Here is a 448480-nt window from a genome sequence, read left to right as displayed (position 1 = left end):
CGACATTCGGCCTTTTCCAGCCTCGCCGGCGTTTGAGGCGCGGGGGTCTGGGGGGCGGAGCCCCCAGAAGGGGTCCGGGGCGCAGCCCGGGGGAACGGGCGAAGGGCGGGTAGGGGACCGGCCCCGCGCAGCGGAACCCGCACCCACCCCACCCGCACCCACCTCACCCCCACCCACCCACCCGCCCGGCCAGGGCAAGGTCAGGGCCGCCACGGCAGCTCCGCCGTGACCACCGTCCCCTCCCCCTCGGGGGAATCCACCACGAACACCCCGTCCACCGCGTCCAGCCGCTCCGCGAGCCCCTTCAGCCCACTCCCGCCGGAGGCGTCGGCTCCGCCCCGCCCGTCGTCCGCGACCCGGATCAGCAGCCGCGTCCCCGACTTCCACACCTCGACGCTCGCGCCCCGAGCCGTGGCCCCCGCGTGCTTGCTGACGTTCTGCAGCAGCTCGGAGACCGTGAAGTACGCGATGCCCTCGATCGCCGCCGCCGGCCGGGCGGGGAGGTCCACCTCCACCCGCACCGGAACCGCGCACCGCGAGGCCACCGACGACAGCGCCGCGTCGAGCCCCCGGTCGGTCAGCACCGCCGGGTGGATCCCGCGCGCGAGGTCCCGGAGCTCCTGGAGGGCGATCTTCACCTCGCCGTGCGCCTCGTCCACCATCCGGGCCGCCGCCCGCGGATCCTCGGCCAGCTTCTCCTTCGCCAGGCCCAGGTCCATGGCCAGCGCCACCAGCCGGGCCTGCGCCCCGTCGTGGAGGTCGCGTTCGATCCGCCGCAGGTCGGCCGCCGCCGTGTCCACGACCGCCCCGCGGTCGGACTCCAGCTCCATCACCCGGTCGTCCAGGCGGGACCGGCCGAGCAGCCCGCTGACCAGCACCCGGTCGGCGGTGGTCAGCGCCCGCAGCACCCACGGGGTGGCCAGCGTCAGGCCCAGCCCGATGACGGCGGTGCCGACGACCGTCGCGGGGGAGTCCAGGTAGAAGGCGTAGTCGTCGTTCTGGAGGACCGGCAGCCCCGGCAGGTCGGTGAAGGCCGGGAAGACCCAGAACCACAGCGGGTACAGCAGCATGCTCCAGCCGGTGGTCCACAGCACCAGCGCCGTCGAGAAGGTGAACACCGCCCAGGGCAGGTGCACCACGGAGTACAGCACGTGGCGCCAGGCGCTGCCGTTCTTGAGCAGCGCCCCGACCCGGGCCACCGCCCCGCCCTTGCCCGCCCCGACCGGCGCCGGATCGGCGAGCGGTACGCGCAGCATCCCGCGCACCCGGGCCCGCTCCACCCGCCCGAAGCCCCGGCACATGGCCAGCACCCCGGCCAGCACCGGCACCCCGACGAACGTCACGAGCAGCCCGGCGCCGATGGCCACTCCGGTGACGGAGAGCGAGAAGTACAGGGTGCTGAGCGGCAGGCCCACCAGCAGGTACGCGAACTCGCGCCAGGTCTGCGCCGCCACCGGAGCCCGCAGCACCGTCCGTCCGACGCCCTTGCCGTTGCCCATGATCCCGCCCCGCCCTTCAGCTCATCCCTTGACCCTTCAACCCTGCCGCCCGCCCCTCTGCCCGGACCATGCGGCAGGTGGGCGTCTCCCCAGTGGGGTTAACCCCACCCCCGCGCAGCGGCCCGCTGCCCGCACCGGCACGGGCCCGGCACTACGAGCGGCCGCGCCACGGCAGCTCGGCCGTGACCACCGTCCCCTCCCCCTCGGGGGAATCCACCACGAACACCCCGTCCACCGCCCCCAGCCGCTCCGCGAGCCCCGTCAGCCCACTCCCGCCGGAGGTATCGGCTCCGCCCCGCCCGTCGTCCGTGACCCGGATCAGCAGCCGCTCCCCGGCCCGCCACACCTCGACGCTCGCGCCGCGAGCCGTGGCCCCGGCGTGCTTGCTGACGTTCTGCAGCAGCTCCGACACCACGAAGTACGCGATCCCCTCGATCGCCTCGGCCGGCCGCTCCGCCAGCTCCACGTGGACCTTCACCGGCACCAGGCACCGCGAGGCCACCGACGACAGCGCCGCGTCGAGCCCCCGGTCGGTCAGCACCGCCGGGTGGATGCCCCGCGCCAGGTCCCGCAGCTCCTGGAGCGCCAGCTTCACCTCGCCGTGCGCCTCGTCGACCATCGCCGCCGCGCCCTCCGGGTCCTCCAGCAGCTTCTCCTTCGCCAGACCGAGCCCCATGGCCAGCGCCACCAGCCGGGCCTGCGCCCCGTCGTGCAGGTCGCGTTCGATCCGCCGCAGGTCGGCCGCCGCCGTGTCCACGACGACCCCGCGCCCCGATTCCAGCTCCGCGATGCGCCGCTCCAGCTCGTCGGAGGGCGACAGCAGGCCCCGTACCGCCGCGCGGTCCACGTTGGTCAGGCCGCGCACCACGTACGGCAGCACCGGCCACAGCACGAACAGCCCGGTCAGCGCGATACTGAAGGTCAGTACTCCCCACGGCAGCCGGACCAGTTCGTACAGCACGGTCCGCCAGCCCACCGGGTCCTTGATCCCGGCCCACAGCCAGGCGAAGAACCCGCCGGCCCGCTTCGGCCCCGGCAGCGGGGTCGGCTCGTCCACCCGTACACCGAGCAGGGCCCGCGCCCGGGCGCGTTCGAGCTTTCCGAGCTGCCGCGACCCGAGAAGACCGCACGCGAGCAGCGGCAGTCCGATCGCGGTCACGGACAGACCGCCCGCCGTCGAAATCATGAAAACCGTGTAAACAAATCCGATCAACGCCACCGGCAGGTTGCTCAGGAGGTAGGCGATCTCCTTCCACGTGGCCGCGTCGAAGGCGGGGCGTACGGGAGGGGGAGCGGAAGCTTGATCGTTCGCGGTCATGCGGCTCAGCCTGCCAATTCCGCACCGCCGACGCCATGGGGCAGCCGGGCGCCTGTGAACGGGGGGTAACCCCACCCCGCGCAGCCCAGGCCCTAGACTCCCTGCCGTACCAGATCAACCTGATCGTCGACAGTGGCCGAGGAGCGAGGAACGGACGTGCCCGACCCAACGGTATCGACAGCAACCGTGATCGCAGCGGACTACTTCCGGAGCTATTCGGTCGTCGGCCTGCTCGCGGTCGTCGGCGTGCTCTTCGTCGCCGTGGCCTTCGGCGCCGGCCGCCTGCTGCGGCCCGTGGTCCCGACCCCCGAGAAGCTGCTGACGTACGAGTGCGGCGTGGACCCCGTGGGCGAGGGCTGGGCGCACACCCAGGTCCGCTACTACGTCTACGCGTTCCTGTACGTCGTCTTCGCCGTCGACTCGATCTTCCTCTTCCCGTGGGCGACGGTGTTCGCCGCCGCCGGTTACGGCGCCACGACCCTGGTCGAGATGTTCATCTTCCTGGGGTTCCTGGCCGTCGGCCTGCTCTACGCGTACAAGAAGGGCGTCCTCGAATGGACGTGACACCGGCCGTCACCCCGGAGCCCCAGCCGCTGCCGGAGCCGAAGAGGCTGGGAGTGCTCTCCCGTCTTGCCCCGGAGCCCATGAAGGTGGTCCTGAACTGGGGCCGCCGCTACAGCCTGTGGGTCTTCAACTTCGGCCTCGCCTGCTGCGCGATCGAGTTCATCGCCGCGTCGATGGCCCGACACGACTTCATCCGCCTGGGTGTCATTCCGTTCGCCCCGGGCCCGCGACAGGCCGACCTGATGATCGTCTCGGGCACGGTGACGGACAAGATGGCCCCGGCCGTCAGGCGCCTGTACGAGCAGATGCCCGAGCCGAAGTACGTCATCTCCTTCGGCGCCTGCTCCAACTGCGGCGGGCCGTACTGGGACTCGTACTCCGTCACCAAGGGCGTGGACCAGATCATTCCGGTCGACGTCTACGTGCCGGGCTGCCCGCCCCGCCCGGAGGCCCTCCTCCAGGGCATCCTCAAGCTCCAGGAGAAGATCGCCCGAGAGTCCCTCGCGGACCGCTACGCATCGCCCTCCGTCGCCCAGCTCACCAGCGGCCTCGTCGCGGCGCCGCCCGCACCGGGAGCCGGCGCGTGAACCTCTACGACTCCCTCCCCGAAGCGGCCGGCACGGTCTTCGGCGCCGAGGCCGTGGCCTCGTCCGCGTACGAGCTCCTTACCGTCGACGTCCCCGTCGGCTCCTGGATCTCCGCGCTGGAGATCGCCCGTGACAAGCTCGGCTGCACCTACTTCGACTGGCTGAGCGCGGTCGACGAGCCCGGGACGGGCTTCCGTGTCTGCGCGCACGTCGTCTCCCTGGAGAACCACCGGGTACGCCGCCTGCTGCTGCGCACGACCGTCCCGCACTCGGCGCCCTCGCTGCCGTCGGCCGTCGCCGTGTACGCGGGCGCGGCCTGGCACGAGCGGGAGACCTTCGAGATGTTCGGGGTCACCTTCACGGACCACCCCAACCTCGTCCACCTGCTCCTCCCCGAGAACTTCGAGGGACACCCGCTGCGCAAGGACTTCGTCCTGGCGGCGCGCGTCGCCAAGGCGTGGCCCGGGGCCAAGGAGCCGGGCGAGGCGCACGACCCGGACGCGCCCAAGCGCCGCCAGATGCTCCCGCCCGGCGTGCCGGACCCGAACGACTGGGGCCCGCTCAAGGGCCAGCTGCCCCCCGCCCCCGCCCGGCCGGCCCGCACCCCGCGCGCTGCCGGCGCCGGCCCGGCGCGCACCCCGCGCGAGGGCGCCCCGGTACGCCGCGCCCGCTCGGTGACGGAGGGCTCGGCCACGCAGGCCGCGGCCGCCGACACCCCGGAGGCCCCGCGCCCGCCGCGCCGTACCCGCTCGGTCGCGGACGGCTCCGCCAGCCAGACCACCCCGCCGGCGGCCGCCGACACCCCGGAGACCCCGGGCGCCCCGGCACCCGGCGCCCAGGAGACCCCGCGCCCGGCCCGCCGTACCCGCTCGGCTTCCGACGGCTCGGCCGGCCAGCCGGCCCCGGCAGAGCCGGGCACCCCGGACACCCCGGCGGGCACCCCGGCCGGCCAGGCCGCCGCGCCGGAGCCGGAGGCCCCCAGGCGCCCGGCACCGCGGAGCGCCGACGCGCCCTGGCACAACCCGAAGCCCGCCTTCGAGGAGCCCCCGGCCGGCACCACGCCGCAGCCGGCCCCCGAACCCAAGCCCGAACCCAAGCCCGAGACCGAGCCCGAACCCAAGCCCGGGACCGGACCCGACACCACCGGAGGCGACGCGTGAACGACGTCCTCGACGTCGCCCTTCGACTGATCGTCGTCTTCGCCGTCTTCCTCGTGCTCCCGCTCGTCATCGGGCAGACCGAGCACAAGGTGATGGCGCACATGCAGGGCCGCCTCGGCCCCATGTACGCCGGCGGCTTCCACGGCTGGGCCCAGCTCGTCGCCGACGGCGTGAAGTTCGCGCAGAAGGAGGACATCGTCCCGGCCAACGCCGACCGGCGGATCTTCCAGCTCGCCCCCGCCGTCGCGCTGCTGCCCTACCTCCTCGTCCTGATCGTCATCCCCATCGGACCGGGCGACAGCTGGATCGGCCAGGTCATCGACGCCGGCCTGTTCTACGCCCTCGCCGTCATGGGCGTCGGAGTGCTCGGCAGCCTCATGGGCGGCTGGGCCTCCGCGAACAAGTTCTCCCTGCTCGGCGGCCTGCGCACCGCGGCCCAGCTGCTCGCGTACGAGCTGCCCATGCTGCTCGCCGCCGCCTCGGTCGCCATGGCCGCCGGGACCGTGTCCCTGCCCGGCATCGTCGGCGCCTTCGAGTGGTGGTGGCTGCCCTGGCAGATCATCGGCGCGGTCGTCTTCTTCACCGCCGGCCTCGCCGAGCTCCAGCGGCCCCCGTTCGACATGCCCGTCGCCGACTCCGAGATCATCTTCGGCGCGTACACGGAGTACACCGGCCTGCGCTTCGCGCTGTTCCTGCTCGCCGAGTACGCCGGCATCGTCGTCCTGTGCGCCCTCACCACCGTCCTCTTCCTCGGCGGCTGGCACGGCCCCTTCGGCGGTGACGGCCTCGGCTGGTTCTGGACCCTCCTCAAGACCGCGGTCCTCGCCTTCCTCGTCATCTGGCTCCGGGTGAGCTACCCGCGGCTGCGCGAGGACCAGCTCCAGAAGCTCGCCTGGACCGGACTCATCCCCCTCGCGCTCGCCCAGATCGCGCTCACCGGCATCGTGAAGGTGGCGATCCAGTAATGGCCCCGATTCCCGGATCCGGCCTCGCCAAGGGCCTGGCCGTCACCCTGCGCACGATGACCAAGCGCGCGCACACCGCCCAGTACCCCGAGGTGCAGCCCGAGCTCCCGCCCCGCAGCCGCGGGGTCATCGGCCTGTTCGAGGAGAACTGCACGGTCTGCATGCTGTGCGCCCGCGAGTGCCCCGACTGGTGCATCTACATCGACTCCCACAAGGAGACGGTGCCCGCCGCCGCCCCCGGCGGCCGCGAACGCAGCCGCAACGTCCTCGACCGCTTCGCCATCGACTTCTCCCTCTGCATGTACTGCGGCATCTGCATCGAGGTGTGCCCCTTCGACGCCCTCTTCTGGTCGCCGGAGTTCGAGTACGCGGAGACCGACATCCACGAGCTCACCCACGAGCGCGACAAGCTGCGCGAGTGGATGTGGACCGTGCCGGCCCCGCCCGCCCTCGACCCCGCGGCGGAGGAGCCCAAGGAGATCGCCGCCGCCCGCAAGGCAGTGGAGAAGGCCGAAGCCGCCGCCGCGGCGGCAGCCGCCGCTGCCCGGGCCGAAGCGGCCCCGCCCGCCGACGGCACCCCCGCCGACGGCACCCCCGACACCCCGGCGGGAGGCACCGCCTGATGTACCCCGCCCACCTCGCAGCCGCCGCGGCCGCGGGCACGCCCGCGCCCGGCCCGGGCTTCCTCTCGCCGACCGGCGTCGAGGTCGCCTTCCTCCTCGTCGGCCTCGCCACCCTCGGCGCGGCCGTCATCACGGTCACCACCAAGCAGCTCGTGCACGCCGCCCTCTGGCTGGTCGTCGCGCTCGGCGGGATCGCCGTCGAGTACCTGCTGCTGACCGCCGAGTTCATCGCCTGGGTCCAGGTCCTGATCTACCTCGGCTCCGTGGTCGTCCTCCTCCTCTTCGGGCTGATGCTCACCAAGGCCCCCATCGGCCGCTCCCCGGACGCCGACTCCGGCAACCGGTGGGTCGCGCTCGGCGTCGCCGGCGCCGCCGGGGCCGCGCTCGTCTGGGTGGTCACCGACGCCTTCCGCACCACCTGGATCGACCTCGACGGCCCCGCCCAGGGCTCCACCAAGGTCTCCGGGGAGATCCTCTTCCAGCACTGGGTGCTGCCCTTCGAGGCGCTCTCCGTGCTCCTCCTCGCCGCCCTGATCGGCGCCATCGTGCTCTCCCGCCGCAACACCCCCGCCGAGGACGCCGCCGACGCCGCCGCCCGCGCGGGCGGCCAGGAGGGACAGCGCTGATGCACCTCGCCTACCCCGCGGTCCTCGCGGCCCTCGTCTTCGCCACCGGGCTCTACGGAGTGCTCGCCCGCCGCAACGCCATCCTGGTCCTGATGTCCGTCGAGCTGATGCTCAACGCCGTCAACCTCAACCTGGTGGCCTTCGACGTCTGGCTGCGCGACACCCTGCACGCCGGCCAGGCCCTCACCCTCTTCACGATCGCCATCGCCGCCGCCGAGATCGGCATCGGCCTCGCCATCGTGCTGATGGTGTACCGCAACCGCGGCACCTCGGACGTCGACAAGCTGCGCGACACCGCCGAGGGCCACGAGCCCGGCCACCCCCACGACACCGGCGCCACCGCTGCCATCACTGCCCGGCCGGAGGTCGCCGCGTGAGCACCACGACCCTCGCGGTCCTCGTCCCCGCCCTCCCCTTCCTCGGCGCCCTCGCGGGCCTGCTGCTGGGCCGCACCGCCCCCGGCTTCGTCAGGCCGCTCGCCGTCCTGCCGACGCTCGCCGCGGCCGTCCTGGCCGTGCTCGTCGCGGTCCGCCACGGAGGCGGCCCGGCCATCGACACCGCGACCGAGCTCACCCCGACCGGCTCGGTGCCGATCGAGCTGTCGCTCCACCTGGACGGCTTCGCCGTACTGGTCGCCGCCCTCGTCGGGGTCGTCGCCACCTGCGTCCAGCTCTACTCGACGGCGTACCTGCGCGAGGACCCGCGCTACCCGTCCTACGCCGCACTCGTCTCCCTGTTCACCTCCGCCATGCTGCTCGTCGTCTACTCCGGCGACCTGATGGTGCTGCTGGTCGGCTGGGAGATCATGGGCATCTGCTCGTACTTCCTCGTCGGCCACTACTGGGAGACCGAGGCGGCCCGCTCCGCCTCCCTGAAGGCCTTCCTCGTCACCAAGCTCGGCGACGTCCCCTTCCTCATCGGACTGTTCGCGCTCGCCGCCGACGCCGGCTCCTTCCGGATCACCAAGATCCTCGGCGCCGTCGCCGCGGGCGGACTCGACCACCCGACGCTCATCGCGCTGCTCCTCCTCGCCGGCGTCGCCGGCAAGTCCGCGCAGTTCCCGCTCCACACCTGGCTGCCCGACGCCATGGCCGGCCCCACCCCGGTCTCCGCGCTGATCCACGCCGCGACGATGGTCGCCGCCGGCGTCTACTTCATCGCCCGCCTGCTGCCGGTCTTCACGGCATCCCGCGCCGCACTCGTGGTCATGGCCGTCATGGCCGCCGTCACGATGATCGGCTCCGGCCTCGCCGCCCTCGCCCAGGACGACATCAAGCGCGTACTCGCCTACTCAACGGTCGGCCAGCTCGGCTACATGACCGGCGCCCTCGCCGTCGGCGACCGCGGCGCCGCCGTCTTCCACCTCCTGTCCCACGGCGCCTTCAAGGCGCTCCTCTTCCTCGGCGCGGGCGTCATCATCCACGCCGCCGGAACGAACTCCCTGGCCGCCATGTCCCGCATGGACGGCCTGGCCAAGCGCATCCCCGACGCCTTCTGGACGATGACGATCGCGCTGCTCGCGCTCGCCGCCATCCCGCCCTTCGCCGGCTTCTTCTCCAAGGAAGCCGTCCTCGTCGCCGCCGAGCACGCCGCCGGCGGACACTCCGACCTCGCGCCCGGCGCGGCCGGCTGGATCGTCCTCGCCGCCGGAGTGCTCACCGCCCTGCTCACCGCCGCCTACGCCACCCGGCTGTGGCTGATGGCCTTCCGGGGCCGCGGCGCCGCCGCCCCCGACCACGGCAGGGAACCCGTCGCCATGACCGGTGTGCTGTGGCTGCTGGCGGTCCCCTCGACCGCCTTCGGCCTCGCAGCCGGCCCGCTCGCCGACTGGTTCGACGGCGAGGAACTGACCCCGTCCGTGACCACCTCGGTCCTCGGCACCGGCGCCGCGCTCATCGGCATCGTGCTCACCTACGGCCTCTGGCAGCGGGCCACCGCCCGCGCCGCCGCCGGGATCCGCAACGGAGCCGCCGTGCCCGCGTCCGTCGCCGCCGCCGAGTCCGCCGCCGAGACCCCCGAGGTGGCCGAGGTGACCCACGACCACCCCACCGTCCCGGCCACCCCCGCGGCCGACCCCGGCCGGGCCCTCCTCGGCCCGCTGCACCGCCACGCCGCCGACGGCTTCCACCTCGACGCCGTCTACGACCGGCTCTTCGTCCGCCCCACCCGGGCGGCCGCGGGCCTGGTCCGCTTCCTGGACCGGGAGGTCGTCGACACGTACGTCCGCGGCGCGGGTACCGGCCCCCGGCTGCTCGGCAGCCTCGTCCGCCGGGCCCAGACCGGCAACGTGCAGAGCTACCTGAGCGCCCTGTTCGCCGGCGCAGTGGTCCTGGCCATCGCCACCGCCGTCCTCGCCAACGTCAACGCCGGATCGTGAGCCGAGAGTCAGCCGTGATCGATATCAGCCCGTCCGTGATGCAGTTCCTTCTGGCGTTCACCGTGGCCGCACCGCTCCTCGGCGCCGTCGCGGCCCTCCTGCCGGCCCCGCCCGGGCTCAAGGGCAAGAGCCCCGGACAAGCCGTGCTCCGCCACGGCGTCACCGTCACCGGAGTCGTCCTCGCCGCGGCCGTCGCCCTCACCCTGGGCTTCGACCACGACGCCCCGTCCCGCTTCCAGGCGACGACGGACATCAGCTGGATCCAGGCGCTGAACATCCGGATCCACCTCGGCATCGACGGCATCTCGCTCCCCCTCCTCCTGATGACCGCGCTGCTGTTCTTCCTCTGCGCGGTGTACAGCTACTTCAAGCTCCCCGAAGGCCCCTCCCCGAAGGCCTTCGTCGCGCTGCTCCTCGTACTCGAGTCCGGCACCCTCGCGACCTTCGCCGTACTCGACCTGATGCTGTTCTTCCTCGCCTTCGAGATGGTCCTCATCCCGATGTACTTCCTGATCGCCCGCTGGGGCGGTGCTCAGCGGCAGGCCGCCGCCTGGAAGTTCATCCTCTACACGCTCCTCGGCTCCGTGGTCATGCTGCTCGGGCTGCTGCTGATCGGCCTGAACAGCGGCACTTTCGACATGGTGGCACTCGCCTCTGACAACGGCCGCGGACTGAGCCACACCACCCAGCTCCTGGCCGTCCTCGCCATCGGCATCGGCCTCGCCGTGAAGACCCCGATGTGGCCGCTGCACACCTGGCTGCCCGACGCCCACACCGCGGCCCCCACCGTCGGCTCCGTGCTCCTCGCCGGCGTCATGCTGAAGATGGGCACCTACGGGTTCGTCCGCATCCTGCTGCCCGTCACCCCCGACGGCATGCACACCTTCGCCCCCTACCTGGGGGCCTTCGCCGCCGTCGGCATCGTCTACGGGTCCCTCGCCTGCCTCGCGCTGACCCGCAAGAACGGCAAGGGCGACCTCAAGCGCCTCATCGCGTACTCCTCCGTCGGGCACATGGGCTTCGTCCTCCTCGGCATCGCGTCCATGACCCCCACCGGGGTCAACGGCGCGCTCTTCGCCAACATCGCCCACGGCCTGATCACCGGCCTCCTCTTCTTCCTCGTGGGAGCCCTCAAGGACCGCTACGGCAGCAGCGACCTCGACACCCTCGCCGGAGCCACCGGCGCGGCCCTGTACGGCCGCGCCCCCCGCCTGGGCGCCCTCCTCGCCTTCGCCGCCGTCGCCTCCCTCGGACTGCCCGGCCTGGCCGGCTTCTGGGGCGAGATGCTGGCCCTCTTCGGCGCCTTCGACCCGGCCGAGGGCCTCTCCCGCCCGGCCTTCCTCACCTACATGGCCGTCGGCGCGTTCGGCACCCTGCTCACCGCCGCCTACCTGCTGATCGTCGTACGGCGCGTCTGCATGGGCGACCCGAAGGCCGGCCCCGAGATCACCGTCGCCGACGTCCAGCACTACGAGTTCGCCGCCTGGACCCCGCTGGTCGCCCTCACCGTCCTCGCCGGCCTGTGGCCGGCGGTCCTCCTCGGCCTCACCGACCCGGCCGTACAGAAGCTCCTCGCAGGAGGCAACGCATGACGGCCACGACGGTCCTCGCCGCCGACATCCCCAGCCTCGTCCAGAATGTCGACTGGCTCGCGATCGCGCCCGTGGTCATCACCGCCGCCGTCGCCGTGTTCGTCCTGGTCGCCGACCTGTTCATGTCCGAGGCCCGCAAGCCGGTCCTCGGCTGGATCTCCGTGGCGGGCCTGGCCGCCGCGACCGCCTCCCTGCTCCCGCTGCGCGCCGGCGACCGCACCACCTTCTGCCTCACCGGCGACCCGGCCGCGTGCAGCTACACCGCCGACCACTTCGCGCTCGTGGTGCAGTTCCTGGTGCTGGCCGGAGCCCTGGTCACCGCGCTGCTGTCGGTCACCGCCGTCCGCGACGCGCGCACCCCGGCCGGCGAGTACTGGTTCCTGCTGCTGTCCTCGGCCGCCGGCGCCGCCCTGCTGCCCGCCTCCCGCGACCTCGCCACCCTGATCGTCGCCCTCGAAGTGGCCTCGCTGCCCGCCTTCGCCCTCGTCGGCATGCGCCGCGGCGACCGGCTCTCCTCCGAGGCCGCCCTCAAGTTCTTCCTGTCCTCGGTCACCGCCACCGCCGTCTCCCTGATGGGCGTCAGCTTCGTCTACGCCGCCACCGGCTCCCTGCACCTCTCGCAGGTCGCCGGACGCCTCGAAGGGGTACCCGGGCAGCTCGACACCCTCGCCATGGCGGGCGTCGCGCTCACCCTCGTCGGCTTCGCCTTCAAGACCGCGGCGGTCCCCTTCCACTTCTGGGTCCCCGACACCTACGTGGGCGCCCCCCTGCCCGTCGCCGGATACCTCTCGGTGATCGGCAAGGCCGTCGGCTTCACCGGCCTCATCCTCGTCACGGTGATCGCCTTCCCCGCGTACTCGGACGTCTGGGGCCCGGCCCTGGCCGTGCTCGCCGCGCTCACCATGACCCTCGGCAACGCCGCAGCCCTGCGCCAGTCCGCCGACCGCGCCCACAGCGCCGTACGCCTCCTCGCCTGGTCCTCCGTCGGCCAGGCCGGCTACCTCCTGGTCCCGATCGCCGCGGCCGCGTACACCGACCGCGACCAGATCGGCTCCACCGTCGCCTACGCGCTGATGTACGCGGCCGTGAACCTCGGCGCCTTCGCCGTGGCCGCCCTGGTGGCCCGTACGAAGCCGCTGCACAGGATCAGCGACTACCGCGGCCTGTACGCGCAGCGCCCCGCCGTCGCCCTCGCGATGGCCTTCTTCCTGCTCTGCCTGGCCGGACTGCCGCCGGGCGTCATCGGCCTCTTCGCCAAGGTCGCCGTCTTCCGGTCGGCCGTGGACGCGGGCCTCGGCTGGCTGGCCGTGCTCATGGCCGTCAACGTCGTCGTCGCCCTGTACTACTACCTGCGCTGGACCGCGCTCCTGTTCCGCACCCCGGAGCCGGGGCCCGAGTCCGCCGCGGACGTGCCCGCCCGTACGAAGGCGCCCTGGCCCGTCGTGGCCGCGATCGCCCTCACCGCCGTGACCGCCCTGGTCCTCTCGGGCGCCCCGCAGCTCGTCCTGCGCTTCGCCTCGGGCAGCCTCTTCCCGCTGTAGGGGGTGTCCGGCCGCGTCCCCGCGGCCGCGCCCTTCCGCAGGGGATCACCCGTACGGAGTAACGCCCGCCGCCGCCCCCCGGCCCGCGCCACGGGGGCGGCGGCCCCGCCGTGCCCTGGGAACCAGACGCCGCCACCTCGCGTTGACCAGGAAGGGAGGGTCCACTGGACCGAAGTCCCTCAGATCCACGACGGGGCTCCCCTGCCGCACCACTTGGAGGGCGTACCGTGCACCGCCGGCACAACGGGCTGAAGACCGCCGTACTCCTCGGCGGGCTGTCCGCACTCATCATCCTCATCGGAAGCTTCTTCGGACGGGGCGGCCTGATAGTCGCCGTCCTCATAGCCCTCGGGACGAACGCCTACGCGTACTGGAACAGCGACAAGCTGGCTCTACGCGCGATGCGGGCCCGCCCCGTCAGCGAGTTCGAGGCCCCCGAGCTCTACCGCATGGTGCGCGAGCTCTCCACCTCCGCGCGCCAGCCCATGCCCCGGCTCTACATCTCGCCGACCGAGGCCCCCAACGCCTTCGCGACGGGACGCAACCCGCGCAACGCCGCGGTCTGCTGCACCGAGGGCATCCTGCGCATACTCGACGAGCGCGAGCTGCGCGGGGTCATCGGGCACGAGCTGAGCCACGTCTACAACCGCGACATCCTCATCTCGTCCGTCGCCGGAGCCCTCGCCTCCGTGATCATGTTCCTGGTGAACTTCGCCTGGCTGATCCCGGTCGGCCGCTCCAACGACGACGAGGGCCCCGGCATCTTCGGCATGCTGCTGATCATGATCCTCGGCCCCCTGGCGGCATCCGTGATCCAGCTCGCCATCAGCCGCTCGCGCGAATACGAGGCCGACGCCTCCGGCGCCCAGCTCACCGGCGACCCGCTCGCCCTGGCCGATGCCCTGCGCAAGCTCGACGCCGGCACCAAGCAGCTCCCGCTGCCCCCCGAGCCCCGCCTGGAGACGGCGAGCCACATGATGATCGCCAACCCCTTCCGGCCCGGCCAGGGGCTCTCCAGGATGTTCTCGACCCACCCGCCGATGGCCGAGCGCATCGCCCGGCTCGAACAGATGGCAGGACACAGCCGTTGAAAACCATCCTGAACGTCATTTGGCTCGTGCTCAGCGGGATCTGGCTGTTCCTCGGCTACTGCGTGGCCGGCCTGATCCTCTGCGTCACCGTCATCGGCATCCCCTTCGGGATAGCCGCCTTCCGCATCGCCGTCTACGCCCTCTGGCCCTTCGGCTACACCACGGTCGAACGCCACGACGCGGGCGCGCCGTCCTGCGTCGGCAACGTCCTGTGGCTGGTCCTGGCCGGCTGGTGGCTGGCCCTCGGGCACATCGTCACCGGCATCGCGCTCTGCGTCACGATCATCGGCATCCCCTTCGGCATCGCCAACTTCAAGATGGTCCCCCTCTCCCTCCTCCCCCTGGGCCGCGAGATCGTCCCCACCGACGCCCCCTTCGCCTCCCGGTGACGGCGGCCCCGCGCTTCGCGCTGTGGGGCGAGGACGAGGACCACGAGGACGAGCAGCTGTGGGCGCTGTGCGAGGACGCGGAGAACCTCTTCGCCGACCCGCCGGAGCCCCTGCGGCGCCGCTACGAGCTGCGCGGCCTCACCGCGGAGACCGCACTCCCGGCCGCGCTGGGATTCCTCGTACTGCAGCCGCTCCACGAGCACGGCGATCCCACGCGGGAGTGGTACCTGGAGGACGCCCGGGTCCTCACCACCCGCGTCCGTGGCGCGTGGCAGGACGTGACCGTCGAGGCCGTCCGCCCCGACCACCAGCCGACCCACCCGGCGGGTGCCGCCGCAGCCGTGGGCTTCAGCCTGTCGGACCACCAGGACAGGCTCCTGGGCCACTTCCGCGACCTCGCCGAGGTGACTCCCGTCGAGGAGCCGCCGCCGCACACCGTGCGCCTCCTGGGGTGCGCGGTGCGGGGGCCGCTGCTCGACGTACTGCAAGGCCGGGAGGAGCGGCCGCTCGGCTACCGGCACCTGGACGCCCTGGACGCCTCGGGCGGGCTCCTCGCGCGGGCGGGACACCCGCACGTCGTCGGCCGGCGGCCCTCACCGCGAGGGCCGGACCTGTACGACCTGACCGTGCGGATGGAACCGCAGCCGCCCGTCGTCGCGGACATCTGGCCGCTGTGGCGCGAGGGCCGCCCGGCCGTCCCCAACCTGTGGGCACGGTTCGACAGCCAGGGCCGCGACCACTGGCTCGGCCCCGCCCTCGTCCACCCCGGCGGACCGGACCGCCCCGCCGGAGCCACCTACCACCTCGACGGGCGGCACGTCACCGACCCCGAAGGCTTCCTCTGCGCCCTCGGCGAGGCAGTCAACGGCCCCGGCGGCTACTTCGGGCGTTCCCTCGACGGCGTCGCGGACGCCCTGTGCGGGGGCTTCGGAGCCGAACCCCCCTTCACCCTCGTCTGGCACGACCACGAGGTGGCCCGCCGCAGCCTCGGACTGCAGCCGCTCGTCCGGCACCCCGCCACCTTCCGTGAACTCCTCCGGTTCCTGCAGGAAGAGGGCGTCGAGGTCGTCCTGGCCTGAGTTGTCCACAGGCCGGGGCGGCTGTCAGCGCGGTGCGCCACCATGAACACATGAACGAAACCGAGCAGTTGCTGGAGCAAGCAACCGACCGGGTACGGGACTCCGTGCGCGAGCGCGGCCGGCCCCCTCCCGTACCCCTGGCGCGACAAGTCCCCGAGCCTGGCCGGCCGGCTGCGCGACCGGCTCGACGGCACCGGCTGGTTCCGCGAGGGGTGGGAGGAGGGTGAGACGGAGCCGACTCCCCGGGCGGAGCTCAGCACCCGGTGCGCGGCCTGCACCGGCCCCGCCCCCCGTAGACCGGCGCGCCCGGCGCAGGCACCGCCGCCCCCGTGACCGCCGACGCGAGGGGCAGCGCACACGCCGGCACCACGCAGCCGGACAGCCCCGCCGCTGCCACGGCCCGGTCCTTGACAGCTGAACCGAGAGTCCACGCGGAAGCGTTCGCGATCGTGTAGTAGACCAGCACTCCGAAAGACACGGCCTAACTGACACCTTCCCGGCCCGGGAGCGGCAGGCGCCCGCGCTCCCACCCCTCCAGGGCGGTCAGGCAGGCGTGGTCCAGGTGCCGCAGCCCGCTGAGGTCGAGCCGCACCGACGGCCCGTGCGGCAACGCCTCCAGGGCGTCCAGCAGTTTCGGCAGCCGCAGGAAACTGGCGTTCCCCGCGACCCGGACGCACAGCTCGTCGCCCTCCCACGCCTCCTCGATGTGCACGTGCGAGGTCTCCCAGGCCGCCTTGGCCACCGCCAGCCCCAGCCCGATCAGCACCCCTTCGAAGAGGCTGGTGGCCACGATCGAGACGGCGGTCACCACCAGGACCACCGCCTCGCCCCGGTGGGTCCGCCACAGGGCCGCCACCGCCCGGGCCGGCAGCAGCTTCCAGCCCGCGTGCAGCAGCACCCCGGCGAGCGCCGCCAGCGGGACCACCTCCAGCACCTGCGGAAAGGCCACCGCAAACAGCAGCAGCCAGCCGCCGTGCATGATCCGGGCCGCCCGGGTACGGGCCCCGGCCTCCACGTTCGCCGAGCTGCGCACGATCACGGCCGTCATCGGCAGCGCCCCGAGCAGCCCGCACACGGTGTTCCCGATGCCCTGCGCCACGAGTTCCCGGTCGTAGTCGGTGCGCGGCCCGTCATGCATCCGGTCGACGGCCGCGGCGCTGAAGAGGGTCTCGGCGGAGGCGATCAGCGCGAGCGCGACCACGGTCCCGACGGCCCCGACCGACCCCAGCACCCCGAAGCCGGACCATCCCGGCAGCGCCACCGCGTCCAGTACCCCCGTCACCCGGACCCTCTCGACGGGCAGCCGCAGCACCGCGGCCACGGCGGTGGCCGCCGCCACCCCGGCCAGCGCGCCCGGCACCAGCCGCGCCCGGGCCGGCACCCGGCGCCAGAGCACCAGGACGGCGATGGTCCCCGCACCCAGCGCCACGGCGGCCCAGTCGGCCCGCGCCCCGAGCTCGTGCACCGTCGCCATCTTGGCCAGGGTCTTGCCGGGAGCCTCCACCCCGCCCACGGCGTAGAGCTGCCCGGCGATCAGCACGAGCCCGATCCCGGCCAGCATCCCGTGCACCACGGCCACCGAGATCGCCCGGAACCACCGCCCGAGCCGCAGCACCCCCATGCCCAGCTGGAGCGCCCCGGCGGCCAGCACCAGCACCCCGAGGGCGGCCGGTCCGTAGCCGTGCACGGCCTCGTAGACCAGCACGGTCAGCCCGGCCGCGGGACCGCTGACCTGCAGGGCGCTGCCCCGGAACCAGCCGGTCACCAGCCCCCCGACCACCCCGGTGACGATCCCCAGCTCGGCCGGTACGCCCGAGGCGACGGCCACCCCCACGCAGAGCGGAAGCGCCACGAGCGCGACGACGACGGATGCTCCGAAGTCCGCTCGGAAATTGCCGGCCCCGGGCATGCGGGAACCCCCTCGTCACGCGGTGATGGATGCCACCCAGCGTGGTGGGCGCACCAGCCCCCGCCTAGTGGCCACCGGGAGGCCGGGCAGGAGCACGCGCCGCTCACGCCCCGCACACACCGTGCGCTCCCCGCCGGGCGCCCATGACGAAGGGCACAACGCGGGCGGCCGCCGGTGCGCCCGGCGATCCGCCCCCGTTGTGCCCCACGGGTCCCCTCAGCGACGCTCTCGCGCCTCAGCGGTGGTTCAGCGGTAGTTCACGAACTGGATCGCGAAGTCCAGTTCCTTGCCCTTGAGGAGGGCCTGGACGGCCTGGAGGTCGTCACGGCTCTTGGAGCTGACGCGCAGCTCCTCGCCCTGGACCTGGGCCTTGACGCCCTTGGGGCCCTCGTCCCGGATGATCTTCGCGACCTTCTTGGCGTTCTCCTGGGAGATGCCCTCCTCGATCGACGCGAAGATCTTGTACTCCTTGCCGGACAGCTGCGGCTCGCCGGCGTCCAGCGCCTTCAGCGAGATCCCGCGCTTGACCAGCTTGGTCTCGAACACGTCGAGGACGGCCTTGACGCGCTCCTCGGAGACCGCCTCCATGAGGATCTTGTCGCCGGACCAGGCGATGGTGGCGCCGGTGCCCTTGAAGTCGTAGCGCTGCGAGAGTTCCTTGGCGGCCTGGTTGAGGGCGTTGTCGACCTCCTGCCGCTCGACCTTCGAGACGATGTCGAAACTGGAGTCGGCCATGTGCTGTGGCTCCTTGAAATCGGCTGTGGTGGGCCCCGGAGGGCCGCGGCCGGACATCCCCGGACCGCTCCGCAAAGCCTAGCCACCACGCCCACGTGGAGCGCTGATCAATCCGGTGGCGAACCACCCCCGAGCATCAGGTATCGTTTACGTCGTTGCCAGGGAACAACGCCGCAAGGCGGAGGGACCGGAGCGACATCCCATGGCGGTGTGCCCGAGTGGCCAATGGGAGCGGACTGTAAATCCGTCGGCTTAGCCTACCCAGGTTCGAATCCTGGCGCCGCCACGCGAGTGGAACCCCCGTTCATCTGCGGAAACGCAGTGGGCGGGGGTTTCTTCGCATACCCGGGGCACGCCCCGGACCGCCACGCCCCGGACTGGCACGCCGGACCGCCACGCCCCTGACCGGCGGGCCCCCGTTCACGGCCGGGGAGCGGTGACCGTCAGGTGGTAGGTCGTGTCGATCCAGAAGCCGTTCGCCGCCGCCGCCTCGACCTCCAGGACGAACTGGCCCGGCGGAAGGGGTTCGAGGGCGCACCACAGCCCCCAGGCCACCTGCGGTATCCCCCTCAAGGGGAAGGGCTTCGAGGAGAACTCGCTCAGCTTCAGCGGCGAGCTGTTCAGGGCCGCCGAGGCCCGGGTCACCTCCAGCCGCCACGGCTTGGTCAGGAACGGCACCGCCGCCCGCTTGGTGTTCAGCACCGGGAAGAACAGCGGCCGTCCCGACGGGATGCCGCACCGGCGCACCACCCGGCCGCCGTAGGTCCCCGCGAGGAACCACAGGTCCCCGGGCTGGCGCCACCCGGCGTACGCGCCCGTCGTGTCCCCCACCGGGCTCTCCTCGTCCGGCGCGGACAGGGCCCACCGCCACCACCGGGCCGCGAGCCGGCCGCCCTCCGCCGCGCTGACGCGCCACTCGCCGTCGCCCATGCCCCACCCCGGAAGCCCGTACGGCCGCCCCCTGCGGCCGATTTCGGGGTGACCCTATCGGCCCCCCGCCACGCACCGAAGCGGTCGGCCGGTCGTTTCACGGGGCATGACATGGACTTCGGACAAACGCGGCAAAGCCGGAGGCGGCGTACTGGTCGCCCTGCTCGGGGCCGGCATCCCGGCCCTGGTCGGAGCCGCGCTGCACGGCCACACGGGGGAGCCCTACCGGGAGACCCGGCTGCATTTCGCCGCGCAGCGCCCCGACGGCCGGGAACCCGTCGGCAAGGGGGAGTTCACCCGGTTCCTGGACCGCGAGGTCACCCCCGCCTTCCCCGAAGGGCTCACCCTCCGGGACGCGTACGGCCAGTGGCGCGGCGACGACGGCGCCGTCGTCCGCGAGCCCGGCTACGAGGTCGTGCTGCTCTACACCCGCAAGGAGGCCGACGAGCGCGGCGCCCGCGTCGAGCGGATCCGCCGGGAGTACGAGAAGCAGTTCCCGCAGCACGCCGTCCGGCGCACCGACGACGAGGTGCAGGCCGGTTTCTGACAGCCGGTCGGCACTCCCTCGCCGACCGCACCCCGCGTCAGTTGCCCGCCACGTCCTTCACGGCCACCGAGACCGGCGCCGAGCCCGAGACGAGCTCCAGCGTGAGCCCCGCCGTCGCCGGAGTCTCGACCAGCTCCGCCAGCACGGCCGCCACGTCGTCGCGCGGCACGGTACCCCGGCCCGTGCCGGCCTCCAGCCGCACCAGCCCCGTACCGGCGTCGTCCGTCAGCTGCCCCGGGCGCAGCACCGTCCACTCCAGCCCCAGCCGGGTCCGCAGGTGCGCGTCGGCGTCGCCCTTCGCCCGCAGGTACACGTCGAAGACCTCGTCCCCCTCGTGCTGCGGGTCGGAGCCCATCGTGGAGACCATCAGGAAGCGGCGTACGCGCGCCCGTTCGGCGGCGTCGGCGAACAGCACCGCCGCGCCCCGGTCCACGGTGTCCTTGCGCGCCGCGCCGCTGCCGGGACCGGCGCCGGCGGCGAACACCGCCACGTCAGCGCCCTGCAGGATCCCCGCGACGTGCTCGACCGAAGCCGACTCCAGGTCGCACAGCACCGGTTCGGCACCGGCCTCCCGCAGGTCACCGCCCTGCTCCGGATCACGGATGATGCCCGCGACCTCGTACCCGCGCGCGGCGAGCAGGCGCTCCAGCCGCAGCGCGATCCGACCGTGTCCACCCGCGATGACGATGCGCATGTCCCGACCGTACGACGAGCCGCCCGCCCCCGCCCGCGAACACCCCGCGAACGGTTACGGTCCCGGCTCCGTACGGCCCTGCCGGGGCAGGTCCAGGGCCACCGCGACCGCCGAGTCGCAGTACTCCCGTACGGCACTCGTACGGGCTACCACGCGCCCCCGGTGGATCACGATGCGGCTGTACGCCAGCGACAGCACCCCGGCGATCCGGTCCCCGCGCACGGCGAGCAGTTCCGCCGGGAAGCCGGCCTCCACCCGCACCTCCGGCAGCCCCATGGCCTGCCGGGCGGCGGCACTGACCGTCTCGTAGGCCTCGCCCGCCCGCAGGCCGCCCTGGGAGGCCAGCAGGTACGCGGCTTCGAGCGGGTCGCCCCGGCCGACCGGGTTCCCGGCGTCCCGCAGCGCCCCGCTGCCGGCCGCGACGCGGACCCCGGCCGAGCGCAGGAGGCGGACGGGGGCGGTGCGCAGCCCGCGGCGCTCCAGGGCCGCGCAGTCGCCCTGGGGCAGGCAGGTGACGCGTACGCCGGCGGCGGCGAGCTGGTCGGCCGCGCGGGTGGCCGAGTCCAGCGGGAGCCGGGACAGGCCGCCGCAGGGGCCGATGGTCACCCCGGGCCGCAGCCCCCCGGCCATGGCCGCCAGCCGGGCCAGCCGGCCCGGGTCGTCGCCGTCGGTGTGCAGGTCCACCGGGCAGCCGTGCTCCGCGGCCAGCTCCAGGACCGCCTCCAGGAAGCCCGTCGGGTCGGGGTCGAGGTCGGGACAGCCGCCGATCACCGAGGCGCCCATCTTGACGGCGTCGCGCAGCATGGCGAGCCCGTCCGCGCCGGCCACCCCGGTCAGCAGGCGGGGGACGGCCACCGTGGTCAGGTCCGCGAGCCCGCGCAGGGAGCGGCGGGCCTGGAGGACGGCCTCCATGGGCCCCAGCCCGTGCACGTCGCCGATCCGGACGTGGGAGCGCACGGCGGTGGCGCCGTGGCCGAGCTGGAGCAGGGCCGCCTCGGTGGCGCGGCGCTGCACCTCGTCGGGGGTGTACGAGACCGGCCCCTCCCCGTCGGCGGTCAGCGCGGTGTCGCCGTGGGCGTGCGGCTCGGCGGGGGCGGGCAGGAGAAGGTAGCCGCGCAGGTCGACCCGGGACAGGGCGGGGGCGGGCAGGCTGCCCGAGGTTCCCACGGCCTGGATGCGGCCGCCGCTGAGCCGGACGTCGACGGTACGGCCGTCGGTGAGCCGGGCCCCGGTGAGCAGGAGCCCCGTGGCCTCGGGGGCGGGCCCGCCGACGGGATTGCGCGGGGAGGGGGAGGGCTGCTGCGGCTGGCTGTCGGACATCGCGCTCCTGCGGTGGCTCGGGCGGTCCTGTGCCGTGGCCGCAGCCGGCGGCCCAAGATCACGCAGCGTGCTCCGAGCCTAGGGCGCGGGGGTCCCGGGTTCGCGGAGGAGCGCAATAGTCGTACCGGTGTGGTCCCGGTGCGCCACCGAGGCGAGGGGAAGCGCCCCGGCCGTGTGACCCCGGACACAAACGGGCCGTTTCGCGGATCCGAAGGGGCCCGAGGGGCCGGTGGAATGACCTGGCGACTGCTTCGGAGCCCAGTCCCCCCAAAGGATTTGGGCGATCGGCGGGCAACCGTGTAATGTCTTCATCGCTCGCCCCAATAGCTCAGTCGGTAGAGCGTCTCCATGGTAAGGAGAAGGTCTGCGGTTCGATTCCGCATTGGGGCTCTGGTGAGAGAGGTTCCCCACCCTCGGGTGGGGAACGGATCTCATCAAAGCGGCGTAGCTCAGTCGGTAGAGCAAGCGGCTCATAATCGCTGTGTCACCGGTTCAAGTCCGGTCGCCGCTACACCCAGTAGCCGATTGCGGGGTCGGTCTCCCGATCGGCTACTCTTTTATGCGTTCACCCGTCCCAATCCGTCAAGGAGCACTCACGTGGCTGCCACCGACGTCCGCCCGAAGATCACGCTGGCCTGCGTGGAGTGCAAGGAGCGGAACTACATCACCAAGAAGAACCGGCGTAACAACCCGGACCGCATGGAGATGAAGAAGCACTGCCCGCGCTGCAACACGCACACCGCGCACCGCGAGACCCGCTAGTCACTGGCGAAGTCTCACATACAGGCACCGTCATGAGGTCGTCCCCTTTAATGGGGGCGGCCTTGTGTCGTTTCCGCGCCGGATCCTGATCAGGTGCGCGGCCGTCGGCCCGGTGTGGCCGGAGCACTTGATTCGTGCCGCCTTCGAGCGCGCCCCTTCAGCATGTCCCTGCAACGTGTCCCAAGCATGTCCCTGCAACAGGAGGCAGTGAGCCATGGCCCTCGATCAGACCTTCGTGGGGCGGACCTACCCGCCCACCGAGCCGTATGAGGTCGGCCGGGAGAAGATCCGCGAATTCGCGGTAGCGGTGGGTGACGAAAATCCCGTCTACACCGATCCCGAAGCCGCCAAGGCGTTCGGTCACCAGGACGTGATCGCCCCGCCGACTTTTGTGTTCGCCATCACCTTCGCGGCCGCGGGTCAGGTCATCGAGGACCCGCAGCTGGGTCTGGACTACAGCCGCGTCGTGCACGGCGACCAGAAGTTCGCCTACGTCCGCCCCGTGCGGGCGGGTGACCGGCTCACCGTGACCTCCACCATCGAGGCCGTGAAGTCGCTCGCCGGCAACGACATCATCGACATCCGGGGCGAAGTCCACGACGAGTCCGGCGAGCACGTGGTGACCGCGTGGACCAAGCTCGTGTCCCGCGCCCCCGAGGAGGCCTGAGATGACCGCGCAGATCCACTACGCCGACGTCGAGGTCGGCACCGAGCTCCCGGCGGCGTCCTTCCCCGTGACGCGCGCCACGCTCGTCCGTTACGCCGGTGCCTCGGGTGACTTCAACCCGATCCACTGGAACGAGAAGTTCGCCAAGGAGGTCGGACTGCCGGACGTGATCGCGCACGGCATGTTCACCATGGCCGAGGCGATCCGCGTGGTGACCGACTGGGCGGGCGACCCGGGCGCGGTCGTCGAGTACGGCGTCCGCTTCACCAAGCCGGTCGTGGTCGCGAACGACGACCGGGGCGCGCTGATCGAGGTCACCGCGAAGGTCGCCGCGAAGCTGGACGACAACCGCGTACGGGTCGACCTGACGGCGATGAGCGCCGGTCAGAAGGTCCTGGGCATGTCCCGCGCCGTGGTGAAGCTGGCCTGACGGGGGATGGGGGCCGGGCGGTGGTCCCCCCGCCCCCGCCCCCCGTTCCTCCCGCCGCGCCACCCGTGCACGCCGCCCCCCGTTCCCCCGGAACGCCGCTCCTTGACATGGTTAGTGATTGAGTACTAACTTACAAACATGGCAAGGATGAGTGCGGACGAGCGGCGCGAGAGCGTCATTCGCGCGGCGATCGTGGAGTTCGCGTGCGGTGGCTACTACGGCACCTCCACCGAGCTGATCGCCAAGCGGGTCGGGGTTTCGCAGCCGTACCTCTTCCGGCTGTTCCCCAGCAAGCAGGCCATCTTCCTCGCGGCGGCGGCCCGCTGCATGGAGCGGACCCGCGAGGTGTTCGCCCAGGCGGCCGACGGGCTCGTGGGCGAGGACGCCCTGCACGCCATGTCCGCCGCCTACAACCGGCACATCGCCGACGACCCGCAGGTCGTCCAGATGCAGCTGCAGATGTACGTCACCGTCGCCTCCGCCGAGGCCGCCGGCGACCTGGAGTTCGGCGAGCTGGTCCGTGCCGGCTGGCTCGAGCTCTGGGACACCGTGATGGCGCCGCTCGGCGGGGACGCCAACGAGGCCACCACCTTCATGGCCTACGGGATGCTCATCAACACCCTCACCGCGATGGGCTTCCCGCCCGGCCACCGCGTGTGGGAGGGGTTCCCCTCGGCGAGTCCCGAGTGCTAGCCCCTGCCCCTGACGGCTCGGCCGTGTTTTTTTGCCCGCGAAAGTTAGTCAGCAATAACTAACAACCTCCCAGGGGGGAACCCGTGAACCAGCCAGCCGAGACGAAGCTCAGCAGGCCTGCGATCTGGGCCCTAGTGCTCACGGGCGCGGCCAGCTTCATGGCCGCTCTCGACAACCTCGTCGTCACCACTGCCCTCCCCGCCATCCGTGCCGACCTCGGCGGCGGACTGGAGGACCTGGAGTGGACGGTGAACGCCTACACGCTCACCTTCGCCGTCCTGCTGATGTTCGGCTCCGCCCTCGGTGACCGCTTCGGCCGGCGCCGCCTCTTCATCGCCGGCCTCGTCGTCTTCACCGGCGCCTCCGCCGCGGGCGCCATGTCGTCCGGGATCGACCAGCTCATCGCCGCCCGCGCCGTGCAGGGAGTGGGCGCGGCGATCATGATGCCGCTCAGCCTCACCCTGCTCACCGCCGCCGTTCCCGCAGCCCGGCGGGGCGTGGCCCTCGGGATCTACGGAGCCGTCAGCGGACTGGCCGTCGCCACCGGCCCCCTGGTCGGAGGCAGCATCACCGAGCACATCTCCTGGCAGTGGATCTTCTGGCTCAACGTGCCCATCGGCCTCGCCGTGATCCCGCTCTCCCGCCTGCGCCTCTCCGAGTCCACCGCCCCGAACGCCCGCCTCGACATCCCCGGCACCCTCCTGATCAGCGGCGGCCTCTTCGGCGTCGTCTACGGCCTGGTCAACGCCAACATCCACGGCTGGAGCAACGCCACCGTCCTGACCTCCCTCATCGCGGGCGGCGTCCTCATCGCGGGCTTCGTGGGCCACGGCTTCCGGAGCGCCAACGCCATGCTGCCCATGCGGCTCTTCCGCGACCGGGGCTTCTTCGGGATCAACATCGCCAGCCTGATGATGTACCTCGGCATGTTCGGGTCGATCTTCCTGCTCAGCCAGTTCCTGCAGGGCGTCGTCGGCTACTCGCCCGCCGAGGCCGGCCTGCGCATGCTCCCCTGGACCGGGATGGCGGTCATCGTCGCCCCGATCGGCGGAGTGCTGTCCGACCGCATCGGCGGCCGCCCCGTCGTCGTCGCCGGCCTGGCCCTCCAGGCCATCGGCCTCGGCTGGTTCGCCATGATCCTGAGCACGGACCTCTCGTACGCCGCCCAGCTCCCGGCGCTCGTCCTGAGCGGGATCGGCATGTCCCTGTTCTTCGCCCCCGCCGGCAACCTGCTCATGTCCACGGTGACCACCGCCGACCAGGGCAAGGCCTCCGGCGCCAACAACGCCCTGCGCGAGGTCGGCGGCGCCCTCGGCGTCGCGGTCCTGGCCTCCGTCTTCTCCGCCCAGGGCGGCTACGAGACCCCGCAGTCCTTCACCGACGGCACCGTCCCCGCCCTGTGGATCGGCGCAGCCGTCCTGGCCGTGGCCTCCGCCCTCGCCCTGCTGCTCCCCGGCAAGGCAGAGATCGCCGCTTCCCAGGCGCAGGCTCCGGCCGAAGAAGCCCCGGCCCCGGCTCCGGCCGCGGCCCCCGCCCCCACGCCCGTCCGCGTCGGCTGATCGAGGAGTGAAATGTACTACCCGCAGAGAAGATGAGCCCATTACGATCGGTGCGGTCCGAAAGGGCTCGAACCCCCTTGCCGTGCGCCTGATCCGTACGAAGGAGACCCCGTCATGCCCGACATCCCCTGGCTCACGCCCACCCAGGCCGCCCCCGGGGCCGAGGTCTACGTCATGGCCTCCCGCTTCGAGACCGCCACCCTCGTCGGCGCCGTCAGGTTCTTCCTCAAGGCGCCCGGCATCATCGGACAGATCCGCAAGGCCCCCGGCGCCCACGGCGCGGCCCTCCGGGCCCGCGTCCTGGGCCGGACCTTCCTCACCCTCTCCGCCTGGGAGGACCGGGAGGCGCTCTACCGCTTCGCCCGCAGCGAGCCGCACCGCTCCAGCTCCCGCGCCGCCAGCGCGTACATGAAGGAATCCGCCTTCACCTTCTGGACCGTCCCGGCCTCGGAACTCCCCATCACCTGGGCCGAGGCCGAGCGCCGGCTGGCGGAGCGGAAGCAGGGCTACTGAGTGCCCCGCCGGGATGCGAGGGGGACGGACCGTACTCTTGTCCACGTGCAGGAACTCCACGACGCCCCCCTCGCCCCGCTGACCACCTTCCGCCTCGGCGGCCCCGCGGCCCGACTGGTCACCGCGACCACCGACGCCGAAGTGGTCGAAACCGTGCGCGCCGCGGACGAGAGCGGCACGCCGCTCCTGGTCATCGGCGGCGGCAGCAACCTGGTCATCGGAGACCAGGGCTTCGCCGGAACCGCCCTGCGCATCGCCACCACCGGCTTCGGCCTGGACGGCACCACGCTGGAGCTCGCCGCCGGCGAGAACTGGTCCGACGCCGTCGCCCGCACCGTCGAAGCCGGTCTCGCCGGCATCGAGTGCCTCGCCGGAATCCCCGGCTCGGCCGGCGCCACCCCGATCCAGAACGTGGGCGCGTACGGCCAGGAAGTCTGCGACACCATCACCGAGGTCGTCGCCTACGACCGCACCACCGGCGAGACGGTCACCCTGACCGCCGCCGAGTGCGCCTTCCGGTACCGCAACAGCACCTTCAAGGACCAGCCCGACCGCTACGTCGTCCTGCGCGTGCGCTTCGCCCTGGAGGACGCGGGCGGCCTCTCCGCCCCGATCAAGTACCCCGAGACGGCCCGCGCCCTCGGCGTCGAGGCCGGCGACCGCGTCCCGGCCGCCCTCGCCCGCGAGACCGTACTGCGCCTGCGCGCCGGCAAGGGAATGGTCCTGGACCCCGCCGACCACGACACCTGGTCGGCCGGCTCCTTCTTCCACAACCCGATCCTGACGGACGAGGCCTACACGGCCTTCCTGGCCCGCGTCCAGGACCGCCTCGGCGCCGACACCGCCCCGCCCGCCTACCCGGCCGGCGAGGGCCGTACGAAGACCAGCGCGGCCTGGCTGATCGACAAGGCCGGCTTCACCAAGGGCTACGGCAGCGGCCCCGCCCGCATCTCCACCAAGCACACCCTCGCCCTCACCAACCGGGGCGAGGCCACCACCGAGGACCTGCTGACCCTCGCCCGGGAGGTCGTCGCGGGCGTCCACGAGGCCTTCGGCGTCACCCTCGTCAACGAGCCGGTGACGGTCGGCGTCGACCTCTGACATGCACTGCCCCCTGCACGGGGCCGGTACGGACCCCACACGGCTGGTGGGGCGCGAGATCCGCCGGGTCGTCGCGTCCTGGCACATCTGCGAAGGCGAGCGCTCCGAGGCGCCCCTCGACGTCTGGCTGATCGACAGCGTCGGCGAGTGCACGCGCATCACCACCGGGTCCGACCAGTGCCTCATCGTCGAGTGCGCCGAGCCGCACGAGCCGTACGACCTGGGGGAGTGGGGCCGGATCGAGGTCGGCGAGGACCTCGGCGAGCACCCCTTCCTGCGCCACCTCGGCCAGACCGTCGAATCGGTCGCCGAGTTCGCGCTGCCCGAGCAGGGGCGCACCCACCTGGAGATCGGCTTCCCCGACGGTCACCGGGTACGGGCCGACTGCCACGAGGGCGACCTGCGGCTCACCCGGCCAGCCAGTGCTCGATCCCGTCCAGCAGCTTCGCCTTGACCTCCTCCGGCGCGGCCGAGCCCCGCACCGACTGACGGGCCAGCTCGGCGAGCTCCGCGTCCGTGAAGGCGTGGTGGCGGCGCGCGATCTCGTACTGGGCCGCGAGCCGGGACCCGAAGAGCAGCGGGTCGTCCGCGCCCAGCGCCATCGGCACCCCGGCCTCGAAGAGGGTGCGCAGCGGCACGTCCTCGGGCCGCTCGTACACGCCGAGGGCGACGTTGGAGGCCGGGCAGACCTCGCAGGTGACCTGCCGGTCGGCGAGCCGCTTCAGCAGCCGGGGGTCCTCGGCGGCGCGTACGCCGTGCCCGATGCGGGAGGCGTCCAGGTCGTCGAGGCAGTCGCGGACGGAGGAGGGGCCGGTCAGCTCGCCGCCGTGCGGGGCCGCGAGCAGGCCGCCCTCGCGGGCGATGGCGAAGGCGCGGTCGAAGTCGCGGGCCATGCCGCGGCGTTCGTCGTTGGAGAGCCCGAAGCCGACGATGCCGCGGTCGGCGTAGCGGACGGCGAGGCGGGCCAGGGTGCGGGCGTCGAGGGGGTGCTTCATCCGGTTCGCGGCGATCAGGACCCGCATGCCGAGGCCGGTGTCGCGCGAGGCGCTGTCGACGGCGTCGAGGATGACCTCGACGGCCGGGATCATCCCGCCGAGGAGGGGCGCGTAGGAGGTGGGGTCGACCTGGATCTCCAGCCAGCCGCTGCCGTCCCGGACGTCCTCCTCGGCCGCCTCCCGGACCAGCCGCTGGATGTCCTCCGGCTCGCGCAGGCAGTTGCGGGCGGCGTCGTAGAGCCGCTGGAAGCGGAACCAGCCGCGCTCGTCGGTGGCCCGCAGCTTGGGCGGCTCCCCGGCGGTCAGGGCATCGGGGAGGCGGACGCCGTACTTGTCGGCGAGCTCCAGCAGGGTCGACGGGCGCATCGAGCCCGTGAAGTGCAGGTGGAGGTGGGCCTTCGGCAGAAGCGTGAGATCGCGTACGTGCTCCATCTGGTGATCCTGCCGCATCGGTCACCCGATTGGCAGCGGATTACCTGAACGGGACATTGCCCGAACATGAATCTGACGCCGGGGCACCGCGCGGCCCCGGCGCCCCGGCGCCCCGGCGCCCCGGACGCCAGCGGGGCCGGGACGGGCCGGACATGCCGGAGCGGCGCCGCCCCCGCCGGGGTGACGCCGCTCCGTACCGCGGAACCGCCGGAGGCCTAGGCCTTGGCCTCCGCCAGGAGCTTCTGGATGCGGGACACGCCCTCGACCAGGTCCTCGTCGCCCAGGGCGTAGGACAGGCGCAGGTAGCCCGGGGTGCCGAAGGCCTCGCCCGGGACGACCGCGACCTCGGCCTCGTCCAGGATCAGCGCGGCGAGCTCGACGGAGGTCTGCGGGCGCTTGCCGCGGATCTCCTTGCCGAGCAGCTCCTTGACCGACGGGTACGCGTAGAACGCGCCCTCGGGGGTCGGGCAGAAGACGCCGTCGATCTCGTTGAGCATCTTCACCATCGTCTGGCGGCGGCGGTCGAAGGCCTTGCGCATCTCGGCGACGGCGTCCAGGTTGCCCGAGACGGCGGCCAGCGCGGCGACCTGGGCCACGTTGGAGACGTTGGAGGTGGCGTGCGACTGGAGGTTGGTCGCGGCCTTGATGACGTCCTGCGGGGCGATGACCCAGCCCACGCGCCAGCCGGTCATGGCGTACGTCTTGGCGACGCCGTTGACGACGATGCACTTGTCGCGCAGGGCCGGGACCAGCACGGGCAGCGAGGTGAACTTCGCGTCGCCGTAGACCAGGTGCTCGTAGATCTCGTCCGTGAGGACCCACAGGCCGTGCTCGGCGGCCCACTCGCCGATCGCCTTCGCGTCGTCCTCGCTGTAGACCGCGCCGGTCGGGTTGGAGGGGGAGACGAACAGGACGACCTTGGTGCGCTCGGTGCGCGCGGCCTCCAGCTGCTCGACGGAGACGCGGTAGCCGGTGGTCTCGTCGGCGACGACCTCGACCGGGACACCGCCGGCGAGGCGGATCGACTCCGGGTAGGTGGTCCAGTACGGGGCGGGGACGATGACCTCGTCGCCCGGGTCGAGGATCGCGGCGAAGGCCTCGTAGATGGCCTGCTTGCCGCCGTTGGTCACCAGGACCTGGGAGGCGTCGACCTCGTAGCCGGAGTCGCGGAGGGTCTTGGCGGCGATGGCCTTCTTCAGCTCGGGGAGGCCGCCGGCCGGGGTGTAGCGGTGGAACTTGGGGTCGCGGCAGGCCTCGACCGCCGCCTCGACGATGTAGTCCGGCGTCGGGAAGTCGGGTTCGCCCGCGCCGAAGCCGATCACCGGGCGCCCGGCGGCCTTGAGGGCCTTGGCCTTGGCGTCGACGGCGAGGGTGGCGGACTCGGAAATGGCGCCGATGCGGGCAGAGACCCGGCGCTCGGAGGAAGGCGTTGCAGAGGTCATGGGGCCAATCGTCCCAGACGGCCGAGAAGGCCCGCACACCGTTTCAGTCACCGGACGGAGCAGATCCGGATGTCTCCTGTTCGACGTCACGGCCCGGACCACGTACACTCACCTGTCGTTGGTCCTCAACAGCCGCCCCAGAGCGTGAGCACTCCGTGCACTCGCCCGGATGCGGTAGGTTGGGGGACGCAACAAAGGGTCGTAGCTCAATTGGTAGAGCACTGGTCTCCAAAACCAGCGGTTGGGGGTTCGAGTCCCTCCGGCCCTGCTCCACACTCCTTCTCGGATGTGTGCGCAGGTACGTACTTCGATGCAACGCCGTGCGGCGCAACCGGGCGCGGCTACGGCCACGACCCGGATTCAGGTGAGAGACGTGACGGACGCCCTGGGCTCCATCGACATGCCTGACGCCGACAGCGACACTCGCGAGAAGAAGGCCCGCAAGGGCGGCAAGCGCGGAAAGAAGGGCCCCTTCGGGCGCCTCGCGCTGTTCTACCGCCAGATCGTCGCGGAGCTCCGCAAGGTCGTATGGCCCACCCGTAACCAGCTCACGACGTACACCACCGTGGTGATTGTCTTCGTCGTCATCATGATCGGTCTGGTGACCGTGATTGACTATGGGTTCCAGGAAGCCATCAAGTTCGTCTTCGGCTGATCCCCGCGGAGGGCGGCGCCTTGATGGGTGCCGCCTTTTTTCGCATGTTCCACCACCTTTTTGTATCCAGGAAGAAGCAGCCACCGTGTCTGACCCGAACCTGAACGCGAGCCACGACTCCGTCGAGTCCGTCGAGGACCAGCTCGACATCGTCGAGGCGGCGGACGCTGTGGACCCCGACGAGGCCGAGCTCGCCGACGCCGAAGCCGGCATCGCCGCCGAGGAAGCCGCGCTGCACGTCGAGGACGAGGTCGACGCCGAGGCTGACGTCGACGAGGACGTCGAGATCGAGGACGCCGACGAGGACGCCGAGGACGAGGGCGACACCGAGGCCGACGCCGACGTCGAGATCGAGGACGTCGAGGAGGCCGCCCCGGCCGAGCCCGCCGAGCCCGTCGACCCCATCCAGGCCCTGCGCGACGAGCTGCGCCTGCTGCCCGGCGAGTGGTACGTGATCCACACCTACGCGGGCTACGAGAAGCGCGTGAAGGCCAACCTGGAGCAGCGCGCCGTCTCGCTGAACGTCGAGGAGTTCATCTACCAGGCCGAGGTGCCCGAGGAAGAGATCGTCCAGATCAAGAACGGCGAGCGCAAGAACGTCCGGCAGAACAAGCTGCCCGGTTACGTTCTCGTCCGCATGGATCTGACGAACGAGTCCTGGGGCGTCGTCCGCAACACCCCGGGTGTCACCGGCTTCGTCGGCAACGCGTACGACCCGTACCCGCTGACCCTCGACGAGATCGTCAAGATGCTCGCCCCCGAGGCGCAGGAGAAGGCCGCCAAGCAGGCCGCGGAAGAGGCCGGCCTGCCCGCGCCCGCCGTCAAGCGCACCATCGAGGTCCTGGACTTCGAGGTCGGCGACTCGGTCACCGTCACCGACGGCCCGTTCGCCACGCTCCAGGCGACGATCAACGAGATCAACCCGGACTCGAAGAAGGTCAAGGGCCTCGTCGAGATCTTCGGCCGCGAGACCCCGGTCGAGCTCAGCTTCGACCAGATCCAGAAGAACTGATCTTCCGGATTCAAGCTTCCGAAACAGGTCAGACCAGCCCGTAAAGGGCGGTCTGACCTGCTCGGTTTTTAGCCCCGCGCCCATACCCGTTATCGTGGTGCGGTATGCCTCCATCCGGATGACCGGACGGACGGCTGAAAACTCTCACTAGGACCCGGAGAGAGCAATGCCTCCCAAGAAGAAGAAGGTCACGGGGCTTATCAAGCTCCAGATCAAGGCCGGTGCGGCCAACCCGGCTCCGCCGGTCGGCCCCGCGCTCGGTCAGCACGGCGTCAACATCATGGAGTTCTGCAAGGCCTACAACGCCGCGACCGAGTCGCAGCGTGGCATGGTCGTGCCGGTGGAGATCACGGTCTACGAGGACCGCTCCTTCACCTTCATCACCAAGACGCCGCCGGCCGCGCGCCTCATCCTGAAGAGCGCCGGCATCGAGAAGGGCTCTGGCGAGCCGCACAAGACCAAGGTCGCGAAGCTCACGCGTGACCAGGTCCGCGAGATCGCCACGATCAAGATGCCCGACCTCAACGCGAACGACATCGACGCCGCCGAGAAGATCATCGCCGGCACCGCCCGTTCGATGGGTATCACGGTCGAGGGCTGATCCAGCCCCTCGCAGTTCCCCAGTGGTAGGGCCAAGCGCTGGTCCGTACCACGACTCCATGCCTGAAGCACTTACACAGGAGCAGAAGTGAAGCGCAGCAAGACTCTCCGCGCTGCGGACGCCAAGATCGACCGGGAGAAGCTGTACGCCCCGCTCGAGGCCGTCCGTCTCGCCAAGGAGACCTCCACCACCAAGTTCGACGCCACCGTCGAGGTTGCCTTCCGCCTGGGTGTCGACCCGCGCAAGGCCGACCAGATGGTCCGCGGCACCGTGAACCTCCCGCACGGCACCGGTAAGACCGCCCGGGTCCTGGTCTTCGCGACCGGTGACCGTGCTGCGGCCGCGGAAGCCGCCGGCGCCGACATCGTCGGCGACGACGAGCTGATCAACGAGATCGCCAAGGGCAACCGCCTGAACGAGTTCGACGCCGTCGTGGCGACCCCGGACCTCATGGGCAAGGTCGGCCGCCTCGGCCGCGTGCTCGGTCCGCGTGGTCTCATGCCGAACCCGAAGACCGGCACCGTCACCATGGACGTGGCCAAGGCTGTCACCGAGATCAAGGGTGGCAAGATCGAGTTCCGCGTCGACAAGCACTCGAACCTGCACTTCATCGTCGGCAAGGTCTCCTTCACCGACGAGCAGCTGGTCGAGAACTACGCGGCGGCCCTGGACGAGATCATCCGTCTGAAGCCGTCCGCCGCCAAGGGCCGCTACATCAAGAAGGCCGCCCTGAGCACCACGATGGGCCCCGGCATCCAGCTGGACTCCAACCGCACCCGGAACCTCCTCGTCGAGGAAGACCCGGCTGCTGTCTGAGCGGGTTGAGCCCCACGGGCTCGCCTGAGTGGCTGAACGGGCCCCTCGCTCCCTCGGGAGCGGGGGGCCCGTTTCCGTGCGTCCGGCGGTCCGTGCGTCCGGCGGTCCGTGCGTCCGTGGCCGGCATCCGTCCGTTGAGCGGTATCTCAGGAGCGCTCACCGTGCGCGACCCGTATGGTCATACGGTTATCGATCAACATCAGGGGTGGGGACTCCATGCTCACGTACCGCAAGAAGACCGCAGGCGCCGCCTTGGCCGCCGTACTGCTCATGGGCGGGGCCACGACGGCGTGCGAGGACGGGAAGAAGGCGGACGGCGGCAAGGCGGCCCCCGCTCCGTCCGCGCCGGCCGCGCAGGGCTCCCCGTCCGCCCCGCAGGCCGCCAAGGGCGCCGCGGACGCGGCGCCGGCCGCGTTCCTGGAGAAGGCCAAGAAGACGTCCGAGGAGATCACCTCCGTCCGCTACACCCTGACGGGGACGGTCTCGGGGCAGCAGGTCTCCTCCGAGGCCTCCATGCGGCTCAAGCCGTCCGTGGCGATGTCGATGAAGGCCACCTCGCGGGGCGCCGACGCCGGCACCGTGGAGATCCGCATGATCGACGGCGCCATGTACCTGGGCTCCGAGGGCACGTGGCTGAAGTTCGACATGAAGACCCTCGATCCGGCGACGGCGAAGAAGATGGAGAGCGCCCAGGGCGGCGCGAACAGCTCCGGCGAGAACCCGGGGGACCGGGCCGACCAGCTGATGGATGCCAAGGACCTCAAGAACCTCGGCGAGGAGAACGTCGACGGGGTGAAGACCACGCACGTCTCCGGAACCGTCACGACCGAGCAGATGCGCGCCGGCATGGCGACGACCGGCACTCCGGAGGCCAAGGAGCGCCGGGAGAAGAGCGTCAAGCAGCTGGAGGGCGAGGGCATCAAGGCCCTCAACGTCGACATGTGGATCGACGAGTCCGGCCACACCAAGCAGGTCCGCACGCGCGGCGAGGGCACCAAGGGCCCGATGGACACGACCATCAAGTTCCTCGACTACAACAAGCCGGTCGACGTCACCGCCCCGCCGGCCGACCAGGTCGTCGACCTCGCCGAGATGATGAAGGGCTCTCGCACGGGCTCCGGCACCGAGCAGGGCTGACCAGGCAGAATCCGTGGAGCGGATCCGCCGTACGGGCGGATTTGCTCTGCAACGGATGGTTCGCGTAGTCTTCCCCAGAAGCCAAAGACCGCTGGTCGTTGCCGTGCCTGCAAGGGTGCGGTGGCCGAAGGATCCGCTGAGTGCGGACGACCCGCGCAGGTGACTGTGGAAGGTTCCCGGAATTCGTTCCGGTTGAGCCGTGCCCTGGCGCCTGCGCCGGGGCGTTTCGTTTTTCAGCCCCTTCTGAGCGGTCCTCATCACCCGGAAGGAGGCGAACGCACCATGCCGACGCCCAACAAGGCTGCATCGGTAGCCGAGCTCAAGGACGCGTTCCAGAGCTCGAACGCCGCCGTGCTGACCGAGTACCGGGGTCTCACCGTCGCGCAGCTCAAGACGCTGCGTCGCTCCCTTGGTGAGAACGCCCAGTACGCCGTGGTGAAGAACACGCTGACCAAGATTGCGGCCAACCAGGCCGGGATCACCGCGCTGGACGAGCACTTCGCTGGTCCGACCGCGGTCGCCTTCATCACCGGTGACCCGGTGGAGTCGGCGAAGAGCCTGCGTGACTTCGCCAAGGAGAACCCCAACCTGATCATCAAGGCGGGTGTCCTTGATGGTAAGGCGCTCTCCGCCGATGACATCAAGAAGCTTGCGGACCTCGAGTCCCGCGAGGTTCTGCTCAGCAAGCTGGCCGGCGCGTTCAAGGGCAAGCAGTCCCAGGCTGCCTCGCTCTTCCAGGCGCTGCCGTCGAAGTTCGTCCGCACTGCGGAAGCCCTTCGCGTCAAGCTCGCCGAGCAGGGCGGTGCCGAGTAATTCGGCTCGCGCATTGATCCACGCCGCCTAGGGCGTGGGTCGCAGCGGGCCGTTACGCCCGCCTCTCTATACATCCGGCACCTGCCGAATTAGTGGAAGGATCGCCCATCATGGCGAAGCTCTCTCAGGACGACCTCCTCGCCCAGTTCGAGGAGATGACCCTCATCGAGCTCTCCGAGTTCGTGAAGGCCTTCGAGGAGAAGTTCGACGTCACCGCCGCCGCGGCCGTCGCCGTCGCCGGTCCGGCCGGCCCGGGCGCCGTTGTCGAGGCCGAGGAGGAGAAGGACGAGTTCGACGTCATCCTCACCGGTGCGGGCGACAAGAAGATCCAGGTCATCAAGGTCGTGCGTGAGCTGACCTCCCTGGGTCTGAAGGAGGCCAAGGACCTCGTCGACGGCACCCCGAAGCCGGTCCTCGAGAAGGTCAACAAGGAGGCCGCTGACAAGGCCGCCGAGGCCCTCAAGGCCGCCGGTGCGGGCGTCGAGGTCAAGTAACACCTCTGAGGCCGTCTGACGGCCTCTGCCAAGGGCGATCACCCGTAAGGGTGGTCGCCCTTTGGCGTACCCGCAGTGCCTGACTTGCCCTCGTCTCGTTGGGGAGTAGGGTGATCTTCGTTGCCTCGAAGCAGGGTCCGGAGATGATCCGCTCGGAGCACGGGGCCTTGACGAACGGCCAGCGGCGCGCAATTCTCAGTCCCGTCGTGAGGTCGGCCAGCTCGATCCGAGATCCGAGGCATGGATCGACTACGAAGAGGGCAGTACTGATACGCGCTCTGTGTACGAGAGCCGCAGCGTGTTGGTTTTGAACAACGGTAGGGAAGGGCCTGTTGCCGGTTTCCGGAAACCTGGTCTGGACATCAGTGAGCCGAGTGGCTACACTGACCCTTTGCGCTGCCTGTTAGCTGTCCCCTGCCCGTCGCCAGGGGCATGCCCACGCTAGAGCACATCTGACTGACCGCCTCTGACCTGGTCTTTTGGCCGGATTGGAAGCATCTTGTCTTCTGTGTCGGCTGGGACCGGTACGCGCGTAGTGAGTCCGAGCCCTCGGAAGGACCCCCTCTTGGCCGCCTCGCGCAACGCCTCGACCAATACGAACAACGGTGCCAGCACCGCCCCGCTGCGCATCTCCTTTGCAAAGATCAAGGAGCCCCTCGAGGTTCCGAACCTCCTGGCGCTGCAGACCGAGAGCTTTGACTGGCTGCTCGGAAACGCCGCCTGGAAGTCCCGCGTCGAGTCGGCGCTTGAGAGTGGACAGGACGTCCCCACCAAGTCCGGTCTGGAAGAGATCTTCGAGGAGATCTCGCCGATCGAGGACTTCTCCGGGTCGATGTCGCTGACGTTCCGCGACCACCGGTTCGAGCCGGCGAAGAACTCCGTCGACGAGTGCAAGGAGCGCGACTTCACGTACGCGGCGCCGCTCTTCGTCACGGCCGAGTTCACGAACAACGAGACCGGTGAGATCAAGTCTCAGACGGTCTTCATGGGCGACTTCCCGCTCATGACCAACAAGGGCACCTTCGTCATCAACGGCACCGAGCGCGTCGTCGTGTCGCAGCTCGTCCGTTCCCCGGGTGTCTACTTCGACTCCTCCATCGACAAGACGTCCGACAAGGACATCTTCTCCGCCAAGATCATCCCGTCCCGGGGTGCCTGGCTGGAGATGGAGGTCGACAAGCGCGACATGGTCGGTGTCCGCATCGACCGCAAGCGCAAGCAGTCCGTCACCGTCCTCCTGAAGGCTCTCGGCTGGACCACCGAGCAGATCCTCGAGGAGTTCGGCGAGTACGAGTCCATGCGCGCCACCCTGGAGAAGGACCACACCCAGGGCCAGGACGACGCGCTGCTCGACATCTACCGCAAGCTGCGCCCGGGCGAGCCGCCGACCCGCGAGGCCGCTCAGACGCTGCTCGAGAACCTCTACTTCAACCCGAAGCGCTACGACCTCGCGAAGGTCGGCCGCTACAAGGTGAACAAGAAGCTCGGCGCCGACGAGCCGCTCGACGCCGGTGTGCTCACCACCGACGACGTGATCGCGACGATCAAGTACCTCGTCAAGCTCCACGCGGGCGAGACCGAGACCATCGGTGAGTCGGGCCGTTCGATCGTCGTCGAGACCGACGACATCGACCACTTCGGCAACCGTCGTCTGCGCAACGTCGGCGAGCTCATCCAGAACCAGGTCCGCACGGGTCTGGCTCGTATGGAGCGCGTCGTGCGCGAGCGCATGACCACGCAGGACGTCGAGGCGATCACGCCGCAGACCCTGATCAACATCCGGCCGGTCGTCGCCTCCATCAAGGAGTTCTTCGGCACCAGCCAGCTGTCGCAGTTCATGGACCAGAACAACCCGCTGTCGGGTCTGACGCACAAGCGTCGTCTCTCGGCTCTGGGTCCCGGCGGTCTCTCCCGTGAGCGGGCCGGCTTCGAGGTCCGTGACGTGCACCCGTCGCACTACGGCCGCATGTGTCCGATCGAGACCCCCGAAGGCCCGAACATCGGTCTGATCGGCTCGCTCGCGTCCTACGGCCGCGTCAACGCGTTCGGTTTCATCGAGACCCCGTACCGCAAGGTCGTCGACGGCCAGGTCACCGACGAGGTCGACTACGTCACCGCCGACGAGGAAGACCGCTTCGTCATCGCCCAGGCGAACGCCCGCCTGGACGACGAGCTGCGCTTCACCGAGGGTCGCGTCCTGGTCCGCAAGCGTGGCGGCGAGGTCGACTACGTCGAGCCGTCCGACGTGGACTACATGGACGTCTCGCCGCGCCAGATGGTGTCCGTCGCCACCGCGATGATCCCCTTCCTCGAGCACGACGACGCCAACCGTGCCCTCATGGGCGCGAACATGATGCGCCAGGCCGTTCCGCTCATCAAGGCGGAGGCCCCGCTCGTCGGCACCGGCATGGAGTACCGCTGCGCGGTCGACGCCGGCGACTCGATCAAGGCGGAGAAGGACGGTGTCGTCCAGGAGGTCTCGGCCGACTACATCACCGTCGCCAACGACGACGGCACGTACACCACGTACCGCGTCGCCAAGTTCTCCCGCTCGAACCAGGGCACCTCGGTCAACCAGAAGGTCATCGTCAACGAGGGTGACCGGATCATCGAGGCCCAGGTCCTCGCCGACGGTCCGGCGACCGAAGAGGGCGAGATGGCCCTCGGCAAGAACCTGCTCGTCGCGTTCATGCCGTGGGAAGGCCACAACTACGAGGACGCGATCATCCTGTCGCAGCGCCTCGTGCAGGACGACGTCCTCTCCTCGATCCACATCGAGGAGCACGAGGTCGACGCCCGTGACACCAAGCTGGGCCCCGAGGAGATCACCCGGGACATCCCGAACGTCTCCGAGGAGGTCCTCGCCGACCTCGACGAGCGCGGCATCATCCGCATCGGTGCGGACGTCGTCGCCGGCGACATCCTCGTCGGCAAGGTCACGCCCAAGGGTGAGACCGAGCTGACCCCCGAGGAGCGCCTGCTCCGCGCGATCTTCGGTGAGAAGGCCCGCGAGGTGCGTGACACCTCGCTCAAGGTTCCTCACGGTGAGATCGGCAAGGTCATCGGTGTCCGCGTCTTCGACCGCGAGGAGGGCGACGAGCTTCCTCCGGGCGTGAACCAGCTGGTCCGCGTCTACGTCGCCCAGAAGCGCAAGATCACCGACGGTGACAAGCTCGCCGGCCGCCACGGCAACAAGGGTGTCATCTCCAAGATCCTTCCGATCGAGGACATGCCCTTCCTCGAGGACGGCACCCCGGTCGACATCATCCTCAACCCGCTGGGTGTCCCGTCCCGAATGAACCCGGGACAGGTCCTGGAGATCCACCTCGGCTGGCTCGCCAGCCGCGGCTGGGACGTCTCCGGCCTCGCGGAGGAGTGGGCGCAGCGCCTCCAGGCGATCGGCGCCGACCAGGTCGCCCCCGGCACCAACGTCGCCACCCCCGTCTTCGACGGTGCGCGTGAGGACGAGCTGGCCGGCCTGCTCCAGCACACCATCCCGAACCGCGACGGCGAGCGCATGGTGCTCCCGACCGGTAAGGCGCGCCTGTTCGACGGCCGCTCCGGCGAGCCGTTCCCGGACCCGATCTCGGTCGGGTACATGTACATCCTCAAGCTGCACCACCTGGTCGACGACAAGCTCCACGCCCGTTCGACCGGTCCGTACTCGATGATCACGCAGCAGCCGCTGGGTGGTAAGGCGCAGTTCGGTGGTCAGCGATTCGGTGAGATGGAGGTGTGGGCGCTCGAGGCGTACGGCGCCGCGTACGCCCTCCAGGAACTCCTGACGATCAAGTCCGACGACGTGACCGGCCGCGTGAAGGTCTACGAGGCCATCGTCAAGGGCGAGAACATCCCCGAGCCGGGCATTCCCGAGTCCTTCAAGGTGCTCATCAAGGAAATGCAGTCGCTCTGCCTCAACGTGGAGGTGCTGTCCTCGGACGGCATGTCCATCGAGATGCGCGACACCGACGAGGACGTCTTCCGCGCGGCGGAGGAGCTCGGTATCGACCTGTCCCGGCGCGAGCCGAGCAGCGTCGAAGAGGTCTGACGGGCCTGACGGGGGCTCCTCACGGAGCCCCCGTCGCCCCCGGGACCGTTCAGACCATGATTGAGACTCGACCCCGAAAGAGGGATTGACGCACAGTGCTCGACGTCAACTTCTTCGACGAGCTGCGGATCGGCCTTGCCACCGCGGACGACATCCGAACCTGGTCACACGGCGAGGTCAAGAAGCCGGAGACCATCAACTACCGCACCCTCAAGCCCGAGAAGGACGGACTCTTCTGCGAGAAGATCTTCGGTCCTACCCGGGACTGGGAGTGCTACTGCGGCAAGTACAAGCGTGTCCGCTTCAAGGGCATCATCTGTGAGCGCTGTGGCGTCGAGGTCACGCGCGCCAAGGTGCGCCGTGAGCGCATGGGCCACATCGAGCTCGCCGCTCCCGTCACCCACATCTGGTACTTCAAGGGCGTCCCGTCGCGTCTTGGCTACCTGCTGGACCTCGCGCCGAAGGACCTCGAAAAGGTCATCTACTTCGCCGCGTACATGATCACGTTCGTCGACGACGAGCGCCGTCAGCGCGACCTGCCGTCGCTGGAGACCCACGTCTCCGTCGAGCGCCAGCAGATCGAGAACCGCCGTGACGCGGACCTCGAAGGCCGTGCCAAGAAGCTCGAGAGCGACCTGGGCGAGCTCGAGGCCGAGGGCGCCAAGGCCGACGTGCGCCGCAAGGTGCGCGAAGGCGCCGAGCGCGAGATGAAGCAGCTCCGTGACCGCGCCCAGCGCGAGATCGACCGCCTCGACGAGGTGTGGAACCGCTTCAAGAACCTCAAGGTCCAGGACCTGGAGGGCGACGAGCTCCTCTACCGCGAGCTGCGTGACCGCTTCGGCACGTACTTCGACGGTTCCATGGGTGCGGCTGCTCTGCAGAAGCGCCTGGAGTCCTTCGACCTCGAGGAGGAGGCCGAGCGCCTCCGCGAGATCATCCGTACCGGCAAGGGCCAGAAGAAGACCCGCGCGCTCAAGCGCCTCAAGGTCGTCTCCGCGTTCCTGCAGACCAGCAACAGCCCCAAGGGCATGGTCCTGGACTGCGTCCCGGTCATCCCGCCGGACCTGCGTCCGATGGTGCAGCTGGACGGTGGCCGCTTCGCGACCTCCGACCTGAACGACCTGTACCGCCGCGTGATCAACCGCAACAACCGCCTGAAGCGCCTTCTCGACCTCGGTGCCCCCGAGATCATCGTGAACAACGAGAAGCGCATGCTCCAGGAGGCGGTCGACGCCCTCTTCGACAACGGCCGTCGTGGTCGCCCGGTGACGGGCCCCGGCAACCGTCCGCTGAAGTCCCTCAGCGACATGCTGAAGGGCAAGCAGGGTCGATTCCGTCAGAACCTCCTCGGCAAGCGCGTGGACTACTCCGCGCGTTCCGTGATCGTCGTCGGTCCGCAGCTGAAGCTGCACCAGTGTGGTCTGCCCAAGGCCATGGCGCTGGAGCTCTTCAAGCCGTTCGTGATGAAGCGCCTGGTCGACCTGAACCACGCGCAGAACATCAAGAGCGCGAAGCGCATGGTCGAGCGCGGCCGCACGGTCGTGTACGACGTGCTCGAAGAGGTCATCGCCGAGCACCCGGTGCTGCTGAACCGTGCGCCCACGCTGCACCGTCTCGGCATCCAGGCCTTCGAGCCCCAGCTGGTCGAAGGCAAGGCCATCCAGATCCACCCGCTCGTCTGCACCGCGTTCAACGCGGACTTCGACGGTGACCAGATGGCCGTCCACCTGCCGCTCTCCGCGGAGGCGCAGGCCGAGGCCCGCATCCTGATGCTGTCCTCGAACAACATCCTCAAGCCGGCCGACGGCCGTCCGGTCACGATGCCGACGCAGGACATGGTCCTGGGTCTGTTCTTCCTGACCACCGACGGTGAGCTCCGTGACGTCAAGGGCGAGGGCCGCGCGTTCGGCTCGACCGCCGAGGCGATCATGGCGTTCGACGCCGGCGAGCTCGCGCTGCAGTCGTCCGTCGACATCCGCTTCCCGGTGGGCACCATCCCGCCGCGCGGCTGGGTGCCGCCGGTCGCCGAAGAGGGCGAGCAGGAGTTCCAGCCGGGCGACAGCTTCCGTCTGAAGACCACCCTGGGTCGCGCGCTCTTCAACGAGCTGCTGCCCGAGGACTACCCGTTCGTCGACTACTCGGTGGGCAAGAAGCAGCTCTCCGAGATCGTCAACGACCTGGCGGAGCGCTACCCCAAGGTCATCGTGGCGGCGACGCTCGACAACCTGAAGGCGGCCGGCTTCCACTGGGCGACCCGTTCGGGCGTCACCGTGGCCATCTCCGACGTCGTCGTGCCCGAGGCCAAGAAGGCCATCGTCGCGGGCTACGAGGCACAGGACGAGAAGGTCCAGAAGCAGTACGAGCGCGGTCTGATCACCAAGGACGAGCGCACGCAGGAGCTCATCGCGATCTGGACCAAGGCGACCAACGAGGTTGCCGAGGCGATGAACGCGAACTTCCCCAAGACGAACCCCATCTTCATGATGGTTGACTCGGGTGCCCGAGGAAACATGATGCAGATGCGACAGATCGCCGGTATGCGTGGTCTGGTGTCGAACGCGAAGAACGAGACCATCCCGCGTCCGATCAAGGCGTCCTTCCGTGAGGGCCTCACCGTTCTGGAGTACTTCATCTCCACGCACGGTGCCCGTAAGGGTCTGGCGGACACCGCCCTGCGTACCGCCGACTCGGGTTACCTCACCCGTCGTCTGGTGGACGTCTCGCAGGACGTCATCATCCGCGAGGAGGACTGCGGCACCGAGCGCGGCCTCAAGCTCAAGATCGGTGTCAAGGACGAGGCGGGTGTCCTCCGCAAGGCGGACGACGTCGAGACCTCCGTGTACGCCCGCATGCTGGCCGAGGACGTCGTCATCGACGGCAAGGTCATCGCGCCGGCGAACGTGGACCTCGGCGACGTGCTCATCGACGCCCTCATCGCGAACGGCGTCGAGGAGGTCAAGACCCGCTCGGTCCTGACCTGCGAGTCCGCGGTCGGCACCTGTGCCTTCTGCTACGGCCGCTCGCTGGCCACCGGCAAGCTCGTCGACATCGGCGAGGCGGTCGGCATCATCGCCGCCCAGTCCATCGGTGAGCCCGGTACCCAGCTGACGATGCGTACCTTCCACACCGGTGGTGTGGCCGGTGACGACATCACGCAGGGTCTGCCGCGTGTCGTCGAGCTCTTCGAGGCCCGTACCCCGAAGGGTGTCGCCCCGATCTCCGAGGCCGCCGGCCGCGTGCGGATCGAGGAGACCGAGAAGACGAAGAAGATCGTCATCACGCCCGACGACGGCAGCGAGGAGACGGCCTTCCCGATCTCCAAGCGCGCCAAGGTCATCGTGCACGAGGGCGACCACGTCGAGGTGGGCCAGAAGCTCACCATGGGTGCCACCAACCCGCACGACGTGCTGCGCATCCTCGGCCAGCGTGCCGTCCAGGTCCACCTGGTCGGCGAAGTCCAGAAGGTCTACAACTCGCAGGGCGTGTCGATCCACGACAAGCACATCGAGATCATCATCCGGCAGATGCTGCGCCGCGTGACGATCATCGAGTCCGGCGACGCGGAGCTCCTGCCGGGCGAGCTCGTCGAGCGCTCGAAGTTCGAGACCGAGAACCGTCGTGTGGTCACCGAGGGCGGTCACCCCGCCTCCGGCCGTCCGCAGCTGATGGGTATCACCAAGGCCTCGCTGGCGACGGAATCCTGGCTGTCGGCCGCCTCCTTCCAGGAGACGACCCGAGTCCTGACGGACGCGGCGATCAACGCCAAGTCCGACAGCCTCATCGGCCTCAAGGAGAACGTCATCATCGGTAAGCTCATCCCGGCCGGTACGGGTCTGTCCCGCTACCGCAACATCCGGGTGGAGCCGACCGAGGAGGCCAAGGCCGCGATGTACTCGGCCGTCGGCTACGACGACATCGACTACTCGCCCTTCGGCACCGGCTCCGGCCAGGCTGTCCCGCTGGAGGACTACGACTACGGCCCGTACAACGGCTGAGTCGGAACCTGAGCAAGACCGCAGGGCGGTCACCCGAGAGGGTGACCGCCCTGCGGCGTTGTACGGGGGATCCGGCGGGCCGGCGGGTGTCAGGAAGACGCCGGTGCCCCTTGGCCCGGGACGTCAGGAGACGTGGCCGTTCCCCCAGAGGACGAACCCTTCGGGGCCGGCCACCGGCGAGACGTTCTCCGTGAACGCCCCGGACAGCGTCGGGCGCAGCTTCCAGTCGCCGTCCTCCCAGACGGTCGTTCCGGTGAACGCCGCGCAGGTCCCGTCCGCCAAACACATCAGGACCGTGCTCGTGACCTGCTCCTTCGAAGCGGCGACGACCTTGAAGCCGAGGCAGGTTCCCTCGCCGGGCGGCGTGCGGGCGAAGCAGGACCAGGCGGGGCCGTCGATCTCCAAGGGACCCGCTGCAGGGGAGGCCGGCAGCAGGTCGGTGCGGTACGTCATCCACGTGAGGCCGGCGGGCTCCGCGACGGCACGGCCTGGTCGGCGTCGTTCGTGCGGCAGCCGGCCGGACGTCCCTCCGCCGATCTCCCGCCGGCTGCTGCTGCCGCCGCCGCGGGACCCTCGGGAAAACGTCAGCTCGCATCCGGCTCGTGACCGGATGTGGACACCTTCCGTCAGCGGTGAAGCCCGGGCCCGGGCGGTCTAGCCGCGGCGGCGCCTGAGGTGGGTCGTCGTGGTGACCGAGGCCAGGGTGAGGAGGGCCAGGGCGGCGGCCGCGAGGCCCGGGGCCAGGCCCTTCGGGGTGAAGGTGCAGGAGAGCTCGCGCGTGCCCGGGGTGACCGGGAGGGAGAGCAGGCCGTGGAAGTCGCGGATCGGGGCCGAGCACTGCCAGCCCGGGACGTTGGTCACCGCGAGGACGGCGGTGCCGGTGGTGTTCGGGGGGAGGGTGGCTTCGAGGGTGTGGCCGCCGACGCGGACCGAGGTGGCGCCCGTCGACTTCAGGGTGCCGATCGTGGTGTCCAGGGCGGCGCGGTCGAGGCAGCCGATGGGGTTCGGGCCGGCGGTGGCGTTCTCCGTGCGGGTTTCCACCGTCGCCGTGACCTCGCCCGAGGCGGGGACCTGGCCCAGCGGGACGACGCCGGTCATGCGGTCCTCCAGGGGGCGGGTGGAGGTGGGGGTGCGGAGGGTGCCGTAGAGCTCGGGGGAGTACCAGTACGCCTCGGAGCCGGGGGTGCACCGGGCCGCGTACGTCTGGGTGGTGGGGGTGCCCGTCCGGGTGGCGGCCGGGACCTCGTAGACCGTGGCGCCCAGGACGTTCTCCTGGTGGGCGTAGACCGAGCCGGCGGGGTGGGGGGAGGTGTACGGGGCCGTGCGGACCGTGACCAGGGGAGGGGCGGACTGCTTGGTCGCCGTCCAGCTGCCGGGGGCGGTGCCGGGGCGGACCCGGGCGCCGATCGAGAAGATCGCGTCGAGCACCGGGTTGTCGGCGCCGAAGAAGGTCCGGCCGTCGTTCTTGAAGCCGTAGCCGAGGGGTTCGAGGGCCTGGTACGTGACTTCCGGGAGGTAGCTGCTGTAGTACTGCGGGCCCTCCGCCCGGAGGGCGAGGGCGTCGTTGTACGAGGTCTGCGGCGCGCCCGAGTCCGTCCGGTAGGCGGGCCAGCCGTCCACGCTCCGGACCGCGTCGAAGTGGTTGGTGATCGAGCGGTTCGAGGTCGGGACGGGGGCCGCCCAGCGCTCGCGGGAGCGGCGGGCGTCCGCGTTGGCCGCAGCGACCGTCGATTCGGCGAAGACCACGCCGATCATGAGGAGGGCCGCCAGGGGGAGGAGGGCGCGGCGCTTGTCCGCCCGGGTGAGCAGGACCAGGGCCAGCAGGGAGGCCCCGCCGCCGGCGAGGACGGCGGGCCAGGTCCAGCCGCCGAAGTCGTTGGTGTGGCGGAGCGCGAAAGCGGCCAGGAGGAGCAGGGCCGCCGCCAGGGCCAGGTGGAGGGGGCGGGGGCGGTTGGCCAGGGCGAGCCAGGCCAGGATGACGACCATCCCGCTGAACACGAACGCCTCGCGGTACGGGTTGCCGTTCGGCACCGCCAGGCCGTGCCACGCGTACTGCGTCGGGGGGAACTGGAACGAGACCAGGACCAGGAGGGTGGCCGCCGCCCAGACCAGGCGGGTGCGGGCCGCGATGCGGGTGTTGAGGAGGAAGCTGCCCGCCAGGATCAGGCCGAGCGAGGCCACGTACAGGCGCGGGCGGCCGCCCCACAGGTGGGTGGCCGGGAGCATGCCGGCGAGGAAGATCTCGATCCGGACGGGGTCGAAGGCGCCGGCCCTGGTGGGCTGCGCCGCCCCGCTGGACAGGAACGACGGCAGGAGGAGGGGCAGGGTCAGGAGGATGCCCACCGCCGCCGCGGTCGCCGCGCGCCACAGGGCGCGCAGCCGCTGCGCGCCCGTCATGTCCAGGGTGATCAGGCGGATCGCCAGCAGTACGCAGGCCGCCATCGTGGCCATCATGGCGGTGTAGAAGTTGCCGAACCAGGCGAGGGCGACCAGCAGCGCCACCCCCGGCCAGCGGCGGCCCTCCAGGCACCACTCGACGGCGATGCCGAGCAGCGGGAGGGCCACCAGGCCCCACAGCCACATGGGGATGTACGAGGCGTCGCTCAGCGCCCACCCGCACAGCCCGTACGTCGCCCCGAGCACTCCGCGCTGCCACCACGGCCCGGGATGCAGCTTGCCGAGGTAGACGGCCATCACGGCGGCGGCCGTGCCCATGGTGACCGGGGTGATCACGAAGACGGCCAGGTCGACGTGCTCGCGCGGGACCAGCACGGCCAGCCAGGAGAACGGATTGCCGAGGTAGGTGTAGTAGTCGGACAGGAACTGTTGTCCGAAGCCTCCCCGCCAGGTGAACAGCACGTCGCCGGCGGCCTGGCCGTGGACGAGGTCCCACAGGGCGCGGTGGAAGGGGACGTACTGGTTGGCCTGGTCGTTGATGGCGCGGCCCTTGTCCCCGAAGGGGAAGGTGCCCCGCGCCACCCATGCGGCGCAGAAGGCGCCCGAGGTGACGAGGAAGGCCAGCAGGGGCCCGTACAGCCGGGAGAGCGCGGCGCGCCGCCGTGACGAGGGGGTTCGGCCGCCGTCGGGGGGCGGGTTCTCCGCCGTCTTCGGCTCCGGTGTGACCGTCCCCAATGTCCTGCTCCTGGCGCTCGTACGTTTTGGGCTGTCTCGCTGGGATTCGCTGGGCAGTGTAGTTCGCCCTCCGTTTACCACGGCCGTGCGCGTCCCGCGCGGCCACCCCGGTCAGGTGCCGTTCGCCCGTGCGGCGCCTGAGCTGTGCGGTCGTCGCGGCGGTGGCGGGGCGGCTTATGTTTTGACCGGAGTGGATGCGGTGGGTACGCTCAGACCTTGTGCCTGGGGTGTGCCTGGGCTCCCGTGCGTGTCCATCAACCGCACGTGAGAGTCAACGGCCACCGAGATCCGTGCGTCTTTCCGCATTTGCGGAGGGGTCCGCCGGGTCCGACACACCCGACCGCGTGGGTCGGCAAAGTTCCAGGTTAGCTTCACTACACGGCACACAGAAACCGGAGAAGTAGTGCCTACGATCCAGCAGCTGGTCCGTAAGGGCCGGCAGGACAAGGTCGAGAAGACAAAGACCCCCGCGCTCGAGGCCTCGCCCCAGCGTCGCGGCGTCTGCACGCGTGTGTTCACGACCACCCCGAAGAAGCCGAACTCGGCGCTCCGTAAGGTCGCGCGTGTGCGTCTGACCTCCGGCATCGAGGTCACCGCTTACATTCCGGGTGAGGGACACAACCTGCAGGAGCACTCGATCGTGCTCGTGCGTGGTGGCCGTGTGAAGGACCTGCCGGGTGTTCGTTACAAGATCATCCGCGGTGCGCTTGACACCCAGGCTGTCAAGAACCGCAAGCAGGCCCGCAGCCGCTACGGCGCCAAGAAGGAGAAGTAAGAATGCCTCGTAAGGGCCCCGCCCCGAAGCGCCCGGTCATCATCGACCCGGTCTACGCATCTCCTCTGGTGACCTCGCTCATCAACAAGATCCTGCTGAACGGCAAGCGCTCCACCGCCGAGCGCATCGTCTACGGCGCCATGGAAGGCCTCCGCGAGAAGACCGGCAACGACCCGGTCATCACGCTGAAGCGCGCGCTGGAGAACGTCAAGCCGTCCCTCGAGGTCAAGTCCCGCCGTGTCGGTGGCGCGACCTACCAGGTCCCCGTCGAGGTCAAGCCGGGTCGCCAGTCGACCCTGGCCCTCCGCTGGCTCGTGGGTTACTCCCGCGCCCGTCGTGAGAAGACCATGACCGAGCGCCTGATGAACGAGCTTCTCGACGCCTCGAACGGCCTCGGTGCGGCCGTCAAGAAGCGCGAGGACACGCACAAGATGGCCGAGTCCAACAAGGCCTTCGCGCACTACCGCTGGTAGTCCCAACCCACATCGAGACCGAGAGAAGACTGAGCCGATATGGCTACCACTTCGCTTGACCTGGCCAAGGTGCGCAACATCGGCATCATGGCCCACATCGACGCGGGCAAGACGACCACCACCGAGCGCATCCTGTTCTACACCGGTGTGTCGTACAAGATCGGTGAAGTCCACGACGGCGCTGCCACGATGGACTGGATGGAGCAGGAGCAGGAGCGCGGCATCACCATCACGTCCGCCGCGACGACCTGCCACTGGCCGCTCGAGGACGTCGACCACACCATCAACATCATCGACACCCCGGGTCACGTGGACTTCACGGTCGAGGTGGAGCGTTCGCTCCGCGTCCTCGACGGTGCCGTCACCGTGTTCGACGGTGTCGCCGGTGTGGAGCCGCAGTCCGAGACCGTTTGGCGTCAGGCGGACCGCTACGGCGTCCCGCGCATCTGCTTCGTCAACAAGCTCGACCGTACCGGCGCCGAGTTCATGCGCTGCGTCGACATGATCAAGGACCGCCTCGGTGCGGTTCCGATCGTCATGCAGCTCCCGATCGGTGCCGAGGCCGACTTCCAGGGTGTCGTCGACCTCGTCCGCATGAAGGCTCTCGTGTGGTCCGCCGAGGCCACCAAGGGCGAGATGTACGACGTCGTCGACATCCCGGCCTCGCACACCGAGCTGGCCGAGGAATGGCGCGGCAAGCTCGTCGAGCAGGTCGCCGAGAACGACGAAGAGATGATGGAGCTCTTCCTCGAGGGCGAAGAGCCCTCCGAGGAGCAGCTGCACGCCGCTGTGCGTCGCATCATCCTCGGCTCCGGCAAGGGCAAGGGCGAGCCCACGATCACCGCGGTGTTCTGCGGTACGGCGTTCAAGAACAAGGGCGTCCAGCCCCTGCTCGACGCCGTCGTGCGCTACCTCCCGTCGCCGCTCGACATCGAGGCCATCGAGGGCCACGACGTCAAGGACGCCGAGGTCGTCGTGAAGCGCAAGCCGTCGGACGAGGAGCCCCTCGCCGCGCTCGCGTTCAAGATCATGAGCGACCCGCACCTCGGTAAGCTCACCTTCGTCCGGGTTTACTCGGGCCGCCTGGAGGCCGGCACCGCGGTGCTGAACTCCGTCAAGGGCAAGAAGGAGCGCATCGGCAAGATCTACCGCATGCACGCGAACAAGCGTGAGGAGATCGACGCGGTGGGCGCCGGCGACATCGTCGCCGTCATGGGCCTGAAGCAGACCACCACCGGTGAGACGCTGTGCGACGACAAGGCGCCCGTGATCCTGGAGTCCATGGACTTCCCGGCTCCGGTCATCCAGGTCGCCATCGAGCCCGCCTCGAAGGGCGACCAGGAGAAGCTGGGTGTCGCCATCCAGCGTCTCGCGGAAGAGGACCCGTCGTTCCACGTCCACTCGGACGAGGAGACCGGCCAGACCATCCTCGGCGGTATGGGCGAGCTGCACCTCGAGGTGCTGGTCGACCGTATGAAGCGCGAGTTCAAGGTCGTCGCCAACGTCGGCAAGCCGCAGGTCGCGTACCGCGAGACGATCCGCAAGGCCGTCGAGCGTCACGACTACACCCACAAGAAGCAGACCGGTGGTACCGGTCAGTTCGCCAAGGTGCAGATCGCGATCGAGCCGATCACGGACGCCGATGGTCCGGCGTACGAGTTCGTCAACAAGGTCACCGGTGGCCGCGTGCCGAAGGAGTACATCCCTTCGGTCGACGCCGGTGCGCAGGAAGCCATGCAGTTCGGCATCCTGGCCGGCTACGAGATGACTGGCGTCCGCGTCACGCTTCTCGACGGTGGCTACCACGAGGTCGACTCCTCCGAGCTCGCCTTCAAGATCGCCGGTTCGCAGGCCTTCAAGGAGGCCGCGCGCAAGGCTTCTCCCGTGCTCCTCGAGCCGATGATGGCCGTCGAGGTCACCACGCCGGAGGAGTCCATGGGCGACGTCATCGGTGACATCAACTCCCGCCGTGGCCAGATCCAGGCCATGGAGGACCGTCACGGAGCCAAGATCGTCAAGGGCCTCGTGCCGCTTTCGGAGATGTTCGGCTACGTCGGAGACCTCCGCAGCAAGACCTCGGGTCGCGCCAGCTACTCGATGCAGTTCGACTCCTACGCCGAGGTTCCCCGGAACGTCGCTGAGGAGATCATCGCGAAGGCCAAGGGCGAGTAACTCTTCCGAGTTCACGCTTTAGGCTTGCCACCGGAACCTCTGGGGCAACAGGAGCAACCCTCCCGTTGCCCCGGGGAGCCGGCTATCCAGCAAAGATCACCTGGCGCCGACCATTCAAGGCGTACAGAACCACTCTCAGGAGGACCCCCGTGGCGAAGGCGAAGTTCGAGCGGACTAAGCCGCACGTCAACATCGGCACCATCGGTCACATTGACCACGGTAAGACGACCCTCACGGCCGCCATTACCAAGGTGCTGCACGACAAGTACCCGGACCTGAACGCGGCCTCGGCCTTCGATCAGATCGACAAGGCTCCTGAGGAGCGCCAGCGCGGTATCACCATCTCCATCGCGCACGTCGAGTACCAGACCGAGGCGCGTCACTACGCCCACGTCGACTGCCCGGGTCACGCGGACTACATCAAGAACATGATCACCGGTGCCGCGCAGATGGACGGCGCCATCCTCGTGGTCGCCGCCACCGACGGCCCGATGCCGCAGACCAAGGAGCACGTGCTCCTGGCCCGCCAGGTCGGCGTTCCGTACATCGTCGTCGCCCTGAACAAGGCCGACATGGTGGACGACGAGGAGATCCTGGAGCTCGTCGAGCTCGAGGTCCGTGAGCTCCTCTCCGAGTACGACTTCCCGGGCGACGACCTGCCGGTCGTCCAGGTCTCCGCGCTGAAGGCGCTCGAGGGTGACAAGGAGTGGGGTGACAAGCTCCTCGGCCTGATGGACGCCGTGGACGCCGCGATCCCGACCCCGCCGCGTGACACCGACAAGCCGTTCCTGATGCCCGTCGAGGACGTCTTCACGATCACCGGTCGTGGCACCGTCGTCACCGGCCGCATCGAGCGTGGTGTCCTGAAGGTCAACGAGACCGTCGACATCATCGGCATCAAGCCGGAGAAGACCACCACCACGGTCACCGGCATCGAGATGTTCCGCAAGCTGCTCGACGAGGGCCAGGCCGGTGAGAACGTCGGTCTGCTCCTCCGTGGCATCAAGCGCGAGGACGTCGAGCGCGGCCAGGTCATCATCAAGCCCGGTTCGGTCACGCCGCACACCGAGTTCGAGGCCGCCGCGTACATCCTGTCGAAGGACGAGGGTGGCCGTCACACCCCGTTCTTCAACAACTACCGCCCGCAGTTCTACTTCCGTACCACGGACGTGACCGGCGTCGTGACCCTCCCCGAGGGCACCGAGATGGTCATGCCGGGCGACAACACCGACATGACGGTCGCGCTGATCCAGCCGGTCGCCATGGAGGAGGGCCTGAAGTTCGCCATCCGTGAGGGTGGTCGCACCGTCGGCGCCGGCCAGGTCACCAAGATCACGAAGTAATTCGTGTTCTGACCTGGTAGCTCGCACCAGCGGGCACCATGTTTGACGCGAGGGCCCCTTTCCCACCGCTCCGGCGGTGGGGGAGGGGCCCTTGTCGTACCCCCCGGTAATGATGGGCGAGGGGCCGTGAGAGGCTCCGGCGCGGAGCACGTACGGACGTTCGGGGTGGGGATCATGGGGCGGCAGGACGCCGACGGGACGGGCATGTCCGACGAGGAGTGGGCCCGGTTCAGCGAGCAGATCGCGCGGGAGGGCGCGGACGCGCCGAAGGAGCCGTCCGCTCGGGCGCGGATGGTGACCGAGCGGCTGCGGCACGAGGACGCGGAGCGGGCCCGGACCGCCGGGCGCCGCGGCCCGTTCGGGCGCCGGGGCGGTGCCGCGCCGAGCGGGCCGCCGGGCTGGCGGACGGGGCCCTCCTGGCGGGAGACGGAGGACCGGCGGCGGCGCCGGAGGGGCCTGAAGGCCACCGCGGGGATCGTGGGCATCGCGGCCCTGGCGCTGGTCGTCGTACGGCCGGAACTGCTGATCGACCGGCTGACCGGGAAGACCGGGGCCCGTCAGGCGGCCTCTGCGGGCTCGCCGCTGCCGGGCGAGTCCGTACGCCCGACCGGGGCCCCGGACGCCGTGTACCCGGACCGCCCGACCCTGAAGGAGCCCTTCCGCGGCTCGCCGGCCCTCCGGTGGGCCGATGGCGCCGCCGGGATCGAGGTGCCGGCCGCGACGGCGATCGGCGGGATGTCCGAGGCGGCGGTGGCGGACGCGCTGGCGAAGGCGAAGCAGTTCCTGGTCGCGGCCAACCTGGACCGGGCCACCCTGCGGGGGGAGCGCCCGGAGGCGGCGCTGGCGCTCCTGGACCCCCGCCAGCCCGAGGTCCCGCAGCGTCTGGAGCGCTCCCTGGCGGGGCCCGGCGGCGAGGACAGCCCCGTCATGCTGTTCACCCGCTTCGATCCCGCCGAGGTCCAGCCGGCCGGCGACGTGGTCAAGGTGCGCGGCAGCATGCGCGCGGAGGCGGGGGACCCGGGGGAGGTGCGGCTCGTCACCGACTACACCTTCGTGCACCCGATGACGAATGCGGACGGGAGCGTGCAGCGGACGATCGTGCGCCGGCAGATCACCTTCTCGCTGCTGGACCCGTCGCGCTGGCAGGCCACCGCGGGGCGGCTCCAGCTGCACACCTACAAGGCGGAGTGGTCGAACGTGCAGTGCGAGGCGGCCCGCGGATTCCTGCACCCGGACTTCCCGCAGGACCGGCCGGGCGGAACTCAGCCCTCCGGGCCGGCCACGGATCCGTACGACCGCAGCGGGGACATTCAGGGCGAGGGGTGCGGGACCGTGACGAGGTCCTGACCAGGGATCCCCGCCGTGTGGCGCGGTTTGACGTGTCCGCGCGGCGGGGTATTCTCTTCGGCCCGATTGGCCAGGTACGTGTCTCGTATGGCAGACTACTCAAGTTGCTCGGTTGAGTGCCGATGCTGTGCGCCTCCCGCCGGGAGGACCGGAAGCGAGTCCCACAGTACTCGTCGTCCTTAATCTGCCTTTCGGGGCAGCAATGAGGACGGACGTACGGGAATCTTCTGGGAAGTGTCAGCACGGTGCACACCAGGCGCCCGGTGGGTGTTTCTCCCCCGAGACGCGGTCAGGACCGCATCCCCTTGGACGAGGGAATTTCCGTATGGGAATTTTCTGTAGAGGGTATGCGACACGCCCGACCGCGTGGGTCGGAGAGAAGCCGCGGAACCCCGTTCCGCAGCCGCCCGGGAGCCAGAGCGTTTCCACACAGAGACAGGACTACGGAGTAGCCATGGCGGGACAGAAGATCCGCATCCGGCTCAAGGCCTACGACCACGAGGTCATCGACTCCTCGGCGAAGAAGATCGTCGAGACGGTGACCCGCACTGGTGCGTCGGTCGCAGGCCCGGTGCCGCTGCCCACTGAGAAGAACGTGTACTGCGTCATCAAGTCGCCGCACAAGTACAAGGACTCGCGCGAGCACTTCGAGATGCGCACGCACAAGCGCCTGATCGACATCCTCGACCCGACGCCCAAGACCGTTGACTCGCTGATGCGCCTGGACCTTCCGGCCGGCGTTGACATCGAGATCAAGCTCTGAGAGGCGTCGAGAAGATGGCAAAGCAGATCAAGGGCGTCCTGGGCGAGAAGCTCGGCATGACCCAGGTCTGGGACGAGAACAACCGTGTCGTCCCGGTGACCGTCGTCAAGGCCGGACCCTGCGTCGTAACCCAGGTCCGTACGAACGACATCGACGGCTACGAGTCGGTCCAGATCGCCTTCGGCGAGATCGACCCGCGCAAGGTGAACAAGCCCCTCAAGGGCCACTTCGCCAAGGCCGACGTGACCCCCCGCCGCCACCTGGTGGAGCTCCGCACCTCCGACGCCAGCGAGTACACGCTCGGCCAGGAGATCACTGCCGAGGTGTTCGAGTCCGGCGTCAAGGTTGACGTCACGGGCAACAGCAAGGGCAAGGGCTTCGCCGGTGTCATGAAGCGGCACAACTTCCGGGGCCTCGGCGCCGGTCACGGTGTGCAGCGCAAGCACCGCTCCCCCGGTTCGATCGGTGGCTGCGCCACCCCTGGGCGTGTCTTCAAGGGCATGCGCATGGCCGGTCGCATGGGTAACGAGCGCGTCACCACCCAGAACCTGACCATCCACGCGGTTGACGCGGAGAAGGGTCTGCTCCTCATCAAGGGCGCGGTCCCCGGTCCGAACGGCGGCCTCGTCCTGGTCCGTACCGCGGCCAAGGGGGCTTGAGGTAATGAGCACCATTGACATCCTTTCGCCGGCAGGCGACAAGGCCGGTACCGTCGAGCTCCCCGCGGAGATCTTCGACGCGAAGACCAGCGTTCCGCTGATCCACCAGGTCGTCGTCGCCCAGCTGGCAGCTGCCCGTCAGGGCACGCACAAGACCAAGACCCGTGGCGAAGTCCGTGGTGGTGGCAAGAAGCCTTACCGCCAGAAGGGCACCGGCCGCGCCCGTCAGGGTTCGACCCGCGCTCCGCAGTTCGCCGGCGGTGGCGTCGTCCACGGCCCGCAGCCGCGTGACTACTCGCAGCGGACCCCCAAGAAGATGAAGGCCGCCGCCCTCCGCGGTGCCCTCTCGGACCGTGCGCGTCACTCCCGCATCCACGTCGTCACCGGCGTGGTCGAGGGTGCCGCCTCCACGAAGGCCGCCAAGACGCTGTTCGGCAAGATCTCGGAGCGCAAGAACCTGCTCCTGGTCGCCGAGCGCTCTGACGAGCTGGCGTGGCTGTCCGCCCGCAACCTGCCCCAGGTTCACATCCTGGAGCCGGGCCAGCTGAACACGTACGACGTGATCGTCTCTGACGACGTGGTCTTCACCCAGGCCGCGCTCGAGTCCTTCGTGTCTGGCCCCAAGGCCGATGAGACCGAAGGGAACGAGGCCTGATGTCTGAGGCGACCGTTACCAGCAAGACCTTCACCGACCCGCGCGACCTGCTGATCAAGCCGGTCGTCTCGGAGAAGAGCTACGCGCTGCTGGACGAGAACAAGTACACGTTCATCGTCGCGCCCGGCGCCAACAAGACCCAGATCAAGCAGGCCGTCGAGGCGGTCTTCTCGGTCAAGGTCACCGGGGTCAACACGATCAACCGTCAGGGTAAGCGCAAGCGCACCAAGACCGGTTTCGGCAAGCGCGCCAACACCAAGCGCGCCATCGTGACCCTTGCCGAGGGCAACCGTATCGACATCTTCGGCGGCCAGGCCTCCTAACGGAGGTCTAGTCGTCCGGAATCGGACGAGGACTGAGAAATGGGTATCCGCAAGTACAAGCCGACGACCCCGGGCCGTCGTGGCTCCAGCGTCGCCGACTTTGTCGAGATCACGCGGTCCACGCCGGAGAAGTCGCTGGTTCGCCCTCTGCACAGCAAGGGCGGCCGTAACAACACCGGCCGGATCACCGTTCGCCACCAGGGTGGTGGACACAAGCGCGCCTACCGCGTGATCGACTTCCGTCGTCACGACAAGGACGGCGTGCCGGCCAAGGTCGCGCACATCGAGTACGACCCCAACCGCACCGCGCGCATCGCGCTGCTGCACTACGCCGACGGCGAGAAGCGCTACATCATCGCGCCGCGCGGTCTGCAGCAGGGTGACCGGATCGAGAACGGCCCCACGGCCGACATCAAGCCGGGCAACAACCTCGCGCTCCGCAACATCCCGGTCGGTACCACGATCCACGCGATCGAGCTCCGTCCCGGTGGCGGCGCGAAGTTCGCCCGCTCCGCTGGTGCCTCCGTGCAGCTGCTCGCGAAGGAGGGCGTGATGGCCCACCTCCGCATGCCGTCCGGTGAGATCCGTCTCGTCGACGCGCGCTGCCGCGCCACCGTCGGCGAGGTCGGCAACGCCGAGCAGTCGAACATCAACTGGGGCAAGGCCGGCCGCATGCGCTGGAAGGGCGTCCGCCCGACCGTCCGCGGTGTCGCGATGAACCCGGTTGACCACCCGCACGGTGGTGGTGAGGGCAAGACCAGTGGTGGTCGCCACCCGGTCTCCCCGTGGGGTCAGAAGGAGGGTCGTACTCGCTCGCCGAAGAAGGCTTCGAGCAAGTACATCGTCCGCCGCCGCAAGACGAACAAGAAGCGCTAGGAGCGGGTTTAGATGCCGCGCAGTCTCAAGAAGGGGCCCTTCGTCGACGACCACCTCGTAAAGAAGGTGGACGTCCAGAACGAAGCCGGCACCAAGAACGTCATCAAGACCTGGTCCCGTCGCTCGATGATCATCCCCAGCATGCTGGGTCACACGATCGCGGTGCACAACGGCAAGACCCACGTCCCGGTGTTCGTCACCGAGTCGATGGTCGGCCACAAGCTCGGCGAGTTCTCGCCGACTCGCACCTTCCGCGGCCACGTCAAGGACGACCGGAAGTCGAAGCGCCGCTAATCGCGGGGTGGTTACGACTATGACTAACACCGAAGGGACAACCATGGAAGCCAGGGCCCAGGCGCGGTACATCCGCGTCACGCCCATGAAGGCCCGCCGAGTGGTGGACCTCATCCGTGGCATGGATGCCACGGAGGCTCAGGCGGTCCTGCGTTTCGCCCCGCAGGCCGCGAGCGTGCCGGTCGGCAAGGTGCTTGACAGCGCCATTGCCAACGCCGCGCACAACTACAACCACCCGGACGCCTCCACGCTGGTCATCAGCGAGGCGTACGTGGACGAGGGCCCGACCCTGAAGCGGTTCCGTCCGCGTGCCCAGGGCCGTGCCTACCGGATCCGCAAGCGGACCAGCCACATCACCGTGGTCGTCAGCAGCAAGGAAGGTTCCCGGTAATGGGCCAGAAGGTAAACCCGCACGGGTTCCGACTCGGCATCACCACGGACTTCAAGTCCCGCTGGTACGCCGACAAGCTGTACAAGGACTACGTCAAGGAAGACGTCGCCATCCGTCGGATGATGACGTCCGGCATGGAGCGCGCCGGCATCTCGAAGGTTGAGATCGAGCGCACCCGTGACCGCGTGCGTGTGGACATCCACACCGCCCGTCCCGGCATCGTCATCGGCCGCCGTGGCGCCGAGGCCGACCGCATCCGCGGTGACCTCGAGAAGCTCACGGGCAAGCAGGTCCAGCTGAACATCCTCGAGGTCAAGAACCCCGAGCTCGACGCTCAGCTCGTTGCCCAGGCCGTTGCCGAGCAGCTCTCCTCCCGCGTCTCCTTCCGTCGTGCCATGCGCAAGAGCATGCAGGGCACCATGAAGGCCGGCGCCAAGGGCATCAAGATCCAGTGTGGCGGCCGTCTCGGCGGCGCCGAGATGTCCCGCTCCGAGTTCTACCGCGAGGGTCGTGTGCCGCTGCACACGCTGCGCGCGAACGTGGACTACGGCTTCTTCGAGGCCAAGACCACCTTCGGCCGTATCGGCGTGAAGGTCTGGATCTACAAGGGCGACGTCAAGAACATCGCCGAGGTTCGCGCCGAGAACGCTGCGGCCCGTGCGGGTAACCGCCCGGCCCGTGGTGCCGGCGCTGGCGACCGTCCCGCCGGCCGTGGTGGCCGTGGTGGCGAGCGCGGCGGCCGTGGTGGCCGCAAGCCGCAGCAGGCTGCTGGTGCCGAGGCCCCCAAGGCCGACGCCCCCGCCGCCGCTCCGGCTGAGAGCACCGGAACGGAGGCCTGACCGACATGCTGATCCCTCGTAGGGTCAAGCACCGCAAGCAGCACCACCCGAAGCGCAGCGGTATGGCCAAGGGCGGTACTGAGGTCTCGTTCGGCGAGTACGGCATCCAGGCGCTCACCCCCGCCTACGTGACGAACCGCCAGATCGAGGCGGCTCGTATCGCGATGACCCGCCACATCAAGCGTGGCGGCAAGGTCTGGATCAACATCTACCCGGACCGCCCGCTGACGAAGAAGCCGGCCGAGACCCGCATGGGTTCCGGTAAGGGTTCCCCCGAGTGGTGGATCGCGAACGTGCACCCGGGCCGGGTCATGTTCGAGCTGTCCTACCCGAACGAAAAGATTGCGCGTGAGGCCCTCACTCGTGCGGCCCACAAGCTGCCGATGAAGTGCCGGATCGTCAAGCGCGAGGCAGGTGAGTCGTGATGGCGACGGGAACCAAGGCGTCCGAGCTCCGCGAGCTCGGCAACGAGGAGCTCGTTGCCAAGCTGCGCGAGGCCAAGGAGGAGCTGTTCAAGCTCCGTTTCCAGGCGGCCACCGGCCAGCTGGAGAACAACGGCCGGCTCAAGTCCGTCCGTAAGGACATCGCTCGCATCTACACCCTGATGCACGAGCGTGAGCTCGGTATCGAGACGGTGGAGAACGCCTGATGAGCGAGAACAACGTGACTGAGAAGACCGAGCGCGGTTTCCGCAAGACCCGTGAGGGTCTGGTCGTCAGCGACAAGATGGACAAGACCGTCGTCGTCGCCGTCGAGGACCGTGTGAAGCACGCGCTGTACGGCAAGGTCATCCGCCGTACGAACAAGCTCAAGGCGCACGACGAGCAGAACGCTGCCGGCGTCGGCGACCGCGTCCTCATCATGGAGACGCGTCCGCTGTCGGCGACGAAGCGCTGGCGCATCGTCGAGATCCTCGAGAAGGCCAAGTAATTGCTTGAAGGGGTAACCCTTCAGGTTCGTTCCGCCAGGCTCGGCCGGGGCTTCGCTGAAGCCCCGGCCGGGAACCGGCAGACAAACAGGAGATAGACGTGATCCAGCAGGAGTCGCGACTGCGTGTCGCCGACAACACTGGTGCCAAGGAGATCCTTTGCATCCGTGTTCTCGGTGGCTCCGGTCGCCGCTACGCGGGCATCGGTGACGTCATCGTCGCCACCGTCAAGGATGCGATCCCCGGTGGCAACGTGAAGAAGGGTGACGTCGTCAAGGCGGTCATCGTTCGCACCGTCAAGGAGCGCCGCCGCCAGGACGGCTCGTACATCCGCTTCGACGAGAACGCCGCCGTCATTCTGAAGAACGACGGCGACCCTCGCGGCACCCGTATCTTCGGCCCGGTGGGCCGTGAGCTGCGCGAGAAGAAGTTCATGAAGATCATCTCGCTCGCGCCGGAGGTGCTGTAAGCATGAAGATCAAGAAGGGCGACCTGGTCCAGGTCATCACCGGTAAGGACAAGGGCAAGCAGGGCAAGGTCATCGCGGCCATGCCCAGCGAGAACCGCGTCCTGGTCGAGGGTGTCAACCGGGTCAAGAAGCACACCAAGGCTGGCCAGAACCAGGCCGGTGGCATCGTGATCACCGAGGCCCCGGTCCACGTCAGCAACGTTCAGCTGGTAGTGGAGAAGGACGGCAAGAAGGTCGTCACCCGCGTCGGTTTCCGCTTCGACGACGAGGGCAACAAGATCCGCGTTGCCAAGCGCACGGGTGAGGACATCTGATGGCTACCACTCCGCGTCTGAAGACGAAGTACCGCGAGGACATCGCGGGCAAGCTGCGTGAGGAGTTCTCCTACGAGAACGTCATGCAGATCCCCGGCCTCGTCAAGATCGTCGTGAACATGGGTGTCGGCGACGCCGCCCGTGACTCGAAGCTGATCGACGGTGCCATCCGCGACCTGACGACGATCACCGGTCAGAAGCCGGCCGTCACGAAGGCCCGCAAGTCCATCGCGCAGTTCAAGCTGCGCGAGGGTCAGCCGATCGGCTGCCACGTCACCCTCCGTGGTGACCGCATGTGGGAGTTCCTGGACCGTACGCTGTCGCTCGCGCTGCCGCGTATCCGTGACTTCCGTGGCCTGTCGCCGAAGCAGTTCGACGGCCGTGGCAACTACACCTTCGGTCTCACGGAGCAGGTCATGTTCCACGAGATCGACCAGGACAAGATCGACCGTACCCGGGGTATGGACATCACCGTGGTTACCACGGCGACCAACGACGACGAGGGCCGCGCGCTCCTTCGTCACCTCGGCTTCCCCTTCAAGGAGGCGTAAGCGAGATGGCGAAGAAGGCTCTCATCGCGAAGGCTGCCCGCAAGCCCAAGTTCGGTGTGCGTGCGTACACCCGCTGCCAGCGCTGCGGTCGCCCCCACTCCGTGTACCGCAAGTTCGGCCTGTGCCGCGTCTGCCTTCGTGAGATGGCTCACCGTGGCGAGCTGCCGGGCGTGACCAAGAGCTCCTGGTAATTCCCTCCAGTCCGTAAGGACTTGGGGAAGTTCCAGAGACTCTCGGTAAGCATCTGGTCGGCGGATGCCCGGCCGCGCATGCCTTAGGCTTGTGTGGTTGGGCGTCCGCCGCCCATAACGACTTACTACGCCGTAGGTCCCCGCACCGCACCCGTCCCGCCTCTGAGCGGGGAGAGGGATGGCGCATACAGGAAACCCCGGCGAGAGAGGCCGAAGGCCACTTCATGACCATGACTGACCCGATCGCAGACATGCTCACTCGTCTGCGTAACGCTAACTCGGCGTACCACGACACCGTCGTGATGCCGCACAGCAAGATCAAGTCGCACATCGCGGAGATCCTCAAGCAGGAGGGTTTCATCACCGGCTGGAAGGTCGAGGACGCCGAGGTCGGCAAGAACCTCGTCCTCGAGCTGAAGTTCGGGCCGAACCGTGAGCGCTCCATCGCGGGCATCAAGCGGATCTCGAAGCCCGGTCTGCGCGTGTACGCGAAGTCCACCAACCTGCCGAAGGTCCTCGGTGGCCTGGGCGTGGCGATCATCTCCACGTCGCACGGTCTCCTGACCGGACAGCAGGCAGGCAAGAAGGGCGTAGGTGGGGAAGTCCTCGCCTACGTCTGGTAGTCGGGAACGGAGGAAAAGCAATGTCGCGAATCGGCAAGCTCCCCATCCAGGTTCCCGCCGGTGTGGACGTCACCATCGATGGCCGCACGGTTGCGGTGAAGGGCCCCAAGGGTCTCCTTTCGCACACCGTCGCCGCGCCGATCGAGATCGTCAAGGGTGAGGACGGCGTTCTGAACGTCACCCGTCCGAACGACGAGCGTCAGAACAAGGCCCTGCACGGCCTGTCCCGCACGCTGGTGGCGAACATGATCACCGGCGTGACCCAGGGATACGCCAAGGCCCTCGAGATCAGCGGTGTCGGTTACCGCGTGGCCGCGAAGGGCTCCGACCTGGAGTTCCAGCTCGGCTACAGCCACCCGATCCTGGTCACGGCGCCCGACGGCATCTCGTTCAAGGTCGAGTCCCCGACCAAGTTCTCGGTCGAGGGCATCGACAAGCAGAAGGTCGGCGAGGTCGCCGCCAACATCCGCAAGCTGCGGAAGCCCGACCCGTACAAGGCCAAGGGTGTCAAGTACGCCGGCGAGGTCATCCGCCGCAAGGTCGGAAAGGCTGGTAAGTAGCCATGGCATACGGTGTGAAGATCGCCAAGGGCGACGCGTACAAGCGCGCTGCCAAGGCTCGCCGCCACATCCGCATCCGCAAGAACGTCTCGGGTACGGCGGAGCGTCCGCGCCTCGTCGTGACGCGTTCCAACCGCAACATCGTTGCTCAGGTCATCGACGACCTCAAGGGTCACACCCTTGCGTCGGCGTCGACCCTGGACGCTTCGATCCGTGGTGGCGAAGGCGACAAGAGCACTCAGGCCCAGGCCGTCGGCGCGCTCGTCGCCGAGCGTGCCAAGGCCGCGGGTGTCGAGACCGTCGTGTTCGACCGCGGTGGCAACCGATACGCCGGGCGCATTGCCGCTCTGGCTGACGCCGCCCGCGAAGCCGGGCTGAAGTTCTAAGCCCCGGTTCCGGGACTCACGGACGTAACAGAGAGAGGTAATCCAATGGCTGGACCCCAGCGCCGCGGCAGCGGTGCCGGTGGCGGCGAGCGGCGGGACCGGAAGGGTCGCGACGGTGGCGCTGCCGCCGAGAAGACCGCTTACGTTGAGCGCGTTGTCGCGATCAACCGTGTCGCCAAGGTTGTCAAGGGTGGTCGTCGCTTCAGCTTCACCGCGCTCGTCGTGGTGGGTGACGGTGACGGCACCGTAGGTGTCGGTTACGGCAAGGCCAAGGAAGTTCCCGCGGCCATCGCCAAGGGCGTCGAGGAAGCCAAGAAGAACTTCTTCAAGGTTCCCCGCATCCAGGGCACCATCCCGCACCCGATCCAGGGCGAGAAGGCGGCCGGCGTTGTCCTGCTGAAGCCTGCTTCCCCCGGTACCGGTGTTATCGCCGGTGGCCCGGTGCGCGCCGTTCTGGAGTGCGCCGGCGTTCACGACATCCTGTCGAAGTCGCTCGGCTCCGACAACGCGATCAACATCGTGCACGCGACCGTGGAGGCCCTGAAGGGCCTGCAGCGTCCCGAGGAGATCGCGGCTCGCCGTGGTCTGCCGCTCGAGGACGTCGCCCCCGCGGCCCTGCTTCGTGCGCGCGCTGGGGCGGGTGTCTGATGGCCCGCCTCAAGATCACGCAGACGAAGTCGTACATCGGCAGCAAGCAGAACCACCGCGACACCCTCCGTTCGCTCGGGCTCAAGCGCCTGAACGACGTGGTCGTCAAGGAGGACCGCCCCGAGTTCCGCGGCATGGTGCACACCGTCCGCCACCTCGTGACGGTTGAGGAGGTTGACTAATGGCTGAGACCAATCCGCTGAAGGCCCACAACCTCCGTCCCGCCCCCGGTGCCAAGACCGCGAAGACCCGTGTGGGTCGCGGTGAGGCGTCGAAGGGTAAGACGGCTGGTCGTGGTACCAAGGGCACCAAGGCCCGCTACCAGGTTCCGCAGCGCTTCGAGGGTGGGCAGATGCCCCTCCACATGCGCCTGCCGAAGCTGAAGGGCTTCAAGAACCCGTTCCGCACCGAGTTCCAGGTCGTCAACCTGGACAAGCTCGGTGCCCTCTACCCCGAGGGTGGAGAGGTCACGGTGGCCGACCTGGTCGCCAAGGGCGCGGTTCGCAAGAACAGCCTCGTCAAGGTCCTGGGCCAGGGCGAGATCTCCGTGGCGCTGCAGGTTTCGGTTGACGCCGTTTCCGGCTCCGCCAAGGAGAAGATTGCCGCCGCCGGCGGCACCGTCACCGAGCTCGTCTAAGACGAAACTCTTGTGACAAATAGCTAGAAACCCGACCGGGGATGCCTCACATAAGGGGCATCCCCGGTTGGTCGTTCCACGGGGGGCACACTCGCCGGTAAGGTGGCGTGCACCTTTGCTTGTACGTATTCGTCGATCCCTCAGACCGTCACCTCTGACGCAGTAGCGCGGGGGTCGCAGGAGGCACCGTGCTCACCGCGTTCGCCCGGGCGTTCAAGACGCCCGACCTGCGCAAGAAGCTGCTCTTCACGCTCGGCATCATCGTGCTGTATCGGCTCGGGTCCCACATCCCGGTACCCGGCGTGAGCTACAAGAACGTTCAGATCTGTGTCGACCAGATGGGGAGCAGCAACAGCCTCTTCGGTCTCGTCAACATGTTCAGTGGCGGTGCGCTGCTGCAGATCACGATCTTCGCGCTCGGCATCATGCCGTACATCACGGCGAGCATCATCCTGCAGCTGCTGACCGTGGTCATCCCGAAGCTGGAGAACCTCAAGAAAGAGGGCCAGTCCGGCACGGCGAAGATCACTCAGTACACGCGCTATCTGACGGTCGCGCTCGCGATCCTCCAGGGCACCGGCCTGGTCGCCACCGCGCGTACCGGCGCCCTCTTCGGGACCTGCCCGGTCGCTCGCGAGATCGTCCCGAACCACTCGATCTTCACCACCATCACCATGGTGGTCACCATGACCGCCGGTACCTGTGTCGTCATGTGGCTCGGTGAGCTCATCACCGACCGCGGCATCGGCAACGGCATGTCCATCCTGATGTTCATCTCGATCGCGGCCGGCTTCGTCGGCGCCCTCTGGACCATCAAGCTCCAGGGCAAGATCGCTGATGGCTGGGTGGAGTTCGGCGTGGTCATCCTGGTGGGTCTGGCGATGGTGGCCCTGGTGGTCTTCGTCGAGCAGGCGCAGCGCAGGATCCCCGTCCAGTACGCGAAGCGCATGATCGGCCGCCGTGCCTACGGCGGTACGTCCACCTACATCCCGCTCAAGGTGAACCAGGCCGGTGTCATCCCGGTCATCTTCGCCTCGTCGCTGCTGTACATCCCGGCTCTGATCGTGCAGTTCAGCGGCTCGACCGCGGGCTGGGCCACCTGGATCCAGAAGCACTTCGTCAAGGGCGACCACCCGTACTACATCGCGACCTACTTCCTCCTGATCGTGTTCTTCGCGTTCTTCTACGTGGCGATCTCGTTCAACCCCGAGGAAGTTGCTGACAACATGAAGAAGTATGGTGGGTTCATCCCGGGCATCCGCGCCGGCCGGCCTACCGCCGAGTACCTGAGCTACGTACTCAACCGGATCACCTGGCCGGGGTCGCTGTACCTGGGTCTGATCGCTCTTGTGCCGACAATGGCGTTGGCCGGCTTCGGAGCGAACCAGAACTTCCCGTTCGGCGGGACGAGCATCCTCATCATCGTGGGTGTGGGTCTGGAAACCGTGAAGCAGATCGAGAGCCAGCTCCAGCAGCGCAACTACGAAGGGTTCCTCCGCTGATGCGAATCGTCCTCGTCGGGCCCCCCGGTGCGGGCAAGGGAACGCAGGCCGCGTTCCTTGCCAAGAACCTGTCGATCCCGCACATCTCCACGGGCGACCTCTTCCGCGCCAACATCAGCCAGAACACCGAGCTCGGCCGGCGTGCCAAGGCGTTCATGGACGCGGGTGAGCTCGTCCCGGACGAGATCACCATCGGCATGGCCAAGGACCGGATGGAGCAGCCGGACGCCAAGGGCGGTTTCCTGCTCGACGGCTTCCCGCGCAACGTCGCCCAGGCCGAGGCCCTCGACGCCATGCTCCAGGAAGCGGGCATGAAGCTCGACGCCATCCTCGACCTGGAGGTCGAGGAGGACGAGGTCGTCAAGCGGATCGCCGGCCGGCGGATCTGCCGCAAGGACTCCGCGCACGTCTTCCACGTGATCTACGCGGCGCCGGAGGTCGACGGCGTCTGCGACAAGTGCGAGGGCGAGCTCTACCAGCGCGACGACGACTCCGAGTCCACGGTCCGCAACCGGCTCGAGGTCTACCACACGCAGACCGAGCCGATCATCGACTACTACAAGGCCCAGGGCCTGCTGGTGACCATCTCCGCCCTCGGCGAGGTGCACGAGATCACCAAGCGGGCGATGGACGCCCTCAAGAAGTAGTCGCTCCAGTTCGTGACCGACAGTACGGCCGCGGTGTCCTTCGGGGCGCCGCGGCCGTCTGCGTGGCACGGTGGCGTGTGACGTCAGCCAATAATTGAGGTACCACGGCGGAGAGCAACCACCTCCGCGAAAGCGGCGGCGGTTCAGCCGCAAAAGAGGGAAGGCCCAGTTCCATGGTTCAGCTGAAGACCCCCGAGCAGATCGCGAAGATGCGGGAGGCAGGGCTGGTCGTCGCCGCGATCCACGCGGCGACCCGTGAAGCGGCCGTGCCGGGCTCCACGACGCGGGACCTGGACATGGTGGCCCGGAAGGTGATCGCCGACGCCGGGGCGAAGTCGAACTTCCTCGGGTACGGCGGCTTCCCCGCGACCATCTGCACCTCGGTGAACGAGGTCGTCGTCCACGGCATCCCGGACGACAAGACGGTCCTGAAGGACGGCGACGTCATTTCCATCGACGCCGGCGCGATCGTGGACGGCTGGCACGGCGACGCGGCGTACACGGCCTTCGTGGGCACCGGTCACGCTCCGGAGCTGATCGAGTTGTCCCGGGTCACCGAGGAGTCGATGTGGGCCGGCATCGCGGCCATGAAGCTCGGCAACCGCCTGGTGGACATCTCGAAGGCGATCGAGGGCTACATCAAGCGCCAGCCGCGGCCGGCGACCGGTGAGCACAGCCTCGGCAAGTTCGGGATCATCGAGGACTACGGCGGCCACGGCATCGGCTCCGAGATGCACATGGACCCGCACCTGCTGAACTACGTCTCGCGCAAGCGGGGCAAGGGCATCAAGCTGGTCCCGGGCCTGTGCCTGGCGATCGAGCCGATGGTCTCCCTGGGCACCGCCCAGACGGAGGTCCTGGCGGACGACTGGACGGTCATCACCACGGACGGCACCTGGTCCTCGCACTGGGAGCACTCGGTCGCCCTCACGGAGGCCGGCCCGATCGTCCTGACCAGCCCGGACTGCGGTAGGGCGAAGCTGGCGGAGTACGGGGTCACGACGGCCCCCGACCCGCTGGGCTAGCCCTCGGTTAATGATCTAGACTCGTGGGCAAACTTTCCGGATTCGTCTTTCTGGGTGCCCTGACGTAGACTGACTCGTCGGCTCACGTGCATTTCCATGCCTGTGGGTCGATCAAGGTAGCCGATTCGAAAGGCGAAGCGTGGCCAAGAAGCAAGGTGCCATCGAGATCGAGGGCACCGTGATCGAGTCCCTCCCGAACGCCATGTTCAAGGTGGAACTCCAGAACGGTCACAAGGTCCTCGCGCACATCAGCGGCAAGATGCGTATGCACTACATCCGCATCCTCCCCGATGACCGGGTCGTTGTGGAGCTGTCTCCGTACGACCTGACGCGTGGCCGGATCGTCTACCGATACAAGTAGATCTTGTCCTCACTCCTGCCTGGGCATCCGTCCCGGTGCGGGTGGTGGCACTGACCCGGAGAACCTCACCAACATGAAGGTCAAGCCGAGCGTCAAGAAGATCTGCGACAAGTGCAAGGTGATCCGCCGTCACGGTCGGGTCATGGTCATCTGCGACAACCTGCGCCACAAGCAGCGCCAGGGCTGACGCACGCCGACCGACCTGCACTACGCAGTTCTTCGCGCGACGTAAGAAAACGTACATACGCAGAACCCGCCCAGCCCTGAGAAGGGCCGGCGGCACCTCCGGCGGGGGCCGGGGACCCGGACGTACCACTGCCCAGCAGGGTGGTCGGCGGTCGGGAGTGGTTTTGCGGAAGACCCCCGAACACACAGGAGCCATTGAATGGCACGCGTTTCCGGTGTTGACATCCCGCGCGAAAAGCGCGTGGAGATCGCACTCACCTACGTCTTCGGTATCGGGCGCACCCGGTCCAAGGAGATCCTCGCCTCCACCGGCGTGAACCCGAACACCCGCGTTCGTGACCTGGCCGAAGAGGACCTCGTCAAGATCCGCGAGTACGTGGACGCCAACCTCCGTACCGAGGGTGACCTCCGCCGCGAGATCCAGGGCGACATCCGTCGCAAGATCGAGATCCAGTGCTACCAGGGCATCCGCCACCGTCGTGGCCTGCCGGTGCACGGTCAGCGCACCAGCACGAACGCGCGTACCCGCAAGGGCCCGCGTCGCGCGATCGCCGGTAAGAAGAAGCCGGGCAAGAAGTAGTCCTGTTCAGCGGTCTTGCGCTGTAGGACCGACCACCTCCCGTAGGAGTAAGAGATGCCCCCCAAGGGTCGTCAGGGCGCTGCCAAGAAGGTGCGCCGCAAGGAAAAGAAGAACGTCGCTCATGGGCACGCCCACATCAAGAGCACGTTCAACAACACCATCGTTTCGATCACGGACCCGTCCGGCAACGTGATCTCCTGGGCCTCCGCCGGCCACGTCGGCTTCAAGGGCTCGCGCAAGTCCACCCCCTTCGCCGCGCAGATGGCCGCCGAGTCGGCCGCCCGCCGCGCGCAGGAGCACGGCATGCGCAAGGTCGACGTCTTCGTCAAGGGTCCGGGCTCCGGCCGCGAGACCGCGATCCGCTCCCTCCAGGCCACCGGCCTCGAGGTCGGCTCGATCCAGGACGTCACCCCCACCCCGCACAACGGCTGCCGTCCGCCGAAGCGCCGCCGCGTCTGATCCGGGGCGGCGTTCGACCCCGCGCCAGCGGGGATGATCCGCGCCGCCGCGTCTGACCCAGCGGACGCACTTGTGCGTTCTTGAGTGTCCGGGCGGTACGAACCCTTCGGGGGACGTACCGCCCGTACCCTTGTAAGTCCGCGGCCCTCGGGCCGCACCCGTCGGGCGTCAAATAGTGGGCGTCCACGACTGAAGGAACAGACATGCTTATCGCTCAGCGTCCTTCGCTGACCGAAGAGGTCGTCGACGAGTACCGCTCGCGGTTCGTGATCGAGCCGCTGGAGCCGGGCTTCGGCTACACGCTCGGCAACTCCCTGCGCCGTACCCTCCTGTCCTCCATCCCGGGTGCCGCTGTCACCAGCATCCGCGTGGACGGCGTCCTGCACGAGTTCACCACCGTGCCGGGCGTCAAGGAAGACGTCACGGACATCATCCTCAACATCAAGCAGCTGGTCGTCTCCTCGGAGCACGACGAGCCGGTCGTGATGTACCTGCGCAAGCAGGGTCCCGGCCTGGTCACCGCTGCCGACATCGCGCCCCCGGCCGGTGTCGAGGTGCACAACCCGGACCTGGTCCTCGCCACACTCAACGGCAAGGGCAAGCTGGAGATGGAGCTGACCGTCGAGCGCGGTCGCGGCTACGTCTCCGCCGTCCAGAACAAGCAGCTGGGCCAGGAGATCGGCCGCATCCCGATCGACTCCATCTACAGCCCGGTCCTCAAGGTCACCTACAAGGTCGAGGCGACCCGAGTCGAGCAGCGCACCGACTTCGACAAGCTGATCGTCGACGTCGAGACCAAGCAGGCCATGCGCCCGCGCGACGCCATGGCGTCCGCCGGCAAGACCCTGGTCGAGCTGTTCGGTCTGGCCCGCGAGCTCAACATCGACGCCGAGGGCATCGACATGGGCCCGTCCCCGACGGACGCCGCCCTGGCCGCCGACCTGGCGCTGCCGATCGAGGAGCTGGAGCTCACCGTTCGGTCGTACAACTGCCTCAAGCGCGAGGGCATCCACTCCGTGGGTGAGCTCGTCGCCCGCTCCGAGGCCGACCTGCTCGACATCCGCAACTTCGGTGCGAAGTCGATCGACGAGGTCAAGGCGAAGCTGGCCGGCATGGGCCTGGCCCTCAAGGACAGCCCGCCCGGATTCGACCCGACCGCCGCCGCCGACGCCTTCGGCGCCGACGACGACGCGGACGCCGGTTTCGTCGAGACCGAGCAGTACTGAGAAAGCTTGCGGGGGGCTCACGCCCCCCGCACCCACCCTCTCGCGACCGCCTGAGGGAACTGACACCGGTACCTGACACGGCCGGTGCAGATGTGAAGGAGTAACAATGCCGCGTCCCGCAAAGGGTGCCCGCCTGGGCGGCTCCGCCGCGCACGAGAAGCACCTCCTCGCGAACCTCGCGAAGGCGCTCTTCGAGCACGGCCGCATCACCACCACCGAGGCCAAGGCCCGCCGCCTGCGTCCCTACGCCGAGCGTCTGGTCACCAAGGCCAAGAAGGGCGACATCCACAACCGTCGCCTGGTGCTGCAGACGATCACGGACAAGAGCATCGTGCACACGCTGTTCACCGAGATCGCCCCGCGCTACGAGAACCGCCCCGGTGGTTACACGCGCATCACCAAGATCGGCAACCGTCGTGGCGACAACGCCCCGATGGCCGTGATCGAGCTGGTCGAGGCCCTGACCGTGGCCCAGCAGGCCACCGGTGAGGCCGAGGCCGCCACCAAGCGCGCCGCGAAGGACGCCGAGGCCGTGGCCGAGGCTCCCGCCGCCGAGGAGACCAAGGAGGCCTGATCCCGTCCCGGGATCGAGCTTGCTTGATCGGCTCTGAACGGGCCCGCCCCTTTCCGGGGGCGGGCCCGTTCTGCATTGCTGTGCTTCTGAGAGGATCTGTCACGTGAGTGACGAGGTGGAGCCCGGGCACGTCCGGGTACGGCTGGACCTGAGCTACGACGGCAAGGACTTCTCCGGCTGGGCGAAGCAGCGCACGCTGCGGACCGTCCAGGGCGAGCTGGAGAGCGCCCTGCAGACCGTGATGCGGCTCAAGGAGCCGGTCGAGCTGACCGTGGCCGGACGGACCGACGCCGGGGTGCACGCGCGCGGGCAGGTCGCGCAGTTCGACCTGGCCGAGGACGTGTGGGCCGAGCACCACGACAAGCTGCTGCGCCGCCTCGCGGGCCGGCTGCCGCACGACGTGCGGGTGTGGAAGGCCGCCGAGGCCCCGGAGGGCTTCAACGCGCGGTTCTCCGCCATCTGGCGCCGCTACGCCTACCGCGTCGGCGACCACCAGGCGGGCGTGGACCCGCTGCGCCGCGGGCACGTGCTGTGGCACCAGTGGCCGCTGGACGTGGACGCCATGAACGAGGCCGCCGCCGCGCTGGTCGGCGAGCACGACTTCGCCGCGTACTGCAAGAAGCGCGAGGGCGCCACGACGATCCGTACGCTCCAGCAGCTCAGCTGGGAGCGCGGGGAGGACGGCATCGTCACGGCGACGGTCCGGGCCGACGCGTTCTGCCACAACATGGTCCGCTCGCTGGTCGGGGCCCTGCTCCACGTCGGCGACGGGCACCGGCCGGTCGAGTGGCCCGGGCAGGTGCTGGCCGCCGCCGTACGGGACTCCTCGGTGCACGTGGTCAAGCCGCACGGGCTGACCCTGGAGGAGGTCGGCTACCCGGCGGACGGGCTGCTGGCCGCCCGCAGCAAGGAAGCGCGGAACATGCGGACCCTGCCGGGGGCCGGCGGCGGCTGCGGGGGCTGCTGAGCGGCGGCCGCCGCAATCCGTTTGGGCGGATCGCCGCCGGGCCGGGAGAATGCCCGGCATGGGACATCTCGAAGCCAGCCACCTGGAGTACTACCTTCCCGACGGGCGGGTCCTGCTCCCCGACGTCTCCTTCCGCGTGGGGGAGGGGTCGGTGGTGGCCCTGGTGGGGGCGAACGGCGCCGGCAAGACCACCCTGCTGAAGCTGATCTCCGGCGAGCTCCAGCCGCACGGCGGCGGGGTCGCCATCAGCGGCGGCCTCGGGGTGATGTCGCAGTTCGTGGGCTCGGTCCGGGACGAGACGACCGTACGGGACCTGCTGGTCTCGGTGGCGCAGCCGCGGATCCGGGACGCCGCGAAGGCCGTGGACCACGCCGAGCACCTGATCCTGACGGTCGACGACGAGGCCGCGCAGATGGCGTACGCGCAGGCGCTCAGCGACTGGGCCGACGTACAGGGCTACGAGGCGGAGACCCTGTGGGACGTGTGCACCACGGCCGCGCTGGACATCCCGTTCGACCGGGCCCAGTACCGCGAGGTGCGGACGCTGTCGGGCGGTGAGCAGAAGCGGCTGGTGCTGGAGGCGCTGCTGCGCGGGCCGGACGAGGTGCTGCTGCTCGACGAGCCGGACAACTACCTCGACGTCCCGGGCAAGCGGTGGCTGGAGGAGCAGCTGAAGGCCACCCGCAAGACGGTGCTCTTCGTGTCGCACGACCGGGAGCTGCTGTCCCGGGCCGCCGAGAAGATCATCAGCCTGGAGCCGAGCCCGACGGGTACGGACGTCTGGGTGCACGGCGCGGGCTTCGACACGTACCACGAGGCGCGCAAGGAGCGCTTCGCCCGCTTCGAGGAGCTCAAGCGCCGCTGGGACGAGGAGCACGCCCGCCTGAAGGCGCTGGTCCTGCGGCTGCGCAACCAGGCCGCGAGCAGCCCGGACATGGCCTCGCGGTACCGGGCGATGCAGACCCGCTTCCAGAAGTTCGAGGAGGCCGGCCCGCCGCCGGAGCCGCCGCGCGAGCAGGAGATCCGGATGCGGCTCAAGGGCGGCCGGACGGGCGTGCGCGCGGTGACCGTGGAGAACCTGGAGCTGACCGGCCTGATGAAGCCGTTCTCGCTGGAGGTCTTCTACGGCGAGCGGGTCGCGGTGCTCGGCTCCAACGGCTCCGGCAAGTCGCACTTCCTGCGGCTGCTGGCGGGCGAGGACGTCAGGCACACCGGTGACTGGAAGCTGGGCGCACGGGTGCTTCCCGGCCATTTCGCGCAGACGCACGCCCACCCGGAGCTGTTCGGGCGCACGCTCGTCGACATCCTGTGGACGGAGGCGGCGAAGCCGCTCGGCCCCGCCATGGCGGTGCTGCGCCGTTACGAGCTGGAGCGCCAGGGCGAGCAGAAGTTCGAGAAGCTCTCGGGCGGCCAGCAGGCGCGTTTCCAGATCCTGCTGCTGGAGCTGGCGGGGACGACGGCGCTGCTGCTGGACGAGCCGACGGACAACCTCGACCTGGAGTCGGCGGAGGCCCTGCAGGACGGCCTGGAGTCGTACGAGGGGACCGTGCTGTGCGTCACGCACGACCGTTGGTTCGCCAGGACCTTCGACCGTTATCTGGTCTTCGGTTCGGACGGTGTCGTGAGGGAAACTCAGGAGCCCGTCTGGGACGAACGCAGGGTCGAGCGCAAGCGCTGACCGGGTTCCGCGCCCGGCGGACGGAGTCCGACGCAGTCGGCCGAAGCCGATGAGGCCCCCTGGGGCCGAGGAGTGCGAGGGTGACCGTGGGGATGGGCCTCAGGAGCCCGTCCGGGACGAACGCAGGGTCGAGCGCAAGCGCTGAGGGGGACTGCCGTGGGGCTGCGGCCGAGCATCTGGCTCATGCGATGGCGGCAGCCGTCCACGGCGGGCCGGGTGACCGCGTGGCTGCTCGGACCGGCCCCGCGGCCGTGGCGGCTGGTTTCCGCCGGGATCCTGCTGTTCATCGCCGTCTCCACGAGCCTGCGGGCGAACTGGGGCTCCGACAACGCCTTCGTGGTCAAGGCCGCGCGGACGCTGCTGGACGGCGGCTCCCCGTACGAGGACAAGCGGTTCCTGTACCTGCCCAGCGCGGTGCTGATGGCGGTGCCCGAGGCGCTCCTGCCGCGGGAGGTGCTGCGCTGGCTGCTCCCGGCCGGGATGACCGGGCTGCTGGGTGCGGGCTGGCTGGCCGCGCTGAGGCTGTTCTCGGTGCCGCTGTGCTCGCGGCTGGCGGTGGGCGGGTTCGCGGTGCTGGCCCTGGCCTACAAGCCGTACGCGAACCTGGTGCTGATCGGGAACTGGACGGCGGTCTCGGCGGCCGCGCTGCCCTGCGCGCTGCTGCTCGCGCACCGGGGGAGGTGGGGGGCGGCCGGTCTGGTGGTGGGGCTGGCGATCGCCTGCAAGCCGATGCTGGTGCCGGTGGGGCTGCTGTTCGTGCTGGCCGGGCGGTGGCGGGGGCTGGCGGTGGCGGTGCTGGTGCCGCTGGGGGCGTCCCTGGTGGGGGCGCTGGTGATGCCGAGCCCGTCGCTGTTCTTCACCAAGACGCTGCCGTTCCTCTTCCAGGGGCAGGACTCCTACGCGCTGCCCTGGGACGCCTCGCCGATCGCGGTGCTGCCGCGGCTCGGGGTGCCCCAGCCGGTGGCGGCGGCGGTGGCCTTCGCCGGGGCCGGGGCCGGCCTGTGGGCGGCGTGGACGCGCTGGCGCCGGCCGGATCCGGAGGGTGACGGCGGTGAGCTGAGGCTCGTGGAGACGGCCTGCATGGTGATGCTCGCCGCATTTCTGGTCTCGCGGCCCTCCTTCGACCACTACCTGCTGGTGGTGCTGCCGCTGCTGCTGGCCTCGGGGGTGCGGGCGGGCTCGATGCCCCGCTCGCCCTGGTTCTGGCTGGCCCTGACGCCCCAGATGGCGCTGGTTCCGTGGCCGGACGAGCTGGCCCGCAAACGGCGCGCTTTCAAGGACATGGCGACCCTGTGCGGGCTCGCGGGTCTGCTGGTGCGTCGTGTGCTGCGCTCCGGTCGGGTTACTCTGGGACCCGTAACAACTGCGGGGTCCCCACCCAGGACCGAACCGGAGTGCGCCGCGACGCCAGCAGAATCGGCATCGCGGACCGCGTTTTGACCCGTACGGGTCTGCTTGGGTATCCTGCTGGTTTGTTATGCGTATTGGCTTTCTCATTCTCACGTGAAAGGGCCTTACGCCGGTCCACCGGACCGATGACCAGCGGTTCACACGGGTTGCGTCCCTGATGTGAACGAGGGCTGTCGTGATCGTCCGTGGTGACCCTGTCAGGACCCTTCCCGCGGGGCTCGCGCCCTATGGGATGACCCACCACTGAAGAAGCGAAGGCATACGCGTGCGTACGTACAGCCCCAAGCCCGGCGACATCTCGCGCCAGTGGCTCGTCATCGACGCCCAGGACGTCGTCCTCGGCCGTCTGGCGACCCAGGCCGCTGCCCTCCTGAAGGGCAAGCACAAGCCGACTTACGCCCCCCACATGGACATGGGCGACTTCGTCATCATCATCAACGCCGACAAGGTTCACCTGTCCGGCAACAAGGCCTCCCAGAAGATGGCGTACCGCCACTCCGGTTTCCCGGGCGGTCTGCGTTCGGTGCGCTACGACGACCTCCTGGCGAACAACCCGGAGAAGGCCGTCGAGAAGGCCGTCAAGGGCATGCTCCCCAAGAACACCCTGGGCCGTCAGATGCTCTCGAAGCTGAAGGTCTACTCGGGCGACCAGCACCCGCACGCTGCCCAGCAGCCGGTGCCGTTCGAGATCACCCAGGTCGCGCAGTAGTTCCGGCCACCCCCTAAGACGTAGAGAATTCTGAGGAGCATCGTGGCCGAGACCACCGCCGAGACCCCCGTCGACGAGTTCGAGGGCGTCGAGGAGTACACCACCGAGTCGGACGTCGTCGTCGAGGGCGACTACACCTCCGAGTCCCTTGCCGGTCGCTTCGGTGACCCCCAGCCGGCCGCCGGCCTGGGCCGTCGCAAGAACGCCATCGCCCGCGTCCGGATCGTTCCGGGCACCGGCAAGTGGAAGATCAACGGTCGCACCCTTGAGGACTACTTCCCCAACAAGGTGCACCAGCAGGAAGTCAACGAGCCCTTCAAGCTCCTCGAGCTTGACGGCCGCTACGACGTCATCGCCCGCATCTCGGGTGGCGGCGTCTCCGGTCAGGCCGGCGCCCTGCGCCTCGGCGTGGCCCGCGCGCTGAACGAGGCGGACGTGGACAACAACCGCCCGGCGCTGAAGAAGGCCGGCTTCCTCTCCCGCGACGACCGTGCGGTCGAGCGCAAGAAGGCCGGTCTCAAGAAGGCCCGTAAGGCTCCGCAGTACAGCAAGCGTTAATCTTCGCCTGCTGTTCAGCAACGAAACCGCCCCGGCAGCACTCTCTGTGCTGTCGGGGCGGTTCGTTTACCGCCAAAAGCGGCAAACAACTGTCACTAGCGGTCACCAAGCGAAGCTTGAACTCGGGAGGACAACAGTGGGACGACTCTTCGGGACGGACGGTGTACGAGGCGTCGCCAACGCGGATCTGACGGCTGAGCTCGCGCTCGGCCTCTCCGTGGCGGCCGCACATGTACTGGCCGAGGCGGGCACCTTCGAGGGCCACCGGCCCACGGCCGTCGTCGGCCGCGACCCCCGCGCGTCGGGCGAGTTCCTGGAGGCCGCAGTGGTCGCAGGCCTCGCCAGCGCCGGCGTGGACGTCCTGCGCGTCGGTGTGCTGCCCACCCCGGCGGTGGCGTATCTCACCGGTGCGCTGGGTGCCGACCTCGGCGTCATGCTCTCCGCGAGCCACAACGCCATGCCGGACAACGGCATCAAGTTCTTCGCGCGCGGCGGCCACAAGCTCGCCGACGAGCTGGAGGACCGCATCGAGTCCGTGTACGAGGAGCACCGCACGGGTGCGCCCTGGCAGCGCCCCACCGGCGGCGGCGTCGGCCGCGTATCCGACTACGACGAGGGCTTCGACAAGTACGTCGCCCACCTCATCGGGGTCCTCCCCAACCGCCTCGACGGCCTGAAGGTCGTCCTGGACGAGGCCCACGGCGCGGCCGCGTACGTCTCGCCCGAGGCCTTCACCCGGGCCGGCGCGGAGGTCGTCACGATCGGCGCCGAGCCCGACGGCCTGAACATCAACGACGGCTGTGGCTCCACCCACCTGGGGCTGCTGAAGCAGGCCGTGGTCGAGCACGGCGCCGACTTCGGCATCGCCCACGACGGTGACGCGGACCGCTGCCTGGCGGTGGACGGCACCGGCACCGAGGTCGACGGCGACCAGATCCTCGCCGTCCTGGCGCTGGCCATGCGCGAGGCCGGTCAGCTGCGCGGGAACACCGTGGTCGGCACGGTCATGTCCAACCTGGGCTTCAAGCTCGCCATGGAGGCCGAGGGCATCCAGGTCGTGCAGACCGGCGTCGGCGACCGGTACGTGCTGGAGTCCATGAAGGAGCACGGCTACGCCCTGGGCGGCGAGCAGTCCGGCCACGTGATCATCCTCGACCACGCGACGACCGGCGACGGCACCCTGACCGGCCTGATGCTGGCGGCGCGCGTCGTGGCCACCGGGCGCACGCTGGCCGACCTGGCCGGGGTCATGCAGCGGCTGCCGCAGATCCTGATCAACGTCCCGGACGTCGACAAGTCCCGTGTCGCCACCTCGGGCGAGCTGGCCGCGGCCGTCGCCGACGCCGAGCGCGAGCTGGGCTCCACCGGCCGGGTGCTGCTGCGCCCGTCCGGCACCGAGCCCCTCGTACGCGTGATGGTGGAGGCGGCCGACATCGAGCAGGCCCGCACGGTCGCCGGGCGGCTCGCGGACGCGGTGAAGTCCGCGCTCGGCTAGGTCCTCACCCCGCGCTGTTCCGTGGCGCACCCGGCGGGCGGATCATCCGCCCGTGCTGGGTGCGCCACAGCAGTTTCCAGCCGATCAGGGTCAGCGAGCCGGAGACGATGATGCCGAGCAGGTTCAGCAGCAGCTGCTCCGCCGAGCCCCACATCTGGCCGAACTCCCCGTAGCCGAGCGCCACGGCCGCGTTCGCGCCGGCCGGGACCGTGGTCACCGAGATCGCCACCCCCACCAGCGCCCCCGACTTCGCCGACGTCAGCGACAGCATCCCGGCCACGCCGGCGAGCACCGCCACGACGAAGGAGAACGGGTCGGGCTGCCAGATGAAGCTGGTGTTGGGCCGCGGCCTGTCGAGCATCCCCGGGTGGAACAGCCCGAGCGCGTCCATGGCCAGGCTGAACACGGTCGTCGCGACGATCGCGGCGGCGAAGCCGACCAGAAGGGCGATCAGCGAGCGCCACGCCGCCTTCGGGGCGCGCTGCACCAGACCGGTGCAGATCCCGGCGAGCGGCCCGAACTCGGGGCCGACGGCCATCGCGCCGACGATCAGGATCGCGTTGTCGAGCACCACACCGCAGGCCGCGATCATCGTGGCGACGATCATGAAGGCGCTGTAGGTGATCGTGAGGGTCGACTCCTCGTGGGTGGACTCGGCGAGCTGCTCCCAGATCACCGCGTCCGCCGCCTCGCCCGGGGCCTCCTCCTCCGCCTCGTCGGCACGCGTGGAGATGGAGAGGTCGATGTTCTCGACCGCGATGGACCCGGTCCGGTCGAGGCCGAGGGAGCGCATCTCCTGGAGCAGCTCGTCGGCCGACTCGCGCGCCACGTCGCACAGCACCAGGTCGCCCTCGGGATCGCGGGCGGCGCCCTCCAGTACGACCAGATGGGTGGTGCCGACGGTGTGCTCGATCAGCTCCACCACCCGGTCGGTGAGGTGGTGCGGGGCGATCATCCTCAGGTGCAGCATGGCCGCACCATAGCCACTACAGCTTGCGCAGGCTCAGCTTCTGCACCTTGTGGTCGGGTCCCTTGCGCACGACGAGGGTGGCGCGGCCGCGGGTGGGGGCCACGTTCTCCAGCAGGTTGGGCTTGTTGATGGTCCGCCACATCGTCTGCGCGTACTCCATGGCCTCCTCCTCGGAGACCTGGGTGTACTTGCGGAAGTAGGAGAAAGGATTCTGGAACGCGGTCTCGCGCAGCTTCCGGAACCGGTTGAGGTACCAGCGCTCGATGTCCTCGGGGCGCGCGTCCACGTAGACGCTGAAGTCGAAGTAGTCGGCGAGGCCGACGCGGGTACGGCCGTCCTTGCCGGGCAGCGCGGGCTGCAGGACGTTGAGCCCCTCGACGATGAGGATGTCCGGGCGGCGTACGACGAGCTGCTCGCCCGGCACGATGTCGTAGATCAGGTGCGAGTAGACCGGGGCCTTGACCTCGTCCTTGCCCGCCTTGATGTCGGCGACGAAGCGGGTCAGCGCCCGGCGGTCGTAGGACTCGGGGAAGCCCTTGCGGGAGGTCAGGCCGCGGCGCTGGAGCTCCTTCATCGGGTACAGGAAGCCGTCCGTGGTGACCAGCTCGACGCGGGGGTGCTCGGGCCAGCGGGCCAGGAGCGCCTGGAGCAGACGGGCCACGGTGGACTTGCCGACGGCGACGGAGCCGGCGACGCCTATGACGAAGGGGGTGCCCTGCTGGGCGCCGTGGCCGTTGCCGGCGTCGCCGAGGAAGGTGTTCAGGGTGCCGCGGAGGTTGCTGGTGGCGCCGACGTACAGGTTCAGCAGGCGGGAGAGCGGCAGGTAGACGTCCCGCACCTCGTCGAGGTCGATGACGTCGCCCAGGCCCCGCAGCCGCTCCACCTCCTCCGCGGTCAGGGGCAGCGGTGTCCGCTCGCGCAGGGCGCTCCACTCGGCCCTGGTGAGGTCGACGTACGGAGACGGGTCCTGGGCCCGGCGGGGACCCGGGCGCTCCGTTGCGCGGTCCGGCGTGCAACGCGTCGGCGAGGTGATCACACCGCCATTGTCGGGGCTGAGGGGCTCTCGTGGGTGGTGGGGTCGGTCACGTGGCGGGGTGGCTGCCGGGAGAACAGGGGGGTGGCGGCGGCCGGGCGGGGTCGCGGCGGGTGGAACACGAGTACATCTCGATCGGAGGCCCAGCCGGTCTCGTGCGCATCACGATTCGACCGGATCACTCGGAAACCCGTTCGCGTGATCGATTGAACGCCGTACATTGTTCGTCGCCGTGGCGCCGACCTGCGTCCTGACGGTGTTCTTGTTCCTGGGGGAGATTCTTCGTGCGTACCGCCTTCGTCCGCCGTGCCGTCCTGACCGCTTCGGCCGTGTCCCTGAGCCTGCTGGCCACCGCCTGCGGCTCCGACTCCGGCGACTCCGGCAAGAAGGACGACGCCAAGGCGAGTCCGCAGCAGTCCGCCCCCGCGGCGGCCGGGGCCAAGGGGAAGTCGGCCGCCGAGCTGGCTCCGCTGCTGCTCGCCCAGGCCGACCTGCCCGAGCACAAGGTCGAGGCGGACGCGGCGGCGAAGGCCGCGGCCGGGGCGAACGCCAACGCCGACAAGGCCGAGTGCAAGCCGCTGGTCCAGCTCCAGACCCTCGTGCCGCTCGGCAAGCCGGCCGGCACCGCGACGATCGCCGCCACCGAGAAGCCGAAGAAGCCGGCCGAGGGTGCCGCCCTGGACGACAAGCTCGACGCGCTGAAGGGCGGCCTGGCCGTCACCCGGACCTCGGTCGGCCTCGCCTCGTACGACGGCAAGGGTGCCGAGGAGGCCTTCGGCGCGCTGAAGACCGCGAGCACGGCATGCGCGGCCGGCTACACGGTCACCCAGGACGCCGAGACCACCAAGATCGAGAAGGTCGCCCCCTCCGCCGCGGTCACCGCCGGTGACGAGGCCCTGGCCTACAACACCGTGATGGACCTGAAGGACGGCGACAAGGCCACGATGCAGTTCGTGGTCGTGCGCAAGGGCAACACCCTGGCCACCTTCTACGCGATGAACCTGACGGGTGCGGCCGCCCAGCCGAAGGCGGTCGTGGAGGCGCAGGTCAAGAAGCTCGGATGAGAGGCGTCCGCGCGCGGCGCGCGGCCGCACTGGGAGCCTCGGCGGTCTCCGGTCTGACGCTGGCCCTGCTGGCCACCGGCTGCGGGACCGCCCGGCCGGGCATGGTGGTGGAGATCGTCCCGGCGGAGCTGCCCGCCGACGCGGCCGACCACGAGCCGAAGGGGAAGGGGCAGGAGCCCCCGGCCCGGCTGATCGTGGCGCAGGGGGACCTCGTGGACCACAGGGTCAGCCCCGAGGGGGCGGACAGCGGCCTGGTGAGCGTGGACCGGCCGGAGTGCCGGGAGCTGGCCTACGCGGTCACCGGGTTCCTGCCGACGGGCCGGACCGGCTGGGCAAAGGCGTCGGTGGTCGCCGTACCGGTGCCGCTGCCGCAGGACGCCACGGAAGGGCAGAAGCGGGCGGCCGCCCAGGACGCGGCCAGCTCGACCGTGACGGTGGTGACCCTCGGCTCGTACGCGGGGAACGCGGCCGGCGGGCACTTCGCCGGGGTGCGGGCCGCGGGCGAGGCCTGCACGGCCGGCTACTCCGCGACGGCGAACGGGGAGACCGTCAAGGTGACGCGGGTCGTCCCGCACGCCGCGCACGGCGGTGACGAGGCGGTCGGCTACACGGTGGAGGCCGAGCACGACGGCCAGCACTACGCCACCGAGCTCATGGTCGTGCGCAGGGGCGGCACGCTCGCGAACTTCGTGGCGGGCCGGACCTCGGGTGCGGCGGAGCTCGCGGCCCCGGTGGTCGAGGCGCAGCTGCGCAAGCTGGGCTGAGGGCCGTCGAACGGCCGATTCGAAAACATCGTCAACCCCGTACCGGCGGATTCGCCGGGGCGGGGTTTTCGTCTTGTTCGGGTACGGAGCAGACGGGCGGCCACGGCGTACGCTGCCGCCTATGTGCGGAATTGTGGGTTACGTAGGGGCGCAGTCTGCGCTCGATGTGGTCATCGCCGGACTGAAGCGGCTGGAGTACCGCGGCTACGACTCGGCCGGGGTCGCCGTGCTCGCCGACGGGGCCCTCGCCAACGTCAAGAAGGCCGGGAAACTCGTCAACCTGGAGAAGGAACTGGTCAGCCGGCCGCTGCCGACCGGCTCCACGGGCCTCGGGCACACCCGGTGGGCGACCCACGGCGGGCCCACCGACGTCAACGCGCACCCCCACCTGGACAACTCCGGACGGGTGGCGGTCGTCCACAACGGCATCATCGAGAACTTCGCCGCGCTGCGCGCCGAACTCGCCGAGCGCGGGCACCGGCTGGAGTCCGAGACGGACACCGAGGTGGTGGCGCACCTGCTGGCCGAGCGCTTCGAGGCGGCCGGGGGCGCGGGGGGAGGCGGCCTCGCGGAGGCGATGCGGCAGGTGTGCCGGCGGCTGGAGGGCGCGTTCACCCTGGTCGCGGTGCACGCCGACGCGCCGGACGTGGTGGTCGGCGCGCGCCGGAACTCCCCCCTGGTGGTGGGCGTTGGAGAGGGTGAGAACTTCCTCGCCTCGGACGTGGCCGCGTTCATCGCCCACACCCGGTCCGCGATCGAGCTGGGGCAGGACCAGGTCGTCGAACTCCGCCGCGACGGGGTCACGGTGACCGGCTTCGACGGTGCTCCCGCGACCGTGCGGGCGTACCACGTGGACTGGGACGCCTCGGCGGCCGAGAAGGGGGGATATGACTACTTCATGCTCAAGGAGATCGCCGAGCAGCCGAAGGCCGTCGCCGACACGCTGCTGGGCAGGATCGACGCGAGCGGCCTGCTGACCCTGGACGAGGTGCGCATCCCCGCCTCGGTGCTCCGGGAGGTCGACAAGGTCGTGATCGTGGCCTGCGGTACGGCCTACCACGCGGGCATGATCGCGAAGCTGGCCATCGAGCACTGGACCCGCATCCCGTGCGAGACGGAGCTGGCCAGCGAGTTCCGCTACCGCGACCCGATCCTCGACCAGCGGACCCTGGTGATCGCGATCTCGCAGTCCGGCGAGACCATGGACACCCTGATGGCGCTGCGGCACGCGCGCGAGCAGGGCGCCAAGGTGCTGGCCGTCTGCAATACGAACGGCTCGACCATCCCCCGCGAATCGGACGCCGTGCTCTACACGCACGCCGGTCCGGAGGTGGCCGTCGCCTCCACGAAGGCGTTCCTGACGCAGCTGGTCGCCTGCTACCTCGTCGCGCTGTACCTCGGGCAGGTCCGGGGCACGAAGTGGGGCGACGAGATCCGGGCGGTGATCCGGGAGCTGTCGGACATCGCGGCGGCGGTGGACACCGTCCTGGAGACGATGGAGCCGGTACGGGCCCTGGCGCGCTCCCTCGCCGACAAGGACACCGTGCTGTTCCTCGGCCGCCACGTCGGGTACCCGGTGGCGCTGGAGGGCGCGCTCAAGCTCAAGGAGCTGGCGTACATGCACGCCGAGGGCTTCGCGGCGGGCGAGCTCAAGCACGGGCCGATCGCGCTGATCGAGAAGGACCTGCCGGTGGTGGTCGTCGTGCCGTCGCCGCGCGGGCGCTCGGTCCTGCACGACAAGATCGTCTCGAACATCCAGGAGATCCGGGCGCGCGGGGCGCGGACCATCGTCATCGCGGAGGAGGGCGACGAGGCCGTGGTCCCGTACGCCGACCATCTGATCCGGATCCCGGCGACCCCGACGCTGCTCCAGCCGCTGGTGGCGACGGTGCCGCTCCAGGTGTTCGCGTGCGAGCTGGCGACCGCGCGGGGCAACGAGGTGGACCAGCCGCGTAATCTCGCGAAGTCGGTGACCGTGGAGTGAGCGAAGCGAACGGAGCAGGTCGCCGACCATTGGGTGCAGTGGTGGCTGTGGAGTAGGCGGGGTTGTCGTTGTGATTGTCGGTGTGGGGATTGACGTTGCCGAGATCGAGCGGTTCGGCGCGGCGCTGGAGCGGACGCCGCAGATGGCGCAGCGTCTCTTCCTCGAATCCGAGTTGACGCTGCCGAGCGGCGAGCGGCGCGGTACCGCCTCGCTCGCCGCCCGGTTCGCGGCCAAGGAAGCCCTGGCCAAAGCCCTGGGCGCGCCCGGCGGGCTGCTGTGGACCGACGCCGAGGTGTACGTCGAGGACACCGGACAGCCCCGGCTGCGGGTGTCCGGCACGGTCGAGGCCCGGGCGCGGGCACTCGGGGTGAAGTCCTGGCACATCTCGCTCAGCCACGACGCCGGCGTCGCGTCGGCGGTGGTCATCGCCGAGGGCTGACGGCCCGGAAGGGCCCGGTGGGGCAGGCTGGGTCCATGCGTACTGCTTACAGCGTGGAGACCGTACGGGCCGCCGAGCGCGAGCTGATGGCACGACTGCCGGAGGGTGCCCTGATGGCCCGGGCGGCGGCCGGACTGGCCGCCGTGTGCGCCGAGTTGCTGGCGCGGCGCCGGGGCCGGGTCTACGGGTCCCGGGTCGTGCTGCTGGCCGGGCCCGGGGACAACGGCGGCGACGCGCTGTACGCGGGCGCCCGGCTGGCGCGGCGCGGGGCCGCGGTGACGGCGGTGCCGATGGACCCGGCACGGCTCCACCCCGGCGGGCTGGCCGCGCTGCGGGCCGCCGGGGGACGGGTCGTGGAGTCGGTGCCCGCGCGGGCGGACCTCGTACTGGACGGGCTCACCGGCATCGGCGGCCGGGGCGGGCTGCGGCCGGCGGCGGCCGCGCTGGCGGAGGGGATCCCGGCGGGGGCGCTCGTGGTCGCCGTGGACCTGCCGAGCGGGGTGGACGCGGACACCGGGGAGGTCGCCGGCCCGGCGGTGTCGGCCGACGTGACGGTCACCTTCGGCGCGTACAAGCCCGGCCTGCTGATCGACCCCGGGGCCTCGCGGGCGGGCGCGGTGCGGCTCGTCCCCATCGGGCTGGAGCTGCCGGCCCGGGCGGAGCTGGAGGCGCTCCAGCACGCCGACGTGGCACGGCTGCTCCCGGTGCCGGGGGCGTCGAGCGACAAGTACCGGCGGGGCGTGGTCGGGGTCGTCGCCGGGTCGGAGCAGTACCCGGGCGCGGCCGTGCTCGCGGTGGCGGGGGCGTTGCGGGGCGGTGCGGGCGCGGTGCGGTACGTGGGCCCGGCGGCGCAGGCCGTGCTGGCGCGGTACCCGGAGGTACTGGTCGGGCCGGGGCGGGTGCAGGTCTGGGTGGTCGGTCCCGGGCTGGGGTCCGGGCGGGCCGCCGAGGTCGAACGGGCCCTGGCGGACCGGGACGTTCCGGTGCTGGTCGACGCGGACGGGCTGCGCGGGCTGGACCCGGCGGTGGTGCGTTCACGCCGGGCGGCGACCCTGCTGACCCCGCACGCGGGGGAGGCGGCGGCGCTGCTGGGGGTGGCGCGGGAGGAGGTCGAGGCGGGGCGGCTGGCCGCGGTGCGGGAGCTCGCGGGGCGGTACGGGGCGGCGGTGCTGCTGAAGGGGTCCACGACGCTGGTCGCCTCCGGCGGGGGCGAAGGCGAAGGTGGGGGCGAAGGCGGGGGCGGGGGCGGGGTCGTACGGGTCAATGCGACGGGTACGCCCTGGCTGGCCACCGCCGGGAGCGGGGACGTGCTGTCCGGGCTGGCGGGAGCGCTGCTGGCGGGTGGGCTGTCGGGGGTGGACGCCGGGTCGGTGGGCGCGTACCTGCACGGGCTGGCCGGGCGGTTCGCCGCCGGGGGTGCGCCGGTCGTGGCGCAGGAGGTCGCCGCCGCGCTGCCGGAGGCGTGGCGGAGCGTCATGGCCTGACCCCGGGCGGGCGGGGCCGCCGCGCGGGCTTGCTCCCGGGTGACCCAGGGGCTCCGCCCCAGACCCCGGCCTCGAACGCCGGCCGGGGCCGGAGGGGGCCGTGGGGCTGGGAGATGGCGGGCGAGTGGGGCAAGACGGGCGAACCGTGCCCGATCACCGGCCCGTGCGGGTTCTGAGAGACTGTGGGCGATGAACGAGACACCGATGCGCGTGTACGCCGAGATCGATCTTGACGCGGTACGGGAGAACGTGCGCGCCCTGCGCGCGCGGGCGCCCCGGGCCGAGCTGATGGCCGTCGTCAAGTCGAATGCCTACGGGCACGGTGCCGTCCAGTGCGCCCGCGCAGCCCAGGAGGCCGGTGCCACCTGGCTCGGCACCGCCACCCCCGAGGAGGCGCTCGCCCTGCGCGCCGCCGGCATCGAGGGCCGGGTCATGTGCTGGCTCTGGACCCCCGGCGGGCCCTGGCGGGAGGCCGTCGAGGCCGACGTCGACGTGTCCGTCAGCGGGATGTGGGCCCTGGACGAGGTCCGGGCCGCCGCCCGCGCGGCCGGCCGTACCGCCCGCATCCAGCTCAAGGCCGACACCGGCCTCGGCCGCAACGGCTGCCAGCCCGCCGACTGGGCGGAGCTGGTCGGCGCGGCCGTCGCCGCGCAGGCCGAGGGCACCGTCCAGGTCACCGGCGTCTGGTCCCACTTCGCCTGCGCCGACGAGCCCGGCCACCCCTCCATCCGGCTCCAGCTCGACGCCTTCCACGACATGCTGGCCTACGCGGAGAAGGAGGGCGTCGACCCCGAGGTCCGGCACATCGCCAACTCGCCCGCGACGCTCACCCTCCCCGAGACCCACTTCGACCTCGTGCGCACCGGGATCGCCGTCTACGGCGTGTCCCCCTCGCCCGAGCTCGGCACCCCCGCCCAGCTGGGGCTGCGCCCCGCGATGACCCTCAAGGCCTCCCTCGCGCTGGTCAAGACGGTCCCCGCCGGGCACGGCGTCAGCTACGGCCACCACTACGTCACCGAGTCCGAGACGCACCTCGCGCTCGTCCCCGCCGGCTACGCCGACGGCATCCCGCGCAACGCCTCCGGCCGCGGGCCGGTGCTCGTGGCCGGCAAGGTCCGGCAGGCCGCCGGGCGGATCGCCATGGACCAGTTCGTCGTGGACCTCGGCGAGGACCTGGCCGGGGCCGGCGACGAGGCCGTCATCTTCGGGGACGCCGAGCGCGGCGAGCCGACCGCCGAGGACTGGGCTCAAGCGGCGCACACCATCGCGTATGAGATCGTCACACGTATCGGAGGCAGGGTGCCCCGGGTCTACCTCGGCGGGTGACGCGGGCCGAGTGAGGGCGGCGACGTCGTGAGCGAGAACTGGCGCAAGGCCGGCTGGGCCGGCGCCGCCATCGGTGTGCTGGCGGCGGGCGCCGCGGCCGGTGTCGCGGTCGAACGGATCACCGTGGGGCGCGGTATCCGGATGAAGGCGCGCCTCGCCCTCGACGCCGCCGGGGACTTCGGCTCCCTGCGCGGGACCGAGGGCGGCTGCCGCGCCGAGGACGGCACCGAGCTCTACTACGAGGTCGACGAACCGCCCGCGGACGGCAAGAAGAGCCGGCTGCGGCGCAAGAACCCGGCGGAGGGCGCCACCGTCGTCTTCTGCCACGGCTACTGCCTCTCCCAGGACTCCTGGCACTTCCAGCGCGCCGCCCTGCGCGGGGTCGTCCGCTCCGTCTACTGGGACCAGCGCAGCCACGGCCGCAGCGCCCGGGGCCTGGCCCAGGCCGACGGCGAGCCGGTGACCATCGACCAGCTCGGCCGCGACCTGAAGGCCGTCATCGACGCCGCCGCACCCGAGGGCCCGCTCGTCCTCGTCGGCCACTCCATGGGCGGCATGACCGTCATGGCCCTCGCCGAGCAGTTCCCGGAGCTGTTCCGCGAGCGGGTGCTCGGCGTGGCGCTGGTCGGCACCTCCAGCGGCCGGCTCGACGAGGTGACGTACGGGCTGCCCTCCGTCGGACTGGGCGCGGTGCGCCGCGTCCTGCCCGGCGTGCTGAAGGCGCTCGGCTCCCAGGTGGAGCTGGTGGAGAAGGGCCGCCGGGCCACCGCCGACCTCTTCGCCGGCATGATCAAGATGTACTCGTTCGGCTCCCGGGACGTCGATCCCGGAGTGGCGCGCTTCGCCGAGCGGCTGATCGAGGCGACCCCGATCGACGTGGTCGCGGAGTTCTACCCGGCCTTCCAGATCCACGACAAGAGCGCCGCCCTCCAGCGGTTCGCGGACATCCCCGTCACCGTCGTCGCCGGGGACCGGGACATGATCACCCCGGCCGCGCACAGCGTGACCATCAAGGAGGAGCTCCCGGCCGCCGAGCTGGTGGTGCTGGAGGACACCGGGCACCTGATGATGCTGGAGCGCCCCGACATCGTGACGGGGCTGCTGACCGGCCTGCTGGCGCGCACCGGAGCCGTCCCCGCAGCGGCTAACGTTGGGGGACATGGAAGAAGTACCGCGGGAAGCGCCGCGCAGCCCGGCCGCTGAGGCCCTGGCCGAGGCCGCCGCAGAAACCCTGATCACCGTCGACTCGCCCGCCTCCATGCAGGAGCTGGGCCGCAGGATCGCCGGCCTGCTGCGCCCCGGCGACCTGGTCCTGCTGACCGGCGAACTCGGCGCGGGCAAGACCACTCTGACCCGCGGGCTGGGCGAGGGCCTGGGCGTGCGGGGTGCCGTGACCTCGCCGACCTTCGTGATCGCCCGGGTGCACCCGTCGCTGGGCGACGGTCCGCCGCTGGTGCACGTGGACGCGTACCGGCTCGGCGGCGGACTCGACGAGATGGAGGACCTGGACCTCGACGTCTCGCTGCCCGAGTCCGTGGTCGTCGTGGAGTGGGGCGACGGCAAGGTCGAGGAGCTCTCCGACGACCGGCTGCACGTGGTGATCGGGCGTGCCGTCGGGCACGAGGAGGTCCTGGACGACGTACGCGAGGTCGCGCTGCGCGGCGTCGGCGAGCGCTGGGCCGGCTCGGAGCTGGCGGGGCTGGGGGCGCGGTAGCCGCTGCGACGCCGTGGTTCCGGCCACCCTTCCGACAACGTACCGACAACTCGTCGGGAAAATATTGCGTTGGCGCAGGCTCGCGTGATGACATGGTACCGAGCGCTGGTTAGGTCTACCTAAGTCCGGCGTCCCGGGTCTCAGGAGGCAGCCATGCCGGCAGCAGGAGCAGAGCGAGCGCCCGTCGTGTCCATGCGGGCCCTGCTCGCGGCGGGCGTGGCCGCCACGGCGGTGTCCACGCCGCCCGCGCGCGCGGAGACGGAACCGGAAGCGGGGGCCGGGCCCGAAGCGGACACGGAACGGGCCGCCCCCGAGCCGGAAGCGGCCTGATACCCACGTTCGGGTGAATCACGCTGCGGGGGCGGATCGCGCCGCGCGGGCGTTCCCGGTCGGGGAACGCAAGAGGGGAACTCCGTCGGGCGACGCCGTCGGGTGACTCCGTCGGGCGATGTCGGGCGACGCCGTCGGGCGACTCCGTCAGGCGACGACTACCACCTTCGCGCCGATCGTTGCGAACGCCCAGATCGCGTCGCCGTCCGCGCGCGCCATGCGGATGCCGCCGGTCTTCTTCGTGGTGTCCGGCTCCGGCATCGAACCGTCCACGCGGGCGCTGAAGCCGATCGCGATCCCGTCCGTGCTGGCGAACCGCACGACGTGCTCGATCGGCACCCCGTCCGTGCCGGTGACCGTGGCCGCGCGCGAGCTGACGGCGTAGCTGCCCGGCACCGGATGCACCGTGCTCGGCATGACCGTGAAGGTCCGGGGCTCCTTGCCGTCCTCCGAGACCAGCCACACCCGCTTCTGGGACACCGAGTACACGACCCGCGCCCCCGTCCCGGAGTCGGCCGGCACCGCAGCGGGCTTCGCCGGGTCCTGCTTCGCGGGGGCCTGCGCCTGGGGCGCGGCCGGGGCCTGCGGGCCCGACTTGGCGGGGACCGCCGGCGCGGTCGCGGAAGCCTGGTAGCCCAGGAAGCCGATCGCGGCGATCGCCGCCGCGGTGAGCCCGGCCACGATTCCCGAGCTGCTGCGTGCCACCTTGCTCCACCTCTCCGCGCCTCGGGCCGTCGAACTCTCCGGCGACCCGCGTGTGTACCCGGTCGAAAGGTAGCAGCCGGGCCCCGTACCGACCGGCCGCAAGGCCCTGGGGCCGGGGAGTCGTAGGCTGTTCGCGTGCTCTTGCTCGCCGTAGATACCGCCACGCCCGCCGTCACCGTCGCCCTGCACGACGGGGAATCCGTCCTCGCAGAGTCGAACCAGGTCGACGCCCGCCGCCACGGGGAGCTCCTGCTGCCCTCCGTGGACCAGGTCCTCGCCGAGGCCGGGGTCAAGCTCGAAGCCGTCACCGGCCTCGTCGTCGGCGTCGGCCCCGGCCCCTACACCGGGCTCCGCGTCGGCCTCGTCACCGCCTCCACCTTCGCCGCCGTCCTCGGCGTCCCGGTGCACGGCCTGTGCACCCTCGACGGCCTCGCGTACGCCGCCGGCGCCGCCGGGATCGAGGGCCCCTTCACCGTCGCCACCGACGCGCGGCGCAAGGAGGTCTACTGGGCGCGCTACGAGGACCCGCGCACCCGCGTCGGCGAGCCCGCGGTCGACCGCCCGGCCGACATCGCCGAGCAGGTCGCCGGCCTCCCGGCCGTCGGCCAGGGCGCCGCCCTGTACCCGGAGGTCTTCCCCGACGCGCGCGGCCCCGTGCACCAGTCGGCCGCGGCGCTCGCCGCCCTGGCCGCCGAACGCCTCGCGGCGGGGGAGGGCTTCCTGCCCCCGACGCCGCTCTACCTGCGCCGCCCCGACGCGCAGGTGCCCAAGAACTACAAGGTGGTCACCCCGCAGTGACGGCCCCGACCGCAGTGCTCCGCGAGATGCGCTGGTGGGACATCGAGCCGGTGCTGGAGCTCGAACACGAGCTGTTCCCCGACGACGCCTGGTCGGCCGGGATGTTCTGGTCCGAACTCGCCCACGCGCGCGGCCCGCAGGCCACCCGCCGCTACGTCGTCGCCGAGCTGCCTCCCGACAGCGGCTCCGCCGCGGGCCGGACCGGCCGCATCGTCGGCTACGCCGGACTGGCAGCCGCCGGCGGCCTGGGCGACGTACAGACCATCGCGGCCGCCAAGGACCAGTGGGGTACGGGCCTCGGCGCCCGGCTCCTCACCGAGCTCCTGCGCGCCGCCACCGCCTTCGAGTGCGCCGAGGTGCTGCTGGAGGTACGGGTGGACAACACCCGCGCCCAGCGGCTCTACGAGCGGTTCGGCTTCGAGCCGATCGGCTTCCGGCGCGGCTACTACCAGCCCGGGAACGTCGACGCGCTCGTGATGCGCCTGACCGACCCGGCACAGACCAGAACCGAAAACCCTGAGAGCAGTGAGAGCAATGGCTGACGAACCGCTCGTCCTCGGCATCGAGACCTCCTGCGACGAGACCGGCGTCGGCGTCGTCCGCGGCACCACCCTGCTGGCCGACGCGATCGCGTCGAGCGTCGACGAGCACGCCCGCTTCGGCGGGGTCGTGCCCGAAGTGGCCTCCCGCGCGCACCTGGAGGCGATGGTCCCCACCATCGAGCGCGCCCTGAAGGAAGCCGGGGTCAGCGCCCGGGACCTCGACGGCATCGCGGTCACGGCCGGCCCCGGCCTCGCGGGGGCGCTGCTGGTGGGCGTCTCGGCGGCGAAGGCGTACGCGTACGCGCTGGGCAAGCCGCTGTACGGGGTGAACCACCTGGCCTCCCACATCTGCGTCGACCAGCTGGAGCACGGGCCGCTGCCCGAGCCCACCATGGCGCTGCTGGTCTCCGGAGGGCACTCCTCGCTGCTGCTCGCCCCGGACATCACCAGTGACGTACGGCCGCTGGGCGCGACCATCGACGACGCGGCGGGCGAGGCCTTCGACAAGATCGCGCGCGTGCTGCAGCTCGGCTTCCCCGGCGGTCCGGTCATCGACCGGCTGGCGAAGGAGGGCGACCCCAAGGCGATCAACTTCCCGCGCGGCCTGACGGGCCCGCGCGACGCGGCGTACGACTTCTCCTTCTCCGGCCTGAAGACGGCGGTCGCCCGCTGGATCGAGGCCAAGCGCAACGCGGGCGAGGAGGTGCCGGTGCGCGACGTGGCGGCGTCCTTCCAGGAGGCCGTGGTGGACGTGCTGACGCGCAAGGCCATCCGCGCCTGCAAGGACGAGGGCGTGGACCACCTGATGATCGGCGGCGGCGTGGCGGCCAACTCCCGGCTGCGCTCGCTCGCGCAGGAGCGCTGCGATGACGCGGGGATCATCCTGCGGGTGCCGCGGCCGAAGCTGTGCACCGACAACGGCGCGATGGTGGCGGCGCTGGGCGCGGAGATGGTCAAGCGCAACCGACCGGCCTCCGACTGGGGCCTGTCGGCCGACTCCTCGCTGCCGGTGACGGACCCGCACGTCCCGGGCACGTCGCACGAGCACGGCCATGACCACGACCACGACCACGACCACGGTCACGCTCACGGGCACTCGCACTCGCACGACCACGTGCACGAGCTCAGCAAGGACAACCTCTACTCGTGAGCACCGTCGCGCTGATGTGGGAGGCCCGGGCCGTCGAGGGCCGGGGCAACGAACTCATGGAGTGGGCCCGGGCGCAGGTACTGGCCCGGGAGCCGGTGCGCCGCGAGGTGCTGCGCGCCCCGCAGGACCGGGTGCTCGTGATCACCTGGTGGGAGGCCCCCGAGGGCGTGGCGACGGAGCTGCCCGAGCTGCCCGAGCCGGCCGCGGACCTGATCACCCGGGCGGTGCACCGCTGGCGGTTCGAGTCGGTGGAGGTAACGGGCGCCGGCTGAGGCCCTGGTCGGGGCGGCGGTCGAGGAGTGCTGCGGCGAAGCTCGAAGGGCCGCGGCTAGGGTCATGCCCATGCCGAGACTCGCCGCCCGTGAGCTACCGCCCCCGCCGCCGCCCGCGCACCTGCGCGAGTGGCTGGACGAGGGCGTCGTACGGGCCGACCGCGCGCGTTTCCTCGCGGACCTGAGCCGGCGCAGCCTGGGCCTGGGGCGGCTGCTGTCGCTCTGGTGCGTCGCGGCGGCCTTCGCGCTGGGCTGGACCCTGGTCGGTCTGGCCGTGACGGCCTTCGCCGCGGGCGGCGGGCTCGGCGGCGTCGCCTGCTCCGCGGCGGGGGTGGCGGTCCTGCTGTACGCCGGGCTCTGCTTCGCGCGGGGCGTCCGGCAGGAGCGGCGGGTACGGCAGCTGCTGTGCGCCTGGTTCCTGGCGGGCCGCGACCCCGAGGCCGACGCCCGCCTGCGCGCCCCGGCCCGCAGCGCGGTGTGGCTGACGGCTTCCCTGACCCTGGGCGGCTTCGGCCTCTGGCTGGCGTTCGCCTCGGCGTCCGGAGCCCGGCCGGGCACGGACACGTACGGGGAGGTCGCGTACTACACGGGATTCGGCATGATCCTCTGGATCACCGCCCTCCTGGGCCTGGCCAAAGCCGCGGCGTACTACCGCTGGACCCACGAAATCCAGCCCCGCCGGCGTTTGGGGCCCTCACCCCGCCGGGCGCTCCGGCGCCGGCTGGCCAACTCCAGCCCCGCCGGCGTTTGAGGCGCGGGGGCCTGGGGGCGGAGCCCCCAGACAGCCCGGGCGAAGCCCGGGGCCGCTCGCGCGGCGGCGCGGCACGCCCCCCGTCAACCCCGGCCGGAGGCAGAGGCGGCGGGATGCCCGATCAGCATCGCCGGCGCCCCCGCCACCCGCGTCAGGAAGACCGTCGCGGAGTTCGGCCCCTGCGGCTTGACCCTCTTGCGGAGCTCCTCCGGCTCGATCGCGGACCCCCGCTTCTTCACCGTCAGGATCCCGACCCCCCGCTCCCGCAGCAGCGCCTTCAGCTTCTTCAGCCCGAACGGCAGCACGTCCGTGATCTCGTACGCCGTCGCGTACGGCGTCTCCCGCAGCTCGTCGGCCGTGATGTACGCGATGGTCGGGTCGATGAGCCGCCCGTCCAGCCGCACGGCCACCTCCGCGACGAGGTGCGCCCGGATCACCGCCCCGTCGGGCTCGTACAGCCAGCGCCCGACCGGTCCCGCCTCCGGGTCCGGCAGCGGTTCGGCGGTCTCCAGCCCGACCGGTCCCGGCAGCAGGGTGGCCCGTACCGTGCCGGGGGCGGTGCCGAACCACAGCACGGCCTCCTTCACGTCCCCGTGGTCGGAGATCCACTCGGCCTCGGACTCCGCCGGCACCGCCTCGTGCGGGATGCCGGGCGCGATCTTGATGGCGGCGAACTTCGCCGCCCGCGCCGCGTCGACCGCCCACGACAGCGGCGGCGAGTACGACTCGGGGTCGAAGATCCGCCCGCGCCCGCCCCGCCGCGCGGGGTCGATGAAGACGGCGTCGTACGCGGACACGTCGACCGCCGTCACGTCCGCCTCCCGGACCTCGATCAGGTCCGCCAGCCCCAGCGCGTCGGCGTTGGCCCGCGCGACGGCCACCGTGAGCGGGTCGAGGTCCACCGCCAGCACCCGGATCCCGCGCCGCGCGAGCGCCAGCGCGTCCCCGCCGATCCCGCAGCACAGGTCCGCGACGCTCCGTACGCCCAGCCCGTCGAGCCGCTCCGCCCGGTACGCGGCCACCGACGCGCGGGTGGCCATCTCCCCGCCGCCGGGCGTGAAGTACATCCGGAAGGCGTCCTCGGCCCCGAACTTCGCCACCGCCCGCTGCCTCAGCCGGGCCTGGCCCAGCGCGGCCGACACCAGCCCGGCGGGGTGCTCGCGGCGCAGCCGGGTGGCCACGGCCAGCTCCTGGGCGGGGTCGTAGTCGCGGAGGGAGTCGAGGAGGGCGCGGCCCTCGGGGGTGAGGAGCGCGGCGAAGTCTTCGGGGGTCACCGGTTCATTGTGGGCCAGCCGGTGGAAGGCGGGCGTCCGGCCGTGGTGTCGCCCGGGGCGTGGAGTCGTACGGTGGAAAGATCCGCTGCTATGCAGCTTGTACGACAAAAGGGAAATAATTCGCAGTTTGGTCACCGACCCGCGGGCCACCCGCGCGGTCGGTACGGGGTGGCCCTGGCCGCGCTGCTGGTCGCCGCCCTGGGCACGGGGTGCGGCGCCACGGAGCCCGAGAAGCCGGCCAAGGGCAAGCCCGGCCAGGGTGCGGAGGCGGGCGGCGCGGCCGGTGCGCTCGCCAACTCCGCCGAGAAGCTCAAGGCCGCCCAGCAGGCCCGGATCGCCGCCGCGAAGAAGTGGCGGCTGACCAAGACTCCGCTCCTGGCCCCGGCCGCGCCGAAGACGAAGCCCGAGATCACCACGCGCGAGGGCTTCGAGGTCGAGGACCAGGACGAACTGCCCCCGGTCTTCACCACCATCCCGACCGAGGACAAGGTCGTCTTCCTGACCGTGGACGACGGGGCCGAGAAGGACCCCGAGTTCATCAGGATGATGAGCGAGCTGAAGATCCCCTACACGGCGTTCCTCAGCGACTACCTCGTGCGCGACAACTACCCCTACTTCAAGGAGATGCAGGCGGCGGGCGTCACCCTGAACAACCACACCCTCAACCACCGCTACATGCCCGGCCTCTCGTACGAGCAGCAGCGCGAGGAGATCTGCGGCCAGCAGGACACCATCCAGAAGCAGTTCGGCAAGCGGCCCTCGCTGTTCCGCCCGCCGTACGGCAACTACAACCAGGACACGCTGAAGGCCGCCAAGTCCTGCGGCATCAAGGCGGTTCCGCTGTGGAACGCCGAGGCGTTCGTGAACCGGATGGACTACCGCGAATGGGACCGCGACCTCCATCCCGGTGACATCATCCTCACGCACTTCCGGGGCCGGGAGGACTGGAAAGGCACGATGCCTGACATGATCCGTCATGTCATGAAGACCGTCACGGACAAGGGATATGCCGTGGCCCGCCTGGAGGACTACTTGTGAGGTACGCGCGCCGGTTGGTAGCCGGGACGCTGACGGCCGGCGCGCTCGCGCTGTCCCTGACGGGATGCGGGAACAGCGTGGATCCCATCGAACGGCTGGGCCGCAACACCGCGCCGGACAGCGCGTCCCCGTCGACCTCCCCGTCCGCGCCGGCCCCCGCGGCGAGCTCCGCGCAGGCCGGTACGGCGGGGGACGAGGCGTACCGGAAGTGGGGCCTGAAGGCCCCCGTCCAGTACGCCCCCAAGCCGGCCCAGAAGCCCCAACTCCCCAAGGGCTCCCCGGGCAAGGCGGCCGTGCTGGACCGAATACCCGTCGCGCCGACGGAGAAGGTCGTCTTCCTGACCTTCGACGACGGTGCGGAGAAGGACCCCGAGTTCCTGAAGATGGCGGCCGACCTCAAGCTGCCGATCAGCATGTTCCTGACGGACAACGTGGCTTCCTCGGACTACGGCCACTTCGAGAAGCTCCGCGACAACGGCTCCGGCAGCACGATAAACAACCACACCCTGACGCACCCGAACCTCCGCACCCTGCCCTTCGCGGCGCAGAAGAAGGAGATATGCGGGCAGCAGGACCACCTGGAGAAGCGCTTCGGCAAGCGCCCCCCGCTCTTCCGCCCGCCGTTCGGGAACTACAACGACGACACCCTCAAGGCCGCCGCCGAGTGCGGGGCCCAGACGGTGGTCCTGTGGCGGGCGTCGATGCAGATCAACGACTTCCAGTACGCGGAGGGCTCCGCCCTCAAGCCGGGTGACATCATCCTGGCCCACTTCCGCGGCCCGTCGGAGCTCAAGGGCGCGACGGAGACCCAGATGACGACCCGGATGCTCCAGCGGATACAGGACCAGGGCTACAAGATCGGCCGCCTGGAGGACTACCTCTAGCCGGCGCCCGGCCCGGTCAGTGGCCCCGGTCAGCGGCCCGGTCAGTGGCCCGGTCAGCGGCCCAGGGGGGTCTCGTGCTCCATGCGCGTCAGCTTCTGCGGGTTGCGGACGGAGTAGAGGCCGGTGACGAGACCGTCGTCGATCCGCATCGCCACGACCATCTCGACCTCGCCGTCGATCCGCATCAGCAGCGCCGGGTGCCCGTTGACCCGGGTCGGCTCCGCCGTCATCAGCGGGCCGAGGGCGGCGACGCCGGCGGCCAGCAGCCGGGCCACCTTCTCCGCGCCCACGACCGGCCGCGGCACGGCCTGCTTGATGCCGCCGCCGTCGCTCAGGGCGACGACGTCCGGCGCGAGGAGGTCGAGCAGACCCCGGAGGTCACCCGTCTCCAGCGCCCGCCGGAAGGCGCCGAGGGCGGCCCGGGTCTCGGTCGCGGAGACGACACCGCGCGGCCGGCGCGCGGCCACGTGCGAGCGCGCCCGGTGGGCGATCTGGCGGACCGCCGCCGGACTCTTCTCCACGGCCTCCGCGATCTCCTCGTACCCCAGGCCGATCACCTCACGCAGGACGAACACCGCCCGCTCGGTCGGCGCCAGCGTCTCCAGGACCAGCATCATCGCCATCGAGACGCTGTCGGCGAGCTCGGCGTCCTCGGCCACGTCCGGCGCGGTGAGCAACGGTTCGGGCAGCCAGGGGCCCACGTATTGCTCCTTGCGCCGGTTCAGTGCGCGCAGCCGTTCGACCGCCTGCCGGGTCGCGATCCGGACCAGGTACGCGCGCGGCTCCCGCACCGTCCCGAGGTCGACCCCCGACCAGCGCAGCCAGGTCTCCTGGAGGACGTCCTCCGCGTCCGCGGCCGAGCCGAGCATCTCGTAGGCACCGGTGAACAGCAGCTTGCGGTGCCTGACGAACGCCTCGGTGGCAGGGTCGGGACGGCCGTCCTCGCTCATGTGCGGGTCTCCTGTTCGTTCATCGTGACCGTGTCGGCCATACGACGCCGTACCCCACTGCTTTGTGACAGCCACCGCACCGCACACCTTGTGGCGCGCGTCACATGAGGGTGGTGCGGGGGAGGGGGAGCGGTAGCCCCTTGAGCGGTCTCAGGGTTGGTTTGGGGGTTTCCCGTCAGTCCCATCGTCCTTCCGTGTCGTGCCGGTCCCTCAAGGGCGCTCCCTTCGGTCGCGTCACTTCGTGATCGCCTTCGGCGACCCTTGACCGACCGACCCGCCCCGGAAAGCCGAAAGACTGACGGGAAGCCCCCAAAGGAACGGTCACGGGGCAGGAGGGGAGGGGCGGGTCCGTCAGCGATGAGGCGAGGGGGCGGGTGCTGGCCCGCCGGGCATCCGGGCCCCTGGATGCCGGATTCCGGGGCGAGGTGCGGCAATGCGCACGAGAGGTTGATCAGAGCGACCTCCGGAGCACCCGAGCGCCCCAGATCGCTACGCGCTCCTGCCGTCTCGGCGTCCGACGACCGTCCGGGGCTGATACCCGCACCAGAGGACGAACAGAGCAGCGCGGGTGACGCATGGGCGCGTCGGATCGCTACGCGCTCCCCTGATCTCGGCGGCCGGCGGCCGTCCGGGGCTGATGGCCCCGTCAGGGGGCGGACGGAAGTGGATGCGTCAGACCGCTACCCGGTCATCGCCGGCCGGCTCGGCCGTCAGGATGGCGAGGAGTCCGGGGAAGCGGGCCTCGATGTCGGCTCGACGCAGGCCCGCCATCCGGCTATTGCCCCGGTCGACCTGGCGGATCAGGCCGGCCTCCCTCAGGGTGCGGAAGTGGTGGGTGACCGTCGCCTTCGAGACCGGCAGCGAGAAGGAGGCGCAGGTGCGCGCCGTGCCCTCGGGGGCGACTGCCAGCTCGCGCACCACGCGGCGGCGCAGGGGGTCGGCGAGTGCGGACAGCACTCTGCCGAGCTCGATCTCCTCGACGGTCGGGTGACCCTCGTCGTCGGGCATGGCGGCGACCTCCTCCCGTAGGTATGGATTGGATCTTACCTCCGCCGACTGCTAGCGTCCGATAGGTACGAAGACAGTCGTACCTATCTGTGGGGGAGAAACCTGATGGACCAGCTCGTCACACTCATTGGCGTCGCCCGCCCCAAGCCCGAACGTGCACAAGAGCTCAGGGAGCTCCTGCTCTCCTTCGTCGAGCCCACCCGGCAGGAACCCGGCTGCCTGGAGTACCACTTCCACGAGGACCGCGAGGAGCCCGGCGTCTTCGTGTTCTACGAGGTGTGGCGCAGCCAGGCCGACCTGGACGCCCACCTGGCGCTTCCGCACCTGCAGGACTTCTGGGAGCGTCGGATGGACTACCTGGCCACCGATTTGGAGATCCGCTTCGTGGACATGCGCAGCCCTCACGGCCACTAGCCGTCTGCTGTGCCCATCAGCCCCGGACGGCCGCCGGCCGCCGAGATCAGGGGAGCGCGTAGCGATCTCAGGCGCCCATCCGATCCCTGGGCTGCTCTGTTCGTCCTCTGGCGCGGGTATCAGCCCCGGACGGTCGACGGACGCCGATAAATGAGAAGCGCGTAGCGATCTGGGGCGCTCGGGGGCGTCGCAGGTCGCTCTGATCAACCTCTCGTGCGCATAGCCGCACCTCGCCCCGGAATCCGGCATCCAGGGGCTCGGATGCCCGGCGGGCCGAGGCCCGGCCCCTCGCCTCATCGCTGACGGACCCGCCCCTCTCCTCCTGCCCCGTGACCGTTCTTTTGGGGGCTTCCCGTCAGTCTTTCGGCTTTCCGGGGCGGGTCGGTCGGTCAAGGGTCGCCGAAGGCGATCACGAAGTGACGCGACCGAAGGGAGCGCCCTTGAGGGACCGGCCCGAACCGGAAGGACGATGGGACTGACGGGAAACCCCCAAGCCAGCTGCGAGACCGCCCCGCCGAAACCCCGCCCCTCAGCGCACCCCCGCCCCCGCCGCCACCACCGGGGTGATCGTCGTTTCCGCCGGGCCCATCGCGTCGGCTTCGCGTTGGCGTTCCGCGCTGTCGCTGATGCGGAGGAGCAGGGCGATCATGATCCAGTTGGCCAGCAGTGACGAGCCGCCCTTCGCCAGGAAGGGGAGGGCCTTGCCGGTCAGGGGGATCAGGCCCGTCACGCCGCCGGCGACCACGAAGACCTGGAGTGCCAGTGCCGCCGCCAGGCCCACGGCCAGCAGCTTGCCGAACGGGTCCCGCGCGGCCAGCGCCATGCGCAGGCCCCGCTGTACGAGCAGGGCGTAGATGATCAGTACGGCCATGACCCCGGCCAGGCCGAGCTCCTCGCCCACCGTCGTCAGGATGAAGTCGCTGCGCCCCGCGAACTTGATCAGCTCCGGGTGCCCCATCCCCAGGCCGGTGCCCGAGACGCCGCCCGTGCCGAAGCTGAACAGGGCCTGGGCGGACTGCTCCGAGTTCAGGCCCTGCGGAGGGTTCGGGGAGTAGATCGCCAGGGGGTTCAGCCAGGCGGCGACGCGTGCCTTGACGTGGGGTTCCGTCGAGCCCACGACGAAGGCGCCCACGGCCGCCATCAGCAGGCCGCACACGATCCAGCTGGTGCGCTCGGTGGCCACGTACAGCATCACGACGAAGACGCCGAAGAAGATCAGCGAGGTGCCGAGGTCGCGCTCGAAGACGAGGACGAGCAGCGACAGGATCCACACGGTGATGATCGGCCCGAGCTGGCGCATCGGCGGCAGTCGCAGACCCAGGAACTTGCGGCCGGTCAGGGCCAGGGAGTCGCGGTGGATGACCAGGTACCCCGCGAAGAAGATCGCGATCATGATCTTCACGAACTCGCCGGGCTGGAGCGAGAAGCCGAAGAGGATGATCCAGCGCTTGGCGCCGTACGTGTCCGCACCGAAGAACGCCGGCGCGATCAGCAGCACCAGCGCGACGGCCATCGTGATGTAGATGAAGCGCTGGAGCAGCCGGTGGTCGCGCAGCAGTGCCACCACCAGGATGCAGGCGGCGACCCCGACCACCGTCCACATCAGCTGGTCGGGCGCGTTGGCCACGGAGTTCCACCGCTCGATGTAGCCCTGGTCGAGCCGGTGGATGAGCACCAGCCCCAGCCCGGTCAGCAGCATCGCGAGCGGGAAGATCAGCGGGTCCGCGTACGCCGCGAACCGGCGGATGCCCAGGTGTCCCACCAGTGACAGCAGCGTCATGCTGATGACGAAGCTGGTGAGGTGCTGCGGCAGCTCGCCGTTCATGGCGAGCCCGGCGCTGACGTGGCCGAAGACGGCGATGCCGATGACCAGGAGCAGCAGGAGCGCTTCGGTGCGGCGGCGGGCGCCCGCCACCGTCCGGGGCCTCAGTCCACGCACGGGATACCGCCGCCGTCGATGGCGCCCGTCTCGGGCTGCGGCGGGGGCGGGGCGGATGACGGGGGCGACACGGGGGAAGCAGGGGAAGGGGAGGAAGAAGAGGTCGGCGCGGCGTCCGGTGCACCCGGGGTCGTCGCAGTGGTCGACCGGGGACCGATCTGCTCGGCAATGAGGCGCTTTATCTTCATATCATCTACGACGTTGATGTCCTCCCCATGGTTCCTTCCGAAGCCCTCAGAAGGGCTTGGTGGGGTAGTCGTCGGCGCCGGCGTCGAGCCCCTCGGCCTCGTCGTGCTCGCCGGCCCGGCCGGTCGGGATGGGCCGGGGGCATCAGGTCGAGCAGGCCCTGGCGGAGGGATTCGGCCAGGTTCTCTTCCTCTTCGACCACGAGGATGCGCGCGTACCAAGCCTCACATACCGGGCAGAGGCTCCTCCGGCCCCGGCGCTCGGCGGGGGGCTCCCCGTCGGGTCGGGGTTCAGCCGAACGGGGGGTTCGGCGGCCGGAATGCGTGGAACCAGCGGACCGTGTTGGCACTCCGCTTGACCGAGTGCTAATCGCCGGAATAGTGTCACACCTGGCACTCGCCCCCGGTGAGTGCCAACACAGCGACAGGCAGGTCCGGCACCCGCGACGACGGATCGACCTGGTCGCCACCTCAGACAGTTAACCCCGGATCTCCGAAGGGGGAGGTCGGATCGTGACGACCGCCAGCTCCAAGGTTGCCATCAAGCCGCTTGAGGACCGCATCGTGGTCCAGCCGCTCGACGCCGAGCAGACCACGGCCTCCGGCCTGGTCATCCCGGACACCGCGAAGGAGAAGCCCCAGGAGGGCGTCGTCCTCGCGGTCGGCCCGGGCCGCTTCGAGGACGGCCAGCGTCTCCCGCTGGACGTCAGCGTCGGCGACGTCGTGCTGTACAGCAAGTACGGCGGCACCGAAGTGAAGTACAGCGGCGAGGAGTACCTCGTCCTCTCGGCCCGCGACGTGCTCGCGATCGTCGAGAAGTAATTCGCTTCAAGAAGTTTGCTTGAGCTGCGCCCCTGGTCACCCCGCTGATTGCCGGGCGGCGAGGGGCGCGGTTCGTTAAACCCGAGTTTTCGAGAGGGCTGAACCGCTCCCATGGCGAAGATCCTGAAGTTCGACGAGGACGCCCGTCGCGCCCTCGAGCGCGGCGTCAACAAGCTTGCCGACACGGTCAAGGTGACGATCGGCCCCAAGGGCCGCAACGTCGTCATCGACAAGAAGTTCGGCGCCCCCACCATCACCAACGACGGCGTCACCATCGCCCGCGAGGTCGAGCTGGACGACCCGTACGAGAACCTGGGCGCGCAGCTCGTGAAGGAGGTGGCGACCAAGACCAACGACATCGCGGGTGACGGCACCACCACCGCCACCGTGCTGGCCCAGGCGCTCGTCCGCGAGGGTCTGCGCAACGTCGCCGCCGGCGCCTCCCCGGCCGCCCTGAAGAAGGGCATCGACGCCGCGGTCAAGGCTGTGTCCGAGGAGCTCCTCGCGACCGCCCGCCCGATCGAGGACAAGTCCGACATCGCCGCCGTGGCCGCGCTCTCCGCGCAGGACTCGCAGGTCGGCGAGCTCATCGCCGAGGCGATGGACAAGGTCGGCAAGGACGGTGTCATCACCGTCGAGGAGTCCAACGCCTTCGGCCTGGAGCTCGAGTTCACCGAGGGCATGGCCTTCGACAAGGGCTACCTGTCCCCCTACATGGTCACCGACCAGGAGCGTATGGAGGCCGTCCTCGACGACCCGTACATCCTGATCAACCAGGGCAAGATCTCCTCCATCCAGGACCTCCTGCCGCTGCTGGAGAAGGTCATCCAGGCGGGTGGCTCCAAGCCGCTGCTGATCATCGCCGAGGACGTCGAGGGCGAGGCCCTCTCCACCCTCGTCGTCAACAAGATCCGCGGCACCTTCAACGCGGTCGCCGTCAAGGCCCCCGGCTTCGGTGACCGTCGCAAGGCGATGCTCCAGGACATGGCCACCCTCACCGGTGCCACCGTCATCGCCGAGGAGGTCGGCCTCAAGCTCGACCAGGCCGGTCTGGACGTCCTCGGTTCCGCGCGCCGCGTGACCATCTCCAAGGACGACACGACCATCGTCGACGGTGGCGGCAGCCACGAGGAAGTCGCCGGTCGCGTCAACCAGATCAAGGCCGAGATCGAGTCCACGGACTCCGACTGGGACCGCGAGAAGCTGCAGGAGCGCCTGGCGAAGCTCGCCGGCGGCGTCTGCGTCATCAAGGTCGGCGCCGCCACCGAGGTGGAGCTCAAGGAGAAGAAGCACCGCCTTGAGGACGCCATCTCCGCCACCCGCGCCGCGGTCGAGGAGGGCATCGTCTCCGGCGGTGGCTCCGCGCTCGTCCACGCCGTCAAGGTCCTGGAGGGCAACCTCGGCCTGACCGGCGACGAGGGCACCGGCGTCTCCGTGGTCCGCCGCGCCGCCGTCGAGCCGCTGCGCTGGATCGCCGAGAACGCCGGCCTCGAGGGCTACGTCATCACCTCGAAGGTCTCCGAGCTCGACAAGGGCCAGGGCTTCAACGCCGCCACCGGCGAGTACGGCGACCTGGTCAAGGCCGGCGTCATCGACCCGGTCAAGGTCACCCGCTCCGCCCTGGAGAACGCCGCCTCCATCGCCTCCCTGCTGCTCACGACCGAGACCCTGGTCGTCGAGAAGCCGGCCGAGGAAGAGGCCGACGCCGGTCACGGCCACGGTCACGGCCACAGCCACTGACGCGTCCGCGCGCTTCGACGAGAAGGCCCCCGCCCCGCCGTTCACACGGTGGGACGGGGGCCTTCCCGTCTGCCGGGGCCGCCTGAGCGGCCGTCACTCCATGACGCCCAGCTGCCGCATCACGGCGATGGCGTCGTAGTGCCACCAGCCTTCCTTGATCAGGCCGTCCTGACATCGGAAGACCGTGGTGCCGGTCATCGTGCAGGACTTGCCGGTGGGGGCGACGCCCATGAACTCGCCCTTGTGCGTGCCGGTCCAGGTCCACAGCGTGGTGACGTAGTCGTCCTGCGCCATCTGGACGTCACGGGTGAAGGTGAAGTCGAAGGCGGCGCGCCACATCTCGGTGTCATCGCGGATCGCGGCGTAGCCGTGCTTGTCCTCGGGGTTGGAGATGTCGTGGTCGTGGTAGTCCGGGGCGAAGATCTCCTCGATGACGGACATGTCGCCCTTCATCGCGATGTCGTCGTACATCCGGTTCACCAGCAGGGTGTTGAGGTGCTCGTCGCGGACCGTGTCGAGGTTGGTGAACGTCGGCATGCCGTCGCACAAGGCCATCATCTCGTGGAACATCCGGTCCGTCTCGGGGAGGTCGGAGTTCTTCATGGCCTCCTCGTACGAAGGGAACTCGACGAAGTTCACGTAGTGGTCCGTCTGTTCGCGGTCCTTGGCCACGATGCTGTGGGTGACCGTGCGCTTGCCCTGGCTCTGGGCGACGTACTTGTCCAGCAGGTCGTTCATCGCCTCGGGCTGGTGGGTCCTGTAATCAACCAGTTGTACGAATGTCATGGTGGGCTCCCGTGCTGGGTGGACATGTCCAGTTTAGGGAGAATTCACCCGTTCGGCCCGGTCTACCGGCGGGTCACTGGGGCCCGTATTTGCGGCCCGTACGGGAGGACACCCCGCCGAGCAGCCCGCGCGGCGTCAGCTTCACCACGCCCATCAGCGCCTTGTAGCGCGGGTCCGGGATCGACACGGTCTTGCCGCGCGCCAGGTCGGCCAGCGCCGCGGCCACCAGCTTGTCCGCGTCGAGCCACAGCCAGCCCGGGATGTTGTCCGTGCCCATGCCGGCCCGCTCGTGGAACTCGGTCCGCACGAAGCCGGGGCACAGGGCCATCAGGCGGACCCCGGACCCGGCGAGGTCCCGCGCCGCGCCCTGGGTGAACTGCACGACCCAGGCCTTGCTGGCGCCGTAGGTGCCGCGCGGCACGAAGGCGGCGACCGAGGCCACGTTGACGACCCCGCCGCGGCCGCGCGAGCGCATCGACTCCGTCGCCGCCGAGGTCAGCCGCAGCACCGCCTCGATGTGCACCTTCAGCATGGTCAGCTCGTCGGCCATGGAGACTTCCAGGTAGCGGCCCTTGTTGCCGAATCCCGCGTTGTTGACGAGCAGGTCCACCGGGTGCGTACGGTCGCCGAGGCGGGTCTCGACCGCCTTGATGCCCTCCTCGGTGGAGAGGTCGGCGGCCAGTACCTCGGCCTCGATGCCGTGCCGGTCGTGCAGCTCGGTCGCCTGTTCGGCGAGCCGCTCGGTGTCGCGGGCCACCAGTACGAGGTTGTGGCCCTGGGAGGCGAGCCGCCGGGCGAAGGCGGCGCCGATGCCCGCCGTGGATCCAGTGATCAGCGCAGTCGTCATGTGCGCAAAATAGCCGCCCGTGGCGACTCGCGTGCCTCCGCGGGTACGTGCGTGCGATCCCGTGTTCGCCGGGCCCCGCGGCGCGCCCTGCGGCGCGCCCGCGCGCGCAGGGTCGCGCGGGCGCGCTTCCCAAAGCGGTGGCTGGGGGATTGGCGTCGCGGTCAAAGCCGGTCTTATGCTCGAAGGGTGATCGAGGCACGCCACCTCCGGATCCTGCGCGCTGTCGCCGGGACCGGTTCCTTCTCCGCCGCCGCCCGCGAGCTCGGCTGCACCCAGCCCGCCGTCTCCCAGCAGATGAAGGCCCTGGAGCAGTCGGCCGGGACCCCGCTGCTGGTGCGCGCCGGCCGCGAGATGAGGCTGACCCAGGCCGGCGAGGCCCTGGTGCGGCACGCCGCCGGGATCCTGGCCGGGCTGACGGCCGCCGAGGAGGAGGTCGCGGCCATCGCCGGGCTGCGGGCGGGCCGGGTCCGGCTGGTCTCCTTCCCGAGCGGCAGCTCCACGCTGGTCCCCACGGCGCTGGCGGCGATGCGTGCCGAGCACCCGGGTACGCGGATCTCCCTGGTCGAGGCGGAGCCGCCGAGGTCGGTGGAGATGCTGCGCGAGGGCGACTGCGACGTCGCGCTCGCCTTCCGCTACGGCGCGGACGGGCCAGCGGCGGGGGCGGCCGGGAGCGCGGCCGAGTGGGAGGACCTGGTGGTCACCCCGCTGCTGACCGACCGGCTCGTCGGGCTGGTCCCCGAGGGCCACCGGCTGGCCGGCGCGGAGCGGGTGGGGATGGCCGAGCTGGCCGACGAGCCGTGGATCGCGGGCTGTCCGCGCTGCCGCCGCCATCTGGTGGAGGTGTGCGAGAGCGCGGGCTTCACTCCGCGGATCGACTTCGCCACCGACGACTACCCCGCCGTGGTCGGGCTGGTCGGGGCGGGGCTGGGGGTGGCGGTGCTGCCGGAGCTGGCGGTGGAGTCCGTACGGGCGAAGGGCGTGAGCACCCTGGCCGTGGAGCCTGCCGTGGAGCGGGAGGTCGTGGCGCTGACGCTGCCGGACCTGGCGCGCGTACCGGCGGTCGCGGCGACCCTGGGTGAGCTGGTGCGGGCCGCCGCCCGCTGACCGTACGGGGGCGTACGGCCGGACGGGTGACGGCCCGGACCCGAGTCGTGGCGCCACGCCCGGGAGCGCGCGCGGATCTGAGGGAACGTTCCTTCGGATGTCTTTTCGGGTGGGCGTGCGCTCCGGGCGGGTCGGCCGTCAGTGCGGCGGGACGGGGCCGATGGTGCTGGAGGCGGGGATCAGCCGGTGCCGTGCGCGGCCCATCAGCTCCTCGCGTTCGTCCTCGGTGAGCCCTCCCCACACCCCGTAGGGCTCTCGGACGGCGAGTGCGTGCGCGGCGCATTCCGAACGCACCGGGCAGCGCATGCAGACCTCTTTAGCCGAGGCCTCGCGCGCACTCCTGGCCGCGCCCCGCTCGCCTTCCGGGTGGAAGAAGAGGGAGCTGTCGACCCCGCGGCAGGCGGCCAGCAGCTGCCAGTCCCAGAGGTCGGCGTTCGGTCCGGGGAGGCGGGAGAAATCTGCCATTGGTAGTCCTCTTGGTGCCGGGTACTACGCGGATACGGTCCATGTCTCCACACCTACTGTCGTAGTAGATGTAAATATGACTCATTGGGACCCTAGCCTCAGACACATGGCAAACGGAAGGAAAGCCGCCAAATAGGGCATAGCTCCAGATGGAGGACAGTTGGCGCGTGGCTCCGGCGCGGTGATCGCTTCCTCACGTAGAGTGCCGAAGGTGTTCGTCCGACCCGTAACTCTTTCGAGTGACCATCGTTGAGAGAGCGAGTGCGGTTGAAACGAGAGGTTCCCGGACAGGTGTCCGAGGGCATCGACCGCACAGGTGACGATACGTACCAGCCTGGAGGCTCAAGGTGACGCGCATCAGCAGCTGCGGAGGGCGGTCATGACTTCCGTCCTCGTCTGCGACGACTCCCCGCTTGCCCGAGAGGCGCTCCGTCGCGCGGTTGCCACCGTGCCCGGCGTCGAGCGTGTGACGACGGCTGCCAACGGCGAGGAAGTCCTCCGCCGCTGGGGTGCCGACCGCTCCGACCTGATTCTGATGGATGTACGGATGCCCGGCCTGGGCGGTGTCGAGACGGTCCGCCGGCTCCTGTCCGCCGACCCGGGCGCCCGCATCATCATGCTGACGGTCGCCGAGGACCTGGACGGGGTGGCCCTCGCGGTCGCCGCCGGCGCCCGCGGCTACCTGCACAAGGACGCCTCGCGCGCCGAGCTGCGGGCCACGGTCACCCAGGCGCTCGCCGACCCCACCTGGAGGCTGGCCCCGCGCCGGCTCCGCTCGGCCGAGATGGGGGCCGCCCCCACCCTGACCGCGCGCGAGATCCAGGTGCTGGAGGGCATGAGCCACGGCCGGTCCAACGCGGAGATCGGGCGGGAGCTCTTCCTCTCCGAGGACACGGTCAAGACGCACGCCCGCAGGCTGTTCAAGAAGCTCGGCGCCTCGGACCGGGCGCACGCCGTGGCGCTCGGCTTCCGCTGGGGTCTCGTCCGCTGACCGCGACACCGGCGGCCGGCGGCGGCCGCGGTCCCGTCCGCCCGCGGCGGACGGGGCGGCAGGTGTCCGCCGGCGCCGCCGGGACGGAAGCCCGCGGAAGTCCCGCCGCACCCGGTGTTGCGCCGGGGGTTGGCGGGGCACAATCCGGGGGACGTGTCGCTTCGGGCGCGATGCCGCATCCTTGATGGTGTGCCGCATTCTTGGAGAGATCGAGTCCCGCGGGGCGACGATTCGGGCCGAGCGGAGGGGAGGGCGCAAATGACGAGTTCCGGCGCACCCGCTCATAACGCTTCGATGCACAACACGGACCACGGTGCCGCGAACGCTCCCGCGCCAAGGCACCATGGATTGATGCGCGACGACGAGGCCCTGGGGTCACCCGCGGCCACAGGCCCCACCGGCGCCGCCAAAGGCGGCAACGCCGGGGCCGTCAGCGCGCTCGTACGCCGTGCCGTCGACGGGGACGAGCAGGCCACGCACGACCTCCTGGCCTTCGTGCACCCCCTCGCCCTGCGCTATTGCCGCACCCGGCTGTCGCGGCTCCCGGGTGATGCCCGTCACTTCGTGGAGGACCTCGCGCAGGAGGTCTGCGTCGCCGTGCTGATGGCGCTGCCCCGCTACCGGGACACCGGCAGACCCTTCGAGGCCTTCGTCTTCGCCATCGCCGCGCACAAGGTCGCCGACCTGCAGCGGGCCGCCATGCGCCACCCCGGCAGCACGGCCGTGCCCTCCGACGAGATGCCGGAGCGGCCGGACGACTCGCTCGGCCCCGAGGAGCGGGCGCTGCTCAGCAGTGACGCCGCCTGGGCCAAGAAGCTCCTCGCGAACCTGCCGGAGAACCAGCGCGAGCTGCTCGTCCTGCGCGTGGCCGTCGGGCTGACCGCGGAGGAGACCGGTCAGATGCTCGGCATGTCCCCGGGAGCGGTGCGCGTCGCCCAGCACCGGGCCCTCAGCAGGTTGCGCGCGCTCGCCGAGCAGTGACCGCTGCCGGAGGCGCGGGTTCCTTTTCGCGGTGTTTTCTGTCGTAGGAAACGACGAAAATTGCGGTTGACCTTGGTCGTGGAATGAGACGCCTCGGGATCCCGTTAGCATGGACATCCGCGCTGAGCAAGACCATTTGGAAGGTGTCATGACCGCCGACGGAGTACCCGACAAATTCGCCACGCTCGGACTGACCTACGACGACGTGCTGCTGCTGCCGGGCGCGTCGGACATGGCTCCGGACGAGATCGACACCTCTTCCCTCATCTCGCGCAACGTCCGCGTGAACGTTCCGCTGCTGTCCGCCGCCATGGACAAGGTCACCGAGGCCCGCATGGCCATCGCGATGGCCCGCCAGGGCGGCGTGGGCGTGCTGCACCGCAACCTCTCCATCGCCGACCAGGCCAACCAGGTCGACCTGGTCAAGCGCTCCGAGTCCGGCATGGTCACCGACCCGATCACGGTGCACCCGGACGCGACGCTGCGCGAGGCCGACGAGCTCTGCGCCAAGTTCCGCATCTCCGGCGTCCCGGTCACCGACCCCGCCGGCAAGCTGCTCGGCATCGTCACCAACCGCGACATGGCCTTCGAGTCGGACCGCAGCCGCCAGGTGCGCGAGGTCATGACCCCGATGCCGCTGGTCACCGGCAAGGTCGGCATCTCCGGCGTGGACGCCATGGAGCTGCTGCGCCGCCACAAGATCGAGAAGCTTCCGCTGGTCGACGACGCGGGCATCCTCAAGGGCCTCATCACGGTCAAGGACTTCGTCAAGGCCGAGAAGTACCCGAACGCCGCCAAGGACAAGGACGGCCGCCTGCTGGTCGGCGCCGCCGTCGGCGTCGCCGGCGACGCGTACGAGCGCGCCCAGGCCCTGATCGAGGCGGGCGCCGACTTCATCGTCGTCGACACCGCCCACGGCCACTCCCGGCTGGTCGGCGACATGGTCGCCAAGATCAAGTCGAACTCCTCCGTCGACGTCATCGGCGGCAACGTCGCCACCCGCGACGGCGCCCAGGCACTGATCGACGCCGGCTGTGACGGCATCAAGGTCGGCGTCGGCCCCGGCTCCATCTGCACCACCCGCGTCGTCGCCGGCATTGGCGTCCCGCAGGTCACCGCGATCTACGAGGCCTCCCTCGCCGCCAAGGCCGCGGGCGTCCCCGTCATCGGCGACGGCGGCCTCCAGTACTCCGGCGACATCGCCAAGGCCCTGGTCGCGGGCGCCGACACGGTGATGCTCGGCTCGCTGCTCGCGGGCTGCGAGGAGTCCCCGGGCGAGCTGCTCTTCATCAACGGCAAGCAGTTCAAGTCGTACCGCGGCATGGGCTCGCTCGGCGCGATGCAGTCCCGCGGCGACCGCAAGTCCTTCTCCAAGGACCGCTACTTCCAGGAGGGCGTGGGCGGCGACGACAAGCTCATCCCCGAGGGCATCGAGGGCCAGGTGCCCTACCGCGGCCCGCTCTCCGCGGTCGTCCACCAGCTGGTCGGCGGCCTGCGCCAGTCGATGTTCTACGTCGGCGGCCGCACCGTCCCCGAGCTCCAGGACCGGGGCCGTTTCGTCCGGATCACCTCGGCGGGCCTCAAGGAGAGCCACCCGCACGACATCCAGATGACGGTGGAAGCACCGAACTACAGCCGCAAGGGCTGAGCACCACGATCGCCCGAGGGGGCGGGCCCGGCCGGGCCCGCCCCCTCGGGCGTGCCCGGGGTCGTCCGTACAGCGGTCACCGGAACGCGGCCCCCCGCCGTTCGGGGATACTGGACGGGCAGACCCAGAGGAAAGGCCACCACACGTGACTGAGATCGAGATCGGGCGCGGCAAGCGCGGCCGCCGGGCGTACGCCTTCGACGACATCGCCATCGTCCCCAGCCGGCGTACGCGGGATCCGAAGGAGGTCTCGATCGCCTGGCAGATCGACGCGTACCGCTTCGAGCTCCCCTTCCTGGCCGCCCCCATGGACTCGGTGGTCTCCCCGCAGACCGCGATCCGCATCGGCGAGCTCGGCGGCCTCGGCGTGCTCAACCTCGAAGGCCTGTGGACCCGCTACGAGGACCCGCAGCCGCTGCTCGACGAGATCGCGGAGCTGGACGAGGACTCGGCGACCCGCCGCCTCCAGGAGATCTACGCCGCGCCGATCCAGGCGGACCTGATCCGTCAGCGGATCAAGGAGGTGCGCGACTCGGGCGTCGTCACCGCCGCCGCGCTCTCCCCGCAGCGCACGGCCGAGTTCTCCAAGGCCGTCGTGGACGCGGGCGTGGACATCTTCGTGATCCGCGGCACCACCGTGTCGGCGGAGCACGTCTCCGGCGCCGCCGAGCCGCTGAACCTCAAGCAGTTCATCTACGAGCTCGACGTCCCGGTCATCGTCGGCGGCTGCGCCACCTACACGGCGGCCCTGCACCTGATGCGCACCGGCGCCGCGGGTGTCCTCGTCGGCTTCGGCGGCGGCGCCGCGCACACCACGCGCAACGTGCTCGGCATCCAGGTCCCGATGGCCACCGCCGTCGCGGACGTGGCCGCGGCGCGCCGCGACTACATGGACGAGTCCGGCGGCCGCTACGTGCACGTCATCGCCGACGGCGGCGTGGGCTGGTCCGGCGACATCCCGAAGGCCGTGGCCTGCGGTGCCGACGCCGTGATGATGGGCTCCCCGCTGGCCCGCGCCATCGACGCCCCGGGCAAGGGCAACCACTGGGGCATGGAGGCCGTCCACGAGGACGTGCCGCGCGGCAAGAAGGTCGACCTCGGCACCGTCGGCACCACCGAGGAGATCCTCACGGGCCCGTCGCACAGCCCGGACGGCTCGATGAACTTCTTCGGCGCGCTCCGCCGCTCGATGGCCACCACCGGCTACAGCGAGCTCAAGGAGTTCCAGCGGGTCGAGGTCACGGTCGCGGACTCGCAGCACAGCCACTGACACCTCTTCGTACGCACGCACGCCGGAGGGCCGGCACCCCGCACGGGGTGCCGGCCCTCCGGCGTGCGCGGTGTCAGTCGTTGGCCTTCTTGGCCGCGCCGACGGCGACGAGCACGCTGATGCCGATGAAGACGTAGGACATGAAGTCCATGCTCTCCTTGACGATGTCGTTCAGGCCGCCGATGCCGATGACGTCGATCACCTCGGTCACACCGGTGTTCTTGATCTCGGCCAGGGCGAGGGCGAAGACGAACATCTTGCCGAGGTAGACGGAGCCGATCGACACCAGGCCCGCGATCGCGGGCAGGACCGGCCCGCGGCCGCCGATCTTCCCGGCGGCGTAGCCGACGAGGAGGCCGATGCCGATCGCGCCGAAGGACCGCTCCCGGTCCATGGCGTACATGATGCCGCCGTACGCCGCCGCGCCGATCAGGCCCGCGACGACCGCGGCGACGATGCCCAGGCCGACATTGCCCTTGCGGGCCGGGGCCGGGACGGGGGCCTCGGCGTAGGGCGTGGGTGCGGGCGTGGGCGGCTGGAAGTTCTGGCTCATGGAAATCCCCCCCAGGGATTCGGCGCACGGGGCCCGGAGGGCGTAAGTGCGGGATAAGTGACGCCGCAGGCTAACAGGGGACGGTGGATTTCCACCGGGAGATTTCGGTCGGGTGATCGGACCGCGATCCGGCCGTGACCGGGGCCGGGGTCCGGATCAGAGGCGGTGCGCCGCGCCGGGCGGGCTGGCGCCGCGGGTATCCAGGAGGAGCTGCGCCTTCACCGCCAGGCCCTGCATGTCGTACGTGCGGTGGTGCTGGAGCAGGATCGTCAGGTCGGCGTTGGCCGCCGCCTCGTAGAGGGAGTCGGCGCGCGGCACGGGCTGGTCGCGGACCCGCCACCCCGCGATGTACGGGTCGTGGTAGCTGATCAGCGCCCCCAGGTCGAGGAGCCGGCTGGCGATCTCCCGGGCCGGCGAGCCCTCCTGGTCGGCGAGGTCGGGCTTGTAGGTGACGCCCAGCAGGAGGACGCGGGCGCCGCGCGCGGACTTGCCGTGCTCGTTCAGCAGGGTGGCGCAGCGCTGGATGACGTACTGCGGCATCCGGTTGTTGATCTCCTGCGCCAGCCCGACCATGCGCAGGGGGTGGCCGGGGGTGCGGGTGGTGTGGGGGAGGTAGTTGGGGTCGAGGGGGACGCCGTGGCCGCCGACGCCGGGGCCGGGGCGGAAGGCCTGGAAGCCGTACGGCTTGGTCTCGGCGCAGCGGATGACGTCCCACAGGTCGACGCCGAGGTCGTGGCAGAGGACGGCCATCTCGTTCATCAGGGCGATGTTGACGTGCCGGTAGTTGGTCTCCAGGAGCTGTACGGTCTCGGCCTCGCGCAGGCCGCGGGCGCGTACGACCTTCTCGGTGAGGCGGGCGTAGAAGGCGTGCGCGGACTCGGTGCAGGCGGGGGTGAGGCCGCCGATCACCTTGGGGGTGTTGGAGATGGTGTGGGTCCGGTTGCCCGGGTCGAGGCGGCTGGGGGAGTAGGCGAGGTGGAAGTCCCGGCCGGCCCGCAGGCCGGAGCCCTCTTCGAGGACGGGCCGCAGGTAGTCCTCGGTGACGCCGGGGTGGGCGGCGGACTCCAGGATCACGGTGGTGTGCGGGCGCAGCCGGGCGGCGAGGGTGCGGCCCGCCTCGCCGACGGCCCCGAGGTCGAGCGCGCGGTCGGCGCCGAGCTGGGTGGGGGCGCAGATCACCGCGGTGCGGACCCGGCCGAGCTCGGCGGGGTTGGTGGTGACCCGGAAGCCGGCCGCCGACATGCGGCGGATCTCGGCGGCGGTGAGGGTGCTGTCCGTGGCGGGGCCGCTGTCGTAGCCGACGGTCTCGATTCCGGCGGCTACGGCCGCCTGGGCGAGGGGGAGGCCGAGGTGGCCGAGTCCGATGACGGCGAGATCTGCGGGCATGGGGGGCCGTCCCTTCCCTTCCCTGGCATGCATGAGGGGGCGGTGCGCGCAAGTCCTGTGGACGACTGGAGCTGGCGCAATGTCAGACTAGGCGTATATATGACAGATATGTCGCATTGCGGGGTGGTGGTCGCCGTTGTGTTGTCCACAGGCGGTGGCTGATGTGGGTGCGGCCGGTCAGAATCGAGAAGCGGGGGATGTGAGCGGGATCACCCGCACCGAGCGGGTACGGCCCGCACCAACGGGAGGCAGCCGTGAGGACAGCGACACTGGGACCGGCACAGCGCGCGGAGGCGCTCGCCCGGATGGCCGAGCGGGAAGTGGACGTTCTGGTCGTCGGCGCGGGCGTGGTCGGCGCGGGCACAGCGCTGGACGCCGTGACCAGAGGCCTGTCCACGGGCCTGGTGGAGGCCCGCGACTGGGCGTCCGGGACGTCGAGCCGGTCGAGCAAGCTGATCCACGGCGGCCTGCGGTACCTGGAGATGCTCGACTTCGCCCTCGTACGGGAGGCGCTCAAGGAGCGCGGGCTGCTGCTGGAGCGCCTCGCCCCGCACCTGGTGAAGCCGGTGCCCTTCCTGTACCCGCTCCAGCACAAGGGCTGGGAGCGCTTCTACGCGGGCTCGGGCGTGGCCCTGTACGACGCCATGTCCGTCTCCAGCGGGCACGGGCGCGGCCTGCCCACGCACCGCCACCTCACGCGCAAGCGGGCCCTGCGCATCGCACCGGCCCTGCGCAAGGACGCCCTGGTGGGTGCCCTCCAGTACTACGACGCCCAGATGGACGACGCGCGCTACGTCGCGACGCTCGTCCGGACGGCCGCCGCGTACGGGGCGCACTGCGCCAATCGGGCGAGGGTGGTCGGCTTCCTGCGCGAGGGCGAGCGGGTGGTCGGGGCGAAGGTGCGCGACGTGGAGGGCGGAGGCGAGTACGAGATCCGCGCGAAGCAGATCGTGAACGCGACCGGAGTGTGGACGGACGACACGCAGGCACTGATCGGGGAGCGCGGGCAGTTCCACGTACGGGCCTCGAAGGGGATCCACCTGGTCGTCCCGAAGGACCGGATCCACTCCAGCACCGGGCTGATCCTGCGGACCGAGAAGTCGGTGCTGTTCGTGATCCCGTGGGGCCGGCACTGGATCGTGGGCACCACCGACACGGACTGGGACCTGGACAAGGCGCACCCGGCGGCGTCGAGCGCGGACATCGACTACCTGTTGGAGCACGTGAACTCGGTGCTGGCCGTGCCGCTCACGCGGGACGACGTCCAGGGCGTGTACGCGGGCCTGCGGCCGCTGCTGGCCGGGGAGTCGGACGCGACGAGCAAGCTCTCCCGCGAGCACACCGTGGCCCATCCGGTGCCGGGCCTGGTGGTGGTGGCGGGCGGCAAGTACACGACGTACCGGGTGATGGCGAAGGACGCGGTCGACGAGGCGGTGCACGGGCTGGACCAGCGGGTCGCGGCGTGCGTGACGGAGGACGTGCCGCTGGTGGGGGCGGAGGGCTACCGGGCCCTGTGGAACGGCCGCGCCCGCATCGCGGCGCGGACGGGACTCCATGTGGTGCGGGTGGAACACCTGTTGAACCGCTACGGGTCCCTGACGGAGGAACTGCTCGGCCTGATCGAGACCGACCCGGGGCTCGGGGAGCCGGTGACCGGGGCGGAGGACTACCTGCGGGCGGAAATCGTCTACGCCGCCTCGCACGAGGGCGCCCGGCACCTCGACGACGTGCTGACCCGGCGGACCCGGATCTCCATCGAGACCTTCGACCGGGGGACGCGATCGGCGCGCGAGTGCGCGGAATTGATGGCTCCGGTGCTGGGCTGGGACAAGCAGCAGATCGAGAAGGAGGTCGAGCACTACGAGAAGCGGGTACAGGCGGAGCGGGAATCACAGCGCCAGCCGGACGACCAGACGGCGGACGCGGCACGTCTGGGGGCGCCCGACATCGTCCCGTTGTAACTCCGAGATACAGGAGGGGGAACCGACGGACCCGGGGCTCCCGTCGGATGCGGAGTGAGCAACAATGAGGTTTCTGCCGGGGTGGATTACCGTGCCCCCCGGCGGCTGCCGAGGCAGCCGGGGCAGGCTGCACGATCGCAGAGGGGACGCATGTCGAAGCCGGAGCACACCGAGTCGTCTGCCGGGGCGCCTATGGCGAAGCTGGATGACGGGGCCGGGGCTGCGCCGGCGGGCGAGCGCCCCGAGGGGCCGGAAGACGCCGGTCCCGCCGCCGCCGAGCCGGCCCCCGTGCCCCGGCCGCGCTCCGGCACGCCCGCCGGTTCCGCCGGTTCCGCCGGTTCCGCTGCCGCTGTGAAGGTGTCGGTGTCGAAGGCCGCGCCGACCGGGGCTGTTGAGGACGCCGAGCCCGCCGGGGCGGCCGAGGACGCCGAGCCGACGGCGGAAGCCGCGGAGGCCGACGCACCTGCCGCGGCCCCCGCGAAGGACGCGCCCGCCGCGGTGGCCCCAGCCGAGGACGTGCCTGCCAAGGGCGTTGCCGCCAAGGGGACCGCGGAGAAGGACGCTCCTGCGAAGGACGCGCCCGCCGCGGTGGGCCCTGTCGAGGACGTGCCTGCCAAGGGCGTTGCTGCCAAGGTGGCCGTGGCGAAGGGTGCTCCCGCGAAGGAGGCAGCCGCCAAGGTGGCCCCCGTGAAGGACGAGCCCGTGAAGGACGCGCCGGGCAAGGCGGCTGCGGAGAAGGGCGAGTCCGCCAAGGGCGCGCCCGTGGACGTCGCGCCCGGGAAGGGCGAGCCCGTCGGGGGAGAGCCCGCGGAGGACGCGCCCGCCAAGGTGGCTCCCGTGAAGGACGCGCCCGCGAAGGCGGCGCCCGCCGCGGCGGGCGAGGGGGCCGGGGCGGTGTCCGACGCCGGGGCGGACGCGGGCGAAGCCGAGGAGGCGGCCGAAGAGGCGCGGCGCGAGGGGCGGTTGCTGGCCGGGCGGTACCGGCTGGGTGCCGTGCTCGGCAAGGGCGGCATGGGCACCGTCTGGCGCGCCGAGGACGAGGTCCTCGGCCGGACGGTCGCCGTCAAGGAACTCCGCTTCGGCAACGGCGTCGACGAGGACGAGAAGCGCCGCCTCATCACCCGGACCCTCCGCGAGGCCAAGGCCATCGCGCGGATCCGCAGCGAAGGCGCCGTCACCGTCTTCGACGTCGTCGACGAGGACGCCCGCCCCTGGATCGTCATGGAGCTCATCGAGGGCCCCTCGCTCGCCGAGTTCGTCCGGGAGAACGGCCCGCTGACCCCGCACCGCGCGGCCGAGGTCGGCCTCGCCGTGCTCGACGTGCTCCGCGCCGCCCACCGCCAGGGGATCCTGCACCGCGACGTGAAGCCGTCCAACGTGCTGATCGCCGCCTCCGGCCGCGTCGTGCTCACCGACTTCGGCATCGCGCAGGTGGAGGGCGACCCCTCCATCACCTCCACCGGCATGCTCGTCGGCGCCCCCTCGTACATCTCCCCGGAGCGCGCCCGCGGCCAGAAGCCCGGCCCGCCCGCCGACATGTGGTCCCTCGGCGGGCTGCTGTACGCGGCCGTCGAGGGCGTGCCCCCGTACGACAAGGGCAATGCCCTCGCCACGCTCACCGCGGTGATGACCGAGCCCGTGGACCCGCCGCAGAACGCCGGCCCGCTGACCGAGGTCATCTACGGGCTGCTGGTCAAGGACCCCGCGATGCGCCTCGGCGACGACCAGGCGCGGACGATGCTCACCGCCGTGGTCAACGCCCCCGAGCCGGTCGCCGCCGAGCCGGAGACCCAGTCGCTCCCGCCGGTCGAGGAGACCCGCCCGATCTCCCTCACCAAGGCCGACGCGGCGGCCGAGAAGGCCGCGAAGAAGGAACGCGAGCGCCGTGAGCGCGAGCAGCGCGACCGGACCCGCGCCGCACTGAAGGCCGCCCGCAAGGCGGCCGCCGCCGAGGCCGCCGCCGCTGCCGCGGCCGAGGCGCCGCCGGCCCGGCCCGCGCAGGCCGGGGCCTCGCTCACCGACGTGGTGTCGCGCCGCACCATCGTGCTGGCCATAGCCGCCGTGGTCGTGGTCCTCGCGGTCGTCGGGTCGCTCATCGCGTACATGATCAAGGGCGACGACAAGGGCACCGGCCGCAAGAACGAGGGCAAGGGCGGCCCGGTCGCCTCCGGCAGTCCCTCGCCCGGCACCTCCGCCGGCAACGGCCCCGCCGCGTCGGCCGGCTCCTCGCCGAGCGCGAACCCGAGCGGCACCCCGGGCGGCTCCGAGGCCGGCGGCGCCCCCGGCGGCGCCGACCAGGGCCAGGGACAGGGCCAGGGCCAGGGGCAGGGGCAGAACCCGGCGCAGGGCCAGGGCCAGGGACAGGGCCAAGGGGCCAGCCCCGGCGGCCCCGGCGGCGGACTCCCGGCGGGCTTCGCCACCGTCACCGACCTGCGGTTCCACTTCTCGATGGCGATGCCCGAGGGCTTCCGCCAGACCGACACCGCGGGCGAGAACTCCGGCGCGATATACAGCCGCGACGGAGGCTTCCCGCGGATCCAGGTCGACCACACCAACACCCCGGGCAACGACGCCCGCCTCGCCTGGTCCAAGCTCGCCCCGGCCGTCGCGGGCAGCAGCAAGAACTACCGCCTGATACGCCTGGACACGGTGAACTACCGCAACTACCCGACCGTCGCGGACTGGGAGTTCGAGCGGGACCAGCAGGGCACGCGGGTCCGCGTCCTCAACCGCGGCTTCAAGGCGGACGCCGGTCACGGTTACGCCATCATGATCAGCTGCGCCGCCGACCAGTGGGACGGCCCCGAGTGCACGCAGCTGCGCGACACCGCCTTCCAGACCTTCCAGCCGTTGGGCTGACGGGCCTCGCAAGCCCGGGACGCGGGCGGCCCCGGCGACGTATCGTGTCCAGCGGGGCCATGGGGGACCGCACTCGGGGGAGGCGATGTGGAGGACTACGCCGGCCGGATCCTGTCCGACCGCTACCGTCTGCCGATTCCGCCGTCCGACGAGTACGAGCTGATAGAGACCCGCGCCTTCGACACGCGCAGCGGTCAGGAAGTCCTCGTGCGGCAGGTGCCGCTGCCCGAGGTGGTGGACGCGGAACTGCTCGACGGAACCGGCGCGCACGCCGGGGCCGCCGGAGAACTCCCCGCCGTCCGGCGGGCGATCGCCGCCGCCCAGGCGGCCGCCTCCGTGCCGGACCATCCCCGCCTCGACCAGGTCTTCGACGTGTTCGCGGAGGACGGCTCGCTGTGGATAGTGAGCGAACTCGTCCCCGCCAGGCCGCTGGCCGCGCTGATCGCCGACGAACCGCTGAGCCCCTACCGGGCGGCGGAGGTCGCCTCCGACGTGCTGACCGCGCTGCGCGTGCTGCACGCGCACGGCTGGACGCACCGCAACATCACGGCCCGGACCGTGTTGATATGCGAGGACGGACGGGTCGTCCTGACGGGTCTGGCGGCCGGCGCCGCCGAGGAGGCCCTGTGCGGGTACGACCCGGTGCCGCCGCCGGACACCGGGGAGCCGGGCGGGGACGCGGGCGCGGACGCCGCCTGGGGCACCCCGCCGCCCCCGGACCCCGCGCCGGACCGTGCCCCGGACCCCCCGCCCGCCGGAGCCCGCGACGACGGGCCCCGGTACGCGCCGCTGGTGGCGCCCGGCTACGACACCGGCCCGCGCTACACGGACCACATCACCCCGGACCGGGACCCGGACCCGCAGCCGGCCCGGCCCGCGCCGCCCGGGCAGGACCGGGCCGCCGCCGAGGCCGCCGCCCGCGCCGGGACCGTCGCCGCGTACCGGGCCGGAACCCGGGCGGCCTCCGCCGAGGTAGCGCGGCAGCGCGGCGGGCGGGGCCCCGTGGTCGTACCGGTGCTGCCGCCGACCGGGGCCAACCTGCCCCAGGAGTACGCCTACCCGTACGGGGGACCGGACACCGCCGCCGCCACGCCCTGGCACGGGGTGGCCCCCCGCCGCCCGGCCGAGCCGGAGCCCGAGCGGCAGGAGCCGCCGCAGCAGGAGCTGCCGCAGCCGGAGCCTGAGCAGCAGGAACCGGAACCCGCCCCGGCCCGGCCCGCGCTCCCCGCCCAGCTCGCCCTCCCGCAGGGCTACCGCCAGGCCGAACCCCCCGCGCCCCCGGAGCCGGTGGTACGCCCGCCGGCCCCGCGCCCCGCCCCCGCCCCCCCGCCCGCCAACCGGGCGGACACCGGCGGAGCCTGGGGCGGCCCCCGCACCGGCCTCGACGCCGAGCGGGCCCGGCAGACCCGGATGGCCGTCGTCGGCCCCCTCACCGAGCGCTGGGCGCCCGAACAGGCCGCCGGCCCCGTCCACGGCAACTGGCAGCTGGCCGCGCCCGTCGGCCCCGCCGCCGACCTCTGGGCCCTCGGAGCCCTGCTGTACCGAGCCGTCCAGGGGCACGCCCCGTACCCCGAGGACAGCGTCGCGGAGCTCGTCGAGATGGTCTGCGCCGAGCCGCCCGCCTTCGCCGAGGACTGCGGCCCGCTGCGCCCGGTCGTGGAGTCCCTGCTGCGCCAGGACCCGGCCGAGCGGCCCGACTTCGAGGAGCTGCGCGGCTGGCTGCGCTCGCTGATCCGCTCCGCCCCCGAGCCCGACGGGGACTTCGCCGGGCTCCCGATGCCCGAGCCCGACCCCGCCCGGCTGCCCGTCGTACGCCGCCGCGGTGATCTGCACGGGCGCCACCGCAACCCCGCCGCTCCCGGCAGGCCGCGCTCCCTCGGCCGGCTCCTGCTGGTCGGCGTACTGGCCCTGCTCGCGGGCGGGGTGGCGTACGCGATGCTCTTCCTGCCCCGCGCGGCGGACTCCGGCCAGCAGCCCACGGCCGCCCAGAGCCCGGCGGCGTCCGCCTCCGGCCCGGGCAGCCCCCAGCAGGGCCCGGCGTCCAAGCCGGCGCAGACGCCCGGGCGCACCCCCAGCGGAGCCCCGGAGTCCAAGCCCGCCCCGCAGGCCGACGCGCCCGCGCCGGAGGGCTACACCGTCCAGCAGGACCCGGCGCACTTCAGCATCGCCGTGCCCAACGGCTGGGAGCGGCAGTCCATCAACGAAGCCGGGCAGGTGCGCTATACGCAGGGCCAGTTCACCCTGATCGTCGTACCGGGCCGGGACCGGGTGGAGGGCGGCGATCCGGATCCGCTGGGCTACCAGAAGGACAAGGAGCCCGAGCTGGCCCCGTACCGCAACTCCACCTGGGCGTCCGGCGGGGACGTCAAATCCACCAAGGTGGGGCAGCAGTTGCGGGTCACGGGCCGCTACACCTGGATCGACGCGGCGGGCCGGTCCCTTTTCGCCCGCAATTTCGTCGTCGCGCTCGGGGGCGCCTACCACGTCGTCATGGTCACGGGCCCGGAGGACAACCAGGACAAGGTCACCGACGTCTTCGAGAAGGCAACGGCGAGTTACAAGGCGGGCGGCTGACGGACGATCAGTACGGCGATTGCGTCACAGTGCTGTCCTATGGGCCCCGCCTTGTTCCGGCAGCGCCCGCAGGCTCCGTAATCTGGCGTGGAGTGCACAGAGCGGCGGGAATTCGTGGAACAGCAGACAGGCGCGGGTGCGGTGCTCGCAGGCCGGTACCGGCTCGTGGAGCCCATCGGCAGCGGGGGCATGGGGAAGGTGTGGCGCGCGCATGACGAGCTGCTGCACAGAACGGTCGCGGTCAAGGAACTGACGGCGGGGCTCTACGTGTCCCAGGCCGACCGGGAGGTCATGCACGCCCGGACGCAGAAGGAGGCGCGGGCGGCGGCCCGGATCCAGCATCCGGCGGTGGTGACCGTCCACGACGTACTGGAGCACGACGACCGGCCGTGGATCGTCATGGAGCACATCGACGGCCCCTCCCTCGCCGAGGCGGCCAAGGCGGCCGGCCGGATCGAGCCCCGCGAGGCGGCCCGGATCGGGCTGCACGTGCTGGGCGCGCTGCGCGCCGCGCACGCGGTTGGTGTGATGCACCGGGACGTCAAGCCGGGCAACGTGCTGCTGGCCAAGGACGGCCGGGTGCTGCTGACCGACTTCGGGATCGCCGCGATCGAGGGTGACTCGTCGATCACGCGAACGGGTGAACTCGTCGGCTCCATCGACTACCTGGCCCCGGAGCGGGTCACGGGCGGCGCCCCCGATCCGTCCTCCGACCTGTGGTCGCTGGGCGCCACCCTGTACACGGCCGTCGAGGCCCGCTCGCCCTTCCGCCGGACCTCGCCGATCTCCAGCCTCCAGGCCGTGGTGAACGACGAGCCGCCCGTGCCCCGCCAGTCCGGAGCCCTGGGGCCGGTCATCACGGCGCTGCTGCGCAAGGACCCGGCCGAGCGGCCCTCGGCCGTGGAGGCCGAGCGGATGCTGCTGGAGGCGATGGAGGGACGCGAGCCGAAGGCCGCCCAGGCGTACGTGCCCACGCGCGCGGTGAGCGACGAGGAGCGGGCCTCCGCACAGGCGGCCCCGGCCCCCGCCCAGGTCCGGGCCCCGGCCCCGGAGCCCGCGCCCGCCCCGGCCGCCGCCACCACCGCCCTGCCCGAGCGGCCCGCGGCCCCCGCCGGGCGCCCGCCGGGCCGGCTGCGGCGGGTCGCCGCGGTGGCCCTGGTGGCGGCGCTGCTCGGCGGCGGCGCGGTGTTCGGGCTGCTGAAGTTCACCGGCGACGGGGACGGTGACGGTGACGCGGACAAGGGCGGCGGCTCCGACAAGAACACGAGCGCCACGGGCGGGCAGGACGGCCAGAGCGGCCGGAAGGCCGCCGCCACCCCGCCGGCCGGCTGGAACAAGGTCACGGACAAGGAGGGCTTCTCGCTCTTCGTCCCGAACGGCTGGACGCGCCAGACGGACGGCAACCAGATCGACTACACCGCGGACAACGGCAAGCACTACATCCGGATCGCCGCCGACCCGACCCCGGACTACCCGAACCCGTTCACGCACCTGCTCGACCTGGAGAAGCAGGTGGCGCAGCGCACGGACTACAAGCGGCAGAAGCTCAATCCGAACACGTTCCGGGACACCACCCAGGCCGTTCTCTGGGACTTCACGTGGACGGAGAAGGGGGTGCACGCCGGGCCGCGCCGGGCCATCGAGCAGATGTACGTCGCCCCGAACGGCACCGAGTACGCCATCTACATGACGGGCCCCGCCGCCGACTGGGCGACGACCCGCCAGCAGTTCGACATCGTGCTCAGCGGCTGGGAGCCGGCCGGCAAGGGGAGCTGAGCCCCGGGCACCCGGCGTCCGCCCCCGGCACCCGGCCATCCTGCCAGCGATTACTGGCAGATTTGGCAAAATCCGGTTACCCACGGGTACCCAAAGGCCCGCCCGCCCAATACGCTCACGGCCATGACGGACTCGCAGGCCCCCGCCGCCACCCTCCGCTCCGCACCGCAGCCCACCAACCCGGTCGCCCCGGCCCCGGCAGGTGCCCGCACCGCCGCCGACGTGGTGACCCCCGCCCTGGTCACCCGGCTCACCCGCGGAGTGATCGGCTCCGGCCGGACCGCCAACCACACCCCCTTCACCGGGGCGAAGCTGGCGGACCTGCCCGAGGCCACCCCGGAGGACGTGGCCACCGCCTTCGCGAAGGCCCGCGCCGCCCAGTCCGCCTGGGCCGCCGTCCCCGTACGCCGTCGGGCCGCCGTACTGCTGCGCTTCCACGACCTGGTCCTCGCCCGCCAGTCCGAGGTCCTCGACCTCATCCAGCTGGAGACCGGCAAGGCCCGCCTGCACGCCCACGAAGAGGTCCAGGCCGTGGCCGTCGCCGCCCGGCACTACGGCCGCAAGGCACCCTCGTACTTGCGGCCCAAGGGCCACACCGGTGCCATGCCGACCCTCACCAAGGTCACCGAGCTGCGCCAGCCGCGCGGGGTCGTCGGCCAGATCGCCCCCTGGAACTACCCCCTCGAACTCTCCGTCGGCGACGCCCTGCCCGCCTTCGTCTCGGGCAACGCCGTCGTCATGAAGCCCGACACCGAGACCGCGCTGACCGCCCTGTGGGCCCGCGACCTGCTCATCGAGGCCGGACTGCCCGCCGAGGTCTTCCAGGTCGTCCTCGGCGAGGGCCCCGTCGTCGGCCCCGAGGTGGTCCGGCACGCCGACTACGTCTCCTTCACCGGCTCCACCCGCACCGGCCGCGAGGTCGCCCAGGGCGCGGCCGCCCGCCTGGTCGGCGTCTCCCTCGAACTCGGCGGCAAGAACGCCATGCTCGTCCTGCACGACGCCGACGTCGAGAAGGCGGCCGCCGGCGCCGTCCGCGCCTGCTTCTCCTCCGCCGGCCAGCTCTGCATCTCCATCGAGCGGCTCTACGTCCACGCCTCCATCGCCGACGCCTTCGTCGAGCGCTTCGCCGCCCGCACCAAGGCGATGCGGCTCGGCGCCTCCCTCGCCTACGGGGCCGACATGGGCTCCCTCGTCGGCGAACGCCAGCTGGAGACCGTGCAGCGGCACGTGGACGAGGCCGTCGCCAAGGGCGCCACCCTCGTCGCCGGCGGCACCGCCCGCCCCGACATCGGCCCGCTCTTCTACGAGCCCACCATCCTCGACGGGGTCGAGGCCCCCATGTCGGTCTGCGCCGAGGAGACCTTCGGCCCGGTCGTCTCCATCTACCGGTTCACCGACGAGGACGAGGCCGTCGCCCAGGCCAACGCCACCCCCTACGGCCTCAACTCCAGCGTCTGGACCAAGGACGCCCGGCGCGGCCACGCCGTCGCCGCCCGGCTGCGCACCGGCACCGTCAACATCAACGACGGCTACGCCCCCGCCTACGGCAGCGCACAGGCCCCCATGGGCGGCATGAAGGAATCCGGCCTCGGCCGCCGGCACGGCTCCGAGGGCATCCTCAAGTACACCGAGGCACAGACCGTCGCCCACCAGCGGCTGCTCCCGATGGCGCCCTCGCTCGGCATGGACGACGAGCAGTACGCCCGCTTCATGACGAGCAGCCTCAAGGTCCTCAAGGCCCTCCGACTGCGCTAAGGGGAACCCGTGCCTCACGACCACGACCACGAGTACGACTACGACGTCATCGTCATCGGATCGGGCTTCGGCGGGTCGGTCTCGGCGCTGCGCCTGACCGAGAAGGGCTACCGGGTCGGCGTCCTGGAGGCAGGACGCCGCTTCACCCGCCAGGACCTGCCCCGCAACAGCTGGGACCTGCGCAACTACCTGTGGGCACCCGCCCTCGGGCTGTACGGGATCCAGCGCATCCACCTGCTCGGCAACGTGATGGTCCTCGCCGGCGCCGGGGTCGGCGGCGGCTCGCTCAACTACGCCAACACCCTGTACGTGCCGCCCGCCGCCTTCTTCGAGGACCGGCAGTGGGCCTCCATCACCGACTGGCGGGCGGAACTCGCCCCGTACTACGACCAGGCCAAACGCATGCTCGGCGTACGGCTCAACCCGACGCTCACCCCCTCCGACGTCCACTTGAAGGCCGTCGCCGAGAAGATGGGCGTCGGGGACACCTTCCACATGGCCCCGGTCGGCGTCTTCTTCGGCGACGGCGAGGACGCCCAGGGGCAGCCGAGGGTCCGCCCCGGCCAGGAGGTCCCCGACCCCTACTTCGGCGGCGCCGGGCCCGCCCGCAAGGCCTGCACCGAGTGCGGCGAGTGCATGACCGGCTGCCGGCACGGCGCGAAGAACACCCTCAACGAGAACTACCTGCACCTCGCGGAGAAGGCCGGGGCGGAGATCCGCCCCATGACGACCGTCACCGCCCTCTCCGAACACCCCGACGGCGGCTACCGGGTCCGCGTCGTCCCCACCGCCGACCGCCGCAAGGGCAAGGCGCAGGTGCTGCGCGCCCGGCACGTGGTCGTCGCGGCGGGCACGTACGGCACCCAGACCCTGCTGCACACCATGAAGGACCTCGGCGAGCTCCCCCGGATCTCCGGCCGGCTCGGCGACCTGACCCGGACCAACTCCGAGGGTCTGGTCGGCGCCCAGACCGACGACCGCCGCTACCGCAGGCGGCACGGCGCCGGGGCCCGGGCGGACTTCACCCGGGGCGTGGCCATCACCTCGTCCGTGCACCCCAACGCCGACACCCACATCGAGCCCGTCCGCTACGGCCGGGGCTCCAACGCCATGGGGTTCATGACGATCCTCCAGGTGCCCCATGCCAGGCACCGGGTACGGGCCTGGTTCGCCCGCACCGCCACCCACCCCGTGCAGCTGCTGCGGTCCCTGTCGAACCGGCGCTGGTCGGAGCGGACCATCATCGGCCTGGTCATGCAGTCCCTGGACAACTCCCTGACCACCTACCGCAAGCCCGGCGGCCTGGGCAAGGGCCTGCTGACGGCCCGCCAGGGCCACGGCGCGCCCAACCCGGTGCAGATCGCCGAGGCCACCGAGGCCGCGACGCTGCTGGCCGAGGAGATCAACGGCTTCCCCGGCAGCAACATCGGCGAGCTGATGGGCACCCCGCTGACCGCGCACTTCCTCGGCGGCTGCCCCATCGGCGCCACCGCGGAGGAGGGCGTGGTGGACCCGTACCACCGGCTGTACGGGCACCCGGGCATCTCGGTGGTCGACGGTTCGGCGGTCTCCGCCAACCTCGGGGTCAACCCGTCGCTGACCATCACGGCGCAGGCCGAGCGGGCGATGTCGTACTGGCCCAACAAGGGGGAGGCGGACCGGCGGCCCGCGCAGGGGGAGGCGTACCGGCGGCTGGAGGCGGTGGAGCCGGTCAGCCCGGCCGTGCCCGAGGAGGCCTTCGGCGCCCTGCGGCTGCCGTTCCTCGCGGTCCCCGAAATCCCGCCCAGGCAACCGGAACCGGAGCACTGACCCCGGGAAGACGACCGCGGTGGGTACCGCGCTCCCCCTCCGAGCGCGGTACCCACCGCAGTACAAGAGTGGACAGGCGGTTGCCGAAAAAGGTTGTACCGGAATCCTTTGCGGCAAGCTGTGGTGTCGGTCACACGGTCGGGCGTGCAACCGCGACGGGGGCCCGGGGGTCAAGGGGGGCATGAGACAGCGCATCTCCCTGCTGGCCGCGTGCGGCCTGGTGGCCGTGGGGCTGACCACCCCCACCGCGATGGCCGCCGAATCCGCGGACCCCGTCTTCCGCCTGGCCGGGCAGCCCTCCCTCGCCCTCCGGCCCTACCCGGCGACGGGCTCCCCGCAGCCGGTGGCCATGTCCTTCCACCTGGAGGGCGCCGGTTCCTTCGCCGGCGAGTTCACCTTCACCGTCGACCGGGCCGCGGTCGCCGGCATCGCCTCCGTCAAGGAGAGCGCCGCCGCACCCCAGAAGTGCGTGGAGAACGGCACCAAGCTGGTCTGCAAGGACAAGGGCCCGAACCCGGGCGTGGAACTGGTGGCCACCGCCGAGAAGGGGGCCGCCGAACGGGCCTCCGGCGCGGTCAAGGTGACCGGCACGGCGGCCGGAGCCACCGTCACCCCCGTCGAGACCACCCTGAGCATCGGCGGCCCCGACCTGATCATGCGGGAGCTGGCCCTCAAGTCGGACCCGAAGCCCGGCGAGAGCCAGACCCTGCCCCTCGCGTTCCGCAACGCGGGCACGCAGTCGGCGAAGGGCGTGGTCCTGGAACTGGAGGCCACCCGCGGCCTGGAGCTCCCGGAGCGCTACGACAACTGCACCTACCGCACCGGCCGCACGTCCAACACCGTCGTCTGCACGGTCGAGGGGGAGTTCGAGGCCAACGCCACCTACGAGCTGGCCGGTGACAGCCCGCTGCACCTGAAGGCCGGCGCGAACGCCTTCGACGAGCGGCTCACGTACGGCATCTACCCGGCGGGGGCCCCGCAGAAGGCCACGGACGCCAAGGCGCCCGACACCAAGGCGCCCGAAGCGGCCGGTGCCGCGACCACTGCGGGCCGCAAGCTGGTCGCCCGCAAGAAGGCGGAGGCCGCCCCCGCCCCGCTGCGCGCCCCCGACCTGAACGAGACCGACAACAAGCGCGCGGCCACCTTCAAGGTGGTGAACACCGCCGACTTCGCGGCCGAGGCCCTCACCGTCAAGGGCGCCGCCGGCTCGACGGTCAAGGCCGTCGTCGCCGCACGCAACAACGGCCCCGCCTGGGTCACCGGCACCGGCCCCGCGGCCCTGGTCGACGTGATGCTCCCGAAGGGCGTGAAGGTCCTCACGGCCCCGGCGGCCTGCCGCGCCGTCCAGCCGACCCTGTACCGCTGCGCCACCGGGACGTCCGTGCTGGAGAAGGAGAAGCTGGAGTTCCCCTTCGAGCTCAAGATCGAGAAGGCCGTGAAGGACGCCAAGGGCGCCGTCACCGTCGGCACCCTCGACGCCAAGGGCGAGCTCACGCGGCACGCCTTCGACGAGGTCCTGGCCAACAACCAGGCCGCCTTCACGGCGAACCCGACGGTCACCCCGACCAAGTCGCCGAGCCCCTCCGGCTCCGGCAGTGCCTCGCCGAGCGCCTCCAAGAGCGCCTCGCCCTCCGCGGGGAGCAGCACCGGTTCCACCACGTCGGGCAACAACGCCTCCGCTGCCGCCGGCGGCCGCAGCGGCCCGCTGGCCTCCACCGGCAGCACGGCCGGCCTGGTCGGCATCGCCGGCGCCGGACTGTTCGCCGTCGGCGCCGCGCTGTACCTGTCCTTCCGCCGCCGGGGCAACGGCGGCGCGCACGCGTGACCGCGTAACCGCGCAGGCGGAGGAAAGACGAACGGCCGGTCCGGGGCGTCCCCCGGGCCGGCCGTCCTCATGGGGTGACCGGGCTGCTGTCCCCTGCCGTCCGGTCACACGAGGGGAGCGAGGTCCCACGACGCGCGCCGTCGGGCGTCGCGTCTCATCGCTCCCGTGGAGCCACGCGTGGTGCTGCGTCCCGCGCCTGGCTGGCACGGACAACCTCACCAACGAAGGGCTCCCGGCCCGGTCACGGCCCGGACGGGTGACGAACGGGTTCCCGCGGTCAGACGCGGCCCCGGCACAGCTCCAGCAGGGTCATCGCGAGGGCGGTCCCGGGCTTGCCGAGGGCGTCGCTCCAATGGGAGAGCACCTCCATCTCGCGCGACAGGTGCACCCGGCGGCCGCCCGCGCCGATCCGGGCCTCCTGGATGACGGCCGACACGGCCATCCGCTCCTGGATCAGCCCGATGATCCGGTCGTCGAGGGCGTCGATGCGCTCGCGGGAGCCGGCGATCAGCTGCTCGGGGGTGGTGGTGATCGTGGTCATGGCGTCTCTCCTGTGGTGGGTGGGTGGCCCGGCAGGAGCGGAAACGCGGAGCGCCCCGGTCCTGTCGGACCGGGGCGCTCTGGGAAGTCAGCGGCTCAAGCGAGCATCACGCGGACCCATGGCGACCGGACCGACCGGTGCCATAGGTAAAGAGGAAGCTCAGCTGCTTGCGCATGGTGTGGATTATGGCCCCCCGCCCGCGCCCCGGCCAACCGGGCCCGGATGCTGAGACGCCCCGGCGGTGACGCGGCCCCTCACGCCCGGGGCGCCCCGGGCGTGACGTGGGCCTCGGATGGTGCGACAAACCGGCGGTCGGCGCCACCGGTAGAATCGACAAAACAGCCACCTCTTTCCGCCGGAAGGCCGTCCCGTGCCAGAAGCACCCTCCGCCGCCCACGACAGCGCCCCGGACACGGTCCTCGTCGTCGACTTCGGCGCGCAGTACGCCCAGCTCATCGCCCGCCGCGTCCGTGAGGCCCGCGTCTACAGCGAGATCGTGCCCAGCACGATGCCCGTGGCCGAGATGCTCGCCAAGGACCCCAAGGCGATCATCCTCTCCGGCGGCCCGTCCTCCGTGTACGAGGAGGGCGCCCCGCGCCTGGACGACGCCCAGGCCCTCTTCGGGGCCGGCGTCCCCGTCTTCGGCATGTGCTACGGCTTCCAGCTGATGGCGACGACCCTCGGCGGCACCGTCGACAACACCGGCGCGCGCGAGTACGGCCGCACCCCGCTGTCCGTCTCCAAGTCGGGCTCCACCCTCTTCGAGGGCACCCCCGAGCACCAGTCGGTGTGGATGTCCCACGGCGACGCCTGCTCCGCCGCCCCCGAGGGCTTCACCGTCACCGCGTCGACGAACGTCGTCCCGGTCGCGGCCTTCGAGAACGACGAGCAGAAGCTGTACGGCGTGCAGTACCACCCCGAGGTCATGCACTCCACGCACGGCCAGCAGGTCCTGGAGCACTTCCTCTACCGGGGCGCGGGCCTGAAGCCCACCTGGACCACCGGCAACATCGTCGAGGAGCAGATCGCGGCGATCAAGGCGCAGGTCGGCGACAAGCGCGCCATCTGCGGCCTGTCCGGCGGCGTGGACTCCGCGGTCGCCGCGGCCCTCGTCCAGAAGGCCATCGGCTCCCAGCTCACCTGCGTGTACGTCGACCACGGCCTGATGCGCAAGGGCGAGACCGAGCAGGTCGAGAAGGACTTCGTCGCGGCCACCGGCGTGCAGCTGAAGGTCGTCGACGCGCAGGAGCGCTTCCTCACCGCGCTGGCCGGCGTCTCCGACCCGGAGACCAAGCGCAAGATCATCGGCCGCGAGTTCATCCGCGTCTTCGAGCAGGCCCAGCTGGAGATCCTGCAGGAGGACGGCCCGGCGGTCGCCTTCCTGGTCCAGGGCACCCTGTACCCGGACGTCGTGGAGTCCGGCGGCGGCACCGGCACCGCCAACATCAAGTCCCACCACAACGTGGGCGGCCTCCCCGACGACATCGAGTTCGAGCTCGTCGAGCCGCTGCGCCAGCTGTTCAAGGACGAGGTCCGGATGGTCGGCCAGGAGCTCGGCCTGCCCGAGGAGATCGTCCAGCGCCAGCCCTTCCCCGGCCCCGGCCTCGGCATCCGCATCGTCGGCGAGGTCACCAAGGAGCGCCTGGACCTGCTGCGCGAGGCCGACGCCATCGCCCGCCACGAGCTCACCGCCGCCGGTCTCGACCGCGAGATCTGGCAGTGCCCGGTCGTCCTCCTCGCGGACGTCCGCAGCGTGGGCGTGCAGGGCGACGGCCGCACCTACGGCCACCCGATCGTGCTGCGCCCCGTCTCCTCCGAGGACGCGATGACCGCGGACTGGACGCGCATGCCGTACGAGGTGCTCGCCCGGATCTCGACCCGCATCACCAACGAGGTGCCGGACGTGAACCGCGTGGTCCTGGACTGCACCAGCAAGCCCCCGGGCACCATCGAGTGGGAGTAGTCCCCACCCGTGCCCGATGAAGCCGCCGCCCCGCTGGGGGCGGCGGCTTCGCCGTTCGGCGGTCCGCGTCGCGGGTCTGGCCTCCTCGCCCCCGCACCGGTACCTTGCGCCGCGACCAGGAGGAGGGGACAGCCATGCCGGACCAGCCCGTACCCGTGCCGGTGGACCGGCTGGCCTTCGAGATGCCGCCGGTGCACGAGGACCCGGCCCGGGAGCGCGCCCACCGCAAGGAGCGGCTCGCCGGGGCGCTGCGGCTGCTGGGGCGCCTCGGGTACGAGGACGGGGTCTCGGGGCACGTCACCGCGCGGGACCCGGAGTTCGAGGACTGCTACTGGGTGAACCCCTTCGGCCGGGCCTTCGCCGGCCTGCGCCCGGGGGACCTGCTGCTCGCCGACGGGAACGGGCGGGTGCTGGAGGGCGGGCGGCGGCTCAACGAGCTGGCCTTCGCCGTGCACGCCGCCGTGCACCGGGCCCGGCCCGACGCGGTCGCGGTGGTCCGCGCGCAGGGCCCGTACGGCAGGGCGCTGGCCTGCCTCGGCGAGCTGCTGGCCCCGGTCACGCAGGAGGCCTGCGCCTTCTACGAGGACCACGCGCTGCTGGACGAGTACCCCGGCGACGGTGTCGCGGACCCGTGGCGGGTCGCCCGCGCCCTCGGCCCGTACAAGGCGCTGATCCTGCGCAACCAGGGGCTGCTGACCGTCGGCGGCTCGGTGGACGCGGCCGTGTGGTGGTTCATCGCGGCGGAGCGGGCCGCGCAGGTGCAGCTGATCGCGCGGGCGGCCGGCAAACCGGTGCCCGTCGACCACCGCGCGGCCGTGGCCACACGGGAGCGGTTCGGCGGCGATCTCGCCGCGTGGGTGAGCTACCAGCCGCTGTGGCAGACCGTCGCGGACGGTGGCGTCAACATCATGAACCGTTAATCACCTGCTCTGACATCGTGCGCAATCCGGAGCACTGCCGCAGTGGTGCACAATTCGCTGGCATTGCACCGTAGTTCAGAGAGGCGGCACGCGCGTGGCTGTCCAAGAGATGTCCCGGAGTACCCATACCGCCGTCTGCGCCTGCGACGACTGCGCACGGGAGGGGCACCGCAGAGCGGTCGCCGCGTTCCTGGAGAAACGGGAGGAGTTCGCCGCCGGGCAAGGAGTGCCGGCCGCCGTGGCCCACTCCCTCGGCGCCTCCCGCCAGTGGGTCTCCGACGAGCTGACCCTGTCCGCCCGCACGGTCGCCGACCGGGGCCGGGAGGCCGGGAACTCCTGGCTGTACCTGTTCTCCCGGCGGGCCGTCCTCGCCCTGTGGATCGCCGCCGGGACGCTGCTGCTGGTCCAGGTCGGCACCGCGCTCGGCACCGGCTGGTCCACCGCCCGCACCGCCGGGCTGCTGGCCGCGCTGGTGCTGGCCGGGCTGCTCACCGCCGCCGCCCGCGCCCAGTCGCTGCGCGGCGGGCTGCTGGCCCCGATCGTCGGGGAGGACAACCGGCTGTCGACCTCGAAGGCGGTGCCGAGCGCCTGGCTGGTGCTGACCGCGTTCGCGGCGCTGCTGCCCGCGCTGCGGCTGGCCGCCTCCTCGCCCGGCCCCGAGCGCGAGGCCCTGTACGAGGGGTTCGCGCTGGAGCGGGCGCTGCCGCTGCTGTCGGTGGTCGCGCTGACCTCGGCGGTGGCGGTGCTGGTGCGCCGCGTGGTCACCGTACGCATCATGGGGCAGCGGCTGCAGAAGCTGCCGGCGGACCGGCCGCGCGGGGTGGACCTGCTCACCGACGACGACGGCCGCGGCAGCTTCCCGGACGCGCAGTACGTACTCGTCTCCACCGTGGTGCTGGCCTACGCGGCGGTGTCGCTGGCCCGGTTCCCCGACCGGCTGCCGCAGCTGCCGTGGGCGCTGGCCATGCTGGTGGCGCTGTCGGCGGCGGTGTACCTCGCGGCGAAGTACGCCGAGGGAAGCCGCCCGCTGGTGCTCTCGGTGGTGCGCAGGCGCGAGCCGGGCGACATCGACGCGGCCGTCCGGCCCGGCGACGACATCGAGATCCGCGGCGTCGGCTTCGTGCCGCCCGGCGCGCAGACCCCGGAGATGCTCGCCCGGCTGGTCGTACGGATCGGGGCGGTCCACGTGCACGTGCCGCTGGTCCCGGTGGCCGGCGGGTTCACCAACCCCTCGGACTCGGTGCTCACCGTCCCGGTGCCCGCGGAGGTCGAGCCGGGCCGGGTCGACGTCCAGGTGGTCACGGCGGCGGGGGTGGAATCCAACCGGTGCATCATCGACGTGGCCGAGTGAACGAGGTAGACATGGGGGCGTGACCCGAACTGACGCCCCATCCGGGCAGCGGACCACCCCGCTCAAGGAGCTGGCCACCCGCTACGCGCTCTTCCCGCTGAGGATCTTCCTCGGAGTGACCTTCGTCTACGCGGGCATCGACAAGCTGACGGCCGCGGGCTTCCTCGCGGAGACCGGCAGCGGCTCGGTCGGCGAGATGATGCGCGGGGTGCGCGACACCTCCGCGATCCCCGCCCTGGTGGACCTGGCCCTGAAGGCCCCCGTCGGCTTCGGCGTCGCCATCGCCATCGGGGAACTCCTCGTGGGCCTCGGCGTGCTCGCCGGGGTGCTGACCCGGCTCGCCGCCGCCGGCGGCCTGCTGATCTCGCTGAGCCTGTGGCTCACCGTCTCCTGGGCCGTGACCCCGTACTACTACGGCAACGACCTGGCGTACCTGATGGCCTGGACCCCGCTGGTCCTCGCGGGGGCGCCCTACTGGTCGTTCGACTCGATGATCCGGTCGCGCTGATCCCGGCGCACGGCGTACGTGACCATCCCGACCAGGGCGGACAGCACCAGCCCGCCCAGGGCGAACGGGACCACCAGGAACCACGGCACGTCCGTCTCGCCGGCCGCGTCGAGCAGGTAGAGCACGCCCGCGGCGGTCAGGACCAGACCCGCCAGCAGCCGTCCCGGCTGGAACTCATGACGCCGCACGGGCCACCTCCACCTGTCCCACGCCCGCCTCCAGGCGCAGCTCGATCGTCCCGCCGGCCTCGGTGCCGGCGGCCGGGGGCAGGGTCGCCCGCCGGTTCTCGCCCTCGCCCCCGATCCGGATGCCGGGGCCGGTGTCCCCGGGCAGCTCGATGTCGCCGAGCCGGATCGACACGTCTGCTTTCGCGGTGACCTCCCGGGGGAGGACCACCTTCAGCCGGCCCGCCTCGATGGAGGCGCGGACGGCCACGGTCGCGCCCTTGGGCACGTCCAGGCGGCTCAGGTCCAAGGTCGCCAGCCCCGTCCCCGCCTCGTACGCGGGGCGGACGTCGGCGACCGCCGCCGGGCGCCAGGCCACGTCCCGCCAGTCGGTGCCGATCTCGCGCGGCATGGCCACCGCACCCGCGAGCAGCACGGCGGTGAGCAGGCCGAGCAGGACCGTGCCGAAGCCGGTGCGGCCCTTGACGGAGCTGACGGCCAGACCCAGTCCGAAGACGGCGAGGGCGGAGGCCAGGCCCACCTGGAGGGCGTGCCCGAGGGTGCCGTCCTCCCACACCGAGGCGGTGCCGATGCCGCCCGCCAGCAGGGCCAGCACGAACACCCGGCCGCCGATGCCCCCGCGCGGCCGTGCGGGTGCCCCGCGCCGGGGCTTCTCCGGGGCGGTGCCCGGCCGCTCCCGGTCGGGTTCGCTGTCGTCGGGGCCCCACAGGTAGCCGGCCGAGCCGACCGGGCCCGTGGTGCCGTCCTTGACCAGCGGGTCCCGCCACCAGGAGGGGCTGCCCGGCACCGGCGGCGCCTGCGTCTCGGGCGGCGCCGGGCGGTGCGCGGCCGGGGCCCGTACCTCGGGGGCGGCGGTGCCGCGGTGGCGCCGGGACCAGTAGGAGGCGCCGCCGAGCGCCAGGATGACCAGGACCGAGAAGGCCCCCATCACCCCGTTGTCCAGCATCGACAGGAACAGCGCGCAGCCCACCAGGGCGCTGAACACGGCGGCGAGGGTGGCGCCCTCGACCCGGCCGGTCAGCAGCCGCTTGCCCTCGCTGTCCTCCTCGCCCTCCAGGGGGAGCAGCAGCCACGCGAAGCCGTAGAAGATCAGGCCGACGCCGCCGGTGACGGCGAGCACTCCGAGCACGATCCGGAACACCACCGGGTCCAGGTCGAAGTACCGGCCGAGGCCGCCGCACACGCCCGCGAGGACCTTGTCGCGCTTGCCGCGGCGCAGGGGCGGCCGCTCGGCGGGGGCCGGTGCCCCGGGATCCCCGGGCGGGGCGTCTTGTACGTCGGTCATGCGTCCATGGTGACGGGCGGTGCGGGCCGGCGGCACCGGGCCCTACCCTGGCGCAACCCTGATATCCCCCCTGGAGAACTGGGGGGATGCCCTGATGCCCGGCCGCGCCCGGGCATGTGACCCTTGGTGACATGCCCGTAGCCGCCGCTCCACGCATACCGCACGCACCCGACCCGGAGGACGTCCCGCAGCGCAAGCTCTACCGCAGCGCCGACGGCCGGATGCTCGGCGGTGTCGCGCGCGGCCTCGCCGGGCACCTCGGGCTGCCCGTGATCTGGGTGCGGCTGGCCTTCCTCGGCATGTTCATGTTCGGGGACGGGCTCGGCGTACTGCTCTACGCGGCGTTCTGGGTCTTCGTACCGCTCGGCCAGGGCGGCAAGACCGGGCACCACTCCTTCTTCGAGACCCTCGCCGACGGCACCCGCCGGGTGCGCAAGCCCGACAAGGGAGCGGTCTCCGGCCTGATCGCGCTGGCCGTCGGCGCCGGCATCTTCGTCTCCCAGCTGAGCTTCGGCGGTGAGAACGGCCGCTACATCTGGCCCACCCTGCTCGTCGGGGCCGGCGTGGTCCTCGTCTGGCGGCAGGCCGACAACGCCCGCCGCGCCCACTGGAGCGCCGCCGGCGACCGCCAGAAGCGGCTGTTCCAGGCGGCCCGGGCGCTCGCCGGCGTGGTCCTCGTCGGCGTGGGCCTGACCGTGTTCATCGTCGTACGGGGCTCCGCGGCCCAGCTCGGCAACCTCCTCACCGCCGTCCTCGCCGTCCTCGTCGGCATAGCCCTGCTCGCCGGGCCCTGGCTGATCCGGATGACCCAGGACCTCTCCGAGGAGCGCCTGATGCGCATCCGCGCCCAGGAGCGCGCCGAGGTCGCCGCCCACGTCCACGACTCGGTGCTGCACACCCTCACCCTGATCCAGCGCAACGCCGAGGACGTCGGCGAAGTCCGCCGCCTCGCCCGCGCCCAGGAGCGGGAGCTGCGCAACTGGCTCTACAAGCCCGAGGGCACCGGCAAGGACGAGGCCGAGGAGCCGGCCACCCTCGCCGAGGCCGTGAAGAAGACCGCCGCCGACGTGGAGGACCACCACGGCGTCCCGATCGAGGTCGTCGTCGTCGGCGACTGCCCGCTCGACGAGGGGCTCGGCGCCCAGATCCAGGCCGCGCGCGAGGCGATGGTCAACGCCGCCAAGTACGGTGGCGAGGGGCCCGTCCAGGTGTACGCGGAGGTCGAGGGACAGACGGTGTTCGTGTCCGTACGCGACCGCGGACCGGGCTTCGACATGGAAGCGGTACCGGACGACCGCATGGGCGTACGAGAATCGATCATCGGCCGGATGCAGCGCAACGGGGGGACCGCGGTGCTGCGGTCCGCCCCCGACGGCGGCACGGTAGTCGAGCTGGAGATGGAGAGGGCGGCGAAGACAGCATGACCGAGGACAACGCGACCACCGGCGGCGCGGGCAGGAGGGTCCGGGTGGTCCTCGTCGACGACCACCGGATGTTCCGTACCGGGGTCCAGGCCGAGATCGGCGAGACCGCCCGGACCGGCGTCGAGGTCGTCGGCGAGGCCGCCGACGTGGACCAGGCCGTCACCGTCATCACCGCCACCCGCCCCGAGGTGGTCCTCCTCGACGTCCACCTCCCCGGCGGCGGCGGCGTCGAGGTGCTGCGCCGCTGCGCCCCGCTGATGGCGGCCGCCGAGAACCCGGTGCGGTTCCTGGCGCTGTCGGTGTCGGACGCCGCCGAGGACGTCATCGGCGTCATCCGCGGCGGCGCGCGCGGCTACGTCACCAAGACCATCACCGGCACCGACCTGGTGGACTCCGTCTTCCGGGTCCAGGACGGGGACGCGGTGTTCTCGCCCCGCCTGGCCGGCTTCGTGCTGGACGCCTTCGCCTCGACCGACGCCCCGCCGGTCGACGAGGACCTCGACCGGCTGACGCAGCGCGAGCGCGAGGTGCTGCGGCTGATCGCGCGCGGGTACGCGTACAAGGAGATCGCCAAGCAGCTGTTCATCTCGGTGAAGACGGTGGAGTCGCACGTCTCGGCGGTGCTCAGGAAGCTCCAGCTCTCCAACCGGCACGAGCTGACCCGCTGGGCGACGGCCCGCCGGCTGGTCTGATCCGGTCCCTTTCGATCGGATGTGATCCACGCCGCAGGCGCGGAGGGCAACCGGAGGGCGGCGCGCCCGACTCTTGGGTGGCGTGATGAGCCTGACCGGGACCCCTCTCTTCGCGACGGCGGTCGCCTTGACCGTGACCGCCGTCGTCCTGCCGCTGGCCGTGTGGGGCAAGGTGCGCGGCCCCGCCGCCGCACGCGTCGCCACCCGCGCCGCGATGCTGCTCTTCGCGCAGGTCACCGCCGTCGCCCTGGTCTTCCTCGCGCTCAACCGGGAGATGAACTTCTACGTCTCCTGGGGCGACCTGATGGGCACCGGCAAGTACGTCCAGGCCGCCCCCGACCTGGGCCCCGACGGGCTCGGCGGGAAGAAGGCCGAACAGGTCCGGCAGGAGCCGAAGGTCCGCCAGGAGTTCGTGCCCGTCGAAGGCCTCGGCGGGCGGGTGAAGAAGACCGAGCTCGACGGGAAGATCTCCGGCGTCAAGGGCGACGTCATGGTGTGGCTGCCGCCGCAGTACGACGACCCCGCCCACAAGGACAAGAAGTTCCCGGTGGTCGAGCTGATCCCGGGCATACCCGGCACGGGGAAGTCCTGGTTCCAGGGGCTCAAGGCGCACGAGGTGCTGGAGCCGCTGATGAGGGAGGGCAAGGTCCAGCCCTTCATCCTGGTCTCCCCGCGCGCCATGCTGCTCGGCAACGGCGACACCGGCTGCGCCAACATCCCCGGCAAGGTCAACGCCGACAGCTGGTTCAGCGTCGACGTCCGCAAGATGGTCACGGACAATTTCCGCGCCTCCGACGAGGCCCGCACCTGGGGCGTCGCCGGCTACTCGGCCGGCGCGTACTGCGCCGCCAAGCTGGCGATCCTGCACCCCGACCGCTACAGCGCAGCCGTCTCCCTGTCCGGCTACAACGACCCCGGCCAGGAGCCCAGCTCGCTGGTGGCCAAGGACCCGGAGCTGCGCCGCACCCACAACCTGAAGGAACTGCTCAAGGCCCTGCCCGCGCCGCCGGCGGTCGCGCTGTGGATGTCGGGCGCCGAGCACGACGGCTACCTGTCCGGCACCGACCTCAAGGGGCTCGCGCAGAACCCGACCACCGTGCACGCCGAGAAGATCACCGGCGGGCACAACCTGGAGGCGTGGTCGAAGCAGCTGCCGCAGACCTTCGGGTGGCTCAGCCAGCAGGTCAAGACGCCGTAGGGGCTCCTCACGCGGGGCGGGAGGCGCCGGCCCAGGGCATGGAGTCGACCGGCGCCAGCCGGACCGTGGAGCCTGGGCGGGGGGCGTGGATCATCTGGCCGTTGCCGACGTACATGCCCACGTGGGTGACCCCGGAGTAGAAGAAGACCAGGTCCCCGGGGGCCAGCTGGTCCCGGGAGACCCGCCGGCCCGCGTTGATCTGGGTGTAGGTGGTGCGGGGCAGGGACACCCCGGCCGCGCGCCACGCGGCCTGGGTCAGGCCGGAGCAGTCGAACGAGCCCGGTCCCGTCGCGCCCCAGACGTACGGCTTGCCGATCGCCCCGTACGCGAAGGCCACCGCGCGGGCGGCGCGCGAGCCCTCGGTCGCCGGGGGCGGGGTGTGGGGGGCGCTCGCGGGGTCGGCCCCGACGGCGGCGGCGGTGCCGGACTGCGCCTCGTACGCCGCCCGCTCCTCGGCGGTGAGCCGGGCCAGCAGCTGCCGGGCGGTGGTGAGCCGGTCCTCGATGACGGTCTTCTGCTCGGCGAGCTCGTGCTGGCGGGCGCGCAGCTCCGAGAGCCGGCCGGCGGCCTGGTCGCGCAGCCGCCCGACCTCGTCGAGGCCGCGCTTGACGGCGGCCACCTCGGAGGCGGTCCGGTCGCCGGCCCGGGTGAGCATGCCGGCCCGGTCCAGGTACTCCTGCGGGTCGGAGGCCATGGCGAGCTGGAGGGCCGGTCCCAGGCCGCCGCTGCGGTACTGGGAGGCCGCGAGCGAGCCGAGCGCGCTGCGGGCGGTGTTCAGCCGGTCCGCCTTGCGGGCGCTCTCGTCGCGCAGGCCGGTCAGCGCCCGCTCGGCCTCGTCGGACTTGGCCTTCGCCCCGTTGTACTTCTCCGTGGCCGCCTCGGCCTCCCCGTAGAGCCGGTCGACCTCCGCCTTGACCTGGGCGGGGCTGAGCCGGGGCTCGGCGTGCGAGGTGCCTTCGAAGGCGGTGGCCGTGGCAGCGCCCGCGAGGGCGAGGGTGGCGGCGGTCCGTACGGTGCCGCCGGAAAACGGGCGCTGCCTGGGCTTTCGATGACTGGCCACGGGGGCTTCACGTCCTTCCGCTCGTCCCGCAGGTCTGGGGGAGGTCTCGGGGGAGGACGCTAAACCTGGAGGTAACGGTCGGATGACGAGATGATCGGAACTGGTCTTGTCCGACCGGGACTGGGCCCGGACTGACCGGACGGCGGCGGAGGAAGGCGGTTCAGTGCCAGAGGACGGCGATGAAGATGTTGGCGACGGTCAGGCCGCCGACCGCCGCGAAGAGCCCCTTCTCCACGTGCTCCTCGTCGCGCTTGACGTAGACGAGGGCCAGGATCACGAACAGGACAGCCAGCTTCACGCCGATCTTGACGTGGTTGAGCGGGGCGCCGTCGCCCATCTCGCGGAAGCCCACCAGCAGCACGCCGGTGACGAGCATGGTCAGCGCGCCGTGCAGCATCGCGGGCACGAAGCGCGCGGTACCGGCGCCCATCGCCTTCATCTGGGTCAGGAACCCGCCGAGGAGCGAGGCGATGCCGATGATGTGCAGGCCGACGAAGATGTGGGTCAGAACGGTCATGCCGCCGAGGGTACGGGGCGCCTTCCACAGCCGATTTTCCGGGGGCGGGACCGGCTGTCGGTCCCGCCCCCTAAACTCGGAAGGCGATGAGCAGCCTCTTTGACGACAGCTTCCTGGCCGACCTCACCCCCTCCGACGAGGTCCCGCCGCCGCCCGAGGAGCACGCCGAGCCCGAGCAGGGCGCGGACGACCTCTTCGGGGGCGCCTTCGACGTGCCCATGAGCGGGGACGCGTACTACCGGGACGGCGCCCCGCGCCCCGTCATCGACCCGGCGGCGCTCCTCGACGGGCTGAACGAGCAGCAGGCCGCCGCCGTGGTGCACGCGGGCTCGCCGCTGCTCATCGTGGCCGGCGCCGGCTCCGGCAAGACCCGGGTGCTCACCCACCGCATCGGCCACCTGCTGTCCGCGCGGAACGTCCACCCCGGCCAGATCCTGGCGATCACCTTCACCAACAAGGCCGCCGGCGAGATGAAGGAACGCGTCGAGGGCCTGGTCGGCCCGCGCGCGAACGCCATGTGGGTGTCCACCTTCCACAGCGCCTGCGTGCGCATCCTGCGCCGCGAGTCGAAGCGGCTCGGCTTCACCTCGTCGTTCTCGATCTACGACGCGGCGGACTCGAAGCGCCTGATGGCGCTCGTCTGCCGGGACCTGGACCTGGACCCGAAGAAGTTCCCGCCCAAGTCGTTCAACGCCAAGATCTCGAACCTGAAGAACGAGCTGATCGACGAGGACGCCTTCGCCGCGCAGGCGGCCGACGGCTTCGAGAAGACGCTCGCCCAGGCGTACGCGATGTACCAGGGGCGGCTGCGCGAGGCCAACGCGCTCGACTTCGACGACATCATCATGACCACGGTCCACCTCCTCCAGGCCTTCCCGGACGTCGCCGAGCACTACCGGCGCCGCTTCCGGCACGTCCTGGTCGACGAGTACCAGGACACCAACCACGCCCAGTACACGCTGGTGCGCGAGCTGGTCGGCCCCGGCTACCCGGACCTGCCGCCCGCCGAGCTGTGCGTGGTGGGTGACGCCGACCAGTCGATCTACGCCTTCCGCGGCGCGACGATCCGCAACATCCTCCAGTTCGAGGAGGACTACAAGGACGCGACGACGATCCTGCTGGAGCAGAACTACCGCTCCACCCAGACGATCCTGTCGGCGGCCAACGCGGTCATCGAGCGCAACGAGAACCGCCGCGCCAAGAACCTGTGGACCCAGGCCGGCACCGGCTCCGTGATCACCGGCTACGTCGCCGACACCGAGCACGACGAGGCCCAGTTCGTCGCCGACGAGATCGACCGGCTCACGGACGCCGGCGACGCCAAGGCCGGCGACGTCGCGATCTTCTACCGGACGAACGCCCAGTCGCGCGTCTTCGAGGAGATCTTCATCCGGGTCGGGCTCCCGTACAAGGTCGTCGGCGGCGTCCGCTTCTACGAGCGCAAGGAGGTCCGGGACGTCCTGGCCTACCTGCGCGTCCTCGCGAACCCCGAGGACAACGTGCCGCTCCGCCGGATCCTGAACGTGCCCAAGCGCGGCATCGGCGAGCGCGCCGAGGCGATGGTCGACGCCCTCGCGATGCGCGAGAAGATCACCTTCCCGCAGGCGCTGCGCCGCGTCGACGAGGCCTTCGGCATGGCCGCCCGCTCCACCAACGCCGTCAAGCGGTTCAACGTGCTGATGGAGGAGCTGCGCACGATCGTGGACTCCGGCGCGGGCCCGGCCGTGGTGCTGGAGGCGGTGCTGGAGCGCACCGGGTACCTCGCCGAGCTCCAGGCGTCGACCGACCCGCAGGACGAGACCCGGATCGAGAACCTCCAGGAGCTCGCGGCCGTGGCCCTGGAGTTCGAGCAGGCCCGCGACGAGTCGACTGAGACACCAGCGGCTGCCGCCGCGGGCGGCACCCTCGCCGAGTTCCTGGAGCAGGTCGCGCTCGTCGCCGACTCCGACCAGATCCCGGACGAGGACACCGACGGCTCGGGCGTCATCACGCTGATGACCCTGCACACCGCGAAGGGTCTGGAGTTCCCGGTCGTCTTCCTGACCGGCATGGAGGACGGCGTCTTCCCGCACATGCGCGCGCTCGGCCAGACCAAGGAGCTGGAGGAGGAGCGCCGCCTCGCCTACGTGGGCATCACCCGGGCCCGCGAGCGGCTGTACCTGACCCGCTCCAGCATGCGCAGCGCGTGGGGGACGCCCTCGTACAACCCGCCCTCGCGGTTCCTGGAGGAGATCCCGGCCGAGTACCTCCAGTGGAAGCGCACGGGCGCCGCGCAGAAGCCGGCGGGGCCGGTGCGCGGTTCCGGCTACGGCGCCTCGTCCGGGAAGGCCTCCTTCGGGACCTCGCCCGAGGCGTTCCTGTCCTCGTCGCGCACCAAGTCCGGCCCGTCCGGCTTCGCCACGCGCCGGGCCGCCGACAAGCCGGTCATCGCGCTGTCCGTCGGGGACCGGGTCACCCACGACCAGTTCGGTCTGGGCACCGTCATGGAGGTCCGGGGCGCCGGCGCGGACGCGCAGGCCACCATCGACTTCGGGGACGCCAAGCCGAAGCGGCTGCTGCTGCGCTACGCGCCGGTGCAGAAGCTGTAGGGACCGGGGAGCCGGGGCCTCCGGGCCCCGGCACTACGGGCTTCGGGGCCCGGCTCAGGGGCTTCGGGCCACGGCCTGAGGGCTTCGGGCCACGACCTGAGGGCTTTGGGCCACGACCTGAGGGCTTCGGGGCCCGGCCGTCGCCGGCGTCGGGTCAGCTCGGGTCCAGGCCGTGGCTGCGCAGCCAGGCCAGGGGATCGACCGCGGAGCCGCCGCCGGGCCGTACCTCGAAGTGGAGGTGCGGGCCGGTGGAGTTGCCGGAGTTGCCGGAGTACGCGATGACGTCGCCGGCCTTGACCTGCCCGGAGCGGATCTTGGTGCTGCTGAGGTGGCAGTACCAGGTCTCGGTGCCGTCGGGGGAGGTCAGGATGGCCATGTTCCCGTAGGCGCTGTTCCACTGGGTGCGCATGGTGCCGTCGGTGGCGGCCATGACCGGGGTGCCGTAGCCGACCGGGAAGTCGATGCCGGTGTGCACGGACATCCACATGCCGCCGGCCTGGCCGAACATGGCGCTCAGGCCGTGCTGGGCGACGGGCACCGAGAACTTGGGGCGGGCCGCTTCCTTGGCCGCGGCCTCCTCGGCCCGCTTCTTCTTGTCTTCTTCCTGGCGCTGCTTGAGGTCGATGCGCTCCTGCGTGCGGCTCGCGCGGTCCGCGAAGTCGCCCGCGTCGGCGCTGAGCGCCGCCAGCTGGGTGTCGAGCTTGTTGTTCGCCTCGGCCGGCTTCACCGACGACGGGTCGGGGGCGGCCATCGTGGTCGTCTCCTCGGCCGGTTTGTCGGCGCCGGTGAGTCCGCCGACGGAGGCGGCGGCCACGCCCGCGACGCCCATCACGCACGCGGAGGGCACGGCCACCGTCAGCAGGGCGGACCGTTTGGCCGGGGTGCGCCGGCGGCTCCCGGCGCCGGCGCTGCCGTTGCCCTTGGCCGCGTTGTTCCGGCCCGAGCCCGCCTTGCCGGTGGCCCGGCGGCCGACGCGGGATCCGGCGGCGGACGGGGTGACGGGCATGGCCTGCGTCGGCATGTCGTGCACGGGGCCGTCCGGGAAGTCCGGCTCCTCGCCGGCCGCGGGGGACACGGGCTCGAAGACGGAGGTCTCGTCGTCGGCGTACGGGTCGGCGTCCGCGAAACCGTCGGTCTCGGCGTGGCCCTCGGTCGCGGCGGTCTCCGTGCACACGGGGACGACGGTCGTGGCCTCGTAGCCGCCGGACGCGGCCGCGTCGGCCGTGCCGCCGTTCCAGGCGGTGGCGTCGTAGGCGCCGGTGTCCTGGCCGTAGCCGGGGAGGGTCCAGTGCCCGGTCTGCTCCGCGCCAGCGGAGTCGTAGCCGAAGGGGGCCGACTGGTACTCGGCGGTCGCGGCGTTCCAGGCGCTCGCGTCGTACTGGCCCGTGGTGTCCTCGGGGACGGCCTGGGCCGGGACGCTCGAAAGGTAACTCTCCGGAGCGGACCACGCGGTGGTGTCGTACGAGCCGGTGTCGCCGGCGGACGGGTACGCCCCGTACGCGTCGTACGTTCCGTAACTGCCGGAAGCGGCGTAGTCCGTGACGAACTGATACCCCTGGCCCTGCGTTTCATAGGACGCATATGCCTGGTCACCAGCGAAAGTGGTGGTGGAAAGGCCGTCGTACCCGGAATCGGGGTACTGGCCCGACGTCGGGCGGTCGTTCACCAACTTCTCTTTCGCCTCGGCAGTGTGGGGCCTGGGTGGCCGGGGAACTCAAGGTTCACCGGAGGAGAGCAGTGGCGTGACTGTACCCGGCGGTTACTCGCCTCGACAATCTTCCGAGTGTTTCGTCCTCAGCGGAACCGGGCATTCGGCCGCCTTTCGGTCGCCGGAAGACCGAGCCTTGGCCTTGAGTTCGAAATTCGTTCGACTGGTGGTCGACCGGTGTTGTACGCGCGGCCCCGCAGGCGGCCGGGCGTACGCGCCGCCTCAGACGACCAGGCTCTGACCCTCGGCTCCCGTGGCGCGGGCGGATTCCGCCGGGCGGGGCGCGCCGTCCGCGGCGCGCAGCGGGCCGTCGAGGGCGCGTCGGACGGCGGTGATGACGGTGGGGTGGACGGGGAGGGCGAGGTGTCCGATACCGGTGACCTGCACGTTCGTCGCGTCCAGGTCCGGATGCTCGATCCGGGCCGTCCCGGTGGGCGCCATCAGCGCGTCGAACTCGCTCCAGAACGCCACGAACCGGGTCCGGCAGCCGGGCGCGGGCGCGCCCAGCTCGGCCATCACCTCGGAGTCCGGGCGCATCTGGCGGACCAGGGGGTGCGCGTCCATGAAGGGCGCGACCCGGGTGCCGCCGTGCGGGGTCCCCAGGGTGACCACCGTCCGCACGCGCGCGTCGCCGCCGAGCCGCTGGACGTAGTACCGCGCGACCAGACCGCCGAGGCTGTGCCCGATGAGGTCCACCCGCTCCTGGCCGCTGCGCTCGCACAGCTCCTCGACGCGCCGGGCGAGGTGGCGGGCCGTCATGCGCAGGTCGCGGGTGAAGAGGGAGTGGTTGTACGTCTCCACGCGCCGCCGGCCGCCCGCGCCGAGGGCACGGCGCAGCAGGACGAAGACCGAGCGGTTGTCGGTGAAGCCGTGCAGGAGCAGCACCGGCGGCGGCTGCCCGGGTGTCCGTGCGGCGGGCAGGTCCGGCGGGCGCTCCTCGCGTATACCGGTGGGGTAGAGGAGGAGGTGCCCGGCGAGCACCGCCGCCTCCAGGACCGCCGCCCGCAGGGCGGCACCCGTGCGCGGCGCGGGCAGCGGTGCGATCGTCAGCCCCATGGACGGCCTCCCCCTGGACCATTCGGGTACGGGGCCGTACTGCCGGCGCGGCCCCGCCACCGTGCCGTGCGGCTGTCGGCGCGGTGGCGGGGCGACGGGGCGGTGGTGAATCAACGGCGTCCCACGTGTGATTTCCCCCTCCCCGTTGACCGTGAAACGGCGCCGTGCGCAATGCTGTACTTAACGTTCGTTCACTCGGGAGGCAGTGCGATGGGTGTGACCGGTCCGATCCGTGTGGTGGTGGCCAAGCCGGGTCTCGACGGCCACGACCGCGGCGCCAAGGTGATCGCGCGGGCGCTGCGCGACGCCGGTATGGAGGTCATCTACACCGGCCTCCACCAGACCCCCGAGCAGATCGTGGACACCGCCATCCAGGAGGACGCGGACGCCATCGGCCTCTCCATCCTCTCCGGGGCGCACAACACGCTCTTCGCCCGGGTCATCGAGCTCCTCAAGGAGCGCGACGCGGAGGACATCAAGGTCTTCGGCGGCGGGATCATCCCGGAGGATGACATCGCCCCGCTCAAGGAGAAGGGCGTCGCCGAGATCTTCACCCCCGGCGCCACCACCACCTCCATCGTGGACTGGGTCAACGCACACGTCCGCCAGGGCTGAGCCCCGGTGCCGGCCGGCCCCGCCGCCTGTTCAGGCGGGCGGGGCCAGCTCCGCGAGCATCGCCGCGCGCAGCCGCAGGGTGGCCACCAGGCGCTGGAAGGCCTCCGCCCAGTAGGCGGCGGCTCCCGGTGAGGTATCCGGCGGATCCTGGACGATGGCCGTCAGGGCCTCCAGGCGGTCCGCCTCCGCGGGGTCGAGGCAGCGCTCCGCCAGCCCCATCACCCCGCTGAAGCTCCACGGGTAACTGCCCGCCTCGCGCGCCGCGTCCAGCGCGTCCACCACCGCCCGGCCCAGCTCACCCGCCCAGGGCACCAGGCAGACGCCGAGCAGCTGGAAGGCCTCCGACAGCCCGTGGGCGCGCACGAACTCCGCGACCCACCCGGCCCGCTCCTCCTCGGTCAGGGTCTCCAGCAGCTTCGCCCGCTCCGCGAGCGACGCCGTGCCCGGGCCCGCCGCGGGCGGCGCGGACGCGGGGCCCAGCAGGGCCTTCGACCAGAGCGGGTCGCGCTGGCGCACCGCCGCCCGGCACCAGGCCGCGTGTATCTCCTCCGCCCAGCCCTCGGCCACCGGAAGCGCCACGATCTCCGCCGGTGCGAGGCCGCCGAAGCGGTCCCGCCAGCAGGACAGCGGAGCCGCCTCCACCAGCTGGCCCAGCCACCAGGCCCGTTCCCCGCGCCCGGCCGGCGGCCGCTTGACCACCCCGTCGCGCAGCATGCCCGCGTCGCATTCCGCCGGGGGCACCACGGCCTCCGGGCCGACGCAGGCCAGCGCCCGCTCCGCCATCCGCCCCGCCAGCGCCGAGGCCGGCAGCGCCGACAGCAGCTCGGCGGCCGTCGCCCGGACGTTGCGGCTGCGGTCGCCCAGCGCCGCCTCCAGGAACGGCTCGTCCCCGTCGGACAGCCCGGACCGCAGGGAGTCGAGGAACATCAGCCGGTCCTCGGCCCGCTCCGTGGCCCAGGTCGTGGCCAGCAGCCGGGGCGCCGCCGCCGGCTCGTGGGCCCGGACGGCGCCGAGCAGGGCGACCCGCTCCGCGAACAGCCCCTCCTCCCAGAGCCGGGCCACCGCCTCCCCGTCGGCCGGGTCGGGCAGTTCCCCGCCGCCCCCGGCCGCGCCGCGCAGGGCGAACCGCCACTCCGGATTCAGCCGGGCCAGCCACAGCCCCCGTGCCCCGGCCAGGGCCAGCGCCTGCGGGCGCAGGTCGGTCCGGGCCCGGGCCGCGTCCAGCAGCGCCGGGACCAGGGCCGACGGCGCCCGGTACCCGTGCCGCGCGGCGGCGGCCAGCCACTGCGGGAGCAGCTCCGTCAGATCCGGGGCGGCCCCGCGCCGCCCGCCGCCGCTGCCCGCCGCGGCCCGGCCGGCCAGCAGCTGCGCGAGCCGCCGCCCGGCGGCCTCCGGGGGCGCCGGGCGCGGATCGCGCGCCGCCGGCCGGGGCCGCCGGGCCGCCTCGGCGGGCCGCAGCCCGGCGCGGCGCCGCAGCGTCTGCACGGCCGCCGCGTCGAGCAGCGCCTGCGGTGAGCCGCCCCGCCGCTCGGTGCCCAGCAGCGCGGCGGTGACCAGCTCCTCCCAGTCCCGGTACGCCCCGGCCCCCTCGTCACCCTGGCCCATCCGACCCCTCCCTCGTCCGTCTCGTCAGTCCCCGTCAGTCGTGCGACCGTGTTCAGCTGGCGTGGTTGTCGTTCATGAAAGCCCCCCGGCTTCTCGTCCTCGCGTCGGCGCCCCCGCGCCTCCGCGTCCTTCATGTCGGTCCGCCGGACGGCATAGATCCCCCCAGGCCCCCTGCGTTTTCGGTTGGTTCGCCGCCCCGTCAGACCAGTGGCACCGGCTCGGGCGAGCCGGCCTGCCAGGCCGTCAGCGGGGTGAAGCCGCGGTGGCCGCACTCGCCGAAGACCGTCACGGGCCCGCCGCCCGAGAGGGCGGCCAGCTGCCACAGCCCGGACTTCGGGCGGCCCTGTGGCAGCGCCACCGGCAGTGCGGACGTCCCCTGTGCGTCCGCCAGCTGCCAGGCCGCCTCGCCCCCTTCGCCCGGTACCGGGACCACGGGGCCGAGGACCACCGGCCAGGACTCCAGCCACGGGTCCTCCCGCAGCGCGGCCCCGTAGGCCTCCAGGGCCTCGCCGGTGCTCACCCCGGGCGGAGTGCGGGCGGCCGGCACCGCGGCCGCGGTACGGTCCCCCAACTCCGCCCGCAGCCCCGCCGACCCGGGCCGGAAGCGGGCTTCCGCCTCCAGCACCAGCCCGACGGGCAGGGCCAGCCCCGGCGGCCGTCCGGGCGGACCGAAGTCCAGGACCAGCGCCGGGCGTCCGCTCTCCAGGCCGTGCAGCCATATCCGGCGGGTGGTGAGCCGGCCGTCCGGGGACACCGAGTCGTACTGGGCCAGTACGAGCCAGCGGTCCCGGACGGTCTCTCCCCCCGCCGGAGACGGCAGCCCCACCCGGCTCCGGACGGTCGCGGCCAGCGGCTCCGGCAGCCCGGACACCCCCAGCCAGGCCCTGTCCAGCAGGTGCAGCAGCGCGAACTCCTCAAGCATCCGCGCGGGCCAGCCGGGGCCGCAACCGGGTATTGCCCCCAACTCCCTTGCGCGTGCGGCGAGTCCGGGCGCCTGGGCGTCGACCATGCGGGCCGCGATCTCCTCCCAGGGGGCGTAGCCGGCCTGCTGCTGCCCGGCTATCCCGCCGCGCAGCAGGTCCACCAGCCGCTGCTCCAGCTCGGTGACGCCCGCGCCGATCCGCTCGGCCCGCCGCTCCGCGCGCTTGCGTGCCGCCTCCGCGTCCACCGGACCGGCCGCCGGGCGCGCCGCCTTCGCCGCGCGCCCCGCGAGCCATTGCCCCGCCCAGTCCGGCGCCTCGGCCGGCTCGCCGAACCCCTCCGCCGCCCAGAGCAGCAGCAGCCCCAGCGCGTGCTTGCACGGGAACTTCCGGCTCGGGCAGGAGCACGTGTACGCGGGCCCCGTCAGATCGACGACGGTCCGGTACGGCGTACTGCCGCTGCCCTTGCACGACCCCCACAACGCACCGGAAGCGGAACCTCCGGTCTGGGACCACGGACCCGCCCCGCCCAGCCTGCCCCCCGCCTTGCGCGACGCGTCGTCAGGAGCCAGAGCCAGTACCTGTTCCGCCGTCCAGCGGACCCCCTGCTCAGTCATGGGAACCACCGTAGAGACCCCCACTGACAATCGCTCTGACCTGCAACGACGGCCGGAACAAAGGGCGTTGTCAGTGGCATGGTGCACGGTGGTTCCAGCAGTCGGGAGCGGCTGCCGAGCATTGGAGGGGGACCATGACCACGCCCGAGAGCAGTACCGGCACCGAGGCACTGCGACCGCATGCCGAAGACTCCTTCGCGCACGAACTGAAAGCCCTCGCCGCCCAGGACGACCGGCCCCGCCCGGCCCGCTGGAAGCTCTCCCCGTGGGCCGTGGCCACCTACCTCCAGGGCGGCACGCTCGCCGACGGGACCGTCATCACACCCAAGTACGTCGGGCCGCGCCGGATCGTCGAGGTCGCGGTCACCACGCTCGCCACCGACCGCGCCCTCCTCCTGCTCGGCGTCCCCGGAACCGCCAAGACCTGGGTGTCCGAACACCTCGCCGCCGCCGTCAGCGGGGACTCCACCCTCCTCGTCCAGGGCACCGCCGGCACCCCCGAGGAAGCCATCCGCTACGGCTGGAACTACGCCCGCCTCCTCGCCCACGGCCCGAGCCGCGAAGCCCTCGTCCCCAGCCCCGTCATGCGGGCCATGGCCGAAGGCATGACCGCCCGCGTCGAGGAGCTGACCCGCATCCCGGCCGACGTACAGGACACCCTCATCACCGTCCTGTCCGAGAAGACCCTCCCCGTACCGGAGCTCGGCGAGGAGGTGCAGGCCGTGCGCGGCTTCAACCTCATCGCGACCGCCAACGACCGCGACCGCGGGGTCAACGAGCTCTCCAGCGCGCTGCGCCGCCGCTTCAACACCGTGGTCCTCCCGCTGCCCGCCACCGCCGACGCCGAGGTCGACATCGTCGCCCGCCGCGTCGACCAGATGGGCCGCGCCCTGGACCTGCCGGCCGCGCCCGAGGGACTGGAGGAGATCCGCCGGGTCGTCACCGTCTTCCGGGAGCTCCGCGACGGCGTCACCGACGACGGCCGCACCAAGGTCAAGACGCCCAGCGGCACCCTCTCCACCGCCGAGGCCATCTCCGTGGTCACCGGCGGACTGGCCCTGGCCGCGCACTTCGGGGACGGCGTCCTGCGCCCCTCCGACGTGGCCGCCGGGATCCTCGGGGCCGTCGTCCGCGACCCGGCCGCCGACCGCGTCGTCTGGCAGGAGTACCTGGAAGCGGTCGTCCGCGAGCGGGACGGCTGGAAGGACTTCTACCGCGCCTGCCGGGAGGTGACGGCATGAGCCCGGCGGCCGCGCGACCGCTGCTGCTGGGCATCCGCCACCACGGACCCGGCTCGGCCCGCGCGGTGCGGGCCGCGCTGGACCGGGCACAGCCGCGGGCCGTGCTGATCGAGGGCCCGCCCGAGGGGGACGCGCTGCTCGCACTGGCCGCCGAGCCCGGGATGCGCCCGCCCGTCGCCCTGCTCGCGCACGCGGCGGACGACCCCGCCAAGGCCGCCTTCTGGCCGCTGGCCGCCTTCTCCCCGGAGTGGGTCGCCATCCGATGGGCGCAGGCCCGGGACGTGCCGGTCCGCTTCATCGACCTGCCGGCCGCCCATGCGCTGGCCGCGCCGGGTGAGGAGGAACCGGTCGTGGCCCCGACGGACGCGGACGGGCCGGGCAGCGGCGAGCCGGGTGCGCGGGCGCCGGCTCTCCGTGCCGCCGGCCCGCCGCGGGTCGACCCCCTCGCCGTGCTCGCCGAGACCGCCGGGTACGAGGACCCCGAGCACTGGTGGGAGGACGTGGTCGAGCACCGCGGCACGGGGGAGGCGCGGGACCCGCTGGCCGTCTTCGAGGCCCTGGCGGAGGCCATGGGCGCCCTGCGCGAGACCTACGGCGACGGCGGCCACCCCCGCGACCTGGTCCGCGAGGCGCACATGAGGCAGCGGATGCGGGCGGCCCGCAGGGAGTTCGGGGAGGACTACGCCGTGGTGTGCGGGGCCTGGCACGTCCCGGCGCTGCGGGCCAGGTCCACGGTGGCGGCGGACAGGGCACTGCTCACCGGGCTGCCCAAGGTCAAGGTGGAGACCACCTGGGTGCCGTGGAGCCACCGCAGGCTCGCCCGGGCCGGCGGATACGGCGCGGGCGTCACCTCACCCGGCTGGTACGCGCACCTGTTCGCGGCCCGCGACCGGCCCGTCGAGCGGTGGCTGACCAAGGTGGCCGGGCTGCTGCGGGAGGAGGACCGGCAGGTCTCCTCGGCCCATGTGATCGAGGCGGTCAGGCTGGCGGAGACGCTGGCCGCCGTGCGGGGCCGCCCGCTGCCCGGTCTCACGGAGACCCTGGAAGCGGTCCGGGCCGTGATGTGCGACGGCTCCGGGATACCGCTCGCGCTGGTCGAGGACAGGCTCGTCGTCGGGGACGTGCTCGGCGAGGTCCCGGACGCGGCGCCCGTCGTACCGCTCCAGCGGGACCTGACGCGCCGGCAGCGCAGGCTGCGGCTCAAGGCCGAGGCGCAGCGGCGTGACCTGGAGCTGGACCTGCGCAAGGAGTCCGACGCCGCCAAGTCCCTGCTGCTGCACCGGCTGCGGCTGCTCGGGATCGACTGGGGGACCCCGACGGCCTCCCGGAGCGGCACGGGCACCTTCCGGGAGACCTGGCGGCTGTGCTGGGAGCCGGAGCTGTCGGTGCGGGTCGCCGAGGCCGGTATCTGGGGCACCACCGTGCTGGGGGCCGCCACCGCCAGGGCGGAGGCCGACGCGGCGGCCGCCGAGGAGCTGGGGGAGGTCACCGCGCTGGCCGAGCGGTGCCTGCTGGCCGGGCTGTCGGAGGCCCTGCCCGCGGTGCTGCGGGCGCTCGCCGACCGGGCGGCGCTGGACACGGACGTCGCCCGGCTGGCCAAGGCGCTGCCCGCGCTGGCCCGTTCGCTGCGGTACGGGGACGTGCGGGGGACCGACGCGGCGGCGCTCGGCAGGGTCGCGGCCGGGCTGGCCGAGCGGATCTGCGTGGCCCTGCCGCCGGCCTGCGCGGCCGGGCTCGACGCCGACGGGGCGGCGGAGCTGCGCGGCCACGTCGACGGGGTGCACGGCGCGGTCGGCCTGCTGGCCGACACGGACCCGGGGCTTCGGGAGCGCTGGTCGGCCGTGCTGCGGACGCTGGCCGGGCGGGACACCGTACCGGGACGGATACGCGGGCGGGCCGCGCGGCTGCTGCTGGACGACGGCCGGCTCCCGGCCGGTGAGACGGCGCGGCTGATGGGACTCGCCCTGTCTCCGGCGGCCTCCCCGGCCGACGCCGCGGGCTGGATCGAGGGGTTCGCCGGAGGCGCCGGCGGCGGGACGCTGCTGGTCCACGACGAGCGGCTGCTGGGCCTGATCGACGCCTGGCTGGTGTCGGTGCCGGAGGGCGCCTTCATCGACGTGCTGCCGCTGCTGCGGCGCACGTTCGGGGCGTACGAGCCGGGCGTGAAGCGGACCCTGGGCGAGCTGGCCCGGCGCGTCCCGGGCGCCCGCACGGCGTCCACCACCGCCCCGCCCGGCTTCGCCCCGGACCTGGACCCGGCCCGCGCGGAAGCGGTGGCCGGCCTGGCCCGGCTGCTCCTCGGGGTGGCCTGACGCCGCCCCCGCCCCGGCCGGGCGGGCCCCGCGCGGCGGTACACACGGAACGAGAGGGGATCGGGAGATGACGGAGAACGGCACGGACACCGCCGGAGGCGAGCGGCTGCGGCGGTGGCGGCTGGTGCTCGGCGGGGAGAGCGACGGGACGGGCCGCTCCCTCGGCGGGCGGGACGCGGCGATGGACGGGGCGCTCGGAGCGCTCTACGGGGGCGGAGGCGCGGGCGGGCGGGCGCAGGGGGAGCGGTCCGCCGGCCTCGGGGGATCCGCTCCGCGCGTCGCGCGCTGGCTCGGGGACATCCGCACGTACTTCCCGAGCCCGGTGGTCCAGGTCATGCAGCGGGACGCCATCGAGCGGCTCGGTCTGTCCGCGCTCCTGCTGGAGCCGGAGATGCTGGAGGCGGTCGAGCCGGACGTCCACCTCGTCGGCACCCTGCTGTCGCTGAACAAGGCCATGCCCGACACGACCAGGGAGACGGCGCGGGCCGTGGTCCGCAAGGTGGTGGAGCAACTGGAGCGGCGGCTCGCGGCGCGCACCCGGGCCACCCTGACGGGCGCACTGGACCGTTCCGCGCGGATCAGCCGTCCCCGCCACCACGACATCGACTGGGACCGGACCATCCGGGCCAACCTGAAGAACTACCTGCCGGAGCACCGGACCGTCGTCCCCGAGCGGCTGGTCGGCTACGGCCGGGCCTCGCGGGCGGTGAAGAAGGAGGTGGTCCTCTGCGTCGACCAGTCGGGCTCCATGGCCGCCTCGGTCGTCTACGCCTCCGTCTTCGGGGCGGTCCTCGCCTCCATGCGGTCGATCGCCACCCGGCTGGTCGTCTTCGACACGGCGGTGGTCGACCTGACCGATCAGCTCGACGATCCGGTGGACGTCCTCTTCGGCACCCAGCTGGGCGGCGGCACCGACATCAACCGCGCCCTGGCCTACTGCCAGTCCAAGATCACCCGACCGGCCGACACGGTCGTCGTCCTGATCAGCGATCTCTACGAGGGCGGGATCCGTGACGAGATGCTGGGCCGGGTGGCCGCGATGAAGGCGGCCGGGGTGGAATTCGTGACCCTGCTGGCCCTCTCCGACGAGGGCGCCCCCGCCTACGACCACGAGCACGCCGCGGCCCTGGCCGCACTGGGTGGGCCCGCCTTCGCCTGCACCCCCGACCTGTTCCCGGAGGTGATGGCGGCCGCGCTGGAGAAGCGCCCCCTGCCGGTCCCCTGACGGGTACGCCATCGGCGGATCGCACGAAGACGCAGTTCAACCGTGAGGCGATCTGTGACAGGTATCACCGCTCAGGTGTGATCTGCGATTTAGGGACCCACGTCCCACGGGGATAACCTGCGAGACGGACATGCCGCGTCCACGGTCACCGTGTGCGCCTTCCTAGTGACAGCGCCGTCACGTTGCCCTCCGCGGCACGCCCACGCAGATAGCAGACAAACCGCGAATCACTGCGAATCTTTAAGACAAGGGACGGACGCGCGTGGACCTGTTCGAGTACCAGGCGAGGGACCTCTTCGCCAAGCACGGTGTACCGGTGCTGGCCGGTGAAGTCATCGACACGCCTGAGGCGGCTCGCGAGGCCACCGAGAAGCTGGGCGGCAAGTCGGTCGTCAAGGCCCAGGTGAAGGTCGGAGGCCGTGGCAAGGCCGGTGGCGTGAAGCTCGCCGCCACCCCGGACGAGGCCGTCGCCCGCGCGACGGACATCCTCGGCATGGACATCAAGGGCCACACGGTCCACAAGGTGATGATCGCCGAGACCGCGCCGGAGATCCTGGAGGAGTACTACGTCTCCTACCTCCTCGACCGCACCAACCGCACCTTCCTGGCCATGGCCTCGGTCGCGGGCGGCATGGACATCGAGCAGGTCGCCGAGGAGACCCCGGAGAAGCTCGCCAAGGTCCCGGTGAACGCCAACGAGGGCGTGACCATCGAGAAGGCCCGCGAGATCGTCGCCCTGGCGAAGTTCCCGGCCGAGGTCGCCGAGCAGGTCGCCGAGGTCCTCGTGACCCTGTGGAAGACCTTCATCGCCGAGGACGCGCTCCTCGTCGAGGTCAACCCGCTCGCGAAGGTCGCCTCCGGTGACGTCATCGCGCTCGACGGCAAGGTCTCGCTCGACGAGAACGCCGAGTTCCGCCAGCCGTCCCACGAGGAGTTCGTGGACCACGCCGCCGCGAACCCGCTCGAGGCCGCCGCCAAGGAGAAGGGCCTCAACTACGTCAAGCTCGACGGCGAGGTCGGCATCATCGGCAACGGCGCGGGTCTCGTCATGAGCACCCTGGACGTCGTCGCGTACGCCGGTGAGAACCACGGTGGCGTCAAGCCCGCCAACTTCCTCGACATCGGCGGTGGCGCCTCCGCCGCCGTCATGGCCAACGGCCTCGAGATCATCCTCGGCGACGCGGACGTCAAGTCCGTGTTCGTCAACGTCTTCGGTGGCATCACCGCGTGTGACGAGGTCGCCAACGGCATCGTCCAGGCGCTGCAGCTGCTCGAGGACCGGGGCGAGGCGGTCACCAAGCCGCTGGTCGTCCGCCTCGACGGCAACAACGCCGAGCTGGGTCGCAAGATCCTCTCGGACGCCAACCACCCGCTGGTGCAGCGCGTGGACACCATGGACGGCGCGGCCGACAAGGCCGCCGAGCTCGCGGCTGCGAAGTAAGGGCAGAGGTCACAGACTCACATGGCTATCTTCCTCAACAAGGACAGCAAGGTCATCGTCCAGGGCATGACCGGTGCCACGGGCATGAAGCACACCAAGCTGATGCTGGCTGACGGCACCAACATCGTCGGCGGCGTGAACCCGCGCAAGGCCGGCACGACCGTCGACTTCGACGGCACCGAGGTCCCGGTCTTCGGGTCCGTCGCCGAGGCGATGGAGAAGACGGGCGCCAACGTCTCCGTCCTCTTCGTCCCGCCGGCCTTCGCCAAGGCCGCCGTCGTCGAGGCCATCGACGCCGAGATCCCGCTGGCCGTCGTCATCACCGAGGGCATCGCGGTGCACGACTCCGCCGCCTTCTGGGCGTACGCGACCGCCAAGGGCAACAAGACCCGCATCATCGGCCCGAACTGCCCGGGTCTGATCACCCCCGGCCAGTCCAACGCCGGCATCATCCCGGGCGACATCACCAAGCCCGGCAAGATCGGTCTCGTGTCCAAGTCCGGCACGCTGACCTACCAGATGATGTACGAGCTGCGCGACATCGGCTTCACCTCCGCCGTCGGCATCGGTGGCGACCCGGTCATCGGCACCACGCACATCGACGCCCTGGAGGCCTTCGAGGCCGACCCGGACACCGAGCTCATCGTCATGATCGGCGAGATCGGCGGCGACGCCGAGGAGCGTGCGGCGGACTTCATCGCGAAGAACGTCACCAAGCCGGTCGTCGGCTACGTCGCGGGCTTCACCGCCCCCGAGGGCAAGACCATGGGCCACGCCGGCGCCATCGTCTCCGGCTCCTCCGGCACCGCCCAGGCCAAGAAGGAGGCCCTTGAGGCCGCCGGCGTCAAGGTCGGCAAGACGCCGACCGAGACGGCCAAGCTGGCGCGCGAGATCCTCGAAGGCGCCAAGTAGGCGCCGGCAGGACGGACGTACGGGCGTGGCCCGCACCCTTCGGGGTGCGGGCCACGCCCATTTCTCATTCGAGCCGCGTCGTCCGAGCCCGCCTCATTCGAGCCGCGGGTGGAGCCGGTGGGGGCCGGCGGCCGGGTCGGCGCGGAGCTTGTCCTGGAGGTACCGGCTCGTCTCGGTGAGCCTCGGGGGTCCGCTCAGCGGCGGCACCCCGGAGACGCTCGCGCCCGGGGCGACCGGCGGCTCGTAGTGGTCCGGCGCGGTGACGGTGGTGTACCCCGTCGCGGCGGCGATCACCGCGGTCAGGACGAGCGCGGCCCGCGCCAGCCGCCGGGCCCGGTGCTCGCTGACGGCGCGGACGGTGGCCGCGGGGCGCGGCTCCAGGGTCACGGCGGGCCGCACCGCGCCGAGCCGCTCGCGCAGCATGGCCGACCGCCGCTCGGGCGTCACGCCCGCCAGCAGGGGGATCCGGCGGGTGAGTTCGGCATGCGCGCGCAGCAGCCGGTGCCCGGTGGCCGGGGTGCTGGCCTCGGTCTCGGCGGCGGTGTCGGGCAGGTCGAGGCCGACGCCGTCGTAGAGCAGCACAGTCCGGCGGTGCACGGGCGGCAGTGCGAGGAGGGCGTCCAGCAGGATCCGGTCGGCGGGGTCGGCCGGTGGCTTGTCGGGGTGGCGGTGGGCCCGGCGGAACCGGTGCCAGGGGGAGAGGGCGTACTCGTACGCGGCCGAGCGCACCCAGCCGACGGGGTCCCGGTCGATGGCCACCTCGGGCCAGCGCCCCCAGGCCTGGCGGAACGCCACCTCGACGGAGCGCAGGGCGAGGGCGCGGCGGCCGGTGAGCAGGTAGGCCTGGCGGACGAGCGCGGCCGCGGCGTGGTCGTAGAGGGCGTCGAAGGCCTCGACGGCGTCCCGCGGGGGTCTCGGGCGGGGCCCGTACGGCGGCCCGGGCGGGGCGGCGTGCGTCTCGGCCGCGGGCGTCTCGGGGGCGGGCTCCCCCCGCGCGGGGTCCGGCTCGGCCGGCTCGGCGGGGCTGATCGGCTGAAACGGTTCTTCGGGGGCGGGGACGGGGGTGGGGGCGGGGGTGGGGGCCGGTCCGTCGGCCCCTTCGCCGGAGGCGGGAGCGGCAGGGTGCGGCCGGGCCCGGGCCGGTGCGGCGGGGTCGACGGGCGTGCCGGGGTCGAAGGATGCGCCAGGGGCGGCCGTCGGGGTGGTCGAAGCCGCGGGGGCCGCGCCGGCGGCCGGGGCGGCGGTCCCGCCGGGGGGCACGGTCGTGCCCGGCGCGCTGGGACCGACGGGCACGCCGGGGGCCGGGGCCGGGGCCGCCGCCGCGGCCGGGCCGGGGGTGGCGGCCGGGCCGGGGGAGGGCGGGAGGGGGGTCGGCCCGCCCGGGGCCGGGGCCGGGGCCGGGGCCGGGTGGGGGCGGTGGGCCGGCGGCCTCGGGGCGCGCTCGGCGGCGGTCCGGGGCCGGTGGGCGGGCGGGCCCGCCGCCACGGGCCGTACCGGGGCGGCCCCGGTGGCCGCGAGCCGGTCCAGGAGTGCCGCGTACGCCTCGCGCGTGCGCCCGCGGGGGTCGGTGCGGCCGCACTCCCAGGAGCGGACGGTGGTCGCGGTGACGCCGACCTCCGCCGCGACCTCCTCGTACGTCAGCCCGCCCGACTCGCGCAGCCACCGGCGCTCCTTGGGGGACGGGAGGCCCAGCTCCGAGCCGGAGGACGCTTCGACGTCTTGTGTCATGCCACTCTCCCCGCGACACGGCTGCTCTGGGCAATAAAGTACATAAACGTATCTTGAACGACACCACGGACAATCGGTCGTTACCCGGACATAGCGCGTGTCGAGGGCACCATGGCCACGTGACCCAAGTGACCGAACGCGGGACGCCGTTGCAGGAGGCCCCGCGGGCCGCCGCCGCGCGGCGCCGTTCACCGGCGGCCGCCGCCTGCGTGCTGGGCGGCGCCGTGGCCGCCGGACTGGGGCTCGGCTTCCTCGCCGTGCTCGTGATCGTGCTGTGGATCAGCTCCCCCTACCCCGACAGCGGCCCCGGCGGCGCGCTGCACCTTGCCGCCGGGCTGTGGCTGATGGCCCACGGCACCGAACTCGTCCGCTACGAGACCCTCTCCGGGGTGCCCGCCCCCGTCGGCCTGGTCCCGCTGCTGCTCGTGGCGCTGCCCGTGCTGCTCATGCGGCGCGCGGCCCGGCTGGGCAGCGCCTCGGGGGACGCTGCCGGGGCGGAGGGGGACGAGGTGCTGCCGGCCGGCGCCGTGTTCTCCGCCGTGACCTGCGGCTACCTGACGGTCGGTGCGCTCGCCACCGTGTACGCGGCCGGCGGGCCGATGCCGGCGGACCCGCTCAGCGCGGCCTGGCACGTGCCGCTGGTGGCCGTGCTCGCCGCCGCCGGAGGGGTGTGGGCGGCCAAGGGCAAGCCGTCGGGGCCCCTGCCGGAGTGGGTTCCGGGGAGCGTACGCCGCGCCGTGTCCCGTCCCCGGTACGCGCTGGCGCTGCGCTCCGGAGCGGCCGGGGTGCTCGTCCTGCTGGGCGGCGGGGCGCTGCTCGTCGGCGTCTCGCTGGCCTGGCACGGGGCGGAGGTGCAGAACTCCTTCCTGTCGCTGACCGGGGTGTGGTCGGGACGGTTCGCGGTGCTGCTCCTCGCCCTGGCGCTGATCCCGAACGCCATGGTGTGGGGCGCGGCGTACGGGCTCGGCCCCGGGTTCGCGCTCGGCGCCGGGGCGGTGGCGACCCCGCTCGGGCTGGAGGGGTCGGCGGCGCTGCCGAGGTTCCCGCTGCTGGCGGCGCTGCCGGCGCCGGGGCCGGGGACCCCGCTGACGTGGGCGGCGCTGGGCTTGCCGGTGGCGGCGGGGCTGACGGTGGGGTGGTTCGCGGTGCGGCGGGCGCGGGAGGTCTCGTACGGGGAGACCGCGCTGACGGCGGCGCTGGGCGCGGTGGTGTGCGGGCTCGGGATGGCGGGCCTCGCGGCGGCCTCGACCGGGCCGCTGGGGTCACGGGTGCTGGCGGGCGTCGGGCCGGTGTGGTGGGCGGTGGGTGCCGCGGCGGCGGGGTGGACGCTGGTGCTGGCCGTGCCGTTGGCGGTGGGGGTGCAGGTGTGGCGGACCCGGCCGGTGCGCTCCGCAGGGGGTGGGGCGGAGGGGGACGCGTGGCACGACTCGGGGGTGCGGGAGCTTCGGTGGGAGGCGTTGCGGAGGGCGGCCGAACCGTTGGTTGCTCCCGCGGTGGAGGTTCCGGTGGCTCCGCCGGTGGCTCCGCCGGTTGCCGCGGAGCCGTTGCTGCCCGTGCCGGTGGTGGGGGCGCGGGTGCTCGCGCGGCGGCGGCCGGGGTCCTGACGGGGGCCGCTGCGCGGGGCGAGTTCCCCTACCCGCCCTTCGCCCGTTCCTCCCCCAGCTACCGCTGGGAGGTACCCCCAGGGGCTGCGCCCCGGACCCCCTGGGGGCTGCGCCCCCAGGCCCCCAGCGCCTCAAACGCCGGCGGGGCTGAGGGTTCCGCAGTGGTCGGTCAGCGTTGGACCTTGAGGATCTTGCCCACCATGTTGTCCGGGAGGAGGGTGTTGCACTTCAGTTCCGCCGTGCGGGTCAGGGCGTCGTCGCGGCAGACGTAGAAGTCCTTGTACGTCAGTTGCAGCGCGTACGAGCTGGCCGCCAGCAGCAGGGCCAGTGAGGCCGTGACCAGGCCGCTCACCGCCGCCGCGCGCTGGGGGCGGGCCGCCGGGCCCAGGGCGGACAGGCCGCCGGGTTCCGCGTCGGTCGCCGGGCGGCCGCGCAGGGCGCTGATGCCCCAGTACATGGCCAGTGAGCCCAGCAGCAGACCGACCGACGGGATGCCGAAGATGCCGAAGAAGAAGCCCCACATGCCCGCGAGGAGCGCGTAGCGGGCCCGCCGCTGGACCGGGTCCATGGGGTCCCACCGGGCCGGGCCGCCCTCGCCGGGTCCGGTGGGGCCGCCGCCCGGGCCGCCGCCCGGACCGCCGCCGTCCTGCGGCCGCTGCGGCTGCCGGGGCTGCCACGGCTGGTCGGGCCGGCCCTCCGGCGGTGCCGCGAAGGGGTTGTCGTCGGTCGAGGGGTCGGGCTGGCGGCGGTCCGGCATCGAGTGTGTGACTTCCCCTGTGTCGTGGGCGGTGCGCGCCCCGCGTACGAGGGCGCGTCCCGCGTCGTTCGCGGCTTGTACGCCAGACGCTACCGCCCGCCCGTCCCCCCGTCCCTCGGGGGCGGTCCCGTGTGCCGGTATCGTTGCAGGCGGTCGGTGGCTTCGTATGGTTCCCCGTATATCGGTACCCCGAAGTTTCGTATGACCGCACAAGACGAATGTCGCAAATCCTGTGAGAAAGGGCCTCCCATGGCCGCCTCCCGCCTGGTCGTGCTGGTTTCCGGCTCCGGCACCAACCTCCAGGCCCTGCTCGACGCCATCGAGGCCCACCCCGGCGGAGCCGAGGGATTCGGGGCCGAGGTCGTCGCCGTCGGTGCCGACCGCGACAACATCGCCGGTCTGGAGCGGGCCGAGAAGGCGGGGATCCCCACCTTCGTGTGTCCGGTGAAGGCCTACGGCAGCCGTGAGGAGTGGGACGTCGCGCTCACCGAGGCGACCGACGCCCACGCGCCGGACCTCGTCATCTCCGCAGGCTTCATGAAGATCGTCGGGAAGAGCTTCATCGACCGCTTCGGCGGCCGGTTCGTCAACACCCACCCCGCCCTCCTCCCGGCCTTCCCCGGCGCGCACGGGGTGCGCGACGCCCTCGCGTACGGGGCGAAGGTCACCGGCTGCACGGTCCACTTCGTGGACAGCGGCGTGGACACCGGTCCGATCATCGCCCAGGGTGTCGTGGAGATCCGGGACGGGGAGGACGAAGCCGCGCTCCATGAGCGCATCAAGGAAGTCGAGCGCCAGCTGCTCGTCGACGTCGTGGGGCGCCTGGCCCGGCACGGCTACCGCATTGAGGGACGAAAGGTAACAATCCAGTGACCGCCAACGAAACGACGACGGCTACGACCCAGCGGCCGATCCGCCGCGCGCTCGTGAGTGTCTACGACAAGACGGGACTGGAAGAGCTGGCCCGCGGCCTGCACGAGGCGGGCGTCGCGCTCGTCTCCACGGGCTCCACCGCGTCGAAGATCGCCGCCGCCGGGGTGCCCGTCACCAAGGTCGAGGAGCTCACCGGCTTCCCCGAGTGCCTCGACGGCCGCGTCAAGACCCTCCACCCCCGCGTGCACGCCGGCATCCTCGCCGACCTGCGCCTCGACGACCACCGCAACCAGCTCGCCGAGCTGGGCGTGGAGCCCTTCGACCTGGTGATCGTCAACCTCTACCCGTTCCGGGAGACCGTCGCCTCCGGCGCCACCCCCGACGAGTGCGTCGAGCAGATCGACATCGGCGGCCCCTCGATGGTCCGCGCCGCCGCCAAGAACCACCCCTCGGTCGCGGTCGTCACCAGCCCCGCCCGCTACGCCGACGTCCTCGCGGCCGCCCAGGGCGGCGGCTTCGACCTGACCGCCCGCAAGCGGCTCGCGGCCGAGGCCTTCCAGCACACCGCCGCCTACGACGTGGCCGTCGCGTCCTGGTTCGCCGACGACTACGCCGCCGCGGACGAATCCGGCTTCCCCGACTTCCTGGGTGCCACCTACGCGCGGAACAACGTGCTGCGCTACGGCGAGAACCCGCACCAGGGCGCCGCGCTCTACGTCGACGGCACCGGTGGCCTGGCCGAGGCGGAGCAGCTGCACGGCAAGGAGATGTCGTACAACAACTACACGGACACCGACGCCGCGCGCCGGGCCGCGTACGACCACGCCGACCCCTGCGTCGCGATCATCAAGCACGCCAACCCGTGCGGCATCGCGACCGGCGCCGATGTCGCCGAGGCGCACCGCAAGGCGCACGCCTGCGACCCGCTCTCCGCCTTCGGCGGCGTCATCGCCGTCAACCGCCCGGTGACGGTGGAGCTGGCCGAGCAGGTCTCCGAGATCTTCACCGAGGTCATCGTGGCCCCGGCGTACGAGGACGGCGCCGTCGAGGTGCTGGCCCGCAAGAAGAACATCCGCGTGCTGCGCGCCGAGGGCGCCCCGGCCAACCCGGTCGAGGTCAAGCCGATCGACGGTGGTGCGCTGCTCCAGGTCACCGACCGCCTCCAGGCCGAGGGCGACGACCCGGCGAACTGGACGCTGGCCACCGGCGAGGCGCTGTCCGCCGAGGAGCTGGCCGAGCTGTCCTTCGCGTGGAAGGCCTGCCGCGCCGTCAAGTCCAACGCGATCCTGCTCGCCAAGGACGGCGCCTCGGTCGGCGTCGGCATGGGCCAGGTCAACCGCGTCGACTCGGCGAAGCTCGCCGTCGAGCGGGCGGGCGCCGAGCGCGCGCAGGGCTCGTACGCGGCCTCGGACGCCTTCTTCCCCTTCCCCGACGGGCTGGAGATCCTGACCGCCGCCGGTGTCAAGGCCGTGGTCCAGCCGGGCGGTTCGGTCCGCGACGAGCAGGTGATCGAGGCGGCGAAGAAGGCCGGCGTGACGATGTACTTCACCGGTACGCGACACTTCTTCCACTGAGCGACCCGGTAGAGCAGCAACGGCGAAGGCCGCGTCCCGCACTGCGGGACGCGGCCTTCGCCGTGAGCGGGTGTTGCCTACTTCTTGACGACGATGGTGCCCGCGGCACGGTCGTGCCAGCCCTGGAGCTTGCCCGAGTTGTCGAAGAAGGGGGAGAGGTAGACCAGGAGCTGGCCGATGCCGCAGAGGACGGAGCCGACCATCGGGATGATCCAGCGGATGAAGCCGCCGCCGATGCCGGGGACCTGACCCGTGTTCTCCTTGACGACCTTCAGGCCGAGGGCCATCTTGCCGACGGTGGCGCCGACGAACGCGATCATCAGCCATTCGTAGAGCAGGGTGGCGAGGCCGAGGATGAGCAGACCGCCGAAGAAGGCCGCGAAGATGCCGCCCGCGGCCTCGCCGGCCTGGGCCGACGCCTCGTTGAGGCAGGTCGAGTATTCGGGGGAGAGCGGGTCCATGCCCGAGCAGTCCTTGATGTCGCTGGCCGCGCCGAAGGCGCCCGCGAACACGACGGAGCTCAGGATGAAGTACAGGACACCGATGATCAGGCCGTCGATCACGCGGGCGCCGAAGCGGCGGCCCATCGTGGCGACCTGGACGGTGCCGAGGCCCGCCACGTTGATGTAGCCGTTGTTGGCCTGGAGGGTACCCGGCGCCTGGGGCGGGACGCCGTAGGGCTGCTGGCCCTGCTGCGGGTAGCCGTAGCCGGGCTGGCCCTGCGGCGGGACGCCCTGCGGGGCCTGCTGCGGGTAGCCGTAGCCGGGCTGGCCCTGCGGCGGCTGCTGAGGCTGCTGCCCGTACGGGTTGTTCGGGTCGCCGAAGCTCATCTGGGTCTTTCCTCCGTGAAGTGCGGGGACGCACGGCACACCTGGAGGACTCTTGCTTCTGCGGTACGCCCCCCGGCACTGCCCGCGGCACTCTTTCCGATCGTCTTGCTGCCCGTCATCGTGGTGGGCCCGCACCGGCCTTGTCCAGTTGGTTGCCGGAGCGGGCCAGACTTGTTGTGCAAGTGCAATCAAGAGCGCGATCCGGCCGACGTCCGAGTGGAAGCCGGGCCGCCCCATCCGGGAGGATGCCCCCATGACCGCCCAGATTCTCGATGGCAAGGCCACCGCGGCCGTGATCAAATCCGAACTGAAGGCCCGCGTGGAGCAGCTGAAGGCCCGGGGCGTCACCCCCGGCCTCGGCACCCTGCTGGTCGGCGACGACCCGGGCAGCCGCTGGTACGTCAACGGCAAGCACAAGGACTGCGCCGAGGTCGGCATCGCCTCCATCCAGCGCGAACTGCCCGCGACGGCCTCCCAGGAGGACATCGAGGCGGTCGTGCGCGAGCTGAACGACAATCCGGCCTGCACGGGCTACATCGTCCAACTCCCGCTCCCCAAGGGGATCGACACCAACCGCGTCCTGGAGCTGATGGATCCGGCCAAGGACGCCGACGGCCTGCACCCGATGTCGCTGGGCCGGCTGGTCCTGAACGAGCAGGGCCCGCTGCCCTGCACCCCGTACGGGATCGTCGAGCTGCTGCGCCACCACGGGGTCGAGCTCAACGGCGCGCACGTCGTCGTGCTCGGACGGGGCATCACCGTCGGCCGCTCCATCGGACTGCTGCTCACCCGCAAGTCGGAGAACGCCACCGTGACGCTGTGCCACACCGGTACGCGCGACCTCGCCGGGCTGCTGCGTCAGGCGGACGTCGTCGTCGCGGCGGCGGGCGTCCCGCACCTGGTGAAGCCGGAGGACGTGAAGCCGGGCGCGGCGGTGCTCGACGTCGGTGTCAGCCGCGACGAGAACGGCAAGATCGTCGGGGACGTCCACCCGGGCGTCGCCGAGGTGGCGGGCTGGCTCTCCCCGAACCCGGGCGGGGTCGGCCCGATGACGCGGGCGCAGCTGCTGGTGAACGTCGTCGAGGCGGCGGAGCGGACCACCAGTGCGGGCTGAGCACGACGTGAGCGGTACGGGCGGGGCGCCCGGCGGGGCGCCCCGCCCGCAGGACGGCGCGCGGGCGGCGGCCGGACCGGGACCCGGTGAGGCGCCGGAGCCCGAGCGGGCTCCCGGCCCGGGCAAGGCCTCCGGTCCGGGCAAGGCCTCCGGTCCGGGCGAGGCGTCCGGTCCGGGCCAGGCGTCCGGGCCCGGCAAGGCGTCCGGGCCCGGGCAGGCGGCGGAGCGGCCCGCGCCGTCGGCCGCGCGGTCCCGGCGCTTCCCCACCGTCACCCAGGACACGGCCCGCCCCGAGGGCGGCGGCCGTGCCATCCCGGGGTCGGTGTCCACACCGGCCCGGCAGTGGCCGATGCTCAGCGTCCTCGCCGCCACCGCGGTGGGGCTGCTGACCACGGCGGTGGGGTACGCGCGGGTCGGCTGCCTGGTGATCGGCGTCGCGCTGATCGCGGCGGCGGTGATGCGGCGCGTCCTGCCCTCGGTGGGCATGCTCGCGGTGCGCTCCCGCTTCACGGACCTGATCACGTACGGGGTGCTGGGCGTGGCCATCACGCTGCTCGCGCTGGTCATGGAACCCGGGCCGTGGCTGCACCTCCCGTTCCTGGAGAGCGCGGTCCGCTTCACCGTCCGCTGACGACGCTCCCGGGTCAGCGCCCGGCGGTCACCTCCACCAGGGCGCCCAGGGCCGCGGCGACCGCCGGGCGGGTCTCCGTACCGGCCCGGACCAGCGCCTGGAGGATCCGCCCCCGGCCCGGCAGCTCCACCACCGCCGTGCCGGGCGGCGGCGCGTCGCACAACAGCTTCGGCAGGACGGACGCGGCCCGCCCGGCGGCGACCAGCCACAGCCCGGCCCGCAGGTCGGAGCACTCGTGCGCGATGCGCGGGGTGAACCCGGCGTTGCGGCAGGTGTGCACGAGCATCTCCCGGCAGCTGCTCGGGGCGGGCGCCGAGACCCAGTCGGCCCCGCGCAGCGCCGCCGGCCCCTCCCGCTCGTAGGCCGGCAGCAGCGCCTCGGGCAGCGCCAGGCACAACGGGTCGTCGAACAGCGGGACGGCGGTGGTGCCGCCCGCGGGCGCGGGGCCGAGCAGCGGGTACGCGTACGTCACCGCGAGGTCCAGGCGCCGCCGGCGCAGCTGCGGCACGGCCTCCTCGGGGTCGGCCTGGACCACGCGCGGCCGCAGCCCGGGATGGCGCCGCGCCAGCAGGGCGACGAGCGGCGCGGCCACCGTCGCCAGCGCGCTCGGGGCGCAGCCGACGTACAGCTCGCCGGCCGGGCCGGAGTCGAGGGCCCGTACCGCCCCCTCGGCCCGTTCCAGCGCGGCCAGCACCGGTTCGCAGGCGGCCGCCAGGGCCGCGCCGGCCGGGGTGAGCCGCAGCCCGCGCCCCTCCCGCTCGACGAGGACGGCCCCGGCCTCGGCCTCCAGGGCGCGCAGCTGCTGGGAGACCGCGGAGGGGGTCACCCGGTGCAGCTCGGCGACCACGGTCACCTTCCCGTGCTCGGCGAGGTCCCGCAGGATGACCATCCGCTTCACATCAAGCATGAGTTCAGCTTAACGACGGGTGTAGCTGAAGTAGCTGGACTTCACGATGGGCGGGGCAGATGCTCGTCGTATGAACGCTCCCCTGAAGGTGCTCCTGGTCGGAGCCAACGGAACCCTCGGCAGCGCGGTCCGCACGGCCCTGCGCGAACGCGGCCACGAGGTGGTCACCGCCTCCCGCAAGGACGCGGACGTGTACGTCGACATCACCGACCCCGAGTCCGTCCGGGAGATGTACGACGCGGTCGGCCCCGTCGACGCGGTGGCGAGCGCCGCCGGCAGCGTCCCGTGGCGCCCGCTGTCCGAGCTGAGCACCGCCGATGTCCGCGAGGGCCTGGAGGGCAAGGCCGTCAGCCAGGTCGAGCTGGTCCGCCAAGGCGCCCCCCGGCTCCCCGCGCACGCCTCCTTCACCCTGGTCACCGGCATCCTCGCGCGCGAACCGCTGCTCACCGGCTCGGTCGCCTCCCTCGCCAACGGCGCCGTCGAGGCCTTCGTACGGGCCGCCGCCATCGAGCTCCCCGGCCGCCAGCGGATCAACGCCGTCAGCCCGACCGTTTTCACCGAGTCCCTCGACGCGTACGGGGACGCCTTCGCCGGCTTCGACCCGGTACCGGTCGCCCGCGCCGCGAACGCCTACGTCAAGTCCGTCGAAGGGCACCGGACCGGGGAGGTCTTCCGGGTGGAGTAGTGGCCGCACGCCCGTCCGGACCTTCGAAACCTCCGAACCCGGCCGCCCGTGTGCCGTGGACCACAGGGTCCGGGGGATTGGTGGCCCCGCGGGTCGGATAGCCTGACCGCGGATGTCTCTTCACGTCAAGATTCACAGGACAGGGAAGCGGCGTCCTCCCCAGCAATTGGGGTCCAGCACATGGGGCGGGGACGCCCCACCGCCAGCTGTCTAACGGAGAAGGCCATGACCCGCACTCCCGTGAATGTCACTGTCACCGGCGCCGCCGGCCAGATCGGCTACGCGCTGCTCTTCCGCATCGCGTCCGGCCACCTGCTCGGCGCGGACGTGCCGGTCAAGCTCCGCCTCCTGGAGATCCCCCAGGGCATGAAGGCCGCCGAGGGCACCGCCATGGAGCTCGACGACTGCGCCTTCCCGCTGCTCAAGGGCATCGACATCTTCGACGACGCGAACCAGGGCTTCGCCGGCGCCAACGTCGCGCTGCTCGTGGGCGCCCGCCCGCGCACCAAGGGCATGGAGCGCGGCGACCTGCTCGCCGCCAACGGCGGCATCTTCAAGCCGCAGGGCGCCGCGATCAACGCGCACGCCGCGGACGACATCAAGGTCCTCGTCGTGGGCAACCCGGCCAACACCAACGCGCTCATCGCGCAGGCCGCCGCCCCGGACGTACCGGCCGAGCGCTTCACCGCGATGACCCGCCTGGACCACAACCGCGCGATCACGCAGCTGGCCCAGAAGACCGGTTCGGACGTCACCGACATCAAGCGCCTCACCATCTGGGGCAACCACTCGGCGACCCAGTACCCGGACATCTTCCACGCGGAGATCGCCGGCAAGAACGCCGCCGAGCTCGTCAACGACCAGGCGTGGCTCGCCGACACCTTCATCCCGACCGTCGCCAAGCGCGGCGCCGCGATCATCGACGCCCGTGGCGCCTCCTCGGCCGCCTCGGCCGCCAACGCCGCCATCGACCACGTCCACACCTGGGTCAACGGCACCGCCGCGGGCGACTGGACCTCGATGGGCATCCCGTCGGACGGCTCCTACGGCGTCCCGGAGGGCATCATCTCCTCCTTCCCCGTCACCACCAAGGACGGCAAGTACGAGATCGTCCAGGGCCTGGACATCAACGAGTTCTCCCGTGCGCGCATCGACGCGTCCGTGGCGGAGCTCGTCGAGGAGCGCGACGCGGTGCGCGAGCTCGGCCTGATCTGATCCACCCGTCCTGACCAGGCGCTTCACCCGAAGGCCTGACCGGTACGAATCCCGAAGCGCCCCGGCCAAACACGGCCGGGGCGCTTTGGCGTGAAAGCACCTGTCCAACCCTGTAGGCGGAAAATAAGGTCGGCCGGTGACCGACCACCTGATTCCCCCTCAGTCCGGCGGCGGTGACGCCGGAGCGGACCCGTACGGCGGCCGTGCGCCGGTACACCCCTCCGTCAGCGAGGCCGGCCGCCTCCTGTGCGCGGGAACGTACCTGGACGCGGCGTACCGCGATCGGGTGATCGACGAACTGTTCGTCCACGAGGAGCGGATCGCCGCCCCCTCCTACGGCTTCGACGCCACCCGGGTCCTCGCCCACGCGCTGCGCGCCCGCCGCATCGAGCTCGCCTGGGCCGCCGGGGTCATCGGCGCCTGGTTCGCCGGGTCCCTGCTGACCGGCTGGCAGCTCACCCTGCTGCTCATCCCCTTCCTCCAGCTGAGCCTCGCCAACTGGCTGCGCGCCCGCCGCAACCGCCTGGTGCGCTTCCTGGGCCTGGTGCTGCGCATCTACACCTGGGTGTGGCTGGTCTTCGTCGTCCTGACGATCTGGTCCGCCACGACCGGCAGTTTCACGGCGCTCGGCACGCTCCTCGACGTCTTCTCCTTCTTCTCCCGCGACGCCGCCTACGCCGCCGCCGGCATGGCGCGTCCCGGAACGACCGGCTCCCTGAGCGCGGGGCTGACGCCCCTCGTCTTCGCGGCCCTCGTCGCCGTCGTCGGGCTCCAGCGCGGCCACGCCGCCCGCATCGTCCTCAGGGAACTCTCCCCGTCCCGGTACGCCGACCGGGCGAACGACCCCGCCGAGGCTTCGCAGAGCCCCCGCTTCGCCCGGGTCCGCGCCCGGATCCGCGGCGAACAGCACGCCCCGCTGGTCATGTACAACATCAACGCCCCGTTCACCGGCGCGGGGGAGGCGTTCCGGCCCTGGCAGCTGTCCGTGGAACTGCGCCCCCGCGAGGACCTCGCCCCCGGCCGGAAGCCGCAGCCCGTCACCAACGCGCACATCGTGGGCCGCATCACCCCGCTGCTGCACGCCCTGCGCGAGCCCTCCCCGCACGGCTCGCGGGAGGCCCAGGAGGCCGTACTGGACCGGCTGCGCGAGCTGTCCGTCGACGAATGCGTGTTCCTGCCGGCCGTCGGCCTCCCGCACCGGGACGCGGCCCCGCTGTCCCCCGCGCAGTTCGCCGAGCACCGCCTTGGAGCCATGGAGGAGGGCGGGGAGCGGCGCCGGCACTTCCTGCGCATCCGGGTCGGCGGCTGGGACGAGAACCTCGTCGTCACCGTCTTCGTACGGGTCCACACCCAGGGCGGCATGCTGATGCTGGAAGTCGCCCCGCACGTACTGCTCCCCGTACGGGCCGGTTTCCAGAACGCCGACGCGGCCGCCCAGCGGCTGCTGAACAACAACTGGTTCGGCAAGGCCGTCGACGCGCTCGCCGCGACCCCCGGCTCGTTCGCCGCCTCCGTCGCCACCCTGGGCCGCGGATACCTCAGCTGGAGCCGGATCGCCACCGGCGGCCACGGCGGCGCCCGCCCCGAGGGGCCCGAGATGTCGGTGCGGGAACTCGCCGCGATGGACGACGGCTCCCTCTTCCACCTCATGGACCTCGACCGGTACCTGAAAACGATTCAGGACCGGGTGGTCGGCGGGGTTACCGTCGCCCTGCACGAAGCCGGCTGGCACACCGAGGAGTTCGCGCGGCGCGCGGTCACCGTCGCCGAGGGCGGGGTCTACATCCAGTCGATGAACCACAGCGCGGCCAGCTTCGGCGGCAGCAACAACACCAACACCATCGGTACGAGCGGCAAGGGGAGCAGCGGTGGGAATTGACGACGACGCGCGTGGGATCCGGATCGGCGACGTCCACGGCAGCGCCTTCAGCTTCGGCGGCAGCGACAACACCAACACCGTCCACCACCACGACGGCGGTACGCAGGACCGGGTGCCCGGCGCCGAGGAGCTGCTGGAGGCCGTACGCGACCTGCGTGCCGCCCTCGTGCGGCTGCCCCGCAGCCCCGAGCGCTCGGAGCTCGACGCCGAACTCGACGAGGCGGCCGGGGCGCTGGAAGGGGCCGAGGAGATCCGGCCCGGCCTGCCCGCGCGGCTGCGCGGGGCACTGGAGCGGTGGGCCCCGCTGGTGGAGACGCTGAGCGCGGCCACCGCGCTCGGCGGGCTGCTCGCCTCGCTGGGAGGCTGACCGGTGTCCTCGTCCGACGGCGCCCGCTGGGACCCGCAGTCGCAGCGGTGGGAGTGGGGGCCGGCTCCGGCGCGGGGGGCGGGGCCTCCGGCCACGCCGCCTCCGGCGCCTCCGGTCTCCCCGCAGCCGCCGACCGCGCCGACCGTGCCGTCCCTGCTGCCCACGACGCCCCCGCAGACCGCCCCCGGGTACCACGAACCGTGGCCCCCGATGCCGTCCGCGCCCGTGCCCCCGCCGCCCCCGCCGGGCGGCCCGGGCGGCGGGCAGCAGTGGCGCACCCCGGTGCTGGTGGGCCTGGCGGCGGCGGTCGTGGGCGGTGCCGCGGTGGCGGCGTGGATGCTGCTGGGCGCCGGGGACGGCGCGGGAAAGGCCGCGCGGCCGCCGGCGTCCCCGTCGGGGCAGCAGACGGCCCCGGAGCCCGGCCCCTCCTCGCCCGCGTCCACGAGCCCGTCGCCGACGGCGCCGAGCCCGTCGCCGAGCACCGGCGCCGGCCACACCGTGGTGCACAACGAGAACGGCTTCTCCGTCGCCGTCCCCAACGGCTGGGAGCCCAGCACCGACGAGACGGGCAGCGGCTACTTCTACCGCCGGCCCGGGGACCGCAGCGCCCTGCTCCAGATCTTCCGGGTCACGGAGAGCAGCGCCATGGGCTCGTGCACCCTGCTCCAGATCTCCTCGGACCAGCTGAAGGCGAACCCCGGCTACCGGCAGATCTCCATCGAGCCGACCGCCGGGACCGGCTGCGAGCTGGTCTACGAGTACGACAGCTCGGAGTCGAACGGCCGCCGCCGGGGCATGGAGCGGATCGTCACCACCCCGGACGGCCGGCGGTGGGCGCTGCTGGCGGCCGGACCGGCCGCCGACAGCACGGCGACGCGCACGCACCTGACGGCGGCCCTGGAGTCCTTCCGCCCCGACTGATCAGGCCTTCTTCACCGCCGGGGTGTAGTGCCCCGGGGTCTTGCGGGTGGTGACGCCGATCCGGTTCCAGACGTTGATCGTCGCGATGACGGCGATCAGCTGGGCCAGCTCGGCCTCCTCGAAGTGCTTCGCGGCCCTCGCGTACACCTCGTCGGGCACGAAGCCGTCCGTCAGCACGGTGACGGCCTCGGTCAGCTCGATCGCGGCCAGCTCCTTCTCGGTGTAGAAGTGCCGCGACTCCTCCCAGGCGCCGAGCAGCAGGACGCGCTCGACGCTCTCGCCGGCGGCGAGCGCGTCCTTGCTGTGCATGTCCATGCAGAAGGCGCAGTGGTTGATCTGGGAGGCGCGGAGCTTGACGAGTTCGACGAGGCTCGGGTCCAGGCCCTTCTTGGCCGCGATCTCCAGTCCGATGACGGCCTTGTAGACCTCGGGGGCGAGCTTGGCGAACTGCATGCGGGGAGCGTGCTCGGCGGCGAGTTCGGCGGTGTCGGCGGTGTCGGTGCGGGTTCCGTTCTGGTTGCTCATGTCCCAACCGTAGGGGCGGGGCGGCCCGCCGGTATGGTCCATGTTCATGACTGGATCGTGGGCCACTTTCGGAGCCGACCTGCACCTCGACCTCGCCGCGGCGGCGGGGGTCCGGGGCCTGCGGGCGGCGCTGACGGAGGCGCTGCGGGAGGCCGCGCGCAGCGGGCGGCTCGCGCCCGGGACCCGGCTGCCGTCCTCGCGTTCCTTCGCCGCCGACCTGGGGATCGCCCGCAACACCGTCGCGGAGGCGTACGCGGAACTCGTCGCCGAGGGCTGGCTGACGGCCCGCCGGGGTTCGGGCACCCGGGTCGCGGAGCGGGCCAGGGTGCGCAGGGCCGCCGGCGGCCGGCAGGCCGTACGCCGCCCCGCACCGCGGGGGCCCGCGTACAGCCTGGTCCCCGGCTCCCCGGACCTGGGCGGCTTCCCGCGCGGGGCGTGGCTGGCGGCGGCCCGGCGGGCCCTGACCGACGCCCCGAACGAGGCCTTCGGGTACGCCGCCGACGCGCGCGGCCGGCCGGAGCTGCGGGAGGCCCTCGCCGGGTACCTGGCGAGGGCCCGCGGGGTGTACGCGGACCCGGACCGGATCGTGCTGTGCGCCGGCTTCGCGAACGCGCTCCAGCTCCTCGGCCGGGTGCTGCGGGGGCGCCGGGTGCGGGAGGTGGCGGTGGAGGGGTACAGCCTCGACGTGCACCGGGACCTGCTGACCGGCGCCGGGCTGGCGACCCGCCCGCTGTGGGTGGACGAGGCCGGGGCCCGCACCCCGGACCTGGCCGGGTTCGGCCCCCGCACGGGCGCGGTGCTGCTGACCCCGGCGCACCAGTTCCCGACCGGCGCGGCCCTCACCCCCGCGCGGCGGGCGGCGGCCGTGGACTGGGCGCGGAGCACGGGCGGGGTGATCCTGGAGGACGACTACGACGGGGAGTTCCGCTACGACCGCCAGCCCGTCGGCGCGCTCCAGGGACTGGACCCGGACCGGGTGGTGTACCTGGGCACCGCCAGCAAGTCCCTGGCCCCGGCGCTGCGGATGGGCTGGATGGTGGTCCCGCCGGACCTCCTGGAGGAGGTGCTGGCGGCGAAGGGCGTGGTCGACTGGACGTCGAGCGCGCTGGACCAGCTGACCCTGGCGGAGTTCATCACCTCCGGGGCGTACGACCGCCACGTGCGCGGCATGCGCCTGCGGTACCGGCGCCGCCGGGACGAGCTGGTGGCCGCGGTGGAGGGGCGGGTCCCGGTGTCCGGCATCGCGGCCGGGCTGCACGCGGTGCTGGACCTCCCGCCGGGCACGGAGCGGTCCATCGTCCAGGCCGCGGCCTGGCAGGACCTCGCGCTGGAGGGCCTCGCGCGGTTCCGCCACCCGGACTCGGGGATGCCGGCGCGCGAGGCCCTGATCGTCGGCTACGGCACCCCGTCCACGAGCGCCTGGACCCCGACGCTGTCCGCGCTGACCGCCGCGCTCCCCTCCTGACGCGCCGCCGCCTTCTTCACGCGCCGCTCGCGCGGCTCGGCGCCGGGGCGCCTCCCCGGCTTCGCGCCGCTGCGATGGCCTCCGGCCATCGGACCCGGGGCGGGTCCGGTTCGGGCGGCCGGCGCCGGTCCGGGGCGGGGCCGGTTCGGGCGGCCGGCGCCGGTGGTCGTGTGCGGGTGGTGCGCACCGGGCTTCCTGGAGACTGGCGACCGCCCTCCCCCTCAGCCCGCTGCGGGGCCGTCCGGCACGGCTGAAAGCGGTCTCAAAGCCACGACCTGGAAGCCGGCGGGGCTGAGGTGGCCGCTGTACCGCTTCCAGCGAATCCCGACCTCCGTACCCCCGTATTTCTCGTCGAGCGGACGCATGCCGGATTCATGCCAGCCGTCGTGTCGGTACCTGCGTCCGCAGGTGGCGGAGTCATTCACCCACCCCTCATACCGGGGCTCTTCCATCGGATAACGGCGAATGGCCGCTACGTGGTGAGGCCGCAATTTCACCCATGCTCCACACTGTGCGGGGCGCTCCGTGTTGACGCTGTTGAGCACGACTGGCACCGATGGACTCCGACTCTCGCTAACACGACTTCAAGCATTTGCTTGAGAACTCTCGGACTGACTCCGAGCTGTGCGGCTATCTGTAGGTAGGTCTCGCCGTCCCGCAGGCGCTTCCTCAGCTTGTCTTCATGGGCGGCGATGTAGTTGCGCTGTTCCCGCGCCTCTCCGGCGCTCATCCTGGGCACTGGCCGTGCTCACCCTGGCCCGGAAGGGTGCCGCTCAGACTGCCGACTGCGGACAGGAGAGAAGGGAACACAACCAAAATCGCGTCACTCGTCCGCTGGTATGGGTCGTCGTACTCGTCGGCGTCCAGACGCTTTTTCGCCTGCATGGTCATCCACCCGATGCGAAGCAATTCAAGGAATTCCGGGGTGGACTCGAATTCCTCTTCTGCGCCTACGCTCGCTCCCTCTTCGCCCATGCGTCGCTCACCTCCCCGTCCGGGTTCCGCCTGAGTCCGGCTTCAACCGCCCGCAGTACGTCCTGCGTGGGCCGCGTGCAGCCCCTGCGGGGCACCCGATCCGGCACGTCGGCCCAGGCGGGGAACGGGTCTTCAGGGCACGGCCTCAGCCGGTAGAAGCCGCCTGCCGCTATCGCGTGGTCCAGCTCCGCCACACTGTGCGCCGCCATCAACCCTCGCCGTCCCCTCAGGTGTCACTGCTCGTGTCATCGATGGTTGATGTGACGAACGGTCACGCGGGAGTTGACCGGCGTTGACTACTCTGGAAATCCACCGGTCAACCCCTGCGTGATGAGGCGCGATGCGTGACGACTTCGCCGATCTTGCCCGCCGTGCTCTGCACGACAACGGCTACTCCATGAAGGCCGCCGCGCATGCCATCAACTACGACCCCGCCTACTTGTCCCGAGTCCTCAACGGGAAGCAGCAACCGTCACGCAAGCTGGCCAGCGCCCTGGACGATCTTTTGGGTACCGGCGGGGCTCTGGCCGGTACCGTGCTGGACTCTGACGACCACTCTCGGGTGTCCCACAGTGTGGAGAACCCCTCACGACTGGATGCCGGCACCGTTGACGCGTTGGCCGGTGTGCTTGGCGCCTACCGCAGGCTGGACGACTCGGTGCAACCCAAGTCGATCATTCCCACAACTCTCCTTCAAATGAAGGAAGTTACCAGGATGCTGAAGGGTGCCCGAGGTCCGCATCGCAATCGACTGGCGGCCGTGGCGTCAGAGTTCGTCCAGTTCGGCGGCTGGATGCTCGCCCAAGATCGGCAGGACGTGCGAGCGGTAGAACTCCTCAACGATGCAGTCGAGTTGGCCGATGAGATCCGGAACGGCACGCTCGCCGCACAAGCACTCAACTTCAAGGGCTACCTTGCCCGCCAGCAAGGCAGGCCCGAAGGCATCGCCCGCTGGTACACGGCAGCGGCATTCACGCCCGGTGCCCACCCCGCGCAGAGGCTCGGGGACATGTTGCAGGCTGCCGCTGGACTGGCAGAGCTGGGGGAACATGACGACGCACTGCACATGGTCGACAAGGCGGAACGACTGACGGATACCGCTGCTGCCCTTCCCCCACCGGAGACGGCTTACTGGCTCACGCCGGAGTTCAACCGCCTGAACATGGGCCTTGCGAATATGGGGCTCGGCCGGTACGCGGATGCAGTGGACCACATCACGGCGGGACTTGAGGGACTGCCGCCGGAGCTGAGAAACGCCCCTTGGACGCAGGAACACCGGGACGCCCTGAAACGGGCACTGGCCGCTCGCTGAATGATCGCTACGCCTGAGAATCGCGGGCGCCCAAATTCCCAGCGGCTCTTGGCCCGACCCCTCGGCCGGCAGTGATAGAGCTTCGGCGAGGTGTGGAAGACCGCCCGCCCCGTGGAAGGGTGAGCCCATGGCGCGGACCGAGTACTACGACGACCCGAACGCCCCGAGGCCCAACAGCATGGTCGTGGCGGCCTCGGCCGTCGTGACCGATGACCAGGGCCGCATCCTGCTTCAGCGCCGCCGGGACAGCGACCTGTGGGCACTGCCGGGCGGCGGAATGGACATGGGCGACTCGCTGCCCGGCGCGGCCGTCCGCGAGGTCAAGGAGGAGACCGGGCTCGACGTGGAGATCACGGGCCTCGTCGGCACGTACACGGACCCCAGGCACGTCATCGCGTACAGCGACGGCGAGGTACGGCGACAGTTCAATGTGTGCTTCCGGGCGCGCCTCATCGGAGGCTCGCTGGCCATCTCGGACGAGAGCACGGAACTCCGGTTCGTCGAACCTGGCGAGCTGGACGCGCTACCCATGCACCACACCCAGCAGCTACGGCTCCAGCACTTCCTGGAGGGCCGGCCGACGCCCTACCTCGGCTAGCGGGCAGCACCCGTGTGCCTGGCGCGCCGGCTGCCGAGCTGGTCAGCCCCCCGGCCCCTGGACGGGGAGCGGCCCGGCCGGGGTTACGGTTCGCCGAAGCGGGACAGGGCCAGGGAGCCGGCCACGGCCACCGCGAAGCCGGCCACCGCCAGCCACGTCAGGCCCTCGCGGGTGCGGTCGCCGAGCCAGGCCACGCCCACCACCGCCGGGCCGATCGTCTCGCCCAGCACCAGGCCCGCCGTCGCCGCCGTGACCGAGCCGCGCTGCAGGGCGGAGGTGAGCAGCAGGAACGCCGCCGCCCCGCCCAGCAGCAGCGCGTACAGCGCCGGGTTGCGCAGCTCCCGCAGTGAGACGGAGTCGATGAGGCGGACCGCCACCTCCACCACTCCGAAGCCCGTCCCCGACGCCAGCCCGAGCACCAGCGCGCGCGAGCCGTCCGGCAGCCGCCCCGCCACCGCGCCGGCCACCAGCACGAGCCCCGTGACCAGCAGCAGGCCGAGTTTCAGCGCGAGCGTGCCCGTCCCCGACCCCTCCTCACCGGAGGCCAGCCCGAGCATCAGCAGCCCCGCGCACACCACCCCCACCGCGCCCCACTCCAGCCGCGACAGCCGCACCCGCAGCAGCCGGGCCGCGACCACCGCCGTCACCGCCAGGCTGGCGGCCAGCGCGGCCCCCACCGCGTAGATCGGGACGTTCCGCAGGGCGATGATCTGGAGCACGAAGCCGACCGCGTCCAGCCCCAGCCCGGCCAGGTACCGCCACTGCCGCACCGCCCTCAGGAACAGCGCGGCGTCCACCCCCGAGCCGGCCCCCGGCCCCGCCGCCGCCCGGGCCGCCACCGCCTGGAATACGGACGCCGTACCGAAACAGACCGCCGCACCCAGCGCACAAACCATCCCAACCAGCACGAACCGACTCTAGGTCACCATCGTGACAAGGGTGTGACGGCGGCCGGATTCCATCCCCCCGCGCCCCCGCTCTAGGGTGCAGGCCATGGATACCGGCAACACGACCAGACGACGCATGCGCTCCGGCGCGGTCGCCCTCGGCGGCATGGGCCTGCTCGCCGCCACCCTCGTGGCCTGCGGGAGCAGCGACGAGCCCGACAAGCGCTGCGCCTCCCGCAAGACGCTGGACCACCTGAACTCCAAGGAGTGCAAGAGCGGCGGCACCGGCTCGTACTACTACGGCGGCTCCGTCCGCAACGGCAAGGTGACCGGCGGCAGCTTCGACAAGTCCGCCGTCACCCGCGGCGGCATCGGCGGCCACAGCAGCTCCGGCTCCTCCGGCGGCTGAGCGCACATGCAGCGGCACACCATCGAACCGCGCCCCGACTGGCAGAAGACCGTCGAGGAGCAGGGGCTGATCTACCCCCTCACCCGCTACCCCGACGACTCCCTGCGCCCCTACTGGGACGAGAGCGCCTACTACTCCTTCTCACTCCCCGAGGTCGAGGCGCTGGAGGAGGTGGTCGAGGAACTGCACGCCATGTGCCTGGCCGCCGCCGCGCACATCGTCGACAACGACCGCTTCGCGGACCTCGGCATCACGGACCCGAAGCTGGCCGCGCTGATCACCGAGTCCTGGCGCCGGCGCGCCGAACAGCCCTCCCTCTACGGCCGGTTCGACCTGCGCTACGACGGCACCGGCGAGCCCGCCAAGCTGCTGGAGTACAACGCGGACACGCCCACCTCCCTGGTGGAGGCCGCGAGCCCGCAGTGGTTCTGGATGGAGGAGCGCTTCCCCGGCGCCGACCAGTGGAACTCCCTCCACGAGCGGCTCGTCGAGGCCTGGCGCCGCCAGGCCGAGCTGCTGCCGCCGGGCCCGGTGCACTTCGCGCACTCCGAGACCGACGAGCTCGGCGAGGACCTGATGACGGTGGCCTACCTCCAGGAGACCGCCGAGCAGGCCGGGCTGGAGACGCACGCGCTGTCGGTCGAGACGATCGGCTGGGACAGCCTCTCGGGCAGGTTCGTGGACGAGAAGCTCCGCTTCATCCGCGGCTGCTTCAAGCTCTACCCGTGGGAGTGGCTGGTCACCGACGAGTTCGGCCCGCAGGTGCTGGGCACCTACGACCACGGCGGCGGCTCGGGCACCACCGCCTGGATCGAGCCGCTGTGGAAGATGCTGCTCGCCAACAAGGCACTGCTGGCGATCCTGTGGGAGCTCTTCCCCGAGCACCCCAACCTGCTGCCCGCCTACCTCGACGGCCCCCGCGAGCTGGCCGGAACCTGCGGGTACGCCGCCAAGCCGCTGCTGGGCCGGGAGGGCGCCGGGGTCACGCTGCACGAGGCGGGCGGGGAGGGCGAGCCCTTCGTCCCGGCCGAGGGGGAGACGTACGTCTTCCAGGCGCTGGCCCCCCTGCCCGACTTCGACGGCAACCGCGTGGTGCTCGGCGCGTGGGTCGTCGAGGAGGAGGCGGCGGGGCTGGGCATCCGGGAATCGGCGGGGCTCGTCACGGACGAGTACGCCCGCTTCCTGCCCCACGTCATCCTGTAGGGCCGTCAGGGCCGTCAGGGCCGTCAGGATCCGTCAGTTGTCGCCGCAGTAGCTGTCGAAGGACGTCTCGGCCCCCGACTTCCAGCCGAGCCAGTAGGACTTGGAGTGGTCCTGGCTCGTGTCGGGCTGGGCCGGGACGTCGCAGTTCGACCGTGACGCCGCCTTCATGCCGGCCAGGTGCCCGTCCGCGTAGCCCTTCTGGAACTCGCTGGAGTCCCCGGTCGAGGGCGTGGACCCCGCGACCTTGCAGTTCACGAAGACGGGGGACTGGTCCTCGTTGACCGCGAGGACGGTGTACTCGACGTTCTTCTGGAACCGCTGGACCCGGAAGTTGCCGTCGGCGTCGATGTCCAGCGGTTCGGTGGACTCGCCGTCGTTGAGGGTGCGCGGGGGAGTGAACCCCTCGCCGGTGATGACGACGAACCGCCCTTGCGGGTCGGGTGTGACCGTGCAGCTGGCGGCGGGAACCGCCGCCGGGGCGGCGGCGGCCGGTGCGGCGAGGGCGGCGGCGCCGCCGAGGGCGACGGAGGACGCCAGGAAGCCGCAGAGCACGGGGTGTCGGTTGCGTCGGTGCATGGGGATGCTCCCATCGGAGGGTCGGGCCCGGGATCGGCGGGGCGCGCACCCGTACGGGGTCCTCCCATCGTCCGGCGGGCCGCTGCCGGTGTCCACCGCAGCGGCGGGCACGGCCGGCGGACCGGCCGCACCCGCCCTTCCGGCCGCTACGCGGAGAGCACCGACCGCAGCTGGTCCAGCCCCCAGTCCAGGTCCTCCTTGGAGATCACCAGCGGTGGCGCGATCCGGATCGTCGAGCCGTGGGTGTCCTTCACCAGGACGCCGAGCTCCATCAGCTTCTCCGAGACCTCGCGTCCCGTCCCGAGCGCCGGGTGCACGTCCACGCCCGCCCACAGCCCGCGACCGCGTACGGCGGTCACCGAGCCGCCGCCGACCAGCAGGTTCAGCTCCCGGTGCAGGTGGTCGCCGAGCTCCGCGGCGCGCTGCTGGTACTCGCCGGTGCGCAGCATCGCGATCACCTCCAGCGCGACGGCGCAGGCGAGCGGGTTCCCGCCGAAGGTGGACCCGTGCTCGCCGGGCCGGAACACCCCGAGCACGTCCCGGTCGGCGACCACGGCCGACACGGGCACGACCCCGCCGCCGAGCGCCTTGCCGAGGACGTACACGTCGGGCACGACGCCCTCGTGCTCGCACGCGAAGGTCCGGCCCGTGCGGCCCAGGCCCGACTGGATCTCGTCCGCCATGAACAGGACGTTCCGCCGGCGCGTCAGTTCCCGTACGCCCGCCAGGTATCCGGCGGGCGGGACGAGCACCCCCGCCTCGCCCTGGACCGGCTCCAGCAGCACGGCCACGGTGTTGGCCGTGACGGCGGCGTCGAGCGCGGTCAGGTCCCCGTACGGGACGATCTCGAAACCGGGCGTGTAGGGGCCGTAGTGGTCGCGGGCCTCGTGGTCGGTGGAGAAGGACACGATGGTCGTCGTACGGCCGTGGAAGTTGTTCGCGGCGACGACGATCTTGGCCTGGCCGTCGGGGACGCCCTTGACCTCGTACCCCCACTTGCGGGCCGTCTTGACCGCCGTCTCCACGGCCTCCGCGCCCGTGTTCATGGGCAGCACCATCTCCTTGCCGCACAGCGCGGCGAGTTCGGCGCAGAAGTCGGCGAAGCGGTCGTGGTGGAAGGCGCGGGAGGTGAGGGTGACCCGCTCCAGCTGTGCGCGGGCGGCGTCGAGCAGCCTGCGGTTGCCGTGGCCGAAGTTGAGTGCCGAGTACCCGGCGAGCATGTCGAGGTACCGGCGGCCCTCCACGTCGGTCATCCACGCCCCGTCCGCCGAAGCGACGACGATCGGCAGGGGGTGGTAGTTGTGCGCGCTGTGTTCGTCGGCGGAGCGGATGGCATCAGCAGTTCTCGACACGGGGTCTCCGATCGTCCGTCTGGCTGGTGGCGCGGGTGACGTGGGTGACGTCATTTGTATCGTCGCTCGGATCGTGGAACCGGAAACCTCCCCGGTGCCGCGCCCGCTATGGTGTTCGGTACGCACGGCGACTGGCGTACGGAGAACCAACTCCGGGGGAGTCGTGCGCGCACGACCGCACACAGGGCCGCTCGCCTGGGCCTCGCGGGGACGAGAATCGACATCGACCCCGGAGGAGCCGCGATGACCGCGCACCGCCAGCCCGCCCTGTACGCCACCGACCCCGAGCTCGCCTCGCTCGTGTCCGCCGAGGAGACCCTCCAGGCGGAGACCCTGCGGCTGATCCCCAGCGAGAACTACGTCTCCGCCGCGGTGCTGGAGGCCTCCGGCACCGTCCTGCAGAACAAGTACAGCGAGGGCTACCCGGGCCGCCGCTACTACGAGGGCCAGCAGAACATCGACCGCGTCGAGGCCCTCGCGATCGAGCGGGCCAAGGGCCTGTTCGGGGTGGACCACGCCAACGTCCAGCCGTACTCCGGCTCGCCGGCCAACCTGGCCGTCTACCTGGCCTTCGCCGAGCCCGGCGACACGGTGATGGGCATGGCCCTGCCGATGGGCGGCCACCTGACGCACGGCTGGGGCGTCTCGGCCACGGGCTCCTGGTTCCGCGGCGTCCAGTACGGCGTCCGGCCCGACACCGGCCTCGTCGACTACGACGCGGTGCGGGCGCTGGCCCTGGCCGAACGCCCGAAGATCATCTTCTGTGGCGGTACGGCCCTGCCCCGCACGATCGACTTCGAGGCCTTCGCCTCCATCGCGGAGGAAGCCGGCTCGATCCTCGTCGCGGACGTGGCCCACATCGCCGGCCTGATCGCGGGCGGCGCCCACCCCTCCCCGGCGGGCCACGTGGACGTGATCTCCACGACCACCCACAAGACCCTGCGCGGCCCGCGCGGCGCGATGCTGATGTGCCGGGAGGAGCACGCCAAGGCCATCGACAAGGCGGTCTTCCCGGGCCTCCAGGGCGGCCCGCACAACCAGACGACGGCGGGCATCGCGGTGGCACTGCACGAGGCCGCGCAGCCGTCCTTCGTCTCGTACGCGCACGCGGTCGTGGCCAACGCGAAGGCACTGGCCGCGGCGCTGCTGGAGCAGGGCTTCGACCTGGTCTCGGGCGGCACGGACAACCACCTGATCCTGATGGACCTCACGGGCAAGGACGTCCCGGGCAAGGTCGCGGCGAAGGCGCTGGACCGGGCGGGGATCGTGGTGAACTACAACACGGTGCCTTTCGACCCGCGCAAGCCGTTCGACCCCTCGGGGATCCGGATCGGCACGCCGTCGCTGACGTCGCGGGGCCTGACCGCCGGCCACATGCCGGTGGTGGCGGACTGGATCTCCCGCGCGGTGGACGCCGCCGCCAAGGCCGACGAGCGGGCCCTCGCCGTGATCCGCTCCGAGGTCGCGGACCTCATGGCGGCCTTCCCCGCCCCGGGGCTGCCCCTTTCCTGACGCGGGGCAGGTCCCCCACCCGCCCTTCCACCGTTCCTCCCCCAGCTACCGCTGGGAGGTACCCGCAGGGGCTCCGCCCCGGACCCCGTTGCGCTCAAACGCCGGCGGGCTGGATCCGCGCAGCGAATCCAGCCCGCCGGCGTTTGAGGCGCTGGGGGTCCGGGGGCGACCGGTTCCGCCGACGGAGTCCGCCGCACGGGACACGGCCCGCCGGGCGGAGGGGCATCGGGCAGGTGGAAGAATGGGGGCATGGCTTCTGACCGTCCTCGCGCGCTCTCCGGCATCCAGCCCACCTCCGGCTCGTTCCACCTCGGGAACTACCTCGGAGCGATCCGCCAGTACGTCGCCCTCCAGGAGACGCACGACGCCTTCTACATGGTCGTCGACCTCCACGCGATCACCATGCCGCAGGATCCGAAGGACCTCCGCGCGAACACCCGCCTGTCGGCCGCGCAGCTCCTCGCGGCCGGTCTGGACCCCGAGCGGTGCACGCTCTTCATCCAGAGCCACGTCCCGGAGCACGCGCAGCTCGGCTGGGTCATGAACTGCATCACCGGCTTCGGCGAGGCCAGCCGGATGACCCAGTTCAAGGACAAGTCCGCCAAGGGCGGGGTCAACAGCGCCAGCGTCGGCCTGTTCACGTACCCGATCCTCCAGGTCGCCGACATCCTCCTCTACCAGGCGAACGCCGTCCCGGTCGGCGAGGACCAGCGCCAGCACATCGAGCTGACCCGCGACCTGGCCGAGCGCTTCAACCAGCGCTTCGGCCAGACCTTCACCCTCCCCGCCGCGCACATCGTCAAGGAGGTCGCGAAGATCTACGACCTCCAGGACCCGGCGGTCAAGATGTCGAAGTCCGCCTCCTCCCCCAAGGGGCTGATCAACCTCCTCGACGAGCCCAAGGTCACCGAGAAGAAGATCAAGAGCGCGGTCACCGACACGGACACCGTGATCCGCTTCGACGCCGAGAACAAGCCCGGCGTCAGCAACCTGCTCACGATCCTCTCCACCCTCACGGGCGAGTCGATCCCCGCGCTGGAGGCCTCGTACGAGGGCAAGGGTTACGGTGCGCTCAAGACCGACCTCGCCGGCGTGATGGTCGATTTCGTCACACCCTTCCGGCAGCGCACCCAGGAGTTCCTGGACGACCCGGAGACCCTGGACTCCCTGCTGGCCAAGGGCGCGGAGAAGGCCCGGGCGGTCGCCGCCGAGACCCTGGCGCAGGCCTACGACCACCTCGGTTTCCTGCCCGCCAAGCACTGACGGACTTGGGCCCCTGGCGGCCGAGGGGGTGCTGCCGCCACACTGAGCGGCAGCACCTCGTACACACACCAAGGAGACACACGTGGGGACCGTAACGCTCGGCGTTTCGATCGCGGTCCCGGAGCCGTACGGCAGCCAGCTCCAGGAGCTGCGCGCCGGCTTCGGGGACGCCGCCGCGCACGGCATCCCCACGCACGTCACCCTCGTACCGCCCACCGAGGTGGAGGCGGACCGGCTGCCCGCGATCCGCGCCCACCTGGCGGACGTCGCGCGGGCCTTCCCGGCCTTCCCGATGCGGCTGGAGGGGACGGGGACCTTCCGCCCCCTGTCGCCGGTCGTCTTCGTCCGGCTCGCCGAGGGCACCCCGGGCTGCACCCGCCTCCAGGGGGAGGTGCGCGACCCCGAGGGGCCGCTCGCCCGCGAGCTGGCGTTCCCGTACCACCCGCACGTCACGGTCGCCCACGGGATCTCCGAGGAGGCGATGGACCGGGCCTTCACCGAGCTCGCCGACTACGCCGCCGGCTGGCTGTGCGAGGGCTTCGCGCTCTACGAGCAGGGCTCGGACGGGGTCTGGCGCAAGCTGCGCGAGTACCCCTTCGGCACCGGCGCCGCCGGCGTCCCCGCACAGCCCGCTCCGGTGGGCGACGCGGCCGTGCCGCGCCCCTGACGCAGGGGCCGCAGGGCCCGGTGCGCGCGGAAACGGAGACTCCGCAGCAGCAGGGCATGGAACGGGCGGGACTGGGGACGATCCGTAGGGCGAAAAGTCACAATCGACGACCGTAGCGCCCGAAAGCGGCAATCCCCGCTATTTCCCGCAGCTCATTTACGGTGGCCCCCATGGACTGGCTGAAGAAACTCCCGGTGGTCGGACCCGCGGTCTCCGCCGCCATGCGGACCCACGCCTGGCATTCGTACGAGCGCCTCGACCGCGTGCACTGGACCCGGCTCGCCGCCGCGATCACCTTCATCAGCTTCCTCGCGCTCTTCCCGCTGATCACCGTCGCCGCCGCGGTCGGCGCCGCGCTGCTCAGCCAGGAACAGCTGGACAAGCTCCAGAAGAGCCTCGCCGAACAGGTACCCGGCATCTCCGACCAGCTCGACCTGGAGGGGCTCGTCGCCAATGCCGGCACCGTCGGCCTCGTCGCCGGCGCCCTCCTCCTCTTCACCGGCATCGGCTGGATCGGATCGATGCGCGACTGCCTGCGCGCCGTCTGGGAGAAGGACGACGAGGACGCGGGCAACCCCGTCCTGCGCAAGGGCAAGGACGCCCTGGTCCTCCTCGGCCTCGGCGGCGCGGCCCTCGCCTCGGCCGCCGCTTCGATCGTCGGGGCCAGCGCGGTCGGCAAGTCCGCCGAGCTCCTGGGCATCCCGCGCGAGGGCGCGGGCGGGGCGCTGCTGCGCGCCGCGGCCTTCCTCGTCGGCGTGGTGGCGGCCTTCCTGCTCCTGCTCTACCTGCTGACCCTGCTGCCCGGGGTCGAGCCGTCGCGCGGCCGCCTGGTCCAGGCGGCGCTCATCGGCGCGGCGGGCTTCGAACTGCTGAAGCTGCTGCTCAGCGGCTACATGCGGGAGGTCGCGGCCAAGAGCATGTACGGGGCCTTCGGCGTGCCGATCGCCCTGCTGCTGTGGATCAGCTTCACGGCGCGGCTGCTCCTGTTCTGCGCGGCCTGGACGGTGACCCGCGACGAGGAGGAGGAAGAGAGCCCGCCGGACACCCCCTAACTCCCGGTGCCGCCTCCGGGGCCGCGGCGGCCGCGCGGCCAGCGGCGGTTGACCACGAAGGCCCCGCCGGCCAGGACGGCCAGCGACCCGCCCGTGATGCCGAGCGCCGTGCCGAGTCCGCCGCCGCCGGAGGCTCGGCCGCCCGCCGCGGGCTTCCCCTTCTCGTGCGATGTGGCGGGGGAGCCGAGCGGGGAGGTGTCCGCGCTCTTCGGCGGCACCAGCTCGCCCACCGGCTTGACCTTCCCGGCCGCGGCGAACCCCCAGTCGAAGAGCGCGGCCGTCTCCTCGTAGACCGAGTTGACCCCACCGTTGTCCGGGTTCATCACGGTCACCAGCAGCTTCTTGTCGCCGCGCTGGGCGGCGCCGGTGAAGGTCGACCCGGCCATGGTGGTGTTGCCGTTCTTCACGCCGGCGATGCCCTTGTACGGGGTGATGCCGCCGGCGCCGGTCATCAGCCGGTTGGTGTTCTGGATCTCGAAGTACTCGCGCGGCCTGCCCGCCTCCTGCCTGCCGGGGAACTTCGCCTCCGCCGTGCCGCAGTACTCGCGGAAGTCCTGCTTCTGCAGCCCGGAGCGGGCGACGAGGGTGAGGTCGTACGCGCTCGACACCTGCTCGGGGGCGTCGTAGCCGTCCGGGGACACCACGTGGGTGTCCAGCGCCTGGAGCTCCTCGGCGTGGGCCTGCATGTCCTTGACGGTCTTGTCGATGCCGCCGTTCATGGCCGAAAGCACGTGGACCGCGTCGTTCCCGGAGCGCAGGAACACGCCGAGCCACAGGTCGTGGACGCTGTAGTCGTGGTCCTCCTTGACCCCCACCAGGCTGCTGCCGGGGCCGACGCCGTCCATGTCCTCGTCGGTGACGTGGTGCACCCGGTCCTTGGGGAGGGTGGGCAGCACGGTGTCGGCGAAGAGCATCTTCATGGTGGAGGCCGGGGGCAGCCGCCAGTGGGCGTTGTGCGCGGCGAGCACCTCGCCGGTCTCGGCGTCCGCCACGATCCAGGACCGGCCGCTGAGGTCGGCGGGCAGGGCGGGCGCGCCGGGCAGCGGGTTGACCTGGGTCCCGGGCTGCCCGAGGCGGGCGCCGCCGACGGTGGACATCGAGGGGGGCGGGGCGGGGGCGTTCGGTGCCTTCGGGGGCTGCCCCTTTCCGTCGGCCGCCGGGGGCGGCGTGGGCGCGGCGTGTACAGGCGCGCTCGCGGATGCCATGAGCACGACTGGAATCAGCAGCGTGGCGGAAAGGACCGTCAGCGCGGTCTTCTTGGCAGACACGCAGGTGAACGTACATCCCGATGGACTGCCCGGCGTCCGGGACCGGCCAACCGGGCCCAACCACCCCCGGTACGGCCCACCCCGGCGCGTCCGTCCTGGGGACGAATCCGATACTGGGGACATGAAACTCAGCCGCACCGCGTCCTGGTTCCTCGCAGCGTTCGGAGCTTGGTCCTGGGTGATCTGGTCCACGTTCGTAAAGAACCTCTTCAATGACGCCAGCGGTCTGGCATTCGATGACGGTCAGCCCACGGCCTACTTCTGGGTCCACCTCCTGCTGGCGATCACGTCCTTTCTCCTGGGGACCGCCGTTGGTGTGATCGGGTTGCGCAGTGTCCTGACTCTGCGACGGGAATCACGATGACCGTGTTTGTGGTGATTGTGGCGGTGGTCGCGGTACTCGCGCTGCTTGCGTTGGTCCACCGGTGGCTGTGGGTGCGGCTGGTCCGGGACACGACCCGTGCGGGCGGGGCGGCGCGGAGGGCGGGCACGGTCCTGGCCTTCGCGCTTCCGCTGCTGGCGCTGGCCGCGCTGACGGCGGGGCGGGCGGGCGCGCCGTTCTGGCTGGAGCGGCTGGTGGCGTGGCCGGGCTACATGTGGCTGGCGGTGCTGCTGTACCTCACGATGGCGATGGCGGTGGCGGAACCGATCCGCCGCCTGTGGCTCCGCCGGCTGCCGGCGCCGCCCGTGCCCGCCGGGGGCCGTGCGGTGCCGGCCGAGCCGGACGGTGAGGCCGCGGGCCCCGCTCCCCAGTCGCCGGAGGGGCTTGACCTGGCGCCGGCCGTGCCCGGCGGGGCCCCCGGGGCGGAGTCCCGGGCGGAGCCCCAGGTGCGGGAAGGAGCGGGTGGGGGAACGGCCCCGCAGGGCCCCACCCCCGCCGGCCGGCCGGCCGACGCCCCCGCCCAGGGCGAGAGCGCCGACACGTCCCCGGCAGGGGTCGGACGGCGGGTGTTCGTGGCGCGGGTGCTCGGTGGGGCGGCCGCGGCCGCCGCCGCGGGGGTCGTCGGCAACGGGACCTACGGAGTGCTCCGCGGGCCCCGCGTGAAGCGCGTGCAGGTGCCCCTCGCCCGGCTGCCCCGCGCCGCGCACGGGTTCCGGATCGCCGTCGTCAGCGACGTCCACCTCGGCCCGGTGCTCGGCCGCGCCCACACCCGCCGCATCGTCGACACCGTCAACCGCACCCAGCCCGACCTCGTCGCCATCGTCGGCGACCTCGTGGACGGCGACGTCCACGACCTGGGCCCCGCCGCCGAGCCGCTGCGCGAACTCCGCGCCCGCCTCGGCAGCTTCTTCGTCACCGGCAACCACGAGTACTTCTCCGGCGCCCAGCAGTGGGTGGACCACGTCCGCGAACTCGGCCTCACCCCACTGGAGAACGCCCGCCGCGAGCTGCCCCACTTCGACCTCGCCGGGGTGAACGACGTCCAGGGGGAGAAAGAGGGCAAGGGCCCCGACTTCCAGGCGGCCCTCGGGGACCGCGACCGCGCCCGCGCCTCCGTACTCCTCGCGCACCAGCCGATCGTGATCGACGAAGCCGTCCGCCACGGAGTGGACCTCCAGCTCTCCGGGCACACCCACGGCGGTCAGCTGTGGCCCGGCAAGTACCTTGCCGAGCTGGCGAACCCGACCGTCGCGGGCCTGGAGCGCTACGGCGACACCCAGCTGTACGTGTCCCGGGGCGCGGGCGCCTGGGGGCCTCCGGTGCGGGTCGGGGCGCCCTCCGACATCACCGTCGTCGAACTCGCCTCATACCAGGCCTGACCTGGTCCGACCGGGCATCGCGGGCCTTCCCGTGGCTGATTTTCCGTGATTCAGTGACCGATAGTCGGAGGGTCGGTTCGGATATCGGATAGCGATGGACGGGGTTCGGGGATGCGGTCTGTCCGCTCGAAGGTGGTCGCGGCCGGGCTGGTCCTCGGCGCGGCCGGCGTCGGCGCCTGGCAGCTGCTGCCCTCCGACGAGGAGGGCCGCGGCGCGATCCGCGTCGGCACGACCGACGTGGTCTCCGCCCTCGACCCGGCCGGGGCCTACGACGCCGGCTCCTGGGCCCTGTTCGGCAACATCTACCAGTCGCTGCTGACCATCAAGCCCGGCTCGGCCACCCCCGTCCCGGACGCCGCGTCCTCCTGCAAGTTCATCGGGCAGAAGCTGACCACCTACCAGTGCGAGCTGCGCCCCGACCTGACCTTCTCCAACGGCCGTGCCGTCACCGCCGAGGACGTGAAGTTCTCCTTCGACCGCATCAAGCAGATCAACTCCGACCAGGGGCCGGCCCCGCTCTTCACCGGCCTCCAGTCGGTCAAGGCCGAGGGCCGCACGGTCACCTTCAACCTCTCCTCCCGCGACGCCACCTTCCCGTTCAAGATCGCCACCGGCGCCGCCTCGATCGTCGACAAGGACCGCTACCCGGCCAAGGCGCTGCGCGAGGACGGCAAGGCCGACGGATCGGGCCCGTACACCCTGGCCGAGTACCGCCAGCGGGCCAGTGCCGAACTGCGGCCCAACCCGGCGTACAAGGGGCAGGGCGGTCCCGCCCGGGCGCTGGTCACCGTCCGGTACTTCAAGGACTCCGCGCAGCTCGACAAGGCCTGGCGGGACCACGAGGTCGAGGTCGCGCACCGGGACATGCCCCCGGCGGTGCTCGCGGGCCTCAACCCGGGCCTGAAGGACACCCGCTACCAGGCCTCCGGCGGCACGGAGACCCGTAACCTCGTCTTCAACGTGCGCCCGGGGTCCGCGGCGGAGAAGCCTGCCGTGCGCCAGGCGGTGGCGGCCGTACTGGACCGCTCCAAGATCGCCGGGGAGATCCACAAGGGGACGGTCACCCCGCTGTACTCCCTGGTCCCGGCGGGCGTCCCGGCGCACAGCACGCCCTTCTTCGACGCCTTCCCCGCGCCCAACGGGGCGGCCGCCCGCAAGCTCCTGCGCGACGCCGGGATCACCGCGCCGGTCTCCGTGACGCTCGGGGTCAACACGCGCGGCGCGAACCTCGCCGAGGCCGAGGAGATCAAGCGGCAGCTCGAGACGACGAACCTGTTCCAGGTGAAGATCAAGCCGGTCGAGGCGTGGGAGGACTTCCAGAAGGCCTACGCGGCAGGCGAGTTCGACGCCTACACGATCGGCTGGATCGCCGACTTCCCGGACGCGGACAACTTCCTCGCGCCGCTGGTCGGCCGGGACTCCAGCATGAACAACGGCTTCTCCGACAAGTACGTCGACGAGCTGATCACCCGTACGCAGGCCCACTCCGAGCGCGCCGAGGCCGCCGCCGACCTGCGCGAGCTCCAGCGGGTGGTGTCCCAGCAGGTCCCGATGCTGCCGATCTGGCAGAAGAAGGACTACGTGCTCTCGCGCGAGGCCGTCACCGGCTCCCAGTTCCTCTCCGACGGCACGGGCGTCTGGCGGCTGTGGGAGCTCGACTGGCTGTAGGCGGCGCGTGGGTGTCCCCGTGCGCCGCTCGTGCCGGGCCGGGCCGGCCCCGGCGCGAGGACCCTCACTCCTCCCCGGGGTGAGGGTCCGAGGCGCGCTTGCCGCCGCGCGCGGCCGCCGTCTGGGCCATGCCCGGCAGGAAGTCCGCGAAGAGCTCGTGCAGCTCGCGCACCAGCGGGCGCAGCACCCTGAACCGGGCCAGCACGATGCCCCGCGTGGTCAGCTGCGCACCGCGCTCGGCGAGCCGCCGCGTCTTCTCGCTGCCGGGCGAGCGGTCGAAGACCCAGTACAGGACGAGGCCCATCTGCGAGAGCCACATCAGCTCCGGCAGTACGTCGGCCAGTTCGGCCGGCACCTTGGTCTTCGCCCCGGCCAGCACCTCGCGGTGGATGTCGATGGCCGCCTTGCGCGCCGGCTCCGACTCCGCCGAGAAGGGGCTGAGCGGGCTCTCCGGATCCGCCGCGTTCTTGAAGAACTGCGAGGCGAACTCGTGGTAGGGCTCCGCGATGTCCAACCAGCTCGTCAGCACGCCGGCGAGCCGCTTCTGGAGATCGGTCTCCCGGTCCAGGATGGGCCGCACCGCCGCCTGGTGGGCCGCGCCGATCCGGTCGTAGAAGCCCTGGACGAGGTGCTCCTTCGACTCGAAGTAGTAGTACGCGTTGCCGACCGAGACCCCTGCCTCCTTGGCGATGCCCCGCATGGTCGTCTTGTCGAACCCGCGTTCCTGGAAGAGCCGGAGCGCGGTTTCGAGGATGAGCGTCCGGGTCTGCTCGCTCTTGGGCGCCTTCTGATCTGTCACGGTGTCCGACCTTATCGGGGCGCGGAGCAGTGATCGTCACAGGCCGGTTCACCGGCCTCCGCTTCGGAATTGGTACGTACCGCGTGCCGGACGGCGGCGGCGGTGTTCATGGCCGCCCTGGCGAAGGGGCGGCCCGCCGGGGTGGCGAGCCATTCGGCCTTCGCGCGGTGCTCGGCGAGCGCCCAGAGGCAGACGACGAAGGCGTCCGTCCCCCGCCACACCTGGCCCGCGTCCCCGACGACGGTGATCTCGCGCAGCGTCTCGGCGTGCGCCAGCCTCGGGAACTGCCGCCAGGCCTCGGCGGAGGCGGCCGGCACCAGCCGCAGCGGGACCAGCTGCCGTTGCCCGGCCAGCCAGTTGCGGATGCGGGTGCACACGGGGCAGTCGGCGTCGTACAGGACGGTCAGGTACCGGACGCCGGGCTGCGCGGCCCGCGCCACGGGTCAGGCCCCGGCCGGCGCGGTCCACCCCTGGGGGGCGACCGGCGGTACGGGGGGAAGCTGCGCGGCCTGCCGCTCCATGATCCCGCGGCGGCGCATCCGGCTCAGCACCCACACGTTGCCGAGGTGCATGACGCCGAGGACCAGCAGGACGACGCCGAGCTTGACCGACAGCGCCTCGAAGAGGCCGCGGGCTTCGAGGACCGTCTCGCCCGAGCGCAGGTACAGGGTCACGAAGCCGACGTTGACGAGGTAGAAGCCGACCACCAGGAGGTGGTTGACGGCGTCCGCGAGCTTCTCGTTGCCCTGGAGGACGTCGGCGATGAAGACGCGGCCGTTGCGGCTGAGCGTACGGGCGACCCAGACGGTCAGCCCGATGCTGATGAACAGGTAGATGACGTACGCGACCACGGTGAGGTCCATTGCCCCAGCCCCCTTGAACGTGTTCAACTCCTTGGCGTGACTGACTGTAGACCTGTTTTTGAACAGGTTCAAGGTGCGCGGGCAGCACCGTGCGCCGGACGAGTCGGTGAAGGGGGCGTCACGGCCCTCGACGGGGAACGGCACGCCCTGCTCCATGTGCCGTCGCAGCATGGCGGGGGACTTGTCGAACTCGTGGTTCCCGGCGGTCGCGAAATCGAGCCCCATCCGGTTGAGGGCCTCGATGGTGGGCCCGTCGGCGAAGGCGGCGGCGTCGAACTCCCAGCCGGCGAAGGCGTCCCCGGGGGTGAAGAAGAACGAGTTGGCCCGCCCGTCCCGGAGCCGGGCGAGGTGGGCGGACATGTACGCGACCCCGCCGACGGTGTAGGTCCGGCCGCCGTCGCCGCTGATCACGGCGTTGCCGCCGGGGGGCGGTCGCCCTTCAGGCCTCCGGCCGGGGCTCGGGTGGGCGGCCCGCCGCGAGGAGTTCCCCGACGTCGAGGGTGACCTTGGCGCCGAGGGAGTCGGGGAGGGTGGCGAGCTCGCCCGACGCGTAGACGCGGTGGCTGGCGTAATCGCCTTCCTGGGGGTCGGTCAGCACGTGCAGCCGCTGGTGCTGCCGGTTGACGATGACGCAGACCGGGACCTGCGCCTGGGCGTAGGCGACGGCTTTGGCGCGCAGGTCGTTGTTGTAGTTCGACGAGGTCACTTCCAGGACCAGGCGGAAGGCCACCGGGTCGTAGCAGTTCTGCTCGACCAGGTGCTCCTTGACGTCACCGTCGACCACTGCGAGGTCCGGGATCGCATAGTCCTCGGGCCCGCCGGGCAGCCACAGGCCGATGCCCTGGACGACCTTCGACTCGGGACCGTGCAGACCGGCGCTCAGGAACGGGATCATGAGTTCCGTCAGGGCCAGCGCGTGCGGGGCGTCCGGTGGCGGGGTCACGGTGAGCTGGCCTCCGACGATCTCGACGCGGTAGCCGGGGAGCCGTTCCGTGAGCTTGGCGGCCTCTTCGAGGAGGGTCGGGGGCCGCCCCGCGCCGCCGTGCTCGACGGGTGCTGTGGACATTCCGGGCCTCCCGTGGGCTGGGTCGAGGAAGTCATCGTAGGGCCGGGGCCCGCTCCGACGCCGGATGCGGGCGCTTCACCGGATCGGGTGGCCGCTCAGACGGTCGCGCCGAGGATCTTGAGGACGCGGCCGATGGCGGCGTCCTGCGGCACGCCCGGCTTCGGGAGGAAGGCGTACGTGACGGCCCTGCCGCCGTCGGCGGTGGCGAAGGTCCCGCCCGTGTACGCGGCCATGCTGCCCGTCTTGCCCCAGACCTCGACGCCGTTGACCGTGGCGTAGGCCAGGCCGCCCATGCTGTACGGCAGCGCCTGCCGCGGCGGCAGCGGCGACTTCACGAACAGCTGCGCCTGTTGGGCCGGCGGCAGCAGGCGGCCGCCCAGCAGGGCCTTCGTGAACCGCTCCAGGTCGGGGGCGTTGGAGATCATGCCGCCCTCCGCCCAGGTCCAGGGGTCCTTCGGGGCGGGCGCGGCCAGCGACGGGGTCGGCATGGAGCGGTCCCCGGTGCGGGGGACGTAGGTGTGGTGCAGGCCGAGCGGGCGGGTGATGCGCCTCTGGATCTCGTCCGTGTAGGAGTGACCCGTCACCTTCTCGATCGCAAGTCCGAGGAGGAAGTAGTTGCCGCCGTTGTACTGCTGGCCGGTGACCGGGGACTCGGGCTTCGCGGCGCAGCTCGTCCAGGCGTGCACGACGCGCTGCGGAGTCAGGCCGGTGTCGTCCAGCAGGGGCTCGCAGGGCTTGCCCAGGCCGCTGGTGTGGCTCAGCAGCTGGCCGACGGTGATCGGCGCCCAGTCGGCCGGGACCGTGTCGGGGAGGATCTCGCGGATCGGGGTGTCCATGGTGAACCGGCCCTCGGCGATCAGCTGGAGGACCACCGTGGAGGTGAACATCTTCGTCATGCTGCCGATCCGGAAGGAGGCGGCCGGGTCCTGGGAGACGGCCCCGGCCGCCGCCCTGAGGCGGACGCCCGCCCCGGTCACCCGCACCATCGTGCCGTCCGCGACCGCGTCCGGGGTCATCGCCTCCGCGAGCTTGACCTCGTCGACGGGGCGGACGTCGTGGAGGATGCCGACGCGGGGCCGCGGGGCGGGCTGCCGCTCGGCGGCCGAGGCGGGCAGCGCGGCCGCGGTGAGGGAGGCGACGGCCGCGCCGGCGACGGCGAGGGAGATCCAACGGGCGCTGCGCCGGGCGGCGTTCACGGGGTTCGTCATGACCGCAAGCCTGCCGTGAGGAAGATCCCCGAACCATGGGGACCACCCCTGACCCGACCCTGACCCGCCCCCGAGCACGCATAAGGCCCCGCACCCGGAGGATGTCCGGGTGCGGGGCCTTCGGCGGCCCGCCGGCCTCGGCGGAGACCGACGGACGGAGTCCGTCGCAGCGTCGCGGAGCGCGGGAGGCCCGCCAGGGCCGAGCGCTGCGAGCGGCGCGTCGAAAGGATCAGAAGCGGCGCGTGATGAGCGCGCGCTTGACTTCCTGGATCGCCTTCGTGACCTCGATGCCGCGCGGGCACGCGTCGGTGCAGTTGAAGGTCGTGCGGCAGCGCCACACGCCGTCCTTGTCGTTCAGGATCTCCAGCCGCTGCTCGCCGGCCTCGTCGCGCGAGTCGAAGATGAAGCGGTGGGCGTTGACGATCGCCGCCGGGCCGAAGTACTGGCCGTCGTTCCAGAACACCGGGCACGAGGACGTGCACGCGGCGCACAGGATGCACTTGGTGGTGTCGTCGAAGCGCTCGCGGTCCTCGGCGGACTGCAGGCGCTCACGCGTCGGCTCGTTGCCCTTGGTGACCAGGAACGGCATGACGTCGCGGTACGCCTGGAAGAAGGGCTCCATGTCGACCACGAGGTCCTTCATCACCGTGAGGCCCTTGATGGCCTCGACGGTGATCGGCTTCTCCGGGTTGATGTCCTTGATCAGCGTCTTGCAGGCGAGCCTGTTCTTGCCGTTGATCCGCATCGCGTCGGAGCCGCAGATGCCGTGCGCGCACGAGCGGCGGAAGGTCAGCGTGCCGTCCAGGTCCCACTTGATCTTGTGGAGACCGTCGAGCACGCGCTCCTTCGGGTCGATCTCGATCTGGAAGTCCTGCCACTCCGCCTCGGCCGAGACCTCGGGGTTGTAGCGGCGGATCCGGAAGGTGACCGTGATGTACGGCGAGGCGGCGGCCGCCGCCTCCATCTTGTCCAGGGTCGGGGTGGCCATCAGTACTTACGCTCCATCGGCTGGTAGCGGGTGACGACGACGGGCTTGTAGTCCAGGCGGACGGAGTCCTGGCCGTTGTCGTCGACCTCGCGGTACGCCATGGTGTGGCGCATGAAGTTGACGTCGTCGCGGTTCGGGTAGTCCTCGCGGTAGTGACCGCCGCGGGACTCCTTGCGCGCCAGCGCGGACACGGCCATGACCTCGGCCAGGTCGAGCAGGTTGCCCAGCTCGATGGCCTCCAGCAGGTCCGTGTTGAAGCGCTTGCCCTTGTCCTGGACGGACACGTTCTTGTAGCGCTCGCGCAGCTCGGCGATCTTCTCGACCGCGGTCTTGATGGTCTGCTCCGTACGGAAGACCATCACGCACGCGTCCATCGTCTCCTGGAGCTCCAGGCGCAGGTCGGCGACCCGCTCCTTGCCCGTGGAGTTGCGGAGGTGCTCGACCAGGTCGGCGACCTGCTGCGCCGGGTTCTCCGGCAGCTCGACGTAGTCGTTCTCGGCGGCGTACTTGGCCGCGGCGATGCCGGAGCGCTTGCCGAAGACGTTGATGTCCAGCAGCGAGTTGGTGCCCAGGCGGTTGGCGCCGTGCACCGACACGCACGCGACCTCGCCGGCCGCGTACAGGCCGGGGACGACGGTGGTGTTGTCCGCCAGGACCTCACCCTCGACGTTGGTCGGGATGCCGCCCATGGCGTAGTGCGCGGTGGGCTGGATCGGGATCGGGTCCGTGTAGGGCTCGATGCCGAGGTAGGTGCGCGCGAACTCGGTGATGTCCGGGAGCTTCGCGTCGAGCTGCTCCGGCGGGAGGTGCGTCAGGTCCAGGTACACGTGGTCGCCGGCGGGGCCGCAGCCGCGGCCCTCGCGGATCTCCGTGTAGATGGAGCGCGAGACGACGTCACGGGACGCGAGGTCCTTCATGACCGGCGCGTACTTCTCCATGAAGCGCTCGCCGTCCTTGTTGCGGAGGATGCCGCCCTCACCGCGGGCGCCCTCCGTCAGCAGGATGCCCATGCGCCAGATGCCCGTGGGGTGGAACTGGAAGAACTCCATGTCCTCCAGCGGCAGGCCGCGGCGGTAGCAGGCCGCCTGGCCGTCACCCGTCAGGGTGTGCGCGTTGGAGGTCACCTTGAAGAACTTGCCGGTGCCGCCGGAGGCGTAGATGACGGCCTTGGCCTGGAACACGTGGATCTCGCCGGTGGCGAGCTCGTACGCGACCACACCGGCCGACTTCTTGACGCCGTCCTCCTCCACCAGGAGCTGGTCCAGGACGTAGAACTCGTTGAAGAACTCCACGCCCTCCTTGACGCAGTTCTGGTAGAGCGTCTGGAGGATCATGTGGCCCGTGCGGTCCGCGGCGTAGCAGGACCGGCGGACCGGCGCCTCGCCGTGGTTGCGCGAGTGGCCGCCGAAGCGGCGCTGGTCGATGGTGCCGTCCGGGGTGCGGTTGAACGGCAGGCCCATCTTCTCGAGGTCGAGGACCGCGTCGATGGCCTCCTTCGCCAGGATCTCGGCGGCGTCCTGGTCGACCAGGTAGTCACCGCCCTTGACCGTGTCGAAGGTGTGCCACTCCCAGTTGTCGTCCTCCACGTTGGCCAGCGCGGCGGCCATGCCGCCCTGCGCGGCGCCCGTGTGGGAGCGGGTGGGGTAGAGCTTCGTCAGCACCGCGGTGCGGCTGCGCTTCGTCGATTCGATGGCGGCGCGCATGCCGGCACCACCTGCACCGACGATGACGGTGTCGTACTTGTGGATCTTCATTGGTTTCGCCTCAGCCCCGTTGCCTAGCGGATGTTCGGGTCGAAGGTGAAGATCACCAGCGTGCCCAGAAGGATGGTGAACACCGTGGCGGTGTAGAGCAGGCCCTTCAGCCACAGCCGCGTGTTGGCGCGCTCCGCGTAGTCGTTGATGACGGTACGCAGGCCGTTGGAGCCGTGCAGCATGGCCAGCCACAGCATCAGCAGGTCCCAGACCTGCCAGAACGGGGACGCCCAGCGGCCGGCCACGAAGGCGAAGCCGATCTTGGAGACGCCGCCGTCCAGCACCAGCTGGATGACGAGGTGGCCGATGACGAGGACGACGAGCACGATGCCCGAGAGGCGCATGAAGAGCCACGCGGCCATCTCGAAGTTGCCGCGGGTCGAGCGCGGGGTCTTCCCCGTGCGCTTGCGCGGGGCCTCGATGTACGGCGCCGGGTTGTCGGTGTCGTAGAGGGAAACGCCCTCCACGTCGCCGATCGCCTTGGCGGAAGAAGTGTCAGAAGACATGCGTGTCACTTCCCGAACAGTTCGAGGTAGGCGTGGCCCAGTACGGGGTACAGGGCCCCGATCATCAGGACGACCCAGATGCCCACGACCCACCAGAGCATCGACTTCTGGTGACGGGGGCCCTTGGACCAGAAGTCCACGGCGATGACACGGAGACCGTTGAGCGCGTGGAACAGGATTGCGGCGACGAGGCCGTACTCCAGCAGCGCGACGATCGGAGTCTTGTAGGTAGCCACGACATCGTCGTACGCCTCGGGGGAGACGCGGACGAGAGCGGTGTCGAGGACGTGTACGAACAGGAAGAAGAAAATGAGGACGCCGGTGACTCGATGAGCCACCCAGGACCACATTCCTTCCCGGCCGCGGTACAACGTTCCAGCCGGCACGGAAAACCCTCCGGAAGCGGGGCGGGGGCCAGCCGGCTTCTTTGTCGGTCGGGCCCGGCCGGGTACGGTCCACCGGCCCCGGACATCGTAGCGACGCTTTGTCGGTTCCCTCGCCCGGGGTCCGCCGGTGTGATCAAACAGGCACGGACGGGCTATCCCACAGGGGCAAATAGCCCGAAATCGGCAGCAGGCAGACCGTCGTCCGGGTCCCAGGGCTGCGCACCGGCGAGTCGGTCCAGCAGCCGCAGGGTCCGCGAGCGGGCGACCAGGCGCAGCTCCTCGGCGGAGATCGAGCGCTCCTCGTCGATCTCGTGAGCCATCCTGCGGCGGATCGCCGCCAGCAGCTGGTCCACCTGCTCCTCCGGCGGGTGCCCGTCCAGGCAGATCACGAAGGCGTGCCCGAAGGTCCGCTCGTATTGCGCCCGTGCCGCGCCGAGGGCGAGGAGCGCGGCGTACGGGGCGCCCTGGCCCAGCTCCGCCGAGGACTCCCGGGCCAGCGCCTCGGAGAGGTCGCCCTGGGAGAGGTCGTACGAGGCCTCCTCGCAGGCCGCGAGCAGGGCGGCGGTGTCCGGGTAGGGGCGGTGGGCGGCCACCCGGTGGGCCCAGCGGCCGCTGCCGCAGCAGCGCAGCAGGACCGCGCGGGCGGTCTCGGGCGGCAGGGAGTTGAATCGCGCCAGTCCGGCGCCGGGGGCGGAGGCCGGACCGCGGACCTGTGCCGGAAGGTGGCTGGACAGCGGAGTACTCCTCGGGGCGTGGCGCGGGTGTACCGCCACGCTAGCGATCTCGGAGGAGCCGTGCCCTGCCCATTCGGGGATTTCACCCGGAAGTGAGCCGAAAGGATGAGGCCGGGGGGTTTGCCCGGCTGGAGAGGGGATGACGACCGAGGCCGCCACCCCCCACAGGAGAGGCCCCGGTCGCCATCCGTCACGGACTCGTGCGACAAGCCCGTATTCATGTCAGCGTATGGAGTGCGTTTTCTGTCACACCCCGCTCCGCGCAGGGTTGGTTGCTGGTTGTACAACTCGTGGACGAGAGGTACATGAACGCCGTAACGTGCGGATTTGCGCCACACGTACAGGACGTTGAACGGGTTGGGGACTTTGCTGGGGGACGACGCGGAGCTGACCGCCGCGGTGCTCGCGGCACAGGACGGCGACGAGAGCGCGTTCCGGACTGTGTACCGCGCCGTGCACCCGCGCCTGCTCGGATACGTACGCACGCTCGTCGGGGACGCCGACGCCGAGGACGTGACCTCCGAGGCCTGGCTGCAGATCGCCCGCGACCTCGGCTCCTTCACGGGCGACGCCGACCGCTTCCGCGGCTGGGCCGCCCGCATCGCCCGCAACCGGGCCCTCGACCACATCCGCATGCGCGGCCGCCGTCCCGCCGTCGGCGGCGACGAGACCGAGCTGACGGGCCGGGCCGCGGACTCCGACACGTACGGCGAGGCCATGGAGGCCCTGTCCACCGGACGGACCATGAAGCTGATAGCCCAGCTGCCGCAGGACCAGGCCGAGGCCGTCGTCCTGCGCGTGGTCGTCGGCCTGGACGCCAAGAGCGCGGCCGAGACCCTCGGCAAGCGCCCCGGCGCGGTCCGCACGGCCGCGCACCGGGGGCTGAAGAAGCTCGCGGAACTGCTGAGCGCGGAGCTCGGCCCCGCCGCTGCGGCGGGCGGGACGGAAAACGAAGCGGAACCCCGCGCCCGGGTCGGCCATAATGCCGGGGACCCGGCACGGGAGCGTGATCTCGACGCGGTGCCCGCGCAGCGCGCGCGGGCGGGGGACCTGGTGGAGCAAACCGGTGTGACGCATTCACGTTGGCGGACGCAGAAGGACATGTGATGGCCGACGAGCACAACGCGTGGCTGGACAGGGCCACGGCGGACGAGCTGCTGCGCGGAGGAGCCCCCGGCCCGGTCGGATCCGGCGCCGACCCGCGCGCCCGGGCGGAGGCGGCCCGCATGCGCGCCGCCCTCGACGCCCTGACCCCCCGCCCGGCGGGGGGAGAACTGCCCGGTGAGGAAGCCGCCCTGGCCGCCTTCCGCGCGGCCCGCGCCGAGGCGCCCGCGACGGCGCCGCCGGTGACGTCCGCGGCGACGTCCGCCGCGGCCGGACCCGCCGTGCCCCGGGGAGGCGACCGCGAACCCCTGGTCGACCTGGCGCCGATACCCCCCGTACGGATACCCGCGCAGCGGCGTCCCGTCACGGCCGCGCGGTTCGGGCTGGCGGCCGCGCTGGCCGGCGTCGCCGTCGGCGGGATCGCCGCCGTCGCCGGCACCGGCCTGCTGGACCGCGCCGCGCACCTGACGGCGGGGCCCGCCCCGGCGGTCTCGGTCAGCGCCGACTCGGACCCGGTGCCCGCCGGGGACACCGCCGGCGCCACCCTCGTACCGCAGCTGAGACCGACCCCGTCCCTGGGCGTCGACGGCTTCTCGCGCGGCCCGGACGCCCCGCGCATCCCGGGCACGGGGATGCGTACGCTCCCCGACGTCGCGCCCAGCCTCTCGGTACCGCCCGGCACGGCCGCCGCGGGCGGTGGCGGCGGGGGCGCGGCGGGTACCGGCGGCACCCGCGACACCTTCGCCGACAGCGGCGGCGCCACCGCCGACAGCGGGAAGGACCAGGGCGGCGGGGCGGAGAAGCCGCGCCCCGAGGACCTGTGCCGGGACAACAAGGCGGAGAAGCTCGCCGCGGACGGGCGCGAGTACCTCTCCAAGCTCGCCGGCGGGGCCGCGAAGGTCCAGCGCTTCTGCGCGACCCTGCTGGACGGGGCCACGAAGGGCACGGTCCCGCGGAGCGGCGCCGACCAGGGCAGCGCCCCGCTGCCGCTGCCGTCCGCGACCCCTCTGACGGGCGGCGGACTGGGCTTCCGCACCCGCTGAAACGCTTCAGCAAGCGTCCCGAGCGGGGGGCAGTAACACTTTTCGAACCGCTGACGCAGTACGTATCGAGCCGACTGGTCATCGGCCGCGCACGAGCCGGGGTTCCCCCCGTACCCCTGGGCTCGGCGCACCCGGCGCGGGCGGGGCACGTTCCCCCGGCCCTGCCCGCGCCCCCTCTCTTCTCCCTCCCGGGACCGGACCGCCGGCCGGGATCACCGGACCGGACCGCCGGCCGGGATCACCAGTAGACGACGACCTTGTCGCCCACCTTCACCTGGTCGAACAGCGCCGACAGCTTCTTCTTGTCCCGGACGTTCACACAGCCGTGCGAGGCGCCGTCATAGCCGCGGGCCGCGAAGTCGGACGAGTAGTGCACCGCCTGGCCCTGGCTGAAGAACATCGAGTAGGGCATCGACGTGTGGTAGATCGTCGACGTCCAGTCCTTCGCCTTCCACTCCACCTGGAACAGGCCCTCGCGGGTCGGCGTGTTCTCCGAGCCGAAGCGGACGTCCATCGTGGAGACGACCTTGCCGTCGATCATCCAGGCCAGGGTGCGGCTCTCCTTGCTGATGCACATCACCCGGCCCTGCATGCAGCGCGGGTCCGGGGCGTCCACCTCGTTGGTGGTCGGCGGGCGCAGCTCGTCATCGGTGGGCTTCTTGGTGAGGCCCTGCACCTTCTGCCAGGTGGCCTCGTCCACCGACCCGGTCGCGGGCAGTCCGTGCTGCGACTGGAAGGTCTTGACCGCGGCGGTCGTCTTCGAGCCGTAGAAGGCGGTGGGCGCCGTCGACACCAGCTTGAGCTGGCGCAGCCGTGCCTGGAGTTCGCGGACCTGCTCGCTCTCGTCACCGTTGGCCATGAGCGGCCTGGCACCGGGGGCGCCCGACGCCGACGCCGACGCCGACGGGGCGGAGGGGGACGGCTGCGCGGCCGGAGCGGACGGCGAGGGCGAGCCGGGCTTGTCGTCCTGCTTGGACGGGGACGCCGAGGGGGAGCCGCCGGCGGGCGAGGAGGGGGCGGCCGGGCCGGCACCGGGATCCTGCGGACCGCACGCGGTAGCGGCGAGCGCGACGGCGGCGGCCAGGCCGAGCGTACGGATGAAGGCTCTCTGTCGGTGCATGGCGGTTCCCCCGAGTTCAACGTCGTGTATCTAGGTGATGCCTCAAGGGCGTGGACAGTTGCGGACGAACGCGCGATGTTGCCCCATTGTGACCAGGCTGTCGCGGGCTCGGTCGGTTGTACCAGCCCCGGGCCCGTCGGCTCCACGGACACGGAGGCTCCACCCCATGGCCCGTCCCACGGCTCGTACCGAAAGCGGAATCCCCCTCGAACCGGTCTACGGCCCCGACGACCTGACGGGATGGGACCCGCGGGCCAGTCTCGGCAGTCCGGGCGAGTACCCCTTCACCCGGGGGATCCACCCCACGATGTACACCGGACGGCCCTGGACCATGCGCCAGTACGCCGGCTTCGGCACGGCCGCCGAGTCCAACGCCCGCTACCGGGCGCTCATCGCGGGCGGCGGGACCGGCCTGTCCGTGGCCTTCGACCTGCCCACGCAGATGGGGTACGACTCCGACGCCCCGCTCGCGCACGGGGAGGTCGGCAAGGTCGGCGTCGCTGTCGACTCCGTCGAGGACGTGCGGGTGCTCCTCGCCGGGATCCCCCTCGACCGGGTGTCCACCTCGATGACCATCAACGCCCCGGCCGCCCTGCTGCTCCTGATGTACCAGCTCGTCGCCGAGGAACAGGGCATCGCGGGCGGGCAGCTGACCGGCACCGTGCAGAACGACGTTCTGAAGGAGTACATCGCGCGCGGCACGTACATCTTCCCGCCCGGCCCCTCGCTGCGGCTGACCGCCGACACCTTCCGCTACTGCCGCGAGCAGATCCCCAGGTGGAACACCATCTCCGTGTCCGGCTACCACATGGCCGAAGCAGGGGCCTCGCCCGTGCAGGAGATCGCCTTCACCGTCGCCGACGCGATCGCGTACGTCCGTACCGCGCTCGCCGCCGGGATGGCGGTCGACGAGTTCGCGCCCCGGCTCTCCTTCTTCTTCGTCGCCCGGACCACGCTGCTGGAGGAGGTGGCCAAGTTCCGGGCCGCCCGGCGGATCTGGGCCCGGGTCATGCGCGAGGAGTTCGGGGCCCGGAACCCCAAGTCGCTGATGCTGCGCTTCCACACCCAGACGGCCGGGGTGCAGCTGACGGCGCAGCAGCCCGAGCTGAACCTCGTGCGCGTGGGCGTGCAGGCGCTGGCCGCCGTACTGGGCGGCACCCAGTCGCTGCACACCAACTCCTTCGACGAGGCCATCGCGCTGCCGACGGAGAAGGCCGCCCGCCTCGCGCTGCGCACCCAGCAGGTGCTGGCGTACGAGACGGACGTGCCGCTGACGGTCGACCCCTTCGCCGGGTCGTACGCGGTGGAGCGGATGACGGACGAGGTGGAGGCGGCCGCGCTCGCGCTGATGCGGCGGATCGAGGACATGGGCGGGGCGGTCGCCGCGATCGAGGCCGGGTTCCAGAAGGCGGAGATCGAGGCCAGCGCCTACCGGATCGCCCGCGAGCAGGAGAGCGGCGAGCGGATCGTGGTCGGGGTCAACCGCTTCGCGCTGGAGCGGGAGGAGCCCTACGAGCCGCTGCGCGTCGACCCGGCGATCGAGGCCCGCCAGTGCGCCGCCCTGGCACGGCTCAGGGCGGAGCGGAACGCCGGCGCCGTCTCGGCGGCGCTGGCCGCGCTGCGGACGGCGGCGGCCGGGACGCGGGAGAACGTACTGCCCCCGATGAAGGAGGCCCTGCGGGCGCGGGCCACGGTGGGGGAGGTCTGCGGGGTGCTGCGGGAGGTCTGGGGCAGCTACGAACCGTCGGGTTCCGGTCACTGAAAAGGGCTGGCGCGACAGGTGTGTCCTCATGCGACACTCCTGCCCATGCTGGGTGTGACAGATCTTCCTACTTATCTCGCCGCCGTCGTGCTGATCGTGCTGCTGCCGGGGCCCAACTCGCTGTACGTGCTCTCCGTCGCCTCACGGCGCGGGGTCAAGGAGGGCTACAAGGCCGCCTGCGGGGTGTTCACCGGGGACACCGTGCTCATGGTCCTCGCGGCGGTCGGCGCGGGCGCGCTGCTCCAGGCCAGCCCGGTGCTGTTCACCGTGGTCAAGGTGCTCGGCGCCGGCTACCTCGGCTGGCTGGCCGTCGGCATGATGCGGGCCGCGTGGGGCATGTGGCGCACCCGCAGGGCCCGGCACGAGGAGCTCGTCACCGGGGAGGAGCCGGCCGGCGCGGCCGAGCACCCCTACCGGCGGGCGCTGCTGGTCAGCCTGCTCAACCCGAAGGCCATCCTGTTCCTGCTGTCGTTCTTCGTGCAGTTCGTCGACCCCGGGTACGCCTACCCGGCGCTGTCGTTCCTGCTGCTCGGCACGGTCTCGCAGCTGATCAGCTTCCTGTACCTGTCCACGCTGATATTCGCGGGCACCCGCCTGTCCGCCGCCTTCCGCCGCCGCAAGCGGCTGTCGGCCGGGGCGACCTCGGCGGCCGGAGTGATCTTCCTCGGCTTCGCCGCGAAGCTCGCCGTCAGCTGACCCGGCCTGCTCCCCGGCCCGGCCGTCAGCCCAGCCGTCCGCGCAGCCGTCCGCCCAGCCTCCTGCGCAGGCGGTGCACCGTACGCCGGACGGCCGGGCTCCGCGGCAGGAACGACAGCTGCGCCGGGATCCCGCCCGGCAGCCCCAGCGCGGTCAGCCGGCGGCGGCCGAAGTAGCGCCGGGTGTGCGGGGTCAGGTGCCGGGCGAGGTGGGCCTCCGCCTCCGCCCGGCGCCCGGCCAGCACCTTGGGCTGCATCGTGAACCCCACCGCCGCGACCAGCCCGGCCAGGTCCGCCGGCGGGTCCTGCGCCGGCCCGAGCAGGTCCGGGACCAGCGCGTCCACCAGCGTCAGCGGGATCCGGTTGCTGTTCTGGTACGGGGCCAGGCGCGCCAGCAGCGCCCCCGTCCCGGTGCGCGCCACCGGGATCCCGTACAGCGCCCGCGCCGTCAGCAGCCCGGTCGAGAAGCAGCCCGCCACCAGCGCCGGACGCAGCCGCTGGTACAGGATCTCGGCCGGCAGCGGCGCGTCCAGCACCGTCAGCCGCGCCCCGAGCCGCTCGGCCTCGGCCCGCGCCCGCCGCCAGTACGCCGCCGGGGCGCTCGGGTGCGGTTTGAACACCAGCTCCCGGTGGCCCCACTCGAAGGCCCCGCGCACCATGTCGGCGTGCAGCTCCTCCTCCTCGTCGGGGGACATCAGGTCCAGCGCCGACAGGTACTGGCCCAGCAGCAGCGCGGGCGGCTCCTCCTCGCGGGGCTCGTAGCCGACGGCCGTCGCCTCGGGCAGGTCCGCGAGCTCCGCCAGGACCTTCAGCAGCGCGGGCGCCGGGACCACCTCCCCCCGCACCCCGAACTCCGTCAGCAGCAGCGGCTCCAGCCCCGGGACCAGGTCCGGGTGCAGCACCCGGCGCACCCGCATGCCGATCTGCGGGTCGAGCCGGAAGCGGGTGGGCCCGTACGACATCAGCCCGTCGGCGTAGACGTCGACCGCCGCCCCCGGGAACAGCCGGCACAGGCTCTGCGCGGGCGGCACCTGGAGGGACTCCACGACCAGTTCGACCCGGTCCTGGCCCAGCCCCCACAGGGCGCGCAGCTGCCGCTCCCACATCGGCACGTCCTCCGGACGCGGGGCCCAGCCGCTGGGGTGCTGCGGGGCGATCACCGCGTTCCAGTCGAGCACCTCGTCGAAGCGGGTGCGCAGCGCGCCGAACCCGGGCACGGCGTCGAGCCCGGGGGTGATCTCGGGGGTGAGGGAGTGGTTGCTGGTCAGCAGGATCCGCCGGCCGGCCGGCGGGAGTGCGCCCGAGTCGATGGCGGCGGCGAGGGTGGCCGTCCCGTAGAGGGTGGAGGCGAGGAAGATCTGGGTGACGTTCACGAGGCCGCCCCCGCCACGTGTGCTCCCGCGGCCCGCCGGCGGCGGCGCAGCCCCCGCAGCAGGGCGGAGCGCTCGGCGTCCATCGAGCCGATGACCCGGTCCAGTACCGGCGCGGGCATGCGGCCGAGCGCGGCCGCGCTCATGGAGCGGAGTTTTTTCGCCACGGCCGGTTCGAACCTCTCGATGGAGCCGATGTGGTGCGCGATGATTGCGCAATACGTCCGGACGGCCTTGGGGATCAACAGTTCGTATTCCCGGTCGGTCGCCACGTCCGCGAGGACCTGGTCGAATGCGCGAATGAAATCGAGCTGGCGTTCGTCGCCGATCTGCGTCAACGAGGTGGAAATTCCCCGCCGGTAGAACACCCCCGGCAGGCCCACCGCGGCGAAGGAGGCGGCCTCCCGGTGCAGCCGCCAGATCCACGGCCGGTCCTCCGCCGTCCGCAGCCCGTCGGTGAAGTGCAGCAGCCCCCGGTCCAGCAGCCGCCGGTGGTACATCCCCGCCCAGGCGTACGGATAGTCCACCGCCGTGGCCCGCGAGGCCGGCAGGATCCCGCCGCGCGGATCGCCCACCACCGTCTCCGGCCCGTACGGCACCCGCTGCACGGAGCGGGTCCGGCCCGTCACCTGGACGTGGTCGGTCCGTACGAAATCGCAGCCCAGCGCCTCGATGGCGGCCAGGGTGCGGGCGAGGTGGCCCGGTGCCAGCCAGTCGTCACCGTCCAGGAAGGCGATGTACTCCCCGCGCGCCGCGTCCAGCCCCGTGTTGCGGGCCGTGGCCAGCCCGCCGTTGCGGTCCCGTCTGAGGTGCACCGCCCCCGGCAGCCCGCCAGCCGCGGCACGCTCCAGCAGCTCGGGCGTCCCGTCCGTGGAGCGGTCGTCGACCAGCAGGAACTCGAAATCCCCGCGGGCGTTCAGTTCGAGACTCTTCAGGGCATCCGGTGCGTACGTCTGCACGTTGAAGAACGGCACGACAACAGAGAGCTTGAGCACCCGCGAGACAATAGGACGCACCCCGGCATTCATCGTGGCCCGGACGAGGATTCCATGTGAACGAAACGGGGCGGGCGCGTTAACCCGGCCGCTTTCGCATTTCGTCGACGGGTTGTTAACCCGCCGTTGCGTGCCCGTTGGGCCGAACAGCGGAAATGCGGAATAGCTTCTGCCGGGTGCCAGTGCCATTGAGAAGCAGCCGGGCCGATCAACGTATCGCCGTACTCGCCGATTCCGACACACGCTGGAAATGGGGCGCCCTCACCGCCCGCCGCCTCGCCCCCGGGGACCACCGGGTCACCGGCTACCTGCTGCGCGGCCGGGCCACCCCCACCGCCCGCCAGCTCGGCGAGGCGGGCGCCGCAGCGGACGCCGCGCCGGTGGAGGTGACCTGCGCCGAGTTCCTCGCGGAGCTCGCGGGCGGGCGCGAACGGTACGACGTGGTCGTGCTGGCCCTCGTCGGCGGCGCCGTCCAGGCCGTACTGCACGGGGCCCGCGCCCTGTGGCCGGAGCCCGCCGCCCGGCCGGTGTTCGTCACCGGGTACGTCGGCGTCGTGTACGAGAAGCTCGCCGACGGGCTGCTGCTGCGGCACGGGGCCGACCTGGTCCTCGCCAACTCCCGCCACGACGCCGCCCGCTTCCGCGCCGTGTACGCGGGGGTGGGCGCCGACCCGGACGCCGTCACCGAGACGGCCCTCCCCTTCCTCGACGGGGCGCCGTACGCACCCGCCGGGAACCGCACCCACCGGGTGGTCTTCGCGGTGCAGCCCTCCGTACCCGAGAGCCGCGCCGACCGCGCGTACCTGCTGGGCCGCGCCGCCGGCCACGCACGGCTGCACCCCGACCGCGAGGTGCTGGTCAAGCTGCGCAGCCGGCCGGGGGAGCACACCACCCACCTGGAGGAGCACCCCTACCAGCGCCTCGCCGAGCGCCTCCCGGGCGGGCTCCCGCCGAACTGCCGCCTGGTCTACGGCAACATGGGCGAGGTACTGGACACCGCCGACCTGCTGGTCACGGTCTCCTCCACGGCGGCCCTGGAGTCCCTGCACCGGGGCATCCCGACGGCCGTCCTGACCGACCTCGGCATCCGCGAGGCCCTGGGCAACCAGCACTTCCTCGGCTCGGGCTGCCTGACCTCGTGGGACCACCTCGACCGCGGCCTCCTCCCCGGGGCCGACCCGGCCTGGCCGGCGGCCCACGGCGTCCCGGGCCCGGCCGCGGCCGGCGCCGACCCCCACGCCGCCGCGCGGCAGCGCCTCGACGGGCTGCTCGCGGCCGAGCGGCTGCCGCCCGTGGACCCGTACTACACGCTCCGCACCGCCCCCGGGTACCTGCCCGGGATCCTGGCCCGCCAGCACCTCGCCCCCGACGGCACCCCGCTGCCGGGCGCCGTCCGGCAGGGCGGGTCGGCCGCCCGGCGGTGGCTGCGGGCGCACCTGCGCGAAGCCGCCCGGGGGGCCTACCGGCACGGGGTCCAGCGCGTGGCCCCGGTCATCCGCCGGCTGGGCGAGCTGTGAGGGTCCTCGCCGTGATCCCGGCGCGCGGCGGGTCCAAGGGGGTGCCGGGGAAGAACACCGCGGCCGTCGGCGGGGTGCCGCTCGTCGCCCGCGCCGTGCGGGCCTGCCGGGCCGCGCCCACCGTCACCGACGTGGTGGTCTCCACCGACTCCGGGTCCGTGGCGGCCGCCGCCCGTGCCGCCGGGGCCCAGGTGGTCTCCCGGCCCGCCGCCCTCTCCGGGGACACCGCGAGCAGCGAAGCCGCCGTACTGCACGCCCTGGACGCCTTCGAGGGCGGCGACACGGAGGGAGGGCACTCCCCCACCGTGGACGTGGTCCTCCTGGTCCAGTGCACCAGCCCCTTCCTCACGGGCCGGGACATCGAGTCCGTCGCCGCCGCCGTGGCCTCCGGCGCCGCCGACTCCGCCCTGACCGCCGCCCCCTTCCACGGTTTCCTCTGGCGCCGCGCGGCCGACGGCTCCGGGCGCGGGGTCAACCACGAGGCCGCGTACCGCCCCCGCCGCCAGGACCGCCCCGAGGAACTGCTGGAGACCGGCGCGGCCTACGCCATGACCGCCGCCGGCTTCCGCGCCGCCCGGCACCGCTTCTTCGGACGCACCCTCCCCGTACCCGCCGACCCGGCACGGGTGCTGGAGATCGACGACCCGCACGACCTCGCCCGGGCGCGCCTCCTCGCGCCCCTGTTCGACACCCCGCAAGACACACCCCAAGGCACCCCGCAAGACACCCCACGCACCGAGCGAAGGACACCACCCGCCATGACGGTCGCCACCACCGAACCCCGCCTCCGCACCTTCGGCCCGCGCGTCGCCGGCCCCGGCCGGCCCGTCTACGTCGTCGGCGAGATCGGCATCAACCACAACGGCGACCTCGGCACCGCCTTCGCCCTGATCGACGCCGCGGCCGAAGCCGGATGCGACGCCGTCAAGTTCCAGAAGCGCACCCCCGAGATCTGCACCCCCCGTGACCAGTGGGACGTGGAACGCGACACCCCCTGGGGCCGGATGACGTACATCGACTACCGCCACCGCGTCGAGTTCGGCGAGGCCGACTACCTCGCCATCGACGAGCACTGCGCCCGGCGCGGCATCGCCTGGTTCGCCTCCCCCTGGGACACCGAGGCCGTCGCCTTCCTGGAGAAGTTCGACCCGCCCGCCCACAAGGTGGCCTCCGCCTGCCTCACCGACGACGAACTGCTGCGCACCCTGCGCGCCACCGGCCGCACCGTCGTCCTCTCCACCGGGATGTCCACGCCCAAGCAGATCCGGCACGCCGTCGAGGTGCTCGGCAGCGACGGCATCCTGCTCTGCCACGCGACCTCGACCTACCCGGCCAAGGCCGAGGAGCTCAACCTGCGGGTGATCAACACGCTCCAGGAGGAGTACCCCAACGTCCCGATCGGCTACTCCGGCCACGAGACCGGCCTCCAGACCACCCTGGCGGCCGTCGCCCTCGGCGCCACCTTCGTCGAGCGGCACATCACCCTCGACCGGGCCATGTGGGGCTCCGACCAGGCCGCCTCCGTCGAGCCCGGCGGCCTCGCCCGCCTGGTCCGCGACATCCGCACCATCGAGACCGCCCTCGGCGACGGCGTCAAGCGCGTCTACCCCTCCGAACTCGGCCCCATGAAGAAGCTCCGCCGCGTCCAGGGCCCCTTGGCCGCCCTCCCCGCCCCGGCCGCCATCTGACCCGTCCGGCCCCTCCACCTCCCCCGAGCGGAGTACGTGGTGCACCCTTCCGTCCCCACCCTGGCCCTCGTGGAGAGCCCGGTCCAGCTGCTCAACGTGCTGGAGTGGGCACACGCCCGGCGCGGGCGCGATCCCCTGCTGACCGCCGTCCCGGCCCAGCCCGGGCCCCTCGCCGAGCGCCGCCGGCCCGACCCGCGCACGGCCGCCGACCGGCTGCGGATCGTCGTCCTGCCCCCCATCGACCCCATGTCCCGGGGACAGCTGCGCCGGGTCGCCGGGATCGCCCGCGACGAGGGGTACGCCGTCCACTGGCAGGAGGCCCGCGGCGGCTCCGGCGCCGCCCTGCGGGCCCTGGCCGCCCTCGGCCCGGCCGTGCGCCGCGCCGGGCGGATCGTGGTCGGCGACCCCTTCTCCCGCTTCGTCCAGCTGCTGCTGACCCCGGCCGGGGCCGCCGAACTGGTCGTCGTCGACGACGGCACCGCCACCATGGAGTTCGTCGCGCAGCTCGCCCGCGGCGAGCGGCTGCGCCGCTGGCACCGCACCGGCGGCGGCCCCGTGTCCCGGGCGCGGGAACTCGCGTACGCACCGGTCTCCGGCGCGGCCCGGCGCCGGCTGCGGCCGGGGGAGGGGCGCCGCGTCGAGCTGTTCACCTCGATGCCGGTCACCCCGCTGCCCGGGACCGAGCTGCGGGTCAACGACTTCGCCTGGACCCGCGCCCGCTTCGGCCCGCCCCGCCTGACCAAGGGCACCGACCTCGTCGGCACTTCCCTGGTGGAGACCGGCGTCGTCGACCCGGCCCGCTACCTGGAGGCCGTGTGCGCCCTGACCAGGGAGCACGGCGTGACCCGGTACTTCGCGCACCGCCGCGAGACGCCGGAGAAGCTGCGCGCGCTGAGCGGGGCGACCGGGCTGGAGATCGTACGGCCGGACCTGCCGCTGGAACTGATCGCCCGTCGGGGACCGGTGGGACGTACGATCGTCAGCTTTCCGTCCACGGTCGTCCACACGCTGCCGTACGCGCTCACCGGCACTGGCGTGACGGTGGCCGTTTGCGGTATCGACCCCGCCTGGCTCGCCCCGGGTGCCTCCCCCCGGGCCCGGGGCTTCCTCGCGGGCGTCACCGACACCGCTCGTGATGTGCGCAGACTCCCCGCCCGGAGCGCCCCAGCGGCCGGATGAGCGCGCGAGTTTACCCCCGGCCGCAACCGGTCATGCGTCCAGAGGCCGCTTTTCTTTCCCCTAAGGGCATGAACTTTTGGTGATCTCCGGACAGTTGACCCATCCGTGCGCCTACCCTTCAACGGGTGAACCAGTTGATGTCCCGCGAGCCCCAGACCGCCCTGCCCGGCAAGCCTGTCCGGCCCGAGCTGCCCGGCAAGCTGCCGGACCGGCTCCGTGCCGAACTGATCGCCTTCCGCCGGGACTTGCACATGCACCCCGAGCTAGGACACCAGGAGTTCCGTACCACCGCGGCGATCAAGGCCCGGCTGGAGAAGGCCGGCCTGCGACCACGCGTCCTGAAGTCCGGCACCGGGCTCATCTGTGACGTCGGTACCTGGGACGGGGGACGGCCGATGCTGGCCCTGCGCGCGGACATCGACGCCCTGCCCATCCCGGACGCCAAGACGCACGTCTCGTACCGCTCCACCTACCCGGACCGCGCCCACGCCTGCGGGCACGACGTCCACACCACCGTCGTCCTCGGCGCCGGCCTGGTCCTCGCCGAGCTCGACCGGCAGGGTCTGCTGCCCCGGCCGGTGCGGCTGCTGTTCCAGCCGGCCGAGGAGGTGCTGCCGGGCGGGGCGACCGAGGCCATCGAGTCCGGGGTGCTGGACGGCGTCGGCAAGATCATCGCGGTGCACTGCGACCCCCGGGTCGACGCGGGCATGATCGGCCTGAGGCCCGGCCCCATCACCTCGGCCTGTGACCGCCTGGAGGTCACCCTCGACGGCCCGGGCGGCCACACCGCCCGCCCGCACCTGACCACCGACATGGTGACGGCCGCCGCGCGGGTCGCCATCGACGTGCCGGCCCTGCTGGCCCGCCGGATGGACGCCCGCTCGGGCATGTCCGTCACCTGGGGCCGGATCGAGTCCGGGCACGCCTGCAACGTCGTCCCGATGCACGCCGAGCTCTCCGGCACGGTCCGCTGCCTCGACCTCAACGCCTGGTACGAGGCCCCCGACATGATCCACGCGGCGATCGACGAGGTCGCCACGATGCACGGGGCCAAGTTCGAGATCAACCACGTGCGCGGCGTGCCGCCGGTGGTCAACGACCCGGTGGTCACCGAACTGCTCCGGGAGGCCATGGGCGCCCGGTGCGGCTCCGGGTCGGTGGAGGACACCGAGCAGAGCCTCGGCGGCGAGGACTTCTCCTGGTACCTGGAGCACGTCCCCGGCGCCATGGCCCGCCTCGGCGTCCGCCGCCCGGGCGACACCGCCAAGCGGGACCTGCACCGTGGCGATTTCGACGTCGACGAGTCCTCGATCGGTTACGGCGTCGAGTTCTTCACGGCCGCCGCCCTGCTCGACGGACGCCGCAACGGGGCCGTCACATCAAAGATCGGGTAAAGCTCCATACAACACCGGCGGGTCTCCTGTCGGCGCCGTCCAGCCCTTGGTACACAAGGGCTGGACGCCTGTCCCGTTACCGATCGGTCACTGTCCGGTTCACGACGATCCGATAACGACTCATGAACGGGCCTTTAACTGACATCTACGCGCGTTACGATCGCCGCGAAACCAGCGCCGGTCGTGGCGCTTCGGTCAGGTTTTGAAGGAGCCTCCCCTTGCGCCGGATCACCAGGATCGCCACCGTGGGCATCGCGTCCGCGGCGCTGGCCCTCTCGGCCACCGCCTGTGGCGGAAAGAAGTCCTCGGACAGCCCCTCCTCCGACGGCAGCGCGTCGTCCTCGGCCGCGGGCGCGGCCATCGCGTACGACATCGGCGGCCGTGGCGACCAGTCGTTCAACGACGCCGCCTTCGCGGGCCTGGAGAGGGCCGAGAAGGACCTGAAGATCAAGACCGCCGAGGCGGAGCCCACCGAGGGCGAGAGCGAGGCCGACAAGGTCCAGCGCCTCACCGAGCTGGCGCGCAAGGGCAACAACCCGGTCATCGGCGTCGGCTTCGCCTACGCGCCGGCCATCAAGAAGGTCGCGGCGAAGTTCCCGAACACCACGTTCGGCATCATCGACGACACCTCGGTGACCGAGAAGAACATCGCCAACCTGGTCTTCAACGAGGAGCAGGGCTCCTACCTGGCCGGCGTCGCCGCCGCCAAGGCGTCGAAGAGCGGCACGGTCGGCTTCATCGGCGGTGTCGAGGTTCCGCTGATCAAGAAGTTCGAGGCGGGCTTCACCCAGGGCGTCAAGGACACCAACCCCAACGCCAAGGTACTGAGCAAGTACCTCTCCCAGCCGCCGGACTTCGGTGGCTTCGCCAAGCCCGACCTGGGCAAGGCCGCCGCCAAGGGCCAGATCGACGCCGGTGCCGACGTGGTCTACGCCGCCGCCGGTCTCGCCGGCTCGGGCGCCATCGAGGCCGCCGCGACCTCCGGCAAGTGGGCCATCGGTGTCGACTCCGACCAGTACAACCAGGCCGGCCTGTCGAAGTACAAGGACAAGATCCTGACCTCGGTCACCAAGGACGTGTCCGACGCGGTCTACAACCTGATCAAGTCGGTCAAGGACGGCAAGCCGGAGTCCGGTGAGGTCCGCTACGGCCTGGACAAGGACGGCGTCGGCCTGGCCGACTCCAACCCCGAGTACAAGAACATGGCCGACCTGATCGCCGCGGTGGACAAGGCGAAGGCCGACATCATCGCGAAGAAGATCACCGTCAAGACCACGCCGTAACGGCCTGTCTGACGCTCGACGCGGTCTCCGGGGTCCGGGTAGCGGTCTCAACCGCTCCGGACCCCGAACCGCGTCTTCGCCCCTAGTCCGTGCTGACTTGTGGCCACTTGGCCGCAAGTTTTCACTTCCGACAGTGCTACGCGCGTAGAGGCATCGTGGACGCGATACCTTCTCTCCCCGCCCTGTCCTCCTGCCGAGCCAACTGGCTTTTCCAGCTCCTTCCGCGCCAAGGAGAGTGCGTCATCAACGCGTCCAGCCCCCCTCTCGCCGTAGAACTGCACGGCATCACCAAGCGTTTCCCCGGCGTCGTCGCCAACAAGGACATCGCCATCTCCGTCCGCAAGGGCACGGTCCACGCCCTCATCGGCGAGAACGGTGCCGGCAAGTCGACCCTGATGAAGATCCTCTACGGCATGCAGAAGCCGGACGAGGGCACCATCGCCATCGACGGGGAGCAGGTCTCCTTCAACAACCCTGGTGAGGCCATCGCCCGCGGCATCGGCATGGTGCACCAGCACTTCATGCTCGCCGACAACCTCACCGTCCTGGAGAACGTCGTCCTCGGCGGCGAGAAGCTCTACGGCATCGGCTCCAAGGCCCGCAAGAAGATCAAGGAGATCTCGGACGCGTACGGCCTCGGCGTGCGCCCCGACGCCCTGATCGAGGACCTCGGTGTCGCCGACCGCCAGCGCGTGGAGATCCTCAAGGTCCTCTACCGCGGTGCCAAGACCCTCATCCTCGACGAGCCGACCGCCGTGCTCGTGCCGCAGGAAGTGGACGCGCTCTTCGACAACCTGCGCGAGCTCAAGGCCGAGGGCCTCACGGTCATCTTCATCTCGCACAAGCTGGGCGAGATCCTGAAGGTCGCCGACGACATCACCGTCATCCGCCGCGGCACCACGGTCGGCACCGCCGACCCGAAGACCGCGACGACCAAGCAGCTCGCCGAGCTGATGGTCGGCAGCGAGCTGCCCTCGCCGGAGACCCGCGAGTCCACGGTCACCACGACCCCCATGCTGAAGGTCGACGGCCTGACCGTCGCCGACGCGGGTGCCGTCGTGACCCCCGAGACCTCCACGAGCGCCCTCGGCGACTCCGACACCGACCTCCGCGAGCCCGCCGTGGCCGGCCGCCTGCTGCTCGACGGGATCACCTTCACGATCCACAAGGGCGAGGTCCTCGGCATCGCCGGTGTCGAGGGCAACGGCCAGACGGAGCTGATCGAGGCCCTCATGGGCATGATCAGCCCCGACGCGGGCGTCATCACCCTCGACGGCGCCGACATCACCAAGACCCCGGTGCGCAAGCGCCGCGAGGGCGGCATCGGCTACATCCCCGAGGACCGCCACCGCCACGGCCTGCTGCTGGAGTCCCCGCTCTGGGAGAACCGCATCCTCGGCCACGTCACCGAGGCGCCCAACTCCAAGCGCGGCATCCTCGACCCGAAGGCCGCCCGCAAGGACACCGAGCGGATCGTGCGCGAGTACGACGTCCGCACGCCCGGCATCGACGTCACCGCGGCCTCGCTCTCCGGCGGCAACCAGCAGAAGCTGATCGTCGGCCGCGAGATGAGCCACAACCCGAAGTTCCTCATCGCCGCCCACCCCACGCGCGGTGTGGACGTCGGCGCGCAGGCGCAGATCTGGGACGCGATCCGCGAGGCCCGCCGCGAGGGCCTCGCCGTGCTGCTGATCTCCGCCGACCTGGACGAGCTGATCGGCCTGTCCGACACGCTCCGCGTCATCTACCGCGGCCGCCTGGTCGCGGACGCCGACCCGGCGACGATCACCCCCGAGGAGCTCGGCACCGCCATGACCGGCGCCGCCACCGGGCACCTGGAAGCCACTGACGACCACTCCGCCGAGGTCGACGGCGACACGACGGAGGACGAGGCCCGATGAAGAAATTCGACAAGGACCGGCTGCTTCTCGGCTTCGCCGGACCCGCGCTGGCACTGGTCAGCGCCTTCGTACTCAGCATGATCGTGCTGGCCGCGTCGGGCGTCGACCCGATCGAGCCGCTGCGCATCATGATCGAACAGTCCGGCTACGAGGACGTGCAGGTCCTCATCGTGAACCAGGCCGGCACGTACTACCTGGCAGCCCTGGCCGTCGCCATCGGCTTCCGGATGAACCTCTTCAACATCGGTGTGGACGGCCAGTACCGCCTCGCCGCGATGGTCAGCGCCCTGGTCGGCGCGGCGGTCACGCTGCCCGGCCCGCTGCACATCCTGGTGATCGTGCTCGTCGCCATGCTCGTCGGCGCCTTCTGGTCCGGCATCGCGGGCATCCTGAAGGCCAAGCGCGGCGTCAGCGAGGTCGTCTCGACGATCATGCTCAACGCCATCGCGACCTCCCTGATCGCCTGGCTGATCCTGCCCAAGAACCTCGGTGTGCAGCCCGTCGGCTCCAACGACCTGACCACCGGTGACATCCCGGAGTCGGGCTGGTTCCCCGGCGTCGACCTCGGCGACGGCATGGAGATCTACGGCTTCACGTTCATCGCCTTCGCGCTGGGCATCGTCTACTGGTTCGTGCTCAACCGCACCCGCTTCGGCTTCGACCTGCGCGCCACCGGCGCCAGCGAGTCCGCCGCCCAGGCCTCCGGTGTGGACGCCAAGAAGATGATCATGACCTCGATGCTGCTCTCGGGCGCCGTCGCCGGTCTGGTCAGCATGCCGCTGCTGCTGGGCGAGTCCCACACGTACAACCTCTCCTTCCCGGCGGGCATCGGCTTCACCGGCATCACCATCGCGCTGCTCGGCCGCAACAACCCGGTCGGCATCTTCTTCGCCGCGCTGCTGATCGCCTTCATCGACAAGGCGTCCGCCGGCCTCGACACGGCCGGCTACGCCAAGGAAATCGGCACGATCATGAAGGGCCTCATCGTGGTCGCCGTGGTCGTCAGCTACGAGCTCGTCCGCCGCTACGGCATCCGCCGCCAGCAGCAGAAGGTCGGCGAGGAGCTGGCCGCCGGCCACGCCATCAAGACCGAGAAGGAGGTCGCGGCGTGAGCGCCAGCACCGTTTCCACGACGAAAGCCGCGCCCAAGCCGGGCGGCCGCCGCAAGCTCACCCTGCCCTGGATCCTGCTGATCATCGCGGGCGGCCTCGCGCTGGTCTCGCTGGTCCGGGTCATCTCCGGCGCGAACGACCTGACCTCCGTCGGCCAGGTCTCCGGCGCCCTCCAGCTCGCCGTGCCGATCGGCCTCGCGGGCCTCGGCGGCCTCTGGGCCGAGCGGGCCGGCGTGGTCAACATCGGCCTCGAAGGCATGATGATCCTCGGCACCTGGTTCGGTGCCTGGGCCGGCTACCAGTGGGGTCCCTGGACCGGCGTCCTGATGGGCATCGTCGGCGGCGCCATCGGCGGCCTGCTGCACGCGATCATCACGGTCACCTTCAACGTCAACCACATCGTCTCCGGTGTGGCGGTCACCATCCTGGCGACGGGCTTCACCCAGTACCTGTCGAACTTCACCTTCGACAAGGCCGAGGGCGGCTCCTCCAAGCAGTCCCCGCGCATCGAGCCCATCACCGAGATCACCATCCCGGGGCTCTCCAGCGGACTGGAAAGCCTCCAGGCCAAGCACTGGTTCCTGGTCTCGGACATCGGCGGCGTCCTCGGCGGCCTGGTCACGCACCTGTCGCTGCTGACCATCGTCGCCGTGCTGCTGATCCCCGCCACCTGGTGGGTGCTCTGGCGCACCGCCTTCGGCCTGCGCCTGCGCTCCTGCGGTGAGAACCCGGTCGCGGCGGAGTCCCTCGGCGTCAACGTCTACAAGTACAAGTACATCGCCGTGATCGTCTCCGGCGGCCTGGCCGGCCTCGGCGGCGCGTTCCTCGCGATCGTCTCCACCGGCATCTACCAGGAGGGCCAGACCGGCGGCCGCGGCTACATCGGTCTCGCCGCGATGATCTTCGGCAACTGGATGCCGGGCGGCATGGCGCTGGGCGCGGGCCTCTTCGGCTTCACCGACAGCCTCAAGCTGCGCGGCGGCGCCGAGAACGTCCACGCGATGCTGCTGCTGATCGCCATCCTGCTGGTGATCTCCGTCGGCTGGCAGCTGTACAAGAAGAAGTACGTCCAGGCCGGTGTCGCCGCCGTCTGCGCCGCCGGGCTCTTCGCCTGGTACGTGGCCACCGACCAGGTGCCCAGCCAGTTCGTGGACGCCGCCCCGTACGTCACCACCCTGCTGGTGCTCGCACTGTCGGCGCAGCGCCTGCGGATGCCGAAGGCGGACGGCATGCCGTACCGCAAGGGCCAGGGCAAGTGACCCCGGCCCCGGCGGTGGACTGGGAAGCCCTGCGGACGGCCGCCCGGGACGCGATGACCCGGGCGTACGCCCCCTACTCGGGCTTCCCGGTCGGGGTCGCGGCCCTGGTCGACGACGGCCGGACCATCACCGGCTGCAACGTCGAGAACGCGAGCTACGGACTCGGCCTGTGCGCCGAGTGCGGCCTGGTCTCCTCCCTCCAGGCCACCGGCGGCGGCCGCCTCACGCACTTCACGTGCGTGGACGGCAAGGGCGAGATCCTCGTACCGTGCGGGCGCTGCCGCCAGCTGCTCTACGAGTTCGGCGGCCCGGAGCTCCTGGTGGAGACACCGGACGGGATCCTGCCGCTGAGCGAGATGCTGCCGCAGGCCTTCGGGCCCGACCACCTGAGATAGCCGTACGACGGCCCTCCGCCCTGCCGGGCGGAGGGCCGTCGCCGCTCTCGCCGCCTCCTCGAAAACTCCTTGAACCTCTCTCCCCCCTCATCTCTATGCGCGTAGAAGGAAGTCACCTCATGGACGTCATCTCCGTCATCCGGACCAAGCGGGACCGCGGTGAGCTGAGCCCCGAGCAGATCGACTGGGTCATCGACGCCTACACCCGCGGCATCGTGGCCGACGAGCAGATGTCGGCGCTCGCCATGGCCATCCTGCTGAACGGCATGAACCGTGCCGAGATCGCCCGCTGGACCGCCGCGATGATCGCCTCCGGCGAGCGGATGAACTTCGACTCCCTCTCCCGCCCCACCGCCGACAAGCACTCCACCGGCGGCGTCGGCGACAAGATCACCCTCCCGCTCGCCCCGCTCGTCGCCGCCTGCGGCGCGGCCGTGCCCCAGCTGTCCGGCCGCGGCCTCGGCCACACCGGCGGCACCCTCGACAAGCTGGAGTCCATCCCCGGCTGGCGGGCCCTGCTCTCCAACGAGGAGATGCTGAACGTCCTCGACACCACCGGCGCCGTCATCTGCGCGGCCGGCGACGGCCTGGCCCCGGCGGACAAGAAGCTCTACGCCCTGCGCGACGTCACGGGCACCGTCGAGGCCATCCCGCTGATCGCCTCCTCGATCATGTCGAAGAAGATCGCCGAGGGCACCGGCTCCCTCGTCCTCGACGTGAAGGTCGGCTCCGGCGCCTTCATGAAGAACATCGAGGACGCCCGCGAGCTGGCCTCCACCATGGTGGCCCTGGGCACCGACAGCGGCGTCAAGACGATCGCCCTGCTCACCGACATGTCCACCCCGCTCGGCCTGACCGCGGGCAACGCGCTGGAGGTCCGCGAGTCCGTCGAGGTCCTCGCCGGCGGCGGCCCGGCCGATGTGGTCGAGCTGACCATCGCGCTGGCGCAGGAGATGCTGACGGCCGCCGGCATCAAGGACGCCGACCCGGCGAAGGCCCTCGCCGACGGCTCCGCCATGGACGTGTGGCGCCGGATGATCTCCGCCCAGGGCGGCGACCCGGACGCGGCCCTGCCGGTGGCCCGCGAGCAGCACGTGGTCACCGCCTCCGCCTCGGGCGTCCTGACCCGCCTCGACGCGTACGCGGTCGGCGTCGGCGCCTGGCGCCTGGGCGCGGGCCGCGCCCGCAAGGAGGACCCGGTCCAGGCGGGCGCGGGCATCGAGCTGCACGCGAAGCCGGGCGACACGGTCACGGCCGGCCAGCCGCTGATGACCCTGCACACGGACACCCCGGAGAAGTTCGAGTACGCCCTGGCCTCCCTGGAGGGCTGCCACGACATCGCCCCGGCGGGCACGGAGTTCTCGGCGAAGCCGATCGTCCTGGACCGCATCGCCTGACCTGCCCCTCCCCACCCTTCACCCTCCCCCAGCGCTAGCTGGGGGAGGGTCTGGGGGCGGAGCCCCCAGGGGGTCCGGGGCGCAGCCCCGGGGAACGGGCGAAGGGCGGGTAGGGGGCTCGCCCCGCGCAGCGGCTCCGCACCGCCCCACCGCAGCGGCAGGGCCCCACCACCGATGAGTTACGCGGCAGCGGACGGTCATCCCCCCGTGGAGACCAGAACCCTGGCCCTGGAAGGGCCCCGACCGGACGTCCCCGCCCTCTGCGCCCGCGTCAGCGAGGCCTGCCGCGACGGACCGGTGACCTGTGACGTCCGCCGCGTCGGGACGCCCACCCTCGCCACCGTCGACGCCCTCGCCCGCATGGCGCTCACCGCCCGCCGCCACGGCACCCCCTTCAGGGTCACCGGCGCCGACGCCCGGCTACGCGCCCTGCTCCACCTCGTCGGCCTCGCCCAACTCCTCGGGCAGCCCGAACAGCGGGAACCACCGGGCGGTGTCCAGGAAGGCGTTCAGCCCGACGATCCGCCCCTCTGACACCTCCAGCACCTGCAGCGCCCACGGCACGTGCCCGGGCAGGCCGTCCTCCCGCGGACGGTACTGCCCGAAGGCCGGCAGCCCGTTCGCCGTGGTCGGGACCAGCCGCGAGCCCTTGCAGCCGATGCCCTGGTTCAGGTGCCACGCGGCGATGTCCGCGTGACCCCGCAGCCACAGGTCGAACGGCGGCATCGACAGCACCGCGTCCTCGTGCAGCAGCTCGGTGAGCCGCGAGATGTCGTACGCCTCGAAGGCCGACAGGTACTGCTCCAGCAGCTTCGCCTGCTCCGCGTCCAGCGGGTCCTTCGGCTCGCTCGGCCGCAGCTCCTGCCCCGACAGCGTCGCCCGCGCCCGCTGGAGCGCGCTGTTCACCGACGCCACCGAGGTCTCCAGGAGCTGCGCGACCTCGTCCGCCTTCCAGGCCAGCACCTCCCGCAGGATCAGTACGGCCCGCTGCTTCGCCGGCAGGTGCTGGAGGGCCGCCACGAAGGCCAGCCGGACGGACTCCTTCGCCAGCGCCAGCTCCGCGGGGTCGGCGGTCTGCGGCAGCACCCGCCCGTCCGGCACCGGCTCCAGCCAGGTCACCTCGGGCCGCTCGTTGAGCACGGCGGAGGCCTGGTGCTGCGGCGCGGACAGGTCCATCGGACGGGCCCGCTTGTTCCCCGCCTTCAGCAGGTCCAGGCAGACGTTGGTGGCGATCCGGTACAGCCACGACCGCAGCGACGAACGCCCCTCGAACTTCTCGTGGGCCCGCCAGGCACGGACGTACGTGTCCTGCACCGCGTCCTCGGCGTCGAAGGACGAGCCGAGCATCCGGTAGCAGTAGCCGGTCAGCTCGACGCGGTAGCGGTCCATCGCCGCGTCGAGTTCCGGTGAAGAGGTAGCAAGGTCGCTCATGGCCGCCGTCCCCCAGGTGGTTTCCGTCCCTTCGGAAACTACCCGAGGGGTCCGACAACGGCAGCCGGAGCGGGCGCCGACGGTCAGGTCCCGGGCTTGCGCCCGTACACGTAGACGTCCTCGCCGTTGCCCAGCATGCTCCAGTACGCCTTCGCGTCGGTCGTCGTCATGTTCACGCAGCCGCCCGAACCCGGCGGGTTCCACATGCTCTTGGTGACCGAGTGGAAGGCGATGCCCCCGTCGAAGAACTGCGAGTAGGGCATGTAGACGTTGTAGATCGTCGACCAGTGGTTGATGGACCGGTAGTAGATCTTCTTCAGGCCCGTCCGCGTCGGCGTCTCCGCCTTGCCGGTGCGCACCGGCACCGGACCGTACTTCAGCGCCGTCCCGTCCTGGATCCAGCTGAGCTGGCGGGTCAGGTCGACGCACGCGATCCGCCCCAGGTTGGTGGGGCACTTCCCCTCGGCGTTCGGGTTCTTGCCCGCCGCCCGCTGGGCCAGCATCGTGCTCATCGTCTGCCAGGTCAGCGGTCCGGCGTACCCCATGGTCGGGGTGATCCCGTGGGTGGCCTGGAAGGACTGGATCGCCGTGCAGTCGGCCGCCGACTGCACCCCGTCCACCGGCCGCCCGAGGAACTGCTCGACCTGCCGCTGATAGGGCCCGGTGGTCACGTTGCAGGCGGCGGCCTGAGCCGTACCGCCCCCCACGACCACCAGGGGCGCCGCCAGCGCCAGAGCCCCGCCGAACACCACCGCAGCCCGCCGCCGCGCGCGTACGCGTATCGCCGCCATCCGGTCCTCCCCTGCCGCGCCCGCACCGTGGGGGCGCCAATGCCTCCCAAGCTAGAGCGAGTTGCGCACGCCGCACAGACCTTGAACGGAGTTGGCCGGTGCGGGTCCGCCGAGGTACGCCGGCGGACCGTTCCGGGACGGTCGGCAGGGGTCAGCGGGCCGCCGCGGCGCGGGTGGCCGGGGCGAGCAGCCGGCGCCGTTCGGCGCGGGCGGCGTGGGACCCGTACAGGGTGATCGAGACGACGCCCAGCACCGCCAGCAGCGCGATGCCGACCGTGGCCGCCCACCCCGAGGCGTGGTACGCCAGCGCGCCCAGGGTGCCGCCCGCGCTGGAGCCGAGGTAGTACGCGGACTGGTACAGCGCCGAGGCCTGCGCCCGGCCCGTCTTCGCCGTCCGGCTCACCGCCGCCGACGCCACCGCGTGCCCCGCGAAGAACCCGGCCGTGATCAGGACCAGCCCCGGCAGGACCAGCCACAGCGAGTCGCCGAGCGACAGCAGCAGCCCCAGCGCGGTCGTGGTCACCGCCAGGTACAGCGCCCCGCGCCGGCCCGCCCGGGCCACCAGCTGCCCGGCCGCCGCCGAGGAGACCGTACCCACCAGGTAGACCAGGAAGACCGACCCGACCACGCCCTGTCCCAGCGAGAACGGGGCGTCCACCAGCCGGTACCCGATGACCGTGTACACGGCCCCGAACACGGTCATGAACAGCGCGCCGATCCCGTACAGCCGCAGCAGCAGCGGATCCCGCAGGTGGCCGGCGACCGTACGTCCCACCGCGCGCGGGTTCAGCGAGGCGGGCCGGAAGAACCGCGCCCGGGGCAGCAGCACCAGGAAGGCCACCGCGCAGACCAGCGCCATCACGCCGACGGCCAGCAGCCCGCCGCGCCAGCCCCACAGCTGCGCACCCCAGCCGGTGACGATGCGGCCGCTCATGCCGCCGATGGAATTGCCGGCCACGAACAGGCCGATCGCCCCGACCAGCGCCTTGGGCCGGACCTCCTCCGCCAGGTACGCCATCGCGGAGGCGGGGATCCCGGCGATCGCCGCGCCCTGCACCGCGCGCAGCGCCACCAGCCACTCCAGGCTCGGCGCGAACGGCACCAGCAGGCCGACGCCGACGGCGACCACCATCGAGCAGGTCATCATCCGGGTCCGCCCGAACCGCTCGGACAGCGCGCTGAGCGGCAGCACGAACAGGGCGAGCGCCCCGGTGGCCGCGGACACCGTCCAGCTGGCCTGACCGGCCGTCACGCCGAAACCGGCGGAGACCGCGGGCAGCAGGGCCTGGGTGGAGTAGAGGAGGGCGAAGGTCGCCAGTCCGGCGGCGAAGAGCGCGAGGCTCATCCGGCGGTGGCCGGGGCGGCCGGGGGAGAGGGGCTCGGGGGACGACGGGGTGGAGGCACCCGTGATGACAGGTGCCCCGGTATGAGCGGGAGGCATACATCGACCGTAGGCCCCCCTTTTTCATGCGTCCAATGCACAAAACACGGATAATCAATCCACCCACGCATCACCCGAGCTCACGCGGTCGGATATCAATGAACCGTTACGAAGAAGACATGGCTGTGACACAAGGCCTGGCCCCCCGCCTCGCCCAGTTCGTCGCGGTCGCCCGGCACGAGCACGTCACCCGCGCCGCCCACGAGCTGGGCGTGCCGCAGTCCACCCTGTCCCGGGCGATGGTCCGCCTCGAACAGGACCTGGGGGTCGCGCTGTTCGCCCGCAAGGGCCGCACCGTCGCCCTCACCACCGCAGGCCGCACCTTCCTCGCCTCCGCCGAGCAGGCCCTCGAAGGGATCGCCCGCGCCGCCGGATCCGTCCAGCAGGACGCCGACCCGTCCTTCGGCAAGGTCGCGTTCGGCTTCCTGCACACCCTGGGCCCCGAGACCGTGCCCGCACTGATCCGCGCCTTCCGCGCCGACCATCCCCGGGTCCGCTTCGCCCTGGTCCAGAACTACGGCGAGGCCATGCTGGAGAAGCTCCGCGCCGGAGAACTCGACCTCTGCCTGACCTCGCCCGTACCCGACGCCCCCGACCTGGTCGCCCGCCGCCTCGACGAGCAGCGGCTGCGCCTGGTCGTTCCGGACGACCACCGCCTCGCCGGCCGCAAGCGCATCCGCCTCGCCGAGGCCGCGGAGGAAACCTTCGTCACCCTGGAGGCCGGCTACGGGCTGCGCCGGATCACCGACGACCTCTGCGCGGAGGCGGGCTTCACTCCCCGGGTCGCCTTCGAGGGCGAGGAGGCCGAGACCCTGCGCGGCCTGGTCGCGGCGGGCCTGGGCGTGGCCCTCCTCCCACCGCCCCCCGTCCCCCGCCCGGGCGTGGTCGAACTGACGGTGACGGCGCCGCGGGCGGTCCGCGAGATCGGCGTGGCCTGGCTGGACGGCCACCCCGACACCCCACCGGTGGCGGCGTTCAAACGCTTCCTCCTGTCCCGCCGGGGCCGCCTGATCCCGGAGCTGGAGCCGCCGGCCTAGCCCGGCGGGCCGCTCGGCCCGTCGGCTCCAAGGCCCTCGTCCGGGCGGTGGGATCTGGCCGCCGCGGACAGCAAGTACCCGGCCTGGAAACGGGACTTGGCGCCGACCGCGCGCATGATCTCCGCGATGTGGCGTTGGCAGGTGCGTTCCGACATGCCGAGGCGGCGGGCGATCACCTTGTCCTCCAGGCCGTCCGACAGCAGTCGGACGATGGTCTGGCGGAGCTCGTCCGAGACCGCGCGGGCCGCCTCCGGGCCGACGCTCGTGGGGAAGGGCTGCGCGCCGAGCCAGGAGCGTTCGAAGGCCGCCGTCATGAAGTGCACGACGCTCGGCTCCCGCACCACCAGTGCCGCCCCCTGCCGGTCCGGTACCGCCATCAGGCCGGTGTGCGCGTCGAAGATCAGCATCCGCATCAGCCCGTCGCCGAGGGTGCGCACCTGGGCCCCCAGTGCGGTGACCCGTTCGACGTACGCCGCCGTCGGGCGGGAGTAGCGTGCCGTGTGCTGGTAGATCGTGCGCATCCGGACCCCGCGCGTCAGCAGCGACTCGTCCCGCCCGACCGCCTCCTCCAGGGTCTCCTGCGGCCGGCCGCCGCCCGGCTGCGAGGTCAGCAGTTCCCGTTCGCACCCCGCCACCAGCTCGGTGATCAGCCCGCGCACCGCGCCGAGGTCGGTCACCAGCTCCAGCCGCCCCGACCCGCTCAGGTCCCGGTGCGCGGCCCCCGCCTCGTACGCGGGCACCAGCGCCTCCAGCCGCCCGCGCAGCCGGTCCATCTCGTCGTGGGTCTCCCGTACGAGCAGCGCCAGCGGGGCCAGCGCGCGGGCCGCCGCCGCTCGGGGCGCGACCGCGCACCACCGCTCGGGGCCGTCGCCGTCGGGGACCCGCTGGAGCAGGTGCGCGGCGGCCAGCTCGGTGACGGCCGCCCCCGCGCGGGCCCCGAGGGCGGTGGTGGCCTCGGCGGCGGTGAAGGCGTGCCGGTCGACGGCGTACGCGTACAGGCGCCGGGCCGCGGGGCTCAGGTCTTCGGGGTTTCCGGAAGGTGCGTCGGCAGCGGCGTCGGCAGCGTCGTCGGCGTCGGCATCGGCTGGAGCTGGCATATGCACATTCGTCCCTGCCTGTCCCCGTTCGTAAACCCCTCAGGTTCCCGCAAGGCGACAAGCCGACACCCGGACGACGGCTTCCGGCATATGCCGAACCGGCACAGTGGACCCACGACGCGCGGCCGCGCCGCCCGGGGCCATCCGACCGAGAGGGGACGGAACGGCCGGCCCCGGAGTTCCGGCGCGGCCCGTGGCGCGTTCCGCTCAGGCCTGCTGCGCGTAGTTTCCGAAGCCCGTCCAGTCCACCGCCACGCACGGCTCGTCGCCGAGCACCCACGCGTCGTGCCCCGGGGCGATCTGCATGAGGTCCCCGGGGCCGTACTCGGCGGTCTCGCCGTCGTCCATCACGACGTGCATCCGGCCGCTGACCACGTACCCCGTGTGCGCCGACTGGCAGCTGTCCGTGCCCGCCAGCGGCTTGATGTGCTCGGACCACTTCCAGCCCGGCTCGAAGACCGCGCGCCCGACCGGCCCGCCGTCCGTCTGGATCAGGTCCAGCCTGCCCTTGCCGTCGGCGAACGGCCTCGTCTCGTCCGCGCTGTCGAAGCTCCTGCGCACTATTCCGGCCATGGTTGACCGCCTCCCGGAGAGCACCCCGAGCGGGCCCCGAGTCCAGTCCTCACTCTACGCCCGACCCCGCTCCCGTTCAGCCCCGCAGCGACCGCCCGAAACCCGAGGCCAGCGGCATCCGCAGACCCAGCGGCGGCGGCGCCGCCAGCGCGTCCACGACCGGCCGCGAGTACCGGCCCGAGAACATCGCGCCGAGTACGAAGTCCACCGCCAGCGCCACCACTTCCGAGCGGTGCTCCCGCAGCCCGTGGCCGTCCGAGTGCACCTCGAACCGGCAGGTAGAACGATTCGCCTTCTTCGCCCGCGCCGCCAGCCGGAAGGAGGACTCCGGGTCGCTGCGCGCGTCGTTCGTGCCGTGCACGATGAGCACCTGGCGCCCCGCGAGCTGTTTCACCGGTTCAGGGGAGCCCGCGTCCGCGCCCTCCGCTAAGCAAGGGGCCATCACCACCACCGAGTTGACGGCCTCGTGCCCCGCCGCCCGCAGCGCAGCCCCGCCGCCCGCGCCGAAGCCGGCCAGGCACACCGGGACGTCCCCGTACAGCCGCACCGCCTCGTCCGCCGCCCACGCGGCGGCCTCCTCCCGGGGCCCGGCCCCGTGCACCACCGTGTGCGCCACCAGCCCCTGCGCCCCGCCCGCCCGGGCCAGCGCCCGCGCGAGCGGGCGTACCGGACCGGGGGCGAATCGGGACGCTCCGGGAAGCAGGAGCACCACACCACTGACCGTCGAGACCGAGCCGTTCGCGCCGGCCGCCCGCCCCAGGCGGGCCCCGCGCGCCGGCGGCGCATGCTGTGCCATGGCGGAACAGTCTCAGACTGACAGGTGTACGCCACCCGTCCGTACGGTCTCTGTTACATATCGACCCCTGCGGCCGACGCGCTGCTCTACGCGCGTAGGAGTAGAGTGCCGGGATGACGAGCGAGACCCCCAACCTGCCCACTCCGGACCAGATCCGCCGCTCCCCGAAGGTGCTGCTGCACGACCACCTCGACGGTGGACTGCGCCCCGGGACCATCATCGAGCTGGCGGCCCAGGTCGGCTACGACAAGCTGCCCGAGACCGACGCCGACAAGCTGGGCGTCTGGTTCCGTGACGCCGCGGACTCCGGCTCCCTCCCGCGCTACCTGGAGACGTTCGCGCACACCTGCGCCGTCATGCAGACGAAGGAGGCCCTCTTCCGGGTCGCCGCGGAGTGCGCCGAGGACCTGGCCGAGGACGGCGTCGTGTACGCCGAGATCCGCTACGCCCCCGAGCAGCACCTCGAAGCCGGCCTGACCCTCGAAGAGGTCGTCGAGGCCGTGAACGACGGCTTCCGCGAGGGCGAGCGCCGCGCCAAGGCCAACGGCCACCGGATCCGCATCGGCGCCCTGCTGACCGCCATGCGCCACGCGGCCCGCGCGCTGGAGATCGCCGAGCTGGCCAACCGCTACCGCGACAACGGCGTGGTCGGCTTCGACATCGCCGGCGCCGAGGCCGGGTTCCCCCCCACCCGCCACCTCGACGCCTTCGAGTACCTCAAGCGCGAGAACAACCACTTCACCATCCACGCGGGCGAGGCCTTCGGCCTCCCGTCGATCTGGCAGGCCCTGCAGTGGTGCGGCGCCGACCGCCTCGGCCACGGCGTGAAGATCATCGACGACATCGAGGTCGCCGAGGACGGTTCCGTGAAGCTGGGCCGCCTGGCCTCCTACGTCCGGGACAAGCGCATCCCCCTGGAGATGTGCCCCACCTCCAACCTGCAGACCGCCGCGGCCGCCTCGTACGCCGAGCACCCCATCGGCCTGCTGCGCAAGCTGCACTTCCGGCTGACGGTCAACACCGACAACCGCCTGATGAGCGGCACCAGCATGAGCCGCGAGTTCGAGCACCTGGTCGACACCTTCGGCTACTCGCTCGACGACATGCAGTGGTTCACCGTCAATGCCATGAAGTCCGCGTTCATTCCTTTCGATGAACGACTCGCGATGATCAACGACGTGATCAAGCCGGGCTATGCGGAGCTGAAGTCCGAATGGCTGTTCCGGCAGACCGCTTCCACCAGCGGAACTGTCTCGGCCTAGGCCACGGGCTGACCCACGGAAAGCGTCCGGGAGAATCAACTCCCGGACGCTTTCTCGTATTTAAGGATGTTTGCGGGAGGGGGTTTGAAGTGGCTAGTTTGCGGAGCCGCTCAGTTCCCCGTCGCAAGGACGATTTTTCATGAAGCAGTCTGCTGCCAAGTCCCTCGGTGTCGCTGTGATTGGTGCCGCCCTCGCCGCGGGCGCCGCGGGCACCGCCTCCGCATCGGCGCTCCCCGCCGCCAGCCTGACGGACACCCTCGGCTCCCTGACCAGCGCCACCAGCTCCCTCACCGACCAGACGCAGCAGTCGGCGCAGGGGGGCGAGGCCACCGACGCCGCCGCCCCCGTCGGCCAGCTGCTCGGCGGCCTGGCCCCGGTGGCCGGCCCGCTCGGCGCCCTCGGCTGACCCGAGACCGGCGAAATCGCACGCACGTGCACGTGGCGCACGCCCCTTCGAGGAGGTGTGCGCCGCGTCGCGCGGTGTGCCACGATCTCCACCAACTGCCCGCCGACTCCCGGGGTATGAGGTTCGGTCATGCGCATCACGGCTCGATTCACGGCGCCTGCGACGAGGTTCGCGCTGCTCCCCGCCCTGCTCCTCGGAGCGGTCGCCTGCGGCAGCGGTACGGAGACCTCCGCGCCCGGGAAGACCCCCGACCCCAAGGGCTCCGCGGCCGCGCGCCCCTCGGGCGCGCCCGGCGCCCCGGCGTCCCCCGCCGCGCCCAAGGCCAAGGACGCGAGCCTGGAGCGGGCCGCCCTCGTCCAGGGTGACCTCGCCGGCTACCAGGTCTCCGCGCAGGGGAAGAACCCGAACGCCCCCGACGGGCAGCCGCAGTCCGACAAGAAGGCCTGCCAGCCGCTCGCCGACGTCATGGGCGACAAGCCCGACCCGGCCGCCCACGAGACGGTCAACCGCGGCATCGGCTCCCAGAAGCAGGTGGGACTCGCGGTCTCCGCCTCCGTCAGCTCCTACGGGGAGGCCGAGGCCAAGCGGGTCCTCGCCCGGCTGCGCGAGGCGGTCGCGGCCTGCGCCACGGGCTTCACCGCCACCGTCGAGAAGCAGACCGGCCGCTACCGGGACGTGAAGGCCGTCCCCTACAAGACGGCCGGCGACGAGACGGTCAGCTGGACCACGACCGCCACCGCCCAGGGCGTCTCGGCGCCGGTCCACCTGGTCGTCGTACGCCAGGGCGACCGGATCGTGCGGCTGATGGCCCTGAACGTGGCCGCCGCGGACCAGAAGGCGCTGGTCCCGCAGGAAGTCGCCGACAAGCAGCTCGAAAAGGTCAGGAAGGCCGGCTGAGTCCCGCCGGAGCGCCGCTCGGGTACTCCGGCGGTCTACCAGGCGGTCTGCGCCGAGCCCGCGCCGGACTTCTCGTTCGGGAGCAGCAGCCACAGCGCCAGGTAGATGAGGAACTGCGGTCCGGGCAGCAGGCACGAGGCCACGAAGATGATCCGCATCGTGCGGGGCTTGATACCGAAACGCCGTGCGAGCCCGGCGCAGACGCCGCCGATCATCCGTCCGTCACGGGGGCGGGTAATCGCGCTCATTTTCTTCTCCTTCGTATGGGATCGCGCTCCGGGATTTTCCCTTCCGCGATGCCTCAATACTCGCGCGGTACCGCCGAGAGGACCTCGGTCCAGGGTCCGATGCCGACCCTGGTAATTCTCGGGGTGGGCCCCTGAGACGCGTGGGTGCGGCGCAGCCGGGCGCGCAGCACCGGGACGACGGCCAGGTGGACGAGCACCACTCCGGCGGTGTTCAGCAGCAGCGCGTCCACGTCCAGCACCCGCCCCGGGACGGCGGTCTGGAGCATCTCGATGCCGAGCGAGATCAGTACGGCCGCGGCCGCCGTCCGGGCCAGCGAGGACCAGGCCGCCAGCGGCCCGGCCGTCAGCCGCCCCCCGGCCAGCGGCAGCAGCACCCCCAGCGGGGCCAGCAGCGCCAGCGCCTCGCCGATCCGCCGTGCGGCCTCCAGCGGGCCGTAGGCGAGGTCCGCCCTGATCCCCTCCAGCGGGGTCAGGTTCGCGGCCGCCGCCCAGGGGACGTCCAGGGGACTCAGCGTCAGCCATCCGACGAGCAGCAGATGCGCGGCCAGCAGGGCCCCGCTCAGGAGCCGGGACCGGACCGGGAGCTTTGTGGCGGTGGCGGCGCTGCCGCTGCCCTCATGACGGTGCACACCTGCGAGGACGCACCCCCCGGTGGCACCGGTTCCGGCACCCGCGTCCGTTACGCAGCGGTTACGGCAGCTCGGCCGAAGTACCGATCGGCAGGTGTGACGCGACGCGCGGGGAAGGTCAGCCCGTCGCCAGCAGCACGGCCAGCAGTACCGCGCCCACCACCGCCGGCGCGATGATCTCGTACGCCCACCGCACGCGGACCGTGCCCTGCGCGCCGGGCCGGCCGGCCCCGCGCTCGGCGAGCTCGCGCAGCTCGTCCACGGCCCGGTCGGCGGTGGCCCGCGGCGCCGCGGCCGGCCCCGTCCCGTTGTCCTTGGCCGCCGTGCCCGTGCCGCGCAGCGCTTCCCGGCGGCTCAGCTGCGTGCCCGCCTTCTTGCGCTCGCGCAGCGACACCGGCACCGACCACAGCTGGTACTTCGACCCCTCCGCCAGCACCTCCGCCGAGTACCCGGCGCGCACCGCGTCGACGGCGGCCCAGGGCAGCTCGACGATCCGGAAGGGGTTGCGGATCCGCAAGCGGTCGTCGTTGGCGAAGACGGCCGGGCGGAGGGTGAACGCCACGATCAGCGGGACGGCGAAGAGCGCGACCGCGACGCCGATCCACCGCGCGCTCCCGTCGCCCCGTACGACGGCGTCCCCGCACAGCCAGGCGACGAGCGCGAGCAGCAGCACCCCGGAGACGACGGCCATGTGGGAGCGGTAGACGCGGTCGGCGTAGACCGGCTCGTGGGGGGAGGGCGTAGTCATGCCGCCGATTGTGCCGCATGGGCCGCCGGGAGATAGGGGCCCGCGGCCCCGGAAGCTCCGATGACGGATCTCACGCCCATATGTGCACCGAGGGGGGTGACAGGCGCTACGCGCGTAGATATGCTCATCTGGTGACCATGCCCACCACCCTCACCGCATTCGCTGACGTGACGACGTCCGACAGTGCGCTGCGCCGCTTCCTGCACGGGCTGCCCGGCGTAGACGCAGTCGGCCTGGAGGCCCGCGCGGCCTCGCTCGGCACCCGCTCGATCAAGACGACGGCCAAGGCGTACGCCATCGACCTGGCCATCTCGATGATCGACCTGACCACGCTTGAGGGTGCGGACACCCCGGGCAAGGTACGGGCGCTCTCCACCAAGGCCGTCAACCCCGACCCGACCGACCGCAGCACGCCCATGACCGCCGCGGTCTGCGTCTACCCCGACATGGTGGCCACCGCCAAGGCCGCGCTGAACGGGGCCGACGTCAAGGTCGCCTCCGTCGCCACCGCCTTCCCGGCCGGGCGCGCCGCCCTGCCGGTCAAGCTGGCCGACACCCGGGACGCCGTCGCCGCCGGCGCCGACGAGATCGACATGGTCATCGACCGTGGCGCCTTCCTCGCCGGCCGCTACCTGGAGACGTACGAGCTGATCAAGGCCGTCAAGGAGGAGTGCGTCCGCCCCGACGGCAGCGCCGCCCGCCTCAAGGTCATCTTCGAGACCGGCGAACTGTCGACGTACGACAACATCCGCCGCGCCTCCTGGATCGGCATGCTCGCGGGCGCCGACTTCATCAAGACCTCCACCGGCAAGGTCGGCGTCAACGCCACCCCCGCCAACACCCTGCTCATGCTCGAAGCCGTCCGCGACTTCAAGGCGCAGACTGGAATCCAGATCGGCGTGAAGCCGGCCGGCGGCATCCGCACCACCAAGGACGCCATCAAGTTCCTGGTCCTGGTCAACGAGACCGCGGGCGAGGACTGGCTGACCAACGAGTGGTTCCGCTTCGGCGCCTCCAGCCTGCTGAACGACCTGCTCATGCAGCGCCAGAAGCTGAGCACCGGGCGTTACTCCGGTCCCGACTACGTGACGGTGGACTGATCACCATGGCATCCCTCTTCGAGTACGCACCGGCCCCCGAGTCCCGCTCGGTCGTCGACATCGCCCCCTCCTACGGGCTCTTCATCGACGGCGAGTTCACCGACGCCGCCGACGGCAAGGTCTTCAAGACCGTCAGCCCCTCCAGCGAGGAGGTGCTGGCCGAGGTCGCCCAGGCCGGTGCCGCCGACGTCGACCGCGCCGTCAAGGCCGCCCGCCGCGCCTTCGAGAAGTGGTCCGCGCTGCCCGGCTCCGAGCGCGCCAAGTACCTCTTCCGCATCGCCCGGATCATCCAGGAGCGCAGCCGCGAGCTGGCCGTCCTGGAGACCCTGGACAACGGCAAGCCGATCAAGGAGACCCGCGACGCGGACCTCCCCCTGGTCGCCGCGCACTTCTTCTACTACGCGGGCTGGGCCGACAAGCTCGACCACGCCGGCTACGGCGCGAACCCCCGCCCCCTCGGCGTGGCCGGCCAGGTCATCCCGTGGAACTTCCCGCTGCTGATGCTCGCGTGGAAGATCGCCCCGGCGCTCGCCACCGGCAACACCGTCGTCCTGAAGCCGGCGGAGACGACCCCCCTCTCGGCGCTGTTCTTCGCGGACATCTGCCGCCAGGCCGGCCTGCCCAAGGGCGTCGTCAACATCATTCCCGGCTACGGGGACGCGGGCGCCGAGCTCGTCGCCCACCCGGACGTCAACAAGGTCGCCTTCACCGGCTCCACCGCCGTCGGCAAGGCCATCGCCCGCCAGATCGCGGGCACCGACAAGAAGGTCACCCTGGAGCTGGGCGGCAAGGGCGCCAACATCGTCTTCGACGACGCCCCCATCGACCAGGCCGTCGAGGGCATCGTCAACGGCATCTTCTTCAACCAGGGCCAGGTCTGCTGCGCGGGCTCCCGCCTCCTGGTCCAGGAGTCGATCCACGACGAGCTGCTCGACTCCCTCAAGCGCCGCCTCTCCACGCTGCGCCTGGGCGACCCGCTCGACAAGAACACCGACATCGGCGCGATCAACTCCGCCGAGCAACTCGCCCGGATCACGGCCCTGGCCGAGACCGGCGAGGCCGAGGGCGCCGAGCGCTGGTCCCCGGCCTGCGAGCTGCCTACCGCCGGCTACTGGTTCGCCCCGACGCTCTTCACGAACGTCACCCAGGCGCACACCGTCGCCCGCGACGAGATCTTCGGCCCGGTCCTGTCCGTGCTGACCTTCCGCACCCCCGACGAGGCCGTCGCCAAGGCCAACAACAGCCAGTACGGCCTGTCCGCCGGCATCTGGACGGAGAAGGGCTCCCGCATCCTCGCGGTCGCCAACAAGCTCCGCGCGGGTGTGGTGTGGGCCAACACGTTCAACAAGTTCGACCCGACCTCGCCCTTCGGCGGCTACAAGGAGTCGGGCTTCGGCCGCGAGGGCGGCCGCCACGGCCTGGAGGGCTACCTCGCCCCGTCGAACCCGAAGGGTGAGCGCTGATGAGTGCTGTTGAGTCTTCTGCGACCCGTCTGAACGTCTTCAAGACCTACAAGCTGTACGTCGGGGGCAAGTTCCCCCGCTCCGAGAGCGGCCGGGTGTACGAGGTGAGCGACTCCAAGGGAAACTGGCTGGCCAACGCCCCGCTGTCCTCCCGCAAGGACGCCCGTGACGCGGTCGTCGCGGCCCGCAAGGCCTTCGGCGGCTGGGCCGGCGCGACCGCCTACAACCGCGGCCAGATCCTCTACCGCATCGCCGAGATGCTGGAGGGCCGCCGCGACCAGTTCGTCCGCGAGGTCGGCGAGGCCGAGGGGCTGTCGAAGTCGAAGGCCGCCGCCGTCGTCGACGCGGCCATCGACCGCTGGGTCTGGTACGCGGGCTGGACCGACAAGATCGGCCAGGTCGTGGGCGGGGCCAACCCGGTCGCGGGCCCGTTCTTCAACCTCTCCACCCCGGAGCCGACCGGTGTCGTCACCGTCGTCGCCCCGCAGCAGTCGTCCTTCCTGGGCCTCGTCTCGGTGATCGCCCCGGTCATCGCGACCGGCAACACGGCGGTCGTCATCGCCAGCGAGAAGTCCCCGCTCCCCGCCCTCTCCCTGGGCGAGGTGCTGGCCACCTCCGACCTGCCCGGCGGCGTGGTCAACATCCTCTCCGGCAAGGCCTCCGAGATGGGCCCCCACCTGGCGGCCCACCAGGACGTCAACGCCATCGACCTGGCGGGCGCCGACGCGGCCCTCGCCAAGGAGCTGGAGATCGCGGCGGCGGACAACCTCAAGCGCGTCCTGCGTCCACAGCCTGTGGACGACTGGACCGCCGACCCCGGCACCCACCGGATGACCGCCTTCCTGGAGACCAAGACGGTCTGGCACCCGACGGGCTCGCTGGGCTCGGGCGGATCCTCGTACTAGCCCTCATCGGCGCCTCATCGGCGGTACGAGCACACGAAAACCGGCCCTGGCAGCGAAACCCCCGTGCTGCCAGGGCCTTTCGTGCGTCCACCAGACACCCGCTAGCCCTTGGGCAGCACCGGCCCCAGCAGCGAGCCGACCGCCGCCGTCGGCAGCTCCTTCACCGACGGCCCCTGCGTCAGGATCCCCGTCACCATCGTGGTGCCCACGGCCGGGAAGTCCGCGACCTTCGTCGCCACCCCGTTGTCCAGCGGGTCCACCCCGGTCTTGGCGAGCGGGTTCACCTTCAGGTCCCCGAGCGGGTTGGCGACCCCGGCCACCGCCGCCTGGAGATCGGTCTCCGCCGCCTGGAGGTGGGTCTGCGAGGCCTGGGCCCCGCCGGCCGCCATCGCCAGGGCCGCCCCGGCCATGGACAGGCTCAGGCCGGCGGCGCGGAGCCGGTGCGGAGAGGGTTCGGGGGCTGCGTGACGGGCCATGGGTTCCTGCCTGTGGTCGTAGTCGCGTGCGCACACAGAGTAGTGGAGGCGGTATCCCGGATTCCAACCCGGCGTGTGAGACCGGTCGCAGGGCCTGTCGGCAGTGTGTTGATACGCCGGGTTATGCCTCACACTGGTCTCCCGTGAGCTGTTCATCTCCCCTTCCCACGCGCGTCGTACTGCTGACCGGCCCCTCGGGTTCCGGCAAGTCCTCGCTCGCGGCCCGGTCGGGCCTCCCCGTACTGCGCCTGGACGACTTCTACAAAGAGGCGACGGACCCCACCCTCCCGCTGGTCGAAGGCAGCTCCGACATCGACTGGGACTCCCCGCTCTCCTGGGACGCGGACACCGCCGTCGCCGCCATCGCGGAACTCTGCGCCGCCGGCCGCACCGAAGTCCCCGTCTACTCCATCGCCTCGTCCTCCCGGACCGGCACGGAGACCCTCGACATCGACCGCACCCCGCTGTTCATCGCGGAGGGCATCTTCGCCGCCGACATCGCGACCCGCTGCCAGGAACTGGGCCTGCTCGCCGACGCCATCTGCCTGCGCGGCCGCCCCTCGACCACCTTCCGCCGCCGCTTCCTGCGCGACCTGCGCGAAGGCCGCAAGTCCGTGCCCTTCCTGCTGCGCCGCGGCTACCGCCTGATGCGCGCCGAGCGCGGCATCGTCGCCCGCCACGTCCGCCTCGGCGCCCACGCCTGCGGCCGCGACGAGGCCCTCGGCCGGCTGGCCGCCGCGGCCGCCGGCCGCCACCGCACCCCCACCGCCCTCTGACACCGCCTTCTGACACCGCCCTCCGACGGGCCCGCGCAGACCCCGGACACAGCGAAAAGGCGGGATCACGCGGACCCCCGGCCGCTTGATCCCGCCTCTTCTCCCCCTGCGGCCCCCGTCCCACCCCCGTAGGACGGGCCCCCCGGCCCCATGGTCTTTGGTTACGCGACGAGCTCCCCGAAGGACTCCGCCTCGTCACGCCCGAAGCTCAGCACCTCGTCCTCCCGCAGCCGGCGCAGCGAGCGCCAGATGCTCGACTTCACGGTGCCGACGCTGATGCCCAGGATCTCCGCGATCTCCGGGTCCGTACGGCCCTCGTAGTAGCGCAGCACCAGCATCGTGCGCTGCGGCTCCGGGATCCGGGCCAGCGCCTGCCACAGCACCGCGCGCAGCTCCGTACCGCGCATCGCGTCCGTGTCCGACGCCGTCTCCGGCAGCTCCTCGGTCGGGTACTCGTTCAGCTTCCGCCGACGCCAGGCACTGATGTGCAGGTTCGTCATCGTGCGGCGCAGGTACCCGCCCACCGCCGCCTTGTCGCTGATCCGGTCCCAGGCGCGGTACGTGGAGAACAGCGCGCTCTGCAGCAGGTCCTCGGCCTCGTGGCGGTCGCCGGTCAGGTGGAAGGCCGTCGCGTACAGCGCCGCCCGCCGCTCCTGCACGTAGGCCGTGAACTCCGCCTCCGAGGAGGAGGACGGGGCCGGCGCGGTGCGCTGCGCGGGAACCGCCTGGTACTGCTTCGCGTCAATGGCTGTGACGTGTGCCGGCCGCTGACGGGCGACCGTCACCGTACGGACACCCGCCCGGCGGTTCACATCGTGCAGCCGCGTGACAACCGCGCTGGTCGTGGTGCTGTGCAGCGTGTTCATCTCGCGCCCCCCGTCGTGGAGTCTGCTTCGGTCCGTCGTGTCGATGAGAAAAGACTGCCCGGCCGGTATAACCAGGGTGTCCGCCGACTGTCACAGGCCTGTCACAGCCATCCGTGCGCCAGACAGTGGCGCGATTGCGTCCCTCGCGATTGCCACCGTCCGGACGGTCGAACTGCGGACGGCCGATGGGACAGAATGAGCCCGTGCCTTTCCTGTTGCTGATCGAGGACGACGACGCCATCCGCACGGCCCTCGAACTCTCCCTGACCCGCCAGGGCCACCGAGTGGCCACCGCGGCGACGGGCGAGGACGGCCTGAAACTGCTGCGCGAGCAGCGGCCGGACCTGATCGTGCTCGACGTCATGCTGCCCGGGATCGACGGCTTCGAGGTGTGCCGGCGGATCCGCCGCACCGACCAGCTGCCGATCATCCTGCTCACCGCGCGCAGCGACGACATCGATGTCGTCGTCGGCCTGGAATCCGGAGCCGACGACTACGTCGTCAAACCCGTCCAGGGCCGCGTGCTCGACGCGCGCATCCGCGCCGTGCTGCGCCGCGGCGAGCGCGAGGCGAGCGACTCCGCCACGTTCGGGTCCCTGGTCATCGACCGGGCCGCCATGACCGTGACGAAGAACGGCGAAGACCTCCAGCTCACCCCGACCGAGCTGCGGCTCCTCCTGGAACTCAGCCGCCGGCCCGGCCAGGCGCTCTCCCGCCAGCAGCTGCTGCGGCTGGTGTGGGAGCACGACTACCTCGGTGACTCGCGGCTCGTCGACGCCTGCGTGCAGCGGCTGCGCGCCAAGGTCGAGGAGATCCCCTCCTCGCCCACGCTGATCCGTACCGTCCGGGGTGTCGGCTACCGGCTGGACTCCCCGCAGTGACCAAGGCCGTGTTCGCGGGCCGGCGCTGGACCAGCCTGCGGCTGCGCCTGCTCGTGGTGTTCGCGCTGGTCGCGCTGGTGGCCGCGGTCTCCGCGTCCGGCATCGCGTACTGGCTCAACCGCGAGGCCGTGCTCACCCGTACCCAGGACGCGGCCCTCGGCGACTTCCGCCAGGAGATGCAGAACCGGGCCGCGGCACTGCCCGCCGACCCGAAACCCGAGGAGATACAGCGCACCGCCGAGCTGATGGCGGGCAGCAGCCCCGGGTACAGCGTGCTCCTCGTCCACGAACGCAAGGACGGCCGCAAGGTCATCGGCGCCGCCGGCGCGGTCCCGTTCGGGCTGAACGACGTACCGAAGTCCCTCCAGTACGCCGTCAACGACCGGCAGAAGACCACCGCCGCCAACGACGCCGAGTACCACATGTACTGGCAGCGGACGAAGCCCCAGGGCAACCCCTACCTGGTCGGCGGCACCCGCATCGTCGGCGGCGGCCCCACCGGCTACATGTACAAGTCGCTCGCCACCGAACGGGACGACCTCAACGCCCTGGGCTGGTCGCTGACCATCGCCACCGGACTCGCGCTGCTCGGCTCGGCACTGCTCGCGCAGGGCGCGGCACGGACCGTCCTGAAGCCCGTACAGCGCCTCGGGGACGCGGCACGACGCCTCGGCGAGGGCGAGCTGGACCACCGGCTCGACGTGTCGGGGACCGACGAACTGGCCGACCTGTCCCGGACCTTCAACCGGACGGCGGAGGCACTGGAGAAGAAGGTCGCCGACATGAGCGCCCGCGAAGAGGCCAGCCGGCGCTTCGTGGCGGACATGTCGCACGAACTGCGCACGCCGCTGACGGCACTGACGGCGGTCGCCGAGGTGCTGGAGGAGGAGGTCGAGGACCTCGACCCGATGATCGCCCCGGCGGTGGCTCTGGTGGTGAGCGAGACGCGGCGGCTGAACGACCTGGTGGAGAACCTGATGGAGGTCACCCGCTTCGACGCGGGAACCGCCCGGCTGGTCCTGGACGACGTCAACGTCGCCGACCAGGTCACCGCCTGCATCGACGCCCGCGCCTGGCTCGACGCCGTCGAACTCGACGCCGGACGCGGGATCGTGGCGCGCCTCGACCCGCGCAGGCTCGACGTCATCCTCGCCAACCTCATCGGCAACGCCCTCAAGCACGGCGGCTCGCCGGTGCGGGTGTCGGTGCGCGTGGAGGGGGAGTGGCTGGTCATCGCGGTCAGGGACAACGGCCCGGGCATCCCCGAGGAAGTGCTGCCGCACGTCTTCGACCGCTTCTACAAGGCGAGCGCGTCCCGGCCCAAGTCGGACGGCAGCGGGCTCGGCCTGTCGATCGCGATGGAGAACGCCCATATTCACGGCGGAGACATCACGGCCGCGAACGGGCCGGAAGGCGGGGCCGTGTTCACGCTGCGGCTTCCGATGGACGTGGGGGCGGTGATCGCCGGTGACGGCGTGGAAGCGTAGGACTGCGACGCTGGCCGTGGGCGCGGCCCTCCTGTCCGGCCTGTCCGGATGCGGCATCCGTGCCACGACCGTCCCGGTCGACGTGGGCGCGGCCCCGTCCCGGGTGTCCTGCGAGACCGCCGGTCAGCCGGCGGGCCAGAGCGGGGTCCAGGGCTTCCGGGCCACGGTGGAGCTGGTGTGCGGATCGCAGCTGGTGGGCGTGGAACGGACCGTCCCGGTCCCCGAGAAGCGCGCCTCGCGGGAGCCCGTCGTACTGGTCGCGCAGGCGCTCCTGGAGGAACTGGAACGGAGCCCGTCGGCGGAGGAACGCGACGGCGGCTTCACCACCAGCGTCCCCGACCAGCTGTCGGCGTCCCCGGCCCGCCCCGGCGACCCGGCGGGAACGCTGCGGCTCAGCCGCAAGCCGGAGGACCTGCCGCCGGTGGCACTGGCGCAGATCGTCTGCACCCTGTCGGCGAGCGACGCCGTCTCGGCCGGCCCGGGCCCGGTGGTCCTCGGTGGCCCGAACGCCGACCCGCCCCGCGCATGGGAGTGCACGGACGAGGTCCGGTCGCGGCCGGAGTCGGTCCCCACCCTGGGCGACCTGGCCAGCCCGACGCCGTCGCCTTCGGCGTCGTAGGGGCGGCGTACGCGGATTGCGGCGCGGGCCGGCTATCTCCCCCTCGAGGGGTGGGGGGCCGGGCGGTGGCTGCCCACCCGCCCCCTTGTCTGCGGGCCGGTGGGGTGGGGGCGGGATCCCCTTGGGCGGTCTCAGGGTTGGGTTGGGGGTTTCCCGTCAGTCCCATCGTCCTTCCGTGTCGGGCCGGTCCCTCAAGAGCGCTCCTTCGTCGCGTCGCTACGCGATGTCGCTTCGCTCCACTCTTGACCGACCGACCCGCCCCGGAAAGCCGAAAGACTGCCGGGAAGCCCCCAAAAGAACGGCACGGTCCAGAGGAGCAGGAACGGCCGTGTCAGCGATGAGGCGACGGGGCCGGGCGTCGGCCGGCCGGGCATCCGGCCCCGTGGATGCCGGATCCCGGGCCGGGGCGCGGCTATGCGCACGAGAGGTTGATCAGAGCGACCTGCGGAGCACCCAGGCGCGCCAGATCGCTACGCGCTCCCGTCGTCTCAGCGTCCGACGACCGTCCGGGGCTGATACCCGCACCAGAGGTTGATCAGAGCAGCTCAGGGAGCGGACAGGCGCGTGAGATCGCTACGCGCTTCTCTGGTCTCGGCGTCTGACAGTCGGATTCGCCTTCCGCTCCCTACCATCGGGGCATGGCCTCTGAGCGGGAAGTTCGGTTCCGGGGAGCTGACACGTGACGCGCCGACAGCCGCTGATAATTCAAGACGTCTGCGAGAAGGCGTGGAGGGTGGAGGCGGCGGACACGCCTGAAGATCGCCGCTGTTGAGGCGTGCTGTCAGCGGCGGAGGATACGGCTTTCCGAATCGGAACACATGACCGAAACACAGGCTGTGATCTGAGTCGTGCCGGTAATTCTTTGGGCGGGATCAGATGGCTGCGTTAGGTTCATGAAACACGCACCGGCTGTCGCCAACCGGCTCAACTGGGCGGGTGGACAAGACCATTCGCACCCCTTTGTGCATGACGCAAAGGAAGAATACGTGAAGCGCAACATCGCGCGCATCAGTGGCGTCGCAGTTCTTGCGGCACTGGCCATCGGCCTCGGCGGTACTGCGGCGCAGGCGAGTACCGCCCCTGCCCCCCTGTCCATCACCGCGACGACGCAGGAGCAGAAGCAGGCGGTCCGATCGCTGGCCACCGCCCTGCTGAACTCCCCGATCGAGCACAGCGCAGCCGACCGCGCCGAGCTCCAGGCGATCGCCAACGGCGAGGCGGCCGCCGCCGGCAAGCTCGACCCTCTCATCAACCTGCTCAAGAAGGTGCCGGGCTTCGCGAAGGCCGTCGCCGGAAAGTACAGCGACTTCAAGGCGTGGTACGACGGCCTGGCCTGGTACTGGAAGGCTCCTCTGACTGCCGCGAACGTCGGCGGCAATCTCTACATGATCTGGGAGCTGTTCCAGTAGCGGCTAAGGTGAGATCGGATTGAACGGTGGGGTCGTGCGGCAACCGCAGATGCGGCACGACCCCTCTTGTCCTTGTCTCCAGTGAACCCGGGAGGGCATTCCATGGACGCCTCGCCAGCTTTATCGCGCGACGCCAAGGAAGAGAAGCCTGGATGGTTTCTGACAGCGGCACTTCTTGGCGTGCTGTGCCTTGTAATCCGCTTCGCCGATGTTTGGTCCTGGTGGGCCCTGCTGTGGGCGCCGCTGTTGCTCCTCGCCGTAGGCTCCATGGCCTACGAGTGGCGGCTGCTGGCCCGTAGCCGATGGCGCATGGGCTTCATGGATTGGGTGTTCTGCGTCATCTCCCACGCCGGCTTGGTCGCCTCACTTGCGGCCATCTGGCTGGCTGTCCGCTGACTTCTTCGCCTCACCAGCGTCGGCGCCCTCGTCATGCCCGGGCTCGTGGTGGAGCAGTCAGAAGGTGTCGCCACTCATGGGCGGTGGAGTGGACGACGTAGCGCAGGGCGTCACAGCTGTGGTCGGCGACCACTTCGTTCGAGGCGCGGGCGACGCCCTCGTAGGAGTCGGCCCACAACTGCGTGATGAACGACGCCGCGCTCGGGTCGTCGAACGTCCACTCGGGCCGAACGCCCAGCTCGGCGACCACTTGCGCAGGGCCGCGGAGTACTGGACGTCGGTCGTCTGCCGGTGCGCAGCGCGGGAGTCGTGGCGCCACTCGGCGCACACGTACGGCCGCCCGTCGACGCCTTCGCCGAGCTACAGTGCGGACGTGGCGTCGACGACGTGCTCATCTTCCTCCCACATGTCGTAGATGGCGCCTCGGCGACCTGTCGGGTTCGGAGAGGCTTCTGATGAGCATCTGGTGCGGGTATCAGCCCAGGACGGTCGCCGGACGCCGAGATGACAGGAGCGCGTAGCGATTTGCTGCGCCTGGGGGCTCCGGAGGTCGCTCTGATCAGCCTCTCGTGCGCATAGTCGCGCCCCCGGCCCCGAATCCGGCATTCACGGGCCCGGATGCCGGCCGGCCGACGCCCGGCCTGGTCGCCTCATCGCTGACACGGCCGCCCCTCTCCTCCTGCCCCGTGCCGTTCTTTTGGGGGTTTCCCGGCAGTCTTTCGGCTTTCCGGGGCGGGTCGGTCGGTCAAGAGTGGAGCGAAGCGACATCGCGTAGCGACGCGACGAAGGAGCGCTCTTGAGGGACCGGCCCGAACCGGAAGGACGATGGGACTGACGGGAAACCCCCAAAGCTTCTCTGATCCCGACCCGGGGGATACCGCCCCCCGGCCCACCGGCCCGCAGACGAGGGGGCGGGTGGGCAACCACCGGCCGGCCCCGGGGGGTCGAGGGGGAGGTAGCGGGCCCGCGCGGCAAACCACGTACAGCGCGCCCCGTACGCGCAGCCCCCCGACGCCGACGGCCCCCCGCAGCCTGGGCTGCGGGGGGCCGTCGACAGGGCCGGCCTGGGTCAGAGGCCCATCGCCGCCGAGAGGTCCTTCTTGATCGCGTCCAGGATCTCCTGGCCGCGGGTGCGGGCGCTCGCGAGGTCGGAGGCTTCGGCGACCGGGACGACCACCTCCAGGTAGCACTTGAGCTTGGGCTCCGTGCCGGACGGGCGGCAGATCACGCGGGCCTTGTAGTCGCCGTCCAGGTAGTAGCGCAGGCCGTCCGTGGGCGGGAGGGCGGCCGAGCCGACCGAGAGGTCCTCCGCCGAGTCCACGCGCAGGCCCGCCAGGGAGGCCGGGGGCTCGGCGCGCAGCTGGGCCATGGCGTTGGCGATGACCGACAGGTCGGAGACGCGGACCGACAGCTGGTCGGTGTGGTGCAGGCCGTGGGCCATCGCCAGGTCGTCCAGCAGGTCGGTCAGGGTGCGGCCCTGCTCCTTGAGCACCGAGGCCAGCTCGGCGACCAGCAGGGCGGCGGTGATGCCGTCCTTGTCGCGGACGCCCTCGGGGTCCACGCAGTAGCCGAGGGCTTCCTCGTAGCCGTAGCGCAGGCCCTCGACGCGGGCGATCCACTTGAAGCCGGTGAGGGTCTCCTCGTAGCCGACGCCGGCGGCCTCCGCGATCCGCCCGAGCAGGGAGGAGGAGACGATCGACTCGGCGAAGACGCCGCGGGCGCCCTTGTGGACCAGGTGGGCCGCCAGGAGCGCGCCGACCTCGTCGCCGCGCAGCATGCGCCAGCCGCCGTTGTCCGGGACGGCGACCGCGCAGCGGTCGGCGTCCGGGTCGTTGGCGATGACGATGTCCGGCTGGACCTCGGCGGCCTTCGCGAAGGCCAGGTCCATGGCGCCCGGCTCCTCCGGGTTGGGGAAGGCGACCGTCGGGAACGCCGGGTCCGGTTCGGCCTGCTCGGCGACGAGCACCGGGTCGGGGAAGCCGTGCCGGGCGAAGGCGGCCAGGACGACGTCCTTGCCGACGCCGTGCATGGCCGTGTAGACGGTCCGCGCGCCCCGGGGGGAGCCGGGGGTCAGGACGGCGTCCGTGCGGGTCAGGTAGGCCTCCAGGACCTCCTCGTCGAGCTGCAGCCAGCCGTCGGAGGGCTGCGGTACCTCGGCCAGCGCGCCGACGGCCGCGATCTGCGCCGCGATCTCGGTGTCCGCGGGGGACACGATCTGCGAGCCGTCGCCGAGGTAGACCTTGTAGCCGTTGTCCCGGGGAGGGTTGTGGCTCGCGGTCACCTCGACGCCGGCGACGGCGCCGAGGTGCCTTATGGCGTACGCGAGGACGGGCGTCGGCAGCGGGCGGGGCAGGACGGCCGCGCGCAGTCCGGCGCCGGTCATCACGGCGGCGGTGTCGCGGGCGAAGTCCGCCGACTTGTAGCGCGCGTCGTAGCCGACGACGACGAGGCCGCCGTCGTGGCCCTGGGCCTTCAGGTAGGCCGCGAGGCCCGCCGCGGCGCGGATGACCACGGAACGGTTCATCCGCATCGGACCGGCGCCGATCTCGCCGCGCAGTCCGGCGGTGCCGAACTGGAGCGTGCCGGAGAAGCGGTCCGCGAGCTCGGCCGTGTCGTTCGCGTCGATCAGGGCCGCGAGCTCCGCCGCCGTCTCCGGGTCGGGGTCCTCGGCCAGCCAGGCCCGGGCCCGGGTGAGGAGGTCGTCCTGTTCCTGCACTGCTTCCGCCTTACCTCTCGTACGTCGTCGATGTAGATCGTCGCGTGTCGATCGTGTCGATCAGATGCGGTCGAGGACCTGCGTCAGCAGCGTTCCCATGCGGGCGGCGGAGTCGCGGCCGGCCTGGAGGACCTCTTCGTGGTTCAGCGGCTCGCCGGACAGGCCCGCGGCCAGGTTGGTGACCAGGGAGATGCCGAGCACCTCGGCGCCGGCCTCGCGGGCGGCGATGGCCTCCAGCACGGTGGACATGCCGACCAGGTCGGCGCCCATGACGCGGATCATGTTGATCTCGGCCGGGGTCTCGTAGTGCGGGCCGGGGAACTGGACGTAGACGCCCTCTTCGAGGGTCTCGTCGATCTCCTTGCACATCGCGCGCAGGCGCGGGGAGTACAGGTCGGTGAGGTCGACGAAGTTCGCGCCGACGATCGGCGAGGTGGCCGTCAGGTTGAGGTGGTCGCTGATCAGGACCGGCTGGCCGGGCGTCATGCCCTGGCGGAGGCCGCCGCAGCCGTTGGTCAGGACGACGGTCTTGCAGCCGGCGGCGACGGCGGTGCGCACGCCGTGGGCGACGGCGGCGACTCCGCGGCCCTCGTAGAAGTGGGTCCGGCCGAGGAAGACCAGGGCGCGCTTGTCGCCGATCTTGTACGAGCGGATCTTGCCGCCGTGGCCCTGGACGGCGGCGGGGGGGAAGCCGGGCAGCTCGGTGACGAGGAACTCGGACTCGGGGGCGCCGAGCGCCTCTGCGGCGGGGGCCCAGCCGGAGCCCATGACGAGGGCGACATCGTGGGATTCGACGCCGGTGAGCTCGCGGAGGCGGGCGGCGGCGGCGGCGGCGTCGGCGAAGGGGTCGGTAACAGATGCGTTCACGCAGACGAGCGTAACCGCTTATCGCCTACGCGCGTAGATGGCGCAGCTCACGGTGTTCGGATCGTTGCCTTGTCGTTTCCGCCGAATCGTCCCCCTCCGCCCGCGCGGGCGGGACCGGGGCCTCAGCAGGGGCGCTTGCGGAGTTCCATGACGTAGTCGTGCGGAGCGCCCGCCGACTCGGCGGCGTCCGCGATCTCGCCCAGGTAGCGCGCCGACGGCAGGCCGCCCTCGTAGCCGTTGAGGACGTAGCACCACGCCGCCTCCTCGCCGTCCAGGGTGTGGACGCGGATCCGCATGCGGCGGTAGATGTCGAGGCCGACACCCTCCCAGCGGTCCATGGAGTCCTCGTCCAGCGGGGCGATGTCGTACAGCGCGACGAAGACCTGCTGGCGCGGGGCCTCCACGACGGTGGCGAGGGCGCCCTCCCAGCCCATCTGCTCGCCGCCGAAGGTCAGCCGCCAGTCGTTGATCCAGCCCGTTCCGCGCAGCGGCGAATGGGGAGCGCGGCGCGTCATCAGCCGCGGGTCGAGGTTGCCGGCGTACGCGGCGTAGAGCGACATGAGGTCGAGGGTACGGGAGGGTCGCCCCGGCACGCGTGTCCGGATGGTGCGAGCACCTTGAAGCGTGCGGGACAATGGGGCACGGAATGCATCCCCCGGGGAGAACCCCCGGAACACCGGCCGGGGCGGCAGCCGGCCGGGTAGACGTGAGGCGGACTTTTCGTGACCCGGATCGTGATCATCGGCGGCGGACCCGGCGGGTATGAGGCAGCCCTGGTGGGGGCCCAGCTCGGCGCGGAGGTGACCGTCGTCGACTGCGACGGCCTGGGCGGGGCGTCGGTGCTGACCGACTGCGTGCCCTCGAAGACCCTCATCGCGACCGCAGAGGTCATGACGACCTTCGACTCGTCGTACGAGGAGCTGGGCATCGTCGTCGCGGACGACACCCCGCACATCGAGCAGGCCGCGCGCGTCGTCGGCGTGGACCTCGGCAAGGTGAACCGGCGCGTGAAGCGCCTCGCGCTGGCCCAGTCCCACGACATCACCGCGTCCGTGACCCGGGCCGGCGCCCGCGTCATGCGCGGCCGCGGCAAGCTCGGCGGTCCGCAGGGCATCGACGGCACGCGGGACGTCATCGTCACCGCCGCCGACGGCACGGAGACGATCCTCACCGCCGACGCCGTGCTGATCGCCACGGGCGGCACCCCCCGCGAGATCCCGGACGCGATGCCCGACGGGGAGCGCATCCTGAACTGGACCCAGGTCTACGACCTGGAGGAGCTCCCCGAGGAGCTGATCGTGGTCGGCTCCGGTGTGACCGGTGCCGAGTTCGCCGGCGCGTACCAGGCGCTGGGCTCCCGGGTGACGCTGGTGTCCTCGCGCGACCGCGTGCTCCCGGGTGAGGACCCGGACGCGGCCGCCGTGCTGGAGGACGTCTTCCGCCGCCGCGGCATGAACGTGATCGGCCGTTCGCGCGCCGAGTCCGCCAAGCGGGTCGGCGACCGGGTCGAGGTCACCCTCTCCGACGGCCGCGTGATCACGGGCACCCACTGCCTGATGGCGGTCGGCGCGATCCCGAACACCAAGGACATGAACCTGGAGGAGTCCGGGGTCCGGCTCAAGGAGTCCGGGCACATCTGGACCGACAGGGTGTCGCGTACGTCCTCGCCGGGCGTGTACGCGGCCGGTGACGTGACCGGGATCTTCGCGCTCGCCTCCGTCGCCGCCATGCAGGGCCGCATCGCGATGTACCACTTCCTCGGCGACGCGGTGGCCCCGCTGAACCTGAAGACGGTCTCCTCGAACGTCTTCACCGACCCCGAGATCGCCACCGTCGGCTACACCCAGGCCGACGTGGACGCCGGCAAGATCGACGCCCGTGTGGTGAAGCTGCCGCTGCTGCGCAACCCGCGCGCCAAGATGCAGGGCATCCGGGACGGGTTCGTGAAGATGTTCTGCCGCCCGGGCACCGGGATCGTGGTGGGCGGCGTCGTCGTCTCGCCGCGCGCGAGCGAGCTGATCCACCCCATCTCGATCGCGGTCGACAACAACCTGACCGTCGAGCAGATCGCAAACGCGTTCACCGTGTACCCCTCGCTGTCCGGTTCGATCGCCGAAGTGGCCCGCCAGTTGCACACCCGCAAGGCGGGCGGCGAGGCGTAGGGCGCCCCGTCCCGTGGCTCAACCGCCCCTTCCCGTACGCGGGTTGGGGCGGAAGCCGAGGTGGGGCGAGGGTGCGTGGTGACGGGGGGCCGGCAGCGGGCCCGCCGCGTATACCACTTGCCGGGCGACCGTATGGACAACTTCGGTATTCCGGTGCAAAGAGCTGAAAGCAGACGGTCGTTGGGGTTACTGTCAGTTTCGTGTTCGCTGCTGAACGTCGCCAATTGATCCTCGAAATGGTGCGGGCCAACGGTGCGGTATCGCTCCGTGAGCTCGCCCGTGTCGTCCAGACCTCCGAAGTGACCGTACGGCGGGACGTGCGGGCACTGGAGGCAGAAGGACTCCTCGACCGCCGACACGGCGGTGCGGTCTTGCCGGGCGGTTTCACGCGGGAGTCCGGCTTTCCGCAAAAGTCCCATCTCGCCGCGGCGGAGAAGACCGCCATCGCCGATGTCGCGGCCGGCCTCGTCGAAGAAGGCGAGGCCGTCGTCGTCGGTGCGGGTACCACGACGCAGGAGCTGGCCCGCCGGCTCGCGCGGGTGCCCGGTCTGACCGTCGTCACCAACTCGCTGCTCGTCGCCCAGGCGCTGGCGCACGCCAACCGGGTGGAGGTGGTGATGACCGGCGGCACGCTGCGCGGTTCCAACTACGCCCTCGTGGGCAGCGGCGCCGAACAGTCCCTCCAGGGGCTGCGGGTCTCCCGGGCCTTCCTGTCCGGGAGCGGCCTGACCGCCGAGCGCGGGCTCTCCACCTCCAACATGCTCTCCGCGAGCGTGGACCGGGCGCTGGTGCAGGCGGCGGCGGAGGTCGTCGTACTGGCCGACCACACGAAGCTCGGCACGGACACGATGTTCCAGACCGTGCCGACCGATGTGATGACGCGGCTGGTGACGGACGAGCCCCCGCAGCACGACGAACGGGCCGCGACGGAGCTCCAGGCGCTGGCCGACCAGGGCGTGCAGATCACCGTGGCGGGTTCGGCGCCGGTGGCCGGGGGGCACGGGGGCGCCGGGGAGGGCATGCCGGGGCGCAGGCCGCGGCGGGAGTCCCCGCTGCCGGTCCAGCGGCGCGGCGGGCCCCCCGCGCCGCTGCGCAGCGCCCCCGCGTCGCTGCTGGAGCAGCAGGCCGGGGAGCGGGCGCGGGTCGCGGACATGCGGCGTCGCTAGGGGGTGCCAGGCGGCCCGGGCCCGGCCCTGATCCACCAGACACCCCCTGCCGCTCGGTCCCCCCGAGGTCCTGCCGGGCGGTCCCGCCAGGGCGGCCCGTCGGACACCGGCCGGAGGCTGCGGCAGTGCGCCGGGATGCGCGAAGGCCCCCGCCCGGGGTTCCGGGCGGGGGCCTTCGCGTTGAGCCGGGGCGTCAGTCCTTGATCTCGCAGATCGTGGCGCCCGAGGTGAGGGAGGCGCCGACTTCGGCGGTGAGGCCGACGATGGTGCCGGAGCGGTGCGCGTTCAGCGGCTGCTCCATCTTCATCGCCTCCAGGACGACGACCAGGTCGCCCTCGTTGACCTGCTGGCCCTCCTCGACCGCGACCTTGACGATCGTGCCCTGCATCGGCGACGCGAGGGTGTCGCCGGAGGCGGCCGGGCCGGACTTCTTGGCGGCGCGGCGCTTCGGCTTGGCACCGCCGGCGGCGGCCGTGCGGGCCAGGGTCATGCCCAGCGAGGACGGGAGGGAGACCTCCAGGCGCTTGCCGCCGACCTCGACGACGACCGTCTCGCGGCCCGGCTCGTCCTCGGTCTCCTCGGCCGCCGGAGCGGCGAAGGCCTTGATCTCGTTGACGAATTCCGTCTCGATCCAGCGGGTGTGGACCTTGAACGGGGTGCCGTCGGCCGGGGCGAAGGCCGGGTCGGCGACGACCGCGCGGTGGAAGGGGATGGCGGTGGCCATGCCCTCCACGTTGAACTCCGCCAGGGCGCGCGCGGCACGCTGGAGGGCCTGCTCGCGGGTGGCGCCGGTGACGATCAGCTTCGCGAGCAGCGAGTCCCAGGCGGGGCCGATGACCGAGCCGGTCTCCACGCCCGCGTCCAGGCGGACGCCGGGGCCGGTCGGCGGGGCGAAGAGGGTGACGGTGCCGGGGGCGGGCAGGAAGTTCCGGCCCGGGTCCTCGCCGTTGATGCGGAACTCGAAGGAGTGGCCGCGCAGCTCCGGGTCCCCGTAGCCGAGCTCCTCGCCGTCGGCGATGCGGAACATCTCGCGGACCAGGTCGATGCCGGCGACCTCCTCGGTCACCGGGTGCTCGACCTGGAGGCGGGTGTTGACCTCGAGGAAGGAGATGGTGCCGTCGGTGCCGACGAGGAACTCGACGGTGCCCGCGCCGACGTAGCCGGCCTCCTTGAGGATGGCCTTGGACGCGGCGTAGAGCTCGGCGTTCTGGGCTTCCGTCAGGAAGGGGGCCGGGGCCTCCTCCACGAGCTTCTGGTGACGGCGCTGGAGCGAGCAGTCGCGGGTGGAGACGACGACCACGTTGCCGTGCGAGTCCGCGAGGCACTGGGTCTCGACGTGGCGCGGCCTGTCGAGGTAGCGCTCGACGAAGCACTCGCCGCGGCCGAAGGCGGCCACGGCCTCGCGCACGGCGGACTCGTAGAGCTCCGGAACCTCTTCGAGGTTGCGGGCGACCTTGAGGCCGCGGCCGCCACCGCCGAAGGCGGCCTTGATGGCGATGGGCAGGCCGTGCTCCTTGGCGAAGGCGACGACCTCGTCGGCCCCGGAGACGGGGTCGGGGGTGCCCGCGACGAGGGGGGCCCCGGCGCGCTGGGCGATGTGGCGGGCGGCCACCTTGTCGCCGAGGTCGCGGATGGCCTGCGGCGGCGGGCCGATCCAGGTCAGTCCGGCGTCGAGCACGGCCTGGGCGAAGTCGGCGTTCTCGGAGAGGAAGCCGTATCCGGGGTGGATGGCGTCCGCACCGGAGTCCGCGGCGGCCTGCAGGACCTTCGCGATGTCGAGGTAGCTGGCTGCCGGGGTGTCACCGCCCAACGCGAAAGCTTCGTCTGCCGCGCGGACGTGCAGGGCATCCCGGTCCGGATCGGCGTAGACGGCTACGCTAGCGATTCCGGCATCCCGGCAGGCCCGAGCAACGCGGACAGCGATTTCGCCACGGTTGGCGATGAGCACCTTGCGCACGATGGCTCCCTCCTTGAAACAAGCTGAGTTTAGGGACAGTCGACACGGCCTTACGACCCTTCCCCAATGGTGACCTTGCCCACACAGAGTGTTATTCGAGTGCCCCTTGAGTCTGAAAGCCCGTGTGTCGCCCCAGGTCAGGGAGATCCCCGACTGCACAGTAACCCTGTTGGGAGGGGAAGGTCTCTGTCCGGCGGGTCATCGGCCCCCGCCGATTCTTTGTGGAGTCCCTACGAACAGCCTAGGCATTCTTTGAGTGAGGGCCGTCACGGCGGCCCGCGCACCCTTTCCCGTAACGATGGGGGCCCGGACTCTTGTCCGAAGGTTTACTCGTTAGTAGCCTCCCAGGCGTCGAACACGCTTGTGGCGTGGGAGGGATGGGGGCGTCGTGCTGCGCAGACTCGTGGCGGGGGTGGCCGCGATCGCACTCGTCGTGGAGGCCGCCGTGCTCGTGCTCGTCCACGTCGTGCTGGGCCGGGCGACGGAAGCCCAGTCGATGTCCGTCGCGGGCATGGATCCGTCTGTCATGTCCATGGCGACATACGGGATGGGTGCCGGCCTGGGCGCCTTCCTCCTGCTGTGTGCCGTCCTGGCCGCCGTCGCCGCCCTGCGCGACCGCCCGCCGGGCCGCCCCGCCCGCATCGTGCTCGTCGCCGCCGCCGTCACCCACGGGGTGCTCGGTGCCCTCGCCGTGGGACTCGTCGGCTGGGCCGCCTTCGCGGCGACGTCGGCGATCCTGTGCCTGCTCGTGCTGACCCTGATGCTCTACGCCGGGCCGGCGGCCGGGCCCGCCGGACAGCCCGGTGGGAGCCTCAGGCCCACAAGTCCGTGATGGACACGTCCAGTTCGCCCAGCAGCGAGCGCAGCAGCGGCAGCGACAGCCCGATGACGTTGCCCGGGTCCCCGTCGATGCCGTCGATGAACGGCGCCGACAGGCCGTCCAGGGTGAACGCCCCGGCCACGTGCAGCGGCTCGCCGCTGGCCACGTACGCCGCCACCTCCGCGTCCGTCGGCTCGCCGAAGCGGACCGTCGTGGAGGCCGTCGCCGAGACCTGACGGCCGGTGGCCGTGTCGATCACGCAGTGGCCCGTGCGCAGCACCCCGGCCCGGCCGCGCATCGACTTCCAGCGGGCCGTGGCGTCGGCCGCGTCGGCCGGCTTGCCGAGCGCCTCGCCGTCCAGCTCCAGCACGGAGTCGCAGCCGATCACCAGGGCGCCCGCGGCCTCCTCCAGGCCCGCCACCACGCCCGCCTTGGCCTCGGCCAGGGCCAGCGCCAGGCCGGCCGGGTCGTCGTGGTTCAGGGTGTCCTCGTCGAAGCCGCTGACGATCACGTGCGGGGCGAGCCCGGCCTGCCGCAGCAGGTTCAGCCGGGCGGGCGAGGCGGAGGCGAGGACGAGCGTGCGTACGGTCATGGGGGCCATCGTAGGGCGGCCGCCGGGACCGGCTCCCGGCCTGCCCCACAAGACGGCCTAGAACGGGGGCACGCCGAGGACGTACACCGCGATCACCATCGCCAGTACGAGGACCACGAGCATCCGCCGGAGCATCGCCTGGGCGTCGCGCATGTCCTTCGGGGGCTCGTTCTTCGGGTCTGACCAGAGCATGCTCCGATCCTGGCCCCGGTACGCCGGTGGCGCCTGAGTACGGGTACTCAGGCGCCACCGTCCGTTCGCGCCATCTTCCGGAACGCGGGGCTCAGCCCCGTCCGGGCCAGTACGTACGGCCCCACGCGCGCGGCCCGGGCAGCATCTGGCGCCGCCGGGCCACCCGGCTCGGCGAGGCCCACTCGTCCGGGATCCGGGGCGCGCCCGACGGGGCCGAGGCCAGCGCCGCCGCGCGCGCTTGGACCACCGCCAGTGCGGCGGCCAGCTCCTCGGGGGTCGGGTTGCCCTTGACGACCTTGATCACCACAGAGTCCTCCTGGAGGGCCTAGAGGGGGATGTTGCCGTGCTTCTTCGGGGGAAGCGACTCCCGCTTCGTACGCAGCTGCCGCAGCCCCTTCACCACGTGGGCGCGGGTCTCGGACGGCATGGTCACCGCGTCGATGTAACCGCGCTCGGCGGCGGTGTAGGGGTTGAGCAGGGTGTCCTCGTACTCGGTGATGAGCCGTGCCCTGGTCTCCTCCACCTCCTCCGGAGCGGCCTCGGCGATGGTGCGCCGGTGCAGGATGTTCACCGCGCCCTGCGCGCCCATGACGGCGATCTGGGCGGTCGGCCAGGCCAGGTTCAGGTCCGCGCCGAGGTGCTTGGAGCCCATGACGTCGTAGGCGCCGCCGAAGGCCTTGCGCGTGATGACGGTGATGAGGGGGACGGTGGCCTCGGCGTACGCGTAGATCAGCTTCGCGCCGCGCCGGATGATTCCGTTGTACTCCTGGTCGGTGCCGGGCAGAAAGCCCGGGACGTCGACGAACGTCAGCACCGGGATGTTGAAGGCGTCGCACGTCCGGACGAACCGCGCGGCCTTCTCGGAGGCGTCGATGTCCAGGCAGCCGGCGAACTGCATCGGCTGGTTGGCGACGACGCCCACCGGGTGCCCCTCGACCCGGCCGAAGCCGGTGAGGATGTTCGGCGCGAACAGGGACTGGGTCTCCAGGAACTCCGCGTCGTCCAGCACGTGCTCAATGACAGTGTGCATGTCGTACGGCTGGTTCGCACTGTCCGGGATCAGGACGTCGAGTTCCAGGTCCGTGCCGGAGACCTCGGTGTCCGCCTCCTCGGGGAAGGCGGGCGGCTCGGACAGGTTGTTCGACGGCAGGTACGCGAGCAGTGACTTCACGTACTCGATGGCGTCCTTCTCGTCGCCCGCCATGTGGTGCGCCACGCCCGAGGTGGAGTTGTGGGTGCGCGCACCGCCCAGCTCCTCGAAGCCGACGTCCTCGCCGGTGACCGTCTTGATGACGTCCGGGCCGGTGATGAACATGTGCGAGGTCTGGTCGACCATGACCGTGAAGTCGGTGATGGCCGGGGAGTACACGGCGCCGCCGGCGCAGGGCCCCACGACCAGGCTGATCTGCGGGATCACGCCCGAGGCGTGCACGTTGCGGCGGAAGATCTCGCCGTACATGCCCAGCGCGCTGACGCCCTCCTGGATGCGGGCGCCGCCGGAGTCGTTGATCCCGACGACCGGGCAGCCGGTCTTCAGGGCGAAGTCCATCACCTTGATGATCTTCTGGCCGTAGACCTCGCCGAGGGCACCGCCGAAGACGGTGAAGTCCTGCGAGAACACGGCCACCGGGCGGCCGTCCACCGTGCCGTAGCCGGTGACGACGCCGTCGCCGTACGGGCGGGTCTTCTCCAGACCGAAGTTGGTCGACCGGTGCCGGGCGAACTCGTCCAGCTCTACGAAGGACCCCTCGTCCAGCAGCAGGGCCACCCGCTCACGTGCCGTCAGCTTGCCCTTGGCGTGCTGCTTCTCGACGGCTCGTTCGGAACCTGCATGGGTGGCTTCCTCGACGCGGCGCCGCAGGTCCGCGAGCTTGCCCGCGGTCGTGTGCATGTCGATCGGCTCTGAGGGTTGGGACATCGGGGTCGCGGCTCCCTGTGTGGTGTCAACTGCCTGGTCAATTGATTGACTGCTGCTGGCTACTGGTGCGTAGCGTATCGGCGGGCATGGCGCTCGGCAGTGCGGCGTTTGACACACCTACATTGGGTTGCATGACTCCACAAGATGCTTCAGCCGGAGCGGGCGCGGGCCGCTGGTCGAGCCTGGACCGCCCGCCCCTGAACGCCTCCGCGCTCTCCAAGGCGCTCGTCACGCCGGACGGTCTGTGGACCTCCCTGGAGGTCGTGGCCGCCACCGGGTCCACCAACACCGATCTCGCGGCCCGGGCCGCGGAACTGCCCGAGGGCGCCGTGCTGGTCGCCGAGGAGCAGACGGCCGGGCGCGGGCGGCTGGACCGCAGCTGGGTCGCGCCGCCCCGGTCGGGGCTCTTCTTCTCCGTGCTGTTCAAGCCGGGCGCCGGCGTGCCGCAGGAACGGTGGGGGTGGCTGCCGCTGCTGGCCGGCGTGGCCACCGCGGCCGGGCTGTCGCGGGGCGCGGGAGTGGACACCGCGCTCAAGTGGCCGAACGACCTCCTGGTGAACGTGGAGGGGGAGGAGCGCAAGGCCGGCGGCATCCTCGCGGAACGGGTCGAGGACGGGGTGGTCCTCGGGATCGGCCTCAACGTCACCCTCACGGAGGATGAGCTCCCCGTACCGGCGGCCGGGTCGCTGGCCCTGGCCAAGGCGGCGGTCACCGACCGGGAACCGCTGCTGAAGGCCGTGCTGCGGTCCTTGGAGGAGTGGTACGGCCGCTGGCGCGACGCGGCCGGCGACCCCGCCGACAGCGGCCTGCAGGAGGCGTACGCGGCCGGCTGCGCGACGCTGGGCCGCCACGTCCGCGCGGACCTGCCGGGCGGGCGCGAGCTCACCGGAACGGCCGAAGCGCTGGACGCGGACGGCCGGCTGGTCATCCGTACGGCCGACGACGCCCGTGAGGCGGTGGGCGCGGGGGACGTGGTGCACCTGAGGTCGGTGAGGTAGGACCGGAGGTCCGGGGCCCGCCCCCGGACCGCCGCGGCGCTTTCGCACTTCGGGGCCGGATCTGGGGGAGTGAGCTACGGCACACCTGCCGTATGGTTTAGGCGATCCCGGTCCTCCCGGTGATCACCCGGTTCGGCAGCGCGCACGGAATGGACAGGAGGCGGCCCTTGACCGTCGACGACTCTACGTCCAGCGCGTCCCCGTCCGGTTCCTCGTCCGGTTCCTCGTCCGGTTCCGGGAATCCGGGCACCCCGATCGGGCGGGACCAGCACACGCCCTTCCACGAGGTCGACCACGCGGCGCAGCCGACGGCCGACCCGCTCGCCATCCGGCTGGAGCAGCTGATCCTGGGCGCCGAGCGGCGGTACACGCCGTTCCAGGCGGCCCGGAGCGCGGGTGTGTCGATGGAGCTGGCCTCCCGGTTCTGGCGGGCCATGGGCTTCGCGGACATCGGCCAGGCCAAGGCCCTGACGGAGGCCGACGTACTGGCGCTGCGGCGCCTGGCCGGCCTGGTGGAGGCGGGCCTGCTGAGCGAGCCCATGGCGGTGCAGGTGGCCCGGTCCACCGGGCAGACCACCGCCCGGCTGGCCGAATGGCAGATCGATTCCTTCCTCGAGGGGCTGACGGAGCCGCCCGAGCCGGGCATGACCCGCACGGAGGTCACGTACCCGCTGGTCGAGCTGCTGCTGCCGGAGCTGGAGGAGTTCCTCGTCTACGTCTGGCGCCGCCAGCTGGCGGCGGCGACCGGACGGGTGGTGCAGGTCGCGGACGACGAGGAGATGGTCGACCGGCGCCTCGCCGTGGGCTTCGCGGACCTGGTGGGCTTCACCCGGCTGACGCGGCGGCTGGAGGAGGAGGAGCTCGGCGAGCTGGTCGAGGCCTTCGAGACGACGGCGGCGGACCTGGTGGCCGCGCACGGCGGCCGGCTGATCAAGACGCTGGGCGACGAGGTGCTGTACTGCGCCGACGACGCGGCGACCGCGGCCGAGATCGCGCTGCGGCTGATCGAGACCATGGAGGCGGACCCGCAGATGCCGGAACTGCGGGTCGGGATCGCCTTCGGGACGGTGACGACCCGGATGGGCGACGTCTTCGGCACGACGGTGAACCTGGCGAGCCGGCTGACCTCCATAGCCCCGAAGGACGCGGTGCTGGTCGACGGGGCGATGGCCGAGGAGCTGAGCCGGACGGGCGCCGCGCCGAAGTCCGAGAAGGACGCCGAGAACGAGGAGGGCGGCGGCGCGTACCGCTTCGCGCTCCAGCCGATGTGGCAGCGGCCGGTCCGCGGCCTGGGAGTCGTCGAGCCCTGGTCGCTGACGCGGAGGACACCTAAGATCCCCGGGTAACGATCGTTAACCGGGAGGGTGGCAGCATGTCTGAGCAGCGCTTCGGAGAGTTCGTGGCGGTGCGGCGGCACGGCGACGGCGATGTGGTCGCCGAGCTCGTGCTGGACCGGCCGAAGGCGATGAACGCGGTCTCCACGGAGATGGCGCGCTCGATTTCCGCCGCGTGCGACGCGCTCGCCGCGGACCCCGGCGTACGGGTCGTCGTACTGACCTCCACCCATGAGCGCGCGTTCTGCGTCGGCGCGGACCTCAAGGAGCGCAACTCCTTCTCGGACGCCGAGCTGGTCCGGCAGCGGCCCACCACCCGGGGCGCGTACGGGGGCGTGCTGGAGCTGCCGATGCCGACGGTCGCGGCGGTGCACGGCTACGCGCTGGGCGGCGGCTTCGAGCTGGCCCTGGCCTGCGACGTGATCGTGGCCGACGGGACGGCCGTGGTCGGGCTGCCCGAGGTGTCGGTGGGCGTGATCCCCGGCGGCGGCGGTACGCAGCTCCTGCCGCGCCGCGTCGGTGCGGCGCGGGCGGCGGAGCTCATCTTCACGGCCCGCCGGGTGGAGGCGGCCGAGGCCCTGTCCCTGGGCCTGGTCGACGAGGTCGCCCCGGCGGGCGGGGACCGTGCGCGGGCCCTGGAGCTGGCGCTGACGATGGCGGCGAACTCCCCGGTGGGGCTGCGCGCCGCCAAGCGGGCGCTGCGGCTGGGGCACGGGATGGACCTGGCGGCGGGGCTGGAGATCGAGGACGCGGCCTGGCGGACGGTGGCCTTCTCCGGGGACCGCGCGGAGGGCGTGGCGGCCTTCAACGAGAAGCGCAAGCCGAACTGGCCGGGGGAGTAGCCGGCGCCTGCGCTTGGCAGCTGCGCTTGGTGGCTGCTCGGGTGCCTGCTTGGGGTGACCTGCGGTCACCCCAAGCAGGTCTAACTGTCACTAAATCGGATAAAACTCCCTAGTCTGGGGTGATGGGAGTTGACGGGCGGCTGCGGGCCGTCGTGGCACTCGCGCAGGCGATGGCGGCGGCCTGCGCGCCGCGGGACAGCGTCCGGGCGGCCGCGCGGGGCGCCCGGCTGGCGATGGACGGCTCGTTCGCCGCGATCTCGGCCTGGGAGCGCGAGCGGGGGCGGCTGCGGGTCCTGGTGAACGAGGGGGAGCGGCGGGCCGGGGAGGAGGAGTTCCCCGAGGACGAGTCCTACCCCGTGCACGACTTCCCCGAGATCACCGAGTTCCTGCACGAGCGCTGGGCGGGCGGCGGCGGCCCGCACGCCTGGGTCGAGAGCGCCGTCGGCGACCGCCCCGGGCGGCGCGGGGACTCCCTGCGCCGGCGCGGGCGCGGTACGTGCGTGGTCGCGCCGATCGTGCTCAGCGGGCGGGCCTGGGGCGAGCTGTACGTGGCGCGGGACGAGGGGCTGCCGGACTTCGACGAGGACGACGCGGAGTTCGCGGCGGTGCTGGCCTCGGTGGTGGCGGCCGGGCTCGCGCAGAACGAGCGCCTGGAGGAGGCCCGCCGCCTCGCCTTCACGGATCCGCTGACCGGCCTGGCCAACCGGCGGGCCGTGGACATGCGGCTGGACGAGGCTCTGGAGGAGCACCGGCGCAGCGGGACGGTGGTGAGCCTGGTGGTGTGCGACCTGAACGGCCTCAAGCGGGTCAACGACACCCTGGGGCACGCGACGGGTGACCGGCTGCTGGAGCGGTTCGGCTCCGTGCTGAGCCTGTGCGGGGCGATGCTGCCGGGGGCGCTGGTCGCACGGCTGGGCGGGGACGAGTTCTGCCTGGTCAGCGCGGGCCCGTCGGCGGACGAGGTGGTCCGGGTGACCGGGGAGGTGTGCGTGCGGGCCGCCGAGCTGGAGCTGGGCGAGGGGGTGGCGTGCGGGGTCGCCTCCACGGGCGACCCGATCGGTCCGGTGAAGTCCTCCCGGCGGCTGTTCCGCCTGGCGGACGCGGCACAGTACAAGGCGAAGGCGGCCCGATCGGCGGAGCCGGTGGTCGCGGGCCGCGACACGGCGGTGGTCCGCCTGGCCGACGCCGCGGCCGCCCGCGAGGGCCGCGGGGAGCGACGCCGCTTCCGGGGGCGGCAGTAGGGGGCGGCGGGGTGGGGCACCGGGGGCGGTGTCGTGGCGGGGCGGTCTCGCAGCTGGTTTGGGGGTTTCCCGTCAGTCCCATCGTCCTTCCGTGTCGTGCCGGCCTGTCAAGGGCGCTCCCTTCGGTCGCGTCACTTCGTGATCGCCTTCGGCGACCCTTGACAGCCCGTCCCGCCCCGGAAAGCCGAAAGACTGCCGGGAAGCCCCCAAAAGAACGGTCACGGGGCAGGAGGGGAGGGGCGGCTCCCTCAGCGATGAGGCGACCGGGTCGGGCCTTGGCCGGCCGGGCATCCGGGCCCGTGGATGCCGGATTCCGGGCCGGGGGCGCGACTACCCGCACGAGAGGCTGATCAGAGCGACCTCCGGAGCCCCCGGGCGCAGCGAATCGCTACGCGCTCCTGTCGTCTCGGCGTCCGACGACCGTCCGGGGCTGATACCCGCACCAGAGGTTGATCAGAGCAGCCCAGGGAGCCGATGGGCGCAGCAAATCGCTACGCGCTTCTCCCGTCTCGGCGTCGGACGGCCGTCTGGGGCCGGGATGGGTGAGAAAGGGGTCATCGGGTGCTTTCGAGGGGCGAATGGTGCCTCTCACAGGGCCTTTGACGGCTTGTCGGAGTCTGAGAGTGTCCTTTTCGACCGCAGACTCCGAGAGGGGGCCTTCCACGCTCGCCACGGCCTCCCAGATGGGCATAAAAGGGGCTAATTGACTGCCTGTGGCCTATGGCCAGCCCAAGACGGCTGCCGGCCGCCGAGACGGGAGAAGCGCGTAGCGATCTGACGCGCCCATGCGCTTCCCGCGCTGCTCTGGTCGTCATTTGGTGCGGGTATCAGCCCAGGACGGTCGTCGGACGCTGACAAATGAGAAGCGCGTAGCGATCTTGCGCGCCTGGGGGCTCCGCAGGTCGCTCTGATCAGCCTCTCGTGCGCCTAGTCGCGCCCCCGGCGCGGAAACGTGACTTTTGAGGGCCCGGATGCCCGGCCGGCCAAGGCCTGACCCCTCGCCTCATCGCTGACGAGGCCGCCCCTCCTCTCCTGCCCCGTGCCGTTCTTTTGGGGGTTTCCCGGCAGTCTTTCGGCTTTCCGGGGCGGGTCGGTCGGTCAAGGGTCGCCGAAGGCGATCGCGTAGCGACGCGACCGAAGGGAGCGCCCTTGAGGGACCGGCCCGAACCGGAAGGACGATGGGACTGACGGGAAGCCCCCAAGCCTCCCTGAGACCGCCCCGCCCGGGCCCCGCCCCCCACCCCACCCACCCCGCACCCGGGGGTGGGTGGGCAGCCGCCGACCCGCCCCCGCGGGGTGGAGGGGGAGATGGCCGGCCCGCGCCGGAGGTGACCCCGCAGCCCCGTCGGAAATGGAGGGGTGACATGAAGGGATTCAGTCCGTAGGGTGCTGAATATGGATATGCACACTGTCGTGGTGGGGACGTCCGGGACCACCGCCGAGGACGTCATCGCCGTCGCCCGCGGCAACGCGCGGGTCGAGCTGTCCGCCGAGGCGCTGGAAGCGCTCGGCCGCGCTCGCGAGATCGTCGACGCGCTCGCCGCCAAGCCCGAGCCCGTCTACGGGGTCTCCACCGGCTTCGGGGCGCTCGCCTCCCGGCACATCAGCCCCGAGCTGCGCGCGCAGCTCCAGCGCAACATCGTCCGTTCGCACGCCGCCGGCATGGGCCCGCGCGTCGAGCGGGAGGTCGTCCGCGCCCTGATGTTCCTGCGTCTGAAGACGGTGGCCTCCGGGCACACCGGCGTGCGGCCCTCGGTCGCGCAGACCATGGCCGACCTGCTCAACGCCGGGATCACCCCCGTCGTCCACGAGTACGGCTCCCTCGGCTGCTCCGGCGACCTCGCGCCGCTCTCCCACTGCGCACTCGCGCTCATGGGCGAGGGCGACGCCGAGGGCCCCGACGGCACCGTCCGCCCCGCCGGCGAGCTGCTCGCCGAGCACGGCATCGAGCCCGTCGAGCTCCGGGAGAAGGAGGGCCTCGCCCTCCTCAACGGCACCGACGGCATGCTCGGCATGCTGGTGATGGCCCTCGCGGACCTCGACACGCTGTACAAGTCCGCCGACATCACCGCCGCGCTGACCCTGGAGGCGCTGCTCGGCACCGAGAAGGTGCTCGCGCCCGAGCTGCACGCCATCCGTCCGCACCCCGGCCAGGGCGCCTCCGCCGCCAACATGGCCGCCGTGCTGAAGGGTTCCGGGCTCACCGGGCACTTCCAGGAGGAGTCCGCGCCGCGCGTGCAGGACGCCTACTCCGTGCGCTGCGCCCCGCAGGTCGCCGGTGCGGGCCGTGACACCATGGCGCACGCCTCCCTCGTCGCCTCCCGCGAGCTGGCCTCGGCCGTCGACAACCCGGTCGTGCTGCCGGACGGGCGCGTGGAGTCCAACGGCAACTTCCACGGCGCGCCCGTGGCGTACGTACTGGACTTCCTGGCCATCGCCGCCGCGGACCTCGGCTCCATCGCCGAGCGGCGGACCGACCGTCTGCTCGACAAGAACCGCTCGCACGGCCTGCCGCCGTTCCTCGCGGACGACGCCGGTGTCGACTCCGGTCTGATGATCGCCCAGTACACGCAGGCCGCCCTGGTCAGCGAGATGAAGCGGCTCGCCGTGCCGGCGTCCGCCGACTCCATCCCCTCCTCCGCCATGCAGGAGGACCACGTCTCCATGGGCTGGTCGGCGGCGCGCAAGCTGCGTACCGCGGTCGACAACCTGACGCGGATCATCGCCATCGAGCTGTACGCGTCCACCCGCGCCATCGAGCTGCGTCACGGACTCACCCCGGCGCCGGCCAGTCAGGCCGCGATCGCGGCGGTGCGGGCGGCGGGCGTCGAGGGCCCCGGCCCGGACCGCTTCCTCGCGCCGGACCTGGCCGCCGCCGACGCCTTCGTCCGCGCGGGCGGGCTCGTCGCGGCCGTGGAGCCGGTGACCGGCCCCCTCGCCTGACCCGGAGCGGGAGCGAGAACGGGCGAAGGGCCGCACCCCGTTGGGGGTGCGGCCCTTCCGCCGTGTCTAGAGGATGCGGGAGCGGCGTACGGAGAAGGCGACGAAGCCCGCGCCGAGGCCCAGGCAGAGGGTGCCGCCCAGCACGTAGGGGGTGGTGTCGATGCTGCCGGTGTCGGCGAGCGAGAGGACGGTGATGCCGGCGGGGCGCTCGTCGGAGGCGCCGGCGATGGTCCCCGTACCGGTATCAGTGCCGGTATCCGTGCCGGTGCCGGTGCCGGTGCCGTCGTCGTCCGTGCCGGCGTCCGAGACGGTTCCGGTGTTGGCCGCGGCGGGCGCGCCCGGGGTGCCCGCGGACAGCCCGGGCGCGGTGGCGTTCGCCGACGGGACGAACCAGAGGGCGGCGAGGAGGGTGGTCGCCCCGAGGGCGGTGAGCAGAGGTCGACGTGCGGACACGGTGCGATCCCCCTTGCGGAAGCAGCGAATTGGCCGTGTGCGCAGATGCTAGTTAAAGGGGCGGGTCGCGGGAAAGTCGAGGCTGTCGCGGGCTTACTCTCCGTCGTATGAACCCTTCTGATGCATCACGGTACGTACGACTTCGAGTGGATTTGGTGCTGGAGGTGTCGGACTCCGACGCACTCATCGGCGCGGCCCTCGCGCACATCAAGGCCGACGAGTTCATGCCGGACGAGGAGCGCGCGCACGCGGAGTCGGCCGTCATGGAGGACGAATCGGAGGCCCTGGCCTACCTCGTCGACCCCACCGACCTGGTCGCGGAGCTGACCGGAGTCGAGCTGGCGCAGGCCTCATGGAGCAGCGAACCGGTCGAATACGACCCCGAGTCCCTGGAGTGGGACCTGGACGAGGAAGATGGTGGTTTCGAAGAAGGGGCCGACAACGCCTGACCGTGGGGTTGCACACATTCGAACGGAATGTGGAACCGAACCGCGTCGTTAACGCGTTGTCAGGACGAGCAGGGGGCGTCGCCCCCTGCCCGGCCCGGTCCCGGGATCGCAGCCCGGGGTTTCACGGCAACGATGGAGTGACGTGTGAGGACGTACAGCATGCGGCGGAGAAGGTCCCTGGTGGCCGTGTCCGCCGTGCTCGGTGGGGTACTGATGCTTTCGGCCTGCAATGACGGGGGCGGCGAAAAGTCTCAGGGCAGCTCGGAAGCGGGCAAGTCGCAGGCGGATGTCGATGCGGCGGCGGCCAAGGACGCCTCCAAGGCCCGAATAGCCATCACGCCCAAGGACGGCTCCACCAACGTCCCGCTGAACGACGGCACGAACGTCGCCGTCAGTGACGGCACGCTCACCAAGGTCGAGCTGAAGAGCTCCGACGGCACGGCGGTCGCGGGCAAGATCGCCGCCGACGGCAAGAGCTGGAAGCCGGACGCCGCGCTGAAGCGCTCCACCAAGTACGCCCTGGCTGCGACGGCGAAGGACGAGGCCGGGCGCGAGGCGCACGAGAACGCCTCCTTCACCACCCTCTCCCCGGAGAACAGCTTCGTCGGCTCCTTCGTCCCGGACGAGGGCGAGACGGTCGGCGTGGGCATGCCGGTCTCGATCACCTTCAACAAGCCGATCAAGGACCAGAAGGCCGTCCAGGCGGCCATCAGCGTCACCTCCAGCAGCGGCCAGGAGGTCGTCGGCCACTGGTTCGGCAGCCAGCGCCTGGACTTCCGCCCCGAGCAGTACTGGCAGGCGAACTCCACCATCACCCTGAAGCTCGCCCTCCAGGGCGTGCAGGGCGCGCCCGGCATCGTCGGCGCGCAGAACAAGACCGTCACCTTCAAGGTCGGCCGGAGCCAGGTCTCCACCGTCGACGTGAAGGCCAAGACGATGACGGTCACCCGTGACGGTCAGGTCCTCAAGACCATCCCGATCTCCGCCGGTTCGCCCGAGAACCCCACGTACAACGGTCAGATGGTGATCTCCGAGAAGTTCAAGGAGACCCGGATGGACGGTTCCACCGTGGGCTTCAAGAACAGCGAGGGCAAGGGCGAGTACGACATCAAGGACGTCCCGCACGCGATGCGGCTGTCCGAGTCCGGCACCTTCATCCACGGCAACTACTGGGGCGCCGACTCCATCTTCGGCAAGGTGAACACCAGCCACGGCTGTGTCGGTCTGAACGACGCCAAGGGCGCCAACGACCCGAACCAGCCCGGCGCCTGGTTCTTCGACAACTCGCTCATCGGCGACGTCGTCACCGTGGTGAACTCCCCGGACAAGACCATCAAGCCGGAGAACGGCCTCAACGGCTGGAACATGCCGTGGGCCGAGTGGAAGGCCGGCTCGTCGGTCTGACGCCGCGACAGCGGTAGGTGCCGGTAGGGAACATGACGGACGGCGGGGAGCCGGAGGCTCCCCGCCGTCCGTCGTTTCCGCGGCCCGGCCCGGCCCGACGGTCCCCGTCCCCCGGCGGTCCGCGCCCCGCCCGGCGGCGTGCCCCGAACGCCCGTGCGGGGGAAGGTGGTCAGCGCTTAAGGTCCGGCGTATGACGAAGATCAACGCGCTCTCCGTGCCCCCGACCGACGCCGAGGTGGACGCCTGGTGGGCCGTGCAGGCCGCCGCCCACGCCGTCGACGCCGCCGGCCTGCCCGCGGTCGCAGCCCCCTCCCGGACGGAGGCCGCCGGACGGCTCCGGGTGCCGCCGGCCCGCGGCCGGCTCGAACACTGGGCGGCCGACGGCGGCGCAGGGCACGCCGCCCTGCTGCTCTTCACCGAGCAGGGCAACACGCACACCGCCTTCCTCGACGAGCTGACCGTACGGCCCGACGCCCGCCGGCGCGGCGTCGGCACGGCCCTGTGGCAGAGGGTCCGCCGTGAACTCCTCGACCAGGGGCGCACCTCGGTCGCCACCGTCACCGACCTCGGCGGCCCCGGGCAGGCCTTCGCGGAGTCCCTCGGCTTCGAGAACGTGCTCTCCATGGCCTGGTACGTACGGGAACTCGGCGAGGACGGCCCGGCGGCGCTCCCCGACACCCCCGGCTACGCGTTCCACAGCTGGCCCGGCCTGGTACCCGACGCCTGGGCCCCGGCCCTCGCCGTCGCCCACGGGGCGATGGAGGACGCCCCGAGCGGGGACAGCGACGAGGCCTTCCTGCCCTGGACCGCCGAGCGCGTGCACGCCGCGCAGCAGCTGGTCCTGGACCGGGGCGGCGAGATGACCGTGGTCGCGGCCGTCACCCCCGCCGGCGAGGTGGCCGCGTACACGGCGCTGGTGCTGCCCGACCCGGCGGGCCCGCGCGGCCTCCAGTACGACACCGTCGTCGTCCCCGCCCACCGGGGCCACGGCCTGGGCCGCGCGGTCAAGCTGCGGATGGAGGCGTACGCCGCCGAACGCCACCCCGCCCTGCGCCGGATCGGCACCACGGTGGCCGACGAGAACACCGCGATGCGGGCCGTGAACGAGTCCCTCGGCTACCGCCGCGAACGCGGCGCGGCCGTGTTCCAGCTGGGGCTCTGAGCCGGGTCAGGCACGCTCCCCGGCGGGCCTCACCGAAGGAGGCGCAACGGGGGGCGAAACCGCGGACGGCACCGCGGACGGCACCGGCGGCGCCGTCCAGGAGGACAGCAGCCGCAGGGCGTCCGCCGAGGGCGAGCCCGGCTCGGCGTGGTAGGTCACCAGGAACTGGGCCGGGTCGTCGGGCAGCGTCAGCGTCTCGAAGGCCAGCTCCAGCTCGCCCACCAGCGGGTGCCGCAGCCGCTTCACCCCGTGGGTCTTGTCCGCCACCGTGTGCGCCGCCCACAGCCGGCGGAACTCCTCGTTCTTCACCGACAGCTCCCCGACCAGCGCCGACAGCCGCTCGTCGTCGGGGTGCTGGCCCGCGTACAGGCGCAGGTTGCTGACCACCTCGCAGGCCCGGCACTCCCAGTCCGCGTACAGCTCGGCCGTCGCCGGGTCCAGGAACACCAGCCGCACCAGGTTCCGCTCCGCCGCCGGCAGTGCCCCGAAGTCCCCGAAGACGGCCGCCGCGAGCGGGTTCCAGCCGATCACGTCCTGCCGCCGCCCCACCAGGTACGCCGGTACGCCCTCCATCGCCTCCAGCAGCGTGCGCAGCTCCGGCCGGACCTGCTGGGGGCGGGCGGGGCGGCTGCGCCGGCGGGTGCGGGGGCTCGCCAGGTGGCTCAGGTGCGCCGACTCGGTGCCGCTCAGGCGCAGCGCCCGCGCGATGGCGTCCAGCACCTCCGCCGACACGTTCTGGCCGTGTCCCTGCTCCAGCCGCGTGTAGTACGCCACCGACACCCCGGCCAGCTGCGCCAGCTCCTCCCGTCGCAGGCCCGGCACCCGGCGGCGCCGGCCGTGGTCGGGCAGACCCACGTCCGCGGGACGCAGCCGGGCGCGGCAGCTGCGCAGGAAGTCCCCGAGTTCGGTTCGCTGATCAAGCTGGTCCATACCGCAAGTATCTCCGGCGCAGGTCCGCGGCGGGGCGCTCATCCTGACCCCGCCAGGGGTAGGTCTGGCAGTCGTAGGCTCAGCAGGGGGCTGGGTGGGCCGCGCGGACCGGGGCATCGTGGGGGTCGTCGCAGAACGGACGCCACGGCCCGCCCCCCGCACAGCGCGGATCGGCCCCGCCGGCGTCCTCGTCCGAGGAGAGCACCCCCATGTCCGTCACCCAGGTAGCCGCCTACGCCGCCCCCGCCCCCAAGGCCCCGCTGGAGCGCACCACGATCCCGCGCCGCCCGGTCGGCGAGCACGACGTACTCATCGAGATCAAGTACGCCGGCATCTGCCACTCCGACATCCACCAGGCCCGCGACGGCTGGGGCGAGGGCGTCTTCCCGATGGTCCCGGGCCACGAGATCGCCGGCGTCGTCACCGAAGTCGGCGGCGGCGTCTCGAAGTTCGCCGTCGGCGACCAGATCGGCGTCGGCTGCATGGTCGACTCCTGCCGGGAGTGCGAGTACTGCCTGGCCGGGCAGGAGCAGCACTGCGCCAAGGGCGCGACCGGAACGTACAACGCCCTCGACAGGAACGGCGAGCCCACGTACGGCGGTTACTCCACGCACCTCGTCGTCGACGAGAAGTACGCCGTCCGCATACCCGAGGGCCTCGCCCTCGACGCCGCCGCGCCGCTGCTGTGCGCCGGCATCACCCTGTACTCCCCGCTCAGGCACTGGCAGGCGGGCCCCGGCAAGAAGGTCGCGATCGTCGGCCTCGGCGGGCTCGGCCACATGGGCGTGAAGATCGCCGCCGCGCTCGGCGCCGAGGTGACCGTCCTGTCCCAGTCGCTGCGCAAGAAGGAGGACGGCCTGAGGCTGGGCGCCTCCCACTACTACGCGACGAGCGACGAGGCCACCTTCGAGGAGCTGAAGGGCCGCTTCGACCTGATCCTGTCCACGGTCTCCGCGCCGCTCGGCCTGGACCGGTACCTGTCCCTGCTGCGCGTCGGCGGCGCACTCGTGAACGTGGGCGCCCCCGAGGAGCCGGTGGAGCTGAACCTGTTCTCCGTCATCGGCGGCAACAAGACCCTCGCCGGGTCGATGATCGGCGGGATCGCCGAGACCCAGGAGATGCTGGACTTCTGCGCGGAGCACGGCCTGGGCTCGGAGGTCGAGGTGATCCGCGGGGAGCAGATCAACGAGGCGTACGAGCGCGTCCTGAACAGCGACGTCCGCTACCGCTTCGTCATCGACGCCTCGACCATCTGATCCGCCCCCGCCCCCACCCGCCCCAGCGCCTCCCGCAGCCGGTCCCGGGCCGCCGTCTGCGCGGCGACCCGGGCCTCCAGGACGGCGAGCCGCTCCCGGGCCACCGCCAGCCCCTTGGGCGACGGCGGCCCGGCGGCCACGTCCCCGTCCAGGCACGGCAGGAACACCCGTACGTCGTCCAGGGTGAGTCCCGCCTCCAGCAGCACCCGGATGTTGCGGACCCGCACGACGGCCCGCTCCTCGTAGACCCGGTAGCCGTTCGGCGCCCGCTCGGAGGAGACCAGCCCCGCCTGCTCGTAGTGGCGTACGGCGCGGGCGGTGGTCCCCGTCGCCTCCGCCAGTTCCCCGATCAGCATGCGGCCATGCTCTCAGGCCACCGACGCGCCCCCGTCCACCGGGACCACGGCCCCGGTCAGGAACGAAGCGGCCGGGTCCGCCAGCCGGCACACCGCCCAGGCGATCTCCTCCGGCCGCCCGACCCGCCCCAGCGGGGTCCGCGCCACCTGCCACGCCCGTACCCCGGCGGCCCGCTCGGGGCTGAGCCCCTGGTGGTCGCCGATCGGCGTGTCCACCGCGCCGGGCGCGACTCCCACGACCCGGACACCGCGCGGGGCCAGCTCCACGGCCCAGCTGCGGGTGAGGGTGTCCAGGGCGGCCTTGGTGGCCGCGTACACGGAGGCGCCGGGCCAGCCCCGCTGCCCGACGGCGGTGCTGACGTTGACGACGACCCCCGCCCCGGCGGCCTCCAGCGCGGGCAGCGCGGCCTGCGTGAGCAGAACCGGCGCGACCAGGTTGGTGGCCACCTGGGCGGCGATGTCGGCGCCGCTCACTGTGCCGAGGCCGCCGGTGCGCACGATCCCGGCGTTGTTCACGAGCACGTCGAGCCGCCCGTGCTCCTCCAGCACCCGCTCCACGATCCGCTCCGGCCCACGGGGCGCGCTCACGTCCCCGGCGAGCGGATGGATCCCGGGGAACCCGTCGGCCGTCTCCCCGAGCACCCCGCCCCGCCGCCCGACGACCACCACCCGCGCCCCGGCCCCGGCGAAGGCCCGGGCGGTGGCCCGCCCGATCCCGGTCCCGCCGCCGGTGACGAGGACGACCCGCTGCTTGCTCGCGCTGTTCTCCATGCCCCCAGCTAACAACCCTGCCGCCGGTGACAAGGTCAAGCCGCCACCGGAACCGGGCGGGCCCGCTACTCCGCCGCGGCCACGCCGATCGGGCAGGAGACGCCCGTGCCGCCGATGCCGCAGTAGCCGTTGATGTTGCGGTCGAGGTACTGCTGGTGGTACGGCTCCGCCGGCCAGAAGGGGCGGTCCGCGGCCGGGAGGACGGCGGTGGTGATCTCGCCGTAGCCCGAGGACGTGAGGACCTTCTGGTACGCCGCGCGGGAGGCTTCGGCGGCCGCCTGGTGGGCGGGGGAGTGGGTGTAGACGGCCGAGCGGTACTGGGTGCCGACGTCGTTGCCCTGGCGGAAGCCCTGGGTGGGGTCGTGGGACTCCCAGAAGAGCTTGAGGAGGGTCGTGTAGGCCACCTGTGCCGGGTCGAAGACCACGCGGACGACCTCGGTGTGGCCGGTCTGGCCGGAGCACACCTCCTCGTACAGCGGGTTTTCGGTGTAGCCGCCCTGGTAGCCGGCCAGGGTGGTCCACACCCCGGGGGTCTGCCAGAACTTGCGCTCGGCGCCCCAGAAGCAGCCCAGGCCGAAATCGGCGACCTCCAGGCCCTCCGGGTAGGGGCCGGACAGCGGGTTGCCGAGGACGGTGTGGCGCTCGGGCAGCGAGAACGGCGCCTCGGCTCGGCCCTTCAGGGCCTCCTCGCGGGTGGGGAGCTCGGGCGTGCGGCGGTACGAGAACATGGATTCCCTCCTTGTGGGAGGGACAACGGCCGGGGGCGGGCGGGGATTCCCTCCCCGCCCGCCTCCGCCGGCGCCTACTCGTCCGGCGTGGTCACGTTCACCGCCCAGTTCCGGGCGTACAGGTAGCGCCGCTTCGGCTCCCCGGCGTACGTCCACGGCACGGCGCCGATGTGCCCGTCCACGTGGCGGAACTGCTCGACCGCCTCCGCGTCCCGGTCCTGCCAGAACAGCAGGTAGGCCAGCATGTGCCGCATCCGCGGGGTGCCGGGGTGCTCGTTGCCGGCGGCGGCCAGGTCCGCGAGTGCCGCGTCGGCCGCGGCGACGATCTCCGGCTCCTTGTAGTACGTCTCCGGCAGGAGGTCGTCCTCGTACGTCTCCTGCTCGAAGTACGCCATCAGGGGGAGCAGCGTCAGCAGGTCGCCCGGCTCGCCGGCGGCCGCCGACTCGCGGGCGAAGGCCATGGCCAGCTCGTGCGAGCCCTGCCACTTCGCGCACCAGTACTGCAGGCCCGCGACGTGCGACCACAGCACCCGCGGGGCGCGTTCGGTGATCCGCGCCCACAGCTCCCGGTAGCGCTCGTGCGAGTAGCCCAGGCCCATGCCGATGGCCTGTTCGACGACGTACGGGCTGGGGTCGGCGGGGTCGGCCAGCTTCTGCGCCTCGTGCGCGTCGGCCTGGGCCTTGGTCAGCAGCTGGTGGAAGATCCGGAACTGCTCCTGGGTGGTGCGGCGGCCGGACTGGCTGCCGCGTACGTTCCAGGCGACCATCACGCTGGTGTCGGCGTTGACGAGGGCCGCGGTGGCGTCCCCGGGCCGGGCCGCGCGCCAGGCCAGCAGCCACGCGTCGTCCTCGGCTGCCGCCTCGGCCAGCGGGCGCACCCGCTCCAGCCGCTCCTGCCAGTCCTGCCCGGCGGCCTCGACGTACGCGGCGGCCGCCTCCCAGTCGCCCGAACGGACGGCCTCCAGGACGGCGAGCCGTCCGGCCGGGACCGGCGCCGGGTTCTCGGTGTCGAGGTCGGCCTCCGCGACGAAGCCCAGCGCGACGACCTCCGCCGCCTTGCGGGCCTCCGCGTCGGCCTCGACGGCCTCGGTCCGCGCGTTCAGGGTGCCGATCTCGGCTTCCAGGCGCTTGGCCTTGCGGATGAGGTACACCCCGCGCAGGACCCAGCAGGCGACGGCCAGCAGCAGGACGCCGATGACGATGAGTACGACGGTCACGGGGCGAGCACCAGCTTCCGCAGGAGGTCGGTGTCGGGCAGGTCGGCGACGGCCGCGTCCAGGGCGGGGCCGAGCTCGTCCTCGAAACCGGGAACGGGGTAGGACAGGGTGGCCGAGTCCGACCAGGACAACTCCCAGCGGGCGGCGCCGCGGGCCAGCAGCTCGACGGTGACCAGCTGGCCGAGGGCCCGCCGGAGGACCGGACGGGCGAACTCGCGGGCGGTGCGGCCGGTCGCGGCCTGCGCCTCGTCGGACTTCGGGAAGCGGTCGGCTATCCGCCAGCGCACCGCCTGGTCGGCGTCGATCGCGTCCAGCACGTCGCCCAGGCCGGGGCCCGCGCCCTCGGCGGTGAGGGCCTCGCGGACCTCCTCCGCGCCCCGGCCGACGTAGGTGGTCATCGACCGGTGGACGAGCTCGTCCCAGTCCACACGGGTGAGCGCGAGCGCCTCGGGGGTGAGGACGACCTGCTCCAGCGCGGCCAGCGCCGCCTGCGGGGACGCGAGCAGCTCCAGGGCCGGGCGGGCCGCCTGGCCGGCGCGGCCGTCGTCGGGCAGGGCCTCGATGCGGGCCACGCGCTCGGCGAGCGCGGGGTGGGAGTCGTACGGGGAGGCGGGCTCGGTGGACAGGTCGTGGCGCAGCTTCTCCAGCTCGCCGGAGCGGGCGTCGAGCAGCTGCCGGAGTCCGCCGAAGACCTGGCCGGGGCGCGGCAGCAGGCCGGCGCCGACGCCGAGGGTGGCGTACGAGCTCATGTAGAAGCCGTGCGCCGAGTCGAGGGCGTTGAGCTCGCGCAGTGCGGAGGCGGCCGAGTCGCGGCCGGCGACGCGGACGGAGGCGAGGTCGGCGGCGAGCTCCTGCCGGCGCGAGGAGGAGAGGGTGGCGCGCATGTAGAAGTGGGCGTACCCGGTGTAGATCTTCGCCATGGCGCGGTACGAGAAGCCGGCGCCGTCGGTGTCGATCTCCTTGGCCTTCTTGCCCTTGGCGATCCGCTTCTCGGCGCGCTTCTCCTGCTTGGCGCGCTCCTTGGCCTCGGTGTTGTCGGCGCGGTCGTGGAAGTGGTTGATGGTGCGCACGAGCTGGGCCCGGCCGCGGGCGATCAGCGGGGTGAGGCGGGTGTCGAGGTTGGCGTAGTGGCCCATCTCGTGGGCGAGGACGGCGCGCAGCTGCATCTCGTCCAGGCCCGTCATCAGGGGCAGGCCCAGGTAGAGGCGGCGGGTGCCGGGCAGCAGGCCGAGCAGCCGGGAGTCCTCGGAGACGGCGGCGTTGACCTCGTCGATCAGCAGGATCTCGTCGGGTGCGCGGGTGCCGACCTCGGCGGCGGTCTCGCGTACGGCCTGCCACAGGGCGGGCTCCTGCGCCTCGGTGGCGGGGACGCCGGGCATGGGGTCGGCCTTGGGGGTGCGGAGCATGAACATGCCGCGCACGATCGGGACGGCGAGTACCACCGTACCGATGACGATCTTTCCGCCGACGGTGCCGGGGAGCCAGGCGATGGCGGCCCAGTCGGCGAGCCCGAGGAGGGCGAGCAGGACGACGCTCAGCAGGTAGAAGCCTGCGAGCAGGACGAGGGCGCGCAGAGCGCGCAGCGAAGCGCCCATATGGTTGGGGTCCCCCCACGGGATGGTGCGGTTTTTGACGCGCACATGGTGCAATGTTTACGCGCACCTTATGTCCCGGCGCCGACAGGCCGGGAGCGGGGGGTGCCGATGGCCCGCGGCAGGGGGCGGACACACCCGCCCGCCCCCTCGTCTGCGCAGGTCAGTGCGGCAGCGTCGCCGGGGAGCCGCCGTTGGCCTCGTAGCCGGCCACCGCCATCGCCCGGGCCACCGCGTACGCGGCCGCCGGCTCGTCGGAGGCCGACCAGGGCAGGGCGCCCACATAACCGTCGACGTGCCGTACCTGCTCCATGGCCTCCGCCCAGCGGCCCGCACCCACCAGGAACCACAGCAGCAGGTGCCGTACGTGCGCCAGCATCGGATCGTCCGCCCGCGCCTGGTGCACCGCGTACAGGGCGCCCTCCAGTGCCCGCGAGACGACCGCGGTCTTCCCGAAGTCGCTCACCAGGACGGTGTCGGGCATGTTCTCGTACACCGAGAACAGCGGCAGCGCCGCCAGCAGCGAACCCTGCGGGGCGCGGGCCGCGGCCGTCTGCGCGAAGGCGTCCGCCTTCTCCCGGGAGCCGTGCCACTTCTCGCACCAGTAGTGCAGGGCGGCCAGGTGGGCGCCCATGTGCGCCGGCGCCACGTCGATCACCCGGGCCCACAGCGCGTCGAACTCCGCCTCCGAGTACCCCAGCCCCCGCGCGATCGCGAGCTCCGTGATGACGGGGACCGGGTCGCCGGGCGCCAGCAGCGACGCCTTGCGGCAGGCTTCGCGGGCCTCCTCCAGGATGATCCGGTGGTCCTGCGAGCCCACCCCGCCCGAGGACCGCCACGCCTGCTGCACCAGCAGCTCCGCGTGCACCTGCGCGCCGCCCGCGTCCTTCTCCGCCTCCAGCCGCCAGGCCTTCAGCCACTGCGCGCCCTGCCCGGGCCGCTGCGCCAGGTCCAGGGCCGCCGCGCCGCCGAAGGCCTGCACGCGCTGCCAGCGCCGCTCGCCGTCCTTCGGGGTGCCGGCGAGCAGCGCGGACGCGGCCCGCCAGTGGCCGGTGCGCTGGACGTTCTCCAGTGCGTCCATCAGGTCGTGGTCGGGCCCGGGCACCCGGATGTCCAGCTCTTCCTCGCGCGCGAACCCGTAGTCGGCGGGGTCGGCGGCGTCGGGGCTGCCCGGCGCGACCAGGGTCAGACCGCCCCGCCCGGCCCGTCGGAACGAGAAGAACAAGGCGACGGCCAGGGCCAGCCCCATCAGGACCCAGATAATCTGCATACCGCCAAGCGAACCAGACCCGGCCGCCGAATGGCGAACGGCCCGCTCCGCCCTCCGGGCCCGGGCGCAGGTCAGCGCGAGGTCAGGCCAGGAGAGGACCGCGGGGCTGACGGGGCATAGCATCTGCCTCATGAGCGACGACAGCCACGAGCACCAGAGCTTCGAGACCCGCGCGATCCACGCGGGCAACACGGCGGACCCGCAGACCGGCGCGGTCGTACCGCCCATCTACCAGGTGTCCACCTACAAGCAGGACGGCGTGGGCGGACTGCGCGGCGGCTACGAGTACAGCCGCAGCGCCAACCCGACCCGTACCGCGCTGGAGGAGAACCTCGCGGCGCTGGAGGGCGGCCGGCGCGGCCTCGCCTTCGCGTCCGGGCTCGCCGCCGAGGACTGCCTGCTGCGTACGCTGCTCTCCCCGGGCGACCACGTGGTCATCCCCAACGACGCCTACGGCGGCACGTTCCGCCTCTTCGCGAAGGTCGTCTCGCGCTGGGGCGTGGAGTGGTCGGTGGCCGACACCTCCGACGCGGACTCGGTGCGGGCCGCCCTCACCCCGAAGACCAAGGTCATCTGGGTCGAGACCCCCTCGAACCCGCTGCTGGGCATCACCGACATCGCGATGGTCGCCCAGATCGCGCGCGACGCCGGCGCGAAGCTGGTCGTCGACAACACCTTCGCCTCCCCCTACCTCCAGCAGCCGCTGGCGCTCGGCGCCGACGTGGTCGTGCACTCGCTGACGAAGTACATGGGCGGCCACTCCGACGTCGTCGGCGGCGCGCTGGTCACGGCCGACGAGGCCCTCGGCGAGGAACTGGCCTACCACCAGAACGCGATGGGCGCGGTCGCCGGACCCTTCGACTCCTGGGTCGTGCTGCGCGGCATCAAGACGCTGGCCGTGCGCATGGACCGGCACGCCGAGAACGCGGCGAAGGTCGTGGAGGCGCTCAAGCGCCACCCGAAGGTCACCAAGGTCCTCTACCCGGGCCTGCCCGAGCACCCGGGCCACGAGATCGCCGCCAAGCAGATGCGCAACTTCGGCGGCATGGTCTCCTTCCAGGTCGCCGGCGGCGAGGAGGAGGCCGTCGCGGTCTGCGGCCGCACCAGGATCTTCACCCTGGCCGAGTCCCTCGGCGGCGTCGAGTCCCTCATCGAGCACCCGGGCCGGATGACCCACGCCTCGGTGGCCGGCTCGGCCCTGGAGGTCCCCGCTGACCTGATCCGCGTCTCCGTCGGCATCGAGAACGCCGACGACCTCGTCGCGGACCTCGTCCAGGCCCTCGGCTAGGTCCCCGTCCAGGTCCCCGTCCAGGTACTCGTCCAGGCCCTCGGCTAGGTCCGCGTCCAGGTCCTCGTCCAGGTACTCGGCGAAGACGTACCCCGCCGCCCCCGGAGCGCTACCAGCCCTCCAGGGGCGGCGACACGTCACTCGGCGGGACCACCCAGGGGCGGGTCAGCGCCGCCCACACCGTGAAGGCCACCGCCGCCGCCCACAGCAGCGCCCAGCCGAACCGCCGCAGGGCGCGCCGGCGGCGCAGCAGCCGTCTGCCGTGCGTCCGGGCCGCCGCCGCGAGCCCGGCCGGGACCGCCGGGTGCGGACCGTCGAGCAGCTGCCTGACCTGTGTCTCCTTGCGGTCGAGGGGGCTCATGCCGCCTCCGTGGCGGCCTGCGCGGCTCCGGAGCGCAAGGCGGCCACCGCCCGGTTGCAGACGGCCTCGACCCGCTCCGGAGGCAGCCCCAGCTGCGCGGCCGTGACCTCTTCCGCGACGCCCTCGTAGATCCGCATCACCAGCACCAGCCGTTCCAGCGGCCCCAGCGGCGCGAGGACCCCGCCGCCCGCGGGGAGCCGGCGGGCGGTGCGGGCGTACGCGGCGCACAGCTCGGCGCGGGTGTGGTCGTACGGGTCGTCGTCGCGCAGCCGCGCCCAGTGGGCGTACGTACGGGCCAGGGCGCCCGCGAGGATCCGCCGGGCGGCGTGCGCCGCGTCCGGGGGCTCGGCCGTCAGCAGGGCGGCGACGTGCAGCAGCCGCCCCGCCGCGCCCGCGACGAAGGCCTCGAACTCCGCATCCCGCCCCGAACGCCGGTCCACAGCACACATGGTGGGGCCGGTGCCACCACCCCGGTCAAGGGGTCGGACACGGCCGGATCCGACGCGTCGGCGCCCGCCGGGTCAGGAGGCCGGGCCGCCCTCGGCGGCGGTGGACATCAGCTCCGACAGCGAGCCGTTGAAACGGGTCAGCAGCGCGGTGAACACCTCGCGCTCCTCCTCCGCCCAGCCCTCCGTCACCCGGGCCATCAGCTCGCGCCGCGAGGAGCGGACCTCCTCCAGGCGGGCCAGCCCGCGCGGGGACAGCGCGAGCACCACGGCCCGGCCGTCCTCGGGGTGCGAGGTCCGCTTGACGAGGCCGCTGTCGACGAGCGGGGCGACCTGGCGGGTGACGGTGGACGAGTCGATGCCCATCCCGCCCGCGAGTGCCTTCACGCCCATCGGGCCTTCGAGGTCGAGCCGGTTCAGCAGCAGGTACGCGGCCCGGTCCATCGAGTTGCGGGCCTGGCCGACGCCACCCAGGCGGGTCTGCTCGGCCCGGCGGGCGAAGACGGCCACCTGGTGCTGGAGCGCGTCGAGGAGTCCGGCTCCGGCGGGCGCTTCGGCCGCCGTGGGCAGGTCGGAACTGGCCGGGATCGAGGGCATGGCCGTGGGCTCTCTTCGCATGGGGCCGACAGGGATGGGGGACAGAGTACGCGGCCCTGTGGCGCCTCGTACGCCGCGTTTGATAACTGATACGGCCCGTGGCGGCGACCGTCGGAGGAGTGTCCCGCATGGCGAGATTTCGCCCCTTGTGTGCCCCTTATGCGCCCCATGTGTGGCTCTTGGGCGGCGCGTGGGCGACCCTCGCGCGGCGCGTGGACGACCCTCGCGCGGCGCCCCGCCCGGGCTCCGTCCGTCCCTGAGCCGGACCCCCCGCGGGCTGCGAGACTGGCCGCATGAACTACCGCGTGCCCGTGCCCGTCCCGCAGGTCATCCTCGACGACGTCCGGGGGGCCCAGAAGATGCTGTCGGGCGTGTCCCGGGTGACGCCGATGGAGGGCAGCCGGTACCTGTCGGCGCTCACGGGCTCGCCCGTCCACTTCAAGTGCGAGAACCTCCAGCGCACCGGCTCCTTCAAGCTGCGCGGAGCGTACGTGCGCATCGCCGGCCTGCGTCCCGAGCAGCGCGCCGCCGGGGTCGTCGCCGCCAGCGCGGGCAACCACGCCCAGGGCGTGGCGCTGGCCTCCTCCCTGCTCGGGGTCCGCTCCACCGTGTTCATGCCGGTCGGGGCCCCGCTGCCGAAGGTGGCCGCCACCCAGGAGTACGGCGCCGAGGTGCGCTTGCACGGCCAGGTCGTCGACGAGACCCTCGCCGCCGCCCAGGAGTACGCCGACCGCACCGGGGCGGTGTTCATCCACCCCTTCGACCACCGCGACATCATCGCCGGCCAGGGCACGGTGGGCCTGGAGGTCCTGGAGCAGTGCCCCGAGGTGCGCACGATCCTCGTCGGCATCGGCGGCGGCGGGCTCGCCGCCGGCGTCGCGGTCGCGGTCAAGGCGCTGCGCCCGGACGTGAAGGTGATCGGCGTGCAGGCGGCGGGCGCCGCCGCGTACCCGCCCTCGCTGCGGGTCGGCCACCCGGTGTCGATCGACAACCCGAACACGATGGCGGACGGCATCAAGGTCGGCCGTCCCGGCGACGTCCCCTTCGCGATCATCGGGGAGCTGCTGGACGACGTACGGACCGTGTCCGAGGACGCCCTGTCCAGCGCACTGCTGCTCTGCCTGGAGCGGGCCAAGCTGGTCGTGGAGCCGGCCGGGTGCAGCACGGTGGCGGCCCTGCTGAGCGAGCCGGAGCTGTACGGGAGCGGCCCGGTCGTGGCCGTACTGTCGGGCGGCAACGTCGATCCGCTGCTGCTCCAGCGGATCCTGCGGCACGGCATGGCGGCGGCGGGCCGCTACCTGTCGCTGCGGCTGCGGGTCGCGGACCGGCCGGGGGCGCTGGCGGGGCTGCTGGCGGTGCTGTCGACGGTGGACGCCAACGTGCTGGACGTCAGCCACGTACGGACCGACCCGAGGCTCGGGCTGACCGAGGTCGAGGTGGAGCTGCGACTGGAGACGAAGGGGCCCGAGCACTGCGCGGAGGTCGCCCGCTCCCTGCACGCGGCGGGCTACCGGGTCATGGACTGACGCGGGGGGCCGCGACGGCGCGCCCCGCGGCCGCCGCGCTCTCCGTGCTCTCCGCGGTCGACCGCGCTCTCCGCGGAAACCGTGGCGCAACGCGATAACGAGTTCCACCCCGAACGCGGGCCGAGGCGCCTGGAAGCGCGCGAGCCCCCGCCGGACCCGGTCCGGCGGGGGCTCGCGCACGGGTGTGCGTAAGGGGGTGATCAGCCGTTGAAGGGCTTGACGGCCAGGATCCTGACGGTGGCCTTCTTGCCGTTCGGCAGCTCGTACTGGGCGTCCTCGCCGACCTTCTTGCCGTTCACGCCCGAGCCCAGCGGGGACTGCGGCGAGTAGGTCTCGAAGTCGGAGGACGCGTACTCGCGGGAGGCCAGCAGGAACTCCAGGGTGTCGTCCTCGTCGCCGTCGAAGGCGATCGTGACGAGGGTGCCCGGCGCGACCTCGCCGCTGGCAGCGGGGGCCGTGCCGACCTTGGCGTTCTCCAGGAGCTGCGTGAGCTGGCGCACGCGCAGCTCCTGCTTGCCCTGCTCCTCCTTGGCCGCGTGGTAACCGCCGTTCTCGCGGAGGTCGCCCTCCTCGCGGGCAGCCGCGATCTTCATGGCGATCTCCGTGCGGGCGGGACCAGAGAGGTAGTCCAGCTCGGCCTTCAGCTGGTCGTACGCCGCCTGGGTCAGCCAGGTGACGCTCTCGCTCGTCTGGGTCACGGGTGCTCCTCGTCGGTACAGGGGACTACAAAGCCGCCAGCGGCGGGCGAAACCACGAGCCTAACAATTCGGGAAGAAAAGGGGGAGGACACCATGTGTATGAAGTGTGTCATCGGGGCCGGCCGGTGCGCGCGGTCTCCCAGACGGTGCTGGTCCCGAAGTACGTGTCGTACAGGTCCTGGACCTCCAGCAGGCTCTCCGGCGGCACCTTCCCGTACCTGATGCGCTCCAGGTGGCGGAAGTACTCGAACCGCTCCACCCCCGGGGTGATGACCACCAGCATCTCGGCGCTCTCCCCGGGCGCGGCGGCGAAGGCGTGCTGCTGTCCCGGCGGCACGATGACCAGGTCTCCGGCCTCGGCGGTGACCACCTTGTCGCCGGCCAGCAGCTGGGCCGTCCCGTCGATCATGTAGAACATCTCGGCCGACCGGCCGTGGTGGTGCGGGCGGGCGCCGTCGGAGCCCGCGTGCAGGCTCACGCGCATGGTGGAGAGGTACCCGCCGCCCGTGGAGCTGTCGGCCAGCAGCCGCAGGGAGGAGTCCGGGCCGTAGTGGATCTCCTCCGCGTCGGCGGCGCGGACCACCGTGGCGTCGTCGAAATCCGTGATGAACAGTGACATGTCGGCTCCTGGGGCTGCTGTGGCGCGGATGACGTGACACCCCAGTCGATACCCCGTCCGGGGCGCGCCGTGCACGCCCCGGACGGCCGTCTGTCAGCTGTCAGCTCTCCGGGCGCTCGAAGTCGGTCAGGACGCAGCCGTCGGCCTGGGCCTTCTGGATCCGGGAGCCGGCCGGCGCGGTGAAGCCGGGCTCGCAGTCCAGGCGCAGGAAGCCCAGCTTGTAGAGCCCCTGGCGGACGGTCTTGTTGTTGGTCTCCACGGCGACGTTCGTGCCGACCAGCAGCTTGCTCTGGGTGAGCTTCCGCTGCTGCCCCACCTCGGCGAGCTGCGCCGCCTTGGACCTGGTCTGGAGGGTCTTCATGTCGGAGACGGTGTCCAGCCAGTTCAGGTTGTGCGCGCGCTGCGCCCCGCCGAGCTTCCCGCAGATCGCCCGCTGCTTGACGCCCCAGGCGCTGCGGCCGTCGCGGTCGACGACCGGCAGGTAGTCGATCGACTGGACGTGCTCGTCGGTGACCAGCATCTCCGTGCAGTCGACCGTCTTCGGGCTGACGAGCCTGCGGAGCTCCTCGATGCTGCCCGCGCTCGCCAGGGCCGCGTCCTTGACGGGGCTGCCCTTGCCGTCCCGGCTGTTGACGAAGTCGGTCAGGACGCAGCCGTCGACCAGGGCCTTCTCCTTCTTGTAGCCCTCCGGCACGGAGAAGTCCGGGTTGCAGACCAGGACGCGCAGGTCCGACTTGACGAGGGCGAGGTCGGTCCCGATCTTCGTCGCCGTGACCGAGAAGTTCTTGCCGACGATGATCCGGTCGTAGAGGCCGGCGTCCCAGTAGCCCTCGGCGAGCCGCTGCGTGATGCGGTCCTTGTAGGCCTGCTGGTGGGCCTTCATGTCCGAGACCATGTCGAAGACGATCTCGCCCTGTTCCTTCTTGTCCGAGCAGACGCCGCGTTCGGTGATGGCCCAGGTGCCGACGGGGATGTACGCGGCGAGGTTCACCCGGCTGTCGTTCGGGTCCGTGCTCAGGTTCTCGCAGGAGGCGTACTTCTGTACGTACGCCTGCGCCTCGGCGAGCGTGGCCGGCGCGGCGCCGGCGGCGGGGGAGGCCTGGGCGGAGGCCGTTGCGGCCGCGGCAGGGCTCGCGGCAGGGCTCGCGGCGGCGGAGCCCGCCTTCTTGGGGTCCTCGCAGGCGGTCGCGAGGGTGGTGAGCGCGGCGAGGCTGGCGGTCGCGGCGAATATCCGCTGGAGGCGCATGGGTGTCTTCCGTCGGCTGGACACGGCACGGGGGATGGCGTGTTCATGCTAGGCGGCGGTCATGGCCATGATCAAAGAAGCGGGGCCGGTGCCCGACGGGTCCGGCGGGGTCCGGCGGGATCCGGCGGGGTCCGGCGGGGATCCGGCGGGGTCCGGCGGGGATCCGGGGCGGGGATTCAGCCCGTCGTGCCGGACGGCTGGCAGCCGACCAGTTCCACCATCGTGGCGCGGCCCGTGGTCTTCAGGGTGACCATCTCGTCCACCCGCTTCGCGTCCTGCCCGAACGTGAAGTCCGCGCGGCCCACCTCGCCGTGCTGCTCGTCCTGGGAGCTGAGGGTGCACACGCCGGTGACCGAGGCCTCCTTGCGGACCTCCAGGTGCACCTTGACCTCGCTGTCGGAGACGATCTGGAACTTGATCACTTCGGCGCTGACGCTCTGCCCGCCGACGTAGTCCCAGCCGATCCAGCCGACCACCGCCAGCAGCCCGACCCCGAGGACCGATCCGACGATCTTCAGCTTCCGGTCCGCGCGCTCGTCCGCCGACCGGCCGTACCGGCCCTCGGGGAGTCCTTCGCGTACCGCGCTCATGATCGAATCCTCTCGTCGGGGAGGGGTGGGACACCCAGGAATTTTCCAACCCCCGATTCGGTCAATATAGAGGTTGACCGTCGCGCCGAATCACAGAGGATCCTGTCTTGACCGAGCAGCTTCGACTGATGGCCGTTCACGCCCACCCCGACGACGAGTCGAGCAAGGGCGCGGCCACGATGGCCAAGTACGTGTCCGAGGGGGTGCCGGTGCTCGTGGTCACCTGCACCGGCGGCGAGCGCGGCTCCGTGCTGAACCCCAAGCTCCAGGGCGACAAGTACATCGAGGAGAACATCCACGAGGTGCGCGCCAAGGAGATGGACGAGGCCCGCGAGATCCTCGGCATCGACCAGGAATGGCTCGGTTACGTCGACTCCGGCCTGCCCGAGGGCGACCCGCTGCCCCCGCTCCCCGAGGGCTGCTTCGCCCTCGCGGACGTCGAGGAGGCCGCCGGCGAGCTGGTGAAGAAGATCCGCGCCTTCAAGCCGCAGGTCATCACCACCTACGACGAGAACGGCGGCTACCCGCACCCCGACCACATCATGACCCACAAGATCACGATGGTGGCCTTCGACGGCGCGGCCGACACCGACAAGTTCCCCGAGGCCGAGTACGGCGCCCCGTACCAGCCGCAGAAGCTCTACTACAACCAGGGCTTCAACAAGCCGCGCACCGTCGCCCTCCACGAGGCCCTCCTCGCCCGCGGACTGGAATCCCCCTACGGCGAGTGGCTGGAGCGCTGGAAGGAGTTCGAGCGCAAGGAGCGGACCCTGACCACCCACGTACCCTGCTCCGACTTCTTCGAGATCCGCGACAAGGCCCTCATCGCGCACGCCACGCAGATCGACCCGGACGGCGGCTGGTTCCGCGTCCCCATGGAGATCCAGAAGGAGGTCTGGCCCACCGAGGAGTACGAGCTCGCCAAGTCGTTCGTCGACACCTCCCTCCCCGAGTCCGACCTCTTCGCGGGCATCCGGGAGAATGCTTAGCCATGAGCGCTACGCAGGCAGCAGTCACCCAGCTCCTTCCGCTGGCCGCCGACACCTTCGACAAGAACAAGGTGACCCCGGGCCTCCTCGGGTTCGTCGTGTTCGCCGCCCTCGCCCTCGGCGTGTGGGGCCTGATGAAGTCGATGAGCAAGCACATGGGGCGCGTGAACTTCGAGGAAGCCCCCGAGCGGGGCGCCGCCGCCCCGGCCGCCGACACCCCCTAGGGACCGGACACGGCGCGGCCGCGCCGTCCCGCCCCGGCACGACCGGGCGGGGCGGTCCTCACGCGTACGCGCACTACGGCGCGTACGCGCGGCGCCGCACGCGCGGCGCCGCACGCTCACCGCCCCGGCAGCGGCACGCCCATGACCTCCCGCGCCCGCAGGTTCGGGACCAGGCCCAGCCGCCACGCCTGCCAGCCCTCCGCCGGATCGACCCCGCGCGCCAGCACCACCCCGTACGTCTCCAGGCAGTCCTCCAGCCGGCCGTCCCGCAGCGGATGCGGAGCCGCCGCCAGCCGGGCCAGCTCCGCCCGCGCCTCCTCCACAGCCGAATCGCCCGCGCCCGCGTACGGCAGCATCGTGCAGCGCAGGAACCGCGCCCAGTCCTCCCCGCGCCGGTCCCCGTACGACACGAACAGCCGCACCGCGTCCTCGCACAGCCCGACCGCCTGCGGCACCCGCCCGTTCCCCGCGTCGATCACCGCCAGCTCCACACAGGTCCACCCCTCCCCGTGCGCCAGCCCGATCCGCCGGAAGTCCGCCCGCGCGTCCACCAGCAGCTGCCGCGCGAAGCCGGAGTTGCGCAGGTTCCCCGTCTGCGCCGCCCGCTGGTCCCGCGTCACCCGCCCCGAGTGGTAGCGGGCGTGCGCCAGCCCGTACACGTCCCGCATCCGCGAGAACATCGTCCGGGCCCGCTCCAGCTCCCGCACCGCCCGGTCCCGCTCGCCGTCCTCCTCCAGCGCCTGCCCCAGGTAGTACAGCGTCCACGCCTCACCCCGCGCGTCCTCCGCCAGCCGGTGCCGCGCCAGCGCGTCCCGCAGCCGCTCCAGCGCCGCCTCCGGATCACCGTCCACCACCCGGGCCCGCCCCAGCTGCGTCAGCGCCCACGCCTCACCCCGGTCGTCCCGCGTCCGCCCGTACAGGCCCAGCGCCAGCCGCAGCTCCTCCTCCGCCCGCGCCACCTCACCCGTCCGCAGGTACACCTGCCCCAGCTGGAAGTGCGCCCACGCCTCCCCGTGCACGCTCTCGCTCTCCCGGTGCAGCTCCAACGACCGCTCCAGCAGCGCCAGCGCCTCCCCCAGCCGCGCCCGGTCCCGCTCCACCGCCCCCAGCGCGTGCAGCGCCCACGCCCGGTCGCCCGCCAGCTCCTCCGGCTCCTGCAGCACCAGCGCCTCCCGGATCCGCGCCGCCGCCTCCGGCAGATTGCCCTGGTGGTGCAGCGTGATCCCCAGCGACACCAGCGCCATCCCCGCGCCCGCCTCCTGCTGGGCCTCCCGGTACTGGTCCACCAGCGACGTCAGCGTCGTACGCGCCTTGTCCAGCTCGCCCAGCTGCCGCGCCGCGATACCCGTACGCCACTGCACCGAACGGTTCAGCCGCCCCTGGTCCACCGCCCGCGTCAGCTCGTTGATCTCACCCAGCCGGTACAGGTCCCCGCGCAGCAGACAGAAATCGCACAGCGCCCCCAGCAGGTCCAGCACCGCCTGCTGGTCCACCCCCTCCGAGTGCCGCAGCGCCGCCGTGATGAAGCTCGACTCCTCGTCCAGCCAGCGCAGCGCCGCGTCCAGCGACGCGAAACCGTGCCCGCCGAAGTGGTTCGCCCGCGTCGACATCTTCCCGTCGACCATCCGGATCACCGAGTCCGCCAGCTGCGCGTAGTCCCGGACCAGCCGCTCGTGCGCGGCCGCCGCCTCCGCCCGCTCCTCGTCCGCCGCCAGCCGCGCCGCCGCGTACGAGCGCACCGCGTCGTGCATCCGGTACCGCTCCCCGCGGACGAGGTCCAGCAGGCCCGACCGTGCCAGCTCGCCCAGCAGCCGCCCGGCCTCCACCCGGTCCGCGCCCGCCAGCGCCGCCGCCGCGGCCGCCCCCAGCGAGGCCCGCCCCGCCAGCGTCAGCCGCCGCAACAGCCGCCGGCGCTCCTCCGGCAGCCGTACGTAGGCCAGCCCCAGGGCGTGCTCCAGATCCCCGCCCCCGCCGCCGTCCGAGGCCCGCGCCGACCCCAGCGGAGCCAGCACCCGCAGCGCCAGCGGCAGCCCCGCCCCCAGCTCCAGCAGCCCCTCCAGCGCCGCCCCCTCCGGCGCCGCCTCACCCGCCGCCCGCGCCCCGGCGCGCAGCACCTCGGCCGCCTCCTCCTGCGCGAGGCGCACCACCGGCAGCTGGTACACCCACGCCCCGAGGTCCGCGGGCAGCTCCAGCGGCTCCCGCGCCGTGACCAGCACCAGGCTCTCCGACCGCTCCGGCACCAGCGCCCGCACCTGCCGCGCGTCCACCGTGTCGTCCAGCACCACCGTCACCGGGAACCCCTGGAGGTGCTGGTGGTACAGCTCGGTCAGCCGGCGCACCTGCGACTCGGCCGACGCCCCCTCCCGGAACAGCAGCTGCTCGCGCGGGGCCCCCAGCCGGTTCAGCAGGTGCAGCAGTGCCTCCCGCGTGGACAGCGGCGCCTCGCCCGCACCCGTGGCCCCGCCACGCAGGTCCACCACGCACGCCCCGCGGAACTGGTCCCGCAGCGCGTGCGCCGCCCGCAGCGCCAGCGCCGTACGCCCCACCCCCGGCTCGCCGTGCAGTACGACCACCACCGGCCGGGTCTCCGTACTGGCCCGCGCCGCCTGCACCCACTGCGCGATCCGGGTCAGCTCCGCGCGCCGGCCCGTGAACAGCGCGTCCGCGTCCGGGAGCTGCCCGAACGACTGCTCCAGCATGCTGCGCCGCCGCGCCTCCGCGCTGCGGTCGGCGCCGCGCACCTTCGGCACCACGCCGTTGCCGTTGCCGTTGACCGGCGCCCCGTTCGCGACGCGCCCGCGCACCGGCCCCCGTACCGAGGCCGCCGCCACCGCCCGCTCCTGCTCCAGGAACGGCCGGATCCCGCGCACCTCCAGCGCCGTCAGCCACTGCAGCCGCAGCTGTTCCGCCCCGCCCGGCCGGCCCGCCGCCCCGGCCCGCCGGTTCGCCGCGGGCAGGTGCAGGGCCGTCACCTTGGCCACCGTCGCCGCCGCCCCCGCGACGCCCACGACGATCCCCGCGCTGAACGCCGTCCCCGCGTCCACCCCGAAGGCCAGGTCCGCCCCGACGGCGGCGGCCGCGGCGACGCCCGTCACGAACAACGACGCCCCGGTGTTCCCCCGCCGGAAGGCCTCCCCGAGGGACTGCTCCCCGGCGGCCGCCTCGTCCAGCGCCGCCACGTACGCCGCGTACTCCTCGCCGGCCGCCGCCGCGATCCCGTCCAGCGCCTCCCGGCCGCGCGCGAGCAACGCCCCGGGATCCCCCGCGCCCGCCCGCCGGACCTCCTCCTCGACGGCCCGGGCCAGCACCCGTTCGGCCTCGACACGATGGCTGTCCCGCATCGGCATCCTCCTCGGAGAGCTCCGGAACGTGCGCCAAGTGTCCTGCGGGACAGTCCGGAGCGCGAGGAATCTGAGCTATTTCAGAGGGAGTTGGGGGCTGCACGGACATCCGCGTGCATATATGTAAGCCCCGGCACGGCCTAGGCTGGACCCATGACCCCACGGTGGACGGTCCCGGTCCTGTGCGCGGCCCTCCTCGCGGCCTCCGCCGCCTGCCAACAGCAGCCGCCGGCCCACGGGTTCACCCTCCGCTACGAGACCCCCGACCCCGCCGACGAGGACCGAGCCGCCCTGCTGCACGCCCACGAGCCCGCCGAACGCGCCGTCGCGGCACTCAACGCCTACCTCGACCTCCCGGCACCCGTCATCGTCCTCGCCCGCTCCTGCTCCGGCGAGGGCACCGGCTACGACCCGGCCACCCGCCGCATAGAACTCTGCTACGACGACCTCGCCGACGAACGGGACCTCCTCCACGACGACGAATCCGCCGCCGACGTCACCGCCGAAACCGTCTACCACGAAGCCGGCCACGCCCTCGTCGACACCCTCGGCCTGCCCGTCGCCTCCGACCGCGCCGAGGAGGACACCGCCGACGCCTTCGCCGCGTTCATGCTCATCCGCGAAGGCCCCCGGGGCGAACGCGCCCTCCTCACCGCCGCCGAGGCCTACCGCCTCGCGCCGCCGCCCGGACCCGGACCGGACGAGCACGCCCCGCCCGCCGAACGCGCCGCCGCCCACCTCTGCCTGCTGCACGGCGCCGCCCCCGAACGCCACCCCGACCTCGCCGCCCGCACCCAGGGCTGCACCCCCGCCTGGCCCACCGTCCGCGACACCTGGACCCGCGCCCTCGCACCCCTGCTCAGGACCCCGGAACCCGGCCCCGCCGGCGGATAGCCCGCCCCCCGCTCCACCTCGGTCTCCGGCCATTTCGCGATCGAGCCGGGAAGGAAGGGGGGCACCGGCTGGGAGCACTCCCGCGTGGTTCCGGTATGGAAGTGGGCTGATCGCATCAAGGCGGCCGAACCGGCGTCCTGATGGCCTCGCCGTGAGCCGTGTATCGGGTCGTGCGGCAGGATGGGAGCATGCCTAACCGCCTCGCGAACGAGACCTCGCCGTACCTGCTCCAGCACGCCGACAACCCCGTCGAGTGGTGGCCCTGGTCGCCCGAGGCGTTCGCGGAGGCGCGGGAGCGCGAGGTGCCGGTGCTGCTCAGCGTCGGCTATTCCAGCTGCCATTGGTGCCATGTCATGGCCCATGAATCGTTCGAGGACGAGCTGGCCGCGGCCTACATGAACGAACACTTCGTCAACATCAAGGTCGACCGCGAAGAGCGCCCCGACATCGACGCCGTCTACATGGAGGCCGTGCAGGCGGCGACCGGGCAGGGCGGGTGGCCCATGACCGTGTTCCTCACGCCCGAGGCCGAGCCCTTCTACTTCGGGACCTACTTCCCGCCCGAGCCCCGGCACGGCATGCCCTCCTTCATGCAGGTCCTCGAAGGCGTGCGGACCGCGTGGGCCGGGCGGCGGGAGGAGGTCGCCGAGGTCGCGCAGCGGATCGTGCGGGATCTGGCCGGGCGGCAGCTGGACTACGGGAAGGCCGGGCTGCCGGGGCCCGAGGAGCTGGGGCAGGCGCTGCTCGGGCTGACGCGGGAGTACGACTCCGTGCGGGGCGGGTTCGGCGGGGCGCCGAAGTTCCCGCCGTCCATGGTGCTGGAGTTCCTGCTGCGCCACCACGCCCGGACGGGGTCCGAGGGGGCCCTGCAGATGGCCGCCGACACCTGTGAGGCGATGGCCCGGGGCGGGATCTACGACCAGCTCGGCGGCGGGTTCGCGCGCTACTCCGTGGACCGGGAGTGGGTCGTGCCGCACTTCGAGAAGATGCTCTACGACAACGCGCTGCTCTGCCGTGTCTACGCGCACCTGTGGCGGGCCACCGGTTCGGACCTCGCGCGGCGCGTGGCGCTGGAGACCGCCGACTTCATGGTGCGGGAGCTGCGGACGGAGCAAGGGGGGTTCGCCTCCGCGCTCGACGCCGACAGTGAGGAGCCCCTGAGCGGCCGGCACGTCGAGGGGGCGTTCTACGCCTGGACGCCCGCGCAGTTGGCCGAGGTGCTGGGGGAGGAGGACGGGGCGCTCGCCGCCGCGTACTTCGGGGTCACCGAGGAGGGGACCTTCGAGCACGGCAAGTCGGTGCTGCAACTGCCGCAGGACGGGCCGGTGGTGGAGGGCGGGCGGATCGCCTCGATCAAGGAGCGGCTGCTCGAGGCGCGTGGCCGGCGGCCCGCGCCCGGGCGGGACGACAAGGTCGTCGCCGCCTGGAACGGCCTGGCCGTCGCGGCGCTCGCCGAGTGCGGGGCCTTCTTCGATCGGCCCGATCTGGTCGAGCGGGCCATCGAGGCCGCCGACCTGCTCGTACGGGTGCACATGGACGGCATGGCCCGGCTGGCGCGGACCAGCAAGGACGGGCGGGTCGGGGCCAACGCCGGGGTGCTGGAGGACTACGGCGACGTCGCCGAGGGGTTCCTGGCGCTGGCCTCCGTCACCGGGGAGGGGGTGTGGCTGGAATTCGCCGGGTTCCTCGTCGACCTGGTCATGGCCCGGTTCACCGCCGAGGACGGCTCGCTCTACGACACCGCGCACGACGCCGAGCAGCTGATCCGCCGGCCGCAGGACCCCACCGACACCGCCGCCCCCTCGGGCTGGACGGCGGCCGCCGGCGCGCTGCTCTCGTACGCCGCGCACACCGGTTCGGCGGCCCACCGGGAGGCGGCGGAGCGGGCGCTCGGGGTGGTGCACGCCCTCGGGCCGCGCGCTCCGCGCTTCATCGGGCACGGTCTGGCCGTCGCGGAGGCGCTGGTCGACGGGCCGCGGGAGGTGGCCGTGGTGGGCCATCCGGACGACCCGGCGACGGCCGCCATGCACCGGACGGCGTTGCTGGCGACGGCTCCCGGGGCGGTGGTGGCGGTCGGTCTGCCGCGCGAGAGCGACGGCAGCGGTGGGGAGTTCCCACTTCTGGCCGAGCGCACACTCGTGCGCGACCTTCCGACGGCGTATGTGTGCCGCCATTTCGTCTGCGCGCGCCCTACGACGGAACTCGTCTCACTGGCTGAGCAGTTGGGTGTGGTTCATCACTGATTGTGGCAGAGTGGCGTCAATTCCGGTTGCCCCAAAGCCACTTGGAAAAGTGGTTTTTACTCGAGTGGCGCCTGGGTTTCATTTTCACTGTCTAGTCTCGGGTCTTCGGGAGTAACGAGACGGCGCACTGGGGGGTGCGTGCGCGTGGGGGACGCGGGGGCGGCGGGCCGGGGGGCCGGGCCGTCTCCGGGGGGTTTTCGATCGCCGCCTGGGGTTGCGGCTCGGCTGTGGGGGACAGTTTGCTTACCTCTGTCTTTATTGCCGCCATTTCTCTGGCGCTCTTCTGGATGGCCGCGTTCACGCTGTGGTGGCAGATGCACGCCTGGCGGACGCCCGAGACGCTCGCCGCGACCCGTTTCGACAGTCCCGACGGCGGGGGACGGCTGGCCTTCTCGCTGCTGCTGCCCGCCCGCCACGAGCAGGCCGTGCTGGAGCACACCATCGAGCGGCTGCTCGAATCGAGCCACACCGACTACGAGATCATCGTCATCGTCGGCCACGACGACCCCGAGACGGCCGCCGTCGCCGAGCGGGCCGCCGCCCGCGCGCCCGAGCGCGTACGCGTCGTCGTCGACCACAACGAGACCAAGAACAAGCCGAAGGCCCTCAACACCGCCCTGCCGCACTGCCGGGGCGACATCGTCGGGGTCTTCGACGCCGAGGACCAGGTCCACCCGGAGCTCCTCACCCACGTCGACCACGCCTTCCGCTCCACCGGCGCGGACGTGGTCCAGGGCGGGGTGCAGCTGATCAACTTCCACTCCAGCTGGTACAGCCTGCGCAACTGCCTGGAGTACTTCTTCTGGTTCCGCTCCCGCCTCCACCTGCACGCCGAGAAGGGCTTCATCCCGCTGGGCGGCAACACCGTCTTCGTGCGCACCACGGTGCTGCGCGAGGCCGGCGGCTGGGACCAGGACTGCCTCGCCGAGGACTGCGACCTGGGCGTGCGGCTGTCGTCGGTGGGCAAGAAGGTGGTCGTCGCGTACGACTCCGACATGGTCACCCGTGAGGAGACCCCCGGCTCGCTGATGAGCCTGCTCAAGCAGCGCACCCGCTGGAACCAGGGCTTCCTGCAGGTCTACCGGAAGAAGGACTGGCAGCAGCTGCCCGGGCGGGGGCAGCGCTGGCTGGCCCGCTACACCCTCATGACCCCGTTCATGCAGGCGGCCACCGGGGTGATCATCCCGGTGAACTTCGCGGTGGCGGTCTTCCTCGACGTGCCCGTGGGCATCGCGATCACCACCTTCCTCCCCATGATCACGGCGATGGTGACGTTCGTCTTCGAGATCGTCGGCCTGCACGACTTCGGCCGCCAGTACGGTCTGCGCGTGCGGTTCACGCACTACCTCAAGCTCATCGTGGGCGGTCCCTTCTACCAGGTGCTGCTGGCGGGCGCCGCGATCCGCGCGGTCTGGCGCGAGCAGCGCGGCCGCAACGAGTGGGAGCTGACCAGCCACACCGGGGCACACCTGACCTCCGCCACCGCCGCCACGTCCAGCGCCTCCGCCGACGCCTCCGCCACTCCGATCCGAGAGGACAGCCTCCGGTGACCGCCACCCTGCCCACGGCCACTGATCCCCAGCCGGCTGACCCCGCCGCCGCCACCACCGCCCAGTTGCTGCCCGTACGCCGTCCGCCCGGCTCCGGCGGCGCCGGTTCCGCGGGCCCCGGGGGCCGGGGCGCGGGCTCCGGGGTGCGCCCGGCGGCGTTCGCGCGCCCGATGGTGCGCTTCCGCTCCTCCCGGCCGGACCTGCTGCTCTGCGGCGCGATCCTGCTGGCGATCGTCCTCGTACAGGGCTGGAACATCACCAACTTCCCGACCCTGAGCGACGACGAGGGCACGTACCTCGCCCAGGCGTGGGCCGTCCAGCAGGGCGACGGGCTGGCCCACTACACGTACTGGTACGACCATCCTCCGCTGGGCTGGATACAGGTCGCGGGCCTGACGTACCTGCCCGCCCTCTTCGTGCCCGACTGGATGACGGTCGCGCCGATGCGCTTCTCGATGCTGGCCGTCTCCGCCGCGAGTTCGGTGCTGATGTACGTGCTGGCGCGCCGACTGTGGCTGCCGCGCTGGGCGGCGGGGCTGGCGATGGGACTGTTCGGCCTGTCGCCGCTGTCGGTGGTCCTCCAGCGGGAGATCTTCCTCGACAACCTCGCCGTGATGTGGATGCTGCTGGCCTTCTGCCTGGCCGCGTCCCCCAGCCGCCACCTGTGGCACCACTTCGGTTCGGGCCTGGCGGCCGCCACCGCCGTCCTGACCAAGGAGACGATGCTGGTGGTGCTCCCGGCGCTGCTGGTGACGATGTGGCGCCACAGCCACCGCGACACCCGCAAGTTCGCCGTGACCGGGGCGATAACGGCCTGCGTGCTGATAGGGCTGTCGTACCCGTTGTACGCCCTGCTCAACGACGAGCTGCTGCCGGGCGCCGGACACGTCTCCCTGATCGACGGCATCACCTACCAGATGAGCCGTCCCGGCTCCGGCTTCATCCTCGACCCCGGCTCCGGCTCGAACGGGGTCTTCCGGTCGTGGCTGTACTACGACGCCGTCCTGCCGCTCGGCGGGCTGGCGGGCGCCGTGCTGCTGCTGGCCACCCACCGCTGGTCGGTGACCGCCCGCGCGCTCGCCGGGCCGGCCCTGGCCGTGGTGATCCTGGCCGTGGTCGCGATGCGGCCCTCCGGCTACCTCCCGGCGATGTACGTGATCCAGGCGCTGCCGTTCCTGGCCCTGGTCCTCGCCGGGGGCGCGGCCAGCGTCACGCACGCCGTGCTGCGCCGCCGCCGTGCGGCGGGGGAGCGCCGGGGCGTGGTGTACGCGCGCTGGGCGCTGGTCGGCGTACTCGCCGTGGCGGCCGCCGCGTTCGTGCTGCCGCGCTGGTACGAGGGCAACCGGACCGCCCTCACCGTCGACGCGAACGCCCCCTACCGGCAGGCGGCGGCCTGGCTCGGCCGTGAGGTGGCCGACCCGGCGAACACCCGCGTCCTCGTCGACGACGCGCTCTGGCTCGACGCCGTTCACCAGGGCTTCGCACCCGGGGACGGGGCGATCTGGTTCTACAAGGCGGACCTCGACCCGGCCGTCACCAAGACCCTGCCGCGGGGGTGGCGGGACATCGACTACGTGGTCTCCTCGCCCACCGTGCGTCGCGACGCGGCGGACCTGCCCAACGTGAAGGCTGCTCTGGAGCATTCGACCGCGGTCGCCGTCTTCGGTACGGGCGAGGACCGTATCGAGATCCGCCGGACCGACCGCGAGAGTGGGAGCTGAACCACGATGAGCGAGGACCCGGGGCCCCCGCATGCCCTGGATGATCCGGAAGTTGACGCTCCGCCGCCCCGTGGCCACGGTCACGGGGCCGGCGGCAGCGTCACCCTGATCGTCCCGACCTTCAACGAGTCCGCGAACGTGACGGAGCTGCTCGGCCGGCTCCGCGAGGCCGCTCCCGACCGGGGGCCCTTCGAGGTGCTGTTCGTGGACGACTCCACCGACGACACCCCCGCCGTGATCGAGAAGGCGGCCGCCGACTGCCCCTTCCCGGTCTCCGTACTGCACCGCGACAGCCCGGACGGGGGCCTCGGCGGGGCCGTCGCCGCCGGGGTCGAACGGGTCGGCTCCGACTGGATCGTCGTCATGGACGCCGACCTCCAGCACCCGCCCCACCTGGTCCCCGAGCTCGTGGGCGAGGGCGAGCGCACCGGGGCCGACCTCGTCGTGGCCTCCCGCTACCTGCCCGGCGGCAGCCGCGCGGGACTCGCCGGCGGCTACCGCGTCGCCGTCTCGCGCGGCGCGACCTGGCTGGCCAAGGGGCTCTTCCCGCGCGCCCTGCGCGGCATCAGCGACCCGATGAGCGGCTTCTTCGCGATCCGCCGCACGGCGGTGGCGGGTGCGGTGCTCCAGCCGCTCGGCTACAAGATCCTGCTGGAGCTCGCCGTCCGCTGCCGCCCCGAGCGGCGCGCCGAGGTCCCCTTCGTCTTCCAGGACCGCTTCGCCGGGGAGTCCAAGTCCAGCGCCCGGGAGGGGCTGCGTTTCCTGACGCACCTGGCGGCCCTGCGCTCGGCGAGTCCCCTCGCGCGGATGATCGGCTTCGGGCTGATCGGGCTCTCCGGCTTCGTGCCCAACCTGCTGGCGCTCTGGCTGCTGACCCACGCGGGGATGCAGTACCTCGCCGCCGGGGTGCTCGCCAACCAGGCCGGGGTGCTGTGGAACTTCCTCTTCATCGAGACCCTGCTCTTCCGCGACCGGCGCCGCCACCGGCACTGGGCGGACCGCCTCGGCCGCTTCGCCCTCCTCGCCAACGCCGACCTGCTGCTGCGCATCCCGGTCATCGCGCTGTTCGTGGGCCGCTTCGGCATGGGGGTGCTGCCCGCGACCGCGCTCGCGCTGGTCACCACTTTCGTCCTGCGCTTCGCCGCCACCGAAGCGCTCGTCTACCTGCCGCGCGGGCCACGTGCGGAGCGCACCACCAGGGGTTGAGCCGTACCGAAAGGACCCACGTATGCGTAGGAAGATCCGACGGGGGGCGGGGCGCCGGGCCGCTCTGGCCGCCGTCGGCGCGATGACCGCCTGCCTGCTCCTGACCGCACCCCAGCAGGCCACGGCCGGAGCGCCGAACCTGCTGACCAACCCCGGCTTCGAGACCGCCGGTCCGGCCGGCTCCGACATGCCCTCCTGCTGGTCGAAATCGGGCTGGGGCGACAACGACTTCACCTTCGCCGCCGTCGCCGACGCCCACAGCGGCACCAAGGCCATGAAGGTCTCGGTGACCCGCCGGGTCAGCGGCGACCGCAAGGCCCTGGTCACCGAGAACGCGGCCTGTGCCCCGACCGTGGTGCCGGGCAAGCAGTACGACCTGTCCGCCTGGTACAAGTCGGACACCCCCGACGTGTCGGTGACGGTGTTCCGCCACGACACGAGCGCGGGCTGGCAGTACTGGACCGACCTGCAGAACCCGCCGGTCAGCGCCGCGTGGGCGCGTACGGAGGTCCGTACGCCGGCGGTGCCGCCGAACACCGACAAGATCGCGTGGGGTCTGTCCGTCTACGGCGTGGGCACCCTCACCACCGACGACTACGCGTTGGAGGAGGTGGGCGCGGTTCCGCCGCAGCCCACCTGCACGGGCACGGCCGAGCAGTGCGCCAAGGGCAAGTGGGAGGTGATGGCGGCCCAGAACCCGGTGCGCTCGATGCACGCGGTGGTCCTCAAGAACGGCAAGGTGCTGCTGATTGCCGGTTCCGGCAACGACATCTCCCAGTTCAACGCGGGGACGTTCACCTCCGCCGTGTACGACCCGGTGGCGGGCAGCGTCAAGACGATCCCCACGCCGGTGGACATGTTCTGCTCGGGGCACGTGCAGCTGGCCGACGGCCGGGTGCTGGTGATGAGCGGCAACAAGGGCTATCCGTCCGCCGACGGAAAGATCGGCTACCAGGGTCTGAAGGACAGCTACGTCTTCGACCCGGCGACCGAGACGTACACGAGGACCAACGACATGAACGGCGGCCACTGGTACCCGTCGGCCACCATCCTCGGCAACGGTGACGTGATCTCCTTCGGCGGGCTGAAGGAGGACTCCACGGGCAACGTGACCGCGGAGAAGTTCTCGGCGGCGCAGAACAAGTGGCTGCCGATGAACGAGGTCAACCAGACCTGGTCGTACTGGGGCCTGTACCCGTCGATGATCCTCATGCAGGACGGCCGGCTCTTCTACTCCGGCAGCCACACCTTCGGCAACGGCACGCCCGGCTCGGGCGCCTCGGTCTACGACTACGACGCCAACACCATCACCGACGTGCCCGGACTGCGGAAGAAGGACGAGCGGGACGAGTCGGCGAGCGTGCTGCTGCCCCCGGCCCAGGACCAGCGGGTGCTGACCGTCGGCGGCGGCAACAACGAGAGCAACCCGGCGGCCAACCGGCTCACCGACATCATCGACCTGAAGCAGCCGAGCCCCGCCTACACGGCGGGCCCCGACCTCCCGCAGGGCCTCGTCGACACCGGCACGGGCAAGCGTCCGCAGGCCGGTGCCGAGGGCAAGATGTACGTCTCCGCGGTGCTGCTGCCCGACGGCAAGGTGCTGGAGACCGGCGGCGGCCTCCACGACCGCGCCGACCCGGTCTTCGAGGCCTCGTTCTTCGACCCGTCGAACAACACCTACCAGGCGGGCCTCGCCACCGACCCGATCCCGCGCACCTACCACTCGGGGGCGTTCCTGCTGCCCGACGGGCGGGTCATGTCGGTCGGCGACAACCCGGGCAACGGCACGTACAACCACGCGGTGTCCATCTACACCCCGCCCTACCTGTTCAAGGGCCCGCGCCCGAAGCTCACCTCGGTGATCGACACGGATTGGGTGTACGGGGACACGCAGCGGATCACGGTCGACCGGCCGATCGCCAAGGCGGAACTGATCCGTCCGGCGGCGGTCACCCACTCCTCGGACCCCAACCAGCGGTTCGTGGACCTGCCGATGACGGTGGTCGACGACAAGACCATCGACCTCAACGTCACGAGCAACCCCAACCTGGCGCCGCCCGGCTGGTACATGCTGTTCGGGGTCGACGCCAACGGCGTCCCGTCGGTCGCGACCTGGGTCCACCTGGGCGGGGCCCCCGCACTGGCGGCGGCGGCGAATACGGACGGGAAGCAGCTGCCCGCCCCGCACGAGCACTCCTTCGCCGACAAGCTCGCCGCGCCCAAGGGCAACCCCGCGCAGCGGGACGCGGCCCCGGTCGCGCCCACCGTGGCCGGCTGTGACCGGCACTACGGAACGGCGAGCGTCTGCGTACCGGGCACCTTCCCGGCGGAGGTGAAGAAGACGACCAAGGACCGCTGCGAGTGGCTGGCCACCCACCAGTTCCCGAAGCGGATGAAGGTCAACGGCAGCGACCCGCTGCGGCTGGACCCGGACGGGGACGGCTACACCTGCTGAAGGGCCCCAGCGCCCCAAGTGCACCCGTTTGACGGCCCGTCGCCCCCCGTGGGCGACGGGCCGTCCTCCTACGCTGGGCGTCGGCTTCTCCGGTCCGTCCCGTTCCGGCCGAAAGGTTCCGCGCCCATGCCCGTGACCGCCCCCTCCGTTCCCTCCGCCGTGCGGCGCCGGTGTTCCGCCGTGCTGCTGGCCTGCGCCCTGCTCGGTCCGCCGGTGCTCGCGGGGCAGGCCGGGGCCGCGGACGGCGTCGGGAGGATCACGGAGTACGAGCCGCCCACGGCGGGCAGCGGTCCGGTCGGGGTCTCCGCGGGGCCCGACGGGAACGTGTGGTTCACCGAGAACGCCACCGACCGGATCGGGCGGATCACCCCGAAGGGGGCGATCAAGGAGTTCGTCCTGCCCAAGGGCAGCTTCCCGGACGACATCGCCGCCGGGGCCGACGACCGGCTGTGGTTCAGCGAGCCCGGGCGCAACCGGATCGGCCGGATCGACACGAGCGGCAAGATCAAGGAGTTCCCGCTGCCGCGGCCCGACGCCTTCCCGACCGGGATCACCGGCGGGCCGGACGGCAACGTGTGGTTCGCCGAGAACGGCGCCGGGCGGATCGGCCGGATCACCCCGTCCGGCAAGGTCGCCGAGTTCCCGCTGCCGGCCACCGAGAGCGCCCCGTACCGGATCGCCAACGGCCCGGACGGGAACCTGTGGTTCACCGAGCCCGCAACCAACCGGGTCGGGAAGATCACCCCGCACGGCAAGGTCACCGGGTACGCGCTGCCGAACGCGGAGGGCGCCCCCTTCAACATCGCGGCCGGGCCGGACGGGAACCTCTGGTTCACCGACCCGAATTCCAACGCCGTCGGGCGGATCACCCCGGGCGGCAAGGTCAGGATGTTCCCGCTGGGCACGGCCAACAGCGGTCCGGTCGGCATCGCGGCGGGCCCCGACGGGAACCTCTGGTTCGGCGAGTCCAACGTCAGCCGGATCGGGCGGATCACCACGGGCGGCAAGATCAGCGAGTTCCCCGTGCCCCACCCGAACCCGGACGGCACGCCCTTCCACATCGCCGCCGGCCCTGACGGGAACATGTGGTTCACGGAACTGACCGGCAACCGGATCGGGCGGGCCGAGCTCGGGGGCCGGGCCGCGGACCTGGCCGTCCGGCTGGCGGCTCCGGGCAAGGCCCGCGCGAGCGACGCGTACACCTACACGGTGACGGTGACCAACCACGGCCGCTCCGCCGCGGCCCGCACGGTCGTACGGCTGGCCAAGCCGCGCGGCGCGTACACGGTGTCGGCCACGCCGCAGGCCAAGCGGCCCACCGCCGACGAGCTGACCTGGGACGTGGGCACGCTCGGGGCCGGGAAGCAGCGGACCTTCCGCGTCACGGTGCGGCCGGGGAAGAAGAGCAAGGGCGTGTTCGACGCCGCGGTCCGGGTGGCCTCGGCCACCTTCGACCCGGTCACCGCGAACAACAGGGCGGCCGCCCGGACCGACGTGGCCGGCCGCCGCTGACGGGCTGTCCGGCCGGGTGGGGCCTACGCGTGCCGGTACGCGGCCAGCGAGATGCCGACGTAGTGGGCCACGAAGGCCGCGAGCGTCAGGGAGTGGAAGACCTCGTGGAAGCCGAAGACCCGGGGGGAGGGGTCGGGACGCTTCATCCCGTAGATGACCCCGCCCACGCTGTAGAGCAGACCTCCGACGATCACCAGGACGAGGACGGCGATACCGCCGGTCCGCATGAAGTCGGGCAGGAAGAACACGGCCGCCCACCCCATCGCGATGTAGCACGGGGTGTACAGCCAGCGCGGGGCGCCGACCCAGAAGACGCGGAAGGCGATGCCGGCCGCGGCCGCGATCCACACCGCCCACAGCAGGGGCTTGCCGGTGGAGTCGGGCAGCAGCAGGACCGCGAGCGGGGTGTAGGTGCCCGCGATGATCAGGAAGATGTTCGCGTGGTCGAGCCGCCGCAGGACGGCCTCGCCGCGCGGCCCCCACGTACCGCGGTGGTAGACGGCGCTCACGCCGAAGAGCAGGCAGGCGGTGAGGACGTACACCCCGCAGGCGACGCGGGCCTTCGTCGAGTCGGTGAAGGCCATCAGCACCAGGCCGGCGATCACCACGGCGGGGAACATCCCGGTGTGCAGCCAGCCGCGCATCAGCGGCTTGGCCTCCGGACCTGCCGGAACGACCGGTGCGGCCGGGACGGCGGCGGCGTCTGAAGTCATGCTCCACATGCTACCTACGGGTCCGTAGGTTTCTGGCAGTCCTCTTTACGGAAGATTGACGGACGTGGCGATGCTCACGTGAGAGGCCCCCTGGACATATGCGCACATCCACCGGATGATCAGATGAGTGCGGTCGGCACCGGATGAGCGGAGCGCGAAGCGTCCGGGTCGCAGCCCCCACGGGGCATACACCAAACAAACCCCTCAACAAGGAGCAATCGTGGCGCGCGACAACGCGGCTCCCACTTCCGTCCCGACGACCCACCGGGAGCTCGTCTCCTGGGTGGAGGAGATCGCAGCCCTGACCCAGCCGGACCGCATCGTCTGGTGCGACGGCTCCGAGGCCGAGTACGAGCGCCTGTGCGAGGAGCTCGTCGCCAAGGGCACGTTCAAGAAGCTCGACGAGACCAAGCGCCCGAACTCGTACTACGCCGCCTCCGACCCCTCCGACGTCGCGCGCGTCGAGGACCGCACCTTCATCTGCTCCGAGAAGGAGGAGGACGCGGGCCCGACCAACCACTGGAAGGCCCCGGCGGAGATGAAGGAGATCTTCGCGGGAGAGCAGGGCATCTTCCGCGGCTCCATGAAGGGCCGGACGATGTACGTCGTCCCGTTCTGCATGGGCCCCCTCGGCTCCGACCTCTCCGCGATCGGCGTCGAGATCACCGACTCCGCCTACGTCGCGGTCGCCATGCGCACCATGACCCGCATGGGCAAGGCCGTCCTCGACGAGCTCGGCACCGACGGCTTCTTCGTCAAGGCCGTCCACACCCTCGGCGCTCCGCTCGCCGAGGGCCAGGACGACGTGCCGTGGCCCTGCAACACCACCAAGTACATCTCGCACTTCCCCGAGACCCGCGAGATCTGGTCCTTCGGCTCCGGCTACGGCGGCAACGCCCTGCTCGGCAAGAAGTGCTACGCGCTGCGGATCGCCTCCGTCATGGCCCGCGACGAGGGCTGGCTCGCCGAGCACATGCTGATCCTCAAGCTCACCCCGCCGGCCGGCGAGGGCGAGGCCAAGTACGTCGCGGCCGCCTTCCCGTCCGCCTGCGGCAAGACCAACCTGGCCATGCTGGAGCCCACGATCCCCGGCTGGACGGTCGAGACGATCGGCGACGACATCGCCTGGATGCGCTTCGGCGAGGACGGCCGCCTCTACGCGATCAACCCCGAGGCCGGCTTCTTCGGCGTCGCCCCCGGCACCGGCGAGCACACCAACGCCAACGCCATGAAGACGATGTACGCCAACACCGTCTTCACCAACGTCGCGCTCACCCCCGACGGCGGCGACGTGTGGTGGGAGGGCATGACCGAAGAGGCGCCCGCGCACCTCATCGACTGGAAGGGCAACGCCTGGACCCCGGAGTCCGGGACCCCGGCCGCCCACCCCAACGCCCGCTTCGCCGTCCCGGCCGCCCAGTGCCCGACGATCGCGCCCGAGTGGGAGGACCCCAAGGGCGTCCCGGTCTCCGCGATCCTCTTCGGCGGCCGCCGCGCCTCCGCCGTGCCGCTGGTCACCGAGTCCTTCGACTGGAACCACGGCGTCTTCATCGGCTCGAACATCGCGTCCGAGAAGACCGCCGCCGCCGAGGGCAAGGTCGGCGAGCTGCGCCGCGACCCGTTCGCGATGCTGCCGTTCTGCGGCTACAACATGGGCGACTACATGGCCCACTGGGTCAAGGTCGCCGCCGACAAGGACCAGGCCAAGCTCCCGAAGATCTACTACGTGAACTGGTTCCGCAAGAACGACGCGGGCAAGTTCGTGTGGCCGGGCTTCGGTGAGAACAGCCGCGTCCTGAAGTGGATCGTCGGCCGCCTCGACGGCACCGCCGAGGGCGTCGAGACCCCGATCGGCGTCCTGCCGACCAAGGCCGCGCTCGACCTCGACGGCCTCGACATCGCCGACGAGGACCTCGACTTCCTCCTCACGGTCGACAAGGAGGTCTGGCGCGAGGAGGCCGCCCTGGTCCCCGAGCACCTGAACACCTACGGCGACCACACCCCCAAGGAGCTGTGGGACCAGTACCACGCGCTCGTCGAGCGCCTGGGCTAGTCCCCGGCACCACCCCGAGAACCGAGGCCGGCTGTCCCCCGGCCGAGGGCTGACGCGGGAATCCCCGACCAAGGGCTCCTTGCGACCTTCCGAACAGGTCGTGTGCGTCTGCTGATGGCGGGCCTCCACCCAGTGGAGGCCCGCCGTCATGTGTTCGGCGTGCCGAGGCTCCGGCCCGGGGCGGGCAGCGCCACGGCGGTCATCACCAGCCCGTCCTCGACCAGCCAGCGCCCGTGGAAGGCGGTGAGGCGGACGCCGTCGACCACCGGTCCCCGGCCCAGCACCCGGGCCTTGAAGGTGCCCGACCACGGATTCACGGCGACCGCGGCCTCGTCGAAGTCCAGGATGACCCCGGTGAGCGGGTACCAGGCCTTGTACACGCTCTCCTTGGCGGCGAAGAGCAGCCGGTCCCAGTGGATGCCCGACTCGCAGGTACCCAGCCGGGCGAGCTGGCCGCGCTCCTCCGGGATCGTCACCCGCTCGCGCACCATGGCGTGGCGCAGCGGTTCATTGGGTTCGACGTCGATCCCGATGCCCGCCACGTCCGCCGACCGCGCCACGGCGGCGGCCCGGTACCCCTTGCAGTGCGCCATGCTCCCGACGACCCCGGCCGGCCACAGCGGGGCGCCGTGGGCGTCGCGCAGCACCGGTACGGGTGCCACCCCCAAGTCCGCCATGGCCTCCCGGGCGCAGGCCCGGGAGGTGCTGAACTCCCGGCGGCGGCCGTCCGAGGCGCCGGCTATCAGATCCTCCTCGCAGGCGAACAGCGGTGTGGGCAGGACGGGATCGGTGAACGCCTCGGAGGTGGCGACCACCGGGGGCAGTAACGAGCCGACCAACGTGCCCTGACGGGACCCGTCCCCCGTGACCGGCCTCGGTATCTCTCCCTTCCGATGTCGTACGCGGGTACTCACAGGTTCGCGCGCCAGGCCGGCAGGCTCCGGCCCGACCAGGAGCCGGCCCCCGTCCCGCCGCGGGGCCACGGCGCGGGCGCCGTCGCCGCCGTCTCGGCGTCCGCGTCGCCGCGGGCCGCGCCCAGGGCCAGCAGGACCGCGGTCAGTGCCGCGACCTCGACGGGATCCGGAGCCCCCCGCGTGATCCGGATCTGCGGTTCGGCCGCGCTCACTGGGGCTGGTTCCCGTGCTTGCGGCTGGGGAGGGTGACCTGCTTGCCCCGCAGCATCGCGAGGGCGCCGATCAGCCGGGACCGGGTCTCGGCCGGGTCGATGACGTCGTCGACCAGGCCGCGCTCGGCGGCGTAGTAGGGGTGCATCAGCTCGGTCTTGTACTCCTTGACCAGGCGGGTGCGCGCCTCGTCGGGGTCGTCGGCCTCGGCGATCTGCCGCCGGAACACCACGTTGGCGGCGCCCTCGGCGCCCATCACGGCGATCTCGTTGCTCGGCCAGGCCAGGGACACGTCGGTGCCGATGGAACGCGAGTCCATGACGATGTAGGCGCCGCCGTACGCCTTGCGCAGGATCAGCTGGATGCGGGGCACCGTGGCGTTGCAGTACGCGTACAGCAGCTTCGCGCCGTGCCGGATGATGCCGTTGTGCTCCTGGTCCACGCCGGGCAGGAAGCCGGGGACGTCGACCAGCGTCACGAGCGGGATGTTGAAGGCGTCGCAGGTCTGGACGAAGCGCGCCGCCTTCTCCGAGGCGTGGATGTCCAGGACGCCCGCCGTGACGGACGGCTGGTTGGCGACGATGCCGACGACGTGGCCGTCCAGCCGGGCCAGGGCGCAGATGATGTTGGCGCCCCACAGCTCGTGGACCTCGAAGAAATCGCCGTTGTCGACGACTTCCTCGATGACCTTGCGCATGTCGTAGGAGCGGTTGGGGTCGCCCGGCACCAGGTCCAGCAGTGCTTCGGTGCGGCGGTCCGCGGGGTCGTCGGTCTCCGCCGTGGGCGGCAGCTCGCGGTTGTTCGCGGGCAGCAGGGAGAGCAGGAAGCGGACGTCGTCGAGGCAGCTCTCCTCGTCGTCGTAGGCGAAGCCGGCCACGCCCGAGGTGGCGGCGTGCGCGTCCGCGCCGCCCAGCGCGTCCTGTGTGATGACCTCTCCGGTGACCGCCTGGACGACGTCGGGGCCGGTGATGAACATCTGGGAGATGCCGCGGACCATGAACACGAAGTCGGTCAGCGCCGGGGAATAGGCGGCGCCGCCCGCGCAGGGGCCCAGGATCACGCTGATCTGGGGGATGACACCGGAGTTGCGGACGTTGCGCTGGAAGATCCCGCCGTAGCCGGCCAGCGCGGTCACGCCTTCCTGGATGCGCGCACCCGCGCCGTCGCACAGGCCCACCACGGGAGCCCCGGCGGCTTCCGCCAGGTCCATGACCTTGTGGATCTTCTCGGCGTGCGCCTCGCCGAGCGCGCCGCCGAAGATGCGGAAGTCGTGGGCGTAGGCGAAGACGGTGCGGCCGTGGACCAGGCCCCAGCCGATCACCACGCCGTCGGTGTGCGGTCTGCGGTTCTCCAGGCCGAAGCCGGTGGCCCGGTGCCGGCGCAGACCCTCCAGCTCGGTGAAGGTCCCTTCGTCGAAGAGGTGCTCGATCCGCTCACGGGCGGTCAGCTTGCCCTTCGCGTGCTGTGCTTCGGTCGCCGCCTCGCTGGGACCCCGGACCACGGAGTCGCGCAGCTCGGAGAGTTCGGCGGTGTACGACCGCAGGTGCGACGGCGTCCACGTCGGACGCTCCTCGGTGATGCTCACGTGGTGTGCCCTTTCCTCGGATCGGATGGCAAGAGGGGGATTCCACGCTGCCCGGCGGCGTTCAAGGCGGCATCAAAGCTCTGTTGAAGTACGGACCTCATGCGTTCGACAAACAACTTTTAAGTCGATCTCTACGGGCGGTCACGACGATGTGAACACATCCGGAACCACCCAAGGAGACGACAGTGAGAACGAGTTGGAAGAAGCGGCTGATGTTCGGCGCGGTGGCGGTGGCCATGGCCGTAGCGGTCACGCCGGCCACCGGCGCGGTGGCGGCGGAGCAGGTCGAAGAGGCCCCGATGCTCCGCAAGACCGTCTTCAGCGACACCTTCCAGAACGGCTTCGACACCTCGACGGCGGGCTCCTGGCAGCTGTTCGAGAACGGCGGGCTGACGGCCAACGACGGCATCGCGACCACTTCGTACCAGGGTCTGAACGTGGTGCCGTCCGGTAAGGACCCGGTCACGGGCCAGCCGGCGTTCTCCTGGACCACGGGGCAGCAGGCGGCCGGCGGTGGCGGCGACAAGGACCACATGAAGTGGCTCGCCTACCCGCGCCACAACGGCACCACCGGCTACCCGGGTTACGACGTCCCGCCGAACGGGCAGCTGACCTGCGAGTCCTCGCTGTCCGTCCAGACGCGCAACATGGAGCGGCACCCGTTCGGCACCGCGGTCAGCGACCCGCAGGGCGACGTCCGGCTCGGTTCGGCGGGCCTGGTCACGGCGGACCTCCAGACCGGCATGGTCATGGACTTCCACGTCACCAACAACACCGTCTACGCCTTCTACGAGCGCCTGCGGTACCCGGGCTCCACCTACGCGGCGTTCACCTACGCGGTGCCGGTCGCCCGCATCACCCCGGGCACCCAGGTCAACACCCAGGTCGTCCTGGAGAACGGCGGCACCCGGGCCCGCTGGAAGCTCAACGGCTACACCGTGCTCACGGTGAACAAGCTGGGCACCCTCGAACTCGACCGGAAGTACCTCCAGACGGACCACGGCGGCACGGAGGAGGTCGTCGCTCCCAAGCAGGCGACCTGCGGGCTGGGCGTGTTCACGATGCTCGACGGCGCCGGCGCGGACGGCCGCGGCCTGGTGCGCCTGGACTCGACGGACGGTTTCTACTACAACACCCGGCTGGGCGCGCCCACCGGTCAGACCTTCCTCGACGAGACCAGCCGGACCGGCAGCCGGATCTGGGGCCAGGGCGTCGACCTGCGCGCCGCCAACCTCAAGGTCACCACGGGCGAGCGCCTGTAATACCTCTAAGGAGGTATGACCACTGACCATTGGACAGTCTGGGCAGGGCCCTGAGGCTGCCTTAGGTTCAAAGGGCAGTGCCGAACACGACCAGCCCGCCCGATCGCATCCGTGTCGTCGAAGCCCGCATCGGGCGGGTGGTCCGTCGGCCATGAGGCGCCGGCCCGGCACCCCGGAACGGTCGATGGAGACCGTGCCCCTGAGCCGGGCCACAAGGTACCGAAGGAATTCCACTGATGAACTCGAACAGCTCCGCCGACCTGGTGATGTTCCCCGGACAGGGGTCTCAGCGGGCCGGCATGGCCACTCACCTGCTGGAGCGGCACCCCGCCGCCCGGCGGGTGTTCGACGAGGCGGATGCCGTACTCGGTATGCCCCTCTCCGAAATCTGCACCACCGGAACGGCGGAGGAACTCGCCGCCACCGACATCACCCAGCCCGCGATCCTCGCGACGAGCCTGGCCACCTGGCAGGTCCTGCGCGAGGCGGGCTGCACGCCCGGCGCCGTGGCCGGCCACAGTCTCGGCGAGTACGCGGCGCTGGTGGCGGCCGAGGTGCTGTCGCCGGAGTCGGCGCTCCGTCTCGTCCAGGTACGGGGCCGGCTCATGGCGGAGGTGGGCCGGAAGCAGCCGGGCGCGATGGCAGCGGTTCTGGGACTGCCGGCCGAGCAGGTGGTCCGGATCTGCGAGCAGGCCCGCGCGACGGGGCTGGTCGAGGTGGCCAACTTCAACGAGCCGACGCAGACCGTACTGTCCGGCGAGGCCGCCGCCGTCGAGGCGGCGGGCCGGGCGGCGCTCCTGGAGGGGGCGGAGAAGGTGGTGGCGCTGAAGGTCGGCGCGCCCTTCCACTGCTCCCTGATGGGCGCGATCGAAGAGGAGTTCGCGCGCGAACTGGCGGCCCACTCCTTCGCGGACCCGGTGCTGCCCGTCATCAGCTCGGTGACGGGTGACCACGTACGCGGCGGCGAGCAGGCGCGGGAGCTGCTCCGCCGTCAGCTCAGCGGACCCGTCCGCTGGGTGGACGTGGTCAGGCGGGCCGGACAGCTGCCCACCGAGACCTACATCGAAGTGGGTCCGGGCCGGGTGCTGAACGGGCTGGTCCGCCGCACGGACCCGGACGCGCGGGTTGCGAGCACCGGCGACGAGCGGCGCCTCGGCGCGCTCGTCGACGCGCTCTCGGCCACCGCGCCGGTCCCCGTCTGACCCAACGACCCACGCACATACATCTGATCAGGAAAAGGTGATCCACGCATGACGAACAACGCCAGCCTCGACGCGATCGTCCAGAACTCCATCGCCGAAGCGCTCGGTCTCGACACCGACGAGGTCGTGCCCGACGCGACCCTCCTCGGCGACCTGGACGCCGAGTCGATCGACCTCCTGGACATCCTGTTCCGCATCGAGCGCGCATCCGGCGTGAAGGTGAAGATGGCCGACCTCACCGAGGTCATCCAGGGCGGCATCCCGGACGAGGAGTTCGCCGACGACGACGACGTCATCACCTCGGTCGGTCTCGCGCAGCTGAAGAAGGTGCTCCCGCAGATCGACACGGACGCCCTCGCCGGCAAGCTCGTCGCGGACGAGGTGCTCACCCTGTTCACCGTCCAGAACCTTACGGACATGGTCGCGGAACGTGCCGACAGCACCCTGGCCGCTGCCTGACGACGCGGTGGCGCGGTCGTCGGACGACCGCCCCGTCCCACCTCGGATGCGGATCGGCACGGACGTGATCGCGATCGAGCGGATCGACGAACTGGTGTCCTCGGAGCCCGGCTTCGAGGAACAGGTCTTCACCGATCGCGAACGGTCCTACTGCCGGCGTAGACGCCGACCCGCCGACCATCTGGCCGCCCGTTTCGCCGCCAAGGAAGCCGTGCTCAAAGCACTGGGTACCGGCATGGCGGCGGGCATGGAGTGGACCGACATAGAGGTCGTCAACGACCGCGCCGGCCGCCCCACGGTCAGGTTGTACGGCGAGGTGGCCGCAGAGGCCGAGCGGCTGGGGATGCAGCAGCTCGACATTTCGATGACACACAGCGCGGGGCTGGCGATAGCCCAGGCGCTCCTGGTGTGGAACCAATAGGGAGGAAAAGACTCATGACGCTCGAAGGCCGCGTCGCTCTGGTCACCGGCAGCTCGCGCGGCATCGGGCGGGCCATCGCGCTCCGCCTCGCCGCCGATGGTGCTGCCATCGCCGTCAACTACCGCTCGCGCAAGGACGAGGCGGAGCGTGTCGTCGAGGAGATCACCTCGGCGGGAGGCCGGGCGATAGCCCTGCAGGCCGACGTGTCGGACCCCGAGGCGGCCAAGCGGCTGGTGCGGGAGACCATCGACGGCCTGGGCGGCCTGCACATCCTGGTGAACAACGCCGGGGTGGCGCAGGACGGCCTCATCTACGACCAGGACCCCGCCGACTGGTGGGAGGTGCTCAAGGTCAACGTCGGCGGCGTGTACAACTGCACGCACGCCGTGGCCGGGCACTTCATGTCCCAGCGCGAGGGCAACGTCATCAACATCTCCTCCGTCATGGGCGAGGGCGGATGGGTGGGGCAGTCCAACTACTCCGCTTCCAAGGGTGCCGTCAACTCCTTCACCCGGGCCGCCGCCATCGAGCTGGCCCGCTTCGAGATCCGCGTCAACGCGGTCCTCGCCGGATACACGGCCACCGACCTGATCGGCGGACTGCTGGAGAAGGACGGCGGCAAGAACATCAAGCGCCAGCTGCCCTTCCGCGAGTTCGCCACCCCCGAGCAGGTGGCCGGCGTCGCCTCCTTCCTGGCCGGCGAGGACTCCTCGTACGTCACCGGTGAGCTCCTGCGGGTCGACGGCGGCTGGGCGGGCCAGCTCGGCCTGGGCCGCGCCAAGTAGGGGGCGGTCCGTGCGATTCCACCTGATCGACCGTATTGACGAATGGGAGTCCGGGGCACGTCTGCGGGGGCGCAAGGTCACCTCCGCCGACGAGCCCTACTGGAGCCCCACGCCGAACGGGCCCGTGATGCCCGCCGCGCTGGTCCTCGAAGCGCTGGCCCAGGCGGGCACCTGGCTCCTGCTGTTGAGCACCGGCTACAAGAGGCGTGCCGCTCTGGCGAGCGCCGCCAGCGTGCGCTGGCACGCCGAGGTGCTCCCCGGCGACGTACTCGACCTTGATGTCCGATTCGTCTCGTTCGACGAGACGGCCGTGACCCTGGACGGCACCGTCCGCGTCGGCGACCGGACGGTGCTGGAGGTCAGCGGCCTGATGTGTGCCGCCCTCGGCAGCGACCAGCTCGAAGACCCGGAGGACACCGAGCGAATGGGCCGGCATCTGCTGCGCACGGAGGTGCTGCGATGAAGCGTGTAGTGATCACGGGGATCGGGGCGGTGACCCCCCTGGGGAACGACGCCCCCACCACCTGGGAAGGACTGGCCACCGGCCGCAGCGGCGTCGGTGAACTGACCACCATCGAGACGGACGGGTTCCCCGTACGGATCGCCGGTCAGGTCAAGGACTTCCGGCTGAAGGACCTGGTGCCGCGCGAGGTGGGCCTGCGGCACCTGTCCCGGCCCGGGCAGTTCGGTCTCGCGGCCGCCCAGGAGGCGCTGCGTGACGCGGGCGTGGACCGCGACACCTACGAGAGCGGCGAGATGGGCGTCTCCGTCGGTGCCAGCGTCGGCCGGCCCGGCCTGCAGTGGCTGCTCGACGTCGGCGAGCTGCGGGAGACCACGGGCGAGGAGACGGCGTTCCTGCCGTACACGCCCTCCGAGTCCCTGGAGTTCAGCCAGAACGTGCCCGCCGCGGCCATCGCGCGACTGTTCGACGCGACGGGTCCGCTCATGGGCGTCAGCACGGCGTGCTCCGGCTCCGGCCACGCCATCGGCGAAGCCTTCCGGGCCATCCAGGAGGGCGACGCCACCCTGATGGTGGCCGGCGGCTTCGACTCGCTGACCTCGTGGATGGACGTCCTCGGCTTCACCCTGCTCGGCGCGCTCACCGACCGGTACAACGACGACCCGCAGTCCGCCAGCCGCCCCTTCGACGGTGAGCGGTCGGGCTTCGTCCTCGGCGAGGGCGGCGTGCTGTTCGTCCTGGAGGAGCTGGACTCCGCGCTGGCGCGCGGCGCCCGCATCCACGCCGAGGTCCTCGGCTACGGCTCCAGCCTCAACGCCTGGCGCATCACCGACTCGCCGCCGGACGGCTCCGGCGCGGTCGAGTCGATGGCCGGCGCCATCGCCGACTCCGGAGTCGGCACCGAGGGCATCGACTACGTCGTCGCCCACGGCACCAGCACCCACGGCAACGACCAGTCCGAGACCGTCGCGATCAAGAAGGTGTTCGGCGACGACGCCGACCGCCTCGTGATCAGCTCGCCGAAGTCCATGGCCGGGCACCTGACCTCGGCCGGTGCCGCGCTCAACGTGCTCGCCGCGATCGGGGCGATCCAGAACTCGCTGGTGCCGCCGACCATCAACCTCACCACGCCCGACCGGAAGCTCGACCTCGACTACGTGCCGAACACGGCGCGCGAGCAGTCCGTCTCGCACGCCCTGATCAACGCCTTCGCGTTCGGCGGCACCAACATCAGCCTCGTCGTCGGCGGTTACGAGCGATGAGCGTGACAGCCGACCACCGGGCCACCGGGCACCCCGTGCACGGCGCGCTGCTCGCCCCGGAGGTCCGGCCGGGCGAGCAGGCCCGGGCCGTGCGCAACGTCCCCAACACCCTCGACCTCTTCGCCACCCACTTCCCGCGCTTCCCCATCCTGCCCGGCGTGCTGCTCATCGCCAGCGCCGTCGACGTGGCCGCACTGGCCGCGCCGGAGGCCGAGCACGGCTGGCGCCTCGGCGAGGCCACCCGGGTGCGCTGGCGGCGGCCGGTCCGGCCGGGCGACCAGGTGGCCGTCCTCGCGGAGCTCAGCGGCCGCGACGGCGACGACACGACCCACTTCAAGATCACCGCGACGGTGGACGGCCAGCCCGTGGCCACCGTCCGGCAGTTGACCCTCGTACGCCGGCTCCCCGCCCCGGCCACAGTCGGCGAATCCCCCAAGGAGCAGCGATGAGCGGCATCGGACGCCAGGTAGTGATCAGCGGCATCGGCCTGCTGACCGCGCTCGGCGAAGGCGGCGAGACCAACTGGAAGGCCATCGTCGACGGCCGGAGCGGCGTCAGGCACATCCAGGCCTACGACACCTCACGGCTCCAGACCACGCTGGGCGCGGAGATCGACGGGTTCGACCCCAGCCGCTTCGCCACCCGGCGCCAGCTGAACACCATGAACCGGGGCGACCAGCTCGGTCTCGCGGCGGCCACCCTGGCCCTGGAAGATGCCGGTATCGACACCGGCACCGAACTGGGCCTGCGTACCGGCCTGTTCCTCGGCGGCAACAAGTCGATGGGCCGGATGGACCAGCTGATCAAGGGCCTGCGGACCGTCCGCCGCCCGGACGGCACCCCCGACATGAAGGCGCTCGGCGAGAAGGCCGACACCATCATGCCGCCGCTCTTCTTCGTCGAGGGCCTCCAGCCGGGCGCGGTCTTCCACATCTCGCAGACCTACGGCATCCGCGGCGCCAACGCCTTCTTCGCGGGGACCGCCGACGCCGGCGCCACCGCGATCGCGAGGGCCGTGCGGGCCATCCAGCGCGGCGACGCGGACCGGATCATCGCGGGCGGGTACGAGGACGCCACCAGCTGGTGGTCGATGACGCACATGGACCGCATGGGCGTACTCACCACCCGCAACGACCTGGGTGACACCGCCTTCCGGCCGTACGACCAGAACCGCAGCGGTGCGGTGCTCGGCGAGGGCGGGGCGCTGCTGGTCCTGGAGGAGAAGGAGGCCGCGCTCGCCCGCGGCGCCCGGATCTACGCCGAGCTGCGCGGCGTGGGCAACGGCCACGACGGGCGCACACCGCCCGCCACGGACCCCGAGGGCCGCGGTCTCGTCCGCGCCGTGCGGCGTGCCCTGGAGGACGCCCGGCTGAACCCGGCCGACCTCGGCTACATCGCCTCGCACGGAGCCGCGACCAAGATCGGCGACCGCAGCGAGACCGCCGCCCTGCGCACCGCGCTCGGCGAGGCCTCCCGGTCGGTCCCGATCAGCAGCATCAAGCCGCAGACCGGCCACCTCGTGGGCGGCGCCGGCGCGCTGAACGTCGCGGTGTCGGCGCTCGCCCTGCACTACGGCGCGGTACCGGCCACCGCCAACCTCGAAACCCCGGACGCGGCCTGCGACATGGACCTCGTGCGCGGTGAGGCCCGCGACACGCGGCCGGCCACGGCCCTCGCCCTGGCCCGCGGCCTCGAAGGCCAGGCCGTCGCGCTGGCCCTGGGACGGGCGGCCTAGCCCGTGCCGAGTCCCATCCCCTCCGGAACACCGGAGGGCCAGTCCGTCCGAGGAGACGGGAAACCCAGGTCAGGAGGAGTCAGACACATGGAGAACATGCCTTCCGGCGTTGCGCGGGTGGTGGTATCCGGCGTGGGCGCGATCACCTCCCAAGGGGGCACCGCCGAAGAGTTCTGGGAAGGTGTCCGCACGGGACGGGTGGCGATCCGACCGGTGCGCGGCCTGCCGATGGACGGCTACCAGACCCGCATCGGAGGCGAGGTCACCGAGACCCGGCGGCCCGCCTACGCGTACACCTCGGACGACGCGGTCCGTGAGCCCTCGGTGGACTTCGCGCTGGTGGCGGCCGAGGAGGCGCTGGGCGCCTCGGGCCTCACGCCGGGCGTCGAGATCCCGGCCGAGCGCTGGGGGATCGCGTACGGCACCTGCAACGGCGGCTGGCGCAGTGCCGAGCACGCGCTGCGCTCCCGCGCCGCCGACGAGGAGCCCGACTGGCAGCGGTACGCCCTCGTACCGCCGCAGGCGGGGGCCGAGGTGCTCGGCGCCGCGTTCGGGATCAAGGGCCCGGTGCTCTCGGTGAACACCGCCTGCGCGTCCGGTGCCCACGCCATGGCCCATGCCCTCGAGGTGATCCGGGCGGGCCGGGCCGACGCCATGCTCGTCGGCGGCAGCGATGCCTTCACCGAGACCGCGTTCGCGGGTTTCAGCGGCCTGGAGTCGCTGTCCGACAAGCCCGCGGCGCCCTACTCCAAGGACCGTTCCGGGCTGTCGCTCGGCGAGGGCAGCGGCATGTTCGTCCTGCTCTCGGCGGACGCCGCGGCGCGGCTGGGCGCCCCCGTGATCGCCGAGGTGCTCGGCTACGGCCTGTCGGCCGACGGGTACCACCCCACCGCCCCCCACCCAGAGGGCGAGGGCGCGGCCCGTGCGATCCGCGCGGCGCTCGCCTCCGCCGGCCTGGCGCCCGAAGACGTGCGCTATGTCAACGGGCACGGCACCGGCACCCCCAAGAACGACTCCGCCGAGAGCGGCGCGGTGCGTCTGGCCCTCGGCGAGGCAGCGGAGAAGACCGCGCTGAGCAGCACGAAGTCCATGGTCGGCCACCTGCTGGGCGCGGCGGGAGCGGTCGAGGGCATAGCGACGGTGCTCGCCCTGCGCGACCAGATCGCCCCGCCCACCGCGGGGTTCAACGAGACCGACCCGCAGTGCGGCCTCGACCCGATCCCCGGCACGGGGCGCCCGATGGACCTGGACGTGGCCCTCTCCAACAACTTCGCCTTCGGCGGAGCCAACGCCACGGTCGCCTACGCCCGCCCCGGAGCCCTCTTCGAGGGTCCCGCGGACGCCGACTACGACGAGGTGGTCGTCACCGGGTTCAGCGCGCTGACCGCGGCGGGCGACGGGGCCGACGCCCTGTGGCAGGCCTTCGAGGCCGGTACGCGCCCCGGCGCGGACGAGGACGGACTGCGGGTCGCCCGCGCCGTGTTCGACCCGGAGGCGGCCGGCACCCGCAAGGACCGCCGCCGCATGGACCGCATCTCGCAGCTCGCCATCGCCGCCTGCCGGGCGGCCCTGGAGCACGCGGGGGTGACCGGCGACGACGAACGCGCGGCGACCGGCGTGGTCCTCGGCACCGGCATCGGCCCCGTGGAGAGCAACGAGCGGTTCTTCCTCCCGCTGCTCACCGACGGGCCGGCCGCGGGCAACCCGGGGGTCTTCCCCAACACCGTGTACAACGCCGCCGCCGGGCAGGTGGCGATGGCCCTCGGAGTCAAGGGCCCGACGTCCACCCTGACCTCGGGGCACGCCGCGGGGGCCGCCGCCATCGGCGTCGCCCACGACCTGCTGCGCAGCGGGCGGGCCGACCGGATCCTCGTTCCGGCGGTCGACGCCTTCTCGCCCGGCGCGCTGGACGGGTACCGCACCCTCCCGCTGTTCGGCTCGCGCTCCGCCGCCGACTACACGCTGACCGAGGGCGGCATCGCCCTGGTGCTGGAGCGCGCCGGGGCGGCCCGGGAGCGCGGAGCGACCGTCCACGCCGTGGTCCGCGCCCATGCCACGGCTTCCGACGCGGTGGGCGTGGGCCGCTGGGACCCGTCGGGCGACGGGCTGGAGCGGGCCATGCGCGCCGCCCTGGCGGCCGCCGGGGTCGCACCGGGCGAGCTGGCCGACGTGTGGGCCAACGCCGCGGGGCTGACCGCGGTGGACCAGCCCGAGGCTGCCGCTCTGGACCGGCTGCTGGACGGCGCCGAGGTGCCCGTCCGCACCCCCAAGCGCTCGCTGGGCGAACCGGTCGGCGCGGGCGCGCAGCTGGCGGCGGTGCTCGCCATCGGCTCCTGGCAGCACGGCCTTTCCCAGGGCGACGCCCTGATCAACAGCTCTTCGCTGGGCGGGACGCACACCTCGATCGTGCTCTCGCCCGCCCCGACCTCCCGAACGGAGTCCGCTCGATGACCGGCACCACCGAGAACCTCAGTGTGAAGATCCTCTCCACCGGCGGGTACGTCCCCGGCGATCCGATCGACAACACCGCCATCGAGAAGATCGTCGGCCCCCTCCCGGACGACGTCCTCGCCGGGATCCAGGTCGAGACCCGGCACTGGATGATCGACACGGTCACCGGTGAGCACCTCACCTCCAACAGCCGTATGGCGGAGGCCGCGGGACGCCAGGCCCTCGAGCGGGCGGGCGTCGGCGCGGACGAGATCGACCTGCTGGTGGTGTGCACCGCGAGCCCCGAGTACCTCCTGCCGAACGTCGCCACGACCGTGCAGCACTACCTCGGCCTGGAGCGGTGTGCCGCCATCGAGGTGCGCGGCGCCTGCGCCGGCTGGGTCCAGGCCCTGGACATCGCCCGCCGCCAGCTCGCCGACGGCACGGCGCGTACCGCGCTGGTGATCGGCAGCGAGGCGATCTCGCCGCTGATGGCCCCGATGTTCATCGGCAAGGACCCCTTCAAGGTCCGGATGCGCGAGCGGCTGACCCTGTACACCTTCGGCGACGGCGCCGGCGCGGTCCTGCTGCGGGCCGAGCCCGCCGAGGCCGGCCACAAGGACGACTTCGCCTTCGTCAACGCCTGCATGGGCGGCCTCCGCAAGCCCGGCATGGAGATCATCGGCGGCGGCACGGACGTGTCGCAGGCGGAGCAGCTGCGGCGCAAGCGGCTGATCGACATGAAGGTGGACGTGCCCGGCACCACGACCTTCGGCCCCCGGGTCTTCGTCGAGGCCATCAAGGACATGTCCCAGCGCTCCGGCTGGTCGCTCAGCGACCTCGACGCGCTGGTGCTGCCCGAGGGCAACGCGGACTACTTCGCCCGCGAGTACGAGGACGCCGGCCTGTCCGCCGCCGACGACGAGGCGCTGAAGACCGGAAAGATCGTCGAGAACCTCGCCGAGGTGGGGGCCACCGGGTCCGCCGCGGTCCCGCTGGCCCTGGACGCCGCCTGGACGTCGGGCCGGATCCAGCCCGGCCACAAGGTCGTGCTCCTCGGCATCGAGGCCAGCCGCTACGTCTACACGGGCCTGTCGCTCACCTGGCACGCCCCCGCGCCGGCCCCGGCCGCCGCCTGATCCCGCCCTGCCCGGCGCCCCCCCCACACGCACACGACAAGAGGATGCGAGACAGATGACACTGACCACCCACCCGGCCGTCGAGGACTTCCTCGCCATGGTCAACACGCGTGACGCGGACCGCGTCGACACCCACTGCACGTTCGAGCACATCGACCACAACCCCGTGGTCCCCAACGGCCGCGAGGCCAACCGGCTCTTCTGGAAGAACGTCTTCGCCGCCTTCCCCGACATCACCGCCACCGTCAAGGACCTGCTGGTCTCCGGGGACCGCGTCGCCGGCCGCTTCGAGTACGAGGGCACCCACCAGGGCGAGTTCCTCGGCATCCCGGCCACCTACCGCAAGGTCCAGATCCGCTCCATCGACATCTGGCGCCTCGAGGACGGCCTGTTCGCCGAGCACTGGGACCAGACCAACCTCACCGAGGTCCTCCAGGAGCTCAGGGCCGCCGCCCACGCCTGACCGGGCCGGGACGCGGAAGCACGGGGACGATCACAGCGCACGATGGAGGAACACATGGAACACCGCACGCTGGGCCGGGACGGAGTCACGGTCTCCGTCGAGGGCCTCGGCTGCATGGGGATGACCTTCGGGTACGGGGACTCGGACGAGACCGAGGCCATAGCCACGGTCAACCGGGCCCTGGACCTCGGGGTCACCCTGCTCGACACCGCCGACATGTACGGGCCGCACACCAACGAGGCCCTCGTCGGCAAGGCCATCCGCGGCCGCCGCGACCAGCTGGTCCTGGCGTCCAAGGTCGGCAACGAGATCGGCGCCGACGGCAAGCTCACCGGCGCCCTCAACGGCCGCCCCGAGTACATCAAGCAGGCCGTCGAGGGCAGCCTGAGCCGGCTGGGCACCGACCACCTCGACCTGTACTACCTGCACCGGATCGACCCCGACGTACCGGTCGAGGAGAGCATCGGCGCCATGGCCGAGCTCGTCGCGGCGGGCAAGGTCCGCCACCTCGGCGTGTCGGAGGCCTCGGCGCAGACGATCCGCCAGGCGCACGCCGTGCACCCGCTGGCGGCCGTCCAGACCGAGTACTCGCTCTTCACCCGGGACGTCGAGGTCAACGGGGTGCTGGACACGGTCCGCGAGCTGGGCATCGGCTTCGTCGCCTACAGCCCGCTGGGCCGCGGCTTCCTCACCGGCGGCATCCGCAGCACGCAGGACATCCCGCAGGGGCTGGACTTCCGCCGCTTCGCCCCGCGCTTCGCCGAGGACAACATGCGGCGCAACCTGCCGGTCGTGGACGCGCTCGTCGCGCTCGCGGAGCGCCTGGAGATCTCCGCCCCCCAGCTCGCGCTGGCCTGGCTGCTCTCCCGCGGCGACGACGTGGTCGCCATTCCGGGCACCAAGCGCCGCAAGTACCTGGAGGAGAACCTCGGCGCCGTCGCCGTCTCCCTCTCCGCCGAGACCCTCGCCGAGATCGAGCGCATCGCTCCCTACGGCATCACCGCGGGCGACCGCTACCCCGCCGAGGCCATGGCCCAGCTCAACGGCTGAGCCAACGCCCCCCACCAGTCAAGGAGAACACCGTGTCCGCACCGCGCATACGCCGAGTGCTGATCGCCGGCGGCGGCATCGGCGGCATCGCCACCGCGCTGGCCCTCCAGCAGCAGGGTATCGACTCCATCGTCTTCGAAAGCGCGCCCGAGTTGCGCGACGGAGGCGCCGGCCTGCACATCTGGACCAACGGCATGCTGGCCCTGGAGTACCTGGGTCTCGCCGACGCGGTCCGCGAGACCGCCCCGGCGCAGGAGGTCTGCTCGTTCGCCGACTGGCGGGGCAACTCCATAGGCGATTGGCCCGTCGGCCAGTTCACCTCCCGCTACGGGCAGCCGACGGTCGCCATCGGCCGCTCGGCGCTCCACGGCATCATGCGTGACGCCCTGACCGTGCCCGTGCGCACCGGCGCCCGGGTGACCGGCTACGCCCAGGACCGCGAGGGCGTGACCGTCCGGTTCGACGACGGCACCGAGGAGCGCGGTGACGTGCTGATCGGCGCGGACGGCGTCCGCTCGGCGGTGCGCGCCCAGCTCCTCGGCCCCCAGCCGCCGCACTACACCGGCTACATCGCCTGGCGCGGCCACGCGAAGATGAGCCCCGAGGAGATCCCGCCGGGCAGCTTCCTCGGCCTCTTCGGCCGCGGCACCCGTTTCACGTACTACGACATCGCGCCCGGTGTCGTGCACTGGATGAGCGTGGCGAACGGACCGGCCGGCGGCCGCGACCAGGGCACCCCCCAGGACACCCTGCGGATGCTCCAGGCCAGGCACCGCGGCTGGGTCGACCCGGTCGCACGGGTCCTGGCGGCGACCGACCCGGACAGCATCATCCGCAACGACGTCACCGAACGGAAGCCGGACCCCGTCTGGGGCAGCGGCCGGGTGACGCTGCTGGGCGACGCCGCGCACGCGGTGAGCTTCAACATCGGGCAGGGCGCCTGCCTGGCCATCGAGGACGCGCTGGTGCTCGCCGAGCACCTGACCCGGCCCGGTGACGTCACCACCGCGCTGCGCGCCTACGAGGCCGAGCGCCGCACCCGTACCGCCCCCATGCAGCTGCTGGCGGCGCGGATCGGCAAGGCAGGCGCGCTGGAGAACCCGCTGGCCGTCTGGGTCCGCGACAAGCTCATGAAGGCCGCCTGGACGCGCGTCGCGTTCGCCGCCGCCGAGAAGGAGCACGTCGCCTACGGGACCCGCTGGCGCGAGCGCGCCCTGCAGGACCACCACTGATCCATCGCCCGAGAGGGCACGAGAGGAGGGACGGTCATGGTGACCGGCTCCACGGAACACAACAAGGCGACCATCCGCCGCGTCTTCGACGAGTTCGTCAACCAGGGTGACTTCTCCATCGTGGACGACATCTACCGGCCGGACATCATCGACCACGAAGGCCTGCCGGGCGCGCCCGAGGGTGTCGAGGGCGTCAAGTACACCATCGCCGGCCTGCGCACCGCGTTCCCGGACCTCAAGGTCGTCATCGAGGACATGAGCGCCCACGGCGACCACGTGGTCATCCACAACACCTGGCACGGCACCCACCTCGGTGAGCTGCTGGGCATGGAGCCGACCGGCCGCACCATCGAGTCCACCGGGATCGTCGTCTGGCGCTTCGAGGACGGACTGATCGCGGAGCGCTGGGCGATCGGCGTGGCGTCCAACATGTTCGCGCAGCTCGGGATGCGGATGTTCGCGCCGGGCAAGGGCCGGCGCACGGTCCGCAAGACGGACCTGCCCGTGGTGCGCGTCGTCCCCCTGCCGGCGGACAAGGCCGAGGCCTGGCAGCGGCTCAACACGGAACTGGCGGGCCCCCGGCTGCGCGAGTACGAGGCCTCCCGCCGCCGGCTGGGCATCAGCCACGAGGTCTTCCGCCTCACCCCGGGTGCGGCCGGGGACCAGGTCGCCGTCTACTTCGAGGCGAAGGACCCCGCCCGGGTCGCCCGTCTCTGGGACGCTTCCGAGGACCCCTTCGACCTGTGGCTGCGCGAGCAGGTCCGCGACATCCACGGCACCGATCCGTGGCTGGTGGACGACGCGGCCCCGGACGCGGCGGCCGGGCACACCTGGAACGCCCCGCCGAAGCTCACGCCCGAGGTGGCGGCCTGATGGACGTCCTGCACGCGGTCCTGACGGGCATCGCCCTGCTGGCCAACGCGGTGGTGTACGGCACGGACTTCTTCTCCGCGCTGGTCCAGCGGCCCGCCATGGCCCACGCCAACGACGAGGTGCTCACCAGCGCCATGGGGCTCACCCATCACTACGGGGACCAGCGGATGCCCGTACCGGGCGTGACCGGCGTCGTCGCCACCGCGCTCACCACGGTCGCGGCCGTGTTCACGGGCGGTGCCCTCGCCATCGTGTCGGCGGCGGTCGCCCTCGTCTCGCTGATCGTCTGGCTGCTCATCTACAGCCGCATCAGCGGCCCCGTGAACAAGAAGCTCAGCGCGGCGGCCGTCGCGGGCACGACGCTCCCCGACGCCCGGGAGCTGCAGAAGACCTGGGACAGCGTGATCAACGTGCGCGTCGTCCTCCAGGGGCTCACGCTCGCCGCGCTGTTCACGGGCGTGGCCTTCGGCTGACGGCCGGCGGCCGCGCCGCCCCGGCCGCGGGCGGCCAGGGCACCCATATTTTTCGTATTCGAGAGGAAATATCATGAAGGTATTCGTCACCGGCGGGTCGGGTTACATCGGCCGCTCCCTGCTGCGCGTGCTGGCCGCACAGGGTGACTCCGTGACCGCGCTCGTGCGGTCGGAGGCGTCGGCGAAGGTGGTCGCCGAGCTCGGGGCGACCCCGCTGGTGGGCGAGCTGACCGACGCGCTGCTGCTGCGCGAGGCGGCGGCCGCGTCCGACGGCGTGGTGCACCTGGCCCTGACCGGGGACGAGCGCTCCGGAGAGGTGGACCGGATCGCGGCGAACGCGCTGCTGGAGGGCGTCGGCGGCAACCCGTACGTCCACACCGGCGGCAGCTGGGCCTACGGCGACACCGACGGCGCTGTCGCCGAGGACGCACCGTTCGCCGCGCCCATGGTCGTCGCCTGGCGCGTGCCCCTGGAGCAGCAGCTGCTGGCCACGACGGCGCAGGGCAAGCACCCGGTCATCGTGCGCCCCGGTCTCGTCTACGGGCGGTCGGGCGGCCTGCCCGGCTTCTTCCTCGGCGAGGGCCTGCAGGCCGGTGCCATCGGTTACCTGGGCGACGGCAACTCCTCCTGGTCGCTGGTGCACGTCGACGACATCGCCGAGCTCTACGCCCGCGCGCTCAAGGCGCCGGCCGGCACCCAGTACCTGGGCGTGACCGGCGTGAACGTGCGGACCCGGGACGTGGCCGAAGCCCTGAGCCACGCGGCGGGCATTTCCGGCCAGACCCGTTCGGTGTCGGTCGAGGAGCTCTCCCAGAAGCTCGGCCTCCTGGCCGACGCCCTCTTCCTGGACCAGCAGTTCGCCACCACGCGGGCCCAGGACGAGCTGGGCTGGATTCCGCAGCACCGCGACCCGCTGGACGACCTCGCCAAGGGTCTCTGATCCCTTCAGGGGAAAGGCCGCCGCTTCCCGGAAGCAGGCGGCCTTTCGTCATGCCCGGAGAACGACGCCGCCGAGGAGGCGATGAATCACCCAAAGGGGCATGAACCAACCTCCGAGCGGCCTTGTGGCCCTCCTCATGCGGCGCTCAAGGGATCTTCTAACAGGAGGGGGGCACTATGTTTGAGATCGCGAATGCGGCAACGGGGGGAATGGCGAAAAATGGCCTCGACAAATGAGAAAGACAGGACGGCCTGGGTCGGGATCGCATTCGACCCGACACCCGACTTCATCGCACGACAGTCCGACATGATCGAGACATACCGGCAGCGGCTCGTCATGGAACGCAGCCCTTTCGGTACCGATCCCGAGCACTGGTGGCACACCAGCAGGTACGCCCTGGAAGTCTTTGCGGAATGCCTGTTCTCCCTGCAGCTCGGACGGCTGCCGGCCACCGGAGGCGCCGGACTCGACCTCCGGCGGAAATACAGCACTCCACGAGAGCGCGACCAGGCCGCCCTCCACTGCATCCACGCGGCCCGCACGCTCTTCGGCGTCATCTCCGAGGTCCTGTGCGAGGTCTTCCCGGCCCCCCGGGACAGCCGGCGCCTGGCCCAGGTCCTGACCGACCTGCACACCGTCCTCCACCGGAGCCTCGAAAAGCCGGCCATAGAGCTCCTGAGCACCCTGCACAACCAGCGCGAACTGTCGCGTGAGGTCCACGACCGCATCGGCAACCACACGAGCCTCGCACTGCGCCAGCTGGAACTGCTGGAGATCATGCTGAGGCGCGGCGCCGGCGAACGGGGACTGGAGCACGAGCAGCGCATCGCGGACCTCAAGCGCACCCTCATCGAGACGATGACCAGCACCCGGGACCTCGTCGACGGTCTGCGCGACGACTCCGACGCCCCCCACGAACTGAAGTCCGCGCTGCTCGGGTACCTCGCCGCGGCGGACATCTCCCACCCGGTCGTGCACATCCACGTCGACGACGACGTGGACTGCGTGACAGCGGCCATGGGCATGGGAGACGCCCTCTTCCTCATGGTGCGCGAATGCCTGCGCAACACCCTGGCCCACGCCGACGCCTCCATGGCCACGGTCGACGTCGGCATCGAGGGACGCAACGTGGTCGCGCGGGTCCAGGACAACGGAGTCGGGTTCGAACCCCACCTGCGCAGCGGCAACGGACTGAGGTCGCTCTACGAGCGCGCGGGACTGCTGGACGGGAGCGTGAGGCTCATCAGCTCGCCCGGCAGCGGCACCCAGATCACCATCACCGTTCCGTTCATCGGAGGCAGTCATGGCGAACCCGGCGTCTGAGGCGGACCCCATCCGGATCATCGCCGTCGATGACCACTCCCTGCTGCGCAACGCCCTGTGCGAGCTGCTGGACCTCCAGGGGGACCTGCGCGTGGTCGCCCAGACCGACACGTCGGCCGCACTCGTCGAGCTGGCCGTCGAGCACCGGGCGGAGGTCGTGCTGCTGGACGTGGAAATGCCGAATCACCATGCCCCCACCGTGGTGGGAGAGCTGAGCAGGGCCCTGCCCGATCTGCAGGTCCTGATCCTCAGCATGCATGGTGATCCTCAGCTCATCCAGGAGCTGCTGCGCCAGGGCGCCAGAAGCTACCTGCACAAGAGCACGCACCACGAGACCCTGCTCGCGGCCATCCGCAACATCCGCAACGTGGATCCGCACACCATCATCGCGGTGCCGCAGCAGGGTCGTCCCAGTGCCTTCGCGCCGGCGCCCTCGGGCCTCTCGCCGAGGGAGCGCGAGGTCCTGACGCTGGTGGCGCACGCCATGAGCAACCGGCAGATCGCCAGTGAGCTCGGCGTCGCGGAGGGCACCGTCAAACGGCACCTCCGCAACATCTTCGAGAAGCTCGAAGCGGTGTCCAGGGTGGACGCGGTCAACAAGGCGATCGACGCCCAGCTGATCGTCCGCAGACCCAACCTGGGTGACGGCGGCTGATCTCAGCCGATCCCGGCCAGGCCGCGCGCGTTGCGCCGGCCGGCCCCGCGGGACACGGCGAGCGGATCCCAGTCCGCCGCCCGCGCCGGGAGCAGGGCGGGGTCGCCCAGCACCGCGCCCCCGTGGACCTCGGCGAGCAGCCGGCGCCCCGTGATCTGCCCGGCGCAGGCCATGCCGCCGACGGCGGCACCGGTGATACCGCTGCCGTACCGGGTGCTGGCGCCCACCACGTACAGCCCCTCGACGGTGGTGGCCGTGTCGGGCCGGCCGCCGACGCCGCCCCAGTGGGCCAGGCCGTACGGCGTACCCCCCGTCGCGAGCGTGTACCGCTCGTGCGAGATCGGCGTCGCCGCCTCGAGGTGCACGATGTGGTCCCGGAAGGGGCCGATCGCTTCCTCCGCGGCACTCAGCATCGCCTCGGTCAGCCGGGCCTTGCGGTCCTGGTAGGCCGCGTTCCGCCGGTACCGCTCGCCGGCCGCCGGCCCCTCGTTCACGCCCCAGAACCCGTACCCGGGCGGGCACAGCGTCATCACCTGGAAGTTGCTGTGCCCCGGCGGGCAGACGTTGCGCGCGCCCGGGTCCTTCAGCGACGCGAAGGAGAAGAAGAGGAGGGGCACCTCGTCGACGCGCTCATCGGCCAGATCCTGGTAGGCGGCCTCGATGTCGTCGTTCCGGTACCACCAGAGGTTCGCGTTCGGACGGGCGGGAAGCTCCCGGTCGAGCGCGATGTAGAGGGTGGCGAAGGGCAGTGCCATCTCCGCCTCCCGGGTCTTGGCCACCAGCCGGCGGCCGAAGTGCTCCTCGCCCACGAGGTCCAGCACGGTCCGGCGGTAGTCCGCGTTCGACACCACGAGGGGGGCCCTGAGCACCTCGCCGTCCGTCATCTCCACCCCGGCGGCCCTGCCGTCCTCGACGAGGATGCGACGGACCCGGCTCCGGGTGCGGAGCTCGCCGCCGTGCGCCTCCAGCGCCTCGACCAGCGAGGCCGGCAGCACCTGGCCACCGCCCTCCGGGTAGTAGGCGCCCCGGAGGTAGTGGTCGGTGACGGCCGCGTGCATGGACACGACGGCCTGCCGCGCGCCCATCCCGTAGTTGGGCGACTGGGCGGCCAGGACCGTCCGGGCCCGCGGGGACAGACCGCAGTGGTCGAACAGCTCGGAGACCGTACGGCGTCCCCAGCGGGCGGTCACCGGCGTGCGGGCCATCAGGTCGGCCACGGACAGGTCACCGTCCGACAGCATCAGCGAACGGGTCTCGTCCGCGATGGCGGCGCACACGTCGGTGAACAGCAGGATGCCCTCGGCATCCTCCGGAAGCGCCTCCGAGAGCCGCTTCGCATACCTGTCCCAGCCCGTCGGGACGTCCACGGTGAGGTCCGGCAGCGCGATCCGGTCGAAGCCGTCCTGATCCATCTCCCGGAAGGTGACCCGCCCGCCCAGACCGAGGCCGGAGAAGATCGCGGGCAGCACCCCGTCCGGACCGCAGTCGCCGAGATAGTGGACGCCCACGTCGAACTCGTAGGCCCGGCGGCGGCGGAAGACATGGCTGTTGCCACCGGCCACGTCATGCTGTTCCAGCACGAGCACCCGCCGGCCGTCGGCCGCGAGGTACGCCGCGCACACCAGACCGCCGATGCCACTGCCGACGACAATGGCGTCCCACTCATCCCGATTCACGGGTCACCGCTCCCTTCTCGCGCTGTGCACTCAGGCCCGGCTGCGCACGATCAGCGCACCGGCGTTCCCGTCATGGCCGACCGAGGTGACCAGGCCGATACGGGGGCGCCCGGCCGGCTCGTTCTGCCAGTGGGCGAGGAGGCCCGCGAGCTGCATGGCGCCGCTGGCGCTGTACGTCTCGCCCAGTACCTCGCCGACGCGCACCTGCTCCGGCAGGTGCCCGAGCGCGAGACGGACCGCGCGCTCCTCCAGCCGCTCCAGCCCCACGTGGTGGGTGGCGCCCAGGGACACGACGTCCACGTCCTCGGCCCGGACCCCACTGCGGTCCAGCACCCGGGTGATGGCCGCGGCCAGCCCGTTCGTCAGCCCGCGGTGGCCCTCCTGGCGCTGGTTGACGCCGGTCCAGCTGTTGTACCCGACCTCACAGGCCAGGAGCTCCGCGAGGGCGGACTCCTGCTCCTCGGCGGTCGGATCGGACGTGACGACGAAGATGGCGGAGCCCTCGCCGACCGGCGCCTGCTCGTTCAGCGTCCCGGCGTGGTGCCACGCCCACGCCGTCGGAGCGCTGAGCTCCTCGGAACCGCCCACCAGGAGCCGGTCCGCGTGCCCGACCGACATGGCCATCCGGGCGTGGCGGAAGGCGTAGAGACTGGCGCTGCGCCCGCCGGCGACCGTGGCGTTCAGGCCCTTGAACCCGTGCCGGATGGCCATCTGCCCGGCGCTGACGTTCATCACGCTGTTGGAGAACTTGCCGGGGTTGATGAGCTGCGGCTTGTCCAGCGTGAGCGTGTCGTACAGCAGGTCGGTGTACCCGGCGATGCTGCCGGTGTTGGTGGCCAGCACCACACCGGTCCGGGCCGGCTCCTCGCCGGCCCCGTCCGGGCCGGCCGATTCCAGCGCCTGCTTGCAGGCGACCAGGCTCAGGCCGGTGAGGCGGTCCAGGTACTTGATGCCCTTGCGCCCCAGGTGGTCGGCGAGCTTGAAGTCGGGAACCGGCCGGACCGGACGCGGGGGGTACTCCCCGGCGTCGGGTCCGGCGCTGCCGCCCGCCACGGCCTCCCCGTTCAGCAGGGCGGCCAGGGGGGCCAGGCCGTAGCCCGCGCTGGAGACCACCCCGGCGCTGACTACGGTCAACGGCCGCACGGGCGCCGCTGTGGTCACGAGTACCTCCCGAGAATGGTGATGACGTTGTTGCCGCCGAAGGCGAAACCGTGGTTCTGGACGATCTCCACATGGGCGTCGCGTCCCCGGCCCGGAACGACGTCCACGCCGGGACCCAGTTCCGGATCGATCTCCACCAGGTTCGCGGTGGGCGGCAGGAAGCCCTGCTCGAGTGCCTTGCAGGAGGCGATCGCACCGAAGCCGCTGGCCGCGCCCATGGTGTGGCCGAGCATGGACTTGATCGAGCTGATGGGCGGCAGCCGGTCACCGAAGACCTGGCGGACCGCGTTCACCTCGGTGGAGTCGTTGGTGGGCGTACCCGTGCCGTGCGCGCAGATGTAGTCGATCTGCTCCGGGGTGACCCCGGCGTTGCGGTGGGCGGCCCGGATGCACGCGGCGATGCTCGTGGCGTCCGGGTGCACCATGTGCTCGGCGTCGCAGTTCGCGGCGTAGCCGAGCACCTCCGCGTAGATGCGGGCACCGCGGGCCAGCGCGTGCTCGAGCGGTTCGAGCAGCAGCGCCGCTCCGCCCTCGCCGGTGACGATGCCGGCGCGGTTGGCGTCGAACGGCTGGGGCAGGTCCTTCGCCATGGCGCCCAGGGCGTAGAAACCGGAGTGGGTCAGCCGGTTCACCACGTCCGCGCCGCCGGCGAGCATGAAGTCGGCCTCGCCGCTGCGCACCATGTCGAAGGCGTAGCCGAGCGCGTAGTTGCTGGCCGAGCAGGCGGTCGGGATGGTCTGGGCGTCGCCGGACAGTCCGAGTTCGGCGTTCACCGCGTTGGCGATCTGGCTGGCCGGCATCTGCCCGACCAGTCGGGGCTCCAGGCCCTTGAGGCCCTGGGTGAGCCACTGGCCGCCCAGGCTCTGGCCCACCGCGGACTCGCCGCTGGTGGTGCCCATGATCGAGCCGGACCGGCTCGCGGAGAGCAGCTCGGGCTCGAGGCCGGAGTCCTCCACGGCCAGGCGGGCGGCCGCGGCCGCCAGGAGCCCGCTGCGCCCCCACCTGTCGGGGTCGAGGTTGCGCAGGATCTCGGCCGGCTCGAAGTCGTTGACCTCGGCGGCCTTTCGGCTGGGGAACGGGCTGGCGTCGAAGCTGCGGATCGGCTCGATGCCGACCCGGCCCGCCCGGACGGCACCGGCGAAGACTTCCGCACCGATACCGACCGGGCTGACCGCTCCGAGTCCCGTGATGACGACTCGTCGCAAGGGCGTGTCAGGCATCAGTTGCCCGCGCATCCTTCGACCGCCACCAGGAGGGCGCGCAGGGTCTCCAGGGACTCCAGCTCCTCCTTCGGGATGACGTAGCCGAGTTCCTTCTCGATGCGGGAGACGACCGTGATGAGGGTGAGGGAGTCGCTCTCGTAGTCGTCGATGAAGTGGCCGTCGTAGGTCAGCTCACCGTCCTCCAGCTCCAGCTCCTCGTTGACGATCTCGCGGACCTGGGCCTCGAGGTCAGTTCTCAGCTCGACAGTCTGTGCGCTCATGACGTTTCCTCTTCCTGGATGGGGTGTGGCTGGAGGGGGTGTGACGGGAGGGGCCGGGTCAGGCGGCCGGGGTCGGCGGCTGGAGGGTGATGGCACCCATCTGCGCCAGCATCAGCAGGTCCTGGCGGTAGCCCCAGTGCTCGACGACCAGACCGTTCTCGATCCGGTAGATGTGGGTCTGCTCGACGTCCACGTCGCGCTGGGTGGCCTCGAAGCCGAGGAAGTTGCCGACGTGCTTGCCGGTGAAGCGCAGCCGCAGGATGGCGCGGTCACCCTCGGAGAAGCTGTCCAGGTGCTCCCACGTGGCGCCGGCGAAGGCGCTGTGGACCCAGCGGGCGGTGCCGAGGTAGCCGAGCGGGCCGCCCGGGGTGCCGGGAGGGGCCTCGTGGTCGACGAACTCGGCGCCGATGTACTTGTGGGCGGCCTCCTCGTTGAGGTCGTTGAAGACCTTGCCCATCTCCATGGCGAGTTCGAGTGCTTCGTTGCTCATCGCATTGCTCCTGTTGGTATGTGTGGACGGATCGGAAGACGGATCCGAGGGGTGGATCCGGGGTGGGTCAGTGGGTCAGTGGGTACGGGGGCCGGCTCAGTGGCCGGCGCCCAGGCCGCCGGTGACCGGGATGACGCCCGCGGTCACGTACGAGGCGTCGTCGCCGGCGAGGAAGCGCACGGCGGCGGCGACCTCCTGGGCGGTCCCGGGGCGGGCCAGGGCGGTCCTGGCCAGGGCCTGCTCCCGGCGGACGTCGGTGATGTCCTGGACCATGTCGGTCTCGATCAGGCCGGGGGACACCACGTTGACCGTGATGTTGCGCCGGCCCACCTCGATGGCGAGCGACCGGGCGAAGCCGATCAGCGCCGCCTTGGACGAGGCGTAGTTGGTCTGGCCGGGGGCACCGGCCATGCCGCTCATCGACGACATGTAGATCAGCCGGCCCCAGCGGGCCTTGATCATCGCCGGGATGACCTCCCGGGTGACGGTGACGGCGGCCTGGAAGTTGGTCTCCATCACCGCCCGGAAGTCCTCGTCCGGCATGCCGATCAGCAGCTGGTCGCGGGTGATGCCGGCGTTGGAGACCAGGACCTCGACGGGACCCTGCTGGATGGCCACGTCCTCGACCGCGGCCCTGACGTCGTCGGGGTTGGTCACATCGCACCGCACGGCGAAGAATCCGGGCGGCGGTTCCCCGTTGCGGTAGGTGATCGCGACCTTGTTCCCCTCGGCGGCCAAGGCCTCGGCGGTGGCCAGTCCGATGCCCCGGTTTCCGCCGGTGACGAGTACGGAGCGACTCATGTGCACCTCCTCTTGTCGTGTGGCCACGGGCCTTGTGGTGGTGGCGGTGTCTGGGACGGGCGTCTCATGCGACGTCGTCCCACAGGGATTCGAGCTGGGCGCCGGCGCTCTCGGCGTCGGTGAAGAGCACCGCCCGCCATCCGGCCGCCTCGGCGCCGGCGCAGTTGTGCGGCAGGTCGTCCACGAGCACGCAGTGCTCCGGGGCCACTCCCGCCCGCCGCGCGGCGAGTTCGAACATGCCGGGCGAGGGCTTGCGGTGACCCGTCTCGAAGGAGAGCAGGACGTCGTCGAAGAGCTGGGAGGGCTCGATCATGCGCCGCCAGTGCTGGTCCCAGGCGGGCACCATGTTCGAGAGCATCCCGACGAACGCTCCCCGGTCCCGCGCCTTGCGCAGCTGGGACACCCAGTCGTGGTTGGTCTCCCGCCCGTCGAACCAGGCGTCCGCCATCGTGGTGAGGCGGAGGGTGACGCCGTGCTCGGACTCCAGCACGTCACCGATCTCGCGGAGCCATTCCTCCTCGGTCACGATCGGCGTGTCGATCGGCTCCATGATGTCGCTGGTGCCGTACCGGGCGGTGACGGTGGCCAGAGCGCGTCCGAGGACCGTCTGGTCGACGCCCATGGAGGCGCAGAACTTCTCCATGGTGTGGCTGAGCGGAGGGGTGAGGACGCCTCCGAAGTCCGACCAGATCGCCAGTCGGGGCGCGGTGCTGTCAGGCATGGTGGTTCCTCGGCTGGAGTTGCGGGATGCGGGATGCGTCGTCGACGGTGACGGTGAGCGCCGCGATCTCCTCCGAGTCCTGGAGGAACCGCACGCGGATCACGTGGCGCTCGGGACCGGCCGGCGCCCGGTCCGCCACCACCGTCAGGGGTACGTCCAGCTCCGCGAAGCGGTAGAACTCCGCGTCGAAGCCGGAGGCGTACACCGGCAGGGGAGCCTCCCCCGGAGCCCGGCCGGCGGCGCCGGCCGAGTAGACCGCCACCTGGCGGGCCGCCTCGACCAGGGTCATCGCCGGCAGGTGGTCGTAGGCGTGGTCGAACAGCGCGGGGTTGTCGAAGCGCGGTACGACCTGGGCCACGACCGAATCGCCGGTGACCTCCGGTTCGGTGAGGACGACGTTCAGCGGGTTGTCGCGGCCCACCAGCTCCGGGGCGACGCGCTTGGCGGTGCGGGCCACGATGTCCTCGGTGAACTCCGAGCTCATCGGTGCCGGTGTGCCGCGCTGCGCCTGGCGGAGGATCTCGTTCTCGTGCTTCTTCAGGAAGAGCACGTCCATGGAGTGGTCGCCGACGTGCACGTCACCCATGAAGATCCGCTGGACGAGCCGGCCCTTGCGGAACCGGCCGTTGCGGGCCGGGGTACCGAAGAAGTCGGTGTCGATCCGCGGTGTTCCGGGTTCCCGGCCTACTTCCAGAGCATACAGATTCTTCATCGAGAACTGGAAGGTATTCACGATGGCGATGGTGTCGATCGGAATTCCCACGTGAACGTGGGAACCCGCGATCGAAACCTGCCGCCCGGCCTCCAGGAAAATCAGGGAATCGTGCAGCTTGGGCCGCGACCGGTGGTCACTGTAATAGAGATGGGTCAGCGGAAGGTGAATTCCAGCCGTCACCGCCATGGGCCGCAGCGTTTGAACATCCGTGACGAAGACTTCGGTAATCGCGGAACGGTGCACGAGTGCCCGTTCGATGGTGCGGCCGTAGTCGATGTCCTGGATCACAGAAGAGGTGGCGTCCTCAATCACCTGCGTGGTCATACGTCTTCCCTCCAGACCACTTCTCCGAAGTGAACGGTTGGCTTGCGGGCGGGAGTGGTCGCGGTCAGCCGACCGCGACCGACGCCCGCTCCTGCTCGACGGCCCCGGGGCTGTCCTGCGTCGCACGGCGCCTGATGAACAGGGCGCTCACCGCACCGAGCAGGACCACCGCCGTGCCGATCCACAGCGCCGACTGGAGGCTGTCCGTGAAGGCCGCCTGCGCGTCGCCGCCGCCGGCACCGGCGAACTGCCGGCTGAAGACCGCCGTCAGGGCGGCGACACCCAGCGCACCACCGAACTCGCGGCTGGTGTTGTTCGCGCCGGAGGCCTTGTTGTGCTCGCTCTCCCGCACCGCGGAGATGACCGTGGCGGGGTTGCCCGCGAAGACGAGTCCCATGCCGATACCGGCCAGGGCGAGGGCGGGCACCATGGAGCCGTAGCCGACGTCGGGGGTGACGATCAGGGCGATCCAGCCCAGGCCGAGGGCCTGGAGGGCACAGCCCACCGCTTGCAGGACGCCGCCGCCGATGCGGTCCACGAAGCCCATCGCGGCGGGCACCACGATCATCGGCGCCACGGTCCACGGGAGGGTGCGCAGTCCCGCCTCGAAGGGCGAGTAGCCCATCGGGCCCTGCAGGAACTGGCTCAGGAAGAAGATCGACCCGAAGACACCGAAGTACATCGTGATCGACACCACGTTGCTGAGCACGAAGGCCGGGACCCGGTACATGTGCAGCGGGATGAGCGGGCTCGCGCTCCTGCGCTCGTTGAGGATGAACGCGACCGCCAGCACCACCGCGACGCCGAGACCGATCAGAGTGGTGCCCTGGGTCCAGCCGTGGTCCGCGGCGTGGACGATGCCCCAGACCGCGGCCACGACCGAGCCGGTGACCAGCACCATGCTGGGGACGTTCAGGTTCCGCTCGGCACCCTTGCTCTCCTTGACCGCCCAGAAGGCGAGGGGCAGGGCGATGATGCCGACCGGCACGTTGATCCAGAAGATCCAGCTCCAGTCGATCTGCTCGGTCACCAGGCCGCCGGCGAGCGGACCGACCGCGATGCCGAGGCCGTTGACGCCGCCCCACACACCGACGGCTGCGTTCCGCTTCTCCCGGGAGACGGCGGCGACGGCCAGGGTGAGCGAGACCGGCAGGATGGCCGCCGCACCGGCGCCCTGGAGCACGCGGGCGATCACCAGCGTGGCGACCGAGTTGGCCACCGCACAGCCGATGGAGGAGGCCGTGAAGAGCCCGACGCCCCACAGGAACACCCGGCGGCGGCCGAAGCGGTCACCCAGTGCCGCACCCGCCAGCAGCAGCCCGGCGAAGGCCAGCACGTAGCCGTTCATCACCCACTGCAGCTCGGACTGCTTGACACTGAACTGCTCGGCGATCTTGGGCAGGGCGTTGGTGACGACCAGGTTGTCCAGCGACACCATGAACATCGGCAGGGAAGTCGCTATCAGCGCCCATACGGGAGCCGGTCCCTTGTTCGCCATCATCGGCCGTACCCCCCGAACTCCGAGCCCGGAATGCGGCGCAGGGTGACCAGGTCCGAGGTCCGGCCGGCCATGAGCTCACCGACGTCCCCGCTGAGGACGTAGTCGCCGTGCGGGGTCACGGCCACGGTCGTGGGGCCCTGGGTGGGCCACGGGTCCACCCGCTGGCTGAAGCCGGCGGTGCGCCAGCCGTCCTCGGACTCCAGGACGGTCACGGCGTCCACCCCGCCGGGCACGCCCACGGCGGCGCCGATGGAGTTGGTGACGACGACCAGGGAGCCGTCGGGACGCAGCCCGAGACCGTCCGTGCCGACCAGCGGCCGGGGGAGCTTGACCTCGGTCACCCGGCGGTGCGCCGGCGCGTTCGGGTTGATCCGGAACATGACGCCGGTGTCGTAGCGCACGGCGAGCAGGTAGCCGTCCGGGTGCCAGACGATCCCGTTCAGACCGACGATGTCGGCGGCGAAGCGGGGGTCGGTGACCACCGGGGTGACCTTGCCGTCGAGGCCGATCCGCTGGATCGTGTCCGACACGGAGTCCGTGACGTAGATGTTCCCGCGGCGGTCGAAGGTGAGGTCGTTGGCGAAGGTGCGTCCGCGTCCGCCCGCCACGTCCACCTTGCGCTGCAGCTTGCCGGTGTCCAGGGCGAAGATGGCCACGCCCGAGGTCGGCGGCTGATCGCCGACGTCCAGGCGCTGACGGACCCAGAAGTCGCTGTAGGCGACCAGGATGCGGTTGCGGGCGGTGTCCACGCGGATGCCGAGGGTCGACACCTTGCCGATGCTCGGCGCCAGCTCCTTGATGCCGCCGTCCTGGCCGATCACGGAGAGGTTGCCCTGGGAGGCGGAGCCGACCAGGAACGCGCGCCGGGTCGGGTCCCAGGCGATGCCCTCCGGGTAGAGCTCGGTGGCCCGGCCGGTGATGACGTCGGCGCCCTGGTGGAGGCTCACGGAACCGGCGGCCGCGGGGACCGGGTCCGCCACGGCGACGGCCGGTAGCGCGAGCGGCGCGATGGACGCGAGCACGGCCACGCCGGCCGCAGCGGCCGCTAAGGGCAGTGAACGAAACACTGTTTTTCCTTCTGTCGTACGTACTGGGCAAGGACAAGGGGAGTGGGGGAGGGGGCGGGCCGGCGGCCGGTCAGGAAGCCCGGCTGCCGACCAGTACGCACCGCTGCACCCGCCTCAGGTCCTCCGAGGGCTCCAGACCGAGTTCGTGGGCCAGGACGGTGCGTACGTCCTGGAACGCGCGCAGGGCATCGCCCCGCCGGCCCGATTGGTGCAGTGCGTCGATCAACCGCGCGTGCAGCCATTCGTTGTAGGGGTGGCTGGCCACCAGATTCCGCAACTGGGGCAGGACTTCGCGGTAATAGCCCAGCCGCATGGCCACTTCGATCCATTTCTCCTGGGCGTGGAGCTGGAGCTCCTCGATCTCCCGGGCGTGTGCCGCGAGAACGTGTCCCTGGCGTACGTCGGCCAGGGCGGGCCCGCGCCACATGCCGAGCGCGGCGCCGAAGCTCTCGTATGCCGCCTCCAGGTGCCCGGACCGCACCTCCTGACGTCCCTGGGCGCAGGTCTTGCGGAAGACGGCCAGGTCGGTCTGCCGTTCGTCCGTGTTGAGCGAGTACCCGGTCGCCTCCGTGGTCAGCAGGTCCTGCACCGCGTCGTGCCCGAGCCACTGAACGAGCTCCTGGCGCAGGTGGTAGACGTGCGTGCGGACCGTGTTGACCGCCGTGGCCGGCGGGTCGCCTTCCCACAGCTCGTCGATCAGGTGGTCCACCGGCACGGTTTCGTTGGCCCGCACGATGAGGAGAGCCAGCAGCTTGCGCACCTTGGGACCGCGGGGGCGGTACACGGCGGCGCCGTGGCGCATTTCGAGCGGACCGAGAATGCGGAATTCAGGATTTCGGTCGGGACGGGTGGAGTGGGCGGCGAGCCAATCGTCGAGGAGATCGGGACTGGACCCATTGGCGGAGGTGATCGGTTGCGGCATCAACAGCGGCATGGCAACGAATCTAGGAGAACCGCAGGGATCTAGACAGACGTCCTATGGTGCACCCCTCATGCCTCCTTGGAGGCAATCCGATCGCACGGAACACGCCGACGTTGGCCGGAAGAAGACCAAAGCTATGCTGCCGAGAACCAATTGCCGCTTCTGACGGTCCTCGATGATGCGGGCGTCCGGGCCCCTGGAAAGGAGAGTGCACGATGCGTCTGAGACTCCTCGGACCCTTCCTCATCGTCACGGCCGACGGCACGTCCCACACCCCGGGACCGCCCAAGGTCGCCCAGGCCCTGGCCCTGCTCGCCACCCAGCCGGGCGAAGTCGTCGGCTCGGACACCCTGGTCCGCGAGCTCTGGCGGGAACGCCCCCCGCGCACCGCCCTCGCCACGGCCCAGACCCACATCCACCACGCCCGCAGGCGGCTCGACGAGCTGTCGGCCGGAGAGACCTCCCGGCCCGTCCTGATCACGTGCCCCTCCGGCTACATGCTGCACCTCGAAGACCAGGCCACCGACGTATGGGAACTCGAAGACCTCGTCCTGCGCGCGGACACCGAACTGAACCGGGGCGACGCGGAAACCGCCGCCGCCCACATGAAGCGGGCCCTCGCCATCAGGCGCGGCCCGCTGGTCTCCAACATCCCGGTCGGACACGTACTGGCCGGCCGCCGGGCACGCCTGGAGGAGCTGTACGTCCAGGCACTGGAACTGCACATCGAGATCACCGTCCGGCTCGGCCGCTACCGCGAGGTGATCCCGGAACTGCGCCTCCTCGTCCACGACCACCCGCTCCACGAGTGGTTCCACGGCCACCTCATCGCCGCGCTCCACCGGTGCGGACGCCGGACCGAGGCGCTCCAGGCCTACCGGGCACTGGAGCGGATCCTGCGCGAAGAGCTCGGCCTGAGCCCGCTGCCCGGCACCCGGCGGCTCATGGACCTGATCCTCGACCCGGACCCCGACGCCTCCACTGCGGAGCCGCCGTGGTCCGTCCTCCCGCGCGCGGGCAGGGCGGCGGCCACGCCTTAGGACTTCCTCGGCACTCCCTCGGCACTCCCTCAGGACTCCCTGCGGCCTTCCAGATAGGTCGTGTGCGTCTGCTGCCGGCGGGCCTCGCGGTCCTGGAGGTCCGCCGCCAGGCGTTCCGCTTCCTCCGACAGCAGCGACAGCTGCCGCTCCAGGTGCCGCTCAGGGGACTCCCCGCCCGGCGTCAGCCGGGTCCACCAGCGGGTCCGGTTGTACGTGTCCACGCACTCCGGCACGTCCAGCCGGACCGCCCGCGCCAGCGAGTGCACCGCTTCCGGATCGGCCCCCAGGACCTGCGCCGGCCAGCCCGGGTCCAGCAGGGCCGCGTACAGGTCCAGCAGCTCGCTCAGCTTCCCCTCGGCGGCCGGCGGCAGCTCCACCTCCGCCACGTACCCGCGCAGCCGGCCCAGGTCCTCCCGTACGAGGTCCAGTTGCTCGGCGGGGCCCGGGAACGGCGGCGGCGGGGTCCGGTCGGGCGGGGCGATCAGCGCGCCCGCCCCGTACAGCCCCGCGATCACCGCCGCCCAGTACGTGCCCGCCACCCCGGCCAGGGTGAGGCCCAGCCCGACGAGCCCGCAGGCGCTGCCCCACAGGTTCTTCTTCGACTCCAGGTACGCGAGCGCTCTACTGGTAGCCACGGATCTCCTCGAACGCCCCGTCCAGCGAACCTCCCCCAGCTACCGATGGGGGGACCCCCACGCCGGTCGCGTCGAAGAGCCGGCCACCGGTCAGCTCCGTGATGTGCGTCAGCTCCTTGCGGTCCGAGTCCCCGAACAGCACCGCGAACACCGGCGTGCGCTTCTGCGCCTCCGGCAGCCCGGCGTAGAAGGAGTCGAAGTCCTTCACCTTGTCGCCGCTCTGCCCGTCCGTCATCAGCACGATCGAGGTGAAAGCGTCGGCGTTGCCCTGCCCCAGGTGCTGGTACGCGGCCTTCAGACTGGCGTAGACGGCCGTGCCGCCCTCCGGGCGCAGCGACTTCACATCACCCCGGATCGCGTCCAGGGCGGGCCCCGGATTGCCCGGCTCGACGACGTGCGTCAGCACCTGCTTCACCTTGTCGCCGAACGGCAGCAGCGTCACCTCCTCGCGGTCCCGGAAACGCCGCCCCGTCCCCGAACTCCCCGTCCCCGTCAGGTCGGTGAGGGCCGAGCGCAGCCGCCCGATCCGGTCCCCCTCCGCCATCGAGCCCGACGTGTCCAGCACGTACACCGTCCGCGAGGGCCGGCGCAGCTCGTTCTCGTACGAGGCCAGCAGCCCGTCCGCCACCGACCGGGCGCCCGGGAAGGGCAGTTCGCGGCGCACCGACGGGTCCAGCCCGGCCGCCGGGGCCACCCCGGCGGCCACCGGCCGCCGGAACGTCTTCTCCGTGATCGCCTTCTGCGCCGCGTCGCCCCGCAGGTACTCCGTGAGCAGCCGGCCCGACTCCCGCGCCCCCGCCGGGGACGAGGTCAGCAGCGTCAGCGGGTAGTGCGCGGTGACCACCCCGTCCTTCGGGCGGATCACCTTCAGCGGGGACTTCGCCCGGTCGTTCATCGACAGCAGCACCGACTCGTAGTTGACCAGCGCGTCCACGTCGTCCCGCTTGGCGTACGCCGTCACGAGCCAGCCCGACGAGCCGGAGGTCAGCTTCTGCCCCTTGAAGAACTCCTTCAGCCGCGGCCGGGCCCTCTGCACGTCCGCGTCGGTCAGCGCCGACTGCGCGCCGGACAGGCCCGAGGCCACCGAGACGAGGGTGGAGAAACCCGAGTTCGAGCGCACCGGGTCCGTCATCCCGTACGTCAGCTTCCCGGCCGCCACGGCCTCCTCGACCGCCGACCAGGTCACCTCCTCCGGCTTCCAGCCCAGGCGGGCCAGCGCCTCCGGCTTGACACCGACGGCGACCGGAGACGACATCACCGGCGTCTCGTTGGCGAGCTTGGCGGCGGCCTCGGGGCGCAGCCGCAGGTAGTCGTTGGAGGACAGCCAGATCGCGTCGTACTTGCCGTCCGCCTTGCCCGAGGCGACCTGCTCGGCCGCGTCCAGGGTCCCCGACCAGGTGAAGTCGACGGAGACCCCGGTGGCCGCCCTGGCGTCCTTCAGGATCTGGGCCATGTCGGTGAGCTCGCTGGAGGCCAGCACCCGCAGCCGGCCCTCCTTGTACTCCTGGGGCTTGGCCCCGCCGGCGGAACCGCCCGTGCCGCCCTGGGCGGGGTCCTCCGAGGTGCAGGCCGTGGCGCCCAGCAGGGTCGCGGCCAGCACCACCGTCGCGGCCAGGCGTCTGCGCAGCCGGGCAGTACTCAGCATCATCGGTCCCCGCCTTCCAGGGCGTTCGCGGTGCGGGTGCGGGCCAGGTGCGCCGAGGCCGCCTGGAGCTCGCCCGTCAGGGACTCCACCGTCGCCGCCATGTTCTCGGTGGCCTGGACCTTGAAGGTGTCGATCGCGTCCAAGGTCTTGTAGATCTGCGCGAAGGCCGTACGGAGGGTCTCCGCGCCCACGGCCGGGTCGGCGGCGATCCGCTGGATCTCGCCGCTCTGGGTGGCCAGCATCTCCGCGTTCCCCCGGATCAGCTCCTCGGTGGTGCCGCGCAGGGCGTCGACCTGCTCGACCACCTTGCGCTGGTTGTCGAGGGCCGACGCCAGCATCACCGCGATGCGCAGCGCCGAGACGGTGGTCGTCGCCGCCCGGTCGACACCCCTGATGAGCTCCTCGTTGTTGCGCCGGACCACGTCCATCGCCAGGTAGCCCTGCGCGCACACCGCCAGCTGCGTCAGCAGGTCCTGGTGCTTCTGGCGGACGGGGAACAGGACGTCGGCGCGGAGCGCGTCCGCCTGGGCGGGATCGGTGTGCCCGGCCTCGGTGATCCGCTGCTCGACGGCCGCGTCCAGGGCCTCGGTGAGCACCGCGTACTCCTGGAGCTTGCCCATCGTCTCCCACAGCCGGGCCCGCTCGGTGTGCAGGGCGGCGTTGTCGCGGCGCAGCTCGTCCTGGCCGCCGCGAAGCGCGCCGACGATCCGGTCCAGGGTGGCCTGGGAGGAGGCGTACTTGGCCACGTGGTCGCGGAACCTGTTGCCGCCCGGCAGCTTCGCCAGCAGCTTGCGGGCCCCTTTGGCGGGCGCGTCCCGCGGGTCGAGGTCCTCGACGGTGCGGCGCAGCTCGACCAGCGACCCCGCCACCCGGGCCTGGGCGTCCCCGCCGCCGTCCGGGCCGAGGGAGCGTACGGCCCGCTCCAGCATCCGGTTCGACTGGTTGGCCGCGGTGCGCATGTCGGCGGAGCCGAGCGCGGTGATGTCGTTGATGCGGCTCGCGAACTCCGGGGAGCGGGCGTCGACGCCGGCGAGCCGGCCGACGTACTCCCCGGCCCGGCGGGCCATCTCCTCCTGGACACCGTCCTGGAGCGGTACGAGACCGGAGGCCTGCTCGCGGCGGACGGCGGGGACCGGCTCGGGTGCGGTCAGCACGAGCGGGCCGTCCTCGGGCGGTGTCAGTGTCACGGCGTGCCCCCCTGCCCCTTGGCGCGGCCTGCCAGCGCCGTCAGGACCTTCACGGTCGGAGCGCTGACCTGGCGGATCCCGGTCAGCTCCGGGTTCAGGTACCCGGCGTACTGGGTGGTGGCGGCGGAGAACTCGGCGGTGCCCTCCTGGGGGCGGAAGCCGTGCCGCACGGCCAGCTCGCGCAGCTTCTTGTCGGTGGCGAGGAGCGTGCCGAGGTCCTTGGCCTTCTCGCCGAGCGGCACGAAGGTGTGCGGGGAGTTCACGGTGGTGTCCGGGTACAGCACGACCATGCCCGCCGCCTCCCCGGTGGTGGCCTGCTTCTGCAGCAGCAGCGCGGCGACCTGCGCCTCGTAGGCGAGGACCAGCGGCTCGCCGCTGCCGCTGATGAAGGAGCGGAAGGGGCCGTCGGTGCTGGGTTCCAGGGAGCCCTGGACGGAGATCAGCTTCCGGAGGAGCGGGGCCGTGCGCTCGATGCCGGCGTCGTCGGAGACGACCGTCTTGTTGTTGGCCACGTTGGAGGTGGCGCCGATGAACAGGGCGCCGGAGTTGGAGGTGGAGGGGTCGGAGGTCTTGATGAAGACCGTGCCGTTCAGTTCCGTGTGGGCCGCCGAGCCGGGGAGCTGCTGCCAGGTGCGGTCCTCGCCGGCCGCCTTGAGGAAGGGCTCCATCAGGAGGGTGCCGGTGTTCTTGCCGTTCATCTTGGCGAGGCCGTTGTCGGCGAGGACGCGGGCCGCGTTGGCGCGGGCGATGACCACGAGGGGGGAGAAGAAGGGCTTCGCGCTCTGCGCGCCCTTCACCCCGGCCTTCGCGGCGATCTCGTCGGCGGGCTCGCTGCTGCTGGGGAAGGCGAAGTCGTACTCCTTGAGGGCCAGCTGGTCCATCGCCCAGGAGCCCGAGGTCTCGGTCTTCACGGTGTAGCCCTTGGTTGCAAGGGCCTTGACGACGTCGGGGTCACGGAAGAACTCGGACTTCTCCGACCCGATGACGCCACGCACGGTCTTCGTTGCCGTGCCCTCTGATGTTCCGGTTCCCCCGAGGACGATGACGGCGATCACGCCGCCCATCAGGAGGACCGCCAGAGCGATTCCAAGGATGCGTCTCACGGGGGCAGCCTGCTCACGGAAACCCACATTCCGCGCGGGGTTGGGTGAACGCCGGGTGTCCAGACGGTCCCGCTTCGAAATGGTGTCCGGGTTGGCGGGTGCTGGTGGGCGGGGGCGGGCGGCGGGAGGATCGGGGCATGGCACTGAAATGGCAGGGGTGGGCGGTCGGCATGGTGGGCCTGTCCTGCCTGCTGGTCTTCGCCCCGCTGGGGCTGTACGTGTGGGCCAGCGGAGGCCCTTCCGGCCCGGAGGGCCGTGCGGCCGCCCCGCCGGAGGTACGGGTCAGCGGGTGCCGGATCGACCCGCCGAGCCGGCGCGCGGTGGCGGTCCTGGAGGCCCGGGGCGAGGGCTCGTACGTCGCCACGGTCGAGTTCCGCGACCGCCCGCCCGCACAGCCGGACGCCCGGGAAACCCGCACCCTGGTCCGCCTCCCGGGCCTCACCCCGGACACCCCGCCGGCCCGCACGGAGGCCATCGGCCCGGTGTGGGCCCCGGGGGCGGGGGTGTGGTGCGGGGTGGCGGGTGTGGTGGGGGAGGCGGGTGTGGCGGGGGAGGGGTGAGGGGAGCGGTAGCCCCTTGGGCGGTCTCGCAGCTGGTTTGGGGGTTTCCCGTCAGTCCCATCGTCCTTCCGTGTCGGGCCGGCCTGTCAAGGGCGCTCCTTCGTCGCGTCACTTCGTGATCGCCTTCGGCGACCCTTGACAGCCCGTCCCGCCCCGGAAAGCCGAAAGACTGACGGGAAGCCCCCAAAAGAACGGCACGGTCCATGGTGGGAGGGGCGGCCGTGTCAGCGATGAGCGACGGGGCCGGGCGTCGGCCGGCCGGGCATCCGGGCCCGTGGATGCCGGATTCGGGGCCGGGGGCGCGACTGCGCGCACGAGAGGTTGATCAGAGCGACCTCCGGAGCACCCACGCAGCAAATCGCTACGCGCTCCTGTCATCTCGGCGTCCGACGGCCGTCTTTGGCTGATACCCGCACCAGAGGTTGATCAGGGCAGCGGGGGAAGCGCATGGGCGCGTCGGATCGCTACGCGCTTCTCCCGTCTCGGCGGCCGACGGCCGTCCGGGGCTGCTCCGGGGTGGTCAGGACGACCGTGCGGCCGTCGGGGTCGGTCAGGGTGTGGCGGGCGGGGGAGTCGGTGGGTGGTGCCGTCAGGTCGAGGCGCAGGTAGCCCGTCTCGGGGCGGCGGGTGGCGGGGTAGAGCTCCAGGACGCTGCCGTCGGCGAGGGTCGCGGCGTAGTGGTCCGGGCCGTTGCCGTGGCGCTCCGGTACGAGGGCGAGCCCGAGGCCGGCGTAGAAGTCGCGGCACTCTTCGAGCCGGTTCGTGTAGATGACGAGCAGGTCGATGGTCATGCGGGTCGTCCGAGCATCTGTCTTCCCTCCGTCGGGCGGGTTACCGGCCAACTCGGTTTGCACGCAGGGGTGATGCGGCACCTCTGGTATCCCGCTCAAGGTATACATACCATTGGGGGTATGCCAAGGAAGAATGAGCTCGACGAGCGGGACCTCGCCTACCGGATCGCCCAGGCGGTGTACGACCGGCGGATGGAGCTCGGCTGGTCGCAGCGCCGGCTGGCGGAGGCGGCCGGCATGAGGCAGCCGCACGTCTCGCGGCTGGAGGCTGCCAGGAGCCTGCCGAGCCTCGACGTCCTGCACCGGGTCGCGGAAGCGATGGGTACCGACCTGACCGTGTGCCTGGTGCCCCGCGAGGCCGAGGAGCCGGCCGTCGACCCCACCGGCGGCCGGGGCCGTCCCGCGCCCGCCTGCTAGCTGCCTTACTTCAGAGGTAATCGTCTTGGTGTGCCCGCGCTGGCAGCATCGGTGATCTCCCCGCGTCGGACGACGCGGACCAGGACGGAGGGGCAGTCATGGACACGCGCACGGTGGTCGAGGAGTTGCTGCGCAGGATCGGCGAGGGCGATGCCGAGCGCATCGCCGAGTTGTACGCCGACGGGGGCGACTGGAAGCTCGACTGGCCGGAGGCCGAGCACGGCCGTCCCGCCACGCCGTGGATCCGCCACCGGTCCACCCGGGCCGACGCGGCCGCGCACTACCGCGCGCTTGCCGAGCACCACGTGCCGGAGTGTGCGGCGACCGAGGTCGAGCGGATCCTCGTCGACGGAAGCGACGCGGTCGTGCTCGGTGAGATCCGTCAGACCGCCCGGAGCACGGGGCGTGCGTACCGTGCGAGGTTCGCCCTGCACCTCACCGTCGAAGGCGGCCTCGTCACCCGGCACCACGTCTACGAGGACAGCCTGGCCGTCGCCCAGGCCTTCGGATCCTGAGCGGCCCCTCAGCAGGTGGAGTGGAACAGCCCGCCGACGGCCTCCCCGGCCCCGGCCAGCCTGTTGTACAGGCCGACGGCGGCCCTGGTCTCGTCGACGTGCACGGTGACCCCCGCCTCCCGCAGCACCCGCAGCGCCTCCGGAGCCGTCTTCAGCCGCCGCTCCATCCCCTGGCTGAGGACGACGACCGCACATCCGCGCTCCAGCAGTTCCCGTACCTCCCCCGCCTGGATCCCGGGTTCGTGCCGCGTCCCGTGCACGCCCCAGTCCCAGGCGCTCCCGCCGCCGGGATAGAGCACGAAGTCCTTGGCCGCCGGGAGCCCTTCGACCTCCATCTCGCCCCAGGAGACGTGCGTGATCAGCGGAGACCGGTCCATCGGGCACCCTTCGTCGTCGTTGCCGACCATGTTCCCAACCACGCCGGGCAGTCGCCATCGCCTTCTCGATCGCCTCGAAGTACCGGCACAGCTGAGCAGCCGGCGCTCCGCCGCGGCCAGGGCTATCCTCCGCCCGGTTGGATCGGCGGTGCTCTGGGACCGGCGAGGCGTAGTTTGGCCGTATGGCTTCTGAGCACCTGGGTGACCGGCTGAGCCGTCTTCGCCGCTTCGCCGACCTGACTCAAGAGGGTTTGGCGGAGCGATCCGGTGTGTCCGTCGACGTGGTGCGCAAGTTGGAGCAGAGGCGCAAGCACAGCGCCAGACTGCCCACGCTGCACGCCCTGTCCAAGGGGCTGGGCGTCGAGCTGACGAGCCTGCTGGGCGATCCGCCCGGGGTGCCCTCGAACGGTGAGGCGGATTCCCCGGCGCTCGTGGCCGTGCGGCGCGCAATAATGCCGCCGTTGTTCGCCCCGCCCGTCGAGCCGACCGGTGTGGAGCGGTTGTCGCTCCCGCTCCTGCGGGCCGAGTTGGCGGCCGGATGGACCCTGTACCACTCGGCGGACTTCGGTCGCCTCATGGAGGTGCTGCCGGGCATCATCGCCGATGCCAGACTCCTCGCCGCCGTCGGGAACGTGGATCAGAGAGCGGCCGGTCAAGCGGCCCTCGGCAAGGCACTGCAGCTTGGCGGACACCTGGCCATTCGTCTGGGGAAGACGGACCTCGCCCTCTCGGCGCTGGAGCGGGCGTACGCCGCAGCGGGAGACTCGTCGGACCCCCTGCTTGCTCCGATGCTGTCGAACTCCGTCGCTTGGGCCTACCAGAGGCAGGCCAGGTTGGACGACGCGCGGAATCTGGCCGTGCACGCGGCGGACGCGGTGGAGCGTGAACACACCAGCACCTCGGAGGGTGTTCGCGTCTGGGGCGGACTGTTGATGTCCGCCGCGACGTCGTACGCGCGGAGCGACGACTACGTGACGGCCAACGACATGATGGTGACTGCCGAGAAGGCGGCGGGCCGACTGGCCACGCTGCCGCCGCCGGCCGACAGCAAACTCGTGTCGGTGTTCAGCCGGTCGTCGGTGCGCATCGAGCGGGTCCGCCTCGCGGTCCAGCACGAGCGCCCGGAGGAGGCCCTGGCGCTAGCCAAAGGGATAAGGCTCAGCAAGGACACGCCGCCTTCGTGGCGGACGTGGCTGCTCCTGGATCTGGCGCGCGCCCATGCGGACTTGGGGGATGCTGCTGGGGCGCTGAAGGCCCTGGAGAGGCTGCGGAAGGTTGCCCCGGGGTGGATGCGGCACCACACCTTGGCCGTGGCGATCGTCACGGACCTGTGGGCAGGGCCGCACCATCCCCCGGGCCTGCGGCAGCTGAAGGACTTCCTCGGCATCGCCAACTAAGCGCCCGAAAGTGGGATGTTGCATCCCTGTAGTCCGTCGCCGGCCAGCGAGAGCATCAGTCCGTCCGGCAGACGAAGCGAGGGACGCAACATGGCCACAGCCGCGCACGAACAGGCGACCACCCATCCGCTCGACCCAGACAGCCCGTGGTCGCGGACACAAACAACCAGCAGCCCCGGCACCGACCTGCTCGACCGTGCGCTCGTCGGCTGGGAGCGCTTCCTCGAAACCTTCGAGGGAGCGCCCGATGAGTGAGTGCTACGAGTACGTCCCCCACCGCCTCCTCCACCGCCGTGTCCGCGACATCGCCTCCGGCACCGAAGGCGTCCTCATGGCCGTGATCAACGAGAACATCTCCGACACCGGCATCGAGCACTGGACGGAGCTCGCCTACATCCGCAACGCCTCGGGCCGCGAGTTCACCACCGCCGCCACCAACGTCGAACCCGCCTACGACCAGCCCCGGACGGCCGTCGGACGCTGAGATCCGAGAAGCGCGTAGCGATCTGACGCGCCCATGCGCCTCCTCGGCTGCTCTGCTCGTCCTCTGGTGCAGGTATCAGCCGCAGACGGTCGCCGGCCGCCGAGATCGGAGAAGCGCGTAGCGATCTGGTGCGCCTGGTGCTCCGCAGGTCGCTCTGATCAACCTCTCGTGCGCATAGTCGCGCCCCCGGCCCGGAACCAGGGATCAAGGCCCCGGATGCCCGGCCGGCCAACGCCCGGCCCCTCGCCCATCCCTGACGGACCGTCCCCCCAACCATCGACCGTGCCGTTCCTTTGGGGGTTTCCCGTCAGTCTTTCGGCTTTCCGGGGCGGGTCGGTCGGTCAAGGGTCGCCGAAGGCGATCACGAAGTGACGCGACCGAAGGGAGCGCCCTTGAGGGACCGGCCCGAACCGGAAGGACGATGGGACTGACGGGAAACCCCCAAACCAGCCGCGAGACCGCCCCGCCGAAACCCCGCCCCCCGACCCCACCGCCCCGCACCCAGAGGCGGAGGCGGGTGGGCAGCCACCGCCCGGCCCCTGCCCCTCGAGGGGGAGATAGCGGGCCCGGGGCGTGGCGGAACCCGCAAAAGCCGTGGCACCCGGTCCGGAGCCTGCGCGGTCCCGGACCGGGGCCGGTCAGTGGGCGCCGGCCCGGTCGGGGGCTTCGAGGGCGGCGGTGTGGGCGTCCATGCGCTGGGCCGCGAGGATCGCCGCGGCGGTGTCGGCGCGGGACGCGGCGACGAGCAGGGCGCGGGCGGCGAGGTCGTGGGCGCGGCGGTGGAGGGTGCGGGCGTCGGCGCCGTCGGCCAGGGCGGGGTGGGCGACGCGGACGGGGTGCGACCCGCGCAGGCGGGTCACCTGGGCTGCGATGCGTACGGCACTGTCGTCGAGGCCGAGTTCGTCGGTGACGGCGAGCAGCGCGGCGAGGTGTCCGGCGAGCTGGATGTCGAGGGCTTCGCCCCGGCTGCTCTGCGGGTACCCGGCGGTTTCGGTGCGGCCGGCGTCCACTCGGTGGACGACCGACTTCGAGCGGCTCGGTTCGTACATGAGGAGGCCTCCTGCTTGGTCAGGAGGCCATCCTACATTGGAACCGGTCTAAGGTTGAGTCGAATCTTGGTAGAGCGGGGCCGGAGCGGACCCGCGTCGGCCCGCCCCCCGCCTATCGCCCCCGCCTACCGCCCCGCCTACGGCTGCCCGTACCCGTCCAGGAAGCGGCCGATCCGGGTGACCGCGTCCGCGAGGTCCTTCGGGTTGGGCAGGGTCACGATGCGGAAGTGGTCGGGCTCGGGCCAGTTGAAGCCCGTGCCGTGGACGACCATGATCTTCTCGGCCCGCAGCAGGTCGAGGACCATCTGCCGGTCGTCCTTGACCTTGTAGACCGCTGGGTCCAGCCTCGGGAACAGGTACAGCGCGCCCTTCGGCTTCACGCACGTGATGCCCGGGATCTGGGTCAGCAGGTCGTACGCCGTGTCGCGCTGCTCCAGCAGCCGCCCGCCCGGCAGCACCAGGTCGGCGATCGACTGCCGCCCGCCCAGCGCCGTGGCCACGGCGTGCTGCGAGGGCATGTTCGCGCACAGGCGCATGTTGGCCAGGATCGTCAGGCCCTCGATGTACGACGAGGCGTGCTTCTTCGGTCCGCAGACCGCCATCCAGCCCGCCCGGTAGCCGGCCACGCGGTAGTTCTTGGACAGCCCGTTGAAGGTCAGGGTCAGCAGGTCCGGGGCGATCGCCGCGGTGTTCGTGTGCGTGGCACCGTCGTACAGGATCCGGTCGTAGATCTCGTCGGAGCAGACCACCAGGTTGTGCCGGCGGGCGATGTCCGTCAGGCCCCGCAGCATCTCGTCGTCGTAGACGGCGCCGGTCGGGTTGTTCGGGTTGATGATCACGATCGCGCGCGTGCGGTCGGTGACCTTGCGCTCGATGTCCGCGAGGTCGGGCATCCAGTCGGACTGCTCGTCGCAGCGGTAGTGCACGGCGGTGCCGCCGGCCAGCGCGACCGACGCGGTCCACAGCGGGTAGTCCGGGGCGGGGACCAGTACCTCGTCACCGTCGTCCAGCAGCGCCTGCATCGACATCTGGATCAGCTCGGAGACGCCGTTGCCGAGGTAGATGTCCTCGACGTCCAGGTGGATGCCCTTGGTCTGGTAGTGCTGCATGACCGCGCGCCGCGCCGACAGCAGGCCCTTCGCGTCCCCGTAGCCGTGGGCGTTGCCCAGGTTGCGGAGCATGTCCTCGAGGATCTCCGGCGGGCACTCGAAGCCGAAGGCCGCGGGGTTGCCGGTGTTCAGCTTGAGGATGCGATGACCTGCTGCTTCGAGCCGCATCGCCTCTTCGAGGACGGGTCCGCGGATCTCGTAGCAGACATTGGCGAGTTTCGTTGACTGGATCACCTGCATGACGGGAGCTTACGGGCCCGCCCGCCGGCCCGCTCGGCCGTTCCGGGGGAATTCCACCGAGCGATATGCCCTATTTCGCGCGATGTAGTGGTGGTGCCGCCGTCCACCCTTTGAAACGGCGGCCGGGCCGCCGTCCGGCCTGCGGAATGGGGTGAGGGAGGGGAAAGCGGCGGCCGCCGGTGTTGCGCTCGTCACCCCGCATCGCCACCCACCCGATCTACCCCTGAGTAGGGTCCGGGGCCCGGCCGGGCTGTGTCCGGGCCTGTGTCCGGGCCTGTGTCGGGGCTCACGGTTCCGGCTCGCGGACCCGGATTGACGGAAAGGGCTCTTTAGGTGAGCCTTACCTTGCTTTGACGCGGCTGACGGAGCCGCGCCCCACGTTCCGGAGCCCGCCGCCATGTCGTCCCCACCCGCCAGACTCGCCCCCCGCCCCGTCCGCCTCTACGACTCGTGGTGGACCGTCGCGGCGGGGGCCCTGTGTGCGCTGGTCGTCCTGGCGGCGGGCCTGTGGTGCTCGCTCCACATGCAGGCCGACGAGGCCATGCACTCCGCCGCGCTGTTCGCGCACCTCGCCTCGCTGGTGCTGGGCTTCGGCGCGGTGCTGTCCGCCGACTACTACGGCCTGCTGTGGGCCACCGGCCGCTGCGGCCTGGCGGAGGTCGTCGCCACGACCTCCCGGCTCCACGTCCCGATCTGGGCCGGCCTCGGGGGCCTCGTGGTGAGCGGCCTGATGCTCCACCCGGACCTGACCTCCCCGCTGACCCTCACGAAGATCGGCCTCGTCGCCCTGCTGACCGTCAACGGCCTCCAGGCGGGCCTGCTGGGCCGCCGCCTCGAAGCCGCCACCGGCGAAGTCGGCCGCGGCCTCCTGCTCTGGGGCGGCGCCACCGCCCTGGTCTCCCAGGCGTGCTGGTGGGGCGCGGTCGCCATCGGCTTCCTCAACACCAACCGCTGAGGCGGGCCGGGGCCGTTGTCAGTGCCGCCGCCTACCGTGGGTGCATGAAGCCGCTCACGATCATTTCCGGGGACGCGACGAGTCCGCAGGCCAAGGGCCCCAAGCTGATCGCACACGTCTGCAACGACATGGGCGGCTGGGGGAAGGGCTTCGTGGTCGCGCTCTCGCGGCGCTGGCCCGAGCCGGAGGCCGAGTTCAGGGCCTGGCACCGCGGGCGCAGCGGCAACGACTTCGGGCTCGGGGCCGTGCAGGTGGTGCGGGTGAAGCCCGACGTGTGGGTGGCCAACATGGTCGGCCAGCGCGGGATACGCACCGGCAGCGGCGGCCCGCCCATCCGCTACGACGCCGTCGAGCGCTGCCTCGGCGCGCTCGCGGACCACGCCCTGGAGCTGGGGGCGAGCGTCCACATGCCCCGCATAGGGTGCGGGCTCGCCGGCGGCAAGTGGCCCCGTGTCGAACCGCTGATAACCGAGGCGCTCTGCGCGCGGGACGTGGCCGTGACGGTGTACGACCACGCGTGAGGTGACATGCGGGGCCTGTCGGCGGCGGCCGGGGCGTGGCGGCGTGGCAGCATCGCGGCATGCGCTTCCGATACGCCACCGAGGCCGACGCGCCCGCCATGGCCCGGCTGTTCGCCGCCAACCACCACGACGCCCTCACCGAGGAGCAGCGGGCCGCGCAGGGCTTCGTGCAGGGGGCCTTCGGCATCGACACCCTGCGCGGCATGGCCCGGGACGGGGAGCTGCTCGTGGCCGACGCCGGGCACGGGCGGGTCGCCGGGCTGCTCGCGCTGTCGGTCGCCGAGGACATGGGCGACCCGCCGGCGGCGGTGCTGGGGCTGCTGCGTGCCCAGTCCGAGCTCAGCTGGCAGGGGCGCCCGCTGGGCGAAGTGCCGTGGCTGCTGTACGGGCCCGTCGTGGTCGACGCCGCCTTCCGCGGGCACGGCGTGGCCCGGGGCCTGTTCGGGATGGCGGTCGAGGCCTCGGCCGGGCGCGCCGAGGCGCTGGTCGCCTTCATCGAGGCGGGCAACGCCGCCTCCTGGCGGGTGCACGTCGACGCCTTCGGCATGACCCCGCTCGGCGAGTACACGGTCGACGGCCGCACCTACACCGCCGTCGCCACCCCGGCCGAGCAGCCGGCCGCGTAGCCACGGCTCACCGGGCTGAGGTCCAGCCCCGTTCGCGGAGCCGCTCGAAGCCGTCCAGCAGCAGGTCCCGGGCGAACGCGAACCTCGCCGGATGGCTCCTGGTCAAGGGGTTCCGGCCGGACGGGACTGGGGGCACACGTACCAGTGGCTGATCCGGCACGTGTCCGTCGGCGAGGCCGCGCCCAGGTTGGCGGCCGTGCCGTCGGGGGCGATCCGCCAGCGCTGCCCCGCCGGGACGGCGTGCGTGGGGAAGGAGCCGGGCTCCATCAGGACCCACTTCCCGCGCCCGGTCCGGTGCCAGTGCGCCGGGCCGCCGCACCGCCGGCAGCAGGCCGCCGGCCGGGTCCCGGGGTCGGTGTCGGGGGCGGGGCCGGGTTCCGTCCGGCGGGGCCGGCCCATGGTGGTGACGAGGGCGTCCGCCAGGACCTTGGCGAGGAGGAAGGGCCCGCCGTCCCGACCGCCGTCCCGGCCGCCGCCCTGCTCCCGCGCGTTCGTGCTCAACCGTCCCCCTCCTGGCCCCGTTGGTAGCCGATCGGGGGGAGGGTCGTCCACGGTTACGCCGGGTACTGACCCGAAGGGGTGAAGGCGTGGCGGTGCCCGCCGCCGGGATGCCGGCGGCGGATCGATTCGCCTCCGCGGGGACCCCGGGGGCGGCCCGTCACCCCTCCACGATCACCAGCGGCAGCTCCCGGGGCCACGCCAGCGCCTGGTAGTCCTCGTAGGCCGGCCAGAGCGCCGTCAGCGCCTCCCAGTACGTCTCCCGCTCGACCGCGTCCGCCGTGTGCGCCCACGCCGCGAAGGTCCGGGTGCCCACCTGGAGGCGGACCTCCGGGTGCGCGGCCAGGTTCCCGTACCAGGCGGGGTGGCGGGGCCCGCCCGAGCCCGCGGCGACGACCAGGTACCGGCCCTCGTCCTCGGCGTAGATCAGCGGCGTGCGCACCGGCCGGCCCGTGGCCCGGTCGAGGGTGGTCAGGAGCAGGGTCGGGACCCCGTGCCACAGGTGTCCGTCGGTGCCGCCGCTCGCCACGTAGGTCCGTACGTGATCGAGCCGCGGCCCGGGGTGCGGGTCCGTCGGGTGGTCCCAGTCGACCGGGGCGGCCGGGGCGGCCGGGGCGAGCGGCGCGGCAACACTGTTCATCTGACCTCCGTAGGGCGTCCCCCGGAGCGCTAACGACTCTTCACCGATTCTGGATGCGCCGGACCCGTAGCGCATGCCGGCAGGTCTGGACCAAGCTCGGACCATGGATCTGGAGCTGAGGCACCTCAAGATCGTCAGAGCAGTCGCGGACGCCGGCAGCCTGACCCGCGCCGCCACCGCCCTCGGGCTCGCGCAACCCGCCCTGAGCGGCCAGCTCAAACGCATCGAGCGGGCCCTGGGCGGCGAACTCTTCGAGCGCGGACGGGACGGCGTACGGACCACCGCGCTCGGCGAGCTCGTGCTGGAGCGCGCCCGGGTACTGCTGCCCGCCCTGTCCGAGCTCCAGGAGGAGGCGGTGCGCTTCGCCCGCGGCGGTGCCGCCGGCTACCGGCTCGGCGGCACCCACGGGCCGCTGCTCGGCGGGCTCGTCGACCGGATCGCCCACCAGGAACCGGGGGTGCCGGTGACCACGTACACGTCCTGGTCGGAACGGGAGATCGCCCAGGGCGTGGCCGCGGGCCGGCTGGACTTCGCGCTGGTCGGGGCCTGCGGCGAGAGCGCCCCGCCGGAGCCCGGCCGGCTCGCCTGGCTGGAGGTGGCCCGGGACCCGGTCCACGTGATGCTGGCCGAGGACCACCCGCTGGCCCACCGCCCCGAGATCGAGCTGGCCGAGCTGGCCGCCGAGGCCTGGACCGACGTACCCGGCGACGGCTGCTTCGGGGACTGCTTCGCCGCGGCCTGCGTCCGCGCCGGGTTCACGCCCGCCTGCGTCTACGAGACCGACACCGCGTCCTGCGTGCACCTGGTCCAGGTCGGCCGGGCCGTCGGCCTCTGCCGGGCCACCTTCCCCGTCACCCCCGGGGTGGTGGCCCGGCCGCTCGCCGGGAGCCCGCTCGTCTGGCGGCACCTGCTGGGCTGGCACCCCGCGGCGCCGGCCGCGGCCCGGGCGCCGGGCGTACTGGCGCACGCCCGGTCCGCACACGCGGAGGCGCTGGCCCGCTCCTCGGGCGCCGCGGCCGGTCGGCCCTCCGCCGGTCAGCCCTCCGCCGGCCGGCCCGCCGTCGCCTTCTCGATCACCACCGGGACCAGCGGGACGTCCCCGTGCCCGCCGGCCCGGCCCGTGCGGACGGCGGCGATGGAGTCCACCACGTCCTGACCCCCGCTGACCGTGCCGAAGACGGCGTAGCCCCACCCGGCCGGGGTCGGGGCGGTGTGGTCCAGCGCCGGGTTGTCGGCGGTGTTGATGAAGAACTGGGAGGTCGCCGAGTGCGGGACGCTCGTACGGGCCATCGCCACCGAGTACCGGGTGTTCTTCAGCCCGTTGTCCGCCTCGTTGCGCACCGGTTCGCGTACGGGTTTCTGCCGCATGTCGGCGGTGAAGCCGCCGCCCTGGTTCATGAAACCGGGGATCACCCGGTGGAAGACCGTGCCGTCGTAGTGGCCGCTCTCCACGTACGCGAGGAAGTTGGCGACCGTGGCCGGCGCCGCCTCCTCGTGGAGGTCGATGACGATGGTGCCGAGGCTGGTGGTCAGCTTCACCTGAGGCATGAGGGGTCCGGTCCCTTCGGGTGCGAAACGTGCCCATCAGCTTCGCAGAGGGTGATGGCGGGGACACGGGCCGGGGCCGGGTGGCGGGGGCGGGGCAGGCCTCGGCCCCGGGGGTGGCCCCGGGGTCGTGGGTCCGGCAGCCTTCGGTCGGCGGGCGTTACGGGAGGTAGCGCTCGATGACCTGCGGGCCCTCCTTCTCGATCAGCTTCCGCGCCGCTTCGACCCGCTCCGGAGTCGGGTCGTGGCCGGTCGCCATCACCAGGTCCTCGGGGTCGTACGCGCGCTCTCCACCGGTGAAGAGCCGGTCCGACCGGGTGGGCTGCTCGTTGGTTTCGCTGTCCATCGGATACCTCCTACCGTGCCCCCCAGGCCCCCATCCTGCGGCCCCCGCCCCATGAACGCACCCCGGGGGCCGGGGCCGCCCGGCCATAACACCGGGGGAGGGGCCAACCGGCAGCTCCCGTACGCCGGTTCGGATTCCTACGGTTTCGGTGACCCCCACTGATCCGAGGAGATCCACCATGCTCGAACGACACGCCCGCGCGGCGTGTACCGCCCTGGCCGCCGCCGGGCTGCTGCTGGCCGGCACCACCGCCGCCGGGGCCGCCACCCCCACCGCGGACCCGGCCGCCCCGCAGAAGTCCGCGACGGCCACCCTGCGGCCCGGCGACGCGCCCGCCGAACTGCTCACCGCCCTCCAGCGCGACCTCGGCCTGACCCCCACGCAGGCCAAGGACCGGCTCGCCCACGAGGCCGAGGCGGGCGCCACCGCCGCCCGGCTGCGCGCCCGGCTCGGCGCCGCCTTCGCGGGCGCCTGGGTCGACGGGGCCGACTCCGCCACCCTGACGGTGGCCACCACCCGCGCCGCCGACGCCGCCGCGATACGCGCGGCCGGGGCGAAGGCGAAGCTGGTCACCCGCTCCCTGGCCGACCTGGACGCCGCGAGGGCCGGCCTGGACCGCGCCGCCACCACCGAGACGCCCGTCCGGTACGTCGACCCGCGCACTAACACCCTCGTCGTGGAGGAGACCCGGCCGGGCGCGGCCGCCGGGCTGCTGGCCGCCACCGGCACCGACCCCGCCCTCGCCACGGTCGTGCGCACCGCCGCGGAGAAGTCCCCGCGCCCGCTGTACGACCTGCGCGGCGGGGACGCGTACTACATGAACGGCCAGGGCCGCTGCTCCGTCGGCTTCCCGGTCACCAGGGGGACCACCCAGGGCTTCGCCACCGCCGGCCACTGCGGCCGCGCCGGGACCGGCACCAGCGGCTTCAACCAGGTCGCGCAGGGCTCGTTCCAGGCGTCGGTGTTCCCGGGCAACGACATGGCCTGGGTCGCCGCCAACACCAACTGGACCGCCACCCCGTACGTCAAGGGCAGCGGCGGCGCGAACGTCCAGGTCACTGGCTCCGTCCTGCAGCCCGTCGGCTCATCCGTCTGCCGCTCCGGATCCACCACCGGCTGGCACTGCGGAACCGTCCAGCAGCACGGCACCAGCGTCACCTACCCCGAGGGCACCATCTCCGGCGTCACCCGCACCACGGTCTGCGCCGAGCCCGGGGACTCGGGCGGCTCCTACATCTCCGGCAGCCAGGCCCAGGGCGTGACCTCGGGCGGCTCCGGCGACTGCACCAGCGGCGGCACCACCTTCTTCCAGCCGCTGAACCCGATCCTGTCCGCGTACGGCCTGACCCTCAAGGTCACCGGCTCCGACCCGGGCCCCGGCCCCGGCCCCGAGGACCCGCAGCCCGGCGGCACCTGGAAGGCCGGCACCGTCTACGCGGCCGGGGACACGGTCACGTACGGCGGCGCGGGCTACCGCTGCCTCCAGGGCCACCAGGCCCAGACGGGCTGGGAGCCGTCGGTGGTCCCGGCGCTCTGGCAGAAGCTGTAGGCCCGGCCGCGGGGACCCGCGCGCAGGGGGTGCCGTGACGGCCGAGGGGGGGGGCGTCACGGCACCCCCGCACGGCGTTGCCCAGGGCCTGTCCGGCCGTGATCCGCCGGACAGGCCCTATACCAGGGCTGTCAGGGTGGCCAGGGCGCCGATCGCGACCAGCGCGCCGCAGATCGACAGGTTGACCGTCCGGTGCTCCCAGAACACCGCGACGAACTCGCGCAGCGTGGCGCTCGGCAGGAAGTAGCGGGCCGTCGGCGAACCGACCACCTGCCCGTTGACCCCCGTCTTGCGGGCCAGCATCGCGGCCCGGAAGGCGTGGAAGTTGTTGGTGACGACCACGCACCGGTAGCCCGGCTTGTCCGCCAGCATGATCCCCTTCGAGAAGAGCATGTTCTCCTCGGTCGTGGCCGAGTTCTCCTCCAGCCTCACGTGCTCCGCCGGGACGCCCTCCGCGATCAGCCAGTCGGCCATGGCCCGCGCCTCCGAGACCCTCTCGTCGGAGCCCTTGCCGCCCGAGGTGAGCAGCACCGGCGGGCGCGAGCCGCGGGCCAGCTGGGCCTCGTAGATCTGCTGCCCCTTGCGCAGCCGCGAGGCCAGCAGCGGCGGCACCCGGTCCCCGCCGATCAGGCCGGAGCCCAGCATCACCACGTGGTCGACGTCCCCGCGCACCTTGATCCGGCCGTAGAGGAAGGCGTACCCGAGGAAGCACAGGAAGATGAAGGCGACGTAGGCGACGACCAGGGTCAGGGTCGCGGCCATGCCGGTCAGGGCGGTGGAGTGGAACATCGGGACGGCGATCAGCAGCGCGATCATCCCGAAGATGCCGAGCCCCGCGAGCATCGACAGCAGGTTGGCCGGGCGGCGGCCCTCCTTGCGGATCATCGTGACGCCGTTGGCGATCAGGAAGCCGCCGATCGCCATCGTGCCGAGCACGGGCGCGGTGAAGGCCAGCGCGATGATCGTCAGAGCCGCCCACGAGGGCAGGGCCGTCACCTTGAAGAGCAGGGCCGCCGACAGCGTGATGAAGGTCAGGCCGAGCAGCACGGCGTTGCTGAAGCGGCGGCGGTCCTTGAAGGCACTCACGCAGAAGGCGAGGAAGAGGAGGGCGGGGAGGAGGAAGACGGCCATGCAGTTCATCGTATGTGCAGGCCGTGAACGTCCGGGGGGACCAAAGTCCTACCGAGAGGCCGGTGTTCTGCGCACCGTCCGGCCGGCCAGGACGTCCGTCCGCCTTCCGTCCCGCATGACGAAGCGTCCGTCGATCAGGACGTACGGGATCCCCGTCGGCAGCGCGCGCGGCCGCTCGTACGTGGACCCGGCCGCGACGGTCTCCGGGTCGAAGAGGACCAGGTCGGCGCGGAAGCCCTCGCGGACGAGCCCCCGGTCGGGCAGCCGCAGCCGCGCGGCCGGGCGGCCCGAGAGGTGCGCCACGCACTCCTCCAGGGACAGCACGCCCAACTCGCGCACGTAGCGGCCGAGGTAGTGCGGGAAGGTGCCGTACGCGCGGGGGTGCGGCTTCGCGCCGTGCAGGATGCCGTCGGAGCCGCCGGTGTGGACGAGGTGGCGCATGATCGCCCGGACGTTCTCCTCGTGGCCGACGTGCTGGAGGACCGTCGGCCCGAGCCGGTCGCCGATCAGCAGCCGCCGCGCGGTCTCCCAGCCGTCGAGGCGGGTGCCGACGTGGCCGCCGTACGCGGGGTCGTTCGTCCCGGAGACCTCCACGGACGCCCAGTCCACCGGCACCCCGTGGCAGCCGTCGGAGCCCTCCACCTCCAGGGCGTACCGGATCCGCCGGGCGGTGTCCTCGTCGCGCAGCCGCGCCAGCAGGGCCTCGGGGCCGCCCTCGTGCGCCCAGCCGGGGAGCAGCGCGGCGAGGGTGGTGCAGCCGGGGGCGTAGGGGTAGCTGTCGAGGGTGACGTCGGCGCCGCCGGCGAGGGCCGAGTCGAGCAGGGCCAGCAGTTCGGGGGCCCGGCCCTCGTTCTCCCCGAAGTTCATGGTGGCGTGCGCCAGGTGCAGGGCGCAGCCGGCCTCGCGGGTCAGGGTGAGCATCTCGGCGTAGGCGGCGAGCGCGCCGCGCCCGTACGAGCGGTGGTGCGGGCAGTAGTAGCCGCCGTACCGGGCCACGACCAGGCACAGTTCGGTGAGTTCGGCGCCGGAGGCGTACATGCCGGGGGTGTAGGTGAGCCCGGAGGACAGGCCGACGGCGCCCTGTTCCAGTCCCTCGGCGACGAGCTGCCGCATCCGGTCGAGTTCGGCCGGGGTGGCGGGGCGGTCGTCCCAGCCGAGGGCGTACGCGCGGACGGTGCCCTGGGGCACGAGGTAGGCGGCGTTGACGGCGGTGCCGCGTCCGCCGTGGGCGCGGTCCAGCCGGTCGAGGTACTCGCCGACGGTGCGCCAGTCGAAGTCGACGTCGTCCCCGGGGCCGTTCCAGCCGGCGATGGCGGTCCGTACGCCGGCCAGGGTGCGTGCGTCGGCGGGCGCGTAGGACAGGCCGTCCTGGCCGATGACTTCGAGGGTGACGCCCTGGGCGGCCTTCGCGCCGTGGTCCGGGTCGCGGAGCAGCGCGAGGTCGCTGTGGGCGTGCATGTCCACGAACCCGGGGGCCAGGGCCAGCCCGTGGGCGTCGAGGGTCTGCCGTCCGCCGGCCGGGATCCGGCCGATGGCGGTGATCCGGCCCTGGTGCACGGCGACGTCCGCGGTGTACGAGGGCCCGCCCGTGCCGTCGACGACACGGGCGCCCCGGATGACGAGGTCCACGGCTAGAAGAAGGTCCGGACGTAGTCGCTGACCGTGCCGTCGGCCTCCACGACCGGGATCAGCGGCCACTTCTCGAAGATGGTGCAGGGGTGCGACATGCCGAGCGCCACCCAGTCGCCGACCTGCACGTCCTCGGCGGAGCCGGTCTCCAGCCAGGCGTGCTGGTCGGAGAGCTTGACGACGCGGATGCCGGTGGCGGGGCGTTCGCTGCCGTCGAGGGCGTCGCGGACCAGCTCGGCCTCGGGCAGGCCGAGGTCGTAGGCGATGTCGCGCTTGCCGGCGTTGACGAAGGCCTGGGTGGGGGAGGGACGGGAGACGACCTGCGTCCAGAGCCGGAAGGCGGGGCGCAGTCCGCCCTCCTCCGGGATCCGGTTGAAGGGGGTCAGGCGGCCGTACCAGCCGTGGTCGTGGGACACGTACGCCCCGGAGCGCAGCAGTTTCAGTACGGGCCGGGACAGTTCGGGCAGCTCCTCGAACACGTCGGCGACGGCGTCGAACCAGGCGGAGCCGCCGGCGCTGACGACGATCTCCTCGACGTCGGGGCCGAACCGTCCGGCCTTGTCGAACTCGACGGCGAGCCCGGTGAGCCGGCGCAGCCAGGCGTGCACCTTCTCCGGGTCGGCGTCGGGCACCTCGGCCTCGTAGCCGGCGATGCCGACGAGGCGCAGGGTGTCGGTGGCGGCGACCGCGTCGGCGACGGCCCGGCAGTCCTCGTCGGTACGGGCCCCCGTACGCGCCCCCTCGCCGGCCCCGAGCTCGACGACCACGTCCAGCACGGCGCCGTGGCCCTGGAGGGCCCGGTCCATGAGCCGGACCCCGCGCACGGAGTCGACGTAGCAGACGAAACGGAAGCCGGGATCGGCGACGAGCTCGGCGGCGACCCAGCGCAGGGCGGCGGGGTCGACGAGCTCGTTGGCGAGGAAGATGCGCGGGATCCCGAAGGCGCGGTAGACGCGGGCCTGGTGGGGGACGGCGGCGGTGATGCCCCAGGCGCCGTGCGCGAGCTGGCGCTCGAAGAGCTGCGGGGCCATGCAGGTCTTGCCGTGGGGCGCGAAGGCGAGGCCGTGGCGGGCGGAGTACTCGCCGAGCACGGCGAGGTTGTGCGCGAGCGCGTCGGCGTCGAGGGTGAGGACGGGGGTGGTGAACCCGCCGGTGTGCAGGTCCCGCCCCTGCGCGGCGAGCTCCCCGACGGTGAGGCCCGCCGTCTGGGCGTCCGGGGGCAGGCCCTTGAACCGGTGGTCGACCGGTTCGTCGGCGAGCCGTCGGACTGCGTCGCTGCCCATGGGGTCCTCCTGGGGTGGTGCGGATGCGCTGTGCGTGGTGCCTGTGGTCTAACACCCGGGGGGACGAGGGTCAACGCCGCCCCGGTTCCCCTTCTCGACGCGGTCCTCGCACCGCTCAGCGCTGGCGCGCTTCCCGGGCTTCGGGCCCGCTGCGCCGGACTCCGTCCGGCGGACCCGGGGCGGGGCCGGTTTCCCTGGCTGGGGCCGGTGGCTCGTCTGCGGGTGGGCGGCCGCTACGCGGGGCCGTCCCCTGCCCGCCCTTCCACCGTTCCTCCCCCAACTACCGCTGGGAGGTACCCCCAGGGCTCCGCCCGGACCCGCGCCTCACACGCCGGCGGGGCTGGATCTCGCGGGGGGCTGGGGGCGGAGCCCCTGGAGCGGGCGGTGTCGCTCGTCCTCGCGAACCGGTCGAACGGGCGCCACGCGCGGGTCCCCCCGCTGACACCATCAGCGGGGGAAACACACCCCGCACCGATACGAACGCAGAGGACCCCTCCGTGAGCGAGAAGACCGCCGTCACCCCCGAGTCCCACCCCGCCCCGCCCGCGAAGTTCTCGCACGGCGTCCGGAAGGGCAACATCCTCCAGGTCGCCGGCCAGGTCGGCTACCTGCCGCACGTCGAGGGGCAGCCGCCCACCACCGCCGGGCCGGCGCTGCGCGAGCAGACCCTCCAGACGCTGGAGAACGTCCGCTCCGTGCTGGAGGCCGGCGGCGCGGGGTGGGACGACGTGGTGATGATCCGCGTCTACCTGACCGACACCGGCCACTTCGCCGAGATGAACGAGATCTACGACACCTACTTCGAGGAGCAGGGCGTCAAGGTCCCCGCCGCGCGCACCACGGTGTACGTGGGCCTCCCGGCCGGGCTGCTGATCGAGATCGACGCCCTGGCCGTGCTGGGCTGACGCGGACCCGCGAAGGGGGCGCCCCCCTGGCGGTGGGGCGCCCCGGCTCGGCGGTGCGCGCTAGGCGCAGTACTGGGCTTCCTTGCCGATCGAGCGGTACATGCAGTCCGCGTTCTCCAGCAGCTGGAGCACCGCTTCCTTGTTGCGCGCCGTCTCGCGGTCGATGACCTCGTCGGGCGGGTAGAAGCCGCCGCCGCCGTTCGACGGGTACATCTCGAAGGTGTAGGCGAAGATCTTCTGGTTGCCCCACAGCCAGTCGTCGATCGTGCCGTCGGTGATGTACAGGTCGCTCGACTGCTCGGGCGTGTAGCCGTTGCTGGCGGCCATGCTCGTGCCGATCTTCTTGTACACGGCGAGGTCGTCGGCCGTCAGGCCCGGCGCGGTGTCGTTGTACGTGTAGCCGAACGGCCACAGCACCAGTTCGCTGTACGTGTGGAAGTCGATCGCGGCCGTGATCTGCTGCTTGCCGCCGACCACGCGGGTGCGGACGAAGTCGGAGACGGCCTTCACCTCGGGCGCGGAGGCCGCGGCCGGCCCGCGGTAGGTCTCGGAGCTCTTGCTGCTGCTGGAGCCGCCGCAGCAGCCCCACTTGTAGTCCCAGTTGCGGTTCTCGTCGGTGCCGACGTACGAGGAGCCGCTGTTGGGCTGGCGGTTCTTGCGCCAGGAGCGGTAGGAGCCGGTGGCGATGTCGTACTCGCCGCCGTCCGGGTTGAGGTCCGGGATGATCCAGATCTCGCGCTGGTTGACCATGTTCGTGATCCGGCTCTCGGTGCCGTACTTGGAGCCGAACTCCTTGAGCAGGTACAGGGCCATTTCCACGGTCAGGTGCTCGCGGGCGTGCTGGTGGGCCGTGAAGAGGACCTCGGGTTCGGCCTCGTCCGTGCCGGCGTTGTCGCTGATCTTGATGGCGATGAGGTCGCGGCCCTGGTACGACTTCCCGATGACCTGCTTGCTCATGATCCCGGGGTACTGGGCGATGCGCTGGTCGATCTCCGCGTTCGCCTCGGCGTAGTTGTGGTACCTGGAGTCCGCCGACGGGAAGTCCATCGGGGCCGCCGCGACGCCCCGCTCGCCGCGGTCGGGCGGGCCCGGCAGCGGGGTCAGGGTGTACCCCAGCGCGCGCAGGCTCTTGGCCTGCATGGGGTCGGCGCTGACGACGACCGAGCGGGCGTCCACCTCGTCGATCGAGGCCCCGGTGCGCAGCAGGGCCGTGCGTTCGGCGGCCGTGGAGGGGCCCTGGATCTCGTACTGGGCGATCGCCTCGTCCTGCGTCGCCGTGGACGGGGTGGGCGGGGGTGCTGCCGTCGCGCTCATGCCGTAGGCGGGTGCGCCGAGCGCGAGCGCCAGCAGGGCCGCGGTGACGGCGGCCCTTCGGCGGGTGTGGAGCCGCATGCGTTCTCCTGGGTGGGAGTGTGGGGGTAGCCGTGCGGACGCGCACAGCGTGCTCTTGTGGCATGTCCCGGTCAATAGCCCCGGGGGTGTCCGGCGGGCTCACCGGACCGAATCAGCCACCCCCACACCTCTACCGCCTACGGCAGCCCGTGGACCTTGGGACCCACCGCGTTGGACCAGGTGCTACCCGCCTTGGCGTCCCAGTTGGTCGACCAGGTCATCGCGCCGCGCAGCGAGGGGTAGGTCTTCGACGGCTTGAAGGACCCGCAGCCCGTGCCCCTGGCCAGGCAGTCCAGGGCGTTGTTCACGACGGTCGGGGAGACGTAGCCGCTGCCCGCGCCGCTCGGCGAGGCCGGGACCCCGATGCCCACCTGCGAGGGGTCGAGACCGCCCTCCAGCTGGATGCAGGCGAGCGCCGTCAGGAAGTCCACCGAGCCCTGGGAGTAGACCTTGCCGTCGCAGCCGTTCATCGCGCCGCTGTTGTAGTACTGCATGTTCACGACCGTCAGGATGTCCTTCACGGCCAGCGCGGTCTTGAAGTAGCCGCCCTGCGTGGACTGCATGTCGATGGTCTGCGGGGCCATGGTCAGGACCAGGGAGGGGCCCGCCTTCGCCGACAGGGCGCGCAGCGCCTGCGTCATGTAGGTCGGGTTGAGGCCGTTCTCCAGGTCGATGTCGATCCCGCTGAAGCCGTACTCCTGCATCAGCGCCCAGGCGGAGTTGGCCAGATTCGCCGCGGAGGCGGAGTCGTTGACCGAGATCGTGCCCTTCTCGCCGCCGATGGAGAGGATGACCGACTTGCCGGCCGCCTTCTTCGCGGCGACGTCGGCCTTGAACTGCGCCACGGTGTAGCCGCCGAGGCCGGCCGAGTCGAGGTTGAAGGTGATGGCGCCGGGCGTGGCCGTGGCGTCGGCGAAGGAGACGGCGATGATGTCGTACTGCGCGGAGACGTCGGAGAGCTTCTGCACGGTCGCGCCGTTGTTGAAGTTCTGCCAGTAGCCGGTCAGCGCGTGCTTTGGCACCGACGGGTTCGGGTTCGGGCCGCCGCCCCCGGTGGTGGTGCCGGTGACCGGCGCCGACCTGGGGCCCTCGCCGGCCGCGTTGTACGCGCTCACCTGGAAGGAGTACGAGGTGCTCGGCGCGAGCCCGGTGACGGGCGTGGAGGTGTTCGCCACCGTCTGGACGCGCACGCCGTCCTGATAGACGTAATAGCCGCTCGCCCCGCTGACCGCGTTCCACGAAAGGGTGAGCCCGTTCTGGCTCTGGCCGGAAACGGCGGCCCCCGCGGGCGCGCCCGGAAGGCCCGGTCCCGGGTCGGTGGGGCCGCCGCCGTCCGGGCCGAAGACGCTGAACTCGTCGACGGTGTAGGCCGGCTGGCCGTACCAGCCGTGGGTGTAGACGGTGACCTGGGTGGTGTCGGGGCCGGTGGTGAAGGTGGTCGACAGCTTCTGCCAGCCGCCGCCCGAGCCCGGCGTCCAGGTGGAGACGTCCTGGGTGCCGGTGCCGGTCGCGCCCAGGTAGACGTACGAGCCCTGCACCTGCGCGCTGAGCGTGTACGTCGAATTCGGCTTGACCGTGACGGTCTGGCCGCAGCGGGCGTTGTCCGAGCCCGCCGGGGCGGCCTTCAGGGCGCCCGCCCCGGCGTAGACGGGTGAGGAGACGGAAGCGCCGCTCCCGTTCGAGCAGGACCAGTTGGCGAGGCCGGACTCGAAGCCGCCGTTGCGGACGACGTTGACGTCGGCGGCCCGGGCGGGGCCCGCCGCGAGGGCGGTGAGGCCGCCGGCGGCGAGGGTGGCGGCGAGTGGCAGGGCGAGGGAGCGTATGCGGTTCACGTGGGCTCCGTGGGGGGAGTAAGGGGAGAAGCGGAAGGCGGGATCTGTGAGGGGGGAGTGGGGTCCCCCGGACCGAAAGCCGGCGCCAGCCAAGTTGGTCCAGACCAATCCCCGTGTCAAGAGTGTTTGCAATGTGGCTTGAAATGGACCCGGTCCCGATCCTTGTTGTCCGGGTTTCCCGCCTCCTGTGACATGTGCTTCCGGCACAGGAATCTTCAAGGCCCTGCCCTGCCAGGGGCGTCGCGGATATGGTGCTCGGGCAAGGGGGAAGGGCGCCGATCGTTTGCGGTCGCGCAGCATGCGCGCGTGCGGAAGTCCAGCCGACGGCCGGGCCAACCGGCGCCGCGCGGAGGGTGAACGGGGGGATTCGCGTGCCGACCGCCATCGCTGTCACCAGTGCCGATCTGGTGCTGCCGGCCCCCGACCGGCACACCCCCGGCGCCGCCGTACTGCACCCGCCCGCCCAAGCCGGCCTGGAGGCCGCGCTCGCCGGGACCACCGCCCTGCTGGAACGGCACGGCCACCTCGTGGCCGTCGTACCGTCCTGGCTCCCCCCGGCCACCGTGCACCGGGTGCGCACCGTACGGGCCATCCTGGAGACCGACCGGATCGCGCTCGTCGACGTCGACCTCCCGCCGCTGGGCACCGCCGTGCTGGTGCGTCAGCTGCGCCAGCTCACCGTCTGCGACTTCAGCCCCGGGGTGATCGCCTCCGCCGCCCGGCTGCTGTCCCACTACATCTACGCCGGCGCCCTGCTGGGCTCCGTCGCCAAGCTCGACCGGATCCCGGTCGGCCTCAAGGCGCACGCCCGCTCCTGGTCGCCCAGCGCCCAGTTCGCCGTACTCGCCCACCCGACGCCGCACCTGGCCCGGCTCGGCCCCGCCGCCACCGGGGTGATCCCGCCCGGCCCCGCCTTCGCCACCCACCTCACCTTCGCGCGCGGCCAGCTGTCCTCCGACTGGGTGGCGGCCGAACTGGCGCCCGCCTGGCAGGTGCAGGGCGTCATGGAGAACCCGCTGCCCGCCGACTCCGCCCGCTGGTGGGCCACCCCAAAGCTCATCGAGTTCGCCGCCGCCATCCCCGACGTCTCCGTGCTCTACCAGCTGGTCTCCTCGGTGCGCCGCGAGGAGTGCGGCTGGTGCGGCTTCGAGCTCATCGGCGACCGCTGCGGCTTCTGCGCCGCCCCCCTGGCCGCACCCCCGCCCGAGGTGCCCGCCGCCCGCTCCGGATCCGGATCCTGACCGCCCGAACGAACGTAGAACGGCGAGGTAGTACGGCTCATGAACTCACGCCAGCGCCGCGGCGTCATCCTGCTGCTCCTGTCGGTCCTGTGCGCCCTCGCCGCCTTCGCCGGGGTCCTCGTCGTCATCGGCGACGTCAACTCCAAGGTCGGGGCCGAGGTCGTCGCGTACCGCGTCAAGGGCGACATCGCACCGTACAGCGCCCTGACGGCCGGTCAGTTCGAAGAGGTGAAGGTCCCCAAGCGGTGGCTCTCCGACACCGCCGTCGACGACCTCGGCGCGCTCCGGGGCAAGATCGCGCTCACCACGCTGAAGAAGGGCTCCCTGCTCCAGAGCGACATGTTCGTCGACAAGCCGCAGCTCCAGGCCGGTGAGCAGGAGATCGCCATCATGATCGACGCGGCCACCGGAGTGGCCGGCAAGATCACCTCGGGCGCGAAGGTCAACATCATCGCCACCTTCAAGGGCGCCAAGGAGACCGACCCCTCCCGCTCGGTGATCATCGTCGCCAACGCCCGCGTCCTCGGCGTCGGCAAACTCACCGCCCTCGACAAGGACAGCGACCGCAAGGGCCCCGCCGAGGCGGTCCCCATCACCTTCGCCCTGAACACGAAGGACACCCAGCGCGTCGCCTATGCCGAGTCCTTCGCGGAGCACGTCCGGCTGGCCCTGGTGGCCCCCGGCACCGACTCGGCCCCCAGCCCGGCCGACCGCACGTACACCCTCGACGGGGACAAGTGAGGCGCGGATGACCACTCGAATCCTGCCCGCGGCCGGCGACCCGGACGCCGCCCGCTCCATCACGGCCCTGCTCAGCCAGCTGCCGGACGCCGAGCCCGCCCCTCCCGTCCCCGACTCCACCTCCCTCCTCGACATGCTCGGCCGCATGGCCGCCGAGTCCGTCGACGAACTCCCCGAGGTCGTCCTCGTCCACGAGCGGATCGGCCCCGTCCCCGCCCTGGAACTCATCCGCGAAGTCGCCCTGCGCTTCCCGGCCGTGGGCGTGGTCCTGCTCTCCTCCGACGCCGGACCCGGCCTCTTCTCCGCCGCCATGGACTCCGGCGCGCGGGGCCTGATCGCCCTGCCCCTCTCGTACGAGGAGCTGAGCGCCCGCGTCCAGGCCGCCGCCCTGTGGGCCGTCGGCGTACGCCGCCACCTGGGCGGCGGCGCCGAGGCGTTCACCGGCCCGGGCGGCCGGGTCGTCACCGTCACCGGGGCCAAGGGCGGCGTCGGCACCACCCTCACCGCCGTCCAGTTCGCCCTCGCCGCGGCCGCCTCGGGCCGGCGTACGGCCCTGGTCGACCTCGACCTCCAGGCCGGAGACGTCGGCTCCTACCTCGACGTGCAGTTCCGCCGCTCCATCGCCGACCTCGCCGGCATCCAGGACATTTCCCCCCGGGTCCTCCAGGACGCCGTGTACGAGGACCGCACCGGGCTGGCGCTGCTGCTGGCCCCGGCGGAGGGCGAGCGGGGCGAGGAGGTCGACGAACGCGCCACCCGCCAGGTCATCGGCGCCCTGCGCGCCCGCTACGAGCTGGTCGTCGTCGACTGCGGCACCCAGGTGACCGGCGCCAACGCCGCCGCCGTGGAACAGGCCGACGTGGCCGTACTGGTCACCACCCCCGACGTGGTCTCCGTACGCGCGGCCAAGCGGATGGTCCGGATGTGGGAGCGGCTCCAGGTGCGCAAGGCGGAGGACACCGCGGTGGTCGTCAACCGCTGGAGCAAGCACACCGAGATCCAGCCCTCGCTGATCGAGAAGATCACCAAGACCCGGCCGGTCCGCACCCCGGTCCCCGCCGCCTTCAAGGAACTCCAGGCCGTGGTGGACGCGGGCCGCGTGCAGGACCTCGACAACCGCTCGACGGTGAAACAGGCCCTGTGGGCGGTGGCGGGCGAGCTGGGCCTCCTCTCGTCGCCCGACAGGGCGCCGGTCCCGGCACAGCCGGGCACCGGCTCGGCCCTGGCCGTCCGGCCGTCCGGCCCGGTCGCCCGGCTGCGGCGCGGCCGGGAGGGCTGACGCGTGCGCCGGGGGCGGTACCGGGGCGGGGACCGGGGGCAGGTGGCCCTGGAGTTCGTGGGAATGGTGCCGCTGATCCTGCTGCTCGTCGCGGCGGTGTGGGAGTGCGTACTGATCGGCTACGCGTTCTCCCTGGCCGGGAACGCGGCCGACGAGGCGGCGCGGGCGGGGGCGGTCAAGGGCGACGGGGCGTGCCGGGCGGCCGCCGTCGAGCACATCGGGGGCGCGTGGGGGCCCGAGGTCGAGTGCGGCCCGGCCGGGGACGTCTACCAGGCCCGGGTGAAACTCGGCATTCCGGTGCTCTTCCCCGGGCTCGACTTCGGCGAGATCGACGGCAAGGGCGGCGCGGCCATGGAGCGGGAGGAGTGAACGTGAGACGACGGGACATCCGCTCCGACCGGGGGCAGGTCGCCCTGGAGTACATCGGCTTCGTGCCGATCCTGCTGTTCGTCGCGCTGTGCGGGATCCAGCTGGGCTGGATCGCGTACGTCCACGAACAGGCGGACACCGCCGCCCGTACGGCGGCCCGGGTGGAGGCCCGCAAGGGCTCGGGCGGAGCTGCCGCCGGTCAGGCGGCTGTCCGGGACGGTCTCACGGCGGACGTGGCCATCAGCAAGAGCTCAGACGCCGTCACCGCCACCGTGACCATCTCCATCAACTCGATTGTGCCCGGCCTGTCCGTAGAACCGGCCAGGGCAACGGCAGTGATGCCCAACGACGACCCGAAGGGACCGTGACCATGAGCCTGCGTTCCCGGGTCAACACCCCCGACGACCGCCACAGCCCCCGCGAGGACGGCCGGCTCGTCTCCTCCTACCGCACGAAGCTGCTGGAGGAGATCGACCTCGCCGAGATGTCCGCGCTCGCGCCCGCCGAGCGCCGGGCGCGCCTGGAGCGCGTCCTCGGGCACATCATCAGCCGCGAGGGCCCCGTCCTCTCCACCGCCGAGCGCGCCCAGCTGATCCGCCGCGTCGTCGACGAGGCACTCGGCCTCGGCGTACTCGAACCGCTCCTCGAAGACGCCTCCATCTCCGAGATCATGGTCAACGGCCCCGACCAGATCTTCGTGGAGCGTTCCGGCCGGGTCGAGCAGCTCCCCATCCGCTTCGCCTCGCACGAGCAGCTGATGCAGACCATCGAGCGCATCGTCTCCACCGTCAACCGGCGCGTGGACGAGGCCAATCCGATGGTCGACGCGCGCCTGCCCAGCGGCGAGCGCGTCAACGTCATCATCCCGCCGCTCTCCCTCACCGGCGCGACCCTCACCATCCGCCGCTTCCCGCGCGCCTTCACCCTGCACGAGATGATCGCCCTCGGCTCCCTCGACGAGCAGATGCTGCTCCTGCTCTCCGGGCTGGTCCAGGCGAAGATGAACCTGATCGTCTCCGGCGCCACCGGCACCGGCAAGACCACCCTCCTCAACGCCCTCTCCGGACTGATCCCCGAGGGCGAGCGCGTCATCACCATCGAGGACTCCGCCGAGCTCCAGCTCCAGCAGGCGCACGTCATCCGCCTCGAATCCCGGCCCGCGAACGTGGAGGGCAAGGGCCAGATCACCATCCGCGACCTCGTACGCAACTCCCTGCGCATGCGCCCCGACCGCATCATCGTCGGCGAGGTCCGAGGCGGCGAGACCCTCGACATGCTCCAGGCGATGTCCACCGGCCACGACGGCTCCCTCGCCACCGTCCACGCCAACAGCTCGCAGGACGCCCTGATGCGCCTCCAGACCCTCGCCTCCATGTCGGAGGTCGAGATCCCCTTCGAAGCGCTCCAGGACCAGATCAACAGCGCCGTCAACGTCATCGTCCAGCTCACCCGCTTCGGCGACGGCTCGCGCCGCATCACGGAGATCTCCATCCTCGACTCCCACGGCCGCGAGCCGTTCCGGATCACCACCGTGTGCCGTTACATCGCCCAGCCCATGGGGGCCGACGGGTGCGTGCACGGCTACTTCGCCTACGCCCCGCTGCCCCGCCGGATCGCGGAGCGCCTCTACATGAGCAACCAGCCCATCCCCCAGGCCTTCGGGGTCGCCCCGCCGGAGGACTACCTCGACCCGCTGACCTCCCGGACCGTGCTGTGACCAACCTCGTCCTCCTCACCCTCGGCGCCACGCTGCTGGCGGGCCTGTTCGTGTCCCTCGGGGTGCACGCGTACTCGGCCGGGCTCGCCCAGCGCGCCGCCCTCATCGACCGGCTCTCCGCGGAGGGCGCCCCCGAGGCCACCGGCCGCAGGCGCCGCTTCCAGGGCCTCGACCGGCGCCTGCGCAGGACGAAGCTGGGCCGGCGCATCGAACTGAAGCTGGCCACCACCGGCCTGGACCTCACGCCGGGCGAGTTCTTCGCGTACATGCTGATGGCGGTCGCCGGGATCTGGCTGGTCTCCTCCTCCCTCCTCGCGCCGTTCTTCGGCCCGGTGGCCGGCCTGATCGGGCTCTGGGCCGCCAACGCCTTCCTCAACTGGCAGCGGGCCCGGCGTACGGAGCGGTTCATCAACCAGCTGCCCGAGCTGGCCCGGATCCTCGCCAACGCCACCCAGGCCGGACTCGCCCTGCGCACCGCCATCGGGATCGCGGCGGAGGAGCTCGAGGCACCGGCCGGGGAGGAGCTGTCCCGGGTCGCGGACCGGCTCGCGGTCGGCCACTCCATCGAGGAGGCGCTCGGGGAGATCGTGGAACGGCTCCCGTCCCGCGAGCTGGTCGTCCTCGTCTCCACCCTCGTCCTGTCGGCGCGGGCGGGCGGCGCCATCGTCGGCAGCCTGCGGAACCTGACGGTGACCCTGGAGCAGCGCAAGGAGACGCGCAGGGAGATCCGTACGCAGCTCTCCCAGGTCACGGTGACCGCGTACCTGGTCCCGGCGATCGGGCTCGGCTCGCTCCTGCTGGTCGACGTGATGATGCCGGGTGCGCTGGACCGGATGACCGGAGCCCTGATCGGGCAGACGGCGGTGCTGATAGCGCTCGGCCTCTTCACTCTCGGGTTCGTCCTCATCCGCCGCCTGTCGAAGATCGACGTCTGAGGGGCCGGCCGCCGCGATGAACACCTACCTCCCCTTCCTCCTGGCCCTGGCCGCCGCCCTGTCCGTCTTCGGGATCCTCTACGGCGTCCGGCTCTACCGCGCCGACGTCAAACTCCCGACCGACCTCGCCCTCGCCCTGGAGGTCGGCGCCACCCGCACGACCGCCGTCGGCTCCGTCGTCGACCGAATCGGCATCCGCTGGGCGCCTCTGGTGCTGCGGCTGATGGGCCCCAAGCAGGTGGCCCGCAAGCGCCGCCAGATCGACATGGCGGGCAACCCGGCCGGCCTCACCATCGACCGCTACGCCGCCCGGCGCGCGGTGTACGGCCTCCTGGGCGGCCTCGGCGCCCTCGCCATGCTGATGAACGGCAAGCTGGTGCCGGCCCTGCTCATGGTCGCGTTCGGGCTGTTCTGGATCGAGGCCGGCCTGTGGTCGGCGATCCGGATCCGCCGGGACAACATCGAGCGGACCCTGCCGGACTTCCTGGACGTCCTCGCGGTCGTCGTCAGCGCCGGCCTGGGCTTCCGGCAGGCCCTCGACCGGGTCGCGGGCAAGTACGAGGGCCCGTGGGCGGACGAGGTCCGCATCACGCTCCAGCAGATGGACATGGGCGTCAGCCGCCGCCAGGCCTTCGACGAGCTGCGCCGCCGCAACGACTCCGAGCAGGTCGCGCAGTTCGTCACCGCCCTCCAGCAGGGCGAGGAGCTGGGCTCCCCGATCGTGGAGACCCTGATCGCGATCGCCGAGGACATGCGGCGCACCGACGCCCAGAACGCCCGCCGGCGCGCCGCGAGGGCCGTCCCGAAGGCCACCTTCGCGGTGACGATGTTCATGCTGCCCGGCACCCTGATCCTGCTCGTCTGCGGCTTCGTCTACGGCGCGAACGTCGACTTCGGCGCCCTGCTGGGAGGCGGCTGAGCCATGCGCCTGGAAGCCAACGCCCTCCAGGCCCTGTGCAGGCAGGTCTTCGCGGTACGGCTGGTCATGATCCCCCTCGGCGCCCCGCTCGCCCTGGGCCGGACGGCGCCGGGACTGCCGACGTACCTGGTGGCGGGTGCGGTGGTGGGGACCTTCACCCTCTCCTACGCCCTGTTCCGCGACTGGGAGCGCTTCGGGCCGCTGCTGCTGCGCCACCGGTGGCTGCTGGGAGCGGACATGGCGGTGGGCGCGCTGCTCCTGGTCACGGCCACCCCCTCGTCCCCGCTGGGCCTGGTCGCCCTGGGCACCCCGCTCCTGTCCGGCCTGGTGTACGGCTGGCGGGGATCCGCCGTCTTCGCAGCGGCCCAGACGGTGGTGGTGGCCGCCCTGGGCGGCGGCCTGGTCCTCTCCTTCCTCTGCGTCCTGTCGGGCGCGGCCGGCTCCTCGGTCCGTGACTTCCTCTTCCGCCTGTCGGAGACCCGGGCGCGGCTGGCGGCGGCCGAGGCGGTACGGGAGGAGCGGGAACGGCTGGCGCGGGAGATGCACGACTCGGTCTCCAAGACCCTGCACGGCCTGGCCCTGGCCGCCGACGCCCTGTCGCGCACGTCGGACCCGGCCGCCCTTCGCCATCAGGCCGAACTGGTGTCCTCGGCGGCCCGCCGCGCGGCCTCCGAGTCCCGTGCCCTGCTGACGGACCTGCGGGGCGAGGCGGTCCCCCTCCTGCCGGCGCTGCGCGCGCTGGACGCGGAGGTCTGTGTGTCGGGCGCGGTCCCGGCCCTCCCCCCGTCCGTGGCACGCCATGTGGTCGCCGTGGCCGCGGAGGCGGTGGAGAACGTACGCCGCCACGCGGAGGCGTCCGAGACCCTGCTGACGGTGTCGGTGACCGGCACGCACCTGACCGTCTCGGTGGAGGACGACGGCCGGGGCCTGCCGGCGCGGCTCCCGTCCGCGGGCCACTTCGGCGTACGCGGCATGCGGGAACGCGCGGCGGCGATCGGAGCCGCCCTCTCCCTCGGCCCCCGCCCGGCCGGCCGCCCGGGCACCCGTGTCCGTCTCTCGCTCCCGCTGGAGGGGATCCGATGACCCCGATCGACATCCTGATCGCCGACGACAACCCGGTGGTACGGGCCGGGCTGAGCGCGCTGCTGGCCACCGCGGGGGACCTCCGGGTGGTGGCGCAGGCCCGCGACGGCCGGGAGGCCCTGCACCTGACGCGGCTCCACGCCCCGGACGTGATCCTGCTGGACGTCCGGATGCCGGGGGTGGACGGCATCTCGGCGCTGCCGCACCTGGTGTGCCTGGCCCCGGTCCTGATGCTGACGTACAGCCAGGAGGCCGACCAGATCCGCGAGGCCCTGCTCCTGGGCGCGGGCGGCTACCTGATCCACGGCGAATTCACCGCCGACGAGCTGGTACGTGCGGTCCGGGACGTCCGCGAGGGCCGCGCGCACTTCACCCCGACGGCGGCGACGGCGGTGCTCGCGGAGCTGCGGTCCTCTTCGCAGACGCAACCTTCTGTGGCACAGTCGACGGAGCGCGTGCACAACTCCGTTGTCTTCGGGCTGAGTTCGCGGGAGGTGGAGATCATGGACCTGATCGCGTCCGGCATGAACAACCAGCAGATCGCCGGCGCCTGCTTCATCAGCGAGAAGACGGTGAAGAACCACATCAACCGCATCTTCGCGAAGCTCCAGAGCACGACCCGCAGCGAGGCGATAGCCCGCTGGCTGGGAACCGCCCGTCCGGGGGTGGCTGGTCATGGGTAGACGCCGTGCGCAATGGGACCGTATTTGGGCCCCGGGACCCTTGGTTATCTCTCGTCACTCCCCGTACCGTCCGCAGATCGACAGCGGAACCGGACCGGGAGGGACCCCCTATGTCGAACAACACGCTGCTGAAGGTCTCCGTCGAGGCGAAGGTGCGGGTGGCGGGCTGGACGGACACGGCGGTGTCCCGCATCCGCAGGCGTTACGCGAACCTGGACCGGGGGCAGACGGCCTTCGAGTACCTGGGCATCATCCTGGTGGTCGTGGTGATCATCGGCGCGATCGTCGGTTCCGGCATCGGCTCGGAGATCACCACGAGGATCAAAGACGCGGTGAAGAGCATCAAGGCTGGATAGCGGCGTTGCCTGCATGGCGCAGTGGTGACCGAGGGCAAGCCTTCCCCGTCTACGTGGTCGTGGTGGCAGGCTTGCTCTTCGCTGCGCTCGCCTTCTTCGTCATCGGGCAGGCGTCAGTCACCCGTAGTGACGCGCAAGGCGCAGCGGATGCGGCGGCGCTGGCTGCAGCCCAAGACGCACGCGACCACCTGGTTCCGGGGTTGATCCTTGCCGAACTGCAGCCGAAGGACTGGATCGAGGTGCTCAAGGGGAACCGGTTCGACTCGGGAGGCTGCGACAAGGCTGACAGCTTCGCTGAGAAGAACGGCGCGAAGGCATCGTGCACCTCCGCTCGGCTCAGCTTCACCGTCACTGTCGAGACTGACAGGACCGTTGGGAGTTCGGTGATTCCCGGAACCGATTCAATGCGCGGAACAGCGCATGCCACTGCGGTGATTGAACCACGCTGCCACCTCGGGGACCTGCCGGCACCGACTCCAACACCTACGCCGACTTCGACGGAAAGCCCGCAGCCGCCCACCGATGACGGCAAACCAAAGCCCGTATCCGTGAAGATCCAGTGCAAAGGGGGGAAGGAAATCACCTTCGACCCCTCGAAGCCCGATCTGTGGCGCACATTGGGGCGAGTCCTCTTCGATGTGCGACTGACCGATTAACAGCCAGCGACGGACAAGGAAGCAGCGCACATGAGCATGCGGCAAACGGCGAAGGTTCGCGGGGGAGCGGCTGTTGCGGTTGCAGCAGTGCTGGCCGTCACGTTGGCCGGGTGTGGTGGGAGCGGTGACGACAAGGGCAAGGCTCCTGACAAGTCAGCCCCGCAGCAGTCCCAGGGAGCGGGAAACCAGGGGTCCGCGCCGACTAAGGGGCCGAGTCCCGAGCCTACGGAGGTGATCGCGACGCTGAACGGAGAGGCCGGGATGGCCTTGGTGATCAATTCGGTGCGGCGAGACTCCGGCGGATTCCTCACTGTAAGCGGCCAGATCAAGAACGGCGGTAGTCAGTCCTTCACTCGCACTTCGGACTGGCGTGGGATCGAATTGAAGGGAAGCGGAGAATCGGTGGCGGGGGCGACCCTGGTGGACAAGGCGGGCAAGAAGCGCTACTACGTGCTTCGGGACACCGAGTCCAGGTGCCTGTGCACGACTGGTATCTCCAGTGTCGATCCCGGCAAGACCGTGCCCTTCTTCGCGCAGTTCCCGGCGCCTCCCGCATCCACCAGCGAGGTGGAATTCAGTCTCCCCACCTTCACCTCGGCCACCGTCAAAATCTCCGGGTGACCCCATGACACAACGCCACCGCGTAGCCGCAGCCACAGCCGTCGCCGGGCTCGTCATCGCCGGCACCCACCTGATCGGTGCCACCGCGGCCTACGCCGACGACCCCAAGCCCTCCGTACCCCCCGGCACAGAGCCATCGGCAGCCGCACCCGTGCCGATCGACTCCAACGCACCCGGCCTCAAGATCCCCCAGGGCGGCACCCTCGCCCCCATCAAGGTCCTCGACATCGCCGAAGTCGTCGAAGACCTCGGCGGCGAGCAGCGCCGTCAGGAGACCAACCAGAACGTCATGATGGCCCTGCAGTCCGAGGTCCTCTTCCCGGAGAACAGCGCCGTCTTCAACGCCCAGGCCGCATCCCGCATCCAGGCCATCGCGCAGGAGATCAACACCCAGAAAGCCACCCGCATCCGCGTCTTCGGCTTCACCGACGACCAGGGCAGCTACGAGCACGGCAAGGAACTCTCCAAGCAGCGCGCCGACGCCGTCCAGGCCGAGCTGGCCAAGACCGTCACCAGCCCCGGCGTCACCTACGACGTCCGCGGTTACAGCGAGGACTACCCGATCGCCGACAACAGCACCGAGGAGGGCCGCAAGAAGAACCGCCGGGTCGAGATCACCTTCCCCCGTGGCGCCGCCGGCTAGCCGGGGCCGTCGCGGTCACCCGCCGGGCGGTCGGCCCGCGTGACAGGGCGCTCAGCGCCTCGTCTCGTACCTGGTCAAGACCACGCCGCAGGGAAGCGTCCGCGTCTCCACCAGCCGCAGGTTCACCCAGCTGTCGAGCGCGGTGAAGAACGGCGTGCCGCCGCCCACCAGGACCGGCGCGGTGGCCAGCACGTACTCGTCGATCAGCCCCGCCCGCATGGCCGCCCCGGCGAGCGTCGCACCGCCGATGGCCATCGGGCCGCCGTCCTCGGCCTTGAGCCGGGTGATCTCGGCGACCGCGTCGCCGGCGGCCAGGCGGGTGTTCCAGTCGACCGTGTCGATCGTCGAGGAGAACACCACCTTCGACATGTCCCGCCAGCGGCGTGCGAACTCGATCTCCGCCGCCGTGGCGTTGGGCTGCTGGTCGGCCGTCGGCCAGTAGGAGCTCATCGTCTGCCACAGCTTGCGCCCGTACAGCGACAGGTCGGTCGCCGGCAACTGGTCGGACCAGAACCGGAACAGCTCGTCGCTCGGCACGCTCCAGCCGATGTCGTCGCCGGGCGCGGCGATGTAGCCGTCCAGGGACAGGTTCATGCCGTAGATCAGTTTCCGCATGCCGCCAGCCTTCCGTAGGCCGGTCTCACGCGTACGGACCGGCACCGGCGCGGCGCGGGAAACCAGCCGGCGGTCACGCACCCGCCGCCCTCGCCGCGGTCCCGCTTCTCACCCCGTTCGCGCGACAGCGCGCTCAGCCGTCCAGCAGGTGGTCCGCCTTGCCGGCCTTGATGTCCCGGATCAGCGCGGTGAGCGCGGCGCGGCTGTCCGTGAGGGGACGGTCTTCCTGCCCCGCGACGGCTATGTAGCTGTTGCCGTCCCCGTCCACGCCGATGCGGTAGCAGTTGTTCCCCGCGCCGCAGTACGGCTCTTCCCAGCTGATGTCGACCATGGCTCTCACAGCTCCTTGTGGACGTGGTGGATGAAGTCCCGGGATGCGGAGGCGTCCAGTGCGTGGGCGTCCATCCACTCCAGGTGGCTGCGGTACTGGGACAGCTGGCCCTCGGCGTGCATGAAGTCCGGCCCGTGCGCGGAGTCGAGTTGTGCGGTGTCGAGCTGAGGAACGACGCCTTCGGCGTACAGCAGGGCGTGTCCGGCACCGGGGAAGATGCCGTGGGAGATGGGCAGTACCCGAATGGTGATGTGGTCGGCGGTGCTCCGCTCGCCGAGGTACTCCAACTGCGCGCGTGCTGCCTGCCGCCCACCGAACTGCATGCGCAGGGCCGTCTCGTGCACGAAGCCGGTGTAGCGCACCGGTTCGGGGCGGTCGAGTACGCACCGCCGCTCTTGGCGGTGGGCGACCCGGAGCTCGACCTCCAGGCGGGGCAGCGCCGGCAGGAACGCGCCGAAGACGGCGCGTGCGTAGTCCTCGGTCTGGAGGAGTCCGGGGATGTGTACGGTCTGGATCGTGTGCAACCGCGTTGCGTGCCACTCCAGTTCGGCGATGTCGAGCATGCCCGCCGACAGCTTGTCCCGGTACTGGGCCCACCAGCCGCGTGTTCTCGTCTGCGCGATCGCAGTCAGGCCGTCGAGATAGGCCTCGTCCGTGCAGCCGTAGTTGGCGGCAAGGATGCGCAGGCGCTCGACGCTCAGGGCTCGAACGCCCGACTCGATGTTGGGGATCTTGCCCCGGTCGACGCCGATCAGCCCGGCCGCGAACTCGGCACTGACGCCCGCGCGCAGGCGCATCTTGCGCAGCTCGGCTCCGAGCCTTGCTTGTCGGTACGTCGGCGACGTCCTGGGTGGCATGAGGGCAGTCTGCATGGAACCGCCCGCCCGGTCCAGCAGGGGTGTTGGCATCACCAAGCAGGTGGCGCAGGCATCACTAGTTGCCCTACATTCAGTAGCGCACCGCTCACGCAGGGGAGTTGAAGTGCATCGCCGCAGCATGCCTCGGGCCTCGGCGACGAGCCACGCTCCCCGGCTGCGCGAGCCCCTGTGCGCGTCGAGCTTCCGATGCCAATCCGCCGTCACAGCCGACGACTTGGGAGCCGAAGATGCTCAGCCCCTTCACCGCGAACCTGTACACCGCCCCCGCCCCGTGCCCCATCGCACCGGAGCAGCCGCCGGAGGCGGAGGCCGGGGCCGGGCTGTCGTGCAGCGTGACGCTGCCCGCCTCCGCCCGCTCCGCGGGCATCGCCCGGCAGGTCGTGCGGGCCGCGCTGCGGGCCTACGCGCTCGACCCGCTCGAACCCGCCGCCGTCCAGGCGGCCTCCGAACTCATGGGCTCCGCCTGGCGGATGGACCCGTACGGGGAGATCTACCTCTCCCTGCGCCACCGTGACGACGCCCTCCGCCTGATCGTCTACGACGGCCACTCCGCGCACGCCCACCCCCGCCTCGCCGCCCTCTGCGAAGCCCGCCGCCGGGCCACCCTGCGGGTCTTCGCCGCGCTCGTCCGCGACCACGGCGGGGAGTGGGGCGTCGGCCCCTCCCGGGAGCCCGGCGGCGGGACGCGGACCTGGGCCACGCTGCCGGTGTGAAACCCCGTCGCGGCGCGGGCGGGCCGGAGCCGATACTCCGGTGCATGACACCCCAGTTCCAGGTCCGCGCCGACTACGACGCCCGCACCATCGTGGTCTACCAGGCGTACACCCCCGCCATCGCGGACGCGGCCCTGCGTGCGGGGCGGTTCGTCGAGCCGTCGTTCTCGTTCCGGCGGATGACGTGGATCAAGCCGTCGTTCCTGTGGCTGATGCACCGCAGCAACTGGGGTCACAAGGCCGGGCAGGAGCGGATCCTCGGCGTGCGGATGACCCGGGAGGGGTGGGAGGAGGTCCTGTCCAGGGCCGTGCTCACCACCTCGAACCCGGATGCCGTCGCCCGGGCGGCCGTACACGTCCAGTGGGATCCCGAGCGATCCCCCCGCGGGGCGGCGCTGAACCACTACAGCATCCAGGTCGGCATCGGGCGCGGGCTCATCCGCACCTTCACGGACGAGTGGATCACCGGCATCACCGATCTCACCCCGCAGGTCCGCAAGGCCGAGGCGCTGATCCGGACCGGGCAGGCCGGCAGGGCCCGGCGGCTGCTGCCGCCGGAACGGCCGTACCCGCTGCCGCCGGCGCTGGAGGCGCGGCTCGGGGCCGTCATGCCCCAACGCTGACGTTTGTCACTTTCGTCCGGGCCCAACTCCATTCAGGGTGGAGGGAGATGGGACAGGGAAGGGGGGCGGGCGCGTGACCGCGGCGGAGTGGGTGGCGGGGACGGTGACGGCCGGGCCGGGCAAGGCCGGTGTCGCGCGGGTGTGGGTCCGGTCGCTGGTGGAGGTGGTCCTGCGGCGGGCGGCGGTGCCGGGGGTGCGGCACTCGGCCGGGGTGCGGCAGCTGGTGCTGCCGCTGGTCGCCATCGAGATCGTGACCTCGTTCCTGGTGTCCTCGATGGTCCCGCCCCCGCTCCGGCCCGCCCATGCGGCGCTGGAGGTGCTGCTGATTGCGGGCGGGCTCGCCTTTGTGGCCTCGCTGCACCGGCATCCGCACCAGGTGGACGCGGAGCGGGTGGTGCTGCGTACCGGGTTCCTCGGGGACGTGACGCTGCCGCGCTCGGCGGTCCGGTCCGTGTCGCCGGTGATCCGTACCGTGGACGGCCGGGGTCTGCGGCGCGTGCCGGACGAGCCGGACGCGGTGGCCTGCTCGGTGAGCGGCGCGCTGGAGGTGGCCGTGCACCTGGACCCGCCCGTCCGCCTCGACCTGGGCGCCGCCGGGGTCGTCGACGCCGTGACCGTGTACGCCTCGGCCGACTCCCTCGCCGCCTTTTCCGCGGCCCTCCGGGCGGCCTAGGAATTACCGCCGGATTCACCCGCCGTTTGTATTCGGCGTGAAAAGGCGGGTGCGGAACGTTTCGGCGCGTTGGGCGCCGCGTCCGGAATGTGGATCCGCCCTGCGCAGGGGTGTGGCGCAGGGCGGATCCGGTGTGTCGAGCCGTGAGTTTTCGGCCATTCTCGCAGGTAGAGTGGTGGGTTGTGTTGCGCCCGGAGGGGGTTGATTCGCCATTCGGCGGTCATCGGATCATCTGTCGACTGCTCGTTCCGGGTGAAGGGATTGGGCAATCCAATTACTCGGCCGGTGATCGCTGGTATCAATTGCCATGCGCTCGGATTCGAGCCGAATAACCCCCTCTTTTTGGCTTGAGTGAATCACTCCTGCCTGCGTCGAGAATGGAATCCGCATCATGGCAATCGCCCTCCGCAAGACGCTCGCCGTCGCCGCGCTCGCCCTGACCGCCTCCCTCCTGCCGTCCGGTGCGGCCGGGGCGGCGGGCGCCGTCCAGCAGGCGGCCGTGCCCGGCCGGTACTGCCTCGCCAATGCCTGGGGGACCCCGGACGTCTCCTCGAAGCCGTGCGACACCGCGGACCGGGGACAGCAGTGGACCCTCTCGGGCCATCAGATCTCCCTCAGCAACGCGCGCGGCTACTGTCTGGCCAACAACTGGGGTACCCCGGACGTCTCGACGAAGCCGTGCGACCCCAACGACCAGGGGCAGTACTGGAACGTCTCGGGCCAGAAGATCTCCCTCGCCTTCGCCCCGGGGTACTGCCTCGCCAATGCCTGGGGGACCCCGAACCTCTCCTCGAAGCCGTGCGACGCCGCCGACCGCGGGCAGAACTGGGTGGTCTTCAACGACCAGATCAGCCTGGCCCTCGTCTGACCCCCGCTCCCGCGCCCGGGGCGGCCGCAGCCGGCCGCCCCGGGCGCGGGGCAGACCCGGCCTAGTCCTCCACGCGCACCGGCATGAGCATCGAGTACGTCTCCTCGTCGTCGCCGCGGCTGATGGTCAGCGGCCTGGGGCCGGTCCCGGCCTCCAGGACCAGCCGGTCCCGGTTCGCCGCGGCCAGGGCCTCCAGCAGGAAGGCGCGGTTGACGCCGACCCGGTACCCGGGAGAGCCGTGCTCGCGGACGGCCACGGTCCCCCCGTCCGTCACCTCCAGGACGCTCACGTCGTACGCCTCGCCGTCCTGCTCCCGCACCTGGCTGCGTACGGGCCCGGCCACCAGCGCCTCCCGGAACGCGGCCACGTCCACCGTGGCCCGGCGCCCGGCCGGCAGGCGTGACAGGCGGCGGTAGTCGGGGAAGCCGGTCCCGCCGCACCGCCCGCCCGCCTGCCGTTCCCCGGCCTCCAGGACCACCCTGTCCCCCTCGACCAGCAGCTCCGCGGAGCCCTCGGTACCGAGCAGCGCCCGCATCGCGTCGACCAGCGGGGACGGGACGACGGCCTGGACGCGGGACGACCCGTCGTAGCCCTCGGAACCGGTGACGGCGGCCGCCGAGACGGCCAGCCGGTACCGGTCGGTGGCGACGACCCGCAGCGTCAGGCCCTCGACGTCGAACAGGACACCGCCGAGCATCGGCAGCTCCGGATCGGTGCTCGCGGCGAACCGGACCGCGTCCAGTGCGGCGGCCAGTCCGGGCGCGGACACGGTCAGGCGGACGGTGGTGGTGCCGGCGGTGGTCGGACTCATCGGGATCTCCCTGGCATCGAGAAGGGCACGGACCGTGGAGAACTCGCGGCGCGCGTCGGCGAGCCCCCGCTCCAGCCGGAGCAGGTGCTCCGAGAGCAGCTTCAGCACGAGGGCGGTGTCCCGCCCGGACCAGCCGGCCGTCACCAGCCGGATGTCCGCCAGCGGCATGCCGGCCCGCCGCAGGTGCGCCAGCAGGCGCGCCTCGTCGAGCTGCCCGGGCCCGTACCAGCGGTACCCGCTCACCGGGTCCACCCAGTCCGGGACCAGTACCCCGGCCCCGTCGTAGAACCGCAGCGCGCTCACGCCCAGTCCGCTGTCCCGGGCCATCTCGCCGATACTGCGCATCTCGTTCTCCACGCCCGGCACTCTGATCCCTCCACCAAGTCGAGGGTCAAGCCCGCATGCTGCCCGCCCCCTGCTCCCACGACCAGCAGAACGCCCCCGGCTTCCACAGGCGGACCCGCGTCGCGGGGTCCGCCGCCCGGACGTTGAGGTGGTGGCCCGTGCTGAACACCATCCTCAGGGACCCGTTCTTGAACGCGACCGCCGACCGGACGGTGGTACCGACGAGCCGGCCCGCTTCCCCGACGGGAAGCGCGACCGCACCCGGCGCGGACGCCGGGCCGTCGGTCAGGAGCACCGGTCCGGAGACCGTGAGCACCACGCCGTCGGCGAGCGCCACGGTGAGGCCGTTCCGCGGCAGGTCGACGGCCTCGACGGCCACCACGGGGGTGCCCCGCAGCCCGACGAGCCAGCGGTCGTCCTGCTCCTCGATCTCGGTCACGGCAGTTCCGGCAGGTGGTCGAAGATGTTCCCGATGCTGTCACCCGGGCTGCCGTCGGGCATCTGCGGATGGACTTCGCCCGTCTTGGGGTCGATGAGCATGTCCGGGTTCTTGTTGCCGCCGATGCCGCGCCACGCGCCCTGGGCCTTCACCTTGTGGATCGCGTCCTTGATCTGCTTGACGGAGTAGCCCGTCGCCTTCGCGATGGCGGCCGGCCGGCTGCACAGCCCGTTGGAATTGTGCACCAGGACCGGAGTGGCGCCCGCGAGCACGTAGTAGGTGTGGAGGTCGTTGACCGTGAGGTTGTAGGCGCCCCGGAGTTCCTTCCAGTGGACGACCCTGTCGATGCCGACGGTGGCGCCGTCCGGCGTGCGGAGGGTGTCGCCGGAGTCGAGATCGGCGGCGTCCGTCCACTGCTTGCGGTTCTCCGACCAGAACGGGTGGTGGTCGGTGGAGGTGAGGGAGCCCCGGCCGGCGTCGGCGCTGAGGGTGATGCCGGTGAAGTCGACGTCGTCGGGGGTGTGGATCGTCCCCTCGACCGGGCGCGGGCCGGTGACGCCCGACTCGGGGTCGGTGGCGAGGACCGTGTCACCGGGCTTGACCTGCTCGATGGGACGGGTCGCCCCGTCGGCCATCAGGACCGGCGTACCGGCCGGGAAGCTGTTGAAGCAGCCGGCGACCTTCTCGCCCTTGCGGGCGGCGCGGATGGCGTCGGCGGTGAGCGTCCCGCCGGTGCGTACCCAGCGCAGCACGACGAGCGCGCCCAGGGCGCGGTCGGTGACGCTCAGCTCCTCGCCGGTGGCCAGGTCCTTGCCGCGGAGGGCTTCGATGACGCCCTTGCCGTCGCCGATGCCGGGGAGCAGGCTGAGCAGCGAGCCCATCTTGCGGTCCTGGGCGGCGAGCACTTCGGCCGGGGTCTGGTTCGCGCCGACCTTCTCGTTGACGTGCGAGAAGTCGAACTTGATGTCCGGCACCGAGACGATCTTCTCCGCGGTCTTGTTGAACCCGCGCACGGCGGTGTTCATCTGACCCAGGCCCTCGTTCATCTCACGGACGCCCTCGTTGAGCTTGTCCATGCCGCGATTGGCCTGCTCCAGGCCCTTGTTCATCCCGTCGATGCTCTCGTTGACCTGGACCATCGTGGCGTTCATCTCATCGAGCGCCTCGTTCATCTGGTCGAGGCCCTTGATGATCTGGTCGACGTCCTTGCCGATGCCCTTGAGCTCGTCGAGCGCGTCGAAGATGCTCGGGCCGTCGGGTGCGGGCTCGACCGGCTTCCGCTCGGGGAAGTAGTCCCCCAGGTAGACGGAGAGGAGGGTGGTGAGCTCGGCGGAAGGCTCGCCGACCGCGTCCAGCAGCTCCGAAGCCTGGAACAGCTGGTTGCGGAACTTGTCCAGGTGCGGCCTGGCCGCCTTGTACGTCTTGGCGAGCTGCTTGAGTATCTCCCTCCGCCGCTCGGGGTCCGCCTCCTGGTTCGCCTGGGTCAGGAGCGGCCGGAGCTGACCGGCGAGCTTCTCCATCTCCTTGTTGACCTCGGTGAAGGCAGCGCCCTTGTCCTTCATCGCCGGCTGGGAGACGTAGAGGTACGTGCCGACGGCGAGGCTGAGCTTGAGGGACTTGAGCGCGAACTCCCTGGCGCACTGCGGCCGCTGGTGCAGCGGCAGCGACCTGCAGTTCGCGTACTTCGAGACCTTGGCGGCCATCTCCAGGAGCGTGGGCTCACGCTCGGGCTGTTCGGCGGCCGCGGCCGAGCCGATGCCCGCACCCGCGGTCAGGCACAGGACGGTGAGGACGGCGACGATCTTCTGTTTGACGTGCTGAAACATGCGTTCCTTACGACGCGGCCCGCGAGGGCCGCGCTTCCCCGTGGCGGCGACTGCCGCCGTTGTTGCTCACGCGTCATGCGGCATGCGCGCGTGTGGTCGCGACCGACCGTACGGCGTTACCGAAGGTCATGATCATTTGCCCTCAACCGGCCCCGTAGGGTGGGGGGATGGGGACGGAAGCGGAATCGGAAGCGGAATCGGAGCGGCGGCGGGCGGTGGCCGTGGACCGGCCGTTCCTCCTCGCCGTCCTGTGCGCGGTGGTCGCCGCCGTCGTGAGCTGGACCGAGCTGATCCTGGTCGTGCCCGGGCGGGTGCTGCCGCACTGGGCGGTCGCGGGGACCGTGCTGCTCGCCGCCGTGGCGCTGCGGATCCGCCGCCGCTTCCGGCGGCGCCCGGCGCCCGTCGTCACGGGGTGGTGGTGGGCGGCGTTCGCCCTGCCCGCGCTGGTGGCCGTGGCCGGCATCGGGCTCGGCGGGGCGGGGGACCTGGGGGCCGAGTACCGGGTACTGGAACCGGCGGGGCCGGACGGCTGCCGGGCCGTGGTGCGGGAGAACTCGTTCTTCGTGATCGGCGACGGAAGCGTGTACGCGGTGAAGGGCTTCGGGTTCGCCTTCCCCGGCAGCTCCTGGATCGCCGACGACAACGCCCGCCCCATCGCCGCCGGCCAGTACGAGCTGAGCTGGGGCGAGCGGGCGGGGGTCCTGGAGCTGCACGGCCGCGAGGGCGACCCCGTGATGCCGGGCCTGCACGGGGTCGACTGCCGCTGACGGGCCGAGGGGGCAGAGCCTGAACCGGGTCCTGAGTTGGGCTCAGCCCACGCCGAGTGCTTCAGCCAGTTCCGCAGTGTCTCGCGGGAGCCGATGCAGAGCTTGTCGGTGACCGCGTGCAGAGCGGCCGTCTCGTTCGGGTAGTCGTCGCGCACCTCGGCGACCATGTGCACCGCACGACGGCGGAGCTCAAGCGGGTAACGGGAAGGTCGTGCCCTGACTCGATCCTTTCATGAAATCGAGTCTCCATTCGACACGGGGCGGTTCAACCTCAGGTCTGCCCCTGGCCTGGCGGCGAGGGCCCTTCTCGAGCACTTCAATGCATGGCTTGGTCGAAATTCAGGCGCAAGAGCTTGCTTTCAGGCAAATCTCTTGTGAAGTGCGCCACCGGAATTCTGCATTCCGGGAATTTTGGACCAATTGGCGACACGTCGCCCTCGGTACGCGCCGGATACGGTGCCCCGTCATGCAGGGACCGCTTGGTGCGCGCAGGGAGAGACCGAAGAAAAATGACGAATCGATTGTTCGGTAGACGAAACGGACGGTGGGGCCCCGGCAGGGCCTCGCGCTGGCTAGCCAGCGGATCTGCTCTGGTGGTATCCACCGCCCTCTTGTACGCCATACCTGCTGGAGAAACAGCAGCGGCTGCGCAGCACACGGGCACGGTTGAATCTGGGGTTACTGCGGTGGCCCCGGCGGTCGACATCTCTCGGGCACGCGTAGCCGCACGTCAGGAGGGCCGCCGCATTGAGGCTGCCACTGAGCGTACGGAGACCACGACCACGTGGGCGAACCCCGACGGCACCCTCACGACTGACGTGTCTGCCGGACCGATTCGCTTCTATGATCCAAAGACTCGTGGCTGGCGCGACGTGGATGTCACTCTCGGCCGTGGTGCTGATGGTTCCCTAGCCTCCACGGCCCATCCCCACGGTTTGAAGCTCGGCAGCGGAGCCGTTCGGTCAGCTAAGTCCAGCTCGAGGGCATCTGACCCCACTTCCAGTACGGATCTGGTCACCTTGGGCGAGGGGGATCAGAAGATCACGCTCGGCTGGAAGGGGGCCCTTCCCGTCCCCGCGGTGAACGGCACCCGCGCGGAGTACACCAACGCCGTCGTCGGCGGCGACGTTGTAGTAGAAGCAACCCGCACCGGCTTCGAACAGTTCGTGGAGCTCAAGCGGCGGCCGGCGGGGGGCGACTACTCGTACGTCCTGCCCCTGACCACCAAGGGTCTTGAGGTTGAGCAGCAGGTCGATGGCAGTGTGCTGTTCACCAGCCGAAAGAGCCGCAGGACGGCCGTCATGCCCGCGCCGGTGATGTGGGATTCGACCGTCGACCCGGTATCCGGGGAGCACACCCGTGTAGTGCCCGTGGGGATGAAGGTCGTGCAGAAGAAGGGCGCCGTTGACCTGGTGGTCACCCCGGACAAAAAGTTCCTTGCCGACCCCGGAACGAAGTACCCGGTCGTCGTGGACCCATCCACGTCGGCCCTGGGGAATCTCTTCGACACATACGTTCAGGAGGGCGAGACCGTCGACCAGTCGAACGACACAGAGCTGGACTTCGGGAATCCCGGTACGGTCAATGCGAACGGAACGCCGCGCATCGCTCGTTCTTTCATCACCTGGAACACGGCTCCCCTCGCGGACCTGCCCATCACGTCCGCCCAGCTTAGCTTGTGGAACTTCCACTCGGGCAATTCTGATTGCGCGATGCAGCCATGGGAAGTGTGGAGTTCTGATGGCGCCACCACCACTTCGCGCTGGACGAGCCAGCCGCGGATGGCGGCGAAGTACGCAACTTCGATGGAAACACGCGGAAACCCCGGCTGCTCTTCGGCTCAGGACGGGTGGATCAACGCCGACGTCACTGGCCTGGTGCAGTACTGGGCAAGCCAGAAGTGGGCCCGCTCAAGCATGGGGCTCAGAGCTTCTTCAGAACTGCCCACCGGGCAGTGGAAGCGGGTAAATTCTGCGAATGCCTCCACGAATCCGCCAAGGCTGACAGTGACCTACAATTATCAGCCGATTCACGCCAATGGGAGTAAGACCCGACAGGCTGGACCGCCTTTTTCGGGCGATATGACCGGTACGTGGTTCTCTCCAAGCCTCACGCCGACTCTGCGTGATACGTTCCTTGATCAGGACGGCGACCCGGTGAGTGGGAGCTTCCAGATTTTCGACTCGGAGACAAATACGCAGGTCGGCGATATCCTTATTTCGCCAATCGTGCCGTCAGGCACCCCTGCATCGGTTACCGTCCCCGCAGGTTGGCTACAGCGTGGACGTACGTACCGGTTCCGAACTCTACCGAACGACGGAGTCTCCGCCGGGTTTGAGTGGTCACCATGGAGCACGCTTAAGACCGCACCACTGCCCGACACCCCGCAGGAACTCCGAGCCGGAGCCACTAATTCAACCGCACCTATTCTATCCGCCATGGTCACTGACCCCGCACGCCGCCGAGTCAGCGCTGAATTCCGGGTCATGAACACCTCCGGAGCCGAGGTGCCTGGCCTGAAACTGGCACCCGTATGGAAGGAGAGTGGCCAGCGGGCTGCCTTGCAGCTTGCGGATAATTCGCTCAACGATGGCTCGGCGTACCGATGGCAAGCACGAGCCTGTTCTGCAGTTGGGTGCTCTCCGTGGTCGGTTGAGCAGCAACTAACTATCCGGGTCCAGCCGCAGCCCCCGCTGCCCGCCATTCCACAGAGTCTCACCCTCCGTGGCGCGGCACTCGAAACCGCCTCCGCAGATATCGGCTGCCTGCCTGCGGACTGCCCGCTCAAGCCTACAGACCTTCGGGTCGGCAAGTACGGAACACAGACGTACGCCACCTGGATCAAGCCTGATCTCTCGGGGCTCCCAAAGGGAGCCCGCATCACTTCAGCGAAGCTGTCGTTGACACGCTCTGACTGCGCTCCGGCTACGACTTGCATTGAGCAGGCCCCGACGGTCTACCAGCTGTCCTCTGGCTGGTCCAGATCGCAAAGCGGCCGAGAGTTGCTTACGGCAGCCGGCACGGAAGAGTACGTATCCGGGACATTGCTTTCCGAAGTCGATCTCGGGCTTCTTCTCCAGTCTTGGACTGAACGTGCGGATAACGAAGGTCTTGCCCTCACTGCCCCCGATGGGGCGGCAGGTGCGCAGTACTGGGCGAGCGCACACACGGTTGATGCGGAGCGGCCGCAGCTGAAGGTGGAGTATCTTCCGCCTACAGTGCCGGGTGCCGTCACAGACCTCGCCATCAACGGGGGCGACGCGGGCCTGGTGGCTACCTGGTCAAACCCCATCGACGTCGGTGTAAGCGCCGAGCCTTCCTACGTCGTGGCGCTCGAGAGGGCGGATGGCAGCCTGGTCGCCGAAAAGGAGAGCCGCGTTTCCCGCATGGTATTTGTGGGGCTGGATAAATCGCAAACGTATAGAGTGAGGGTGGCGGCCAAGAACTTCATCGGTAGCGGTCCTTCGACTCTTTCGCCTCCGACTCAGGGGAAGGACGCAGGGATCGGTGTGACTCCCTACCGTGACTATGTTGAGGAATACTTGAAGGCCCGAAACAAGGTCATTACCGGAGAGAGTCCAGTGGTTTCAGACGCCGTCGCTGAATCGCGGCACGGTGCGGTGTTCGGCGAACTGCTTAGCGCTCAAGGTCCGGGCCTTGTCAACACCCGGGAAGTGGCCAAGAACGAGGGTCGGACCTTTACTGCCGCCGAAGCCGCTACGAGCGATGTACTTGTCGGCCAGGGCGCCGAAGAGGCTCAGATCCTAGTGCGGGCCGCAGTGAAACAGGCAGAGGCATCCCGCGTGGATGGAGCCGGCGAAGCCAAGACTGAAGAGCATGAAGAGAAGCGCTTTGCGTTTACGGTTTCAGGTGACTCTGTAAAACTGGTGGCAGAATCCGATGATATTTACGCAGGAATGACACTCTCGCAGACGGTTGTGGCGGAGAGTCAACTTGATGTGGCTTCTGTCGAGACTCTCCTCAATCCGGACCCCATGCCGGGGATGCCGAAGTCGGGCTCTGCCCCCTCAAGCGCGGCTGCATCGATGAGCGCTACGCAATCAGCGGGCCGCGTTCCAGGTGTAGACAACAAGAGGACAGCTGAATGGGCGTGGGCCAACGCAGATATCCCGGCAGAATATAGCCAAGATTGCACAAACTTCATTTCTAAAGCCCTATATCACGGCGGGGGGATGAAGATGCGTTTCGGTTGGTATACCTCCAAGACCTCATGGTGGCGAAACACGGCACATCCGGTCGTTAAGAACAGTCGCACCTGGTCGGCTTCGCAGAACCTGCTAGAGCACCTCATGTCCGCCCGGCCGAAGGATGTTATTATGCGAGGTGAGGACCTTAAGGCGGGCGACCTGATTTTCTTCAAATGGGAAAGCGAGAAGGTCTACAATCACGTGGCGGTCTTCACTGCGGTCCCACAGGCCTACTGGCGTGATGGCCGATACGTTGTCGACTCACGTGCGACCTGGGTTGCGCAGCATGGGCGCAAGTCCCGAACGACGATGTACGACATCTTCCACACCTATAATGAAGAGCTCAAGGATCCCATTGGTGAAGTCGTGATCATTCGCCCCAAGGAGAATATCAGGTGACTCTTCGCCGCACCGCAGGTACGGGATTCGTTTTCCTGATTCTGTGGGGTGTCATGGCGTGCTCCAGCACAGGCGATCGCGCAAGCGGCGTACGGTATGCAGAAGATTATGCTCGCCATAAACCCTTGTCGGTACAGGGTCAGCCGTCTGCTGGGTCTCTGCAACTAGTGCAGGAGATGGTTTGGCGTGTTGCCGACAGTGATGCTGAAGCGCTCGAGTCGCTGGCCACTGGCGACAGCACCGAGAGTGATCGGCAGCGGACCGCCAGGAATTGGATCGCGGAGTTTCGTGCGGGAGCTGCCGGAGACGTCACAGCCGATTTCTACGGCTCTGGTGTCGACCGGCAGGCGGTGGTGCTTTATTTTCACGAGACCGGCCAGATCAAAGCAATCAATGTGCGTCTCGATGGAAATGGTGGAGGGGAAGGATGGCGTCTGAGAATGCTTGAGCCTGACCCGAAACAGGTGAAGGTCAATCCTGCCTGGGTTCCTGTGGCGCCCAGAGGGAATGCCCAGGTCCGGGAATCGAACTGACTGGCAGTAAGTCGCAGTGGCGCTATCTGTGGGGTGACCGTGGATAGCGTCACTGCGTTTTATGGGAGTCTTATCCCTGCGGGAGCCCCGCAGCTGGACCGGCCTGGGTTGGCCGGCAATTGGCCTTTACGCTGGGCGGATGTGACCCACATGGATCAGTGCGGAGCCGACCTCACGGCGGTGGGCCCGCTCCACCGAGTCGGCGGTGTCGCGCAGTCGCTCCACCGTCGCGTCGGCGAGCCCGGCCAGGATCTGGTCCCGCGCCGGGAAGCCGGCGTCGACTCCGTTTGGCCTTGCCGGGAGTCAGCCCTCCGGCAGGGAGAATGCGATCGGCACGGACAGCGTCGCGGGCATTCATAGGCCTGCTTCCACGGATCGCACGGGAACGTACATCAGTCGAACCAGCCGCCGACCGCGTGGGCCGCGTCGCCCAGCGCGTCTGCGGCGTGCGGGGCGCTGCTCAGCCCGCCGGCTGGAACGCCGTCGTGTCGATCTCGCAGACGAAGGGGGCGGGCACCGGCAGGGGGTACCGAAGGAGACCGTCTTGTGGGCCCGGTAGCCGTGGGGGGAGGGGTCCGAGAAGCAGGTGATCTCTTCCGCCTGCATGTCGACCACGTGTGCGCAGCATGTCCCCGAAGGCTGGATCCCCCTGGGGAGCGGCCACCACGGGCCGGTTCCGCTCACTCATGGCTGTCACCGTGGTCCTCCGGGCGGCGTCGGTGCCTTGCCTCAGGCTAGCGCTGCTGCCGGGGTCTCAGCCCGCCGCCCCCAGCAGCCGCAGCGCCGCCTCGCGGGCGCGGAGGGCCGGTTCCGGGCCCGGGGTCAGGGCGGCGACCACCGTGGCGCCCTCGGCCAGGATCAGGAGCTGGTCCGCGAGGGCGGGGGAGTCGGTCAGGGTCCCCAGCAGGGCGCGCAGCTCCGCCTTGTGGCGGCGTACGACGTCCAGGACGGCCGCCGGGCCCGCGCCGAGTTCCCCGTACGCGTTGAGGAAGGCGCAGCCGCGGAAGTCCGGCTCCGAGAACCACCGCGCCAGCCAGTCGAACACCGCCGCCACCGGCTCCCCGGCCCCCGCCACCGCCTCCCGCAGACCGCCGATCCAGCGGGCGTCGCGCCGCTCCAGGTAGGCGGCGACCAGGGCTTCCTTCGCCGGGAAGACCCGGTAGAGCCGCTTCAGCGGTACGCCCGACTCCGTGCGGATGCGGTCCATTCCGACGGCCTGGATGCCCTCGGCGTAGAACAGCGCCTCCGCCGCGTCGAGCAGCCGGGTGCGGGCCTCTTCGTCGTCCATGGGGTGAAGGGTAGTTCAGAACCGCTTGCGCCGAGAACGTTCGTTCTCTACTTTGAGAACGAACGTTCTCCGAGCTGCGATCCGAAAGGAACTCCCCATGCTCAAGCCCCCGTTCACCGAGGAGACCGCCCGCGCCAAGGTGCAGGCCGCCGAGGACGCCTGGAACACCCGCGACCCCGGACGCATCGCCCTCGCCTACTCCGAGGACTCCGTCTGGCGCAACCGCGACCGCTTCCTCACCGGCCGCGCCGAGATCCGCGCCTTCCTCGCCGAGAAGTGGGAGCGCGAGCTGGACTACCGCCTGCGCAAGGAGCTGTGGGCGTACACCGGCAACCGCATCTCCGTCCGCTTCGAGTACGAGTGGCACGACGCGGACGGCCGGTGGTGGCGCAGCCACGGCAACGAGCAGTGGGAGTTCGACGACGACGGCCTGATGCGCCGCCGCGAGGCCAGCATCAACGACGTCCCCATCGAGGAGTCCGAACGGCGGCTCCACGCCTGAGCGGCCGTGTCTGTTCCGTGCCCTCCTGTCCCGTTTCGGTAGCGTGGCGTGGCGTACGCGTCGGGCGGCGCGGTCAGGAGGTGCAGGCCGGTGCCGGGGTCCAAACGCAGAGCACGGGCGGTACGGGGAGCCGAGTCCCTCGACGAGCGGCTGCCGCTGGCGGAGCTCACGCGCGGGGTGCTGCGCAAGGTGTTCCCCGACCACTGGTCCTTCCTGCTGGGGGAGCTGGCCCTCTACAGCTTCGTCGTCCTGCTGCTGACCGGCGTGTACCTGGCGCTCTTCTTCGATCCCTCGATGCGCGAGACCCCCTACCAGGGCTCGTACGAGCCGCTGCGCGGCGTCCTCATGTCGCAGGCCTACCTCTCCACCCTGCGCATCAGCTTCGACGTCCGCGGCGGACTGCTGATCCGGCAGATCCACCACTGGGCGGCGATCGTCTTCCTCGCCTCCATCGGCGCGCACATGTTCCGCGTGTTCCTCACCGGCGCCTTCCGCCGGCCCCGCGAGCTGAACTGGCTGATCGGCGTGACCCTGTTCATGCTGGCGATGCTGGAGGGCTTCGCCGGCTACTCGCTCCCCGACGACCTGCTGTCCGGCACCGGACTGCGGATCGCCCAGGGCGTCATGCTCTCCGTCCCGGTGGCCGGCACCTACCTGAGCTCCTTCGCCTTCGGCGGCGAGTTCCCCGGCGAGGACATCGTCGCGCGCCTCTACCCCGTGCACATCCTGCTGGTCCCCGGGCTGCTGCTGGGGCTGGTCACCGTGCACCTGCTGCTCGTGTTCCACCTCAAGCACACCCACTGGGCGGGCCCGGGCCGCACCGCCCGCAACGCCGTCGGCCTGCCCTTCTTCCCCCAGTACCTGGCCAAGTCCGGCGGCCTCTTCCTCGCCGTGTTCGGGGTCCTCGCCGCACTCGCCGCCGTCGCGCAGGTCAACCCGATCTGGGTGTACGGCCCCTACCGCACCGACCTGGTCTCCGACGGCTCCCAGCCCGACTGGTACATCGGCTTCCTGGAGGGCGCCCTGCGGCTGATGCCCGGGGTCGAGACCCGGGCGTGGGGGCACACCATCTCCTGGAACCCCCTGGTGACGGCCGTCCTCATGCCCGGCCTGCTCTTCGGCGTGCTCTACGCCTACCCCTTCTTCGAACGCTGGATCACCGGCGACACCGGCGAGCGGCACCTGTGCGACCGCCCCCGCGACCGGCCGGTCCGCACGGCCCTCGGCGCGGCGGCCCTCTCCTGGTACGCGGTGCTGCTGCTCGCCGGGGCGCAGGACATCCTCGCGTTCCTCTTCGCGCTGCCCCTGCCCCCGCTGACCTGGGCGCTGCGCATCGCCGTCTTCGCCGTGCCGGCGGCGGTCTTCTGGCTCACCAGGAGGCTCTGCCTGGCCCTCCAGTCGCACGAGCGGGAGCTGCTGACGGACGGTGCGGAGACCGGCCTGGCGGTGCAGGGCGCGGAGGGCGCCTTCCACCCGCGCTACGAGGAGCTCCCGTCCGGCGAGCGCTACACCATGCTGGCCAGGGACCTGCCCGCGCCGGTGGAGTACGACGGCGACCCCACCCGCCCCCTCCCGCTCCGCGCCCTGAACCGCGCCCGGGCGGCCGTCAGCGCCTGGTTCCACCGCGACCGCGTCCCGTACCCGCTCACCCCGGAGCAGCGCCGGAAGGTCGCCGCCACCCTCGCCGGACCGGACCGGCCGCCGCCCCCCGGGGACGGGGAAGGCGCCTGAGCTACTCCGGGTGGTCCAGGTTCTGGAACGCGAAGCCGAGGACCCCCGGCAGCAGCACCCCGAAGCCGATCAGGCACAGCCACAGCCCCTGCACCACGCCCAGCCCGACCAGCGCGCTCCCGGCCGCCGTCAGCACGGGGTGGAAGCTGCGGGCCGGGAAGAAGACCCGCCGCCCGCCGGCCTCCCGCACCTCGGCGTCCGCACGGTCCTCCGGGCGCTCCCCGCCGCGCCGGTGCTGCCGCCACAGGAACGCCGCGACCAGGGCCGACATCACGAAGGACACGCAGAGCGCGGCGATGCCCGCCGGCTCGTCGGACAGCCACCCGTAGACGGCGGTGACGGCCCCGAAGAACAGGGCGGTACCGGTGAAGAGCCAGGCCTCACCTTTCAACGGGCACCTCCGGGTGGTGAAGGTCGAAGGCCGGGGACTCCGAACGGATCCGGGGCAGGGCGTGGAAGTTGTGCCGCGGCGGCGGGCAGGAGGTCGCCCACTCCAGCGAACGGCCCCAGCCCCACGGGTCGTCGACGGTGACCCGTTCGCCGTACCGCTGCGTGCGCCACACGTTGTAGAGGAACGGCAGCGTGGACAGGCCGAGCAGGAAGGCGCCGATCGTGGAGACGGTGTTGAGCAGGGTGAACCCGTCGGCCGCGAGGTAGTCGGCGTACCGGCGGGGCATGCCCGCCTCGCCCAGCCAGTGCTGCACCAGGAAGGTGGTCTGGAAGCCGGTGAACAGGGTCCAGAAGTGGATCCTGCCGAGCCGTTCGTCCAGCATCCGCCCGGTCAGCTTGGGCCACCAGAAGTAGAGGCCGCCGAAGGTGGCGAAGACGATCGTGCCGAAGAGGACGTAGTGGAGGTGGGCGACGACGAAGTAGCTGTCGGTCAGGTGGAAGTCCAGCGGCGGCGAGGCGATCAGTACTCCGGTCAGCCCGCCCAGCAGGAAGGTGACGAGGAACCCGATGGACCACAGCATCGGGGTCTCGAAGGAGAGCGAGCCCTTCCACATCGTCCCGATCCAGTTGAAGAACTTCACCCCCGTCGGCACGGCGATCAGGAACGACAGCAGGGAGAAGAAGGGGAGCAGCACGGCTCCGGTGGCGAACATGTGGTGGGCCCACACGGTCGCGGACAGGCCGGTGATCGCGATGGTGGCCCCGATCAGGGACACGTACCCGAACATGGGCTTGCGGCTGAAGACCGGCAGGATCTCGCTGACCACGCCGAAGAACGGCAGGGCCACGATGTAGACCTCCGGATGCCCGAAGAACCAGAAGAGGTGCTGCCACAGCAGCGCGCCGCCGTTCGCCGGGTCGAAGACGTGGGCGCCGAACTTCCGGTCCGCCTCCAGGGCCAGCAGGGCGGCGGTGAACACGGGGAAGGCCAGCAGCGCCAGGATCGAGGTGAACAGCACGTTCCAGGTGAAGACCGGCATCCGGAAGAGCGTCATGCCGGGGGCGCGCAGGCAGATGACCGTGGTGATGAAGTTGACCGCGCCCAGGATCGTGCTGAGCCCCGCCACCGCCAGCCCCATCACCCACAGGTCCGGGCCCGTGCCCGGGGAGAACACCGCCCCGTTGAGCGGGGCGTACGCGAACCACCCGAAGGCGGCCGCCCCGTCGGCGGTCAGGAACCCGGAGACCACCATCAGTCCGCCGAAGAGGTAGACCCAGTAGGTGAAGGCGTTCAGCCGCGGGAAGGCCACGTCGGGCGCGCCGATCTGGAGCGGCATCACCGCGTTGGCGAAGCCCGTGAAGGTCGGCGTCGCGAAGAGCAGCATCATGATCGTGGCGTGGATGGTGAACGCCTCGTTGTACTGCTGGTTGGACAGGATCTGGAGCCCCGGGCGGGCGAGTTCGGCCCGCATGACCAGGGCGAGGGCGCCGGCGAAGAGGAAGAAGCCGAAGGCCGTCACCAGGTAGAGGTTGCCGATGGTCTTGTGGTCGGTGGTCGTCAGCAGGCGCAGCACCGCGGAGCCCTGCCGCACCCGCCGCTCGGTCCGGGCCGCGTGGTCCACCGCTGTCATCGGGCCTCCAGGGAGCCTCGCCGCCGAGCGTGCACCCCATGCCCTACCGCCTCACCGGCCCGCCGCCGGTGCGCCGCGCCGCGCGCGGGGAGCCGGTCCCGCCGACCGGACGATGCCGCCCGCCCGCCCGGACGGGCCGGTACGGGCTTCGCGGCCTAACCTGGGGGAGGGGGCCGACTCCCGAGGTGGTGGGCGATGTCCGACACGACGAGCAGGTACTGGGCCTCAGGGAACTGGCAGGTGCGCGCGGGCCAGGAGGACGAGTTCATCCTGCGCTGGACGGAGTTCCTGACCTGGACCCAGGGTTCCGTCGACGGTTTCCTGCACGCCCGGCTGATCCGCGACCTGAACGAACCGGCCCACTTCGTGTCCGTGTCCCGCTGGACCGGCGTGCAGGCCATGAGGGACTGGCAGTCCATGCCCGAGTTCGCCGAGCTCTTCGGCGCCTGCCGGGCCCTGTGCGACGACATGAACAGCGGCGTGTTCGAACTCGCCATGGCCGTGGACAAGTGATCCACTGACACAATGCGTGCATGGCGCATGAAGACACGGCCAAGGCAGACGAGGCCGAGGCAGACGAGACCAAGGCAGGCGAGGCGATTTACAGCAAGGAAGCGGCCGTCGGCCTCTCGACGGGCCTGTCCGCCGGCATCCTGCTCGGGCTCCTGGTGTTCGACAACATAGGCGCCGGCCTGGCCGTCGGCACCTCCCTCGGGCTCGCCGTCCCCGCCCTGCGCCGCTCCCTCGCCGCGAAGCGCTCCGCCACCCCGCCGGGCGGCGACCGCGCCTGAGCCCCCCGCCGGCGGCTACGCGTCGCCGCGGTGGGCGCGGGTGATCAGGTCCGTGGCGACCTCCAGGGCCGCCAGCCGGGTCTCCTCCGGGTCCCCCTCCACGTGCTGGAGGAACATCATCCCCGCGTGCAGCGTGAACAGGGCGCTCACGCAGCGCACCTGGTCCGTCAGCGGGCCGTCGTCGTTGCGCAGCAGTTCCACCAGGGTGAACAGTCGGCGCTTGACCGTCTCCCCGATGCTCAGCTCCCGCATCGTGGCCTGGTTCTCCTGCATGAAGCGGTACAGCGACGCGCCCGCCGCCATGGCCTCGCTGTAGCGGCGCAGGATCTCCCGCTTGGTCTCCAGCGTCTTCGGCTGCTCCTGCGCCCACTCGATCAGCTCGTCGATCGGCCGGGTCAGGTCTTCGAAGACGCTGATGATGATGTCTTCCTTGGTCTTGAAGTGGTAGTACAGCGCCGCCTTCGTGACCTCCAGCCGCTCCGCGATCTCCCGCAGCGAGGTCTTCTCGTACCCCTGCTCGGCGAAGAGCTCCAGTGCGACGTCCTGGATGCGCTGGCGCGTGTTGCCACGGCGCGGCTGCTGCGGACCGGTGCTGGACATGGCTCTCCCCGATTACTTACTTGACGCCCGGCTAGTGACGGGTCTACGGTCCCCATTGTAGTGAACTAGCCGGGCGGCAAGTAAGTACCCGGCGCGGTTGAGTGTGAACGGGGAGTGGACATGGCGGAGAACACCAAGGAAGCGGCGGGCGCCGAGGGGGTGAAGCCGCGCAGCGTGCGTGTCGTCCTCATGGCGCTCATGATCGCAATGCTTCTCGCCATGCTCGACAACATGATCATCGGTACCGCGATGCCGACCATCGTCGGCGAGCTCGGCGGCCTCGAACACCTCTCCTGGGTGGTCACCGCCTACACGCTGGCCACCGCCGCCTCCACGCCCATCTGGGGCAAGATCGGCGACATGTACGGGCGGAAGGGCTCCTTCCTCACCTCGATCATCATCTTCCTCGTCGGCTCCGCGCTCAGCGGCATGGCCCAGGACATGGGCCAGCTCATCGGCTTCCGTGCGGTCCAGGGCCTGGGCGCCGGCGGTCTGATGGTCGGCGTCATGGCGATCATCGGCGACCTGATCCCGCCCCGCGAGCGCGGCAAGTACCAGGGCATGATGGCCGGCGTGATGGCCCTCGCCATGATCGGCGGCCCGCTGGTCGGCGGCACCATCACCGACCACATGGGCTGGCGCTGGTCCTTCTACATCAACCTCCCGCTCGGCGCCGTCGCCCTCGCGATGGTGACCGCCGTGCTCCACCTGCCCAAGAAGACCGGACAGGGGCAGCGGCCGAAGATCGACTACATCGGCGCGGCCCTGCTGACCATCGCCATCACCTCGACCGTCCTCGTGACGACCTGGGGCGGCACCGAGTACGCCTGGGGCTCCGCCGAGATCATCGGCCTGATCGTCGTCGGCGTTCTGTCCATCGCCGCGTTCCTCTTCGCCGAGACCAAGGCCGCCGAGCCGGTCATGCCGCTGCACATCTTCCGCAGCCGCAACTTCACCCTCATGTCGGTGATCGGCTTCCTCGTCGGCTTCGCCATGTTCGGCGGCGTGCTCTACCTCCCGCTCTTCCAGCAGTCGGTCCAGGGCGCCTCCGCCACCAACTCCGGCCTGCTGCTCCTGCCGATGCTGCTCTCGATGATGGCCGTCTCGCTCGTCGCGGGCCGGATCACCACCAGCAGCGGCAAGTACAAGGTCTTCCCGATCGCCGGCGGCGCCCTCATGGTCGTCGGCCTGTTCCTGCTCGCCACCATGGACACCGGCACCACCCGCCTGGTCTCCGGCCTCTACATGGCCGTCCTCGGCGCCGGTCTCGGCTTCCTGATGCAGATCACCATGCTGGTCGCGCAGAACAGCGTCGACATGAAGGACATGGGCGTCGCCTCCTCCTCGGCCACCCTCTTCCGCACCCTCGGCGGTTCCTTCGGCGTGGCCCTGATGGGCTCCCTGTTCACCTCCCGGGTCACCGACACCATGTCCGAGCGGCTCGGCCCGCAGGCCGCGCAGGCCGCCGGCTCCGCCCAGCTGGACGCGGCGAGCCTGGCCAAGCTGCCCGAGGCCGTGCGCGACGCCTACCAGCACGCCGTGGCCGCCGGTACCCACTCGGCGTTCCTGCTGGGCGCGGCGATCGCCGTACTGGGCTTCGCGCTCGCCTGGTTCGTCAAGGAGGTCCCGCTGCGGGGCGCGGGTCCGGCCCCGGCCGGCGGCGAGCCCGCCAAGGCCGCGCAGGCCCCGCAGGACTCCTTCGCGCACTGAGCCGCCGCTCACCACCCTGCCTTCGGGCGAGGCGGGTGCGGCCCGGGTTCCCCCGGGCCGCACCCGCCTTTTGCGCGCCCCCAACAGCTGTGACAACTGAGGTTATTGAGGACCAAAGTCCTTATTACCTGGAATTTATTGGGCAATTCGGTGGAACCCCGCCAGTTGTCAAGGCGTCATGACCCACAGGACCCTTGCAAGGCCGGACGGGGAGTGGACACATGACGAGCACGCAGAAGCACGACCTCCGGAACCGGATAGCCGTCGGCGCCTCGGCCGCCGCCGTGGCCGCCACCATCTGGGGCGTGACGGCCCTCGTCGCCCCCGGCGACGGCCCCGCCGCCCGCCAGACCGGTACGCAGACCCCCGGGGGCGGCAACGGGCCGGGCGCCCAGCCGCCCCAGGCGCAGCCGGCCGGGCTGCCCGACAGCATCGCCCACGCCTCCGAGGCCGGCGGCAACGCCGTCAACATCACCATCGACGACGGCCCCGACCCCCGCTGGACCCCGCAGGTCCTGGAGGTACTGGCCGAGCACGACGTCAAAGCCGTCTTCTGCATGATTGGCCCGCAGGCCAAGGCCCACCCCGACCTGGTCAGGAAGGTCGTCGCGGCCGGCCACCGGCTCTGCGACCACTCCATGGACCACGACACGTCCATGGACAAGAAGCCCGTCGCCTACCAGCAGGCGCAGATCCTCGACGCCAAGAAGCTGATCGAGGAAGCCGCCGGCGGCGGCGCGAAGGTCGAGTACTACCGGGCCCCGGGCGGGGCCTTCACCCCCGACAGCCGGAAGATCGCCGCCGCCAACGGGATGCGCCCGCTCGGCTGGAACGTCGACACCAAGGACTTCGGCAAGCCCGGCACCGCCGCCATCGTCGACGCCGTCAAGCGCGAGATCGGCAACGGCCCCACGGTCCTCTTCCACGACGGCGGCGGCGACCGCAAGCAGACCGTCGCCGCCCTCGACCAGGTCCTGACCTGGCTGAAGGAGCAGGGCCGGCCCACCGGCTTCCCGGTGCGCACCGCCGCCGACCCCTCCTGACACGCCGCCGGGCGGCGAACGGGTGAGGGTCGGCCGCCCGGCCCCGCCGGGGGTGTTCCCTGGTCGCGCGCGCAGCGCAGGACGCACGACCACGAACACGACCGGGAGACCCCATGATCAAGCCGGACCAGCTCGCCGACCCCGCCGTCCGGGCCTTCGTCACCGCCGTCAACGCGGGCGACCAGGAGGCCTTCCGGGCCGTCCTGACCCCCACCGCGACCATGTCCGACGACGGCTCGGACCGCGACCTGACCGACTGGGCCGACCGCGAGATCTTCTCCTCCCGCGGTCACATGTCGGTCGAGAAGCAGACCGACGACGGCCGGTCCCTCATCGTCTCCTACCGCAACGACACCTGGGGCGAGATGCGCACCGCCTGGCGGTTCACCGTCTCCGACGGCCACATCAGCCGCTTCGAGACCGGCCAGGCCTGACCGGGGGAGGGCCTACAGCCCCCGCGCCACCGCGAGCACCGCCGCCGTCAGGCGCCCGTTCTCCGGGGCCAGCCCGCCCGGGAAGCCGAAGCGGCGGCGCGTGTACCCGTACGCGATCCCCGTGACCGGGTCGGCGAAGCCGTTGCCGCCCGCCGCGCCGCAGTGCCCGAAGGCCTCCGGGCCCACCGCCGGCTGGGTCTCGAAGCCCAGCCCGAAGTGGTCCGCCTCCGAGGTCACCCGGTCCTGGCCCGGCGTGTGCAGCCGCGCCACGTCGGCCACCGTCGCCGGCTCCAGCAGCGCGGGCCGGCCGTCCAGCCCGCTGATGGCCGCCGCGTACAGGGCGGCCACCCCGCGCGCCGTGCCGCTGCCGCCCGCCGAGGCCGGGCCGAGGGCCTTCACCTTCGGGTGGTTGGCGTACTCGACGACGTCCATCGGCTGCTCGTGGTGCGCGTTGAAGGCGGTCCTCATCATCTCGGGCAGCGGCCCGCCCGCCGCGAGCAGCTCCTGCTGCGCGGGCGTCGGCAGCATCTCCAGGACCGGCTTCCAACGGCCCTCCAGCTCCGCCGGCAGCCCCATGTACAGGTCCAGCCCGTACGGCGCCCGCACCCGCTCCTCGTAGACCTCCTGGAGCGAGCGGCCCGTGGCCCGCCGCACCACCTCGCCCGTCAGCGCGCCGATCACGAACGCGTGGTAGCCGTACGCGGTGCCGGGCTCCCAGAACGGCTCCTGCACCGCCAGCCGGGCCGCGATGAACGCGTCGTCCGCGACCTCCTCGTACGAGAAGCCCTCGTCGGAACCGATCAGCCCGGCGCGGTGCGCGACGAGCTGCCGCACCGTCAGCCGCTCCTTGCCGTGCCCGGTGAACTCCGGCCAGTACGCCGACACCGGGCGCTCCAGATCCAGTACGCCCTCCTGCGCCAGCAGCGCCACGACCAGGTGCGCGGCGCCCTTGGTGAGGGAGAAGACCCCGCTCAGGGTGGCCCCGTCGGTGTCCTCGCCGCCCCACAGGTCCACCACGGTCCGCCCGTGGTGGCGCACGGCCAGCTGGGCCTCCGGCGGGTTCGGCTCCGAGGCCACGAACGCCTCGAACTCCTCCCGTACCGTCTCCCAGCCCGGTGCGACCGTCCCGTCAACCGTCATGCCCATGGCGTCCCCCGTGGTCGTGCGGGGACCGTTCCCCGTCCGGCACAGAGAACCAGAGGCACCCGGAGCGCGTTCCGGGCCGGAACGGAATCTGTCACCTGTGCGTCCGCCGGCCGCTCCGTACGGGTGAACGCGCGCACGGCGTCGTTCCGGCCCGCCGCGGGGGCCCGTTGGGCCGGGCATGAAGCGCACTCGCACCGCCGCCCTCGCCCTCGCCGCGGCAGCCGCGGCCGTCGCCCCCGCCCTCGGCCAGGCGTCCGCCACCGCCGCCCCGGGCACCGACTACGTCCAGGACCCGGCCGGGGGTGAGCACGCGATGAAGACCCTGTGGACCAAGGACAAGAAGCACAAGCTGGAGGGCCAGGTCCGCTTCCACCCGGGGATCCAGTACGGGACGGTCTCCCGCCCGTCGCACCCCCACGACCCGAGGAGCGAGCGCCAGGTCCCCGACCCGGACACGCTCTCCTGGACGCCTTCGTACGAGTTCGCGTGGGCGGTGTCCGACGCCCTGGTGAACCCGGGCCTGACCACGAAGAACGACACGCACCCGATCGTCGTGCACGCGGTGCTGCGCGATGCGAAGGGGGTCGCGCGGGCCGAGGTGGAACGGAAGCTGACGGGGCAGCCGGCGACGGGGCGTCAGAAGGTCGCGGGCGGCAGGAAGATCGCGTGTGACACCGGCGAGTACACGGTGGAGTGGTCGGTCACGCGCACCCACTACGGGACGCTGACGGGCACCCTGCGCTGGGACTCCGGATGCGAGCGGTACCGCAAGGCGTTCTCCGCGGAGAACGGCCGGGCCTAGGGGGTGGCTGGCGGGAGGCAGCGGGACCGGCAGGGGGGAGGGGAGGAGGCCTGTCGCCCCGCGCACCTTGTGGGTGCTCGGCGGGCGACGGGGCCGCGGCCTTGGATCAAGTGCCGACAGCCATTCTGCCGTACGGGATGGGGTGCGGCAGGGAGGCGAAGGTCCCTGATTGCGGGGGACCTTCAGTGCTTCTTCCGCGAGGCGGCGTTCGCCTTCGCGGCGATGTCCTCCAGGACGGCCTTCGGGCTGGCGCCCGGTTCCACGGCCCGCCCGATGTTGCGCTTGATGGTGTCGCTGACCGACATCCAGGCCGGGTTGTTGACGGGGTAGAGCTGGGCGCCGCGCAGGGCGGTCAGGAACTGCTCGTCGTTCTTGTCGAGGCCGCCGCCCGAGGGGGTGCGGGAGGCGGTGACGGTCGAGGGCAGCAGGTGGTAGCGGCCCGCGAAGTCCGACAGGTTCTTGTCCTGGTAGACGAAGTCCAGGAACTTGCCGATCTCCTCGCGCTTGCCGTTCTGCTTGAAGGCCATCATCCAGTCGGCCACGCCCACGGTCGGCGGGTTCTCGCCGGTGCCGAGGTAGTCCGAGACCGGCATGGACACGGCGCCGACGGTGATGCCCTTGGCGCGCGCCTCGTGGGAGAGGGACGGGTAGCCGTTGAGCATGCCGACCTCGCCGCGCAGGAACGCCGCGAAGGCGTCGGCGCGGTTGAGCTGAGAGGGCGGGGTCGGGCCGGTCAGCCCGGGGTTCACCATCCTCTCCCGGAGCCAGTTGAAGGTCACGACGTTCTGGTCCGAGGCCAGGCTGTAGTTGCCGCTGCTGTCGGCGTAGCCGCCGCCGTTGGACAGCTCCCAGATCATCGCCTCCGCGTGCGCCTCCTCGGGCCCCAGCGGCAGGGCGAACGGGCACTTCACGCCCTTGGCCTTGAGGGCCTTGGCCGCGGTCTCCAGATCCGCCCAGGTCTTCGGCTGCCAGCTGGTCGAGCCGTCCCTGGCGACGAGGCCGGCGTCCGCGAACAGCTTGGTGTTGTAGAAGAGCAGGCGGCTGCTCGCCACGAAGGGCAGGCCGTAGAGGGTGTTGCCGACCGATCCGGCCTCGGCGAGGGGCTGGAGGAAGTTGGCCTCGGCGCTGATCGAGAGCAGTTCTTCCGCGGAATACAGCTTGCCCTCGGCGGCGAAGTCCGAGTAGGAGCCCATGAGGGCCATGTCCGGCGCCTTGCCGGCCTCGACCATACGGGAGACCTCGCGGTCGATGTCGGCCCACGGGAGGAGCTCGACCTTGACCTTGATGCCGGGGTTGGCCTTGGTGAAATCGGCCGTCACCTTGTCCCAGAAAGCCTTCGAACTGGTGGCGGGGGTGTTGCCGTATTCGGCCGCGATCAGGCGCAGCGTGTCGCCGCCGCCGTCACCGGAGGAGCTTCCGCAGCCGGACAGCGGTATGAGTAGACCGAACACGGCTGCCGTGGCGGCCGAGCCGAACATTCTTCGTCGCACGGGTGGATACCCCTGATTTTCTTTTGATTCCCGTTATTACTTATGAGTTGCTCCGGGCTGGGGTGTCCCGCCGTGGCCCGTCTGGCCGGAATTCTCTCCCGAGGACGGTCGGCTTGAATGCATTGGGTCCGTACTTGTGTTCAATGCTCCAATCAAGGGTTTTCCGAATTGTGTTTTCCGATATGGGTGCCGGATATGCGACGCGCGTAGACATGCCGAAAAGCCCGTTTCCGGCGGAGAAACGGGCTGGGTGTGATTTCGGGCGGGCCGGCCGGGGGCCCGGCCGGTCGGCTAGTCGGCGAACTCGCCGGCGTAGGGGTCGGGCTCGCCGGTCTCGGGGTTGCGGCCCTCCTGCCAGCGCCGCTGGGCCTTGCGCCAGTGGACGAAGCTGAGGTGCCCGGCGTCCCAGAAGGTGATGCTCACGGGGCTCACGTCGAACTCGTCGGAGCAGAGCCGGAGCAGGAATTCGGCCATGCCGTACGGGTGGACGGCGAAGGCGTCGGCGGTGTGCCGGCCGACGACCAGCACCGGCCAGCGGTCCGGGTCCGGGTCGGTGGTGAGCCAGCACAGGATGTCGGACCCGCCGGTGACGCCCCAGGCGATGATCGACTCCGGGTCCACGCCGAACGCGGCCCGGCCGCCCCCGGCCTCCCAGAGCTGCCGCGCGTTGGCGGTCTCCTCGGCCATCTCGGCCGGGTCCCACTGGAGTCCGGGCTTGGGCAGCGGCAGCAGGATGCCGGCCTCGCCGTTGATGGAGCCGGCGCCGTAACGCCCCATGAACGCGACGAAGTCGGAGGGGAAACGGGTTCCCCAGACGGCCTCGGCCGCCTGCCAGTCGACGTCCTCGTCGGCGCCGTGCGTCGCCGGCATGATCTGCTCAAGCGCCTTGATCCGCGCGTTCTCCGTCATGCCGCTCCCCTGAGACCCCAGCTCAACCGCCCCAACCTACCGCCCCGTGCCGGGACGTCCAGACGTCGAGACGGCGACGGGGCTCCCCACGGCCAGGCCCCACGCGGCCATGGCCCCCGCCTCGGCCTCCAGCACGTGCCGGGAGCGGAGCCGGGGCAGGCCCAGGCGGCCCGGGACCATGGTGGTCAGTGCGATCACGCGCATCCGGCGGTCGAGGTAGGCCACGTCGATCGGGAACCGCATCCGGAAGGTGTGCACGCTCCCCGCCGGCGTCAGCAGCAGCGCCCCCTCGACGCCGTCCCGGCCGAGCAGGCCGCGGGTGCGGGCCCGGTAGGAGGCGGCGACCTCCAGGGGGACCGCCGTGGTGCCGATGAGGAGGGTGCCGGGGCCGTCCTGCCAGTACGCCATGCGGCTCACCCTAGGGGGTGCCAGGCGGCCCGGGCCCGGCCCTGATCCACCAGACCCCCCCTAGGGGGCCGGCTGTCCAGCCCCGCCGGCGTTCGAGGCGCGGGCGCGGTAGAGCCGTGTCCGTGGCCCCGCCTGCGGGGGCGGCGGCGTTGGGCCCCCGGGCCCATCCCGCGGAGCGGCCCGGCGGCCTACCGTCGCCGGATGGGCGCACTCGTGATCACCCTCGCCGCCGCCGCGTACGGCGCCACCGCCGGCCTGGCGCTGCCCCGCGCCGCGTACCGGCTCTCGGTGGCCCCGGGCGAGCCCTGGCGCGGGCACTGCCCCGACGGGCACCCGCTGCGGGGGTGGCTCGGGCCCGCCCGGTGCGACCCCGGCGGGGCCGGTGGGCCGGCGGCGCGGCGCTACGGCCGCCGCGCCGGGTGGGCCGCCCTCCTCACCGCCGCCCCCTGCGCGGCCCTCGCGGCGGGCGTCGGCCCGCGCCCCGAGGCGGCGGTGTTCGTCGCGCTCGCGCCCGTGCTGGTGCTGCTGGCCCTCGTCGACCTCGCCGTGCACCGGCTGCCGGACGTGCTCACCCTCCCCCTGGCCGCAGCCTCCACCGCACTGCTCGGCGCGGCCGCGCTGCTCCCGGGCGCCGCCGGGTCCTGGCGGCTCGCGCTGCTGGGCGGGCTCGCGCTCGGGGCCTCGTACCTCGTGCTGTTCCTGATCAACCCGGCCGGGATGGGGCTGGGCGACGTCAAGCTGGCGCTCGCGCTGGGGGTCGCTCTTGGGTGGTACGGGTGGGGGGTATGGGCGGCCGGGGCGTTCCTGGGGCTGCTCTACGGCGCCGTATACGGCCTCGGCCTGGTGCTGGGCGGCCGCGCGGGCCGTGACCAGGGCTTCGCCTTCGGCCCCTTCATGGCCGCCGGAGCCCTCACCGGAGTGCTGCTGGGCGGATTCGGAGCGTAATCGTTTTGCGGCAATGCACGCAGGACGCTTTACGAAGGGTTATGGTGGAACCCCCCCCTCGGGCCGGTCCGTATCCCCCCCACGGACCGGCCCGTTTTTCGTTCCACGCACCCTCAGGGCAAAAGCGCAGGTCAGCCGCGCTGGGCCCAGATGTTGGTGCCGGGGGTGGACACCGCGAAGGAGTCGATCTCCTTCAGCTCCTGCTCCGTGAGCGGCGCACCGGCCAGCGCGGCGATGTTCTCCTCCAGCTGCTTCACGCTCGACGCGCCGATCAGCGCGGAGGTCATCCGCTCGTCGCGCAGCACCCAGGTGAGCGCCAGCTGGGCCAGCGACTGGCCGCGGCGGGCCGCGATGTCGTTCAGGCCGCGCAGGCGGCGCACCACGTCCTCCGAGAGCAGCTCGGGGTTCAGGGACTTGCCCGCGGCCGCCCGGGAGTCCTCCGGGATGCCCTGGAGGTACTTGCCGGTCAGCATGCCCTGCGCGAGCGGCGCGAAGGAGATGCAGCCCATGCCGGCCTCCTCCAGGGTGTCCAGCAGCGCGTCCTCCTCCGTCCAGCGGTTGATCATGGAGTACGAGGGCTGGTGGATCAGCGGGCGCACGCCCATGTCCGTCAGGATCCGCGCGGCCTCCGCCGTCTGCTCCGCCGTGTAGGAGGACACGCCGACGTACAGCGCCTTGCCCTGCTGGACCGCGGACGCGAGCGCGCCCATGGTCTCCTCCAGCGGGGTCGCCGGGTCGAAGCGGTGCGAGTAGAAGACGTCGACGTAGTCCACGCCCATCCGCTTCAGCGAGGCGTCGAGCGAGCCGAGGAGGTACTTGCGGCTGCCCCATTCGCCGTACGGGCCGGGGTGCATGAAGTAGCCGGCCTTGGTGGAGAGCACCAGCTCCTCGCGGTAGCGCGCGAAGTCCTGGGCGAAGATCTTGCCGAAGTTCAGCTCGGCGGAGCCGGGCGGCGGGCCGTAGTTGTTGGCCAGGTCGAAGTGGGTCACGCCGAGGTCGAAGGCGCGGCGCAGGATGGCGCGCTGGGACTCGAGGGACCGGTCGTCCCCGAAGTTGTGCCAGAGGCCCAGGGAGATCGCCGGGAGCTTGAGGCCGCTGCGACCCGTGCGCCGGTAGTGCATGGAGTCGTAGCGCGAGGGCTCTGCCCGATAGGGATTGTTATCAGTCACGATGTCCTTGCTATCACGGACTTGTGACGGGCCGAGTTGGGTACCCGATCCCGGCGCGCAGTAATGTGGCGGACTCGGGGGAGACCGCAATTCGCACGGGGGCATTGCACGGAGGGGCTCGAAGATCGTGAAGCTGCGCGACCTGGTGTACAGGCTCTATGCACGCCGGGTGGAAGGCCGCCTCGACCATGACGCGTCGCCCAAGCACATCGGCGTCATCCTGGACGGGAACAGGCGCTGGGCCAAGGCGTCCGGAGGTACGACGGAGCAGGGCCACCAGGCCGGCGCCGACAAGATCTCCGAGATGCTCGGCTGGTGCACCGAGACGGACGTCGAGGTCGTCACCCTGTGGATGCTCTCCACGGACAACCTGGACCGGCCGGAGGTCGAGCTCCGGCCGCTGCTCAACATCATCGAGAACACGGTCCGGGGCCTCGCCGAGGACGGCCGCTGGCGCGTCCACCACGTGGGCAACCTGGACATCCTGCCCGCGCGGACCCAGACGGTGCTGAAGGAGGCCGAGCAGGCCACCCACGACATCGACGGGATACTCGTCAACGTCGCCGTGGGCTACGGCGGCCGGCAGGAGATCGCCGACGCGGTCCGCTCGCTCCTGCTGGAGCACGCCGAGAAGGGCACCTCCTTCGAGGAGCTCGCCGAGGTCCTGGACATCGACCACATCGCGGAGCACCTCTACACCCGCGGCCAGCCCGATCCCGACCTGGTGATCCGCACCAGCGGCGAGCAGCGGCTGTCCGGGTTCATGCTGTGGCAGAGCGCCCACTCCGAGTACTACTTCTGCGAGGTCTTCTGGCCGGCCTTCCGCAAGGTCGACTTCCTGCGCGCCCTGCGCGACTACGCCGCCCGCCACCGGCGCTACGGCACCTGACCCACCCCCAGGACACCCCCTCGGCCCCACGCGAACCCTTCACCAGGGATTCACCGAGCGTCCGTCATATGCCATGGCATGGCACCGCACGTTCGAGGGCATAACCCAGGCAGGTCGACGCCCGATCCACGGGTGTCGAGTCTCAGCGGACGGCACAGGGCCGTCCGCCCGGGAGGCCCTTTGCACCAGGACGCGCGTGCGGTTCGCACGGACGGATTGGAGGGCCGGGATTCGGCCCTGGCACTGGCGCCGATGACCGGTCCGGTCTTCATGGCCCGACCTCTTCCGAGGGGGTACGTCCTTCCGTGGTGACCAGCACAAAGCGCCGCCTGCCCGACAGGCGGACCTACGTCCTCGACACCAGCGTCCTGCTGGCAGACCCCAACGCGTTCTCCCGCTTCGACGAGCACGAGGTCGTGCTCCCGATCGTGGTGATCACCGAGTTGGAGGCCAAGAGGCACCATCCCGAACTCGGCTACTTCGCCCGTCAGGCCCTGCGCCTGCTCGACGACTTCCGGGTCCGCTACGGTCGCCTCGACGCCCCCATCCCGCTGGGAGATCTGGGCGGCACCCTGCGCGTCGAGCTCAACCACTCCGACCCCGGCGTCCTGCCGGCGGGCTTCCGGCTCGGGGACAACGACTCGCGGATCCTCGCGGTCGCCCGCAACCTCCAGGCCGAGGGCTACGACGTCACGGTCGTCTCGAAGGATCTCCCGCTGCGCATCAAGGCCTCCTCCGTGGGGCTGCTCGCCGAGGAGTACCGCGCGGAGCTCGCCATCACCGACGCCGGCTGGACCGGCATGAGCGAGCTCGCCCTGTCGGGGGAGCAGGTGGACCTCCTCTACTCCGAGGAGCGGCTCTACGTACCGGAGGCCGCGGAACTGCCCGTGCACACCGGGCTGGTCCTCCAGTCCGAGCGCGGCAAGGCCCTGGGCCGGGTCACGGCCGACGGCAACGTGAAGCTCGTACGGGGCGACCGCGAGGCCTTCGGGCTGCACGGGCGCAGCGCCGAGCAGCGCATCGCCCTGGACCTGCTCCTCGACCCGGAGATCGGGATCATCTCGATGGGCGGCCGGGCCGGCACCGGCAAGTCGGCGCTGGCGCTGTGCGCGGGGCTGGAAGCGGTGCTGGAGCGGAGGCAGCACCAGAAGGTCATGGTCTTCCGTCCGCTGTACGCGGTCGGCGGCCAGGACCTCGGGTACCTGCCCGGAGACGCGGCCGAGAAGATGAGCCCCTGGGCGCAGGCGGTCTTCGACACCCTCTCGGCGGTCGCCGGGCGCGAGGTCATCGAGGAGGTGCTCGGGCGCGGGATGCTGGAGGTCCTGCCGCTCACGCACATCCGCGGCCGCTCGCTGCACGACGCGTTCGTCATCGTGGACGAGGCCCAGTCCCTGGAGCGCAACGTCCTGCTGACCGTTCTGTCCCGAATCGGGGCCAATTCGCGGGTTGTTCTCACCCACGACGTGGCCCAGCGCGACAATCTGCGCGTCGGCCGGTACGACGGAGTGGTCGCCGTCGTTGAGAAGCTGAAGGGGCATCCGCTCTTCGCCCACGTGACGCTGACCCGCTCCGAGCGCTCCCCGATCGCCGCCCTGGTGACGGAGATGCTGGAGACCCTCTAGGAGGGAACGGGGTAAAACCCCCATAGCGGGACGGTCAGTTGGCGCCGCCCGGCAAAGGCGCAGGAGCCTAGCCGGGCGGCGCCCTGCTGCACAGGTGTTTTCCCGAATCACCGGCATCACAGCAGGTGTGACCTTTCACACGCAACGCGGAATTGCCTTGCGGCGTCGAGGTCCGGCAGAGTCTGGTTTCCGTCAGGCCCCGCATACGGCACCCTTGTATCTCCGGTTGAGATGCGCGCAGTACGAACAACTCCACAGCCGATGTCCGTATGCCGCCCGGTACAGCAGGCAGCCCCCGCGAGGGAGTTGCCCACGGGCCAGCGTCTCCAGTGACCTCAACACCACGGAGACCAGTGTCGAGGGGGCACTCTTGCGACCGCGCGGTCACTGCGGACGCTGCTGGAAGGACACCGTGTGAGCCGGATCTCGGTCCGGGGGTTCGCAGTGGCTTCGGCCACCGCGGTCACCACCGTCGGCGCAGTCGTGGGCGTCGCCACTGGCGATGCCGCATCCAACGACATCGAGACGACCGCTTCCGGCGCGACTCTCCTCACCGACCTCCCGGTCGGCGAGCAGGCCCAGGTTCAGAGCGCCACGTTGGCGCAGCAGGCCGACAGCATCGCCCACGCCGCCGACGCCGACGCCAAGCGCTCGGTGGAGGAGGCCGCCCGCATCCAGGCCGCCGAGGACGCCAAGTCCAAGAAGGCGGAGGCCGAGAAGGCCGAGCAGGCGAAGAAGGCCGAGGCCGACGCCAAGCTCAAGGAGCAGCGCGACGAGGAGGGCGAGGTCGCCAGCCGGTCCGCGGCCCGCGACGCCGGCGACTTCCCGGTCCAGGGCTCCTACACGGTCGCCCAGGTCAAGGACATCGCGCGCCAGCTGGTCCCGGCGGGCCAGTTCCAGTGCTTCTCGAACATCATCAACCAGGAGTCCACCTGGAACTACAAGGCCGTCAACTCCTCCTCGGGAGCCTACGGTCTGGTCCAGGCGCTCCCCGGTTCGAAGATGGCCTCGGCCGGCTCCGACTGGCGCACCAACCCGGCCACCCAGATCAAGTGGGGCCTGGGCTACATGAACGAGCGCTACGGCAGCCCGTGCAGCGCCTGGAGCTTCCACCAGGCCAACGGCTGGTACTAGAGCCCTGGCATAGGGCCCGCGTACAACCTCGGGGAACCCCGCACCGTCCAACGGTGTGGGGTTCCTCGCGTGTACGGTCGTGCGAGGTGTCACCGCTGGGCGGGGGGAAAGGAACGACATGGCGAAGAGGGCAGGCTGGCTCGGCCGGCTCGGCAGCAGGCTGAGCCGGATGGAGGCGGCCCTGGACGAACGGCGTGCCGAGGTCGAGGCCGAGGCCGCTGGCGAACCGCCGCTGCCCGCCCCCGCCCCCGCCCCCGCCCCCGCCCCGTCGGCGGCGGCGGAGGACGCCGTGGCGCCGGGCGGGCACGGGGCGCCCGCGCGGCCCGACCCGGTGACCGTCATCCCGTGGGGGGTTCGGGTCGCCGCCGAGGCGAGCTGGCGGCTGCTGCTGCTCGCCGGGATGGTCTGGGTCCTGATGAAGGTGATCAGCGAAGTCCGCCTGGTCGTCCTCGCCTTCGCCGCCGCCCTGCTCGTCACCGCGCTGCTCCAGCCGTTCGTGGTGCGGCTGCGCCGGCTCGGCCTGCCGCGCGGGCTCGCCACGGCCGTCACGGCGATCCTCGGCTTCGTCGTCATCGGGCTGGTCGGCTGGTTCGTGGTCTGGCAGGTCATGGAGAACCTCGACGACCTCTCCAACCGGCTCCGCGAGGGCATCAACGAGCTCAAGAGCTGGGCACTGGACAGTCCGTTCCACGTGACCGAGAAGCAGATCAACGACATCGCGAAGAACCTCAGCGAGACCATCGGCACCAACACCGAGGAGATCACCTCCGCCGGCCTGCAGGGCGTGACGGTGCTCGTCGAGGTGATGACGGGCATGCTGCTCGCGATGTTCTCGACGCTCTTCCTGCTCTACGACGGCAAGAAGATCTGGACCTGGGTGCTGGGCCTCGTCCCGGCCGCCGCCCGCCCCGGTGCCGCGGGCGCGGGCCCGCGCGCCTGGCGCACGCTGACCGCGTACGTGCGCGGCACGGTGCTCGTCGCGCTGATCGACGCCGTGTTCATCGGCCTCGGGCTGTACTTCCTCGACGTGACGATGGCCGTTCCGCTGGCCGTGTTCATCTTCCTGTTCGCCTTCATCCCGCTCGTCGGCGCCGTGATCTCCGGCGCGCTCGCCGTGGTCGTGGCGCTGGTGACGCAGGGGCCCGTCATCGCGCTCGCGGTGCTGGGCGTGGTGCTGGCGGTCCAGCAGATCGAGGGGCACGTGCTCCAGCCCTTCATCCTCGGCCGGGCCGTACGGGTCCACCCGCTCGCGGTGGTGCTCGCGGTGGCGGCCGGCGGGATGATCGCGGGCATCGGCGGAGCCGTCGTCGCGGTGCCGCTGGTGGCCGTCACCAACACCGTGGTGGTCTACCTGAGGGCCTATTCGCGCGAGCGGAACCACGGGGTCGCCGCCGCCACGGGTCCGGGCCCGCACGGGGCCACGGCGGTACGGGCCGCCGCGCTGGAGGCCGGGGATGATCAGCGAGCCTGAGCTCGAAGGGGAGTGGACCGACGGCTCCCCGGCCGAGCTCGCCGGCCCGCCGGCGCGGCCCGGGGGCCGGGAGGGGCGCCGGCGCGCTCCCTGGCTCTGGGCCCTGGGCGGGGCCGTGCTGGCCTCCGCCGTGTGGGCGGGGGCGCTGGTGGTGCAGGAACGTCACGCCGCCGCCGGGCCGCCCGTCGCGTACCGGCACAGCGAGCAGCTGTGCGGGGAGGTCCCGCTGAAGGCGGTGGGGGCGGTGCTCGGGGGCCTCGGTGTGGGCATGCCGAGCCACGGGGAGGACGCGGCACTGGACTGGTCGCACTGCTACTCGATCGGGGGGCGGCAGGACCGGCCCTTCACGCACGACGCCCAGGTGCTGGTCGAGCTGCACAAGAAGACCGACCCCGAGGCCGAGTTCGGCTCCGGACCCGTCCTCAACGAGAACCTGCGCTCGCCGTCCGTCGTGCCGGAACAGGTTCCCGGCCTCGGCGAGCGGGCGGTGTTCTCAGGGCAGGAGGCCGGGCCCCGGCTCCAGGTGCTGGACGGCGGGGCCGTGTTCACCATCCGGGTCACGTGGTGGGTGGACCAGGACGGCGAGGACGGCGACCTCGACGAGACCGCCCTCAAGGCGGCGATGGTCGAGGACATGCGCGCGCTGATGGACCGGCTGCGTCGCAAGAAGTGACCCGCGACGCGACGTGCCCCCGCGGCCCGGAAGGGCAGCGGGGGCACGGTGGCGCGCAGGAGCACTCCTGCGGGTGACTACTCGGCGGCCAGGGCCGCTTCCGCGTCGAGGGTGACGGCGACGGCCTGGATCACCGAGGCGATCTTGAAGGCCTCCTGGACCGTCTCGCGGTCGACGCCCGCCTTGCGCAGGACCTGCTCGTGCGAGTCCAGGCACTGGCCGCAGCCGTTGATCGCGGAGACCGCGAGCGACCACAGCTCGAAGTCGACCTTCTCCACGCCCGGGTTGCCGATGACGTTCATCCGCAGGCCCGCGCGCAGCGTGCCGTACTCCGGGTCGGAGAGCAGGTGGCGCGTCCGGTAGAAGACGTTGTTCATCGCCATGACCGCGGCGGCGGACTTGGCGGCGTTGTACGCCTCCGGGGACAGCGCGGCCTTGGCCTCCGGCTCCAGCTCACGCAGGACGCGCGGGGAGCGGGCGGCGATCGCGCAGGACAGGACGGTGCCCCACAGCTGCTGCTGGGTCAGGGTGTCCTGGTTGCCGATGACCGAACCGAGGTTCAGCTTCAGGTCCTTGGCGAAGTCAGGTATGGCCGACTTCAGGGTGTCGAGGGACATCCGTCACTCACCGGCCAGCAGGGCGCCGGCGTTCAGGGTGTCGTCGCCCTTGGTCCAGTTGCAGGGGCACAGCTCGTCGGTCTGCAGGGCGTCGAGGACCCGCAGGACCTCCTTGGGGTTACGGCCCACGGAACCGGCGGTCACCATGGCGAACTGGATCTCGTTGTTCGGGTCGACGATGAAGACCGCGCGCTTGGCGAAGCCGTCCTCGCCCTCGACGCCGCAGGCCTGCATCAGGTCGTGCTTGACGTCGGCCAGCATCGGGAAGGGCAGGTCACGCAGGTCGGCGTGGTCCTTGCGCCAGGCGTGGTGGACGTACTCGGAGTCGCCGGAGACGCCGAGGATCTGCGCGTCGCGGTCCGCGAACTCGTCGTTCAGCTTGCCGAACGCGGCGATCTCGGTCGGGCACACGAAGGTGAAGTCGGCAGGCCAGAAGAACACCACGCGCCACTTGCCCTCGTAGGACTTGTGGTCGATCTGCGCGAACTGCTTGTCGGCGTCGAGGGAGACGCAGGCGGTCAGATCGTACGTGGGGAACTTGTCACCGACAGTGAGCACGTGCTCTCCTTGCGAAATGGGAAAGTAGTCCCTTTTGGGGGCTTTCCCTGAGGGGTTGGACGGTCTCACATGCTGGCACAGGCAGCATTGATCGCAGAAATTGCAAACGGTGACTGGGGTGATCAGGCTTCCCTATCAATGTCCATGTACGGGCAGAAAATGGCGGAGGGTGATCGGTTCTCGGCAGCCTTGTCCTACTCGGAGGTCCCCGTCTGCCCGTCCTGCTTGCCTCCGCAGAACGTATTGGCGGCCAGCTTCGCGCCGGCGTCGTAGCCCGCCTGCCAGTCGGGGTCGACCTCGCCCAGGGTCTGCGGCGGCTTGGCGTCGCAGTGTGCCCTGATCGTCCGGAAGCCCTTCTGGAAGCCCTTGTCGTACTGGGCCTTCGCGTCCCCGCCCCTGTCCGTGCCGTCCTTCGCGGGGTCCGTCCCGCCCGCGCAGGTCACGCCCGCGACCGTGTAGTGGCCCGGGGGCAGGGGGTGGAGCGATACGGAGCCGCCCGTGACCTTGGCGGTGGGATTGCTGTAGCCGTTGTCGCCCGTGACCGCGACGGTGGGCCCGGTGAACCCGCTGCCGTTGAGCGTCCAGTTGTCCGGCGGCTTGTAGTAACCACTCTCCGCGACGTTGCACGTGCCGGCCGCGGGTGCCGCCGGCGCGGCGTGGGCCGGCAGCGCCGGGCCCAGGACCAGCGGTGAGGCCGCCAGCGGGGCGAGGGCGACGATCTGCAGGAGCCTGTTCCTCATGGCTGCCTCCCGGGCGAAGGCCGCGGCCGGCCCTTCCTGCCCTACCTCCACTCTCATGCGCCGCGGGGAGGCCCGCAGCGCGGGGCCCGGGGGAGCGGCCGGAGCGGCCTGGTCCGGAGGACACGGCCTACTCTTGTGGCAGGTGATCGGAGGTACCTGTCAGTGGCCGTCAGCAGCAGAGGACAGAAGCAGCCGACGCTGGCGCAGCTGCGCGCTTTCGCGGCCGTCGCCGAACACCTGCACTTCCGGGACGCGGCCGCGGCCATCGGCATGAGCCAGCCCGCGCTCTCCGGAGCCGTCTCCGCGCTGGAGGAGGCCCTCGGCGTCCAGCTGCTGGAGCGCACCACCCGCAAGGTGCTGCTCTCCCCGGCGGGCGAGCGGATCGCGGCCCGGGCCCGGACGGTGCTCGACGCCATGGGCGGCCTGCTGGAGGAGGCCGAGGCCGTACGGGCCCCCTTCACCGGGATCATGCGGCTCGGGGTGATCCCCACGGTCGCCCCGTACCTGCTGCCGACCGTGCTCGGACTGTTCCACCGGCGCTACCCCCGGATGGACCTCCAGGTGCACGAGGAGCAGACCTCCTCGCTGCTGGAGGGACTGGCCGGCGGGCGGCTCGACCTGCTGCTGCTCGCCGTGCCGCTCGGTGTCCCCGGGGTCACCGAACTGCCCGTCTTCGACGAGGACTTCGTCCTCCTGGCACCCCGCGAGCACCCGCTCGCCGGGCGGCGCGACATCCCGCGCGAGGAACTGCGCGACCTGCGGCTGCTGCTGCTCGACGAGGGGCACTGCCTGCGCGACCAGGCCCTCGACATCTGCCGCGAGGCGGGCCGGGCCGAGGGGGCCGCCGTCACCACGACCGCCGCCGGGCTGTCCACCCTCGTACAACTGGTCGCCGGAGGGCTGGGCGTGACCCTGTTGCCGCGCACCGCGCTGCGGCTGGAGACCGCGCGCAACGAGTACCTGGCCACCGGCTACTTCGCCGAACCCGCGCCCTCGCGGCGGATCGCGCTGGCCATGCGGACGGGGACGGCCCGGCAGGAGGAGTTCCGGGCCATCGCGGCGGCCCTGCGCGAAGCCGTACGCCCGCTCCCGGTGTGGCCCGCCGAGTAGGCCGGGAGCGGGCGTACGGCTCCGCGCGCTACTCCGTACGCAGCCCGTCCGGGCGCATCAGCCGCAGCAGCGGCGGCAGGCTCAGCAGGGTGACCGCCGCGACCAGCCCCGCGCCGGTGCCGGTCAGCAGGAGCACCTGGGTCCACTCGACCCGCACCGGGACGTGCGCCATCCCCATCAGCACCGAGCCCAGCCCGATGCCGGCCCCCGCCGCCAGGACCAGCCCGACGGCCACCGGCAGGGCCGTCTGCCAGAGCACCGACAGGCACAGCGTCGAGCGCCTGGTCCCGAAGGCGACCAGGGCGGCGAGCAGCCTCCTGCGCTCGCGCAGCTGCTCCAGCTGGCCGACCAGCAGGCTGGTGCCGATCAGGACCAGGACGCCGGCCGCGCCGAAGAACAGCCCGGCCCGGATCCCGGTGAACGCGCGGTACTGCTGCGTGGACCGCAGGGTCATGGCCGTGGCGAAGGGGTCCGCCTTGAAGGCCGCGGTGCGCACCCGCTCCAGCGCGCCCGGCACGGAGTCGTCGAGCTGGACGTAGACCTGCGCGAACTGGGCGCGCCCCATGTCCTTCGGCGCGGCGGACGGGGTGGCCAGCAGGCCGGTGCGGAGCCTGCCCGTCGGGTCCTCGCGGGGGCGGACGGTGCGGGCGCCGGCCGGGACGGTCCACTCGACGGTCTTCCCGCCCAGGGCGGCCGAGGCCTGCGGGGTGATCCTGACGTCGCCGGCGAAGACCCGGTCCCCGGGAGCGACGGCCCCCTCCAGCGGGCCGCCGCCGAGGACGAACACGTCACCGTCCCGGCAGGGGCCGAGCTCCGCGACCTCGGTGAGCGCCTCGCAGGTGCCGATGGTCAGGTCGGGCGAGCCGGGGCTCGGGACCTGCCGGGCGATGCCCACGGTGTTCAGCGGGACGGCCCGGGCGACGCCCGGGGTCCCGGCGATCCGCCGGCCGAGGGCTTCGAGACCGGCCTCGGTGCCGCCGTGCATCATGACCGCGACCGAGGCGCGGGACGGGTCCTGCCCGGTCTCCTCGGTGAGTTCGCCCTCGACGCCCGAGAAGAGCATCTGGAGGGCGATGGCCCCGGCGACCGCCACCGCGATGCCGTTGACCAGGCGCGCGGAGGGGCCGCTGGAGACCTGGAGGCGGCGCACGGCCAGCTGCCACGAGACGGGCCCGCCGCGCATCCGGCCGACGCAGCGTTCCAGCAGCCAGGGGAGCAGGGCGGTGACCCCGACCAGCAGCAGCACCACGCCACCGCTGACCTGCCACTGGTTGAACCGGCCGCCGTCGATGCCGCGCTTCGCCAGCGGCAGGAGCAGCCCGAGCCCGCCGAGCGGCAGCAGCAGCCGCCACCACACGCGGCGCCGGCGCGGCACAGCCGTCCGCAGGACGCCCAGCGGCTCGATGACCACCCCGCGCAGCGTGAACAGGGTCACGGCCACGGCCGCGGCCGGCACCGCGAGGGCCACCAGGGCGACCAGCCCCGGCGCGGGGGTCAGGTCGGCCGGGAAGACGCTGCGCTGACCGAAGGAGAGGGAGCCGACCAGCCGTCGGCCGGCCACGAAGAACGCGGAGCCCAGCAGCAGCCCGGCCACCGCTCCGGCCAGCGCCTCGCCGGCCGCGATCCGGCGGACCGTCCGCCCGTCGGCGCCGACCAGGCGCAGCGCGGCGAGCCGCTGGTCGCGCCGTTCCCCGCCGGAGCGGACGGCGGCGGCGATGAACACGGTGACCGGCAGCAGCAGGGCGACGAAGGTCAGCAGGACCGTGAGCATCAGCACCGGGCTGAGCTCCGTGCGCCGCGGATCGGGGGCGAAGCCGGTGACGCGCTGGACGCGGAACTCGCCCGGCTCGGTCGCCGGGAGGCTGTCGGCGCCCCGGTAGAAGACGAGCTCGGCCGGGCCGGTCAGGCCGGCGTCGCCGATGACCCCGGCGATCCCGCCGTCGAGGCGTTCGCGCAGCAGGGCGCCGTCCGCGGACCGCAGCAGCTCGCGCAGGGCGGGGGAGACGGCCAGCTCGCCGGGGGCGGGGAAGGCCCTCAGCCCCGGCGGCAGCGGGGCGTCGGGGCCCTCCGGCTTCAGCAGCCGGCCCTCGATGTCCTGGCCGCGGTACGTCATGTCGGCCCGGGCTATCAGCAGGGTGTCGCGGCCCGGCGCCGCCGCCGTGGGGGCGCCGAGGAGGGAGCGGGCGTCGCCGCGCTGCTGGCGGGCGGTGAGCGCGCCCGGCACGGCCGTGCTGATCAGCAGCAGCGCGACGCCGAGGCCGACGCCGACACCGGTGAACAGGGTCCGCAGCCACCCCTCGCGGCCGCCGCCGAGGGCGAACCGGGCGCCCATGGCGAGGTCCCGGGACCACACGAGGGCCTTGCCGGGCGCGCTCATATGACCGGCTCCATGTCGCGGGAGCGGCCGTCGCGTATGACGATCTCGCGGTCGGAGTACGCGGCGACGCGGGTCTCGTGCGTGACGAGGACGACGGCGGCGTTCGCGGACCGGGCGGCCTCGGTGAGGAGCTGCATCACCAGCTCGCCGTTGAGGGAGTCCAGGGCGCCCGTGGGCTCGTCCGCGAAGATCACCCGGGGTCCGGTGACCAGGGCCCGTGCCACGGCCACCCGCTGGCCCTGGCCGCCGCTGATCTCGCCGGGGCGCTTGGCGGCGAGGTCCTCGACCTGGAGCCGCTCCATCCAGCGCAGCGCGGTCCCCTCGGCCTCCTTGCGCCGGGTCCCGGCGAGGCGCAGCGGCAGGGCCACGTTCTCCACGCAGGTCAGCTCGGGGACGAGCTGGCCGAACTGGAAGACGAAGCCGAACTCGCTGCGGCGCAGCGCGCTGCGTCCGGCGTCGTTCATCACGGACAGCTCCCGTCCGGCGTAGGTGACGCTGCCGGAATCCGGGGTGACGATCCCGGCGAGGCAGTGCAGCAGCGTCGACTTGCCGGAACCGGAGGGCCCCATGACGGCGACGACCTCGCCGGGGTGGATGGAGAACCCGGCGCCGTCCAGGGCCTTGGTGGGCCCGTAGGACTTGCGCAGGTCCGCGGCGGCGAGCAGCGTGCCGGCCGGGGTCATCGGCGTACCTCCCGGGCGAGCTGGTCGAGGCGGGCGGCGGTGAGCTCCAGCCAGCGCAGGTCGGCCTCCAGGTGGAACAGGGCGTGGTCGCAGACCAGCTGGTCGGCGATGTCGCCCTTGCGCTTGCGCTGGGTCAGGATGCGCATCAGCCGCAGGTGCTCGGCGCGCTGGGTGTCGAGGAGCTCGTTGGCGCTGCGGTGGGTGAGCAGCGCCAGGACCACCTTGGTGTACAGGGTCGACTGGAGGTACGGCTCGGGCTTCTCGGGCTGGGAGAGCCAGTGCTCGACGTCGGTGACGCCGGCGTCGGTGATCGCGTACCGCTTCCGCTCGGGGCCGCCGCCGCTCTCGACCCCGTCGACCTCGACGAGGCCGTTCTTCAGGAGCCGGGACATGGTCGAGTAGACCTGCCCGTAGGCGAGGGGACGGTCGTGGCCGAAGGTCTCGTCAAAGGCGCGCTTGAGGTCGTAACCGTGGCGCGGGCCGGCCTCCAGGAGGCCGAGCAGGGTGTGGCCGATGGACATGGCGGCGACTATACACGCCGTGTATACGCATGGTGAATAGTCATCTGACGTGCGGATACGCCCAGCGGGCACGCCAGAGGCCCGCCGACGGCGGGTCGGCGGGCCTGGATGGGCTTACGGGCTTACGGGCGTACCGGCTCAGGAATCCGGCGCGTTGCGGGGGCGGCCGCGCGGGGGGATCGGGGCGGCGCCGCCGGGGAGCCGCCCCGACTCGGACAGGGCCCTGCGCAGCAGGAACTCGATCTGCGCGTTCGCGCTGCGCAGCTCCTCGCCGGCCCAGCGCGCGAGGGCGTCGTAGACCTGCGGGTCGAGCCGCAGGAGCACCTGCTTGCGCGCCTGCCGTGCCGCCCGGGCGGGCTTGCCCTCGGCCGGGCCCGGGGCGGAACCGGAACCGGAGTCGGAACCGGCCCCCTGGCCCTGGGGGCCGCCGGGGCGGGGGGCGGCGGAGGGGGTCACTGGTAGAGGGTGCCCGTGTTGATGACCGGCGTGGCCGCGCGGTCGCCGCAGAGCACCACCATCAGGTTCGAGACCATGGAGGCCTTGCGCTCCGGGTCCAGGTCCACGATGTCCTCCTCGGCCAGCCGGGTGAGGGCGAGCTCCACCATGCCCACCGCGCCCTCGACGATCTGCTTGCGGGCCGCCACGACCGCGCCCGCCTGCTGGCGCTGGAGCATCGCGGAGGCGATCTCCGGAGCGTACGCGAGATGCGTGAAGCGGGACTCGATGATCTCCACGCCCGCCGCCTCGACCCGGGTCGCCAGCTCGGCCGCGAGCTTCTCGGTGATCTCCTCGGCGTTGCCGCGCAGCGACAGGCCGCCCTCGTCGTGGGAGTCGTAGGGGTACTCGATCGCGATGTGCCGGACCGCCGCCTCGGTCTGGGTCTCGACGAACTCCGTGAAGTCCTCGACCTCGAAGACGGCGCGCGCGGTGTCGGAGACCTTCCACACCACGACCGCCGCGAGCTCGATCGGGTTGCCGTAGGCGTCGTTGACCTTGAGGACGGCCGTCTCGTGGTTGCGCACCCGGGTGGAGATCTTCTGGCGCGAGGTCAGCGGGTTGACCCAGCGCAGTCCGTCCGCGCGGACCGTGCCCCGGTAGCGGCCGAACAGCTGGACGACCCGGGCCTCGCCCGGGGCCACGGTGTTGAGGCCGGTCATCGCGAACAAGGCGGCGACGATCAGCAGGGCGCCCAGCGGGATCAGCGTCGCCTTGACCGCCGTCGCACCCGACACGGCGGCGACCGCCAGCAGGCCGGCGCCGCCCGCCACGCCCGCCAGCCCGAGCAGCAGGGCGGGTCCGCCGCCGACGCTGCGCGCCGTGAACTCCCGTACCTCGCTCGGTCGCGAGTCCGTAGTGATTGCCATGGAATGCCCCCGTTTGGTCTGTCGTGTCCGGTCGTCGTCGACCGTGCTGCTCTATCAAAGTGATATCACTTTTTGCGGACACCGCAACCCTTCCGGCATCGTGGGCGTCGGTTCCATCGGAGTGGGTGCTGATTCTCACGTCCGAATTGACCGGTATTGATCTGGGTTGATCAACCTTTGTCACAGCCTGCGGTGTTAGTTTTCTGAGCTGACGTCGGGGGGGTAATCGAGCGGAGCGGGAGCGATGGGCCGAGCAGATGCGCGACGGGCGCAGCAGCAACGCGGTGCGCGGAAAGCGCCGAGCGGGCGCGCCGGCGGGCGCACGGGCAAGGCGACCGGGAAGCGCAGCGGCATACGCCGCTTCCTCAACTGGAAGACGCTGCTGGGGACTTTCCTCGGCGGCATCCTCCTCCTGGTGGTCGCGGCCGTAGCCCTCTACTTCTCCGTGGACGAGCCGAGCGACCCGAACAAGACCGCCACGCTCCAGAGCAACACGTACAAGTACGCCGACGGTTCGATCATGGCCCGCACCGGCGACATGAACCGCGAGATCGTCACGATCGACAAGATCCCCGAGGACGTCCGCACCGCGTTCATCGCGATCGAGAACAAGACCTTCTACACGGACCGCGGCGTCGACGTCATGGGCGTGGCCCGCGGCCTCGTCAACACGGTCCGCGGCAAGGGCACGGCCGGCGGTTCGACGATCACCCAGCAGTACGTCAAGAACTACTACCTGACCCAGGACCAGTCGCCGACGCGCAAGCTGCGCGAGCTGATCATCTCGCTCAAGGTCGACCAGCGGATGGAGAAGCCCGACATCCTCGCCGGTTACCTGAACACCAACTTCTACGGCCGCAACGCGTACGGCATCCAGGCCGCCGCCCAGGCCTACTACGGCGTCGACTCCGACAAGCTGACCCTGGAGCAGGGCGCGTACCTCGCCGCCGTCATCCAGGCCCCCAGCCAGTACGACTGGGCGACCGCCGGCCCCAACGGCAAGCGGCTGGTCATGATCCGCTTCAACGCCGTCCTCGACAACATGGTCGAGATGGGCAAGCTGGACGCGGCCAAGCGCAAGGCCATGCAGTTCCAGGAGCCGATCAAGCCCAAGCCGCGTCCGGGCATGGACGGGCAGAAGGGCTACCTGATCCAGGCCGCCGAGGTCGAGATGAACCGGCAGGGGATCAAGGACGCCGAGATCAACGCCGGCGGCTGGACGATCACCCTCGCCATCGACAAGAAGAAGCAGGCCGCGCTGGAGAAGGCCGTCCAGGACGAGCTGGAGTCCAAGCTCGACCGCAAGGACACCAAGAACCGGCCCCAGGACCAGAGCGTCCAGGCCGGCGCCACCTCCGTCGACGCCAAGACCGGCCACATCGTCGCGATGTACGGCGGCGTGGGCCTGACGGAGAAGGCGGCGAGCAACGCCCTGCGCACCGACTTCCAGCCGGGTTCGACCTTCAAGCCGATCGTGCTGGCCTCCGCCCTGGAGAACGGGTCGAAGACCCAGGACGGGCGCCCGATCAACCCGAGCACCCTCTACGACGGCACCAGCAAGCGCCCGGTGGTCGGCAGCGACACCCAGTTCGCCCCGCAGAACCAGGACAACGAGAACTACGGCGACCCGATGATCTCGGTCCAGGACGCCACCAACTCCTCCGTCAACTCGGTGTACGCCCAGATGATCGTGGACGCCAAGCCGACGAACGTGAAGAAGACCGCGATCGCCATGGGCATGGTCGACCGCCCGGGCTGGCCGGCCGACAAGCCCGCCATGTCGCTCGGCACGATGAGCGCCAACACCGTCGAGATGGCCGCCGTCTACGCCACCCTCGACAACCACGGCAAGAAGGTCACCCCGACCATCATCAAGAAGGCCGAGCACAAGGACGGCGAGTTCAAGCCCGTCACCCCCATCGGCTCCCAGGCGCTCACCAGCACCACCGCCGACACCGTGACCAAGGTCCTCACCGGCGTCGTCGAGAACGGCTCCGGCAAGGCCGTCCGCAGCTCCGCCTACGAGGCCGCGGGCAAGACCGGTACCACCGAGTCCAACGTGGCCGCCTGGTTCACCGGCTACACCCCGGAACTGGTCACCGTCGTCGCGATGTTCGGCGAGGACCCCAACACCCACGGCCAGGTCACCCTGACCGGTACCGCCGGCAAGGGCCGCGCGGGCGGCTCCAGCTTCCCCGCGCAGATCTGGCAGGCGTACACGACGGCCGCGCTCAAGGGCCAGACCGCGGGCCAGTTCGACCTGGACGACGCCAGGATGGGCACCCCGGCGCCCTCCCGCGCCGCCACCCCGTCGAGCACCCCCAGCGGCTCCGTCTCCCCGTCGCCGACCGGCTCCGGCAGCACCCGCCCCACCGGCACCCCGGACCCGTCGGGCAGCTCCGGCGGCTCGACCCCGCCGACCGGCAAGCCCTCGCCGCCGACCGGCAAGCCGACCGCGCCGACGGGCAAGCCGACCGGGCCGACGAAGGAGCCGACCCCGCCCCAGCCGCCCCAGCCGAACCTGCTGGAGCGCTAGCGAGCCCCCCTGCCCGGCCCACACGGCCGCGGCCCCGCAGCGAACACGCTGCGGGGCCGCGGCCGTTCCCGCTTCAGAACCGCGCCGCGATCCGGTCGCCGAGGTCCTGGTCGATCGCCCGCCAGTACTGGAAGGCCCGCTCGCGCACCGCCGCGCTCACCCCGTCCGCCAGGTGCCCGGCGGCGTTCGACACCAGCCGCTCGCGCGCCGCGTCGTCCAGCACCCGCCGCACCAGCGTCCCCGCCTGGCCCCAGTCGCCGTCCTCGGCGTGGCGGGAGCGGGCCTCCCGCACCAGCTCCCCCGCCGCCGCCCACCCGTACGGCCCGCCGGACCGCCCGCCGTCCGCGGCCGGTCCGCCGTAGGAGTTGGGCGCGTACGGGCGCGCCGCCGCCGAGGGCTCGAAGCGCATCGGCCCGTCCTTCGCGTACGAGTTCACCGCCGAGCGGGGCCGGTTCGGCGGCAGCTGGGCGTAGTTCGGGCCGATCCGGTACCGGTGCGCGTCCGGGTACGAGAACAGCCGGCCCAGCAGCATCCGGTCCGGCGACGGGCCGATCCCCGGCACCAGACTGGACGGCTCGAACGCCGCCTGCTCCACGTGCACGAAGAAGTCCTCCGGGTTGCGGTCCAGGGTGAGCCGGCCCACCTCGATCAGCGGGTGGTCGCCGTGCGGCCACACCTTCGTCACGTCGAAGGGGTCGAACCGGTAGTCCGCCGCGTCCTCGAAGGGCATCACCTGGACGTACATCGTCCAGCTCGGCGGCTCCCCGCCGCGGACCGCCTCGAAGAGGTCGCGGCGGTGGAAGTCGGGGTCCTCGCCCGCGATCCGGTCGGCGTCGGCCTGCGTCAGGAACTCCACGCCCTGGTCGGTCCTCAGGTGGTACTTCACCCAGAACCGCGCACCGCCCCCGCCCACCCACTGGTAGGTGTGCGAGCCGTACCCGTTCATGTGGCGGTACGTACGCGGGATCCCCCGGTCGCCCATCAGCCAGGTCACCATGTGCGCCGACTCGGGGGAGAGGGTCCAGAAGTCCCACTGCATGTCGTGGTCGCGCAGCCCGCTGTCCGGGCGGCGCTTCTGGGAGCGGATGAAGTCCTGGAACTTCTGCGGGTCCCGGACGAAGAACACCGGCGTGTTGTTGCCGACCAGGTCGTAGTTGCCGCACGCGGTGTAGAACTTCAGGGCGAAACCGCGAGGGTCGCGCCAGGTGTCGGGCGAGCCCTGCTCACCGGCCACCGTCGAGAACCGGGCCAGCACCTCCGTACGGCGGCCCGGCTGGAAGAGGTCCGCGAAGGTGAACTCGCTGACGTCGTTCGTCACCTGGAAGACCCCGTACGCGCCCGCCCCCTTGGCGTGCACCACCCGCTCCGGGACCCGCTCCCGGTTGAACTGGGCCATCTTCTCGATCAGGTAGTGGTCCTGGAGCAGGACCGGCCCGTCGGGCCCCACGGTCAGCGAGTGGGCGTCGCTCGCCACCGGGATCCCGGCACCGTCCGTGGTGCACGGGATCCGCTGCGCGTCGTCCTGGCTCACGGGCGTCCTCCGCGGGAGTAGCCGGCTCGTGCCGCGTACTCCTGACAGTCAACGCCGCTCGTGCGCCCCCGGCAACGGGAGCTCGAACCAGACCACCTTTCCGCTGCTCAAACGGGTCGCCCCCCACCGCCGGGCCAGGCGGTTGACCAGGAACAGGCCGCGCCCGCCCTCGTCGGTGTCCCGGGCCCGCCGCTGGCGCGGCAGCTGCGGGGAGTCGTCACCGACCTCGCAGCGCAGCACGTCCGTGCGCAGCAGGCGCAGCGTCACCGGCCGCTCCGCGTACCGGACGGCATTGGTGACCACCTCGCTGACCAGCAGCTCCAGCGAATCGCCCAGCTCCTCCAGGCCCCAGCGGGCCAGCGCGCGGCGGGCGAACCGGCGGGCCCGGCCCGGAGCGGTCTCCTCCGGGTCCAGGAACCAGTACGCCACGTCGCTGGGTGCGATGCCCTCGAAGCGGGCCGCGAGCAGCGCGATGTCGTCGTCCCGGTCGCCCGGGCCCAGCATGTCCAGCACGTCGTCGCAGAGGGCCTCCAGCGGCGGCGAGTGGTCCAGCCCGGTCAGCTGCGCGGTGGCCGCGAGGCGTTCGCGCAGCTGCTCGATGCCCGTCCACACGTCCCGCAGCCGGGACTCCACCAGCCCGTCCGTGTACAGCAGCAGGGTGGCCCCGGCCGGGGCGTCCAGCTCCACCGCCTCGAAGTCCACGCCGCCGACCCCGATGGGGGCGCCCGGCGGGACGCGCAGCACCTCGGCGCGGCCGCCCAGGTGCAGCAGCACCGGCGGCGGGTGGCCGGCGTTGGCGATGGTGATCCGGTGCGAGACGGGGTCGTAGACCGCGTACAGGCAGGTGGCCATGCGGTCGGAGCCCAGCCGCTGGGCCTGCTCGTCCAGGTGGTGCAGCACCTCGGCCGGCGGCAGGTCCAGCTGCGCCAGGGTCTGCGCGGTGGTGCGCAGCTGGCCCATGATCGCCGCCGAGGTCATGGAGTGGCCCATGACGTCGCCGACGACCAGCGCGACCCGGCTGCCCGGCAGCGGTATGGCGTCGTACCAGTCGCCGCCCACCCGGGCCGTCTCGGCGGCGGGCAGGTAGCGGGAGGCGAGGCGGACCCCGGTGGGCTGGGGGAGGCCGTCGGGCAGCATGGTGCGCTGGAGCTCGTCGGCGATGTACGCCTCGCGCCCGTAGAGCACGGCCTTGTCGATGCCGAGCGCGGTGTGCGTGGCCAACTGCGCGGCGACGAGCAGGTCGTTCTGCTCGAACGCGTCCCGGTCGGGGGTACGCAGGAACACGGCCGCGCCGATCACGCGCCGGCGGCCCCGCAGCGGGGCCAGGATGGCCCGCTGGCCGCGCGGCACGGGATGGTCGGTGCCCAGCAGCTCCGGGAGCGCGCCCTTGGCCCCGGCGGCCGACCCGAAGACCGGCCGTACGCCGCGCAGCACCTCGGCGAGGGCCCCGCCGGGGCGGATCTCGCACAGCTCGGCCGCGGGCAGGTCACCCTGCGGGCCGACCAGCGGCAGCTGGCTGAAGTCGAGCTCGCCGGCGGCCCCCGCGGCCCCGGCGCCCTCGGCGCCCTCGGTCAGCTCGTCGATCGGCCGGAGCCGGTCGGTGCGGCGCAGCCTTAAAACGACCGGGCCGACGGGCCGCTCGTCGCCGACGGGCAGCGGGTCGCGCAGGTAGACGAGGATGGCGTCGGAGAACGTCGGCACGGTCGCCCGGCACAGGCCGAGCACGATCTCGTCGAGGTCGATGCCGCGCGCGATCCGGCGCGTGGCGGCGCCGACGAAGCGCAGCCGGTCGCCCTCGCGGCGGGCCACGCCGACCTCGCCGGGGCCGGCACCCGCGCCGGAGCCCGCGAGCGGGACCGCCCGTACGGCCGCCGCGGCGGCCCCGTCGCCGGCCGGCTCGCCGCCCGGAGCCCCGTCGGCCTGCCCGCCGGCCGGGGTGCGCCGGCCCGCGTTGCGCGCGGCCTCGCCGTCCCGGCCGCGCGCCGCGGCCGCGCGGGTGTCCGCCGGGCCGTGCCCGGAGCCCTCGCCGGTGGTGCCGCGCGGGCGCGGGAAGTCGGCATGCGTGCGTACGGCCTCGGCGGCCGCGATGGGGGCCTTGCCGTGGCCGAGCTCATCCGTACCTCCGCCGGAGGCGACGGTGGGCTGCGGGCCCTCCTGGGAGGTGGGGTACTCCGTCACGCGTGGAATTCCGTCCGTTTGCGCTCGATGTGCGCTGCACTCAACTCGGTCAGTCGCGGTATACCCGCTCAGCGGCGGGGGCACCATCACCCCCGGGTACCGCGTCCCGCTCGTTACCTTTCGCTCGCGTCGACCTCCGGTCAAGTCCCGGTCGCCCCAGGTCATTTACGGATGCGGGACCGGTGGGGCCCCTCGTGCACGACCTGCGGAGGACGATCCTACGTTTGACCCCCGGGGGCGCATCAAGGGTCTCATGAGGTCATATGCGCCGGGGTGCGGTCCCAGTCCTCGGGCAGAACCGGAACACCCCAGGCCGGATCGGGCCTCCAGTCCTGCCATCCGTCGCAGAACGGAGCCCCCCAGGCCTTGACGACCTCCACCGCCGCGCGCCCCGCGCCGACCACCCGGAGCGCCTGGTCCTGGTCCATCAGCCCGATCCGCTGCGCCTGCGCGAACTCGTCCTCGTCCAGCCACTTCCAGCTGCGGTCCGGGTAGACCGCGATGTCGAGGAAGTGGTCCACGGAGTCCACCCCGCCGGCCCACCGGGTACGCGGCTCCTCCAGGTTGACGTACCAGTTCCGCAGGTGCCAGCCGTCGTCCCAGAACAGCCAGACCGACCACGGCTCCCCGGGCCGGGCCAGCTTCAGCACGCCCCCGCCGAACCAGCGCGAGCGCGCGGTGGTGCGCGGCGCGGTGTACCGGGTGGCGAGCGGCTCCCGGTGCACCGGACTGCCGTCGGCCAGAACCGGCTTGACGCATTCGGTGCCGGGCGCCATCCACACCGCGAGCAGCTCGTCGGTGTCGCGCACCACCGTCACCGGGCGGGCGATGTGGAACTGGCCGTCCGGACCCGGGGCGTGGTCGCGGTAGCGCCAGAGGATCTGCGCCCCGGGCGCCCAGCGCTGCTCCGGCACCGCGCCCACCGCGGCGGGCCGCGCCGCGCCGCCCCCGGACCCCCCGTACGTACCTGTCATGCGCAGATCTTAGGGCTGCGGCCCCGCGGGATGCTGCGGTGCAGGTCACGGTGGGGGTCCCCCCAGCGGAGCCGGGGGAGGGTCCGGGGGCGGTAAACGACCGGATTCGGCCCCAGTCCGGAACCGATTTCAGGGTCGGGTCATCCGCAGTACGTCGAGCGCCTCGTCCAGCTGCGCGAGGGTGAGCGCGCCCCGGTCGACGTAGCCGGACTCCAGCACGACCTCCCTGATCGTCTTCCGCTCGGCGAGCGCCCGCTTGGCCACCTTGGCCGCCTCCTCGTAGCCGATGTACCGGTTGAGCGGGGTCACCACGGAGGGCGAGGACTCGGCGTACTCCCTGGCCCGCTCGGAGTTGGCGGTGATCCCGTCCACGGTTCGGTCGGCCAGCAGCCGGCTCCCGTTGCCGAGCAGGCGGATCGATTCGAGGAGGTTCCGGGCCATCACCGGGAGCATCACATTGAGCTCGAAGTTGCCGGCGGCGCCCGCCACGGCGACCGTCGCGTCGTTCCCCATCACCTGGGCGGCGATCATCAGCAGGGCCTCGGGGACGACCGGATTGACCTTCCCCGGCATGATCGAGGACCCCGGCTGGAGATCCGGCAGATTGATTTCGGCCAATCCGGTGCGCGGGCCCGAAGACATCCAGCGCAGGTCGTTGCAGATCTTGGTGAGCGAGACGGCGATCGTACGGAGCGCTCCCGAGGTCTCCACCAGCGCGTCCCGCGCGCCCTGGGCCTCGAAGTGGTCGCGCGCCTCGGTCAGCGGCAGCCCCGTCGCGTCGGCCACCTCGGCGATCACGGCCGCCGAGAAGCCGGGCGGGGTGTTGATGCCGGTGCCCACCGCCGTACCGCCCAGCGGCAGTTCGGCCAGCCTCGGCAGGGCGGCCCGCAGCCGGTCGACGCCGTAGCGGACCTGGGCGGCGTACCCGCCGAACTCCTGGCCCAGGGTGACCGGGGTGGCGTCCATCAGGTGAGTGCGCCCGGCCTTGACCACCTCGGCGAACTCGGCCGCCTTGCGCTCCAGGGCGGCGGCGAGGTGCTCCAGGGCCGGGATCAGCTCGCGGGAGACCGCGGCGGTGGCGGCGATGTGGATCGACGAGGGGAAGACGTCGTTGGAGCTCTGCGAGGCGTTGACGTGGTCGTTGGGGTGGACCTCGCGCCCGAGCCGCTCGGTGGCCAGGGTCGCGATCACCTCGTTGGTGTTCATGTTGGACGAGGTCCCCGACCCGGTCTGGAACACGTCGACGGGGAAGTGCTCGTCCCAGCGCCCCTCGGCGACCTCGGCGGCGGCGGACCGGATCGCCCGCGCGACGTCCTCGTCCACCACCCCGAGCTTGGCGTTGACCAGGGCGGCGGCGGCCTTGATCCGGGCGAGGGCCTCGATGTGGGCGCGCTCGATGCGCTGCCCGGAGAGCGGGAAGTTCTCCACCGCGCGCTGGGTCTGGGCACGCCACTTGGCGTGTGCCGGGACCCGTACCTCGCCCATGGAGTCGTGCTCGGTCCGGAACGCCTGCGGCTGCTGATCGTCAGTCATCTTTGTAGCCTCCTCAAAAACTTGAGCAATTGTCTTGTTCGAACTGTTCCCATCTCCCCTACCGGCCAGTAAATACCGGTGGTAACACCGATATCGGGGAGGCGTTCATGGCACGTGCCCGCACGAAACCCACGCTCAGATCTACCTTCGTCGCCATCGCGGCGTTCGCGGCCGCCCTCGGGGGCGTCACCGCCGTCACCCCCATGGCCCAGGCCGCACCCGTCACGTCCGGCTCGATCGTCCCCCTCCCGCCGGAGCTGGAGGCCGTACGCGCCGCCGAGGCCACCAAGATCTACGGGGACCCGGCGATCCGGCCGCTCGCCGAGCGCAGGACCGGCCTCATCTCACTCGGCGACAGCGAGATCTCCGGCGAGGGCACCGGCAACTACGACCCTGCCACCAACACCTCGTCCAACCAGTGCCACCGCTCGCCCGACGCGGCCATCCACCGCACCGGCATCCCCGCCGACCTCACCTTCAACGTCGCCTGCTCCGGCGGCTACACGGGCAACATCCGCATCGGCGGCAGCAAGCAGTACGCCGACGAGCTCGTCCAGAGCGACAGCCTCGCCGTCAAGGCCCGCAACACGAAGATCAAGATGGTGCTGCTGGTCGCCGGGGCCAACGACGACCTCCAGTTCGGCCCCGTCATGACCGACTGCGTCACCCGCTGGGTGCTCAGCCAGGGCACCTGCGAACCCAAGTACGGCCCCGGCTGGCAGGCCCGCGTCGACGGACTCAAGCCCAAGGTCGAGGCCACCGTCGCCGACCTCAAGACCGTCATGCGCGACGCCGGCTACGCCGACTCCGACTACAAGCTCGTCGTCATGGGCTACCCCAGCCCCATCGGCCCCGACTTCAACGACAACCCGAACTTCCCCGGCAAGCTCCCCGGCGGCTGCGCCGGCTACGACTCCGACGCCGCCTGGGGCCGCAACCACGCCGTGCCCACCTTCGAGAAGGGCATGCGCGCCGCCGCCCTCGCCTCCGGCGCGGTCTACCTCGACAACTCGCGGCTCTTCCACGGCCACGAGGTCTGCATGGAGGACACCTGGGCCCGCGGCCTCTACCTCGACCTCGGGGACCACTTCCCCTGGGACGAGAACACCGCCCGCCAGTCCTTCCACCCCAACTACCGCGGCCACGGCGCCTTCGCGTCCTGCCTGACCCAGCTCTACGACTCCGGCCTGCGCGAGGCCTCCTGCGCCGACCCCGCGAGCACCGGCACCCCCGTACTCCAGGCCGGCGCCTGGGACTCCCTCTACAAGCCCCTCAAGAACGAGGCCACCGGCAACTGCCTCGACTCCTTCGGCGGCTCCAGCGCCAACGACACCAAGGTGGTCGGCTGGGACTGCCACGGCGGCCGCAACCAGGGCTGGTGGTACGACTCCGCCAAGAAGTCCCTCCACGTCGAGCTCACCCACGACCGCTGCCTCGACGCCCCGGGCGCCAACTACGGCGCCGGCACCGGACTGATCCTCTACAACTGCCACGGCGGCGCCAACCAGCAGTTCGTCCGCGACGGCGCCACACTCCGCCCCGCCGCCGCCCCCGGCATGTGCCTCACCGTCGCCGCCGCCCACGAGCAGCTGCGCCTCCAGCCCTGCAACGGCTCGGCGAACCAGCGCTTCGCGTAAGCCTCCCCCACGCCCCGGGGTGCGCCCGCCGGTCCCGGCTGGGCGCACCCGCCGGGCGCTCACATGTCGTCGAGCAGCTTGCGCACGTCCCGGGGCCGGTTGGTGATGATCGTGTCCACGCCGAGCCGGACGCACAGCTCCACGTCCTCGGGCTCGTCCACGGTCCACACCCGCACGGCCAGCCCCTTCGCCCTGAGCCGCCCCACCAGCCCCGGATCCCGCCGTACCAGGTCGATCCCCGGCCCCGCATGAGCGGCGAACGGGGGCCGCACCGGCCTGACCGTCCGCTCGATCAGGAAGACCGTCGGCAGCCCGGGCGCGAGCCGGTGCGTCCGGGTCAGCGCGTTCCGCGAGAAGCTCATCACCTCGACGCGCCCCGACGCCCCGTCCGCCAGCCCGTACTCCCGGAGCATCCGCACCAGCTCGGCCTCCAGCCGGCCGCCCGCCCGGGCCGGATGCTTGGTCTCGACCGCGAGCCCGACCGGATACGGCGCGGCCAGCGCCTCCCGCAGCAGGTCCTCGAAGAGCAGCACCCGCGCCCCGCGGTGCTCCTCGCCCTTCCACCGGCCGAAGTCGAGCGCGGCGAGCTCCGCGTACGTCATCTCGGACACCACCCCCCGCCCGTCGGAGGTCCGCTCCACCCGCCGGTCGTGCACGCACACCAGCTTCCGGTCGGCGGTCAGCCGTACGTCGCATTCGAGCGCGTCGGCCCCGTCGGCGATGGCCTGCCGGTAGGCGGCCATGGTGTGCTCGGGGTGCTCGTGGGAGGCCCCGCGATGGGCGACGACCCGCACGTCGCGGGCGGCGGGGAGCGGCATCTGCGTCATGCCCCAGACGTTATCCGGACGGGGTGTCCAGGCGGTTACCGCGGTCTTCACGGAGGGTCGCACCCGGGTGGGTCAGGGCTTCGGTATCGGGGACAGCGGGGCCGGGGTGACCTTGAAGCCGCCCTTCGTGACCTCCGTGAAGGGGGCCGGGGCCATGCAGGTGCCCACCGCCCCCTGGGTCGCCGTGCCGTCCGGCTTCATGTCGACGTTGGCGACACCCCAGGAGAAGCCGAGGCGGTCCGGCTCGCCGCGCTGGCCGTCCTGGACGCTGATGCCGATCCGCTTGCCCTCCCAGCCGACGTTCGAGGTCTTGACCACGGCCGTGACGGTGGCCGTCCTGCCGCCCGTGACCAGGCAGTCGATCTCCGCCTCGGCGGTGGCGGTGAAGCCGTTCTCCGCGTAGTGGTGGTAGACGGTCACCCGGCCCCGCGCGTCCGTCGGCAGGCCGTTCTCGCCGCCCGGGGCCGGGAACGGCCTGGTCCACGGGGTCGACTCGGCGTCGACCGTGAAGCGGATGTCGTCCTTGGGGGAGTAGGGGAAGAAGATCGTGCCGCCCCCGTGCACGGAGGCGAGCTTCGGTGCGGCCGGGGCGGCCGAAGCCGCCGGGACGGGCGCCGCCGCGACGAGGGCGGCCACGAGGGCGGCGGCGGTTCCGGCGAGGACTAGGGCGGACATGCGCTTCTTCATGCTGAACTCCCGTGTTCCAAGGGCTGTTTGGGTACCGGAACAGCCTCGCCGGGAGCCCGCCCCCCCTGCCATCTGCCGATGGACGGACATGCGTGAGGGCCCCTCCCCCGAATGGGGGAGGGGCCCTCGCGCTGCCGGGCTACAGACCCGGGCCGCGCACCGGGATGTGGGTGAACGTCGGCTCGGGGGCCGGGTTCTGGAAGAAGTCGTTGCCCTTGTCGTCCACGACGATGAAGGCCGGGAAGTCCTCGACCTCGATCTTCCAGACCGCCTCCATGCCGAGCTCCTCGTACTCCAGGACCTCGACCTTCTTGATGCAGTCCTGCGCCAGGCGGGCCGCCGGGCCGCCGATCGAGCCGAGGTAGAAGCCGCCGTGCGCGCCGCACGCGTCCGTCACCTGCTGCGAGCGGTTGCCCTTGGCCAGCATGACCTTGGAGCCGCCCGCCGCCTGGAACTGCTCGACGTAGCTGTCCATGCGGCCGGCCGTGGTCGGGCCGAAGGAGCCGGAGGCGTAGCCCTCGGGGGTCTTCGCGGGGCCGGCGTAGTACACCGGGTGGTCCTTGAGGTACTGCGGCATGCCCTCGCCCGCGTCCAGCCGCTCCTTGATCTTGGCGTGGGCGATGTCGCGGGCCACGACCAGGGGTCCGGTGAGGGACAGGCGGGTCTTGACCGGGTGCTTGGTCAGGGTCGCCAGGATCTCGTCCATCGGCTGGTTCAGGTCGATGGAGACCACGTCCGAGGACTCGTCCAGGTGGGAGTCCGTGGTGTCCGGCAGGAAGCGCGCCGGGTCCGTCTCCAGCTGCTCCAGGAAGACGCCCTCGGCGGTGATCTTCGCGACCGCCTGGCGGTCCGCCGAGCAGGACACGGCGATCGCGACCGGGAGGGAGGCGCCGTGGCGGGGGAGGCGGACGACGCGGACGTCGTGGCAGAAGTACTTGCCGCCGAACTGCGCGCCGATGCCGATCTTCTGGGTCAGCTCGAAGACCTGCTGTTCGAGGGCCTCGTCGCGGAAGCCGTGGCCCAGGGCGGAGCCCTCGCGGGGGAGCTCGTCCAGGTAGTGGGCGGAGGCGTACTTGGCGGTCTTCAGCGCGTGCTCGGCGGAGGTGCCGCCGACCACGATCGCGAGGTGGTACGGCGGGCAGGCCGCCGTGCCGAGCGAGCGGATCTTCTCCTCCAGGAACTTCATCATGGAGGCCTCGTTGAGGACCGCCTTCGTCTCCTGGTAGAGGAAGGACTTGTTGGCGGAGCCGCCGCCCTTGGCCATGAAGAGGAACTTGTACGCGCCGCCGTCGGTCGCGTACAGCTCGATCTGCGCGGGCAGGTTCGAGCCGGTGTTCTTCTCCTCCCACATGGTCAGCGGGGCCATCTGCGAGTAGCGGAGGTTCAGCTTGGTGTAGGCGTCGTAGATGCCGCGCGAGAGGGCTTCCTCGTCGCCGCCCCGCGTGAGCACGTTCTGGCCGCGCTTGCCCATGACGATCGCCGTGCCCGTGTCCTGGCACATGGGCAGGACGCCGGCCGCCGCGATGTTCGCGTTCTTCAGGAGGTCGAGCGCGACGAACTTGTCGTTCGAGCTGGCCTCCGGGTCGTCGATGATCCGGCGGAGCTGCGCGAGGTGCGCGGGGCGCAGGAAGTGCTGGATGTCGTGGATGGCCTCGGCTGCGAGCTGGCGCAGCGCTTCGGGCTCGACCTTGAGGAACGTACGGCCGTCGGCCTCGAACGTCGAGACGCCCTCCGAGGTCACCAGCCGGTAGGGGGTGGTGTCCTCGCCCAGGGGCAGCAGGTCGGTGTACGCGAACTCCGGCATTTGGGTAGCCAATCCTCACTCGGCAGACAGCGCTGGCGACCAATTGGCAGCGCGGACATCAAGCGTAGGACCTCTCGCGCCGGCTGTGTCTGTGAGGTAAGGCTCACCCAGCAGTATCGCGATCTATCGTGTCTGGCTATGCTGGGCGGCGTGGACATGGAAAAGCACCCCGCCGCCCCCGCGCCCGCCGCCCCCGCGCCCGCCCCCGCCGGCGAGGCCGCCGGGCTGCGCGCCTCCGACGCCGACCGGGACCGGATCGCGCAGATCCTCTCCGACGCCCTCGCGGAGGGCCGGCTGACCTCCGAGGAGCACTCCGAGCGCCTGGACACCCTGTACGCGGTCAAGACGGTCGGGGAGCTGGACCTGCTGGTGCGCGACCTCCCGGCCGCCACGGGCGGCCACCGGACTGCCGCGCCCGCCGCCCCCGTCGCGGCCACGGCCGCCGGCGGGCCCGTCGAGACGGTGGTCGCGGTGTGCAGCAGCTCCTCCCGCAAGGGCCGCTGGCGTCCCGGCGCCCGTACCCGTGCGGTATCGGTCATGGGCGACATCACCATCGACCTCACCGAGGCCGTCTTCGAGCAGCAGGTCACCGAGATCACCGTGACCAGCGTCCTCGGCAACGTCGAGGTCCTGGTCCCCGAGAACGTCACCCTGCGCGGCTACGGCAGCGGCGTCCTCGGCAACTTCGAAGTGCGCGGCGAGGGCGTCGCCGCCGACCCGCAGGCCCCCGTGGTGATCGTCCGCGGCTTCGCCCTGCTCGGGAACATCGAGGCCCGCCCCAAGCGCGGCGCCCGCCTCGTCGACCTGGCCGCGAAGCTCCGCAAGCCCCTGGACTGAAACCGACAGCGCGGCGGCCGGTTTCGGACGAACCGGGCCGCCCCGGTGGCACACGGTGCATAGGGGCACGCGCAGCGGGTAGGGACTGGTGCATCGTCTCTCGCTCGCGTATACGTCGTCAGGAGTAGACCGTGCCGCATCCGCCGCATCAGTCCCTGCAGGCAGCCGCCGTCCAGAGTCTTCCGACGCGCCCGGCAGCCGTGCCGAAGCCGCGGGATCCGGCCAGGGAAGAGGACGGCCCATGGCACGCCGAGGCCGTCTGCCGCAGGGACGAGGCGGGACTCTTCTTCGCACCGTCCAAGGAGCCGACCGCGGCCCGGCTCGCCCGCGAGGAGGCCGCCAAAAGGGTCTGCGCCCGCTGTCCGGTGATGGTCGCCTGCCGCGAGCACGCCCTGCTCCAGCCGGAGCCGTACGGGGTCTGGGGCGGGCTCACGGCCGCCGAGCGCCGGGTGGTGCTGGGGCGCAGGCGGCGCCGGGCCGCCGAGCTGCTCCCCGGCGCGGGTGCGCCCGGGCCGGTCGCCGCGGCGGGCTGACCGGCGCAGCCCCCGTCGCGGGCGTACCGGCCGTGGACGTACCGAAGGGGCGGCCCCCCGCACGGGGCCGCCCCTTCGCCGTGCCGTCGCCGGCCGGACCGCTCCTACCGGGCGCGGTCGAAGTCGATGTCGCTGTAGGCGCGCAGCTTCGACAGGCGGTGCGTGGAGTCGATCTGCCGGATCGTGCCCGACTTCGAGCGCATGACCAGCGAGGACGTGGTCGCGGTCTCCGAGCGGTAGTGGACGCCGCGCAGCAGCTCGCCGTCCGTGATGCCGGTGGCGACGAAGAAGACGTTCTCGCCGGACACCAGGTCGTTCGTGGTCAGGACCCGGTCCAGGTCGTGGCCCGCGTCGATGGCCTTCTGGCGCTCGGCCTCGTCCTTGGGCCACAGCTTGCCCTGGATGACGCCGCCGAGGCACTTTATGGCGCAGGCGGAGATGATGCCCTCGGGGGTGCCTCCGATGCCCATCAGCAGGTCGACGCCGGTGCCCTCGCGGACGGCCATGACCGAGCCCGCGACGTCGCCGTCGGAGATGAACTTGATGCGGGCGCCGGTCTCGCGGATCTCCTTGACGATGCCCTCGTGGCGGGGGCGGTCCAGGATGACGACCGTGACGTCCTCGGGGGCGATGTGCTTGGCCTTGGCGACGCGGCGGATGTTCACCGAGACGGGGGCGTTGATGTCGACGAAGTCGGCGGCCTCGGGGCCGGTGACCAGCTTGTCCATGTAGAAGACCGCGGACGGGTCGAACATGGTGCCGCGGTCGGCGGCGGCCAGGACGGCGATGGCGTTGGGCATGCCCTTGGCGTTGAGCGTGGTGCCGTCGATCGGGTCGACGGCGATGTCGACCTCGGCGCCGGTGCCGTCGCCGACGTGCTCTCCGTTGAAGAGCATCGGGGCTTCGTCCTTCTCGCCCTCGCCGATGACGACGACGCCGTTCATCGAGACGGTGGAGATCAGGGTGCGCATCGCGTTGACCGCGGCGCCGTCGGCGCCGATCTTGTCGCCACGGCCGACCCACCGGCCCGCGGCGAGGGCCGCGGCCTCGGTGACCCGTACGAGTTCCAGGGCGAGGTTGCGGTCGGGCGAATCGGGAGCGACTTCGAGCTGGGGCGGCAGGTTGTGCTCGGTCATCGGAGCGCACCTTTCTGTACGACGACGGCCGGGATGTGAGGGTGCTGGAACTCTATCGGTTCATCGACATATTGAGCAGACCGGGTCACGTATGAGCGGAATATCGGTCATGGCGTACGGCTGAGCGGACGTCGTGCGCCTCGGGCGGGGCGTCCGCCCCGCCGCCACGGCCACCCCGCCGCTGATCGCCCAGGACGATGCGGGACGATGGTGCGGTGGCAGGTATGAAAGGCAAGCAGACGGTCTGGGACATGGTCCGGTCGCTGGCGGTGATCGGCGTGGTCGTGGCGGGCATCTACATATTCGTCCCCCATGACGAGGATGCCGACCCGACGCGCACGGTGGACTACCGCGTGGAGACCATCACGGCCCGGCGCGCGGCGCCGTACCCGGTGGCGGCCCCGGTGGGCCTTCCGGAGCAGTGGCGGGCGACCTCGGTGACCTTCGAGCGCAAGAACGCGAACGCCTGGCACCTGGGCTTCCAGGATCCGGACAAGCAGTACGTGGCGGTGGAGCAGTCCACCGACCCCTCCGCCAAGAACGTGGCCAAGCTCACCCAGCAGGCGAAGGCCACCGGGCAGACCCAGCAGGTCGGCGACCGGGCGTGGGAGCGCTGGGACGGCGAGAAGTACGACGCGCTCGTCCGGCAGGAGCAGGGCTACGTGACCGTGGTGACGGGCACGGCCGGCTTCGAGCGGCTCGGCGCGATGGCGGCGGCTCTGGAGTTCAAGCAGGGGCCGCAGACCCCGTAGCGGCCGTGCCGCGGAAGCGGCGCAAGGCCTCAGGCACGACGAAGGCCGCCCGCCCCGGAATCCGGGGCGGGCGGCCTTCGCGTCGTGTGCGTGTCCGTGCCGGTGCTCAGGCGGCGCGGGCGGCTCAGACTGTGGTGATGACCTGGTCGAAGTCCAGGCGCGGGGAGCGCGGGAACCAGGCGTTCTCGCCGGGCTTGCCGATGTTGACGACCATCAGCGGGGTGTGGTCGGCGTCCAGGAACTCCTTCTGCACGCCGGCGAAGTCCACACCGGTCATCGGGCCGGCGGCCAGGCCGGCGGCGCGGACGCCGATGATGAAGTAGGCGGCCTGGAGGGCGCCGTTCAGCAGGGCGGCCTGCTCGCGGACCGGGCGCTCGGAGAAGAAGGCGTCCTTGGCCTGCGGGAAGTGCGGCAGCAGCTGGGGGAGCTCCTCGTGGAACTCGTTGTCCGCGGAGAGGATGGCGACCAGCGGGGCGGCCGAGGTCTTGGCCTTGTTGCCCTCTTCCATGTGCTTGACGAGGCGCTCGCGGGCCTCGGCGGAGCGGACGAGGGTGATGCGCAGCGGGGTCTGGTTGAAGGCGGTGGGGCCGAACTTCACGAGGTCGTAGATGGCCTGGACCTGCTCCTCGGTCACCGGCTCGTCGGAGAACGAGTTGGCGGTGCGGGCCTCGCGGAACAGCAGGTCCTGGGCGGCGGCGTCGAGCACGAGAGACATCGGTAAGCCTTCTTCTATGCGGAGGTGAGGCGGTGGCTCCGACTCTACGGCCAAAGTAGATGAATTTTCAACTACTAGCTGGGCGGGTGGTGCGGGTCACTCCTCGCGGCCGTCCCCGTCGTTCCCGGCCGCCCCTTCGCGGGCGGCCAGTGCCGAGTCCAGCCGGGCGCGGGCCCCTTCGAGCCAGTGCCGGCAGACCTTCGCCAGCTCCTCGCCGCGCTCCCAGAGAGCCAGGGACTCCTCCAGGGAGGTGCCGCCGGCCTCCAGCTTGCGGACGACCTCGACGAGCTCGTCCCGTGCCTGTTCGTACCCCAGCGCCGTATCGGTGTCGGTCATTACGTGGGTCCCATCGTAGGTATGTGATGCGTCTGATTGGCGTGGAATGTGTCAGTTTTCGAGGGGGTCTGGACCGGTGGTCGAGCCGGCCTCCACCGCCGCCTCCGGGACCTGCGGCGGGGCCGTTCCCGGGCCCGGCTCCGCGACGGCCACCGTGAACTCGCCCGCCGCCACCCGGGCGCGCAGCACCTCGCCCGCCGCGACCTCCCCGGGCGCCCGCACCACGTGCCCGTCGGCCCGCTGGAGCACCGCGTACCCGCGCTCCAGGGTGGCCGCCGGCGACAGGGCGACCACCCGGGCGCGCGTGTGCTCCAGCTCGGAGTCCGCCCGGTCCAGCAGGTGCCCGAGCGTGCGCCGGCTGCGGGCCAGCAGCGCCTCCAGCTCGGCCTCCCGCGTCTCCACCATCCTCTGCGGGTGCACGAACACCGGGCGGGCCAGCGCGTGCGCCAGGCCCCGCTCCTCCCGCTCCAGCAGACCGCGCAGCGCCCGCAGCCCCCGGCCCTGGAGCTGGCGCACCCGCTCCAGTTCCTCGCCGACGTCCGGGACCACCTTCTTGGCCGCGTCCGTGGGCGTGGAGGCCCGCAGGTCCGCGACCAGGTCCAGCAGCGGGGAGTCCGGCTCGTGCCCGATCGCCGAGACCACCGGGGTCCGGGCGGCCGCGACCGTCCGTACGACCTCCTCGTCGGAGAAGGGCAGCAGGTCCTCCACGCTGCCGCCGCCCCGCGCCACGATGATCACGTCGACCTCGGGCCGCGCGTCCAGCTCCTTGACCGCCTGCACCACCTGGGGCACCGCGTGCACCCCCTGCACCGCCACGTTGCGCACCTCGAAGCGCACCGCCGGCCAGCGCCGCCGGGCGTTCTCCAGCACGTCCCGCTCGGCCGCCGAGGCCCGCCCCACCACCAGGCCGATCAGCTGCGGCAGGAACGGCAGCGGCTTCTTGCGGTCCAGCGCGAAGAGCCCCTCGGCGGCCAGCGACCGCTTCAGCCGCTCCAGGCGCGCCAGCAGCTCCCCGATCCCGACCGGGCGGATCTCGGTCACCCGCAGGGACAGCTGCCCGCGCGGGGCATACCACTCCGGCTTGGCCAGTACGACGACCCGCGCGCCCTCGGAGACCACGTCCGCGACCTCGTCCCAGACCTGGCGGAAGCAGGTCACGCTGACGGAGATGTCGTGCGACGGGTCGCGCAGCGTCAGGAACACCACCCCGGCCCCCGGCCGCCGGGACAGCTGCGTGATCTGCCCCTCCACCCACACCTGCCCCAGGCGGTCGATCCAGCCCCCGATGAGCCGGGACACCTGACCGACCGGCAGCGGCGCATCAGCCGACGTATTCAGACCCATGCACGCAGGCTAACCGCCGCCGCTGACACCGTCTCAGGCCCCCGGCGGGGTGTCGGCCCCCGCGTGCCCGCGTCCGCGCTGGACGAGGAGCACCGCCAGCCCCGCCAGCAGCCACACCGCCCCCACCAGCTGCGCGGTCCCGGAGGCCTCCACGATCACGGCCACCGTCACCGCCGCCCCCAGCACCGGCACCACCAGGTGCTTCCACCACACCGGGGCCCCCTCGCGCCGCCGGACCACGAACCACCCCACCACCGAGGCGTGCAGCAGGGTGAACGCCACCAGCGCCCCCACGTCCACCACGGAGACCAGGTGGTCGAGGCCGTCGTCGCGCCGGGCCGCCCACACCGCCGCCACCAGCGTCACCACGGCCGCCACCAGCAGCGCCGCCCTCGGGGTGCCGTCCGAGGTGCGCGCGAGCGCGCCCGGCAGCCGCCGCTCCCGGGCCATCGCGAACAGCAGCCGCCCCGCCGCCGCCTGCCCGGCCAGCGCCGCGAAGGCCGCCCCGACCGCCTTGCTCACCGCCACCAGGTCGTGCAGCCAGGGCCCGACCGAGGCCTCGACCGCGTCGTAGAAGGCCGGCCCCTGGAGCGCCGGGTCGGCCGCCAGCTCCGCCGACGACACCGGGGCCAGCAGCGCCGCCAGGTAGGTCTGGGCCACGAACAGCACCCCGGTCAGCGCCAGGCAGAACAGCACCGCCCGGGCCACCCGGGCGCCGCCCCCGGTGACCTCCTCCGCGAAGGAGGCGATGGCGTCGAAGCCCAGGTACGACAGGACGGCGACGGACACCGCTCCCAGCACGGCCGCCGCCGAGAAGCCCAGCGAGCCGTCCCCGGTCAGCGGCGAGAGCCAGCCGCGCCGGGCCCCGCCCTGGGCCAGCACGGTCACCGCCGCCACCAGGAACACCAGCAGCACCACGATCTCCATGGCCAGCACCGCGAATCCCACCCGCGCGGCCGCCCGTACGCCCCACAGGTTCAGCGCGGTGGTGACCACCACCGCCAGGGCCGTCCACACCCACCGCGACACCTCCGGGACCAGCGCGTGCATCGCGATCCCGGAGAACAGGTACGCCACCGCCGGGATCAGCAGGTAGTCGAGCATCACCATCCAGCCCGCGATCAGCCCCGCCCCCTCGCCGAGCCCCTTGCGGGCGTACGTGAAGACCGAGCCGGCCTGCGGGGCCACCCGCACCATCTGCGCGTACGAGAACGCCGTGAAGGCCATCGCCACGGTCGCGACGACGTACACCAGGGCGACCGCGCCGTGCGACTTCGCGTCGAGGGTGCCGAAGACCCCCACCGGGGCCATGGGCGCGATGAAGAGCAGCCCGTAGACCACCAGGTCCCGGAAGCCCAGGCTCCGGCGCAGCGCCGCGGGGGCCGCCGTGCTGGAATCCGTTGCGGATGCCATCGATCCTCCGGGGGGCGGTCGGTACGTACGTTCGGCCAAGTCTGTGCCGAACGGGCGACGTCCGGCCTGCTGGAGACCCCCGTACGATGGAGCACATGACTGCTGCCGCCCCTGCTCCCGCCTCCCGCCGCGTCCTGCTCGCCGCCCCCCGCGGTTACTGCGCGGGTGTGGACCGTGCCGTGATCGCCGTCGAGAAGGCCCTGGAGCAGTACGGTGCTCCGGTCTACGTCCGCCACGAGATCGTGCACAACAAGTACGTCGTCCAGACCCTGCAGAAGAAGGGCGCCATCTTCGTCGAGAAGACGGAGGAGGTCCCGCCGGGCAACATCGTGATGTTCTCCGCGCACGGCGTGGCGCCGGTGGTGCACGAGGAGGCGGAGCGCGGCCGGCTCGCGACCATCGACGCGACCTGCCCGCTGGTCACCAAGGTCCACAAGGAAGCCATCCGCTACGCCAACGAGGACTTCGACATCCTCCTCATCGGCCACGAGGGCCACGAGGAGGTCATCGGCACCTCCGGCGAGGCCCCGGACCACATCACCATCGTCGACGGCCCCGACGACGTGGCCAAGGTCGAGGTCCGCGACGAGTCCAAGGTCGTCTGGCTCTCCCAGACCACCCTCTCGGTCGACGAGACCATGGAGACCGTCGACGCGCTGAAGACGAAGTTCCCGCTGCTCGTCTCCCCGCCCAGCGACGACATCTGCTACGCCACCTCGAACCGGCAGGCCGCCGTCAAGGTGATGGGCGCCGACTCCGACCTCGTGATCGTCGTCGGCTCCAAGAACTCCTCGAACTCCATCCGCCTCGTCGAGGTCGCCCTCGACGCCGGCGCGAAGGCCGCCCACCTGGTCGACTTCGCGAGCGAGATCGACGAGGCCTGGCTGGACGGCGTCACCACCGTCGGCCTGACCTCGGGCGCCTCCGTGCCGGAGGTGCTGGTCGAGCAGGTGCTGGAGTGGCTGGCGGAGCGCGGCTTCGCCGACGTGGAGATCGTCAAGACGGCCGAGGAGTCGATCGTCTTCTCCCTGCCCAAGGAGCTGCGCCGCGACCTGCGCACCGAGGCCGCGGAACTGGTCGCCGAGAAGTAACTCCTTTCGTACCGTATGTCCATGCAGATCTTCGGTGTGGACATCGGCGGTTCCGGCATCAAGGGCGCTCCCGTGGACCTGGCCCGCGGCGAGCTGGCACAGGAGCGCCACAAGGTACTCACCCCACAGCCGGCCACCCCCGAGGGGGTGGCCGGCTGTGTCGCGGAGGTGGTCGGCGCCTTCTCGTGGGACGGCCCGGTCGGGGTCACCTTCCCGGGCGTGGTCACGGGGGGTGTCACCCGTACGGCGGCCAACGTGGACCCCGGCTGGATCGGCGTCGACGCGGCGGCCCTGCTGTCCGCCCGGCTCGACGGCAGGCCGGTCACGGTCCTCAACGACGCCGACGCGGCGGGCGTCGCGGAGATGACGTACGGCGCGGGCCGGGACGTGACCGGGACGGTCCTCCTCCTCACCCTGGGCACGGGCATCGGCAGCGCGCTCTTCCAGGACGGCCGGCTCGTGCCGAACACCGAGCTGGGCCACCTGGAGCTCAAGGGCCACGACGCGGAGACCCGGGCCTCGGTGAAGGCCAAGGAGGACGGGGACCTCAGCTGGGAGCGCTGGGCGCACCGGCTGCAGAAGTACCTGGCCCACGTGGAGATGCTCTTCTCCCCGGACCTGTTCATCCTGGGCGGCGGCGTCAGCCGCAAGCCGGAGAAGTTCCTGCCGCTGATCGAGGGGATCCGGGCGGAGATCGTCCCGGCGAAGCTCCAGAACAACGCGGGGATCGTCGGCGCGGCGATGGCCGCGCGCGACCGGTCGGCCGGGAAGAGCGGGAAGAGCGGGAAGGGCGGGGCGGACGGGAAGGGCGGGGCGGACGCGGCTCAGTAGGCGGCGCCGGCGGTCCGGCGCTGCTGCCGGGCCGCCCGCTTGCGCCCGCTCAGGGCGGCCCGGCGCACCAGCGCGATCAGCCCGGCGGCCAGCGTGCCCGCGTACAGCCACCCGGCGTGCAGGGACAGCGCGGACACCACCCCCATCAGCTGCCCGCCGAAGCCGCCGGAGCCGCCCGAGACGGGCCACACTCCGGCGGCGAAGGCGATGGGGGCCGAGATCGGCGCGGTGACCAGGTCCGCCGGCCGCACCCACACGCCGATGGCGGCGGCGACGGGCAGGAAGAGCAGCCCGTACGCGAAGAGCGAGGAGCCGAAGAGCAGCCGGCAGACGCCCGCGACCAGCAGCATCGCCAGGCAGGCGAACAGCCCGCCACCGAGCCCGGTCAGCTTGGGCCGGGGCAGCCGGCGGGGCGCGGCGGGGCGCCGCGACTGGGCGGGCACCCGGGCGGGCACACGGGCGGGCACCTGCGGGTGACGTACCGAACGCATCCTGTATTGCTCCACCCCACCAAATTAGGCGGGAAGGGCCCCCGATCCCCGCCCGGACACGCGTACAACGAGTGCCGCTCATCGGAAAGTAAACTGTCCGGTGGCCCACCTCCGGGCCGCCGCCCCCTCCAGCTACGGGAAGTCGCCAACGTGTCGCTCACGATCGGAATCGTCGGCCTGCCGAATGTCGGCAAGTCGACCCTGTTCAACGCCCTGACCAAGAACGACGTGCTGGCGGCCAACTACCCGTTCGCCACCATCGAGCCGAACATCGGCGTGGTCGGCGTCCCGGACCCCCGCCTGGCCAAGCTGGCCGGGATCTTCGGCTCGCAGCGCATCCTGCCCGCCACGGTCGACTTCGTCGACATCGCGGGCATCGTGCGCGGCGCCTCGGAGGGCGAGGGCCTGGGCAACAAGTTCCTGGCGAACATCCGCGAGTCGGACGCGATCTGCCAGGTCATCCGCGCCTTCAAGGACGAGAACGTCGTCCACGTCGACGGCAAGGTCTCGCCCAAGGACGACATCGAGACGATCAACACCGAGCTGATCCTCGCGGACCTCCAGTCCATCGAGAAGGCCGAGCCGCGCCTGACGAAGGAATCCCGTCTCCAGAAGGAGAAGGTCGCGGTCCTGGCGGCGGTCGTCGAGGCCAAGAAGATCCTCGAAGCCGGCGACACCCTCTTCTCCAAGGGCATCACCAAGGGCACGGAGCAGGGCGACCTCCTCCACGAGCTCCACCTCCTGACGACCAAGCCCTTCCTCTACGTCTTCAACGTGGACGAGGACGAGCTGACGGACGAGGCCTTCAAGACGGAGCAGGCCGCCCTGGTCGCGCCGGCCGAGGCGATCTTCCTGAACGCGAAGCTGGAGGCGGACCTCGCGGAGCTGGACGACGAGGAGGCTCTCGAGCTCCTCCAGTCGGTCGGCCAGAACGAGCCCGGCCTCGCCACCCTCGGCCGCGTCGGCTTCGCCACCCTGGGCCTCCAGACGTACCTGACGGCCGGCCCGAAGGAAACCCGCGCCTGGACCATCAAGCAGGGCGCCACCGCCCCCGAGGCGGCCGGCGTGATCCACACCGACTTCCAGCGCGGCTTCATCAAGGCCGAGGTCATCTCCTTCGCGGACCTGGTCGACTGCGGCTCGGTCGCCGAGGCCCGCGCCAAGGGCAAGGCCCGCATGGAGGGCAAGGACTACGTCATGCAGGACGGCGACGTGGTGGAGTTCCGCTTCAACGTCTGAGCGCACACCCGTAGACGGCCTGACCTGCGAGAACGCGGGTCAGGCCGTTGTGCTGTCCGCAGCAGTCCGCAACACCTGGAGCGGCTACGTGTCATAGACCGTGGAGCGGTGTCCGACGTGTACGACCCACACCACCAGTTCCCCGTTGTCGATCGTGTAGGCGACACGGTAGTCGCCGACCCGTAGGCGGCGGCGCTCAGGCTGGGATACGAGTGCGGTGGTGTTGAAGCCGAAGGGGTCGCTCTCCAGCTCTGTCAGTTTGGCCAGGATACGAAGAGCCATGTCGCGCGGGATCTTGCGCAGCTCGGCTTGCGCCTCGGGCCGGAACACCGTGCGGTAGTCACTCACTGCGTGCCAGCGTCTCCCTCATCACGTCCTCGATCGGGACGCCGGCGGCCGGGTTCGCCATGCGCTCGTCGATGATGCGGTTGATCTCGCGCTCTTCCCACTCCTGGTACTTGCGCAGAACCTCGATCGAGACCACGGCGGCAACCTGCTTGCCGCGACGGGTGATGACAGTGGGTACGTCGTCGCGGTCGGCCCGTTCGACGACTTCGGCCAAGTGAGCGCGTACGTCGCGGATGGACTCTATGGGCAGCGGCTGAGTCATGCTTCAAGGGTACCGAGTGTGCCATGTGTACACAATCTGTGGTCCCCGCACTCGTTGGGATGACTTACCGATTGGGTGGCCGTTTCCGGGACAGGGGTCCGCGCGGAGCGACCCTGGTCGAGGCGGTCCTCGGAGGGTGGCTGCCCCTCGGGCTGACGGCGGTGGTACTGAGCGCTGTGTTCACCTGGCGCGGCCGGAGGGGCCACCGGGAGATGGTTGACCTGCTCGACGCCGAGCTGAGGGGAGAACCGCGGGCCGACCCGCCCGTCAGGATCGTTCCGCCCGGGTTTCGGACCACTACGTCCTTGTCGTTGGCGATCGGCGCCGTGCTCGCCTTCTGTGGAGCGCTGCGGCTGCGGGTGCTGTCGGATCTGCATCCGGCACGGCATGTTCGCTCACCTGGAGCGCCACTGCTCGGCGGCTCTGGGTGGCCCCTGAGCTGGGGCTCGGAGGTCAGACGGTGCGGATGACCGGGGCGGGCTTGACGTCCAGGGCGTCGATGAGGGCGTGGATGTCGTCCGGGTCGGAGGTCCAGATGATCGCGCCGAGACTGGCTGCCATGACGACGACGGTGGCGTCGACGACATCGGCCGTGCCGGCCTTGCCGCACAGCACGCCTGCGGTCTTGGCGGTTTCCAGGCCGACCGGCACGACGTCGCATCCGGCGAGGAACCTGCCGAGCCGTACCTGGCGGCGTGAGTCCCGCCAGGCCTGGCTGACGACGATGGAGGGGACGTGGATGTCCCGGCCGTCTTCGAGGGCCAAGCTGTGGCGGGCCCACATGCGCCGGTCGTTGTTGTCGATGGCGATGAGCGCCCCGGCGTCGTACAGGTAGGGGATGTTCACGCGGCCGAGGTCCCGGAAGCGCCGAGGTGTTCCCTGGGCCGGATGGCGACCGGATCGATAGGCTCATCGAGGACGTCAGGCGTGATCCCTTCACGGGGACCGGCGAGCCCGAGCCGCTGAAGTTCCACCTGCCGGGAGCGTGGTCGCGGCGGATCGACGACGGGCACCGCCTCGTCCACCTCGTGACGGACAAGGAGGTCGTCGTCCTCGCGGCCACGTACCACCACTGACCGGCGGGGTGCCGGCGGCACCGGGATGGCGCTCCCGTGGTGGACCGGCGCCCTGGAACCCGCGTTCGCGATCTCCCTCGGACGTCGCTGCATTCGTGGGTTAGCTTGATCCTTCACGTCCGCAGTGGGGAGGGGCGCCATGATGGACACCGCAGAGATGGCAGAAGCCCGGATCGAGGACGCGGGCAACGTCCTGGTCGCGCCTTCGGCGCTGCGGGACGACGGGCTGGTCAAGGAGTTCTTCGGGTCCGTGATCACGCCGGAGGAACTTGCCTCGGGCTCGTCCGGAGACCTCGCGGGGAAGACCGTCTACCTGTGGGGTGACGTATCCGCGATCAGCGCCCGCCGACTGGACGGGGCGGAGCGGGTGTTCGTCGTCCGGGAGCCGGCGCACGGTTACCGCGAGGACGCCGACGGGGCGTGGACGACCGTCGGCCTCGGCCGGGTACCCCTCCGCGTACACGGCGCCGGCGTGTACTACCGCCGGTTCTTCGACCCCGGCGCCGATCACTTCGGGCGGATCAGCGCGGAGCACGAGTTCCAGTCCCTGACGGAGTCCACCAAGCCCGGAACGGCCCACCGGACCGGCATCTATCTGACGCCCGTCACGCAGGACGGCGACGGACTGCACTTCCGCCTGCTCCGGTGCTCCACGAACCTCTCGGGGCCGACCGAGGGCTTCCGACCGACCGACACGCGCATCGTCGAGGCCCTGAACCGCGAGGCCGCCGCCGTCTTCCGCGACCAGGCGCCGCTGAACCACGTCCTCGCCCAGATCTACCACAACACCCTCGCCACGGACGGGCGCAAGCAGTCCAAGGCGAGGATCTCGGCCCATGCGGACAAGACCAAGGACATGCCCGCCAACGGGGTCATGGCCTTCTGCACCTTCTACGACCGGCTCGACGGGCTGCAGCCCCTCGACGAAGACCCCTTCGACTACGGCGTGAAGGGTGCCAGCGGGCTGACCAGGCTCCGGTTCCGCCTCAAGGAGCCGGCCGGAGAACGCGACGGGGCCGCGCTGCCGCCGCAGTTCACCGTGACCCTCCATCCCGGCTCCGTGTTCTTCATGCCGCTGTCCACCAACCGCCTGTACACGCACGAGATCCGGCCCTCGGCGCTGGACGCCGAACTGCTGCCGACCCGGCTGGGATACGTGGTGCGCTGTTCGAGCGCCGAAGCCGTCCACAAGGACGGGGAGACGTTCCTCAAAGCGGCCGGCGGTCCGGTGAAGCTGGGGCCGCCCCCACCGGAGGGCATGGACGAGCTGCGGAGGCTGTACGCCGAGGAGAACCGGAGCTCGTCCTTCATCGACTACGGCGAGGAGTTCCTCTTCAGCATGAACGCGGGAGACTACGTTGCCCCTCGGATCTAGGATCCCGGACGGGATCGTCTCGTGTGCCCTGCCGGCCGGGGAGGACCTCTTCGCGGAGCTGTCCGCGTCGGTCCGGTGGGAAGACCTGGGGAAGGGCCGCCGGGGCGCCGTGCTCACCAGGGCCGACGAGGCGGGAGGTGTGCCGCTCGTGCGCACCACCACCCGGTACGGCAGCCCGGCGCAGCGTTTCCGGGCGGTGCACGAACGGCTGGCGCGGCGGATCGAGGAAGGCGTGGCGCTCGCGGCCGACTTCAACAACGCCCTCGTCGAGACCTACACGAACGCCTACAGGACCATGGGCGGCCATTCCGACCAGGCCCTCGACCTGGCCGACGATTCGTCCATCGCCGTCTTCTCCTGCTACCGGCATCCCGAAGGGGGTCCGCCCAGGAAGCTGGTCTTCGAACCGAAGGAGGGCGGAGGAGGCGGAGGTGGAGGCGAGAAGTTCGAGATCCCCCTCGCCCACAACGGTGTCGTCGCGTTCTCCGTCGACGCGAACCGGCGGTTCAGGCACAAGATCGTGCTGGACGGGCCGGTCACGGCGGCGGACAACCAGTGGCTGGGCGTGACCTTCCGAACGTCGAAGACCCTGCTGCGGTTCCGCGACGGACACGCGTACCTCCCGCAGGGTCCGCGCCTGACGCCGGCCGACGACGAGCAGAGGCGCGAGTTCTACCGACTGCGGCGCCGGGAGAACGACGAGACGGACTTCACCTACCCCCAGCTGACGTACACGGTCAGCGAGAGCGATCTGGTGCCCCCGTGCTGATCCTCCTCGGCGCCTTCCTGGTGCTGGCCGCCGCCTCCGTCGTACGCACCACCGCGGGTTTCGGCTTCTCCCTGGTGGCCGTTCCGCCCCTGGCGCTGCTCATCGACCCGGCGAGCGCGGTGGTGGTGGCCGGGATCATGGCCGCCCCGCTCAGCCTGTGGATCGCCGTACGCGACTGGCGGTACGTCGACCGCCAGGTCATGGCGGCCACCCTGCTGTCCGGGCTGGCCGGCGTGCCGTTCGGCGTGTGGCTGCTGGCCACGCTCTCCTCGCGGGTGCTGCTGTTCGTCATCGCGGCGGTGGTCCTGCTGGGCACGTTCATCGTGTGGCGGAAGATCACGCTGCGCGGCGGCATGAAGATGGTGATGGCGGTGGGGATGCTCTCCGGAGCCTCCTTCGCCGCCACCGGCATCGACGGGCCGCCGATGGTCGCCGCGTTCCAGAGCATGCGGCTGGAGCCCCGGGTCCAGCGCGCCACGCTGGGCGTGGTGTTCTCCGGCACCAGCCTCGCCGCGCTCGCCGGCTTCGGGATCAGCGGGCAGCTCACCGCGACCGTCGGGCAGATGCTCCTCGTCGGAGTGCCGGCCCTGCTCATCGGGATGTTCGTCGGCGAGAAGGTCTTCCACCGCCTGGACGCCGAGAACTTCCGCCGCGTCGTCCTCGGCCTGCTGGCCGTCAGCTCCCTGTCGGTGGTCCTGCGCGTGGCCGCCGCCTGACGGGCCGCCGCCAGGCCCCCTCAGCCGGCCTTGAGAGCGGCGAGGAAGTCCAGTCTGGTCTCCAGGCGGGCCAGGTCGCTGCCGGTCAGTTCCTCGATGCGGGCGACGCGCCGGCGCAGCGAGTTGACGTGGAGGTGCAGCCGGGCGGCCGTCCTCGTCCACGACGCGTCGCAGTCGAGGAACACCTCCAGCGTGGCCAGCAGCTCGGTGCGGTGACGGCGGTCGTGGTCGCGCAGGGGGCCGAGGTGGCGGGCGGCGAAGGCCCGGCGGGCCTCGGCCGGGATGAGGGGCAGCAGCGACAGGATGTGCGCGGTGAGGTCGTCGGGGCCGCGCACGGTCACCCGGTCCGGGCCCTCCTGGGCGACCCGCAGTGCGTTGCGGGCCTCGGCGAGGGCCCGGCGCGCGTTCCCGGGGTCGGCCACCGGAGAGCTGACGCCGACGCAGACGCGCTCCGCCGGTCCGAGCCAGCGCGCGAGGGCCGCCGAGAGCCTGCGCCGGAGGGCCGCGTGGTCGAGGGCCGCCTCCGGGGCCAGGACGAGGACCACCACCTCGTCACCGTCGACGGTGGCGGCGATGTCCTCGGACGACACCGGCACCGGGCCGTCCGGCTGGACCAGCGCCTCCTCCAGGAGGACGCGCAGCGCCGGCGCGGGGACGCCGCCGGCGACCACGTACTGGCAGCGCGGCCAGTCGGCGACCCCGCTGATGACGGCCTGCGCGGTACTGCGCAGCCGCACGGGTATCTCCTCGCCCGGGACGCTGCCGCGCACCAGGTCGAGGGAGCGGCGGGCGAGGTCGCGGCGGGCCGCCTTCGCCTGCTCGTGCGCACACCGCGCGTCGGCGAGCAGTTCGGCGACCCGGTCGAGGAGTTCCGCGTCCGACGCGGGCCAGTGGGAGAGGTCGGCCTCCGTCGCGACCAGCCAGTCGCCCAGTTCGGCGGCGTCTCCGGTGCCGCCCGGGACCGGCACGAGGGTGTAGAGCCGCTCCCCGACCTCGACCCGGTACGGAGCCGCCTCCCGGGCGCGGCGGGCCGCGAGGTAGCGGGCGGCCAGCGCCGCCGCCGTCCGGGGGTGCGGCGCGGGCTGGGCCCCGGCGATCTGGCGGCCGGTCGCCGACAGTACGCGCACGTCGAGCCCGAGGCTGTGCCGCAGCAGCTCCAGTACGGAGTCCGGCGCGGCCCGGTCGGCGAGCAGCCGCCGGTGGCGTTCGACCACGGCGGCGAGGCTGCCGACGTCCCGGCGCCGCAGACGGTGCAGGACGTGCTCGGTGATCGCGGCGAACGAGGTCTCCGGCGGCACGGACACGAGCGGCAGGCCGTGCAGCCGGCAGGCCCGTACGAGGTCGTGCGGGACGAGCCGGTGCTCGACCTCGCCGGCCGCCAGGGCCGTGACGCCCGCCCGCGCGAGGACGCGTACGAACGCCTCGGCGTCCCCCGCGCCCCGCCACCAGGCGAGCCCGGTCAGGACCAGCTCCCCACCGGTGAGGAAACGGCCGGGGTCGGCCAGGTCGATGGTCGGGACGGAGCGGATGGTCCGGTCCAGCACGCGGTCACCGGCGTCCCGGCCCACGAGCAGACGGAGCCCCAGCTCGTGGGTGTCCAGGAGTTCGCGCAGCCGCATGATCGTCACCCTCTCACGCCGCACCCCTTCCCGGGGCCGTATCGCCGCAGCTCACAGCGGTGGAGAGGTGGGAACACACGGTCGTCCACAGACGGCGGGGAGGCCGGTTCTGACGGATCGGTGACTGCCTCGCGCCCCCGGCCCCTGTGTCTACTGCTCTGCGTGCGGCCGGCAGCGGTTCCGGCCGCGCGGGAGCCGGATGCCGCGCGCGGGGGTCGCGGCACCGGCACGTCACGGAGAGAGAGGCGGTCCGCACATGGCCGGCACCGGCACCACCAGTGGTATCCCCACCAACGTCACCCAGAGCTCCCGGACCAGGGGCGGCATCGGCGAGTCGACGCTGCGCCCGGACGGCACGCTCAAGGTCACCGGCGAGTTCGCGTACTCCTCGGACATGTGGCACGAGGACATGCTGTGGGGCCAGACCCTGCGGTCCACGGTCGCGCACGCCGAGATCGTCTCCATCGACGTCGACGAGGCCCTGGCCGTCCCCGGTGTCCACGCGGTCATGACGTACGACGACCTGCCGGCCCCCGTGAAGTACTACGGCATGGAGTTCCAGGACACACCGGTCCTGGCCCACGGCAAGGTCCGCCACCACGGGGAGCCGGTCGCCCTGGTCGCGGCCGACCACCCCGAGACCGCCCGCCGCGCCGCCGCGAAGATCAAGATCGAGTACCGGGAGCTGCCGCTCATCACCGACGAGGCCTCCGCGCTCGCCCCGGACGCCGTACTCGTCCACGAGAACCGCGACGACCACCACTGCGCCCACGTCCCGCACCCCAACATCGTCCACCACCAGCCGATCGTCCGCGGCGACGCCGACGCGGCCGCCGCGCGGGCCGACGTCGTCGTCACCGGCGAGTACACCTTCGGCATGCAGGACCAGGCCTTCCTCGGCCCCGAGTCCGGCCTCGCCGTGCCCGCCGAGGACGGGGGAATCGACCTCTACGTCGCCACCCAGTGGCTGCACTCGGACCTCCGGCAGATCGCCCCCGTCCTCGGCCTGCCCGAGGAGAAGGTCCGCATGACGATGGCCGGCGTCGGGGGCGCGTTCGGCGGCCGCGAGGACATCTCCATGCAGATCCTCGCCTCCGTGCTCGCGCTGCGCACGGGCAAGCCGGTGAAGATGGTCTACAACCGCTTCGAGTCCTTCTTCGGCCACGTCCACCGCCACCCGGCGAAGCTGTACTACGAGCACGGCGCCACCCGCGACGGCAAGCTGACGCACATGCGCTGCAAGATCGTCCTCGACGGCGGTGCGTACGCCTCCTCCACGGCCTCGGTCGTCGGCAACGCCGCGTCCCTCTCGGTCGGCCCGTACGTCATCGACGACGTGGACATCGTGGCGATCGGCCTCTACAGCAACAACCCGCCCTGCGGCGCGATGCGCGGCTTCGGCGCCGTCCAGGCCTGCTTCGCGTACGAGGCCCAGATGGACAAGCTCGCGGCGGAGCTGGGCATGGACCCGGTGGAGTTCCGGCAGCTCAACGCGATGGAGCAGGGCACGGTCATGCCCACCGGCCAGGTCGTCCACCACCCCGCCCCGGTCGCCGAACTGCTGCGCATGGTCAAGGAGCGCCCGCTGCCGCCCCAGCGCCAGTGGGAGACCGCCGGCGGCCCCGCCGACCTGCGCGCACTGCCGGGCGGCCTGTCCAACACCACGCACGGCGAGGGGATCGTCCGCGGTGTCGGCTACGCGGTCGGCATCAAGAACGTCGCCTTCTCCGAGGGGTTCGACGACTACTCGACGGCCAAGGTGCGGCTGGAGGCCGTCAACGGCGAGGCCGTCGCGATGGTCCACACGGCCATGGCGGAGGTCGGCCAGGGCGGTGTCACCATCCACGCGCAGATCGCCCGTACCGAACTCGGCGTCCAGCGGGTCACCATCCACCCCGCCGACACCCAGGTGGGCTCGGCGGGTTCGACCTCCGCGGGCCGCCAGACGTACATGACCGGCGGTTCGGTGAAGAACTCCTGCGAGCTCGTCCGGGAGAGGGTCCTGGAGATCGGCCGGCGCAAGTTCGGCGCGCGGCAGCCGGCGTGGGCGTCCGACGGGCTGCTGCTGGAGGGCGGCAAGGTGGTCACCCCCGGCGGGGAGGTCCTCGCGAGCCTCGTCGACGTGCTGGACGACGAGGCCGTCGAGATCGAGGCGGAGTGGCGGCACTTCCCCACCGAGCCCTTCGACCGGGTCACCGGCCAGGGCAAGGGCCACGTCCAGTACGCCTTCGCCGCGCACCGGGCGGTGGTGGAGGTGGACACCGAACTCGGTCTGGTCAAGGTCGTGGAGCTGGCCGTCGCCCAGGACGTGGGCAAGGCGCTCAACCCGCTGTCCGTCGTCGGCCAGATCCAGGGCGGCACCGTCCAGGGGCTGGGGGTCGCGGTGATGGAGGAGATCATCGTGGACCCGAAGACCGCGAAGGTGCGCAACCCCTCCTTCACGGACTACCTGCTCCCGACGATCCTCGACACCCCGACGATCCCGGTGGACTACCTCGAACTGGCCGACCCGGAGGCCCCGTACGGCGTCCGCGGCATCGGTGAGGCCCCGACCCTGTCCTCCACTCCGGCCGTCCTCGCGGCCATCCGCGACGCGACGGGCCTGGAGCTGAACAGGACCCCGGTCCGCCCGGAGCACCTGACGGGGCTCTGACCGCGGGTGTCCGGGGCGGCGCGAGCGGCCGCCCCGGACCCCGGTCAGCCGTTGTGGGGCGGCGTGAGCTTGCCGAGGTCCAGGCTGATCTCGAAGGGCACCGGGCGCCGGAGGGCGTTCCGGAAGATGCCGGCGGGCGCGTAGGCGCCGGTCGGCCCGTCGAGTTCGTAGACGTGGACCACGGCCGCCCCGTCCTCGTCCTCGATGCACCAGTAGTGGGGGATGCCCGCCTCCGCGTACTTGCGGAGCTTCACCGTGCGGTCCCGGTGGGCGGATTCGGGGGAGACGACCTCGATGACGAGCCGGACGTCCTCCGGGGCGAACCAGGTGCAGTCAGGGTCGTACGGGGCTGTGGTGACCACGAGGTCCGGCTCCGGACGGTTGCGGGCATCGAGGCGGATGGTCATCTCCCGGCCGATCCTGAAACCTTCCGGGGCTTGTGCCCTGAGGGTGAGCGTGAGGGCGGTGACGACCTCGCCGTGCCACCAGCGCTCGGGCGACATCATGAATACGAGGGCTCCGTCGATCAGCTCGGTGTGGCGTGGCGCTTCCGGGAGGCGGTCCAGGTCCTCCGCGAACCAGCCTTCCGCGCGCGGCGGGCGCATCCACTCGGGCAGTGCGGTCATGGCTTCACGGTAGCGGCCCGGGGCCCCGGCCGTCACAGACCCTGGACCGCGGCCACCGAGAAGGTGGTGGGGGTGCCCGTGGAGGGGGTGACCGGGCCGCCCTTGTCGAACTGGGAGCGGACCACCAGGGTGCGGCCCGGGGTGTGGGCCAGGGTGGTGGGGATCTGGAGCGACGGGTCCGTGAGGGTGCGGGTGAGGCGGGCCCGGGTGCCGTCCGGGGTGAGCTGCCAGCGCGTCAGGGTGTTGGTGATGTTGTGGGCCACCCGGAGGGTGCCGGTGGGGGAGAGCTGGAGGCCGTCGGCGGCCTTGAGGTCGCCGCCCGTCAGGGCGACCCGGCTCAGGGCGCCGGTGCGCAGGTCGACGCGGTGGAGTTCGCCCGCGGTCATGTCGACCGTCAGCAGGTAGCGGCCCTCCCGGTCGGCGGTGATGCCGTTGAGCGTGAACTGCCCGGGCGCCGGCGGGGTGACGTGCCGGCTCAGGTCGTACGCCACCGTCAGCGGGCCGGAACCGGCGCTCAGCTGCCCGGGGGTGACCCGGTAGACCACCGCGCGGACGCTGTCCGTCAGGTAGGCGGTGCCGTCCGGGGTGATGGCCAGGTCGTTGACGAAGTGGGGGACGGCGGGGTCCGCGTCGAAGTGGGCCAGGCGGGTGCCCGTCGCCGTGTCGTACACCGCCACCCCGGCCGTGGAGTCCGTGACCCACAGGCGGCCCCGCGCGTCGACGCGCAGCCCGTTCGCCGTGCGCCGGCCGTCGGTGCCGGACGGGAGGAACACCTCGGCGGTACGGGCCCCCGGGCGGGCGCGGTACACCGTGCCGTCCGCGTAGGAGCCGACGTACACCGTGCCCGTGCGGGGGTCGGCGGCTATGCCCTCCGGGTAGACCTTCGAGCCGGGGAGGGTGAACGCCGTCCCGACGGAGGAAGCGGCGGCGGCGGACGCGGGGGCGGCGGGGGCGGCCGCCGTGGTCAGGGCCGCGGCCAGGGCGACGGCCGCCGCGGTGAGGAGAACATGAGAAGGCTTGCGCATGAGTGAACCCTTCTTGATCAGCGTGTCCGCATGGTAGTTAGGGTTCTAATGCTTGGCAAGGGTCGTAGGATGCCGCAATGACCTCCATGCCTCCCGAGGAGCGCATCGGCGCGCACATCAAGCGCGCCGAGCAGGCGCTCCTCGCGGCGAAGAACACCGCATGCAAGCCGGCGGCAGTAACGGTTCCGCAGTACGCCGCCCTGCTCTGGCTCGCCGAGAAGCCGGGCATCTCGGCGGCCGGCCTCGCCCGGCTCTGCGGGGTCACGCCGCCCACCATGAACACCGTCCTGAAGAACCTCCACGAGCGCGGCCTCATCGAGCGGACCCCCCACGAGTGGCACCGCAACGTGCTGGAGACCCGGCTCACCCCGGAGGGCCGCGCCGCGATGGAGCTGGCCGACACCGGCGCCGTCCGCGTCGAGACCGCCCTCGCCGCCGCCCTCACGGAGCAGGAGCGGACGCAGCTCATCGAGCTGCTGGGGCGGTGCGCCGAGGTGCTCGACACCCTGAGGTGAGCTGCCGGAAAGCCGATGATCCGGCCGGGTTCCCGCGAGGCCCCGGAACTTCTCGCAGGATCCGCGCATCAGCAGTAGGGGGATGTCCACCCGCACTCCACCCGCACTCCACCCGCACCTGTCCCGCCAGGGGTGGGCCCGACCCTTCGGAGCGAAGTCCGTGCACGAGTACCCGCAGCAGTCGTCCGGCCATGAGCCCGAGCGGGGGCAGGGCCGCAGGAAGTCCCGGCGCGCGGTGTGGACCGGCGTGGGCGTCGCCTGCGCGCTGATCCTCGGCGGGGGCGGCTTCGCCGCCTACGAGAAGGACTGGTTCTCCGGCAACGGCGAGGCCGTCACCTTCGGCAGGCCCACCCCGCCCGCCGCCGGCGGTACGGACTCCGGCGGCGGCCCCGGCCCCGGCTCCGGCGCGCAGAAGGCGGAGCCCTCCGCGCCGCCCCGGCCCAGCGGCGACCCGGACGTGCAGCTGCCGGCCGGCCCGAGGTCCGACTTCAGGCAGACCGCCAAGCTCGACGACGGCACGGTCATCGCCAAGACCCGTTTGGCCGGAGCCAAGTCCGGGTTCGAGGGCGACGTCTGGGTCTGGACCCCCAAGGAGTACGACGACCCGAAGTACGCCAAGAGCGCCTTCCCGGTCCTCATAGCCCTCCCCGGCGGCAACGGCTTCCCCACCAACTACTGGGCCGACCGCAGCCTCGGCCTCCAGAAGGCCGTGTCCGAGGGCGTCCAGGCCGGCACCAGCCTGCCCTTCGTCCTGGTCATGCCGGTGCTGAACCCCGACGACAAGTACTACTACGACGGCGCCGACATACCCGGCCGGCCCAAGATGGGCACCTGGATCGCCGAGGACGTCCCGGACTTCGCCCGCGCCAACTTCCGTACGTACAAGTCCCGCGACGGCTGGGCCTTCATGGGCTCCTCCTCGGGCGCCTTCGTCGGCATGAAGACGCTCCTCCAGCACCCGGACAAGTTCAAGGCCGTGATCGCCAG

The 448480-nt window shown here is 71.7% G+C and carries 438 protein-coding genes, 4 tRNA genes, 3 pseudogenes and 1 riboswitch (1 of these 446 only partly in view); of the genes and pseudogenes, 279 read left to right on the top strand and 166 right to left on the bottom strand.

The window, feature by feature from the left end; genetic code table 11:
* Positions 1 to 200 precede the first annotated feature (200 nt).
* Together ACZ518_RS05370 and ACZ518_RS05365 are read right to left on the bottom strand one after the other, a co-directional pair.
* Positions 201 to 1499, bottom strand: coding sequence for a sensor histidine kinase (locus tag ACZ518_RS05370; RefSeq protein ID WP_469111645.1), 1299 nt, complete (start codon positions 1497 to 1499; stop codon positions 201 to 203).
* A gap of 151 nt (positions 1500 to 1650) precedes the next feature.
* Complete coding sequence (locus tag ACZ518_RS05365) at positions 1651 to 2817, bottom strand: sensor histidine kinase (RefSeq protein WP_469111644.1); 1167 nt, start codon at positions 2815 to 2817, stop codon at positions 1651 to 1653.
* Positions 2818 to 2973: 156 nt separating this feature from the next.
* Here ACZ518_RS05365 and ACZ518_RS05360 point away from each other — a divergent pair, with 156 nt between their 5' ends.
* The 13 genes from ACZ518_RS05360 to ACZ518_RS05300 all read left to right on the top strand — a co-directional run bounded on the left by ACZ518_RS05360 (position 2974) and on the right by ACZ518_RS05300 (position 15411).
* Positions 2974 to 3381 (top strand): NADH-quinone oxidoreductase subunit A, encoded by a 408-nt coding sequence (locus tag ACZ518_RS05360; RefSeq protein WP_469111643.1) that lies wholly within the window; start codon positions 2974 to 2976, stop codon positions 3379 to 3381.
* Positions 3372 to 3968: an NADH-quinone oxidoreductase subunit B gene (locus ACZ518_RS05355; protein WP_469111642.1), complete on the top strand. Its 597-nt coding sequence runs from the start codon at positions 3372 to 3374 to the stop codon at positions 3966 to 3968. Before ACZ518_RS05360 ends, ACZ518_RS05355 begins: the two co-directional genes overlap by 10 nt.
* Positions 3965 to 5128 carry an NADH-quinone oxidoreductase subunit C gene (locus ACZ518_RS05350; RefSeq protein ID WP_469111641.1) on the top strand — a complete coding sequence of 388 codons (1164 nt, stop codon included), beginning with the start codon at positions 3965 to 3967 and terminating at the stop codon, positions 5126 to 5128. The genes ACZ518_RS05355 and ACZ518_RS05350 overlap by 4 nt, the downstream gene beginning before the upstream one ends.
* Positions 5125 to 6093: a complex I subunit 1/NuoH family protein gene (locus tag ACZ518_RS05345; protein WP_469111640.1), complete on the top strand. Its 969-nt coding sequence runs from the start codon at positions 5125 to 5127 to the stop codon at positions 6091 to 6093. The genes ACZ518_RS05350 and ACZ518_RS05345 overlap by 4 nt, the downstream gene beginning before the upstream one ends.
* Positions 6093 to 6716, top strand: coding sequence for a NuoI/complex I 23 kDa subunit family protein (locus tag ACZ518_RS05340; RefSeq protein WP_469111639.1), 624 nt, complete (start codon positions 6093 to 6095; stop codon positions 6714 to 6716). Before ACZ518_RS05345 ends, ACZ518_RS05340 begins: the two co-directional genes overlap by 1 nt.
* Positions 6716 to 7342: an NADH-quinone oxidoreductase subunit J family protein gene (locus ACZ518_RS05335; RefSeq protein ID WP_469111638.1), complete on the top strand. Its 627-nt coding sequence runs from the start codon at positions 6716 to 6718 to the stop codon at positions 7340 to 7342. The genes ACZ518_RS05340 and ACZ518_RS05335 overlap by 1 nt, the downstream gene beginning before the upstream one ends.
* On the top strand, positions 7342 to 7719 hold the full coding sequence (gene nuoK, locus ACZ518_RS05330) for an NADH-quinone oxidoreductase subunit NuoK (protein WP_469111637.1): 378 nt from the start codon (positions 7342 to 7344) through the stop codon (positions 7717 to 7719). Before ACZ518_RS05335 ends, nuoK begins: the two co-directional genes overlap by 1 nt.
* Positions 7716 to 9719, top strand: a complete 2004-nt coding sequence (locus ACZ518_RS05325) for an NADH-quinone oxidoreductase subunit 5 family protein (RefSeq protein ID WP_469111636.1) — start codon at positions 7716 to 7718, stop codon at positions 9717 to 9719. The genes nuoK and ACZ518_RS05325 overlap by 4 nt, the downstream gene beginning before the upstream one ends.
* Positions 9720 to 9757: 38 nt before the next feature.
* A complete protein-coding gene (locus tag ACZ518_RS05320) occupies positions 9758 to 11311 on the top strand; it encodes a complex I subunit 4 family protein (RefSeq protein ID WP_469111687.1) in 1554 nt (517 codons plus the stop codon).
* Positions 11308 to 12852: an NADH-quinone oxidoreductase subunit N gene (locus tag ACZ518_RS05315; protein ID WP_469111635.1), complete on the top strand. Its 1545-nt coding sequence runs from the start codon at positions 11308 to 11310 to the stop codon at positions 12850 to 12852. The genes ACZ518_RS05320 and ACZ518_RS05315 overlap by 4 nt, the downstream gene beginning before the upstream one ends.
* Before the next feature lie 227 nt (positions 12853 to 13079).
* Entirely contained in the window at positions 13080 to 13943 is an 864-nt protein-coding gene (htpX, locus tag ACZ518_RS05310; RefSeq protein ID WP_469111634.1) for a zinc metalloprotease HtpX, read from the top strand.
* The gene (locus tag ACZ518_RS05305; RefSeq protein WP_469111633.1) at positions 13940 to 14332 is read left to right on the top strand and encodes a YccF domain-containing protein; all 393 of its coding nucleotides are present in this window, start codon (positions 13940 to 13942) and stop codon (positions 14330 to 14332) included. The genes htpX and ACZ518_RS05305 overlap by 4 nt, the downstream gene beginning before the upstream one ends.
* A complete protein-coding gene (locus ACZ518_RS05300; protein ID WP_469111632.1) occupies positions 14329 to 15411 on the top strand; it encodes a barstar family protein in 1083 nt (360 codons plus the stop codon). Before ACZ518_RS05305 ends, ACZ518_RS05300 begins: the two co-directional genes overlap by 4 nt.
* A 481-nt stretch (positions 15412 to 15892) precedes the next feature.
* On the opposite strand, the gene ACZ518_RS05295 is transcribed toward ACZ518_RS05300, so the two are convergent.
* Both ACZ518_RS05295 and ACZ518_RS05290 read right to left on the bottom strand, forming a co-directional pair.
* Positions 15893 to 17320, bottom strand: coding sequence for a SulP family inorganic anion transporter (locus ACZ518_RS05295; protein WP_469111631.1), 1428 nt, complete (start codon positions 17318 to 17320; stop codon positions 15893 to 15895).
* 246 nt (positions 17321 to 17566) lie between these two features.
* Positions 17567 to 18055 (bottom strand): YajQ family cyclic di-GMP-binding protein, encoded by a 489-nt coding sequence (locus ACZ518_RS05290; RefSeq protein ID WP_007265868.1) that lies wholly within the window; start codon positions 18053 to 18055, stop codon positions 17567 to 17569.
* 204 nt (positions 18056 to 18259) lie between these two features.
* Here ACZ518_RS05290 and ACZ518_RS05285 point away from each other — a divergent pair.
* A tRNA-Tyr gene (locus ACZ518_RS05285) sits at positions 18260 to 18341 on the top strand.
* Positions 18342 to 18475: 134 nt separating this feature from the next.
* On the opposite strand, the gene ACZ518_RS05280 is transcribed toward ACZ518_RS05285, so the two are convergent.
* Complete coding sequence (locus tag ACZ518_RS05280) at positions 18476 to 18985, bottom strand: hypothetical protein (RefSeq protein WP_469111630.1); 510 nt, start codon at positions 18983 to 18985, stop codon at positions 18476 to 18478.
* Between the two features lie 106 nt (positions 18986 to 19091).
* On the opposite strand from ACZ518_RS05280, the gene ACZ518_RS05275 reads away from it, so the two are divergent.
* The gene (locus ACZ518_RS05275; protein WP_469111629.1) at positions 19092 to 19532 is read left to right on the top strand and encodes a DUF3574 domain-containing protein; all 441 of its coding nucleotides are present in this window, start codon (positions 19092 to 19094) and stop codon (positions 19530 to 19532) included.
* 37 nt (positions 19533 to 19569) lie between these two features.
* Here the strand turns inward: ACZ518_RS05275 and ACZ518_RS05270 are convergent, their stop codons facing one another.
* Entirely contained in the window at positions 19570 to 20226 is a 657-nt protein-coding gene (locus ACZ518_RS05270; RefSeq protein ID WP_469111628.1) for an SDR family oxidoreductase, read from the bottom strand.
* Positions 20227 to 20280: 54 nt separating this feature from the next.
* Positions 20281 to 21546 carry an amidohydrolase family protein gene (locus tag ACZ518_RS05265; protein WP_469111627.1) on the bottom strand — a complete coding sequence of 422 codons (1266 nt, stop codon included), beginning with the start codon at positions 21544 to 21546 and terminating at the stop codon, positions 20281 to 20283.
* Positions 21547 to 21863: 317 nt separating this feature from the next.
* Here ACZ518_RS05265 and ACZ518_RS05260 point away from each other — a divergent pair.
* The 10 genes from ACZ518_RS05260 to ACZ518_RS05215 all read left to right on the top strand — a co-directional run bounded on the left by ACZ518_RS05260 (position 21864) and on the right by ACZ518_RS05215 (position 27725).
* Positions 21864 to 21936 (top strand) — tRNA-Thr (locus tag ACZ518_RS05260).
* A gap of 48 nt (positions 21937 to 21984) precedes the next feature.
* Positions 21985 to 22057, top strand: a tRNA-Met gene (locus ACZ518_RS05255).
* An 86-nt stretch (positions 22058 to 22143) separates the two neighbouring features.
* A complete protein-coding gene (rpmG, locus tag ACZ518_RS05250; protein WP_469111626.1) occupies positions 22144 to 22308 on the top strand; it encodes a 50S ribosomal protein L33 in 165 nt (54 codons plus the stop codon).
* 214 nt (positions 22309 to 22522) lie between these two features.
* Positions 22523 to 22975, top strand: a complete 453-nt coding sequence (locus tag ACZ518_RS05245) for a MaoC family dehydratase N-terminal domain-containing protein (protein ID WP_007265874.1) — start codon at positions 22523 to 22525, stop codon at positions 22973 to 22975.
* A gap of 1 nt (position 22976) precedes the next feature.
* Positions 22977 to 23405: a MaoC family dehydratase gene (locus ACZ518_RS05240; RefSeq protein WP_469111625.1), complete on the top strand. Its 429-nt coding sequence runs from the start codon at positions 22977 to 22979 to the stop codon at positions 23403 to 23405.
* Between the two features lie 138 nt (positions 23406 to 23543).
* Positions 23544 to 24098, top strand: coding sequence for a TetR/AcrR family transcriptional regulator (locus ACZ518_RS05235; RefSeq protein WP_469111624.1), 555 nt, complete (start codon positions 23544 to 23546; stop codon positions 24096 to 24098).
* A gap of 83 nt (positions 24099 to 24181) precedes the next feature.
* Entirely contained in the window at positions 24182 to 25657 is a 1476-nt protein-coding gene (locus tag ACZ518_RS05230) for an MFS transporter (protein WP_469111623.1), read from the top strand.
* A gap of 114 nt (positions 25658 to 25771) precedes the next feature.
* The gene (locus ACZ518_RS05225) at positions 25772 to 26170 is read left to right on the top strand and encodes a DUF3291 domain-containing protein (RefSeq protein ID WP_469111622.1); all 399 of its coding nucleotides are present in this window, start codon (positions 25772 to 25774) and stop codon (positions 26168 to 26170) included.
* The gene (locus ACZ518_RS05220; protein WP_469111621.1) at positions 26171 to 27271 is read left to right on the top strand and encodes a UDP-N-acetylmuramate dehydrogenase; all 1101 of its coding nucleotides are present in this window, start codon (positions 26171 to 26173) and stop codon (positions 27269 to 27271) included.
* 1 nt (position 27272) lies between these two features.
* Positions 27273 to 27725 (top strand): hypothetical protein, encoded by a 453-nt coding sequence (locus ACZ518_RS05215; RefSeq protein WP_469111620.1) that lies wholly within the window; start codon positions 27273 to 27275, stop codon positions 27723 to 27725.
* Here ACZ518_RS05215 and ACZ518_RS05210 read toward each other — a convergent pair.
* Together ACZ518_RS05210 and ACZ518_RS05205 are read right to left on the bottom strand one after the other, a co-directional pair.
* Positions 27679 to 28698, bottom strand: a complete 1020-nt coding sequence (locus ACZ518_RS05210; RefSeq protein WP_469111619.1) for an adenosine deaminase — start codon at positions 28696 to 28698, stop codon at positions 27679 to 27681. The genes ACZ518_RS05215 and ACZ518_RS05210 overlap by 47 nt on opposite strands.
* Before the next feature lie 215 nt (positions 28699 to 28913).
* Entirely contained in the window at positions 28914 to 30140 is a 1227-nt protein-coding gene (locus ACZ518_RS05205; protein ID WP_469111618.1) for a pyridoxal phosphate-dependent aminotransferase, read from the bottom strand.
* A 195-nt stretch (positions 30141 to 30335) separates the two neighbouring features.
* On the opposite strand from ACZ518_RS05205, the gene ACZ518_RS05200 reads away from it, so the two are divergent.
* The 10 genes from ACZ518_RS05200 to ACZ518_RS05155 all read left to right on the top strand — a co-directional run bounded on the left by ACZ518_RS05200 (position 30336) and on the right by ACZ518_RS05155 (position 43711).
* Positions 30336 to 30408: transfer RNA gene (locus ACZ518_RS05200), tRNA-Trp, on the top strand.
* Positions 30409 to 30513: 105 nt separating this feature from the next.
* Complete coding sequence (gene secE / locus ACZ518_RS05195; protein ID WP_405979196.1) at positions 30514 to 30795, top strand: preprotein translocase subunit SecE; 282 nt, start codon at positions 30514 to 30516, stop codon at positions 30793 to 30795.
* An 85-nt stretch (positions 30796 to 30880) separates the two neighbouring features.
* Positions 30881 to 31807 (top strand): transcription termination/antitermination protein NusG, encoded by a 927-nt coding sequence (nusG, locus tag ACZ518_RS05190; protein WP_469111617.1) that lies wholly within the window; start codon positions 30881 to 30883, stop codon positions 31805 to 31807.
* A 166-nt stretch (positions 31808 to 31973) separates the two neighbouring features.
* Complete coding sequence (gene rplK / locus ACZ518_RS05185) at positions 31974 to 32408, top strand: 50S ribosomal protein L11 (RefSeq protein ID WP_007265885.1); 435 nt, start codon at positions 31974 to 31976, stop codon at positions 32406 to 32408.
* 87 nt (positions 32409 to 32495) lie between these two features.
* The gene (gene rplA / locus ACZ518_RS05180) at positions 32496 to 33224 is read left to right on the top strand and encodes a 50S ribosomal protein L1 (protein WP_405979194.1); all 729 of its coding nucleotides are present in this window, start codon (positions 32496 to 32498) and stop codon (positions 33222 to 33224) included.
* Positions 33225 to 33440: 216 nt separating this feature from the next.
* Positions 33441 to 34361, top strand: a complete 921-nt coding sequence (locus ACZ518_RS05175; RefSeq protein WP_469111616.1) for an SCO4651 family lipoprotein — start codon at positions 33441 to 33443, stop codon at positions 34359 to 34361.
* Positions 34362 to 34643: 282 nt separating this feature from the next.
* Complete coding sequence (rplJ, locus tag ACZ518_RS05170) at positions 34644 to 35174, top strand: 50S ribosomal protein L10 (protein ID WP_054222541.1); 531 nt, start codon at positions 34644 to 34646, stop codon at positions 35172 to 35174.
* 110 nt (positions 35175 to 35284) lie between these two features.
* Positions 35285 to 35668 (top strand): 50S ribosomal protein L7/L12, encoded by a 384-nt coding sequence (gene rplL / locus ACZ518_RS05165; RefSeq protein WP_329197480.1) that lies wholly within the window; start codon positions 35285 to 35287, stop codon positions 35666 to 35668.
* A 565-nt stretch (positions 35669 to 36233) separates the two neighbouring features.
* Complete coding sequence (rpoB, locus tag ACZ518_RS05160; protein WP_469111615.1) at positions 36234 to 39716, top strand: DNA-directed RNA polymerase subunit beta; 3483 nt, start codon at positions 36234 to 36236, stop codon at positions 39714 to 39716.
* Between the two features lie 95 nt (positions 39717 to 39811).
* Positions 39812 to 43711 carry a DNA-directed RNA polymerase subunit beta' gene (locus tag ACZ518_RS05155; RefSeq protein WP_469111614.1) on the top strand — a complete coding sequence of 1300 codons (3900 nt, stop codon included), beginning with the start codon at positions 39812 to 39814 and terminating at the stop codon, positions 43709 to 43711.
* Positions 43712 to 43834: 123 nt separating this feature from the next.
* On the opposite strand, the gene ACZ518_RS05150 is transcribed toward ACZ518_RS05155, so the two are convergent.
* Both ACZ518_RS05150 and ACZ518_RS05145 read right to left on the bottom strand, forming a co-directional pair.
* Positions 43835 to 44224: a DUF8175 domain-containg protein gene (locus tag ACZ518_RS05150; RefSeq protein ID WP_469111686.1), complete on the bottom strand. Its 390-nt coding sequence runs from the start codon at positions 44222 to 44224 to the stop codon at positions 43835 to 43837.
* Positions 44225 to 44365: 141 nt separating this feature from the next.
* Positions 44366 to 46843: a YfhO family protein gene (locus tag ACZ518_RS05145; RefSeq protein WP_469111613.1), complete on the bottom strand. Its 2478-nt coding sequence runs from the start codon at positions 46841 to 46843 to the stop codon at positions 44366 to 44368.
* A 403-nt stretch (positions 46844 to 47246) separates the two neighbouring features.
* Here ACZ518_RS05145 and rpsL point away from each other — a divergent pair, with 403 nt between their 5' ends.
* The 41 genes from rpsL to glmM all read left to right on the top strand — a co-directional run bounded on the left by rpsL (position 47247) and on the right by glmM (position 76437).
* Positions 47247 to 47618 carry a 30S ribosomal protein S12 gene (gene rpsL / locus ACZ518_RS05140; RefSeq protein WP_007265893.1) on the top strand — a complete coding sequence of 124 codons (372 nt, stop codon included), beginning with the start codon at positions 47247 to 47249 and terminating at the stop codon, positions 47616 to 47618.
* Between the two features lie 2 nt (positions 47619 to 47620).
* Positions 47621 to 48091: a 30S ribosomal protein S7 gene (rpsG, locus tag ACZ518_RS05135; RefSeq protein ID WP_007265894.1), complete on the top strand. Its 471-nt coding sequence runs from the start codon at positions 47621 to 47623 to the stop codon at positions 48089 to 48091.
* A gap of 39 nt (positions 48092 to 48130) precedes the next feature.
* A complete protein-coding gene (gene fusA, locus ACZ518_RS05130; protein ID WP_469111612.1) occupies positions 48131 to 50263 on the top strand; it encodes an elongation factor G in 2133 nt (710 codons plus the stop codon).
* A 149-nt stretch (positions 50264 to 50412) separates the two neighbouring features.
* Positions 50413 to 51606, top strand: coding sequence for an elongation factor Tu (gene tuf / locus ACZ518_RS05125; protein ID WP_469111611.1), 1194 nt, complete (start codon positions 50413 to 50415; stop codon positions 51604 to 51606).
* A gap of 174 nt (positions 51607 to 51780) precedes the next feature.
* On the top strand, positions 51781 to 52953 hold the full coding sequence (locus tag ACZ518_RS05120; RefSeq protein ID WP_469111610.1) for a hypothetical protein: 1173 nt from the start codon (positions 51781 to 51783) through the stop codon (positions 52951 to 52953).
* A 454-nt stretch (positions 52954 to 53407) separates the two neighbouring features.
* A complete protein-coding gene (rpsJ, locus tag ACZ518_RS05115; RefSeq protein WP_003948644.1) occupies positions 53408 to 53716 on the top strand; it encodes a 30S ribosomal protein S10 in 309 nt (102 codons plus the stop codon).
* A 14-nt stretch (positions 53717 to 53730) separates the two neighbouring features.
* Positions 53731 to 54375: a 50S ribosomal protein L3 gene (rplC, locus tag ACZ518_RS05110; RefSeq protein WP_007265899.1), complete on the top strand. Its 645-nt coding sequence runs from the start codon at positions 53731 to 53733 to the stop codon at positions 54373 to 54375.
* Between the two features lie 4 nt (positions 54376 to 54379).
* Complete coding sequence (gene rplD / locus ACZ518_RS05105; protein WP_007265900.1) at positions 54380 to 55030, top strand: 50S ribosomal protein L4; 651 nt, start codon at positions 54380 to 54382, stop codon at positions 55028 to 55030.
* A complete protein-coding gene (gene rplW / locus ACZ518_RS05100) occupies positions 55030 to 55353 on the top strand; it encodes a 50S ribosomal protein L23 (protein WP_007265901.1) in 324 nt (107 codons plus the stop codon). The genes rplD and rplW overlap by 1 nt, the downstream gene beginning before the upstream one ends.
* A 39-nt stretch (positions 55354 to 55392) precedes the next feature.
* Entirely contained in the window at positions 55393 to 56229 is an 837-nt protein-coding gene (gene rplB, locus ACZ518_RS05095) for a 50S ribosomal protein L2 (protein WP_125822122.1), read from the top strand.
* Positions 56230 to 56241: 12 nt separating this feature from the next.
* Positions 56242 to 56523: a 30S ribosomal protein S19 gene (gene rpsS, locus ACZ518_RS05090; RefSeq protein WP_008739713.1), complete on the top strand. Its 282-nt coding sequence runs from the start codon at positions 56242 to 56244 to the stop codon at positions 56521 to 56523.
* Positions 56524 to 56566: 43 nt separating this feature from the next.
* On the top strand, positions 56567 to 56914 hold the full coding sequence (gene rplV, locus ACZ518_RS05085) for a 50S ribosomal protein L22 (protein ID WP_007265904.1): 348 nt from the start codon (positions 56567 to 56569) through the stop codon (positions 56912 to 56914).
* Positions 56914 to 57753, top strand: coding sequence for a 30S ribosomal protein S3 (gene rpsC, locus ACZ518_RS05080; RefSeq protein ID WP_007265905.1), 840 nt, complete (start codon positions 56914 to 56916; stop codon positions 57751 to 57753). The genes rplV and rpsC overlap by 1 nt, the downstream gene beginning before the upstream one ends.
* A gap of 5 nt (positions 57754 to 57758) precedes the next feature.
* Entirely contained in the window at positions 57759 to 58178 is a 420-nt protein-coding gene (gene rplP, locus ACZ518_RS05075; RefSeq protein WP_007265906.1) for a 50S ribosomal protein L16, read from the top strand.
* Entirely contained in the window at positions 58178 to 58402 is a 225-nt protein-coding gene (rpmC, locus tag ACZ518_RS05070) for a 50S ribosomal protein L29 (RefSeq protein WP_007265907.1), read from the top strand. The genes rplP and rpmC overlap by 1 nt, the downstream gene beginning before the upstream one ends.
* A complete protein-coding gene (rpsQ, locus tag ACZ518_RS05065) occupies positions 58402 to 58683 on the top strand; it encodes a 30S ribosomal protein S17 (protein ID WP_007265908.1) in 282 nt (93 codons plus the stop codon). Before rpmC ends, rpsQ begins: the two co-directional genes overlap by 1 nt.
* A 98-nt stretch (positions 58684 to 58781) precedes the next feature.
* The gene (gene rplN, locus ACZ518_RS05060) at positions 58782 to 59150 is read left to right on the top strand and encodes a 50S ribosomal protein L14 (RefSeq protein ID WP_003956455.1); all 369 of its coding nucleotides are present in this window, start codon (positions 58782 to 58784) and stop codon (positions 59148 to 59150) included.
* A gap of 2 nt (positions 59151 to 59152) precedes the next feature.
* The gene (gene rplX / locus ACZ518_RS05055; RefSeq protein ID WP_388934833.1) at positions 59153 to 59464 is read left to right on the top strand and encodes a 50S ribosomal protein L24; all 312 of its coding nucleotides are present in this window, start codon (positions 59153 to 59155) and stop codon (positions 59462 to 59464) included.
* Positions 59464 to 60015 (top strand): 50S ribosomal protein L5, encoded by a 552-nt coding sequence (gene rplE, locus ACZ518_RS05050; protein WP_030298216.1) that lies wholly within the window; start codon positions 59464 to 59466, stop codon positions 60013 to 60015. The genes rplX and rplE overlap by 1 nt, the downstream gene beginning before the upstream one ends.
* Before the next feature lie 5 nt (positions 60016 to 60020).
* Entirely contained in the window at positions 60021 to 60206 is a 186-nt protein-coding gene (locus tag ACZ518_RS05045) for a type Z 30S ribosomal protein S14 (protein WP_003956452.1), read from the top strand.
* Positions 60207 to 60430: 224 nt separating this feature from the next.
* Positions 60431 to 60829 carry a 30S ribosomal protein S8 gene (gene rpsH / locus ACZ518_RS05040; RefSeq protein WP_007265911.1) on the top strand — a complete coding sequence of 133 codons (399 nt, stop codon included), beginning with the start codon at positions 60431 to 60433 and terminating at the stop codon, positions 60827 to 60829.
* A 20-nt stretch (positions 60830 to 60849) separates the two neighbouring features.
* Complete coding sequence (rplF, locus tag ACZ518_RS05035; protein ID WP_427708472.1) at positions 60850 to 61389, top strand: 50S ribosomal protein L6; 540 nt, start codon at positions 60850 to 60852, stop codon at positions 61387 to 61389.
* 2 nt (positions 61390 to 61391) lie between these two features.
* A complete protein-coding gene (gene rplR / locus ACZ518_RS05030; protein WP_401247066.1) occupies positions 61392 to 61775 on the top strand; it encodes a 50S ribosomal protein L18 in 384 nt (127 codons plus the stop codon).
* Between the two features lie 45 nt (positions 61776 to 61820).
* Positions 61821 to 62423, top strand: a complete 603-nt coding sequence (rpsE, locus tag ACZ518_RS05025) for a 30S ribosomal protein S5 (protein WP_007265914.1) — start codon at positions 61821 to 61823, stop codon at positions 62421 to 62423.
* Positions 62423 to 62605 (top strand): 50S ribosomal protein L30, encoded by a 183-nt coding sequence (rpmD, locus tag ACZ518_RS05020; protein ID WP_005313525.1) that lies wholly within the window; start codon positions 62423 to 62425, stop codon positions 62603 to 62605. The genes rpsE and rpmD overlap by 1 nt, the downstream gene beginning before the upstream one ends.
* Positions 62605 to 63060 (top strand): 50S ribosomal protein L15, encoded by a 456-nt coding sequence (gene rplO, locus ACZ518_RS05015; RefSeq protein ID WP_469111609.1) that lies wholly within the window; start codon positions 62605 to 62607, stop codon positions 63058 to 63060. The genes rpmD and rplO overlap by 1 nt, the downstream gene beginning before the upstream one ends.
* 188 nt (positions 63061 to 63248) lie before the next feature.
* Positions 63249 to 64562 (top strand): preprotein translocase subunit SecY, encoded by a 1314-nt coding sequence (gene secY / locus ACZ518_RS05010; RefSeq protein ID WP_469111608.1) that lies wholly within the window; start codon positions 63249 to 63251, stop codon positions 64560 to 64562.
* Positions 64562 to 65209, top strand: coding sequence for an adenylate kinase (locus ACZ518_RS05005; protein ID WP_469111607.1), 648 nt, complete (start codon positions 64562 to 64564; stop codon positions 65207 to 65209). The genes secY and ACZ518_RS05005 overlap by 1 nt, the downstream gene beginning before the upstream one ends.
* A gap of 173 nt (positions 65210 to 65382) precedes the next feature.
* Positions 65383 to 66234: a type I methionyl aminopeptidase gene (gene map / locus ACZ518_RS05000; protein WP_469111606.1), complete on the top strand. Its 852-nt coding sequence runs from the start codon at positions 65383 to 65385 to the stop codon at positions 66232 to 66234.
* Between the two features lie 139 nt (positions 66235 to 66373).
* Positions 66374 to 66595 (top strand): translation initiation factor IF-1, encoded by a 222-nt coding sequence (infA, locus tag ACZ518_RS04995; protein WP_003956442.1) that lies wholly within the window; start codon positions 66374 to 66376, stop codon positions 66593 to 66595.
* 73 nt (positions 66596 to 66668) lie between these two features.
* Entirely contained in the window at positions 66669 to 66782 is a 114-nt protein-coding gene (rpmJ, locus tag ACZ518_RS04990) for a 50S ribosomal protein L36 (RefSeq protein WP_003956441.1), read from the top strand.
* Between the two features lie 198 nt (positions 66783 to 66980).
* Positions 66981 to 67361: a 30S ribosomal protein S13 gene (rpsM, locus tag ACZ518_RS04985; protein ID WP_007265919.1), complete on the top strand. Its 381-nt coding sequence runs from the start codon at positions 66981 to 66983 to the stop codon at positions 67359 to 67361.
* Between the two features lie 54 nt (positions 67362 to 67415).
* Positions 67416 to 67820 carry a 30S ribosomal protein S11 gene (rpsK, locus tag ACZ518_RS04980; protein WP_003956432.1) on the top strand — a complete coding sequence of 135 codons (405 nt, stop codon included), beginning with the start codon at positions 67416 to 67418 and terminating at the stop codon, positions 67818 to 67820.
* Between the two features lie 203 nt (positions 67821 to 68023).
* The gene (locus tag ACZ518_RS04975) at positions 68024 to 69046 is read left to right on the top strand and encodes a DNA-directed RNA polymerase subunit alpha (RefSeq protein WP_008739666.1); all 1023 of its coding nucleotides are present in this window, start codon (positions 68024 to 68026) and stop codon (positions 69044 to 69046) included.
* Between the two features lie 106 nt (positions 69047 to 69152).
* Positions 69153 to 69620: a 50S ribosomal protein L17 gene (rplQ, locus tag ACZ518_RS04970; RefSeq protein WP_030298228.1), complete on the top strand. Its 468-nt coding sequence runs from the start codon at positions 69153 to 69155 to the stop codon at positions 69618 to 69620.
* Positions 69621 to 69723: 103 nt separating this feature from the next.
* Complete coding sequence (gene truA, locus ACZ518_RS04965; RefSeq protein ID WP_469111605.1) at positions 69724 to 70587, top strand: tRNA pseudouridine(38-40) synthase TruA; 864 nt, start codon at positions 69724 to 69726, stop codon at positions 70585 to 70587.
* A 49-nt stretch (positions 70588 to 70636) separates the two neighbouring features.
* On the top strand, positions 70637 to 72265 hold the full coding sequence (locus ACZ518_RS04960; protein WP_469111604.1) for an ABC-F family ATP-binding cassette domain-containing protein: 1629 nt from the start codon (positions 70637 to 70639) through the stop codon (positions 72263 to 72265).
* Positions 72266 to 72448: 183 nt separating this feature from the next.
* A complete protein-coding gene (locus tag ACZ518_RS04955; protein ID WP_469111603.1) occupies positions 72449 to 73705 on the top strand; it encodes a glycosyltransferase family 87 protein in 1257 nt (418 codons plus the stop codon).
* A 235-nt stretch (positions 73706 to 73940) separates the two neighbouring features.
* Entirely contained in the window at positions 73941 to 74384 is a 444-nt protein-coding gene (rplM, locus tag ACZ518_RS04950; protein ID WP_362460589.1) for a 50S ribosomal protein L13, read from the top strand.
* Between the two features lie 42 nt (positions 74385 to 74426).
* Positions 74427 to 74942: a 30S ribosomal protein S9 gene (rpsI, locus tag ACZ518_RS04945; protein WP_045945298.1), complete on the top strand. Its 516-nt coding sequence runs from the start codon at positions 74427 to 74429 to the stop codon at positions 74940 to 74942.
* A gap of 136 nt (positions 74943 to 75078) precedes the next feature.
* Positions 75079 to 76437: a phosphoglucosamine mutase gene (gene glmM, locus ACZ518_RS04940; protein WP_469111602.1), complete on the top strand. Its 1359-nt coding sequence runs from the start codon at positions 75079 to 75081 to the stop codon at positions 76435 to 76437.
* Between the two features lie 4 nt (positions 76438 to 76441).
* Here the strand turns inward: glmM and ACZ518_RS04935 are convergent, their stop codons facing one another.
* Positions 76442 to 77407, bottom strand: a complete 966-nt coding sequence (locus ACZ518_RS04935) for a DUF389 domain-containing protein (RefSeq protein WP_469111601.1) — start codon at positions 77405 to 77407, stop codon at positions 76442 to 76444.
* A 16-nt stretch (positions 77408 to 77423) separates the two neighbouring features.
* On the bottom strand, positions 77424 to 78443 hold the full coding sequence (gene coaA, locus ACZ518_RS04930; RefSeq protein WP_469111600.1) for a type I pantothenate kinase: 1020 nt from the start codon (positions 78441 to 78443) through the stop codon (positions 77424 to 77426).
* 281 nt (positions 78444 to 78724) lie between these two features.
* Between coaA and ACZ518_RS04925 the strand changes: the two genes are divergently transcribed.
* From ACZ518_RS04925 to ACZ518_RS04885, 9 genes are all read left to right on the top strand, one after another.
* Positions 78725 to 79504, top strand: a complete 780-nt coding sequence (locus ACZ518_RS04925; protein WP_469111599.1) for a hypothetical protein — start codon at positions 78725 to 78727, stop codon at positions 79502 to 79504.
* Positions 79501 to 80268 carry a hypothetical protein gene (locus tag ACZ518_RS04920; RefSeq protein WP_469111598.1) on the top strand — a complete coding sequence of 256 codons (768 nt, stop codon included), beginning with the start codon at positions 79501 to 79503 and terminating at the stop codon, positions 80266 to 80268. Before ACZ518_RS04925 ends, ACZ518_RS04920 begins: the two co-directional genes overlap by 4 nt.
* A gap of 121 nt (positions 80269 to 80389) precedes the next feature.
* Positions 80390 to 82252: a glutamine--fructose-6-phosphate transaminase (isomerizing) gene (gene glmS, locus ACZ518_RS04915; protein WP_469111597.1), complete on the top strand. Its 1863-nt coding sequence runs from the start codon at positions 80390 to 80392 to the stop codon at positions 82250 to 82252.
* Between the two features lie 70 nt (positions 82253 to 82322).
* The gene (locus ACZ518_RS04910) at positions 82323 to 82691 is read left to right on the top strand and encodes a holo-ACP synthase (protein ID WP_469111596.1); all 369 of its coding nucleotides are present in this window, start codon (positions 82323 to 82325) and stop codon (positions 82689 to 82691) included.
* Positions 82692 to 82726: 35 nt separating this feature from the next.
* The gene (locus ACZ518_RS04905) at positions 82727 to 84175 is read left to right on the top strand and encodes a bifunctional ADP-dependent NAD(P)H-hydrate dehydratase/NAD(P)H-hydrate epimerase (protein WP_469111595.1); all 1449 of its coding nucleotides are present in this window, start codon (positions 82727 to 82729) and stop codon (positions 84173 to 84175) included.
* 189 nt (positions 84176 to 84364) lie between these two features.
* The gene (alr, locus tag ACZ518_RS04900; protein WP_469111594.1) at positions 84365 to 85501 is read left to right on the top strand and encodes an alanine racemase; all 1137 of its coding nucleotides are present in this window, start codon (positions 84365 to 84367) and stop codon (positions 85499 to 85501) included.
* Positions 85502 to 85528: 27 nt separating this feature from the next.
* Complete coding sequence (locus tag ACZ518_RS04895; RefSeq protein ID WP_469111593.1) at positions 85529 to 86704, top strand: alpha/beta fold hydrolase; 1176 nt, start codon at positions 85529 to 85531, stop codon at positions 86702 to 86704.
* The gene (gene tsaE / locus ACZ518_RS04890) at positions 86661 to 87215 is read left to right on the top strand and encodes a tRNA (adenosine(37)-N6)-threonylcarbamoyltransferase complex ATPase subunit type 1 TsaE (RefSeq protein WP_469111592.1); all 555 of its coding nucleotides are present in this window, start codon (positions 86661 to 86663) and stop codon (positions 87213 to 87215) included. The genes ACZ518_RS04895 and tsaE overlap by 44 nt, the downstream gene beginning before the upstream one ends.
* A gap of 153 nt (positions 87216 to 87368) precedes the next feature.
* Positions 87369 to 87545 (top strand): hypothetical protein, encoded by a 177-nt coding sequence (locus ACZ518_RS04885; protein ID WP_469111591.1) that lies wholly within the window; start codon positions 87369 to 87371, stop codon positions 87543 to 87545.
* A gap of 147 nt (positions 87546 to 87692) precedes the next feature.
* On the opposite strand, the gene ACZ518_RS04880 is transcribed toward ACZ518_RS04885, so the two are convergent.
* On the bottom strand, positions 87693 to 88250 hold the full coding sequence (locus tag ACZ518_RS04880; RefSeq protein WP_469111590.1) for a hypothetical protein: 558 nt from the start codon (positions 88248 to 88250) through the stop codon (positions 87693 to 87695).
* A gap of 135 nt (positions 88251 to 88385) precedes the next feature.
* On the opposite strand from ACZ518_RS04880, the gene tsaB reads away from it, so the two are divergent.
* The 5 genes from tsaB (at position 88386) to ACZ518_RS04855 (ending at position 91763) form a co-directional block, all read left to right on the top strand.
* Positions 88386 to 89048, top strand: coding sequence for a tRNA (adenosine(37)-N6)-threonylcarbamoyltransferase complex dimerization subunit type 1 TsaB (tsaB, locus tag ACZ518_RS04875; protein ID WP_469111589.1), 663 nt, complete (start codon positions 88386 to 88388; stop codon positions 89046 to 89048).
* Positions 89045 to 89590, top strand: a complete 546-nt coding sequence (gene rimI / locus ACZ518_RS04870; protein WP_469111588.1) for a ribosomal protein S18-alanine N-acetyltransferase — start codon at positions 89045 to 89047, stop codon at positions 89588 to 89590. Before tsaB ends, rimI begins: the two co-directional genes overlap by 4 nt.
* Entirely contained in the window at positions 89583 to 90740 is a 1158-nt protein-coding gene (gene tsaD, locus ACZ518_RS04865) for a tRNA (adenosine(37)-N6)-threonylcarbamoyltransferase complex transferase subunit TsaD (RefSeq protein ID WP_469111587.1), read from the top strand. The genes rimI and tsaD overlap by 8 nt, the downstream gene beginning before the upstream one ends.
* Positions 90737 to 91012 carry a hypothetical protein gene (locus ACZ518_RS04860; RefSeq protein ID WP_469111586.1) on the top strand — a complete coding sequence of 92 codons (276 nt, stop codon included), beginning with the start codon at positions 90737 to 90739 and terminating at the stop codon, positions 91010 to 91012. Before tsaD ends, ACZ518_RS04860 begins: the two co-directional genes overlap by 4 nt.
* Before the next feature lie 70 nt (positions 91013 to 91082).
* A complete protein-coding gene (locus ACZ518_RS04855) occupies positions 91083 to 91763 on the top strand; it encodes a hypothetical protein (protein WP_469111585.1) in 681 nt (226 codons plus the stop codon).
* A gap of 83 nt (positions 91764 to 91846) precedes the next feature.
* Here ACZ518_RS04855 and ACZ518_RS04850 read toward each other — a convergent pair whose 3' ends face one another.
* The gene (locus ACZ518_RS04850) at positions 91847 to 93037 is read right to left on the bottom strand and encodes a class I SAM-dependent methyltransferase (protein ID WP_469111584.1); all 1191 of its coding nucleotides are present in this window, start codon (positions 93035 to 93037) and stop codon (positions 91847 to 91849) included.
* A gap of 90 nt (positions 93038 to 93127) precedes the next feature.
* On the opposite strand from ACZ518_RS04850, the gene ACZ518_RS04845 reads away from it, so the two are divergent.
* Both ACZ518_RS04845 and ACZ518_RS04840 read left to right on the top strand, forming a co-directional pair.
* Positions 93128 to 94075: a polysaccharide deacetylase family protein gene (locus ACZ518_RS04845; protein WP_469111583.1), complete on the top strand. Its 948-nt coding sequence runs from the start codon at positions 93128 to 93130 to the stop codon at positions 94073 to 94075.
* 14 nt (positions 94076 to 94089) lie between these two features.
* Positions 94090 to 94959 carry a polysaccharide deacetylase family protein gene (locus ACZ518_RS04840; RefSeq protein ID WP_469111685.1) on the top strand — a complete coding sequence of 290 codons (870 nt, stop codon included), beginning with the start codon at positions 94090 to 94092 and terminating at the stop codon, positions 94957 to 94959.
* Positions 94960 to 95012: 53 nt separating this feature from the next.
* Here ACZ518_RS04840 and ACZ518_RS04835 read toward each other — a convergent pair whose 3' ends face one another.
* Both ACZ518_RS04835 and ACZ518_RS04830 read right to left on the bottom strand, forming a co-directional pair.
* Positions 95013 to 95909, bottom strand: a complete 897-nt coding sequence (locus ACZ518_RS04835) for an RNA polymerase sigma-70 factor (protein WP_469111582.1) — start codon at positions 95907 to 95909, stop codon at positions 95013 to 95015.
* A gap of 672 nt (positions 95910 to 96581) precedes the next feature.
* Positions 96582 to 96917 carry an ArsR/SmtB family transcription factor gene (locus tag ACZ518_RS04830; protein WP_469111581.1) on the bottom strand — a complete coding sequence of 112 codons (336 nt, stop codon included), beginning with the start codon at positions 96915 to 96917 and terminating at the stop codon, positions 96582 to 96584.
* 105 nt (positions 96918 to 97022) lie between these two features.
* Between ACZ518_RS04830 and ACZ518_RS04825 the strand changes: the two genes are divergently transcribed.
* Positions 97023 to 97331, top strand: a complete 309-nt coding sequence (locus tag ACZ518_RS04825; RefSeq protein WP_469111580.1) for a putative quinol monooxygenase — start codon at positions 97023 to 97025, stop codon at positions 97329 to 97331.
* A 529-nt stretch (positions 97332 to 97860) separates the two neighbouring features.
* Here ACZ518_RS04825 and ACZ518_RS04820 read toward each other — a convergent pair.
* The gene (locus ACZ518_RS04820) at positions 97861 to 99270 is read right to left on the bottom strand and encodes an FtsW/RodA/SpoVE family cell cycle protein (protein ID WP_469111579.1); all 1410 of its coding nucleotides are present in this window, start codon (positions 99268 to 99270) and stop codon (positions 97861 to 97863) included.
* A 698-nt stretch (positions 99271 to 99968) separates the two neighbouring features.
* Between ACZ518_RS04820 and groES the strand changes: the two genes are divergently transcribed.
* Both groES and groL read left to right on the top strand, forming a co-directional pair.
* Positions 99969 to 100277, top strand: coding sequence for a co-chaperone GroES (gene groES / locus ACZ518_RS04815; RefSeq protein WP_266934835.1), 309 nt, complete (start codon positions 99969 to 99971; stop codon positions 100275 to 100277).
* A 111-nt stretch (positions 100278 to 100388) separates the two neighbouring features.
* Entirely contained in the window at positions 100389 to 102017 is a 1629-nt protein-coding gene (gene groL, locus ACZ518_RS04810; protein ID WP_469111578.1) for a chaperonin GroEL, read from the top strand.
* Positions 102018 to 102110: 93 nt separating this feature from the next.
* On the opposite strand, the gene ACZ518_RS04805 is transcribed toward groL, so the two are convergent.
* The gene (locus tag ACZ518_RS04805) at positions 102111 to 102803 is read right to left on the bottom strand and encodes an ester cyclase (RefSeq protein ID WP_469111577.1); all 693 of its coding nucleotides are present in this window, start codon (positions 102801 to 102803) and stop codon (positions 102111 to 102113) included.
* Between the two features lie 73 nt (positions 102804 to 102876).
* Complete coding sequence (locus ACZ518_RS04800; RefSeq protein ID WP_469111576.1) at positions 102877 to 103650, bottom strand: SDR family NAD(P)-dependent oxidoreductase; 774 nt, start codon at positions 103648 to 103650, stop codon at positions 102877 to 102879.
* Between the two features lie 186 nt (positions 103651 to 103836).
* Between ACZ518_RS04800 and ACZ518_RS04795 the strand changes: the two genes are divergently transcribed.
* Positions 103837 to 104754: a LysR family transcriptional regulator gene (locus ACZ518_RS04795; RefSeq protein WP_469111575.1), complete on the top strand. Its 918-nt coding sequence runs from the start codon at positions 103837 to 103839 to the stop codon at positions 104752 to 104754.
* Positions 104755 to 104892: 138 nt separating this feature from the next.
* Here ACZ518_RS04795 and ACZ518_RS04790 read toward each other — a convergent pair whose 3' ends face one another.
* Positions 104893 to 105219, bottom strand: coding sequence for a WhiB family transcriptional regulator (locus ACZ518_RS04790; RefSeq protein ID WP_030298281.1), 327 nt, complete (start codon positions 105217 to 105219; stop codon positions 104893 to 104895).
* Between the two features lie 379 nt (positions 105220 to 105598).
* Here ACZ518_RS04790 and ACZ518_RS04785 point away from each other — a divergent pair, with 379 nt between their 5' ends.
* The 4 genes from ACZ518_RS04785 (at position 105599) to ACZ518_RS04770 (ending at position 110109) form a co-directional block, all read left to right on the top strand.
* On the top strand, positions 105599 to 106210 hold the full coding sequence (locus ACZ518_RS04785) for a response regulator transcription factor (protein ID WP_003948568.1): 612 nt from the start codon (positions 105599 to 105601) through the stop codon (positions 106208 to 106210).
* A 351-nt stretch (positions 106211 to 106561) separates the two neighbouring features.
* Positions 106562 to 107191: a sigma-70 family RNA polymerase sigma factor gene (locus ACZ518_RS04780; RefSeq protein WP_469111574.1), complete on the top strand. Its 630-nt coding sequence runs from the start codon at positions 106562 to 106564 to the stop codon at positions 107189 to 107191.
* 148 nt (positions 107192 to 107339) lie between these two features.
* A complete protein-coding gene (guaB, locus tag ACZ518_RS04775; RefSeq protein ID WP_469111573.1) occupies positions 107340 to 108839 on the top strand; it encodes an IMP dehydrogenase in 1500 nt (499 codons plus the stop codon).
* 145 nt (positions 108840 to 108984) lie between these two features.
* Positions 108985 to 110109 carry a GuaB3 family IMP dehydrogenase-related protein gene (locus tag ACZ518_RS04770; protein ID WP_469111572.1) on the top strand — a complete coding sequence of 375 codons (1125 nt, stop codon included), beginning with the start codon at positions 108985 to 108987 and terminating at the stop codon, positions 110107 to 110109.
* A 73-nt stretch (positions 110110 to 110182) separates the two neighbouring features.
* Here ACZ518_RS04770 and ACZ518_RS04765 read toward each other — a convergent pair whose 3' ends face one another.
* Together ACZ518_RS04765 and ACZ518_RS04760 are read right to left on the bottom strand one after the other, a co-directional pair.
* Positions 110183 to 110662 carry a hypothetical protein gene (locus ACZ518_RS04765; protein WP_469111571.1) on the bottom strand — a complete coding sequence of 160 codons (480 nt, stop codon included), beginning with the start codon at positions 110660 to 110662 and terminating at the stop codon, positions 110183 to 110185.
* A 156-nt stretch (positions 110663 to 110818) separates the two neighbouring features.
* On the bottom strand, positions 110819 to 112048 hold the full coding sequence (locus ACZ518_RS04760) for a nucleotide sugar dehydrogenase (protein ID WP_469111570.1): 1230 nt from the start codon (positions 112046 to 112048) through the stop codon (positions 110819 to 110821).
* Between the two features lie 254 nt (positions 112049 to 112302).
* Between ACZ518_RS04760 and ACZ518_RS04755 the strand changes: the two genes are divergently transcribed.
* The 7 genes from ACZ518_RS04755 to ACZ518_RS04725 all read left to right on the top strand — a co-directional run bounded on the left by ACZ518_RS04755 (position 112303) and on the right by ACZ518_RS04725 (position 126607).
* Positions 112303 to 114009 carry a glycerol-3-phosphate dehydrogenase/oxidase gene (locus ACZ518_RS04755; RefSeq protein WP_469111569.1) on the top strand — a complete coding sequence of 569 codons (1707 nt, stop codon included), beginning with the start codon at positions 112303 to 112305 and terminating at the stop codon, positions 114007 to 114009.
* Positions 114010 to 114201: 192 nt separating this feature from the next.
* A complete protein-coding gene (locus tag ACZ518_RS04750) occupies positions 114202 to 116868 on the top strand; it encodes a serine/threonine-protein kinase (RefSeq protein ID WP_469111568.1) in 2667 nt (888 codons plus the stop codon).
* A gap of 87 nt (positions 116869 to 116955) precedes the next feature.
* Entirely contained in the window at positions 116956 to 119442 is a 2487-nt protein-coding gene (locus ACZ518_RS04745; protein WP_469111567.1) for a protein kinase, read from the top strand.
* Positions 119443 to 119556: 114 nt separating this feature from the next.
* Positions 119557 to 121218 carry a serine/threonine-protein kinase gene (locus ACZ518_RS04740; protein ID WP_469111566.1) on the top strand — a complete coding sequence of 554 codons (1662 nt, stop codon included), beginning with the start codon at positions 119557 to 119559 and terminating at the stop codon, positions 121216 to 121218.
* A 123-nt stretch (positions 121219 to 121341) separates the two neighbouring features.
* Positions 121342 to 122973 carry a succinic semialdehyde dehydrogenase gene (locus ACZ518_RS04735; RefSeq protein WP_469111565.1) on the top strand — a complete coding sequence of 544 codons (1632 nt, stop codon included), beginning with the start codon at positions 121342 to 121344 and terminating at the stop codon, positions 122971 to 122973.
* Between the two features lie 9 nt (positions 122974 to 122982).
* Positions 122983 to 124782, top strand: a complete 1800-nt coding sequence (locus ACZ518_RS04730; RefSeq protein ID WP_469111564.1) for a GMC oxidoreductase — start codon at positions 122983 to 122985, stop codon at positions 124780 to 124782.
* Positions 124783 to 124963: 181 nt separating this feature from the next.
* Positions 124964 to 126607, top strand: coding sequence for a hypothetical protein (locus ACZ518_RS04725; protein WP_469111563.1), 1644 nt, complete (start codon positions 124964 to 124966; stop codon positions 126605 to 126607).
* A 277-nt stretch (positions 126608 to 126884) separates the two neighbouring features.
* Here the strand turns inward: ACZ518_RS04725 and ACZ518_RS04720 are convergent, their stop codons facing one another.
* Entirely contained in the window at positions 126885 to 127148 is a 264-nt protein-coding gene (locus ACZ518_RS04720) for a chorismate mutase (RefSeq protein ID WP_125595846.1), read from the bottom strand.
* Between the two features lie 370 nt (positions 127149 to 127518).
* Between ACZ518_RS04720 and guaA the strand changes: the two genes are divergently transcribed.
* The 4 genes from guaA to ACZ518_RS04700 all read left to right on the top strand — a co-directional run bounded on the left by guaA (position 127519) and on the right by ACZ518_RS04700 (position 131890).
* Positions 127519 to 129111 carry a glutamine-hydrolyzing GMP synthase gene (gene guaA / locus ACZ518_RS04715; RefSeq protein WP_469111562.1) on the top strand — a complete coding sequence of 531 codons (1593 nt, stop codon included), beginning with the start codon at positions 127519 to 127521 and terminating at the stop codon, positions 129109 to 129111.
* A 134-nt stretch (positions 129112 to 129245) separates the two neighbouring features.
* Entirely contained in the window at positions 129246 to 130031 is a 786-nt protein-coding gene (locus ACZ518_RS04710) for a class II aldolase/adducin family protein (protein ID WP_469111561.1), read from the top strand.
* A 109-nt stretch (positions 130032 to 130140) separates the two neighbouring features.
* Positions 130141 to 131382: a hypothetical protein gene (locus tag ACZ518_RS04705; protein WP_469111684.1), complete on the top strand. Its 1242-nt coding sequence runs from the start codon at positions 130141 to 130143 to the stop codon at positions 131380 to 131382.
* 19 nt (positions 131383 to 131401) lie between these two features.
* Positions 131402 to 131890, top strand: a complete 489-nt coding sequence (locus ACZ518_RS04700; protein ID WP_469111560.1) for a DoxX family protein — start codon at positions 131402 to 131404, stop codon at positions 131888 to 131890.
* On the opposite strand, the gene ACZ518_RS04695 is transcribed toward ACZ518_RS04700, so the two are convergent.
* Positions 131854 to 132078 (bottom strand): hypothetical protein, encoded by a 225-nt coding sequence (locus ACZ518_RS04695; RefSeq protein ID WP_469111559.1) that lies wholly within the window; start codon positions 132076 to 132078, stop codon positions 131854 to 131856. The genes ACZ518_RS04700 and ACZ518_RS04695 overlap by 37 nt on opposite strands.
* Positions 132065 to 133360 (bottom strand): PspC domain-containing protein, encoded by a 1296-nt coding sequence (locus tag ACZ518_RS04690; RefSeq protein WP_469111558.1) that lies wholly within the window; start codon positions 133358 to 133360, stop codon positions 132065 to 132067. The genes ACZ518_RS04695 and ACZ518_RS04690 overlap by 14 nt, the downstream gene beginning before the upstream one ends.
* Before the next feature lie 131 nt (positions 133361 to 133491).
* Between ACZ518_RS04690 and ACZ518_RS04685 the strand changes: the two genes are divergently transcribed.
* The 3 genes from ACZ518_RS04685 to ACZ518_RS04675 all read left to right on the top strand — a co-directional run bounded on the left by ACZ518_RS04685 (position 133492) and on the right by ACZ518_RS04675 (position 136674).
* Complete coding sequence (locus ACZ518_RS04685; protein ID WP_469111557.1) at positions 133492 to 134784, top strand: PspC domain-containing protein; 1293 nt, start codon at positions 133492 to 133494, stop codon at positions 134782 to 134784.
* On the top strand, positions 134781 to 135476 hold the full coding sequence (locus tag ACZ518_RS04680) for a LuxR C-terminal-related transcriptional regulator (RefSeq protein WP_007265981.1): 696 nt from the start codon (positions 134781 to 134783) through the stop codon (positions 135474 to 135476). The genes ACZ518_RS04685 and ACZ518_RS04680 overlap by 4 nt, the downstream gene beginning before the upstream one ends.
* An 85-nt stretch (positions 135477 to 135561) precedes the next feature.
* Positions 135562 to 136674: an alpha/beta hydrolase gene (locus ACZ518_RS04675; RefSeq protein ID WP_469111556.1), complete on the top strand. Its 1113-nt coding sequence runs from the start codon at positions 135562 to 135564 to the stop codon at positions 136672 to 136674.
* Positions 136675 to 136681: 7 nt separating this feature from the next.
* On the opposite strand, the gene ACZ518_RS04670 is transcribed toward ACZ518_RS04675, so the two are convergent.
* Positions 136682 to 137734, bottom strand: a complete 1053-nt coding sequence (locus ACZ518_RS04670; protein ID WP_469111555.1) for a C40 family peptidase — start codon at positions 137732 to 137734, stop codon at positions 136682 to 136684.
* Positions 137735 to 137894: 160 nt separating this feature from the next.
* Positions 137895 to 138251, bottom strand: a complete 357-nt coding sequence (locus tag ACZ518_RS04665; protein WP_469111554.1) for a hypothetical protein — start codon at positions 138249 to 138251, stop codon at positions 137895 to 137897.
* A gap of 86 nt (positions 138252 to 138337) precedes the next feature.
* Between ACZ518_RS04665 and pcrA the strand changes: the two genes are divergently transcribed.
* On the top strand, positions 138338 to 140839 hold the full coding sequence (pcrA, locus tag ACZ518_RS04660; protein ID WP_469111553.1) for a DNA helicase PcrA: 2502 nt from the start codon (positions 138338 to 138340) through the stop codon (positions 140837 to 140839).
* Positions 140840 to 140993: 154 nt separating this feature from the next.
* Here pcrA and ACZ518_RS04655 read toward each other — a convergent pair whose 3' ends face one another.
* Complete coding sequence (locus ACZ518_RS04655) at positions 140994 to 142508, bottom strand: M23 family metallopeptidase (RefSeq protein WP_469111552.1); 1515 nt, start codon at positions 142506 to 142508, stop codon at positions 140994 to 140996.
* 261 nt (positions 142509 to 142769) lie between these two features.
* Positions 142770 to 143603, bottom strand: coding sequence for an esterase/lipase family protein (locus tag ACZ518_RS04650; RefSeq protein WP_469111551.1), 834 nt, complete (start codon positions 143601 to 143603; stop codon positions 142770 to 142772).
* A gap of 210 nt (positions 143604 to 143813) precedes the next feature.
* Here ACZ518_RS04650 and ACZ518_RS04645 point away from each other — a divergent pair, with 210 nt between their 5' ends.
* Entirely contained in the window at positions 143814 to 144218 is a 405-nt protein-coding gene (locus tag ACZ518_RS04645) for a cobalamin B12-binding domain-containing protein (RefSeq protein WP_469111550.1), read from the top strand.
* A gap of 30 nt (positions 144219 to 144248) precedes the next feature.
* Here the strand turns inward: ACZ518_RS04645 and ACZ518_RS04640 are convergent, their stop codons facing one another.
* Together ACZ518_RS04640 and ACZ518_RS04635 are read right to left on the bottom strand one after the other, a co-directional pair.
* Complete coding sequence (locus tag ACZ518_RS04640) at positions 144249 to 145823, bottom strand: DUF5691 domain-containing protein (RefSeq protein WP_469111549.1); 1575 nt, start codon at positions 145821 to 145823, stop codon at positions 144249 to 144251.
* Between the two features lie 199 nt (positions 145824 to 146022).
* A complete protein-coding gene (locus tag ACZ518_RS04635; RefSeq protein ID WP_469111548.1) occupies positions 146023 to 147360 on the bottom strand; it encodes an SWIM zinc finger family protein in 1338 nt (445 codons plus the stop codon).
* Between the two features lie 134 nt (positions 147361 to 147494).
* On the opposite strand from ACZ518_RS04635, the gene ACZ518_RS04630 reads away from it, so the two are divergent.
* The 5 genes from ACZ518_RS04630 (at position 147495) to sucD (ending at position 154491) form a co-directional block, all read left to right on the top strand.
* Positions 147495 to 148601, top strand: coding sequence for an ATP-binding protein (locus ACZ518_RS04630; protein WP_469111547.1), 1107 nt, complete (start codon positions 147495 to 147497; stop codon positions 148599 to 148601).
* Complete coding sequence (locus ACZ518_RS04625; RefSeq protein WP_469111546.1) at positions 148598 to 150913, top strand: DUF5682 family protein; 2316 nt, start codon at positions 148598 to 148600, stop codon at positions 150911 to 150913. Before ACZ518_RS04630 ends, ACZ518_RS04625 begins: the two co-directional genes overlap by 4 nt.
* Before the next feature lie 67 nt (positions 150914 to 150980).
* Positions 150981 to 152138: a VWA domain-containing protein gene (locus ACZ518_RS04620; RefSeq protein ID WP_469111545.1), complete on the top strand. Its 1158-nt coding sequence runs from the start codon at positions 150981 to 150983 to the stop codon at positions 152136 to 152138.
* Positions 152139 to 152400: 262 nt separating this feature from the next.
* Positions 152401 to 153579, top strand: a complete 1179-nt coding sequence (gene sucC / locus ACZ518_RS04615; RefSeq protein WP_362467158.1) for an ADP-forming succinate--CoA ligase subunit beta — start codon at positions 152401 to 152403, stop codon at positions 153577 to 153579.
* Positions 153580 to 153600: 21 nt separating this feature from the next.
* Positions 153601 to 154491, top strand: a complete 891-nt coding sequence (gene sucD, locus ACZ518_RS04610; protein ID WP_469111544.1) for a succinate--CoA ligase subunit alpha — start codon at positions 153601 to 153603, stop codon at positions 154489 to 154491.
* 93 nt (positions 154492 to 154584) lie between these two features.
* Here the strand turns inward: sucD and ACZ518_RS04605 are convergent, their stop codons facing one another.
* A complete protein-coding gene (locus tag ACZ518_RS04605; RefSeq protein ID WP_469111543.1) occupies positions 154585 to 156219 on the bottom strand; it encodes a helix-turn-helix domain-containing protein in 1635 nt (544 codons plus the stop codon).
* A gap of 119 nt (positions 156220 to 156338) precedes the next feature.
* Here ACZ518_RS04605 and ACZ518_RS04600 point away from each other — a divergent pair, with 119 nt between their 5' ends.
* Complete coding sequence (locus ACZ518_RS04600) at positions 156339 to 157823, top strand: cell division protein PerM (protein WP_469111542.1); 1485 nt, start codon at positions 156339 to 156341, stop codon at positions 157821 to 157823.
* A 169-nt stretch (positions 157824 to 157992) separates the two neighbouring features.
* On the opposite strand, the gene ACZ518_RS04595 is transcribed toward ACZ518_RS04600, so the two are convergent.
* Positions 157993 to 158580, bottom strand: coding sequence for a hypothetical protein (locus ACZ518_RS04595; protein ID WP_469111541.1), 588 nt, complete (start codon positions 158578 to 158580; stop codon positions 157993 to 157995).
* A gap of 249 nt (positions 158581 to 158829) precedes the next feature.
* On the opposite strand from ACZ518_RS04595, the gene purN reads away from it, so the two are divergent.
* Both purN and purH read left to right on the top strand, forming a co-directional pair.
* Positions 158830 to 159453, top strand: a complete 624-nt coding sequence (purN, locus tag ACZ518_RS04590) for a phosphoribosylglycinamide formyltransferase (protein WP_469111540.1) — start codon at positions 158830 to 158832, stop codon at positions 159451 to 159453.
* Complete coding sequence (gene purH / locus ACZ518_RS04585; protein ID WP_469111539.1) at positions 159450 to 161027, top strand: bifunctional phosphoribosylaminoimidazolecarboxamide formyltransferase/IMP cyclohydrolase; 1578 nt, start codon at positions 159450 to 159452, stop codon at positions 161025 to 161027. Before purN ends, purH begins: the two co-directional genes overlap by 4 nt.
* Before the next feature lie 77 nt (positions 161028 to 161104).
* Here purH and ACZ518_RS04580 read toward each other — a convergent pair whose 3' ends face one another.
* Positions 161105 to 161857, bottom strand: coding sequence for an RDD family protein (locus tag ACZ518_RS04580; protein ID WP_469111538.1), 753 nt, complete (start codon positions 161855 to 161857; stop codon positions 161105 to 161107).
* A gap of 253 nt (positions 161858 to 162110) precedes the next feature.
* On the opposite strand from ACZ518_RS04580, the gene ACZ518_RS04575 reads away from it, so the two are divergent.
* Entirely contained in the window at positions 162111 to 162971 is an 861-nt protein-coding gene (locus ACZ518_RS04575) for a bifunctional methylenetetrahydrofolate dehydrogenase/methenyltetrahydrofolate cyclohydrolase (protein WP_469111537.1), read from the top strand.
* Positions 162972 to 162978: 7 nt separating this feature from the next.
* The gene (locus ACZ518_RS04570; protein ID WP_469111536.1) at positions 162979 to 163602 is read left to right on the top strand and encodes a DUF3017 domain-containing protein; all 624 of its coding nucleotides are present in this window, start codon (positions 162979 to 162981) and stop codon (positions 163600 to 163602) included.
* 13 nt (positions 163603 to 163615) lie between these two features.
* Here the strand turns inward: ACZ518_RS04570 and ACZ518_RS04565 are convergent, their stop codons facing one another.
* On the bottom strand, positions 163616 to 164509 hold the full coding sequence (locus ACZ518_RS04565; RefSeq protein ID WP_469111535.1) for a LysR family transcriptional regulator: 894 nt from the start codon (positions 164507 to 164509) through the stop codon (positions 163616 to 163618).
* A 70-nt stretch (positions 164510 to 164579) separates the two neighbouring features.
* On the opposite strand from ACZ518_RS04565, the gene ACZ518_RS04560 reads away from it, so the two are divergent.
* The 5 genes from ACZ518_RS04560 (at position 164580) to ACZ518_RS04540 (ending at position 169576) form a co-directional block, all read left to right on the top strand.
* Positions 164580 to 165194, top strand: coding sequence for a short chain dehydrogenase (locus tag ACZ518_RS04560; RefSeq protein WP_469111534.1), 615 nt, complete (start codon positions 164580 to 164582; stop codon positions 165192 to 165194).
* A gap of 225 nt (positions 165195 to 165419) precedes the next feature.
* On the top strand, positions 165420 to 166409 hold the full coding sequence (locus ACZ518_RS04555) for a malate dehydrogenase (RefSeq protein WP_469111533.1): 990 nt from the start codon (positions 165420 to 165422) through the stop codon (positions 166407 to 166409).
* 136 nt (positions 166410 to 166545) lie between these two features.
* On the top strand, positions 166546 to 168288 hold the full coding sequence (locus ACZ518_RS04550; RefSeq protein ID WP_469111532.1) for a hypothetical protein: 1743 nt from the start codon (positions 166546 to 166548) through the stop codon (positions 168286 to 168288).
* Positions 168278 to 168655, top strand: coding sequence for a hypothetical protein (locus ACZ518_RS04545; protein WP_469111531.1), 378 nt, complete (start codon positions 168278 to 168280; stop codon positions 168653 to 168655). Before ACZ518_RS04550 ends, ACZ518_RS04545 begins: the two co-directional genes overlap by 11 nt.
* Positions 168656 to 168658: 3 nt before the next feature.
* On the top strand, positions 168659 to 169576 hold the full coding sequence (locus ACZ518_RS04540) for a hypothetical protein (RefSeq protein ID WP_469111530.1): 918 nt from the start codon (positions 168659 to 168661) through the stop codon (positions 169574 to 169576).
* Here ACZ518_RS04540 and ACZ518_RS04535 read toward each other — a convergent pair whose 3' ends face one another.
* Complete coding sequence (locus tag ACZ518_RS04535) at positions 169577 to 170101, bottom strand: carboxymuconolactone decarboxylase family protein (protein WP_469111529.1); 525 nt, start codon at positions 170099 to 170101, stop codon at positions 169577 to 169579.
* Between the two features lie 46 nt (positions 170102 to 170147).
* On the opposite strand from ACZ518_RS04535, the gene pdxR reads away from it, so the two are divergent.
* Positions 170148 to 171566, top strand: a complete 1419-nt coding sequence (gene pdxR, locus ACZ518_RS04530; RefSeq protein ID WP_469111528.1) for a MocR-like pyridoxine biosynthesis transcription factor PdxR — start codon at positions 170148 to 170150, stop codon at positions 171564 to 171566.
* A 726-nt stretch (positions 171567 to 172292) separates the two neighbouring features.
* On the opposite strand, the gene ACZ518_RS04525 is transcribed toward pdxR, so the two are convergent.
* Positions 172293 to 172541, bottom strand: coding sequence for a hypothetical protein (locus ACZ518_RS04525; RefSeq protein WP_469111527.1), 249 nt, complete (start codon positions 172539 to 172541; stop codon positions 172293 to 172295).
* Positions 172542 to 172881: 340 nt separating this feature from the next.
* On the opposite strand from ACZ518_RS04525, the gene ACZ518_RS04520 reads away from it, so the two are divergent.
* On the top strand, positions 172882 to 173853 hold the full coding sequence (locus ACZ518_RS04520) for a helix-turn-helix domain-containing protein (RefSeq protein ID WP_469111526.1): 972 nt from the start codon (positions 172882 to 172884) through the stop codon (positions 173851 to 173853).
* Between the two features lie 127 nt (positions 173854 to 173980).
* Positions 173981 to 174451: an NUDIX hydrolase gene (locus tag ACZ518_RS04515; RefSeq protein WP_469111525.1), complete on the top strand. Its 471-nt coding sequence runs from the start codon at positions 173981 to 173983 to the stop codon at positions 174449 to 174451.
* An 83-nt stretch (positions 174452 to 174534) separates the two neighbouring features.
* Here ACZ518_RS04515 and ACZ518_RS04510 read toward each other — a convergent pair whose 3' ends face one another.
* Positions 174535 to 175347 (bottom strand): DMT family protein, encoded by an 813-nt coding sequence (locus ACZ518_RS04510; protein WP_469111683.1) that lies wholly within the window; start codon positions 175345 to 175347, stop codon positions 174535 to 174537.
* A 97-nt stretch (positions 175348 to 175444) separates the two neighbouring features.
* On the opposite strand from ACZ518_RS04510, the gene ACZ518_RS04505 reads away from it, so the two are divergent.
* A complete protein-coding gene (locus ACZ518_RS04505; RefSeq protein WP_469111524.1) occupies positions 175445 to 175747 on the top strand; it encodes a hypothetical protein in 303 nt (100 codons plus the stop codon).
* Between the two features lie 6 nt (positions 175748 to 175753).
* Entirely contained in the window at positions 175754 to 176950 is a 1197-nt protein-coding gene (locus tag ACZ518_RS04500) for a glutathionylspermidine synthase family protein (protein WP_469111523.1), read from the top strand.
* Between the two features lie 33 nt (positions 176951 to 176983).
* Here the strand turns inward: ACZ518_RS04500 and ACZ518_RS04495 are convergent, their stop codons facing one another.
* Complete coding sequence (locus tag ACZ518_RS04495) at positions 176984 to 177526, bottom strand: hypothetical protein (RefSeq protein ID WP_469111522.1); 543 nt, start codon at positions 177524 to 177526, stop codon at positions 176984 to 176986.
* Between the two features lie 146 nt (positions 177527 to 177672).
* Positions 177673 to 178878: an ornithine--oxo-acid transaminase gene (rocD, locus tag ACZ518_RS04490; RefSeq protein WP_469111521.1), complete on the bottom strand. Its 1206-nt coding sequence runs from the start codon at positions 178876 to 178878 to the stop codon at positions 177673 to 177675.
* Positions 178879 to 178995: 117 nt separating this feature from the next.
* Positions 178996 to 179086: riboswitch (ZMP/ZTP riboswitch) on the top strand.
* Positions 179087 to 179121: 35 nt separating this feature from the next.
* Here rocD and ACZ518_RS04485 point away from each other — a divergent pair.
* The 4 genes from ACZ518_RS04485 to ACZ518_RS04470 all read left to right on the top strand — a co-directional run bounded on the left by ACZ518_RS04485 (position 179122) and on the right by ACZ518_RS04470 (position 183372).
* A complete protein-coding gene (locus tag ACZ518_RS04485; protein WP_469111520.1) occupies positions 179122 to 180390 on the top strand; it encodes a serine hydroxymethyltransferase in 1269 nt (422 codons plus the stop codon).
* Positions 180391 to 180639: 249 nt separating this feature from the next.
* On the top strand, positions 180640 to 181653 hold the full coding sequence (gene trpS, locus ACZ518_RS04480) for a tryptophan--tRNA ligase (RefSeq protein ID WP_469111519.1): 1014 nt from the start codon (positions 180640 to 180642) through the stop codon (positions 181651 to 181653).
* A gap of 82 nt (positions 181654 to 181735) precedes the next feature.
* On the top strand, positions 181736 to 182320 hold the full coding sequence (locus ACZ518_RS04475) for a 2'-5' RNA ligase family protein (protein WP_469111518.1): 585 nt from the start codon (positions 181736 to 181738) through the stop codon (positions 182318 to 182320).
* A 170-nt stretch (positions 182321 to 182490) separates the two neighbouring features.
* Positions 182491 to 183372 (top strand): YihY/virulence factor BrkB family protein, encoded by an 882-nt coding sequence (locus ACZ518_RS04470; protein ID WP_469111517.1) that lies wholly within the window; start codon positions 182491 to 182493, stop codon positions 183370 to 183372.
* Here ACZ518_RS04470 and ACZ518_RS04465 read toward each other — a convergent pair.
* On the bottom strand, positions 183369 to 184640 hold the full coding sequence (locus ACZ518_RS04465; protein WP_469111516.1) for a D-alanyl-D-alanine carboxypeptidase family protein: 1272 nt from the start codon (positions 184638 to 184640) through the stop codon (positions 183369 to 183371). The genes ACZ518_RS04470 and ACZ518_RS04465 overlap by 4 nt on opposite strands.
* A gap of 121 nt (positions 184641 to 184761) precedes the next feature.
* On the opposite strand from ACZ518_RS04465, the gene ACZ518_RS04460 reads away from it, so the two are divergent.
* From ACZ518_RS04460 to ACZ518_RS04450, 3 genes are all read left to right on the top strand, one after another.
* Complete coding sequence (locus ACZ518_RS04460) at positions 184762 to 185004, top strand: SCO4848 family membrane protein (RefSeq protein WP_469111515.1); 243 nt, start codon at positions 184762 to 184764, stop codon at positions 185002 to 185004.
* Entirely contained in the window at positions 185001 to 186401 is a 1401-nt protein-coding gene (locus ACZ518_RS04455) for a metallophosphoesterase (protein WP_469111514.1), read from the top strand. The genes ACZ518_RS04460 and ACZ518_RS04455 overlap by 4 nt, the downstream gene beginning before the upstream one ends.
* A 111-nt stretch (positions 186402 to 186512) precedes the next feature.
* Positions 186513 to 188069 (top strand): ABC transporter substrate-binding protein, encoded by a 1557-nt coding sequence (locus ACZ518_RS04450; RefSeq protein WP_469111513.1) that lies wholly within the window; start codon positions 186513 to 186515, stop codon positions 188067 to 188069.
* 64 nt (positions 188070 to 188133) lie between these two features.
* On the opposite strand, the gene ACZ518_RS04445 is transcribed toward ACZ518_RS04450, so the two are convergent.
* The 11 genes and pseudogenes from ACZ518_RS04445 to ACZ518_RS04395 all read right to left on the bottom strand — a co-directional run bounded on the left by ACZ518_RS04445 (position 188134) and on the right by ACZ518_RS04395 (position 196412).
* Complete coding sequence (locus ACZ518_RS04445) at positions 188134 to 188868, bottom strand: TetR/AcrR family transcriptional regulator (RefSeq protein WP_469111512.1); 735 nt, start codon at positions 188866 to 188868, stop codon at positions 188134 to 188136.
* An 11-nt stretch (positions 188869 to 188879) separates the two neighbouring features.
* Entirely contained in the window at positions 188880 to 189308 is a 429-nt protein-coding gene (locus ACZ518_RS04440; RefSeq protein WP_469111511.1) for a thiol-disulfide oxidoreductase DCC family protein, read from the bottom strand.
* Positions 189309 to 189311: 3 nt separating this feature from the next.
* Positions 189312 to 189731: a hypothetical protein gene (locus ACZ518_RS04435; RefSeq protein WP_469111682.1), complete on the bottom strand. Its 420-nt coding sequence runs from the start codon at positions 189729 to 189731 to the stop codon at positions 189312 to 189314.
* An 87-nt stretch (positions 189732 to 189818) separates the two neighbouring features.
* Positions 189819 to 190157: pseudogene (locus ACZ518_RS04430) on the bottom strand (bifunctional metallophosphatase/5'-nucleotidase); the annotation flags it as partial.
* Between the two features lie 13 nt (positions 190158 to 190170).
* On the bottom strand, positions 190171 to 190797 hold the full coding sequence (locus ACZ518_RS04425) for a Uma2 family endonuclease (RefSeq protein WP_469111510.1): 627 nt from the start codon (positions 190795 to 190797) through the stop codon (positions 190171 to 190173).
* Between the two features lie 95 nt (positions 190798 to 190892).
* Positions 190893 to 192005 (bottom strand): serine hydrolase domain-containing protein, encoded by a 1113-nt coding sequence (locus ACZ518_RS04420; protein WP_469111509.1) that lies wholly within the window; start codon positions 192003 to 192005, stop codon positions 190893 to 190895.
* Positions 192006 to 192234: 229 nt separating this feature from the next.
* Entirely contained in the window at positions 192235 to 192993 is a 759-nt protein-coding gene (locus ACZ518_RS04415; protein ID WP_007266035.1) for a succinate dehydrogenase iron-sulfur subunit, read from the bottom strand.
* Complete coding sequence (gene sdhA / locus ACZ518_RS04410) at positions 192993 to 194747, bottom strand: succinate dehydrogenase flavoprotein subunit (RefSeq protein ID WP_469111508.1); 1755 nt, start codon at positions 194745 to 194747, stop codon at positions 192993 to 192995. The genes ACZ518_RS04415 and sdhA overlap by 1 nt, the downstream gene beginning before the upstream one ends.
* 23 nt (positions 194748 to 194770) lie before the next feature.
* On the bottom strand, positions 194771 to 195253 hold the full coding sequence (locus ACZ518_RS04405) for a succinate dehydrogenase hydrophobic membrane anchor subunit (RefSeq protein WP_007266037.1): 483 nt from the start codon (positions 195251 to 195253) through the stop codon (positions 194771 to 194773).
* 5 nt (positions 195254 to 195258) lie between these two features.
* Complete coding sequence (gene sdhC, locus ACZ518_RS04400) at positions 195259 to 195639, bottom strand: succinate dehydrogenase, cytochrome b556 subunit (protein WP_125598861.1); 381 nt, start codon at positions 195637 to 195639, stop codon at positions 195259 to 195261.
* Positions 195640 to 195791: 152 nt separating this feature from the next.
* A complete protein-coding gene (locus ACZ518_RS04395) occupies positions 195792 to 196412 on the bottom strand; it encodes a 2-oxo-4-hydroxy-4-carboxy-5-ureidoimidazoline decarboxylase (protein WP_469111507.1) in 621 nt (206 codons plus the stop codon).
* A 327-nt stretch (positions 196413 to 196739) separates the two neighbouring features.
* On the opposite strand from ACZ518_RS04395, the gene ACZ518_RS04390 reads away from it, so the two are divergent.
* Both ACZ518_RS04390 and ACZ518_RS04385 read left to right on the top strand, forming a co-directional pair.
* Complete coding sequence (locus tag ACZ518_RS04390) at positions 196740 to 197480, top strand: RNA polymerase sigma factor (RefSeq protein WP_469111681.1); 741 nt, start codon at positions 196740 to 196742, stop codon at positions 197478 to 197480.
* Complete coding sequence (locus ACZ518_RS04385) at positions 197480 to 198520, top strand: hypothetical protein (protein WP_469111506.1); 1041 nt, start codon at positions 197480 to 197482, stop codon at positions 198518 to 198520. The genes ACZ518_RS04390 and ACZ518_RS04385 overlap by 1 nt, the downstream gene beginning before the upstream one ends.
* A 238-nt stretch (positions 198521 to 198758) precedes the next feature.
* Here ACZ518_RS04385 and ACZ518_RS04380 read toward each other — a convergent pair whose 3' ends face one another.
* Positions 198759 to 199640, bottom strand: coding sequence for a L,D-transpeptidase family protein (locus ACZ518_RS04380; protein ID WP_469111505.1), 882 nt, complete (start codon positions 199638 to 199640; stop codon positions 198759 to 198761).
* Between the two features lie 166 nt (positions 199641 to 199806).
* Between ACZ518_RS04380 and ACZ518_RS04375 the strand changes: the two genes are divergently transcribed.
* Both ACZ518_RS04375 and leuE read left to right on the top strand, forming a co-directional pair.
* On the top strand, positions 199807 to 201402 hold the full coding sequence (locus ACZ518_RS04375; protein ID WP_469111504.1) for an acyl-CoA mutase large subunit family protein: 1596 nt from the start codon (positions 199807 to 199809) through the stop codon (positions 201400 to 201402).
* A 45-nt stretch (positions 201403 to 201447) separates the two neighbouring features.
* Positions 201448 to 202098, top strand: coding sequence for a leucine efflux protein LeuE (gene leuE, locus ACZ518_RS04370; protein ID WP_469111503.1), 651 nt, complete (start codon positions 201448 to 201450; stop codon positions 202096 to 202098).
* A gap of 25 nt (positions 202099 to 202123) precedes the next feature.
* Here leuE and ACZ518_RS04365 read toward each other — a convergent pair whose 3' ends face one another.
* Both ACZ518_RS04365 and ACZ518_RS04360 read right to left on the bottom strand, forming a co-directional pair.
* Positions 202124 to 203470, bottom strand: a complete 1347-nt coding sequence (locus tag ACZ518_RS04365; RefSeq protein ID WP_469111502.1) for a polysialyltransferase family glycosyltransferase — start codon at positions 203468 to 203470, stop codon at positions 202124 to 202126.
* Positions 203467 to 204462, bottom strand: coding sequence for a glycosyltransferase family 2 protein (locus ACZ518_RS04360; protein ID WP_469111501.1), 996 nt, complete (start codon positions 204460 to 204462; stop codon positions 203467 to 203469). The genes ACZ518_RS04365 and ACZ518_RS04360 overlap by 4 nt, the downstream gene beginning before the upstream one ends.
* Positions 204463 to 204617: 155 nt before the next feature.
* Here ACZ518_RS04360 and ACZ518_RS04355 point away from each other — a divergent pair, with 155 nt between their 5' ends.
* From ACZ518_RS04355 to ACZ518_RS04300, 12 genes and pseudogenes are all read left to right on the top strand, one after another.
* Positions 204618 to 205979, top strand: a complete 1362-nt coding sequence (locus ACZ518_RS04355; RefSeq protein WP_469111500.1) for a DUF6716 putative glycosyltransferase — start codon at positions 204618 to 204620, stop codon at positions 205977 to 205979.
* Positions 205883 to 206362 (top strand): annotated as a pseudogene (locus ACZ518_RS04350) (cytidylyltransferase domain-containing protein); the annotation flags it as partial. The gene ACZ518_RS04355 and the pseudogene ACZ518_RS04350, both read left to right, overlap by 97 nt.
* Before the next feature lie 375 nt (positions 206363 to 206737).
* Complete coding sequence (locus ACZ518_RS04345; RefSeq protein ID WP_469111680.1) at positions 206738 to 207667, top strand: N-acetylneuraminate synthase family protein; 930 nt, start codon at positions 206738 to 206740, stop codon at positions 207665 to 207667.
* A gap of 39 nt (positions 207668 to 207706) precedes the next feature.
* Positions 207707 to 208846, top strand: coding sequence for a hypothetical protein (locus tag ACZ518_RS04340; RefSeq protein WP_469111499.1), 1140 nt, complete (start codon positions 207707 to 207709; stop codon positions 208844 to 208846).
* A 137-nt stretch (positions 208847 to 208983) separates the two neighbouring features.
* The gene (locus tag ACZ518_RS04335; RefSeq protein WP_469111679.1) at positions 208984 to 210240 is read left to right on the top strand and encodes an amidohydrolase; all 1257 of its coding nucleotides are present in this window, start codon (positions 208984 to 208986) and stop codon (positions 210238 to 210240) included.
* Between the two features lie 218 nt (positions 210241 to 210458).
* The gene (locus ACZ518_RS04330) at positions 210459 to 211523 is read left to right on the top strand and encodes a BMP family lipoprotein (RefSeq protein ID WP_469111498.1); all 1065 of its coding nucleotides are present in this window, start codon (positions 210459 to 210461) and stop codon (positions 211521 to 211523) included.
* Positions 211524 to 211765: 242 nt separating this feature from the next.
* The gene (locus tag ACZ518_RS04325) at positions 211766 to 213424 is read left to right on the top strand and encodes an ABC transporter ATP-binding protein (protein ID WP_469111678.1); all 1659 of its coding nucleotides are present in this window, start codon (positions 211766 to 211768) and stop codon (positions 213422 to 213424) included.
* A complete protein-coding gene (locus ACZ518_RS04320) occupies positions 213421 to 214536 on the top strand; it encodes an ABC transporter permease (protein ID WP_469111497.1) in 1116 nt (371 codons plus the stop codon). The genes ACZ518_RS04325 and ACZ518_RS04320 overlap by 4 nt, the downstream gene beginning before the upstream one ends.
* The gene (locus ACZ518_RS04315) at positions 214533 to 215795 is read left to right on the top strand and encodes an ABC transporter permease (protein WP_469111496.1); all 1263 of its coding nucleotides are present in this window, start codon (positions 214533 to 214535) and stop codon (positions 215793 to 215795) included. Before ACZ518_RS04320 ends, ACZ518_RS04315 begins: the two co-directional genes overlap by 4 nt.
* The gene (locus ACZ518_RS04310; RefSeq protein ID WP_469111495.1) at positions 215792 to 216190 is read left to right on the top strand and encodes a cytidine deaminase; all 399 of its coding nucleotides are present in this window, start codon (positions 215792 to 215794) and stop codon (positions 216188 to 216190) included. Before ACZ518_RS04315 ends, ACZ518_RS04310 begins: the two co-directional genes overlap by 4 nt.
* 119 nt (positions 216191 to 216309) lie before the next feature.
* The gene (locus tag ACZ518_RS04305) at positions 216310 to 217587 is read left to right on the top strand and encodes a thymidine phosphorylase (protein WP_469111494.1); all 1278 of its coding nucleotides are present in this window, start codon (positions 216310 to 216312) and stop codon (positions 217585 to 217587) included.
* 207 nt (positions 217588 to 217794) lie between these two features.
* Positions 217795 to 218121 (top strand): STAS domain-containing protein, encoded by a 327-nt coding sequence (locus tag ACZ518_RS04300; protein ID WP_469111493.1) that lies wholly within the window; start codon positions 217795 to 217797, stop codon positions 218119 to 218121.
* Here ACZ518_RS04300 and ACZ518_RS04295 read toward each other — a convergent pair.
* From ACZ518_RS04295 to ACZ518_RS04285, 3 genes are all read right to left on the bottom strand, one after another.
* Positions 218008 to 219018 (bottom strand): sigma-70 family RNA polymerase sigma factor, encoded by a 1011-nt coding sequence (locus tag ACZ518_RS04295; RefSeq protein ID WP_469111492.1) that lies wholly within the window; start codon positions 219016 to 219018, stop codon positions 218008 to 218010. The two genes, ACZ518_RS04300 and ACZ518_RS04295, sit on opposite strands and share 114 nt — an antisense overlap.
* Before the next feature lie 83 nt (positions 219019 to 219101).
* Positions 219102 to 219809, bottom strand: coding sequence for a L,D-transpeptidase family protein (locus tag ACZ518_RS04290; protein WP_469111491.1), 708 nt, complete (start codon positions 219807 to 219809; stop codon positions 219102 to 219104).
* 151 nt (positions 219810 to 219960) lie between these two features.
* Complete coding sequence (locus ACZ518_RS04285; RefSeq protein WP_469111490.1) at positions 219961 to 221250, bottom strand: MFS transporter; 1290 nt, start codon at positions 221248 to 221250, stop codon at positions 219961 to 219963.
* A gap of 98 nt (positions 221251 to 221348) precedes the next feature.
* On the opposite strand from ACZ518_RS04285, the gene ACZ518_RS04280 reads away from it, so the two are divergent.
* Positions 221349 to 222287 carry a LysR family transcriptional regulator gene (locus ACZ518_RS04280; RefSeq protein ID WP_469111489.1) on the top strand — a complete coding sequence of 313 codons (939 nt, stop codon included), beginning with the start codon at positions 221349 to 221351 and terminating at the stop codon, positions 222285 to 222287.
* Here the strand turns inward: ACZ518_RS04280 and ACZ518_RS04275 are convergent.
* The 3 genes from ACZ518_RS04275 to ACZ518_RS04265 all read right to left on the bottom strand — a co-directional run bounded on the left by ACZ518_RS04275 (position 222284) and on the right by ACZ518_RS04265 (position 224753).
* Positions 222284 to 223384: a helix-turn-helix transcriptional regulator gene (locus ACZ518_RS04275; protein ID WP_469111488.1), complete on the bottom strand. Its 1101-nt coding sequence runs from the start codon at positions 223382 to 223384 to the stop codon at positions 222284 to 222286. The two genes, ACZ518_RS04280 and ACZ518_RS04275, sit on opposite strands and share 4 nt — an antisense overlap.
* A 207-nt stretch (positions 223385 to 223591) precedes the next feature.
* A complete protein-coding gene (locus ACZ518_RS04270) occupies positions 223592 to 223957 on the bottom strand; it encodes a cupin domain-containing protein (RefSeq protein ID WP_469111487.1) in 366 nt (121 codons plus the stop codon).
* A 76-nt stretch (positions 223958 to 224033) separates the two neighbouring features.
* Positions 224034 to 224753, bottom strand: coding sequence for an alpha/beta hydrolase (locus ACZ518_RS04265; protein WP_469111486.1), 720 nt, complete (start codon positions 224751 to 224753; stop codon positions 224034 to 224036).
* Between the two features lie 113 nt (positions 224754 to 224866).
* Here ACZ518_RS04265 and ACZ518_RS04260 point away from each other — a divergent pair, with 113 nt between their 5' ends.
* The 3 genes from ACZ518_RS04260 to ACZ518_RS04250 all read left to right on the top strand — a co-directional run bounded on the left by ACZ518_RS04260 (position 224867) and on the right by ACZ518_RS04250 (position 227318).
* The gene (locus ACZ518_RS04260) at positions 224867 to 226015 is read left to right on the top strand and encodes an adenosine deaminase (protein WP_469111485.1); all 1149 of its coding nucleotides are present in this window, start codon (positions 224867 to 224869) and stop codon (positions 226013 to 226015) included.
* Between the two features lie 139 nt (positions 226016 to 226154).
* Positions 226155 to 226421 carry a hypothetical protein gene (locus ACZ518_RS04255; RefSeq protein ID WP_469111484.1) on the top strand — a complete coding sequence of 89 codons (267 nt, stop codon included), beginning with the start codon at positions 226155 to 226157 and terminating at the stop codon, positions 226419 to 226421.
* A gap of 129 nt (positions 226422 to 226550) precedes the next feature.
* Positions 226551 to 227318 carry a hypothetical protein gene (locus ACZ518_RS04250; protein ID WP_469111483.1) on the top strand — a complete coding sequence of 256 codons (768 nt, stop codon included), beginning with the start codon at positions 226551 to 226553 and terminating at the stop codon, positions 227316 to 227318.
* A gap of 35 nt (positions 227319 to 227353) precedes the next feature.
* Here ACZ518_RS04250 and ACZ518_RS04245 read toward each other — a convergent pair whose 3' ends face one another.
* From ACZ518_RS04245 to ACZ518_RS04235, 3 genes are all read right to left on the bottom strand, one after another.
* Positions 227354 to 227566 (bottom strand): PspC domain-containing protein, encoded by a 213-nt coding sequence (locus ACZ518_RS04245; RefSeq protein ID WP_469111482.1) that lies wholly within the window; start codon positions 227564 to 227566, stop codon positions 227354 to 227356.
* A gap of 53 nt (positions 227567 to 227619) precedes the next feature.
* The gene (locus tag ACZ518_RS04240; RefSeq protein ID WP_469111481.1) at positions 227620 to 228195 is read right to left on the bottom strand and encodes a VanZ family protein; all 576 of its coding nucleotides are present in this window, start codon (positions 228193 to 228195) and stop codon (positions 227620 to 227622) included.
* 118 nt (positions 228196 to 228313) lie between these two features.
* Entirely contained in the window at positions 228314 to 228943 is a 630-nt protein-coding gene (locus ACZ518_RS04235) for a PH domain-containing protein (protein ID WP_469111480.1), read from the bottom strand.
* A 137-nt stretch (positions 228944 to 229080) separates the two neighbouring features.
* Between ACZ518_RS04235 and deoC the strand changes: the two genes are divergently transcribed.
* Genes deoC through ACZ518_RS04220 form a run of 3 tightly spaced genes read left to right on the top strand, consistent with a single transcriptional unit; the run spans position 229081 to position 232411 of the window.
* Positions 229081 to 230043: a deoxyribose-phosphate aldolase gene (gene deoC / locus ACZ518_RS04230; protein WP_469111677.1), complete on the top strand. Its 963-nt coding sequence runs from the start codon at positions 229081 to 229083 to the stop codon at positions 230041 to 230043.
* A 5-nt stretch (positions 230044 to 230048) separates the two neighbouring features.
* Positions 230049 to 231506: an aldehyde dehydrogenase family protein gene (locus ACZ518_RS04225; protein ID WP_469111479.1), complete on the top strand. Its 1458-nt coding sequence runs from the start codon at positions 230049 to 230051 to the stop codon at positions 231504 to 231506.
* On the top strand, positions 231506 to 232411 hold the full coding sequence (locus ACZ518_RS04220) for an aldehyde dehydrogenase family protein (protein ID WP_469111478.1): 906 nt from the start codon (positions 231506 to 231508) through the stop codon (positions 232409 to 232411). The genes ACZ518_RS04225 and ACZ518_RS04220 overlap by 1 nt, the downstream gene beginning before the upstream one ends.
* Positions 232412 to 232512: 101 nt before the next feature.
* Here the strand turns inward: ACZ518_RS04220 and ACZ518_RS04215 are convergent, their stop codons facing one another.
* A complete protein-coding gene (locus ACZ518_RS04215) occupies positions 232513 to 232887 on the bottom strand; it encodes a hypothetical protein (protein ID WP_469111477.1) in 375 nt (124 codons plus the stop codon).
* Positions 232888 to 233030: 143 nt separating this feature from the next.
* On the opposite strand from ACZ518_RS04215, the gene ACZ518_RS04210 reads away from it, so the two are divergent.
* Complete coding sequence (locus ACZ518_RS04210) at positions 233031 to 233663, top strand: uridine kinase family protein (protein WP_469111476.1); 633 nt, start codon at positions 233031 to 233033, stop codon at positions 233661 to 233663.
* Between the two features lie 161 nt (positions 233664 to 233824).
* Here ACZ518_RS04210 and ACZ518_RS04205 read toward each other — a convergent pair whose 3' ends face one another.
* Positions 233825 to 234529: a SigE family RNA polymerase sigma factor gene (locus ACZ518_RS04205; protein WP_362469998.1), complete on the bottom strand. Its 705-nt coding sequence runs from the start codon at positions 234527 to 234529 to the stop codon at positions 233825 to 233827.
* A 203-nt stretch (positions 234530 to 234732) separates the two neighbouring features.
* Here ACZ518_RS04205 and afsQ1 point away from each other — a divergent pair, with 203 nt between their 5' ends.
* From afsQ1 to ACZ518_RS04180, 5 genes are all read left to right on the top strand, one after another.
* Positions 234733 to 235410, top strand: a complete 678-nt coding sequence (gene afsQ1 / locus ACZ518_RS04200) for a two-component system response regulator AfsQ1 (RefSeq protein WP_469111475.1) — start codon at positions 234733 to 234735, stop codon at positions 235408 to 235410.
* Positions 235407 to 236897, top strand: a complete 1491-nt coding sequence (locus ACZ518_RS04195) for a sensor histidine kinase (RefSeq protein ID WP_469111474.1) — start codon at positions 235407 to 235409, stop codon at positions 236895 to 236897. Before afsQ1 ends, ACZ518_RS04195 begins: the two co-directional genes overlap by 4 nt.
* A gap of 16 nt (positions 236898 to 236913) precedes the next feature.
* Positions 236914 to 237516 (top strand): hypothetical protein, encoded by a 603-nt coding sequence (locus tag ACZ518_RS04190; RefSeq protein WP_469111473.1) that lies wholly within the window; start codon positions 236914 to 236916, stop codon positions 237514 to 237516.
* 986 nt (positions 237517 to 238502) lie between these two features.
* Entirely contained in the window at positions 238503 to 238925 is a 423-nt protein-coding gene (locus ACZ518_RS04185; protein WP_469111472.1) for a hypothetical protein, read from the top strand.
* Between the two features lie 102 nt (positions 238926 to 239027).
* Positions 239028 to 239321 carry a hypothetical protein gene (locus ACZ518_RS04180; RefSeq protein ID WP_469111471.1) on the top strand — a complete coding sequence of 98 codons (294 nt, stop codon included), beginning with the start codon at positions 239028 to 239030 and terminating at the stop codon, positions 239319 to 239321.
* Positions 239322 to 239352: 31 nt separating this feature from the next.
* Here ACZ518_RS04180 and ACZ518_RS04175 read toward each other — a convergent pair whose 3' ends face one another.
* From ACZ518_RS04175 to ACZ518_RS04160, 4 genes are all read right to left on the bottom strand, one after another.
* Positions 239353 to 239571, bottom strand: a complete 219-nt coding sequence (locus ACZ518_RS04175; RefSeq protein ID WP_469111470.1) for a hypothetical protein — start codon at positions 239569 to 239571, stop codon at positions 239353 to 239355.
* Between the two features lie 819 nt (positions 239572 to 240390).
* Positions 240391 to 242037: a phospho-sugar mutase gene (locus tag ACZ518_RS04170; RefSeq protein ID WP_469111469.1), complete on the bottom strand. Its 1647-nt coding sequence runs from the start codon at positions 242035 to 242037 to the stop codon at positions 240391 to 240393.
* Positions 242038 to 242097: 60 nt separating this feature from the next.
* Positions 242098 to 242904 carry a purine-nucleoside phosphorylase gene (locus ACZ518_RS04165; protein WP_469111468.1) on the bottom strand — a complete coding sequence of 269 codons (807 nt, stop codon included), beginning with the start codon at positions 242902 to 242904 and terminating at the stop codon, positions 242098 to 242100.
* A 122-nt stretch (positions 242905 to 243026) separates the two neighbouring features.
* On the bottom strand, positions 243027 to 243464 hold the full coding sequence (locus ACZ518_RS04160) for a gamma-glutamylcyclotransferase family protein (protein ID WP_125603982.1): 438 nt from the start codon (positions 243462 to 243464) through the stop codon (positions 243027 to 243029).
* Between the two features lie 162 nt (positions 243465 to 243626).
* Between ACZ518_RS04160 and ACZ518_RS04155 the strand changes: the two genes are divergently transcribed.
* Positions 243627 to 245066, top strand: a complete 1440-nt coding sequence (locus ACZ518_RS04155; RefSeq protein ID WP_469111467.1) for an NAD(P)H-quinone dehydrogenase — start codon at positions 243627 to 243629, stop codon at positions 245064 to 245066.
* A gap of 236 nt (positions 245067 to 245302) precedes the next feature.
* Entirely contained in the window at positions 245303 to 246232 is a 930-nt protein-coding gene (locus tag ACZ518_RS04150; protein WP_469111676.1) for a DeoR/GlpR family DNA-binding transcription regulator, read from the top strand.
* Between the two features lie 193 nt (positions 246233 to 246425).
* Here ACZ518_RS04150 and ACZ518_RS04145 read toward each other — a convergent pair whose 3' ends face one another.
* Positions 246426 to 248189, bottom strand: a complete 1764-nt coding sequence (locus tag ACZ518_RS04145) for an acetyl/propionyl/methylcrotonyl-CoA carboxylase subunit alpha (protein WP_469111466.1) — start codon at positions 248187 to 248189, stop codon at positions 246426 to 246428.
* A gap of 388 nt (positions 248190 to 248577) precedes the next feature.
* On the opposite strand from ACZ518_RS04145, the gene ACZ518_RS04140 reads away from it, so the two are divergent.
* Positions 248578 to 249021 carry a hypothetical protein gene (locus ACZ518_RS04140; RefSeq protein ID WP_469111465.1) on the top strand — a complete coding sequence of 148 codons (444 nt, stop codon included), beginning with the start codon at positions 248578 to 248580 and terminating at the stop codon, positions 249019 to 249021.
* On the opposite strand, the gene ACZ518_RS04135 is transcribed toward ACZ518_RS04140, so the two are convergent.
* The 4 genes from ACZ518_RS04135 to ACZ518_RS04120 all read right to left on the bottom strand — a co-directional run bounded on the left by ACZ518_RS04135 (position 249002) and on the right by ACZ518_RS04120 (position 251711).
* The gene (locus tag ACZ518_RS04135) at positions 249002 to 249610 is read right to left on the bottom strand and encodes a Maf family protein (RefSeq protein ID WP_469111464.1); all 609 of its coding nucleotides are present in this window, start codon (positions 249608 to 249610) and stop codon (positions 249002 to 249004) included. The two genes, ACZ518_RS04140 and ACZ518_RS04135, sit on opposite strands and share 20 nt — an antisense overlap.
* Before the next feature lie 48 nt (positions 249611 to 249658).
* The gene (gene mmpB, locus ACZ518_RS04130) at positions 249659 to 249793 is read right to left on the bottom strand and encodes a morphogenic membrane protein MmpB (protein WP_260613863.1); all 135 of its coding nucleotides are present in this window, start codon (positions 249791 to 249793) and stop codon (positions 249659 to 249661) included.
* A 91-nt stretch (positions 249794 to 249884) separates the two neighbouring features.
* On the bottom strand, positions 249885 to 250097 hold the full coding sequence (locus ACZ518_RS04125) for an acyl-CoA carboxylase epsilon subunit (protein WP_405983021.1): 213 nt from the start codon (positions 250095 to 250097) through the stop codon (positions 249885 to 249887).
* A 21-nt stretch (positions 250098 to 250118) separates the two neighbouring features.
* A complete protein-coding gene (locus tag ACZ518_RS04120; RefSeq protein WP_469111463.1) occupies positions 250119 to 251711 on the bottom strand; it encodes an acyl-CoA carboxylase subunit beta in 1593 nt (530 codons plus the stop codon).
* A gap of 131 nt (positions 251712 to 251842) precedes the next feature.
* Between ACZ518_RS04120 and ACZ518_RS04115 the strand changes: the two genes are divergently transcribed.
* From ACZ518_RS04115 to hutH, 5 genes are all read left to right on the top strand, one after another.
* On the top strand, positions 251843 to 252709 hold the full coding sequence (locus ACZ518_RS04115; RefSeq protein ID WP_469111462.1) for a biotin--[acetyl-CoA-carboxylase] ligase: 867 nt from the start codon (positions 251843 to 251845) through the stop codon (positions 252707 to 252709).
* 167 nt (positions 252710 to 252876) lie between these two features.
* Entirely contained in the window at positions 252877 to 254055 is a 1179-nt protein-coding gene (locus ACZ518_RS04110) for an adenylate/guanylate cyclase domain-containing protein (RefSeq protein ID WP_469111461.1), read from the top strand.
* 26 nt (positions 254056 to 254081) lie between these two features.
* Entirely contained in the window at positions 254082 to 254885 is an 804-nt protein-coding gene (locus ACZ518_RS04105) for an enoyl-CoA hydratase/isomerase family protein (RefSeq protein ID WP_469111460.1), read from the top strand.
* Between the two features lie 122 nt (positions 254886 to 255007).
* Positions 255008 to 256126, top strand: coding sequence for a GGDEF domain-containing protein (locus ACZ518_RS04100; protein WP_469111459.1), 1119 nt, complete (start codon positions 255008 to 255010; stop codon positions 256124 to 256126).
* A 1401-nt stretch (positions 256127 to 257527) separates the two neighbouring features.
* Positions 257528 to 259069: a histidine ammonia-lyase gene (gene hutH / locus ACZ518_RS04095; protein ID WP_469111675.1), complete on the top strand. Its 1542-nt coding sequence runs from the start codon at positions 257528 to 257530 to the stop codon at positions 259067 to 259069.
* Positions 259070 to 259135: 66 nt separating this feature from the next.
* Here hutH and ACZ518_RS04090 read toward each other — a convergent pair whose 3' ends face one another.
* Entirely contained in the window at positions 259136 to 259522 is a 387-nt protein-coding gene (locus ACZ518_RS04090) for an LPXTG cell wall anchor domain-containing protein (RefSeq protein WP_469111458.1), read from the bottom strand.
* 164 nt (positions 259523 to 259686) lie between these two features.
* On the opposite strand from ACZ518_RS04090, the gene ACZ518_RS04085 reads away from it, so the two are divergent.
* The 3 genes from ACZ518_RS04085 (at position 259687) to ACZ518_RS04075 (ending at position 262537) form a co-directional block, all read left to right on the top strand.
* The gene (locus ACZ518_RS04085) at positions 259687 to 259971 is read left to right on the top strand and encodes a hypothetical protein (RefSeq protein WP_285545531.1); all 285 of its coding nucleotides are present in this window, start codon (positions 259687 to 259689) and stop codon (positions 259969 to 259971) included.
* Positions 259972 to 260130: 159 nt separating this feature from the next.
* Positions 260131 to 261375: a L,D-transpeptidase gene (locus ACZ518_RS04080; protein WP_469111457.1), complete on the top strand. Its 1245-nt coding sequence runs from the start codon at positions 260131 to 260133 to the stop codon at positions 261373 to 261375.
* 190 nt (positions 261376 to 261565) lie between these two features.
* The gene (locus ACZ518_RS04075) at positions 261566 to 262537 is read left to right on the top strand and encodes a GNAT family N-acetyltransferase (protein ID WP_469111456.1); all 972 of its coding nucleotides are present in this window, start codon (positions 261566 to 261568) and stop codon (positions 262535 to 262537) included.
* A 6-nt stretch (positions 262538 to 262543) separates the two neighbouring features.
* Here ACZ518_RS04075 and ACZ518_RS04070 read toward each other — a convergent pair whose 3' ends face one another.
* Positions 262544 to 263467, bottom strand: a complete 924-nt coding sequence (locus tag ACZ518_RS04070) for an MmyB family transcriptional regulator (protein WP_469111455.1) — start codon at positions 263465 to 263467, stop codon at positions 262544 to 262546.
* Between the two features lie 209 nt (positions 263468 to 263676).
* Between ACZ518_RS04070 and ACZ518_RS04065 the strand changes: the two genes are divergently transcribed.
* Positions 263677 to 264723 carry an NAD(P)-dependent alcohol dehydrogenase gene (locus ACZ518_RS04065; protein ID WP_469111454.1) on the top strand — a complete coding sequence of 349 codons (1047 nt, stop codon included), beginning with the start codon at positions 263677 to 263679 and terminating at the stop codon, positions 264721 to 264723.
* Here ACZ518_RS04065 and ACZ518_RS04060 read toward each other — a convergent pair.
* From ACZ518_RS04060 to ACZ518_RS04035, 6 genes are all read right to left on the bottom strand, one after another.
* Complete coding sequence (locus tag ACZ518_RS04060; RefSeq protein WP_469111453.1) at positions 264690 to 265079, bottom strand: MerR family transcriptional regulator; 390 nt, start codon at positions 265077 to 265079, stop codon at positions 264690 to 264692. The two genes, ACZ518_RS04065 and ACZ518_RS04060, sit on opposite strands and share 34 nt — an antisense overlap.
* 12 nt (positions 265080 to 265091) lie before the next feature.
* Positions 265092 to 265850, bottom strand: coding sequence for an SDR family NAD(P)-dependent oxidoreductase (locus ACZ518_RS04055; protein WP_469111452.1), 759 nt, complete (start codon positions 265848 to 265850; stop codon positions 265092 to 265094).
* A gap of 65 nt (positions 265851 to 265915) precedes the next feature.
* Positions 265916 to 266578: a peptide-methionine (S)-S-oxide reductase MsrA gene (gene msrA / locus ACZ518_RS04050; RefSeq protein WP_469111451.1), complete on the bottom strand. Its 663-nt coding sequence runs from the start codon at positions 266576 to 266578 to the stop codon at positions 265916 to 265918.
* A 74-nt stretch (positions 266579 to 266652) separates the two neighbouring features.
* Positions 266653 to 267795, bottom strand: coding sequence for a hypothetical protein (locus tag ACZ518_RS04045; RefSeq protein ID WP_469111450.1), 1143 nt, complete (start codon positions 267793 to 267795; stop codon positions 266653 to 266655).
* Positions 267792 to 269390 carry a M48 family metalloprotease gene (locus tag ACZ518_RS04040; RefSeq protein ID WP_469111449.1) on the bottom strand — a complete coding sequence of 533 codons (1599 nt, stop codon included), beginning with the start codon at positions 269388 to 269390 and terminating at the stop codon, positions 267792 to 267794. The genes ACZ518_RS04045 and ACZ518_RS04040 overlap by 4 nt, the downstream gene beginning before the upstream one ends.
* Positions 269391 to 269550: 160 nt before the next feature.
* Entirely contained in the window at positions 269551 to 270657 is a 1107-nt protein-coding gene (locus tag ACZ518_RS04035; RefSeq protein ID WP_469111448.1) for a hypothetical protein, read from the bottom strand.
* 130 nt (positions 270658 to 270787) lie between these two features.
* Here ACZ518_RS04035 and ACZ518_RS04030 point away from each other — a divergent pair, with 130 nt between their 5' ends.
* Positions 270788 to 271945, top strand: a complete 1158-nt coding sequence (locus tag ACZ518_RS04030; RefSeq protein ID WP_469111447.1) for a cystathionine gamma-synthase — start codon at positions 270788 to 270790, stop codon at positions 271943 to 271945.
* A 109-nt stretch (positions 271946 to 272054) separates the two neighbouring features.
* Here the strand turns inward: ACZ518_RS04030 and ACZ518_RS04025 are convergent, their stop codons facing one another.
* The 3 genes from ACZ518_RS04025 to ACZ518_RS04015 form a co-directional block, all read right to left on the bottom strand.
* Positions 272055 to 272306, bottom strand: a complete 252-nt coding sequence (locus tag ACZ518_RS04025; RefSeq protein WP_469111446.1) for a hypothetical protein — start codon at positions 272304 to 272306, stop codon at positions 272055 to 272057.
* Positions 272303 to 272755, bottom strand: coding sequence for an RNA polymerase (locus ACZ518_RS04020; protein ID WP_469111445.1), 453 nt, complete (start codon positions 272753 to 272755; stop codon positions 272303 to 272305). The genes ACZ518_RS04025 and ACZ518_RS04020 overlap by 4 nt, the downstream gene beginning before the upstream one ends.
* 72 nt (positions 272756 to 272827) lie before the next feature.
* Positions 272828 to 273349 carry a MarR family winged helix-turn-helix transcriptional regulator gene (locus ACZ518_RS04015; RefSeq protein ID WP_469111444.1) on the bottom strand — a complete coding sequence of 174 codons (522 nt, stop codon included), beginning with the start codon at positions 273347 to 273349 and terminating at the stop codon, positions 272828 to 272830.
* 293 nt (positions 273350 to 273642) lie between these two features.
* Here ACZ518_RS04015 and ilvA point away from each other — a divergent pair, with 293 nt between their 5' ends.
* Positions 273643 to 274875: a threonine ammonia-lyase gene (gene ilvA / locus ACZ518_RS04010; RefSeq protein WP_469111443.1), complete on the top strand. Its 1233-nt coding sequence runs from the start codon at positions 273643 to 273645 to the stop codon at positions 274873 to 274875.
* A gap of 200 nt (positions 274876 to 275075) precedes the next feature.
* Here ilvA and greA read toward each other — a convergent pair whose 3' ends face one another.
* The 4 genes from greA to ACZ518_RS03990 all read right to left on the bottom strand — a co-directional run bounded on the left by greA (position 275076) and on the right by ACZ518_RS03990 (position 278028).
* Positions 275076 to 275573: a transcription elongation factor GreA gene (gene greA / locus ACZ518_RS04005; RefSeq protein WP_469111442.1), complete on the bottom strand. Its 498-nt coding sequence runs from the start codon at positions 275571 to 275573 to the stop codon at positions 275076 to 275078.
* 109 nt (positions 275574 to 275682) lie between these two features.
* Positions 275683 to 276192, bottom strand: coding sequence for a cupin domain-containing protein (locus ACZ518_RS04000; protein WP_469111441.1), 510 nt, complete (start codon positions 276190 to 276192; stop codon positions 275683 to 275685).
* A gap of 100 nt (positions 276193 to 276292) precedes the next feature.
* Positions 276293 to 277438, bottom strand: coding sequence for a hypothetical protein (locus ACZ518_RS03995; protein WP_469111440.1), 1146 nt, complete (start codon positions 277436 to 277438; stop codon positions 276293 to 276295).
* A gap of 176 nt (positions 277439 to 277614) precedes the next feature.
* On the bottom strand, positions 277615 to 278028 hold the full coding sequence (locus ACZ518_RS03990; protein ID WP_469111439.1) for a DUF4307 domain-containing protein: 414 nt from the start codon (positions 278026 to 278028) through the stop codon (positions 277615 to 277617).
* 107 nt (positions 278029 to 278135) lie between these two features.
* On the opposite strand from ACZ518_RS03990, the gene mca reads away from it, so the two are divergent.
* Both mca and ACZ518_RS03980 read left to right on the top strand, forming a co-directional pair.
* Positions 278136 to 279017 (top strand): mycothiol conjugate amidase Mca, encoded by an 882-nt coding sequence (gene mca, locus ACZ518_RS03985; RefSeq protein WP_469111438.1) that lies wholly within the window; start codon positions 278136 to 278138, stop codon positions 279015 to 279017.
* 2 nt (positions 279018 to 279019) lie between these two features.
* Entirely contained in the window at positions 279020 to 279241 is a 222-nt protein-coding gene (locus tag ACZ518_RS03980) for a hypothetical protein (RefSeq protein WP_469111437.1), read from the top strand.
* A gap of 116 nt (positions 279242 to 279357) precedes the next feature.
* Here the strand turns inward: ACZ518_RS03980 and ACZ518_RS03975 are convergent, their stop codons facing one another.
* Positions 279358 to 282582, bottom strand: a complete 3225-nt coding sequence (locus ACZ518_RS03975) for a tetratricopeptide repeat protein (RefSeq protein ID WP_469111436.1) — start codon at positions 282580 to 282582, stop codon at positions 279358 to 279360.
* Positions 282583 to 282735: 153 nt separating this feature from the next.
* Between ACZ518_RS03975 and ACZ518_RS03970 the strand changes: the two genes are divergently transcribed.
* The 7 genes from ACZ518_RS03970 (at position 282736) to ACZ518_RS03940 (ending at position 294163) form a co-directional block, all read left to right on the top strand.
* Positions 282736 to 283476 carry a DUF4344 domain-containing metallopeptidase gene (locus ACZ518_RS03970; RefSeq protein ID WP_469111435.1) on the top strand — a complete coding sequence of 247 codons (741 nt, stop codon included), beginning with the start codon at positions 282736 to 282738 and terminating at the stop codon, positions 283474 to 283476.
* A gap of 188 nt (positions 283477 to 283664) precedes the next feature.
* On the top strand, positions 283665 to 285719 hold the full coding sequence (locus ACZ518_RS03965; RefSeq protein WP_469111434.1) for a thioredoxin domain-containing protein: 2055 nt from the start codon (positions 283665 to 283667) through the stop codon (positions 285717 to 285719).
* Positions 285720 to 285958: 239 nt separating this feature from the next.
* A complete protein-coding gene (locus tag ACZ518_RS03960) occupies positions 285959 to 287269 on the top strand; it encodes a glycosyltransferase (RefSeq protein ID WP_469111433.1) in 1311 nt (436 codons plus the stop codon).
* Positions 287266 to 288990, top strand: coding sequence for an ArnT family glycosyltransferase (locus ACZ518_RS03955; RefSeq protein ID WP_469111432.1), 1725 nt, complete (start codon positions 287266 to 287268; stop codon positions 288988 to 288990). Before ACZ518_RS03960 ends, ACZ518_RS03955 begins: the two co-directional genes overlap by 4 nt.
* 6 nt (positions 288991 to 288996) lie before the next feature.
* A complete protein-coding gene (locus tag ACZ518_RS03950; protein ID WP_469111431.1) occupies positions 288997 to 290196 on the top strand; it encodes a glycosyltransferase in 1200 nt (399 codons plus the stop codon).
* Between the two features lie 22 nt (positions 290197 to 290218).
* Positions 290219 to 292651: a galactose oxidase-like domain-containing protein gene (locus ACZ518_RS03945; protein ID WP_469111430.1), complete on the top strand. Its 2433-nt coding sequence runs from the start codon at positions 290219 to 290221 to the stop codon at positions 292649 to 292651.
* A 126-nt stretch (positions 292652 to 292777) separates the two neighbouring features.
* The gene (locus ACZ518_RS03940; protein ID WP_469111429.1) at positions 292778 to 294163 is read left to right on the top strand and encodes a virginiamycin B lyase family protein; all 1386 of its coding nucleotides are present in this window, start codon (positions 292778 to 292780) and stop codon (positions 294161 to 294163) included.
* Positions 294164 to 294186: 23 nt separating this feature from the next.
* Here ACZ518_RS03940 and trhA read toward each other — a convergent pair whose 3' ends face one another.
* The gene (gene trhA / locus ACZ518_RS03935; protein ID WP_469111428.1) at positions 294187 to 294876 is read right to left on the bottom strand and encodes a PAQR family membrane homeostasis protein TrhA; all 690 of its coding nucleotides are present in this window, start codon (positions 294874 to 294876) and stop codon (positions 294187 to 294189) included.
* Positions 294877 to 295096: 220 nt separating this feature from the next.
* On the opposite strand from trhA, the gene ACZ518_RS03930 reads away from it, so the two are divergent.
* The gene (locus ACZ518_RS03930) at positions 295097 to 296929 is read left to right on the top strand and encodes a phosphoenolpyruvate carboxykinase (GTP) (RefSeq protein ID WP_469111427.1); all 1833 of its coding nucleotides are present in this window, start codon (positions 295097 to 295099) and stop codon (positions 296927 to 296929) included.
* A 146-nt stretch (positions 296930 to 297075) separates the two neighbouring features.
* On the opposite strand, the gene ACZ518_RS03925 is transcribed toward ACZ518_RS03930, so the two are convergent.
* From ACZ518_RS03925 to ACZ518_RS03915, 3 genes are all read right to left on the bottom strand, one after another.
* Positions 297076 to 297744: a 4'-phosphopantetheinyl transferase family protein gene (locus tag ACZ518_RS03925; RefSeq protein WP_469111426.1), complete on the bottom strand. Its 669-nt coding sequence runs from the start codon at positions 297742 to 297744 to the stop codon at positions 297076 to 297078.
* 95 nt (positions 297745 to 297839) lie between these two features.
* Positions 297840 to 298055 carry an acyl-CoA carboxylase epsilon subunit gene (locus tag ACZ518_RS03920; RefSeq protein ID WP_469111425.1) on the bottom strand — a complete coding sequence of 72 codons (216 nt, stop codon included), beginning with the start codon at positions 298053 to 298055 and terminating at the stop codon, positions 297840 to 297842.
* Positions 298052 to 299638 (bottom strand): acyl-CoA carboxylase subunit beta, encoded by a 1587-nt coding sequence (locus ACZ518_RS03915; protein ID WP_469111424.1) that lies wholly within the window; start codon positions 299636 to 299638, stop codon positions 298052 to 298054. Before ACZ518_RS03915 ends, ACZ518_RS03920 begins: the two co-directional genes overlap by 4 nt.
* A 185-nt stretch (positions 299639 to 299823) precedes the next feature.
* Here ACZ518_RS03915 and ACZ518_RS03910 point away from each other — a divergent pair, with 185 nt between their 5' ends.
* From ACZ518_RS03910 to ACZ518_RS03820, 19 genes are all read left to right on the top strand, one after another.
* Positions 299824 to 300900: a DUF6081 family protein gene (locus ACZ518_RS03910; protein WP_469111423.1), complete on the top strand. Its 1077-nt coding sequence runs from the start codon at positions 299824 to 299826 to the stop codon at positions 300898 to 300900.
* A gap of 236 nt (positions 300901 to 301136) precedes the next feature.
* Positions 301137 to 302102: an ACP S-malonyltransferase gene (gene fabD, locus ACZ518_RS03905; RefSeq protein WP_469111422.1), complete on the top strand. Its 966-nt coding sequence runs from the start codon at positions 301137 to 301139 to the stop codon at positions 302100 to 302102.
* A 48-nt stretch (positions 302103 to 302150) separates the two neighbouring features.
* Entirely contained in the window at positions 302151 to 302561 is a 411-nt protein-coding gene (locus tag ACZ518_RS03900; RefSeq protein ID WP_469111421.1) for an acyl carrier protein, read from the top strand.
* Positions 302533 to 302982, top strand: coding sequence for a holo-ACP synthase (locus ACZ518_RS03895; RefSeq protein WP_469111420.1), 450 nt, complete (start codon positions 302533 to 302535; stop codon positions 302980 to 302982). The genes ACZ518_RS03900 and ACZ518_RS03895 overlap by 29 nt, the downstream gene beginning before the upstream one ends.
* Before the next feature lie 14 nt (positions 302983 to 302996).
* A complete protein-coding gene (locus tag ACZ518_RS03890) occupies positions 302997 to 303767 on the top strand; it encodes a 3-oxoacyl-ACP reductase family protein (RefSeq protein ID WP_469111419.1) in 771 nt (256 codons plus the stop codon).
* 10 nt (positions 303768 to 303777) lie between these two features.
* Positions 303778 to 304230, top strand: a complete 453-nt coding sequence (locus tag ACZ518_RS03885) for a hotdog family protein (RefSeq protein ID WP_469111418.1) — start codon at positions 303778 to 303780, stop codon at positions 304228 to 304230.
* On the top strand, positions 304227 to 305489 hold the full coding sequence (locus ACZ518_RS03880; protein WP_469111417.1) for a beta-ketoacyl-[acyl-carrier-protein] synthase family protein: 1263 nt from the start codon (positions 304227 to 304229) through the stop codon (positions 305487 to 305489). The genes ACZ518_RS03885 and ACZ518_RS03880 overlap by 4 nt, the downstream gene beginning before the upstream one ends.
* Positions 305486 to 305938, top strand: coding sequence for an ApeI family dehydratase (locus ACZ518_RS03875; RefSeq protein ID WP_469111416.1), 453 nt, complete (start codon positions 305486 to 305488; stop codon positions 305936 to 305938). Before ACZ518_RS03880 ends, ACZ518_RS03875 begins: the two co-directional genes overlap by 4 nt.
* Complete coding sequence (locus ACZ518_RS03870) at positions 305935 to 307224, top strand: beta-ketoacyl-[acyl-carrier-protein] synthase family protein (RefSeq protein ID WP_469111415.1); 1290 nt, start codon at positions 305935 to 305937, stop codon at positions 307222 to 307224. The genes ACZ518_RS03875 and ACZ518_RS03870 overlap by 4 nt, the downstream gene beginning before the upstream one ends.
* Positions 307225 to 307311: 87 nt before the next feature.
* Positions 307312 to 309675, top strand: coding sequence for a beta-ketoacyl synthase N-terminal-like domain-containing protein (locus tag ACZ518_RS03865; RefSeq protein WP_469111414.1), 2364 nt, complete (start codon positions 307312 to 307314; stop codon positions 309673 to 309675).
* The gene (locus tag ACZ518_RS03860; RefSeq protein ID WP_469111413.1) at positions 309672 to 310793 is read left to right on the top strand and encodes a 3-oxoacyl-ACP synthase III family protein; all 1122 of its coding nucleotides are present in this window, start codon (positions 309672 to 309674) and stop codon (positions 310791 to 310793) included. Before ACZ518_RS03865 ends, ACZ518_RS03860 begins: the two co-directional genes overlap by 4 nt.
* Before the next feature lie 55 nt (positions 310794 to 310848).
* Positions 310849 to 311256, top strand: coding sequence for an ester cyclase (locus ACZ518_RS03855; RefSeq protein WP_469111412.1), 408 nt, complete (start codon positions 310849 to 310851; stop codon positions 311254 to 311256).
* Positions 311257 to 311310: 54 nt separating this feature from the next.
* The gene (locus tag ACZ518_RS03850) at positions 311311 to 312306 is read left to right on the top strand and encodes an aldo/keto reductase (RefSeq protein ID WP_469111411.1); all 996 of its coding nucleotides are present in this window, start codon (positions 311311 to 311313) and stop codon (positions 312304 to 312306) included.
* A 32-nt stretch (positions 312307 to 312338) separates the two neighbouring features.
* The gene (locus ACZ518_RS03845; protein ID WP_469111410.1) at positions 312339 to 313538 is read left to right on the top strand and encodes an FAD-dependent oxidoreductase; all 1200 of its coding nucleotides are present in this window, start codon (positions 312339 to 312341) and stop codon (positions 313536 to 313538) included.
* Between the two features lie 36 nt (positions 313539 to 313574).
* Entirely contained in the window at positions 313575 to 314411 is an 837-nt protein-coding gene (locus tag ACZ518_RS03840) for an ester cyclase (RefSeq protein WP_469111409.1), read from the top strand.
* Positions 314411 to 314884 carry a DUF1772 domain-containing protein gene (locus ACZ518_RS03835; protein WP_469111408.1) on the top strand — a complete coding sequence of 158 codons (474 nt, stop codon included), beginning with the start codon at positions 314411 to 314413 and terminating at the stop codon, positions 314882 to 314884. The genes ACZ518_RS03840 and ACZ518_RS03835 overlap by 1 nt, the downstream gene beginning before the upstream one ends.
* Positions 314885 to 314957: 73 nt before the next feature.
* Positions 314958 to 315824 (top strand): NAD-dependent epimerase/dehydratase family protein, encoded by an 867-nt coding sequence (locus ACZ518_RS03830; RefSeq protein WP_469111407.1) that lies wholly within the window; start codon positions 314958 to 314960, stop codon positions 315822 to 315824.
* A gap of 306 nt (positions 315825 to 316130) precedes the next feature.
* Positions 316131 to 317147 (top strand): sensor histidine kinase, encoded by a 1017-nt coding sequence (locus tag ACZ518_RS03825; protein WP_469111406.1) that lies wholly within the window; start codon positions 316131 to 316133, stop codon positions 317145 to 317147.
* Positions 317128 to 317802, top strand: coding sequence for a response regulator (locus tag ACZ518_RS03820; protein WP_469111405.1), 675 nt, complete (start codon positions 317128 to 317130; stop codon positions 317800 to 317802). The genes ACZ518_RS03825 and ACZ518_RS03820 overlap by 20 nt, the downstream gene beginning before the upstream one ends.
* 2 nt (positions 317803 to 317804) lie before the next feature.
* Here the strand turns inward: ACZ518_RS03820 and ACZ518_RS03815 are convergent, their stop codons facing one another.
* From ACZ518_RS03815 to ACZ518_RS03765, 11 genes are all read right to left on the bottom strand, one after another.
* On the bottom strand, positions 317805 to 319478 hold the full coding sequence (locus ACZ518_RS03815) for a phytoene desaturase family protein (protein ID WP_469111404.1): 1674 nt from the start codon (positions 319476 to 319478) through the stop codon (positions 317805 to 317807).
* A gap of 30 nt (positions 319479 to 319508) precedes the next feature.
* On the bottom strand, positions 319509 to 320639 hold the full coding sequence (locus ACZ518_RS03810; RefSeq protein WP_469111403.1) for a beta-ketoacyl synthase N-terminal-like domain-containing protein: 1131 nt from the start codon (positions 320637 to 320639) through the stop codon (positions 319509 to 319511).
* The gene (locus ACZ518_RS03805) at positions 320636 to 321859 is read right to left on the bottom strand and encodes a beta-ketoacyl-[acyl-carrier-protein] synthase family protein (RefSeq protein ID WP_469111402.1); all 1224 of its coding nucleotides are present in this window, start codon (positions 321857 to 321859) and stop codon (positions 320636 to 320638) included. Before ACZ518_RS03805 ends, ACZ518_RS03810 begins: the two co-directional genes overlap by 4 nt.
* A complete protein-coding gene (locus ACZ518_RS03800; protein WP_469111401.1) occupies positions 321859 to 322122 on the bottom strand; it encodes an acyl carrier protein in 264 nt (87 codons plus the stop codon). The genes ACZ518_RS03805 and ACZ518_RS03800 overlap by 1 nt, the downstream gene beginning before the upstream one ends.
* 58 nt (positions 322123 to 322180) lie before the next feature.
* The gene (locus ACZ518_RS03795; protein ID WP_469111400.1) at positions 322181 to 322612 is read right to left on the bottom strand and encodes an ester cyclase; all 432 of its coding nucleotides are present in this window, start codon (positions 322610 to 322612) and stop codon (positions 322181 to 322183) included.
* 96 nt (positions 322613 to 322708) lie between these two features.
* Positions 322709 to 323413, bottom strand: a complete 705-nt coding sequence (locus ACZ518_RS03790) for an SDR family oxidoreductase (protein ID WP_469111399.1) — start codon at positions 323411 to 323413, stop codon at positions 322709 to 322711.
* Positions 323414 to 323477: 64 nt separating this feature from the next.
* Positions 323478 to 324134, bottom strand: coding sequence for an HAD family hydrolase (locus tag ACZ518_RS03785; RefSeq protein ID WP_469111398.1), 657 nt, complete (start codon positions 324132 to 324134; stop codon positions 323478 to 323480).
* Positions 324127 to 325173: an AfsA-related hotdog domain-containing protein gene (locus ACZ518_RS03780; protein ID WP_469111397.1), complete on the bottom strand. Its 1047-nt coding sequence runs from the start codon at positions 325171 to 325173 to the stop codon at positions 324127 to 324129. Before ACZ518_RS03780 ends, ACZ518_RS03785 begins: the two co-directional genes overlap by 8 nt.
* A gap of 64 nt (positions 325174 to 325237) precedes the next feature.
* A complete protein-coding gene (locus ACZ518_RS03775; protein WP_469111396.1) occupies positions 325238 to 326674 on the bottom strand; it encodes an MFS transporter in 1437 nt (478 codons plus the stop codon).
* Positions 326671 to 327741: an SMP-30/gluconolactonase/LRE family protein gene (locus ACZ518_RS03770; RefSeq protein WP_469111395.1), complete on the bottom strand. Its 1071-nt coding sequence runs from the start codon at positions 327739 to 327741 to the stop codon at positions 326671 to 326673. Before ACZ518_RS03770 ends, ACZ518_RS03775 begins: the two co-directional genes overlap by 4 nt.
* 70 nt (positions 327742 to 327811) lie before the next feature.
* On the bottom strand, positions 327812 to 328543 hold the full coding sequence (locus ACZ518_RS03765) for an AfsR/SARP family transcriptional regulator (protein ID WP_469111394.1): 732 nt from the start codon (positions 328541 to 328543) through the stop codon (positions 327812 to 327814).
* A gap of 335 nt (positions 328544 to 328878) precedes the next feature.
* On the opposite strand from ACZ518_RS03765, the gene ACZ518_RS03760 reads away from it, so the two are divergent.
* Positions 328879 to 329703 (top strand): AfsR/SARP family transcriptional regulator, encoded by an 825-nt coding sequence (locus ACZ518_RS03760; RefSeq protein WP_469111393.1) that lies wholly within the window; start codon positions 328879 to 328881, stop codon positions 329701 to 329703.
* A gap of 29 nt (positions 329704 to 329732) precedes the next feature.
* On the opposite strand, the gene ACZ518_RS03755 is transcribed toward ACZ518_RS03760, so the two are convergent.
* Genes ACZ518_RS03755 through ACZ518_RS03740 form a run of 4 tightly spaced genes read right to left on the bottom strand, consistent with a single transcriptional unit; the run spans position 329733 to position 334273 of the window.
* Positions 329733 to 330338, bottom strand: a complete 606-nt coding sequence (locus tag ACZ518_RS03755) for a hypothetical protein (protein WP_469111392.1) — start codon at positions 330336 to 330338, stop codon at positions 329733 to 329735.
* Positions 330325 to 331986, bottom strand: coding sequence for a substrate-binding and vWA domain-containing protein (locus ACZ518_RS03750; RefSeq protein WP_469111391.1), 1662 nt, complete (start codon positions 331984 to 331986; stop codon positions 330325 to 330327). The genes ACZ518_RS03755 and ACZ518_RS03750 overlap by 14 nt, the downstream gene beginning before the upstream one ends.
* On the bottom strand, positions 331983 to 333170 hold the full coding sequence (locus ACZ518_RS03745; RefSeq protein ID WP_469111390.1) for a toxic anion resistance protein: 1188 nt from the start codon (positions 333168 to 333170) through the stop codon (positions 331983 to 331985). The genes ACZ518_RS03750 and ACZ518_RS03745 overlap by 4 nt, the downstream gene beginning before the upstream one ends.
* Complete coding sequence (locus ACZ518_RS03740) at positions 333167 to 334273, bottom strand: hypothetical protein (RefSeq protein ID WP_469111389.1); 1107 nt, start codon at positions 334271 to 334273, stop codon at positions 333167 to 333169. Before ACZ518_RS03740 ends, ACZ518_RS03745 begins: the two co-directional genes overlap by 4 nt.
* Positions 334274 to 334410: 137 nt before the next feature.
* Here ACZ518_RS03740 and ACZ518_RS03735 point away from each other — a divergent pair, with 137 nt between their 5' ends.
* A complete protein-coding gene (locus ACZ518_RS03735) occupies positions 334411 to 334833 on the top strand; it encodes a hypothetical protein (protein WP_469111388.1) in 423 nt (140 codons plus the stop codon).
* A gap of 464 nt (positions 334834 to 335297) precedes the next feature.
* On the opposite strand, the gene ACZ518_RS03730 is transcribed toward ACZ518_RS03735, so the two are convergent.
* A complete protein-coding gene (locus ACZ518_RS03730) occupies positions 335298 to 335624 on the bottom strand; it encodes a VOC family protein (RefSeq protein ID WP_469111387.1) in 327 nt (108 codons plus the stop codon).
* 120 nt (positions 335625 to 335744) lie between these two features.
* Here ACZ518_RS03730 and ACZ518_RS03725 point away from each other — a divergent pair, with 120 nt between their 5' ends.
* Positions 335745 to 336041 carry a helix-turn-helix domain-containing protein gene (locus ACZ518_RS03725; protein ID WP_469111386.1) on the top strand — a complete coding sequence of 99 codons (297 nt, stop codon included), beginning with the start codon at positions 335745 to 335747 and terminating at the stop codon, positions 336039 to 336041.
* 98 nt (positions 336042 to 336139) lie between these two features.
* The gene (locus ACZ518_RS03720; RefSeq protein WP_469111385.1) at positions 336140 to 336556 is read left to right on the top strand and encodes a nuclear transport factor 2 family protein; all 417 of its coding nucleotides are present in this window, start codon (positions 336140 to 336142) and stop codon (positions 336554 to 336556) included.
* An 8-nt stretch (positions 336557 to 336564) separates the two neighbouring features.
* On the opposite strand, the gene ACZ518_RS03715 is transcribed toward ACZ518_RS03720, so the two are convergent.
* Positions 336565 to 336933 carry an Mth938-like domain-containing protein gene (locus tag ACZ518_RS03715; protein ID WP_469111384.1) on the bottom strand — a complete coding sequence of 123 codons (369 nt, stop codon included), beginning with the start codon at positions 336931 to 336933 and terminating at the stop codon, positions 336565 to 336567.
* A gap of 182 nt (positions 336934 to 337115) precedes the next feature.
* Between ACZ518_RS03715 and ACZ518_RS03710 the strand changes: the two genes are divergently transcribed.
* The 3 genes from ACZ518_RS03710 (at position 337116) to ACZ518_RS03700 (ending at position 338814) form a co-directional block, all read left to right on the top strand.
* Entirely contained in the window at positions 337116 to 338330 is a 1215-nt protein-coding gene (locus ACZ518_RS03710; protein ID WP_469111383.1) for a helix-turn-helix domain-containing protein, read from the top strand.
* Between the two features lie 90 nt (positions 338331 to 338420).
* A complete protein-coding gene (locus tag ACZ518_RS03705; RefSeq protein WP_469111382.1) occupies positions 338421 to 338585 on the top strand; it encodes a hypothetical protein in 165 nt (54 codons plus the stop codon).
* Positions 338578 to 338814 carry a hypothetical protein gene (locus ACZ518_RS03700; RefSeq protein ID WP_469111381.1) on the top strand — a complete coding sequence of 79 codons (237 nt, stop codon included), beginning with the start codon at positions 338578 to 338580 and terminating at the stop codon, positions 338812 to 338814. Before ACZ518_RS03705 ends, ACZ518_RS03700 begins: the two co-directional genes overlap by 8 nt.
* Positions 338815 to 339452: 638 nt before the next feature.
* Here ACZ518_RS03700 and ACZ518_RS03695 read toward each other — a convergent pair.
* Entirely contained in the window at positions 339453 to 339863 is a 411-nt protein-coding gene (locus tag ACZ518_RS03695) for an SCO4983 family protein (RefSeq protein ID WP_469111380.1), read from the bottom strand.
* Between the two features lie 137 nt (positions 339864 to 340000).
* A complete protein-coding gene (locus ACZ518_RS03690; protein ID WP_469111379.1) occupies positions 340001 to 341212 on the bottom strand; it encodes a pyridoxal phosphate-dependent aminotransferase in 1212 nt (403 codons plus the stop codon).
* Between the two features lie 397 nt (positions 341213 to 341609).
* Between ACZ518_RS03690 and ACZ518_RS03685 the strand changes: the two genes are divergently transcribed.
* Genes ACZ518_RS03685 through ACZ518_RS03675 form a run of 3 tightly spaced genes read left to right on the top strand, consistent with a single transcriptional unit; the run spans position 341610 to position 343314 of the window.
* Positions 341610 to 342167, top strand: a complete 558-nt coding sequence (locus ACZ518_RS03685; protein WP_469111378.1) for a hypothetical protein — start codon at positions 341610 to 341612, stop codon at positions 342165 to 342167.
* Between the two features lie 44 nt (positions 342168 to 342211).
* Complete coding sequence (locus ACZ518_RS03680) at positions 342212 to 342688, top strand: macro domain-containing protein (protein WP_469111377.1); 477 nt, start codon at positions 342212 to 342214, stop codon at positions 342686 to 342688.
* 59 nt (positions 342689 to 342747) lie between these two features.
* Positions 342748 to 343314, top strand: a complete 567-nt coding sequence (locus ACZ518_RS03675) for a GNAT family N-acetyltransferase (RefSeq protein WP_469111376.1) — start codon at positions 342748 to 342750, stop codon at positions 343312 to 343314.
* 102 nt (positions 343315 to 343416) lie between these two features.
* Here ACZ518_RS03675 and ACZ518_RS03670 read toward each other — a convergent pair whose 3' ends face one another.
* Entirely contained in the window at positions 343417 to 343815 is a 399-nt protein-coding gene (locus ACZ518_RS03670; RefSeq protein ID WP_469111375.1) for a DUF6083 domain-containing protein, read from the bottom strand.
* 157 nt (positions 343816 to 343972) lie between these two features.
* Complete coding sequence (locus ACZ518_RS03665; RefSeq protein ID WP_469111374.1) at positions 343973 to 344452, bottom strand: nitroreductase family deazaflavin-dependent oxidoreductase; 480 nt, start codon at positions 344450 to 344452, stop codon at positions 343973 to 343975.
* Between the two features lie 103 nt (positions 344453 to 344555).
* Here ACZ518_RS03665 and ACZ518_RS03660 point away from each other — a divergent pair, with 103 nt between their 5' ends.
* Complete coding sequence (locus ACZ518_RS03660) at positions 344556 to 345608, top strand: LysR family transcriptional regulator (RefSeq protein ID WP_469111373.1); 1053 nt, start codon at positions 344556 to 344558, stop codon at positions 345606 to 345608.
* Here ACZ518_RS03660 and ACZ518_RS03655 read toward each other — a convergent pair.
* Together ACZ518_RS03655 and ACZ518_RS03650 are read right to left on the bottom strand one after the other, a co-directional pair.
* Positions 345515 to 346000: pseudogene (locus ACZ518_RS03655) on the bottom strand (peptidylprolyl isomerase); the annotation flags it as partial. The gene ACZ518_RS03660 and the pseudogene ACZ518_RS03655 overlap by 94 nt on opposite strands.
* A 157-nt stretch (positions 346001 to 346157) precedes the next feature.
* Entirely contained in the window at positions 346158 to 346343 is a 186-nt protein-coding gene (locus ACZ518_RS03650) for a hypothetical protein (protein WP_362472075.1), read from the bottom strand.
* Positions 346344 to 346521: 178 nt separating this feature from the next.
* Here ACZ518_RS03650 and ACZ518_RS03645 point away from each other — a divergent pair, with 178 nt between their 5' ends.
* Positions 346522 to 347892, top strand: a complete 1371-nt coding sequence (locus ACZ518_RS03645) for a carbohydrate-binding protein (RefSeq protein WP_469111372.1) — start codon at positions 346522 to 346524, stop codon at positions 347890 to 347892.
* Between the two features lie 117 nt (positions 347893 to 348009).
* Here the strand turns inward: ACZ518_RS03645 and ACZ518_RS03640 are convergent, their stop codons facing one another.
* From ACZ518_RS03640 to ACZ518_RS03630, 3 genes are read right to left on the bottom strand one after another with little or no spacing between them, the layout of a single operon-like run.
* Positions 348010 to 349023 carry a YdcF family protein gene (locus ACZ518_RS03640; RefSeq protein WP_469111371.1) on the bottom strand — a complete coding sequence of 338 codons (1014 nt, stop codon included), beginning with the start codon at positions 349021 to 349023 and terminating at the stop codon, positions 348010 to 348012.
* A 48-nt stretch (positions 349024 to 349071) separates the two neighbouring features.
* Entirely contained in the window at positions 349072 to 350652 is a 1581-nt protein-coding gene (locus tag ACZ518_RS03635) for an N-acyl-D-amino-acid deacylase family protein (protein WP_469111370.1), read from the bottom strand.
* Between the two features lie 2 nt (positions 350653 to 350654).
* Positions 350655 to 351935 carry an alanine racemase gene (locus ACZ518_RS03630; RefSeq protein WP_469111369.1) on the bottom strand — a complete coding sequence of 427 codons (1281 nt, stop codon included), beginning with the start codon at positions 351933 to 351935 and terminating at the stop codon, positions 350655 to 350657.
* A gap of 497 nt (positions 351936 to 352432) precedes the next feature.
* On the opposite strand from ACZ518_RS03630, the gene ACZ518_RS03625 reads away from it, so the two are divergent.
* Complete coding sequence (locus tag ACZ518_RS03625) at positions 352433 to 352840, top strand: RidA family protein (protein ID WP_469111368.1); 408 nt, start codon at positions 352433 to 352435, stop codon at positions 352838 to 352840.
* 60 nt (positions 352841 to 352900) lie between these two features.
* Here ACZ518_RS03625 and ACZ518_RS03620 read toward each other — a convergent pair whose 3' ends face one another.
* Together ACZ518_RS03620 and ACZ518_RS03615 are read right to left on the bottom strand one after the other, a co-directional pair.
* Complete coding sequence (locus ACZ518_RS03620) at positions 352901 to 354232, bottom strand: M14 family metallopeptidase (protein ID WP_469111367.1); 1332 nt, start codon at positions 354230 to 354232, stop codon at positions 352901 to 352903.
* Between the two features lie 137 nt (positions 354233 to 354369).
* The gene (locus tag ACZ518_RS03615) at positions 354370 to 356064 is read right to left on the bottom strand and encodes a chitinase (protein ID WP_469111366.1); all 1695 of its coding nucleotides are present in this window, start codon (positions 356062 to 356064) and stop codon (positions 354370 to 354372) included.
* A 371-nt stretch (positions 356065 to 356435) separates the two neighbouring features.
* On the opposite strand from ACZ518_RS03615, the gene ACZ518_RS03610 reads away from it, so the two are divergent.
* The 14 genes from ACZ518_RS03610 (at position 356436) to ACZ518_RS03545 (ending at position 367307) form a co-directional block, all read left to right on the top strand.
* Positions 356436 to 357305: a hypothetical protein gene (locus ACZ518_RS03610; protein WP_469111365.1), complete on the top strand. Its 870-nt coding sequence runs from the start codon at positions 356436 to 356438 to the stop codon at positions 357303 to 357305.
* 39 nt (positions 357306 to 357344) lie between these two features.
* Complete coding sequence (gene cpaB / locus ACZ518_RS03605; RefSeq protein ID WP_469111364.1) at positions 357345 to 358046, top strand: Flp pilus assembly protein CpaB; 702 nt, start codon at positions 357345 to 357347, stop codon at positions 358044 to 358046.
* Between the two features lie 7 nt (positions 358047 to 358053).
* On the top strand, positions 358054 to 359325 hold the full coding sequence (locus ACZ518_RS03600; protein WP_469111363.1) for an AAA family ATPase: 1272 nt from the start codon (positions 358054 to 358056) through the stop codon (positions 359323 to 359325).
* Between the two features lie 3 nt (positions 359326 to 359328).
* Positions 359329 to 359694, top strand: coding sequence for a TadE/TadG family type IV pilus assembly protein (locus ACZ518_RS03595; RefSeq protein WP_469111362.1), 366 nt, complete (start codon positions 359329 to 359331; stop codon positions 359692 to 359694).
* A gap of 2 nt (positions 359695 to 359696) precedes the next feature.
* Positions 359697 to 360062, top strand: a complete 366-nt coding sequence (locus ACZ518_RS03590) for a TadE/TadG family type IV pilus assembly protein (protein WP_469111361.1) — start codon at positions 359697 to 359699, stop codon at positions 360060 to 360062.
* Positions 360063 to 360064: 2 nt separating this feature from the next.
* Complete coding sequence (locus tag ACZ518_RS03585) at positions 360065 to 361411, top strand: CpaF family protein (RefSeq protein ID WP_469111360.1); 1347 nt, start codon at positions 360065 to 360067, stop codon at positions 361409 to 361411.
* Positions 361408 to 362346 (top strand): type II secretion system F family protein, encoded by a 939-nt coding sequence (locus ACZ518_RS03580; RefSeq protein WP_469111359.1) that lies wholly within the window; start codon positions 361408 to 361410, stop codon positions 362344 to 362346. Before ACZ518_RS03585 ends, ACZ518_RS03580 begins: the two co-directional genes overlap by 4 nt.
* Before the next feature lie 16 nt (positions 362347 to 362362).
* Positions 362363 to 363265 (top strand): DUF5936 domain-containing protein, encoded by a 903-nt coding sequence (locus tag ACZ518_RS03575; RefSeq protein ID WP_469111358.1) that lies wholly within the window; start codon positions 362363 to 362365, stop codon positions 363263 to 363265.
* Positions 363266 to 363268: 3 nt separating this feature from the next.
* Positions 363269 to 364348 carry a sensor histidine kinase gene (locus ACZ518_RS03570; protein WP_469111357.1) on the top strand — a complete coding sequence of 360 codons (1080 nt, stop codon included), beginning with the start codon at positions 363269 to 363271 and terminating at the stop codon, positions 364346 to 364348.
* Complete coding sequence (locus ACZ518_RS03565; protein WP_469111356.1) at positions 364345 to 365031, top strand: response regulator; 687 nt, start codon at positions 364345 to 364347, stop codon at positions 365029 to 365031. The genes ACZ518_RS03570 and ACZ518_RS03565 overlap by 4 nt, the downstream gene beginning before the upstream one ends.
* Before the next feature lie 110 nt (positions 365032 to 365141).
* The gene (locus ACZ518_RS03560; protein ID WP_185910978.1) at positions 365142 to 365387 is read left to right on the top strand and encodes a hypothetical protein; all 246 of its coding nucleotides are present in this window, start codon (positions 365142 to 365144) and stop codon (positions 365385 to 365387) included.
* Between the two features lie 5 nt (positions 365388 to 365392).
* The gene (locus ACZ518_RS03555) at positions 365393 to 366043 is read left to right on the top strand and encodes a pilus assembly protein TadG-related protein (RefSeq protein WP_469111355.1); all 651 of its coding nucleotides are present in this window, start codon (positions 365393 to 365395) and stop codon (positions 366041 to 366043) included.
* Between the two features lie 231 nt (positions 366044 to 366274).
* Complete coding sequence (locus ACZ518_RS03550) at positions 366275 to 366664, top strand: hypothetical protein (RefSeq protein ID WP_469111354.1); 390 nt, start codon at positions 366275 to 366277, stop codon at positions 366662 to 366664.
* Positions 366665 to 366668: 4 nt separating this feature from the next.
* Positions 366669 to 367307 carry an OmpA family protein gene (locus ACZ518_RS03545; protein ID WP_469111353.1) on the top strand — a complete coding sequence of 213 codons (639 nt, stop codon included), beginning with the start codon at positions 366669 to 366671 and terminating at the stop codon, positions 367305 to 367307.
* A 51-nt stretch (positions 367308 to 367358) separates the two neighbouring features.
* Here the strand turns inward: ACZ518_RS03545 and ACZ518_RS03540 are convergent, their stop codons facing one another.
* The 3 genes from ACZ518_RS03540 to ACZ518_RS03530 form a co-directional block, all read right to left on the bottom strand.
* Positions 367359 to 367922, bottom strand: coding sequence for a dihydrofolate reductase family protein (locus ACZ518_RS03540; RefSeq protein WP_469111352.1), 564 nt, complete (start codon positions 367920 to 367922; stop codon positions 367359 to 367361).
* A gap of 133 nt (positions 367923 to 368055) precedes the next feature.
* Positions 368056 to 368253 carry a hypothetical protein gene (locus tag ACZ518_RS03535; protein ID WP_469111351.1) on the bottom strand — a complete coding sequence of 66 codons (198 nt, stop codon included), beginning with the start codon at positions 368251 to 368253 and terminating at the stop codon, positions 368056 to 368058.
* A 5-nt stretch (positions 368254 to 368258) separates the two neighbouring features.
* On the bottom strand, positions 368259 to 369110 hold the full coding sequence (locus ACZ518_RS03530) for a helix-turn-helix domain-containing protein (RefSeq protein ID WP_469111350.1): 852 nt from the start codon (positions 369108 to 369110) through the stop codon (positions 368259 to 368261).
* A 248-nt stretch (positions 369111 to 369358) separates the two neighbouring features.
* On the opposite strand from ACZ518_RS03530, the gene ACZ518_RS03525 reads away from it, so the two are divergent.
* From ACZ518_RS03525 to ACZ518_RS03510, 4 genes are all read left to right on the top strand, one after another.
* Positions 369359 to 369844 (top strand): ATP-binding protein, encoded by a 486-nt coding sequence (locus ACZ518_RS03525; protein ID WP_469111349.1) that lies wholly within the window; start codon positions 369359 to 369361, stop codon positions 369842 to 369844.
* A gap of 44 nt (positions 369845 to 369888) precedes the next feature.
* Positions 369889 to 370467: a DUF4291 domain-containing protein gene (locus ACZ518_RS03520; protein ID WP_469111348.1), complete on the top strand. Its 579-nt coding sequence runs from the start codon at positions 369889 to 369891 to the stop codon at positions 370465 to 370467.
* 73 nt (positions 370468 to 370540) lie between these two features.
* A complete protein-coding gene (locus ACZ518_RS03515) occupies positions 370541 to 371140 on the top strand; it encodes a hypothetical protein (protein ID WP_469111347.1) in 600 nt (199 codons plus the stop codon).
* Positions 371141 to 371531: 391 nt separating this feature from the next.
* Positions 371532 to 372008, top strand: a complete 477-nt coding sequence (locus ACZ518_RS03510; protein WP_469111346.1) for a ricin-type beta-trefoil lectin domain protein — start codon at positions 371532 to 371534, stop codon at positions 372006 to 372008.
* A gap of 61 nt (positions 372009 to 372069) precedes the next feature.
* On the opposite strand, the gene ACZ518_RS03505 is transcribed toward ACZ518_RS03510, so the two are convergent.
* From ACZ518_RS03505 to ACZ518_RS03495, 3 genes are read right to left on the bottom strand one after another with little or no spacing between them, the layout of a single operon-like run.
* Positions 372070 to 373176: a DNA polymerase III subunit beta family protein gene (locus tag ACZ518_RS03505; protein WP_469111345.1), complete on the bottom strand. Its 1107-nt coding sequence runs from the start codon at positions 373174 to 373176 to the stop codon at positions 372070 to 372072.
* 34 nt (positions 373177 to 373210) lie between these two features.
* Complete coding sequence (locus tag ACZ518_RS03500; RefSeq protein ID WP_469111344.1) at positions 373211 to 373603, bottom strand: DUF6188 family protein; 393 nt, start codon at positions 373601 to 373603, stop codon at positions 373211 to 373213.
* Positions 373600 to 375429: a polymorphic toxin-type HINT domain-containing protein gene (locus tag ACZ518_RS03495; RefSeq protein WP_469111343.1), complete on the bottom strand. Its 1830-nt coding sequence runs from the start codon at positions 375427 to 375429 to the stop codon at positions 373600 to 373602. Before ACZ518_RS03495 ends, ACZ518_RS03500 begins: the two co-directional genes overlap by 4 nt.
* Before the next feature lie 167 nt (positions 375430 to 375596).
* Between ACZ518_RS03495 and ACZ518_RS03490 the strand changes: the two genes are divergently transcribed.
* The 3 genes from ACZ518_RS03490 (at position 375597) to ACZ518_RS03480 (ending at position 381336) form a co-directional block, all read left to right on the top strand.
* Positions 375597 to 376196: a hypothetical protein gene (locus tag ACZ518_RS03490; protein ID WP_469111342.1), complete on the top strand. Its 600-nt coding sequence runs from the start codon at positions 375597 to 375599 to the stop codon at positions 376194 to 376196.
* Positions 376197 to 377275: 1079 nt separating this feature from the next.
* Positions 377276 to 380803: a DNRLRE domain-containing protein gene (locus ACZ518_RS03485; protein ID WP_469111341.1), complete on the top strand. Its 3528-nt coding sequence runs from the start codon at positions 377276 to 377278 to the stop codon at positions 380801 to 380803.
* Positions 380800 to 381336, top strand: coding sequence for a hypothetical protein (locus ACZ518_RS03480; RefSeq protein WP_469111340.1), 537 nt, complete (start codon positions 380800 to 380802; stop codon positions 381334 to 381336). The genes ACZ518_RS03485 and ACZ518_RS03480 overlap by 4 nt, the downstream gene beginning before the upstream one ends.
* Before the next feature lie 754 nt (positions 381337 to 382090).
* On the opposite strand, the gene ACZ518_RS03475 is transcribed toward ACZ518_RS03480, so the two are convergent.
* On the bottom strand, positions 382091 to 382624 hold the full coding sequence (locus ACZ518_RS03475) for a TetR/AcrR family transcriptional regulator (protein WP_469111339.1): 534 nt from the start codon (positions 382622 to 382624) through the stop codon (positions 382091 to 382093).
* Between the two features lie 97 nt (positions 382625 to 382721).
* Between ACZ518_RS03475 and ACZ518_RS03470 the strand changes: the two genes are divergently transcribed.
* Both ACZ518_RS03470 and qcrB read left to right on the top strand, forming a co-directional pair.
* A complete protein-coding gene (locus ACZ518_RS03470; RefSeq protein WP_469111338.1) occupies positions 382722 to 383126 on the top strand; it encodes a nuclear transport factor 2 family protein in 405 nt (134 codons plus the stop codon).
* 90 nt (positions 383127 to 383216) lie between these two features.
* Positions 383217 to 384857, top strand: coding sequence for a cytochrome bc1 complex cytochrome b subunit (gene qcrB, locus ACZ518_RS03465; protein ID WP_469111337.1), 1641 nt, complete (start codon positions 383217 to 383219; stop codon positions 384855 to 384857).
* A gap of 1 nt (position 384858) precedes the next feature.
* Here qcrB and ctaF read toward each other — a convergent pair whose 3' ends face one another.
* Positions 384859 to 385248, bottom strand: a complete 390-nt coding sequence (gene ctaF / locus ACZ518_RS03460; RefSeq protein WP_469111336.1) for an aa3-type cytochrome oxidase subunit IV — start codon at positions 385246 to 385248, stop codon at positions 384859 to 384861.
* Positions 385238 to 386878 carry an aa3-type cytochrome oxidase subunit I gene (gene ctaD / locus ACZ518_RS03455; RefSeq protein ID WP_469111335.1) on the bottom strand — a complete coding sequence of 547 codons (1641 nt, stop codon included), beginning with the start codon at positions 386876 to 386878 and terminating at the stop codon, positions 385238 to 385240. The genes ctaF and ctaD overlap by 11 nt, the downstream gene beginning before the upstream one ends.
* A 195-nt stretch (positions 386879 to 387073) precedes the next feature.
* On the opposite strand from ctaD, the gene ACZ518_RS03450 reads away from it, so the two are divergent.
* Positions 387074 to 387391, top strand: a complete 318-nt coding sequence (locus ACZ518_RS03450) for an antibiotic biosynthesis monooxygenase family protein (RefSeq protein WP_469111334.1) — start codon at positions 387074 to 387076, stop codon at positions 387389 to 387391.
* Positions 387392 to 387411: 20 nt separating this feature from the next.
* On the top strand, positions 387412 to 387669 hold the full coding sequence (locus tag ACZ518_RS03445) for a hypothetical protein (protein WP_469111333.1): 258 nt from the start codon (positions 387412 to 387414) through the stop codon (positions 387667 to 387669).
* A gap of 15 nt (positions 387670 to 387684) precedes the next feature.
* Here ACZ518_RS03445 and ACZ518_RS03440 read toward each other — a convergent pair whose 3' ends face one another.
* Positions 387685 to 388269, bottom strand: a complete 585-nt coding sequence (locus ACZ518_RS03440) for a TetR/AcrR family transcriptional regulator (protein WP_469111332.1) — start codon at positions 388267 to 388269, stop codon at positions 387685 to 387687.
* A gap of 120 nt (positions 388270 to 388389) precedes the next feature.
* Here ACZ518_RS03440 and ACZ518_RS03435 point away from each other — a divergent pair, with 120 nt between their 5' ends.
* The 3 genes from ACZ518_RS03435 (at position 388390) to ACZ518_RS03425 (ending at position 391456) form a co-directional block, all read left to right on the top strand.
* Positions 388390 to 389979 (top strand): MDR family MFS transporter, encoded by a 1590-nt coding sequence (locus ACZ518_RS03435; protein WP_469111331.1) that lies wholly within the window; start codon positions 388390 to 388392, stop codon positions 389977 to 389979.
* Between the two features lie 221 nt (positions 389980 to 390200).
* The gene (locus tag ACZ518_RS03430; protein ID WP_469111330.1) at positions 390201 to 391022 is read left to right on the top strand and encodes a polysaccharide deacetylase family protein; all 822 of its coding nucleotides are present in this window, start codon (positions 390201 to 390203) and stop codon (positions 391020 to 391022) included.
* Positions 391023 to 391135: 113 nt separating this feature from the next.
* On the top strand, positions 391136 to 391456 hold the full coding sequence (locus tag ACZ518_RS03425; RefSeq protein ID WP_469111329.1) for a nuclear transport factor 2-like protein: 321 nt from the start codon (positions 391136 to 391138) through the stop codon (positions 391454 to 391456).
* Positions 391457 to 391468: 12 nt separating this feature from the next.
* On the opposite strand, the gene ACZ518_RS03420 is transcribed toward ACZ518_RS03425, so the two are convergent.
* On the bottom strand, positions 391469 to 392602 hold the full coding sequence (locus ACZ518_RS03420) for a serine hydrolase domain-containing protein (RefSeq protein WP_469111328.1): 1134 nt from the start codon (positions 392600 to 392602) through the stop codon (positions 391469 to 391471).
* A gap of 178 nt (positions 392603 to 392780) precedes the next feature.
* Between ACZ518_RS03420 and ACZ518_RS03415 the strand changes: the two genes are divergently transcribed.
* On the top strand, positions 392781 to 393404 hold the full coding sequence (locus ACZ518_RS03415) for a hypothetical protein (protein WP_469111327.1): 624 nt from the start codon (positions 392781 to 392783) through the stop codon (positions 393402 to 393404).
* Positions 393405 to 393586: 182 nt separating this feature from the next.
* Here ACZ518_RS03415 and ACZ518_RS03410 read toward each other — a convergent pair whose 3' ends face one another.
* The 3 genes from ACZ518_RS03410 to ACZ518_RS03400 form a co-directional block, all read right to left on the bottom strand.
* A complete protein-coding gene (locus ACZ518_RS03410) occupies positions 393587 to 394882 on the bottom strand; it encodes an extracellular solute-binding protein (RefSeq protein WP_469111674.1) in 1296 nt (431 codons plus the stop codon).
* Positions 394883 to 395185: 303 nt separating this feature from the next.
* A complete protein-coding gene (locus ACZ518_RS03405) occupies positions 395186 to 395803 on the bottom strand; it encodes an SMI1/KNR4 family protein (protein WP_469111326.1) in 618 nt (205 codons plus the stop codon).
* Positions 395804 to 395839: 36 nt separating this feature from the next.
* On the bottom strand, positions 395840 to 396211 hold the full coding sequence (locus ACZ518_RS03400) for a DUF192 domain-containing protein (protein WP_469111325.1): 372 nt from the start codon (positions 396209 to 396211) through the stop codon (positions 395840 to 395842).
* Positions 396212 to 396412: 201 nt separating this feature from the next.
* Between ACZ518_RS03400 and ACZ518_RS03395 the strand changes: the two genes are divergently transcribed.
* Complete coding sequence (locus tag ACZ518_RS03395; RefSeq protein ID WP_469111324.1) at positions 396413 to 397156, top strand: prepilin peptidase; 744 nt, start codon at positions 396413 to 396415, stop codon at positions 397154 to 397156.
* Between the two features lie 131 nt (positions 397157 to 397287).
* Here the strand turns inward: ACZ518_RS03395 and mgrA are convergent, their stop codons facing one another.
* Entirely contained in the window at positions 397288 to 398325 is a 1038-nt protein-coding gene (mgrA, locus tag ACZ518_RS03390; protein WP_469111323.1) for an L-glyceraldehyde 3-phosphate reductase, read from the bottom strand.
* A gap of 127 nt (positions 398326 to 398452) precedes the next feature.
* Between mgrA and ACZ518_RS03385 the strand changes: the two genes are divergently transcribed.
* The 5 genes from ACZ518_RS03385 to ACZ518_RS03365 all read left to right on the top strand — a co-directional run bounded on the left by ACZ518_RS03385 (position 398453) and on the right by ACZ518_RS03365 (position 404114).
* Positions 398453 to 399214, top strand: coding sequence for an isoprenyl transferase (locus ACZ518_RS03385; protein WP_007266248.1), 762 nt, complete (start codon positions 398453 to 398455; stop codon positions 399212 to 399214).
* A 305-nt stretch (positions 399215 to 399519) separates the two neighbouring features.
* On the top strand, positions 399520 to 400836 hold the full coding sequence (locus tag ACZ518_RS03380) for a PhoH family protein (protein ID WP_469111322.1): 1317 nt from the start codon (positions 399520 to 399522) through the stop codon (positions 400834 to 400836).
* A gap of 414 nt (positions 400837 to 401250) precedes the next feature.
* The gene (locus ACZ518_RS03375) at positions 401251 to 401970 is read left to right on the top strand and encodes an aggregation-promoting factor C-terminal-like domain-containing protein (RefSeq protein WP_469111321.1); all 720 of its coding nucleotides are present in this window, start codon (positions 401251 to 401253) and stop codon (positions 401968 to 401970) included.
* A 118-nt stretch (positions 401971 to 402088) separates the two neighbouring features.
* On the top strand, positions 402089 to 403441 hold the full coding sequence (locus ACZ518_RS03370) for an AI-2E family transporter (protein WP_469111320.1): 1353 nt from the start codon (positions 402089 to 402091) through the stop codon (positions 403439 to 403441).
* Complete coding sequence (locus ACZ518_RS03365; RefSeq protein ID WP_469111319.1) at positions 403425 to 404114, top strand: hypothetical protein; 690 nt, start codon at positions 403425 to 403427, stop codon at positions 404112 to 404114. The genes ACZ518_RS03370 and ACZ518_RS03365 overlap by 17 nt, the downstream gene beginning before the upstream one ends.
* A gap of 77 nt (positions 404115 to 404191) precedes the next feature.
* On the opposite strand, the gene ACZ518_RS03360 is transcribed toward ACZ518_RS03365, so the two are convergent.
* The 3 genes from ACZ518_RS03360 to ACZ518_RS03350 form a co-directional block, all read right to left on the bottom strand.
* Positions 404192 to 404731, bottom strand: a complete 540-nt coding sequence (locus tag ACZ518_RS03360; RefSeq protein ID WP_125601103.1) for an alkyl hydroperoxide reductase — start codon at positions 404729 to 404731, stop codon at positions 404192 to 404194.
* Positions 404732 to 404734: 3 nt separating this feature from the next.
* Positions 404735 to 405289, bottom strand: coding sequence for a peroxiredoxin (locus ACZ518_RS03355; protein ID WP_469111318.1), 555 nt, complete (start codon positions 405287 to 405289; stop codon positions 404735 to 404737).
* Between the two features lie 194 nt (positions 405290 to 405483).
* A complete protein-coding gene (locus tag ACZ518_RS03350; RefSeq protein ID WP_469111317.1) occupies positions 405484 to 406029 on the bottom strand; it encodes a hypothetical protein in 546 nt (181 codons plus the stop codon).
* Positions 406030 to 406191: 162 nt separating this feature from the next.
* Between ACZ518_RS03350 and ACZ518_RS03345 the strand changes: the two genes are divergently transcribed.
* Complete coding sequence (locus ACZ518_RS03345) at positions 406192 to 407139, top strand: hydrogen peroxide-inducible genes activator (protein WP_469111316.1); 948 nt, start codon at positions 406192 to 406194, stop codon at positions 407137 to 407139.
* 28 nt (positions 407140 to 407167) lie between these two features.
* On the opposite strand, the gene ACZ518_RS03340 is transcribed toward ACZ518_RS03345, so the two are convergent.
* From ACZ518_RS03340 to ACZ518_RS03320, 5 genes are all read right to left on the bottom strand, one after another.
* A complete protein-coding gene (locus ACZ518_RS03340) occupies positions 407168 to 409516 on the bottom strand; it encodes an FtsX-like permease family protein (protein ID WP_469111315.1) in 2349 nt (782 codons plus the stop codon).
* Complete coding sequence (locus ACZ518_RS03335; RefSeq protein ID WP_469111314.1) at positions 409513 to 410199, bottom strand: ABC transporter ATP-binding protein; 687 nt, start codon at positions 410197 to 410199, stop codon at positions 409513 to 409515. Before ACZ518_RS03335 ends, ACZ518_RS03340 begins: the two co-directional genes overlap by 4 nt.
* Entirely contained in the window at positions 410196 to 410720 is a 525-nt protein-coding gene (locus tag ACZ518_RS03330) for a PadR family transcriptional regulator (protein ID WP_125601119.1), read from the bottom strand. The genes ACZ518_RS03335 and ACZ518_RS03330 overlap by 4 nt, the downstream gene beginning before the upstream one ends.
* Before the next feature lie 138 nt (positions 410721 to 410858).
* Complete coding sequence (locus tag ACZ518_RS03325) at positions 410859 to 411176, bottom strand: type II toxin-antitoxin system antitoxin (protein ID WP_469111313.1); 318 nt, start codon at positions 411174 to 411176, stop codon at positions 410859 to 410861.
* Entirely contained in the window at positions 411173 to 412084 is a 912-nt protein-coding gene (locus ACZ518_RS03320) for an SPFH domain-containing protein (protein WP_469111312.1), read from the bottom strand. Before ACZ518_RS03320 ends, ACZ518_RS03325 begins: the two co-directional genes overlap by 4 nt.
* A 244-nt stretch (positions 412085 to 412328) precedes the next feature.
* On the opposite strand from ACZ518_RS03320, the gene ACZ518_RS03315 reads away from it, so the two are divergent.
* Complete coding sequence (locus ACZ518_RS03315; protein WP_469111311.1) at positions 412329 to 414620, top strand: transglycosylase domain-containing protein; 2292 nt, start codon at positions 412329 to 412331, stop codon at positions 414618 to 414620.
* A 73-nt stretch (positions 414621 to 414693) separates the two neighbouring features.
* Here the strand turns inward: ACZ518_RS03315 and ACZ518_RS03310 are convergent, their stop codons facing one another.
* The 4 genes from ACZ518_RS03310 to ACZ518_RS03295 form a co-directional block, all read right to left on the bottom strand.
* Positions 414694 to 416151: a catalase gene (locus tag ACZ518_RS03310; RefSeq protein WP_469111310.1), complete on the bottom strand. Its 1458-nt coding sequence runs from the start codon at positions 416149 to 416151 to the stop codon at positions 414694 to 414696.
* 48 nt (positions 416152 to 416199) lie between these two features.
* Entirely contained in the window at positions 416200 to 418329 is a 2130-nt protein-coding gene (locus ACZ518_RS03305; protein ID WP_469111309.1) for a SpoIIE family protein phosphatase, read from the bottom strand.
* Positions 418330 to 418580: 251 nt separating this feature from the next.
* A complete protein-coding gene (gene fomD, locus ACZ518_RS03300) occupies positions 418581 to 419303 on the bottom strand; it encodes a cytidylyl-2-hydroxypropylphosphonate hydrolase (protein ID WP_469111308.1) in 723 nt (240 codons plus the stop codon).
* A 129-nt stretch (positions 419304 to 419432) separates the two neighbouring features.
* On the bottom strand, positions 419433 to 420836 hold the full coding sequence (locus ACZ518_RS03295; protein ID WP_469111307.1) for a class II fumarate hydratase: 1404 nt from the start codon (positions 420834 to 420836) through the stop codon (positions 419433 to 419435).
* Between the two features lie 107 nt (positions 420837 to 420943).
* On the opposite strand from ACZ518_RS03295, the gene ACZ518_RS03290 reads away from it, so the two are divergent.
* Positions 420944 to 422473: a ricin-type beta-trefoil lectin domain protein gene (locus ACZ518_RS03290; RefSeq protein ID WP_469111306.1), complete on the top strand. Its 1530-nt coding sequence runs from the start codon at positions 420944 to 420946 to the stop codon at positions 422471 to 422473.
* A gap of 59 nt (positions 422474 to 422532) precedes the next feature.
* On the opposite strand, the gene ACZ518_RS03285 is transcribed toward ACZ518_RS03290, so the two are convergent.
* The 3 genes from ACZ518_RS03285 to ACZ518_RS03275 form a co-directional block, all read right to left on the bottom strand.
* Positions 422533 to 423300, bottom strand: coding sequence for a glycerophosphodiester phosphodiesterase (locus ACZ518_RS03285; protein WP_469111305.1), 768 nt, complete (start codon positions 423298 to 423300; stop codon positions 422533 to 422535).
* 72 nt (positions 423301 to 423372) lie between these two features.
* Positions 423373 to 423987 carry a hypothetical protein gene (locus ACZ518_RS03280; RefSeq protein WP_469111304.1) on the bottom strand — a complete coding sequence of 205 codons (615 nt, stop codon included), beginning with the start codon at positions 423985 to 423987 and terminating at the stop codon, positions 423373 to 423375.
* 139 nt (positions 423988 to 424126) lie between these two features.
* Positions 424127 to 425791: a fumarate hydratase gene (locus tag ACZ518_RS03275; protein WP_469111303.1), complete on the bottom strand. Its 1665-nt coding sequence runs from the start codon at positions 425789 to 425791 to the stop codon at positions 424127 to 424129.
* A 150-nt stretch (positions 425792 to 425941) separates the two neighbouring features.
* Here ACZ518_RS03275 and ACZ518_RS03270 point away from each other — a divergent pair, with 150 nt between their 5' ends.
* Entirely contained in the window at positions 425942 to 426628 is a 687-nt protein-coding gene (locus ACZ518_RS03270) for a DUF1707 SHOCT-like domain-containing protein (protein ID WP_469111302.1), read from the top strand.
* Positions 426629 to 426759: 131 nt separating this feature from the next.
* Positions 426760 to 427161, top strand: coding sequence for a WhiB family transcriptional regulator (locus tag ACZ518_RS03265; protein ID WP_469111301.1), 402 nt, complete (start codon positions 426760 to 426762; stop codon positions 427159 to 427161).
* A 104-nt stretch (positions 427162 to 427265) separates the two neighbouring features.
* Here the strand turns inward: ACZ518_RS03265 and glpX are convergent, their stop codons facing one another.
* The gene (gene glpX / locus ACZ518_RS03260; RefSeq protein ID WP_469111300.1) at positions 427266 to 428297 is read right to left on the bottom strand and encodes a class II fructose-bisphosphatase; all 1032 of its coding nucleotides are present in this window, start codon (positions 428295 to 428297) and stop codon (positions 427266 to 427268) included.
* A gap of 224 nt (positions 428298 to 428521) precedes the next feature.
* On the opposite strand from glpX, the gene ACZ518_RS03255 reads away from it, so the two are divergent.
* On the top strand, positions 428522 to 429049 hold the full coding sequence (locus ACZ518_RS03255; protein ID WP_469111673.1) for a DUF4245 domain-containing protein: 528 nt from the start codon (positions 428522 to 428524) through the stop codon (positions 429047 to 429049).
* A 124-nt stretch (positions 429050 to 429173) separates the two neighbouring features.
* Here the strand turns inward: ACZ518_RS03255 and ACZ518_RS03250 are convergent, their stop codons facing one another.
* The 4 genes from ACZ518_RS03250 to ACZ518_RS03235 form a co-directional block, all read right to left on the bottom strand.
* On the bottom strand, positions 429174 to 429764 hold the full coding sequence (locus ACZ518_RS03250) for a malonic semialdehyde reductase (RefSeq protein WP_469111299.1): 591 nt from the start codon (positions 429762 to 429764) through the stop codon (positions 429174 to 429176).
* A gap of 96 nt (positions 429765 to 429860) precedes the next feature.
* Positions 429861 to 430100 carry an exodeoxyribonuclease VII small subunit gene (locus ACZ518_RS03245; protein ID WP_469111298.1) on the bottom strand — a complete coding sequence of 80 codons (240 nt, stop codon included), beginning with the start codon at positions 430098 to 430100 and terminating at the stop codon, positions 429861 to 429863.
* A gap of 51 nt (positions 430101 to 430151) precedes the next feature.
* A complete protein-coding gene (xseA, locus tag ACZ518_RS03240; protein ID WP_469111297.1) occupies positions 430152 to 431444 on the bottom strand; it encodes an exodeoxyribonuclease VII large subunit in 1293 nt (430 codons plus the stop codon).
* Between the two features lie 33 nt (positions 431445 to 431477).
* Positions 431478 to 432857, bottom strand: coding sequence for an APC family permease (locus ACZ518_RS03235; RefSeq protein ID WP_469111296.1), 1380 nt, complete (start codon positions 432855 to 432857; stop codon positions 431478 to 431480).
* 86 nt (positions 432858 to 432943) lie between these two features.
* Between ACZ518_RS03235 and ACZ518_RS03230 the strand changes: the two genes are divergently transcribed.
* Both ACZ518_RS03230 and ppgK read left to right on the top strand, forming a co-directional pair.
* On the top strand, positions 432944 to 433948 hold the full coding sequence (locus ACZ518_RS03230) for a 4-hydroxy-3-methylbut-2-enyl diphosphate reductase (protein ID WP_469111295.1): 1005 nt from the start codon (positions 432944 to 432946) through the stop codon (positions 433946 to 433948).
* Between the two features lie 21 nt (positions 433949 to 433969).
* On the top strand, positions 433970 to 434779 hold the full coding sequence (gene ppgK / locus ACZ518_RS03225; protein ID WP_469111294.1) for a polyphosphate--glucose phosphotransferase: 810 nt from the start codon (positions 433970 to 433972) through the stop codon (positions 434777 to 434779).
* Here the strand turns inward: ppgK and ACZ518_RS03220 are convergent.
* Positions 434773 to 435270 carry a DUF6542 domain-containing protein gene (locus ACZ518_RS03220; RefSeq protein WP_469111293.1) on the bottom strand — a complete coding sequence of 166 codons (498 nt, stop codon included), beginning with the start codon at positions 435268 to 435270 and terminating at the stop codon, positions 434773 to 434775. The two genes, ppgK and ACZ518_RS03220, sit on opposite strands and share 7 nt — an antisense overlap.
* 150 nt (positions 435271 to 435420) lie before the next feature.
* Between ACZ518_RS03220 and ychF the strand changes: the two genes are divergently transcribed.
* On the top strand, positions 435421 to 436509 hold the full coding sequence (gene ychF / locus ACZ518_RS03215; RefSeq protein WP_469111292.1) for a redox-regulated ATPase YchF: 1089 nt from the start codon (positions 435421 to 435423) through the stop codon (positions 436507 to 436509).
* Between the two features lie 84 nt (positions 436510 to 436593).
* On the opposite strand, the gene ACZ518_RS03210 is transcribed toward ychF, so the two are convergent.
* The 3 genes from ACZ518_RS03210 to ACZ518_RS03200 form a co-directional block, all read right to left on the bottom strand.
* Positions 436594 to 436857, bottom strand: a complete 264-nt coding sequence (locus ACZ518_RS03210; RefSeq protein ID WP_469111291.1) for a type II toxin-antitoxin system RelE family toxin — start codon at positions 436855 to 436857, stop codon at positions 436594 to 436596.
* Entirely contained in the window at positions 436850 to 437119 is a 270-nt protein-coding gene (locus ACZ518_RS03205; protein WP_030207779.1) for a type II toxin-antitoxin system Phd/YefM family antitoxin, read from the bottom strand. Before ACZ518_RS03205 ends, ACZ518_RS03210 begins: the two co-directional genes overlap by 8 nt.
* Positions 437120 to 437572: 453 nt before the next feature.
* Positions 437573 to 437965: a PIN domain-containing protein gene (locus tag ACZ518_RS03200; RefSeq protein WP_469111290.1), complete on the bottom strand. Its 393-nt coding sequence runs from the start codon at positions 437963 to 437965 to the stop codon at positions 437573 to 437575.
* Positions 437966 to 437991: 26 nt separating this feature from the next.
* On the opposite strand from ACZ518_RS03200, the gene ACZ518_RS03195 reads away from it, so the two are divergent.
* The 4 genes from ACZ518_RS03195 to ACZ518_RS03180 all read left to right on the top strand — a co-directional run bounded on the left by ACZ518_RS03195 (position 437992) and on the right by ACZ518_RS03180 (position 441055).
* On the top strand, positions 437992 to 438195 hold the full coding sequence (locus ACZ518_RS03195; protein WP_469111289.1) for a Txe/YoeB family addiction module toxin: 204 nt from the start codon (positions 437992 to 437994) through the stop codon (positions 438193 to 438195).
* 139 nt (positions 438196 to 438334) lie between these two features.
* Positions 438335 to 439570: a hypothetical protein gene (locus tag ACZ518_RS03190; protein WP_469111288.1), complete on the top strand. Its 1236-nt coding sequence runs from the start codon at positions 438335 to 438337 to the stop codon at positions 439568 to 439570.
* A complete protein-coding gene (locus ACZ518_RS03185) occupies positions 439554 to 440339 on the top strand; it encodes a hypothetical protein (protein WP_469111287.1) in 786 nt (261 codons plus the stop codon). The genes ACZ518_RS03190 and ACZ518_RS03185 overlap by 17 nt, the downstream gene beginning before the upstream one ends.
* The gene (locus ACZ518_RS03180; protein WP_469111286.1) at positions 440333 to 441055 is read left to right on the top strand and encodes a sulfite exporter TauE/SafE family protein; all 723 of its coding nucleotides are present in this window, start codon (positions 440333 to 440335) and stop codon (positions 441053 to 441055) included. The genes ACZ518_RS03185 and ACZ518_RS03180 overlap by 7 nt, the downstream gene beginning before the upstream one ends.
* 20 nt (positions 441056 to 441075) lie before the next feature.
* Here ACZ518_RS03180 and ACZ518_RS03175 read toward each other — a convergent pair whose 3' ends face one another.
* Positions 441076 to 442674: a PucR family transcriptional regulator gene (locus ACZ518_RS03175; RefSeq protein ID WP_469111672.1), complete on the bottom strand. Its 1599-nt coding sequence runs from the start codon at positions 442672 to 442674 to the stop codon at positions 441076 to 441078.
* A gap of 256 nt (positions 442675 to 442930) precedes the next feature.
* Here ACZ518_RS03175 and ACZ518_RS03170 point away from each other — a divergent pair, with 256 nt between their 5' ends.
* Entirely contained in the window at positions 442931 to 445327 is a 2397-nt protein-coding gene (locus ACZ518_RS03170; RefSeq protein ID WP_469111285.1) for a xanthine dehydrogenase family protein molybdopterin-binding subunit, read from the top strand.
* A gap of 44 nt (positions 445328 to 445371) precedes the next feature.
* Here the strand turns inward: ACZ518_RS03170 and ACZ518_RS03165 are convergent, their stop codons facing one another.
* Together ACZ518_RS03165 and ACZ518_RS03160 are read right to left on the bottom strand one after the other, a co-directional pair.
* Positions 445372 to 445953, bottom strand: coding sequence for a Uma2 family endonuclease (locus ACZ518_RS03165; RefSeq protein WP_469111284.1), 582 nt, complete (start codon positions 445951 to 445953; stop codon positions 445372 to 445374).
* Positions 445954 to 445985: 32 nt separating this feature from the next.
* Positions 445986 to 446978: an SMP-30/gluconolactonase/LRE family protein gene (locus ACZ518_RS03160; protein WP_469111283.1), complete on the bottom strand. Its 993-nt coding sequence runs from the start codon at positions 446976 to 446978 to the stop codon at positions 445986 to 445988.
* Between the two features lie 77 nt (positions 446979 to 447055).
* On the opposite strand from ACZ518_RS03160, the gene ACZ518_RS03155 reads away from it, so the two are divergent.
* Positions 447056 to 447493, top strand: coding sequence for a MarR family winged helix-turn-helix transcriptional regulator (locus tag ACZ518_RS03155; RefSeq protein WP_469111282.1), 438 nt, complete (start codon positions 447056 to 447058; stop codon positions 447491 to 447493).
* 160 nt (positions 447494 to 447653) lie between these two features.
* A protein-coding gene (locus tag ACZ518_RS03150) for an alpha/beta hydrolase (RefSeq protein ID WP_469111281.1) crosses the window boundary here: on the top strand, positions 447654 to 448480 show its 5' portion. 325 nt of this gene lie beyond the right edge of the window; only the first 827 of its 1152 coding nucleotides appear in the window; the start codon lies at positions 447654 to 447656; the stop codon falls past the right edge of the window.

Source organism: Streptomyces sp. NPDC033966, assembly GCF_055575955.1.
The sequence above is the reverse complement of the archived record's forward strand: the minus strand, read 5'-3'. Positions and strand labels throughout refer to the sequence as shown.

What these genes read in the sequence shown, in the direction of transcription:
- mmpB (WP_260613863.1), bottom strand. Translation starts at nt 249,793, where the DNA reads ATGCTCTGGTCAGACCCGAAGAACGAGCCCCCGAAGGACATGCGCGAC.
- ACZ518_RS04345 (WP_469111680.1), top strand. Translation starts at nt 206,738, where the DNA reads ATGACGGTCGCCACCACCGAACCCCGCCTCCGCACCTTCGGCCCGCGC.
- ACZ518_RS04765 (WP_469111571.1), bottom strand. Translation starts at nt 110,662, where the DNA reads ATGAGCCAGAACTTCCAGCCGCCCACGCCCGCACCCACGCCCTACGCC.
- ACZ518_RS03330 (WP_125601119.1), bottom strand. Translation starts at nt 410,720, where the DNA reads ATGTCCATCGGCCACACCCTGCTCGGCCTCCTGGAGGCCGGCCCGCGC.
- deoC (WP_469111677.1), top strand. Translation starts at nt 229,081, where the DNA reads ATGCCCACCACCCTCACCGCATTCGCTGACGTGACGACGTCCGACAGT.
- ACZ518_RS05275 (WP_469111629.1), top strand. Translation starts at nt 19,092, where the DNA reads ATGACATGGACTTCGGACAAACGCGGCAAAGCCGGAGGCGGCGTACTG.
- ACZ518_RS04270 (WP_469111487.1), bottom strand. Translation starts at nt 223,957, where the DNA reads ATGGCCGGAATAGTGCGCAGGAGCTTCGACAGCGCGGACGAGACGAGG.
- ACZ518_RS03975 (WP_469111436.1), bottom strand. Translation starts at nt 282,582, where the DNA reads ATGCGGGACAGCCATCGTGTCGAGGCCGAACGGGTGCTGGCCCGGGCC.
- ACZ518_RS04690 (WP_469111558.1), bottom strand. Translation starts at nt 133,360, where the DNA reads ATGACCGACGTACAAGACGCCCCGCCCGGGGATCCCGGGGCACCGGCC.
- ACZ518_RS04020 (WP_469111445.1), bottom strand. Translation starts at nt 272,755, where the DNA reads ATGTGTGCTGTGGACCGGCGTTCGGGGCGGGATGCGGAGTTCGAGGCC.
- ACZ518_RS03705 (WP_469111382.1), top strand. Translation starts at nt 338,421, where the DNA reads ATGGCCACAGCCGCGCACGAACAGGCGACCACCCATCCGCTCGACCCA.
- ACZ518_RS03685 (WP_469111378.1), top strand. Translation starts at nt 341,610, where the DNA reads ATGTCGTCCCCACCCGCCAGACTCGCCCCCCGCCCCGTCCGCCTCTAC.
- ACZ518_RS04080 (WP_469111457.1), top strand. Translation starts at nt 260,131, where the DNA reads ATGCGGCGGAGAAGGTCCCTGGTGGCCGTGTCCGCCGTGCTCGGTGGG.
- ACZ518_RS03175 (WP_469111672.1), bottom strand. Translation starts at nt 442,674, where the DNA reads ATGCGGCTGCGCGAACTCCTGGACACCCACGAGCTGGGGCTCCGTCTG.
- ACZ518_RS03220 (WP_469111293.1), bottom strand. Translation starts at nt 435,270, where the DNA reads ATGCGTTCGGTACGTCACCCGCAGGTGCCCGCCCGTGTGCCCGCCCGG.
- ACZ518_RS03525 (WP_469111349.1), top strand. Translation starts at nt 369,359, where the DNA reads ATGCTCAGCCCCTTCACCGCGAACCTGTACACCGCCCCCGCCCCGTGC.
- ACZ518_RS04645 (WP_469111550.1), top strand. Translation starts at nt 143,814, where the DNA reads ATGGGTGTGACCGGTCCGATCCGTGTGGTGGTGGCCAAGCCGGGTCTC.
- ACZ518_RS04450 (WP_469111513.1), top strand. Translation starts at nt 186,513, where the DNA reads ATGCGGTCTGTCCGCTCGAAGGTGGTCGCGGCCGGGCTGGTCCTCGGC.
- ACZ518_RS03825 (WP_469111406.1), top strand. Translation starts at nt 316,131, where the DNA reads ATGATCGAGACATACCGGCAGCGGCTCGTCATGGAACGCAGCCCTTTC.
- ACZ518_RS04055 (WP_469111452.1), bottom strand. Translation starts at nt 265,850, where the DNA reads ATGGAGAACAGCGCGAGCAAGCAGCGGGTCGTCCTCGTCACCGGCGGC.
- ACZ518_RS03875 (WP_469111416.1), top strand. Translation starts at nt 305,486, where the DNA reads ATGAGCGTGACAGCCGACCACCGGGCCACCGGGCACCCCGTGCACGGC.
- ACZ518_RS03765 (WP_469111394.1), bottom strand. Translation starts at nt 328,543, where the DNA reads ATGCGCCACGGCGCCGCCGTGTACCGCCCCCGCGGTCCCAAGGTGCGC.
- pcrA (WP_469111553.1), top strand. Translation starts at nt 138,338, where the DNA reads ATGAGCAGCCTCTTTGACGACAGCTTCCTGGCCGACCTCACCCCCTCC.
- rpmD (WP_005313525.1), top strand. Translation starts at nt 62,423, where the DNA reads ATGGCCCGCCTCAAGATCACGCAGACGAAGTCGTACATCGGCAGCAAG.
- ACZ518_RS03510 (WP_469111346.1), top strand. Translation starts at nt 371,532, where the DNA reads ATGGCAATCGCCCTCCGCAAGACGCTCGCCGTCGCCGCGCTCGCCCTG.
- ACZ518_RS04065 (WP_469111454.1), top strand. Translation starts at nt 263,677, where the DNA reads ATGTCCGTCACCCAGGTAGCCGCCTACGCCGCCCCCGCCCCCAAGGCC.
- ACZ518_RS04955 (WP_469111603.1), top strand. Translation starts at nt 72,449, where the DNA reads ATGCGATGGCGGCAGCCGTCCACGGCGGGCCGGGTGACCGCGTGGCTG.
- ACZ518_RS04635 (WP_469111548.1), bottom strand. Translation starts at nt 147,360, where the DNA reads ATGACTGAGCAGGGGGTCCGCTGGACGGCGGAACAGGTACTGGCTCTG.
- ACZ518_RS03820 (WP_469111405.1), top strand. Translation starts at nt 317,128, where the DNA reads ATGGCGAACCCGGCGTCTGAGGCGGACCCCATCCGGATCATCGCCGTC.
- glpX (WP_469111300.1), bottom strand. Translation starts at nt 428,297, where the DNA reads ATGACCGAGCACAACCTGCCGCCCCAGCTCGAAGTCGCTCCCGATTCG.
- ACZ518_RS03855 (WP_469111412.1), top strand. Translation starts at nt 310,849, where the DNA reads ATGACACTGACCACCCACCCGGCCGTCGAGGACTTCCTCGCCATGGTC.
- ACZ518_RS03880 (WP_469111417.1), top strand. Translation starts at nt 304,227, where the DNA reads ATGAAGCGTGTAGTGATCACGGGGATCGGGGCGGTGACCCCCCTGGGG.
- ACZ518_RS04630 (WP_469111547.1), top strand. Translation starts at nt 147,495, where the DNA reads ATGACCACGCCCGAGAGCAGTACCGGCACCGAGGCACTGCGACCGCAT.
- ACZ518_RS03315 (WP_469111311.1), top strand. Translation starts at nt 412,329, where the DNA reads ATGGGCCGAGCAGATGCGCGACGGGCGCAGCAGCAACGCGGTGCGCGG.
- ACZ518_RS03490 (WP_469111342.1), top strand. Translation starts at nt 375,597, where the DNA reads ATGGGGACGGAAGCGGAATCGGAAGCGGAATCGGAGCGGCGGCGGGCG.
- ACZ518_RS03790 (WP_469111399.1), bottom strand. Translation starts at nt 323,413, where the DNA reads ATGAGTCGCTCCGTACTCGTCACCGGCGGAAACCGGGGCATCGGACTG.
- ACZ518_RS03800 (WP_469111401.1), bottom strand. Translation starts at nt 322,122, where the DNA reads ATGAGCGCACAGACTGTCGAGCTGAGAACTGACCTCGAGGCCCAGGTC.
- ACZ518_RS04885 (WP_469111591.1), top strand. Translation starts at nt 87,369, where the DNA reads ATGCCGGCAGCAGGAGCAGAGCGAGCGCCCGTCGTGTCCATGCGGGCC.
- ACZ518_RS04405 (WP_007266037.1), bottom strand. Translation starts at nt 195,253, where the DNA reads ATGTCTTCTGACACTTCTTCCGCCAAGGCGATCGGCGACGTGGAGGGC.
- ACZ518_RS03660 (WP_469111373.1), top strand. Translation starts at nt 344,556, where the DNA reads ATGGATCTGGAGCTGAGGCACCTCAAGATCGTCAGAGCAGTCGCGGAC.
- cpaB (WP_469111364.1), top strand. Translation starts at nt 357,345, where the DNA reads ATGAACTCACGCCAGCGCCGCGGCGTCATCCTGCTGCTCCTGTCGGTC.
- ACZ518_RS03290 (WP_469111306.1), top strand. Translation starts at nt 420,944, where the DNA reads ATGGCACGTGCCCGCACGAAACCCACGCTCAGATCTACCTTCGTCGCC.
- ACZ518_RS04510 (WP_469111683.1), bottom strand. Translation starts at nt 175,347, where the DNA reads ATGGTTTGTGCGCTGGGTGCGGCGGTCTGTTTCGGTACGGCGTCCGTA.
- ACZ518_RS03475 (WP_469111339.1), bottom strand. Translation starts at nt 382,624, where the DNA reads ATGGACGACGAAGAGGCCCGCACCCGGCTGCTCGACGCGGCGGAGGCG.
- ACZ518_RS03540 (WP_469111352.1), bottom strand. Translation starts at nt 367,922, where the DNA reads ATGCGGAAACTGATCTACGGCATGAACCTGTCCCTGGACGGCTACATC.
- ACZ518_RS04100 (WP_469111459.1), top strand. Translation starts at nt 255,008, where the DNA reads ATGGGAGTTGACGGGCGGCTGCGGGCCGTCGTGGCACTCGCGCAGGCG.
- ACZ518_RS05005 (WP_469111607.1), top strand. Translation starts at nt 64,562, where the DNA reads ATGCGAATCGTCCTCGTCGGGCCCCCCGGTGCGGGCAAGGGAACGCAG.
- ACZ518_RS04285 (WP_469111490.1), bottom strand. Translation starts at nt 221,250, where the DNA reads ATGCCTCCCGCTCATACCGGGGCACCTGTCATCACGGGTGCCTCCACC.
- rpmJ (WP_003956441.1), top strand. Translation starts at nt 66,669, where the DNA reads ATGAAGGTCAAGCCGAGCGTCAAGAAGATCTGCGACAAGTGCAAGGTG.
- ACZ518_RS04665 (WP_469111554.1), bottom strand. Translation starts at nt 138,251, where the DNA reads ATGACCGTTCTGACCCACATCTTCGTCGGCCTGCACATCATCGGCATC.
- ACZ518_RS05370 (WP_469111645.1), bottom strand. Translation starts at nt 1,499, where the DNA reads ATGGGCAACGGCAAGGGCGTCGGACGGACGGTGCTGCGGGCTCCGGTG.
- ACZ518_RS03995 (WP_469111440.1), bottom strand. Translation starts at nt 277,438, where the DNA reads ATGCGCCTCCAGCGGATATTCGCCGCGACCGCCAGCCTCGCCGCGCTC.
- ACZ518_RS04060 (WP_469111453.1), bottom strand. Translation starts at nt 265,079, where the DNA reads ATGCTGATCGGGGAACTGGCGGAGGCGACGGGGACCACCGCCCGCGCC.
- ACZ518_RS03735 (WP_469111388.1), top strand. Translation starts at nt 334,411, where the DNA reads ATGGCACTGAAATGGCAGGGGTGGGCGGTCGGCATGGTGGGCCTGTCC.
- rplW (WP_007265901.1), top strand. Translation starts at nt 55,030, where the DNA reads ATGTCTGAGGCGACCGTTACCAGCAAGACCTTCACCGACCCGCGCGAC.
- ACZ518_RS05270 (WP_469111628.1), bottom strand. Translation starts at nt 20,226, where the DNA reads ATGCGCATCGTCATCGCGGGTGGACACGGTCGGATCGCGCTGCGGCTG.
- rpsE (WP_007265914.1), top strand. Translation starts at nt 61,821, where the DNA reads ATGGCTGGACCCCAGCGCCGCGGCAGCGGTGCCGGTGGCGGCGAGCGG.
- ACZ518_RS04485 (WP_469111520.1), top strand. Translation starts at nt 179,122, where the DNA reads ATGACCGCGCACCGCCAGCCCGCCCTGTACGCCACCGACCCCGAGCTC.
- ACZ518_RS04075 (WP_469111456.1), top strand. Translation starts at nt 261,566, where the DNA reads ATGACGAAGATCAACGCGCTCTCCGTGCCCCCGACCGACGCCGAGGTG.
- ACZ518_RS04275 (WP_469111488.1), bottom strand. Translation starts at nt 223,384, where the DNA reads ATGCCAGCTCCAGCCGATGCCGACGCCGACGACGCTGCCGACGCCGCT.
- ACZ518_RS03865 (WP_469111414.1), top strand. Translation starts at nt 307,312, where the DNA reads ATGGAGAACATGCCTTCCGGCGTTGCGCGGGTGGTGGTATCCGGCGTG.
- ACZ518_RS05245 (WP_007265874.1), top strand. Translation starts at nt 22,523, where the DNA reads ATGGCCCTCGATCAGACCTTCGTGGGGCGGACCTACCCGCCCACCGAG.
- ACZ518_RS03680 (WP_469111377.1), top strand. Translation starts at nt 342,212, where the DNA reads ATGAAGCCGCTCACGATCATTTCCGGGGACGCGACGAGTCCGCAGGCC.
- ACZ518_RS04830 (WP_469111581.1), bottom strand. Translation starts at nt 96,917, where the DNA reads ATGCCCGACGACGAGGGTCACCCGACCGTCGAGGAGATCGAGCTCGGC.
- rplE (WP_030298216.1), top strand. Translation starts at nt 59,464, where the DNA reads ATGGCTACCACTCCGCGTCTGAAGACGAAGTACCGCGAGGACATCGCG.
- ACZ518_RS05045 (WP_003956452.1), top strand. Translation starts at nt 60,021, where the DNA reads ATGGCGAAGAAGGCTCTCATCGCGAAGGCTGCCCGCAAGCCCAAGTTC.
- ACZ518_RS04245 (WP_469111482.1), bottom strand. Translation starts at nt 227,566, where the DNA reads ATGAGCGCGATTACCCGCCCCCGTGACGGACGGATGATCGGCGGCGTC.
- guaB (WP_469111573.1), top strand. Translation starts at nt 107,340, where the DNA reads ATGACCGCCGACGGAGTACCCGACAAATTCGCCACGCTCGGACTGACC.
- ACZ518_RS04720 (WP_125595846.1), bottom strand. Translation starts at nt 127,148, where the DNA reads ATGACCACGATCACCACCACCCCCGAGCAGCTGATCGCCGGCTCCCGC.
- rpsC (WP_007265905.1), top strand. Translation starts at nt 56,914, where the DNA reads ATGGGCCAGAAGGTAAACCCGCACGGGTTCCGACTCGGCATCACCACG.
- ACZ518_RS05365 (WP_469111644.1), bottom strand. Translation starts at nt 2,817, where the DNA reads ATGACCGCGAACGATCAAGCTTCCGCTCCCCCTCCCGTACGCCCCGCC.
- ACZ518_RS05225 (WP_469111622.1), top strand. Translation starts at nt 25,772, where the DNA reads ATGCCCGACATCCCCTGGCTCACGCCCACCCAGGCCGCCCCCGGGGCC.
- ACZ518_RS03715 (WP_469111384.1), bottom strand. Translation starts at nt 336,933, where the DNA reads ATGGACCGGTCTCCGCTGATCACGCACGTCTCCTGGGGCGAGATGGAG.
- ACZ518_RS04785 (WP_003948568.1), top strand. Translation starts at nt 105,599, where the DNA reads ATGACTTCCGTCCTCGTCTGCGACGACTCCCCGCTTGCCCGAGAGGCG.
- ACZ518_RS03600 (WP_469111363.1), top strand. Translation starts at nt 358,054, where the DNA reads ATGACCACTCGAATCCTGCCCGCGGCCGGCGACCCGGACGCCGCCCGC.
- ACZ518_RS03350 (WP_469111317.1), bottom strand. Translation starts at nt 406,029, where the DNA reads ATGAGGAACAGGCTCCTGCAGATCGTCGCCCTCGCCCCGCTGGCGGCC.
- ilvA (WP_469111443.1), top strand. Translation starts at nt 273,643, where the DNA reads ATGAACTACCGCGTGCCCGTGCCCGTCCCGCAGGTCATCCTCGACGAC.
- ACZ518_RS04575 (WP_469111537.1), top strand. Translation starts at nt 162,111, where the DNA reads ATGACCGCCCAGATTCTCGATGGCAAGGCCACCGCGGCCGTGATCAAA.
- ACZ518_RS03235 (WP_469111296.1), bottom strand. Translation starts at nt 432,857, where the DNA reads ATGGCATCCGCAACGGATTCCAGCACGGCGGCCCCCGCGGCGCTGCGC.
- ACZ518_RS05320 (WP_469111687.1), top strand. Translation starts at nt 9,758, where the DNA reads ATGCAGTTCCTTCTGGCGTTCACCGTGGCCGCACCGCTCCTCGGCGCC.
- ACZ518_RS04520 (WP_469111526.1), top strand. Translation starts at nt 172,882, where the DNA reads ATGCGTGACGACTTCGCCGATCTTGCCCGCCGTGCTCTGCACGACAAC.
- ACZ518_RS03400 (WP_469111325.1), bottom strand. Translation starts at nt 396,211, where the DNA reads ATGGCGTACTGGCAGGACGGCCCCGGCACCCTCCTCATCGGCACCACG.
- rplF (WP_427708472.1), top strand. Translation starts at nt 60,850, where the DNA reads ATGTCGCGAATCGGCAAGCTCCCCATCCAGGTTCCCGCCGGTGTGGAC.
- ACZ518_RS04580 (WP_469111538.1), bottom strand. Translation starts at nt 161,857, where the DNA reads ATGAGCTTCGGCGACCCGAACAACCCGTACGGGCAGCAGCCTCAGCAG.
- rplX (WP_388934833.1), top strand. Translation starts at nt 59,153, where the DNA reads ATGAAGATCAAGAAGGGCGACCTGGTCCAGGTCATCACCGGTAAGGAC.
- ACZ518_RS04160 (WP_125603982.1), bottom strand. Translation starts at nt 243,464, where the DNA reads ATGTCGCTCTACGCCGCGTACGCCGGCAACCTCGACCCGCGGCTGATG.
- ACZ518_RS05265 (WP_469111627.1), bottom strand. Translation starts at nt 21,546, where the DNA reads ATGTCCGACAGCCAGCCGCAGCAGCCCTCCCCCTCCCCGCGCAATCCC.
- ACZ518_RS04435 (WP_469111682.1), bottom strand. Translation starts at nt 189,731, where the DNA reads ATGGACCTCACCGTGGTCGCGTACGTCATCTACCTGTTCATCAGCATC.
- leuE (WP_469111503.1), top strand. Translation starts at nt 201,448, where the DNA reads ATGCTGGGTGTGACAGATCTTCCTACTTATCTCGCCGCCGTCGTGCTG.
- ACZ518_RS04225 (WP_469111479.1), top strand. Translation starts at nt 230,049, where the DNA reads ATGGCATCCCTCTTCGAGTACGCACCGGCCCCCGAGTCCCGCTCGGTC.
- rplL (WP_329197480.1), top strand. Translation starts at nt 35,285, where the DNA reads ATGGCGAAGCTCTCTCAGGACGACCTCCTCGCCCAGTTCGAGGAGATG.
- ACZ518_RS04320 (WP_469111497.1), top strand. Translation starts at nt 213,421, where the DNA reads ATGAAGAAATTCGACAAGGACCGGCTGCTTCTCGGCTTCGCCGGACCC.
- ACZ518_RS05340 (WP_469111639.1), top strand. Translation starts at nt 6,093, where the DNA reads ATGGCCCCGATTCCCGGATCCGGCCTCGCCAAGGGCCTGGCCGTCACC.
- ACZ518_RS04205 (WP_362469998.1), bottom strand. Translation starts at nt 234,529, where the DNA reads ATGAACACGCTGCACAGCACCACGACCAGCGCGGTTGTCACGCGGCTG.
- ACZ518_RS04120 (WP_469111463.1), bottom strand. Translation starts at nt 251,711, where the DNA reads ATGTCCCAACCCTCAGAGCCGATCGACATGCACACGACCGCGGGCAAG.
- ACZ518_RS05235 (WP_469111624.1), top strand. Translation starts at nt 23,544, where the DNA reads ATGGCAAGGATGAGTGCGGACGAGCGGCGCGAGAGCGTCATTCGCGCG.
- rpmC (WP_007265907.1), top strand. Translation starts at nt 58,178, where the DNA reads ATGGCGACGGGAACCAAGGCGTCCGAGCTCCGCGAGCTCGGCAACGAG.
- ACZ518_RS03675 (WP_469111376.1), top strand. Translation starts at nt 342,748, where the DNA reads ATGCGCTTCCGATACGCCACCGAGGCCGACGCGCCCGCCATGGCCCGG.
- purN (WP_469111540.1), top strand. Translation starts at nt 158,830, where the DNA reads ATGGCCGCCTCCCGCCTGGTCGTGCTGGTTTCCGGCTCCGGCACCAAC.
- rplK (WP_007265885.1), top strand. Translation starts at nt 31,974, where the DNA reads ATGCCTCCCAAGAAGAAGAAGGTCACGGGGCTTATCAAGCTCCAGATC.
- groL (WP_469111578.1), top strand. Translation starts at nt 100,389, where the DNA reads ATGGCGAAGATCCTGAAGTTCGACGAGGACGCCCGTCGCGCCCTCGAG.
- ACZ518_RS04680 (WP_007265981.1), top strand. Translation starts at nt 134,781, where the DNA reads ATGACCGAGGACAACGCGACCACCGGCGGCGCGGGCAGGAGGGTCCGG.
- ACZ518_RS03450 (WP_469111334.1), top strand. Translation starts at nt 387,074, where the DNA reads ATGTCCGACACGACGAGCAGGTACTGGGCCTCAGGGAACTGGCAGGTG.
- alr (WP_469111594.1), top strand. Translation starts at nt 84,365, where the DNA reads ATGAACGAGACACCGATGCGCGTGTACGCCGAGATCGATCTTGACGCG.
- ACZ518_RS04420 (WP_469111509.1), bottom strand. Translation starts at nt 192,005, where the DNA reads ATGACGAACCCCGTGAACGCCGCCCGGCGCAGCGCCCGTTGGATCTCC.
- ACZ518_RS04425 (WP_469111510.1), bottom strand. Translation starts at nt 190,797, where the DNA reads ATGTCCACAGCACCCGTCGAGCACGGCGGCGCGGGGCGGCCCCCGACC.
- ACZ518_RS04675 (WP_469111556.1), top strand. Translation starts at nt 135,562, where the DNA reads ATGAGCCTGACCGGGACCCCTCTCTTCGCGACGGCGGTCGCCTTGACC.
- ACZ518_RS03365 (WP_469111319.1), top strand. Translation starts at nt 403,425, where the DNA reads ATGATCAGCGAGCCTGAGCTCGAAGGGGAGTGGACCGACGGCTCCCCG.
- ACZ518_RS04030 (WP_469111447.1), top strand. Translation starts at nt 270,788, where the DNA reads ATGAGCGACGACAGCCACGAGCACCAGAGCTTCGAGACCCGCGCGATC.
- ACZ518_RS05335 (WP_469111638.1), top strand. Translation starts at nt 6,716, where the DNA reads ATGTACCCCGCCCACCTCGCAGCCGCCGCGGCCGCGGGCACGCCCGCG.
- ACZ518_RS04705 (WP_469111684.1), top strand. Translation starts at nt 130,141, where the DNA reads ATGTCCCGGAGTACCCATACCGCCGTCTGCGCCTGCGACGACTGCGCA.
- ACZ518_RS03940 (WP_469111429.1), top strand. Translation starts at nt 292,778, where the DNA reads ATGCCCGTGACCGCCCCCTCCGTTCCCTCCGCCGTGCGGCGCCGGTGT.
- ACZ518_RS04150 (WP_469111676.1), top strand. Translation starts at nt 245,303, where the DNA reads ATGGTGCGGGCCAACGGTGCGGTATCGCTCCGTGAGCTCGCCCGTGTC.
- ACZ518_RS03565 (WP_469111356.1), top strand. Translation starts at nt 364,345, where the DNA reads ATGACCCCGATCGACATCCTGATCGCCGACGACAACCCGGTGGTACGG.
- ACZ518_RS03405 (WP_469111326.1), bottom strand. Translation starts at nt 395,803, where the DNA reads ATGACGGAGAACGCGCGGATCAAGGCGCTTGAGCAGATCATGCCGGCG.
- ACZ518_RS04280 (WP_469111489.1), top strand. Translation starts at nt 221,349, where the DNA reads ATGAACCGTTACGAAGAAGACATGGCTGTGACACAAGGCCTGGCCCCC.
- ACZ518_RS03245 (WP_469111298.1), bottom strand. Translation starts at nt 430,100, where the DNA reads ATGACCGACACCGATACGGCGCTGGGGTACGAACAGGCACGGGACGAG.
- ACZ518_RS04215 (WP_469111477.1), bottom strand. Translation starts at nt 232,887, where the DNA reads ATGGCCCGTCACGCAGCCCCCGAACCCTCTCCGCACCGGCTCCGCGCC.
- ACZ518_RS03320 (WP_469111312.1), bottom strand. Translation starts at nt 412,084, where the DNA reads ATGGCAATCACTACGGACTCGCGACCGAGCGAGGTACGGGAGTTCACG.
- rpsS (WP_008739713.1), top strand. Translation starts at nt 56,242, where the DNA reads ATGCCGCGCAGTCTCAAGAAGGGGCCCTTCGTCGACGACCACCTCGTA.
- ACZ518_RS04220 (WP_469111478.1), top strand. Translation starts at nt 231,506, where the DNA reads ATGAGTGCTGTTGAGTCTTCTGCGACCCGTCTGAACGTCTTCAAGACC.
- trpS (WP_469111519.1), top strand. Translation starts at nt 180,640, where the DNA reads ATGGCTTCTGACCGTCCTCGCGCGCTCTCCGGCATCCAGCCCACCTCC.
- rpsG (WP_007265894.1), top strand. Translation starts at nt 47,621, where the DNA reads ATGCCTCGTAAGGGCCCCGCCCCGAAGCGCCCGGTCATCATCGACCCG.
- xseA (WP_469111297.1), bottom strand. Translation starts at nt 431,444, where the DNA reads ATGGGTCTGAATACGTCGGCTGATGCGCCGCTGCCGGTCGGTCAGGTG.
- ACZ518_RS04115 (WP_469111462.1), top strand. Translation starts at nt 251,843, where the DNA reads ATGACTCCACAAGATGCTTCAGCCGGAGCGGGCGCGGGCCGCTGGTCG.
- ACZ518_RS04625 (WP_469111546.1), top strand. Translation starts at nt 148,598, where the DNA reads ATGAGCCCGGCGGCCGCGCGACCGCTGCTGCTGGGCATCCGCCACCAC.
- ACZ518_RS04180 (WP_469111471.1), top strand. Translation starts at nt 239,028, where the DNA reads ATGGACGCCTCGCCAGCTTTATCGCGCGACGCCAAGGAAGAGAAGCCT.
- ACZ518_RS04650 (WP_469111551.1), bottom strand. Translation starts at nt 143,603, where the DNA reads ATGGGGCTGACGATCGCACCGCTGCCCGCGCCGCGCACGGGTGCCGCC.
- ACZ518_RS03435 (WP_469111331.1), top strand. Translation starts at nt 388,390, where the DNA reads ATGGCGGAGAACACCAAGGAAGCGGCGGGCGCCGAGGGGGTGAAGCCG.
- ACZ518_RS04640 (WP_469111549.1), bottom strand. Translation starts at nt 145,823, where the DNA reads ATGGGCCAGGGTGACGAGGGGGCCGGGGCGTACCGGGACTGGGAGGAG.
- ACZ518_RS04000 (WP_469111441.1), bottom strand. Translation starts at nt 276,192, where the DNA reads ATGTCACTGTTCATCACGGATTTCGACGACGCCACGGTGGTCCGCGCC.
- ACZ518_RS04305 (WP_469111494.1), top strand. Translation starts at nt 216,310, where the DNA reads ATGGACGTCATCTCCGTCATCCGGACCAAGCGGGACCGCGGTGAGCTG.
- ACZ518_RS05205 (WP_469111618.1), bottom strand. Translation starts at nt 30,140, where the DNA reads ATGACCTCTGCAACGCCTTCCTCCGAGCGCCGGGTCTCTGCCCGCATC.
- ACZ518_RS03900 (WP_469111421.1), top strand. Translation starts at nt 302,151, where the DNA reads ATGACGAACAACGCCAGCCTCGACGCGATCGTCCAGAACTCCATCGCC.
- rpsJ (WP_003948644.1), top strand. Translation starts at nt 53,408, where the DNA reads ATGGCGGGACAGAAGATCCGCATCCGGCTCAAGGCCTACGACCACGAG.
- ACZ518_RS03520 (WP_469111348.1), top strand. Translation starts at nt 369,889, where the DNA reads ATGACACCCCAGTTCCAGGTCCGCGCCGACTACGACGCCCGCACCATC.
- rplV (WP_007265904.1), top strand. Translation starts at nt 56,567, where the DNA reads ATGGAAGCCAGGGCCCAGGCGCGGTACATCCGCGTCACGCCCATGAAG.
- ACZ518_RS04470 (WP_469111517.1), top strand. Translation starts at nt 182,491, where the DNA reads ATGGACTGGCTGAAGAAACTCCCGGTGGTCGGACCCGCGGTCTCCGCC.
- ACZ518_RS03805 (WP_469111402.1), bottom strand. Translation starts at nt 321,859, where the DNA reads ATGCCTGACACGCCCTTGCGACGAGTCGTCATCACGGGACTCGGAGCG.
- ACZ518_RS04825 (WP_469111580.1), top strand. Translation starts at nt 97,023, where the DNA reads ATGGACCAGCTCGTCACACTCATTGGCGTCGCCCGCCCCAAGCCCGAA.
- glmS (WP_469111597.1), top strand. Translation starts at nt 80,390, where the DNA reads ATGTGCGGAATTGTGGGTTACGTAGGGGCGCAGTCTGCGCTCGATGTG.
- ACZ518_RS04035 (WP_469111448.1), bottom strand. Translation starts at nt 270,657, where the DNA reads ATGCAGATTATCTGGGTCCTGATGGGGCTGGCCCTGGCCGTCGCCTTG.
- ACZ518_RS04515 (WP_469111525.1), top strand. Translation starts at nt 173,981, where the DNA reads ATGGCGCGGACCGAGTACTACGACGACCCGAACGCCCCGAGGCCCAAC.
- ACZ518_RS03280 (WP_469111304.1), bottom strand. Translation starts at nt 423,987, where the DNA reads ATGAAGAAGCGCATGTCCGCCCTAGTCCTCGCCGGAACCGCCGCCGCC.
- ACZ518_RS03410 (WP_469111674.1), bottom strand. Translation starts at nt 394,882, where the DNA reads ATGTTCGGCTCGGCCGCCACGGCAGCCGTGTTCGGTCTACTCATACCG.
- ACZ518_RS04800 (WP_469111576.1), bottom strand. Translation starts at nt 103,650, where the DNA reads ATGACGACTGCGCTGATCACTGGATCCACGGCGGGCATCGGCGCCGCC.
- ACZ518_RS03440 (WP_469111332.1), bottom strand. Translation starts at nt 388,269, where the DNA reads ATGTCCAGCACCGGTCCGCAGCAGCCGCGCCGTGGCAACACGCGCCAG.
- ACZ518_RS03445 (WP_469111333.1), top strand. Translation starts at nt 387,412, where the DNA reads ATGGCGCATGAAGACACGGCCAAGGCAGACGAGGCCGAGGCAGACGAG.
- ACZ518_RS04905 (WP_469111595.1), top strand. Translation starts at nt 82,727, where the DNA reads ATGCGTACTGCTTACAGCGTGGAGACCGTACGGGCCGCCGAGCGCGAG.
- ACZ518_RS03780 (WP_469111397.1), bottom strand. Translation starts at nt 325,173, where the DNA reads ATGACCACGCAGGTGATTGAGGACGCCACCTCTTCTGTGATCCAGGAC.
- ACZ518_RS05215 (WP_469111620.1), top strand. Translation starts at nt 27,273, where the DNA reads ATGCACTGCCCCCTGCACGGGGCCGGTACGGACCCCACACGGCTGGTG.
- ACZ518_RS03395 (WP_469111324.1), top strand. Translation starts at nt 396,413, where the DNA reads ATGGGCGCACTCGTGATCACCCTCGCCGCCGCCGCGTACGGCGCCACC.
- ACZ518_RS03250 (WP_469111299.1), bottom strand. Translation starts at nt 429,764, where the DNA reads ATGTCTCTCGTGCTCGACGCCGCCGCCCAGGACCTGCTGTTCCGCGAG.
- ACZ518_RS05240 (WP_469111625.1), top strand. Translation starts at nt 22,977, where the DNA reads ATGACCGCGCAGATCCACTACGCCGACGTCGAGGTCGGCACCGAGCTC.
- ACZ518_RS03690 (WP_469111379.1), bottom strand. Translation starts at nt 341,212, where the DNA reads ATGCAGGTGATCCAGTCAACGAAACTCGCCAATGTCTGCTACGAGATC.
- ACZ518_RS03545 (WP_469111353.1), top strand. Translation starts at nt 366,669, where the DNA reads ATGACACAACGCCACCGCGTAGCCGCAGCCACAGCCGTCGCCGGGCTC.
- ACZ518_RS04735 (WP_469111565.1), top strand. Translation starts at nt 121,342, where the DNA reads ATGACGGACTCGCAGGCCCCCGCCGCCACCCTCCGCTCCGCACCGCAG.
- tsaD (WP_469111587.1), top strand. Translation starts at nt 89,583, where the DNA reads ATGGCTGACGAACCGCTCGTCCTCGGCATCGAGACCTCCTGCGACGAG.
- ACZ518_RS04760 (WP_469111570.1), bottom strand. Translation starts at nt 112,048, where the DNA reads ATGCCCGCAGATCTCGCCGTCATCGGACTCGGCCACCTCGGCCTCCCC.
- ACZ518_RS03990 (WP_469111439.1), bottom strand. Translation starts at nt 278,028, where the DNA reads ATGAGCGCGGTACGCGAAGGACTCCCCGAGGGCCGGTACGGCCGGTCG.
- ACZ518_RS04855 (WP_469111585.1), top strand. Translation starts at nt 91,083, where the DNA reads ATGCCGAGACTCGCCGCCCGTGAGCTACCGCCCCCGCCGCCGCCCGCG.
- ACZ518_RS03945 (WP_469111430.1), top strand. Translation starts at nt 290,219, where the DNA reads ATGCGTAGGAAGATCCGACGGGGGGCGGGGCGCCGGGCCGCTCTGGCC.
- ACZ518_RS03700 (WP_469111381.1), top strand. Translation starts at nt 338,578, where the DNA reads ATGAGTGAGTGCTACGAGTACGTCCCCCACCGCCTCCTCCACCGCCGT.
- ACZ518_RS05210 (WP_469111619.1), bottom strand. Translation starts at nt 28,698, where the DNA reads ATGGAGCACGTACGCGATCTCACGCTTCTGCCGAAGGCCCACCTCCAC.
- ACZ518_RS04565 (WP_469111535.1), bottom strand. Translation starts at nt 164,509, where the DNA reads ATGCTTGATGTGAAGCGGATGGTCATCCTGCGGGACCTCGCCGAGCAC.
- fusA (WP_469111612.1), top strand. Translation starts at nt 48,131, where the DNA reads ATGGCTACCACTTCGCTTGACCTGGCCAAGGTGCGCAACATCGGCATC.
- ACZ518_RS04380 (WP_469111505.1), bottom strand. Translation starts at nt 199,640, where the DNA reads ATGCACCGACAGAGAGCCTTCATCCGTACGCTCGGCCTGGCCGCCGCC.
- ACZ518_RS03620 (WP_469111367.1), bottom strand. Translation starts at nt 354,232, where the DNA reads ATGCGGCTCCACACCCGCCGAAGGGCCGCCGTCACCGCGGCCCTGCTG.
- fabD (WP_469111422.1), top strand. Translation starts at nt 301,137, where the DNA reads ATGAACTCGAACAGCTCCGCCGACCTGGTGATGTTCCCCGGACAGGGG.
- ACZ518_RS03950 (WP_469111431.1), top strand. Translation starts at nt 288,997, where the DNA reads ATGAGCGAGGACCCGGGGCCCCCGCATGCCCTGGATGATCCGGAAGTT.
- ACZ518_RS04355 (WP_469111500.1), top strand. Translation starts at nt 204,618, where the DNA reads ATGCGGAATAGCTTCTGCCGGGTGCCAGTGCCATTGAGAAGCAGCCGG.
- ACZ518_RS05295 (WP_469111631.1), bottom strand. Translation starts at nt 17,320, where the DNA reads ATGCCCGGGGCCGGCAATTTCCGAGCGGACTTCGGAGCATCCGTCGTC.
- ACZ518_RS03630 (WP_469111369.1), bottom strand. Translation starts at nt 351,935, where the DNA reads ATGGGCAGCGACGCAGTCCGACGGCTCGCCGACGAACCGGTCGACCAC.
- ACZ518_RS03840 (WP_469111409.1), top strand. Translation starts at nt 313,575, where the DNA reads ATGGTGACCGGCTCCACGGAACACAACAAGGCGACCATCCGCCGCGTC.
- sucD (WP_469111544.1), top strand. Translation starts at nt 153,601, where the DNA reads ATGGCTATCTTCCTCAACAAGGACAGCAAGGTCATCGTCCAGGGCATG.
- nuoK (WP_469111637.1), top strand. Translation starts at nt 7,342, where the DNA reads ATGCACCTCGCCTACCCCGCGGTCCTCGCGGCCCTCGTCTTCGCCACC.
- ACZ518_RS04535 (WP_469111529.1), bottom strand. Translation starts at nt 170,101, where the DNA reads ATGAGCAACCAGAACGGAACCCGCACCGACACCGCCGACACCGCCGAA.
- ACZ518_RS03775 (WP_469111396.1), bottom strand. Translation starts at nt 326,674, where the DNA reads ATGATGGCGAACAAGGGACCGGCTCCCGTATGGGCGCTGATAGCGACT.
- ACZ518_RS03890 (WP_469111419.1), top strand. Translation starts at nt 302,997, where the DNA reads ATGACGCTCGAAGGCCGCGTCGCTCTGGTCACCGGCAGCTCGCGCGGC.
- ACZ518_RS04790 (WP_030298281.1), bottom strand. Translation starts at nt 105,219, where the DNA reads ATGGCAGATTTCTCCCGCCTCCCCGGACCGAACGCCGACCTCTGGGAC.
- ACZ518_RS03255 (WP_469111673.1), top strand. Translation starts at nt 428,522, where the DNA reads ATGAAAGGCAAGCAGACGGTCTGGGACATGGTCCGGTCGCTGGCGGTG.
- pdxR (WP_469111528.1), top strand. Translation starts at nt 170,148, where the DNA reads ATGACTGGATCGTGGGCCACTTTCGGAGCCGACCTGCACCTCGACCTC.
- ACZ518_RS04595 (WP_469111541.1), bottom strand. Translation starts at nt 158,580, where the DNA reads ATGCCGGACCGCCGCCAGCCCGACCCCTCGACCGACGACAACCCCTTC.
- ACZ518_RS05120 (WP_469111610.1), top strand. Translation starts at nt 51,781, where the DNA reads ATGGGGCGGCAGGACGCCGACGGGACGGGCATGTCCGACGAGGAGTGG.
- ACZ518_RS04525 (WP_469111527.1), bottom strand. Translation starts at nt 172,541, where the DNA reads ATGGGCGAAGAGGGAGCGAGCGTAGGCGCAGAAGAGGAATTCGAGTCC.
- ACZ518_RS04105 (WP_469111460.1), top strand. Translation starts at nt 254,082, where the DNA reads ATGTCTGAGCAGCGCTTCGGAGAGTTCGTGGCGGTGCGGCGGCACGGC.
- ACZ518_RS03830 (WP_469111407.1), top strand. Translation starts at nt 314,958, where the DNA reads ATGAAGGTATTCGTCACCGGCGGGTCGGGTTACATCGGCCGCTCCCTG.
- ACZ518_RS03155 (WP_469111282.1), top strand. Translation starts at nt 447,056, where the DNA reads ATGACCTCCATGCCTCCCGAGGAGCGCATCGGCGCGCACATCAAGCGC.
- fomD (WP_469111308.1), bottom strand. Translation starts at nt 419,303, where the DNA reads ATGACAGGTACGTACGGGGGGTCCGGGGGCGGCGCGGCGCGGCCCGCC.
- ACZ518_RS03645 (WP_469111372.1), top strand. Translation starts at nt 346,522, where the DNA reads ATGCTCGAACGACACGCCCGCGCGGCGTGTACCGCCCTGGCCGCCGCC.
- sdhA (WP_469111508.1), bottom strand. Translation starts at nt 194,747, where the DNA reads ATGAAGATCCACAAGTACGACACCGTCATCGTCGGTGCAGGTGGTGCC.
- ACZ518_RS04040 (WP_469111449.1), bottom strand. Translation starts at nt 269,390, where the DNA reads ATGGGCGCTTCGCTGCGCGCTCTGCGCGCCCTCGTCCTGCTCGCAGGC.
- ACZ518_RS03335 (WP_469111314.1), bottom strand. Translation starts at nt 410,199, where the DNA reads ATGACCCCGGCCGGCACGCTGCTCGCCGCCGCGGACCTGCGCAAGTCC.
- rplD (WP_007265900.1), top strand. Translation starts at nt 54,380, where the DNA reads ATGAGCACCATTGACATCCTTTCGCCGGCAGGCGACAAGGCCGGTACC.
- ACZ518_RS04415 (WP_007266035.1), bottom strand. Translation starts at nt 192,993, where the DNA reads ATGGCCACCCCGACCCTGGACAAGATGGAGGCGGCGGCCGCCGCCTCG.
- ACZ518_RS03720 (WP_469111385.1), top strand. Translation starts at nt 336,140, where the DNA reads ATGGACACGCGCACGGTGGTCGAGGAGTTGCTGCGCAGGATCGGCGAG.
- rplR (WP_401247066.1), top strand. Translation starts at nt 61,392, where the DNA reads ATGGCATACGGTGTGAAGATCGCCAAGGGCGACGCGTACAAGCGCGCT.
- ACZ518_RS03710 (WP_469111383.1), top strand. Translation starts at nt 337,116, where the DNA reads ATGGCTTCTGAGCACCTGGGTGACCGGCTGAGCCGTCTTCGCCGCTTC.
- rpsK (WP_003956432.1), top strand. Translation starts at nt 67,416, where the DNA reads ATGCCCCCCAAGGGTCGTCAGGGCGCTGCCAAGAAGGTGCGCCGCAAG.
- ACZ518_RS03965 (WP_469111434.1), top strand. Translation starts at nt 283,665, where the DNA reads ATGCCTAACCGCCTCGCGAACGAGACCTCGCCGTACCTGCTCCAGCAC.
- ACZ518_RS04260 (WP_469111485.1), top strand. Translation starts at nt 224,867, where the DNA reads ATGACGAGCGAGACCCCCAACCTGCCCACTCCGGACCAGATCCGCCGC.
- ACZ518_RS03970 (WP_469111435.1), top strand. Translation starts at nt 282,736, where the DNA reads ATGACCCCACGGTGGACGGTCCCGGTCCTGTGCGCGGCCCTCCTCGCG.
- ACZ518_RS03360 (WP_125601103.1), bottom strand. Translation starts at nt 404,731, where the DNA reads ATGTCCCTCGACACCCTGAAGTCGGCCATACCTGACTTCGCCAAGGAC.
- ACZ518_RS04725 (WP_469111563.1), top strand. Translation starts at nt 124,964, where the DNA reads ATGAGACAGCGCATCTCCCTGCTGGCCGCGTGCGGCCTGGTGGCCGTG.
- ACZ518_RS03420 (WP_469111328.1), bottom strand. Translation starts at nt 392,602, where the DNA reads ATGGGCATGACGGTTGACGGGACGGTCGCACCGGGCTGGGAGACGGTA.
- ACZ518_RS03750 (WP_469111391.1), bottom strand. Translation starts at nt 331,986, where the DNA reads ATGATGCTGAGTACTGCCCGGCTGCGCAGACGCCTGGCCGCGACGGTG.
- ACZ518_RS04605 (WP_469111543.1), bottom strand. Translation starts at nt 156,219, where the DNA reads ATGACACAAGACGTCGAAGCGTCCTCCGGCTCGGAGCTGGGCCTCCCG.
- ACZ518_RS04295 (WP_469111492.1), bottom strand. Translation starts at nt 219,018, where the DNA reads ATGAGCGACCTTGCTACCTCTTCACCGGAACTCGACGCGGCGATGGAC.
- ACZ518_RS04685 (WP_469111557.1), top strand. Translation starts at nt 133,492, where the DNA reads ATGCCCGTAGCCGCCGCTCCACGCATACCGCACGCACCCGACCCGGAG.
- rpsM (WP_007265919.1), top strand. Translation starts at nt 66,981, where the DNA reads ATGGCACGCGTTTCCGGTGTTGACATCCCGCGCGAAAAGCGCGTGGAG.
- ACZ518_RS04555 (WP_469111533.1), top strand. Translation starts at nt 165,420, where the DNA reads ATGACCCGCACTCCCGTGAATGTCACTGTCACCGGCGCCGCCGGCCAG.
- ACZ518_RS04560 (WP_469111534.1), top strand. Translation starts at nt 164,580, where the DNA reads ATGAACGCTCCCCTGAAGGTGCTCCTGGTCGGAGCCAACGGAACCCTC.
- msrA (WP_469111451.1), bottom strand. Translation starts at nt 266,578, where the DNA reads ATGTTCTCGTACCGCCGCACGCCCGAGCTCCCCACCCGCGAGGAGGCC.
- ACZ518_RS03340 (WP_469111315.1), bottom strand. Translation starts at nt 409,516, where the DNA reads ATGAGCGCGCCCGGCAAGGCCCTCGTGTGGTCCCGGGACCTCGCCATG.
- trhA (WP_469111428.1), bottom strand. Translation starts at nt 294,876, where the DNA reads ATGACTTCAGACGCCGCCGCCGTCCCGGCCGCACCGGTCGTTCCGGCA.
- ACZ518_RS04335 (WP_469111679.1), top strand. Translation starts at nt 208,984, where the DNA reads ATGTCCCGCGAGCCCCAGACCGCCCTGCCCGGCAAGCCTGTCCGGCCC.
- ACZ518_RS05280 (WP_469111630.1), bottom strand. Translation starts at nt 18,985, where the DNA reads ATGGGCGACGGCGAGTGGCGCGTCAGCGCGGCGGAGGGCGGCCGGCTC.
- ACZ518_RS04015 (WP_469111444.1), bottom strand. Translation starts at nt 273,349, where the DNA reads ATGCCCTCGATCCCGGCCAGTTCCGACCTGCCCACGGCGGCCGAAGCG.
- ACZ518_RS03415 (WP_469111327.1), top strand. Translation starts at nt 392,781, where the DNA reads ATGAAGCGCACTCGCACCGCCGCCCTCGCCCTCGCCGCGGCAGCCGCG.
- map (WP_469111606.1), top strand. Translation starts at nt 65,383, where the DNA reads ATGGTTCAGCTGAAGACCCCCGAGCAGATCGCGAAGATGCGGGAGGCA.
- ACZ518_RS04455 (WP_469111514.1), top strand. Translation starts at nt 185,001, where the DNA reads ATGACCGTGTTTGTGGTGATTGTGGCGGTGGTCGCGGTACTCGCGCTG.
- ACZ518_RS03190 (WP_469111288.1), top strand. Translation starts at nt 438,335, where the DNA reads ATGATGGACACCGCAGAGATGGCAGAAGCCCGGATCGAGGACGCGGGC.
- ACZ518_RS03530 (WP_469111350.1), bottom strand. Translation starts at nt 369,110, where the DNA reads ATGCCACCCAGGACGTCGCCGACGTACCGACAAGCAAGGCTCGGAGCC.
- ACZ518_RS03470 (WP_469111338.1), top strand. Translation starts at nt 382,722, where the DNA reads ATGCTCAAGCCCCCGTTCACCGAGGAGACCGCCCGCGCCAAGGTGCAG.
- ACZ518_RS03295 (WP_469111307.1), bottom strand. Translation starts at nt 420,836, where the DNA reads ATGACTGACGATCAGCAGCCGCAGGCGTTCCGGACCGAGCACGACTCC.
- ACZ518_RS03165 (WP_469111284.1), bottom strand. Translation starts at nt 445,953, where the DNA reads ATGACCGCACTGCCCGAGTGGATGCGCCCGCCGCGCGCGGAAGGCTGG.
- ACZ518_RS03640 (WP_469111371.1), bottom strand. Translation starts at nt 349,023, where the DNA reads ATGGCCGTCTTCCTCCTCCCCGCCCTCCTCTTCCTCGCCTTCTGCGTG.
- ACZ518_RS05315 (WP_469111635.1), top strand. Translation starts at nt 11,308, where the DNA reads ATGACGGCCACGACGGTCCTCGCCGCCGACATCCCCAGCCTCGTCCAG.
- ACZ518_RS04505 (WP_469111524.1), top strand. Translation starts at nt 175,445, where the DNA reads ATGGATACCGGCAACACGACCAGACGACGCATGCGCTCCGGCGCGGTC.
- ACZ518_RS03570 (WP_469111357.1), top strand. Translation starts at nt 363,269, where the DNA reads ATGCGCCTGGAAGCCAACGCCCTCCAGGCCCTGTGCAGGCAGGTCTTC.
- ACZ518_RS04960 (WP_469111604.1), top strand. Translation starts at nt 70,637, where the DNA reads ATGCCCGGCATGGGACATCTCGAAGCCAGCCACCTGGAGTACTACCTT.
- ACZ518_RS03980 (WP_469111437.1), top strand. Translation starts at nt 279,020, where the DNA reads ATGAGCGCTACGCAGGCAGCAGTCACCCAGCTCCTTCCGCTGGCCGCC.
- rplJ (WP_054222541.1), top strand. Translation starts at nt 34,644, where the DNA reads ATGCCGACGCCCAACAAGGCTGCATCGGTAGCCGAGCTCAAGGACGCG.
- ACZ518_RS03795 (WP_469111400.1), bottom strand. Translation starts at nt 322,612, where the DNA reads ATGAGCAACGAAGCACTCGAACTCGCCATGGAGATGGGCAAGGTCTTC.
- ACZ518_RS04025 (WP_469111446.1), bottom strand. Translation starts at nt 272,306, where the DNA reads ATGAGCCCCCTCGACCGCAAGGAGACACAGGTCAGGCAGCTGCTCGAC.
- ACZ518_RS03535 (WP_469111351.1), bottom strand. Translation starts at nt 368,253, where the DNA reads ATGGTCGACATCAGCTGGGAAGAGCCGTACTGCGGCGCGGGGAACAAC.
- ppgK (WP_469111294.1), top strand. Translation starts at nt 433,970, where the DNA reads ATGCAGATCTTCGGTGTGGACATCGGCGGTTCCGGCATCAAGGGCGCT.
- ACZ518_RS04710 (WP_469111561.1), top strand. Translation starts at nt 129,246, where the DNA reads ATGCCGGACCAGCCCGTACCCGTGCCGGTGGACCGGCTGGCCTTCGAG.
- ACZ518_RS03870 (WP_469111415.1), top strand. Translation starts at nt 305,935, where the DNA reads ATGAGCGGCATCGGACGCCAGGTAGTGATCAGCGGCATCGGCCTGCTG.
- ACZ518_RS04385 (WP_469111506.1), top strand. Translation starts at nt 197,480, where the DNA reads ATGGCCGACGAGCACAACGCGTGGCTGGACAGGGCCACGGCGGACGAG.
- ACZ518_RS04255 (WP_469111484.1), top strand. Translation starts at nt 226,155, where the DNA reads ATGAAGCAGTCTGCTGCCAAGTCCCTCGGTGTCGCTGTGATTGGTGCC.
- ACZ518_RS03760 (WP_469111393.1), top strand. Translation starts at nt 328,879, where the DNA reads ATGCGTCTGAGACTCCTCGGACCCTTCCTCATCGTCACGGCCGACGGC.
- ACZ518_RS04460 (WP_469111515.1), top strand. Translation starts at nt 184,762, where the DNA reads ATGAAACTCAGCCGCACCGCGTCCTGGTTCCTCGCAGCGTTCGGAGCT.
- ACZ518_RS04845 (WP_469111583.1), top strand. Translation starts at nt 93,128, where the DNA reads ATGCAGCTTGTACGACAAAAGGGAAATAATTCGCAGTTTGGTCACCGA.
- ACZ518_RS04265 (WP_469111486.1), bottom strand. Translation starts at nt 224,753, where the DNA reads ATGGCACAGCATGCGCCGCCGGCGCGCGGGGCCCGCCTGGGGCGGGCG.
- rplO (WP_469111609.1), top strand. Translation starts at nt 62,605, where the DNA reads ATGGCTGAGACCAATCCGCTGAAGGCCCACAACCTCCGTCCCGCCCCC.
- rplB (WP_125822122.1), top strand. Translation starts at nt 55,393, where the DNA reads ATGGGTATCCGCAAGTACAAGCCGACGACCCCGGGCCGTCGTGGCTCC.
- ACZ518_RS04920 (WP_469111598.1), top strand. Translation starts at nt 79,501, where the DNA reads ATGAGAGGCGTCCGCGCGCGGCGCGCGGCCGCACTGGGAGCCTCGGCG.
- ACZ518_RS04250 (WP_469111483.1), top strand. Translation starts at nt 226,551, where the DNA reads ATGCGCATCACGGCTCGATTCACGGCGCCTGCGACGAGGTTCGCGCTG.
- ACZ518_RS04780 (WP_469111574.1), top strand. Translation starts at nt 106,562, where the DNA reads ATGCGCGACGACGAGGCCCTGGGGTCACCCGCGGCCACAGGCCCCACC.
- rpsH (WP_007265911.1), top strand. Translation starts at nt 60,431, where the DNA reads ATGACCATGACTGACCCGATCGCAGACATGCTCACTCGTCTGCGTAAC.
- hutH (WP_469111675.1), top strand. Translation starts at nt 257,528, where the DNA reads ATGCACACTGTCGTGGTGGGGACGTCCGGGACCACCGCCGAGGACGTC.
- ACZ518_RS04235 (WP_469111480.1), bottom strand. Translation starts at nt 228,943, where the DNA reads ATGACTACGCCCTCCCCCCACGAGCCGGTCTACGCCGACCGCGTCTAC.
- ACZ518_RS03430 (WP_469111330.1), top strand. Translation starts at nt 390,201, where the DNA reads ATGACGAGCACGCAGAAGCACGACCTCCGGAACCGGATAGCCGTCGGC.
- rpsQ (WP_007265908.1), top strand. Translation starts at nt 58,402, where the DNA reads ATGAGCGAGAACAACGTGACTGAGAAGACCGAGCGCGGTTTCCGCAAG.
- ACZ518_RS03275 (WP_469111303.1), bottom strand. Translation starts at nt 425,791, where the DNA reads ATGCCGGAGTTCGCGTACACCGACCTGCTGCCCCTGGGCGAGGACACC.
- ACZ518_RS04620 (WP_469111545.1), top strand. Translation starts at nt 150,981, where the DNA reads ATGACGGAGAACGGCACGGACACCGCCGGAGGCGAGCGGCTGCGGCGG.
- ACZ518_RS03835 (WP_469111408.1), top strand. Translation starts at nt 314,411, where the DNA reads ATGGACGTCCTGCACGCGGTCCTGACGGGCATCGCCCTGCTGGCCAAC.
- ACZ518_RS03725 (WP_469111386.1), top strand. Translation starts at nt 335,745, where the DNA reads ATGCCAAGGAAGAATGAGCTCGACGAGCGGGACCTCGCCTACCGGATC.
- ACZ518_RS03425 (WP_469111329.1), top strand. Translation starts at nt 391,136, where the DNA reads ATGATCAAGCCGGACCAGCTCGCCGACCCCGCCGTCCGGGCCTTCGTC.
- ACZ518_RS05355 (WP_469111642.1), top strand. Translation starts at nt 3,372, where the DNA reads ATGGACGTGACACCGGCCGTCACCCCGGAGCCCCAGCCGCTGCCGGAG.
- ACZ518_RS04935 (WP_469111601.1), bottom strand. Translation starts at nt 77,407, where the DNA reads ATGCTGCACCTGAGGATGATCGCCCCGCACCACCTCACCGACCGGGTG.
- ACZ518_RS03860 (WP_469111413.1), top strand. Translation starts at nt 309,672, where the DNA reads ATGACCGGCACCACCGAGAACCTCAGTGTGAAGATCCTCTCCACCGGC.
- ACZ518_RS03495 (WP_469111343.1), bottom strand. Translation starts at nt 375,429, where the DNA reads ATGTTTCAGCACGTCAAACAGAAGATCGTCGCCGTCCTCACCGTCCTG.
- ACZ518_RS04495 (WP_469111522.1), bottom strand. Translation starts at nt 177,526, where the DNA reads ATGCACCGACGCAACCGACACCCCGTGCTCTGCGGCTTCCTGGCGTCC.
- ACZ518_RS03585 (WP_469111360.1), top strand. Translation starts at nt 360,065, where the DNA reads ATGAGCCTGCGTTCCCGGGTCAACACCCCCGACGACCGCCACAGCCCC.
- ACZ518_RS03560 (WP_185910978.1), top strand. Translation starts at nt 365,142, where the DNA reads ATGTCGAACAACACGCTGCTGAAGGTCTCCGTCGAGGCGAAGGTGCGG.
- ACZ518_RS03285 (WP_469111305.1), bottom strand. Translation starts at nt 423,300, where the DNA reads ATGACGCAGATGCCGCTCCCCGCCGCCCGCGACGTGCGGGTCGTCGCC.
- ACZ518_RS03370 (WP_469111320.1), top strand. Translation starts at nt 402,089, where the DNA reads ATGGCGAAGAGGGCAGGCTGGCTCGGCCGGCTCGGCAGCAGGCTGAGC.
- ACZ518_RS03160 (WP_469111283.1), bottom strand. Translation starts at nt 446,978, where the DNA reads ATGCGCAAGCCTTCTCATGTTCTCCTCACCGCGGCGGCCGTCGCCCTG.
- ACZ518_RS03575 (WP_469111358.1), top strand. Translation starts at nt 362,363, where the DNA reads ATGAACACCTACCTCCCCTTCCTCCTGGCCCTGGCCGCCGCCCTGTCC.
- ACZ518_RS04805 (WP_469111577.1), bottom strand. Translation starts at nt 102,803, where the DNA reads ATGACATTCGTACAACTGGTTGATTACAGGACCCACCAGCCCGAGGCG.
- ACZ518_RS03850 (WP_469111411.1), top strand. Translation starts at nt 311,311, where the DNA reads ATGGAACACCGCACGCTGGGCCGGGACGGAGTCACGGTCTCCGTCGAG.
- tsaE (WP_469111592.1), top strand. Translation starts at nt 86,661, where the DNA reads ATGGAAGAAGTACCGCGGGAAGCGCCGCGCAGCCCGGCCGCTGAGGCC.
- ACZ518_RS03650 (WP_362472075.1), bottom strand. Translation starts at nt 346,343, where the DNA reads ATGGACAGCGAAACCAACGAGCAGCCCACCCGGTCGGACCGGCTCTTC.
- ACZ518_RS03695 (WP_469111380.1), bottom strand. Translation starts at nt 339,863, where the DNA reads ATGTACGAACCGAGCCGCTCGAAGTCGGTCGTCCACCGAGTGGACGCC.
- ACZ518_RS03170 (WP_469111285.1), top strand. Translation starts at nt 442,931, where the DNA reads ATGGCCGGCACCGGCACCACCAGTGGTATCCCCACCAACGTCACCCAG.
- ACZ518_RS04500 (WP_469111523.1), top strand. Translation starts at nt 175,754, where the DNA reads ATGCAGCGGCACACCATCGAACCGCGCCCCGACTGGCAGAAGACCGTC.
- rplC (WP_007265899.1), top strand. Translation starts at nt 53,731, where the DNA reads ATGGCAAAGCAGATCAAGGGCGTCCTGGGCGAGAAGCTCGGCATGACC.
- ACZ518_RS05290 (WP_007265868.1), bottom strand. Translation starts at nt 18,055, where the DNA reads ATGGCCGACTCCAGTTTCGACATCGTCTCGAAGGTCGAGCGGCAGGAG.
- rplP (WP_007265906.1), top strand. Translation starts at nt 57,759, where the DNA reads ATGCTGATCCCTCGTAGGGTCAAGCACCGCAAGCAGCACCACCCGAAG.
- ACZ518_RS04070 (WP_469111455.1), bottom strand. Translation starts at nt 263,467, where the DNA reads ATGGACCAGCTTGATCAGCGAACCGAACTCGGGGACTTCCTGCGCAGC.
- ACZ518_RS04975 (WP_008739666.1), top strand. Translation starts at nt 68,024, where the DNA reads ATGCTTATCGCTCAGCGTCCTTCGCTGACCGAAGAGGTCGTCGACGAG.
- ACZ518_RS04750 (WP_469111568.1), top strand. Translation starts at nt 114,202, where the DNA reads ATGGCGAAGCTGGATGACGGGGCCGGGGCTGCGCCGGCGGGCGAGCGC.
- ACZ518_RS04135 (WP_469111464.1), bottom strand. Translation starts at nt 249,610, where the DNA reads ATGGCCCCCATGACCGTACGCACGCTCGTCCTCGCCTCCGCCTCGCCC.
- ACZ518_RS03230 (WP_469111295.1), top strand. Translation starts at nt 432,944, where the DNA reads ATGGAGCACATGACTGCTGCCGCCCCTGCTCCCGCCTCCCGCCGCGTC.
- ACZ518_RS03665 (WP_469111374.1), bottom strand. Translation starts at nt 344,452, where the DNA reads ATGAACAGTGTTGCCGCGCCGCTCGCCCCGGCCGCCCCGGCCGCCCCG.
- ACZ518_RS03730 (WP_469111387.1), bottom strand. Translation starts at nt 335,624, where the DNA reads ATGACCATCGACCTGCTCGTCATCTACACGAACCGGCTCGAAGAGTGC.
- ACZ518_RS04375 (WP_469111504.1), top strand. Translation starts at nt 199,807, where the DNA reads ATGGCCCGTCCCACGGCTCGTACCGAAAGCGGAATCCCCCTCGAACCG.
- ACZ518_RS05175 (WP_469111616.1), top strand. Translation starts at nt 33,441, where the DNA reads ATGCTCACGTACCGCAAGAAGACCGCAGGCGCCGCCTTGGCCGCCGTA.
- ctaD (WP_469111335.1), bottom strand. Translation starts at nt 386,878, where the DNA reads ATGACAGCGGTGGACCACGCGGCCCGGACCGAGCGGCGGGTGCGGCAG.
- rplQ (WP_030298228.1), top strand. Translation starts at nt 69,153, where the DNA reads ATGCCGCGTCCCGCAAAGGGTGCCCGCCTGGGCGGCTCCGCCGCGCAC.
- ACZ518_RS03205 (WP_030207779.1), bottom strand. Translation starts at nt 437,119, where the DNA reads ATGACTCAGCCGCTGCCCATAGAGTCCATCCGCGACGTACGCGCTCAC.
- ACZ518_RS03785 (WP_469111398.1), bottom strand. Translation starts at nt 324,134, where the DNA reads ATGCCTGACAGCACCGCGCCCCGACTGGCGATCTGGTCGGACTTCGGA.
- ACZ518_RS04835 (WP_469111582.1), bottom strand. Translation starts at nt 95,909, where the DNA reads ATGAGCGAGGACGGCCGTCCCGACCCTGCCACCGAGGCGTTCGTCAGG.
- ACZ518_RS04290 (WP_469111491.1), bottom strand. Translation starts at nt 219,809, where the DNA reads ATGGCGGCGATACGCGTACGCGCGCGGCGGCGGGCTGCGGTGGTGTTC.